Here is a 461373-nt window from a genome sequence, read left to right on the forward strand (position 1 = left end):
AAGACAAAACCCCTACCTGCTTGCGCAGATAGGGGTTTTGCGAAATGAATCTTGACGATGACCTACTCTCACATGGGGAAACCCCACACTACCATCGGCGATGCATCGTTTCACTACTGAGTTCGGGATGGGATCAGGTGGTTCCAATGCTCTATGGTCGTCAAGAAATTCTGTAGCCAGAATGTCCAGATGGACAGCCCAGCGAATTCGGATATGCGATAGTTGTGATGTTGCGAACTTTCGGTTCTTTCGTCTTCACCACCACAATCTACAGAAGCAAATTGCTTGGGTGTTATATGGTCAAGCCTCACGGGCAATTAGTATTGGTTAGCTCAACGCCTCACAGCGCTTACACACCCAACCTATCAACGTCGTAGTCTTCGACGGCCCTTTAGGGGATTCAAGATCCCAGTGAGATCTCATCTTGAGGCAAGTTTCCCGCTTAGATGCTTTCAGCGGTTATCTCTTCCGAACATAGCTACCCGGCAATGCCACTGGCGTGACAACCGGAACACCAGAGGTTCGTCCACTCCGGTCCTCTCGTACTAGGAGCAGCCCCTCTCAAATCTCAAACGTCCACGGCAGATAGGGACCGAACTGTCTCACGACGTTCTAAACCCAGCTCGCGTACCACTTTAAATGGCGAACAGCCATACCCTTGGGACCGGCTTCAGCCCCAGGATGTGATGAGCCGACATCGAGGTGCCAAACACCGCCGTCGATATGAACTCTTGGGCGGTATCAGCCTGTTATCCCCGGAGTACCTTTTATCCGTTGAGCGATGGCCCTTCCATACAGAACCACCGGATCACTAAGACCTACTTTCGTACCTGCTCGACGTGTTTGTCTCGCAGTCAAGCGCGCTTTTGCCTTTATACTCTACGACCGATTTCCGACCGGTCTGAGCGCACCTTCGTACTCCTCCGTTACTCTTTGGGAGGAGACCGCCCCAGTCAAACTACCCACCATACACTGTCCTCGATCCGGATAACGGACCTGAGTTAGAACCTCAAAGTTGCCAGGGTGGTATTTCAAGGATGGCTCCATGAGAACTGGCGTCCCCACTTCAAAGCCTCCCACCTATCCTACACAAGCAAATTCAAAGTCCAGTGCAAAGCTATAGTAAAGGTTCACGGGGTCTTTCCGTCTAGCCGCGGATACACTGCATCTTCACAGCGATTTCAATTTCACTGAGTCTCGGGTGGAGACAGCGCCGCCATCGTTACGCCATTCGTGCAGGTCGGAACTTACCCGACAAGGAATTTCGCTACCTTAGGACCGTTATAGTTACGGCCGCCGTTTACCGGGGCTTCGATCAAGAGCTTCGCTTGCGCTAACCCCATCAATTAACCTTCCGGCACCGGGCAGGCGTCACACCCTATACGTCCACTTTCGTGTTTGCAGAGTGCTGTGTTTTTAATAAACAGTCGCAGCGGCCTGGTATCTTCGACCGGCATGAGCTTACGGAGCAAGTCCTTCACCCTCACCGGCGCACCTTCTCCCGAAGTTACGGTGCCATTTTGCCTAGTTCCTTCACCCGAGTTCTCTCAAGCGCCTTGGTATTCTCTACCTAACCACCTGTGTCGGTTTGGGGTACGGTTCCCAGTTATCTGAAGCTTAGGAGCTTTTCTTGGAAGCATGGCATCAACCACTTCGTCGCCTAAAGGCAACTCGTCATCAGCTCTCGGCTTTGAGATCCCGGATTTGCCTAAGATCTCAGCCTACCACCTTAAACTTGGACAACCAACGCCAAGCTGGCCTAGCCTTCTCCGTCCCTCCATCGCAATAACTGGAAGTACAGGAATATTAACCTGTTTTCCATCGACTACGCTTTTCAGCCTCGCCTTAGGGACCGACTAACCCTGCGTCGATTAACGTTGCGCAGGAAACCTTGGTCTTTCGGCGTGCGAGTTTTTCACTCGCATTGTCGTTACTCATGTCAGCATTCGCACTTCTGATACCTCCAGCAAGCTTCTCAACTCACCTTCACAGGCTTACAGAACGCTCCTCTACCGCATCACCAAAGGTGATACCCGTAGCTTCGGTGCATGGTTTGAGCCCCGTTACATCTTCCGCGCAGGCCGACTCGACTAGTGAGCTATTACGCTTTCTTTAAAGGGTGGCTGCTTCTAAGCCAACCTCCTAGCTGTCTAAGCCTTCCCACATCGTTTCCCACTTAACCATGACTTTGGGACCTTAGCTGACGGTCTGGGTTGTTTCCCTTTTCACGACGGACGTTAGCACCCGCCGTGTGTCTCCCATGCTCGGCACTTGTAGGTATTCGGAGTTTGCATCGGTTTGGTAAGTCGGGATGACCCCCTAGCCGAAACAGTGCTCTACCCCCTACAGTGATACATGAGGCGCTACCTAAATAGCTTTCGAGGAGAACCAGCTATCTCCGAGCTTGATTAGCCTTTCACTCCGATCCACAGGTCATCCGCTAACTTTTCAACGGTAGTCGGTTCGGTCCTCCAGTCAGTGTTACCTAACCTTCAACCTGCCCATGGATAGATCGCCCGGTTTCGGGTCTATACCCAGCGACTAAACGCCCTATTAAGACTCGCTTTCGCTACGCCTCCCCTATTCGGTTAAGCTCGCCACTGAATATAAGTCGCTGACCCATTATACAAAAGGTACGCAGTCACCTAACAAAGTAGGCTCCCACTGCTTGTACGCATACGGTTTCAGGATCTATTTCACTCCCCTCTCCGGGGTTCTTTTCGCCTTTCCCTCACGGTACTGGTTCACTATCGGTCAGTCAGTAGTATTTAGCCTTGGAGGATGGTCCCCCCATGTTCAGACAAAGTTTCTCGTGCTCCGTCCTACTCGATTTCATTGATAAGAGATTTTCGTGTACGGGGCTATCACCCACTATGGCCGCACTTTCCAGAGCGTTCCACTAATCTCAAACCAACTTAAGGGCTGGTCCCCGTTCGCTCGCCACTACTAAGGGAATCTCGGTTGATTTCTTTTCCTCAGGGTACTTAGATGTTTCAGTTCCCCTGGTTCGCCTCTTGCACCTATGTATTCAGTACAAGATACTCAGCTTATGCTGAGTGGGTTCCCCCATTCAGAGATCTCTGGATCACAGTCTGTTTGCCGACTCCCCAAAGCTTATCGCAGGCTACCACGTCTTTCATCGCCTCTGACTGCCAAGGCATCCACCGTATGCGCTTCTTCACTTGACCATATAACCCCAAGCAATCTGGTTATACTGTGAAGACGACATTCGCCGAAAATTCGCATGTTGCTCTTTCGAGCAGAACTCACAAATTTTACCTTAGCCTGATCCACCAGCAGTGAAACTGGTGTTCAGTCTATTTCTATCACATATCCGAATTTTTAAAGAACGATCTGACAAAAGCCAGAAATCAACATTCAAGCCGAATGTTCATTTCTAAGTTCTGACAAGTTACTGCAAAAGTGGTGGAGCCAAGCGGGATCGAACCGCTGACCTCCTGCGTGCAAGGCAGGCGCTCTCCCAGCTGAGCTATGGCCCCGTATTCTACGGCTGAACCATGTAATGGTAGGTCTGGGCAGATTTGAACTGCCGACCTCACCCTTATCAGGGGTGCGCTCTAACCAACTGAGCTACAGACCTATAACAGGGTCGCGTTACAGCATCGTCTTTATACAAAGAATCAAGCAATTCGTGTGGGAGCTCATCAGCAGGCTGATGTCGTCGATTAAGGAGGTGATCCAGCCGCAGGTTCCCCTACGGCTACCTTGTTACGACTTCACCCCAGTCATGAATCACACCGTGGTAACCGTCCTCCCGAAGGTTAGACTAGCTACTTCTGGTGCAACCCACTCCCATGGTGTGACGGGCGGTGTGTACAAGGCCCGGGAACGTATTCACCGCGACATTCTGATTCGCGATTACTAGCGATTCCGACTTCACGCAGTCGAGTTGCAGACTGCGATCCGGACTACGATCGGTTTTGTGAGATTAGCTCCACCTCGCGGCTTGGCAACCCTCTGTACCGACCATTGTAGCACGTGTGTAGCCCAGGCCGTAAGGGCCATGATGACTTGACGTCATCCCCACCTTCCTCCGGTTTGTCACCGGCAGTCTCCTTAGAGTGCCCACCATAACGTGCTGGTAACTAAGGACAAGGGTTGCGCTCGTTACGGGACTTAACCCAACATCTCACGACACGAGCTGACGACAGCCATGCAGCACCTGTGTCAGAGTTCCCGAAGGCACCAATCCATCTCTGGAAAGTTCTCTGCATGTCAAGGCCTGGTAAGGTTCTTCGCGTTGCTTCGAATTAAACCACATGCTCCACCGCTTGTGCGGGCCCCCGTCAATTCATTTGAGTTTTAACCTTGCGGCCGTACTCCCCAGGCGGTCAACTTAATGCGTTAGCTGCGCCACTAAAATCTCAAGGATTCCAACGGCTAGTTGACATCGTTTACGGCGTGGACTACCAGGGTATCTAATCCTGTTTGCTCCCCACGCTTTCGCACCTCAGTGTCAGTATCAGTCCAGGTGGTCGCCTTCGCCACTGGTGTTCCTTCCTATATCTACGCATTTCACCGCTACACAGGAAATTCCACCACCCTCTACCGTACTCTAGCTTGCCAGTTTTGGATGCAGTTCCCAGGTTGAGCCCGGGGCTTTCACATCCAACTTAACAAACCACCTACGCGCGCTTTACGCCCAGTAATTCCGATTAACGCTTGCACCCTCTGTATTACCGCGGCTGCTGGCACAGAGTTAGCCGGTGCTTATTCTGTCGGTAACGTCAAAACACTAACGTATTAGGTTAATGCCCTTCCTCCCAACTTAAAGTGCTTTACAATCCGAAGACCTTCTTCACACACGCGGCATGGCTGGATCAGGCTTTCGCCCATTGTCCAATATTCCCCACTGCTGCCTCCCGTAGGAGTCTGGACCGTGTCTCAGTTCCAGTGTGACTGATCATCCTCTCAGACCAGTTACGGATCGTCGCCTTGGTGAGCCATTACCCCACCAACTAGCTAATCCGACCTAGGCTCATCTGATAGCGCAAGGCCCGAAGGTCCCCTGCTTTCTCCCGTAGGACGTATGCGGTATTAGCGTTCCTTTCGAAACGTTGTCCCCCACTACCAGGCAGATTCCTAGGCATTACTCACCCGTCCGCCGCTGAATCAAGGAGCAAGCTCCCGTCATCCGCTCGACTTGCATGTGTTAGGCCTGCCGCCAGCGTTCAATCTGAGCCATGATCAAACTCTTCAGTTCAATACTGATTGGGTTTTTAAGAAACCCTAAACTTGGCTCAGCAATCTCAAATGACTATGTGATTTCTCGCATGGTCACTTGTGATGCTGATAATCTTTCTGACTATCAGTCCGTACTCACAAGCACCCACACGAATTGCTTGATTCGATTTGTTAAAGAGCGTTTGGTTAAGAGCTTTTCGTCTCAACCGAGGCGCGCATTCTACGCTTTCCTCAGAGCCTGTCAAGCGTTTATTTTGAAGTTTTTTGCGAGAAACTCGTTCAACTTCAAACACTTGGCTCGCTGCGATCTCTCGTAGCGGGAGGCGAATCATACAGCACTTAGAAGCGCTGTCAACCACCATTTCAACCGCTATCGATCAGGCGATCGAAGCACCACCAGTACTACCTGGATTAAGCAACTCTTTGAATTTCAAGGAGTTTCTCATTCCGACTACGCTGGAAGTGGGGCGCATTATAAGGGGATTCAAGAGGGCGTCAAGGCTTTATTTCAAATCACTGAACATACATGCAAGAAGGTGTTTTGGCGGGCACCTTGCACCTCACCTTTGCAATTGCGCACTATATTGCACACCCACACCCATCATTAAAAGGATTGCCGCGTACAAATGAACACCCAGCCCCGCAGCTTGGCCACCATGCTGTTTCCTATAGGCCTGCTGCTTATCGCCATGGCATCGATACAGTCCGGTGCCTCCCTGGCCAAAAGCATGTTCCCGATCATCGGCGCACAAGGCACCACAACCCTGCGCCTGATCTTCGCCAGCATCATCATGCTTCTAATTCTGCGCCCTTGGCGCGTACGGATGACCACCAAGACGCTGCGCAATGTGATCATCTACGGCATGGCCCTGGGCGGGATGAATTTCCTCTTTTATATGGCACTGCAGACAACACCACTGGGCATCGCCGTAGCCCTCGAGTTCACCGGCCCATTGGCCGTAGCGCTTTTCGCGTCGCGGCGCGCCATTGATTTCCTGTGGATTGCACTGGCAGTCAGCGGCCTGCTGCTGCTGATCCCGGTCGGCCATGGCGGCCAGCCCCTCGACCTCACGGGAGCCGCCTATGCACTGGGTGCCGGCGTGTGCTGGGCCCTGTATATCCTCTTTGGCCAACGCGCCGGAGCAGAACACGGGATTCAGAGCGCAGCACTGGGTGTAGTGGTCGCGGCGATATTTGTTGCGCCGATCGGTATCGTTCATGCCGGCACCGCACTGTTGACACCTGCGCTCATACCACTGGCCCTAGGGGTCGCAATACTCTCGACCGCCCTGCCCTATAGCCTGGAAATGGTCGCCCTGACCCGCATGCCAGCCCGTACATTCGGCACTCTGATGAGCATAGAACCGGCCATTGGTGCCCTTTCCGGTTTATTGTTCCTGGGCGAGTTGCTGAGCGTAACCCAGTGGCTGGCCATTCTCGCCATCATTGCCGCATCAGTGGGTGCCACGCTGTCCATGCGCCGCGACGCGAAGCCCCCTGTTGCAGCCGACTGATTTGAGAAATATTTTCATTTGACCCGGAATTGGCCATTGTAGCGCGCAGTCCTGCTGATTAAGCTGTCACAAAACCATAATCTTTACGCTATCTACTTGCATGCACACGGATGTCAAAGGCTATTCAGGAAGAACCGAAGCGATAACGACAGGGTCAGACAACTGATCAACCCTGCATTTAAGGACAGGAATGAAACGTATTTTGCTCATCCTGGCCGTCTTGGCCATTGCCGGATGTGCCGCAACGGCCAAGACTGAGGTCAAAAAAGGGAAGAAGGGCCTGCACATCAACTGCTCCGGCCTCTCCTCATCCTGGGACAAGTGCTACAGCAAGGCCGCCACGGCCTGCAGCACACGCGGTTACAAGGTCATCGCCCGTTCTGGAGACACCGACGAAGAGCCGGGTGATTACCTCTTCGGCATCAACCCAGCCGGGTATACCAGCCGCAGCATGATCGTCATCTGCAAGTAAACAGAAAGGGCAGCTCGTGAGCTGCCCTTCTTTTATCTACTGCCCACCCCGACTGCTCACAATGCTGCTGTGCGAGCTTCAAGCCAAGCCAATGCGTCGCCTGACAGCAGGGGAGCAAGGCGCTCGCGAACCGTCGCGTGGTAGCCGTTGAGCCACGCCAGTTCATCCTTGGTGAGGCACTCGGTGAGCAGGCAGCGTGCATCGATAGGGCATAACGTCAGGGTCTCGAAATCGAGGAAATCACCGAACTCACTTTTGCCCGATGCCCGGTTGACCACCAGGTTCTCGATGCGCACCCCCCAAGCGCCAGGGCGATAGGTCCCTGGCTCGATGGAACTGATCATCCCTTCCTGCATAGCGGTCTGCGGCGCGGTAGCAGCCTGATAGGCAATGACCTGCGGCCCTTCATGCACATTCATGAAATAGCCGACACCGTGCCCGGTACCATGGCCATAGTCGACCTGATCCGCCCAAATCGGCGCCCTCGCGATAGCATCGAGCAAGGGCGAAAGAATACCGCGCGGGAATGTGGCGCGTGACAGAGCGATCATACCCTTGAGCACCCGAGTGCAATCCTGCTTCTGCTCAAACGTCGGAGTGCCCACCGGAACCATCCGCGTGATGTCGGTGGTTCCGCCCAGATACTGCCCTCCCGAGTCGATAAGCAGCAAGCCATTGCCTTCAATGACCGCGTGAGATTGCTCGGTGGCACGGTAATGGGGCATTGCACCATTGGCATTGAAAGCTGCAATGGTCGAGAAACTCAGCGAGACGAAGCCGGGGCGCCGTGCACGCGCAGCACTCAGTTGTTCATCGATGGTCAGTTCGGTGATGGGTTCCTTACCTTGACTCGCCTCAAACCAGGCGAAGAACTCACACAGCGCTGCGCCATCCTGCTCCATGGTGTGGCGTATATGGACCAGCTCATCTTCACCCTTGCGTGATTTGCTCAATGTGGTCGGGTTCGGCCCTTCAATCAGCGAAACCTGGGGGCCTAGGTTCTTGAGCAGGCCACAGGTCACGCGCGCAGGATCGACCAAAAGCCGGCCGCCGGCAGGTACCTGTGACAGCGCTTCGCCGATCTCCGAATAATCACGCACCTCGATACCATCGGCTTCCAGTACATGGCGCAAATGCGCGTCAAGCTTTCCAGCGCCAACGAATAAAGCGGCGCGCCGCTGGCTGATCAACGCAAAGGAAACGAATACCGGGTTGTAGGAGACATCACTACCGCGCAAATTGAACAGCCAGGCGATGTCATCCAGGGTCGCAATGAAGTGCCAGTCTGCGCCCTTCTCTTCCATGGTGCGGCGCAACTGGGCAAGCTTTTCCGACCGACTGACTGTGGCGTGAGGCGGCAGGTGCTGATACACAGGGTTACTCGGCAGCGCAGGGCGCTCTTCCCAAACCTCGGCAAGCAAATCCTGGCTGGTTACCAAGCGAATGCCGCGCCCCCTGAGGCGCTCCTCGAGCTGGCGCGCAGACGCCAGCGCCATGACCGCCCCATCCACGGCCACTGTTCCTTTGGCCGGGACATTGTCGCCCAGCCATTCCAGCGCACCCGGCTTACCCGGCTGCAGCTTCATGAGTTCGATGCCGCTACCCGCCAACTCCTTGATAGCTTGCTCCCAGTAACGGCTATCGGCCCACACCCCTGCAAAATTTGCAGTGACCACCAACGTACCCACCGAACCATCGAAGCCCGACAGCCACCGCCGCCCCTGCCAATAGCCCGGCAGGTACTCAGAAAGATGAGGGTCGGCTGAGGGCACCAGCAGGGCATCGACCCCCTCCCTGGCCATTACCTCGCGCACACGCATCAGGCGCTCGGGAACCCTCTGCTCACGGGTGGTATGAACGTTCATTCGCACTCCTGCGGTAACATCTTGGTTGATCCAGATGCACGATAATGGAACAGCCAACCTCACCCTGCAATCGCGACGACTGACTCGCGGCCTGCAAGCCATCGTTGCGCGTGCAAAGGAACAGCGGTTCCTGCCACTACGAACCATCGATCGCTTCCACCTGAACTTCCCCAAACCATGGGCTTCACAATCAGTACATTCATTGCAGACAGGCTGATGCCCATGCCCAGCACCTGCGAATCAAAAGCGGGGGTCGTCCTCCTCGATGCTCGCGATCACACCCCTGAGCACGAACACGCAGTGCACCTGAAGCTGGCTGATGGCCTGGCCGAGCTTCTAGGGTGCGCGCGAGCAACCCCTGATCTGCCACCCAAAGCCGCCGACCACTATTACTACCTACCCACTGAAACCCTCATCGACCCGCAACGTTATGCCCACCTCGGCATCCGAACGGAACATGACCTGTTCGGGGGCTTGGTCAGTCATCCTTATATGGCAACCAAAGCGATCTCCCACCCGCTGCCTGCCAATGCCACCTTCCCCCCAGGCTGGACTGACGACTTCGCCCGCCAGGCCAGCGATGCCCTGCTGTGCGGTTACACCGTATTCAGCAAAGCCGATGCCCGGCGGGCCGCGCAGTTACTGCTGCGCGATGGCGCAGTACGGCTCAAGCCGGTGCTGGCATGCGCGGGGCGTGGGCAACAGGTGATCGTTCAACTGGATGAACTGGAACCATTGTTGGCCAACATTGATGATCAGGGCCTGGCCTTGTGGGGGCTGGTGCTGGAGGAGGACCTCAGTGAAGTGGAAACCTTCAGCGTTGGCCAAGTGCGTGTCGCCGGCCTGACCTGCAGCTACCTCGGCACCCAGCAGTTGACCCAGGACCACCAAGGTACCGAGGTATACGGAGGCTCCGACCTGCTGGTGGTGCGCGGCGACTACCAGGCCTTGTTGCAACTGCCACTGGAGGACCACCTGCGCCTTGCCATCAACCAGGCCCTGACCTATGAGCATGCAGCCGAGCAGCACTTCCCAGGCTTCATCGCCTCCCGGCGCAACTACGACATCGCCCGCGGCAAAAACCCTGAGGGCCACCTGCGCAGTGGCGTACTTGAACAATCCTGGCGTTTGGGTGGGGCCAGCAGCGCTGAGCTGCTGGCCCTGCAGGCCTTTGCCGATGACCCGGCACTGCAACGGGTGCGAGCCTCCACCCATGAAATATTCGGTACACCCAACCTTCCCACTGACGCCACCCTCTTCTATCAAGGAAACGACAGTGAACTCGGACAATTCTGCAAGTACGCGCGGATTCGCGAGTATGGCCATTCAGAGTGAAACCGTCGAATTGCAGGTCGACGACGACAGCATCGCCGGTACCTTGGTCAGCCCCGGAAGCAAGATGCCCGGGATCCTTTTCGTACATGGCTGGGGCGGTAGCCAGCAACGCGACCTTGCACGGGCCCGGCATATCACAGGGCTCGGTTGCGTGTGCATGACCTTTGACCTGCGGGGCCACGAAAAAACCGAAAGCCAGCGCCTTACGGTTACACGCGAGCAGAACCTCAAAGATTTGCTGGCTGCTTATGACCGCCTGGTCAGCCACCCCGCGGTGGACAACTGTGCGATCGCCATCATCGGCAGCAGCTATGGCGGCTACCTAGCCACCTTGCTGACCCTGCACCGCCCAGTGAAGTGGCTGGCTCTGCGCGTACCTGCGATGTACTGGGACGACGAATGGGACAAGCCCAAACAGACCCTGGACCGTCAGCGCCTGAAAGCCTACCGCCAGCGCCTGCTTGGCCCAGGTGACAATCGCGCCCTGGCTGCCTGCGCGGAGTTCGCTGGCGATGTGCTGCTGGTCGAGTCGGAACAGGACGACTATGTGCCGCACACCACGCTGATGAGCTACCGTTCGGCTTTCGTCAGCGCCCACTCGCTTACCCACCGCATCGTCGACGGCGCCGACCACGCACTATCGAGCGAGCAAAGCCAGAAAGCCTACAGTTCGATCCTCGCATCGTGGATCAGCGAGATGGTGATAGGCGCGCGCCTGGACCGCTATCCCCACTATGCCCCTTGGTATGCCTGAGGCGCGCCGACCTGGCAGTGCAGGCCACCGTCGACACCCCGCGCCAGGCTTCGTAACGCCTGATAAGCGGCAAAGTTGACGCTGCGCGCCTGATGTCGACGCACGATTTCGAGGAAGGGCTCTTCGACAAAAGACGCAGTTGCCGCTACCCAAGCCTGTCGTGATTGCCACTGTAGACACTGCAATACGCGGCTACCGTCATCGCTGGCCTGGATGCTGACTTCTTGCAGTCCCTCAAAACGCGAGGCCAGCTCCTCAGCGCGAATTACCAATGCGTGGGCAAGTGCCTCCTGGCGGGTGGCAGGCACTTCATATTCGATCATCTGGGTGAACCACAGCGGTTGCGGCATGGCCAACATGGGCAGTCTCCTTGCTCCGGACGCTTGCAGCGCGATGATCGGCAGGGTAAAACCTCCAGTTAACTCAAGGTCAAGAGCTTTTTCGCATGCCCAGACATACGCCGACCACCCACGAAAAGCTGCTCAGTGTCGGCCAGCTGGCCGCGCGCAGCGGTGTGGCGGTAACCGCTCTGCACTTTTATGAAACCAAAGGCCTGATCCAGAGTTCCCGCAACGCCGGCAACCAGCGCCGTTACCCACGGGCGATGCTGCGCCGCGTGGCGGTGATCAAGATGGCTCAGCGCTTGGGCATCCCGCTGGCCAACATCGCCAGGGCCCTGGCGACGCTACCAAATGATCACATTCCTACCGCCGAGGACTGGCGACGATTGTCCGAAGGCTGGCGCGAAGACCTCGATCGGCGCATTGGCGAAATGATCCTGTTGCGCGATCAACTTGACGGCTGCATCGGCTGCGGTTGCATGTCGCTGAAGGACTGCCCGCTTCGCAACCGCCAGGATCACCTCGCCGGCGAGGGGCCCGGGCCGCATCTGCCCTGAACTACGCATTCATCCCGCGCACCGCCTATAACTAATGGCACCCGATGCTACTGACCCAGGAGGCAGCATGAGCAAGCAGGCGCTGATTATCATCGACATCCAGAACGACTATTTCCCCGGAGGCAAGTGGCCCCTGGAAGGCGCCAACCCAGCGGCCGACAATGCGGCAAAGCTGCTGGCCGCGGCACGCCAGCGAGGCGACCTTGTGGTGCATGTGCGGCATGAGTTCGAAAGCGAAGACGCGCCGTTCTTCACTCCCGACACCCAAGGCGCTGCGATTCACGCAAAAGTCCAGCCGCTGGAAGACGAGCCCGTCGTGCTCAAGCACAAGGTGAATGCATTTCTTGATACCGATCTCAAGCGCACGCTCGATGACCAAGGTGTAAAAACACTCACCATAGTCGGCAGCATGAGCCACATGTGCGTCGATGCCGCCACGCGAGCAGCAGCTGACTTTGGCTACGATGTCACGGTGGCGCACGATGCCTGCGCCACCCTGCCCCTTGAGTTCAATGGCAAGCAAATACCGGCAGCCCAGGTGCACGATTCGGTGATGGCTGCACTCGCTTTTGCGTACGCCAAAGTGGTGAAGACCGATGAGCTTCTGAACAACTGACCGTTCAAATTACCACGTTGCGTACGAAGCGCGTCGGCACGGCACCATCGTTGCGGTAGGCATAGCGGCAGTTACTGGGAAATACATGGAACTGACCGACGTGCAGGCAGTGCTCGATCTGCTCGATGATCAGCGTCAGTTGCCCTTCAGCCACATAGATCTGCTCGCTCCAGCCCTCGGCATCGGCTTCACTGGTGTAGCACTCTCCCGGCGCCAGGGTCCACTCCCAGATCTCCACCTCTCGCCGAGCGGTGCTGCTGGCCAGCAGCACCGCCTTGCTCTGGGGATGCTCACCGGCCCAGGCCAGTTCGTCGATGCGGCTGGTATCGCGCTGGTCGGGCGCCTGGATCAGCCGGCTGAAGGCAACCCCCAACGCTTCAGCTATCAGGTCGAGCGTAGTCAGGCTGACGTTCTTCTCACCAGCCTCGATCGCCACCAGCATGCGCCGGCTGACACCTGAGCGCTCGGCCAAGGCACTCTGGCTCATCCCCACCGCATTGCGCAGACCACGAACGTTGAGGCTCACATGCTGGAGCACCGAAGCACGGTGCGCGGAATCTTTGTGCACTATATTGCTCACTTTTAAAGGTTGCGCAGTATACTGCCCACTTTGCGGCGATTGTGCGCTGCCACTTCCGAGTAAGCAAGACCATGAGCCAACCGATCAACCGCCAGCAGACCACCGTATCCTTGCGCCTGAGCAAGGCCGAGGTGCTACTGGTGTTCATCACCATGCTGTGGGGCGGCACATTCCTGCTGGTGCACAACGTCATGACCGTGAGTGGCCCGATGTTCTTCGTCGGCCTGAGGTTTGCTGCAGCCGCCTTGTTCGTCGGCCTGGTCTCGATACGCGCGCTGCCTGGGCTGACACTCACCGAATTGAAGGCCGGCGCGCTGATTGGTGCGACCATCATGCTCGGTTATGGTTTGCAAACCATGGGCCTGCAAACCATCAGCAGCAGCCAGTCGGCCTTTATTACTGCACTGTATGTGCCCTTCGTACCGCTGTTGCAGTGGCTGGTGCTTGGCCGTCGGCCAGGGCTGATGCCAAGCCTGGGAATCTGCCTGGCGTTCCTCGGCCTGATGCTGCTCGCTGGCCCCGAGGGCGGTACCCTGCGTTTCAGCGAAGGCGAAATCGTGACCCTGGTAAGCGCCGTGGCCATTGCGGCCGAGATCATTCTGATCAGCCGGTATGCCGGGCAGGTCGATGTGCGCCGCGTCACCGTAGTGCAACTGGCCACCGCCTCGCTGCTGTCGTTCCTGATGATCTTACCGACTCAGGAGCGCATCCCCGACTTCTCCTGGCTATTGTTGCTAAGTGCACTGGGCTTGGGTGCCATGAGCGCAGTGATCCAGGTGGCGATGAACTGGGCGCAGAAATCGGTATCGCCAACCCGCGCCACACTCATCTACGCCGGCGAGCCGGTGTGGGCTGGCATCGTCGGCCGTATCGCAGGCGAGCGTCTGCCCGGTGTGGCACTCATAGGCGGCCTGATGATCGTCATCGCCGTGGTGGTCAGCGAACTTAAAGTTCGACGCCTGCGCAATGAAAGCGAAGAGCTTGAGGTAGAGGGCGAACGCGAAGGCGGGCTGTAAAGTAGTGAACGGCAGCTATGCTCTGTAAAAAACTGTTATAAAAAAACAGCTTGTCACACCCTGTTTGTATGATTCTGCGACAGCTTGCGTGTTGGTGATCAACTGCACGGCACGTATGATCCTTGGCAAACCTTTCCAGAATAGAACGCTATGTCCTTGATAGTGCTACTGCTTCTGCCGTTCTTGGGCAGTTGCCTGGCAGCTGTGCTGCCGCACAACGCACGTAACGCCGAGTCCATCCTGGCTGGGCTCGTGGCCCTGGTCGGCACCGTCCAGGTAGCACTGCTGTACCCCCAGGTTGCCCACGGCGGTGTCATCCGCGAGGAGTTTCTCTGGCTGCCCAGCCTGGGCCTGAACCTGGTCCTGCGCATGGACGGCTTCGCCTGGCTGTTCTCGCTGCTGGTACTGGGCATAGGCACCCTGGTGTCGCTGTACGCGCGCTACTACATGTCGCCACAGGACCCGGTACCACGCTTCTTTGCCTTCTTTCTGGCGTTCATGGGCGCCATGCTCGGCCTGGTGATCTCGGGCAACCTGATCCAGCTGGTGTTTTTCTGGGAGCTGACCAGCCTGTTCTCGTTCCTGCTGATCGGCTACTGGCACCACCGCGCCGACGCCCGACGCGGCGCCTACATGGCGTTGATGGTTACCGGCGCCGGCGGCCTGTGCCTGTTGGTCGGCGCCCTGTTGCTTGGCCATGTAGTGGGCAGCTATGACCTGGACAAAGTGCTGGCTGCCGGCGAGACCATTCGCCAGCACGCGCTGTATCCAGTGCTGCTGCCCCTGATCCTGGTCGGAGCATTGAGCAAGAGCGCGCAGTTCCCCTTCCAGTTCTGGCTACCTCATGCCATGGCAGCACCGACCCCGGTTTCAGCTTATCTGCACTCGGCAACCATGGTGAAGGCCGGGGTGTTTTTACTGGCCCGGTTGTGGCCGGTGCTTTCGGGCAGCGAGGAGTGGTTCTGGATCGTCGGTGGCGCGGGGGCCATAACCCTGCTGCTGGGGGCCTTCGCAGCGATGTTCCAGAATGATCTCAAGGGCCTGCTGGCTTACTCGACCATCAGCCACCTGGGCCTGATCACGCTTCTATTGGGTTTGAATAGCCCACTCGCCGCAGTGGCCGCCGTGTTTCACATACTCAACCATGCCACTTTCAAGGCCTCGCTGTTCATGGCCGCCGGCATCATTGACCACGAAAGCGGCACCCGTGACATCCGCCGCCTCAGCGGGCTGATCCGTCTGGTGCCCTACACCGCGACCCTGGCGATGGTGGCGAGCGCCTCGATGGCCGGCGTGCCATTGATGAACGGTTTCCTGTCCAAGGAAATGTTCTTCGCCGAAACCGTGTTCATCAGCTCCACCGCTTGGGTCGAGGCCGCGCTGCCGGTAATAGCCACCTTGGCCGGCACTTTCAGCGTTGCCTACGCTTTGCGCTTCACCGTTGACGTGTTCTTTGGCCCTGCCGCCCAAGACCTGCCTCACACACCTCACGAACCACCACGCTGGATGCGCGCGCCAGTCGAACTGCTGGTGCTTACCTGCCTGGTGGTGGGCATTTTCCCTGCCCAGTCGGTCGGCCCGTTGCTGGCCGCTGCAGCCCTTCCAGTGGTGGGTGGTACTCTGCCGGAGTACAGCCTGGCCATCTGGCACGGCTGGAATGCCCCGCTGATCATGAGCCTGGTGGCCATGAGCGGCGGTATCGTGCTCTATCTGCTGCTACGCAACCAGTTGCGCCGAGGCCGCTTCCCGTATCCACCCCTGATCGAGCGTTTCAATGGCAAGCGCCTGTTCGAGCACGGCCAGGTGCACCTGATGTTACTGGCACGGCGCATCGAGGGGCTGCTGACCACTCGCCGCCTGCAGGCGCAACTGTTCATGCTGGTGCTTGCCGCCTTCCTCGCGGGGCTCACACCAATGCTGTACAGCGGCCTGAGTTGGGGCGAGCGCCCTAAAATCCCGGGCTCAGGTGTGTTCGTCGCCCTTTGGCTGATCGCTATCGCCTGCGCCATTGGCGCCGCCTACCAAGCCAAGTATCACCGTTTGGCCGCCTTGATCATGGTTGGCGTCTGCGGCCTCATGACCTGCATCACCTTCGTATGGTTCTCCGCACCTGACCTGGCGCTGACCCAACTGGTCGTCGAGGTTGTCACGACGGTACTGATCCTGCTCGGCCTGCGCTGGCTGCCGCGGCGTATCGAGGGCGTCTCACCGCTGCCCGGCAGCCTCGACCGTGCCCGCATGCGGCGCGTGCGCGACCTGCTGCTGGCAATCCTGGTCGGCGGCGGCATGGCGCTGCTGTCCTACGCCATGCTGACACGACCAACGCCGAACGACATTTCCTCGTTCTACCTGAGCCGAGCCTTGCCACAAGGTGGCGGTACCAACGTGGTCAACGTGATGCTGGTTGACTTCCGCGGCTTCGACACCCTGGGCGAGATCACCGTGCTGGTGGCCGTCGCCCTGACCGTATTCGCCCTGCTGCGCCGCTTCCGCCCACCCAAGGAGAGCATGCAACTGCCAGCTCAGCAGCGCCAGCTTGCACCCGACGTGGTCACCGACCTGATCAACCCGCGCCATGCCACCGACACAGCTTTGGGCTTCATGATGGTGCCTGCGGTGCTGGTACGACTGCTGCTGCCGATCGCCCTGCTGATCTCGATGTACCTGTTCATGCGGGGCCACAACCAGCCTGGCGGTGGCTTTGTCGCTGGCCTGGTGATGTCGGTGGCATTCATCCTCCAGTACATGGTCGCAGGGACCCAATGGGTCGAAGCCCAGATGAGCCTGCGCCCACTGCGCTGGATGGGCACCGGGCTATTGTGCGCAACACTGACAGGGGTCGGCGCCATGCTGCTGGGCTACCCGTTCCTGACCACGCATACCGCCCACCTGCACCTGCCAGTGCTGGGCGATGTGCATGTGGCCAGCGCGCTGTTCTTCGACGTGGGCGTGTACACCGTTGTGGTCGGCTCGACCCTGCTGATCCTCACAGCCCTGGCACACCAGTCGGTGCGAGCCTACCGCCCGGGTAATCCGTCCAAACCCAGCCAAGCAGGAGCCGCCTGATGGAAGAAGTCATCGCAGTCGCCATCGGCGTACTGGCAGCATCGGGCGTGTGGCTTATCCTGCGCCCACGGACCTATCAGGTGATCATGGGCCTGTGCCTGCTGTCGTATGGCGTCAACCTGTTCATCTTCAGTATGGGCAGCCTGTTCATCGGCAAGGAGCCGATCATCAAGGAAGGCGTGACACAGGACCTGCTGCACTACACCGACCCACTGCCCCAGGCGCTGGTTCTGACGGCCATCGTCATCAGCTTTGCCATGACCGCCCTGTTTCTGGTGGTGCTGCTGGCATCTCGCGGCCTGACCGGCACCGACCACGTGGATGGCCGGGAGCGTGATGAATGAGTGAGATGAGCCGACTGATCATCGCCCCCATCCTGCTGCCGTTGCTGACCGCAGCAGTGATGCTGATACTGGGCGAGAAGCACCGCCTGCTCAAGGCGCGCCTCAACCTGCTGTCCACCTTCAGCGGCCTGGTCATCGCCGTCAGCCTGCTGCTGTGGGTGCGCGTCCAGGGCCAGGCGGAATCGATCGGTGTGTACCTGCCGGGCAACTGGCCCGCGCCTTTCGGCATCGTGCTGGTGGTTGATCACCTGTCGGCGCTGCTGCTGACTTTGACCGGGGTCATCGGCATCAGCGCCCTGCTGTTCGCTCGCGCCCGCTGGGACAGCGCCGGCGCCAGCTTCCACGCACTGTTCCAGATCCAGCTGATGGGCCTGTATGGTGCCTTCCTGACAGCCGATCTGTTCAACCTGTTCGTCTTTTTCGAAGTGCTGCTAGCGGCCTCTTATGGCCTGCTGCTGCACGGATCGGGGCGAGCGCGGGTGCGGGCCGGCCTGCACTACATTGCCATCAACCTGTTCGCTTCTTCGCTGTTTCTGATTGGCGCCGCGATGCTTTACGGCGTAACCGGCACCCTCAACATGGCCGACCTCGCGCTGAAAGTACCGTTGGTGCCCGAAGCCGACCGTGGTTTGCTGCACGCGGGCGCGGCAATCCTGGCCATAGCCTTCCTGGCAAAGGCCGGCATCTGGCCGCTGAATTTCTGGCTGGTTCCGGCCTATGCCTCGGCCAGCGCACCCGTAGCCGCATTGTTCGCCATCATGACCAAGGTTGGCCTGTACGCTGTGTTACGGCTCTGGTCCCTGTTGTTCTCGGGTCAAGCCGGTGCATCGGCGCATTTCGGCGGGCAATGGCTGATCTATGGGGGCTTGGTCACGCTTGCCATCGCAGCCGTGTCGATACTTGCCGCACAACGCCTGGAGCGCATGGCAGCACTGAGCATACTGGTTTCGGCAGGCACCCTGCTTGGCGCGATCGGCTTTGCTCAGCCAGCCCTGACCGGAGCAGCGTTGTTCTATCTGGTCAATTCAACCCTGGCACTGTGTGCATTGTTCCTGCTCGCCGAGCTGGTGGAGCGCTCTCGCTCGGCCAATGAGCCACCACTGGAGGACGAAGAAGGCAGCATGCCCTCGCCACTCGAGTCGTTGCACCCACCTAAAGGCATAAACCTCGACGATGAGCAGAAGGCAGTCATAGGCCAGATCATTCCCTGGACCATGGCGTTCCTGGGCCTGAGCTTCATTGCCTGTGCGTTGCTGATCATCGGCATGCCACCGCTCTCCGGCTTCGTCGGCAAACTCAGCTTGATCAGCGCGCTGTTCAACCCACTGGGGTTGGGCGTGCCGGCCGAGCAACCACTGTCAGCAGCCGGCTGGGCGCTGGTAGCCCTGCTCATCCTGTCCGGCATGGCCTCGTTGATCGCTTTCGGCCGCGTGGGCATCCAGCGCTTCTGGAAGCCTGAAGAGCGGCCCTCCCCCGCGCTGCGACACTACGAATGCCTGCCGATCGTCATTTTGCTGGGCCTGTGCATCATGCTCAGCTTCAGAGCCGAGCCGCTGCTACGTTACACCCAGGACACTGCAGCCAGCCTGCAGACCCCTGACACCTACATCAGGGCCGTAATGGCTGTACAGCCTATCCCTGGCCCGACCACGCTCGACGCACAGGTGCAGCCATGAGCCGACTTTTCCCCGCACCGCTGTTGTCTGTAGCACTGTTCATACTGTGGTTGCTGCTGAACCTCTCGGTCAGCCCGGGTAATCTGCTGCTCGCAGCCGCGCTTGGCTTTCTGGCGCCACTGCTGATGGCACCGTTGCGCCCCCAGCACGCCCATGTGCGCAGGCCGCTGGTGATAGCGAGCCTGATTGGCCGGGTGGGTATCGATGTCATCCAGTCCAACCTGCAAGTAGCCCTGCGCGTGCTGCGCGCCGGGCAACATCCGCCTCGCTCTGCCTTTGTCCATATCCCGCTGGACCTGCGCGACGCCCACGGCCTGGCGGCACTATCGATGATCACTACCGTAGTGCCCGGTACCGTCTGGTCAGAACTGGCCCTGGACCGCAGCGTCCTGTTGCTGCACGTGTTCGACCTCAAGGATGAGAACGCTTTTATCGAGCACTTCAAACACACCTATGAACGACCGCTGATGGAGATTTTCCAATGACAGGCCTGCTAGCCTATGCAGTGCTCGCCAGCTTGTTCATCTTCGCCTTGGCCATGGGCCTGACGCTGATCCGGTTGTTTCGCGGCCCCTCCGCCCAGGACCGGGTACTGGCACTGGACTACCTGTACATCCTGGCCATGCTCATGATGCTGGTATTGGGAATCCGCTATGCCAGCGATACCTACTTTGAAGGTGCTCTGCTGATTGCGCTTTTCGGCTTTGTCGGCTCGTTTGCCCTGGCCAAGTTCTTGCTGCGTGGTGAGGTAATAGAATGACCGAAGTTCTTGAACTACCGCTCTGGCTCGAGCTAGTTACCGCTGCCCTGCTGCTGCTCGGCAGCCTGTTCGCGTTGATCGGGGCCATTGGCCTGCTGCGCCTCAAGGATTATTTCCAGCGCATGCACCCACCAGCACTGGCCTCGACCATCGGGGCCTGGTGCGTTGCCTTGGCTTCGATCATCTACTTCTCATGGCTCAAGCAAGGCCCTGTACTGCACGCTTGGTTGATCCCAGTTCTACTGTCGATCACATTACCGGTCACTACGCTACTATTGGCCAGGGCGGCACTGTTTCGCAAACGCATGTCCGGGGAAGCAGTACCCGAAGAAGTCAGTAGCGGCCAAGCGGGGGGCAATTGATGTGCGGCACGCTCATTCCTGGGTGATCCGCTGCAACTCCCGGCGCACCATGGCGACGTAGGGAGGCGGGCCTGATTGATAGAGCTGGGCCGCCACCCAAGTCAACCAGGCGGCCTGCATCTCATCGCGCCGCGCCAGCAAACGTTCTGCCTGAGCCACGGCCATGGCCTTATGTTGTCGATGGAACGCGGCACGGCTGCCATCCGCCTCCTGCCCCTCGTTCATTCACTCGCCTTGAACGTGGTCAACTCGCCCTTGCGCCATTTTGCGACCTTACCGGTCACGGCCTTGAGCAGCTTGCCAAGGCCCTCTTGGACTTGCTGTTGAGCCGCGAACACCAGCATTACGCCTTGGCCTTCACGGAACACGATACCTTCACCCTCCGGCACCGAGACAAAGGCATAGTCCCCCACGCCGTAGACGTTCAGTTTGATCTCACGAAAGCGCATTTCCAACTTGCCGCCTTCACGACTGGGCAATACGGCAGCACGAAAGTGGTCACCCACCTTCAATTCCAAACGCTGCTTGTCATCGACCACCAACGCACTCTCGGTGTCGATTTCGGCCATATAGAGGCCTTCAGGGTTCTGCTCGGTGACATAAACGAAGCGGCCCTGAAACAGCTTGGCCAACTTACCGCGCAAATCGCCAAGGGCGAACAAAGCGTGGGTATCCAGAGTACTGACTGCCAATGAAGTAATCCTCAAACCGGTAACATCCGCCCCCACTCACCACCGGTGAGGCACGGCCCTTTCATTTCGATAGGCGAAAAGAGTAATGAAGCGATGTGCATAACGTCTGTGCCTTCTGGCTATACAGCATGGAGGAAACTTTACTCCTGCTTGCCAGACTTTGCCCAAATGGCGGGTTTAGGCACATTCCCCAACCGGGAAGCGTAATGCCCTACAACTATTCCGTCAGAAAAGATGCGATAGATAACGCCAGGCCCTTCGGCAGAACGGGCTCTGCAATCCATCAGCGCATTACTGGGAAAGAAATATGCACGAAAACACAGAAACACGTCGAGAGGCAAAGCGCATTTATTCTCGCTCCATACCGCGTTACGTCGTCATACCTGCCGGCATCGAGTTCTTCCACGTCACTGAAAGCGCTACCGGCAGAGTAAAGGGGTTTCGACGTCGTCACCATGAAGCCTGCGAACTGGCCCGTAGCCTCGAAAACTGAACCACAGTCAGGCAGCGCGGCCTTTCTCCAGCTGTTTAAGCCAGGCCGCCTGACACTCCAGCGCCTCACCACGTGTTGCATACGCAGTGCCGCGACGCTCGCCATTCACCAGCACCACCCAACATACTCGGCGGCCCAGCGCCTGCAGGGTAGCGGGCACACCTGAGCCAATCATCACGGCCACATCGACTCGGCTATTCATCATTCCCTCCGGAATTTACTTAGCAACCTAACGATAGAGCCATGATACGCCCGCCAACACGCCGGAGAAAGCCAACATTGGTACAGCAGTATTGCGCCAGCAGCAACAAAGTGGCCGGTACAAGGTAGCAAGCGCAAAAAGCCCCAAGGATCGCTCCGTGGGGCCTGGCACACAACGCTCGGTCAGATCTGGCGCTGGTGGCGATCGAGCTGCTCGTGGCGCTCCTGGGCTTCGATGCAGTACTTGGTGGTCGGGCTGATCAGCAGGCGCTGCAGGCCGATCGGCTCACCACTGTCGTCACACCAGCCGAAGCTTTCGTCAGCGATACGGCCCAAGGCCATTTCCAACTGCGGTAGCAGGCGCTGGTCACGCTCGATGGCATTTACCAGCCAGTGACGTTCTTCTTCGACCGAGGCCACGTCGGCAGGATCCGACGGGGTATCCAGGCTTTCGATAGTGGCACGGCTCAGCTCGATGCGTTCATGGGTTTCTACTTTCATCGCCTGCAACAGGCCAGTGAAGAAGGCCAGTTGTTCAGCGTTCATGTAGTCATCGGCCGACATGGCCAGCAACTGTTCCTTGGTCATCGATTTCTCTATGAAAAAATGTGCATTTGGGCGATTCGTGTGTCGCCGACACCTGGGCATCGGCACCAGAATTCTTCAAGCGCCAATCGGCACTCTTTTGCAGGGGGCGGCAGTCTAAGGCCCCTCGTCGCAAGGGGCAACACCAATGACGGGGTAATTGAGCGAAATGACGTGGTTTGCGCCTGACGGGGGCGGTTTGCCGATTCGCGGTACTGCTGGCAGTACATCTGTATAGCCCCGACCCATCCCTCAGACGGTTTCATGGCGCCCTTCTCACACAAAGATCCCAGCCATGACGCCCTCTATCAGACTCCCACGCAGCCCCACATTGCCTTGCGCCGTTGCCGACAGGTTCGCAAGCCGCCCCACTCTGTTCGAAGTGGCTGCACGACTGTTGGTCGAGCACTGGCATGACTATGGCCTGGATACCCGCCTCGACCCATTGTCCCTGCAATTGGCCAGTTTCGGGCAGGTGGAGGATACAGCCTACATACGCCCTTTGTACCAGGTGCTGGTAGAGCGCTATTGCCGGCGCGAAACACTCAACCTGACTGCAAAGCAGGACGTACTCTGTCGCAACCATATGGTCGACCCGTCTCACCCCGTTCCGGTTGACCTACATGCGCTCGAAAAGCTCTTGAACGACTGCGGGCCCATCCTACTGGATACCTACCGCAGCGCGATCATTGACTACTGGTGCGACGCAGACAACCAAGGGGAAACCCCTTGGTTGTGGCTCGCCCGGCACCTGCAGGGGCTGCTGCGCAGTGCCGCCGAACAAGCCAGCGCCGAGGACCGGCTGGTCGCTGCAGAACCAGCACTCAAGTCCTTGTCCAAAGGAGCGGCCGGGCCTGCCGACCTGCTCACCCTTTCCAGCAGCCAAGGCATTTCCATCAAGACACTGGCATGCAACTTTTCCGCCGACTGGCAGCAAGACCCCTTCCTCGCCAGCGCTCTGCTGATCGAACGTGCCGAGGCACCTGGCCAACAGCCCTTTACCCTGTTGTTTACCCCAGTGGGGCGGCTACTGTCGTTTTCTTCGCGCGCACAGTTGCTGGAGGGCATCGCTCGGCACTGGCCAACAGTCTTGGCCAAGTCGCCGCCAACCGTGCACCTGGGCACTCCCGAGGGGCAGTTGTTCCACGCCCAAGCCGCAAACCTGCTGCAGCAACAACTGGAAGGCATGGACCTGGCCGCCTCTGCCTTCAATGACCAAAGCAGCGCGCAGCAGCTTGCCGACGCCCTGGATCGCCTCACCTCCATGGCGCATATATGCAGCATCAAAGACCAGGCCCGCCAGGAAGCGCTAGCCAACCAGTTGCCACGCTGGATACAGAATGCAGCGCCCCTGGCCTTGATCGTTTATAGCTCGATGCTTAGGGATGTCGCTCGTAACACCTTCCAGGCCGAGGGCAGGACTTGGTTGAGCGGCGTGCCAAACGCACAGGCGTTTGCCTGCGAGCGCCTGGCCGAACTGATCCGCCGTGATCACCCGGAGTCCACCTTGGTTCCAGCAGCTGTGCGCGTGATCAATCATCAGGTTACCTCGACCGGGATCCCGCTTCCTGGCGAAATATCCAACGGTGGGGCCATCAAACCTGTCAGCTTTACCCTGGCACAGCTGGCCATCGCCAATCTAGGGCTGCTCCGACCTGGCGAAGTCACATTGGAAACCACAGACGGTCAAGCCATACCTGGCTGGCTCGACACGCTGGCACTGCGCGCCCTGATAACCGAGGCGGACATTGGTGCCACCTACCCTGCGCGGTTACGCGCGCTGCTGCTCGATGACGTGAAGACGCGCGCCAGCCGCGAAAGACTGTTCGCAAAACAGCTGAGCACACAACTGCCAACAAAGATCATGAGCAGTTACCTTGAGCATGGTCGGCCCACGCCGACGGCAGTGCTGGCAACGGAGCAGGTCTTCGCGCCCCTGCCCAACGAGCACAGCACGTGGGTATTGCGGCCCTTGGGTCTGCTGCGAACGATGGACGCGGCCGCCGATCATCCGCTCAACACCTGGCTCATCGAGGATGACTCCCTGAAATGCACACGTTGCCTGCTGTACCGCCCCCTGCACAGCGAGCCAGTAGTGGAATACGCCGACCGCACCGCATTACTGGTGGCTATCGGGGAGGCCGGCGAGCTGCAGGATGATGTGCTTCATCGCCTGCCTGAGCTGGACCAGCGCATCTATGCCCACGGTGGCTTCAGGGAACCACACCTGTTCCACCCTCTGGACGATGACTGGGCGGTACCGTGGGGCAAGCCAGCACCCGTTACCTTGTCGCGCGAAGCCGCCATAGCCAATCCTGCGCGTGTCATTTACCAGGCCTGCGTGCTGGAGACCCTGAGCAACTTCAAGGCGCAATCGGCAAGCAGCGCGCAATCCCGCTGGCAGCGCTGGGAGGAACTGGGCTGGTTGCTGCTCAACACCGTATTACCGTTTGTCGAAGGGCCGCTGGCCGAAGCAGCCTGGCTGGCTCAGATGGAAACTGCATTCGCTCGCCTGTTTGTTGCCAGTGATCAAGCCGGGGCAGATAACCACACGGGCGACTGGATCCAACTGTTGGTCAATGTTGCTTTTCTGATCTTCACCCATACCATGAAGCGGCAGGAACTGGATCACCCGCTGGACGCACTTCATGCGCCTGGCCAACCTGATGTATCAGTATCGGCTCCTGTGGTGCTTACCCGCCCGACTCCGGCACAACTCGACTTCAGTTGGGCTCAGCCCACGCTCAGGCTTGACAACAACCAGGCCCGAGCGCTTGCCGCCCTGCGTTCAGATGTATCACCAACGGCGCTCGGCTCGCCGACTCCGAGTGGACCGATGCGTGGCTTGTACGTGCATGGCGGTCACCTCCTGGTGCAGATCGAGGCCGCGGTGTTCAAGGTTCAGTTGGACACGACGCTTGACCAGTTGCGTATTGTTGGCGGCGAGAAGGATGAGAAACCAGGACCATTGCTAAGACGCGACGAGGCGGGGCGCTGGCAACTGGACCTGCGCCTGCGTCTGCGTGGCGGCATGCCGCCTTCCAAGCGGATCGCCCAGCTTCGGGAAGCGCGTAAACAGAAGACTCAGGAGATGATCGAACGCGTGGCGAACGACTCTAAGAGCATCGCAGACCAATTGCCTTATCTGGACAAATTGCGCGATCTGGCAAAGCGTTCAGATGAACGGAGGGTGCTACAAAACTGCCTCGCCAAATTGCAGGCCTTTGAAACGTTGGTAAATGAACATATTCAGCGCTTTGAGCAACTGAATGAACTGGCGCCTGTGGCCGACTACAAGTCCAAGCGCGCCGGCACGCTCTATCATCACCTCAATTGCCAACTGCAAGTCAGTGATGTGCTAATGCGCCTATACAAACCCGAGCGAGCTCATCTGTTGGACATGATCGAGCACAAAAGCAAGGAGACACCGCAGGACCAGGCCATTCTTGCAACGCGGCTGGGTAACTTGGCACCACTGATCGATAGCCTGTTCGACAACGCCACCGCGTTCAATCTGACCCTGGAACAGCTACGGCAGCTGGCCAGCCCTTCGCTAACCAGTGCAATGAAGATGGTGGAAAAACTGCAGCAGTTGAAGCAAACCCCGCAAGGCAGATCGTCGCCCTTGCACTGGCGCCTGATGCGCATCGAAAACTGTATCAACCGCTTGGCGCTGGAGCCACTGGACGATGCGGGCCAATACTGGCTCAACCGTACATGGGGCAACCTGGAGTTGGCCATCGGCCAGCAGTTGCAGTTGAACAAACGGATCAACGCCAGTGACGAAGCCAAGCGTCGCTTGCTGGAAAATATCGTACAGCATCTGCAAAGTGCCAAACGCCAGGGGCTGAACCTGCAAAGTCAGTTCGACGAGCCTGCGATCCCCCCGGCCTTGATTACTTTACGTAGTGATATCAGGGAGTTGACCACAAACACGGTCAGCGAGCTCGCAGAATACCCCGAGCTGCCCCAAAGTAGCTCCGTAAGGCAGCTCAGCCAGCATTTGCCCGGCCTTATCGAAACCCGCGATGATGGGTTGCTGCTGGGCCAACCGCGTACCGACGACAACACCATCATCGATATTCCTGGCAGCGATGACGGCGCGGTTGTACGCAGTTACAAGCGAGAGAATGAGCAATGGCTGCCTACTCCTGCAGAGCAGCACAGGCCGGGGCCTCAGCCCCCCAGGAAGCTCAAAACACTGTTCAAGGAAAGCAACAAGCGCCTGGCCAGCGCCAGAAAGAGCCTGGCCGTCATGCAAGGCATCAGGGCCGACACCTGCCTGCCAGTGGAGATCGAGGAGATACTACTGCAGCATCGCGATGAACTTGACCGTCAACGCGCGGCGATCGAGCTGCGCTTGACCCGCGACAACCAGACTGACGAAAGCACTCACGGTGAAGATGCCGCACTGATCATAAAAGACATCGAAGACGTGTCGGCTACGCTGACGAAGCAGGCGGTCGAGCAGCGAACACGTGTAGCGCTTTTGCAAAAGCCACGGATGGGTGAGCTAAGCTTTTTGCTCGAACATCATCAGGTACTAATCCGTAGCACTGGACCTAGGCGGCAACTGGCAAAGGTTGCAGGGCGGCCTGCTGATTACCTGCAAGAATACGCCATCAGCCATGATGGCACTGACCTCTGGTTCGCACATTTCCATTATCCGGACATTGATGCGGAGCGAACCGCCTACACCGCCGGGCATCTGAAAGCGGCAGAACAGCGCTATGCACAGGGCCGCCTCATAAAGGACGCGTCCGGGCCTGCGGTCGAGGTGTACCGCAGCCCGATCGACCTGGCTGCGGCCAAGCAGTACTTCTTCAACCATTAGCCGTGATCTCCGGCAGGGGCAGTTTCGCTGCACCTGCCGGCACTGGTCAGCAGTCCTTGAACTGCGCATCACGCTTGGCAATGAAGGCAGACATACCTTCCTTCTGGTCTTGAGTTGCAAACGCCGCATGAAACACCCGACGTTCGAAGCGCACGCCTTCACTGAGAGTGACTTCAAAGGCCCGGTTGACGCTTTCCTTGACCATCATGCTCACCGGGATCGACTTGCCAGCAATGGTGGCAGCCACCTTCAATGCCTCCTCGACCAGTTCGGCCTGTGGCACCACGCGCGCAACCAGGCCTGCACGCTCCGCCTCCTCAGCCCCCATCAGACGCCCCGTCAGGCACAGTTCCATGGCCTTGGCCTTGCCCACGGCCCGGGTAAGGCGCTGGGTACCACCCATGCCCGGCAGTACGCCCAGATTGATTTCCGGCTGCCCGAACTTTGCGTTGTCGGCCGCCAGAATGAAGTCGCACATCATCGCCAGCTCACAACCACCGCCCAACGCAAAACCCGATACCGCAGCGATGATCGGCTTGCGGCGATTGGCAATACGATCGGCATCACTGAACAGGTCATCGACGTAGATCTGCGGGTATTTGAGCTCGGCCATTTCCTTGATATCGGCACCGGCGGCAAAGGCTTTGGCAGAACCGGTCAGCACCACGCAGCCGATATTCGGGTCACGCTCGAGCTGGTCCAGGGCCTGGTTGATCTCACTGACGATCTGCGCGTTGAGCGCATTGAGCGCCTGGGGCCGGTTAAGGGTAATCAGGCCTACCTTGCCGTGGATATCCAACAGGATGGTTTCGAATGCCATGCAGACTGCTCCTTCAAAGATTGCGCGCAATGACCATGCGCTGAATGTCGCTGGTGCCTTCGTAGATCTGGCAAACCCGCACGTCGCGGTAGATCCGCTCCAGCGGGAAGTCACTCAGATAGCCATAACCGCCTAATGTCTGCAAGGCATCCGAACAGACCTTTTCGGCCATTTCCGAGGCGAACAGCTTGGCCATCGACGCTTCCACCAGCGCAGGGCGCCCGGCATCGCGCAATGCTGCGGCGTGCAGCACCATCTGCCGTGCCACGGCGATTTTGGTAGCCATGTCCGCCAAGCGGAAGGCTACCGCCTGGTGCTCGATCAAGGGTTTACCGAAACTGCAACGTTCCTTGGCGTAGTCACGGGCCACTTCGAACGCAGCACGGGCCATGCCCACCGACTGCGAGGCAATGCCGATACGCCCGCCCTCAAGGTTGGCCAGGGCGATCTTGTAACCCTGCCCCTCCTCGCCCAGACGATTGGCAACTGGAACGCGCACATTGTCGAAAACGATCTGGCAGGTGTCGGATGCGTGCTGGCCGAGCTTGTCTTCGACCCGCGCCACCTGGTAACCCGGTAAGTCGGTGGGCACGATGAAGGCGCTGATACCACGCTTGCCTGCCTCTGGGTCGGTGACAGCGAAAACGATCACCACACCGGCGTTCTGCCCGGAGGTAATGAACTGTTTGCTGCCGTTGAGCACATAGTGGTCGCCATCCAGCCGCGCACGGGTTTTCAGGCTGCTGGCATCGGAACCGGCCTGGGGCTCGGTGAGGGCGAAGGCACCGATCATCGACCCGCTGGCCAGCGGTGCAAGGTACTGCTGCTTTTGCAGCTCGCTGCCGAACTTGAGGATGGGCACGCACCCTACCGAATTGTGCACACTCATGATGGTCGAGCAGGCGCCATCGCCAGCAGCGATTTCTTCCAGGGCCATGGCATAGGCCACGTAGCCGGTGTCACTGCCACCATACTGCTCGGGTACCAGCATGCCGAACAGGCCGAGTTCGGCCATCTCCTGGATCGCTTCCCAGGGGAAGCGGTGTTCCTTGTCCCATTGTTCGGCAAAAGGCTTGAGGCGTTCCTGGGCAAAAGCCCGGACCGCATCGACGATCTGTTGTTGCTCGTCAGTTACCAACATGGTTCACCTCAATACAGACATTCGACAGCCATGGCCGTGGCCTCGCCACCGCCGATGCAGATGGCCGCAACGCCGCGGCGTAGGTTGTTCTGGCGAAGGGCCGACAGCAGGGTTACCAGGATCCGCGCGCCCGACGCGCCGATCGGGTGCCCCAGGGCGCAGGCACCGCCATGAATGTTGACCTTCTCGTGAGGCAGGTCGAGTTGCTTCATGGCGGCCAAGGTGACCACGGCAAAGGCTTCGTTGATCTCGAACAGGTCGACCTCGGCCAGATTCCAGCCAGTGCGCTTCATCAGTTTGTCGATAGCGCCGATAGGCGCCGTGGGGAACAGTGCCGGCGCGTCGGCGAAGGCAGCGTGCCCATGGATCACAGCCAAGGGCGTCAAGCCGCGCTGCTGCGCCTGGGAGCGGCGCATGAGCACCAGTGCCGCAGCGCCGTCGGAGATTGAACTGGCGTTGGCGGCAGTTACGGTGCCGCCCTCACGGAACGCCGGCTTGAGTTGAGGGATCTTGTCCAGGCGCGCCTTGGGAGGCTGCTCGTCGTCCTTGACCAGGCGCTGTTCCTTGCCTTCGCTGACCTGTACCGGAACGATCTCGGCGCTGAAGCGGCCTTTGCTGATCGCCTCTTGGGCGCGGGTCAACGAGGCGATGGCGAACTGGTCCTGGGCTTGGCGGCTGAACCCGCCGGCCTGGGCGCAGTCCTCGGCAAAGGTGCCCATCAGGCGGCCCTTGTCGTAGGCATCTTCCAAGCCGTCCATGAACATGTGGTCGATGATCCTGCCGTGGCCCATGCGGTAGCCGCCACGGGCTTTGTCCAGCAGGTAGGGCGCGTTGGACATGCTCTCCATTCCGCCCGCCACGACTACATCGGCAGTGCCGGCCAGTAGCAGGTCATGCGCCATGATCGCGGCCTGCATGCCAGAGCCGCACATCTTGTTGAGGGTCGTGCACGTGGTGTGCTTGCCCAGGCCGGCGCCCAGCGCAGCCTGGCGCGCGGGGGCCTGGCCCAGGCCTGCCGGCAACACACAGCCGAACAGCACCTGCTCGACACTGGCGGCATCCAGCCCGGCACGCTCGACCGCAGCGCGAATCGCTGCAGCGCCCAATTGCGGCGCGGTAAGGCTTTTCAGGTCGCCTTGCAGGCCGCCCATGGGCGTGCGCACGGCGCTGACGATGACAATCGGATCATTGGCGAGGGTCATTAGGGTCTCTCCTTACTTGGCAGCCATGCGCAGCGCACCGTCGAGGCGGATCACCTCGCCGTTGAGCATGCTGTTCTCGATGATGTGGCGGGCCAGCGCCGCGTATTCGCCTGGCCGCCCCAGGCGCGGCGGGAACGGCACCCCGGCGGCCAGGGAGTCGCGCACTTCCTGGGTCATGCCGGCCATCATCGGGGTTTCGAAAATACCCGGGGCGATGGTCATCACACGAATGCCGTAACGCGCCAGCTCGCGGGCAACCGGCAATGTCAGGCTGGCGATGGCGCCCTTGGAGGCGGCGTAGGCAGCCTGGCCTATCTGACCGTCATAGGCGGCGATCGAGGCGGTATTGATGATCACCCCGCGCTCGCCGCTTTCGTCGGCAACGCCTTCGGCCATCGCAGCAGCGGCCAGGCGCAGCAGGTTGAAGCTACCGACCAGATTGACGTTGATGACCTTGGCGAAACTGGCCAGGCCGTGTGGCCCTTGTTTGCCCAGCACTTTTTCGGCACCGACGATGCCCGCACAATTGACCAGCCCGTGCAGGCTGCCAAAAGCCGTTACAGCGGCATCGACGGCGGCCTGGGCCGCTTGCTCGTCGCTGATGTCGGCGACCGCAAAGCGGGCGTTGTCACCCAGCTCGCGGGCCTTGGCCTCGACGGCCTGGGCATTGAGGTCAACCAACATGACCTTGGCGCCGGCCTCGACCAGCATCTGCGCGGTGGCAGCCCCCAGCCCGGAAGCTGCGCCGCTGACGATAAAGTGTTTGTTGGCGATGTGCATGATCGGGTTCCTTTCAGGCGCGGGCAGGGGTGGCCTGTTGCGCTTGTTGTTTGGCAACTTCCTGATTGCGCAGGATGAAGCGTTGCAGCTTGCCGCTCGGGGTCTTGGGCAGCTCGCTGACGAATTCGATTTCCCTGGGATAGGCGTGGGCATACAACCGCTGGCGAACGTGCTGGCGCAGGGTCTCTTCCAGCTCGACACTACCGTGCACACCGCTGGCCAGCACCACAAAGGCCTTGATCAGTTCGGTGCGCTCCGGGTCCGGTTTGCCGATCACTGCGGCTTCGATCACCGCCGGGTGCTCGATCAGTGCGCTCTCCACATCGAACGGCCCGACGCGGTAGCCAGAGGTGGTGATCACGTCGTCGCTGCGGCCGACGAAGCTGATGCTGCCGTCGGTGTTCAACTCGACGGTATCGCCGCTCAGGTAATACTTGCCGACGAAGGCCTTGGTGGGCAGGCCGTGATAGCCACCGAACCAGCAAAGCGGCGACTGCTCCCGATCCACTGCCAGAATGCCAGGCTGCCCGGCGGGCAATTCGGCGCCCTGCTCGTCCAGCACCACGATGCGGTGACCTGGGATGGCGAAGCCGGCAGACCCTGCCCGCACGGGATGCTCAAGGCCGTGGTGGTTGCACAGCACCATGCCCAGCTCGGTCTGCCCGTAGTGGTCATGGATGGTCACGCCCAACTCATCGGCGAACCAGCGGATCACCTCGGGGTTGAGCGGTTCACCGGCACTGCTGACGACCCGCAGGCGGCCCTGGACCGGCGTTGAGAACGCCTTGCCAGCGGCGATCAGCAAGCGATATGCGGTGGGCGAACCTGCCAGGTTGGTGATGCCCAGCTTGTCGATCACCCGCGCGCAGCTTTCGACACTGAACGGGCCATCGTAGAAGGTGGTGGCGTGGCCCAGCGACAACGGCCCGGTGACCGCGTAGTAAAGGCCATAGGCCCACCCTGGGTCGGCCAGGTTCCAAAAGTTGTCTTGTGGCTGCAGGCCAATGGCATCGCGCATGTAGCCCTGGAACGCGACGATCGCGCGTAGCGGCACTTCCAGGGGTTTGGCAGGGCCAGTGGTGCCCGAGGTGAACATCAGCAGGAAGGGATCGTCGCCCGAGCGCATGACTGGCTCGCAATCGGCAGGGGCGGCATCGAGCAGGCGCTGGAAGTCCAGTTCACCCTCCTCAGCGCCGACGATGATCGGCACGGGGCACACGGCCAGATCGTCCAGCTTGGCGCGGTTGCCACGGTCGGTGACCACCACCTTGGCATGCGACTGCTCCAGGCGGTGCTCGATAGCTTTGGGGCCAAAGGCAGTGAACAACGGCTGGTAAACAGCGCCCAGGCGCCAGGTGGCGAGGATGGTCACCAGCAACTCGGGGGTGCGTGGCATCAGCCCTGCTACCCGGTCACCGGCCTGCACGCCTTGGGCCCTCAGGACATTGGCAAAGCGGGACGCCATGGCTTGCATCTGCCCGAATGTGTAGAGCCTGCCATTGCCCTCGCGGTCCTCGTAGACCAGGGCGATACCACCTTGGGCCACATGGCGGTCACAGCATTCGACGCAGGCATTGAGGGCTGCAAGACTGCCGTGCAGGCCCATTGCGGCCTCGGCATGATTGAATGAAAGGACGGCGTCGCCATACTCGCGCATCGTCAGACTCCTGGGTTCTTATTGTTGGAGTGCACCATTGGTCTGACGATGTTCGCGCCGCCTGCCTACCTGGGCAATGGCCAAAGCTGTCAATCTGAATGAGCGTTTTGGCCGCGTGGCTTCTCAGCCTTCGCGATGCGCCAAGCGCCCGCCGGAGCATTGCTGGTGCAGGGCCGGTTTACACCTGCAGGAAGACACTGCGGTAATGCCCCGGATTGCACCCGAACCATTTGCGAAACGCCTTGTAGAACGAACTGCTGTCGGCAAAGCCCAGCCTCTCGGCGATTTCGCCAAGCCCAAGCTGCGGCTGCGCCAGCCAGGCAATCGCCAACTCGCGGCGAATACTGTCTTTGAGCGCCTGGTAGTTTTGGCCCTCCTCGCTCAACCGGCGCCGCAAGGTTGACGCCGACATGCACAACGTTGCCGCCAGTTGCTCGGCAGCAGGCCACTGGCTGGGGGTTTGCTGGCTCAGCGTCTGGCGGATACGACGGGCCAGGCTGTTAGGGTCGCGATACTTCACCAGGATGTTGCCAGGTGCCTCTGCCAAAAAACGCTGAAGCTCGTCCTCGCTGCGGCGCATCGGCATGTCAAGGCAGTCCCCGGCGATGATCATGCGGGTCAAGGGGCGTTCGAACTGCAGGTTTTCCGAGAACATCACCCGGTAGTCATCACAGAAAGGCGGCTCGGCGCACCGCAAGTCAATCGCAAGGATCGGAATACGCCGCCCTGCCAACCAGCAGGCGACGCCGTGGACGATCATCCAGAAGGTGAAATAGGTGAACGCACGCCGAGGCTGAGCATTGGGTTCAACGATGACGATTTCGGCCAGGCTTTTCTGGCGCACCAGTACCGGTTGCAGGTCCTGCAGCATCAGCGAAAGAAACGCCAACGCCGTTTCCACGCCAGCCTGCAGGGTGGGCTGGGCCATGCTCGCCCGACACAGGAATGCCAGGCTTCCGGTACGCAGCCCACGCGGGTCCATGGCGAAGAATTCATCGTTGCAGCGTTGCGCCAGCAAGCGCCAAAGCCGGGAGTAGGCCTCGGCGCTGACGCGCGCATCAGCCTGGTCGAGTTGACCGATGTCGATGCCGGCCTGCGCCAGCAGGCCGGCATCCGGCTCACCCGCCGGGCAGGTCTGCAACAGGGCTTCGCGCACCAGTTGCATGGAGATGGTGTCTTTCTCGCTCATCGGCCCTCCTGGCTGTTGCGTGCCGCCCATGTTAGGCCCGCATGGAAAAAACACCAGCCTTGGATTACAGGCTGGCAGCCAGGGCCAGGAACGCCTGAATCAGCCGCAGCTCGCGGCGCCGCTCCAGGCACCCCACCAGGTGCTGGTTGCGCAAACCGTGCCCGGCCAGCGGCCGCGCCACCACACGCGGGTCATTGGCCACCTCGGTCGAGGAAACGACACCAATCCCCAGCTCCGACGCCACTGCCTCGGTGACTGCCTCACGGCTGTCCAGCTCCAGCAGCACCCTGGGCCTGACCGACGCCTGGTCACACGCCTTGTCGAAGGTACGCCGGGTGGTCGAACTGGGTTCGCGCAGCACCATGATCTGCTCATGCAAAGCAGCCAGTGGCAAGTCACCCTGCCCGCTGGCCCAGGCATGGCCTGCCGGCAGCAGTGCGCACAAACGCGACTCGCAGAGGTTTTGCAAGTAAAGGCCCTTGCGCGGTTCGATTTCGGTCAATACGGCCACGTCGGCATGCTCTGACAACAAGGCGGCCAAGGTCTCCTGGGCATTGCCCAGGCGCAGGTTGACGGTGATCCCCGGGTAGCGTTCACGCAATAGCGCCAGCATCGGCATGACCCGGTGCGGCCCATCTGCGGCCACCTCCAGGCGGCCGGTGAGCAGTTGGCGATTGGCCTCGAGCATCGCCTGCGCCTCTTCGGCCAGGCCGAACATCGCCCGGGTGATGGCAGCCAGGCGGGTACCCTCCTCGGTCAGCTCGACCCGCCGCGCCGTGCGCCGTAACAGGGTGATCTGGTAGTGCTCTTCCAGCGCCTTGACGTGCCCGGTCACCGCCGGCTGGCTGATGAACAGGCGCGCAGCGGCACGGGTGAAACTGCCCTCACGGGCGACGGCGTCGAAAGCGCGAAGCTGGAACAGGTTCATATTTATCGGCCTGACTTATGGCTGGCATAACAACAAACAATTTGATTGATAGCTTAGTCAATTGCAACCTAGCCCCCGTAGTTTCAGCGCCAGCTTTTTCGGCTGACCACCTGCAGCTTGTGAGGAACCACGCAATGAGCAACGCCCCGATCCTGCTGACCCCCGGCCCACTGACCACCTCCCTGCGCACCCGACAAGCCATGCTAATGGACTGGGGCTCCTGGGACCGTGATTTCAACCAACTGACCGCCAGCGTCTGCGAGCAACTGCTGGGGATCGTCGACGGCAGCGCCAGCCACCACTGCGTTCCCCTGCAAGGCAGCGGCACCTTCGCCGTGGAGGCCGCCATCGGCACCCTGGTACCGCGCGATGGCAAGGTACTGGTGCTGATCAACGGCGCTTACGGCCAGCGCCTGGCGAAAATCTGCAAAGTGCTGGGGCGCAACTTCAGCACCTTCGAAACCGCCGAGGACCAGCCGACCACCGCTGCCGACGTCGACCGCCTGCTGGCGGCGGACCCCAGCGTGACCCACGTGGCGCTGATCCACTGCGAAACCAGCACCGGCATCCTCAACCCGCTGCACGAGATCGCTCAGGTGATCAAGCGCCACGGCAAGCGCCTGATCATCGATGCCATGAGCTCGTTCGGCGCCCTGCCGATCGACGCCCGCGAAATCCCCTTCGAGGCACTGATCGCCGCGTCCGGCAAATGCCTGGAAGGCGTCCCCGGGATGGGCTTCGTTTTCGCCGAGAAAACCGCACTGGCAGCCGCCGAGGGCAATGCCCACTCGCTGGCCATGGACCTGCACGACCAGCACGCCTACATGGCCAAAACCGGCCAATGGCGCTTCACCCCGCCCACCCATGTGGTTGCTGCCCTGCACGAGGCGCTGCAGCAGTACGCCGAAGAAGGTGGCCTGCCGGCGCGCCACCAGCGCTACGCCGACAACTGCAAGACCCTGCTCGACGGCATGGCCGCCATCGGCCTGCGCAGCTTCCTGCCAGCCGACATCCAGGCGCCGATCATCGTCACCTTCCACGCCCCGAATAACGCCCGTTACCAGTTCAAGGACTTCTACGAACGGGTCAAGGCCAAGGGCTTCATCCTCTACCCCGGCAAGTTGACCCAGGTCGAGACCTTCCGCGTCGGCTGCATCGGCGTGGTCGGGCCGGACGGCATGCAAGCCGCTGTGAATGCCGTGGCCGACGTGCTGCGGGAAATGGAAGTACTGGACATCTGACCCTCTGCCCATCCGATTTCAGGAAATAGCGCACATGAACTACAGCAACCCCACCCAGCTGCAAGCCGCCATCCTCGACTGGGCCGGCACCGTGGTCGACTTCGGCTCTTTCGCCCCGACCCAGATCTTCGTCGAAGCCTTCGCCGAGTTCGACGTCCAGGTTTCCATCGAAGAAGCCCGCGGCCCGATGGGCATGGGCAAGTGGGACCATATTCGCACCCTATGTGACGTGCCGGAAATTGCCGAACGCTATCGCAACGTGTTCGGCCGCACGCCGACCGACGAGGACGTCACTGCCATCTATAACCGCTTCATGCCGCTGCAGATCGAGAAGATCGCCGTGCATTCGGCGCTGATTCCCGGTGCTCTGGACACCCTCACCGGCTTGCGCCGGGACGGCCTGAAAATCGGCTCATGCTCGGGCTACCCGAAAGTGGTGATGGACAAGGTGGTGGAGCTGGCGGCCCAGAACGGCTATGTCGCCGATCATGTGGTGGCCACCGACGAAACCCCGAACGGCCGCCCGTGGCCGGCACAGGCACTGGCCAACGTGATCGCCCTGGGCATCGACGACGTGGCGGCCTGCGTCAAGGTCGACGACACCGTGCCGGGCATCCTCGAAGGCCGCCGTGCCGGCATGTGGACCGTGGCTCTGGTGTGCTCGGGCAACGCGCTCGGGCTGACCTGGGAGGGGTACCAGGCGTTGAGCGCTGAGAAGCTGGAGAGTGAGCGCAAGCGCATTCATGCGCTGTTCGCAGGGTCACGCCCGCACTACCTGATCGACACCATCAATGAACTGCCCGAGGTGGTCGCCGATATCAACCGGCGGTTGGCCAAGGGAGAGATGCCGCAGGCGTTCTGACCGATCTGTGTTGCAGCTTTCGCCGGCAAGCCGGCTTCCACAGCTACCCCGCCGTTTTCACGAACGGTGGGGTAGCTGTGGGGCCGGCTTACCGACGACAAGGCCGGCTCAAACCGCCCGGTTCAGCTTCACCCAGGAGGCAAACTTGTCGATGAAACCCTGCAGAAACGGCCGGGTCTTGTCATTGAGCTTGCCACTGTCCTCGAAAAGGCTAGCCGCCCCACCGATATAAGCTTCGGGCATCTGCATGCACGGCATGTCGAGAAACACCAGCGACTGGCGCACGGCATGGTTGGCCCCAAACCCGCCAATGGCACCGGGCGAGACGCTCACCACCGCCGTAGGTTTGCCACCCCAGGCGCTTTGCCCATAGGGACGTGAGCCCACATCGATGGCATTTTTCAGGCAGCCCGGTACAGAGCGGTTGTACTCCGGGGTGACGAACAGCACCGCGTCGCTGCGCCGGATCTCGTCGCGAAAGCGCCTCCACGGCTCGGGCACACCCGCAGCCTCGACATCCTCGTTGTACAGTGGCAGATCGCCGATTTCGACGATTTTCAAGGCAAGACTGGACGGTGCCAGCTCTGAAAGGGCACGGGCCACCTTGCGGTTGTACGAATCCTTGCGCAAGCTGCCGACGACGACCGCTACCGAATACACCTGGCTCATGGCGATTTCCAACCTTTGCTGGGTTAAGAGACGTTGTAGTTATAGATGACCATTGCTCGGCGCTTAGGTTTTTTTCCTCCACCAGAAAACTTCCAGGTACCATCCACGGTCTATTCCTGCAGACATTTCCTACGCAATTCAGAGGTTTTCACTTAAATGGCAGCAGTAATGGTCGGCCAATTCCACGCCCGTGACGCCGAAGGCCGTATCTACCCCGTCCACGAGTTCCAAGAGTCCACCCTGCAGACCGACGGCAGCGTACAGGGCGCACCGGTCACCACCTATCGCCTGGCCATCGGCGACCGAGTCAACCACTTGGGTGAAGACCGTTTTGAACTGGTACAGACCGGCGTCGAGATCATTCGCATTCCTTGACGCAATCGACCGTATAGCTTCCGGCTTCGCTCTGCAGGCCGTGCACATCGGCGACAAAGCCGGGAAAACCGCTGTTGAAGGCGCGGGCAAACGCCAGGTAGTCGAGGATCGAGCGGGTAGCTTCAGTGAACCGCTCCCCCGGCATGATCAAGGGTATGCCCGGCGGATAGGGCACCAGCATGACTGCCGCGACACGGCCGAGCAATGCCTCTATCGGCACCGCTTCCACCTCACCGCGCACCATATGGTCATATGCCCGGGCCGGGCTGAGCGCCACTTCCGGCAAGCGACTGAACAACCCTTTGAGCTGCTTGGCCGTGGCATTGACGCGATAGCAGTCATGCAGCTGGTTGCACAGGTCGCGCAGGCCGATACCGTGGTAGCGTGCCGTGTCGACTGCAACGATGCTCGGCAGGCACTGGCTTAACGGAGTATTGCCATCATGATGGCGTTTGAACTCCAGCAACTCGGTCAGCAGCGTGCTCCACTTGCCCTTGGTAATGCCCATCGAGAACAGCACCAGGAAGCTGTAAAGGCCGGTCTTCTCCACCACCAACCCGCGCTCCCAGAGAAACTTGCTGACCACTGCCGCCGGAATGCCCTGCTCGTCCAACACGCCGTCGGCACGCAACCCCGGCATCACCAGGGTGACCTTCAACGGGTCAAGCAGCACATAATCGCCCGCCAATTCGCCAAAGCCATGCCACTGCGCCCCAGGCTGCAGCAGCCAGTCCTGCGCAGCGAGCTGATCGACGCCTTCTGCCCCAGGCGGCTGCCAGATACTGAACCACCAATCGGTGGCCGCGATATGTGCACGCAGGTTAGCCAGGGCGCGACGAAAGCTCAGTGCCTCGTCAAACATCTCTTGCAGCAGCGAACGCCCCGCGGGCCCCTCCATCATGGTCGAAGCCACATCCAAAGAAGCCAGGATGCTGTACTGCGGTGACGTCGAGATATGCATCATGAAGGCTTCATTGAAGCGATCTCGGTCCAGTTGCCGCTGGGCGCCGTCCTGTACATGGATCATCGACGCCTGGCTGAAGGCCGCCAGCAGCTTGTGCGTCGAGTGCGTGCTGAACACCAACGGGCTGCCCTCGGTGCAGGCCGTACCCATCGCATAGCGCCCCGTGAAGAACTCATGAAACGCCGCGTAAGCGAACCAGGCTTCATCGAAGTGCAGCACCTGCGCGCTGCTGCCCAGAGCTTGCTTGATCAGCCCGGCGTGGTAGCACAGCCCGTCATAGGTTGAGTTGGTCACCACCGCCAGCTTGATGCGCGGTTCGCGCCCCTTGGCCAAGGGGTTGGCCAGCACCTTGGCCTGGATCGACTCGGCGCTGAATTCGCTGAGCGGGATCGGCCCGATGATGCCCAGTTCGTTGCGCTCGGGGCATAGGTAGATGGGAATGGCGCCGGTCATGATGATGGCATGGACCACCGACTTGTGGCAGTTACGGTCCACCAGCACCAGGTCATCACGGCCGACCATGGCATGCCAGACAATCTTGTTGGCGGTGGAGGTGCCATTGATCACGAAGAAGGTATGGTCGGCGCCAAAGTTGCGCGCCGCCCTGGCTTCGGCCGCTGCCAAAGGGCCAGTGTGATCGAGCAGCGAGCCCAGTTCCGGCACCGAGACGGACAAGTCCGAGCGCAAGGTATTCTCGCCGAAGAATTGATGGAAGGCTTGGCCCACCGGGCTTTTGCGGTAGGCCACGCCACCGCCATGGCCGGGCGTGTGCCAGGAATAATTGGACTGCGCGGTGTGCTGTACCAAGGCCTTGAAGAAAGGCGGCAGCAAGCCGTCGAGGTAGTTGTGTGCGGCACGTGCTACCTGGCGGGCGAGGAACGGCACGGTGTCCTCGAACAGGTATAGGATGCCGCGCAGCTGGTTGAGCTCGCTCATCGCTTCGGCGGGAGCGTTTTCCAAGGTGACCTGTTCGCCCAGGGCGAAGATTGGCAGGTCAGGAGCACGCTGGCGGGCCAGGCGGATCAACTCGGCCATGTTCTGCAACAGGTGAGTATTGTCGCCAATGCCTTCGGCGGCGATCAGCATGCAGGCCAGGCCGTGGTGGGTGGCCGCGACCAGACGGGCTTCGGCATTGTCTGCCGCGGCGAGAATGGCGAAGCCGTCCTGACGCAGTTCCTCGGCAATCCCCCGCACGCGCTCGCCGGCAACGCTGTCGGCCTTGATGGCACGGTGGACGATGAGGATGGGGAACTTGAGGTCCTTGTACATCAGGCTGCAACCTCCGAAGGACAGAGCGTCTTTCACAGGGTAGTAGAGCCTGGTGCTCTCAGTACGGCCCTGTCGCAGGCACGCCGGTGCCTACGCGAATTTGCAGTTCAGTAAAGAGCTTGTGGGAGCCAGGTTGCGGCGATAAGGCCAGGGCAGGCTCAGCATCAACCGGCAGGCGTTTCGGTCAATACCTGCCACATCGACGGCCCGCCCGCCGACTTGGCGATAGCCGCCAGGCGCTCTGCATGCGCCTCCAGTTCCTCGGCAGTGGCCATGATCACCCGCCCAGGCGCACGCCCGGTAATCCGGCGGATCTCGCTGCCACCGCTGCCCTGCCCTTCATTGTCGCCGTCCGCCCCATTGCCAGCCAGCGAAAGGCTGGTCTGGCCACCGGTCATTGCCAGGTAGACATCAGCCAGCAGCTCCGAGTCGAGCAACGCGCCGTGCAGTTCACGGCCGGAGTTGTCGATATCGTAACGCTTGCACAGCGCGTCAAGGCTGTTGCGCTGCCCCGGGTGCCGGGCGCGGGCCAGAAACAGTGTGTCGAGGATGGTGCAGTGCTGCGAGATGTCGGCGCGGTCGCGCTGACCGAGCAGGGCGAACTCGTTGTTGATGAAGCCGACGTCGAACGCCGCGTTATGGATGACCAGCGTGGCGCCCTGAATGAATTCGAAGAATTCCTCGGCCACATCGCCGAAGCGCGGCTTGCCGACCAGGAACGCGTCGGTGATGCCGTGGACATTGATCGCGCCCTCGTCACTCTCGCGGTCCGGCTGAAGATAGACGTGGAAGTGCCGACCGGTCAGGCGCCGGCCAATGACTTCGACGCAGCCGATCTCGATGATCCGGTGGCCTTCGCTGACCGGCATGCCGGTGGTTTCGGTATCGAGAATGACCAGGCGTTTATCTTGCTGCTGCTCCACGCGGGGCGCTCCAACTTGCATCAGTTACAAAGCCGAGGATTGTACCGCAGCTCAACGTTTGGCGCGTACCTCGTCGACGCCACGGTTGGCCAATTGGTCAGCGCGCTCGTTACCGGGGTGGCCGATGTGCCCGCGCACCCACTTCCAGGTGACCTTGTGGCGGTTGACCTGCTCATCGAGCTGCTGCCACAGGTCGGCGTTCTTCACTGGCTCCTTCGCGGCGGTCTTCCAGCCGCGCTTCTTCCAGTTGACCATCCATTCGTTGATGCCCTTCATCACGTACTGCGAGTCGGTGGTCAACACCACCTCGCATTCGCGCTTGAGCGCCATCAAGCCCTGAATCGCGGCCATCAGTTCCATGCGGTTGTTGGTGGTTTCGCGTTCGCCGCCCCACAGCTCCTTTTCGACGCCCTTGTAGATCAACAGGACCCCCCAGCCACCAGGGCCTGGATTGCCCTTGCAGGCACCATCGGTATACAACTCGACGCTATCGCTCATGTACCACTCATGTTCAGTGCTTTTCGGTGTCCGGGCTGACCGCGGTGCGGTTGACCTTGGCCAATGGCAAAGGCAGCAACTTGCCCATCGGTTCGCGGCGTTCCTGGCGCAGCGGCCTCAGGCCAACCACCATCTTGCGCGCCACCAGCAGGTAAACCCCGCCACCAGAGCTCTGCCAACCGCCTGCCACCCGTTCCCAGCCCGCCAGGCGTTGTTGCCAGGCCGGTGAGGCAAGCGGCGGACGATAGCACCCGAAGCGGCGTTTCTCCAGCGCGAAGCCCAGCAGGTTGAGCCAGTCACCGACCCGTGACGGCGAGATGCAGCGGGCCTTGCGCAGCGCGCCGTGGCTGAAGAAGTGGCGTATGCCCCAACTGCTCCAGGGGTTGATGCCGACGATCAGCAGATGCCCGCCGGGGCGTACCGCACTGGCGGCCTCGCGCAGCAAGCCATGGGGCGACAGGCAGAAGTCCAGGCCGTGCTGCAGCACCACCACGTCGGCGGCGTGCTCGCTCAAGGGCCAGGCCTGTTCCTCACAGACGATCTCCACCCCCGGCAGCGGCGCGCCCAAACGCACGTTGCGCTGTACCTGGGGGGCGCTGGGCGGAGCCTCGGCGCAGGGGCCGTAATGCACCAGGTAACCCCCGAAGAAGCGCCCGAGCTCCTCCTCCAACAATTTTTCCTCTTCTTTGAGCATCAGCTGGCCGAGCGGGCCGTGGAACCAGTCACGGGCCAGGCTGATCAGCTCGATCCAGGCCGGGTCGGCCTGGGCAAAGGGTTGGTCGGTCATTTGCGCTCTCCCTCGAAGGTTCTCGCACCGCGCCATCGCGGCTAAGATGGCCTCATGTGCCACGCTAGGCGATACGGATCCGCACCATGATACAGATCGATGCTCTCCCCGCTTTCTCCGACAACTACATCTGGTTGTTACAGGATACTGCCAAACGCCGCTGCGCGGTGGTCGATCCTGGTGATGCCGCCCCCGTGGAGGCATGGCTGGCCGCCAATCCCGACTGGGTGCTGGAGGATATTCTGGTCACCCACCACCACAATGACCACGTGGGCGGTGTCGAGCGGCTGAAAAAACTGACCGGTGCGCGGGTCAGCGGCCCGGCCAACGAGCGTATTCCGTGCCGCGACCTTGCCTTGGACGAAGGTGACGAAGTGACCGCGGTGGGCGTGACCTTCCAGGTTCTGGCAGTACCGGGGCACACGCTGGGTCATATCGCCTTCTTCAGCGACCAACCTGCGACACCGGTGCTATTCAGTGGCGACACGTTGTTCGCCGCTGGCTGCGGGCGGATGTTCGAAGGCACGCCAGAGCAGATGCAGCCTGCCCTCGCCAGGTTGGCTGCGCTGCCGGAGCGTACCGAGGTGTACTGCGCCCACGAGTACACCCTTAGCAACTTGCGCTTCGCCAAGGCCGTGGAGCCACAAAACCCGCACGTTCTGCAACGTTTCGATGATGTTACCCGGCTGCGCGCCGAAAATCACATCACATTGCCATCAACCATCGGCGTAGAACGGCTGACCAACCCCTTTCTGCGTACCTCTGAAACATTAGTTAAACAAAAAGCTGACGAATGGAAGGGACATTCAAACACCACGCATGTCGCTGTTTTTGCTGCCTTGAGGTCTTGGAAGGACACCTTCTGATAACCTGAAGATATATCGCAACATGTGCTCGAAGGTTGACCCGGCGGGATGCGGTTTCTAGAATCGCCGAAATTTTTTGCCCGGATACCCGTCCCCGCCGATGTCTTCCCGTAGCCGCAGAACCGCTCATTCAGTCGCCCTGACGCGCCTGGCCCAAATCAGTGCGCTGGCGCTGGCCGCCACCCTGGTGGGCTGCCAGAGCACCCGTCAGCTCGACGAATCCGACAGCGTTCGCGCGCACAGCTACCAGGCGCGGATCAAACACAAACCCGTTCCGCTCGCGGTCAAACCCGCCGAGCAGGCGCCGCAGGATGTGTGGGAGCGCATGCGCCAGGGCTTCGCCCTGCAAGACACCATCGACGTCAACCCGCGCATCGAGCAGCAGCGGCTGTGGTTCGCCAGCAACCCCTCGTTCCTCGAAAACGCCGGTGAGCGCGGCAGCCTGTACCTGCACTACATCGTCGAGCGCCTGGAAGAACGCGACATGCCGCTGGAACTGGCCCTGTTGCCGGCGATCGAAAGCGCCTACAACCCCATGGCCTACTCGCGCGCCCATGCTGCAGGCATGTGGCAGTTCATCCCCTCTACCGGGCGCCACTTCAACCTGCGCCAGACCAATTTCTACGATGGTCGCCGCGACATCACCGCGTCGACCAACGCCGCGCTGGATTACCTGAGCCGCCTGCACGACATGTTCAACGGCGACTGGCTGCTGGCACTGGCTGCCTACAACGCCGGTGAAGGCACCGTCAGCCGGGCGATCGAGCGCAACGAGAAACTCGGCCTGCCCACCGATTACTGGAACCTGCCACTGCCACAGGAGACGCGCGACTACGTGCCCAAGCTGCTGGCCCTGTCGCAGGTGGTCCTGACCCCCGAAGCCTACGGCGTGAACCTCAACCCGATCGCCAACGAGCCCTACTTCGAAGCTGTCGCCATCAAGGACCGCCTGGACCTGTCGCGGGTAGCCGCCTTCGCCAACATCGACGAAGACGAACTGATCCAGCTCAACCCGGCATTCAAGAAGCGCATGACCGTGGATGGGCCCAAACAATTGCTGGTACCGACGGCCAAGGCGCAACTGCTGTCCGACAGCCTGTCCAACCTCAAGCCTGAACAACTGGTCAGCCTGCAGCCGAACAAAGCCGTGTTCGCACGCGCCGTGGCCGAAGCCAAGGCACCTGCCAGAGCGCGCAGTTACCGCGTAAAGCGCGGCGACAGCCTGAGCACCATTGCCAGGGCCAACCGGGTTTCGGTCAAGGATATCCAGCGCTGGAACAAATTATCGGGTAGCCGTGTAAAGGCCGGCCAGGTGTTGGCACTGCGTGGTGGTAGTGCGGCAGGCAACCGGGTAGCAGCATCCTCCAAGCGCTCTACCCAGTACAAGGTCCGCAAGGGTGACTCGCTGTATCTGGTGGCAAAACGTTTCAATGTTGAGATGAAGCACCTCAAGCGCTGGAATCCGCGCAGCGGGCACGCCCTCAAGCCAGGCCAGACCTTGACCGTCTACCTGGGGCACTGATGTTAACCCGGGGCTGCTCCGCAGCCCCTTGACCTCCTTCCAGACACACCCTTTTTCCAACCCCGCCAAGCTGTTACTGTAGCCCGACCAAAGCCCAACGCCTCTGGATCGGATGCCGACTTGATACGTCCCCTCCTGCTGTCACTCAGCCTGGCCTTGAGCTTTCCCGCAGCCGCGATGGTGAGCGAAAGCCACGGATACGCGCAGTTCGGCACGCTCAAGTACCCAGCCACATTCACCCACTTCGACTGGGTCAACCCGCAAGCGCCCAAGGGCGGCACCTTGCGCGCCATGGCATTGGGCACCTTCGACACGCTCAACGCCTATACCTTCAAGGGTTCCAGCCCGGTCACAACGCCGAACTTCCTGCAGTACGGTGTCAACGAGCTCAACGAAACACTGATGGTCGGCACCGGCATGTATGACCCTTCCGGGGACGAGCCCACCTCCAGTTACGGCCTCATCGCCCGCTCGGTGGAGTACAGCGAGGACCGCAGTTGGGTGGTGTTCAACCTGCGCCCGCAAGCGCGCTGGCATGACGGCAAACCGATCACTTCTGCAGACGTCGCCTTCTCTTACCGCACGCTGCTCAAGGACGGCCACCCGATCTACCGCACCAACCTGCAGGAAGTGCAGCGCGTGGATATCCTTGGCCCGCTGCGCATCCGCTTCGTGTTCAAGCGCGCTGGCAACCCGCTGCTGATCCTGCGCCTGGGCGAGATGCCGGTGCTGCCCAAACACTACTGGCAAAACCGCGATTTCAAGGCCACCACCTTCGAGCCGCCGCTTGGCAGCGGCCCCTACCGCATCACTCAGGTGCAGCCCGGCAGGCGCCTGGTGTTCGAGCGGGTAAAGAACTACTGGGGCAAGGACCTGGCGGTAAACCGCGGCAAGTACAACTTCAACCGCATCGAATACGAGTTCTATCGGGACGCCACAGTCGCGTTCGAAGCCTTCAAGGCAGGCGAGTTCGACATCTATATCGAGCATCAGGCAAAGAACTGGGCCAACGGCTACAACTTCCCGGCACTGCGCCGTGGCGAGGTGATAAAGGCCCAGATCCCCCATCGCATCCCGACCCAGACCCAGGGGCTGTTCATGAACAGCCGCCGGGCCACCTTCAGCGACGCCAGGGTACGCCAGGCGCTGGGCCTGATGCTCGACTTCCAGTGGACCAACCGCGCCCTGTTCAGCAGCGCCTACCGCCGCTCGACCAGCTACTACCCCAACAGCGAGTTTGCCGCCAGCGGCCTGCCCACGGGCAAGGAGTGGCTGCTGCTGGCGCCGTTCCGTGACCAATTGCCGGAAAAGCTGTTCACCCAGCCCTATCAGGTCAGCCACACCGATGGCCGCGGCATCGACCGCCAGAGCCTGCGCCAGGCGCTGAGCCTGCTCGGTCGCGCCGGCTGGAAGCTCGACGGCCAGCGCCTGGTGAACGCACAAGGCCAGCAATTGCGCATGGAGCTGCTGCTGGTGAATCCCAACCTCGAACGCATCCTGCAACCTTATGTCGAAAACCTGGCGAGCATCGGCATCGATGCGCGCTTGCGCACCGTGGACCGTGCCCAGTACAAACAACGCCTGGACCAGTTCGACTTCGACATGATTCTGATGACCTTGAGCCAGACCTTGAGCCCCGGCCTTGAGCAGTGGCTGTACTTCCATTCCAGCCAGGCTGCGATCAAGGGCAGCAAGAATTACGCTGGGGTCAGGGATCCGGTGGTCGACCACCTGCTCGACACCTTGCTCGCCGCGCGCACCCGCGATGATCAGGTCGCCGCCGCTCGCGCCCTGGACCGCGTGCTGTCCTGGCAGTACTACATGATCCCCAACTGGTATCTCGACAACCACCGCCTGGCCTACCGCAACCGGTTCGGTTTCGTCACCACCCCGCCCTATACCCTGGGGCTGAATACCTGGTGGCTAAAGACTTCGGAGAAAGCCCAATGATGCCAACATACCGCCTGCGCCAGCTGGCAGGCAGCCTGCTGCTTGCCTGCCTGAGCCTACCGGCCATGGCCGCGCCACAACACGCACTGACCCTTTATGATGAAGCGCCGAAGTACCCGGCCGACTTCAAGCACTTCGACTACGTCAACCCCGACGCGCCCAAGGGCGGCACCTTCCGCCAGTCAAGTTTCGGCGGTTTCGACAGCCTCAACCCGTTCATCAACAAAGGGGTGGCCGCCGAAAACGTCAGCGCCATCTACGACACCTTGATGCGCCAGAGCCTGGACGAGCCGTTCACCGAGTACGGCCTGGTTGCCGGCAAGATCGAAAAGGCCCCGGACAACAGCTGGGTGCGCTTCTACCTGCGCCCCGAGGCACGCTTCCACGACGGCCACCCGATGCGGGCCGAAGACGTGGTGTTCACCTTCAACGCCCTGATCAAGGACGGCGCACCGCTGTACCGCCAGTACTATGGCGATGTCGCCCAAGTCGTCGCCGAAGACCCGCTGCGCGTGCTGTTCACCTTCAAGCACAAGAACAACCGCGAGTTGCCGCTGATCCTCGGCCAGTTGCCCGTGCTGCCCAAGCACTGGTACGAAGGCCGCGAATTCAACCGCGGCAACCTGGAAATCCCGCTCGGCAGCGGCCCGTACAAGATCACCGAGGTCAAGCCCGGCCGCTCGATCCGCTACGAGCGGGTCAAGGACTACTGGGCCAAGGACCTGCCGCTCAACCGCGGCCAGTTCAACTTCGACGCCATGACCTTCGACTCCTACCGCGACAACACCGTCGCGCTGGAAGCACTCAAGGCCGGCCAGTTCGACTATGGCCTTGAGACCAGCGCGAAAAACTGGGCCACCGCCTACAACGTTCCCGCCGTACGCGATGGCCGCCTGATCAAGGAAGAGCTGCCCAACGGCAACCCCACCGGCATGCAGGGTTTCATTTTCAACCTGCGTAAACCGGTGTTTCAGGACATCCGCGTACGCCAGGCACTGAGCCTGCTGCTGGACTTCGAGTGGACCAACAAGCAGTTGTTCAACGGCGCCTACACCCGCACCGGCAGCTACTTCGAAAACTCCGAAATGGCCGCCCAGGGCCTGCCCTCGCCTGACGAGCTGAAGATCCTTGAGCCTATGCGCGGCAAGGTCCCCGAACAGGTGTTCAGCGAGGCTTTCCACAACCCGGTCACCGAGGGCAGCGGCATGATCCGCGAACAGCAGCGCCAGGCCTACAAGCTGTTGATGGACGCTGGCTGGAAGATCGTCGACGACAAGATGGTCGACAAGAACGGCAAACCGGTGTCCATCGAGTTTCTGCTGGCCCAGACCGAATTCGAGCGCATCCTGCTGCCGTTCAAACGCAACCTGGCCGACCTTGGCATCGACCTGAACATCCGGCGCGTCGACGTTTCCCAGTACATCACCCGCCTGCGCTCGCGTGACTTCGACATGATCGTCAGCGGCTATCCGCAGTCCAGCTCCCCAGGCAACGAGCAGCGCGAGTTCTGGTCCAGTGCCGCTGCCGACAACCCCGGCAGCCGCAACTTCATCGGCCTGCGGGACCCGGCCATCGACCAACTGGTCGAAGCGCTGATCAACGCCGATTCCCGACAGAGCCTGATCAACCACGCCCGCGCCCTGGACCGCGTGCTGCTGTGGGGTTACTACGTGATCCCCAACTGGCACATCAAGACCTGGCGCGTGGCCTACTGGAACCACATCGGCCACCCCAAGGTTTCGCCCAAGTACGACATCGGCATCGACACCTGGTGGATCAAGCCCGAGGTGACGCCAGCCGTGTCCGAAGCGCCTGCGCAAGAGGCCAACTGACATGCTGGCCTACATCCTGCGTCGCCTGCTGCTGATCATCCCGACCCTGTTCGGCATCCTGGTGATCAACTTCATCATCGTCCAGGCCGCCCCCGGCGGCCCGGTGGAACAGATGATCGCCAAGCTCGAAGGCTTCGAGGGTGCCACCAGCCGGATTGCCGGCGGCGGCGCCGAAGTCTCCGTGGCCGGCTCCAACTACCGCGGTGCCCAGGGCCTCGACCCTGCGCTGATCGCCGAAATCGAGCGCATGTACGGTTTCGACAAGTCGCCCCCCGAGCGTTTATGGATCATGGTCAAGAACTACGCCCAGCTGGACTTCGGCGAGAGCTTCTTTCGCGATGCCAAGGTCATCGACCTGATCGCCGAGAAGATGCCGGTGTCGATTTCGCTCGGGCTGTGGAGCACGCTGATCATGTACCTGGTGTCGATCCCCCTGGGTATCGCCAAGGCGGTGCGCCACGGCAGCCACTTCGACGTCTGGACCAGCTCGGCGATCATCGTCGGTTATGCCATCCCGGCGTTCCTGTTCGCCATCCTGCTGATCGTGCTGTTCGCCGGCGGCAGCTACTTCGACTGGTTCCCGCTGCGCGGCCTGACCTCGAACAACTTCGACGAGCTGTCTACCACCGGCAAAGTGCTCGACTACTTCTGGCACCTGGTGCTGCCGATCACCGCCCTGGTGATCGGCAACTTCGCCACCATGACCCTGCTGACCAAGAACAGCTTCCTCGACGAGATCAACAAGCAATACGTGGTCACCGCCAAAGCCAAAGGCCTGGGCCGCTCGCGGGTGCTGTACGGCCACGTGTTCCGCAACGCCATGTTGCTGGTGATCGCGGGCTTCCCTTCGGCGTTCATCGGCATCTTCTTCACCGGCTCCCTGCTGATCGAGGTGATTTTCTCCCTCGACGGCCTGGGCCTGATGAGTTTCGAGGCGGCCATCAACCGCGACTACCCGGTGGTGTTCGGCACCCTGTTCATCTTCACCCTGCTAGGGCTGGTGGTGAAACTGATCGGCGACCTCACCTACACCCTGGTCGATCCGCGCATCGACTTCGCCAGCCGGGAGCACTGACATGGCCTTGTCCCCTCTCAACCGTCGGCGCTTCGAGCGCTTCAAGGCCAACCGACGCGGCTGGTGGTCGCTGTGGCTATTCCTCATCCTGTTCGGCCTGAGCCTGGGCGCCGAGCTGATCGCCAACGACAAACCGATTGCCGTGCGCTACGACGGCGAGTGGTTTTTCCCGGCCTTCAAGCGCTACCCGGAAACCACCTTCGGCGGCGAGTTCCCACTGGAGGCCAACTACAAGAGCCCGTATATCCGGGAGCTACTGGCCAAAAAAGACAGCTTCGTGCTGTGGGCCCCGATCCCGTACAGCTACCAGAGCATCAATTACGACCTGCGCGTACCCGCCCCTGCGCCACCCTCGGCGGACAACCTGCTGGGCACCGACGATCAGGGCCGCGATGTACTGGCGCGGGTGATCTACGGCTTCCGCATTTCGGTGCTGTTCGCCCTCACCCTGACCATCCTCAGTTCCATCATCGGCGTCATCGCCGGTGCCCTGCAGGGCTTTTACGGTGGCTGGGTGGACCTTGCCGGCCAGCGCTTTCTGGAGATCTGGTCCGGCTTGCCGGTGCTGTACCTGCTGATCATCCTTGCCAGCTTCGTGCAGCCCAACTTCTGGTGGTTGCTGGGCATCATGCTGCTGTTTTCGTGGATGAGCCTGGTCGACGTGGTGCGTGCCGAGTTCCTGCGCGGGCGCAACCTCGAGTACGTGCGCGCCGCCCGTGCCCTAGGGATGCGCAATGGCGCGATCATGTACCGGCACATCCTGCCCAACGCCATGATTTCAACCATGACCTTCATGCCCTTCATCCTCACCGGTGCCATCGGCACCCTGACCGCCCTGGACTTCCTCGGTTTCGGCCTGCCACCGGGCGCGCCGTCGCTGGGCGAACTGGTGGCCCAAGGCAAGTCCAACCTGCAGGCGCCATGGCTGGGCATCAGCGCCTTTGCCGTATTGGCGATCATGCTGAGCCTGCTGGTATTCATCGGCGAATCCGCCCGCGATGCCTTCGACCCGAGGAAGTGAGATGAGTGAACAGAACCTGATCGAAGTGCGCGACCTGGCGGTGGAGTTCGTTACCGGCGAACAGGTCAACCGTGTGGTCGATGGCATCAGCTTCGACATCCGCAAGGGTGAGACCCTGGCGCTGGTCGGCGAGAGCGGTTCGGGCAAATCCGTTACCGCCCACTCGATTCTGCGCCTGCTGCCCTACCCGCTGGCACGCCACCCTAGCGGCAGCATCGGCTATGAAGGCAACGACCTGCTGCAGCAAGGTGAGAAGGCCATGCAGAAGATTCGCGGCAACCGCATCGCGATGATCTTCCAGGAGCCGATGACCTCGCTGAACCCGCTGCACTGCATCGAAAAGCAGATCAACGAAATCCTGCTGCTGCACAAGGGCCTCACCGGCAAGCAAGCCACTGCGCGCACGCTGGAGTTGCTGGAGCTGGTGGGCATTCCCGAGCCGCGCAAGCGGCTGAAGGCCCTGCCCCACGAGCTGTCCGGTGGCCAGCGGCAGCGGGTGATGATCGCCATGGCGCTGGCCAATGAGCCGGAGTTTCTGATTGCCGATGAACCCACCACTGCGCTCGACGTGACCGTGCAGTTGAAGATTCTGGAGCTGCTCAAGGAACTGCAGGCGCGGTTGGGCATGGCATTGCTGTTGATCAGCCATGACCTGAACCTGGTAAGGCGCATTGCCCACCGTGTTTGCGTGATGCAGCGTGGGCAGATTGTCGAGCAGGCCGATTGCGCGACGCTGTTCAGTGCGCCGCAGCACCATTACACACAGATGCTGATCAATGCCGAACCCAGCGGCTTGCCGGCACATAACCCGGTTGGCGCACCGCTGCTGGAAGTGAACGACCTGAAGGTATGGTTCCCGATCAAGAAAGGCTTGCTGCGCAAGACGGTTGACCATGTGAAGGCGGTGGACGGGATCAACTTCAGCTTGCCGCAAGGGCAGACACTGGGGATCGTGGGTGAGTCGGGATCTGGCAAGTCGACGCTGGGGCTGGCGATCTTGCGCCTGATTTCGAGCCAGGGGGGCATCCGCTTCCATGGCCAGGCGCTGGAAGGCTTGAACCAGAAGCAGGTGCGGCCACTGCGACGTGAGATGCAAGTGGTGTTTCAGGACCCCTTTGGTAGCCTGAGCCCACGCATGTGTGTGGCGGATATCGTTGGCGAGGGGCTACGGATTCACAAGATTGGTACAGCCGCAGAACAGGAAGCGGCAATTATCGCGGCGCTGGAAGAGGTAGGCCTGGACCCACGCACGCGCCACCGCTACCCGCATGAGTTTTCGGGTGGGCAACGTCAACGTATCGCCATCGCCCGGGCGCTGGTGCTCAAGCCGGCGTTGATTCTGCTGGATGAGCCGACGTCTGCGCTGGATCGTACGGTGCAGCGGCAGGTGGTGGAATTGCTGCGCAACTTGCAGCACAAGTACAACCTCACCTACCTGTTCATCAGCCATGACCTTGCCGTGGTCAAAGCGTTGAGTCACCAACTGATGGTGATCAAGCAGGGGCATGTTGTGGAGCAAGGCGAGGCTCAGCAGATCTTCCATTCACCCCAGCATGCTTATACGCAGCAACTGCTGGAGGCGGCGTTTTTGCGTCATGAAACCGGCTGATAGGGTTGAATATTTGAAACAGCCCCAACATTGATGCATCGAGCGAATGGTTGGGTTAAGGCCGCACCTCTACGCGTGCGGCTTGAGTCAGCGCTGATCCAACTGCAGATGCCGACAGAGCCACACACTCTGCACCAGGCCGTTGATGTGTCTTGCCTGGGAGGCGCTGCGCCGGCTATCCCCACATCGCGAGACAAGCCCCTCCAGAGGCTACGCAAGCGCAGAACTAAAGCATGACAGTCGGCACAGTGGCGCAAGCACACAGGATCAGAAATCAATCGTGCCCGAGAACTTCACCAACCGCGGATCGCCCTGGGTCATGTAGCCACCATTGGCTGAAGCCCAGTAGTTCTTGTCGGTAAGGTTTTCCGCGTTCACCCGCAGGGTCAGGTCCTTCTCGGCGACTTTCAGCTTGTAGCGCGCACCGGCATCGAAACGGTTCCAGGTCGGCAGGCTGAGGTTGTTGGTGGCATCGACGTATTGGCCGCCAGTGCGCAGCATCCGGGCATTGAGTGCCAACCCAGGCACCCCCGGCACATCCCAGTCGACACTTGCGTTCAGCTGGAAAGTCGGCACGCCGATGGCATGGTTGCCGTCATTGGTACCGTTGGCAGTCTTCTTCTGCTCCGAAGTCATGCGGGTACCACCGGCCATCAGGCGTAAACCTTCGATCGGTTCGCCAAATACACTCAGCTCCAGGCCTTTGTTGACCTGCTCGCCATCGCGGATGTAGGTAGTGCCTTCGGTATAACCATCGGAAGGTTTTTCAATACGGAACACAGCCAGGTTCGCGCCATAGGTCTGCTTATCGAGCTTGATGCCTGCCTCAAGCTGTTTGGTTCGGCCCGGCGGGAACATCTGCCCAGCATTTACAGTGTTCGCCGGGGCCGTCGGGCCTTGGGCCAAGCCTTCGATGCGGTTGGCGTAAACAGAGATGCTGTCGGTTGCCTTGTACACAATCCCATAGACAGGCGTGGTGACGCCCTTGTCATAGGCAGGACCGTTACGGCTACCGTCATTGGCCGGATTAGCGACACCATCGAAAGTAGTACCGTCATAGAAATAGTTTTCGATGCGCAGTTGCTGACGGCGCACCCCGTAAGTGAGTAACAGACGGTCATCGAACATGCCTACCGTGTCGGATATGGCGATGCTGCGGTTGCGGGTTTTGCCGGTTACGCCGGGGTCACCCATCTCACCACCGGTGAGGTAGCCGTCGGTCGGTTTGGGCAGCGTGACCTTGTCGTAGATATTGGTATTGCCAGGGACTGGTCGATAAAAGGTGTAGGCGTTTTCCGCCTGCGTCCACAGGGTATTGCCGCCCACGGCAATCTGGTGGCTGAACGGCCCGGTCTGCAGGCGGCCATTGAGGCCGGCGCTGAAGCTGGTGTTGTCTTCGCCGTGGACGATATCCGAACCGGAGAGCGTAGCCGTGCCGCTATTACCCACCAGCACCGGCGTGCCATAGGTGCCATGCTCGCGGGTATGGCGCGCACCACCGGCCAGATAGGCAGTCCAGCTCTCGTTCAGGTCCCATTCCCCACGAATCATGCCGAAGGTATCTTCCGACTCGCTGTAGCTCCAAGCCTGGCCGTAGTTGTGGCTGGCATCCGGTGCGGTTGGCACCTTGGTGGCGGTGCCGGGGCGCACTGAGTTGCGCAGGTGGTTGATACGCTGCTTCTGGTAACCGAAGTCGGCGGAGATGCGCACCGTGTCGCCGCGGTAGTCCAGGCCGGCAACGAATAGTTTGGTCCGCTGGTCCTGATCGTCAACAGCGGTTTCACCTTCACGCTGGCTGAGGTTCAGCCGCGCGCCGAAGCGGTTGTCTTCCCCGAAGCGCTGGCCGATGTCCAGATGCTCGCCGATGCGCCCATCAGCGCTGATGTCCTGGGTGTATCGGCGGGTAGGGACATCGCCAGCACGCTTGGGTTGCAAGTTGACGTTACCGCCAAGGCCAGTGCCGGTCGGGCTCACACCATTGAGAAACGCATTGGGCCCTTTGAACACTTCAACACGTTCCACACCATCGGTCGACATGATCTGGCGCGGCAGAATGCCGTAGAGGCCGTTGAAGGAGATGTCATCCCCTGCCAGTGGCAGCCCGCGAATCACGAAGACCTTCGACTGGTTGCCGAAGCCGAACGACTCGCGCACGGACGGGTCGTTGGCCACCACGTCACCGATGTCCTCAGCCTGCTGGTCTTCGATCAGCTTGGAGGTGTAGCTGGTCATGGTGAACGGGACGTCCATGTTGTCCTGATTACCCAGCACTCCCATGTGACCACCACGGGCCACCTGGCCACCGGCGAACGCCTCGGGCAGCGCGCCGGGGGTGGGTTTGACGGCGTCGGCGTTGACGTCGGTGGCGTCAAGTTGAATCGGCTCGGCCGCTTGCGCCATCAGCGTTACGGAACAGCACAGCGCCAGCATGGCTGGGCGCGAAGGAAAGCGAGACGCCATCGTACAAATCCTGACAGATAAGTGTGAGTTAGAGCGATGGCGTAAATGATAATACTTCCCATATATGAGCATCAACCTACAATAAGGCTAAATGCCACCTACAAGACCAGTGGCATTTGAGCCGTCCCGGAGCAAGCAAGCCACCGATGACCGGGATGCCCGCCTCCATTAAAGCGACTTCGCGGCTAAAAGTACTCAGGCCTGAACGGCCCGGCCCTCCACTGCTTCGCTGTCAGCCACCATCCCCTCCCGCATTCGCTGCGCATCGCGGCTGAAACACCGCGACGCGGCCAGCAGAAACACCATGGTCAACATCAGCGCCACCGGTATCAGGTACATCGCGTCGTGCAACCCCTGGGCCTTGAACGCCTCGCTCATCATCACTTCCCCCGCTGCGTCCATGGCTGCGACAGCGAAATGGTCCGACAGCCCGCCAACCACCACCGGCCCCAATCCACCACCCAGCAGATACAGCCCGGCAAAATACAGCGCCATGGCCGTGGCACGCAGGCGGGGCTGCACCACGTCCTGGATGGCGGTGTACACGCAGGTGTAGAAGTTGTACGAGAACAGCCAGCCCGCGCCGAACAGCGCCACGAACAGGCCCAGCTCAATCCGCCCAGCGTGCAGCGCCCAGGCAGTGGCCAGCGTGGCGACCAGCATGCTAAGCACGGCGAACATCAGCCGGCCATTGGCAAAGCGCTGATGCACCTTGTCGGCCACCCAGCCACCAAGGGTAAGGCCTACTAGACCGGTCACACCGACAATGACCCCGGTGGCCACTGCGGCTTGTTGCAGTTGCAGCTCGAAGTACCGCTGCAGCATGGGCACCATGAACGAGTTGCAGGCGTACGAAGCAAAATTGAACGTAAGGCCTGCGAGCACCAGCCAGGCGAAGGTGGGCACGCTAAGTACGCGGCGCAGGGGCCGGTCCAGTGGAGCCTGGGAGACGGCTACGGTTTCTGCCGCACCGCGTGCCGGTTCGCGAATCAGGAACAGGAACAGCGCCAGCACCACACCCGGTACTGCGGCAATGAAGAACGGTGCGCGCCAGCTGCCGAAGGCCTGCACCATGGCGCCGATGGTGAAGAAGGCCAGCAACAGGCCCAGCGGCAGGCCGAGCATGAAGATACCCATCGCCCTTGCTCGCCGCTCGGCAGGGAACAGGTCTCCGATAAGCGAATTGGCGGCGGGCGCATAGCTGGCTTCACCGATGCCCACCCCCATGCGCACCAGCAGAAAGCTCCAGAAGCTCCCAACCATGCCGTTGACTGCCGTCAGCCCGCTCCATGCCATCAGGCCCCAGCCCATAAGCCGGCTGCGCGAGCCGGTGTCGGCCAGCCGTGCCAACGGCAGGCCAGCGATGGCATAGACCAGGGTGAAGGCAGTGCCGATCAGGCCGATCTGGAAGTCGCTCAGGTGCCACTCCAGGCGAATCGGTTCGATGATGATGGCGGGTATGGTGCGGTCGAAGAAATTGAACAGGTTGGCAAGGAACAGCAAGAACAGGATGCGCCAGGCGTTATTCGCTTGGATGGCGGTCGGCATAGTCAGGTCCCTCGTTATTGTTGTTCGGGGCTTCCAGCACGCCACACGAATCTAGAGGGGGAACTGCGCATCGTCTGCCACCATTTACCGCGCTGATATCGAGCGATGCCCGGTAAGCAGTACGCTGGCCCGGTTCAACGCAAATCCTGACTCACTCGCTCTACAGCGTTCACCACACCCGTCGCGCCCTGCAAGATCACGCCAATCGCCTCACCTGCCTGCGAAGCAAGCTGCAGGCTCTGCGTGGCGTGATCCCGGCTGGTTTCTATCTCGCCAACGGCCTGGCTGGCGAGCGTCTGGTTATGCGCCACCACCGAGACGATCTCATCGGTAGCCGTGCTGGTGCGCGCCGCCAGCTTTCGCACTTCGTCGGCAACCACGGCAAACCCCCTGCCCTGCTCGCCGGCGCGGGCCGCTTCGATGGCTGCATTGAGCGCGAGCAGGTTGGTCTGCGCAGCGATGCCGCCGATGGTCTGGACGATCGAACTGATCAACACCGATTGCTCGCCCAGTGCAGTGATCGTCGTGCCGGCCGATTGCAGTTGCCGGGTCATGCCCTGCATGGTCTGCTCCACTTGCTGCACCACCGCCGCGCCCTCAGACGCTCCGCCAACGGTATTGCGGGACACCTCAAGCGCCATCTGCGCGGCCTGTTTGATGGCCTCTTCGCGCTGGACCTGTGCGGTAACCACCGAGGCGAACTTGACCACCCGCACCAATTTTCCCTGCGCATCATTCACCGGGTTGTAACTCGCTTCCAGCCACACTTCGTTCCCGTGCCGGTCCAGGCGGCGGAAACGGCCGGTGACGTAGCGGCCGGTATTGAGCGTTCGCCAGAATTCTGCATATGCCGGGCTGGCGGTATCTTCTGCGCAGCAAAACATCCTGTGATGCTTACCCACCACTTCATCGAGACGGTATCCCATGCCCGCCAGGAAGGTGTCATTGGCGGCCAGCACATTGCCTGCCAGATCGAACTGGATGACCGCGCTGGAGCGCAACAACGCGTCGAGCAGCGCCTGGTTCTCCCGAGCCAGCCCGACCTCTTTGGACACGTCGCGCCCGTATGCGCGCACCTCGCATACCCGCCCTTGTGCATCCAGCCGCGGATACCAGCCCAGGCGCCACCATGCCGACTTGCCATTGACCGTGTTCAGGTTCATGTCATCGTGCAGCGGCACACCATTGGCAAGCGCGCTGGCCAGCCCGCGCAAGGCCTCAGCGGGAAGCCACTGCCTCAGGTAAGTGCCGGTCAAGGCATCCACAGTGACGCCGAACGCAGCAGCACTGGAAATGTTGCAGTCGACGATCCGCCAATCGGCGTCGAGCCGCAGAAAAAAACCCGCCTGCTCTATCTGCTCCAGGCATTGCCGAAGGCTTTCCAGTTCGCGTTCACGCTCGGCGAGCGTGGTTTTCAATTGCCGGTTGAACATGCTGGCACCTGCTGAGAATAGCGACGAATAAGTCAAATCTGCGACCAGCGGAGCCGGTTGTTGCAGTACCACGTCTGGAAGGCGGCCAGCGGCATGGGCCTTGCCAGGTAATAGCCCTGCGCCTGGGTACAACCCCAGGCCTTGGCACAGGTGAGCTGTTCAGCGGTTTCGATGCCTTCGGCCACAACCTGGTAACCGAGCTGGTTAGCCAACCCCACCAGCGACTGCACCAATAGGAGGTCCTTGGCACTGTGCGTGGCTTTCTGGATCAACGAGCGGTCCAGTTTCACTAGGGTGGCAGGAATGCGGCTGAGGTAAGCCCAGTTGCTATAACCGGTACCAAAGTCATCGATGGCGATGTCGATCCCGGCCTGACGTGCACGCAGCAATTGCCGCCGTACTTCTTCGGGATGCTCGATAAGCACGCTTTCGGTGAACTCCAGTTGCAGGCGCCACGGCGCGATGGCCCTGTGCTGGAGCTCGGCAAGCAAGGTGTCCATGAATGCCGCGCTCTCCAGGTCGCGCGCGGTGACATTCATGCTGATGCGCAAGTCTGGCGCCTGAGCGTGTTGCAGGATGTTCAACACCGCGCGCATCACCCACAGACTGATCGACGCTATCAGCGCGGTTTTCTCGGCCAGGGCGATGAACTCGGCAGGGGAAATATCCCCCAATTGCGGATGACGCCAGCGCAACAGCGCTTCAGCGCTGTTGCAGGTATGGCCTTGCAGTTCGACTCGCGGCTGCAGGTGCAGGCTGAGCTCGTCATCGCTCTGCAGCGCCGCCCCCAGTGAGGTCAACAGGGAGAATGCCCTGCGCTGCGCGGCGTCCACCTCCGGCTGATAGTGCGCGCAGCGGCTAGGGTTGCCACGGGCTGCGTCAGCGGCGCCGACCGCACGGCGCAACCAGTCAAGGCTGCCATCGTCGTCGCAGCGGGTGACCGGCGAAATACCGACCGCGGCGTCCAGGAGCACGGGAATCTGATGACACTGCACAGGGTCGCTCAGCACACCGATTACCCGCGCGCACATTGCCAGAGGGTGCTGATGCACGATAACGGCAAACCGGGTGGGGCTGATCTTGTACAACGCAAGGTCCGGGTCAAGCTGGCTGACGATCAGGTCTTTCACCTGAAGGGTCAGGTCGTGGGCGAAGTTGTAGCCCAACACCTTGATCATGTGCGTAAGCACCTGCGCCGGCATGATGTCGAACACCACCACGGTCAGGGCATCATGGCGTTCAAGGCGCGTCTGCACGTCGCATTCAAGTTTTACCCGATTGAACAGCCCGGTCGGCTGGTCGTAGAAATTTCGCCGGCGTATACCGGCAATGATCTGCACTGCCATGTCTGCGAACGCCTGCAACATCCCGCGCTGAGCATCATCCATGGCCTCACGCGGGGCCGTATCGATAATGCAGAAACTGCCAATCGCGACCTGTTTGTCCACCAGCAGCGGAGCGCCGCAATAGTAGCGAATGCCGGGTGCACCGGTGACCAGCGGGTTTTCGGCAAAGCGCGGGTCCAGCGTCGCATCCAGTACTTCCAGCGGCTGCGCCTGAAGAATGGTATGGGCACAGAACGCCACATCCCGCGGCGTGCTGTCGGCCTCCAATGCGGTCTTGGCCATGAACCACTGCTGGCACTCGCTGACGATCGAGATCAGGCACATCGGCGCATTGAAGTAGCGGCCGGCCCATTCGACCAGTGTGCGCAGCTCGGTGCTGCAGTCCTGATGCGCAACACACCACTCAGCGACCGCAGCCAAGCGCTGCTCTTCATTGGACGGCATAGGGGCGACATTCATGTTCATTTCACCTGCCCCTATCGGAATGGCAACAAGGTTATGGCTATGGGCCATTACTGAGACTTCATCACTCCTTTGAACGTTCCGCGCTCCTGCGAGGAAATCAACAGTACCGACAAAACCTGTACAAATCCAGAGCGTTGTACAATTTTTTATTCTTAGCAAAGACTTATTCGCCGTGAATACGGCAAATTCCCGGCTGTATACCTGTACAAAATAAAATTGGCGTACAAAGAAAAGACCGGCGTTGCCCTAAGGCAACGCCTGACACGGAAGCGTAAATGGGGGCGATGTTGCTGAGTGAAAACGCTCAGTTGGCTGATGGCTGCGACCATTCAGAGGAGAGGGCGCAAGGGAGGGCGTCTCATGGTGCGCAACAACGAAGGTGCAGCTTGACCGGCAATGGCCCTAGCAGGAAGGCGCAACCAGCCTGTACCCCACCCCGGCCTCGGTAATGATGAACCGCGGTGCGGTTGGATCATCCCCCAGCTTCTGCCGCAAGTGCCCCACTACAATCCGCAGATAATGGGTGTTCTCCACGTGCGTCGGGCCCCAGATATCCTTGAGCAACTGCTGCTGGGTAATCACCCGCCCCGGGTGCCCGGCAAGTTGCGCCAGCAACGCATATTCCTTGCGGGTCAGCGCCACCTCAGCGCCCTCAAGCGTCACCTTGCGAAACGCGAAGTCCACGGTCAAAGGCCCGAAACTCGCCGTCACCTCGCTCCCACCCGCTTGCGGTACCTGGCGCAACAGCGCGCGCACCCTGGCCAGAAACTCCTGGATGCCGAACGGCTTGGTCACATAGTCATTGGCCCCGCTATCCAGCGCATCGACCTTCTGCACTTCACTGGCGCGCACCGACAGCACCATTACCGGCACTGCACTCCACTCGCGTAACTCGCGCAGCACCTGCTGCCCGTCCATGTCAGGCAAGCCGAGGTCAAGCACCACCAGGTCAGGCTTGGCCAAGGCAGCCTGAGCCAGCCCTTCGCTACCGGTGGCCGCCTCGATCACCTTGTAGCCCTGAGAGGCCAAGCTGATGCGCAGGAACTTGCGGATCTGCGGTTCATCGTCGATGACCAGGAGGGTGGCGGACTGGCTCATGGGGTTTCGCTTTCGGCTTCGGGTTGTGGGGGCAGCGGCAAGCATAAAGTGATGCAGGTGCCATGGCCATCGATGCCTTCGCTGACCAGGATCTGCCCACCATGGGCGCCGATCATGCCCTGGCAGATCGCCAGGCCCAGGCCGGTGCCCTGCCCGCCTCGGTCGCCGCGGGCCGCGGTGTAGAACATGTCGAAGATTTTCTCGCGTTCAGGCACGGGGATGCCAGGCCCTTGGTCGCTGACCGCGAACCGCAATTGCTCGTCGTGCACCGACACCTGCAGTTCGAGGCGGCCCTGGGCGGGCGAAAAGCGCGCTGCGTTTTCCAGCACGTTGATCAGCGCCTGCTCGATCAGCGCGGCGTGCACGAACAGCAACGGCAACTCGGCGGGCACCTCGGTGTGCACCCGCAGGGGCGCGAGCACCACGCGTAGGCGGTTCAGGGCACTGCCGACGATATCGGCCGGAGCGACCCAGTCGCGGGCCAGCTTGAGGCCGCCGTGGCCCAGACGGGTCATGTCGAGCAGGTTCTGGATATAGCGGTCAAGGCGTTCGGCTTCGTTGCGGGTACCCTCCAACAGTTCGCGGCGGTCTTCGGTGGGGATGGCTTTGCCCAGCGCCAGCAGGCTGTCGATACTGCCACGCATGGCGGTCAGCGGAGTACGCAAGTCGTGGGAGACAGAGGCCAGCAACGCGCTGCGCAACTGCTCGGTCTCGCCGTGCAGACGGGCGGCTTCCAGTTGTTCGGCCAGGCGAGCCCGGGCGAGGGCCTGGGCCAGCGGTTGACCAAGCGCCATGAGCAGCCGGCGCCGCTGGGCACTGAGAGGTTCGCCGGACTGGGGGCGGACACCGAGCATGGCCAAGGGATGATCGTCGACGGTCAACGGCCACCACCACCATCGGCCATCAGGCAGGGTGTCGCTGCCATGGCCGGCGGCCTGCCCATGTTGCCAGGCCCATTCGGCGGCGGCGCGTTCGTTGTCGCTCAGGGCCTGGGCCTGGCCGCTGGCCACGTGCAACTGCCCTTCGGGATTGCGTTCGAGCAGGCACACGTGCACGTCCTGCCAGCCATTGAGGTGCTGGCCGGCGGCGTTGAATACGGCTTGCCGGTCGGTGGCGACCGTAAGCCGTCGCGACAGGTCAAGCAGCTGGTTGGTCTGCGCCTGGGTTTCGCGAAGGGCCTGCAACTGCCGGCGCTGACGCGCAGCGAGGTTGCCGGTAAGCGCAGCCATGAACAGGAAGAACACCAGCGTCAGCACGTCTTCTTCGCGCTGGATGCTGAAGGAAAAATTCGGCGGGATGAACAGGAAGTCGTAGGTCAGGAATGACAAGGCAGCACAGGCCAAGGCCGGGCCCAGGCTGCTGCGCACCGCAACCAGAAGTACGGCGGCAAGGAACACCAGCGAAATATTGGGCAGCGCCAACACGCTCGACACCACCCAGGACAACCCCGTCGCCAGCACGGTCGCGGCCAGTGCCAACAGATAGTGGCGCCATACCCACACCCGCCGCGCGGCCGAACTTGTCGGTGCCGGCTGGGCATCGCGGTCAAGCACGTTGATCTCAAGCCCGTGGCTTTCGCGCAGCAACCGCGCAGCCACGCCTGCGCCGAACAGTCGACGACGCAGGCGGTCCCGCGACTGACCTACCAGCACCAGGCTGGCTCGGCGCTCGCCGGCATGCTGGATCAGCGTGCGTGCCACCTCGCCTGCGCGCAGCAGCACCACTTCCCCGCCCAGGCGCTCAGCCAGTTGTTGAGCCGCCTGCAAACGCTGCCGTGCGGTTTCGTCGCGCAGCCGCCCGTTGTCCACATGCACCAGGCTCCAGGGCAAATGCCGACGCTGCGCAACCCGGCTGGCATGGCGCACCAGGCGTTCGGCCTGATCGTCACCATCGACACCCACCAGCAGACGCCCGCGCAGGGCCGGCGCCTCTTGCCCACGCTGACGGTAGCCGTGGGCCAGGTCGGCATCGACCTGCGCGGCGGCGGCCTGCATGGCCAGCTCACGCAACGCGGTGAGGTTGGTCTGGGAAAAATAGGCATCGATCGCAGCCCGAGCCTGCTCGGGCACATAGACTTTGCCCTCACGCAGACGTTCGAGCAGCTCGCGTGGCGGCAGGTCGATCAGCACCAGCTCGAAAGACTCCTGCAGCACCCAGTCCGGCAGCGTTTCACGCACGTGCACGCCAGTGATGTCGCGCACCTTGTCGTTGAGGCTTTCCAGGTGCTGGACGTTGACCGTGGTGTACACATCGATCCCGGCGGCCAGCAGTTCCTGAACGTCTTGCCAGCGTTTGGCGTGGCGGCTGCCCGGGGCGTTGCTGTGGGCCAGCTCATCGACCAAGGCCAGGCCGGGGGCGGCCTTCAGCAGGCCGTCAAGGTCCATTTCCTCCAGGGTGACACCCCGGTATTCGCTGCGTAGCAGAGGATACTGGGGGAGGCCTGAGAGGAGTGATTCGGTTTCGGCACGACCGTGGGTTTCGACTACGCCTGCCAGTACCTGCACGCCCTGGCGCTGTTGGGCGTGGGCGGCCTGGAGCATGGCGTAGGTCTTGCCTACGCCAGGGGCTGCACCGAGAAATACCTTGAGCCTGCCACGGCCTTCGCGCGGCAGGTTGGCCAACAGCGCGTCTGCGCGGGCTGCGTCACTCATGCTTCATCCTTCAGTGGTGCCACGATCGGCATTGTCCGGGCCTGCTTCATCGCGCCAATTTGCTCAAGGCCTGGTTAAGTGCCAGAACGTTGACCACAGGCGGCCCGATCAATGGGTGGAGGGTGGCCTCTTCCAGCAGGGCTTGCAAGCGCTCTACCGGTATCTGGCGCGCCGCCGCCACCCGCGGAATCTGGTAGGCCACGGCCTGCGGTGGCAAATGCGGGTCCAGGCCACTGCCCGAGGTGGTCAGCAAGGCTTGGGGCACCGGCCCCTGCCCTGCCTGATACAGCTTCGCGGCATCGCCCGCTACCCGTTCAGCCAGCGCCGGGTTGCTTGGCGACAGGTTGCTGGCACTGCTGGCCACGGTGGCATAAGCCCCCGCCGAAGGCCGCGAATGAAACCAACCATCCCCCTGAAAATCCTGGGCGATCAGTGCCGAGCCGCGCACCTGGCCCTGCTCATCGCGGACCAGGCTGCCATTGGCCTGTTCCGGAAAAACCACTTGGGCAACACCGGTCACCGCCAGCGGATACAGCGCGCCGGTGACCACCGCCAACAACAGGATCAGGCTCAACGCCGGGCGTACATATGTGTTCATGGTGGCCTCCTCAGACCAGGTGCAAAGCGTTGAGCAACAGGTCGATCAGCTTGATCCCGGCAAATGGCACGATGATGCCGCCCAGGCCGTAGATCAGCAGGTTGCGCCGCAGCAGATGGGCAGCACTGGCCGCCTGCACGCGCACGCCACGCAGCGCCAGGGGGATCAGTACGATGATGATCAGCGCGTTGAACACGATGGCCGAGAGGATCGCACTCTGCGGGCTGGCCAGCTGCATCAGGTTGAGCACGCCCAGTTGCGGATAAATGGCGGCGAACAACGCCGGCAGGATGGCAAAGTACTTGGCCACGTCATTGGCGATGGAAAACGTGGTCAGCGCGCCACGGGTCACCAGCAGCTCTTTACCGACCTGGACCACGTCCAGCAGCTTGGTCGGGTCGCTGTCCAGATCGACCATGTTGGCGGCTTCGCGCGCGGCCTGGGTGCCGTCGTTCATGGCCATGCCCACGTCAGCCTGGGCCAGGGCCGGGGCATCGTTGGCACCGTCGCCGCACATGGCCACCAGGCGGCCGTCGTTCTGCTCCTGGCGGATGCGCGCCAGCTTCTTCTCCGGCGTAGCTTCGGCCAGCACGTCATCAACACCGGCCTCGGCGGCGATGGCCGCGGCCGTCAGCGGGTTGTCGCCGGTCACCATCACCGTGCGGATACCCAGCTTGCGCAGCTCGGCGAAGCGTTCGCGGATGCCAGGCTTGACGACATCCTTGAGGTGGATCACACCGAGCAGGCGCTTGTCCACGCACACCAGCAGCGGCGTACCACCACTCTGGGCGATGCGTTCAACTTCGCGGGCCAGCGCCAGGGGCATTTCCAGGCGCTGCATGCCGACGAAGGCGAGGACTGCATCAACGGCGCCCTTGCGGTAGCGATGCTGCTGGAAATCGATGCCCGACAGGCGTGTCTCGGCACTGAAGGCAATGGCGTCGAACTGCCCCACGCCCGGTTCGACGAAGTCATGCAGCTGGCGCAGGTACTCGACGATCGACTTGCCTTCGGCCGTGTCATCGGCCAGCGACGCGAGCAAGGCGCCCTCGCCCAGCTCCTTGGCGGTCACCCCGGTGGCTGCATGCAGGGCGCTGCAACGGCGGTTGCCAAAGGTGATGGTGCCGGTCTTGTCGAGCATCAGCGTGTGCACGTCACCGGCCGCCTCCACGGCACGGCCCGAGCGGGCGATCACGTTAAGGCGCACCAGGCGATCCATGCCAGCGATGCCGATGGCCGAGAGCAGGCCACCAATGGTGGTCGGGATCAGCGTCACCAGCAGTGCAGCCAGGAAAATCAGTGGCAGACTGCCGCCGGCGAAGTGGGCGAATGGCTGCAGCGTGACCACTACGATCAGGAAGATCAACGTCAGGCCGATCAGCAGAATGTCCAGCGCGATTTCGTTGGGTGTCTTCTGTCGCTTGGCGCCTTCGACCAGGGCGATCATGCGGTCCAGGGTCGACTCGCCAGGGTTGCTGGTGATGCGAATGAGCAGCCAGTCGGAAACCAACCGGGTATTGCCAGTGACGGCCGAGCGGTCACCGCCGGATTCGCGAATCACCGGCGCAGACTCACCGGTGATGGCCGCTTCGTTGACCGCAGCGATGCCCTCGAGCACCTCGCCGTCACCCGGGATCATCTCACCGGCCACGACACGGACTACGTCGTCCTTGCGCAACTGCGCAGCGGCAACGGTCTCGAATGTGCCGTCGCGCATGCGTCGCTCTGCGGTCAGCCCTTGGCTGCCGGCCTTGAGGCTGTCGGCGCGGGCCTTGCCGCGGCCTTCTGCCAGGGCTTCGGCAAAGTTGGCGAACAGCACGGTGAACCACAGCCACACCGCGATCTGCACGGCAACGCCGGTGCTCACGTCACTGCCGGGGGCAAAGCACAGCACGGTGGTCAGGACGGCGGTCAGCGCGACCACCAGCATGACCGGCGAGCGCTTGAGCTGACGCGGGTCAAGCTTGACGAATGCTTGCACCAGCGCCGGGCGCCACAGCGCAGTGAAGCGGGTCTGGTCCTTGGCGCTGTGCCGGGCGTTCACTTCAGGAATGGGCATGTTCATGGTCGGTTCCTCAGAAACCCAGGCTCAGGTGTTCAGCGATTGGCCCAAGGGCCAGGGCCGGCAGGAAGGTCAGGCCGCCCACCAGCAGGATGGTCACCAGCAGCAGGCCGGTGAACAGCGGGCCGTGGGTAGGGAAGCTGTTCAGCCCTTGCGGCGCGCTTTTCTTCGCGGCCAGGCTGCCAGCCAAGGCCAGGATCGGCAGGATGTAGCCAAAGCGGCCGATGAGCATGGCCAGGCCGATCATCACGTTGTGGAACACGGTGTTGGCGCCGAACCCGGCGAACGCCGAGCCGTTGTTCGCGGCGCCCGAGGTGTAGGCGTACAGCAACTGGCTGAAACCATGTGCACCCGGATTGCTGACCGCGCCGGCAGGGCCCGGCAGGCTGGCGGCAATGGCACCAAGCACCAGCACGCCAACCGGCATCACCAGCAAGGTTGCCACCAACAGTTGCACTTCCCGGGCCTGCAGTTTCTTGCCGAGGTATTCCGGGGTGCGGCCGATCATCAAACCTGCCAGGAACACCGCGATCAGCACGAACAGCAACATGCCGTAGAGCCCCGCGCCAACGCCGCCGAAAATCACCTCGCCGACCATCATGTTGACCATGGCGACCATGCCGGTAAGCGGGTTGAGGCTGTCGTGCATGGCGTTGACCGACCCGTTGGACGCTGCGGTGGTGGTTACCGTCCACAACACCGAGCCGGTCGTGCCGAAGCGGCTTTCCTTGCCCTCCAGGGGTGCGCTCTGCTGAACCTGCGCGCTGTCCAGCGCCGGGTTGGGCTGGTGCTCCGACCACAGCGCGGTCGCGCCGCCAATCAGGAACAGGCCCAGCATGCAGGCCAGAATCGCGCGGCTTTGGCGCAGGTCCTTGACGTAATGGCCGAAGGTGAAGACCAGGGCGGCCGGGATCAGGATGATCGAAGCCACCTCGAACAGGTTGCTCCAGGCCGTTGGGTTCTCGAACGGGTGTGACGAGTTGACGCCGAAGAAGCCGCCACCGTTGGTCCCCAATTGCTTGATGGCGATCTGGCTGGCGGCAGGGCCGAGCGGAATCGTCTGGTCAGCACCTTGCAGGGTCACCGCGTGGGCGTAGTCGGCGAAGGTCTGCGGCACACCCTGCCAGACCAGCAGCAGCGCGAGCACCAGGCACAACGGCAGCAGGCCGTAAAGGGTGGCACGGGTCATGTCGACCCAGAAGTTGCCAATACTGCTGGTCGAGCGCCGGGAGATGCCGCGGCACAAGGCGACCAGCACGGCCAGCCCGGTAGCGGCGCTTACGAAGTTCTGCACGGTCAGGCCGAGCATCTGGCTCAGGTAACTGACCGAGGCTTCACCGCTGTAAGCCTGCCAGTTGGTGTTGGTGACAAAGCTCACCGCAGTGTTGAAAGCCAGCGACCATTCCTGGCCGGGCAGGTGTTGCGGGTTGAGCGGCAGGTAACCTTGCAGTAAAAGTACGCTGAAGAGCAGCACGAAACCGGCCAGGTTGAACGCCAGCAGCGCCAGGGCGTACTGCTTCCAGTTCTGTTCCTGATCGGCGCGCACGCCGGCCAGCCGATAGCAGCCCCGCTCCACCGGCCCAAGTAGCGGCGTCAGCCAAGTCCGCTGGCCCTCCATGACGTTGAAGTAGAAGCGCCCGAGCCAGGGTGCCGGCAGCAGCACGATGGCGAAAAACGCCAGCAGCAACGCGAAGTCATAACTGTGCATGGCCGCTCCCTAGCTGCGATCGGCGCGCAGCAGCGCCATCAGCAGGTAAACCGCCAACGCCACTGCCAGTAGCAGTGACAGCCCGTCGAGCATGTTCATGTGTGGATCTCCCCTGGTTACGGCTTGGGCCGCTTTGGGGGAATTGTCCAAGGGAGGGGCGTAAAGGGGCGAGATCGAGGGGTGGGGCTGGAAATAAAGAATGCGTAAAGATCAGATTTGTCGTGTTACCTGCACCGGCCCATGCGCAGGGCAAGCCCGCCCGGGCCGACGCAAGGTTAACGTTGTGGCGTTGGCTGCCCGGCGTTGCGGCTCCAGTCCAGCAGCAGGCTATACCCTACCGCCAGCAGGGTTGGCCCGATGAACAGGCCAATGAAGCCAAAGGCAATCAAACCGCCAAACACCCCGAGCAGCACGATCACCAGCGGCAGGTTGCCGCCCCTGCTGATCAGGTAAGGCTTGAGCACGTTGTCCACGCCACTGATGACGAAGGTGCCCCAGATACCCAGGAACACCGCCATGCCGTACTCACCCTGCCATACCAGCCAGGCAGTTGCGGGTATCCACGCCAGTGGCGGCCCCATGGGGATCAGGCTGAGCATGAAGGTGACCAGGCCCAGCACGATGGCCCCCGGCACACCGGCGATCAGGAAGCCGATCAAGGCCAGCAGTGCCTGTGCCGCCGCAGTACCGATCACCCCGTTGACCACCCGTTGCACGGTGCCCGCCACCAGCTCCAGGTAATACTCGGCGCGCTCACCTACAAGGCGGTTCAGCAAACGCAGGACGAACGCCGCCAGGCGCGGGCCGTCACGATAGAAGAAGAACACGAAGACCAGGCTCAGCGTCAGCTCCAGCACACCACTGCCGATCTGCGCACTGCGTGCCAGCAACCAGTTGCCGACCTGGCCCAGGTGAGGCTTGACCGACGCGATCAGCGCGGCGCCCTGCTGGTCGAGAGACTGCCAGCCGCTGACCAGGCGTTCACCGACCAGGGGAATGCCGCCCAGCCACGCGGGGGCATCAGGCAAGCCATCGACCTGCACGTCGCGCACGAAGGCGGTGGCGTCCCGAACATGGTCGGCGAGGTTGAAGCCCAACCACACCAACGGCAAGGCCACGATGAGTATCCAGGCCGAGGTCAGCAGGCCTGCCGCCAGTGTTTCACGCCCACCCAGTGCGCGTGTCAGCAGGCGCATCAGCGGCCAGCTGGCAAACGCCAGGATAGCCCCCCACAACAACGCGGAAATGAAAGGTGCCATCACCCACAACGCAGCGCCGAGCAAGGTCAGCAGGATAATCTGGATCAGCAGGCGATCATTGTTGGCCATGGTGGCGCTCATTCAACGGATCAGTTCCAGGTGCAGGCCATCGGTGGGGGCATTGCCGACTTCGAGCCGGTTGCTGCGTACACCGGCCCTGACCAGCTGCTCGCGCCAGACCTCAGCCTGGGGACCGCTGAGGCTTGCACGCAACGTGCTGTCCAGGTTCAGGCTGCGACCCAACAAGGTCACCCAGGAAGGTTGCGGCACAGCCAGGTCGGGGTAGTCGAGCTTGCCCGTGTCGCGCATTTCGCGCAGCACCGTAGCCGGCGTAGGCATCAGTTCACCCAGCGGGCTGCTGGCGACGAACTCTTCCACGTGCAGGTAGGCGCGGCGGTTGCCGCGGGTAACGCTGTAAAGCGCTACCAGGGTGTCTGCCTCTTTGGCGGAGCGGCGCAGGAGGATGAACGCCTGCTGCTCGTCACCGCCATTGAGCCGCGCGCTGCCGAATACCTCATTGCCCCACAGGCTGGCTTCGCCACAATCGCGGCCCTGACACCAGAACAATGGGTAACCGCCATCGCGCTGCAACGCTTCGCGGGCACTGGTGAAGGCTTCACGAGCCGTACGCTCGGCCGGCAGTTCGTAAGTGATGGAACTTACCTGCCCTCGGCTCTCGACCTTGTCATCCACGCGCAGACGGCCGCTGATCTTGCGTAGCGGGCCCATTGGGTAGACCCGCTCCTGCTCGACTGCCGGGCGTTGTTCGACCACTTTGGCATCCACGGGCACGGGCAGGGCGCCGGCCCACAGCAGCGGGCTTACGAGCGCCAGGCAGGCGCCGGCAGTACGAATCATGACGGGCACGCTCATCGGCGACCCGCGCGGCGGCGAGCGCCGTAATGAAGCTCCAGGATGTCTGGCAGTTGCATGGTTGTCTCCCTGTTCAACCCGCCAAGCCTCGACACTTGTCCGGCTCAAGTCAAGCAAAGCCAAAGAAGCGATTGATACAGTCTGCGACAAGGGCCGCGCCGTGTTCATCGTTCAGGTGCAGATGATGGCCACCGGGCAGCACCTTCTGTTCAAAGGGTAGCTGTTGCAGCAGCTCAGCGTGGCGCGCCAGCATGCCGTCGGCCGCCACCACCAGGCACGCCGGGCAGTTCACCCGGCGCACGTAGGCCATGGCCTGGGCATGGCTCAAGCGCACCGGCGATGGCAACGTCAGGCGGCTGTCACTGCGCCAACTGTAACCGCCAGGCACCGGCATCAGGCCGCGCTGGGCGAGCAACTCGGCAGCGTCCCGGCTGACCGCGACCATGCCCTTCATGCGCGCCTGCACGCCCTCCTCCAGGGTCTTGTAGACCGACTTGCGTTTGCCATCCAGGCGCAACTGGGCTTGCAGCGCCAACCCCAGGCGCTCGCCGGCATCCGCTTCGGCGCCGGTCGGCGGGATGACGCCGTCGATCAGCGCCAGATGGCTGACCCGCTCTGGCAGGGCGGCGGCCAGCTGCACAGAAATGATCGCCCCCAGCGAATGCCCCAACAGGGCAAACCGTTGCCAGCCCAGTTGTTCGGCAACCCGCAGTACATCATGGGCGTAGTCGGCCAGCGCATAGCCGGCGCCTGGCGGGCGGTGTTGCGAGTAACCATGCCCGGCAAGGTCCAGGGCGAGGATGCGCAGGCCTTTCAATTGCGGTGCGAGGCGGGCAAAACTGTTGGCATTGTCCAGCCAGCCATGCAGGGCGATCACCGGCAGGCCGTCTTCGGGGCCGAACAGGTGAGCAGCCAGCTCGATATGACCCAGGCTGAGGCGGACTTCCTCCACGTGGGCACTCATGCCTGGCCCCAGCGGTCGAACAGGCCTTTGATCAGGCTGGCAGTGTCCGTCGGCCGCTCCAGGGGGAACATGTGCCCACCGGGTACGCTGTGGTACTCGCCCTTGGGCATGCCGCGCACAGCCAGCGTGTGGTGGCGACGAATCACGTTGCTGCGCTCACCCCGCACCATCGCCAGTGGCACCTGAAGCTGCCGCGCAGGGGCCGGGCTTGCGTGAGGGATGCTGCGGTAGATGCTGATTTCGGTAGCCGGATCGAAGCGCAGGCGTACCCCCTGCTCCATGTCTTGCAGGCCATGCTCGAGGTAGGCTTCCAGGCAGTCGGGGTCGAAATGCCGGAACAGCTTTTTGCTGGCGAAATAGTCCCGTGCGCTGGCGCGGTCGCTGAACGCCTCGCGCCGGCCCAGCGTGCGGCCTGCAGGGGTGATGCGGTCAATGAAGCCAAAGCGCTTGGCGGTGCGCAGCAACCACTGATCGGCGCGGGTCAGCACCGGTGAGTCAAGCATGACCACACCGCGATAGTAAGCAGGGCACCGCAGGGCTGCATGCAGGTGCAGCACGCCACCCAGCGAGTGGCCGACACCCCACACCGGCTGATCCTGCCTGGCCAGGTGGTGTAAAAGCTCATCCACCAGGCTCTGCCAGTTCTCGTTCACCGGAAAGCGGGGGTCATGGGCATGCTGGGGCAGATGCTGCACCTGGTAATCCGGCGCCAGGGCCGCGAACAGCTTGCCGTAGGTGGCCGACGGAAAGCCGTTGGCATGGGCGAAGAAGATCTGCTGCGACATGGCACCTGGTCCGGTACGAGGATGATGGCCCATTGTCGGCATCCCGCGGGCGCCCGGCAACGTCCGTAAAGGTCATCGGCGAGGGCGATCAGGTCACCAGGCGCTGACGAAGCCGGGCTGCGAGTAATCGGCTGGGGCACGGCAACAGGCGCAAACGCCCGTTGCCGATCAATCAAGGGGCGTGCTGCAGGGCCTGCAGGGTCATCAGCCCCGCCAGCGGCCAGTCGCCTTCAAGCTGCGCCAGGCTGGCGGTGCTCAAAGGCGCAGGCTGTTGCGCGTGGCCATGCTCCAGCATGCCGACCAGCGCACCCACCAACGGCTGGTGGCTGACCAGCAATACGTGCTCAAGCCCCAGGCGTTCGAGTTCAGCGATCACCTCCTGCACGTTGCTGTCGGGCGTCAGCCAGGGCACGGTGCGCACCGGCTCGGCGAAACCGAGGGTGTCATGCACCAGGGCGGCCGTTTGTTGAGCACGCACGTAGGGGCTGGCAATGATGGCCTGCAACGGCTGGCCGAGCAGATGCGCAGCACTGTGCAGCACCTGCTCGCGGCCGTGGGCAGTCAGGCGCCGCTCGGCGTCGGTGTTGGCCCTGGGCTCTGCCTCACCGTGGCGCAATACCCACAGCTTCACAGTTTGGGCTCCTCATCGCGCACCGGGTGGGGTGCAGGGGCAACGGCATGCGGCGCTTCGCCTTCCGGCGCACGCGGTGTGGGCCAGTCTGCGAAAGGCCACGGCTTGCTGTCGGTATGGAAGGTGCCAAAGCGACCGATCTGCGCCAGGTACTGGCTCAGGCTGTCGCCGAAGTTCATCAGGCTGGCGCTCGGTGCGCCGTAGATCAGACGGTAGATGAGCTGCACCAGCACCAGGCCGCCGAGCAGCAGCTCGGCCAGTTGCCACACCACCAGAAACACCAGCATCCACAGCACGCGCAGGATGATCGACTCGCGCTGGGCGCGCTCAGGGGTATCGTTCATGTGTCGCTCCTTGTTCTGTTCAAAGCCGCTAAAGGCTCAGTTGAAACCGCTGATGGAAATGAAGTCGACGTCGGTCTTGGGCTCGGCGCGCATCAGGCGCTCGATCACCTGGTTCAGCGTGCGGCCTTCGAAGAGGATGGCATGCAGCCCTGCTACCAGCGGCATGTAGACCTGGACCTCTTCAGCCTTGGCCTTGAGCACCTTGAGGGTATTGACCCCTTCGGCCACCTCGCCCAGGCGACTGACCGCCTGCTCCAGCGTCAGGCCCTGGCCCAGGGCGTGACCGACCTGGTAGTTGCGGCTCTTGGGCGAAGAACAGGTGACGATCAGGTCGCCGACCCCGGCAAGACCGAGGAAGGTCATGGGGTTGGCACCCTGGCTCACGGCGAAACGGGTCATTTCGGCCAGCGCACGGGTAATCAGCATGCTCTTGGTGTTTTCGCCCATGCCCAACGCCACGGCCATGCCAGCAATGATCGCATAGACGTTCTTCAGAGCCCCACCCAGCTCGACACCGAAGCGGTCGCTGCTGGCGTAGACCCGGAAGGTACTCCCGTGCAATACCGCCTGCACGCGCTGGCAGAGGTCTTCATCTTCACTGGCGACCACGGTAGCGGTGAGCGCATGCTCAGCGATCTCGCGGGCCAGGTTTGGCCCGGACAACACACCGATTCGCGCATCGGGCGCGATCTCTTCGAGGATCTGGCTCATCAGCTTGAAGCTCTGCGCTTCGATGCCTTTGGTCAGGCTGACCAGGCATTTGCCGCGCAGCAACCCGGCATGCGGGGCCAAAACGCTGCGCAAGGCGCTGGAGGGCAGCGCGACGAAGATCAGGTCGCTGTAGTGCAACGTGGCCAGCAGGTCGTTGACCGGCTCGACGCCGTCATGCAGACGGATGCCTTTGAGGTAGCGCGGGTTTTCGCGATTGACGCGCATGGCCTCGGCCTGCTCAGGGTCACGCATCCATTGGCGTACCGGCACGCCGTTCTGCGCCAGCAGGTTCGCCACGGCGGTGCCGAAGCTGCCGCCTCCCAGAACTGCAACAGGTTGCTGTTCAGTCATATTCAATCCGTTAAAGCCATAAGTTAAGTGGCGACCGGGCCATTATACGGCAAGCTGCAAGCTGCAAGCTGCAAGACACAGCGCCCTCATTGGCCACAAGGTTTTCTTGTAGCTTGCAGCTTGCTGCCTGTGGCTGGCAAAACCCCCATGGTCAGTTAACATGCCTGTTTCAACTCTGATACAAGGCCGTATCGTGTTCCATGGCACGCCTCCCTACCCTCGCCTGTTGCTGCTGACTGCCTTGCTCGGCAGCCCGGCCGTGGCCGACGACCTGTTCATCGACAACGCCGACCTGCCACAGGTTCTGACCGCCACGCGGCTGAAACAATCCCCGGCCGCCGTGCCGGGCAGCATGACCGTGCTCGACAGCGAACTGATCCGTGCCAGCGGCGCCCGCGACATCCCCGAACTGCTGCGCCTGGTGCCGGGGATGATGATCGGCTACGGCGCCGGCAACCAGCCAACCGTCAATTACCACGGCACCAACGTCAACGAAGCCCGGCGCATGCAGGTGCTGATCGACGGCCGCTCGGTGTACCGTGCGGGCCTGGCCACGGTGGACTGGAGCGACATCCCGGTGGCGCTGGAGGACATCGAACGCATCGAGGTATTCCGCGGCCCCAACACCGTCAGCTACGGCGCCAATGCACTGATGGCGGTGGTCAACATTCTCACCCGCAATCCGGCGGACAGCCATGGCACGCGCATGAAGCTGACCCGCGGCCAGGATGGCATCGATGACTACTACCTCAGCCACGGCTTCGGCTGGGACGGCGGTGATCTGCGCCTGTCGGTGTCGGGCCAGAAAGATGACGGCTTCGATGAAAACCAGTTTGGCCAGGATTACCGCGACAGCCGCCGCCTGAACCGCTTCAACCTCAGCGTCAGCCATAGCCTCGCGACAAATCAGACCCTGGAATGGCAACTGGCAGCCAAAGAGGGCAGCAACCAGCGGCCCTATACCTACCAGCCCGTATTCCCCTTCGTCACCGAAAGCGGCAACAACGCCGACGTCAACGCCAAGGACTACGCAGGCTCCGTGCGCTGGAACATCGACTTCAACCCTGACCACAGCCTGTACGTGCAGGGCTCGGCCCAGCACTTCGACCGCCAGCAGGTCTGGCGCGCCTGCGACGCAGCGCTGTCGTTCAGCCCGGAACTGACCCGGCTGTGGCAGCTCAACCCAAATTTTGCCGAGCAGGTCGCCCGCGGCGCCAACAACCCGCCCAACAGCAGCAACCCCGAAGAGCAGGCGCTGGTCGATGCCATCAAGGACCAGTGGAACAACCAGGGCGGCAGCAACGTGGTGTGCGGCGATGTCGACCAGAGCACCCGTGAAACCCGCTACGACCTGGAAATCCAGGATACCCTGAGCCTGACCGACAACCTGCGCCTGCTCAGCGGCATGAACTACCGTTATGACCGCGCCGACTCACAGACGTATTTCGACGGCGGCCTGGACGATCAGACCTGGCGCCTCTTCGGCCAGTTGGAGTGGCGCGCGGACGATCATTGGATCCTGCAGGGCGGCGCGATGTTCGAAGACTCGCAACTGTCCGGCAGCTCGCTGTCCCCGCGCATGGCAGTCAACTACCTGATCACCCCGCGCCACGGCTTGCGTGCGGTGTACTCCGAGGCAGTGCGCTCGCCGGACATGTTCGAAAACAACGTCAACTGGAGCTACACGGTCAAGAACCTGACCCCTACTGCGTTCGGCCAGCAGAACGGCGAGTATTTCGTCAAGACCCGCGGCCCGGGCGACCTCGACCAGGAACGCATGCGTTCACGCGAGCTGGGCTACAACGGCCAGTTCACTGCTATCGACCTGAACATGGATGTGAAACTGTTCTACGACGAGATCACCGGAATGATCAGCGAGCCCCTGAGGAACAACCAGTACATCGCCAGTAACGCCAACAAGGCCCGATTCAGCGGCAGCGAGGCACAGCTGGACTGGCGCCCTACCCGGCGCGACCGCCTGCGTTTCACATATGCCTATGTCGATGCCTGGGCCAGCAACCCCGCCGACAGCGCCAACACCGCCCGCAACAGCGGCTCGGCGGGCTGGATGCGCGAATGGGGTGATGGCTGGTCCAGTGCGCTGTTCTACTACGGCGACGATGCCCTTAACCAGTATCGCTACGAGCGCCTCGACCTGCGTCTGGCCAAACGCTTTCGGATCGAGGGCAGCACCCTTGAGCTGGCTGCGTTGTGGCAGCAGCGCCTGGACGACGAGCCGACCACCACCCTCCAGAACCGCTATGACAGCCGTCACCGCCTGAGCGTCAGCGCGGAGCTGGAGTTCTGATGGCCCGCCTGCTGCGCCTGCTGGTGTTCTGCCTTTGGCCATTGGGTTCGCTGTCCGCCAGCGAAATCCTGTTGGTCGGTGGCGAGGAACAGCCCGGCATCCGTAGCTTTGTCGCGGCCCTCGAAAGCCGCCGCAACCAAGATCAGGTACGGTTTCAGACCGTCGCCGAACTGCCGCGCCCAGGCAAGCTCAAGGCCGACCTGCGCCTGGTGCTGCTTGACAGCGCCGCACTGGAGTGGCGCCTGGCCGAAAGCAAAGGGCCGGCGGCCCTGGCCATGCGCATCAGCCGCGTGCAGGCCGAGCAGCGCCTGGGAAAGTCGCGACCGGCGTACCTGACGCTGCTGTGGAGTGACCCGCCCCTGGCCCGCCAGTTGCGCCTGGCCCGCTACCTGTTGCCGCAGGCCCAACGCATCGGCGTGCTGTACGCAGAACACAGCCATTTTCTGCTTGATGAACTACGCCAGGCAGCCCGGCCACTGGGGCTGGAAATCGTCGCCCAGCAATGGCCGGACCCGCGCGACAGCCGGCCGCTGCTGGATCTGTTGGGCAATAGCGACGTGCTACTGGGCCTGGAAGACCCCGACCTTTACAACTCCAAGACCGCCAAGAACCTGCTGCTCAGCACCTACGGCCGGCAGATGGCGCTGATCGGCCCGAACGCCGGTTTCGTCCGCGCCGGTGCCCTGGCCAGTACCTACAGCGACCAGGAGGACTGGCTGGCGGTGCTCGACCAACTGCTCGACCGCCCGCCAGCGCAATGGCCGCGCAGCCTCTACCCCGCACATTTCGGGGTCAGCGGCAACCAGCAGGTGGCTCGCGCCCTGGGCCTTGAACCGATCGATCCGAACGCCACTGCCAAGGTTTTGGCTGAAGGAGAACCCACCCCATGACTAGACGCCTGAGCTGGGATATCCACACCCGTACGCAGATCATAAGCCTGGGCCCTGCGCTGCTGCTGACATTGCTGCTGATCAGCTTCTTCACCTTCGTGCGCATCCAGGACTTGCGCCAGGAGCTCAACCATACCGGTCAGCTGATCGCCAATCAGTTGGCTCCAGCGTCCGAGTACGGTGTGATCTCGGGTAACAACGAAGTGCTCGAAGGCCTGATGCGCGCCACCCTGAGCATCCCCCACGTGCGCTTTCTGGAAGTGCAGGACAGCCGCAACCACATCCTGGTGTACGTCGAGCAGTCAGACGAGAGCGCTAACCGGGCACAACGCGTGGAGGTGTTCCAGGCGCCGATCCGGCTTCAGCAAATACGCCTGGACAACGACTTCCTGCAGCAGGGCAAAGCGCCGTCGCCGGCGATCGGGGACGATTATCTGGGGCGGGTGATCGTCGGCATGTCGGACGACGCCTTCAGCCAGCGCCAACAGGAGATCGTTATCAAGGCTGGCATCCTGGCGCTGTTCGCCCTGTTGTTCACCTTCCTGCTCGCACGGCGCCTGGCCATGAGCCTCGCAAAGCCGATCAGCGACATGGGCCATGCGGTCAAGGCCATCCAGCAAGGTGACTACAACACCCCGCTGCCGGTGGTCGACGACAGCGAGCTGGGCCACCTGGCACGCCACATCAACAACCTGGCCAGCGCACTGGAACAGGCCAGCGCCGAACAGAAACAGGCCATTGCCCAGTTGATCCAGGCCCGCGAGGAGGCCGAGCAGGCCAACGGCGCCAAGTCGGAATTCCTCGCGATGATGAGCCACGAGCTGCGCACCCCCATGAATGGCGTGCTGGGCATGCTGCAGCTGCTCGAAACCACCCAGTTGACCAGCGAGCAGGCCGAGTACACGGCTGTGGCCAGCGAATCCACCGGGCACTTGCTCAAGGTGATCAACGACATTCTCGATTTCTCACGGATCGAACGCACCACGCTGCAACTGGAGCATATCGACTTCAATCTCGGCGAGCTGATCGCCAGCAGCGTGCAGTCCTTCCAGCACAGCGCACAGCAACGGGGCCTGGATCTGCAACTGCAATTACCGGCCCAGAGCGAGCGGCTGCAGGTGGTGGGCGACCCGACGCGCATCCGCCAGATCCTCCTCAACCTGGTCGGCAATGCCCTGAAGTTCACTGAACGCGGCCAGGTGCAGGTCGAAGCGCGTTGGCAGACGCTCGATCGTCAGACGCTGTGGTTCACGTGCAGCGTGCGCGACACAGGCATCGGCATCGACAGCGAACGCCTGGAAATGATGTTCGTCGCCTTCCAGCAGGCCGACAGCTCGATTTCCCGGCGCTATGGCGGTACTGGCCTGGGGCTGGCCATCGCTCGCACCCTTGCTGAACGCATGGGCGGCAAGCTGCGTGGCGAAAGCCACGAAGGGCTGGGTTCGACCTTCACCCTGGAAATGCCGCTAGCCCTGGCGAGCCCTGCGCCTGCGACATTGCCCGGCGCGCTGGCGGCTCACACACCGCTCGCCAAAGGCGAACGGATCCTGCTGGTGGAGGACAACCCGGTCAATCAGAGCGTCATCGAAGCCATGTTGCGCAGCCTGGGGCTGGAAGTCAGCGTCGCCCATGACGGCATCCAGGCCGTGGAAAAGGTCAGCCAGCAGCACTTTGCTGCGATCCTGATGGACTGCCGCCTGCCGCAGGTCGATGGTTATGAAGCCACCCGACGCATACGCCTGCTGCCCAACGGCGGCCAGTTGCCGATCATCGCCTTGACCGCCAACGCCCTGCAGGGTGACCGGGAACGTTGCATGGCCGCCGGCATGGACGATTACCTGAGCAAACCGTTGCGCCGCACTGACCTGCAGCAGGTGTTGCAACGCTGGTTACCCGGCCGGACAGCCGCGACTGGCGATAAATGCTAAAGTGCGGCAGTCTTAAGGACTGGACAGGACCTTCATCGGCCCTGAAAATAGACGTTTCAGTGCACACCTGTACTTCTTTCGCCAGGTGCGCTGTGACTTTCACCACAACGCAATAGTCTACCTGTAGGCTGCCGCCCGGACTGATGCCGGGTTGGCCGGGAAGATTCATCCCCTGCCACAGGGGGTTATTGAGGAGCTCGCATGACCAAACAACACGCCTTTACTCGGGAAGACCTGCTGCGCTGCAGTCGCGGTGAGCTGTTCGGCCCAGGTAATGCGCAACTGCCCGCGCCGAACATGCTGATGGTCGATCGCATCACCCATATCAGCGAAGAAGGCGGCAAGTACGGCAAAGGTGAATTGGTCGCCGAGCTGGATATCACCCCGGACCTGTGGTTCTTCGCCTGCCACTTCGAAGGCGACCCGGTAATGCCGGGCTGCCTGGGCCTTGACGCCATGTGGCAGCTGGTTGGCTTCTTCCTGGGCTGGCAGGGCCTGCCTGGCCGTGGCCGCGCCCTGGGCTCGGGTGAAGTGAAATTCTTTGGCCAGGTATTGCCTACCGCCAAGAAAGTCACCTACAACATTCACATCAAGCGCGTCCTGAAGGGCAAGCTGAACATGGCCATCGCCGATGGCTCGGTCAGCGTTGACGGCCGCGAGATCTACACTGCCGAAGCCCTGCGGGTCGGCGTGTTCACCTCCACTGACAATTTCTAAGGGTTATTCGCATGCGCCGCGTCGTTATCACTGGTCTGGGCATCGTATCGTGCCTGGGCAATGACAAAGCTACCGTCACCGAAAACCTGCGCAACAGCCGTCCGGGTATCCGTTATAACCCGGAATACAAGGAACAGGGGCTGCGTAGCCAGGTTTCCGGCTCCATCGACCTCAACCTCGAAGAACTGATCGACCGCAAGGTCTACCGCTTCGTCGGCCACGCTGCGGCGTATGCCTACCTGGCGATGCAGGACGCGATCAAGGACGCCGGCCTGACCGAAGAGCAGGTTTCCAACCCGCGTACCGGCCTGGTGGCTGGCTCCGGCGGCGCCTCGACCCTGAACCAGATGGAAGCGCTGGACACCCTGCGCGAGAAAGGCGTCAAGCGTGTCGGCCCCTACCGCGTCACCCGCACCATGGGCAGCACCGTTTCGGCGTGCCTGGCCACCCCGTTCAAGATCAAGGGCCTGAACTACTCGATCTCGTCGGCCTGTGCCACCTCGGCACACTGCATCGGCACCGCCCTGGAGCAGATCCAGTGGGGCAAGCAGGACATCGTCTTCGCCGGTGGCGGTGAAGAAGAGCACTGGAGCCAGTCGTTCCTGTTCGATGCCATGGGCGCCTTGTCGACCAAGCGCAACGATACTCCGGAACTGGCTTCGCGCGCTTACGACGCCGACCGTGATGGCTTCGTCATCGCTGGCGGTGGCGGCATGGTCGTGGTCGAGGAACTGGAACACGCCCTCGCCCGTGGCGCCAAGATCTACGCCGAAATCGTCGGCTACGGCGCGACGTCCGACGGCTACGACATGGTTGCCCCAAGCGGCGAAGGTGCCATTCGCTGCATGCAGCAGGCACTGGCCACTGTCGACACCCCGATCGACTACCTGAACACCCACGGCACCTCGACTCCGGTCGGCGACGTTGCCGAAATCAAAGGTGTTCGCGCCGTGTTCGGCGACAAGGCACCGAAGATCAGCTCGACCAAGAGCCTGTCGGGCCACTCGCTGGGTGCTGCCGGCGTCCACGAGGCGATCTACTGCCTGCTGATGATGGAGAACAACTTCATCGCCGGCTCCGCCAACATCGACGAGCTGGACCCGGAAGTCGCTGACCTGCCGATCCTGCGCAAAACCGAAGAAAACGCCAAGATCGATACGGTCATGAGCAACAGCTTCGGCTTTGGCGGCACCAACGCCACCCTGGTGCTCAAGCGCTGGACTGGCAAGTAATGCCTTGATGCGGTAAATGAAAACGCCCCGACTGGTTCGGGGCGTTTTCTTTTGTGTTTGCCTGTGCCGCGTAGCGTTCGGGCAGACCGTCAGCGAGCCTTGGGCAAGACCGCCAGGAAGTTGTCCCGCGCCACCTGCTTCGCCACCCCTTCCGGCAAGGCATCCAGAAACGGCTTGAAGCCGTGCATCTGCTCCCCCACGCTGCCAAACTTGCCCACCACATCAGACCCAAGCATGAACCGCTGCGCGAAGCGCTCGACCAGCGCCAGCCACTCCTTGCGCGGCACACCCTTGTCATCCAGCAGGTAGGGCTCGAGCACAGTCCACGACAAGTCGATGTAAAGGTTCGGGTAGTCGTTGAGCAGGCGCGTCAGCACCGGCAATAGAAAGTCCATCTGCGTCTGATGCCGATGAATCTCCATGCTCGTGCCCGCGTGCGCCCAGATGAACCGGGTATGCGGATGATTGCGCAGCGGTTCCTCGATCTCGGCCAGGTAAAGCGGGTTGCGCTCACGCTTGGAGGTGATGTTCGAATGCAGCAGTACCGGCATGTCGCGTTCGGCTGCCAGGTGATAGATACGGGTCATGGCCTCGTTGTTGGCGCGCGGCGTATCACCGCTGGTCAGCGCAGTAAGGTCGTCGTGCCGGGTAAATACTTCACCTATGCCCTGCCAGAGGCCAGGGTAGAGATCGAGCATGCGCTCGATATGGCTGACCGCATTCTTGTCTACCGGATTGAAACCGGTCAGGAAAGGATGAAAACGCTTGCGCTGCTCGGCCGGCAGCTTCTGCAGCGCCGCCGCCACGTAGGTATCGGTGGCGCTGTACCAGTAGGCGTCGGCATCGTCACCGGCGTAATAGCGCGGCCGCTTGGGCTCATCCTCGTGCCATTTCTTGGCCACCGGAATGCCAGAAATCATCGAGTGGTCGACACCCGCTTGATCCATGGCCTTGATCAGGGCAGCCATACCCTCGGTCTCTTGAAAGAAGTCCACATAGTGCAGGTGGGCGTCACTGTAGCGGTAATCACGCGCCTGTGCCGCCTGGCACAACGTTGCGCTCAACAGCAGGCAGGCCAGCGCTCTGGCGATCATGGGCAGCATCCTTCTCTGTGTATGAACAGAGTAGACCTGGCGGCCAAGCCAGCGGTTCAGCCATGCACGGCAAACCGCTATGCTGGTGCTATTTCCCGCCGCCTGGAGCACAGCATGAGCAGCCCATTGGTGATCCGCCCGCGCGCCGAGTCGGTCGAGGGCCAACCGATCCTGCGCCCACTACCGTCGGCGCAGTGCCGCAGCGTCGGCCCGTTCGTGTTCTTCGACCACATGCTCGAGACCGACTATGCGCCGGGCCACGGCATGGATATTCGCCAGCACCCGCATATCGGCCTGTCGACGCTGACCTACCTGTTCGAAGGGGCGATCCTGCACAAGGACAGCCTGGGCTCGAATCAGCGCGTGTTGCCTGGCGATGTGAGCTGGATGACGGCCGGCAGCGGCGTGGCGCATGTCGAACGCACCCCGGCCGATGCGTTGGCACACGGTTCGCGCCTGCATGGGCTGCAGGTGTGGCTGGCGTCGCCCCGCGCGCTCGAGCAAGGCGCACCGAGCTATAGCCATCACGCCGCGGCCAGCCTGCCAGTGAGCGATAACCTGGGGGTACGCATCTGCATGATTGCAGGTAGCGGTTTCTGCCTGGAATCGCCGGTGCCAGTCCTCTCCCCTACCCTTTACGCGCATGTGCAGATGCAATCGGCGACCACGCTGGTGGTACCTGATGAGCATGCGCAACGGGCGCTGTATCTGCTCGACGGCGAGCTGATGATGAATGATGAGGAAGTCGAGGCGTGCAGCTTGGTGGTGCTGCCTGAGGGCGAAGAGATTGCCTTGTATGCCGAGGGTGAATGCCAGCTGGTATTGATCGGCGGCGAGCCACTGGATGGGCCACGGCGGATGAACTGGAATTTCGTGGCCAGTGATCCGCAACTGATCGAACACGCCCGGGCGAAATGGGCTGCCGGCGATTGGCCGGTGGTGCCGGGGGAGACTTCGCGGATCGAGCTACCGCGTTAAAGTGGGGCCGCTTTGCGGCCCATCGCCGGCAAGCCGGCTCCCACCGGGACCGCGCCGCTCTCGGGGGCAACACCTCAAGTGGGAGCTGGCTTGCCAGCGATGGGCTGCGTAGCAGCCCCACTGCACCGTCAGCGCTGGAATACTTCAGTGAGCAAATTGTGCATCGAGCGGAACGCCCGCTCCGAGGTCCTGCGGTCATACTGCATCTTGCCCGGCACATTGGCATTCGGGTCGGTGAACGAGTGCACCGCGCCGCCATAGCTCAGCAGCTGCCAATCCACCTTGGCCGCATTCATCTCTTCCTCGAAGGCCGGCAGCTGCTCCCTCGGCACCAGCGGGTCGGATGCGCCGTGCAGCACCAACACCGAGCCCTTGATGTGCTTGGCATCTTCAGGGGTCGGGGTATCCAGCGTGCCATGGAACGACACCGCAGCCTTCAGGTCTGCACCGGTACGGGCCAGCTCCAGGGCGCAGCAGCCGCCAAAGCAGAAGCCGAAGGTTGCTACCTTGCCAGGCTCCAGTAACGCCTTCGACTGTGCCAGCAGCTGCGCCAACGCCTCCTTCATGCGCTTGCGCAATTCGCCACGGTCATTCTTCAACGGCATCATCGCCGCCCCGGCTTCGTCAGCATTGGACGGACGCACCGATTGCCCGTACAGGTCGGCAATCAGCACCACATAGCCTTTTTCGGCCACTTCCTTGGCGATGCGCTCGGCACCTTCGCCAATGCCCATCCAGTTCGGCGCCATCACCAGGCCCGGTCGCCCCAACGCACCTGGCTCATACACCAGACGGCTTTCATAGGCCTTGCCGGACAGGTGATAAACCAGCGATTCGACGATTACCTTGCTCATCAAGCACTCCTTGGGCATTCACCATTAAAAAAGCCCGCCGAAGCGGGCTTATCGATGCATCAACTCAAGCAGACAGCTCGACCAACAGCTTGTTCAGACGACGAACGTAAGCCGCCGGATCCTTCAAGCTGTCACCGGCCGCCAGGGCCGCCTGATCGAAGAGGATGTGCGACAGTTCGGCAAAGCGGTCTTCGCTCTGCTCGTTGTCCAGCTTTTCAATCAGCGGATGAGTCGGGTTGAATTCGAAGATCGGCTTGGAGTCCGGCACCTTCTGCCCACTGGCTTCGAGGATCTGGCGCATCTGCAGGCCCAGGTCCTGCTCACCGATGGCCAGGATTGCCGGCGAATCGGTCAGGCGGTGCGACACACGCACTTCGGCGACGCTCTCACCCAGCGCAGATTTCAAGCGCTCGACCAGGCCTTCTTTTTCCTTGGCGACTTCTTCCTGGGCCTTCTTGTCCTCTTCGGAGTCCAGCTTGCCCAGGTCCAGGTCGCCACGCGCGACATCGACGAAGGCCTTGCCGTCGAACTCGTTGAGGTAGCTCATCAGCCACTCGTCGATGCGATCGGTCAGCAGCAGCACTTCGATGCCTTTCTTGCGGAAGACTTCCAGGTGCGGGCTGTTCTTGACCTGCGCGTACGACTCGCCGGTGAGGTAGTAGACCTTGTCCTGGCCTTCCTTGGCGCGCGCCAGGTAATCGGCCAGGGAGACGCTCTGCTCGCCGCTCTCGTCATGGGTGGAGGCAAAGCGCAGCAAGCCGGCGATCTTCTCCTTGTTGGCGAAGTCTTCGGCCGGGCCTTCCTTCAGCACCTGACCAAAGTTCTTCCAGAAGCCCTTGTACTGCTCGGGCTCGTTCTTCGCCAGCTTCTCCAGCATGTCCAGCACACGCTTGGTCAGCGCAGTTTTCATCGAATCGATGATCGGATCCTTTTGCAGGATCTCGCGGGAGACGTTCAGGGACAGGTCATTGGAGTCGACCACACCCTTGATGAAGCGCAGGTACAGCGGCAGGAACGACTCAGCCTGGTCCATGATGAACACGCGCTGCACATACAGCTTCAAGCCGCGCGGCGCTTCACGCTGGTACAGATCAAACGGCGCGCGGGCCGGCACGTACAGCAGCGAGTTGTATTCGAGCTTGCCTTCGACCTTGTTGTGGCTCCAGGCCAGCGGGTTTTCGAAGTCATGGCCGATGTGCTTGTAGAACTCCTGGTATTCCTCGTCCTTGATTTCGGTACGCGGGCGGGTCCACAGGGCACTGGCGCGGTTGACGGTTTCCCATTCTTCGGCCGGCTGCTCTTCACCTTCGGCCGCCGCCTGCTCTTTGGGCAGCTGGATCGGCAGGGCAATGTGATCGGAGTACTTCTTGACCACGTTACGCAGGCGCCAGCCATCGGCGAATTCCTGCTCGTCCTTCTTCAGGTGCAGGACGATACGGGTACCGCGCTGTGGTTTTTCGACGGTGGAAACTTCGAAGTCGCCCTCGCCCTTGGACGACCAGTGCACGCCCTCGGCAGCCGGCTGGCCGGCGCGACGGCTGAACACGTCGACCTTGTCGGCCACGATGAAGGCAGAGTAGAAGCCCACACCGAACTGGCCGATCAGGTGCGAATCCTTCTTCTGGTCACCGGTGAGGTTCTTCATGAAGTCGGCCGTGCCGGACTTGGCGATGGTACCCAGGTGAGTGATCACATCTTCGCGGCTCATGCCGATGCCGTTGTCCTCGAGGGTCACGGTACCGGCGTCCTTGTCGAAACTCAGGCGGATTTTCAGGTCGGCGTCGTTTTCGAACAGCTCTGGCTTGGCCAGGGCTTCGAAACGCAGCTTGTCGGCGGCGTCGGAAGCGTTGGAAATCAGCTCACGCAGGAAGATTTCCTTGTTCGAGTACAGCGAGTGAATCATGAGGTGCAGCAGCTGCTTTACCTCGGTCTGGAAGCCCAGGGTTTCCTTTTGTGTTTCCACACTCATGGTCTTCAAAACTCCGATCTGATGGCAGTGGGCGCCGGCAGCCGAATCGGCATGCATTAATGGCGGATGTCATGCAGATGGGGGCAGCCCCGACGATTTCAAGGGCTTTTGGGGCTCAATCTTGAAATGCGCACGGGCAGTGGCGATCGGCGATTGTCGATCGCCCTGCCAGGCGGTGATCGCCACATTGGTCACCCGCCGGCCTTGGCGCCAGAGCTGGCACTGCGCGTAAGTGTCGCGAAAGAGCCCGGCGCGCAGGTAGTCGATGGAAAAATCGATGATCTTGGGGATGCTGGCGCTCTCGCTGTAGATCAGCAGATACAAGGCGGCAGAAAGCTCCATGAACCCAGCAATCACACCGCCATGAATGGCCGGCAGCAACGGGTTGCCGATGTTGTCCGGGCTGGCCGGCAAGCGGAACAGCAGGTCATCGCCCTGGCGCTCACAGGTGATGCCGATCAGGCTGGCGTAGGGTATCAACGCCAGCAATGGCTGGTAATCGCCCACGGCATGCGCCGCGTTGAGCTGTCGACGTACGTCTTGTGGAATCATGCCCCGCCCTCCTTCAGCCCCTTGCCGAACCGGATGCCGCCCTTGACCTCCTGCCCCAGGCGCATGAAGGTACCGACAACCTGGCAGATCGGCTGGGCGGGGTCGTCCTGATAGGCCATGCCACGGGTGAAAATCACGTCTCGGGTGACCCGATAGCACTGGGCATGACCATAGATGGGCTTTCCCGCCTCTGCCGGATGCATGTAGTCGATACGAAGGTCCAGCGTTGGACATACTTCAAAGCTCGGCAGCACGCAAAGGGTGGCCATCCCGCAGGTGGTGTCCATCAGCGTGGTCAGGGCACCACCATGCACTGCGCCGGTCTGCGGGTTGCCAACGATGGCTGGCGACCAGGGCAAGAGCAGCGTCATGCCATCGGCGTCCGCATGCTCCACGCGCATTTGCAACACTTGACAATGTTTCAGTGCCGACAAGAAACGCTCGGCCATGGCCATCAAGCTTGAATCGGTCATCGGTACACTCCTCTTCACAGCCACTGGCGCCTGCGACATCTGCATAAGTGTGATAAAAAGTCTATCCGCGATGCGGTGTTATATATCTGTAACTGATACGGAACTATTGCCGCATGGCTGAACTCGAAGGAACAAGTCACTTATTCCACCAAGGAGAAACACCCAATGCGTAAACCATTTGCTTTTGCTCTGATGCTGGCTGCTGCCATGGGCCTGGCTGCTTGCGATAAAGCGAGCGAAGACAAAGCCCAAGACGCACAGGAACATGCCGAGCAAGCCCAGGAAAAAATGGGCGAAGCTCAGGATAAAATGAACGACGCCGCCGAGGAAAACGCCGAAGCTGCCAAAGATCAGGCTGAAGCCGAGCAGAAGGCTGCTGAAGAAGCCGCTCCGGCAACTCCGGCTACTGCACCGGCTGAGCCTGCCAAGCAGTAATCGCGACGCACAAAAAAACCCGACATTGTCGGGTTTTTTTGTGCCTGCCAGTTATAGGTTAAACGTTTCATGTGTTTGTACCGAGGCCTTCCTTGCTGGTCTCGGTAGGCGCACTTTCCGTTGGCGTGAACACCATCACTTCCAGCACATCGGAGTGGAACTCCCGGCGATACAGGATCAATACCACTCCTACACTCACGACCATGAACAACCACGGGCTGATGAACCAGGTGAGCATGGCCATGCCGAAGTAATAAGACCGCAAGCCAAAGTTGAACTGATTGGCCGCCAGCGACAACACCCTCGCCGCCCGCGAAGCGAAAGCCTTGCGCTCAAGCTCACTGACCAGCCGCTCGCCTATCATGGGCGCAGACCCCACCAGCACTGCTGCGAAGTTGTACTGGCGCATGCACCAGCTGAACGTAAAGAACGCATAGACGAAAACCATCGCCAGGCAAAGCAGCTTGATTTCCGACATGCCTTGCGAGGCCTGCTGCACCAGAGGCAGGTCGGCCAGCAGCGACAGGGCGCGGTCAGTGGCCCCCAGAACAGTCAGGATGCCGGCCAGAATGATCAGGGTACTGGAGGCAAAGAACGACGCGTTGCGCTCCAGATTGCCAATTACACTGGCATCGGCGATGCGGTTGTCGCGCAGCAGCATGCGGCGCATCCAGTCTTCCCGGTACAGATGCAGCACACTGGCCAAGCAGGCAGTGTCGCGGCCCTTCCAGATGGCATAGCGGGTATAGCCGCCCCAGCAAAGGGCGAACCAGCAGAGGGCCAACACGTTGTGAAGGTTGCTTTGGATGAAATTCATGCAGTTTTCCCGAAGGCCAGGGCAGACAAGGATAGGGACCGCATTTCGACGCTTGCAAGCACGCAAAGGCACATCGGCGCAATAAAAAACCCCGCACCCTTGAGGATGCGGGGTTTGGTGTATCGGCCTTCGCGGGCACCCTACGGCTTGTGGCCGGTGCCAACGGCAGGCGTCAACCTATCAGGCCAGCGCTTCGCGCGGCTTGCCAAGCATGCGGTCGCACGCCACAGCCGCCATCAGTGTCACCACCGACGGCACCAGCCAGGCCAGGCCCTGATCGCTCAGCGGCAGGTGGGCCATGAAGTCCGGCAGCACGTGGGCAATGCTGCTGCCCTTGATCGCGTCAACCATGCCGAACAACAGCGACACCAGCATGACCGGCGCCAGGATACGTGTTGGCGAATTCCACAGGTCTTTGACGAAGCTCAGCCCTACCACCACGATGCACGGTGGGTAGATGGCGGTCAGCACCGGGATCGAGAACATGATCAGCTTGGTCAGGCCCAGGTTGGAAATCAGCAGCGAGAAGCCCGCCAGGATCACCACCAGCGCACGGTACGACAGCGGCAGGATCTGGCTGAAGTACTCGGCGCATGCGCAAGTCAGGCCTACGGCAGTCACCAGGCAGGCCAGCGCGATCAGTACCGCCAGGAAACCGCTGCCAAGCGAACCGAAGGTGTGCTGTACGTAGGCGTGCAATACCGCTGCACCGTTGGTGGCTCCAGCCGCGATATCATGGCTGCTGGCTCCCAGGCGGAACAGGCTGATGTAGACCAGCGCCAGGCCTACACCGGCAATCAGGCCGGCAATGATGGCATAGCGGGTGATCAGCTTCGGCGACTCGACACCCCGCGAACGGATGGCATTGACGATCACGATACCGAAGACCAGCGCACCCAGGGTGTCCATGGTCAGGTAGCCATCGGAAAAGCCTTTGGAGAAGGCCGCAGCTGCATAGGCAGGCTGTGCTTCACCAATGGTGCCGGCCGGCAGCGCGAACGCCGCGATGCCAAGTACCGCCAGGGCGATAATCTTCAGCGGCGCGAGGAAACGGCCCACGGTATCGAGCAACTTGCCCGGGTACATGGACACCGCCAGTACCACGATGAAGTACACCAGGCTGTAGAGGAACAACGCCAACGGGCTTTCACCGGTGAGCGGTGCCACACCCACTTCGAACGACACGGTCGCGGTGCGCGGGGTTGCGAACAGCGGGCCGACCGACAGGTAGCATACCGCCGCCAACAGGCCGCCGAAGAACTTGCCGATCGGGCTGCTGAGCGCATCCATGCCACCACCGACCTTGGCCAGTGCGACCACGGTGATGACCGGCAGGCCCACAGCCGTTACCAGGAAGCCCAGAGCGGCCATCCACACATGCGGCCCGGACTGCAGACCGACGATGGGCGGGAAGATGATATTGCCAGCGCCCACAAAAAGCGCAAACGTCATAAAGCCAAGCGCCAGGATATCCTGGCCTTTTAAAACTTTCATTTAGGGTAGTACCACACTGCTGAAATCGGGATTCGAGAAGGGATTTCCCCTTGAGTGAGGGAAATGCTGCCCGGCTTGATAGGCCAGACCCGTTTAGCGTGTCGTTCCCTTTTGGGGTACGGGCACAAAGTGAACGCGTAGATTAACCGTTTTACCCGCCAAACGCACTGGCACAGTGCTGCTTGTCCGATGTGCGTACATGTTTGTCGTCTGGTTGACCGTGTTCGACGACAATTTATTGCTGATTCGAGCGGATGTCTGGTTGAAAATCCTGATCAGGGTGATCGAACTTTCCGAAGGTGGGGGCGCAGCCTTCACAGCCGCACAACGACAAAGGCCACCCGAAGGTGGCCTTTGTGCGCGTGGGGGTACTACATATTACTTTGTGTTACTTACTTCTTGGCTTCCCAGCCAGTCAGCTCGGCCAGGGCCTTGCCGATGTCAGCCAGGGAACGCACGGTCTTCACACCAGCGTCCTGCAGGGCGGCGAACTTCTCGTCCGCAGTGCCCTTGCCGCCGGAAATGATGGCGCCAGCGTGGCCCATGCGCTTGCCCGCAGGTGCAGTAACACCAGCGATGTAGGAAACGACTGGCTTGGTCACGTGGGCCTTGATGTAGGCTGCGGCTTCTTCTTCAGCCGAACCGCCGATCTCACCGATCATGACGATCGCTTCGGTCTTCGGGTCTTCCTGGAACAGCTTCAGGATGTCGATGAAGTTCGAGCCCGGGATCGGGTCACCGCCGATGCCGACGCAGGTCGACTGGCCGAAGCCGGCGTCGGTGGTCTGCTTCACAGCTTCGTAGGTCAGGGTGCCGGAGCGCGAAACGATACCGACCTTGCCTGGCAAGTGGATGTGGCCTGGCATGATGCCGATCTTGCACTCGCCCGGGGTGATGACACCTGGGCAGTTAGGGCCGATCAGGGTCACGCCCAGCTCGTCGCACTTGACCTTGGCATCCAGCATGTCCAGGGTAGGAATGCCTTCGGTGATGCAGACGATCAGCTTGATACCGCCGAAGGCAGCTTCCAGGATCGAGTCTTTGCAGAACGGAGCCGGAACGTAGATCACCGAAGCGTCAGCGCCGGTAGCTTCCACGGCTTCCTTGACGGTGTTGAACACCGGCAGGCCCAGGTGGGTGGTGCCACCCTTGCCCGGGGTAACGCCGCCGACCATCTTGGTGCCGTAGGCAATGGCCTGTTCGGAGTGGAAAGTACCCTGCGAGCCGGTGAAGCCCTGGCAGATGACTTTGGTGTCTTTATTGATCAGGACGCTCATTACTTGCCCTCCGCAGCTTTGACAACTTGTTGAGCAGCGTCGGTCAGGCTGGTTGCCGCAATGATGTTCAAACCGCTTTCTGCCAGTACTTTTGCGCCCAGTTCGGCGTTGTTGCCTTCAAGGCGAACGACGACCGGAACCTTGACGCCGACTTCCTTCACTGCACCGATGATGCCTTCGGCAATCATGTCGCAGCGAACGATGCCGCCGAAGATGTTGACCAGTACGGCCGCGACATTGCTGTCGGACAGAATGATCTTGAACGCTTCGGTAACGCGCTCTTTGGTAGCACCGCCGCCCACGTCGAGGAAGTTGGCTGGCTTGCCGCCGTGCAGGTTGACGATGTCCATGGTACCCATGGCCAGGCCGGCACCGTTGACCATGCAGCCGATGTTGCCTTCCAGGGCAACGTAGTTCAGTTCGAACTTGGCAGCGTGGGCTTCACGAGCGTCGTCCTGCGACGGGTCGTGGAAGGTCTTCAGCTTGGGCTGACGGTACATGGCGTTGGCGTCGATGTTGATCTTGGCATCGAGGCAGTGCAGGTCGCCGTCGGCCTTGATCACCAGCGGGTTCACTTCCAGCAGGGCCAGATCGTGATCCTTGAACAGCTTGGCCAGGCCAACGAAGATCTTGGCGAACTGTTGAACCTGCTTGCCTTCCAGGCCCAGCTGGAATGCCAGTTCACGACCCTGGAACGGCTGAGCGCCGACCAGCGGGTCGATGGTAGCCTTGAGGATCTTCTCAGGCGTTTCGTGAGCGACTTTCTCGATGTCCACGCCACCTTCGGTGGACGCCATGAACACGATACGGCGGCTCGAACGATCCACTACAGCGCCCAGGTACAGCTCTTTGGCGATGTCAGTGCAGGATTCGACCAGAATCTTGGAGACGGGTTGACCGTTGGCATCAGTCTGGTAGGTAACCAGATTCTTGCCCAACCACTGTGCAGCGAACGCCTTGGCGTCTTCCTTGCTGCGAACCAGCTTGACGCCGCCCGCTTTACCGCGACCACCAGCGTGGACCTGGGCTTTGACAACCCACTCGGAACCGCCGATCTTGTCGCAGGCTTCTGCAGCTTGCTCAGGGGTATCGACAGCGAAACCCTTGGAAACTGGCAGGCCGTACTCAGCGAACAGCTGCTTACCCTGATACTCGTGAAGATTCATGCTTTTTACCGTCTTCGTTAGGTACTGCGCTTCGGCGCTGCGCCATTACTGGCGCCGCACCACCTGTGACCGTTGACCCCGGGTTTTCCCGTGTGATCCGGTCCGGCGGACGTTCCGCGGTGAGTCATGCACGCAAGACTCACGACGGGCAGCCCGCCGTGGTTTCTTATAATTAACGCTTCTTACGGTTGGCCACGTGAATGGCGCCGCCATTCACTGCCAGCGCTGCTTCATGCAACGCTTCGGACAGGGTTGGATGGCTGAAGACCATCATGCCCAGATCCTCGGCACTGGTGCCGAATTCCATTGCGATCGCGCCCTGCTGAACCAGTTCGGCAGCCGACGGGCCAATCACGTGTACACCCAGTACGCGGTCGGTCTTGGCATCGGCGATGACCTTGACGAAACCACCGGTGTCGTTGGCCGCCATCGCACGGCCGCTGGCCGCGAACGGGAAGGTGCCTACGTTAACCTCAACACCCTCGGCCTTCAAGGCTTGTTCGGTCTTGCCGACCCACGCGATTTCCGGGTGGGTGTAGATAACCGAAGGGATCAGGTCGTAGTTCATCTGGGCCTTGTGGCCCTTGATGCGCTCGACGACCATGATGCCCTCTTCCGAGGCCTTGTGCGCCAGCATCATGCCGCGGACAACGTCGCCGATGGCATAGACGCCCGGTACGCTGGTAGCGCAGTGGTCGTCAACGAAGATGTAGCCACGCTCGTCGATGTTCACGCCGCTGTCGGAGGCCAACAGGTCGGTGGTCACCGGGCGACGGCCGACCGCGACGATCAGCTTGTCGAAGGTGATCTTCTGCTCGCCTTCGGCGTTGGTGTAGGTCACTTCGACTTCGTTGCCGTTGACTTTCGAGCCGGTGACGCGAGCGCCCAGCTTGATGTCCAGGCCTTGCTTGGTCAGGGTCTTCTGGGCTTCTTTCGACACTGCGGTGTCAGCAGCCATCAGGAAGGTGTCCAGGGCTTCCAGGACGGTGACTTCAGCACCCAGGCGAGCCCACACCGAGCCCAGCTCCAGGCCGATCACGCCAGCACCGATCACGCCCAGACGCTTGGGAACCGATTGGAATTCCAGGGCGCCGGTGGAGTCGACGATGACGTTCTGGTCGACCGGAGCCGGCGGAATGTCGATCGGACGCGAGCCGGAGGCCAGGATCACGTTCTCGGCTTCGATGATTTCGGTGGTGCCATCAGCCTTGGTGACTTCGACTTTCTTGCCAGCCAGCAGTTTGCCGTGGCCCTGGATCGAAGTGACGCCATTGGCCTTGAACAGGGTGGCAACGCCACCGGTCAGGTTCTTGACGATGCCAGCCTTGCGACCAACCATCGCGGCCACGTCCATCTTCACTTCGCCAGTGGAGATGCCGTGGACGTTGAAGCTCTCTTTGGCTTCCTTGTACTTCCAGGAGCTGTCCAGCAGCGCCTTGGACGGAATGCAACCTACGTTCAGGCAGGTGCCACCCAGGGCCAGCTTGCCCTCGGCGTCGGTGTACTTCTCGATACAGGCAGTCTTCAGACCAAGTTGGGCAGCCTTGATGGCAGCCACATAACCGCCAGGACCTGCACCAATCACCACTACGTCGAATTTCTGGGTCATAAAAGATTCCTTTTTAGCTTCAAGCGGCAAGCTGCAAGCCGCAAGTCCAGCAGGCTTCGGCTTGAAGCTTGCGGCTTGCAGCTTACAGCTGCGCGATTAGATGTCCAGCAGCAGGCGGGACGGATCTTCCAGCAGGTTCTTGATGGTGACCAGGAAGGTTACCGCTTCCTTGCCGTCGATCAGGCGGTGATCGTACGACAGCGCCAGGTACATCATCGGGCGGATTACCACTTGGCCATTGATGGCCATCGGACGCTGGATGATGTTGTGCATGCCGAGGATGGCGGCCTGCGGCGGGTTGACGATCGGGGTCGACATCATCGAGCCGAAGGTACCACCGTTGGTGATGGTGAAAGTGCCGCCGGTCATTTCTTCGATCGACAGCTTGCCGTCGCGGGCCTTCTTGCCGAAGGTGGCGATGCCGTTCTCGATTTCAGCCAGGCTCATCGATTCGGCGTTGCGCAGTACAGGCACCACCAGGCCACGGTCGCTGGAGACGGCAACGCCGACGTCGGCAAAACCGTGGTAGACGATGTCGTTGCCGTCGATCGAGGCGTTGACAGCAGGGAAACGCTTCAGCGCTTCGGTAGCGGCCTTGACGAAGAACGACATGAAGCCCAGGCGCACGCCGTTATGGGTCTTCTCGAACAGGTCCTTGTACTTCGAACGCAGGGCCATGACTTCGGTCATGTCGACTTCGTTGAAGGTGGTCAGCATCGCCATGTTGGACTGGGCTTCGACCAGACGCTCGGCGATCTTGGCACGCAGGCGGGTCATCGGCACACGCTTCTCGGTGCGATCGCCAGCAGCGGCCACAACCGGGGCGGCAGCGGCAGGCTTGGCAGCCGGAGCAGCGGCAGGCGCGGACTTCTTGTTGGCAACTGCAGCAACCACGTCTTCCTTGGTGACGCGGCCACCTTTGCCGGTACCGGCAACGGTAGCCAGGTCGATGCCGTTCTCTTCAGCCAGCTTGCGCGCGGCCGGAGCGGCAACCGGGTCGTCTTCGCCGGCATCGGCGGCAACGGCTGCCGGAGCAGCGGCGGCAGGAGCGGCAGCAGGCGCGGCGGCAGCAGCACCACCTTCCACGATCGAACCCAGCACTTCGTCGGACAGGACGGTATCGCCCTCGCCCTTGACGATGTCGCCCATCACGCCATCGGCGGTAGCCAGTACTTCCAGGACGACCTTGTCGGTCTCGATGTCGACGATCAGCTCGTCACGCTTGACGGCTTCGCCCGGCTTCTTGTGCCAGGTGGCAACGGTGCCATCGGCAACCGATTCCGGGAAGGTTGGGGCTTTGATCTCGATAGCCATTATCAGTGTTTCCTTAAATTCGGTTTCAGGTGCGCGAAGGCGTTAGACAGTGAAGGCGTCTTGCAGCAGTTTTTCCTGCTGTTCGGCATGCTTCGAAGCGTAACCACAGGCTGGCGCGGCGGAAGCGTCGCGGCCGGCGTATTCCAGGACCAGCGCCTTGTTGTGGCGGCCCAGGATACGGCGCATGTGGTGCTGGCTGCTGTACCAGGCGCCCTGGTTCATCGGCTCTTCCTGACACCAGACGGCATGCTTGAGGTTGGTGTACGGCGCCAGGATGTCGACCAGGTCGTCTTCCGGGAACGGGTACAGTTGCTCGATACGCACGATTGCGATGTCTTCGCGGCCTTCGGCACGGCGTTTTTCCAGCAGGTCGTAATAGACCTTGCCACCACACAGCACCAGGCGTTCGACCTTGGCAGGATCCAGGGTGTCGATTTCCGGGATCACGGTCTGGAACGAACCTTCTGCAAGGTCCTCCAGGGTCGAGACGGCCAGCTTGTGGCGCAGCAGCGACTTTGGCGTCAGCACGATCAGCGGCTTGCGCAGCGGACGGATGACCTGACGACGCAGCAGGTGGTAGATCTGTGCCGGGGTGGTCGGTACGCAGACCTGGATGTTGTGCTCGGCGCACAGCTGCAGGTAACGCTCCAGACGCGCGGAGGAGTGCTCCGGGCCCTGCCCTTCGTAACCGTGAGGCAGCAGCATGGTCAGACCGCACAGGCGGCCCCACTTGTGCTCACCGCTGGTGATGAACTGGTCGATCACCACCTGCGCACCGTTGGCGAAGTCGCCGAACTGGGCTTCCCAGATCACCAACGCATTCGGCGTGGTGGTCGAGTAACCGTATTCGAAGGCCAGTACCGCTTCTTCCGACAGGAAGGAGTCGTACAGGTCGAAGCGCGGCTGGCCCGGGAACAGGTTCTGCAGCGGCACGTAGGTGCTGGCGTCCTTCTGGTTGTGCAGCACCGCGTGGCGGTGCGAGAAGGTGCCACGGCCGATGTCCTGGCCGGTCATGCGGATCGGGTGACCTTCGAACTGCAGGGTGGCGTAGGCCATGGTCTCTGCGTAACCCCAGTTGATCGGCAAGCCACCGGCCTGCATCTTCTGACGGTCTTCGTAGATCTTCGACACCTGACGCTGGACGACGAAGCCTTCTGGCAGCTCGAGCAGCTTGGCCGACAGGTCCTGCAGGGTCTTGAGGTCGAAACGGGTGTCGTGACGCGCAGTCCAGGCGTGGCCCAGGTACGGACGCCAGTCGACGAACAGCTCGCGGTTCGGCTCCTTGACCAGGCTCTTGACCACGTGCAGACCGTTGTCCAGGGCATTGCGGTACTCGTCGATCTTGGCCTGGGCGCGCTCGGCATCGATGCGACCGGCCTGGATCAGCGCCTCGGCGTACAGCTCACGGGTGGTGCGCTGCTTGCTGATCTGCTGATACATCAGCGGCTGGGTACCGTTGGGCTCGTCGGCCTCGTTGTGGCCGCGACGACGGTAGCAGACCAGGTCGATGACCACGTCACGCTTGAACTGCATGCGGTAATCGATGGCCAGCTGGGTCACGAACAGCACAGCTTCCGGGTCATCGCCGTTCACGTGCAGGATCGGCGCCTGGATCATCTTGGCAACGTCGGTGGCGTACTCGGTGGAACGCGAGTCCAGCGGGTTGCTGATGGTGAAACCGACCTGGTTGTTGATCACGATGTGCACGGTGCCGCCGGTCTTGAAACCGCGGGTCTGCGACATCTGGAAGGTTTCCATGACCACGCCCTGGCCTGCGAAGGCAGCGTCACCGTGGATCGAGATCGGCAGCACCTTGTCACCGGCGGTATCGTTGCGGCGGTCCTGACGGGCGCGCACCGAACCTTCGACCACGGGGGAGACGATTTCCAGGTGGGACGGGTTGAACGCCATGGCCAGGTGAACTTCACCACCGGTGGTCATCACGTTCGAGGAGAAGCCCTGGTGATACTTCACGTCACCGGAGCCCAGCTCGTTCATCTTCTTACCTTCGAACTCGTCGAACAGCTCGCGCGGGTTCTTGCCGAAGGTGTTGACCAGCACGTTCAGACGGCCGCGGTGGGCCATGCCAATCACGACTTCCTTGGTGCCGTAGGAGCCGGAACGCTGGATCATTTCGTCCAGCATCGGGATCAGGCTTTCGCCACCCTCAAGGCCGAAACGCTTGGTGCCCGGGTACTTGGTGCCCAGGTACTTCTCGAGACCTTCACCGGCCGTCACGCGCTCGAGCAGGTGGGCCTGCACGTCGGCGGAGAAGTCCGGGCGGCCGCGCACGCTTTCCAGGCGCTGCTGGAACCAGCTGCGCTGCTCGGAATCGACGATATGGGTGAACTCGGCGCCAATGGTGCGACAATATGTCTTCTGGAGCGCCTCGACGATCTCGCGTAGGCTCGCTTCCTCTTTGCCGATGTACAGGTCGCCGGCACGGAAGGTCGTATCAAGATCGGCATTGGTCAAGCCGTAGTGATTGATCGACAGGTCTACGGGCGCAGGGCGCTGCCACAACCCCAAGGGGTCGAGCTTGGCAGCCTGATGGCCGCGCATACGATAGGCCTGGATCAGTCGCAGAACTTCAACCTGCTTCTTCTCGTGTTCACTGCTCACGCTCCCGGCAGATACCGGTTGGGCGCGGCGCTGGTTCTTTGCCAGCAGTACGAAATGGTCGCGGATTGTCGAGTGCGATACATCGGTAGCGGTGCTGCCGTCGGCGGGCAACTTCTGGAAGTAAGTGCGCCACTCTTCTGGCACAGCGTTAGGGTCGTGCAGGTAGAGTTCGTAGAGCTCTTCCACATATGCAGCGTTACCACCTGAAAGGTGGGCGCTTTCCCACATGCGCTGCATCACGCTTTCTTGCATGCTTGGTCACCCTCGGTTAGGGGACTGATCGGCGAGAGCCACAGCAAACCTGGAAAAGTCCGAACACAGCGACTGAACCACGCCACTTGGATCCTGCTGATTTTCCGGGTACCAGCCCGGAAAGCCCCTGCTGGTCTCATATCTTCATAGGTATCGAGCGCGGGCTTTTTGGGCCCTTGCTCAGGTTTTACCTCAGTGCGGGCTCACCACCCGCACCTCGGCTTACTGCAGTTACAACGCTTTGAATCAGGTGCCGCTTTGCAGCAGCATGTTACGTACGTGGCCGATTGCCTTGGTCGGGTTCAGACCCTTCGGGCAAACGTTGACGCAGTTCATGATCCCGCGGCAGCGGAAGACGCTGAACGGGTCATCCAGGGACGCCAGGCGCTCCTGGGTCTTGGTGTCACGGCTGTCGGCCAGGAAGCGATAGGCCTGCAGCAAGGCGGCGGGGCCCAGGAACTTGTCCGGGTTCCACCAGAACGATGGGCAGGAAGTCGAGCAGCAAGCGCACAGGATGCACTCGTACAGACCGTCCAGCTTGTCGCGATCTTCCGGCGACTGCAGACGCTCGATGGCCGGGGCCGGCGTGTCGTTCTGCAGGAATGGCTTCACCTTCTCGTACTGCTTGTAGAAGATGCTCATATCGACGACCAGGTCACGAATGACCGGCAGGCCAGGCAGCGGGCGCAGAACCAGCTTGTTGCCCTTGACCACGCCGGACAGCGGCGTGATGCAGGCCAGGCCGTTCTTGCCGTTCATGTTCATGCCATCGGAACCGCAAACGCCTTCACGGCAGGAGCGACGGTACGAGAAGCCCTCGTCCTTCTCCTTGATCAGCGCCAGCACGTCCAGCACCATCAGGTCCTTGCCGCCGGTATCGACGTCGAACGACTCCATCTTGGGCGCCGAGTCGGTATCCGGGTTGTAGCGATAAACTTCGACTTTCAACATAGCAGTCACCCTCAATAAGTCCGGACTTTTGGTTCGAAGGCTGGAACAGTCTTCGGCGCAAAGTTGACGCCACGCTTGGCCACGCGCTTCTCACCCGGGTAGTACAGGGTGTGGCACAGCCAGTTTTCGTCGTCACGGTCTTCGAAGTCTTCACGGGCGTGAGCGCCGCGGGACTCTTTACGGGCTTCGGCCGCGATGGCGGTAGCTTCGGCGACTTCCAACAGGTTCTGCAGCTCCAGCGCTTCGATACGCGCGGTGTTGAAGGCCTGGGACTTGTCGTTGATCTTCACGTTGGCGATGCGGTCACGCAGACCAGCCAGCTGCTCGATACCCTTCTGCATGTATTCGCCAGTACGGAATACACCGAAGTAGTTCTGCATGCAGCTTTGCAGCTCACGCTTGAGGCTTGCGACGTCTTCGCCAGTGGTACGCTCGTTGAGCTTGTTCAGGCGGTTCAGGGCGACGTCGACATCGGTATCGCTGGCATCGCGGTACTCGACGCCTTCGCTCAGCGCCTTCTCCAGGTGCAGGCCGGCGGCGCGGCCGAATACGACCAGGTCGAGCAGCGAGTTACCGCCCAGGCGGTTGGCACCGTGAACCGATACGCACGCCACTTCACCCACGGCGAACAAGCCCGGAATGATGTGATCCTTGCCTTCGGCGTCCATGGTGATGGCCTGGCCATGGATGTTGGTGGCAACACCACCCATCATGTAGTGGCAGGTCGGCACGACCGGCACCGGCGCTACAACCGGGTCGACGTGAGCGAAGGTCTTGGACAGTTCGCAGATGCCTGGCAGGCGGCTGTGCAGCACTTCCTCGCCCAGGTGGTCCAGCTTCAGCAGTACGTGGTCCTTGTTCGGGCCCACGCCGTTGCCAGCGATGATCTCTTTGACCATGGAACGGGCGACCACGTCGCGGCCGGCCAGGTCTTTGGCGTTCGGAGCATAACGCTCCATGAAACGCTCGCCGTGGGCGTTGATCAGGTAGCCACCCTCACCGCGGCAACCCTCGGTGACCAGTACACCAGCGCCGGCGATGCCGGTCGGGTGGAACTGCCACATTTCGATGTCCTGCACCGGCACACCGGCACGCAGGGCCATGCCGACGCCGTCACCGGTGTTGATCAGGGCGTTGGTGGTCGAGGCGTAGATACGGCCCGCACCGCCAGTGGCCAATACGGTGGCCTTGGACTTGATGTACAGGGTTTCGCCGGTTTCGATGCAGATCGCGATCACACCCACGAACGCGCCGTCCTGGTTTTTCACCAGATCGACAGCGTAGTACTCGTTCAGGAAGGTGGTGCCCGCTTTCAGGTTGCCCTGATAGAGGGTGTGCAGCAGCGCGTGACCGGTACGGTCGGAAGCAGCACAGGTACGTGCAGCCTGGCCGCCCTTGCCGAAGTCCTTGGACTGGCCGCCGAACGGACGCTGATAGATGCGGCCGGTTTCGGTGCGCGAGAACGGCAGGCCCATGTGGTCCAGCTCGAAGACCGCAGCAGGGCCTTCCTGACACATGTATTCGATAGCGTCCTGGTCACCGATGTAGTCGGAACCTTTGACGGTATCGTACATGTGCCAGCGCCAGTCGTCGTTCGGGTCGGCCGAAGCGATGGCGCAGGTGATGCCGCCCTGGGCGGAAACAGTGTGCGAACGGGTCGGGAAGACCTTGGTGACCACGGCAGTCTTGTGACCGCCCTGGGCCAGCTGCAGCGCTGCGCGCATGCCGGCGCCGCCGCCACCGATGATGATGGCGTCGAAGGAAATGGTTGGAATGCTAGCCATGGATCAGATACCCCAGAGAATCTGCACACCCCAGACGAAGTAAGCGAACATCGCAACGCCGCATACCGCCTGGAACAGGAAACGAATCGCAGTTGCCGACTTGCCGAACGACATTGGCGTCAGGTAGTCGGTTGCAATGGTCCACATGCCGACCCAGGCGTGAGCGCCCAGGGCAACGAGGGCCAGCAGACTGAAGATCCGCATCGCGTTATTGGAGAACAGACCATGCCACTGGGTGTAGTCGATGCCTGGGTGGGCGACCACGTAGCCGATCAGGAAGAGAAAGTAAGCCGCGAGAACGACCGCCGAGACGCGCTGCGCCATCCAGTCATAGAGGCCCGAACGCGACAGGTTCGTGACATTGGTTACCATACCCAAACTCCCACCAGAACGATCAGCACCACGGAGATGACGATCACGATTTTCGAGCCCAGCTTGCCGCCTTCCAGCGTCTCACCGATACCCATGTCCATGATCAGGTGACGCACACCTGCCACGAGGTGATAAAGCAGGGCGGATAGCAGGCCCCAGGTCACGAACTTGGCCAGCGGGCTGGTCAGACACGCCTTCACCTCACCGAAGCCTTCCTCGGAACCCAGCGACTTGCCCAGTGCATAAAGCATGATGGCAAGGCCGAGGAACAGGATGACGCCGGAGATACGGTGCAGGATGGACGTGTACGCTGTGACAGGGAGCTTGATGGTCCTTAGGTCTAGGTTTACAGGTCGTTGGCTTTTCACGGCTTTTTTCACACTGAAGAGCCCCTAGCGAATCAGGGCAAAGTTGTTGGTAAGTGTACTGGTCAGGTACCCACCACCCAGGGAACGGCGACCCCCAGCAGTTCGGGCTTGCAAGCCCCTGGCGGTCGGGTGCCGAGTATAGACAGTTAGGCTGCTTATGACAACGTGACGGGGTAGCCCAAATAGCGCATTGCCTTTAGCGAGCAAAAGGCGTAAATGGGCGAGAATTTCGTGAAAAATCAGGCCTCAGAGCGGGTTTCAACCAGCCTTTAGGCAAATTGACATTCGAATTTACTTCTCTATAGTGGTGCGGGCCCTGCGTGGGGGGTCTGTCTGATGATTTCAAGCATTAATAGGAGGCCACATGGCTGACAAAAAAGCGCAGTTGGTCATCGAGGGCGCTGCCCCCGTCGAGCTGCCCATTTTAACCGGCACCGTTGGTCCTGATGTAATCGACGTCCGCGGGTTGGGGGCCACTGGTCACTTCACCTTCGACCCAGGTTTCATGGCGACCGCTTCGTGCGAGTCGAAGATCACCTACATCGACGGCGACAAGGGCGTGCTGCTGCACCGCGGCTACCCCATCGAACAGCTCGCCGAGCAATCGGACTACCTGGAAACCTGCTACCTGCTGCTCAACGGCGAACTGCCCAATGCCGAGCAGAAGGCCCAGTTCGTCAGCACCGTCAAGAACCACACCATGGTTCATGAGCAGCTGAAGTCCTTCTTCAACGGTTTCCGCCGCGACGCCCACCCGATGGCCGTAATGTGCGGAGTAGTCGGCGCCCTGTCGGCGTTCTACCACGACTCGCTGGACATCAATAACCCGCAACACCGCGAAATTTCCGCGGTGCGCCTGGTCGCCAAGATGCCGACCCTGGCCGCGATGGTTTACAAGTACTCCATGGGCCAGCCGATGATGTACCCGCGCAACGACCTGTCGTACGCGGAAAACTTCCTGCACATGATGTTCAACACCCCGTGCGAGATCAAACCGATCAGCCCGGTGCTGGCCAAGGCAATGGACAAGATCTTCATCCTCCATGCCGATCACGAGCAGAACGCCTCCACCTCCACCGTCCGCCTGGCCGGCTCTTCGGGCGCCAACCCGTTCGCCTGTATCGCCGCCGGTATCGCCGCACTGTGGGGCCCTGCCCACGGCGGTGCGAACGAAGCCGTGCTGACCATGCTCGATGAAATTGGCGATGTCTCGAACATCGACAAGTACATTGCCAAGGCCAAGGACAAGAACGACCCGTTCAAGCTGATGGGCTTCGGTCACCGCGTGTACAAGAACCGCGACCCGCGCGCCACCGTGATGAAGAAAACCTGCGACGAAGTCCTGGGCGAACTCGGCATCAAGAACGACCCGCAGCTGGAACTGGCGATGCGCCTGGAAGAGATCGCGCTCACCGATCCGTACTTCATCGAGCGCTCGCTGTACCCGAACGTCGACTTCTACTCGGGCATCATCCTGAAGGCGATCGGCATCCCGACCAGCATGTTCACCGTGATCTTCGCCCTGGCACGTACCGTGGGCTGGATCTCGCACTGGAAAGAAATGCTTTCCAGCCCGTACAAGATTGGCCGCCCGCGCCAGCTGTACACCGGCGAACTGCCGCGTGACATCGTTGAGCTGAAGGACCGCAAGTAAGCTTTTGAAGCCGAACGCAAAAGGCTGCCCTCGGGCAGCCTTTTTCATTGCTTTGCCCCTGCCCTGGCTTCAGTTCTTCTCTGCCCGCTCACGCAAGCTTTTCAGGGTATTGAACGGCGCATCCACTACAAACTTGTTGGCTACCATCGCAGGCACACTGCCACCCGGCTCGGTATGTACCTGATAGGTCACTTCTGTACTCTCCCCTTTGGGCACCAACTTCCAGAAGCCTTCGACTTTCGCCACCCGAACATACCCCTTCTCTTCGGGCAAATAGGTCGGCTCTTCCTTGAGGTTACGCGTCAGGCTGCCATCAGCGCTTTTGACGGTAGTGACATGCAACACCGAATCGCGCGGCGTTACCGGCCAAGGCGTGTTGAACTGGGTGTAGGTCCAGCTCTGATCACCTTCATGCTTGAGCAGCTTCTGAGACTTGCACTCATGTATCCAGGTGCATGCGCCTGCCACGTCTTCCTGCAATGCCTGCACCTTGGCCAAAGGCGCCTTGATCAAGGTCACACCACGGTAGGCCTTGTACTTGGAACCCGGCACTTCACTGAGAGAGACCTTGATCCCCTCCTCGTCCTTGGCCACTTGCCAGTTCTCGGCCCAAGCCACAGGCGCCATCAGCAAGCCCACGCCACACAGCAGTGCAATACGCTTGAACGATCTCATCATCTTTATCCTTGTTGTCGAAGATCCAGCCTTGTCACGCCGCCGTCATCTGCTCCCACCAACCGAGAATCCTGATTGCCTCGTCGCGATCATTGCCGCACACCTCGATATCCGCCTTGAACCCACCACAGACCGCCGGCCGCTCGGGCTTGCCGAACAGGTCGCAGAGGTTGTCGGCGGTCAGGTGCAGGCAGCGCATGCCAGCCGGCTTGCCATCCGGCATGCGTGGCATTGCGGAAGTGATGGACGGGGCGATGCAGCAGGCACCGCAACCCTCACGGCATTTCATGAAATCAGAACCCCCTGAAACAAAACGGGACGAACGTCCCCGGATACTAACCGCTCAAACATACGTTTGAAATTGCTGGCCCGATGAAATCTGCAGTGACCCGGCAGTCAGTTCGCCCAGGCTATTGGCGGAACTCAAACTCGATCGCCGCCCCTTCCACATCACGCCGGCTGTCATTGCGCAACTGCAGCTGCATCTCGTTGCTGATCAAGCGACCATTGAGCTGGAACGGGCTGTCACCGGCGTGCGGTTTGTCCGTAAACATGGCCGGCAGCAAGGGTTTTCGGCGCACGGCCGAACTGCCGACGCTGGGCTCAAGCTGGTTGACCATCTCGGCAGGCAGGCTCAGATCCAGGTGCGCCGCGGGCAATTGCTGGGTTGCCGCCTTGCTGGCTGGCTTGTGCGCAGGCGACGCCTTGGCGTTGTCCGCTTTGGCAGGCTGCGCAGCGTGGGCCACACCAGAGGTCAAACACACTGGCGTGAGGCAAAAAACCAGGGCAATACGACGCAACAGTTTCATGGACATCGATAGGCAGGCTTCAAGAGTGCGTATGCTCTCTGTTCCGCCTGCGCCTGGCAAGCCTTACAAAAGCGCAGTTACAGACTCCCTGCACAATTGCTGGGCCAGCATGCCCAGCGTCATCACCGCCCGTTCGGCTTCCTTGTTCCATGGAATACCGCAGTTGAGACGGATGCAGTGGTTGAACTGCTCGGTATTACTGAAGATAAGCCCAGGGGCGATACTGATCCCCTGCTCCAGCGCACGCACATGCAGCTCTTGAGTGTTGACCCGCCCCGGCAGGCTGACCCACAGAATGAAGCCGCCCGTGGGCCGGGTCATCTGCGTACCCTCGGGAAAGTGCTGTTGCACAGCCAACTGGTAGGCACTGAGGTTCTTGCGGTACTCCTGGCGGATATACCGCAGGTGGCGATCATAGCCACCGTTCTCCAGGTAAGCCGCCACCCCCATCTGCGTGACACTGCAGGCCGAGTGGGTGGTGAAGGTCTGCAGCCGCTGGATTTCGTCCTGGTATCGCCCCGCTACCATCCAGCCAACGCGCACGCCAGGTGACAATGTCTTGGAAAAGCTCGAGCAGTAGATCACACGGTCCAGCCGGTCGAATGCCTTGAGCGCTTTGGTCTTGCCCTGCTCGAACATCAACTCGCCATAGATGTCGTCCTCGACGATCTGGATGTCGAAGTCCGAAGCCAGGCGCAACAACTGCTTCTGCCGCTCTTCGGGGATAGTGCCGCCCAGCGGGTTGCTAAGGCGTGTGGTCAGTACCAGCGCCTTGATCGACCATTGATTGGCCGCCAGTTGCAGCGCTTCCAGACTGATGCCGGTGGACGGGTCGCTGGGGATCTCGATCACCTTCAGCCCGAGCAAATCAGCCAGCTGCAGCAGGCCGTAATAGGTGGGCGACTCCGCAGCAATCAGATCCCCCGGGCGGGTCAGTACGCGCAGTGACATTTGCAGGGCATCGACACAGCCATGGGTAACGATCACTTCACTGGGATCGACCAGCACGCCCGCATCACGCATGCGGATAGCGATCTGCCGGCGCAACGGCTCGAAGCCCGGGCTGAACATGTAGCTGAAAGCACGCGGGCTGTGAAAACGGGTGACCTTGGCAATCTGCTGATGCAAGGCCCGCACCGGCAAGTAGTCGACATGAGGAACGGCGGCACCGAACGCAAACACGCCATCACGACGGGCCTCGGTCAGCACCTGCTGGATGATGCTCGCGCGGGTGACCAGGCCAGGGCGCTCGACTCTGGCAATATCCGGCGTCTGCGCAGTCAACGCCGGGGTCTGGTGCACGTAGTAGCCAGACTGCGGCCGGGCGCGGATCAGCCCCTGGTCTTCGAGATTGGCATAGGCCTGCAGTACCGTGGCATGGCTGACGTTGAGCTGGGCGCTCATCTTGCGCACGGACGGCACGCGCTCGCCTGGCTGATAGACACCACGGCGGATGTCATCGGCCAGTTGCTGGGCGATACGCTGATACAGCAGCAGGTTGGTCATGGCGATATCTCGACGCGCGGACGGCTCATTGTTCTTGTACGACTCACTTACGGTAGAGGATACCGTAACAGTTGCAAAGTGTACTGGGACAGATTGCACAATAGTCGACATTACAGTGGCGTGGCCGCTATCGAAAGGGTTAACCAGCGCGCCTCTTCTCAAGCCGCGAAGAGGCGCCAGCGGTCAGCGTGCCGGAGCAAGCCTGCCCTTGTCATCGGAGAAGACGATCTCCACCCGGCGGTTCTGCGCCCTGCCCCGCTCCGAGGCATTGGCCTCGATCGGGTACTGATCGCCATACCCTTCAACCTGCAGACGCTTTTCGTCGACACCCAGGTCGACCAGCATGTCGGCCACTGCCTGCGCCCGGTCGCGTGACAGCTTGAGGTTATCTTCCGGCGCGCCGGTGTTGTCGGCATAGCCCTCGATCCGCACCACCCTGCGCGGGTTGAGCTGAAGGAACTGGACCAGCTTGAGCACCGTGCGACTGGCCGAATTCTTGAGGTCCGCACGACCAGTGTCGAACAGCACATCACCCAAGGTCATCACCAGCCCGCGATCAGCCTGCTGCGAGGCCAGCGCCGCAATCTGCGCTTCCACCCATTCACCCTGCTGCTGCACGCTGGCCAGCTTGGCCTCGCGCAGGGCCAGCTGCAGGCGCTGACGCTCAAGGTCGAGCTTGGCCAGACGCTCCTGACTCAGCGCCAACTTCGCGTGCTCACCGGCAATTTCGCTGTAACGCTGGCTCAGATACGCATAGTGGCGCACGTCACTGCCGGTGCCGATGTAACTGGACAAGCGCTCGGCGCGGGCCAGCGACTCACCGGCGCGGATCACATCACGCGGTGCGCTGCGCAGCACAGCGGAATCATCCTTGACCTTCTGGAAGGCCGCCGAGGCATCGTCCAGCGCCGCTGCACTGCGCTGACTGGCGCACCCCTGCAGCCCGCCAGCCAGCGCCAGCAATGCCAGCGCCGCCATGGGTTTGAAGCCCTTCATGGCTGCACCTCCAGCTGCTTGCGCAAGCGCTTGACCCGCGACTGCAATACGCCGAGCTGCTCCTCACTCTTCTGGTTCAGTACGCGCGCCTCGGCCAGGCGGGCGTCGAGTTCGGCCTGCTCGGCACGCATGCGGGCGTTGCGGTAGTCCTCGGTCAGCATGTCGCTCTTGGCGCGGGCGAGCTTGTCTTCGGCAAGCTTGAGCGCCTCGACCTGGTCGGTGGCACCGACCGCCTTGGCCTGTTCCAGCGCCTGCTCGGAAATACGCATCTGTTCATTGGGCGCCGGGTCGTTGGCGCAGCCGGCCAGGCCGAGCATGGCCACGGCAAGGATCAGTGATTGGGTTCTCACGCACTCTTCCTACTGTTTGGGGGCGTCCGCCTGCACATCCATCTGCGCTTTCCAGCGCTCGACATTACGTTGCAGCACGGCTTCAGACGCACCGGAGATCGGCAATTCTGTCAGCTTTTTTGCCAGTTGCCCACGCAACCAGGTGTCATTGCATGCCGAGTTGTGCGAGACAGCCAGGTACAGCCCTGGCCGGTCGACCGGCAGGCCGCGGGCGATCAGGTCATTGCTCATACCCAGGCTTTGGGTCATGGCCATGCCCGAGTAACGCCCAGCCAGCACGTAGTCGACCTGGCCCAGCACCAGCTTCTGGAATGCCTGGGTCAGGTTCTGCGCCGGTACCAGCTTTAACTGCGCCTTGGCGAATGCACTGAAAGCCGGGGTCAGGCGGGCGCGCTCCGACAGGCTACCCTGGTATCTGGCCAGATCCGCGGGGCCGTTGAATTCCACGTCAGCATCATGCCGCGTCCAGACCAGGTATTCATTGAGCTGCAAGGGCGGGTGGATGTAATCCAGTGCGGTCAACTGCTCCACCTGCAAGGGGGTGTCGAGCAACAGATCCATGCGCCCACTGCGCACCTCTTCCAGCGCCTGATCGCGCCTGCCGGCATTGAGGACTTCCACTTTCAGCCCCAGCTCCCCGGCCACCTTGCGCAACAGATCGACGTTGGCGCCAATCAGGTGTTTCGGGTCTTTCGGGTCTTGCCAGGAGTAAGGTGGAGCATCCGGGCTGCCAGTCGCCACCAGACGCTCACACTTGCCAGCCGCCATCGCCAGCGGTGAAAGCATCGCCATCGTGCACACCAGCACCTTGCCTGCTTCACGAAACGCCATCCTTCACTCCTTGCCCGCATAAAAAAACCCGGCCCTCGTTACAAGGGCCGGGCTTCTTTATAAGTGAAGCAGGCGGATCAGACCAGCTTTTCCAGCTCCGGAACCGCTTCGAACAGGTCAGCGACCAGGCCGTAGTCGGCCACCTGGAAGATCGGCGCTTCTTCGTCCTTGTTGATCGCAACGATCACTTTGGAGTCCTTCATGCCGGCCAGGTGCTGAATCGCGCCAGAGATACCGACGGCGATGTACAGCTGCGGGGCAACGATCTTGCCGGTCTGGCCGACCTGCATGTCGTTGGGTACGAAGCCTGCGTCGACCGCAGCGCGCGAGGCACCCACGGCAGCGCCGAGCTTGTCGGCCAGGCTGTACAGGTGCTTGAAGTTGTCACCGTTGCCCATGCCGCGGCCACCGGAAACGACGATCTTGGCAGCGGTCAGCTCTGGACGGTCGGACTTGGCCAGTTCTTCGCCAACGAAGGCGGAGATACCGGCATCGTGCGCGGCGCCTACCGCTTCAACGGCAGCGGAGCCACCTTCGGCGGCCACAGCATCGAAGCCGGTGGTACGCACGGTGATCACCTTCACAGCAGCGCTCGATTGCACGGTGGCAATGGCGTTACCGGCATAGATCGGGCGCTTGAAGGTGTCGGCGGATTCAACCGAAATGATCTCGGAGATCTGGTCGACGTCCAGCAGCGCGGCAACGCGCGGCAGGATGTTCTTGCCGTTGGTGGTGGCCGGGGCCAGCACGTGGCTGTAACCCGTGGCCAGCTCGACGATCAACGGCGCGACGTTTTCGGGCAAGACGTGGGCGTAGGCTGCGTTGTCGGCAACCAGTACCTTGCCAACGCCAGCGATCTTGGCAGCGGATTCGGCAACGCCACCGACGTTCTGGCCAGCGACCAGCACGTGCACATCACCACCGATCTTGGCGGCTGCGGCGACAGTGTTCAGGGTGGACGGGGCGACGGCACCGTTCTCGTATTCAGCGACAACCAGGATAGTCATTTAGATTACCTTCGCTTCGTTCTTCAGCTTCTCGACCAGTTCGGCCACCGACTTGACCTTGATACCCGCGCTGCGAGCAGCTGGCGCTTCGACTTTCAAGGTCTTGTTGGTGGAGGCGAGCGATACGCCCAGCGCGTCTGGAGTCAAGGTCTCCAGCGGCTTCTTCTTGGCCTTCATGATGTTCGGCAGCGACGCATAGCGCGGCTCGTTCAGGCGCAGGTCGGTGGTGACGATCGCTGGCAGGTTCAGCGATACGGTCTGCAGGCCGCCATCGATTTCACGGGTGACGTTCAGCTTGTCGCCAGCCAGTTCAACCTTGGAGGCGAAGGTGCCCTGGGCGTAGCCAGTCAGCGCCGCCAGCATCTGGCCGGTCTGGTTGTTGTCGCTGTCGATGGCCTGCTTGCCGAGGATCACCAGCTGCGGCTGTTCTTTGTCGACAACGGCTTTGAGCGCCTTGGCCACGGCCAGGGAATTCAGTTCGTCAGCAGCTTCGACCAGGATGGCACGATCGGCGCCCAGGGCCAGGGCAGTACGCAACTGCTCCTGAGCAGTGGCCGGGCCGACGGAGACGACGACGATCTCGCTTGCCACGCCCTTCTCTTTCAGGCGCACGGCTTCTTCCACGGCGATTTCGCAGAAGGGGTTCATGGACATCTTGACGTTTGCAAGGTCGACGCCGGAGTTGTCCGCTTTGACGCGAACCTTGACGTTGTAGTCGACCACTCGTTTGACAGCTACAAGAACCTTCATGGATTCCTCGTTACTCTCCGGTGAATAGATAGTCGCCTGGGGCTAAGCCCTGCGATGCGCGTGGGTACAAGGGCACCTCTGAAAACGATGCGCGAGGTGCAATCTTCACGGTGACCGATCAGTCCTGTTGAGACTCTTGCGGCAAATACCCGCGGGTCATTTCCTGTGGTGGCGTGTAAACTCCACTACAAACCGTGTTTTGGCCCGAAAGCCTTACCCCACACCTGGTCTTTAGAGGTGTACCTGCGCCCGGCGATGAGCCTACGGCGAACGTAAAACCGCTCGTATCTTGACCGCAACACCCAATCCGGTCAATACGGCAAATCGGTCACCCTCCAGCCGCGTTCCTTTGATTTTACTGGCCTGCGGCAAATTCAAACAAACGTTTGTATTGGACCCGCCAAGTGGTGTAGATATAATGCGCGGCCAAGACAAAACGGTGTAGTCCATCCTCTGTGCCGCTACAGCTCCGCTCCCGTGAAGCGCGGCGCGCATGATCACGCCACACCCATAAGACAAAGCAACAGCACGAGCCTTGATGAGTAGGAGAGAACCAGTGGAACGCGAATACATGGAATTCGACGTGGTCATCGTCGGCGCTGGCCCGGCAGGCCTGTCAGCCGCCTGCCGCCTGAAGCAGAAGGCCGCCGAAGCCGGTAGCGAGATCAGCGTCTGCGTGGTCGAGAAAGGCTCCGAAGTCGGCGCCCACATCCTCTCCGGTGCAGTGTTCGAGCCCCGCGCCCTGAACGAGCTGTTCCCCGACTGGAAAGCACTCGGCGCACCGCTCAACACCGAGGTCAAGCGCGACGACATCTACGTGCTCAAGGACGCCGGCAACTCGACCAAGGTCCCTGACCTGTTCGTGCCCAAGACCATGCACAACCAGGGCAACTACATCATCTCGCTGGGCAACCTGTGCCGCTGGCTGGCCCAGCAGGCCGAGAACCTGGGCGTGGAAATCTACCCGGGCTTCGCCGCCCAGGAAGCGCTGTTCGATGAAAACGGCGTGGTCCGCGGCATCGTCACCGGTGACCTCGGTGTCGACCGCGAGGGTAACCCGAAGGACGGCCTGTACACCCCGGGCATGGAACTGCGCGCCAAGTACACCCTGTTCGCCGAAGGTTGCCGCGGCCATATCGGCAAGCAACTGATCAAGCGCTTCAACCTCGACAGCGAGTCCGACGTCCAGCACTACGGCATCGGCCTGAAAGAAATCTGGGAAATCGACCCGGCCAAGCACGAACAAGGCCTGGTGGTACACACCGCCGGCTGGCCGCTGGACGTGATGAGCGCTGAAAACACCGGCGGCTCGTTCCTTTATCACCTGGAAAACAACCAGGTGGTGGTCGGCCTGATCGTCGACCTGTCCTACAGCAATGCTTACCTGTCGCCTTTCGACGAATTCCAGCGCCTCAAGCATCACCCCGTGATGAAGCAGTACCTCGAAGGCGGCAAACGCATCAGCTACGGCGCCCGCGCCATCTGCAAGGGCGGCCTGAACTCGCTGCCCAAGATGGTGTTCAACGGTGGCGCCCTGATCGGTTGCGACCTGGGCACCCTGAACTTCGCCAAGATCAAAGGCAGCCACACCGCCATGAAGTCCGGCATGCTCGCGGCCGAAGCGGTGGCCGATGCGCTGATCGCTGGCAGCGAAGGCGGCGATGCGCTTACTACCTATGTCGACGCCTTCAAAGCCAGCTGGCTGCATGAAGAACTGTTCGCCAGCCGCAACTTCGGCCCGGCGCTGCACAAGTTCGGCCCGATCCTCGGTGGTGCGTTCAACTACATCGACCAGAACTGGTTCGCTGGCAAGCTGCCTTTCACACTGCACGACACCAAGCCGGACTACGCCTGCCTCAAGCTTGCGGCCGACTCGAAAAAGATCGACTACCCCAAACCAGACGGCAAGCTCAGCTTCGACAAGCTCAGCTCGGTGTTCCTCTCCAGCACCAACCACGAAGAGGAACAACCCTGCCACCTGAAGCTGACCGACCCGAGCATCCCGATCGCCAGCAACCTGCCGCTGTACGACGAGCCAGCCCAGCGTTACTGCCCGGCGGGCGTGTACGAAGTGGTCAGCCAGGAAGACGGCAGCAAGCGCTTCCAGATCAACGCGCAGAACTGCGTGCACTGCAAGACCTGCGACATCAAGGACCCGGCCCAGAACATCACCTGGGTTACCCCTGAAGGCGCTGGCGGGCCGAACTACCCGAACATGTAAGCCCGGCCCTTGCAGCAAGAAAAAGCCCCCTGGCCTCACGGCCCGGGGGCTTTCTCGTTCAGGGCTGCCTCAGGCCGTACGGACTTCCTCGAACAACTCCGGATGACGGTCGAGCAGCTTGAACAGTTTGACCAGAGCAACCGGCGGCCTGGTTTTCCCATTTTCGTAGCGAGAGAACGCATTGACCCCACCGCCAAAGATTTCGCCGGCTTCACGCTGGTCGAGGTCGAATTTCTTGCGCACAGCGATAATGAAGTCGGGGTCCACTGCCGCGGCATTGACTTGGCGATTGAATGCGGACATCAAAGTACTGATGCGCATCGCTTCATCATGGCTGAGAACCGCCTCCCCACAGGCTGTACAGTATCCGCCACTGACATTTGGGATAACGGTCGCTTCACCTTTGTATCGATAGGGCATGTCCCGGGTATCAGGTGCAAGCTCCGCCCCCCCACAAACTGGACACTTCATGATTACAACTCCTTGAAAGACACGATGAGCACGTCATCCACCACAGACAGTTTCAGGTACACGTATCCCTTGCCCGTAAGGGGGCGATAAACGTCCTGCCATACGCGGTAATCACCGTGACATGTCATGCTTTTGTGAAAGTCTCTGCGCTCCAGACCGTTGATTATCTCGAGCATGTCCGGGTAATCCATCCCGAGTGCCTGGGCGCCCCGCAAAGAGGCGGTTGTCGGGCTGATGCGCCCAGCGCTGACCAAGGCCCTGATCCGCTCCAGCGAACAATGAGGCGTTCTCTTTTCCATGAGAAATTAACCTTCCAGGTTAAATTTGGCTAATAGGTTATTCCAATAGCCCCCACCCGGAAGTCTGCCTCACTGCCCGCCAGGCGTTACCCGTTCATTTGTCACCGCACATGAGCGGCATGGGCTCGGCCGCGAATGCCAAAGGTTCCCGGCGGCCAAAGTAGAGGGCCGTGAGCAGCCCCACCGCGCCCATGAGCAGACAAAAGCCAACGCACACCCACGGGCTCCACGGCATCAACGCTATCAACGCCAACGGCGTGGTACTGGCCCACAAGGCGTAGGCCACGTTGTAGGTAAAGGAAATGCCCGACACCCGGATCTGGGCCGGGAACAGCCCGACCATTACCGACGGCACCACACCCACCACACCACAGCAAAGCCCAGCCAACGCGTAAGCCAGCCACGTCATGCCCCACTGGCCCACGAGGCTCGCATACAAGGCACCGATACCCAGCGGCAGCAGCACGCTGTAGATCATCAGCGCCCGCCAGGCGCCCAGGCGATCGACCAGCAGCCCGGCGAGCACACAACCGATATTGAGAAAAACGATACCTACGCTGCTCAGGGCGAACGTGTGCGCGGCGGTCATGCCGAAGCGCTGCTGCATTACCGTCGGTGTGATCACCACCAGCACCACCACCGCCGACGTCAACACGCAGGTCAGCAGCGCAGCCGGGATCAACGCCCCACGATGCTCGCCCAGCACCCGTCGCAGCGGGAACTTCACCGGCTGCTCCTTGCGCTCGCGCAAGGCCAGAAACACCGGTGTTTCACTCAGCCAACGGCGCAACCACACGCCGATCACACCAAATACCCCGCCAAGCAGGAACGGGTAACGCCAGGCGTAATCGAGGATTTCCTGGGCGGTAAACACCTGGGCCAACAGTGTCGCGGTCAGTGCCCCCAGCAAATAGCCAAAGGTCAGCCCGGCCTGCAGGAAGCCCAGGGCGTAACCCCGCCGCCCTTGCGGTGCGTGTTCGGCAACGAATGTCCAGGCACTGGGCACCTCACCACCGACCGCAGCGCCCTGCAGAATGCGCAACGCCAGCAAGATCAGCGGCGCCGCGTAACCAATCTCGGCATAGGTCGGCATCACCCCGATCAGCAGGCACGGCAGCGCCATCATCAGGATGCTCAGGCTGAATACCCGCTTGCGGCCCAGGTGATCGGCGAAGTGCGCCATGACGATGCCACCCAGCGGCCGCGCCAGGTAGCCGGTGACGAAAATCCCGAAGCTTTGCAGCAGGCGCAGCCACTCAGGCATTTCGGGTGGGAAGAACAGCTGGCTGAGGGTCAGGGCGAAGAACACGAAGATGATGAAATCATAGATTTCCAGCGCGCCGCCCAGCGCCGCCAGGCCCAGGGTCCGGTGGTCGCCACGGCTGAACCGGGGCGGGCGAGCGGTATCGATGGCAGTCATGGCACAGGTCCGCAAATCGGCAAAGGGCAAGAGGATAGCAAATAGCTGCCCCCTTGCCCCGTCCGCTGCGGCTATCGGCTGAAGACCGTGTGGGCGAAGTTCCTGCGCGGGTAGGCCGGCGGGCCACTACTGGAAAGGCCGGACGGCAAGGCCAGCTTGCCGACCACCACTGGGCCATCGATGAGCGCCATGAAGGACTCAAGGGCCTCGTTGTCCGGCACCTGCGGCAGGCTCACATTCACCGCCTGGCGCTCGGTCTGCGGCACGCTCGGGACCTTCAGATGCCGCGAGTGATACAGCAAGGCATGCTGAATCTGCGTGCTCACCCGGCAAAAGCGCGCCAGGTCGACACCTGCATGGCTGGCCAGTTCGATATTGCCCACCAGCAGGTTGAACGGCTGCAGCGCGCAGTGCACCAGGCGCTGCAGCTCGTCGAAGGAGTCCACCGGGGCAATCCGGTAATAGCCCAGGCCATTGAGCAGCCTCTCCAGCTGCAAGCGCTGGGACGGATGCTCGTCGGCGATCAGGATGCGCAGGGTCTTGTTGGTCATTGTCGGACCTGGGCAGTCAGGTGAATAGGGACACACTCCCTGACCAAACTGCGCCAGTAACAGGCAACCACCAGGGCGGCGCCTGGCGGGGTCAATCTAGATAGTTGTCTTGAAACAGTTAGAAATCAAGTTGCCAGCACACAGAATTTTCACCGGCACACTACCGGTTTTCAGGATTCCCACTGGCGCATGCGCACGCGGCAGTGCTTCATGGCGTTGACGATGTGCTTTTCCACCAGGCTGCGCGAGATGCCCAGGTGCTCGGCGATCTGCTGATGCGACAGGCCTTCGAGCTTGCGCAACAGGAAGCTGTCACGGCAGGGCTGGCTCAATTCATCGAGTGCTTTTTGCATCAGCGCCAGGCGCTGGTCCAACTGCATGTTCTGGGTGGGGGCCGGGGTGTGCCAGCGCTCGTCCAGGTCCAGCACCTCCAGCGGTTCGGACTGGCGCAGCAGGTGACGGCGATGACGGTCGATCACAAGGTTCAGCGCCGTGCGGTAAAGGAACGCGCGCGGGTGCTCGATCTGCTGCGTACCGGTGCGTTCGAGCACCCGCAGATAGGCATCGTGAGCCACATCCTCAGCCGCCTGGCGGCTGCCCAGGCGCGCGGAGAGGAAGCTCACCAATTCGCGATAGTAATGTTCCACGACGGCACCTGGGGTACGTCCTGACAGGCTCGGACAGGGTCATGTGATATCAGCGTGGGATCTTACAAATTATAATGATTCTCAGCAACTCTCCTCCCCCAGCGCCAGCCCATCTAAATCCGCCCCGCGCGCCTTCGTTTAACTGGCACCTCCGTGCGCACCTTGACCTGGCTGCGTGTGGCCACCCTTTGGCTGGAAGCCCGCATGAGACGCATACCCAACATTCGCCGCCACCTGCTGGCTGGCAGCTTCGGCCTGCTGGCCCTTGGCAGCCTGCTGGCCTGGAAGGCGCTCCCTCTGGGTGCCGTGCCCGTGAGTACCGTCGCAGTCGTCCGCGCGGACATCGAAAGCAGCGTCACCGCCCTGGGTACCCTGCAGCCACGACGGTATGTGGATGTAGGCGCCCAAGCCTCCGGGCAGATCCGCAAGCTGCACGTGGAGGCTGGCGATCAGGTGCACACGGGGCAGTTGCTGGTGGAGATCGACCCTTCTACCCAGCAGGCCAGGCTGGACGCCGGGCGGTTCTCGATCGACAACCTCAAGGCGCAACTGGCCGAGCAGCGCGCCCAGTACCTGCTGGCCACGCAGCAGTACCGGCGCCAGCGCGAACTGGCTGGCGCGGGCGCCACACGCGAGGAAGACCTGCAGGCGGCCGACGCCCAGCTCAAGGTCACCCAGGCCCGTATCGACATGATCCAGGCGCAGATCCGTCAGGCCCAGGCCAACCTGCGCAGCGACGAGGCAGAGCTTGGCTATACACGCATCTATGCGCCGATGGACGGCACCGTGGTGGCGGTGGATGCCCGTGAAGGCCAGACCCTCAACGCCCAGCAGCAGACGCCTCTGATTCTGCGGATCGCCAAGCTTTCGCCGATGACCGTGTGGGCCCAGGTGTCCGAAGCCGACATCGGCAAAGTCAAACCAGGAATGGCCGCCTATTTCACCACCCTAGCCGGCGGCAAACGCCGCTGGAACAGCACCGTGCGGCAGATCCTGCCAATCCCGCCCAAACCACTGGCGCACACCAGCCAGGGCGGCGGCGGCCCTGCCAGCGCGATCGCCGGTACGACAGGCAGCCAGGTGGTGCAGTACACCGTGCTGCTCGACGTCGACAACCCTGATGGGGCGTTGATGGCCGACATGACCACCCAGGTGTTCTTCGTCGCCGGCCAGGCCAGCCAGGTACTCACCGCGCCGCTGGCGGCACTGGACGACAGCGAGGCCGATGACCTGCGCATGGCCCAGGTACTGGGCCAGGATGGCAAGGTCGAACAACGCACAGTGCGCATCGGCCTCAGCGACCGGCTGCGGGCGCAAGTGCTCGATGGCCTCAGCGAAGGCGAGCGCCTGGTCATCGGTGCGCCCCTGGCCAGCGGAGGTTGAATGGCCGTTCCCCTGATCGAACTGCGCGACATCCGCAAATCCTACGGTGGTATCGACACCCCCAAGGTCGACGTACTGCGCGGCATCAGCCTGAACATCCACCCCGGCGAGTTCATCGCCATCGTCGGTGCGTCGGGTTCGGGCAAGTCGACGCTGATGAACATCCTCGGCTGCCTCGACCGCCCCACCTCGGGCCACTACCTGTTCGCCGGCAAGGACGTTGCCCACCTGGGCAGTGACGAACTCGCCTGGCTGCGCCGCGAAGCCTTTGGTTTCGTGTTTCAGGGCTACCACCTGATCCCTTCAGGCTCAGCCCAGGAAAACGTCGAGATGCCGGCCATCTACGCCGGCACCCCGCCCGCCGAGCGCCACGCCCGCGCAGCCGCCCTGCTTGAGCGCCTTGGCCTGGCCAGCCGCACCGGCAACCGCCCGCATCAATTGTCCGGCGGCCAGCAGCAACGCGTGTCGATTGCCCGCGCGCTGGTGAATGGCGGCCATATCATCCTTGCCGACGAGCCGACCGGCGCCCTGGACAGCCACAGCGGTACCGAGGTCATGGCCCTGCTGGACGAGCTGGCCAGCCAGGGCCATGTGATCATCCTGATCACCCACGACCGCGAGGTGGCGGCGCGGGCACGCCGGGTGGTGGAAATCCGCGACGGCCTGATGATCAGCGACTCGGCCTGCGACCAGCCTCCCGCTGCAGCGCAACAAGGCCTGCAGGCCGATGACCTGCGCCAGCGCCTGGACCGCGGCGCGACCGTGCGTGGCGCATGGAAAGGCGAGCTGCTCGAGGCCTTGCAGGCAGCGTGGCGGGTCATGTGGATCAACCGGTTCCGCACCGCCCTGACGTTGCTTGGCATCGTCATTGGCGTGGCTTCGGTCGTGGTCATGCTGGCCGTGGGCGAAGGCAGCAAACGCCAGGTCATGGCTCAGATGGCCGCGTTCGGTTCCAACATCCTCTACCTCAACGGCCGCCCGCCGACGCTGCGCGAGCCAGGCGGCATCGTCACCCTCGATGACGTCGCCGCCATCGCCGAACTGCCCCAGGTTCGGCGCGTCATGCCGGTCATCGGCGGCGACCTGATGGTGCGCCACGGCAACAACAACCAGAGGTTCTACGTTGGCGGCAACAACGTCGAATTCCCCGCCATCCTCAACTGGCCGGTCGTGCAGGGCAGCTTTTTCAGCGAAGCCGACGAACGAAGTGGCGCTGCCGTGGCGGTCATCGGCCAGAAAGTCCGCGACAAACTGCTGGCACCCGGCACCGACGCGCTGGGCCAGTACCTGCTGATCGGCAACGTGCCGTTCCAGGTCGTCGGCCTGCTCGCCGGCAAGGGCGCAAGTTCGGGTGACCAGAAGAGCGATGAGCGCATCGTGGTGCCCTATTCCGCCGCCTCCATGCGCCTGTTCGGCAGCCACGACCCGGAATACGTGATCATCGCCGCAGCCGACTCGGCCCGGGTCGCCGAGACCGAAACAGCGATCCACCGCCTGATGCGCAAGCGCCATCAAGGCAAGGACGATTTCGAGCTGACCAACGATGCGGCACTGATCCAGGCCGAGGCACGCACACAAAACAGCCTGTCGCTGATGCTCGGGGCGATCGCTGCGATCTCGTTGCTGGTCGGCGGTATCGGCGTGATGAACATCATGCTCATGACCGTGCGCGAGCGCACCCGTGAAATCGGTATCCGCATGGCCACCGGCGCACGCCAGCGCGACATCCTGCGCCAGTTCCTCAGCGAGGCGGTCATGCTGTCGATGGTCGGCGGGTTGACCGGCATCGTGCTGGCGCTGCTGATCGGCGGCGCGCTGATACTCGCCGAAGTCGCCGTCGCCTTCGCCCTGCCCGCCATCCTTGGCGCCTTCGGTTGCGCCGCCATCACCGGCGTGGTGTTCGGTTTCATGCCAGCACGCAAGGCCGCCCGACTCGACCCGGTCAAAGCCCTTACCAGCGAATAATCCATGACATTGCCAAGCCGCATCAGCCTCTTGACCCTGTGCCTGGGCCTCACCGCCTGCAATACACCCCCTGCGCCCTCAAGCGGCATCAGCGCACCGCAACACTGGCAAGGCGAGGCAGCTGCGCCCGCCATCGCACTGCCATCGGGGCACTGGTGGCAGGCGTTCGCCAGCAGCGAGCTGGACCAACTGATCAAGCGCGCGCAGCACAACGCCCATGACCTCGCCGCTGCCGCGGCCCGCGTACGCCAGGCCCAGGCCCGCGCCGTGATCGCTGGCGCGCCGTTGCTGCCAGAGGTGCAAGGGGGCCTCGATGGCAGCCGCCAACGCCTGCTGCACGGCGAAGGGTCTGACCAGCTGGACGTCAGTAGCAGCGAGCCCACCTACACAGCCTTCGGCCTGCAACTTACCGCCCGCTACGAACTCGACTTCTGGGGCGGCCTGCGCGCGGCTCGGGCGAGCGCGCTGCACGGCCTCGACGCCAGCCGCTTCGACCGCCAGACAGTGGAGCTGACCCTGGTCAGTGCGGTTGCCGACAGCTACCTGCAAGGCATCGCCCTGGAAGAACAGCTGCGCATCGCACGCCTTAACCTGCGCAATGCACGTGAGGTGCTCAACCTGGTCGAAACCCGCCAGCGTGCAGGGTCCGCCACCCGCCTTGAACTGGCCCAGCAGCGCAGCCTGGTGGCGGCTCAGGAGCGCCAGGTGCCGCTGCTCGAGCAAAAGCGGCAAGACAGCCGCATCACCCTCGCCACCTTGCTTGGTGACCCGGTGCAGGCCTTGCCGGTCAGCCACCAACCGATCACCACTGTGCAGTGGCCGGCAATCGGCAGCGGCGTTCCCAGCGAGCTGCTGACTCGCCGCCCCGACATCGCCGCTGCCGAAGCGCGCCTGGCCGCCGCCAACGCCAATGTGCAGGTGGCCAGGGCGGCCATGCTGCCGAAGCTGACGCTTGGCGCCAACCTTGGCACGGGCGCGAACACCTTTGCCCAGGTGCTCGACAGTTCCTACTACACACTCACCGCCGGCCTGGTCGCGCCCATCTTCAACAACGGCCGGCTGCGCGCCTCACGCGCGCTGGCCGAAGCCGAGCAGGATGAACTGCTGGAAAACTATCGCAGCAGCATCCTCGCCGGCTTTGCCGATGTTGAAAAAGCCCTTAACGCCATTGAGGGTGTGGAGCGTCAACGGCTGTGGCAGGACGAGGAAGTAGTGCAGGCACGCCTGGCTTTCGACCTGGCACAACGGCGCTATGGGGCTGGCGCCGAGACCCTGCTGACCGTGCTGGAGACCCAGCGCACGCTCTACCTGGCCCAGGACCAGCAAGCGCAGTTGCGCCTGGCCCGCCTGCAGGGCAGCGTGGCGCTGTACAAGGCGCTTGGGGGTGGCTGGCAGGTACCGCACTGAAAAGGCCGCGCACGGCTTGCGGCCGGTTTTTTCAGCGCTGAGCCAGTTTCAGATTGCGCGCGTACCAGGGGCGTTGCGGGACTTTCGGCCGCAGCTTGGCGAACAGGTCATCGTCGCCAAAGATGATGCGCAACGCCAGCTTCATGGTCTCAGGGTCCATCTCCACGCTGCGCCCAGGCCGCAGCCCCGGTACCGTCGAGCAACCGTGGGTGTCTGGCCCCAGCCACGGGTCGGCCACTTCGACCCAGCGCCCAGGCGCGAACCACGGCACACCATTGACTTCCAGGCGCCTGACCTGGCCCGGGTGGACCCGCTCATGGGCACGGAACCAATCCTCGATACGGTCGTCGATCCAGCCGTGGAAGTGCCAGAACACCGGGTTCACATGGGATGAAAACGGGTCGCCGAGGAAGTCGTTCTCGGCCTGGAACCAACGCGCGGCAAAATCCTCCGGTTTGCGAGCGAAGGGCACTGGCAGGCCACTGGAAGGGTCGCGCGGCACCGAAGCCCAGCGCATGTGCAGCCAGTCGTGCAAACCCAGCTCCATTTCCGACCCGAACTGCCCCAGCGTAAGCGTGCTCAGGTAGTGCGGATCAGTGTACTTCGACTCCCAGACCTGGAAGTTGGCATGGAACGTTTCGGGCGTCTTTATATCGCGCACCCATTGGGTGTACGCGGCATCGTCCGAAGCCAGCCAGGTAGGCGGTAGGGCATTGCCATCATGGTTGTCGAAATAGCGGGCGAAGCCGATACGGTCGCGCTCAAGCTCCGGCTGCGGCAGCGGAAAACGCGGCCAGGAGGGTAGGTCCTGGAGGGCCCGGGCAGCACCCAGCATGTGCCGGTGCATGAAGAAAAAATCCACGCCCGAACCGTTGCGGTCCTTGTGCCGGCCCCGCGCATCGCGTTCATGGCCCCGCGGCCCTGGCTGCCAGCCCAGGCCGCGCAGCGCTGCCTGTTTGTCCTCGTCCAGCTTGTGCCACTTGTCGCGCGCGGCATGCCAGAGCTGGTGGAACAATCGATGCTCCGGCGCGATCAGCCTCGCCAGCAAGGCCGGTGCCAGGGGCGCCCGTTCGCGGGCCTCGGGGAAAGGCCGCTTGAGCGCAAGAAACCGGTTGTCCTGCTCGGGCAGCGTCAGTGCGCGGTCCAGCGGCAGGATGCGGCCATTGAGTGTCGCCTGACCGGCGTTGCCGAACCCGCCCCAAGCCTCGTCTAGGACCACCTGGCACTCATAGTTCGCCTGCTCCTGGCCCGGCTGCGTCGAAAACAGCCGCCAGCGCAGTGTCCCTGGTTTGCCCCCCAGCAGGTCGCCCATCACGCGATAGCGCGGCTCTTGCGGACCACGCAGGCGCTCGGGCGTGTCCAAGTAACCACGCAGGCCACGCCCACTGTGGGCAACGTCTAGCAACAGCTCCAGCTCCCCATCAGGCAAACCGTGCAGCCCTGCGTCCCTGCCCTGCGCTGTCCAGCGCCAGCACCCGCGCAAGGTGTCGCCCAACTGCTGCAGGGGCGCATCGGCAAGTTCGACAACGGCTTCGCCCGGAGTTTCAGGAAACTGCTCGTCGAACTGCTGGCGCTGCACGTGCCGCACATACAGCGCACCGGGCACCACCACGCCTGTCAATGCCACACCGGCGATGAACCCGCGTCGAGAAATCGTCATTGCACTACCTGAGCATTCATTGCGGCCATGGAGCACGGCCCGTCCAAGGCTAGAACGTTGTGCAGTGGGCAAAATTTACCGCCGCGGGCGGACGGCCTGTGGCGCAGCCAACGATAAATTTGCCCCGCCGTTGTTCGTCCACCTGATACCCAAGCCCTGCCCGCGCAGCAAACCCTGAGCCGGCAGCCGCCCCGATCACCGCGCAACGAGATGGCAATGACCAAGACCCGTTCCCGCAAAGCCCTTTACATCGGCCTGCCCCTGGCCCTGACCGTTGCCCTGGCAAGTGCCGCTGGCTACTTCTACTGGCGGCACCTGCACGCAGGCTACCCGCTGAAGATCGTGCAGCAGGCTGAGGAGCTGCACGAGCACATGCTCTCGTTCGACAGCCATATCACCGTGCCATTGAGCATGGGCAGCGAGGGGCACGAAGTGGACAAGGATGGCCCGGGCCAGTTCGACCTGGCCAAGGCCAACCGCGGCCGCCTCTCTGGTGCCGCCCTGACCGTGTTCGGCTGGCCGGAAATCTGGAACGGCCCGAACGCCCCGCACCGCCCAACCCCCGGCTTCGTCGATGCCGCCCGGCAAGAACAGGAAGGGCGCTACAAGATCATCACCGGCATGGTCCGAGACTTCCCCAACCAGGTCGGTATCGCTTACACCCCTGACGACTTCCGGCGCCTCAACGGCGAAGGCAAGTTCGCCATCTTCATCAGCATGCTCAATGCCTACCCACTGGGCCACGACCTGTCGCAGCTCGACCTGTGGGCAGCACGTGGCATGCGCATGTTCGGCTTCAGCTACGTCGGCAACAACGATTGGGCCGATTCTTCGCGGCCGCTGCCGTTCTTCAACGACACCGCCGACGCCCTCGGCGGCCTGTCACCGCTGGGCGAGCAGGCAGTGAAACGCCTGAACGACCTGGGGGTGATCATCGACGTGTCACAGATGTCCACCTTGGCACTCGAAGATGTCGCTCGCCTGACGCGCGCGCCAATCGTCGCTTCGCACTCGGCACCGCGGGCGATGGTGGATATCCCGCGCAACCTCTCCGACAAGGAGATGCAACTGATCAAGCAGAGCGGCGGCGTGATTCAGGTGGTCGGCTTCGGTCAGTACCTAAAGCCGTTGACCCAGCCGGTGGTGGATAAGCTCGATGCCCTGCGTGCGCGCTTCGACTTGCAACCATTGCAAGGCCTGACCAATGCCCTGATGCCGGGCGACGCGGTGATCGCCATCTGGCCCGAGGCACGCTTCGGCGAGTATGCAAGCTCGCTGTACGCCATCCTCGAAGACGAACCCAAAGCAACCTTGAAACAGTATGTCGACGCCATCGACTACACCGTGAAAAAGGTGGGTATCGACCACGTCGGCATCGCCTCGGACTTCAACGATGGTGGCGGCCTGGAGGGCTGGAAGGACGTCAGCGAAATTAGCAACGTCACCGCCGAACTGCTGACCCGCGGCTACAGCGAAACGGACATTGCAAAGCTCTGGGCGGGCAATTTCCTGCGCGCCTGGGAGCAAGTCCAGAGCGCTGCCCAGCCTGTCGCCAACCGTTGAGCCGAGCCCTGCCTACCATGAGCAACCGCCGTAGTTTCCTGAAACAGGCCGGCCTGCTGGCCGCGAGCCTGCCACTGCTGCCCCAGGCCCTGGCTGGCGCCAGCACACCACTGAGCGGCCCCGACAAATGGCGCAACCTGCGCACGCTGTTCCCGCTCGACCCACAGGTCGCGCACTTCGCCAACTTCCTGGTGACCGCCCACCCGCGCCCGGTACAGGCAGCGATCGACCGCCACCGTGCCGCGCTGGACCGCAACCCCGCCGCCCTGATGGACTGGGAAAGCCAGTACGAATGGCAGCGCGAGGACGAGGTGCGCGAGTGGGCCGGGCGCTACCTTGAGGTCAAGCCGCGCCAGGTGGCCCTGACCGGCAGCACCACCGAAGGCCTGGCGATGATCTATGGCGGCCTGAAGGTCGGCGCCCACCAGGAAATCCTGGTCACCGAGCACGAGCATTACTCCACCCACAAGGCGCTGGCCTTCCGCGCCCAGCGCCAGGGCACCCTGACCCGCAAGATCCGCCTGTTCGACGACCCATGGACAGTCTCCACCGACCAGGTGCTGAGCACCCTGGACAAAGCCATCCAGCCGCACACCCGCGTGCTGGGCATGACCTGGGTGCACTCCGGCAGTGGCGTCAAGCTGCCGGTGGGTGAGATCGGCGCGCTGGTGCGCCAGCACAACCGCAACCGCAGCGAAGCCGAGCGCATTCTCTATGTGGTCGACGGCGTGCACGGCTTCGGTGTGGAGAACGTGCGTTTTGCCGACTTCAACTGCGACTACTTCATCGCCGGCACCCACAAGTGGATGTTCGGCCCGCGCGGTACGGGCATCATCTGCGCAGCCTCCACCGGCATGGAGCACCTCACCCCGACCATCGCCACGTTCTCCCGCGATGAAGACTTCGCCACCATCATGACCCCTGGCGGCTACCACGCCTTCGAACACCGCTGGGCCACCAACGAGGCCTTCAAACTGCACCTGGCGCTGGGCAAGGCCGACGTGCAACAGCGCATCCACCAGCTCAACAGCCTGCTCAAGGCGCGCCTCGCCGAGCACCGTCAGGTCCAGCTGGTGACACCGCGCAGCGAGCGCTATTCGGCCGGTTTCACGTTTTTCCGCATCAAGGACCGCGACGCCGACGCCGTCGCCGCCCACCTCACTGCCAACAAGGTGATGTGCGATGCGGTGTATCGCGATGTCGGCCCGGTGATCCGCCTGGCCCCCAGCCTGCTCAATGACGAGCAGCAGATCGACCGGGCCATGGCCCTGATTACCCAACAACTCTGACAAGGCATCACCATGACCGCTTCCCTGCATCGCCTGACCCTGGCCGGCCTGCTGGCCGCCTGCAGCCTGCCGGCCCTGGCAGCACAAACCGCCGATACCCCTGGCACGGTGTTCCGTGACTGCGACAAGCTCTGCCCGGAGATGGTGGTACTGCCCGCCGGCACCTTCAACATGGGCACCCCGGCCGACGAAATGGGGCGCCAGGATGACGAAGGTCCGCAGCATGCGGTGACCTTCGCCAAGCCCTTCGCCATCAGCCGCTTCCAGGTGACCGCCGAGCAATGGGACGGCTACCTCAAGGCCACGGGCACACGCATCGCCGACGGCGACGATCGCCCTGGCCGCCGCTGCACCGCCAGCAAGCCCAGTTACAAACAGGGCCCGCAGCAACCGGCAGTGTGCATGAGCTACCACGATGTGCAGGACTACGTGGCCTGGCTGTCGAAAAAGACCGGCAAGCATTACCGCATGGTCAGCGAGGCCCAACGCGAATATGCCGCACGCGGCGCCAGCACCGGTATGTTCCCCTTCCCGATCGACCCGGACAGCACCCTGGAAATCAGCCAGCACGCCAACGTCTATGGCCCCAAGGATGGCTACAGCTATAGCTCGCCCGTGGGCAGTTACCCGGCCAACGCCTTTGGCGTGTACGACATGCACGGCAATGTCTACGAATGGGTCGCCGACTGCTACCACAACAGCTATGAAGGCGCCCCGGCCGACGGCAGTGCCTGGGGCCAGGCCAGCCGGGCCAAGGACAGCTGCAAGGTGGTAAGTATCCGCGGCAACGACTGGGGCGAGGCGCCGATCTTCTCCCGCTCCGGCAACCGCAACACCAATTTCCCGGGCCGCCTGGGTGACTGGCTGGGTGTGCGGGTGGTCCGCGACCTGTGACGGTACGCGGTTAAATTGCCCCGCGGGCCACTCGTCATAACGATGTACTTTTGCCTCTGATCCAGGAATTCAACATGACCTCCAAAACCCGCGGGGCGCTGAGCGAGCTATTCACCCTGCTCAAACCGTTCTGGCCGATCGTCACCCTGTCGGTCGTCATGGGCATGGTCGGCGGCCTGAGCGTTACCGCACTGCTGGCCACCATCAACAGTGGCCTGCACGCCGACGGCGGCCTGAGCAACAGCGTGATCCTCGGCTTCGCCGGGCTGTGTGCGCTGGCTCTGGCCAGCTCGATCTGCTCCGACATCGGCACCAACTACGTCGGCCAGCACATCATCGCCAAACTGCGCAAAGCCCTGGGCGAGAAGGTGCTGTCGGCCCCGATCGAGCAGATCGAACGTTTCCGCAGCCACCGCCTGATCCCGGTACTGACCCATGACGTCGATACCATCAGCGACTTCGCCTTCGCCTTTGCGCCCCTGGCAATCTCGCTGACCGTAACCCTTGGCTGCCTCGGCTACCTGGCCACCCTGTCACTGCCGATGTTCCTGATGATGCTGCTGGCAATCGGTATCGGCAGTGTCGTCCAGTACATCGCTCGAGGCCGTGGCATCAAAGGCTTCATGGCGGCGCGCGACGCGGAAGACCGGCTGCAGAAGCACTACCACGCCATCGCCGAGGGGGCCAAGGAGCTGCGCATCCACCGCCCGCGGCGCCAGCGCATGTTCCGCCAAGGCATCCAGGACACCGCCGACGCGATCTGCGCCACTCAGGTCCGCTCGATCAACACGTTCGTCATTGCCAAGAGCTTCGGCTCCATGCTGTTCTTCGTGGTCATCGGCCTGGGCCTGACCCTGCAGTTCCTCTGGCCAAGCGCCGACCCCAAGGCCATCAGCGGCTTCGTGCTGGTGCTGCTGTACATGAAAGGCCCGCTGGAACACCTGATCGGTACCTTGCCGGTGGTCAGCCGCGCGCAAATCGCCTTTCGCCGTATCGCCGAGCTTTCCGAGCAGTTTTCTTCGCCTGAAGCGCACCTGCTGCTGGAGGACCACGGCAACAAGCCTGTCGTGGTCGACAGCCTGGAATTGCGCGAGGTGAGCTATGCCTATCAAGCCAGCCCCGGTGCCCAACCGTTCCAGGTAGGGCCGGTGAACCTGCGCATCGCCCAGGGCGACATCGTCTTCGTGGTCGGTGAAAACGGCTGTGGCAAGACCACCCTGATCAAGTTGCTGCTGGGCCTGTACACGCCGCAACAGGGGCAGATCCTGCTCAACGGCCAGGCCGTCGACGCACAGGTTCGCGACGACTACCGGCAATTGTTCACCACGGTGTTTGCCGACTACTACCTGTTCGATGATGTGGTGCAGGGGGACACGCACATCCCCGAAGACGCCAACCGCTACCTGGAGCGCCTGGAAATCGCCCACAAGGTCAGCGTCAAGGACGGTGCGTTCAGCACCACCGACCTGTCCACCGGCCAGCGCAAGCGCCTGGCGCTGATCAACGCTTGGCTGGAAGAGCGCCCGGTGCTGGTGTTCGACGAATGGGCCGCCGACCAGGACCCGACCTTCCGGCGGATTTTCTACACCGAGCTGCTGCCGGACCTCAAGCGCCTGGGCAAGACCATCATTGTCATTTCCCACGATGACCGCTACTTCGACATCGCCGACCAGCTGGTGCGGCTGCAGGCCGGCAAAGTCGTCGTCGAACACGCACCCGCCCTCGCCTGAGCCCCACCCGGCGCGCCCCACGCGCGCCGGGTGCAGCTGTTTCGTCACCTGCCTAAATCACCCCCCTGCCCCTTCGTCTCTCTCAGTACGCTTAATTCTCCAGTGATGGCGAGACCGAGATGACACCCCAGAACCAATCCACCGATGACGCGCTGCTGGCCCTGCTCTGCGAGCTCGACGAAACCGTCGCTGCCCCTGCCGGCATCATTGCCCACGGCGCCGACCACGCGCCGCTGTCGTTCGCCCAGGAGCAGTTGTGGCTGCTCGATCAGCTCGACCCCGATGCCGCCACCTACAACCAGCCGCGCGCCTTTTTGCTCCAGGGCCCGCTGCAGGCGCAAGACCTGCAACAGGCACTGGACCGGGTCATCGACCGTCACGACATCCTGCGTACCCGCATCAACGAGGTGCAGGGCCAGCCACGCCAGCAGGTCGACCGCGCAGCGCGGCTGAACCTGCGCTGCGTCGACCTGCGCAGCCAACCACAGCACGTGCTGCGCGAGGCGCTGCACACCGAAGCCGCCACCCCGTTCGACCTCACCCAGGCCCCACTGCTGCGCGCCTGCCTGTACCAGCTGGGCGCGCAACGCCATGTGCTGGCCCTGACCAGCCACCACATCGTCAGTGATGCCTGGTCCAATCCGGTGCTGCTGCGCGACCTCTCGCAGGCCTACGCCAACGCCTGCGCCGGCAGTGACTGTCAGCTGCCTCGCCCAGCGGTGCAGTACCTGGACTTCGCCCACTGGCAGCGCGGCGTCTACCAGGCCAGCCCGGCCCACGAACGCGCCGCCAGCTACTGGCGCCAGTACCTGCAAGGTGGCCTGCAACGGCTGGAACTGCCCACCGATCACCCGCGCGACAGCCGCCCCGCCACCGCCGCCGGGACCTGCACCCTGGCGTTGCCCGCCGCGCTGTTCAGCCAGCTGCAGGCAGCCTGCCGGGCCAATGGCCTGACGCCGTTCATGGTGCTGCTGGCCGCTTGGCAACTGGTACTTGGCCGCCATGCCCGGCAGGAGGATTTCATCGTTGGTGTGCCCAATGCCGGGCGCACCCAGGAACAGGTACAGGACCTGATCGGCTTTTTCGTCAACAGCCAGATCCACCGGGCACGCCTGGACCCACGCCAGTCCGTGGCCGGCCTGCTCGAGCAGGTGCGCAAGCACGCCCTGGCGTGCCTGGAACATGCCGACTACCCGCTTGAGCAAGCGCTTGCCGAACAACGCCAAGGCACCAACGGCGTACTGTTCCACTGCCTGTTCAACTGGACCAGCGACAATGCCGAGCAGCCCCCGGCCGGTTTCGCAGGTTTGCACATCGAGCCCTTGCCCAGTGCGCCGACTGCCGCCAAGTTCGACCTCAGCCTCAACGTTCAGGCGGGTCGCGAGCGGCTCGGCATCAGCCTCGACTACGATGCCGCGCTGTTCGAGGCAGCCACCGCTTTGCGGCTGGGCGAGGACTGGCTGGCCATCCTCCAGGCCATGCTCGACCACCCCGAGTGCGCAATCGGTGAGCTTCATGCGCAACCTGCCTTGCAGCGTGAACAGTGGCTGGCGGCCGCACAGGGCCCCGCTGGCGATGCCCTCGACGGCCTGGCCGTGCACCAGCAGTTCGCACGCCTGGCGCGCAGCCACGGCGAGGCCGTTGCGCTGGTCGCCGGCGACACGCGCCTGAGCTACCGCGCCCTCGACAACGCCGCCGAGCACCTCGCCCGCCGGCTGCAAGCCGCCGGCATCCGCCCGGGCGAGCGAGTGGCGGTGGCCCTGGAGCGCGGCGCGCCGCTGGTCGTCGCCTTGCTGGCCACCCTCAAGGCCGGCGCGGCGTATGTGCCGCTGGACCCCCAGTTCCCCGCCGAACGCCTGGCCTACATGCTTGAAGATTGCGGCGCCCCCCTGCTGCTGAGCCAGGCCTCGGTGCTGGCTGCCCTGCCAACGCCAGGCCAGCAGGTACTGCTGCTCGATGACTTCGACCTGCAGGCCACGCACCAGCCCGAACCGGCCCTGGCCCTGGACTGCCCACCGCAGCAACTGGCCTACGTGCTCTATACCTCCGGTTCGACTGGCAACCCCAAGGGCGTGATGGTGCCCCATGGCGCACTGTCCAATTTCGTCGCGGCCATGGCCAAAGCCCCCGGCCTGCACCCGGGCCAGCGCCTGCTGAGCATCACCACCTGCTCCTTCGACATCTTCGGCCTGGAGCTGTACCTGCCACTGTGCACCGGGGCGTGCATGGTGCTGGCCGACAAGCACACCGTGCAGGACCCGGCGGCAATCCTCGACCTGCTGATCAGCGAGCACGTCGACGTGCTGCAGGCCACCCCGTCGACATGGCGCATGCTGCTCGACAATGACCCCGACCAACGCCTGCCTGCACTGACCGCGCTATGCGGCGGGGAAGCGCTCGGCGATGACCTGGCGGTAAGGCTGCTGGCCCGTTGCGCCGCGCTGTGGAACCTGTACGGCCCGACCGAAACCACCATCTGGTCGGCGCGCCACGCACTGGCCCGCGCCAGCGCCCGCCCCGAACTGGGCCAGCCGATCGAGCGCACCGGCCTGTTGCTGCTCGACGGCAACCTGCTGCCCAGCCCCCCGGGGGTGCCGGCTGACCTGTACATCGGCGGCGACGGCCTGGCCCAGGGTTACCACCAGCGCCCCGGCCTGACCGCCGAACGCTTCGTGCCGCACCCCTATGGCAAGCCCGGCGAGCGCCTGTACCGCACCGGCGACCTGGCGCGCCGCCACGCCAGCGGTAGCCTGGACTTCCTTGGCCGGGTCGATCATCAGGTGAAGATCCGTGGTTTTCGCATCGAGCTGGGCGAGATCGAAGCGGCCCTGCTCACCCTGGACGCGGTGCGCGAAGCCGCAGTGGTCGCCCGCGACGGCGTCGATGGGGCTCAACTGGTCGCCTATGTGGTGCCTGCCAGCAGGCCCGCCGACAGCCAGGCCTTCATCGAACACTGCCTGGCGCCGCTGCGTGAGCAACTGCCAGGCTATATGTTGCCAGCACGCCTGCACCTGTTGCAGGCCATGCCGCTGACACCCAACGGCAAGCTCGACCGCAAGGCCCTGCCGGTGGTCGATGAAAGCCCGGCGCAGGCTCGCTACCTGGCGCCGACCACTGACCTGCAACGCCAGGTTGCGGCCACCTGGGCCGAGCTGCTAAAGGCCGAACGCGTCGGGCTGGGTGATGATTTCTTCGCCCTGGGCGGCCATTCGCTGCTGGTGGCGCGGGCAGTCTCGCGCCTGCGCCATGAGCTGGCGCTGAACTTCCCCCTGCGCCTGCTGTTCGACCAGCCGCGCCTGGGCGACTTCTGCCAGGCCCTGGCGCATTTGCAAAAGGCTACGCCGCTGGCCCTGCCGGTGCAGACCGCGCGCGACCAACTGCCGCTGTCTTACGCCCAGGAGCGCCAGTGGCTGCTGTGGAAGCTGGCCCCAGAAAGCAGCGCCTACCACATTCCCAGCGTGTTGCGCCTGCGCGGCCCGCTGGATGTCACCGCCCTGAGCCGAGCATTCGACCAGCTGATTGCCCGCCATGAAGCGCTGCGCACCTGCTTCACCCTCGAAGGTGAACGGCCGCGCCAGCACATCCTCGCCCCCTGGTCGCTGAACCTGCAGGGCCAGCCACTTGAAGAAAGCCAGTGCCAAGCCTTTATCGCAGGCCTGCTCGGCCAGCCCTTCGACCTGGCCAACGGCCCGCTGCTGCGTGTAGGGCTGGCGCGCCTGGCGGCCGACCACCACGTGCTGGTGCTGGTGCAGCACCACATCGTCTCCGACGCCTGGTCGATGCAGGTGATGGTCCGCGAGCTGTGCGCGCTCTATCAAGGCCAAGCCTTGCCCGCACTGGCACTGCAATACGCCGACTTCGCTGCCTGGCAGCGTCGCTGGCTGGATGACGGCGAGCGCGAGCGCCAGCTGGCCTACTGGCGCACACGCCTGGCCGGCGAGCAACCGGTGCTCGAGCTGCCCTGCGATCACCCCCGTCGCGACAACGCCAAGCGCCCGGCAGCACGCTTGCATCTGGCATTGCCCACGGCACTGGGCGAAACCGTGCAACGCTTCGCCAGCGCGCACCAGGCGACAGTTCCGATGGTGCTGCTGGCGGCCTGGCAGGCCCTGCTGCACCGCTACACCGGCCAGCCGGACATCCGCATCGGCGTACCGGTGGCCAACCGCAACCGCCTGGAAACCGAGCAATTGATCGGCTTCTTCGTCAACACGCTGGTGCTGCGCGCCGACTGCACGGCCGACCTGTCGTTTGCCGGGCTGCTGGCGCAGACCCGCCAGGCCATGGTCGAAGCCCAAGACCACCAGGACCTGCCCTACGAGCAACTGCTCGAAGCCCTGCTGCCCCAGCGCGGCCCGCAACAGGGCTTGTTCCAGGTGCTGTACAACCACCACCAGGCGGCCGATGCCGCGCCACTGGGTGCGCTGCACCTGGAGGCACTGGACAGCCAGCCGCAGGAGGCCCAGTTCGACCTGGCGCTAAGCACGGCCCAGGGTGAACACGGCCTCAGCGCCAGCTTTACCTACGACCGCATGCTGTTCGACGCCACCACCCTGCAACGCCTGGCCAGGCACTGGCTGAACCTGCTCGAACAGGCCCTGGCCCAGCCAGGGCTGCCGCTCGCACGACTGGCCCTGATGGACCCGGCCGAACGCTCGCAGGTCCAGGACGCCTGGAACGGCGCGCCGGTCGCCCACCCACAAACGCAAGCGCTGGCGGCACGCATCGAAGCCCAGGTACAACGGCAGCCGCAGGCTGTTGCCCTGCGCTATCAGGGCCAGGCCTTGAGCTACGCCGAGCTCAACCAGCGCGCCAACCGCCTGGCACACCGCCTGATCGCGGCAGGCGTGGACGCCGAGGTGCCGGTGGGCCTGGCGGCCGAGCGCGGCTTCGCGATGATCGTCGGCTTGCTGGCCATCCTCAAGGCCGGCGGCGCCTACGTGCCGCTCGACCCCGCGCACCCGGCAGAGCGCCTGGCCTTCGTGGTCCGCGACAGCGGCATCAAGGTGCTGCTCGACCAGCCAGGCCTGCTCGCCGAACTGCCAGAGTACGACGGGCTGCTGCGCCTGAACCTGGAGGCCGGCTACGACGACCAGCCGGTGGCCAATCCCGCGCCGCGCAGCAGCGGCGACAACCTCGCCTACATCATCTACACCTCCGGCTCCACCGGCCTGCCCAAAGGCACGCTGCTCAGCCAGCGCAATGTCCTGAGGCTGTTCAGCGCCTGCGATCGCTGGTTCCGCTTCGACCACAATGACGTCTGGACCCTGTTCCACTCCTTTGCCTTCGACTTTTCGGTGTGGGAGATCTTCGGTGCGCTCCTGCATGGAGGCCGCCTGGTGATCGTGCCGCAGGCCTTGAGCCGCGACCCGCAGGGCTTCCTGCAACTGCTGGTGGACGAGCGTGTAAGCGTACTCAACCAGACACCTTCGGCTTTCAAACCACTGACCCAGGCCGCGTGCAGCGCCACCTCGGCAGACCTTGCCCTGCGCCTTGTGATCTTCGGCGGCGAAGCGCTCGACGTGGCTGCACTGCGCCCCTGGTTCGAGCGCTTCGGCGCACAGCGGCCACAATTGGTGAACATGTACGGCATCACCGAAACCACTGTGCACGTCACCTATCGACCGATTGGCCTGGATGACCTGAACCGCACGGTGAGCCCGATCGGCGAACTGATCGACGACCTCAGCGGCTACCTGCTCGACGGCGAACTCGAGCCGGTTCCGGCGGGCTGCGTCGGCGAGCTGTACATCGGCCAGGCGGGCCTCGCCCGAGGCTACCTCAACCGCGCCGGGCTGAGCGCCACGCGCTTCATCGCCAACCCGTTCTCCACCCAGCCCGGCAGCCGCCTTTACCGCACCGGCGACCTGGCGCGCCGCCGTAGCGACGGCACCCTCGAATACATCGGGCGCATCGACCAACAGGTGAAGGTCCGCGGCTTCCGTATTGAACTGGGCGAAGTCGAGGCCAGCCTGCTAGCGCAGCCGACGGTGGCGCAGGCAGTGGTGATCGCCGACCAGGGGCCCGCCGGCACCCGCCTGCTCGCCTACCTGGTGGCGCATGCAGGCCAGGGCGGCGACACCGGCGCCCTGCGCGCCGCGCTCAAGGCGCAGCTCCCCGACTACATGGTGCCGGCCCATTGCATGTGGCTCGAACAGCTGCCCCTGACCGTCAACGGCAAACTCGACCGCAGTGCCCTGCCGGCACCAGCCGACAGCAACGCCCAACGCACCTTCCGCGCCCCCCACACACCGTTGCAGGAGCAACTGGCCGGCATCTGGCAACAGGTGCTCGGCGTGCAGGCCGTGGGCCTGGACGACGACTTCTTCGAGCTGGGGGGGCATTCGCTGCTGGTGATCAACGTCGTTTCGCGCATCCAGCTGGAGCTGGGCCGCGAGCTGACCCCTCAGGCCCTGTTCCAGCATCCGACCCTTCAAGCCCTGGCGCTTCACCTGGACACCACTACAACTGCGGTCGATGAAAACAAGCTCGACACCCTCGAAGCCTGGCTCGACGAAATGGAGGAACACTGATGGACAGCACTGCCGCTTCGAGAATTGCCAAGCGCTTTGTCCTGCTGCCGCTGGAAAAGCGCCGGCAGTACCTGTTGAAGATGCGCGAGGAAGGCCTGTCGGTGGCCAGCCTGCCGATCCCTCAGGTACGTGAAGCGTTCGACCGCCTGCCGTTGTCGTTCGCCCAGCAACGTCAATGGTTCCTCTGGCAGTTCGACCGCCAGGCCAGCGCCTATCACATCCCCTGCGCCCTGCGCCTGCGCGGCGCCCTGAACGTCGCTGCGCTGCAGGCCAGCCTTGAGGCGCTGGTGCGCCGCCATGACAGCCTGCGCACGCGTTTCGTCGAAGACGAGCAAGGCGTCGCGCAGCAGGTCGACAGCACCGTCGCGCTGGCACTGACGCTCACCACGCTCGATGAGCAGGCCGTACAGGCCCATATCCAGGCGCGGGTACGTGAACCTTTCGACCTGGCCTGCGGCCCATTACTGCGTGCCGAGTTGCTGCAAGTGGGCAGCGATGACCATGTGCTGCTGCTGGTGCAGCACCACATCATCAGCGACGGCCGCTCGATGCAGGTGATGGTCAAGGAGCTGACCCACTGCTACGCCCGCTTCAGCCAGGGCCTGACCAGCCAGTTGCCAGAACCACAGCTGCAGTACGCCGACTACGCCATCTGGCAACGCCACTGGATGGAAGCCGGCGAGCAGGAACGCCAGCTCGACTACTGGCGCCAGCGCCTGGGCAGCGCAGTGCCAGTGCTGGAACTGCCATTGGACCGGCCACGCCCGAGCGTGCAGCGATTCGACGGTGCGCGCCTGCCGCTGGCCATCCCGCCGGCCCTGGCCCTGGCCGTGCGCCAGCTGGCCCAGGCACGCCAGGCCACACCGTTCATGGTGCTGCTGGCCTCGTTCATGGCCCTGCTGCACCGTTACACCCGCCAGCAGGACATCCGCGTCGGCGTGCCCAGCGCCAACCGTAACCGGGTCGAGGCCGAAGACCTGATCGGCTTCTTCGTCAACACCCTGGTCATCGATGGCCAGTGCCAGCCGACCCTGTCTTTCGAGCAACTGCTCGACCAGGTCAAAACCACCACCTTGCAGGCCCAGGCCCACCAGGACCTGCCCTTCGAGCAACTGGTCGAGGCCTTGCAGCCCGAGCGCAACCTCAGCCACAACCCGTTGTTCCAGGTCATGTTCAACCATCAGGTCGGCGCGCCCCAGCCGAACGAAACGGCCCTCGGCCACGGCCTGGCCATCGAGCCGCTGCCACTGGCAGGCGAGACCGCGCAGCTGGACCTGACCCTCAACACCTTTGAGGACGCCCTGGGCCTGAGTGCGAGCCTGACCTACGCCACAGCCCTGTTCGACCACACGTCCATCCAACGCCTGGGTGACCACTGGCTGCGCCTGCTGGCGCAAGTGGTGCATGCCCCGCAGCAGGCGCTTGGCGAGGTGACACTGCTGGCCGATGAAGAACGCCAGCGCTTGCTCACCCAGTGGAACGCCACCACCCACACCTACCCTGCCACGCCGTCGGTCCATGCCTTGGTCGAAGCCCAGGCACGCCGCACACCCGATGCCACCGCACTGCTGTTCGGCGACAGCGCGCTGAGCTACGCCCAGCTCAACCGTCAGGCCAACCGGCTGGCCCACGCCCTGATCGCCCAAGGCGTGCGCCAGGACACGCCGGTCGGCATCGCCGCCGAGCGCAGCCTGGAACTGGTGGTTGGCCTGTTGGCCATCCTCAAGGCCGGCGGCGCCTACGTGCCGCTGGACCCTGAATACCCCGCCGAGCGCCTGAGCTACATGGTCGAAGACAGTGGCATCAGCCTGCTGCTGACCCAGTCGCACCTGCGCGATCGCCTACCGCTGCCGCACGGGCTGCCCGTGCTCCTGCTCGACCAGGCGCCGGCCGCGCAGCCCGAGCACGATCCGCACCTGCCGTGCGCGCCCGAGCAACTGGCCTACGTCATCTACACCTCCGGTTCCACCGGCCGGCCGAAAGGCGCGGGTAACAGCCACCAGGCCCTGGCCAACCGCCTGCAGTGGATGCAGGCGGCCTACGGCCTGGATGCCAGCGACACAGTGCTGCAGAAGACCCCCTTCAGCTTCGACGTGTCGGTGTGGGAGTTCTTCTGGCCGTTGATCACCGGCGCCCGCCTGGCCATCGCCGCACCGGGTGACCACCGCGACCCGGCGCGCCTGGTACAACTGATCGTCCAGCATCAGGTCACCACCCTGCACTTTGTGCCCTCGATGCTGCAGGCCTTCCTGCTCGACGACCAGGTTGCCCGCTGCAGCAGCCTGCAGCGCATCGCCTGCAGTGGCGAAGCACTGCCGGTGGAGGCGCAGCAGCAAGTATTCGCGCAACTGCCGCAGGCCCGCTTGTACAACCTGTACGGGCCCACCGAAGCGGCCATCGACGTCACCCACTGGACCTGCCGTGACGAGGGTAAGACCGGCGTACCGATTGGTAATCCGATCGCCAACCTGGCCTGCTGGATCCTTGATGCCGGCCTGCAGCCGCAACCCGCGGGCGTCATCGGCGAGCTGTACCTGGGCGGCGTGGGCCTTGCCCGCGGTTATCACCAACGCCCGGCACTGACCGCCGAGCGTTTCGTTGCCTGCCCGTTCCAGCCTGGCGCACGCATGTACCGCACGGGCGACCTGGCGCGCTACCGCGCCGACGGCGTGATCGAGTACTGCGGGCGCATCGACCACCAGGTAAAAATCCGCGGCCTGCGCATCGAACTCGGCGAGATCGAAGCGCGCCTGATGGAGCAACCCGCCATCCACGAGGCCGCCGTGCTGGCCGTGGACAACCAGCTGGTCGCCTACCTGGTGGCCAAGGCCGGCACACCGCTGCCGGAGCGCGAGCAGCTGAGCCAGGCACTGCTGGCCCACCTGCCCGACTACATGGTGCCCAACCAGTGGTTGTTCCTGCAGCGCATGCCGCTGAGCCCCAATGGCAAACTCGACCGCAAGGCCCTGCCCGCCCCGGGGCTGGCTCAGGCCCAGGCCAGCTACAGCGCCGCCGAAGATGAACTGCAGGCACGCCTGGTGCAGGTCTGGCAGCGGGTGCTCAAGCGTGAGCACGTGGGCATTGATGACAACTTCTTCGAGCTGGGCGGCGACTCGATCGTGTCCATCCAACTGGTGAGCCAGGCTCGACGCGACGGCCTGCACTTCACCCCCAAAGACCTGTTCAGCCACCAGACCGTGCGCACGCTGGCCCACGTCACCCTGACCCAGGCCGAACCGGCCGAGGCCGCATACCTGCCCGCCAGCGGTCGCAGCCTGCTACTGCCGATGCAACAGCAGTTCTTCGCCCAGGCCGTACCACAGGCGCAGCGCTGGAACCAGTCGGTGATGCTCAAGGCCAACCAGGCGCTGGCCCCGGCCCATGTGCGCCAGGCACTCGCTGCACTGCTGGCCACCCACGATGCCTTGCGCCTGCGCTTCAGCCAGGTGCAAGGCGAGTGGCAGGCACACTTTGCCCCGCACGTGCCCGACGACGACGTGCTCTGGCTGTTCGAGCCAAGCCAGGGCGACAGCTGGCAGGGCCTGTGCGACCGTGCTCAGGGCAGCCTCGACCTGGCCCAAGGCCCGTTGCTGCGCGCAGTGCAGGGGGTGGTCGACGGTGAGCTGCGCCTGCTGCTGGTGATCCACCACCTGGCCGTTGACGGTGTGTCCTGGCGCATCCTGCTTGAAGACCTCCAAAGTGCCTATTCCCAGGCGGCTGCCGGCCAGGCCTGCGCGCTGCCACCGCGTACCCTGTCGGTGCAGGACTGGGCCCTGCGCCTGCAAGCGCACGCACAGAGCCCGGCCGGGGAGCAGGAAGCCGCCTTCTGGCAACGCCAGTGCGCCGATATCGACAGCACGCTGCCGGTGATCGATGCCGACGCTGCGCTGCGCCTGCGCGACAGCCGCAGCGTCACCACCCATCTGGATGCCGCGACCACCACGCGCCTGCTCAAGGATTGCCCGGCCGCCTACCGCACGCAGATCAACGACCTGCTGCTGGCCGCCCTCGCCCGCGTGCTGCAACGCTGGACCGGCGCCGATGACCATCTGGTGGAACTCGAAGGCCATGGCCGCGAAGCCTTCGCCGACTTCGAGGCCGACCTGACCCGCAGCGTCGGCTGGCTGACCAGCCTCTACCCGGCCCGCATCAGCGCCGGCAGCTCGCTGGCCGAAGCGATCATGCTGACCAAGGAACACTTGCGCGCCCTGCCGGGCAAAGGTGCTTTCTTCGGTGCCCTGCGCAGCTTCGCCAGCCCGGCAATACGTGAGGCCCTGGCCGCGCTGCCCGCTGCGCGTATCACCTTCAACTACCTGGGCCAGTTCGACAGTGGCAACGACGATGCCGCCACGCTGATGCGGCCGATCCCGGCAGACAAAGGCCGCGAACACAGCGCCGATGCACCGCTGCAGAACTGGCTGGCGCTCAATGGCCAGGTGTTCGACGGCGAGCTGCGCTTGAACTGGAGCTTCAGCCAGCGCATGTTCGAGCCGGCTCAACTGCAGCGCCTGGCCGATGACTACGCCGCCGAGTTGCGCGAGGCCGTGGCCCTGTGCGGCCAGGGCGTGCGCCGGGGCCTGACCCCTTCGGACGTGCCGCTGGCCCGCCTGAGCCAGGCCCAGCTGGCCCTGTTGCCCTTCGCCTGCGACCAGGTCGAGGACATCTACCCGCTGTCCACCGTGCAGCAGGGCATGCTGTTCCACACCCAGGATGCCGGTGCCGGGGACTTCTACATCAACCAGACCAGCGTCGAGGTCCAAGGCCTGGAGGCGCCGCGTTTCATCGCCGCCTGGGGCCGGTTGGTGGAGCGCCACGAGATGCTGCGCAGTGCCTTCTGGCAGGCGCCGCAGCTGAGCGAGCCACTGCAGGTGGTGCTGCGCCAGGGCCAGCTCGACGCCCGGGAGCTGGACTGGCGTGGCCAGGCCGTCGAGCCGGCGCGCCTGGCCGCCGCCGCCGAAGCCGAGCGCCGCCGCCCGTTCGACCTGCTCGCCCCGCCCCTGCTGCGCCTGTTGCTGGTGCGCCTGGATGACGAGCGCCACCAACTGATCCTGACCAGCCACCACATCCTCATGGATGGCTGGAGCCAGTCACGCCTGCTCGGTGAACTGTTCCAGTGCTACGCCGGCCAGCCGTTGCCGGCTCAGCAAGGCCGCTACAGCGACTACATCCGCTGGCTGCAGGCGCCGGCGCAACAGGCCAGCGAAGCCTTCTGGCGGCCACGCCTGGCCGAGCTGCAGGCCCCCACCCAGCTGGCCGGTGCGGCCGGCAGCCGCAGCGCCCAGGAAGGCCACGGCGCGCTCTACCTGCACTGGGACGAGCAGCGCACCACCTGGCTGCGCGAGCAGGCCCAGCGCCTGCGCGTAACCCCCAACACCCTGGTGCAGGCTGCCTGGGTGCTGCTGTTGCAACGTTACACCGGCCAACAGACCGTGTGCTTCGGCGCCACCGTGTCCGGTCGCCCGGCCAGCCTCCCGGGTGCCGACAGCCTGCTGGGGCTGTTCATCAACACCTTGCCGATCATCCAGGCACCGCACCCGGCACAAGCGGTGCAGGACTGGCTGCAACAGTTGCAGACCTGCAACCTGGAAGTGCGCGACCACGAGCACACGCCGCTGGTGGACATCCAGCGCTGGGCCCAGAGCAACGGCCAGGCGCTGTTCGACAGCATCATCGTGTTCGAGAACTACCCCATCGATGAACGCCTGCAATCGGCCGGTGCCGCCGGCCTGCGTTTCGGCGAAGCGCAACTGCGCGACGTCACCAACTACCCGATGGACTTGGCGGTGCACCTCAATACCCGCCTGCGTATCGAGTTCCTCTACCGCCTGGACCATTTCCAGGCGCAGCAGGTGCAGGCCATCCGCCGCCACTTCGAAGCCTTGCTCGAACGCCTGCTGAGCCACCCCGAGGCGGCAGTCGGCACGCTCGGCCTGCTCGACACCGTCGTGCAGCCACACGCACAGCCCTGCGATACAGCACAGCATGACCTGGCCAGCCTGATCGGCCGTCATGCAAAGGAGCGTGCAGACCAGGTGGCAGTGCGCTGCGACGGGGTGCAACTGACCTACGGGCAATTGGAAGAGCAGGCCAACCGCCTGGCCTGGACCCTGCTCGAACGCGGTATCGGGCGCGAGGACCGGGTGGGCATCGCCCTGGACCGCTCGGTGCGCACCATCGTTGCTTTCTACGCGGTGATGAAGGCTGGCGCGGCCTATGTGCCGCTGGACATCGATTACCCCGCCGAACGCCTGCAGTGGATCATCGGCGACGCCGACGTGGCCCTGTTGCTGACCGACAGCGTTATCGGCGAGCGCCTGGGCATCGCCCCCGAGCGCCGCCTGGACCTGGACCGGTGCGAGCTGTCCGCGCAGCGTCACGCGCCGCAACAGCAGGCGCTGGACGATCAGCTCAGTTACATGATCTACACCTCCGGCTCCACCGGTAACCCCAAGGGCGTGGCCGTGGCCCGAGGCCCGCTGCGCATGCACTGCCAGGCGATCATCGAACGCTATGAAATGGGCCCGTCGACCCGCGAACTGCTGTTCATGTCGTTCGCCTTCGACGGTGCCCAGGAGCGCTGGCTGTCGACCCTGATCAGCGGGGGCTTGCTGGTGGTGCGTGGCAACACCCTGTGGACCCCGCAGCAGACCTGGGACGTGCTGCATGCCGAGGCCATCAGCATCGCCTGCTTCCCGCCGGCCTATCTTCAGCAACTGGCCGAATATGGCCAGGCACAACCGGCCCCGCCCCCTGTGCGCATCTACTGCTTCGGCGGCGATGCAGTGGCCGATGCCAACTTCGAGCAGGTCAAGCAGGTGCTCAAACCGCAGTACCTCACCAACGGCTACGGCCCTACCGAAACCGTGGTCACCCCACTGCTGTGGAAGGTGCCGGTGACGGCGCGCTGCGAAGCGGTGTATGCACCCATTGGCGTGGCCGTGGGCAACCGCACGCTGCATGTACTGGATGATTGCCTCAACCCGCTGCCGGCAGGCCTGGCCGGCGAGCTGTACATCGGTGGCGAGGGCCTTGCCCGTGGCTATCACCGCCGCCCGGGGCTGAGTGCCGAGCGCTTCGTCGCCGACCCGTTCAGCGCCACTGGCGGGCGCCTGTACCGCACCGGTGACCTGGTACGCCAGCGCCCGGACGGGGTGTTCGACTACCTCGGGCGTTTGGACAATCAGGTGAAGGTCCGCGGTTTTCGCATCGAACTGGGTGAGATCGAGGCGCGCCTGCGCGATATCGCCAACGTGCTCGATGCCGTGGTGGTGGCGCGCGAGGGTGCCAACGGTAAGCAGCTGGTCGGTTACGTGGTACGTGGCGACGGCGAGCGGGCTGTCATCCCGATGCTCGAGTACCTGCGCCAGGTACTGCCGGACTACATGGTACCGGCGCAACTGATGGTGCTCGATGCCTTGCCGCTAACCCCCAATGGCAAGGTCGATCGCCGCGCACTGCCCGAGCCTCTCATGTGCGAACGCCAGTACCAGGCACCGGCGGATGACCGCCAGCGTGCGCTGGCGGCGATATGGGCCGATGTGTTGGGCCTGGAGCAGGTTGGGGTGAGTGATCATTTCTTCGAACTGGGGGGCGATTCACTGGGTGTGCTCAAGGTGCTCTCGCGCTTGCGCAACCAACCGCAACTGGGCCTGAACCTGAAGCTGCGCGACCTGATCGCCCGCCCGACCATCGCCGAACTGTGCCCGGCCGAGGCGCGCGAGCAGGCGGCGCTCGACCCACTGCTGCTGCTCAACCGCAAGGTCGAACGCCAGGCACCGCTGTTCTGCCTGCATGCAGGCTTCGGCACGGTGTTCGACTACCGCGCACTGGCTCAGCGGCTGGACGGCGTTTGCAGTGTCTATGGCCTGCAGAACCGCATGCTGCTCGACCGCCAGTGGCAGGACGAGTCGCTCGAAGCCATGGCCATCGACTACGCCCAGTACATCCGCCAGAAGCAGCCCCAAGGCCCCTACCGCCTGCTGGGCTGGTCGCTGGGTGGCACCCTGGCGCTGCTGGTGGCCCGCGAGCTGGAGAGCCAGGGCCAGCAGATCGACCTGCTTGGTCTGGTTGACCCGTATGTACCGGGTGAGCCAGGTGCGGCCCTGGACGAAGACTGCGGCGGCGACCTGCGCGCTTTCCTCGCCGTGGTCAGTGGCCGCCCGGCCGACAGCCTGCCGCTGTTCCCGGTAGCGGCCAATGCCGATGCCACGCAGCTGCAGGCACTGATCGAGCGGAGCCTGGGCGCAGAGGCCATGGACGGCCTGCAAAGCAGCGAGGATCTGGCGCGCACGTTTACCGTGGCCATGACCCTCAAGGCCCTGTCGCTGCAAGTGCACGCCCTGCCTGCGGTACGCGCCAGCCTGGACTGCTGGTGGGCACAGAGCAGCGAAGCGGGCGTCTGCCAGGCCTTCGAAGCGCGCCACGCGATCCACTCCAGCCAGTGCCTGGCCGCAGATCACTACGCCATCGTCAGCCATGGTGCACTGCTCGAAACCGTGCTTCACCGCCTGCAGCCGGTGGCCGCACCAACCCTGTGAGCCTGCGCCCGGCCGCCCTGCGCGGCCGGGCCCTTATCCAACAATGTGAAGGAAACCCGAATGTCCCTGGATGGCGATCTGGAAGCGTTCCTGGAACTGGCCGAACTCGGCCGCCTGACGGGCAAGAGCCAGCCCATGCATCAGTTGGGCATCGCCCAGGCGCGGGCGGAATTTGAAAACGCCTCGCGCCTGCTCGACCCCGACCCTCCCGCCCACGTCGAGGTGCGCGCCCTGCAGTTCAGTTGCCGCGATGGTGCGCAGTTGCCCGCCCGCCTCTACGTGCGCCCGGGCGTCACGCCCAAGGCCACCCTGCTCTACCTGCATGGCGGTGGCTATGTGGTCGGCAGCCTGGACTCGCATGACTGCGTGTGCCGGCGCCTGGCCTGCCTGGGTGACTATGCGGTGTTCGCTGCGCACTACCGGCTGGCGCCGGAGCAACCGTTCCCGACGGCCCTGCACGATTGCCAGGACGCCGCCAGCTGGCTGCAGCACAGCGCCACCGAACTGGGCCTGCCGAGCGCGCTGGTGCTGGCCGGCGACAGCGCGGGGGCAACCCTGGCCACGGTGCTGGCGATCGAAGCCGCGCAACACCCGCAGGCCATGGCAGTGAAAGCGCAGCTGCTGTTTTACCCTGTGGCCGAAAGCAATACCCGGCGCGCCTCGCACCAGCGGTATGCCGAGGGTTATCTGCTGGAGAGCGGCACACTGGACTGGTTCTATGACCATTACCTGGGCGCCGCCCAGGCGCACAATGACTGGCGCGCCTCGCCTCTGCTGCACCCGGCGCTGCCGGCCATGGCGCCGGCGTATGTGAACCTGGCCCAGTACGACCCGTTGTTCGATGAAGGCCTGGACTATGCGCGCAAGCTTGAGGCGAGCGGCACACCGACCACCCTGCGCATAGAGGCGGGGCTGACCCACGACTTTCTGCGCATGTCGGGGATCACCGGAGCGACTGGCGAGGTGTATGCCGCGGCAGGATGCTGGTTGGAGCAGGTGCTGGCCTGATGCGAATCTGGGGCCGCTTTGCGGCCCATCGCCGGCAAGCCGGCCCACAGGTACAGCGCAGACCTCAAGAACTGCGCTGTACCTGTGGGGGCCGGCTTGCCGGCGATGGGCTGCGCAGCAGCCCTGATTACGCTGACTGAAATCAGTACGTCGCCCGTACCGTCAGCATGAAGTTGCGTGGATCGCCATAGTAGTTGCCGTAGGTCGAGGTACCGACTGTCTGGTAGTACTTCTTGTCGAACAGGTTGTTGCCGTTGAGGGTCACGTTCCAGTGCTCGTCGATACGGTAGTCGACCATCGCGTTCCAGATCGCATAACCGCTCTGCTGGTATTCGAAAGGCACATCGGACTGCACTACGTTGCCCAGGCTGTCGTAGGTCGCTGCGGTGCCGCTGACCTTGGTCGCACTCTGGATGTCCACGCCACCCCCGACGCGGAAGTCGTTCAGCACACCCGGCAAGCGGTAGGTGGTGAACAGCTTGGCCATGTGCTTGGGCGTGACGGTGCTTAGCGCAGAGCCCGTGTCGCGGTTCTTGTTGATGTTGAGGGTGTAGCTGGCCATCATCATCCATTCCGGCAGGATTTCGCCGGAGATTTCCATGTCGATGCCCTTGCTGATGGTTTCCCCACCATTGACGTAACAGCAGTTACCGCCGAATGCCACCTGGCTCAACGGGTAGTTCGGGTCCTGCACCGCCTGGTCTTCACGCTTGGTGTAGTACAGCGCAATGCTGGTGTTGACCGCACCGCCAAACAGCTCGCCCTTGATGCCGGTCTCGTAGGTTTTGCCGGTCATCGGGTCGAGGGTGCTGCCAGAGGTCGCAGGCCCGGCCAGCAGGTTCTGCTGTGGCTTGAAGATCTCGGCGTAGCTGGCATAGGCCGCCCATTCGTCCGTCAGGTCATAGACGATGCCGCCAAACGGGGTGACTTTGGTCGGTTCGCGCATGTCCACCCGCGACTGCTGGGTCCAGGTCGACCCGGTGGCGTCTGCCGTCTGGTAGGTCTGGTCGAACTTGTAGCGCTGTGCACGGGCACCGACGATCAGGTGCAACGGCTCGGCCAGTTGCAGGCGCAGGCTCGAGTACAGGCCGTATTGGGTCTGGCTGTTGGGCTTGTAGTCGCGGCTGATGACCGGCCGGGCGCCTGGATCATCCCATGGGGTGGAATCGGGATCGAATACATTGACCGGGCCGCCGGCAGTGGTGAAGCGGCTAGTGCCGCGCCAGCGGCTGTCGATCTCTTGATAGTCGCCACCCACCACCAGGCGGTGGTCGAGGCCGAACATGCTGAAGTCGCCGGAGACGTTGACGTCCCAGAGGTTCTGCTCGCTCCACTGGGTGTTGTAGGTGCCGTAGCGGGTCACGCCGGTGCCGGTGACCGGGTTAACAGAGCCCAGCGTGGTGGCGTTGTTGGTGGTGATGGTGTCGTAGATGTTGGTGTAGCTGAGGTTGAGCTTCCAATCATCATTGAGGCGATGGTCGATCTTGGCGAAATACTCGCGGGAAAAGCCGTCCGCGTACGCCCAAGTGGTAGACAGGCCGGTATGGCGCGGCAGGCCAAGGTCTGCACCGTTGCTGTAGCGTGGCACGGCCGAGGCGGTGCCGGTCTCGTGGACCTTGTTGAAACGCAAGCCTGCGGTGAGCATGGTGTCGTCGGTGACATCGGCTTCAAGCACGCCATAGAAGAACGGCTTGTCGGTGGCACGGTTGTCGACGAAGTACTGGCGGTCCTGGTAGGCCACCACCATACGGCCACGCAGCTTGCCATCGAAGCCCAGCGGGCCGGTCACGTCCAGCTCGCTGCGGTAGTTGTCCCAGCTGCCCGCCGAGGCGGTGAACTTGAGCTGGTAGAAGTCCAGCGGGCGCTTGCGCACCAGGTTGATGATACCGCCCGGGTCACCGGTGCCGCCAAACAGTGCGCTGGCACCACGCAGCACTTCGACATGGTCGAACTCGGCGATGTCGTAGATGTTCGACGCGTAAAAGCTGCCGGCGGTGGTGCCCAACGCCATGGGGGCGGCGCCGTCGAGCTGGATGTTCTGGATCGGGAAGCCGCGTGAATAGAAGTCCTGGATACGGAAGGTGTTGCTCTGCACGGTCACACCCGGCACGGCCTTCATCGCATCGTTGATGTCGGTGAACTGGCGGTCTTCGATGACCTGCCGGGTGATCACCGACACCGATTGCGGGGTTTCCTTCAACGAGGTCGGGCTCTTCGAGCCGACGCTGGTCAGGCCCGGTGTGTAGGAGCCGGTGTTCTCGGTAGCCTGGCCCATCCCCTGGCCCATGATGGTGGTTTCGCCGATAACCAGAGCACCGGCGCCGACATCACTGGTGTCGGTGCTGATCAACAGGACCGAATTGTTCTCGATGCGGTAGGTAAGGCCTGCGCCTTCGAGCAGTTGCGCCAGGGCCTGGTCCGGCTCCATGGTGCCGCTGACCTTGGGTGCACGCTTGCCGCTGACCAGGTCGGGCGAGTAGACCATCTGCAGGCCGGTCTGCTGGCCAAGGGCGATCAGGGCCTGGTCCAATGGCTGGGCTGCGATGTCCACCGCAACCGGCTGGGCATGGGCATGGGCCATGGCCAGGCTCAGCACCAGCGCCGAAGCCCGCAGGCTCCACTTCGATGGCCCGGCGGCCAAGGCTGCCCCCTTGTTTCGCATACGTTTGGACTTCATGTGCGCAACTGACTCCGACTGTTCTATGAGTGTGTAGGTGACGGTCTCGACGTACCGTTTCTATAAGGGCCTTACGCGTTCGAGCGACGCGTTTTCAGCGGCTTACAGGTAAGACGCACGAACGTGAAAAAAACTGATAACTTTTTTCATTTGCGTTCAATTGGTCGATGGCTCGGGGCTGCCTAACCTCGCACTCATGAAAAACCGGAAGGCTAATGCCAGTCGGTCAATAGATTTGCGGCCGCTTTGCGGCCCATCGCCGGCAAGCCGGCTCCTACAGGTTCAGCGTGGTTCTTGAGGCCTGCGCTGTACCTGTGGGAGCCGGCTTGCCGGCGATGGGCTGCGTAGCAGCCCTATCAAACGCTGTTTGAGCTATGCCGTAACGTTCTTCGCCTTGGCCAGCATCTGCTCCTTTTCCTCAGGGCTCATGCGCTCCAGTTGCAGGCGCGCCTGGGCAATTTTGAGCAACTGCCCGCGGTTTGCCTCGCTGGCCTGCAATGCCTCGGCCAGCCCCGCCACTGTGGGGTGCTCGAAGACCAGCGCCGGCGCCACTTCACAGTTCAACAACTTACGGATCCCAGCCACCAGCTTGATGATCAGCAGCGAATGGCCGCCGGCAGCGAAGAAGTCGGTGTGGATACCGATGCTGTCGCGCCCGAGCAACTGCGCCATGCGCTGGGCCAGCAACGCCTGCAATGCGTCCTGTGGGGCATCCTGCTGGCCGCCCTGCTGCGGCAGCTGCAGCAGCGCGCGACGGTCGAGCTTGCCGTTGGCCAGGCGCGGCAGGCTCGGCAGGCAACGCAGCTGCGTCGGTACCATGGCCGCTGGCAGGCACTCGGCAAGCCGCGCACGCAGCGAGGCTTCATCGAGCCCTTCGGCTTCGCCGTGCACGGCGTAGCAAGCCAGCAGTTCCAGTTGCCCGGGCTGGGTTTCGATCGCCAGCACCGCCCCCTGCGCCACCCCGTCGATCTCCAGCAGGCGCGCTTCCACTTCGGCCAACTCGACACGGAACCCGCGAATCTTCACCTGGTGATCCTGCCGCCCCTGCAGCAGGATGCTGCCATCGGCCTGGTAACGGGCCAGGTCACCGCTGCGGTACAGGCGCTCGCCGGCTTGCAATGGGTTGTCGATAAAGCACGACGCCCCCTGCTCGGCCCCCAGATAGCCCCGGCACAGCTGGCGCCCGGCCACATGCAGTTCGCCCAGCTCACCCACGCCCGCCAGTTGCCCTGCAGGCGTCAGCAAGTAAACGCGGTTGCCGGCCAGCACCTGGCCCAGGCTCGCCATCGGCGTCTCGGCCCGCAGTGGCTGGACCAGCACGCCGACGGTGGCCTCGGTCGGGCCATAGTGGTTGAACACCCGAGCCTGAGGCGCCAGCCGTGCGATGCGCGCCAGCAACTGCGCACTCGGCGCTTCGCCGCCCAGTACCAGGGTCGCTGGCAGGCTGGGCTGCGCGCTGTCGAGCAGCGCCGCCAGGTGCGACGGCACGATCTTCAGGCAATCGATACCTTCGTTGCGCACGAACGCGGCAAAGGCCGCCGGGTCCTGCATCACTGCGTCGCTGGCAACGTGCAAGGTGGCGCCAACCTGCAAGGCGCCGAACAGGCTGGTATGACCGAGGTCAGCCGCCACCGTGGCGCTGAACGCAAAGTGCCTGCAGGCCGAAAGGTCCAAGGCCTGCTCAGCGGCCTGCAGGTACCCGGCCAGTTGCCCGTGTTCGATGACCACCCCCTTGGGCTCACCGGTCGAACCCGAGGTAAACAGCACATAGGCCGCCGTATTGGCCGTGAGCGCTTGCGCCTCGAACGGCGCAGAGGTGTCCGCCAACTGCTCGAACAGCGTGGCATCGATCTGCAACTGCGCGCCGGCCAGGCGGCTGACCTGCTCGCGTCGCGCTGCGGGCCAGAGCGGGTCCAGCGGCAGGTATGCAGCGCCGCACTTCCAGCAGGCCAGTACCGCCGCCAGCCAGTGCGCCGAGCGCGGCAGGGCCAGGCCGACAACGCTGGCGCTGCCAACGCCCTGGGCCTGCAGGTGGGCGGCCAGCGCAGTGGCCAGCTGGTCGAGCTGCTGCCAGCTCCACCCCTGCCCTTGATCGATGATCGCCAGCGCCTGGGGCTGTTCGCGCAGCCAGCGGGCGACCCGTTCGGGCAGCAGTTCGGTGACCGCTGGCAGTGCAGCCTGGGCGTTACGCTCAAGCACCAGGCGACGCTGTTGCTCACCGACAAGGCCCAGGCTGGCCAAGGCCGCGTCTGGTGTCTGAGCGATGCTTGCCAGCAGCGTTACGTACTGCTCGAGCAGTAGCTGCGCCAGTGCCGGGCTATGCCACGAGGCCCAGTACTGCAACAGCGCCTGTGGCGCTGCGCGGTCGCTGTCGACTTGCAGCAGCAGGTCGGGGCCGACCCTCGGCGCGTCCATGCCCACTACCTGCCAACCACCGGCCAGCGGCGGGCAGGCGGGGATCAGGCGAAAACCGATGGCGGCAGGCTCCAGCGCGGGTGTGTGCTCGGGGGTGAAGTATTCCTGCCAAACTGCATGCTGCTCCAACTGCGCGGCCAGGCCGTGCAGCCAGGTACGCAGTGGCTGCTCGGCCTGGTAGTCGACAAGCACCGGCAGCTGCTTGTGATACACCCCTGCACTGTCGGCGAAATAGGTGTAGTCGCCGCGGCTGTCGTGGCACCAGTTCACCACCTGCGCAGGCTGACCATCGAGCCGCGCCAGCAGCAGCCACCAGGCTGCCTGCAACACCATGTCCAAGGGCAGGCCAAGGCCGGCCAGGTGCTGCACAACGGCCGGATCAAGCGCGGCGCGGGCCTGCGCGCGCTCACCGCGCGGGCTGCCTTGCGGGGGGCGCCGGGGCAGTTGCTGGGCGCTTGCGGGCTTGCCGTTCAGCGCGTTCCAGTAGCTGCGCGCAGTGCTGGCGTCTTCATCCACCACCACCTCGCTGCGCCACTGCAGGTACTGTTCGAAATCGCCGTCTTCGGCTGTTCCCAGTGTGCCCTGGCAGATCGCCGCAAGGCTTGCAGCCAGGGCCGGCAGGCTGGCAGCGTCAACCAGCGCAGCGAGCACACCAAGCACCAACTGGCAGCGCCCCTCGGCCTGCTCGCACACCAGCACGGCGACGCCCGCCCCGGCCTGCACATCCACCTCACGCTCGAACCAGGCCTGGCGGCCGGCGGTATCGCCCGCCGCCAGCCACGTCAGGTCCACCGCTGCCGCCTCGCGCTGAAAAAACTGACGCAGGCCGCGATAACCGGCGGCTTGGCCGATGCGCAGGCGCAGCGCGTCGTGCTGGCCCTGCCACAGCTGCAGGGCAGCCCGCAGCGCGGCGGGCGCCGGCACGCTGTCGAGCTGCAAGGTGATGCAGCGCGCCGCGTCCTGCCAGCGGGCAGGCAGTGCAGTCAGCTCGAGCACCTGCATGGGCAACAACGGCAGGCCGCTCGATTCAACGGTGATGTTCATGCTTGCACTCCTGTGCGGTTCAAGGTGAGGGTTTCAAGGTCGGCACGTTGCATCATGTCGCCCATGGCGACGACGATCTTGCGTGGCCCCTGGAACGGGTCGCGGGCATGTGCGGCCAGCATGTTGTCGAGCAGGATCACATCACCGGCCTGCCAGTCGAAACGCACCGCGCACGCCTCGTACAGCTCACCGATCAACGCCATGTCGGCGTCTTCGATCGGGCTGCCATCGCCGTAGTAAACCTGACGCGGCATGCGCTCCAGGCCATACAGCGCCAACAAGTCCTCGCGCACGTCGGCATCCAGGCAGAACACGTGGTGCAGTTGCACCTGGTTGAAGAAACTCTTCTCACCGCTGACCGGGTGCTCGATCACCGCCGGGCAAGGCGTGCGGATCTGCAGTTCGTCGTTGTCCAGCCAGCGCCACTGGATACCCGACGCCTGGCAACGGCGCTCGACATCCGCACGCGAGTCGGTCTTGAAAAAATGCTGCCAGGACACGTCCAGCTTGTCGGTGAAAGTACGTACGTAGAGCAGGCCCTTGTCCTCGAAACGCTGGCGCAGGGGAGCGGGCAGGCGCTGATACATCTGCCGGCAATCGACCACCGGGGTGGCACCGCCAACCGGCGAAGGCAGTTCACAGAAGAACAGCTGTTTGCGCGGCCAGCGGTCCTGGTGGGCACTTTCGTTGTGGAAGAGGATCATCTTCTGCTCCGGATACGGCGTAGAGCGGTAGGTGTTCTTGCCGCCTTCCTTCTTAGGCAGGTCACCGTACTGGCCGTACAGCCCAGGCTGCACAGCCTCGGCGAAGGCCTCGAAGTCCTGCGGGGTCTGCAAGCCGAAACCGCGGAACAGAATGCCGCCATGAGCCACCAGTTTGCGTTCGATCTCGGCACGGTGCTTCACCACCCAGTCGGTCAGGCTCACGCCGGGATCGACCGGTTCGATCAGCAACGGAAAGGCCTGCCCCGGCACCATCGCAGCCTCGCGCACTGCGCTGGCCGGCCGGCTTGGCGTGCCGGCGCCGCGCTTGAGGAAACTGCCCAGCTTGTCTTTTTTGGGTTGCCCGCCGGCGGCGGCAGGCGCCGCCACGATTTCACTGTGAACCGCCATAGTGATCTCTCTCAGTTGGATGTGTGGGTTGCCCAGCACCTGGCCCAGGATGTCCAGCCAGCCACGCAGCAGTGCCTGGACCCGTTCTGCCTTGAACAGCTGTGTGGCGTACTGCCAGGTGACGCGCCAGCCGTCCGCGACCGGGTCGATGAACAGCGCCATGTCGAATTTCGAATAGCCGCCCGCCTGCGGCAGCACCTGCACACTCAGGTCGGCCAGGCCGCCATGCGCCAGCGGCATGTCGTTCATCACGAACAGCACCTGCACCAGCGGGTTCATGCCTGGGTGGCGCGGCGCGCCAGCAGCCTCGACGATCAGGTCGAACGGCAGCGCCTGCTGCTCGCTGGCATCGAGCAAGGTGGTGCGGGTGCGCGCCAGCCACGCGGCGAAGTCCAGTTGTTCGTCCAGTTGCGAGCGCAGTGGCAGAACATTGACGAAGAAGCCGATCAGCGCCTCAAGGTCGGGGTGTTCGCGGCCGGCGACATCCGCCCCGAGCAGCAGGTCGTGCTGGCCGCTGGCGCGGTGCATCAGCAGCTGGAACGCCGCCAGCAGCAGCATGTAGGGGGTCACGCCCAATTGCGCGGCCCGTTCGCGTACCGCCACGACCGTAGTCGGCGGCAGCTCGTGATAGAGGTTCTCCCCCGCCTGGGACGCCTTGGCCGGGCGCGGCAAGTCAGTGGGTAACTGCAAGCGCCCGCTGCTACCGTGCAAGGCCGTGCGCCACCACTGCGCCGGGGCCTGCAGCAGCCCGGCACGCTCGCGCTCGGCCTGCCATAGCGCATAGTCGGAGTACTGCAGCACCAGCGGCGCGAGCACGGGCGCCTGGCCACGGGCAAGGGCGCTGTAGCTGGCGATCAGTTCGTTGACCATCAGCGCCATCGACCAACCATCGGAAATGATGTGATGCATGTTGAGCAGCAGCACATGGGCGTCGCCGGACAGGCGCAGCAGGCGTGCACGCAGCATCGGCGCCTGGTCCAGGGGCACCGGCTGACGCACGTTGGCCAGTTGCGCTTCAAGCACGCGCAGCTGTTGCTCGGCGGCAGCCAAAAGGCTCAGGTCGTCCACTGGCAGGTCCAGGTCGACCGCCGCCTGGATCACCAGCAGCGGTTCACCTTCGTCGTCACAGGCCACCGCGCTGCGCAGCACTTCGTGGCGCTGCACCAGCACCTGCAAGGCCTGCTTCAGGCATGCGGGCTGCAACGGCCCGTCCAGGCGCAGGCCCAGCGGCATGCCGTACGCCCCGCTACCCTGGGCAAACTGTTCGGCAATCCACAACCGGCGCTGGGCCAGCGACAGCGGTGCGCTGGCCTTGACGCCCAGTGCGCGCAGTTGCGGGCCGGCATCGCTTACCGGCTGCGCCTGGCGCAGGCGCTGAGCGAAATCACATAAGCGCGGGGCGCTGAACAGGTCGCGTACACCGACCCCGGTGTGGCCGTCGCGGTGCAGCCGCGCCACCACCTGCGTGGCCAGCAGTGAGTGGCCACCGGCCTCGAAGAAGTGCTCGAAACGGCCCACTTCGTGCCTGCCCAGCACACTGGCCCAGGCCTGGGCGACCTCGCGTTCGAGCGCATCCAGGGGCGCACTGAACGCTGCTTCAGAGGTGTCGACCTCGATCGACGGCAATGCCTTGCGGTCGACCTTGCCGTTGGGGTTCAGCGGCAAACTGTCGAGCAGTTGCAGGCGTGACGGCACCATGTAGGGCGGCAGCACGGCGCGCAGCGCGTCGAGAATGCGCTGACGCAGCCCGGCATCGGCCTGCGAACCGCTGACCGGTACCAACCAGGCGGCCAGGTACAGGTCGGCACCTTGACCGCCCGGCATCACCACGGCCTCGCGCACCTCAGGCAGGGCCAGCAGGCAGGCTTCGACTTCACCGGGCTCGACGCGGAAACCGCGGATTTTCACCTGGTGGTCCAGGCGGCCGATGAACACCAGCTCGCCATTGGCCTGCTGCCGCACCAGGTCACCACTGCGGTACAGGCGGCCCCCGCCGACCGTGTCGTAGGGGTCGGGCACGAAACGTTCAGCGGTCAGCGCCGCCTGGCCAAAGTAACCACGCGCCAGGCAGGGGCCACCGATATACAGCTCGCCGTCAGTGCCGGTATCGAGCAGTTGCAAGGCTGCATCGAGCAGGTAAGCGGTACGCCCCGGCACCGGCGTTCCGATCGGCGCATAGCCGGTGTCGATGCGGGTAGACCCGTCGGCCTGCCACAGCAGCGGGGTGATCACTGTTTCGGTAGGGCCGTAGCCGTTGACGATACGCTGCGGCTGCAAGTGGGCCTGGATTCGCTCGAAGCCTTCACGCGCCAGCGCCTCCCCGGCCACGTTCATGCAGCGCACCGGCAGTGCCCGGCCCTGCTGATGCGCCCACTCGGCCAACTGACAGGCGTACTGGGTGGGGAAGTAGACCACGCTGGCGCGCTCGCGCTCGATCACCTCGAATGCCTGGGCCGCGGTCCAGATCTCATCGCCACGCACGATGCAGCAGGCGCCCTGGCTCAACGGCAACAACCATTGCTCAGTGCCCCAGTCGAAGTTGATCGAAGCGAAGTGCACGAAGCGGTCCTGCGCCGTCACCTGATACTGGCCGACCATGGTCGCGATGTGCGCGGCGATGGCGCCATGGGTCAGGGCCACACCCTTGGGGCGACCGGTGGAGCCGGAGGTGTAGATCAACCCCAACAGGTTGTCGGCGGTGGCTCGCGGCGCAGGGTTATCGTCCTGCGGCGCCAGGGGCTGGTCCAGCCACAACCACTGGGCCGTGCCTGCCAGCGCCAGTGGCTGCGCGGCGCTACGGGTGCCCAGCACCAGCCTGACGGCGCTGTCGTCGAGCATGTCCTGCAGACGCTGACGCGGGTATTGCGGGTCCAGCGGCACGTAGCCGGCACCGGCCTTGAGGATCGCCAACAGGCCGACAACCATCGCCAGGCCTCGCTCGCTGCACAGCCCTACCAGGTCCTCGGGGCCGACACCCCGCGCGATCAACTGTTGCGCCCAGGCGTTGGCCAAGCCGTTGAGCTGGCCGTATTCCAGCGTACCGTCCTCGGCAACCACCGCAACGGCGCGCGGGTTGTGCGCCGCCTGGGCCTCGATCAGCTGGTGCACGCCCAGTGCCGGAACACTGCCGTCAGCGGCCTGCCATTGACCCTGGCAACGCTGACGGCTGGCGGCATCCAGCAGGCTCAGCTCAGCCAGGCATGGGTTACCCGCGCCAGCGATCGCCTGCAACAGGTGGCCAAACTGGCCAGCCAGGCGCTGCACGTCGGCCAGGCTGAAAGCGTCGTGGCGCAAGCGATAGTCGACCTGCAACTGCTCACCCATGCCCACTGACAGGGTCAGGGCGTAGTGGGGCTGCTCGTGGCTGGCCGGCACACCGAAGCGCGGCCCGTCACCGCCACCTTGCAGCACCTCGGCCACGGGGTAGTTCTCGAACGCCAGCAAGGTGTCGAACAGTGCCTCGCCAGCCCTGCCCGCCCAGCGCTGGATGTCGGCCAGTGGCGTGTATTCGTGCTCGCGCAGTGCCAGGTTGCTGGCCTGCAGCTGTTGCAGCCAGTCGTCCAGGCGCTGCTCAAGGCGCGGGGCGGCCACCAACGGCACGGTGTTGATGAACAGCCCCAGTTGCGCCTCGATGCCCGGCAACTGAGAAGGCCGCCCCGATACCGAAACACCGACGCAGACGGTGTCCTGACGGCAGTGCCGTTGCAGCAGCAAGAGCCAGGCCGCCTGCACCAATGTATTGACGGTAACCTTGCGCGCCCGCGCCGCCGCCTTGATCTGCGCCGATGCAGCGCTGCCAAGGCGTTGCTGCCACAGGCCGTAGCCGGCCGCTTCAACGCTACGGCGCTGGCCGGCGAGCAGTGTTGGCGCCTGCATGCCCTGCAGCTGCGCCTGCCAGAACGACTGGTCCTGCTGGCGGTCACGCGTGGCCAGCCAGGCCAGGTAGGTACGTGGATGCGCAGGTGCCTGGCGGGGTGCCTGGTTACGGTAGCGTTGCATCACTTCAGCCAGCAACCGGGCATGGCTCCAGCCATCGAGCAGCAGGTGGTGATGGGTGTAGATCATGTGCCAGCGCTGTTCGCCCAGGCGCACCAGGGTGATGCCCAGCAAGGGCGCCTGATCAGTCGCGGCCATGGCCAGGCGCTGCTGCTCGGCCAGGATTTGCAGGTGGTCGGCCGACGCGGCCTGGTCGCGCCAGTCGAGCTGGCTGAACGGCAGTTGCAACTGGCGGCGGATCACCTGCACGGGTTGCTGCACGTCGACCGGCCAGTGAAAGCTGGCACGCAGCCCCGCGTGGGTGTCCAGCGCCGCCTGCCAGGCGGCCTGGAAGCGTTGCGGGTCGAGCTGGTCGATATCCAGGCGCAACTGGTTGATGTAGTCGCCGGCTGCGGCCGCATGCAGGCAATGGAACAGCAGGCCCTGTTGCAAGGGAGACAGCGGCAGGATGTCCTCGATCTGGGCCAGGTCCACTGCCAGGGCGGCGAGCCCGGTGCTGTCCAGATTGCTCAGCGGGAAGTCCGACGGCGTGGCACTGGCAACCCCCGGTTGCAGGCAGTGATCGACCAACGCGCGCAGCTGGCTGGCGAAATCGCTGGCCAGGGCGTCCATGGTGGCCTCGTCGTACATCGCCTGGCTGTAGCCGAAACTGATACCCAGCTCGCCCTGGTAGACCTGCCCCTCCACGCTCAGCCAGTTGGCCAGCGGCGCGTCGCCATCCTGCCCCTGCCCGGCCCCTTGAGGGTCGGGCTGCCACAGCGCACCCTTCTCGAACTGGCTGTCGAACTGGCCCAGGTAGTTGAACGTCACCCGCGGTTGCGCCTGGCGCGCCAGTTGCTCGCGTTGCGCCGGTGTGCCCAGGTAACGCAGCACCCCATAGCCCAGGCCACGCTGGGGTACGGCGCGCAGTTGTTCCTTGATGGCCGCGATGCAGGCACCGGGCTGTGCTTGCGGACGCAAGGCGACCGGATACAGGCTGGTGAACCAGCCCACGGTACGCGTCAGGTCGATATCCTCGAACAGCTCCTCACGGCCATGCCCTTCGAGCTGCACCAGCACCTGCTGATTGCCGCTCCAGTTACACAGGGCACGGGCAAGGGCCGCCAGCAGCAGGTCGTTGACCTGCGTACGGTAGGCACTCGGCGCCTGTTGCAGCAGGGCCTGGGTAAAGGCCGGCGGGAAACTGACCCGTACCTTGCGCTCATCCGCCACGCGCGTCTGCGTTACCGCACGGTCACGTGGCAGCGCCTGCGCCCCGGCCTCGCCAAGTGCCAGCCAGTAATCGAGTTGCCCCGCACAGGCGTCGGCATGCCCGGCCAGGCGCTCGGCCCAGGCCTGGTAGCTGCTGGTCCGGGCAGGCAACGGCTGGCCCAGGCAGGCACGTTGCAGGTCTTCGAGCAGGATGCGCCAGGAAACGCCGTCGACCACCAGATGGTGGATCACCAGCAGCACGCGCTGACTGCCGTCGGCCATGGCCACCAGCATCGCCGCCAGCAATGGCCCCTGATCGAGCCGCAGGCTGCGCTGGGCCTCATCGCACAATGCAGCCAGCGCTTGCTCGCTGCCTGCCTGGCGATGCCAGAGCTGCGGCACGCCAGCAGAGGCCGGCGCGTGGTGCTGCTGCCATTGGCCATCAGCCTGGGTGAAGCGCAGGCGCAAGGCGTCGTGCTGCGCCACCACCTGAGCCAGGGCCTGCTGCAGCTGCGCCGCTTGCAGCGGTTCGCGGGGCACCAGCAGCACGGCCTGGTTCCAGTGCTGGCGCACCGGCATGGGCGTGTCGAAAAACTGCAGCTGCACCGGGGTCAGGCGTGCCTCGCCCTCAGCCGGGCGCTGGTCGGCCTGGCGGCTGTCCACGCAGCCCGCAGCCTGGGCCAGGGTGCGCAGCGTCTGGTGCTGGAACAGGTCACGCGGGCTGAGCGCCAGCCCGGCCTGACGGGCGCGGCTGACGACCTGGATGGCAATGATCGAGTCGCCACCAAGCTCGAAGAAGTTGTCGTCCAGGCCCACCTGGGCGATGCCCAGCACTTCGCACCAGACCTTTGCCAGCTGGCGTTCGGCCGCGCTCTGAGGCGCAACATGGGTACCCTGTGCCCCGGCCTCGGGCTGTGGCAGGGCCTTGCGATCGAGCTTGCCGTTGGGTGTCAGCGGCAGGCCGTCCAGTGGCATCAGCTGGCTGGGCACCATGAATTCGGGCAGGCTTTGCAGCAGCCAGTCCTTGAGCTGCCCTTGCCAGCCCTCAGGCGTTGCATTGAGCACCAGGTAAGCCACCAACCGGCGACCATCGAGGGCCAGCACCACGCACTCGCGTACCAGCGCATGCTCGGCCAGACGCGCCTCGATCTCACCCAACTCGATGCGCAAACCACGGATTTTCACCTGGTGATCGAAGCGTCCCAGGTACTCGATCACACCGTCGGCACGCTGGCGCACACGGTCACCGGTACGGTACAGGCGCTCGCCGGTGCCGAACGGGTCGGCGACGAAGCGCTCGGCCGTCAGCCCTGGGCGGCGGTGGTAGCCGCGCGCCAGGCCCACCCCGCCCAGGTACAACTCACCGGCCACACCGACAGCGACGAGCTCAAGGCCGGCGTCGAGCACATAGGTGCGGATATTGGCGATCGGCTGGCCGATAGGCACGCTGTCCTTGCCCTCTTCGACGCAGGTCCAGTGGGTGACATCGATGGCAGCCTCGGTGGGGCCATAAAGGTTGTAAAGCCCCGCTGCAGGCAAACGCGCGAACACCTGGCGCTGGGCGTCCACAGGCAGCGCTTCGCCACTGCAGACGATGCGCGACAGGGTGCTGCAGGCGTGCACACCGGGCTCATGGATGAAGGCCTGCAGCATCGAAGGCACGAAGTGCAGCGTGGTCACCCGGTAGTGCTCGATGGCGCGGATCAGGCGTTGCGGATCGCGGTGCTCGCCCGGCGCCGCGATGGCCAGGCGGGCGCCGGTCATCAACGGCCAGAAGAACTCCCACACCGACACGTCGAAGCTGAACGGGGTTTTCTGCAGCACCGTATCGCTGGCGTCCAGGCCATAGGCTTGCTGCATCCAGCACAGGCGGTTGGTCAGCGCCTGGTGGCTGTTACCCGCGCCCTTCGGGCGCCCCGTAGAGCCGGAGGTATAAATGACATAGGCCAGCTGCGTCGGCTCGACCTTGAGACCCGGGGTGCTGTCCGGCATCGTGTCCAGCACCAGGGCGTCGAGCGCCACGCACTGCACACCGTGCGGCAGCGGCAGGCTGTCGAGCAGCGCCTGCTGGGTCAGCAGCAGGCCGATGCCGCTGTCCTCGATCATGTAGGCCAGGCGCTCCTCAGGGTACTCCGGGTCCAGGGGCACATAGGCCGCACCGGCCTTGAGGATCGCCAGCAAGGCGACGACCATCTCGATGCTGCGCTGAGCCGCGACCCCGACCAGGCTGTCGCTGCCCACACCTTGACCACGCAGGTAATGGGCCAGGCGATTGGCCTGGGCATCGAGCTCGGCGTAGCTGAGCAGGCTGTCGGCGAACAGCAGTGCCGGCGCGTGCGGGGTGCGCTGCGCCTGAGCCTCGATCAGCTCATGCACGCCATACTGCAGCGGGTAGCTGGCAGCCGTGGCGTTCCAGTCCTGCAGCACCCGTTGGCGGCTGGCCTGGTCGAGCATGGGCAGTTGCCACAGCGGGCGTGCAGGGTCAGCCACCAACTCACGCAGCACGGTGAGCCAGTGGCCCGCCATGCGTTCGATGGTCGCCGCATCGAACAGGTCGGTCGCGTAAGTGAACGCAGCGCGCAGCACGCCACCCTGCTCGTACGTGTCCAGGCTCAGATCGAACTGGGTGGTGCGGCTGCGCCACTCCAGTGCGGACAGCTCCAGGCCAGAGCCCAGCGTGACCGCAGCCAGGTCGGCCACCTGCGGCTGGTGGTTGTACATCACCTGGAACAACGGTGCGTGGCTCAGGTTGCGCTCCACCTTCAACGCATCGACCAGGCGCTCGAAGGGAAGGTCCTGATGGGCCTGGGCGCCCAGCACGGTTTGCCGCACTGCCTGCAAATAGGCCAGTGCGTCAGCTTGGGCATCCGGCTGCAGGCGCAATACCTGGGTGTTGACGAACAGGCCGATCAGCCCCTCGACTTCTGCGCGGTTGCGGTTGGCCACCGGGCTGCCGATGCGCAGGTCGCACTGGCCGGTGTAACGCTGCAGCAGCACGCCGAAAGCACCGAGCAGAACCATGAACAGCGTCAGGTTGTGCTGCGCCGCAAAACTGCGCAATTGCTGAGCAAGCGCCGTGTCCACCACCAGCTCCTGGCGGCTGCCTTTGAAACTTGGCGCGGCCGGGCGTGGGCGGTCGAGCGGCAACTCCAGCACCGGCTGCTCTTCACCCAACGTGGCTTGCCAGTAGGCCAGCTGGCGTTCGAGTTCGCCGGCTTCAAGCCAGCGCCGCTGCCACAGGGCGTAATCGACATACTGGATCGGCAGCGCCGGCAGTTGCGGCTGTGTGCCAGCGGCGCAGGCGTCATAACAGCGGCTGAATTCGTCGATCAGCACATTCATCGACCAACCGTCAGCGACGATGTGGTGCAAGGTGAGCAGCAACACGTGGTCCTGCTCAGCCAGTTGCAGCAGGCGGATGCGCAGCAACGGGCCATGCTCCAGGTCGAAGGGGCACAGCGACTCGGCCTCGACCTCGGTTTGCACCCGTGCCTGGCGGGCGTCTTCGGCCAGCTCGCGCAGGTCCAGGCGCTGGATCTGCGGCGCGGCCGGGCGGTGCACCTGGCACAGGCGCTCATCGGCCTGCTGCTGGAACACACAGCTCAGGCTCTGGTGGCGTTCGAGCAGGTGGCTGAACGCCTGCTGCAAGGCGGCCTCGTCAAGTGCCCCCTTGAGGCGGACCGCACCTGGCAGGTTATAGGCACCGCCGTGCGGATCCAGCTGCCAGAGCACCCACATGCGTTGCTGGGCGAACGACGGTGCAAGACGGTCGTCAGCCGCCACCCCGGCCGGAATAGGGAACTGGGAAAAGTCGATGCCCTCTCTGGCCAGGGTTTCAAGGAACAGGCGGCGCTTTTCCAGCGGCAATTCAATGAAACGGCGGGCCAGTTGCAGGGACTTTTCGGGATTCATCAGCTTGCTTTCCGTACGAGTGGGGTACCACGGGCAGTGCCCGGCTATCCCTACGAAACGGATACAACCTGCAAAAAATTAACACCGCCAACCCCCTGGCCAGCGCCGGGCGGCGCGCTAAATTTCGCAGCCCGCCCTTCGTTCCGTTCTCACACCCCTCCCCCCACGAAGAGGCTGCGCCGTGGAACTGCAACCTTTGCTGAGCAAGCTGTTCGCCAATGCCGGTGCCGTCGGCGTCGAAGGCACCTTCCAATTCATCTTCGGCCCGCAGCAGGCCTACTGGTGCGAAGCTGGTACCCAGCCGCGCACCGAGGCCGGTCGGCATGCCACGCCGGATGTCACCATCGAAGTCACCCAGCAAGACCTGCTGGGCATCATGGCCGGCAGCGCCAACGTCGAAGAGCTGTTTGCTGGCGGCCGGCTGAAAATCGGCGGCAACCTGGGCCTGGCCACTTTGCTTCCGCAAATCATCGACCTGGCGCGCAAGGGGGTGACGGCGCAGAAGACCGACATGAACCAGCGCCATGTCACGCCACCGCGCTACAGCGAACGTGTGTCGGCCAGCCTGCCACAGCTGACCGAGGTAGAAAGAATCCCCGCCGCGCAGCTGGATGCCGAGCGCTTCCAGCGCAACTTCCTGCCGTACGGCACACCGGTGGTGATCAGTGACGCCCTGCGTGAGTGGAAGCTGTTCAACCTCGAGCGCCAGGCTTCGCTGGAGCACTTCGCCGAACTGCAGGGCATCACCCGCCATGGCGACTATGTGAAGAAGACCTTCTCCACCGAGCGCGACTTTCGCTCCACTTCCATGGCAGATTTCATCAACTCGCTGGACAACCCGCAGCCACGCACCGGCAACGGCGAGCCACCGGCTTACATGGGCAACAACATCGTGCCTGCGCAGTTGCTTGAGCTGATCCAGTACCCGCCCTACTTCGAGCGCTCGCTGTACATCGCACCGCGCATCTGGATCGGCCCCAAAGGCACCCTCACCCCTTTGCACCGCGACGATGCCGACAACCTGTTCGCCCAGGTGTGGGGGGACAAGTCGTTCATCCTGGCAGCGCCGCACCATCGCCCGGCACTCGGCACCTGGTCGACCTCACCCAAGGGCGGCCTGGACGGGTGCGACTTCAACCCCGATGCGCCGGATTACCAGCGCTTCCCTGACGCGCGCGGGGTGACCTTCCTGCGCGTGCTGCTGCAAGCCGGCGACCTGCTGTTCCTGCCCGAAGGCTGGTTCCACCAAGTGGAGTCGGTGTCGACATCGCTGTCGGTGAATTTCTGGGTCAACTCCGGGCGCGGCTGGTAAGCGGCACAGGACGCGGCAGGCATGCCGCGCCAACTCCCGTGGCAGCGGGCTTGCCGAGAAATGGGGCGCAACGCGCCCCCTCGTGAGCTCAGACCGCCGCAGCCAGTGCCTCGGCAAAGCGCTGCGCCACGTCATCGATCTGCTGCGCGCTGATGATCAGCGGCGGCAGGAAGCGCACCACCGCACCGTGGCGCCCACCCAACTCCAGAATGAGCCCGCGTTTGAGGCATTCGCGCTGTACCTTGGGTGCCAGTTCGCGATTGGCCGGTGGGTGGCCCAGCACGTCGCGCGGGCCTTGCACATCGACCAGTTCGACCCCGAGCATCAGGCCACGCCCACGGATATCGCCCAACTGCGGATAGTCGCGTTGCAGCCGCTGCAGGTGATCACGCAGGCGCTGGCCCATGGCCTGGGCATGCTCGGCCAGCCGATGCTCGACCAGGTAGTTGATCACCGCCGAACCCGCCGCCATGGCCATCTGGTTGCCACGGAAGGTGCCGGCATGGGCGCCCGGCTTCCAGGTGTCGAGCCAGTCGCGGTACACCACCACCGCCAGCGGCAGGCTGCCACCAATGGCTTTGGACAGGGTGACCACATCCGGCACGATGCCAGCGTGCTCGAAGGCGAACATCCGCCCGGTACGGGCAAAACCGCTCTGAATCTCATCGACGATCAGTGCCACACCGGCCTGCTCGGTGATACGGCGCACCCCCTTGAGCCATTCGACATCGGCAGGAATCACCCCGCCTTCGCCCTGCACCACCTCCAGGATCACGGCAGCGGGCAGCGGCACGCCGCTTTCAGGGTCGAGCAGCAGGTTCTCCAGGTAATGCAGGTTGGCCTTGACCCCGGCTTCGCCACCCAGGCCGAACGGGCATCGGTAGTCGTAGGGGTACGGCATGAACTGCACCCCGTTGCCCAGCAAGGCACCCAGCGGCTGCTTGGGGCCATGGCTGCCCATCAGGCTCAGCGCGCCCTGACTCATGCCATGGTAGGCGCCCTGGAAGGCCAGCACGGTGCTGCGCCCGGTGGCGCTGCGCACCAGCTTGAGCGCTGCCTCCACGGCGTCGGTCCCGGTCGGGCCGCAGAACTGCACCTTGGCTTCACGGCGCAATGCTTCGGGCAGGATGCCGAACAGGTCCTGAACGAAGCGGTCCTTGACCGGCGTGGTCAGGTCGAGTGTGTGCAAGGGTATTTCATCGGCCAGTACACGCTGGATGGCCTCGATCACCACCGGGTGATTGTGGCCCAAGGCCAAGGTGCCGGCGCCCGCCAGGCAGTCGATGAACTGCCTGCCCTCGACATCTTCGACATGGATGCCACGGGCGCGCTTGAGCGCCAGCGGGATGCGCCGCGGATAACTGCGGGCGTTGGATTCCTGTTGCTGCTGGCGTTGCAGCAGGGGCGACTCGGTGAACTCGTACAGCGGTTGCGGCGCACTGGCCGGCGGGACCTGGGCAAGGCTGGAAGCAGTCGACATGGGTAAATCCTCGCAAGCAAGCGAATGTGCGGGTAGTTGTCGCTTGGAAAACGCTTGGCTGGGGGGAGGATTTAGCGCTTGTTATGGGATTTTTTGGGGTCTGTACCGGCGATGGGGCCGGTACAGGCGGCGAAGATCAAGCCCCCGAGCGCGCCGGCACTTGCAGCACCACCCGCAAGCCATCGCTCTGGCTGTCGAAGCGCAAGCTGCCGGCACAGCGCTGCACGATCGCCTGAACAATCGCCAACCCCAGCCCGCAGCCACCGCTCTGGCCGTTGCGCCAAAAGCGCTCGGTCAAGTGCTGCAGGTCATCAGCGGCAATACCAGGCCCATGGTCGCGCACCATGAAACCAATCTGCCCGTCGGCCATCTGCACCTCCAGTTCCACTTCAGTATCACCGCCATGGCGCAGAGCGTTGTCCAGCAGATTGCGCAGCGCCGCCACCGCCAGCGGGGCCGGCATGCCGAGGTAGATCTGCGTGGCCTGCTCGGGCAGGCGCAGAACGATGCGCCGGTTGTCACCCCCACCGGCATCCTGCACGGCCTGCCGGGCGACCTGTTCGGCGCTGCACTGCACGCCATCTTCGAACGACAGGCTGCCTTCGACCCGCGCCAGCAGCAGCAGCTGTTCCAGGGTCCGGTGCATGCGGTCGGTGCCCTGTTCTGCATGTTCCAGCGCCTGTTCGCGCACTGCGCCATCGGTCATGCGGGCCACCTGCAGGTGGGTCTTGATCGCCGTCAGCGGGCTGCGCAGTTCATGCGCGGCGTCGTCGGTCAGCCGCCGTTCGCGCTCAAGGGTCTGGGCGATGCGCAGAAACAGCTGGTTCTGGGTGTCGAGCAAAGGTTGCAACTCACTGGGCAAGCCCGCCACCTGCAACGGCTCAACGCTGTCGGCACGCCGCCTGCGCAAGGCGTCACGCATGCGATTGAGCGGCTCCAGGCCTTTGCCCAGGCCGATCCACACCAGCCCCAGGCTGCCGAGCAAGGCCATCAGCACCGGCGCCGAAGCTGCCAGCAGGATCGACTGGTTAAGTGCCTCGCGCTCCATGTGACGGTCGGCAGTGGTGATGCGCACATCGCCATGGTTGTAGGTGAAGGTACGCCACAGTGCACCGTCGATGGTCTGGTCGCGGAAGCCGCTTTGTTCATCGTCCATGCCCCCATCATGCTTGTGGTTGCTGGCAAGAATCTCGCCGCGCAGCGAACTTACCTGGCAGGCCATGCCGTCGGGCACGGTGAACTGGTCGGCGGAAAAGTGCGCCTCTTCGCCCTTGGCGGTCAGCGGCTTGGGCAACTGGTCGATCAGCCCGGCAACCATGCGCGCCGAAGCCACCAGGCGCTGGTCGAGGGAGAACATCATCTGCTGGCGCAGGTCGCGCAGCATCCAGGCAGCAGCGAGCACCCAAATGATGATGAACGCGCTGCCCAGAATCAGGCTCAGGCGTACCCGCAGGCTCATGATGCGGCTTCCTCTGGCGCCTGCGCCGGGCCAAGGCGGTAGCCCAGGCCGCGCACGGTCTCGACGATGCTGTTGCCAAGCTTGCGGCGCAAGTGATGGATATGCACGTTGAGGGCGTTGCTTTCGACTTCGTCGCTGAAGCCGTACACGCAGTCCTTGAGCTGTTCACTGGACAGCACCCGGCCCGGGTTCTGCAGCAGCGCCTGGAGCAAGGCCTGCTCACGCCGCGACAGGTCGACCGGCTGGCCGGCCAGGGTCGCTTCGCAGCTACTGGGGTCGTAGCGCAGCGGGCCATGCTCGATCACGTTCACCGCCCGCCCGGCAACCCGGCGCAGCAAGGTGTGCAGGCGCGCGGCCAGCTCGCGCAGGTCGAAGGGCTTGAGCAGGTAGTCGTCGGCACCGGCCTGCAGGCCGTCGACCCGATCGGTGACCGCATCGCGCGCGGTGAGCACCAGCACCGGCAGGTCGATGCCCTGCTGACGCAGGCGGCGCAACAGCTTGAGGCCGTCTTCATCGGGCAGGCCGAGGTCAAGGATCATCACGTCGAACTGCGCCGCCTGGAGCATGGCCCGGGCGGCACCGGCGTTGGCTACGCGGTCGACGGTCAGGCCTTGGGCGGTGAGGCCGGCGCAGATGCCGCTGGCGATCAGGTCGTCGTCCTCGCAGAGCAGAACGTGCATGGTGGGTGCTCCCGGAGTGGTGTGGCTGGCATTGCACTATTGGGGGATTAAGGGGGGATTATGGGCTTTTTTCCGGTAGCGGGTGTGTCGGTTGTTTGAGGCCCGACGCATGAATTCTAGCGCCGGTGAGATCGAGTGCCGCCCGCGCTCAGCGGTTTACCGCCTCTGGCCGGTCCACATCCTGCAACACCCCGGCGTCCTGCACTTCAAACCTGATGCAACTCGCCGGGTGTGCCTTCACCACAGAACGCGCCCCTTCATCACCCGTCAGGCGTGAAAGCGCCGGCCAGAAATCGCGCCCGAACAACACGGGGTGCCCCTGTTGGCCGTCATGTTCTGGCAAGACGATCGCAGATGCATCGGCAACCGCGGCAAGCTGGCCCAACGTAGCCTGAGCGATCCAGGGCATATCGCCCAACAGCACCGCCACTGCCTGTGCCTCACTATCGATCAACGACGCAGCCCCAGCCGCCAGGCTATGCCCCATCCCCAATCCGGCATCCGGGCTGGAAATGATCCGGCATGCGCCCGGCAAGCCCAGGTCCTCGCCCCGCTCGCCATCGCGCAGTACCACGCGAACATCGCTGAACACCGAGCAAGCCCGCTCGACGCTATGCACCAGCAAGCTACGCCCGTCGCCCAACGTGGCCCGGCGCTTGTCGCCACCGAAACGCACGCTGCTGCCCGCCGCCAGCACCAGCGCGACGATCCTCACAGCGCCGCCCGCTCGATGCCGTTACGCATGCGCAGGATATCGGCCAACACTGCCAGGGCGATCTCTGCTGGGGTCTTGCTGCCCAGGTTGAGGCCGATCGGTGCGTGGATGCGCGCCAGCTCGCCAGTGCCCAGGCCACCGATGCGCTGCAGGCGTTCGCGACGCTTGTCGGAGGTGGCCTTTGAGCCCATCACGCCAATGTAAAACGCCTCGGTACGTACTGCTTCAAGCATGGCCAAGTCATCGATTTTGGGGTCATGGGTCAATGCAACCACTGCCGTGTCGGCATGGCAACCACCGTTGGCGATGAATTCCGACGGCAACTCGCGGCGCACTTCGATGCCGTCCAGCACCACGCCTTCGAGCACCTCGTCACGCGGGTCGCAGAGGATGACTTCAAAACCCAGCCCTTTGCCGAACTCGGCGCAATAATGCGCAACGCTGGAATACCCCGCCAACAGCAGCCGCTGGGCAGCGCCCACACGCAGACGCACACGGGTGCTATCACGTTCGACCCTTGGGCCCTGGCACGAGTCGTCGCTGAGCCGGCGCGTGCCGTCAGGCAGGCTAACCTCGCGCAAAAGCCGCCGCTGGCCCTGCAACGCACCAGCCAAGGCGCGCAGGTGCGCCTGCACTTCGCAATCGGCCGGCAGGTTTTCCACCAGCACTTCCAGCACCCCGCCACACGGCAGGCGAATGCTCGAACGCCGGTCGCTGTCATCGCCATAACGCACGATCGCGACCGGCTCGGGAAACTCGCCAAGGGCCACGCGCTCAAGGAAGTCTTCCTCGACGCAGCCGCCCGACAGCGAGCCCACCCAGTGCCCTGCCTCGTTCACCGCCAGCAGCGAGCCCGGCGCGCGAGGCGCCGACCCGTAAGTGGCAAGCACCGTGCACAACCAGACCCGCTGGCCGTTGCCCGACCACTGCATCGCCTGGTGTACGACCTGCAGATCAAGATGTTGCACGTATTACTCCGCCTTCAGCTCAGCTAGCTGCTGTACGCTCAAATCACCCGGCAATCCGCCCCAGGCCTGACGCAGGTAGTTGACCATATCCGTGACCTGCTCATCACTGAGTTTGTCGGCAAAGCCTGGCATTGGCTGCATGCGTTCGAAGCCTGTGAATTGCTGCTCACGGATACCGTCGAGGATGGCCTTGACCAGGTTGCGCGAGTCCCCCTGACGCAGCACCGTGTTGCCCTGCATGGCCACCGCGATATGCGGCTTGCCTTCGCCGTCGACACCGTGGCAGCCGGCGCAGACGTTGAGGTACTGCTGACGGCCGCGCTTGGCGCTGTCGCTGAGCTGGTCCAGGGGGACTTCCTGTATGACCTTGGCAGGCGGTGGCTGTTCACCCAACAGATAAGTGGCCATGGCAGCCAGGTCGGCGTCCTTGAGATGCTGGGTGCTGTGGTGCACCACCGGGTACATCTCGTTGAACATGCTGCCCTGGGCGCTGATGCCGTGCTTGAGGAAGGTGGTGAGGTCGGGGTGGGTCCAGCCACGCTCGGCGAGGTCCTTGGCCAGCAGGCTCGGTGCCAGGTAGCCATTGAGCAGCCCGCCGGTCAGGCGCTGATCCTGCTGCAGCGCACCAATCGGGTTACGCGGGGTATGGCACTCGCCGCAGTGGCCCATGACTTCGACCATGTACTGCCCGCGCTGCCATGCCGGGCTCTTGCCGTCGGTGGGCTGCAACTGCACGCTCTTGCCGTACAGCATGTTCCAGCCCGACAGGCCCATGCGCACGTTGAACGGGAAGCTGAGCTTGGTCTGCGGTGCCGGGCGGTTGATCGGCGGCACGGTCATCAGGTATGCAAGGATCGCGTCCGAGTCTTCCCGCAAGATCAGGTGGTACGAGGTGTAGGGCATGGCCGGGTACAGGTTGGCGCCGTCCTTGCGTTTGCCCTCGGTGACGGCCGCAAAGAATTCGTCGGCCGTGTAGTTGCCGATGCCGTACTGTTTGTCCGGGGTGATGTTGGTGCCATAGATGGTCCCGAACGGCGAGTGGATCGGCAGGCCGCCGGCATACGGCGCGCCGCCTTCGGCGGTGTGGCAGGCCATGCAGTCGGCAGCACGGGCCAGGTATTCCCCACGTTTGACCAGCGCCTGGTCATCTGCGTGGGCAACCATGGCGACGGCAAGGCCCAGCGCCAGCGTGAGACCGGAACGAACGAACGCCATGCTCAACCCTCCTTGACCAGGCCGAGGTCGTTGAGGACCGTGCGGGTAGCATCGTAATAGCGTACGTAGCCGGTGCAGCGGCAAATGTGATGCCCCAGGCTCTCTTCGATGCGGTCTTCAAGTTCGCTCTTCTTCACCGGCTGGCGCTGGGCATTTTCCACCAGCACGGTCGCCGCGTTGACGAAGCCGGGTGCACAGTAGCTGCACTGGAAGGCGAACAGGTCGACGAACTTCTGCTGGATCGGGTTCAGTGTGAAGTTGCCGGCCTCGTCCTGCTTGGCATGGCTCTCGATGGTACGGACCTTCTTGCCGGCGAAGTAGTGGGCACCGGTGATGCAGGTGCGCACTTCTTCACTGGTGCCATCGGGGTTGTCGACGATCACCACGCAGGCATGGCAGATACCCTGACCGCAGCCCAGGCGCGAGCCGGTGAGGTTCTGGTGTTCGTGCAGGTAATCGATCATCGCCAGGTCGTCGGGGACCTCGACCGGACCGACAGGTTGACCATTGAGGGTCAGTTGAAGCGGACGGTTAGCCATTGAGGGCCTCCTTGATGCGGGCTGGAGTAATCGGAAGATCGCGAACACGCTTGCCAATGGCATGGGCCACGGCGTTGCCGATGGCACCGACCACCGGGATCATCACCACCTCGGCAATGCCCTTGGACGGGTCGGTGGGCGACAACGGTGGGAGGATCTCGGACGTCTGCTTCCAGACGGCCACGTCCTTGGCATGCGGCAGGCGATAGCGGTTGAAGTTCCAGTCGCCCTCCCCCGGGCCACCCTCATGCAGTGGCATCTCTTCGGTCAGCGCATGGCCAATGCCCATGGCGATGCCGCCTTCGAGCTGGCCCTTGACCAGCTCCGGTACCAACACCCGGCCGCACTCGACCCAGCTGTGATGGTTGAGCACCTGGACTTCATGGGTGCCCTTGTTCACTTTCACTTCGACGATAGTGGCCACCGGGCTGTAGTAAGTGACCATGGCGTTGTTCAACTGGGTGGCCGGGTAGGCGGCGTTCTGCCGGTCGAGCAAGTGGTAGCCGTTGCTGCTCATCTGCGCTTTCTTGGCGTTCGGCGCACCGTCGCCGTACTTAACGGCCACGGCATCGAGCGGGAAGCGCTCGCGCACGCCGTCGATGACGAAGTCGGCTTCTGCCCAGCTCCAACGGTTGAAACCGTGAACGCTGACGCCGGTGACCAGGCCCATTTCGTGGGCTTTCTTCGCAAGCTCGGCGAAGGGAATAGGCGCCAGCCCGTTGCCGGTCAGCTCACCATTGACCCATACCGCGTTCTCGCGGCGCACCACCAAGGGGTTGGCCTGCCCGCCGAACGGGCCTTGGCGCCACAGGGCCATGGCCGCCGGCCAGAGGCCATGATTGAACAGCACGCGCGCCGCTTCCCGGGTGGCGTGGCTGAAATAGAACGCCGAGTTGGTCGCCGACGATGGCGATGCCAGTTTGCCGACCCAGCGCGGGTTGCGCAGCGCCGCATCCTGCTCGGCCTGGATGATCAGGTAGGGGTTGCCGCTGGTGGCCAGTTGCAGTTCAGGCCACTCGGTCACTGCGGTCTTCACCTCGTCGGCCGAGCGGCCGAGGAAGTCGCTGACCACCAGGGCCTGGGAAGTGGACATGCCGGTGCCCAGTTCGGTGCCGATGTGGCGCAGGCTGATGCGGCCATCGGCAGTGAACTCGACGCTGGCCATCGGCGCTTCGGAACCGGTGCCGAAATCCTTCTGGCAGATGGCAAAGCCCACGCCGTACCAGTGGTCCGGGTCCTTGGCGTCCATCTGTCGCTTGCGCGCATCACGGTTGCGCCACCAGTCATGGGCAGCAGCCTTGTCGAGGATCTCGTGCAGGCGCAGGGCGCCGGCGGGCACTGCGCCCTGGGTGTTCTTCATGCCTGACTTCAGCGCATTGGCACGACGCAGGTCGATGGCATCGACACCCAGGCGTTGGGCGACCTCGTCGACCATCATTTCGGTGGCCGCCATGGTCTGCAGGGTACCGTAGCCACGCATGGACCCTGCCTCGACGCCCCGCGAGTGGTAGGCGGTGACGGACAGGTCGTTCTGCGGCATGTAGTAGATAGACTGCGCCGCCGTGGCCCCGACTGCGGCAACCGACGGGCTGTAGTTGATGCGGCCACCGCCGTCACAGCTCATGTCGGCGCGGAAGATCCTGAAGCTGTTGTCCTTCTTGTCCACGGCCAGTTGATAGCGGATGTCGAAGGCATGACGCTTGATGCCGCTCTGGAACTGCTCATAGCGGTCGTTGGCCAGGCGGACCGGCACACCAGCGCCATACAGCGCGGCAACCGCGGCATAGAACACGAAGATGTTGTTGTCTTTGGAGCCATAGCCCACGGTGTAACCCGGGTGCATGTTGAGGTGTTTGAGGGCGAAGCGCGACGGCTTGATCATGTGCACGCAGTCCTGCGCCACTTCGAACGGGCACTGGGTGGCGACCACGAAGTGCAGCGTGCCGGTGCCGGCGTCGAACCAGCCATTGCCGTTGTCGGGCTCAAGCGCCGCCGGTTCGATGGAAGGCGTCTTGTAGCGCTCATCGAACACCAGCCAGTCTTCGGGCGGGTTGTCCAGTTGCTCGCCGATGCGTTTGGCGTAGAACAGGCCCTGCTCGGTGAGGTCGCCGTGCTGGTTGGGCTGCTTGGACCACACCGGCTTACGGTTGAGAATGGTGGGGAACAGCATGGCGTTCTTCAGGCTGGAGAACTCATCGTCGTCGAACGGCGTGGCACCGCCAACGCGAACGAAGCGGAAGCTGCCATAGGGGTCGCGCTGATACAGCGGGGCCTGGGCCCCGTAGCGGATCGCCTTGTCGTTGAACTGCAGCTTGCGCTTGGCCTGGCGGAAGCGCTCGAAGTCGTTCCAGATCAGGATCGCCACCGGGTGGCCAATGAACATCGGCACCTTGCCAGGTGGCAACAGCGGGTCGGGCGAATGGGCTTCGGGCCAGGCAATGCCGTCCTTTTCCAGGTCAGCGGCCGTGACGATGCGGTCTGGCTGCAACCCGGCGCCGAGCCACTCAAGGTCGTAACCGGCGTAGATACGGTCGGCCTTGGTGGTCTTGAGCAACATGGCGTGCCCTTGCTGCTCGGGCCAGCCGGGCATGTCCTTGGCGCGGATGTCGCGGGCAAAGACTTTGTTGCCGCACACCTTGGACAACGCGTCGTTACGGAAACGCGCCTTGCCGTCGTGGTTCATCCACTTCTGCGGCGACGTGGTGACACGATCTTCCATCAGTGCGGCGAAGGCCTGGCTGCCGAGCGGCGCCATGCTCACGCCGACACCGGCGATCAGGCCACCTTGCAGGAAGGAGCGCCGGGAAATATCACGGTTGGACATGCTTGATCCTCTGGGCAGGCCGCTGCCTGCCCATCTTTTGATTCTTGTGCTGGAAACGCGGAAGGAGGTGACCGCCGACACAGGGCGCCCACAGAAAACTGACTTTCACGTCAACTTTACAGCACTCAAGTAGGTTTTGGCAAAGTCAAGCAGACAGTATGTCGCGGTATGTCCACGCTCAGCTCGCACGAACGTGGCCACAGGTTAACCTTGGGTTAATCGGCTCAGGCCAGCATGGCCCCGTTCAAATCTGCCAAGGCGAAGACATGCGCGTCCTCCTGCTCTTCCTCACATTCCTTATGGCCGGCCCGCTGCAGGCCAACCCGTTCGACGTAAAGCCCGACTTCCTGCCGGTGAACCAGGCGTTCGTCCTGACCCACGACCGCCAGGCCGACGGCCAGATGCGCCTTTATTTCCAGATCAAACAGGGTTACTACCTCTACCAGAAGCGCCTGAAATTCGACGGCCTGCCCGTCGAGCAGCACCCGCAACTGCCGCCGGCCCTCAACCATCACGATGAATTCTTCGGCGACAGCGCGGTGTACCGCGACCAACTCGAACTGCTGCTGCCCGCCAACGCCCAAGGCCAGTTGCGCCTGGGCTGGCAGGGCTGCGCCGACGCCGGCCTGTGCTACCCGCCGCAAACCACTGTCATCGACCTGGGCGGCAGCGCCGCGCCTGCCACTGACCAGGCCAGCGACCAAGCCCTGGCCAGCGGCCTGCAAAGCGCCAGCCTTGGCTGGAGCCTGCTGGCGTTCTTCGGCCTCGGCCTGCTGCTGGCGTTCACCCCTTGCTCGCTGCCCATGCTGCCGATCCTCGCCGGCCTGGTCATGGGCAACGGCGCCAGCGCACGACGTGGCTGGGTGCTGGCCGGGGTCTACGTGCTGAGCATGGCGCTGGTGTATGCAGGGCTCGGCGTGGTCGCCGCGCTGCTTGGCGCCAGCCTGCAAGCCTGGCTGCAGCAGCCTTGGCTGTTGGGCAGCCTGGCGGCGCTGTTCGTGTTACTTGCCCTGCCGATGTTTGGCGCTTTCGAATTGCAATTGCCAGCCGCCCTGCGTGATCGCCTGGACCGTGCCGGGCAGAGCACCCGGGGCGGCAACCTCTACGGTGCGGCGCTCCTGGGGGCACTGTCCGGCCTGCTGCTCGGGCCGTGCATGACCGCCCCGCTGGCCGGCGCCCTGCTTTACATCGCGCAGAGTGGCGATGTGCTGCAAGGCGCGCTGGTGCTGTTCAGCCTTGGCCTGGGCATGGGTGTGCCACTGCTGTTGCTGGTGACCTTGGGCAACCGCTACCTGCCGCGCCCGGGCGCCTGGATGGAGCGGGTCAAGGGGGTGTTCGGCTTCGTGTTCCTGGCCATGGCCCTGTACACCGTACGCAGCCTGCTCGCCGCACCGCTGCTGCTGGCCTTGAGCGGCGCGTGGCTGATTGCACTGGGCTGGGCCGCGTGGCCGGCCCTGCAGCGCTTGCCTGCCTTGCGCGCCGTACCGCTGCTGGGCGCATTGTGGGGTGGGCTGCTGCTGATAGGCGCTGCCGCCGGTGGCGATGACCTCTGGCAGCCGTTGCGCCCGTTTGCCGGTGGCCCCGCACCTTCGGCCACTCAGCACGCCGAAGATGCGTTTGTCACCGTCAGCCGCCCGGAGGACCTGCAACGTGAGCTCGATGCGGCCAAAGCCCGTGGCCAATGGGTGATGGTCGATTACTACGCCGACTGGTGCGTATCGTGCAAAGTCATGGAAAAGCAGGTGTTTGCCCGTGACGATGTGCAAGCCAGCCTGGCCGGCGTGCACCTGCTGCGCCTGGACGTGACCGCCGATGCCCCCGCCAGCCGCGCGCTGCTGCAGCGCTACCAGGTACCCGGCCCACCCAGCATCATCTGGCTCGGCCCGGAAGGCGAAGAACGCCGCGCACGGCGCATCACCGGCGAGGTGGATGCGGCCGCATTCCTGCAACATTGGGCCCAGACCAGGAGCCAAGGTTGATGCTGACTGTAACCTTGGGGCCCCTGACCATGGCCCTCAATCATCTGTTGATGCTCGCCGCCCTGGGCATCGCCAGTGTGGTCGGCTGGTGGGTCGCCCGGCGTGGCGGCGAAAGCCCGGAGTCGGCGCTGTTCAACCTGTTCCTGATCGGCCTGCTGTGCGCTCGGCTGGGTTTCGTGCTGGTTTACTGGCCAATGTACCGCGATGACCTGGTGCAGGTGATCGACATCCGCGACGGTGGTTTCCTGCTCTGGTCGGGGCTGATCGGCGTCGTACTCGCCAGCCTCTGGCAAGGCTGGCGCCACCCCGGGCTGCGCCGCCCGCTGGGCTGGGCACTGTTCAGTGGCGCGCTGTTCTGGGGGCTGGCCAGCCTTGGCAGCCATCTGTACAGCAAGGGCACCGAGCTGCCAGAGCTGAGCCTGCGCAATGCCAGCGGGCAATCGGTTGCGCTGCACAGCTACCGCGGCAAGCCGCTGGTGATCAACATCTGGGCGACCTGGTGCCCGCCGTGCCGACGGGAAATGCCGGTGCTGCAACACGCCCAGGGTGAGTACCCTCACGTGACTTTCCTGTTCGTCAACCAGGGCGAGACGCCTGAAAACGTCAGCACCTTCCTCGCCACCACCGGCCTGAGCCTGACCCATGTGCTGTTCGACGGCACCGGCATCCTGGCCCAGCGGGTAGGTTCGATGGCCCTGCCCACCACCCTGTTCTACGACGCCAACGGGCGGCTGATCGGCAGCCACCTGGGCGAGCTGTCCCGGGCCAGCCTGCGCCATGCCCTGGAACCTTTCGAACGGGCCGCTGCGCCCGCCCCTGCCGCACAAGGAAAATGACATGCGACTGACTGCACTGCTGCCCCTGTCCCTGGCCCTGCTGGCCACCCCGCTGGCGCATGCCGAAACCCTGCCCAAGGCAATCGAGCAACTGCAAGCCAAGGGCGCCGTGATCAAAGGCAGCTTCGATGCACCCGATGGCCTGCGCGGTTATGCCGCCGAGTACCAGAACAACGGCATCGCCCTGTACCTCACACCCGATGGCAAGCATGTACTGGTCGGCAGCCTGTTTGACGAACAGGGCCAGGACCTCAGTGCCGCCCCCCTGGAAAAGCTGGTGTACGGGCCCATGTCCAAGGCCATCTGGGCGAAGCTGGAAAAAACCAGCTGGATCGCTGACGGCAAAGCCGATGCACCGCGCAAGGTATACCTGTTCAGTGACCCGAACTGCCCATACTGCAACATGTTCTGGCAGCAGGCACGGCCATGGGTAGAGTCGGGCAAGGTGCAGCTGCGCCATATCATGGTCGGCATCATCCGCGAGGACAGCCCAGGCAAGTCGGCGGCACTGCTGGCCGCCAAGGACCCGGCCAAAGCGCTGGAACAGCATGAGAAAGCAGGCAAGGCCAGCACGCTGAAAGCGCTGGACAAGGTGCCAGAGGCAGTGCAGCAGAAACTGGCGGCGAACCTGGCCTTGATGGAAGAAATGGGCCTGCAGGCCACCCCGGCAATCTTCTATCAGGATGAGCAGGGCAACCTGCAGAGCCAGCAAGGGGCACCGCGGCCGGAGTTGTTGGGGAAAATTCTCGGCAAGCGTTAAATGTTGCAGATTTCGGGTTCTCGGTGCTCCTGAGATCGAGCGCCGCGCGGGCGGCGCTCGATCTCGCAAGCGCAACAATACCCCTCCCTGAAAGAAGGGGGACAAAGCAGGTCCCCTTCCACCCGGCTATTGAGTTGCCCGCCGAAAACATCACGAAACACTAATCACAAAAAAACGCTATAAACGCATCGCAATCAATTCAAAGAATAAAAGCGAAAAGGACTACACCACCTCAAGAAAACCTGCCAGAACATCTCAATAAACGACAAGATCCACCCATCCTACTTAGTCTCTGTAGGAAAACACCTAAGCATTATTCTTACATTTAAAAACCCCAATAAACCGCCGCATCAGTTTCGCTCGCTCAGGGCCGGATTAACACAGGTTGACATTTGCCAACCCTACAGCAACTCTTGACGCAGGCTTACTCTGCAGCCTGGCTGGCTTCAGTCACAGCACTTGAATTGCATCCCAGAGACGAAATGAAAACAATAAGAACCTACAACTATGAAATACTTAACTTTGAACCACCCCCAAACAACAACCTAAAGCACCGGACCTCCCCGCCTCGGCCATGCCAGAGGACAAACATCACTCTATTATTGTGCACTCAGCTCATTGGCTACACGATCATCAACGCCACCATTCAAAACAATGAAGAAAACCTCCCGAAACGTATCGAATACTGGGTGACCGCAGCCACCTCTTTGCGGGTAAATCGACTCCCACAGGCTCGCCGCTGTATGTGATACAACGCAAAACCTGTGGGAGCGGGGTAGCCCGCGAAGAGGCCGTTACAGACTAAGCTGTGGCTGTCACAACCCCTCCAGCTCCGCCATCAGATCACTCAACCGATCCACCTTACCCTCATCCAGCGCGCTGCCCTGCAGCCCACGCACATACTCCGCGAACTCCTCAACCGTACTGCACTCGAACATCGCCCGCAGCGGCACGTTCAACTGCAACTGTTTCTGCACCCGCGAGGCAATCTGCGTTGCCAGAAGCGAATGCCCGCCCAGCTCGAAGAAGTTGTCGTGCACCCCTACCCGCTCGGCCTTCAGCACGTCGGCCCAGATAGCGGCGAGCACCTCTTCCAGCTCGTCGCGTGGCGCCAGGTAGGCCTGGCCATGCTGGCCGCCGATGTCGATGGCCGGCAAAGCCTTGCGGTCAAGCTTGCCGTTGGCGTTGTGCGGCAGGCTGTCGAACCAGCCCCAGTGCAGCGGCACCATGTATTCCGGCAAATCAGCACGCAGGCGTTGCTTGACCTGCTCCAGCAGCGCGGCATCGGCGGTAACGCCCTGATGAGCCACCAGGTATCCGACCAGGTGCTTGCCGTTGACACCGTCCTGTACACCCACGGCGGCGTCGCGGATTTCGACCTGCTCGTGCAGGCGGGCTTCGATTTCACCCAGTTCGATCCGGTAACCGCGGATCTTCACCTGGTGGTCGATACGACCGACATATTCGAACACGCCATCCGGGCGCTGCCGTGCCAGGTCACCAGTGCGGTACAGGCGCTCGCCCGGCGCACCATGCGGGTGGGGGATGAAGGCCAGAGCGGTACGCACCGGGTCGCCGACATAGCCCCGGCCCACGCCGGTACCGGCTACGCACAGCTCGCCCACCGCGCCCAGCGGTACCAAGGCCTGGTCCTCGCCGTACAGATACAGGCGGTTGTTGTCGGTTGGCGTGCCGATCGGCAGGTAGCTGCCACGGGTCGAGGCCAGGTCGACGCGGAAGAACGCCACGTCATCGGAGCACTCCGCCGGGCCGTAGGCGTTGACCAGGCCGATGCCCGGGTAGCGCTGCAGCCATTGCGCGGCCAGCTCCGGCGGCATGGCTTCGCCGGTCGGCAGCATCCAGCGCAAGCCGCCCAGCGCCTGATGATCGTTGGCCAGCATGCCCTGGATCAGCGAGGGCACGCTCTCCAGCACCGTGATGCCGGTGGCCTGAACATGCGTCAGCAGGCCCTGCGGATCGTGGGCGATGGCGTTTGGCACGATCTCGACCCTGGCGCCGAACAATGGCGCGGCAAGGAACTGCCAGACCGAGATATCGAAGCTCTGCGAGGCGGTCTGGGCAATCACATCCTGCTCGCTCAGCGCCAGGTACGGCACCTTGCTCAGCTGGTTGTTGAGCATGCCGCGCTGCTCGACCATCACGCCTTTGGGCAGGCCAGTGGAGCCTGAGGTGTAGATCACGTAGGCAAGATTGTCCGGCCCACTGTGGATACCCGGGTTGTGGCTGGCGATGTTGCTCGATTGCACCTCCTCCCATATCAACAGCCGCGGCCGCGCCACGCCGGCCAGTTCGTCCAGCAACAGGCGCGCCTGCTCGGCACAGGCTGCGCTGCACACCAGCACCGGCGTGCGGCTGAGCTCGACGATACGCTGCAGGCGCGCCGACGGCAGACCAGGGTCCAAGGGCAGGTAACCGGCACCTGCCTTGAAGCTGCCGACGATCATGCCCAGCAGTGGCAGGCCCCGCTCGGCCAGCAGCGCGACCGGCTGATCGATGCCAGCACCCGCAGCGACCAGCGCATGGCCCAGGCGGTTGGCTGCCAGGTTCAACCCGGCATAGTCATAGCTCGCCTCCATGCAACGGGCCACCGTGCGCTCTGGGTGCGCGGCGACCTGTGCCTCGAACTGCGCGACGTAGCTCTGCTCCAGGGCATAGGCCCGTTCGGTGCGGTTGCACGCCTGAAGCAGGAAGCGTTCCTCTGCCTCACCCAGCAACGGCAGCTCGCTGACCTGCCCGTCGAAACCTTGCACCAACGCCAGCAACAGGCGCTTGAACTCGGCCAGCAAGCGCTCGACGGTTGAATGGTCGAAGTAGCGCTGGTCGAACGACAGGTGCAGGCCAAGGTCGTCGCCCGGGTAGCACACCGCCGTCAACGGGAAGTTGGTGTGAGTACGGCCTGAGTCCGAGCTGGCGTTGAGGTGCTGGGCGTGGTCGAGCACCGCGGTTTCCACCGGGGCGTTCTCGAACACGAACAAGCTGTTGAACAGCGGCTGGCCTTTGGGCAGTTCGCTGCACTCCTGGATCGTCACCAACGGCAGGTATTCGTACTCGCGCAGCTCCATGTTGCGCTCCAGCAGGCCTTGCAGCCACTGGCGCACGCTGCAGCGATGGCCCGGTTCGGGCAATTGCACACGCAGGGCGATGCTGTTGATGAACAGGCCGACGGTGCGCTGCATCTGCGGCATGCTCACCGGCCGCCCGGCAACGGTCACGCCAAAGGCCACGTCGCGCTCACCGCTGTAGCGGGCAAGCACCAGGGCCCAGGCCGCCTGGGCGAAGGTGTTGATGGTCAGTTGGTGAGCCTGGGCCAGTTCGCGCAGGCGCACGCCATCACTCACCTCCAGGCGGGTGTAGCAGTCACCGACCAGCATGCCGTCACCGGCATGGTCATGACGCAGCGGGCGGTCGCTTGGGATCGCCGTGGCGCGCTCGAAGCCAGCCAGGTTGGCCTGCCACCAGCGTCGTGCTTCGCCCAGGTCCTGGCGTTGCAGCCAGCCGATGTAGTCGCGATAGCGTGGCGGCATCGGCAGCTGGGCCTGGCGGCCTTCGCCGAGGGCCTGGTAGAGCTCGAAGAAGTCGTTCATCAACAACGAGCGGCACCAGGCATCGATGAGGATGTGGTGGTTGCTCATCATGAACCAGTAACGTTCATCGTCCACCCGCACCAGCCGCAGGTGGAACGGCGCCTGGCGCAGCAGCTCGAAGCCGGCCTCGCGCTCTTGCTTGTGCAGTGCTTGCAGGCGTTGTTCCTGGGCCGTGTCGTCGAGGCCGCGCCAGTCCTGGTAGTCGACAGGAGTGTTCCCCGGTTTGTGGATGATCTGCAGCATCGCTTCGCCGGCATTCCAGCTGAACGATGCCCGCAGTGCCTCGTGGCGGGCCACCACCGCCTGCCAGGCCTGGGCGAAGCGCTGCGGGTCGAGGGCGCTGTTGATGCGGTAACGGTCCTGCATGTAGTAGATGCCGGTACCCGGCTCCAGCAGGGTATGCAGCAGCAGGCCCTCCTGCATTGGGGTCAGCGGGTAGACGTCTTCGATTTCGGCAGCCGGAACCGGTAGCGCGTCGATCTGTTCCTGGGTCAGGTGCGCCAGTGGGAAGTCCGAGGGCGTGAAGCTGCCCGTACCCTGGGCCAGGCAGTGGCCGACCAGGGCAAGCAGTTCGTGGCGATAAGCCTCGGCCAGGCGCGCAATGGTCTGCTCGTCGAAACGCTCGCGGCTATAGGTCCAGCGCAACTGCAAGGCACCGCCATAGACCTGGCCGTCGACGCTCAGCCAGTTCGGCAGTGGCGCGTCGAGGTCGTGGGCCAGGCCCGCAGGGGCATCCAGCGGCTGGAACAGCGCCGCACTGTCGAACTGCTGGTCGAACTGGCCGAGGTAGTTGAAGGTGATGCGTGCTTGCGGCAGCGCGGCCATGCTCTCGCGCCCGGCGTCATCAGCCAGGTAACGCAGCACGCCGTAGCCCTGGCCTTTGTGCGGCACCTGGCGCAGCTGTTCCTTGATGCGTTTGATCGAGGTGGCGCGGGCGCTGTCGTCCTCACCCGCCTGAGGGTTCAGGCGCAGCGGGTAGGCGCTGGTGAACCAGCCCACGCTGCGGGTCAGGTCCATGTCTTCGAACAGCCCGTCACGGCCATGGCCTTCTAGCTGCACCAGCACCTCGTCGTCACCGGTCCAGCGGCACAGCGTGCGCGCCAGGGCAGTCAGCAGCAGGTCGTTGACCTGGGTGTGGTACGCCGCGGGGGCCTGTTGCAACAACTGACGGGTCTGCTCCACATCCAGGGCGATGGCCAGGGTATCGGCATGCCGGTGCAGGTTGCCGCCCTGCGGGTGATCGCATGGCAGCTCATGGCGCACATCCCCCAGCTGGTCTTGCCACCAGCCGAGCTCATCGCGCAGCGAATCGCTGCCGGCGTAGCTTGCCAGGCGCGCAGCCCAGTCGGCCATGGCGTGGGTCTTGGCCACCAGCGGCTGACCACGGTACAGCGCCTGCAGGTCTTCGAGCAGCACGCGCCAGGACACTCCATCGACCACCAGGTGATGGATCGCCAGCAACAGCCGCTGGGCGCCCTGCCCGTCGCTGACCAGCAAGGCCCGCAGCAATGGCCCCTGTTCCAGATCCAGGCTGCATTGTACGTCGGTGTACAGCGCCTGACAGGCATTGAAATCGGCGACCGTGGCAGTCCATAGCAGTTGCTCGCCAGGCGCTGCCGCGTATTCGCCCTGCCAGCGGCCATCTGCCTGGGTAAACCGCAGGCGCAGGCTGTCGTGGTGTGCCACCAGGGTGGCCAGGGCCCGCTCCAGCAGGGCGCTGTCCAGCGGCACGCGCGCCTGAAGCAAGACGGCCTGGTTCCAGTGTTGCGGTTGAGCCACCTCACTGTCGAAGAACCAGTGCTGGATCGGCGTCAGGCCGCTGCGGCCCTGGCGCTGGCCCTGCTCGATGCTGTTCGCCACCTCGCTGCGGCTGGCCACGGCGGCCAGTGTCTGGATGGTCTGGTGCTGGAACAGGTCGCGCGGGGTGAACTGCAGGCCAAGCTGACGGGCCCGGCTGACCACCTGGATGGACAGGATCGAATCACCGCCCAGTTCAAAGAAGTTGTCCTGCACGCCCACGCGGGAGATGTTGAGCACCTCGCGCCAGATCTGCGCCAGTTGCTCCTCAAGCGCGTTCGCAGGTGCCTGGTACTGTTCGCGGGCCTGTTCCAGGTCTGGCAGCGGCAAGGCACGGCGGTCCAGCTTGCCGTTGCCCATCAGCGGCAGGCTGCCCAGCAGCACCAGGTGCGTTGGCACCATGTAATCGGGCAGGTGCTGGCGGGTGTGCGCCTTGACCGCTTCGCGCAACCGGGCTTGGACCTCACTGTCAGCGCTGGCCTGCTTGCACACCAGGTAACCGACCAGCTGTTTGCCGCCGGGCAAGTCGTGAGCCAGCACCACAGCCTCTTCGATATCGGCATGCGCCTGCAGACAGCTCTCGATTTCGCCAAGCTCGATACGGAAGCCGCGGATCTTCACCTGCTGGTCGGCACGCCCGACATACTCCACCAGGCCGTCGGCGCGCAGGCGCACCAGGTCACCGGTGCGGTACAGGCGCCCACCGTCATGGCTGAACGGGTCGGCGACAAAACGCTCGGCGCTCAAGCCAGGGCGGTCGTGATAGCCCTGGGCAAGCCCTACCCCGCCGATGTACAACTCGCCGATGCCACCTTGTGGCAGCAACGCCAGGTCGTCATCGAGGATATAGGCACTGCGGGCACCGATCACCCGGCCGATCGGCACGCTGCCGGCATCGGCGGGCAAGGTGTCAGGGGCAAGACAAGCCAGGGGCATGACCACCGTCTCGGTCGGGCCGTAGGCGTTGAAGAACTGCTGGGGGGCGAAGGCCTGACGGATACGCGTCAGGTGCTCGCCGGTCAGCGCCTCGCCGCCGGTGATCACCAGGCGTACCGGCAGTTGCTCGCCCTGCCCGGCCAGGTACTGGGCCAGCTGGCTGCCGTAGCTTGGGGTGAAACCGAGGATACTGACCTGCTGCTCGCGTACCAGTTGGCAGATGTCTTCGGCGCCCCATTGCCCCTGGGCACGCAGCACCACGCGGGCGCCGCACAGCAGCGGCACCAGCAGGCGCTCGCTGGCCGCGTCGAAGTTGATCGAATAGAAGTGCAGTTCGCAGTCGTCGCTGCGCATGCCGAAGGCCTTGATCACCGCCTGGCAATGCATGGCGATTTCGCCGTGGCTGACCACCACACCCTTGGGTTTGCCGGTGGACCCCGAGGTGTAGATCAGGTAGGCCTGGTGCTGCGGCAGGTTGAGGTTGGCCAAGGGTGCATCGCTGTAGGCGGACAAGCCTGCGGCGTCGTCCTCCAGGCTCCAGCGCGCTACGCCGTCGGGCAGTTCGCCAAGGGTTTCGAGCAGCGCGCGCTGGCTCAGCAGCAGGCCGATGCGGCTGTCCTCGATCATGTAACGCAGGCGGTCGAGCGGGTATTCCGGGTCGAGCGGCACATAAGCGCCGCCGGCCTTGAGGATCGCCAGCAAGCCGACGACCATCTCCAGCGAACGCTCCAGCGCCAGGCCCACGCGCACCTGCGGGCCGACCCCCCGCTCGCGCAGGGCTCGGGCCAGGCGGTTAGCCTGCTGGTCGAGCTCGGCATAGCTCAGGTGCCGGCCGGCGAAGGTCAGCGCGCCGGCTTGTGGCGTGCGCGCAGCCTGGGCGGCGAACAGGCCGTGAAGGGTCTGCTCAGGGGCGCGACCATGCTCACCCTGCAACTGGTCGAGCAATACCTGCTGTTCGGCCCCGGCCAGCATCGGCAGCTCGCACAGGCGCTGTTGCGGGTTGTCCAGCAGGCCGAGCAGCAACTGTTGCCAATGCTCGGCCATGCGCGCGATCCGCGGTTCATCGAACAGGTCGCGGCTATAGGTCAGGCAGCAGCCAAGACGGCCATCGAGGTCGGTCACTTCCAGGTACAGGTCGAACTTGGTGGCGCTGGCATCGTTGACCAGGTAATCCACCTGCATGCCTGCCAGCTCACGGCTTTGCTGGAAGGCCCAGCGCTGCACGTTGCACATCACTTGGAACAGCGGGTTGTAGGCGCTGCTGCGCGGGGGCTGCAGGGCTTCTACCAGTTGCTCGAATGGCAGGTCCTGGTGCGACTGGCCTTCGATGGCGGCCCGGCGCACCTGGTCGAGCAAGGCGGCGGCGGTCATCTGCCCGTCCACCTCGCAGCGCAGCACCTGGGTGTTGAGGAAGGCGCCGATCAGCCCTTCGCTTTCGGGGCGGATACGGTTGGCCACCGGCGCACCGATGCGCAGGTCGCGCTGGCCGCTGTAGCGGTGCAGCAAGGCGGCCAGGGTGGCGGTCATGGTCATGAACAAGGTCAGCCCGCGCTGGCTGTTGAAGGCATGCACGCGGGCAACCAGCGCCGGGTCCAGCTCGAAGCGGTACAGCTCGCCACGGTGGCTCTGCACGGCCGGGCGTGGCCGGTCAGCCGGCAGGGCCAGGACCGGGTGTTCGTCGCCCAGGCGGGCTTTCCAGTAGGCCAGTTGGCGCGCCCCTTCGCCGCTTTCCAGCCACTGCCGCTGCCAGACGCTGTAGTCCAGGTACTGCACCGGCAACGGCGTCAGTGGCGACTCGCGCTCATCGACGAACGCTTCGTACAGCTCGCCCAGTTCGCGGGCGAAGATGTCCATGGCCCAGCCTTCGGTGACGATATGGTGCAGCGTGAGCACGAAATAGTGCTCGCGCTCCGCGGCCTTGACCAGGCAGGCACGCAGCAGCGGGCCACGCTCCAGGTCGAACGGCTGGTGCGCCTGGGCGTCGGCCAGTTGCTGCAGGCGCTGCTCGCGCAGGGCTGCTGGCAAGGTGCTGAAATCCTGCCAGTCCAGGTGTACGGCGCCTTCGCCGGCCACGCACTGGTACGGCACACCGTCAATGGCGGGGAACGTGGTGCGCAAGGTTTCATGGCGCACGATCAACGCCTGCAGTGCGCGCTCGAACGCATCCACATGCAGCGTGCCGCGCAGGCGCGCCATGCCGCCGACGTTGTAGGCCGGGCTGTCCGGCTCCATCTGCCAGAGGAACCACATGCGTTGTTGCGAATACGACAGCGGCACAGCCTGGCGGCGGTCGACGCGGGTGATCTCGCCCTGCAGGTTGCGTTCGCCGGCTTCGCGGATGCGGGCGATCTCGGCGCAGAAGGCGCCCAGCTCGCTGGCTTCGAACAGCACCTTCAAGGGCAGCTCGACATCGCAGGCCTGGCGGGTGCGCGAGACGATCTGGGTGGCCAGCAGCGAGTGCCCGCCAAGGGCGAAGAAATCGTCGTGCAAGCCGATGCGCGGCAGGTTCAGCACCTCGCACCAAATGGCCGCAACCTGCTGCTGCAACGCTGTCTGCGGCGCGACATGTTCGCGCTGCTGCCAGACCGGTGCCGGCAGCGCCTTGCGATCGACCTTGCCACTGGGCCCCAGCGGCATGTGTTCAAGCGCGATCAGTTGCGCTGGCACCATGTAGGCAGGCAGGCGTTCGGCCAGGCTGGCGAGCAATGCCTCGGCTTGCCCCGGGCCGCTGTAGTAGCCGACCAGCTGCGCGCCCACGCCGTCCTGATGGATCAGCACCAGCGCTTGCTCGACACCCGGCTGAGCAAGCAGGCAGGCTTGGACTTCTTCGGGCTCGACGCGAAAACCTCGCACTTTCACCTGTTGGTCCAGGCGGCCGAGGTATTCCAGAGCCTGGGCCTGTAACTGCCAGCGGGCACGGTCGCCACTGCGGTACAGGCGCTCGCCATTGCCATCGGCCTGCGGCACGAAGCGTTCGGCGGTCAGGCCAGGGCGGCCGAGGTAGCCGCGGGCAAGCCCCGCGCCTCCCAGGTACAGCTCGCCTGGCACGCCCGGTGCGGCCAGTTGCAGTTCGCCATCGAGCACACGGCAGATCACGTTGCCCAACGGCCGGCCAATGGGCGAGCGTTCGCCGTCTTCAGCCCGGCAGTGCCAATGGGTGACGTTGATGGCGGTTTCGGTCGGGCCATAGCGGTTGTGCAGTTGGACCTGCGGCAGCCGTTGCAGCACGCGGTCGCGCAGGCTCGCCGACAACGCCTCGCCACCGCAGAACAGCCGGCGCAAGCTGCTGCAGCCAGCGGCCAGCGGCTCTTGCACGAACACCTGCAGCAAAGGCGGCACGAAGTGCAGCGTGGTGACCCCGTGCTGCTGCACCAGCGCGGCGATGCGCTGCGGGTCACGGTGCTCGCCGGGGCCGGCCAGCACCAGCTTGCAACCGGTGATCAGCGGCCAGAAGCACTCCCAGACCGACACGTCGAAGCTGATCGGCGCCTTCTGCATCAGCACATCGCCAGCATCCAGCGCATAAGTGGCCTGCATCCACTGCAGGCGTTCGGCCAAAGCTGCATGGGTGTTGCCCACGCCTTTGGGCTGGCCGGTGGAACCGGAGGTGTAGATCACATAGGCCAGGTTGTCGCCGTGCAGGTGCAGGCCAGGCGCGTGGCTTGGCCAACTGTCCAGGTGCAGCTGATCGAGGGCAATGGCACTGACGCCATCGACTTGCGGCAGGTTGGCCAGCATGCCGCTGTTGCTCAGTAGCAGGCTGGCCTGGCAATCGCGCAGCATGTAGGCCAGGCGTTCGGCCGGGTAGTCGACATCAAGCGGCACATAGGCACCGCCCGCCTTGAGGATCGCCAGCAGACCGACCAGCAGTTGCGGCGAGCGCTCCACGGCGATGGCCACGCAGCAGTCGGGGCCGACGCCTTTGTCGCGCAGGTAATGGGCCAGGCGGTTGGCTTGTTGGTGCAGTTCGGCGTAATCCAGGCTGCCGCCTTCCCAAACCAGCGCCCTGCGCTCAGGGGTCTGGCGCGCCTGTTCATTGAGTTGCTCGACCACCAGGCGCTGCAGTGCCGGCGCCGGCGCCTGGCCCCAGGCCAGCAATTGTTGGCGGGCTTGCTCATCCAGCAAAGCGACGTCGCCCAGGGCCAGTTGCGGGTCCGCGCACACTTGCTCGAGCAGCGCCAGCAGGTGCTGTGCCAGGCGGGTGACGGTATCTTCGGCAAACAGCTCGGCGGCGTAGTCGAAGGCCAGGCTCAGACGGCCCAAGTGGTCTTCCTCGCTGTGCAGCTGCAGGTCGAACTTGGCTTCGCGGCTGTGCCACGGCAACTCTTCTGCCAGCAAACCCGGCAGGCGGCGCAGGGCCGAGAGGTCGCGCTGCTGGTGGTTGAACATGACCTGGAACAGGCCCTGCTCACGGGCGTCGGGCAACGCTTCGAGCAGTTGCTCGAACGGCAGGTCCTGGTGGGCCTGGGCATCGAGGGTCGCCTGCCTTACCTGAGCCAGCAGTTGCGCGAACGGCTGGCGGCCATCGAGCTGCGCTCGCAGCACCTGGGTGTTGATGAAGAAACCGACCATGCCCTGGGTTTCCTGGCGCGGGCGGTTGGCATTGGGTACACCGACACGGATGTCGTGCTGGCCGGTGTAGCGGTGCAGCAGGCCCTGCCAGGCTGCCAGCAGCACCATGAACAGGCTGGCCTGATGTTCGCGGGCCAGGCCCTTGAGGGCTTCGCTCAGCTTGGCCGGTACTTTGACGTTCAAGCGTGCCGCACGGTTTGCCTGCTGGCTGGAACGCGGCCGGTCCGGGTGCAGGTCGAGCACCGGCAACGCGTCGCCCAGCCGGGCTTTCCAGTATTCAAGCTGGCGCGTGCTTTCGCCTTCAGCCAGCCATTGGCGCTGCCAGTTGCCATAGTCGGCGTAACCCAGTGGTAAAGGCGCCAGCGAAGCCTCAAGGCCCTGGCAACGGGCGGCATACAGTTTGGCGAATTCGTCGAGCAGGATGTTCAGCGACCAGCCATCGGCGACGATGTGGTGCAAGGTAACCCACAGCTGATGGTCTTCGTCACCCAGCCGCACCAGGGTCACGCGCAGCAACGGGCCCTGGCCCAGGTCGAACGGTAGCTGTGCTTCGGCTTCGCGGCGCTCGGCCACGTCGGTGGCTGGCAGCCCTTGCAGGTCCAGGTGCAGCAGGGTGAACGCCTGCCGGGGCAGGATGCGCTGCAGCGCCTGGCCGTGCTCTTCGCTGAACACGGTGCGCAACGATTCGTGGCGCGCCACCAGCGCCTGGAATGCGGCATCCAGCGCAGCTTCGTCCAGCTCGCCGCGCAGGTGCAGGCCGGCAGGTATGTTGTAGGCCGCCGACTGCGGCGCCAGCTGCCACAGCAGCCAAAGGCGGTTTTGCGCCAACGACTGCGGCAGGGCCTGCCCACGGTCAAGGCGGGCAATGGTCGCCGTTTCGCCACCCCCCTGGGCGAGGATTGCCGCCACGGCAGCGCTGTACTGCGCCAGGGTCGGTGCTTCGAACAGGGTGCGCAGGCCCAGCGCGATACCCAGTTCATCGGCCAGACGCGCAGTCACCTGGGTGGCAGCGATGGAGTTGCCGCCCAGCAGCAGGAAGTGATCATCGGCGGCGACTGATTCGGCCTTGAGCACCTCGCACCAGAGGGCCGCGATACGTGCCTGCAGGCCGTCGCCGGCAGCGGCAGTTTCACCGGTTTCGACGGGCGTCGGGAAGCGTGCGTAGCAGTCCAGGCTGCCATCGTCCATGCGCAGGCGGCAGGCCGATCGCTGCAGCTTGCCGCTGGAGGTCTTGGGCAAGGCCCCCGGGTTGAGCAACAGGACCACGGCAGGCGCCTGCCGGCAGGCGTCGGCGACGACCTGGCGCAGCGTCTTGATCAGCGCCTCGGGGGTGGACGCCTTCTGCACGTTACGGCTGATTTCCACCGCAACACCGATCCCCTCTTCACCCTGGTCGTCCACGGCAAATACCGCTACACGGCCCTTGCGCAGCACATCGACTTCACGTTCCAGGGTTTTTTCCAGGTCCTGCGGGTAGAGGTTCTGGCCACGGACGATCAGCATGTCCTTCAGGCGCCCGGTGACGAACACTTCACCTTCACGCATGAAGCCCAGGTCACCGGTGCGCAGCCACGTCTGGCCGTCCATTTCGACAAAGGTCCGCGCGCTGGCCTCAGGGTTGCGCCAGTAGCCCGAAGCGATGCTGGGGCCAGCGGCCCAGATTTCGCCAACCCGATTGTCACTCAGCACGTCCAGGCACTGTGGCTCGACGATACGGACCGCATGCCCTGGCTGCGGGTAGCCGCAGCTCATCAGCACGCTGCCCTTGCCGGCTTCTGCACGGTTGGCGGCGAAGGCGTCGGCGTCGAGTTCCAGCGCGCCGATGCCTTGGCCACGGCGGCTGCCGCTGACGAACAAGGTGGCCTCGGCCAGGCCATAACTGGCAAAGAAGCTGCTGGGCGTGAAACCGCAGGGGGCGAACTTCTCGGCGAAGGTGTCCAGGCTGTCCTGGCGGATCGGCTCGGAGCCGGAATAGGCCACACGCCAGCGGCTCAGGTCGAGGCCGGCCAAGGCCGCCTCACTGACCCGTTCGCTGCACAGGCGGTAGGCAAAGTCCGGCCCGCCGCTGATGGTGCCGCCGTATTCGCTGATCGCCTGCAGCCAGCGCTGCGGCCGTGCGAGAAAGTAACCTGGCGACATCAGCACACACGGTACGCCACTGAAGATGGGCTGCAGCAGCCCGCCGATCAGGCCCATGTCGTGGTACAGCGGCAACCAGCTGACGATCACATCGTCGGGGTTGAGGTCGATGCCAAACCCATGGCGAATCAACTGCTCGTTGGCCACCAGGTTGCCGTGGCTGACCTGCACGCCCTTGGGCAGGGCGGTGGAGCCGGAGGTGTACTGGAGGAAGGCGATGTCGTCGCCGGCCAGCGCCGGTTCGCGCCAGTCACTGGCCAGGGCCGGGTCCAGGCCATCCACTGTCAGCAGCTCAGGGGCGCTGTCTGCGCCGAGTGCTTGCAGGCCCTGCAGGCTGTCGTGCAGCGCTGCCACGGTCAGCAGCAGGCGGGGCTCGGCGTCGTCGATGATCGACAGCAGGCGCTCCTGGTGATGCTGGCGCGAAGACTCCGGCGGGTAGGCCGGCACGGCGATGACACCGGCATACAGGCAGCCGAAGAACGCCGCCACATAGTCCGGCCCGCTGGGGAACAGCAGCACGGCGCGGTCACCGAACGCGGCGCGGGCCTGCAAGGCTGCTGCGATGGTGCGTGCACGCATGTCCAGGTCCCGATAGCTGAGCACCGCCTGCTCGCCGGGCGCATCGGCCAAAAAGCGCAAGGCGATGCGCTCAGGGGTATGCGCAGCACGTTGCGCCAGGGCCTGGACCAGCGAGAGCGGGAGTTCGAAGGCGTCCATCATGGGGTGTTCCTGCCAGTGTCTGGGTAAGTCGGGCCGGCTGCCGCGCGTGGTTCGGCGGGCAGCGTCCGGCGGCCGGATGTACACAGGGGAACGGATGGGCAACGCAAGAAATTACCGGGAAGTCGCAGCGACCACGCGCACGGAAAGTGACGCGCATCACGATCGCCTGCTTAGAACTGAAACTAATAGATACTCATTAACTTTCGTATTTGACAATCATTATCATTCTGAATAGTTTGTCGCACGTCGTAGGAAGCTTCCCCAAGTGGGGTGCTCCTATTCCCCTCTGTGACAAGGTGATTTCCATGGCGGAACAACTATCCACAAGTAAGTGCGATTCACCATTACTCCAGGCATTCGTCGACAACCGCAGCATCCTGGTCAAGATCGCAGCCCGCATCACCGGCTGCCGCTCACGGGCCGAAGACGTGGTGCAGGACGCTTTCTTCCGGCTCGGCGCCGCCCCCCAGATCACCTCGTCGTTCAAGGCCCAGCTCAGCTACCTGTTCCAGATCGTGCGCAACCTGGCCATCGACCATTACCGCAAGCAGGCGATGGAGCTGAGGTACTCAGGCAGCGAAGAGGAAGGCTTGAACGTGGTCATCCAGAACGCCTCGCCCGAGGCCACGCACATCAACCTGGCGGCCCTCGAGCACATTGCCGAGGCGCTCAACGAGCTGCCCCAGCGCACCCGTTACGCTTTCGAGATGTACCGCCTGCACGGCGTGCCGCAGAAAGACATCGCCAAGGAGCTGGGCGTGTCGCCCACGCTGGTCAACTTCATGATCCGTGATGCGCTGGTTCATTGCCGCAAGACCGCCAGCCGCCAGGCCTGAAGCAGCTGCAAACTGCAAGATGAATCAGCGGCGACGCGCCCTTCTCTTGCAGCTTGCAGCTCGAAGCCCCCCTAAGCCAGCCTGCAACGATCGAAAAACCGCTCCCGCCCCAGAATCATCAACGCTGCGCGCTTGTGCGGAAAATCGAACTCCTTGTCGCAATGGAAGCACTGGTCGTGCATGTAGCCGATCATCTTGCCATTGTCGGCACGGGGCTCGGCCACCACCCGCTGGGTGCGTGGGTCATCCAGAAACAGGTAATGCACCAGCGCCGACAACCAACTGGCGACCTTGTGCGGACCGCGATGCGCCTGCTCACCCACCAGCATGTGGATGCCGCGGTCGTAGTCGTCGGCTTGATAGAACGGCGCGATGCGGTCCTCCTTGGCCCAATAAGCCTCGAAGTAGGCAAATGGCTGATCGTCGAAACAGCCGATCAAGGTCACGGTGTGCGGGTCGGCTTCCAGCTTGGCCAGGTATTCCCTGTGCTGCTCCAACGACCCGCCCTCCTGCCAGAATTGCTCCACACGCGGATCGTTCTGCCAGCGATTGAAGCGCTCCAGGTCCTGTTCGAGCTCCAGGGTGCGCAGCGACACCCAACTCCCCAGGCGCGCATCGAAGCGCCGATACACCTCGCCATGGGGCTTGGGTGCGCGGCGCGGGTGGCGCTTGCCATTGCTGATCTGCATCTGTTGTGGGTATGCGCCGCTGACCAACTGGCCAAGCCAAGGCTGTGGCAACTGCCAGAACATAGCGCGCTCGCACAGGTACACGCCTGGCTGTTCCGTGCTGAGCAACAGGCCGCTGGCGAGGGTCTCAGGTACAGGCTGCGGCAGGTGCCAGGCAAGGCGCTGACAGGCTGGATCCCGCGACAACAACCAGTAACAGGCGGCCCACAGGGCCTGCTGTGGGCGTTCGGGGCATAGGCGTTCAATATGCACCGCCAGGGTAGCAGCTGGCGCAAGGCGCACCTGGATCAGCGGGCGACCCTCCAGGGTCAGGCTCAACCAGCAATCGCCCTCTTCAGCGCTCAGGCTGCGCCAGCGAGGCTGTGACAAGGGCTGAGAAGCGGCATCGAACGGCATGGTCAGGGCTCACAGAAAATGAAAGAAAGGCTCATTTCTGAAAACGTCACTGCAATCGGGGAATTTAGTCATGGGGGGCTTCGACGGTGATCCGGTAAGGCTGGAAGATGCGGGCCAGTTCGCCGGTATCACGCAGATGGCGCAGCAGCGCGGCCAATTGCGCATCGCTGATAGGCGCGCCGGGGCGCAGCAAAGCATAGTGATGATAGACCTGGTCGATGCGCGTGGAGGCGATCAACCGGCTGTGACTGGCCGGGTTGCGCGCCAGGAAATCACTGAGGTAAGAGCGCGTCACCAGCGCGATGTCGGCTCGGCCAGCCTGGACCATCAGCAGGTTGCTGTCGTGCGAATAGGTCAGCGTGGCGTTGTAGGTCTTGCGCAGGTAGTTGGGGTCCGGATTGAAACGGGCGAATGCATAGTGGTAGCCGTTGAACAGCGCCAGGCGCTTGCCGGCGAGATCATCGAAATAATGCTGGTCCCGGCCATCGGCCTGTTTGGCCACGAACACCTCTGCATCTTCCAGGCCCATATCCACCGCCTGATGCGGTATCCGTTGCCAGCCCCACTGCGGGTTTTCGAAGATGGCCATATCGGTACGGCCTTGCTGGAAATCGCCAAAGCGCCGCTGAATCGATGTGGGCACCAGCACGAAGCGATAATCTTGCTGCAGGCGGTTCAACGCTTCGACCAGTTGCGGCAGCAGCCCGGTGTCGGCACCCTGCTCGGGGCGAACCGTATAAGGCGGAAAATGCGCAGCGCCGACCTTTACCTCGATGGCGTCGGCAGCCCAGACCGGTGCCGCCAGCCATACCGCGGCCAGCATCAACAGGGTGGTCAAAGCCTTCAGGCCGGGCGCTGGAGTCAAGACGGACACTCATCACGGTTCATACCTGGATGCGCCTAAGCTAGGCGTTTTCCTGGCAAGGCACAACTGCTGGTTATGCCAAAGTGAGGGCATTTTGCCAGGGGATGCCGTGACGCCCGACATTGGCTACGCTGCTTTGGCATGTATGGCGAGGGAGCCTGGTATGGGCCACTGGTTGGTGATCGACCTGGAAGCTACCACCGATGACGGTGGCTGGCCGGTGACGGAGATGGAAATCATTGAAATCGGCGCCAGCCTGGTGACCCGTGAAGGCCGCGAAGTGGACCACTTCCAGCGCTTCGTGCGGCCCAGGCGGCGGCCGCAACTGACGCCGTTCTGCCGCGAACTGACGCACATCAGCCAGGCCAATGTGGATAGCGCAGCGCCATTTCCCGAGGTATGGGCGCGTTTCGAACGCTGGTTGGGGCACCATCGCGGGCAATTGCAGGCTTGGGTCAGCTGGGGTGATTACGACCGCCAGCAGTTACTGCAGGAATGGCAGCAACATGAGCTCGACAGCCTGTTGCGCGACCTGCCGCATATCAACCTCAAGCAGCGCTTCGCCAAGGCTCGTCACCTGCAGCGTCCGACGGGCCTCAACGGTGCCCTGCAACTGGCCGGTATGCATTTTTGCGGGCAACAGCACCGGGCGCTGGAGGATGCCCGCAATACCGCGCGGCTATTGCCCTTGAGCCTGCCGGGCATTTGAGCTCTGGGCCGCCTGAAAGCAGATGACGGGGCGGATGGGCTTGGGCATACTGGCCAGCCCTTTTTCATCCCCTCTTTTTCAGGAGTCGCCCCATGTTCAAGGTCAACGAGTACTTCGATGGTACCGTCAAGTCGATCGTCTTCGAAGGCACTGAAGGCCCGGCCACCGTCGGCGTCATGGCACCGGGCGAATACGAGTTCGGCACCGCCAAGCGCGAAATCATGCACGTGGTTTCCGGTGCGCTGACCGTCAAGCTGCCGGGCAGCGACAACTGGGAAACCTTCAACGCCGGCGACAAGTTCAATGTGGCCGCCGACAGCAAGTTCCAGCTGAAAGTGGCGGTGGATACTGCCTACCTGTGCGAGTATCGCGACTGATCTGTTGCTGCACACACGGTCGCTTGTAGGAGCGGCCTTGTGTCGCGAAAGGGCTGCGAAGCAGACCCAGCAATTGTTGTTGCGCTGCTGAATCCTGGGTCTGCTTCGCAGCCCTTTCCGACCGGTCCGGCGCCCCGGCAAGGCCGCTCCTACAGGTAGTCAGCCTCTGAGGAACCCCGCAACCTTCTCAGCCGCCGCCTGCAAATGCTGCTCATGGCTGAACCCCGAAGCCTTCAGCGGTTTCAGATCATGATCGCCTGCCACCAGCCAGCTCACCTCGATCGACGGTGACAGCGCATACCCCTGCACCGCGTCACGATTACCCAGCGCATCCCGCTCGCCCTGCACGATCAACGTCGGTGTCTGCAAGCCCGCCAAATGCTCGACCCGTGGTTTTTCGGGTTTGCCCACGGCATAGAACGGATAGCCCAGGCACACCAGCGCATCAGCACCCAACTCGTCGGCCAGCAGGCTGGCCATGCGCCCGCCCATGGACTTGCCACCAATCGCCAGCTTGCCCGCGACCAAAGGTCGCACCTGCCGGTGCACCTCGCGCCAGCATTCGAGCAGCACCTTCTGTGGATTGGGTGGCCGCTTGCCACCCCCAACCCTGCGCTCGGCCATGTAGGGGAACTCGAAGCGAACCACCCCTACGCCAAGCGCCGCCAGCCTTTGCGCCATTTCATCCATGAACCCGCTGTCCATCGGCGCGCCAGCGCCATGGGCCAGGATCAGGCACGCCGCAGCACTGCCATCTTGCTGATTCTGCGCCGGATTGCAGTGCAAGCCTGGGACATTTCCGATCTTCGCCCATTGATCCCCGTCAATACCGGCACGTTGCCCATTAATCATGCTTGCCTCGCTGTAAAGCCTGCCAATAACCGTGGATGGGAACCCATACATGAACACAACCAGCAGTACCGCCTATAACTACAAGGTGGTCCGCCAATTCGCCATCATGACGGTGGTGTGGGGAATCGTCGGGATGGGGCTCGGCGTCTTCATCGCCGCCCAGCTCGCCTGGCCTTCCCTTAACTTCGACCTCCCCTGGACCAGCTTCGGCCGCCTGCGCCCACTGCATACCAATGCGGTGATCTTCGCGTTCGGCGGCTGCGCACTGTTCGCCACCTCCTATTATTCGGTGCAACGCACCTGCCAGACCACCCTCTTCGCACCAGGGCTGGCCGCGTTCACTTTCTGGGGCTGGCAACTGGTCATCCTGCTGGCGGCCATTACCTTGCCGCTGGGTTACACCAGCTCCAAGGAATACGCCGAGCTGGAATGGCCGATCGACATCCTGATCACCATCGTCTGGGTCTGCTACGCCATCGTGTTCTTCGGCACTTTGATCAAGCGCACCACCAAGCATATCTATGTCGGCAACTGGTTCTTCGGTGCCTTCATCCTGACCGTGGCCATGCTGCACATCATCAACAACCTGGAACTGCCGGTCAGCCTGACCAAGTCGTACTCGGTCTACGCCGGGGCCACCGACGCCATGGTGCAGTGGTGGTACGGCCACAACGCCGTGGGCTTCTTCCTCACTGCAGGCTTCCTGGGGATGATGTACTACTACGTGCCCAAGCAGGCCGAACGCCCGGTGTATTCCTATCGCCTGTCGATCGTCCACTTCTGGGCGCTGATCACCCTGTACATCTGGGCCGGCCCCCACCACCTGCACTACACCGCGCTGCCCGACTGGGCGCAGTCGCTGGGCATGGTGATGTCGCTGATCCTGCTGGCCCCCAGCTGGGGCGGCATGATCAACGGCATGATGACCCTGTCCGGTGCCTGGCACAAACTGCGCAGCGACCCGATCCTGCGCTTTCTCGTGGTATCGCTGGCGTTCTACGGCATGTCCACCTTCGAAGGCCCGATGATGGCCATCAAGACGGTCAACGCCCTGTCCCACTACACCGACTGGACCATCGGCCACGTGCATGCCGGCGCCCTCGGCTGGGTGGCGATGATCTCCATCGGCGCGCTGTACCACACCATTCCGCAAGTATTCGGCAAGGCACGCATGTACAGCATCGGCCTGATCAACGCGCACTTCTGGCTGGCGACCATCGGCACCGTGCTGTACATCGCCTCGATGTGGGTCAACGGCATCGCCCAGGGCCTGATGTGGCGCGCGGTGAACAGCGACGGCACGCTCACCTACTCGTTCGTGGAAACCCTGGTGGCCAGCCACCCGGGCTTCATCGTGCGTTTCGTCGGTGGTGCGATCTTCCTCAGTGGCATGTTCCTGATGGCCTGGAACACTTGGCGCACCGTACGTGCTCCGGCCACCGAGGCCGCCCCTGCCAACGCCCAGCTGGCCTGAGGAGACCTGCCTGATGAAACATGAAGTCATCGAAAAAAACGTCGGCCTGCTGGCCCTGTTGATGGTGTTCGCCGTCAGCATCGGCGGCCTGACCCAGATCGTCCCGCTGTTCTTCCAGGACGTCACCAACAAGCCGGTCGAAGGCATGAAGCCTTACACCGCGCTGCAGCTTGAAGGCCGCGATATCTATATCCGCGAAGGTTGCGTGGGCTGCCACTCGCAGATGATCCGCCCGTTCCGCGCCGAGACCGAACGCTACGGCCACTACTCGGTGGCCGGTGAAAGTGTGTGGGACCACCCGTTCCTGTGGGGCTCCAAGCGTACCGGCCCGGACCTGGCCCGGGTCGGCGGGCGCTACTCCGACGACTGGCACCGCGCGCACCTGTACAACCCGCGCAACGTGGTACCGGAGTCGAAGATGCCGTCCTACCCATGGCTCGTCGCCCAGCAGGTCGACAACAGCCACACCGACACCAAGATGCGCACCCTGCGCACCCTGGGGGTGCCGTACACCGACGAGGACATTGCCGGTGCGCGTGATGCGGTCAAGGGCAAGACCGAGATGGACGCCCTGGTCGCCTACCTGCAGGTGCTCGGCACCGCGATCAAGAACAAGAGGTGAGTGCGATGGAAATGGATATCGGCATGATCCGCGGCGTGGGCACCCTGGTGGTGATGATTGCCTTCATCGGCCTTTCGCTGTGGGTGTTCAACCGCCGCCGCGACCATGATTTCGCCGAAGCGCGCCTGCTGCCCTTCGTCGACGACCGCCTGCCCCCTGCCGGGCAGGACACTGGCATGAGGAGTAATCCCCAATGACTACCTTCTGGAGTACGTACATCTGCGTACTGACCATCGGCAGCCTGATCGGCCTGACCTGGCTGCTGCTGTCGACCCGCAAGGGCCAGAGCAGCAACACCACCGACCAGACCATGGGGCACAGCTTCGACGGCATCGAGGAGTATGACAATCCGCTGCCCAAGTGGTGGTTCTGGCTGTTCGTCGGCACCCTGGTGTTCGCGGTGGGCTACCTGATCCTCTACCCGGGCCTGGGCAACTGGAAGGGCGTCCTGCCCGGCTACGAGAATGGTTGGACCGGCGCGAACGAATGGCAGAAGGAAATGGACAAGGCCGACGCCAGGTTCGGCCCGATCTTCGCCAAATACGCGGCCATGCCGGTCGAGGAAGTGGCCAAGGACCCGCAGGCATTGAAGATGGGCGGCCGCCTGTTCGCCTCCAACTGCTCGGTGTGCCACGGCTCGGACGCCAAAGGCGCCTATGGTTTCCCCAACCTGACCGACAACGACTGGCGCTGGGGCGGCGAGCCCGAAACCATCAAGGCGTCGATCATGAATGGCCGCCACGGCGTGATGCCCGCCTGGGCTGAGGTGATCGGCGAACAGGGCGTGGCGGATGTAGCCGCCTACGTGCTGAGCAACCTCGATGGCCGCAGCCTGCCGGAAGGCGCCAAGGCTGATGTGGCCAAGGGCAAGGAGATCTTCGCCGGCAACTGCGTGGCCTGCCACGGGCCCGAGGGCAATGGCACCCCAGCCATGGGCGCGCCTAACCTGAACCATCCGCAGGCGTTCATCTACGGTTCGAGCTTTGCCCAGCTGCAGCAGACCATTCGCTATGGCCGCCAGGGGCAAATGCCGGCCCAGGTGGATATCCAGGGCAACGACAAGGTGCATTTGCTGGCGGCTTATGTGTACAGCCTTTCGCAGGGTGATATGCCTGCAACCGTGACTGCCAAGTAACACCCCGGGGCCGCAAAGCGGCCCCAGCACCTCCCCGCCCCTAGCCCCGCCTTGCACCCCCTCCGAACAGAACTAAGCTTGTTGCCACAGTGGCCTTCGCTGTCAATCCAGCGAAGCAGACGCGGTGCATCGCCTGACGCCGCCTGGAAAAAAAGCTTGACCGATCGATCAGAAAAAGATGAAAAACGGTACACATTACAAATATTTATTTGTGTACAATCGCCCGAACCCTATTGCCGCGGGACACCGGCATAAGGGCCCGGACACGGGTCGGCGCAGGGCTCCTTGCGTTGCCATAACCCTGGCGGTTATCGATACTGGCGCCGATTTTTCAACCAACAAGAACACCAAAACCGTGGAACCTTAGAATGAGCACAGCAATCAGTCCGACTGCTTATAACTATAAGGTCGTCCGCCAGTTCGCCATCATGACGGTGGTCTGGGGGATCCTTGGCATGGGCCTGGGCGTTTTCATCGCCTCGCAGCTGGTGTGGCCGCAACTGAACCTGGACCTGCCCTGGACCAGCTTCGGCCGCCTGCGCCCCTTGCACACCAACCTGGTCATCTTCGCCTTCGGCGGCTGTGCGTTGTTCGGCACCAGCTACTACGTGGTGCAGCGAACCTGCCAGACCCGGCTGATTTCCGACAGCATGGCCGCCTTCACCTTCTGGGGTTGGCAGGCCGTGATCGTCGGTGCGCTGATCACCTTGCCGATGGGCTACACCACCACCAAGGAATACGCCGAGCTCGAGTGGCCACTGGCGATCCTGCTGGCCATCGTCTGGGTGACCTACGGGCTGGTGTTCTTCGGCACCATCGTCAAGCGCAAGACCAAGCACATCTACGTCGGCAACTGGTTCTACGGCGCCTTCATCGTGGTTACCGCGATGCTGCACATCGTCAACCACATCTCGCTGCCGGTGAGCCTGTTCAAGTCCTACTCGGCCTACTCCGGCGCCACCGACGCGATGATACAGTGGTGGTACGGCCACAACGCCGTGGGCTTCTTCCTCACCACGGGCTTTCTGGGGATGATGTACTACTTCGTGCCCAAGCAGGCCGAGCGGCCGATCTACTCGTATCGCCTGTCGATCGTCCACTTCTGGGCACTGATCACCCTGTACATCTGGGCAGGCCCGCACCACTTGCACTACACCGCGCTGCCCGACTGGGCGCAGTCGCTGGGCATGGTGATGTCGATCATCCTCCTGGCGCCGAGCTGGGGCGGCATGATCAACGGCATGATGACCCTCTCCGGTGCCTGGCACAAACTGCGCACCGACCCGATCCTGCGCTTCCTCGTGGTATCGCTGGCGTTCTACGGCATGTCCACCTTCGAAGGCCCGATGATGGCCATCAAGACCGTGAACTCGCTGTCGCACTACACCGACTGGACCATCGGCCACGTACACGCCGGCGCGCTCGGCTGGGTGGCGATGATCTCGATCGGCGCCGTGTACCACATGATCCCGCGCCTGTATGGCCGCGATCAGATGCACAGCGTGGGCCTGATCAACGCGCACTTCTGGCTGGCGACCATCGGCACCGTGCTGTACATCGCCTCGATGTGGGTCAACGGCATCACCCAAGGCCTGATGTGGCGCGCCATCAACGATGACGGCACGCTGACCTACTCCTTCGTCGAAGCCCTGCAGGCCAGCCACCCGGGCTACATCGTCCGCGCACTGGGCGGTGCGTTCTTCGCCTCCGGCATGCTGCTGATGGCTTACAACGTGTTGCGCACCGTACGCGCCGCCAACCCGGCAGAAGCGGATGAAGCCGCCAAGATCGTCGTTGTGGGAGCCCACTGATGAAGCATGAAGCTGTCGAGAAGAACATCGGCCTGCTGGCCTTCTTCATGGTCATCGCCGTGAGCGTCGGTGGCCTCACCCAGATCGTCCCGCTGTTCTTCCAGGACGTCACCAACAAACCCGTCGAAGGCATGAAGCCGCGCACCGCGCTGGAAGTCGAAGGCCGTGACATCTACATCCGCGAAGGTTGCGTGGGCTGCCACTCGCAGATGATCCGGCCGTTCCGCGCCGAAACCGAGCGCTACGGCCACTACTCGGTGGCCGGTGAAAGCGTGTGGGACCACCCGTTCCTGTGGGGCTCCAAGCGCACCGGCCCGGACCTGGCCCGCGTCGGTGGCCGCTACTCCGATGACTGGCACCGCGCACACCTGTACAACCCGCGCAACGTAGTGCCGGAGTCGAAGATGCCATCCTACCCGTGGCTGGTGGAGAACACGCTCGACGGCAAAGACACCGCGAAGAAGCTGGAAGTGCTGCGTACCCTGGGCACGCCGTACACCGATGCCGACATCGCCGGTGCCCGCGACGCGGTCAAGGGCAAGACCGAAATGGACGCACTGGTCGCGTACCTGCAGGGTCTTGGCACCATCATCAAAAGCAAACGGTGACGCTGATGGATATCGGGATGATTCGCGGCCTGGGCACCGTCGTGGTGATGGTGGCCTTCGTGGGCCTGGCGCTGTGGGTGTTCAACCCACGGCGCAAACAGGAGTTCGACGAGGCAACCCAACTGCCGTTCGCCGATGACCCCGAGGCCAAAACGCACGTCGAGCAAGCGCAAGCAAAAGCTTCTGGGAGCAAACAACAATGACAACCTTCTGGAGTCTGTACGTCACCGTCCTGACCCTGGGCACCATCTTCGCGTTGACCTGGCTACTGCTGTCGACCCGCAAGGGCCAGCGCGAAGAGGTCACCGACGAAACCGTCGGGCATGCCTTCGATGGCATCGAGGAATACGACAACCCCCTGCCCAAATGGTGGTTCTGGCTGTTCGTCGGCACCATCATTTTCGCCCTCGGCTACCTGGTGCTGTACCCGGGCCTGGGCAACTGGAAAGGCGTGCTGCCTGGGTATTCGTACCTGGATAACGACAAGCAGACCGAGTTCACCAACGGCCAGCCCGGCTGGACCGGCGTGCACGAGTGGGAAAAGGAAATGGCCAAGGCCGATGCCCGCTTCGGGCCAATCTTCGCCAAGTATGCGGCCATGCCTATCGAAGAAGTGGCCAGGCAGCCGCAAGCGCTGAAGATGGGCGCGCGGCTGTTTGCGTCCAACTGCTCGGTGTGCCACGGCTCCGACGCCAAGGGCGCCTACGGCTTCCCCAACCTCACCGACAACGACTGGCGCTGGGGCGGCGAGCCGGAAACCATCAAGGCCAGCATCATGGGCGGCCGCCATGGCGTGATGCCGGCGTGGGCGGAGGTGATCGGCGAGCAAGGCGTGGCCGACGTGTCAGCCTTCGTGATCAGCAAGCTCGATGGTCGCAGCCTGCCTGAAGGCGCCAAGGCCGATGTCGAGAACGGGCAGAAGATCTTCGCCGCCAACTGCGTGGCGTGCCATGGCCCTGAAGGCAAGGGCACACCCGCCATGGGCGCACCGAACCTGACTCACCCGCAGGCGTTCATCTACGGTTCGAGCTTCGCCCAGTTGCAACAGACCATCCGTTATGGTCGCCAGGGGCAGATGCCGGCGCAGGAGCAGCTGCAGGGCAATGACAAAGTGCACCTGCTGGCGGCTTATGTGTACAGCCTGTCGCATCAGGAGCAGGAGCCTGAAAAGGCCGAGTGATGCCTGCACTGGCCTATCGCCGGCAAGCCGGCCCCCGCACCGCGTGGGAGCCGGCTTGCCGGCGATAGGGCCGGTAGATTCAGCGCTAGATGACCTGGATCAATTGACACCCGCCTTAACACGATTAACACCCCGAACCCAACGCGACTAAAGGTCGCAGAGCGACCCCAGCGTGCCATCAGCGGCGTATCATGGGGCGCAGCGCTAGCAGAATGCGCGAGACTGCGGCCGGCACGCACTGGCCGCGGCATTTCTCCACTGCCGTGGGACTTGATGATGAGCAAGCAAATTCCGGTACATGACGTTACCCCGCCTGCCAGCAAAGGGAAGGATTCCGTCGACCTCTACGCCTCTCGCGAGAAAATCTACACCCGCGCCTTCACCGGCCTGTTCCGCAGGTTGCGGATGGTCGGCGGGGCAGCGCTGTTCCTTTTGTACTTTGGCACTGTCTGGCTGAACTGGGGCGGCCATCAGGCCGTCTGGTGGAACCTGCCCGAGCGCAAGTTCTACATCTTCGGCACCACCATCTGGCCGCAAGACTTCATCCTGCTCTCGGGCATCCTCATCGTCGCCGCCTTTGGCCTGTTCTTCGTTACCGTGTATGCCGGCCGCGTATGGTGCGGCTACACCTGCCCGCAAAGCGTGTGGACGTGGATCTTCATGTGGTGCGAAAAGGTCACCGAAGGCGACCGTAATCAGCGCATGAAGCTTGACCGGGCCCCGATGAGCGCCAACAAGTTCCTGCGCAAGTTCACCAAGCACAGCCTGTGGCTGCTGATCGGCTTCGTCACCGGCATGACCTTCGTCGGCTACTTCTCGCCGATTCGCGAACTGGCCATCGAATTCTTCACCGGCCAGGCCGATGGCTGGGCCTACTTCTGGGTCGGCTTCTTCACCCTGGCCACCTACGGCAACGCCGGCTGGCTGCGCGAGCAAGTGTGCGTGTACATGTGCCCCTACGCACGCTTCCAGAGCGTGATGTTCGACAAGGACACCCTGATCGTCTCCTACGACCCGCGCCGCGGTGAAACCCGCGGCCCGCGCAAGAAGGACACGGACTACAAGGCCCAGGGCCTGGGCGACTGCATCGACTGCACCATGTGCGTACAGGTCTGCCCCACCGGCATCGACATACGCGACGGGCTGCAGATCGAGTGCATCGGCTGCGCCGCCTGCATCGACGCGTGCGACAGCATCATGGACAAGATGAACTACCCCAAAGGCCTGATCAGCTACACCACCGAACACAACCTGTCGGGGCAGAAGACCCACATGCTGCGCCCAAGGCTGATCGGCTACGCACTGGTGCTGCTGGTGATGATCGGCGCCCTGGCCACCGCCTTCGCCACCCGCTCGCTGGTGGGCTTCGACGTCAGCAAGGACCGCGTGCTGTACCGCGAGAACGCCCAGGGGCGGATCGAGAACGTGTACAGCCTCAAGGTCATGAACAAGGACCAGCGTGATCACGTCTACGTGCTGGACGCCGCTGGCCTGCCTGACTTGCGGCTCGAAGGCCAGCGGGAAATCCGCGTGGCCGCCGGCGATATCGTCAGCCTGCCGGTGCAGTTGTCGGTCGCCCCCGAGAAGCTGCCCTCGACCACCAACGAAATCACCTTCACCCTCAAAAGCGCCGATGACAGCGCTGCCGAGGTCGAAGCCAAGAGCCGCTTCATCGGCCCACAGATCCGCTGAGAGAGAACGCGAACCATGCCTGCCGCCACCGCCACCAGCCCTTGGTACAAGCACCTCTGGCCCTGGATCATCATCGGCATCCTCACTACCTCGGTGTGCCTGAGCCTGACCATGGTCAGCATCGCCGTGAACAACCCGGACAACCTGGTCAACGACAACTACTACGAGGCTGGCAAAGGCATCAACCGCTCGCTGGACCGTGAATTGCTGGCGCAGAACCTGGGTTTGAAGGCCAGCGTGCACCTGGACGAGCTGACGGGCGAAGTGGACCTGCGCCTGGCCGGCAGCAGCGACCCGCAGAGCCTGGAGCTGAACCTGATTTCACCTACCCAGCCAGAGAAGGACCGTAAGGTGCTGCTGAGCCGGGTCGAGGCAGGGCGCTATGTGGGGCAACTGGAAGACAAGGTGGACGGGCGCCGCTTTGTCGAGCTGCTGGGTAGCGAAAGCGGCCAGGTGTGGCGCTTGTTCGAGGAGGAAAAAGTGGCGCATGGTGTGACCTTGCAGTTGGGCGATGAAGCCATCCAGGGCGCTGAACACTTGTAGGAGCGGCCTTGCCGGGGCGCCGGACCGGTCGGAAAGGGGCGCGAAGCGGCCCCTGCAACCTATGCTGCCAAGCTGAGCAATCTATGCTGCGAAGCTCAAAATTTGGGGCCGCTTCGCGCCCCTTTCGCGACACAAGGCCGCTCCTACAGGGGAACGCGCCGGCCAGCCGATATATGTAAGGCAATGATGTGATGACCCAGCCCACCCCCTGCTACCACTGCGCCCTGCCCGTCCCCCCGGGCAGCCGCTTCACCGCCGTGGTCCTCGGCCAGCCCCGGCAGTTCTGCTGTCCCGGCTGCCAGGCAGTGGCCGAGTCGATCGTCGCCGGCGGGCTGGAACACTACTACCAGCACCGCAGCGACAATAGCGCCAACCCCGAGGCCCTGCCCAAGCAGTTGCAGGACGAACTGGCCCTGTACGACCGCAGCGACGTGCAACAGACCTTCGTCCGCCATCAGGGCGAGCTGGCCGAAACCACCCTGCTGGTCGAAGGCATCAGCTGCGCCGCCTGCGGCTGGTTGATCGAAAAGCACTTGCGCAACCTGCCCGGCGTGGCCGACGCACGTCTTAACCTGTCCAACCATCGCCTGCTGCTCAGTTGGGAAGACCAACGGCTGCCGCTCTCGCGATTGTTGGCCGAGCTGCGCCAGATCGGCTACGCCGCCCACCCCTACCAGCCAGACCAGGCCGCCGAGCAACTGGCCCGCGAAAACCGCAGCGCCCTGCGCAGGCTGGGCGTGGCCGGGCTGCTGTGGTTCCAGGCGATGATGGCGACCATGGCCACCTGGCCGGAATTCAACATCGACCTGTCGCCCGAGCTGCACACCATCCTGCGCTGGGTGGCGCTGTTTCTCACCATCCCGATCGTGTTCTACAGTTGCGCGCCCTTCTTCAAAGGGGCCGCACGCGACCTGCGCACCCGCCACCTGACCATGGACGTGTCGGTATCGCTGGCCATCGCCCTGGCCTTTGGTGCCGGGATCTGGACGGCCATCACCGGCAGTGGCGAACTGTATTTCGACACCGTGGGCATGTTCGCACTGTTTCTGCTCACCGGCCGCTACCTTGAACGCCGCGCCCGCGAGCGTACGGCAGCGGCCACCGCGCAACTGGTCAACCTGCTACCGGCCTCTTGCCTGCGCCTGGACAGCCTTGGCCGCAGCGAGCGCATCCTGCTCAGCGAACTGCAACGCGGCGACACCGTGCAGGTGTTGCCCGGCGCAGTGATCCCGGCTGACGGGCGCATTGTCGAAGGCCGCTCCAGCGTCGACGAGTCGCTGCTGACCGGTGAGTACCTGCCGCAACCGCGGCGGGCCGGCGACCGGGTCACCGGCGGCACCCTGAATGTCGAAAGCACGCTGAACGTAGAAATCGAAGCCCTTGGCCAGGAGTCGCGACTGTCGGCCATCGTCCGCCTGCTGGAGCGCGCGCAGACGGAAAAGCCACGCCTGGCGCAGATTGCCGACCGTGCATCGCAATGGTTCCTGCTGTTCACGCTGGTGGCCGCCATCGTCATAGGCCTGTGGTGGTGGCACCTGGACCCGACACGGGCGTTCTGGATTGTCCTGGCCATGCTGGTAGCCACCTGCCCATGCGCGCTCTCGCTCGCCACCCCTACTGCACTGACCGCCGCCACCGGTACGCTGCACAAGCTCGGCCTGCTGGTCACCCGCGGCCATGTACTGGAAGGCCTCAACCAGATCGACACGGTCATTTTCGACAAAACCGGCACGCTCACCGAGGGCCGCCTGACGCTGCGCAGCATTCGCCCGCTGGGCGCGGTGGCCGCCGACCGCTGCCTGGCCCTTGCCGCCGCCCTGGAAAACCGCTCCGAGCACCCCATCGCCCGCGCCTTCGGTCGCAATGCCGAGCCTGCGGAGGATGTGCAAACGGTACCTGGGCTGGGCCTGGAAGGGCTGGTCGGCGGGCAACGCCTGCGCATCGGCCAGCCCACGTTCGTTTGCGCCCTCAGCGGCGCCGAAATCCCGACTGTCCCGGAGCCCCGCGGCCAATGGCTGCTGCTGGGTGATCGCCAAGGCCCGCTGGCCTGGTTCGGCCTGGACGACCGCCTGCGCGAGGACGCCCCTGCCCTGCTGGCGGCCTGCAAGGCGCGTGGCTGGCGCACCCTGCTGCTGTCGGGCGACAGCTCGCCCATGGTCGCCGAAGTAGCCGCCCAACTGGGTATCGATCAGGCCATCGGCGGCCTGCGCCCGGACGACAAGCTGGACCGGCTCAAGGCTCTGCAGGCTTCAGGACGCAAGGTGCTGATGCTGGGTGACGGGGTCAACGATGTGCCGGTGCTGGCCGCCGCCGATATCAGCATTGCCATGGGCAGTGCCACCGACCTTGCCAAGACCAGTGCCGATGCAGTGCTGTTGAGCAACCGCCTGCAAGCGCTGGTACATGCCTTCGACCTGGCCCGCCGCACCCGCCGCAACATCCTCGAGAACCTGCTTTGGGCGACCCTGTATAATGGCCTCATGCTGCCGTTTGCCGCGCTCGGCTGGATCACCCCGGTATGGGCCGCCGTCGGCATGTCGGTCAGCTCGCTGATCGTGGTCCTCAATGCCCTGCGCCTGACCCGGCTGCCGGGCGTGGCGGCCACCGCCAGCGCCCCACAACCTGCCATTGCCTGATCAGGAGCCGCCCATGCCAGCCCTCTATGTCATGATCCCGGCCGCCCTGCTGCTCGTCGGCGTCGCCGTGTACATCTTTTTCTGGGCGGTGGACAGCGGCCAGTACGACGACCTTGAAAGCCCCGCCCACAGCATCCTGTTCGACGACCAGGACCCACGCCACCAGGCTGCCGTCAAACAAGAGCCCGCCGAGCCGCAAGACAAGGACCAACCACCCCGTGCCTGACCTGCTTCCCCTGCTCGGCTCCGCGCTGGTCCTCGGCCTGCTCGGCGGCGGCCACTGCCTGGGCATGTGCGGCGGCCTGATGGGCGCATTGACCCTGGCGATCCCGCCGGAGCAACGGGGCCGGCGCCTGCGCCTGCTGCTGGCGTACAACCTTGGGCGGGTCCTCAGCTACGCCTGCGCCGGCCTGCTGCTGGGCCTGGCCGGTTGGGCCGTGGCCAGCAGCCCTGCCGCCCTGGCACTGCGGGTGGTGGCAGCGTTGCTGCTGATCGCCATGGGCCTGTACCTGGCCGGCTGGTGGAGCGGGCTGACGCGCATCGAAGCACTGGGCAGGGGGCTTTGGCGGCATATCCAGCCAGTGGCCTCGCGCCTGTTGCCGGTCTCCAGCCTGCCCCGGGCCCTGCTGCTTGGCGCGCTGTGGGGCTGGCTGCCATGCGGGCTGGTTTACAGCACCTTGCTGTGGGCGGCCAGCCAGGGCAACGCGGGGTATAGCGCGGCGCTGATGCTGGCGTTCGGGCTGGGTACCTGGCCTGTGCTGCTGGCCACAGGGCTGGCGGCGGAGCGGGTCAACAGCCTGTTGCGGCGGCGTAGCGTGCGCATGGCAGGAGGACTGCTGGTCATCCTGTTCGGCCTGTGGACACTGCCGGGGCCGCACCAGCATTGGCTGATGGGGCACTGACAGGCGCTGCTGCGCAGCTGCCCCCTAGCTCTTGATACAAATCAACACAGATTCCTACAGACGACCATAGACTCCGGGGCACTGCTGCTCATTCCGGGGACCGCCCACATGCTCGAAGATCTACGCTGGGATGCCGACCTGATCCGCCGCTACGATCTGGCCGGCCCACGCTACACCTCCTACCCGACCGCGGTGCAACTGCACAGCGAAGTCGGCTCGTTCGACCTGCTCCACGCCCTGCGCGAAAGCCGCCGGGCCGTGCGCCCGCTGTCTGTGTACGTACACGTGCCGTTCTGCGCCAACATCTGCTACTACTGCGCCTGCAACAAGGTGATCACCAAGGACCGTGGCCGAGCCGCACCCTACCTGCAGCGCCTGGAGCAGGAAATCCAGCTGATCGCCTGCCACCTGGACCCTAAACAGCGTGTTGAACAGTTGCATCTGGGCGGCGGCACGCCGACCTTCCTCAGCCATGTGGAACTGCGCCAGCTGATGGCCACCCTGCGCCAGCACTTCAACCTGCTGGACGATGATTCCGGCGACTACGGCATCGAACTGGACCCGCGCGAGGCCGACTGGTCGACCATGGGCCTATTGCGCGAACTGGGCTTCAACCGCGTGAGCCTCGGTGTGCAGGACCTGGACCCTGCGGTGCAGCGCGCGATCAACCGCCTGCAGAGCCTGGAACAGACCCGCACCCTGATCGAGGCGGCGCGCACCTTGCAGTTCCGCTCGGTCAACCTGGACCTGATCTACGGCCTGCCCAAGCAGACCCCGGAAGGCTTCGCCCGCACCGTTGAGGAAGTGATCCGCCTGCAGCCCGACCGCCTCTCGGTCTTCAACTATGCTCACCTGCCTGAGCGCTTCATGCCGCAACGCCGTATCGACAGCAACGACCTGCCGGCCCCGGCAGCCAAGCTGGAGATGCTCCGGGCCACCATCGAGCAGCTCACCGCCGCCGGCTATCGCTACATCGGCATGGACCACTTCGCCCTGCCCGACGACGAGCTGGCCGTCGCCCAGGAAGAAGGTACCCTGCAGCGCAACTTCCAGGGCTACACCACCCACGGCCACTGCGACCTGATCGGCCTGGGGGTTTCGGCAATCAGCCAGATCGGCGACCTGTACTGCCAGAACAGCAGCGACCTCAATACCTATCAGGACGCGCTGTCCGGCTCCCAGCTGGCAACCCAGCGCGGGCTGCTGTGCAATCACGATGACCGCCTGCGACGGGCAGTGATCCAGCAACTGATCTGCCACTTCGAGCTCGACTTCGAGCCGATCGAAAGCGCCTTCACCATCGATTTTCGGGGCTATTTCAACGATCTTTGGCCAGCGCTGCTGAACATGCAAAAGGACGGCCTGATCCGCCTCGACGAAAAGGGCATCCGCATCCTGCCGGCCGGGCGCCTGCTGGCCCGCTCGGTATGCATGGTGTTCGACGCGTATCTGGCGATGCACGACCGTCAGCGATTCTCGCGGGTGATCTAGCCAAGCGAATCGTTGACCGTGTGGACAAGCCCGCTTGCCAGGCACACTATGGGCAAGAACGGACCCCCGGCATGATGCAGCTGGGGTTCGGCCAAGGCGCATCATCCTCGCGCACACTGGCCTACACCCTATGCCGTAGGTTACCCTTACGACTTATGTGTGCTTTCCCACAAGGATCGATTCAAATGTCCGAGCCAGTCAAACTGCGCGCCCACGGCCAGGCCCATTGCAAGGATTGCAGCCTGGCCCCCCTGTGCCTGCCTCTTTCGCTCAACCTGGAAGACATGGATGCACTGGATGAAATCGTCAAACGCGGACGCCCGCTGAAAAAGGGCGAGTTCCTATTCCGCCAGGGTGACAATTTCGGCTCGGTTTACGCCGTACGTTCCGGCGCCCTCAAGACGTTCAGCCTGAGCGACAGCGGCGAGGAGCAGATCACCGGCTTCCACCTGCCCAGCGAACTGGTCGGCCTGTCCGGCATGGACACTGAAGCCTACCCGGTCTCGGCCCAGGCGCAGGAAACCACCTCGGTGTGCGAAATCCCGTTCGAACGCCTCGATGAGCTGTCGGTGCAACTACCCCAGTTGCGCCGCCAGCTGATGCGGGTGATGAGCCGTGAAATCCGCGACGACCAGCAAATGATGCTGCTGCTGTCGAAAAAGACCGCCGATGAGCGCATTGCCACCTTCCTGGTCAACCTGTCGGCACGCTTTCGCGCCCGCGGCTATTCGGCCAACCAGTTCCGCCTGAGCATGTCGCGCAACGAAATCGGCAATTACCTGGGCCTGGCCGTTGAAACCGTGTCGCGGGTGTTCACCCGCTTCCAGCAGAACGGCCTGCTGCGCGCCGAGGGCAAGGAAGTGCACATCCTCGACCCGATCCAGTTGTGTGCGCTGGCCGGTGGTGCGATGGAGGCCTGAAAGCCTGCTTGAAAAAGGTATACTGGCGCATTCGTTTTTCAGGATACCTGCAACAATGCACAGCGAAGCCTTCGACCTCAAAGCCCTGATCCGCCCGGTAGTGGACTTCCCCAAGCCGGGTGTGATCTTCCGCGACATCACCCCGCTGTTCCAGTCGCCACGCGGGCTGCGTTATGTCGCCGACCAGTTCATCGAACGCTATGTCGAGGCGGAGTTCAGCCACATCGGCGCCATGGATGCCCGGGGCTTTCTGATCGGCTCGATCATCGCCCACCAGTTGAACAAGCCGCTGATCCTGTTCCGCAAGCAAGGCAAACTGCCGGCTGACGTACTATCTGAGGGGTATCAGACCGAGTACGGTGAAGCCTTCCTGGAAGTGCATGCCGACAGCCTGTGCGAAGGCGATTCGGTGCTGATCTTCGATGACCTGATCGCCACCGGCGGCACACTGCTGGCCGCAGCCAACCTGGTGCGCCGCACCGGTGCACAGGTGTTCGAGGCGGCGGCGATCATCGACCTGCCTGAGCTGGACGGTTCGCGCCGGCTGCAGGCGGCGGGTGTGCCGACCTTCTGCCTGACCGAGTTTTCGCTGAGCGAGTACTGAGTGATTCTTGGGGTGCTTTGCACCCCTTTCGCGACACAAGGCCGCCCCTACAGGGGACCGCGTACGGCCTTATGTCGCGAAAGGGCCGCACAGCGGCCCCAGCAATTCAAATCAAAGGGAAATCGGCTTACGCCCCGCAAAGGCATGTGCCAGGGTGCCGCCGTCGACCAGCTCCAGCTCGCCGCCCAGCGGCACGCCATGGGCAATCCGCGAGGCTACCAGCCCCTTCTCGGCCAGCAACTGCGCGATGTAATGTGCTGTCGCCTCCCCTTCCACAGTCGGGTTGGTGGCCAGGATCACCTCGGTAAAGCTGCCCTGCTCCTCGATCCGCGCCATCAGCTGCGGCACGCCAATAGCATCAGGCCCCAGGCCATCAAGCGGCGACAAGTGCCCCTTGAGCACGAAGTAGCGACCGCGATAGCCGGTCTGCTCCACCGCATACACATCCATCGGCCCCTCCACCACGCACAGCTGGGTATCGTCGCGGCGCGTATCAGCGCATTGCGGGCACAACTCCTGTTCGGTCAAGGTGCGGCACTGGCGGCAATGGCCAACCCCTTCCATGGCCAGGCTAAGCGCCTGGGCCAGGCGCACCCCACCACTGCGGTCGCGTTCCAGCAACTGCAGGGCCATGCGCTGGGCGGTTTTCTGGCCGACGCCCGGCAGCGTGCGCAGGGCGTCGATCAGTTGGCGGATAAGGGGGCTGAAGCTCATGGGAAAGGCCTGATAATTCTATGAGAGGCGGTTTATACCGGCGCAGCCTGACAGCGTCAAATCTCACCTATCACAAGCGGCGCTCGATCCAAAGGCCGCCAGAACATCCAGGCATGCGCCCGGCCGCATCAGCAACGACCTGTAAACAACACCACAAAAAAAGCCGCCCTGGAACCCAGCGGCGGCTTTTCAACTGCAAATGCCTTAGAACGGCATCTTGAAGCCCGGCGGCAGCTGCATGCCTGCAGTCATGCCACCCATTTTTTCCTGGCTGCTCTGCTCGACCTTGCGTACGGCATCGTTCAGTGCAGCAGCAATCAGGTCTTCGAGCACTTCCTTGTCGTCTTCTTCAGTCGACATCAGGCTTTGATCGATGCTGACGCGCTTGACGTCATGACGACCGGTCATCACCACGCTGACCAAGCCGCCACCAGACTGGCCCGTCACTTCGGCGTTGGCCAGCTCTTCCTGCATCTTGGCCATTTTTTCCTGCATCTGCTGGGCCTGCTTCATCAGGCCGGCCATGCCACCTTTCATCATGGGGGTATACCTCGATTGGGTCGTGTGATGCAGCCCGCCGCAGGCCGGCCGCATGGTTATCCGTTACTGACCCTGACTGACCAGGGCTTCTACAGGTTCAATAGTATCCTGCCGCACGGTCGCACCGAACTGCTTGATCATCTGCTGGATCAACGGATCCTGCTCGATCGACGCCACGGCGTCCTGCTGGCGCTCGGCACGCTTGCGCGAGGCTGCCTGGGCCGGGGTTTCCTGCTCGGGCAGGATAAGCTCGATGCGCAGGTTCAGCGTGCGCCCCAGGTGCTGGTTGAGCGCTTCATTCAGCCGGCGTTGCTGGGTGGCGTTGAACAAGGCGCCCTGACCCGGGTCAAGGTGCAGCAGCCAGTCGTCACCGTCTGCGGCCATCAGCGTACAGTTTGCGGCGATGTTGCCTGTCATCCCGGACACAGGCAACTGTGGGAATAATTCCAGCCATTGCAGGGCCAGGCCGGTGGCGGGCTTGGCGGCCGGCAGCGGCTCGGGCGCAGCGATGGGGGCCTCTTCCTGAACGTGCTCGACCAGCTCGTCCAGATAGCTGAAGCCCACCGGGTCGCTTTCGCCGCCATAGTAGTCCTCATCCATCGGTGGCTCGTCATCACGCTCCATGCCCGCCGAGGCGTAGGCAGACGGATCGAATGGCGGCTCGTCATAGGCCGGCTGGGCATCTTGCGGCTCAGCGACTGAGGGCTGGGGCGCGGCAGCCGGCGCAGGCGCAGGCTCCGGCTCCGGCTCAACGGCAACGGGAGCAGGCTTGGCAGCAGGCTCCTCCCAGGGCAGGTCGATGACTTCCTCTTGCGGTGCCGGCTCGGGCTCGGCCAGCTCGGCCTTGGGCTCAGGTTGTGGTGGCGCAGCCGACATTGCCTCGACGGCAGCCGCAGGCTCGGCTTGCGGGGCCGCAACCACTGCAGCGGGTGCTGCGGCAGCAACGACAGGCGCGTCGGGGACCACCGTGGGCGCTGCCACCGGGGTTGCAGGATCAGCTGTGGCCTGGCTGATCCCCACCGGCTTTAGTACCGGTTTCGGCGCATCGTCGCTATCGGCCGGTCGGAACGCCAGCATCCGCAGCAGGACCATTTCGAAACCGCCCCGCGGGTCGGGTGCCAAGGGCAGGTCGCGTCGGCCAATCAGGCCCATCTGGTAATAGAACTGCACATCTTCGGCAGGCAAGGCCGACGCCAGCGCCAGCACTCGGTCGCGATCACCCTGACCATTGTCCACCGCCTCGGGCAGCGCCTGGGCAATGGCGACCCGGTGCAACACATTGAGCATTTCGGCCAGCACGCCACTCCAGTCCGGCCCCTGCTCGGCGAGGTTGCGCACCGCCTCCAGCAGCGCCCGCGCATCCCCTTCCAGCAGCGCCTGCAGCACACCATAGACCTGGCCGTGATCGAGGCTGCCGAGCATGGCCCGCACATCGGCGGCCAACACCCTGCCCTCACCGAACGCGATCGCCTGGTCGGTGAGGCTCATGGCGTCACGCATCGAACCATCGGCAGCGCGGCCCAGCAGCCACAGGGCATCAGGCTCGAACGGAACGTTCTCGGCCTCCAGGACATGACTCAGGTGTTCGACCACCCGCTCCGGGCTCATGTTCTTCAGCGAGAACTGCAAGCAGCGCGACAGGATGGTGGCCGGCAGCTTTTGCGGGTCGGTGGTGGCGAGGATGAACTTGACGTAGGGCGGCGGCTCTTCCAGCGTCTTGAGCAAGGCGTTGAACGAGTGCGTGGACAGCATGTGCACTTCGTCGATCAGGTAGACCTTGAAGCGCCCGCGGCTGGGGGCGTACTGCACGTTGTCGAGCAGTTCGCGGGTGTCCTCGACCTTGGTGCGGCTGGCGGCGTCGATCTCGATCAGGTCGACGAAACGGCCTTCATCGATCTCCCGGCACACCGAACAGGTGCCACATGGCGTGGAGGTGATGCCGGTTTCGCAGTTCAGGCACTTGGCGATAATACGGGCGATGGTCGTCTTGCCCACGCCCCGGGTACCGGTGAACAGGTAGGCGTGGTGCAGGCGCTGATTGTCCAAGGCATTGATCAAGGCCTTCAGCACATGGGCCTGGCCGACCATTTCGCGGAACGAGCGCGGACGCCATTTACGTGCAAGAACCTGATAACTCATCGAAAAACCATCGTAGCCTGATCGAGCGGAAGATCGCTAATGCTAGCGGAGCGGGGCCGAAATTGCACCCTGCATGGCTCGCCTAAGCTGAGTAACTGGCGCACGATCCTGGGACACCTGTAATCCCGAGCACTTTCTTCAAAGAGCCGAAATAAAACCGGCACTCAAGTACAACCCAATCCCAAATACCAAGTGCGTAACCAAACTCTTCAGACAATTACGCCAAGGCGTCGGCGTCCTGGCGGCAAAGAACCCTGCCCCCATCAATGGCTGCATGAAGCACAGCGGCGCCGCCACCGTCACCACACCCCACGCCAATGCAGGCCACACCGTCGGCGCGCGTAACCAGCCCTCGCCGGCCACCCCTACCAGCACCACCGCAAACAACACACCAATCCCATAATGGATCAACCACCCCCAGATCAGCTCGTTCGCCACCGGTTCGGCCCTGGCAATTGCCTGATGCCGTACTCGCCCCCGCAGCAGATGCCCTACCCAACGCCCCACCATGGCGAAGTTCAGCGTGGCGATACCCAAGCGCCGCAGCAACATCCCCCACAGGTCCATGATCACGGTAGCACCGACCCCGATCAGCAAAGCAGCTTGTAGCATGGCAAGCGTCATTGATTCAGCCCTCTGAAATTGACATTAAGCAACCTGCCACGCAGCATAGAAGTTGAAGTCAACTTCAAGTCAAGGCCCCTCAATGGATATTGCCGATGTCGCCAAACGCACAGGCGTCCCTGCGTCGACACTGCGTTACTACGAAAAGAAAGGCCTGCTCGAGTCACTTGCCGGGCGTGGCCAGCGGCGCCAGTTCGCCGCCGATGTTACGGACAGGCTGGCACTGATCGCCTTGGGACAGGCCGCAGGTTTTTCCCTCGATGAAGTCGGGGCGATGCTGGTGGACCAGCAGGTCGATCGGCAGAGGCTGATGGCCAAGGCGGACGAAATCGATGCACAGGTCAAACGCTTGCAGGCACTTGGCAAGGGGCTGCGGCATGCAGCGCAGTGCTCAGAGGAAAACCACCTGGCCTGTCCGAAATTTCAGCGCTTGATGAAGCTGTCAGCAGCAGGGGCGCTGCGAGGTAAACGGGCCAGAGGAAAGGCCGTATCGTGACAGGCTGAGGTTTTTGAACCCCAGAAATGGAGGCGGCCCCACCAGCCACACCCCGGCACTCGATGTTCCCGCTATGGCTGCTCCCTTCCGGGCCATGCCTAGGTCGCATGCAAGCATGCTGGTAATCAATGCAGACCTTATGGGGCAAGGGTTTCAGGCTGATGAGGCAACCAGAGTTCTACCGGTACGCACACCCAGCATGGGTGCTCAAGACTTGGGGTGTAGCCAGCACTGTCACACTTTGCTGTAACACTTTGGTGTCACACCCATGGCCTACATCATCAAGCGCGGGGCGCTCTACTACCTGAATCTCAAGCTGCCAAAGCACCTATTCCCGAGGTGTAACACTTTGCGTTTGAGTCTGAACATACGGCATCGTCAAAGCGCCATGTTCATTGCCACATCACTGGTGCAGCGGTTGCATCACCACCTTAGCGAGCACCCTCTTGCAGACCTCCAGACGCTTCGTACGCTTTGTTCACAGTGGCGGGACTCTACACCCACGCCCGCTATCCAAACCGCTCCACGGATCGCTAAGGCAGTCTCAGCGAAACGGAATAGCGACAGCCCTACCCTCGCCGCACTCTCCAAGCTTTATATAGAGGAAGGGAAACGGGGAGGCACATGGCGACAGGTCAGCACCGAGGAAGTCGAGCGAGCCTTATCAGACCTTTTCGAGTTGGTGGGTGACATGCCCGCCAAAGCCTTCGATGCGCACCAAGCACGCCTGCTAAAGGAACGGCTCAGCCTATGCCCGCAATATTTCGGCTTACGCCCCGAGTTCAAGGGGAAGACTCTGAGGCAGGTGGTCGACTCAGGCAGCACCTACAAGACCATTACTGCTGTCACAGTGAACAACCGGCTACGCAAACTCACCGCCTTCCTCAACTGGTGCAAGGCGAACGGGTACGTGGCAGAAAACCCGCTTGCGGGCATGAAGGTCATGACAGGATCAGCGAAGGAAGCTCGTTTGTCCTTTGAACGACACGACCTAGCTGCGCTACTGAACCATGAGGCATTGCGAAAAGAGTCCCGGAAGCATCCATGGCGCTACTGGCTGCCACTCCTTGGACGGTTCACTGGTGCACGACTTGAAGAACTGTGCCAATTGCGTGTGGATGATTTCATTGAGCAACAAGGTGTCCCGTGCTTTCGTATTGATGACAGCCATGAAGGCCAGAACCTCAAGAGTGCGAGCAGCCGCCGTGTTCTTCCCCTCCATCCGTCACTCGTTGAACAGGGTATGTTGCAGTACGCAGAATCAGTCAAAAGCACTGGGGCTGATCGACTTTTCCCCGAGCTTGAAGCAGTACGAGGCAAGCGTGGCCACGCCGCCTCAAAATGGTTTGGACGCTACAAGGCGAAGCATGGCATCACCGACCCACGCAAAACCTTCCACAGCTTCCGCCATACTTTCATTGATGATTTGCGTGATGCTGGCGTTCAAGATTCATTGATCAAGCGGATGGTGGGTCATGAAGATAGCTCCGTGACCTTTGGCATCTACGGCAGCAGGACGCCAATCAAGGCGATGGTCGAGGCCATGAAGCACATCAAATAACTTCGAATAACCCAGCAAAAACCTTGGTTAAACCCTGACACCTAATTGACGTTCACCTACAGTCTTTCATCCTAACCCCAGTATTTACGGGGCTAAAGGAGCGTTTGAACTAAGCAAGGCGCGTTTCCCGCACAGAAAAACAGTTTTTCAGGCGTGGTCGTTACAAAAGTCAATACCTAAGGATTGCTTTTTTTCGGCAATCCTGTAGACTTGGCACCCTACCCAGTAGGTAGACAACAGCCGAGAAGCCTCCATCGCGACCACCAAATTGGTGCCTTGCAAGGGGGCTTTTTAACGTCTGCGATTTACCAAACCAAACCGGCACAACCTGAGAGGAATGCCTATGCACTTAACTTGAAACGGAGACCAATCCCATGATGTACCCACTCGCCTCGAATTCGCCCAGCACCGCTACCACTGTAGTCCCTACAGAAAAACGAAAACGCGGTCGCCCTCGCTCAGTTACGGCTAACCCACTCTTCGGCATTCTTGAGCAATTGCTTGGCGCCGAACCTGTCCGCCCTGCATGGCTGGATGATTTGTTGTTCGGCAGCATCCTTACCGCCGTCGGTCAATCCAGAAACGTTTCAAATGTGTCGATGCGTGATGTTCTGGCTGCCCTCTATCTGCCGACCTTCGAGACAGAGGTATTGATTAACTGTGGACTCCAGAAGCGTCAAGCTGAGCGAGTCATTCAAGCGAGTCGCTTTGCTGCGGACGGTATCACCGCTTATCTTGAGCGTAACCACCCAGAAGAACTCAACCGCCTGCGGGATAACGCAGACGTTGAAAAACGTCTTTCCTATCACACGGTTCGCCTTGAAACGTATCGTCCCGTCAAGCCAGTTCCAGAGACGATTCTTCAGCTGCATCGCAACGGTGACTACCTCGCATATGGATACGCCCTTCGTGAATTTCGCCTTGCGAATTAACGTCGGAAATATAGAGAGAGAAGCGAGCGACCTGTAAGGGATAAACATAGAAAAGTGAATTAACGTCGGAAATAAAAGAGCGAAGCGAAATTTAAACCGTCAGGTTTGGATCGTACACACGACAGAGCTAGGGAGTTGTATAACAACAACTCCCAACATAAATAACTTAACATTGTAAGCTGACGCTTACGGTACAGGTACAGCCTAACTTAGATATTACTCAAACCTACCGATTTACAAGGGGCAACAATTAACAATTGCCCCAAGATCCAAAGCTACGCTTTTCTCTGGTTGTGCACAGGGACAGCGTCAGCTGTTAGGTGTTGTGCACCGATGCGAAGCATTACGAATATTTTAATTTAAATGTTTTTTGGTTTTGTGGGGTTGTTGTTGTTATACAACCCCTTGTAAGCCGTTAGTCGGTACGACTAGTAGTAAGTCTGCTACCAGTATGCACGAGCCATTGCTGCGCAATAGTAGTGGATGCTCTAGCAGATGTTGTACCACACCCTTCGGGCGTTCAATGGGGTTGTCTATTAACAACAACCCCCAACAAAAAGAAAGCTTACCATTCACAGCTACCGCTGTAATATCTTTTGCACGATCAATGCGTAGGCATTGGGGCATTCAATCTTAGAGTTTTCATTATTGGGGTCTGTGGGCAAGCGTAGCTTGAGGTTTGCCCACTCAACACCATAAACATATACAATATTAAATAACATATGCATCAGCCTATCAACCGAGGCGTCTACCTTGACCTACGGTCATCTACAGTGCAACCAGCTGAAAGATTGCCGCTTTTTGTGGAGGGCATCGAGCACAGCTCTGTAGGTGTAAAGGCTATTTGAGCAGGAAGAACAGACCTACAGTCACAGCGATCACAGTGAAAACGAAAATCTGGTCGTTTCTACGTTTGCTGGCTGCTTCGTCAGCCGCTACCCGTTGATAGGTTTCAACATCGCTCAGACCCTGCACCTTGTAGTCGAGCACATGGCTCATCTGTTTCTGTATCCGTGCATTATGCTTGCTGTTACTACCTGCAACCAACAACCAGACGATTATCCACAGCCCGAAAGTGGGTATGCAGAGCAGCAGGTGTAGCACATGGTTGGTCGTTTTCTTTTGACTGGCCAACACAAAAAGCTTCTCGTTCATAAAATCTCCGTCAGCGAAAGACCGCAAAGGCGGTCAATGGAGAGAATTTATCTGAAATTCAGATATCCGAAAAGCAGATATAGGTTGGGCAGCTACCCTCAAGTAGCTAGCGACTATGCCCAAGACGATCTATCGACCAGAGCACACGGCCCTTCTACAGCTTTTGAAGACCTACCGAAAAGCGGCAGGACTCACACAAGTCGAATGCTCGAAGGCGCTAGACCGCCCTCAGTCATTCATGAGTGACGTAGAGAACGGGACACGTAGGCTGGACATTGTGCAGCTCCGAGACTTATGCAAAGTGCTGGGAATCAGCCTCCCAGAGCTGGTAGAAGAGCTTGAGAACGCTATCACGACAAGCCAGTAAGCCCGAATTAAACCCACACAGGACAATTCATCATGGATGACCGCAGCTCAATCACCGCTGACACGCTGGAGCTACTGCACCTCAACCAGATCGCCATACGTGCAGCTTTCGAAGAGATGAGTCTTTGGATCAGTCAACGCGGGTCAACCAACGTGCACGACAACATGCTGAGCATCCTGCACACCCTCGACACCAATGCCGAAGCTATCGCCTCAGGGATCGAATCGCTCCGATCTTGACCACGCAGTGTCGCGTGGCCCGTAACTGGAAGCGAAGAATGGTCTTTCAATGGCAAGATGCTACCATGCTTGAATGATTTGAGATTTGACGGGGAACGAAAGATATGAATCGCAAGGAAACCAGCGAGTCACTGGTAAAGGTCACCGCAGCAGAGGCCAGAGCTAGTTTCGACCTTGTCGGGAAAAGAGACGACGGTGTAAGTCCCGCACTCATGGCGGTTACGACAGCCGTTGGGGTTGGCCTTCATGCGATGACTACCAATGGACCATCTATAGGCGGGGCTATCGGTACTGCTGTAAGTGGATTAGTGGCTTATGGGATTGTGGAGGCTATTGACGCCAACCTCGCAGGAGCGATGCTCATCGGTCCACTTGTCGGGACTGCTGGAGTACTTGTAGCCACTGAGATTGATCAACGCCTTTCACCTACATCAACATCAGATTCTGAGCTGGCTTTGCTCTTTAAACTGTGATCCGTTCAGGGTGGCAAACGAGCTGGAAACCGTGAGCATTTGAGTATAGGTCAACGAGCACAGCCAGACGGCAACATTAGGGTGTACCGAATAAACCACTAGACAACCCTAACGAGCACACCTATAGTCGGTACACCCAAAACGGCACAAGGTATTAGCCATCATGTTCATCCGTGCTTACCTCCGAGCTTCGACCGACTCCCAAGACGCCAGCCGTGCCAAAGGCGCTCTCGTTCAATTCGCTGCGGACAACGGTCACAAGATCGCCGCCTTCTACACAGAGAACGAATCAGGGACCAAGCTCCATCGCCCAGAACTGTTTCGTTTGCTGGACGACAGTCATGATGGTGATGTGCTGCTGATTGAGCAGGTAGACAGGCTGTCCCGACTCTCTCCTGATGACTGGGCAAGCCTGAAAGCCATCATCGCAGCGAAGAAGGTCACAGTGGTGTCGCTCGACTTAGCTACCAGTCATGCCGCATTGAAACCTGCCCAAAATCAAGACGACTTCACCAAAGGCATGATCAACGCTGTGAACGGAATGTTGCTCGATATGCTCGCTGTGGTTGCACGCAAGGACTATGAAGATCGCCGCCGCCGTCAGGCTGAGGGTATCGAGAATGCCAAGGCCAGAGATGTTTACAAGGGCAGACAGGTCGATCAGGCACTTCATAACCGCATCAAAGAATGCCTCGATGCAGGCAAGAGCATCCGCAAGACCGCCGAGATCGTCGGATGTGCAGTGTCTACCGTGCAACGAGTGAAGACAGCGTAACACAACTCAGGCGACAGCCACGCCCTTGCCACTCAAATCAAGGGCTAACGCCTCGCCACCTTAACTTATTTCTGAATCAAGAACGACTCCTATTACCTGCCTCGCACTTGGCTTAGCACTTCAGGCAAGAATCTGAAATTACTTTCACCAACAGAGGACCCAAACGCATGTCGTAGTGCGTCAACTATTTCGCAGCGGGGTAATTCGTCCGTCAGCTAAAGAAGCACTTCTTAGCCTCTTCAACTGTAAACCATCGCTTACTAGTAACCATAGCCCTATGAAGTAAACGATGACAGCTAGCACAGAGCAGCGCCACATCCTTGACTTTAGTTTTAATCTCACCAGTCACACTGAGAGGCACAACATGATGACACTCAAACATTGATTCCCTAATTTTAAGATCGACGTTAGAACCATCAGTTTTACAGAGGTCGCATGATAGCTCCCCGACCTTTAGGCGACTGGCGATCAATTCTTTTCGTAGCTTTGCACTACGCTCACGCCGAATATGCACCATGGTGGCAGCCTTACCTTCTGCAAACACCTCTTCATCATCAAAGTTAGGGAGAAGGTCGACAACCTCTAAGCTATGGCGGATGACACCAGCCAATTCACTTGTGAGCTGAGGGTCTAGACCAAATTCGGACCACACCTCCCGATCAGTCTTTGAAGTATTGTTAAGGCCAACCCCAATATGAACTGCACGAAGATTTTGCAGTTTAAACGCCACCCCATCCGGATTTCTGAAGGACGGCTGGCGAGCGGCTTGTGCATGATGAGGGAATGATCTTAACTCCTCTGATAATTTACGAACTCTATCGTCAGCCGGCCCCGGAATCTGACCATGACAACTCTGGTAAAGCTCCAAGGCGAGAATGACCTCATCCCGAGTCCATCTTGGATTGCCGTGCCCTTTAGTAACTGCCAATTTTCACTCCAAGACAGCGATCACAACAAAATCATTATTATCACTACAAATCAATTCTATGTAGATCGCAGTATCTATCTAACGCACGCCATCGATAAAACAACTACCTAAAGCCCTCTTCAAACTAACGAATCAACGACAGAGCCATACACCTACAAAACCGGCATCACTGAATAGCTTTCCAACGAATTGCCGTCATTACAGTATGATAAACATTATAAATAAATGACTTCAACTGCATAAGCAGAAAGAAAAAACCCGTATAGAGCATTACATATGCAGTGCCTACCAACCACTCCGAAATCTTCCATGATATCGGGGATAGCTGAACAACCTTATGAACCAGCCCTCCTTTAACAGCGAAGACTATCACCAGCAAGCAAAAAACAGTATAGCTCAAATAATATATAAAAACCCGCATAAAAATAAAGAAATTATTCTTCAAGTACGAAAGCTGTGATTTTTCATGACGATGCCTAGACATAGCCACTAACATATCCGGCTGGCTGATGGTAGCAAAAATCGTAAAGCCCGCGAGAATAAACCCCAAAACAGAGACAACAAGCCCAATAGACATCGTACTAAACTCACGAACTATCTTAAGCTTATCGTCAAGAGAAATTTCCAACATGCAGTACTGAAGGGACACCAAGACAAAAACGATGAGCGTCGCCCAAAAATTAAAAGAGCTTACAGGAATCCGTCTAGCCTTGACATAAATCGCCCATAAGCTTTTTTCATCCATTAGTGCCTTAGGAGACAAATCATCGTTCACTTGACTCACCTACGATATGGATTAAGTTTAGCAAGCGCCGCCTGAGTTGGAGCAGCGACCTGAATCATTCCATCCCCGACCAACTGAATAAACTTTTGGAACAGTGTAGGTGCAGCTTGAGAAGGCGCTGTAGATGTTAGTTCAACAAAGCTCTTAAGCTGGAAATTTTCATTATCTCCCCGCAACTCAGTCCCAGAGCTATCCTTACCGACTAGCGTAACCTTCTGATTCCCCTGAACAGTTGCAGCCTGAACCTCTTCAATTACGCTCTCTTTATCCAACCCCTCAGAGTTTGAGTGCTTGATAGTAGTAGTTTTACTACCGACCTCATCCTTCTGACGCTGAACAGCCTCAAAGAATCCTTCGTTATCATGCTCATCATTTCGGTCAGAAAATTTGTATGTAACCGAACTAAGAACTTCATACTGACGCACGAACGAATCAATACTTTGAGCCGATGTTAAAGGTATCAACTCTAGAGTAGGCGAGACATTGTCAAGCATCAACTGTTTCTTTGTCACCTTCTCTTTGCGTTCTTTAGCATCATCATACACAGAATCTATGTAAAGCTTATATTTGACCTTAAGGAAATTTTCGAGCGTCGACTTGAAATTGTCAAGATTTGGAGCACCCTTAGTTTCTTTAAGGAATATCAACCTATGAATATCAAGCACTAAAACAAAAATACATGACGGCGATGACTGCATTTCATCATGATCGGCTACCAGCCCGCTAGAAGTATAAACTTGCTCTCGTTCAAAGATCATATCTTTGATGAATCGACCAACGAGCAAAACACGTCCATCGACCGTGACCAACTCGACATTTTCAAAGAAATACTTCGTTTCCGAATACACCCTTCGAAGGGCAGGATCAGAGAACGCCGGGTACACAATTTCTTCAAAATAGTCAAGGAGATTTCTCGCCCCGAATTTACAAACGAGATTTGCCATCTCGACGGGGTATTGGCGCTTAGACATTAGGTCCCTCTAACTGAGCTCGGAGTTCTGATAGCTATTTGATAGCTAACTTTAGCGACACCAACCAGCTTTGTCACTGCAGTCGGCAGCCAGAGCATGAAGGAAAAACTCAGCAGAATTAGTCCGTAGCAAAGATTTCAGCCGCATGCACGCGACGACTCGCTCTTTACGACTGTAAATCGAGGAGTGGCTGAACTGTTGGATACACGATAGGATTTCCAGCACAGTGCACCACTCAGGTGTACCTAAACGCTGTCACACTTCGAGATTTTTGAGAAAGAAATCCTTGAGAATTCAAGGACTTGCGTAATGGAGGCGGCCCCACCAGCCACACCCCGGCACTCGATGTTCCCGCTATGGCTGCTCCCTTCCGGGCCTGACCAGGTTAACGGGTAATCAATGCGGGGGGACCGATGGGGCCACCACTACGCGGCTCGCCAAGCAGCGAGCCGCGCCATTGTACCGGTCTGGGGCGAAGTTACAACCTTTAACCGGAGAAAAAGTCATCATTTCTCAATGACTTGTCCAGACCGATGAGGCCAGTACAATCAGATGGCAATGCCCTGCTCGTCCAGGAACACGACGAACGCATCCTCATCCAGCACCTTGACCCCCAGCTCACTGGCCTTGGCCAACTTGGAACCGGCGCCAGGGCCAGCGACCACGCAGTGTGTCTTGCCCGACACCGAACCGGCCACCTTGGCCCCCAGGCTTTCCAGCTTCTCTTTGGCGATGTCGCGGCTCATGCGCTCCAACGTGCCGGTCAGCACCCAGGTCTGACCAGCCAGGGGCAAGCCCTCGGCGACCTTCTTTTCGCTGTTCCAGTGCATGCCGAACGCCAGCAACTGGGCTTCGATGTCTCTGGCCAGCTTCTGGTTGGCCTCGTCCTTGAAAAATTCGCGCACGGCTTCGGCCTGTTTCGCTGCCAGCGCCTGACGCAGGTCGATGCCGTCGGCCGCGATGATCTTGTCCAGGCTGTCCAGCTTGGCGACCAGCTTTTCAGCGCCCGTGGGCCCGACCGAAGCGATGTCGAGCTTGGCGATCATCCCGGCCAGGGTGGTGCTGGCAGCGAACTCGGCCGCCAGCTCGCCTTCGTCCTGCAACTGCATGCCGCAAGCGAGCAACTGTTCGATGACCTTGCAGTTGTGTTCGTCTTCAAAGAAGTTGTGGATCTCGTAGGCCACTTCCAGACCAATGTCCGGCAGGTATGTCAGCACCTGCGGCAACGCCTGCTGCACCCGTGCCAGGCTGCCCAGCGAGCGGGCCAGTACCTTGGCGGTCTCCTCCCCCACATCCGGGATGCCCAGGGCATAGATGAAGCGCGCCAGGCTCGGGCGTTTGCTGGCCTCGATGGCATCCAGCAGTTTCTTGCTGGAGACTTCGGCAAATCCCTCCAGCCCGACGATCTGGTCGAATTGCAGCTTGTAGAGGTCCGCCGGCGAACCGATCAGGCCTTCGTCCACCAACTGCTCGACGCTCTTCTCGCCTAGGCCGTCGATATCCATGGCTCGCCGCGAAACATAGTGAATGATCGCCTGTTTGAGCTGGGCACCACAGGCCAGGCGGCCGACACAACGGTACACCGCGCCTTCGCTGGTGGTTTCCTTGCCCTTGCTACGCTTGACCAGCTGAGTACGCTCAACCTGGGAGCCACACACCGGGCACGCGCTTGGCACCTGCACCGGGCGGGCGTCTTCAGGACGGCGTTCAAGCACCACCTGCATGACTTGCGGGATCACGTCACCGGCACGGCGGATAATTACCGTATCGCCGATGCGCAGGCCCAGCCGGGCAATCTCGTCCATGTTGTGCAGGGTGGCGTTGGACACGGTCACGCCAGCCACCTTGACCGGCTTGAGGCGTGCAACCGGCGTGACCGCACCGGTACGCCCGACCTGGAATTCCACATCCAGCACCTCAGTGAGCTCTTCCATGGCCGGGAACTTATGGGCGATGGCCCAACGCGGCTCGCGGGCGCGAAAGCCCAGCTCGCGCTGGGAGGCCAGGCTGTTGACCTTGAACACCACCCCATCGATTTCGTACGGCAGGCTGTTGCGCCGCTCGCCGATATCGCGGTAGTAAGCCAGACACTCCTCGATACCAGCCGCATGCCTGAGCTCGCGACTGATCGGCAAGCCCCATGCCTTGAGCTGCTCGAGGATACCGATGTGGCTCTCGCCAATGCTTGCCGAGACCTGGCCAACGCCATAGCAGCAGAATTCCAGCGGGCGGTTGGCGGTGATCTTCGAGTCCAACTGGCGCAGGCTGCCGGCAGCTGCGTTGCGCGGGTTGGCGAAGGTCTTGCCCCCGGCTTCGGCCTGTGCGGCATTGAGGCGATCGAACCCCGCCTTGCTCATGAACACTTCACCACGCACTTCGAGCACAGCCGGCCAACCTTTGCCCTGCAGCTTGAGCGGGATGTTGCGCACGGTACGCACGTTGGCGCTGATGTCTTCGCCGGTGGTGCCGTCACCCCGGGTCGCGCCCTGGACCAGTTGGCCATCGCGATAGAGCAGGCTCACCGCCAGGCCATCGAGCTTGGGCTCGCAGCTGTAGTCGACCGCGCCCGGCTGGTCGAGGCCTTCCACCACACGGCGGCCGAACTCACGCAGGTCGGCTTCCTCGAAGGCGTTGCCCAGGCTGAGCATGGGCACTTCGTGGCGCACCTGGCTGAACGCGGCCAGGGCAGCGCCGCCGACGCGTTGAGTGGGCGAGTCGGGAGTGATCAGGTGAGGATGTTCGGCTTCGAGGGCCTTGAGCTCGTTGAACAGGCGGTCGTACTCGGCGTCCGGCACGCTGGGCTCGTCGAGTACGTAGTAGCGGTAGTTGTGCTGGTCGAGTTCGGCGCGCAGTGCGTGGATTCGGGATTCGGCGTTCATTCTTCAGGTTCTCTTGCAAAGCAAAAGAGCAGCCCTAGGCTCAATGCCAGTCAGTTAAACGATTTGGGGCCGCTTTGCGGCCCATCGCCGGCAAGCCAGCTCCCACAGGCACAGCGCAGACCTCAAGAACTGCATGGTATCTGTGGGAGCCGGCTTGCCGGCGATGGGCTGCGAAGCAGCCCTGGTAACGCTAACTGACTGGCATTAGCCCCAGGCTGCTCTTGCGCTTGAAACGAAGCGAGCAAGACCAGGGCATGGTCCGCTCGCTCAATGACATCAGCGTTTCTGGGTCAGCGCGCGGCGCTCGAACTCGACGATGCGCTGGCGGTAATGCTCGATGGTCTGGGCGGTGAGCACGCTGCGCTGGTCATCCTTGAGCTCGCCATTGAGCTCGTGGGCCAGCTTGCGCGCCGCAGCGACCATCACATCGAAGGCCTGTTTCGGATGACGCGGCCCTGGCAACCCGAGGAAGAAACTCACCGCACGGGTGCTGAAGTGGTCGATGTCGTCCAGGTCGAAAATGCCGGGTTTGACCGCGTTGGCCATGGAGAACAGGACTTCGCCGTGACCGGCCATGCTTTCGTGACGGTGGAAAATGTCCATTTCACCGAAGCGCAAACCGCTTTCAAGAATATTCTGCAGCAGCGCCGGGCCCTTGAAGCCACCTTCGTCGCGGGAGATCACGCTGATCACCAGCACCTCTTCGACCGGCGGCAGCTCCTTGGCAGCACCGCCCGCATCAGCAAAACCACTGTTGCGGTTGTTGTCGCCAGCAAAATCGTCATCGGCATCGGCGAACAGGTCGGGCTCGCGCTGCTCGGCCACCAGGTCCAGGTCGCCCTGCGGCTGCAGTTCAGCGGCACGTTTACCACGCTTGCTGGCCTTGGCCGGTTTCTGCTCGCGCTCACGCGCCGGCGCGCTGAGCGACGGCAGGTCGCTTTCGTCCAGCTCCGGTTCCTTCTGGGTATCGAGCACCCGCGACGGGCCCAGCACCTCAGCGCTGCCTTCCTCGTCCGGGAGGTTGGAATAACTGCGATCCAGACGGAATTTCAACTTGCCTTTTCCACCGCGCATGCGGCGCCAGCCGTCGAAAAGAATACCGGCGATGACAATGATGCCGATGAGGATCAGCCACTCGCGCAGACCGATTTCCATGTAATCCCGTGCCTCTATAAAAATATGCTTGAAAACAAAGGCTTCAAAGCCCTTTAACACGTGGCGCCAACTCTATGTTCTGACAGGCGTTTTACCCACGCAAAAAACGAGTGACATTAAGCTAGCACGACCAAAGACAACTTTACACCGTCTGTCGCACATGGCGGGGGCATTTACCTGCACAATCCGCCTTCTCTTCGCTCATCAGGCGTCGACCATGGCCAATGCCTCCTCCACATCCACTGCAACAAGACGTGAACACCCAGGCTCATGCATGGTTACCCCCATCAATTGATCCGCCATCTCCATGGCAATCTTGTTATGGGTGATGTAGATGAACTGCACGCTTTCACTCATTTCCTTGACCAACCGGGCATACCGGCCGACGTTGGCATCGTCCAGCGGCGCATCGACCTCGTCGAGCATGCAGAACGGTGCGGGGTTCAACTTGAAGATGGCAAACACCAGCGCCAATGCGGTCAGTGCCTTCTCGCCGCCGGACAGCAAATGGATGGTGCTGTTCTTCTTGCCCGGTGGGCGCGCCATGATCGTCACCCCTGTATCGAGTAGATCTTCGCCCGTCAGTTCCAGATAAGCGCTGCCACCACCGAAAACTTTTGGGAAAAGTGCCTGTAATCCGGCATTTATCTGATCAAAGGTATCCTTGAAGCGGTTGCGGGTTTCCTTGTCGATCTTGCGGATGACGTTTTCCAGCGTGTCCAGCGCCTCGACCAGATCGGCGTCCTGGGCATCAAGGTAGCGCTTGCGCTCGGACTGCTGTTCGTACTCCTCGATCGCGGCCAGGTTGATCGCGCCCAGACGCTGAATACGGGCGTCGATCTGTTCCAGCTCCTGTTCGGTACCCTGTTCGCTGGCCTCGGCCTCGACGGTGGCAAGCACACCCTGCAAATCGTAGCCGTCAGCCAGCAATTGCTCCTGCAAGGTCTTGCGCCGCACATCCAGCCCCTGGCACTCCAGGCGCATCTGCTCGAGCTGGCCACGCAGCAACTGCGCCTGCTGCTCGGCCTGGGTGCGGCGCTTTTCGGCGTCGCGCAGGGCACGATCGGCTTCGTCCATGTGCAAGCGCGCCTGGCGCATTTCTTCGTCGACGCTCATGCGCCGCTCAAGCAGCTCTTCCAGCTTCAGGCGCAGCTCTTCCAGCGGTGCCTCGCCCTCCTCCAGGTTCAGGCTCAGCTGCTCCTGCCGTTCGCTCAGGCGTGCCGCCTGCAGCTCCAGACGTTCCAGGGCCTGGCGGGTCGAGTCGTGCTGGGCGCGCAGTGATCCCAGGCGCACAGCCAACTGGTGAGCGTGATCCTTGTGCTGGCGAGCTTCCTGGCGGATCCGGTCAAGGCCTTCGCGCAGGGTATCGCGGCGGGCCATCAACTGTTCGCGTTGCTCGGTGTCCTGGGCCATCAGGTCCAGGGCCTCTTGCAGCACCAGGCGGGCTTCGCCCAGTTGCTCATGCTCCAGAGCGCGCTGCTCCTGAAGTTCGCTCAATTCTTCCTGCAGCCGGCGCCGACGCAGCTCCACCTGTTCGGCACGGGCCCGGCCTGCCGAAAGGCTGGCCTTGAGCTCGCCATGCTGGCGGCTCTCTTCCTGGGTGCTACGGCGTAGCTGCTCGCGCTGCTCTTCCAGGCCCAGTTGCTGCTCACGCAAGGCTTGCAGCTGTTGCTCCATCTGCTCCAGCGTAGCTTCCAGCTCCAGCTGCTCCTGGCCGAGGCGCTCGATTTCCTGCCCCCGTGCCAGCACTCCACCTTGAGAGTCGCCCCCCCGGCTGACGCGTAGAAAATGCCGACCAACCCAGTAACCATCGCGGCTGACCAGGCTCTGGCCTTCGCCAAGCCCGGCGCGTTCAGCGAGGGCTTGAGCCAGGTCTTCAACTGGCCGGACCTGGGCCAGCCAAGGGGCCAGGTCGGTGTGCCCCTCGACTTTGTCGAGCAAGCTGCCGGGCCGGCGTGCACCTTCCTGCCCCGCCACCAACAGACGCAGCTCGCCTTGCTCCAGCTCGGCAAAATCCAGGCCGGTGAAGTCCTCCACCAGCACGGCCTGCAGGTCAGCGCCCAACACGGTTTCCACCGCCAGCTCCCAACCCGGTTCCACACGCAGCCCTTGCGCCAGGCGCGGCCGCTGCTCCAGACCTTGCCCGCGCAGCCACTCGGCAGCACCGGCCCCGGGCTCGAGCGCGGCCTGTTGCAGTGCCTCCAGGGATGCCAGACGGCCCCCCAGGCGCTGCAAGTCGCCTTGCTGTTGCTGCTGAGCCTGGGTCGCCTGCTGCAATTGCGCGCGTACGCCCTCCAGGCGCTCGACCACCTGCTCTTCGGACAGCTGCAGCTCTTCAAGCAATATCTCGCTGGCAGCCAGCTGCTCGGCCAGCTCAAGCATGGCGCTGTCCTGCGGGTCAGCGCCCAACTGGTCGCGCTCCTCGCCCAACTTGCGCTGGCGCTCGGCCATGCGCTCCAGGCTGGCTTCAAGCTGCTGCAGACGCGACTGCTGCACTTCGGCCTGGCGCCGGGGCTCGGCGGAGCGGGTGTTGAAGCTGTCCCACTGCTCCTGCCAGCCATGCATGCCCAACTCGGCCTCTTCGAGGACAGCGGCAGCCTCTTCGGCTGCGGCCAAGGTCATTTCCTGCTCCGGTTCGAGCATCGCCAGCTCTTCACCGAGAGTCGCCAGCAGGGTGCGGTCATGCCCAAGGTGTGACTCGGTTTCCTGGCGCGTGCGCTCGGCTTCCTTCAGGTCATCCTGCAATTGGCGCAGGCGCTGCTGACCGTGCTGAATGCTCTGCTCGACCCGGGCAATGTCACCGGCCACCGAATAGAAGCGCCCCTGCACCTGGTTGAAGCGCTCGGACAGTTCGTGATGGCCGTCACGCAGGCGCTCGATACTCGCATCGGCATTGCGCTGTTCGGCAACCAGCGCCTCATGGGCCACGTCCTGATCGCCAATCACCGACGCGCGCTGGCGTACGCGTTCATCCAGGTCACGCCAGCGCAGCGCCGCCAAACGTGCTTTGAGCTGCCGTTCCTGGGCCTTGTACTCACGGTATTTCTCAGCGGCCTGCGCCTGGCGGTGCAGGCGTTCGAGCTGGCGCTCGAGCTCATCGCGCAGGTCGGTCAGGCGCGCCAGGTTCTCCTGGGTGCGTCGGATGCGGCTTTCGGTCTCGCGGCGGCGCTCCTTGTACTTGGAGATGCCCGCCGCCTCTTCGATGAAGTTGCGCAGCTCCTCGGGCTTGGCCTCGATCAGCTTGGAGATCATGCCCTGTTCGATGATCGAGTAGCTGCGCGGGCCCAGGCCGGTGCCGAGGAAGATGTCGGTGATGTCGCGGCGGCGGCATTTGGTGCCGTTCAGGTAATAGGTGTTCTGCCCGTCACGGGTGACCTTGCGGCGGATGGAGATTTCCGCATAGGCGGCATATTCGCCCAGCAGCGTGGTCTCGCTGTTGTCGAAGATCAGCTCGATGCTGGCCTGGCTGACCGGTTTGCGGCTGGTGGAGCCGTTGAAGATGACATCGGTCATCGACTCGCCACGCAGGTTCTTCGCCGAGCTTTCGCCCATCACCCAGCGCACCGCATCGATGATGTTGGACTTGCCGCAGCCATTGGGCCCGACCACGGCCGCCATGTTGCTGGGGAAGTTGACGGTGGTCGGGTCGACGAACGACTTGAACCCGGCCAGGCGAATGCACTTCAGGCGCATCGGTCAGCCTCGGGCCAGCGCCGCCAGCACCAGCTCGCAACTGCGCTGGCAATAGGCGGTGAGTACCTCGCGGATGCGCGGCAGATCACGGGCGACCACGGCGTCGAGCAGGTGGGCGAACAGGTCAAGGTAATCGAGCATGTTGGCCTGGCGCTGGTCGAGGGCCAGATAATAGGCCCGGCTCATGGCCGGCTGCAGGTTTTCGACGGTTTCCTGCAGGTAAGGATTGTCGGCAAACGGATAGGCGGCGCGCATCACGGCAAAACTGTCGGCGACGAAGGCCTTGATGTCACCTTGTTCACGGGCCTGCTGCAGGCGTTGCTGGATGTCCAGGAACGGGCGCAGGTCTGCGTCGGTGCGCCATTTCTGCGCAACGGCGTTACCCAGCAGAATGTAGAACTCGCCCATGAGGGCGCACAGGCTGCGCACGCTGCGCTCGTCGAGCCTGGTCACATGGGCGCCGCGGCGCGGCAGGATCGCAACCAGATGACGACGTTCGAGGATCAACAACGCTTCACGCACCGAGCCGCGGCTGACATTCAACGCTTGGGTGACCTTCTGCTCCTGGATGCGCTCACCCGGCTCGAGCTCGCCGCGGATGATGCGTTCGGCCAGGTAGTCGGCAATCTGCTCGGAGAGGCTGTCCGGCGCCTTGAACGTCATGGTTTTCCTTCAAAATCATTGAACTGGGCACAAGCGGACGATTGTAGCGCACTTGGCCAGCAGTCGCGCAGAGGGGCGACAGCCTTTATTTGAGCCGCCAGACAACGGTCAAGGCGGCCCGATCTATGCTTTGTATATGGGCAGGCTGGGCGGCCAGACTACCGTGCGGAGAATTTCTTGACCTTCAAGTCAGAAAATTATTGACCATCGTGTCAGCTCTGCTTATTGTCCGCTCAACAACAATAAAACCATTGCGAGGCCATCCCCGTGATCCAGTTTCTCGTCAACCAGGAGCTGCGCAGCGAGCACGCCCTGGACCCGAACATGACGGTGCTGCAGTACCTGCGTGAGCACCTGGGCAAACCCGGCACCAAAGAAGGCTGCGCCAGTGGCGACTGCGGCGCATGCACCGTGGTGGTCGGCGAGCTGACCCAGGATGATCAAGGCCAGGACACTCTGCGCTACCGCAGCCTCAACTCCTGCCTGACCTTCGTTTCGTCGCTGCACGGCAAGCAACTGATCAGCGTCGAGGGCCTCAAGCACCAAGGTGAACTGCATAGCGTGCAACAAGCCATGGCCGACTGCCACGGTTCACAATGCGGCTTCTGTACCCCAGGCTTCGTCATGTCGTTGTTCGCCCTGCAGAAAAACAGCCAGGGCCACGACCTGCATCAGGCCCAGGAGGCGCTGGCGGGCAACCTGTGCCGCTGCACCGGCTACCGGCCGATTCTCGATGCTGCCGAACAGAGCTGCCGCCAACCCTGCCGCGATCAGTTCGACGCGCAAAAAGCGCAGACCATCAGCCGCCTGAAAGCCATCACACCAACCCAGACCGGCGAGCTCAACAGCGGCGACAAGCGCTGCCTGGTGCCGCTGACCGTGGCCGACCTCGCCGACCTGTACAGCTCGCACCCCGAAGCGCGCTTGCTGGCAGGCGGCACCGACCTGGCGCTGGAAGTCACCCAGTTCCACAAGACCTTGCCGGTGATGATCTATGTCGGCCACGTGGCCGAACTCAAACGCATCGACAAGACCGCCAGCCACCTGGAAATCGGCGCCGCCACGCCGCTCACCGATTGCTACGGCGCGCTCAATGAGGAATACCCCGATTTCGGCGACCTGCTGCACCGCTTCGCTTCGCTGCAGATCCGCAACCAGGGCACCCTGGGCGGCAACATCGGCAACGCCTCGCCGATCGGCGACTCACCGCCCTTGCTGATCGCCCTCGATGCACAGATCGTGCTGCGCCAGGGCGACCGCCAGCGCACGATGCCGCTGGAGGACTACTTCATCGACTACCGCATCACTGCCCGCCAGGACAGCGAATTCATCGAGAAGATCATCGTACCGCGAGCCAGCAATGACTGGGCCTTCCGCGCCTATAAAGTCTCCAAGCGTCTGGATGACGATATCTCGGCCGTGTGCGGCGCCTTCAACCTGAGCATCGAAGACGGCGTGGTCAGCGGGGTGCGCATTGCCTTCGGTGGCATGGCCGCTATCCCCAAACGTGCCCGCGCCTGTGAAGCAGCCCTGCGCGGCAAGCCCTGGAACCAGGCGAGCCTGGAGCGCGCCTGCCAGGCCCTGGCCGAGGACTTCACCCCGCTCAGCGACTTCCGCGCCAGCAAGGAATACCGCCTGCTGGCCGCGCAGAACCTGCTGCGCAAGTACTTCATCGAACAGCAAACGCCGCACATCGAAACCCGGGTGACCGACTATGTCTAACCATCACGCCGTCAAGAGCCAGGCCGAGATGGCCGAACTGTTCAGCCAGGACCTGACCAACGGGGTTGGCCGCAGCGTCAAGCACGACAGCGCCGACAAGCACGTGGCAGGTGAAGCGGTGTACATCGACGACCGCCTGGAATTCCCCAACCAGTTGCACGTCTATGCGCGCACCGCCGACCGTGCCCACGCACGCATCCTGCGCATCGATACCACACCTTGCTATGCCTTCGAAGGGGTGCGCATCGCCATCACCCACGAGGACATTCCTGGCCTGAAGGACATCGGCCCGGTGGTGGCCGGTGACCCGTTGCTGGCCATCGACAAGGTCGAGTTCTTCGGCCAGCCGGTGCTCGCCGTGGCCGCGCGCGACCTGGACACCGCGCGCCGTGCAGCAATGGCGGCGATCATCGAATACGAAGACCTGGAGCCGGTACTGGACGTGGTCGAGGCATTGCGCAAGAAGCACTTCGTACTCGACAGCCACACCCACCAGCGCGGTGATTCGGCCACCGCCCTGGCCAGCGCCCCGCACCGCCTGCAGGGCACCCTGCATATCGGCGGCCAGGAGCATTTCTACCTGGAGACGCAGATTTCCTCGGTAATGCCCACCGAAGACGGCGGCATGATCGTCTTCTGCTCCACGCAAAACCCTACCGAAGTGCAGAAGCTGGTCGCTGAAGTGCTCGACGTGCCGATGAACAAGGTGGTGCTCGACATGCGCCGCATGGGCGGCGGCTTCGGCGGCAAGGAAACCCAGGCCGCCAGCCCGGCCTGCCTGTGCGCGGTGATCGCACGCCTGACCGGCCAACCGACCAAGATGCGCCTGCCGCGCGTCGAAGACATGATGATGACCGGCAAGCGCCACCCCTTCTATGTCGAGTACGACGTCGGCTTCGATGACGACGGGCGCCTGCGAGGCATCAACATGGACCTGGCCGGCAACTGCGGCTACTCGCCCGACCTTTCCGGCTCGATCGTCGACCGTGCCATGTTCCACTCCGACAACGCCTACTACCTGGGCGATGCCACCGTGCACGGCCACCGCTGCAAGACCAACACCGCCTCCAACACCGCCTACCGCGGCTTCGGCGGCCCACAAGGCATGGTTGCCATCGAGCAGGTGATGGACCACATTGCGCGTCACCTGGGCCGTGACCCGCTGGCAGTGCGCAAGGCCAACTACTACGGCAAGACCGAGCGCAACGTCACCCACTATTACCAGACCGTCGAGCACAACATGCTCGAGGAGATGACGGCCGAACTGGAAGCCAGCAGCGACTACGCAGAACGCCGCGAATCGATCCGCCGCTTCAACGCCAACAGCCCAGTCCTCAAGAAAGGCCTGGCGCTGACCCCGGTCAAGTTCGGCATCTCGTTCACCGCCACCTTCCTCAACCAGGCCGGCGCGCTGATCCATATCTACACCGATGGCAGCATCCACCTGAACCACGGCGGCACCGAGATGGGCCAGGGCCTGAACACCAAGGTGGCCCAGGTCGTTGCACAGATTTTCCAGGTTGATTTCAGCCGCATCCAGATCACCGCCACCAATACCGACAAGGTGCCCAACACCTCGCCAACGGCGGCATCCAGCGGCGCCGACCTGAACGGCAAAGCGGCGCAGAATGCCGCCGAGATTCTCAAAAAGCGCCTGACCGAGTTCGCCGCGCGGCATTATCAGGTTACCGAGGAGGACGTCGAGTTCCGCAACGGCCATGTGCGCGTGCGCGACCAGATCGTCAGCTTCGAACAACTGGTGCAGCAGGCATACTTCGCCCAGGTGTCGCTGTCGAGTACCGGCTTCTACCGCACGCCGAAGATCTTCTACGACCGCAGCCAGGCACGCGGCCGGCCGTTCTACTACTTCGCCTTCGGCGCCGCCTGCGTCGAAGTGGTCGTCGATACCCTGACCGGCGAGTACAAGATGTTGCGCGCCGACATCCTGCACGACGTCGGCGATTCGCTGAACCCGGCCATCGACATTGGCCAGGTGGAAGGCGGTTTCATCCAGGGCATGGGTTGGCTGACCACCGAAGAGCTGGTGTGGAATGCCAAGGGCAAGCTGATGACCAATGGCCCGGCCAGCTACAAGATCCCGGCCGTGGCCGACATGCCGCTGGATCTGCGGGTGAAACTGGTGGAAAACCGCAAGAACCCGGAAGACACCGTGTTCCACTCCAAGGCGGTTGGCGAGCCACCGTTCATGCTCGGCATCGCCGCCTGGTGCGCGATCAAGGATGCCGTGGCCAGCATTGCCGATTACCGGCTGCAACCGAACATCGACGCACCGGCGACACCGGAGCGGGTGCTGTGGGGGTGCGAGCAGATGCGCAAGCAAGTAACTGCCGCGCAGCCTGCCTTGCAGGAACTGGAAACCTCCACTCACTGACGCCGCAGACCTGTGTAGGAGCGGCCTTGTGTCGCGAAAGGGCTGCGCAGCGGCCCCAAGATCTGTGCAGCAATGGAGATTCTTGGGGCCGCTGCGCGACCCTTTCGCGACACAAGGCCGCTCCTACCACAGGACCGAGTCGCCCATAGAGGATTTTGAATCATGCACCAATGGATCAACGCCCTCGCCGACCACCAGGCCCGCGGCGAACCCTGCGTACTGGTGACCATCATCGAGGAGCGCGGCTCGACCCCGCGCAATGCCGGCTCGAAAATGGTCGTCAGTGCCACAGCCCTGTATGACACCATCGGCGGCGGCCACCTGGAATTCAAGGCGCTGCACATTGCCCGGGCAATGCTCGAAGAACACCGCACCACGCCGCACCTGGAGCGCTTCAGCCTCGGCGCCAGCCTCGGACAGTGCTGTGGCGGCGTCACCGTGCTGCTGTTCGAGCCCATGACCGCTGTGCAGGCGCAAATCGCCGTGTTCGGCGCGGGCCATGTCGGCCGGGCTCTGGTACCCTTGCTCGCCGCCCTGCCCTGCCGGGTGCGCTGGATCGATTCGCGTGAACAGGAATTTCCCGAGCTCATCCCCAACGGGGTCACCAAGGTGGTCAGCGAAGAGCCGGTCGACGAAGTGGCCGAGCTGCCAGCCGGTTGCTACTGCATCGTCATGACCCACAACCACCAGCTCGACCTGGAGCTGACCGCCGCCATTCTCAAGCGCAACGATTTCACCTGGTTCGGCCTGATCGGCTCGAAGACCAAACGGGTCAAGTTCGAACACCGCCTGCGCGAGCGCGGCTTTGACGAGGCCGTGATGGCGCGCATGCGTTGCCCGATGGGCATCGCCGAGGTCAAGGGCAAGCTGCCGATCGAGATCGCCGTGTCCATCGCCGGCGAAATCATTGCCACCTACAACGCCTGCTTTGGCCAGCATGACGCTGGCGTCAATGCGGGCCCCATCGCCCAGTTGCTGCCGCCCTCCCGGCGCAGCCAAGCCAATTGACGAGTGAGTTATGACCGTTACCCGCAAAGCCTACCGTGCCGCCATCCTGCACAGCATCGCCGACCCGGCCGAGGTGGGCCTGGACGCCTCCCATGAGTACTACGAGGACGGCCTGCTGGTGATCGACGAGGGTCGCATCAGTGCATTGGGTCATGCCAGCGAACTGCTGCCGACGCTGGATGCCGACATCGAAGTGGTGCATTACCAGGACGCCCTGATCACCCCGGGCTTCATCGACACCCACATTCACTTCCCGCAGACCGGCATGATCGGTTCCTACGGCGAGCAACTGCTGGACTGGCTCAACACCTATACCTTCCCCTGTGAAAAGCAGTTCGCCGACAAGGATCACGCCGACAAAGTGGCGAAGATCTTCCTCAAGGAACTGCTGCGCAACGGCACCACCACTGCGCTGGTGTTCGGCAGTGTGCACCCGCAGTCGGTCAATGCACTGTTCGAGGAGGCCGAGCGCCTGGACCTGCGCATGATCGCCGGCAAGGTGATGATGGACCGCAACGCCCCCGACTACCTGACCGATACCGCCGAAACCAGCTACACCGACAGCAAGGCGCTGATCGAGCGCTGGCACGGCAAGGGCCGCCTGCACTACGCGGTAACCCCGCGCTTCGCGCCCACCAGCACCGCGCAGCAATTGAAGCTTGCCGGGCAGTTGCTCAAGGAGCACCCGGGCGTCTATATGCACACCCACCTGTCCGAGAATCTCAAGGAAATCGACTGGGTCAAGGAACTGTTCCCTGAGCAGAAAGGTTACCTGGACGTCTACGACCACTTCGAACTGCTCGGCGAGCGCTCCGTTTTCGCCCACGGCGTGCACCTGTGCGACGACGAATGCCAGCGCTTGTCCGAGACGGGCTCGGCGATCGCCTTCTGCCCGACCTCGAACCTGTTCCTGGGCAGCGGCCTGTTCAACCTGCCCCAGGCCGAACGCTTCAAGGTAAACGTAGGCCTGGGTACCGACGTCGGCGCCGGCACCAGCTTCTCGCTGCTCAATACCCTGAACGAGGCGTACAAGGTCATGCAACTGCAAGGCGCGCGCCTGCACCCCTACAAGTCGCTGTACCTGGCCACCCTGGGCGGTGCCCGTGCGCTGCGCCTGGATGACCGGATCGGCAGCCTGCGCCCCGGCAACGATGCCGACTTCGTGGTGCTCGACTACAAGGCCACGCCGCTGCTTGACTACCGTATCCAGCAATCAGGCAGCATCGAAGAGACCCTGTTCGTGCTCACCACCTTGGGCGATGATCGCACCGTGCGCGAAACCTACGCCGCCGGGCGCTGCGTGCACCAGCGCTAAGGCACTTTCGCCAGGCCCCGGTAAAGTGCGCCGCCGATCGCTGCCCCGATCAGCGGCGCCAACCAGAACAGCCACAGCTGCTGCAAGGCCCAGCCACCGACGAACAGCGCCGGCCCCGTGCTGCGCGCGGGGTTGACCGAGGTATTGGTCACAGGGATCGAGATCAGGTGGATCAGGGTCAGGGCCAGGCCGATGGCGATGGGTGCAAAACCCGCCGGGGCCCGAGCGTCGGTTGCGCCCATGATCACCACCAGGAACATCGCGGTCATCACCACTTCACTGACAAAACCTGCGCCCAGCGAGTAACCGCCTGGCGAGTGGTCGGCATAGCCGTTGGACGCCAAGCCCGCCGACAGCTCGAAGCCGGCCTTGCCACTGGCGATGAAGTAGATCACCGCTGCCGCGCAGATCGCACCGATCACCTGAGCGATGACGTAAGGCAGCAACTCTTTGGCCGGAAAACGCCCGCCCACTACCAACCCGAAGGAAACGGCAGGGTTCAGATGACAACCGGAGATGTGGCCAATGGCGAATGCCATCGTCAGCACGGTAAGACCGAAAGCGAAGGCGACACCGAGAACGCCGATGCCGAGGGGAGAGCTGGCTGCGATTACCGCACTGCCGCAGCCGCCGAGGACCAACCAGAAGGTGCCGATCAGCTCGGCTCCCATGCGCACACCCAAAGACGTCGACATGAACCTTTCCTCATGTAGTTGAACGCAGGAGACTGCGCAAGCCCAACTACTTGATGAAGGTTTGCTCACAAGAATCTAGCAGACGTTTGGTTTATGGCCACTCATTCAGCCAGGCAAACGATCAACCCTTGAGCGAAACCTTGGGTTTTTTCAGCAGATGCGAAAACACCGCATGCAGATCGTCCGAGGCACTCTCCTCGTCCAGGTTGAGCTTGCTGTCGATATGGTCCATGTGATGCATCATCAGGCTGACCGCCTGCTCGGCATCACGCGCCTCGATGGCATCGATCAGTTGCATGTGCTCGTCGTAAGAGCAGTGCGAGCGGTTGCCGCTTTCGTACTGGGCAATGATCAGCGACGTCTGCGACACCAGGCTGCGCTGGAAGCTGACCAGCGGGGCATTGCCGGCCGCCTCGGCCAGCTTCAGGTGAAACTCGCCGGACAAGCGGATGCCGGCACCACGGTCGCCCCGCGAGAAGCTGTCACGCTCTTCACGCACCATGTGCCGCAGTTCGTTGAGCTGCTCGAGGGTGGCGTGCTGTACGGCCAGTTCGGTGATGGCGCGTTCGACCATGCGCCGGGAGAAGAACACCTGGCGCGCCTCTTCGACCGTCGGGCTGGCCACCACGGCACCGCGGTTGGGCCGCAGCAGCACAACGCTTTCGTGGGCCAGGCGCGACAAGGCACGACGGATGATGGTACGGCTGACGCCGAATATCTCGCCCAGCGCTTCCTCGCTCAACTTGGTGCCCGGTGCGAGTCGCTGCTCGAGGATCGCCTCGAAGATATGCGCATAGACGATATCGTCCTGGGTACCGCTGCGGCCAGCCTTGCCGGCACGTGCAGGTTTCTTCAGAGGTTGCAGCTGTTCGTTCATGGGCTCTCGAGGCACGAAGGAAAGTATGGCGGCATTGTACACAGGCTGAGCCGTTTCTGCAGGTGGGCTTTTAGCTATATAGCCGATGCGCGGCATATTGTGCGCACAAAAGATAAAACATTATTTGCTTTCTTTGTACACAAAAGCATAATCCATCGAGCAACTTCTTGACCCGTAAGTCAACAAAGCGGCGTCAGACGTCTGCCATCCCTCGCGGAGCCACCAAGTGCATTGCGCAGGTCACTGGCTCCAAGAACAACAAGAAAGACTTGAGGAGTACCGCTGTGGAAAGCCGCAAATCCGACGCACCTACGCTGGATCTCGCTCCGCCGCTCGAAACGAGCTGGCTGGAGCGGATTTTCAAACTCAAGCAACACGGCAGTACCGTCAAAACCGAAATGATCGCCGGGGTGACCACCTTCATCACCATGGCGTACATCATCTTCGTCAACCCCAACATCATGGCTGACGCCGGCATCGATCACGGCGCAGCATTCGTCGCCACCTGCATTGCCGCAGCACTGGGCTGCCTGCTGATGGGCCTGTACGCCAACTGGCCGGTGGGCCTGGCGCCGGGCATGGGCCTCAACGCGTTTTTCACCTACACCGTGGTCGGGACCATGGGCTACAACTGGGAGACAGCGCTGGGCGCGGTATTCGTATCCGGTGTGCTGTTCATGTTTCTGACCCTGTCCAAGGTCCGCGAGTGGCTGCTCAACAGCATCCCGGTAAGCCTGCGACATGCCATGGGGGCCGGCGTCGGATTGTTTCTCGGGCTGATCGGCCTCAAGACCGCAGGCATCATCGTCGACAGCCCGGCCACGCTGATCAAGCTGGGCTCCATGCATGAACCAGGCCCGCTGCTGGCGGCCCTGTGCTTCCTGTCGATTGCCATCCTCAGCTACAAACGCGTGTTCGGCGCCATCCTGATCAGCATCATCGGCGTCACTCTGGCAGGCTGGGGCCTGGGCCTGGTGAAATTTGGCGGCGTGATGTCGATGCCTCCGAGCCTGGCCCCCACCTGGATGGCCATGGACGTGGCCGGCGTGTTCAACGTGAGCATGATCAGCGTGGTGCTGGCGTTCCTCTTCGTGCACATGTTCGATACCGCCGGCACCTTGATGGGCGTCGCCCAGCGGGCCAACCTGGTGGCGCCGGACGGCCGCATCGAAGGCCTGTCGAAGGCATTGAAGGCGGACAGCGCATCCAGCGTGTTCGGTGCCGTGGTCGGGGTGCCGCCGGTAACCAGCTATGTAGAAAGTGCCGCGGGTGTTGCCGCAGGTGGCCGCACTGGCCTGACCGCGGTGGTGGTTGGCCTGCTGTTCGTGGCGGCGATGTTCTTTGCACCGCTGGCCGGGATGATTCCAGCCTACGCGACTGCAGGCGCACTGATTTACGTGGCCATGCTGATGATGGGCAGCATGGCGCACATCCATTGGGATGAAGCCACTGACAGCATCCCGGCGATCGTCACGGTGATCATGATGCCGCTGACCTTCTCGGTGGCAGACGGTATTGCCATGGGCTTCATCACCTATGTGGCGCTGAAGGCCGGTACCGGCAGGTACAAAGAGATCTCGGCCAGCCTGTGGGTGCTGTGCGCGATCTTCATTGCCAAGTTCGTGTTCCTCTGAGCTGAAAACCGCACCAGAACAGGGCGCTTCGGCGCCCTTTTTGTGCTGTTAGCACCGCCCTCATCGCCGGCAAGCCGGCTTCTACTGGAGTGGCGTCAGCTTTAGAAGTTGAATAGGTCAGTGCCCGGGAGAGTGGCGAAATCGCTTGGATGCCATTCGATAAGGCCGGCGCCGTACCTTTTGTGGGAGCCTGCTTGCCGGCGATGAAGCCAGTGGAGAGAACACAAAACAGCAGACGAAAAAAAGCCCGCCAGTGTGAGAGCGGGCCAAGGACCTACGAAGATTCTTCTAGCGACCAACTAGCTCCCGCGATAGGTCGAATAGCTATACGGCGAGATCAGCAGCGGCACATGGTAGTGCTCCTGCTTCTCGTCGATGCCAAAGCGCAGCACAACAACATCCAGAAACGCCGGCTCCGGCAGTTGTACGCCGCGAGCACGGTAGTAGGCGCCAGCACTGAACTGCAGCTGGTAAACGCCAGTACGGTAATCGTCACCCTGCAACAGCGGCGCATCGACGCGGCCATCGCTGTTGGTCAGGGCAGTGTTCACCAGCTCAAGCTGCTGGCCTTCGACACGGTACAGCTCGACCTTGATCGCGCTGCCCGGGCAGCCGTGAGCTGCATCCAGTACGTGTGTAGTCAAACGTCCCATTGCTTGTCGCCTCTTGTTCAATCTGTGGGCAAAAAATACACAGCCATCCGCACGGCAATGAACCTGCGACGGGCGGGAATGCCGTTATTAAGACATTTCACCAACAGATTGTACACAATTTTTTGAGCCCTTCCGTCGAGGCCCCCTCACACAGGCCAATAGTCGCAAATACAGGCGCAGTGCCGACGCCAATCTTATTAACTGACCAATCAGGCAGGTTTCTTGCAACAGATTCTCAGGCGACAAAAGGGAAGAAATGCGGAAAAACAGGCTTACAAATGATTTCAGAAGTTGTATACAATCAGCCCATCCGGTGGTGCGACATCCCGACGCGGCCCGCCCACCCCCCGCACTAACGCACAAGAAGGAAGACTGCAGTGAGCGCTGACTATCCTCGCGACCTGATCGGTTACGGCAACAACCCACCTCACCCGCAATGGCCGGGCAATGCCCGCATCGCGCTGTCTTTCGTCCTGAACTACGAAGAGGGTGGCGAGCGCAACATCCTGCACGGCGACAAAGAGTCTGAAGCTTTCCTGTCCGAGATGGTCGCTGCCCAGCCGCTGCAGGGCCAGCGCAACATGAGCATGGAGTCGCTGTACGAATATGGCAGCCGTGCCGGCGTATGGCGCCTGCTCAAGCTGTTCAAGGACAGCGGCGTGCCGCTGACCGTGTTCGCCGTAGCCATGGCCGCCCAGCGCCACCCGGACGTGATCCGCGCCATGGTCGAAGCCGGCCACGAGATCTGCAGCCACGGCTACCGTTGGATCGACTACCAGAACATGGATGAGGCCCAGGAGCGCGAGCACATGCTCGAGGCCATCCGCATCCTCACCGAACTGACCGGCGAACGCCCGGTAGGCTGGTACACCGGCCGCACCGGCCCCAATACCCGCCGCCTGGTCATGGAGGAAGGTGGCTTCCTCTACGACAGCGATACCTACGATGACGACCTGCCCTACTGGGAACCGAACAACCCGACCGGCAAGCCGCACCTGGTGATCCCCTACACCTTGGACACCAATGACATGCGCTTCACCCAGGTACAGGGCTTCAACTGCGGCGAGCAGTTCTTCCAGTACCTCAAGGACGCCTTCGATGTGCTGTACGCCGAAGGTGCCGAAGCGCCGAAGATGCTTTCCATCGGCCTGCACTGCCGGCTGGTCGGCCGCCCGGCACGCCTGGCCGCGCTCAAGCGTTTCGTCGACTACGCCAAGAGCCATGACCAGGTCTGGTTCGCCCGTCGCGCGGACATCGCCCGCCACTGGCACGCCACCCACCCGTACAAGAAAGAGAACGCCTGATGACCGCCTTCAAGACCCTCAAGCCATCGACCCTGGACCGTGACACCTTCGTCAAGGTCTTCGCCGACATCTACGAGCATTCGCCGTGGGTCGCCGAAAAAGCCTACGACCTGGGCCAGCTGGACGAGCTGAACGAGATCGAAGCGCTGCACCAGCGCATGAGCGACATCCTGCTCAGCGCCAACCACGCCGACCAGTTGGCGCTGATCAATGCTCACCCGGACCTGGCCGGCAAGGCCGCCATCCAGGGCGAGCTGACCGAATCGAGCACCAACGAACAGGCCGGCGCCGGTATCCACCAGTGCACCGCCGAAGAGTTCGCCCGGTTCACCGAACTGAACGATGCCTACAAGGCCAAGTTCCAGTTCCCGTTCATCATGGCAGTCAAGGGCAGCAACCGGCACCAGATCCTCGCCGCTTTCGAAAAACGCATCCATAACGACACCGATGCCGAATTCAAGGAAGCCCTGGCGCAGATCAACCTGATCGCCCTGTTCCGTCTGCTGCAGCTGTAACCGGCGCGGCAACGTTAGAGCCTTATCCAGAACAACGAACATAGAAGAGATAACCGCATGCGCACCCTGATGATCGAGCCCCTGACCAAAGAAGCCTTCGCCCCCTTCGGTGACGTGATCGAAACCGATGGCAGTGACCACTTCATGATCAACAACGGCTCGACCATGCGCTTCCACAAGCTCGCCACGGTCGAGACCGCCGAGCCTGAAGACAAAGCGATCATCAGCATCTTCCGCGCCGACGCGCTGGACATGCCGCTGACCGTGCGCATGCTGGAACGCCATCCGCTGGGCAGCCAGGCTTTCATCCCGCTGCTCGGCAACCCCTTTCTGATCGTGGTCGCGCCCGTTGGCGATGCACCTGTATCAGGCTTGGTCCGTGCCTTCCGCAGTAATGGCAGGCAGGGCGTCAATTACCATCGCGGCGTTTGGCACCACCCGGTGCTTACGATCGAAAAGCGGGATGATTTCCTGGTGGTTGATCGCAGTGGTTCCGGCAACAACTGCGATGAGCATTACTTCACCGAGGAACAGATGCTGATCCTCAATCCCCACCAATAAGAAAAGGTCGATCATCGTTCGGTGATCGGCAGAGGTACATACTGTGGAAGCACACCTTCACGAATGGCTGAACCTGAGCATTCGCTGGGTTCACATGATCACCGGCGTGGCCTGGATCGGTGCATCGTTCTACTTCGTCTGGCTGGAAAACAACCTGAACCGGAGCAATCCGCGTGACGGGCTGTCGGGTGACCTTTGGGCCATCCACGGCGGTGGTATCTACCACCTTGAGAAGTACAAGCTGGCGCCGCCGAAAATGCCCGAGAACCTGCACTGGTTCAAATGGGAAGCCTACTTCACCTGGATGTCCGGTATCGCCCTGCTGTGCGTGGTGTTCTACTGGAACCCGACCCTGTACCTGCTGGCCCCTGGCAGCACCCTGAGCGGTGCCGAGGGCGTGGCCATCGGTATCGGTTCGCTGGTGGCCGGCTGGTTCATCTACGACCTGCTCTGCGATTCGCCACTGGGCAAACGCCCGGCACTGCTTGGCGCCGTGCTGTTCGTACTGATCATCGCCGCCTGCTGGGGCTTCAGCCTGGTGTTCAGCGGCCGTGGCGCGTACCTGCACACTGGCGCGATCATCGGCACCATCATGGTCGGTAACGTGTTCCGCATCATCATGCCGGCCCAGCGCCAGCTGGTGGCAGCGATCGAGAACAACACCACCCCCGACCCGCGCCTGCCGGCCAAAGGCCTGCTGCGTTCGCGTCACAACAACTACTTCACCTTGCCGGTGCTGTTCATCATGATCAGCAACCACTTCCCGAGCACCTACGGTAGCCAGTACAACTGGCTGATCCTGGCCGGCATTGCCGTAGCCGCGGTACTGATCCGCCACTACTTCAACACCCGCCACGACAGCAGCAAGTACGCCTGGACCCTGCCGGCCGGTGCCCTGGCGATGATCTGCCTGGCTTACGTCACCGGCCCGAAACCGATGGCTGTTGCCCCTGAGCAGGCCGCAGCGAAGGTCGAGTACCAGCCACTGCCAGCGACTGCAGTAGGTGGCAAGACCGCTGCCGAACAGCGCGCCGAGGACGCTGCCAAGGCGGCCCAAGCGCCTGCCGCACCGGCTCAAGCCCCAGCCCAGGCGACTGCGCAGGCCGGTGGCGGCGCCTTCGACAAGATCCACACCGTCATCCAGGAACGCTGCACAGTGTGCCACTCGTCGAAACCGACCAGCCCGCTGTTCAGCACCGCCCCTGGCGGCGTGGTGTTCGACACCCCGCAGCAGATCCAGGCCCAGGCCGCGCGCATTCAGGCGCAAGCGGTCGCCAGCCAGATCATGCCGCTGGGCAACATCACCCAGATGACCGTCGAGGAGCGCAAGCTCGTCGGTGACTGGATCGCCAAAGGCGCCCAGGTCAACTGATCGAAGCCGCACGCTTCAAGCTTCAAGCTGTAAGTCCCAAGTAACAAGCAAGCATCGAGCGTCAGGCTCCAACGCGGATCACCAAGCTTCTTCCTGAAGCTTGCCGCTTGGAGCTTGCCGCTTGGATCCGAGAATAAAAACAAAACTCGAGGTGCTGCATGTCCGAGTCACGCAAGGCGTACATTCCTGTGGCGCCACCGCGCGAACCTCTGCCCCTGTTCCAACTGATCCTGGTCGGCCTGCAACACGTTCTGCTGATGTACGGAGGCGCGATTGCCGTGCCTTTGATCATCGGCCAGGCAGCCGGATTGTCCCGTGAAGAAGTCGCTTTCCTGATCAACGCCGACCTGCTGGTCGCAGGCGTAGCCACCATCATCCAGTCGTTCGGTATCGGCCCGGTAGGGATCCGCATGCCGGTGATGATGGGCGCCAGTTTCGCTGCCGTCGGCAGCATGGTGGCCATGGCCGGCATGCCTGGCGTAGGCCTGCAGGGGATCTTCGGTGCAACCATCGCCGCCGGGTTCTTCGGCATGCTCATCGCGCCGTTCATGTCCAAGGTCGTACGCTTCTTCCCGCCGCTGGTCACAGGTACCGTGATCACCTCTATCGGCCTCTCGCTGTTCCCGGTCGCAGTCAACTGGGCCGGTGGCGGCCATGAGGCAGAAGCCTTCGGCTCGCCGATCTACCTGATGGTGGCAGGCCTGGTGCTGGCCGTGATCCTGTTGATCAACCGCTTCATGCGTGGCTTCTGGGTCAACGTGTCGGTGCTGGTAGGCATGGGCCTGGGTTACATCCTGGCCGGTTCCATCGGCATGGTCGACCTGTCCGGCCTGAGCCAGGCACCGTGGCTGCAAGTGGTGACGCCACTGCACTTTGGCATGCCGACCTTCAGCCTGGCACCGATCCTGTCGATGTGCCTGGTGGTGGTGATCATCTTCGTCGAGTCCACGGGCATGTTCCTCGCCCTGGGCAAGGTGACCGATCGCGAAGTCACCCCAGGGATGCTGCGCCGGGGCCTGCTGTGCGATGCCGGCGCGTCGTTCATCGCAGGGTTCTTCAACACCTTCACCCACTCCTCGTTCGCCCAGAACATCGGCCTGGTGCAGATGACCGGGGTACGCTGCCGTTATGTCACTGTGGTGGCCGGCGCGCTGCTGATCCTGCTCAGCCTGCTGCCCAAGGCGGCATACCTGATCGCCTCAATCCCGCCTGCAGTACTGGGCGGTGCATCCATTGCCATGTTCGGCATGGTCACCGCCACCGGGATCAAGATCCTTCAGGAGGCAGACATCGGCGACCGACGCAACCAGCTGCTGGTTGCGGTCAGCGTCGGCTTCGGCCTGATCCCGGTGGTCCGCCCGGAGTTCTTCGCACAGATGCCGCAGTGGATGGAACCCATCACCCACAGTGGTATCGCCATGGCCACGGTCAGTGCCTTGGTGCTGAACGTGCTGTTCAACATCCTCGGTGGTGCCGACCGCGCGGCGCACAACGACGCCTGTCACCAGCATTGAGCCAAGCGGGGCGGCGCCGTGCGTCGCCCCTGCTCTTGTCCGTTGTAACTGCCACACCGTCGGCCCGCCGGAATGGGCCGCCCGGGGCGCCTGCGCGCCAAAAAATCCGCCAACAAAAACAATAAGTCCGGGAATCACAACATGAAGCGCATCGCATCAACCCTGTTGCTGGGCAGCAGCCTGCTGGCCACCCTCCCCTCGCATGCAGGCGAATGGCTGCTGTGGCACGGCGAAAGCCTGACCTATCTGTATGGCAAGGACTTCAAGGTCAACCCAGACATTCAGCAGACCATCACGTTCGAGCACGCCAACAAATGGAAGTACGGCGACACCTTCCTGTTCGTCGACAAGATCTTCTACAACGGCAAGCCCGATGCCAGCAAAGGCGTGACCACCTACTACGGTGAGTTCAGCCCGCGACTGTCGTTCGGCAAGATCTTCGACCAGAAGCTCGCCTTCGGCCCGATCAAGGACGTGCTGCTGGCCATGACCTACGAGCGTGGCGAAGGCGACAACGAGGCCTACCTGATCGGCCCCGGTTTCGACCTGAACATTCCCGGCTTCAACTATTTCACCCTCAATTTCTACCTGCGCAACACTGAAGGCGGCCGCCCTGGCGACGACGTTTGGCAGATCACCCCTGGTTGGTCGTACACCATTCCCGTGGGCAGGTCGGACATTCTGATCGACGGCTACATGGACTGGGTGCCCGACAACGACCAGAACAGCCGCGGCACCTATCACGCCAACCTGCACTTCAACCCGCAGGTCAAATACGACCTGGGCAAGGCGCTCAACCTGGGCGCCAAACAGCTGTATGTAGGCTTTGAGTACAGCTACTGGAAGGACAAGTACGGCATCGACAGCCGCGGCAATCTGGAGAGTAACCAGAGTGTCGCCAGCGCCCTGATCAAGGTACATTTCTGAAAACCTGATCGAACGCCCAAGTTTGATACACGCTGCTCCAGGACGGAGCACTTGAGGCCAGGCGCGCAAGCCAGTAATCTGCGCGCCCCCTCGAACAGGGCAGGATGGATCCTGCCCGCGTTTACTGACCGCTCAGTCAATGAATTCGGGCGGTTGGCCAACGCGTTGCCAGCCGGAAATACCCATTTTCAGCCGTTCAGAACGAGTCGAGCAGGAAGGTTGTAGCCAATCCGGAAAGTTGGCGCAGCTCTTGCCAAACAACTGTGGCCAATCGAAAAAAGCTGACTCAAAAGACAAAAAAAGCGCCAATACCGAGCGCTGACAACAGACCAATCAAGGGAGCGACACTCGCAATGCGTACCATCAATAGCCTGATTCTCGCGGGCGGCCTGCTGGCCTGCGGCACCACCTACGCCGATGACCTGCTGCAGTGGCAGAACAACAGCCTGACCTACCTGTGGGGCAAGAACTTCAAGGTCAACCCGGCGATCCAGCAAACCGTCACCTTCGAGCACGCCGATGGCTGGAAGTACGGCGACAACTTCGTCTTCGTCGACAAGATCTTCTACAACGGCAAGAAGGACTCGGGTAACGGCGACAACACCTACTACGGTGAAATCAGCCCGCGCCTGTCGTTCGGCAAGATCTTCGACCAGAAGCTGGCATTCGGCCCGGTCAAGGACGTGCTGCTGGCAATGACCTATGAGTTTGGCGAGGGTGATACCGAGTCCTACCTGATCGGCCCTGGCTTCGACCTGGACATCCCGGGCTTCGACTACTTCCAGCTGAACTTCTACCAGCGCACCACCGACGGCAGCCGGGCCGGTGACAACGTCTGGCAGATCACCCCGGTATGGTCGTACACCATCCCTGTGGGCTCCTCCGACATCCTCATCGACGGCTTCATGGACTGGGTGGTCGACAACGACGAGAACCGCCGCGGTACCTACCAGGCCAACCTGCACTTCAACCCGCAGGTCAAATATGACCTGGGCAAGGCGTTGCACCTGGGTGAGAAGCAGCTGTATGTGGGCTTTGAGTACGACTACTGGAAGAACAAGTACGGCATCAAGGATTCCGACGGGTTCACCACCGACCAGAACACTGCAAGCTTCCTGGTCAAGGTTCACTTCTGATCCTGGGGGCTGCTGTGCAGCCCCATCGCGACACAAGGCCGGTCCTACAATGATCGCCGTAGGAGCGGCCTTGTGTCGCGAAAGGGCCGCAAAGCGGCCCAATTCACCTTCATCAAGCCGGGCGCAGTACCCGCCACAACTTGCCCAATCCGCTGACCACCGCCAACACCACGGCCCCCGCAACAATCCCCACCCCACCATTGAGCAACGCGCCAGTAAGCGCCCCGCCCCGCCCTTCACTGAACGCCTCGATGGCGTGATGCAGCGGCGCAACACCGTGTACCAGAATCCCGCCACCGACCAGGAACATCGCCGCAGTCCCGATCACCGACAGGCTCTTCATCATGTAAGGCGCCGCCCGCAGAATGCCGTTGCCCACCACCTGGGCCGCTTTCGAGGCTTTCTGAGTCATCCACAAGCCCAGGTCATCGAGCTTGACGATACCGCCCACCAACCCATAGACACCCACGGTCATGACGATCGCAATGCCCGACAGCACGATGATCTGCTGAGTCAGCGGCGCATCGGCCACAGTGCCCAAGGTGATGGCGATGATTTCTGCCGAGAGGATGAAGTCGGTGCGCACCGCCCCCTTGATCTTGGTCTTCTCAAAGGCCACCAGGTCGACGTTCGCATCGGCAACGGCTTCGCTGCGCGCACTGTGCTCGGCAGCATCCTCCTCCTTGCTGTGCAAGAACTTGTGCGCCAGCTTTTCGAAGCCTTCGAAACACAGGTACGCACCACCGATCATCAGCAGCGGCGTCACCGCCCATGGGATGAACGCGCTGATCAGCAGCGCCGCCGGCACCAGGATCGCCTTGTTGACGAACGAGCCCTTGGCCACCGCCCACACCACCGGGATCTCGCGCTCGGCGCGCACACCGGTGACCTGCTGGGCGTTGAGTGCCAGGTCGTCGCCCAGCACACCTGCGGTTTTCTTCGCCGCCACCTTGGTCATCAAAGAGACATCGTCGAGTACCGTGGCAATGTCGTCGATCAGTACCAGTAAACTGCTTCCTGCCATGTCTGCCTGTTTCCCGTGAAATGAATGGGCCGGAGTCTAGCCCAAAGTCGCTGCCTTGAGCGCCCCTCGAGCCCGGTGCTACCATGCCCGATCCCTCTTAGAGGTGGCCAGACACGAGGAAGATCCCTGACCATGAGCACCATTCGCGAGCGCAACAAGGAACTGATCCTGCGCGCGGCCAGCGAGGAATTCGCCGACAAGGGCTTCGCCGCCACCAAGACCAGCGATATCGCGGCCAAGGCCGGCCTGCCCAAGCCGAACGTGTATTACTACTTCAAGTCCAAGGACAACCTCTACCGCGAGGTCCTGGAGAGCATCATCGCGCCGATCATGCAGGCGTCCACGCCGTTCAATGCCGACGGCGACCCCAAGGAAGTGCTGAGTGCCTACATCCGCTCGAAGATCCGCATTTCGCGAGACCTGCCGCATGCCTCGAAGGTGTTCGCCAGCGAGATCATGCACGGTGCGCCGCACCTCTCGCCCAACCAGGTGGAACAGCTCAACGAGCAGGCCCGCCACAACATCGAGTGCATCGAGCGCTGGATCGAGCGCGGGCAGATTGCCAAGGTCGACGCGCACCACCTGATGTTCAGCATCTGGGCGGCGACTCAGACCTATGCCGATTTCGATTGGCAGATTTCGGTGATCACCGGCAAGGCCAAGCTGGCCGACAGTGATTACGAAGCAGCAGCCGAGACCATCATTCGGCTGGTGCTCAAAGGCTGTGAACCCGAGGCGGCCTGACAAGGCCAGTGGGGCTGCTCTGCAGCCCTCTCGCGACACAAGGCCGCTGTAGGAGCGGCCTCGTGTCGCGATAGGGCCGCAACGCGGCCCCGGCAATTTAAAGCCTTACGCAGCTACACCGGCATCCGCCGTCAACCCCGCCTCTTCGATCGCACTGATCGCACACTGCTCGTCGATATCCGACGTATCGCCGCTGATCCCTACGGCACCCAGCACCTTGCCGTCCTGATCGCGGATCAGCACGCCACCTGGCGCCGGCACCACCGGCCGCTCACCCACACCATTCAACGCGGCAAAAAACGCCGGCCGCTGCTGCGCATCCAGCGCCAGCAAGCGCGAGCCCTTGCCCAGGGCAATCGCGCCCCAGGCCTTGCCCGTGGCCACCTCAGGGCGAATCAGGCTGGCGCCATCTTCGCGCTGCAGGGCCAGCACATGCCCACCGGCATCCAGCACCACCACCGTCAACGGCGCAGCATTGATCTTGCGGCCCGCCGCCAGCGCCGCGTTCACCAGGCTGACAGCGACTTTCAGGTTCAAAGCGTTCATGGAAAGGTCCTCTTCTTGTTGTGAGAAGCCCGAGGGCAGTTGAAAATCGATCACTCAAATAGAACACAACTGCAACCACTTTTGTATACAATAAATTGAAACGATCGTATTCGATGACGCAAATCGCCGTTTTCATGGGCGCTCGGACGAAAGCAACCTCCCCCGATGAAAACCCATTGACCTGAACCGCCAGCCGTGAATACACTCTGGCACAAAGCAAGTTGTATACAATTACAAAATCGATGAGGCACAACCCATGAGCAAAATGAGAGCAATCGATGCAGCCGTTCTGGTCATGCGCCGTGAAGGTGTAGATACCGCGTTCGGCATCCCAGGGGCTGCCATCAACCCGTTGTACTCGGCCCTGAAAAAAGTCGGTGGCATCGATCACGTCCTCGCTCGTCACGTTGAAGGCGCCTCGCACATGGCCGAGGGTTACACCCGCGCCAACCCAGGCAACATCGGCGTGTGCATCGGCACCTCCGGCCCCGCCGGCACCGACATGGTCACCGGCCTGTACAGCGCATCGGCCGACTCCATCCCGATTCTCTGCATCACCGGCCAGGCGCCACGTGCCCGTCTGCACAAAGAAGACTTCCAGGCTGTCGACATCACCAGCATCGTCAAGCCCGTCACTAAGTGGGCGACCACCGTTCTGGAACCAGGCCAAGTGCCTTATGCCTTCCAGAAAGCCTTCTACGAAATGCGTACCGGCCGCCCAGGCCCTGTGCTGATCGACCTGCCGTTCGACGTGCAGATGGCCGAAATCGAATTCGACATCGACGCCTACGAGCCGCTGGTCGTCAACAAACCGTCCGCCACTCGCGTACAGGCTGAAAAAGCCCTGGCCCTGCTCAACGACGCCGAGCGCCCGCTGCTGGTGGCCGGTGGCGGCATCATCAACGCCGACGCCAGCGACAAGCTGGTGGAGTTCGCCGAACTGACCGGCGTGCCCGTGATCCCTACCCTGATGGGCTGGGGCACCATCCCGGACGACCACGCCCAGATGGTCGGCATGGTCGGCCTGCAGACCTCGCACCGCTACGGCAACGCCACCCTGCTCAAGTCCGACCTGGTGTTCGGTATCGGTAACCGTTGGGCCAACCGCCACACCGGTTCCGTTGACGTTTACACCGAAGGCCGCAAGTTCGTTCACGTCGACATCGAGCCCACCCAGATCGGCCGCGTGTTCACCCCGGACCTGGGTATCGTTTCCGACGCAGGCCTGGCGCTGGACGTGTTCATCGAAGTGGCCCGCGAGTGGAAAGCCGCCGGCAAGCTGCAGTGCCGCAAGGCCTGGCTGGAAGACTGCCAGCAGCGTAAATCGAGCCTGCAGCGCAAGACTCACTTCGACAACGTGCCGGTCAAGCCGCAGCGCGTTTACGAAGAGATGAACCAGGTGTTCGGCAAGGACACCTGCTACGTCAGCACCATTGGCCTGTCGCAAATTGCCGGTGCACAGTTCCTGCACGTGTACAAGCCACGTCACTGGATCAACTGTGGCCAGGCCGGCCCGCTCGGCTGGACCATCCCGGCGGCACTGGGTGTGGTCAAGGCCGACCCGAAACGCAAGGTTGTGGCACTGTCGGGTGACTACGACTTCCAGTTCATGATCGAAGAGCTGGCCGTGGGCGCGCAGTTCAACCTGCCGTACGTACACGTGCTGGTGAACAACGCCTACCTGGGCCTGATCCGTCAGGCGCAGCGTGGCTTCGACATGGATTACTGTGTACAACTGGCGTTCGAGAACATCAACTCCACCGACGCCGCCACCTACGGTGTCGATCACGTCGCCGTGGTCGAAGGCCTGGGCTGCAAAGCCATCCGTGTCTTCGAGCCAGGTGAGATCGCCCCGGCACTGCTCAAGGCACAGAAGATGGCCGAAGAGTTCCGAGTACCGGTCGTGGTGGAAGTGATTCTGGAGCGTGTGACCAACATTTCCATGGGCACCGAGATCAACGCGGTCAATGAGTTCGAAGACCTGGCGCTGGTCGGCAATGACGCGCCAACCGCCATCTCGATGCTGGACTGATCGCCTGACGCCCCCGTGCTGCGCCCTACCTGAGGGCGCCGGGGGCCTTCATCGCAAGGAGACACATCATGCCTCGCTTCGCTGCCAACCTGTCCATGCTGTTCACCGAACAGGACTTCCTGGCCCGCTTCAAGGCTGCCGCCGATGCTGGTTTCAGCGGCGTCGAATACCTCTTCCCGTACGACTTCAGCGCTGCCGAAATCAAGCAGCAGCTCGACGCCCACGGCCTGACCCAGGTGCTGTTCAACCTGCCGGCCGGTGATTGGGGCAAAGGTGAGCGCGGAATCGCCTGCCATCCCGACCGCGTCGAAGAATTCCGCGCCGGTGTCGACAAGGCCATCGAATACGCCAAGGTACTGGGCAACACCCAGGTCAACTGCCTGGCCGGCATTCGCCCGCAAGGCCTGCAGTGCGCCGACGTGCGCAAGACCTTTGTCGACAACCTGAAGTTCGCTGCCGACAAGCTCAAAGCCGCTGGCATTCGCCTGGTCATGGAAATGATCAACACCCGCGACATCCCGGGCTTCTACCTGAACACCACCCGGCAGGCCCTGGAAATCCAGGCCGAAGTGGGCAGCGACAACCTGTTCCTGCAATACGACATCTACCACATGCAGATCATGGAAGGTGACCTGGCTCGCACCATGGAAGCCAACCTGAAACTGATCAACCACATCCAGCTGGCCGACAACCCGGGCCGTAACGAACCGGGTACCGGCGAGATCAACTACCGCTTCCTGTTCGAACACCTGGACCGCATCGGTTACCAGGGTTGGGTAGGCGCGGAGTACAAGCCGCTGACTACCACCGAAGCAGGCCTGGGCTGGCTGAAGACACACAACGCAATCTAAGAACGCTCGCAGAACCTGCTGTAGGAGCGGCCTTGTGTCGCGAAGGGCTGCACAGCAGCCCCGGCAGATTGCCTGCGCAACTGAGATCGAGGGGCCGCTGCGCGCCCCTTCGCGACACAAGGCCGCCCCTACAGGGGGCCGAGTCGCCTGCTCACATAAATATAAAAGAGGTAATTTCTCATGGCTAAAATCGGTTTCCTCGGCACCGGCATCATGGGCAAGCCCATGGCTCAGAACCTGCAAAAAGCAGGTCACAGCATTTTCGTTTCCACCCACCACGAGGCCGCACCGGCTGACCTGATCGCCGCTGGCGCAGTGGCGCTGGCCAACCCGAAAGAGGTTGCCCAGGAAGCCGAGTTCATCATCGTCATGGTGCCGGACACCCCGCAGGTCGAAAGCGTACTGTTCGACCAGAACGGTGTCGCCGAAGGCGTGGGCCCGAACAAGGTGGTGATCGACATGAGCTCGATCTCGCCGACCGCCACCAAGGCCTTTGCCGAGAAGATCAAGGCCACCGGTGCCGCCTACCTCGACGCACCAGTGTCCGGTGGTGAAGTCGGTGCCAAGGCCGCGACCCTGAGCATCATGGTCGGTGGCTGCCCGAACGCCTTCGAACGCGCCCTGCCGCTGTTCGAAGCCATGGGCAAGAACATCACCCGCGTCGGCGGCAACGGTGACGGCCAGACGGCCAAGGTCGCCAACCAGATCATCGTCGCCCTGAACATCCAGGCCGTCAGCGAAGCTCTGCTGTTCGCGGCCAAGAACGGTGCAGACCCTGCCAAGGTGCGTGAAGCGCTGATGGGCGGCTTCGCCTCCTCGAAGATCCTCGAAGTGCATGCCGAGCGCATGATCAAAGGCACCTTCGACCCAGGCTTCCGCATCAACCTGCACCAGAAAGACCTGAACCTGGCCCTGCAAGGCGCCAAGGAGCTGGGCATCAACCTGCCCAACACCTCCAACGCCCAGCAAGTGTTCAGCACCTGCGTGGCACTGGGCGGCGGCAACTGGGACCACTCGGCGCTGATCAAAGGCCTGGAGCACATGGCCAACTTCTCGATCCGCGGCGAGAAATAAGCTTCAAGCTGTAAGCCTCAAGCGGCAAGCAAAAGCAGGTCTGCTTTTACTTGCGGCTTGTAGCTTGAAGCTTGCAGCTCTGGGGACCGCCCCTGGTTCGGCCTGCACGGAGGCAGTTCCAGGGGCGTTTTCGATTCTGCAGAACAACAATAATTGGGAGCCTGCCATGTCGGTCGATCCGCAAAAACTTCTCCGCGACCTGTTCGACACAGCCATCGCTGCCGCCCACCCCCGTCAAGTCCTCGAACCCTACCTGCCCGCCGACCGTAGCGGCCGGGTCATCGTCATCGGCGCCGGCAAAGCCGCAGCGGCCATGGCCGAAGTGGTCGAGAAGAGCTGGCAGGGTGAAGTGTCCGGGCTGGTGGTCACACGTTACGGTCATGGCGCCAACTGCCAGAAGATCGAAGTGGTCGAAGCCGCCCACCCGGTCCCCGACGCCGCTGGCCTGGCCGTGGCCAAACGTGTGCTGGAACTGGTCAGCGACCTGAACGAAGACGACCGCGTCATCTTCCTGCTCTCCGGCGGTGGTTCGGCCCTGCTGGCGCTGCCAGCCGAAGGCCTGACCCTGGCCGACAAGCAACAGATCAACAAGGCGCTGCTCAAATCCGGTGCCACCATCGGCGAGATGAACTGCGTGCGCAAGCACCTCTCGGCGATCAAGGGCGGCCGCCTGGCCAAAGCCTGCTGGCCCGCCACTGTCTACACCTATGCCATTTCCGATGTGCCCGGCGACCTGGCTACGGTCATCGCCTCCGGCCCCACCGTGGCCGACCCGAGCACCTCGGCCGACGCCCTGGCGATCCTCAAGCGCTACAACATCGAAGCGCCCAAGGCCGTCATCGACTGGCTCAACAACCCCGCCTCGGAAACCGTCAAGGCCGATGACCCGGCCCTGGCCCGCAGCCACTTCCAGCTGATCGCCAAGCCCCAGCAATCGCTTGAAGCCGCTGCAGTGCAAGCCCGCCAGGCCGGCTTCAGCCCGCTGATCCTCGGCGACCTGGAAGGTGAATCGCGCGAAGTGGCCAAGGTGCATGCCGGTATCACCCGGCAGATCGTCCAGCACGGGCAGCCGCTCAAAGCACCTTGCGTGATCCTTTCTGGCGGCGAAACCACTGTCACCGTACGCGGCAATGGCCGTGGCGGGCGCAATGCGGAATTTTTGCTCAGCCTCACCGAAAGCCTGAAGGGCCTGCCGGGCGTGTACGCCCTGGCTGGTGATACCGACGGCATCGACGGCTCGGAAGAAAACGCCGGCGCCTTCATGACGCCAGCCAGCTTCGCCCGCGCCGAGGCACTGGGCCTGTCGGCCAGTGACGAGCTGGACAACAACAACGGCTACGGCTATTTCGCCGCACTCGATGCGCTGATCGTCACTGAGCCGACCCGCACCAACGTCAACGACTTCCGCGCCATCCTGATCCTTGAGACTGCACAATCATGACGCCTGATAAAAAAGTCAAAATCCTCGCCACCCTCGGCCCTGCGATCAATGGCATCGACGATATCCGCCAGCTGGTAGAAGCCGGGGTGAACATCTTCCGCCTCAACTTCAGCCATGGCGAACACGCCGACCACGCCCTGCGCTACCAGTGGATCCGCGAGGTCGAGCAGCAACTGAACTACCCGCTCGGCATCCTCATGGACTTGCAGGGCCCCAAGCTGCGCGTTGGCCGCTTTGCCGAAGGCAAGGTGCAGCTGCAACGCGGCCAGGCGCTGCGCCTGGACCTGGACAAGGCCCCGGGTGACAGCCGCCGGGTCAACCTGCCGCACCCGGAGATCATCGCCGCGCTGGAGCCCGGCATGGACCTGCTGCTGGACGACGGTAAGCTGCGCCTGCGGGTGACCGCCAAGCACAGCGATGCCATCGACACCGAAGTGCTGGCCGGTGGCGAGCTGTCCGACCGCAAGGGTGTCAACGTGCCGCAAGCGGTGCTTGACCTCTCCCCGCTCACCGAAAAGGACCGCCGCGACCTGGCCTTCGGCCTGGAACTGGGCGTGGACTGGGTGGCGCTTTCGTTCGTGCAACGCCCCGAAGACATCCTTGAGGCCCGCCAGCTGATCGGCGACCGTGCCTACCTGATGGCCAAGATCGAAAAGCCGTCGGCCGTGGAGCAGCTGCAGGCGATTGCCGAACTGTCCGATGCAATCATGGTGGCGCGTGGCGACCTGGGTGTGGAAGTGCCGGCCGAGAGCGTGCCGCAGATCCAGAAACGCATCATCGGCACCTGCCGCCAGCTGGGTAAACCGGTGGTGGTGGCCACGCAGATGCTCGAATCCATGCGTTTCTCGCCAGCCCCGACCCGCGCCGAAGTCACCGACGTCGCCAATGCCGTGGCCGAAGGTGCCGATGCGGTGATGCTGTCGGCCGAGACCGCCTCGGGTGACTACCCACTGGAAGCCGTGCAGATGATGAGCAAGATCATCCGCCAGGTGGAGAACGGCCCGGATTACCAGGCCCAGCTCGACGTTGGCCGGCCCAAAGCTGAAGCTACCGTGTCGGACGCCATCAGCTGCGCGATCCGCCGGATCAGCGGCATCCTGCCGGTGGCGGTGCTGGTCAACTACAGCGAGTCGGGGGCTTCGACCCTGCGCGCCGCACGCGAGCGGCCACGGGCACCGATCCTCAACCTGACGCCGAACCTGGTCACTGCCCGCCGCTTGAGCGTGACCTGGGGCGTGCACTCGGTGGTCAATGACCGTTTGCGCCAGGTAGATGAGGTGGTCTCCACCGCACTGGAAATTGCCCAGGCCCAAGGCATGGCCAGCCGTGGTGACACATTGCTGATCACTGCCGGTGTGCCGTTCGGCAAGCCAGGCTCGACCAACAGCCTGCGGATCGAGACCTTGGTCTGAGATTGCCGGGGGGCGCTTTGCGCCCCTTTCGCGACGCAAGGCCGCTCCGGCGAACGCGAAACCCTGTAGGAGCGGCCTTGCGTCGCGAAAGGAGGGCAAAGCCCTCCCCTTGCCCCCAACAACAGACACGCGGAAAACCGAGGCCCAAAGAGGCCCACCGCTCCTCCCTCAACCTTACCGACTGCCCATGTACACCAAAAATTTCGTCAACCCGTGCCCCGACTGGGCCACGGCGCTACTCAACGGCTTCAGCCAGGTGCTGCTGCTGCGCAGCCCCCTGTGCGGCCTGTGCTGCCTGCTGGCCATCCTGCTGACCGCCCCCGACCTGGTCGGCGGCGCCCTGCTCGGCGCCCTCGCCGGCCTGCTCACCGCCCAGCGCCGCGGCTATGACCGCGCCGACCGCCAGGCCGGGCTTTACTGCTATAACGGCGTGCTGATCGGCATCCTGATCTGCGCGGTACTGCCCTGGTCGGCAATCATGCCGCCGCTGATCATCGCTGCCGGTGGGCTGTCCAGCATCATTACCCACCAGTGGCGCAAGCGCGGGGGCAAACTGCTGATCGCCTACACCGCCCCTTTCGTGCTGCTGGGTTGGGGCACACTGCTGCTCGCCAGCCCCTCACCCAGCGGCTTCGTCGAAGCCGACCCTCTGTATGCTCTGGCGCGGGGCGTAGGCCAGATTTTCCTGCTCGACCAGCCATTGGCCGGGTTGCTGATCATCTTAGGCATGTTCATCGCCAACCCCTATGCCGCGATGTGGGCGGTGATCGGCTCGGCCATCGGTGGCAGCGTAGCCTTGTTTGCCGAAGCGCAATCTGCCTGGCTGGGTCTGTACGGCTTCAACGCGGCACTGGCGGCGCTGGCCTTCAGCAGGCAGGGTGAAAAGCCTTGGGTGACCCTGCTGGCGATTGCCCTGGCTCTACTGCTGCAACCGCTGTTCAAGCTGCTACCGGTGCCCGGCCTGACCGCCCCGTTCGTCGCCGCCTGCTGGCTGATGCACTTGGGCAGCCACCTGGCCCAGCCCAGGCAGCGCAATGCCAGGCGCTTGCACAGCTGAAACGCAACCCCTAGGCTCAGCCCATCGCTTTTGTGGAACGAGCCCATGAACAACCCTGCGAGCCTGCGCGAACGGCTCTACGTCATCGTATTCCAGACCGACACCGTCGCCGGCCGGCGCTTCGACAAGACCCTCCTGCTGATCATCCTGGCCAGCTTGGTCACGGTGATCCTCGACAGCATCGACGAGATTCACCAGAACTACGCAGGCCTGCTGGCCGGTATCGAATGGGGCTTCACCGCGATCTTCCTGGCCGAGTACATCACCCGCCTTTACTGCTCGCCCAAGCCCATGCGCTACGCCTTCAGCTTCTACGGCCTGGTCGACCTGCTGGCGATCGTGCCGGGGATCATCGCCCTGTACTACAGCGACGCGCAGTACCTGCTGATCATCCGGGTGATCCGCATGCTGCGGATTTTCCGTGTGCTCAAGCTCGGCCAGTACCTGAACCAAGCGAATTACCTGATGGCGGCACTGCGTGGCAGCAAGCAGAAGATCATCGTGTTTCTGCTCAGCGTGTCGACCCTGGTTACTGTGTTCGGCACCTTGATGTATGTGATCGAGGGCCCCGAGCACGGCTTTACCAGCATCCCCAAAGGCATCTACTGGGCCATTGTCACGCTCACGACCGTGGGCTTTGGCGATATCGTGCCGAAAACACCGCTGGGCCAGGTGCTGTCCTCACTGGTGATGATCACCGGTTATTCGATCATTGCCGTGCCCACAGGGATTTTCACCGCCGAACTGGCCAATGCCATGCGCGCCGAACAGTTGCAGCACGACTGCCCAAGGTGCAGCAAAAAGGCCCATGAACACGGCGCTGCATTTTGCTCGCGCTGCGGTAACCTGCTGTTCCCGAAAACAGAATAAGCAAAGAGCCATTTGGTCTTTAGTCGTTCAATAACGAAACGCTATAGTCGCGCATAAGTTACCAAACACTCCGGAACAAGGACGCATCGTGAAAAAACTCTTCACTGCTTCGCTGCTGGCCGCCGGCCTGGCGTGCGGCACCCTCGCTCAGGCCGCTCCGACCCTGCTCAACGTTTCCTACGACGTGATGCGCGACTTCTACAAGGATTACAACCCAGCGTTCCAGAAACACTGGGAAGCCGAGCACGACGAGAAGGTCAACGTGCAGATGTCCTTCGGCGGTTCGAGCAAACAGGCACGTGCAGTGATCGATGGCCTGCCGGCCGATGTCATCACCATGAACATGGCCACCGACATCAATGCGCTGGCCGATATCGGCAAGCTGGTGCCGGACAATTGGGTTACACGCCTGCCCAACAACAGCGCCCCGTTCACCTCGGCCACTGTGTTCATCGTGCGCAAGGGCAACCCCAAGGCACTCAAAGACTGGCCTGACCTGCTCAAGGATGGTGTACAGGTCATCGTGCCCAACCCCAAGACGTCAGGTAACGGGCGCTATACCTACCTGTCGGCCTGGGGTTATGTGCTCAAGCAGGGCGGTGACGAGAACAAGGCCAAGGACTTCGTCGGCAAGCTGTTCAAACAGGCACCGGTACTCGATACCGGTGGCCGCGCCGCGACCACGACCTTCATGACCAACCAGATCGGCGATGTGCTGGTGACCTTCGAGAACGAAGCCGAAATGATCGCCCGCGAATTCGGCCGCGACCAGTTCGAAGTGGTCTACCCGAGCGTGTCGGCCGAAGCCGAACCACCGGTGAGTGTGGTCGACAAAGTGGTAGCGAAGAAGGGTACCCAGGCCGTGGCCGAGGAATACCTCAAGTACCTGTGGTCGCCGGCAGCCCAGGAAATCGCCGCACAGAACTACCTGCGTCCGCGTGATGCAACCGTACTGGCCAAGTACACCGACCGCTTCCCGAAGGTCGACTTCCTGTCGGTGGAGAAAACCTTCGGTGACTGGCGCACCGTGCAGAAGACCCACTTCAACGATGGTGGGGTGTTCGACCAGATCTATACCGGTCAGTAATTGAGTTCTACCTTCACTTGTGCGCCACCATTGCGCCCAAGTGAAGGTTCCCCAGCATCAGGCTGGTGATTTACTGCGGAATACCAAGGCCTTCAAGCCCCCCGCCGGATCGGCATCCGGAAACTCCGGCGGGTTGTCCAAGCGCTCGACAAAGGCCAACGCCGGGGCCTGCTCAGCCATGCCCTCGATCAGAAACTCCGGCCCGATCGCCGGATCATTCACGCACGCCAGCACAGTCCCACCCTCGGTCAGCAACTCTGGCAAGCGCCGCAAGATCTTCGCGTAATCCTGGGTCAGCACGAAACTGCCACGCTGGAAGGTTGGCGGGTCGATGATGATCAAATCGTAGGGTCCGTACTTGCGCACCTTGCCCCACGACTTGAACAGTTCATGCCCCAGGTACGCCACCCGCGATGCATCGTGGCCATTGAGGCGATGGTTGTCTCTGCCACGGGACAGCGCCGACTTGGCCATGTCCAGGTTCACCACCTGCTCGGCGCCCCCGGCAATCGCTGCCACCGAGAAGCCGCAGGTGTAGGCGAACAGGTTCAGCACGCGCTTGCCCGCCGCCTGCTCACGCACCCAGCGTCGGCCGTAGCGCATGTCGAGAAACAGGCCGTTGTTCTGCCGCACGCCCAGGTCGAGCAGATAGGTCAGGCCATCTTCGACCACCTCGCGCTGCTGGCACGGCTCGCCCCACAACCACTGGCCCGGGCTGTCCGGCAGGTAACGGTGCTGGATGAGGATCGCTTGGCCGGCCCACTGTGGACGCTCGGCGAAGTTGCGCAGCATGGCCTCTAGCTCTGCCAGCTGGCCTTCGGGTGGCTCACGGAACAACGCTACCGACAGCACGCCCTGCAGCCAGTCGACGGTGACCTGCTCCAGCCCCGGCCAGCAACGGCCGCGACCATGGAACAGGCGGCGGGTTTCCTGCGGGGCGGGGTCGAGGGCGGTGAGCAGATGCTGTTCGAGGGTGTGGATCGGCGAAGTCATGGCGGGTCGCAAGCAGATAAAAGGGAGCATTCTACCCCGCGAGGCCGCTGCGCGCCCTATCGCCGGCTTGTTCGGCGATAGGTCATTCAGCGTCCTCACTATCCTTTGGCAATGATCGGCGCCGAACGGAACCACCACCCTTGCTGCATGCCCGCCGCCGCCAGCAAGATCAGCGCCACACCGAGCCACTGCAGTGGCGCCAGGCGGTGCCCGAAGGCCACCCAGTCGACCAGGATCGCGGCAATCGGGTAGATGAATGAAAGGGCACCGGTCAACGCCGTGGGCAGGCGCTGGATGGCACTGTACAGCAGCACGTACATCAGCCCCGTGTGCACCATGCCCAACGTCACCAGGCTGGCCAACGCCGAAGGCTCGCCAGGCAACCCGCCCAGCTTGACCCACGGCGCCAGCAGCATTACGCCGGTCGCTACCTGGATCAAGGCAATCAGATGCGGTGGCGTGCCGCTCAGGTGCTTGATGATCAATGCGGCAATGGCATACAGAAACGCCGCCCCCAGCGCCAGCGCAATGCCCACCAAGTACTCTTCACCGCTGCCCTGCCCTGCGCCATGGGCGCTGACGATGGCCAGCATGCCAAGGAACGCCACGCTCAGCCAGGTGAGCTTGGCCATAGTGATCTTCTCGCCCAGAAACACTGCCGCCAGCCCCACCAGCAGGAACGGCTGGACGTTGTACACCGCTGTGCCGATGGCGATCGACGCCCGCGAATAGGAAGCGAACAGCAACACCCAGTTGCCGACGATGGCCACGCCGCTGGCAATGGCCAAGAGCAAAGCCGTGCGGCTGATCACGCCGGGCTTGAGGAACCCGAACGCCGCGCAGATCACCAGCAACGTGCCAGTACCGAACACGCAACGCCAGAACACCACGTCCAGCACCGGCTGCCCGGATACCAGCACGAACCAGCCGATGGTCCCGGAAATCAGCATGGCAGCGACCATTTCCAGCGAGCCACGGCGCAACGAACTGTCCATCTCACACCTCCCATTGATGATGGCCACAGTATGCAGAGGCTGACGATTAACCTACCAGCGGATAACCAAGGCAAAATGGCCAGTGCGCCTTTACTATCAAGGGAAAATCTCTCCTTAACCTAATGAGGCGTATATGACCGATGCCATCGACCAACTCCTGATCAATGCCCTGATGGAAGATTCCCGCCGCTCACTGAAAGCACTGGCGCAGATCAGTGGCCTTTCTGCACCCAGCGTCAGCGAGCGCCTGCGCCGTCTGGAGGAGCGCGGCGTGCTGCGGGGTTACACCGTGGATGTCGATGCGCGCAGCTTTGGTTACCAATTGCAGGCCATCGTGCGCATTCGCCCGCTGCCGGGGCAGTTGCAGGAGGTGGAACGGCAGATTGTCGCGATTCCCGAGTTCACCGAGTGCGACAAGGTAACGGGCGAGGATTGCTTCATTGCCCGGCTGCATGTGCGGTCGATGGAACAGCTCGACGCCCTGCTTGACCGTATCAATGTGCTAGCTGACACCAACACGGCGATCATCAAGAAGAGCCCGGTAAAGCGGCGCTTGCCGCCGATGGACTGAGGCACCTGAAAAACCTGACCCACCTCTGTACACATAAATGTCACCTTAGGTGCCATTTTTGTGTGCACAAGTGCTAGCAATGCCCCATTACGTTACACAGTTCGCGCAACTTAATCTGACCAAATGATCAACTAATTATCCGAACAAAAAATTAAACCTGTTCAATTGGTCAATTTATAGTTTCTTTAATTCATCAACTTAGCTTTCAGAGAGATAGATTCGAGATAGTGACAACTCGAAGTACGGTTTTTGAGTGGCATGGAACTCGCTTTTGTGTGTTCGTGTTTTGTATACAAGTTAAACAGAACATAAATACACAAGAACCCGCGACGCCGCCCCAAACCGGCCGCCGCGCCCAGAACCCAGTGATGCCAACGCTGCACTGACGAGATGGCGAGCCCGTGCGCATGCCCGCTCATCGCAGTCCACGTGCATCAGGAGCCTGCCGGAATGAGTACCAGCCTCGACCTTGCCCCTGAACTATCCGTCGCCAGCACCAACCCCGCTTCCTCCCTGACCGGCCATGCGCCACAACTTGAACTGAGCCCGCGCCTGCATAACCGCGACCTTGCCCCGACGCGCATAGAGGGCCGCCGCTGGGGGCGCTACAGTATCTTCGCGCTGTGGACCAACGATGTGCACAACATTGCCAACTACTCTTTCGCCATGGGCTTGTTCGCCCTGGGCCTGGGCGGCTGGCAGATACTCTTGTCATTGGCGATCGGCGCCGCGCTGGTGTACTTCTTCATGAACCTGTCCGGCTACATGGGGCAGAAGACCGGCGTGCCGTTCCCGGTGATCAGCCGCATCGCCTTCGGCATCCATGGCGCGCAGATCCCTGCGCTGATCCGTGCAGTGATTGCCATCGCCTGGTTCGGCATCCAGACCTACCTGGCCTCTGTAGTGCTGCGCGTGCTACTCACGGCCGTGTGGCCGCAACTCGCCAGCTATGACCAGGACAGCATCCTCGGCCTGTCGAGCCTGGGCTGGGTGTGCTTCGTGGCGATCTGGCTGGTGCAACTGGTGATCCTCGCCTACGGCATGGAGATGGTGCGCCGCTACGAGGCATTCGCCGGCCCGGTGATCCTGCTGACCGTGGCCAGCCTGGCGGTGTTCATGTACTTCAAGGCCGATGCGCGCATCGCCTGGTCGGTGGCCGAGCCGCTGACCGGTTACGAGATGTGGCGCAACATATTCGCCGGCGGCGCGCTGTGGCTGGCGATCTACGGCACCCTGGTGCTCAACTTCTGCGACTTCGCCCGTTCCTCGCCGTGCCGCAAGACCATCCGCGTAGGCAACTTCTGGGGCCTGCCGGTGAACATCCTGGTCTTCGCGGTCATCACCGTGGTGCTGTGCGGCGCACAGTTCCAGATCAATGGCCAGATCATCGACAGCCCGACCCAGATCGTTGCCAGCATCCCCAACACCGCTTTCCTGGTGCTCGGTTGCCTGGCCTTCCTGATCGTCACCGTTGCGGTGAACATCATGGCCAACTTCGTCGCCCCGGCCTTCGTGCTGAGCAACCTGGCGCCGCGGCACCTGAACTTTCGCCGCGCGGGGTTGATCAGCGCCACCCTCGCCGTGTTGATCCTGCCATGGAACCTCTACAACAGCCCGCTGGTGATCGTCTACTTCCTGTCCGGCCTGGGCGCCCTGCTGGGCCCACTGTACGGGGTGATCATGGCCGACTACTGGCTGCTGCGCAAAGGCTGCATCAACGTGCCGGAGCTGTACAGCGAACACCCGGCCGGGGCCTACCACTACAGCAAGGGCATCAACCTGCGGGCGGTCGCCGCGTTCCTGCCGGCCGCGCTGCTGGCCATCGTCCTGGCGCTGGTGCCCAACTTCCATGCCATCGCGCCTTTTTCCTGGCTGATCGGTGCCGGCATCGCCGCTGCGCTGTACCTGCTGATCGCCCCGCGCAACCGCCATTACGCTGATGTCAGCGGCGAATGCATCGCCGTCGACCACAGCAGCCACTGATCAAGGAGCAGTGTTCATGCGTATTCTGATCGCCAACGTCAACACCACCGAAGCCATCACCGAGGCCATCGCCGAACAGGCCCGCAGCGTGGCGTCGCCCGGCACGCAGATCATCGGCCTGACCCCATGGTTCGGTGCCGAGTCGGTGGAGGGCAATTTCGAGAGCTACCTGGCCGCCATTGCCGTGATGGACCGCGTGCTGGCCTACGAGGGCCCGTACGATGCCGTGATCCAGGCCGGCTACGGCGAACATGGCCGCGAAGGTCTGCAGGAACTGCTGAACGTGCCGGTGGTGGACATCACAGATGCCGCCGCCAGCACTGCGATGTACCTGGGCCACGCCTACTCGGTGGTGACCACCCTGGACCGTACCGTGCCACTTATCGAAGACCGCCTGAAGCTTTCGGGGCTATACGACCGCTGCGCCTCGGTGCGCGCCAGTGGCCTGGCCGTGCTGGAACTGGAGGCAGACCCGCAGCGTGCGGTACAGGCCATCGTCGAACAGGCCGAACGGGCGGTGCGCGAAGACAAGGCCGAGGTGATCTGCCTTGGCTGTGGCGGCATGGCCGGGCTGGACGAGCAGATTCGCCAACGTACCGGGGTGCCGGTGGTCGATGGCGTGAGCGCGGCGGTGACCATTGCCGAATCGTTGGTGCGGATGGGGCTGAGCACGTCCAAGGTGCGGACCTATGCCACCCCGCGGGCGAAGAAAGTGGTGGGCTGGCCGATGCGGTTCGGGCGGTAAAGCCTCAGGGGTCTTCGCCGGCCCTATCGCCGGCAAGCCGGCTCACACAGGTTGCCCCGCTGCTCTCAAATTCAGCTCAACCCAGTGGGAGTCGGCTTGCTTGCCAAGACAGTAACAGCAGATCAGGTCGGACAGCTATGCGCACCGCCATCCAGGCCCTGGCGTATGTTGCGGCTGAGCAGGCTGGCCTTGCCGTCGCGCCAGGTCAAGGTCAGAACATACAGGGTGTCGAAGTCATCGCCCTGCCAATCTTCGGTGATCACCCGGTCCTCACCCAGCGCCTTGCCGGCGACAGTATTGATCAGCTCCGGCAGGTAACCATGGGACCAGGCAGTGTAGACGGTGGCGTTGCGGTACTTGCCACTGAGCAATTCATCGGCTAGCTCATCGGTGTCGTTTGCACCGTAATCGATATTCACCGGCAGGCCGAGACGTATCGCACTCGGGGTGATGGTCATCAGTGGCCGGATGTAGCTGTAGCTCTGGTCACTGCTGCCTTCCTCGACCTCTCGAGTCGGGTTGGCTGCGAAGACGAAATCGGCGTTGCCGAAGCGCTCGGGCAGCAGCGTGGCCAGGTCCAATGCACGGTTGAGGCCTTGACAGTTCAACTGCCCCAACCCTTCGCCGGGTTTCTCGGCATGGCGCAGAAACACCAGGGTCTGGGTGCCATCGACCGGTTGAGCGCGGCTTTCGACCACTTCCAGTGCCAAGGGCACCGCCGCAGCGACGAGTGCGAGGCTCAGCAGCAGGTGGCGACTACGGCGAACAAACGGTGGCAACTTCATGTAGGCAGGCTCTTGTGGCAGACAGTTTCGGGTCGACCCGCCACATTGCCCTGAGGCTCAAGCCGCAAGGCATCCTTGTAGTGAATGCCATCCCTGGCCAACGAGTAGGGGTCAGAGTGCCCTCAACGCGTTTGGTTCCTCCCTGGGCAAGACTTACGTTAAGGCATACATGTTGCCGAATTATTTAAAGCCTGCCGGCCGCATCCGACACTCAGTCATCCCGTGTCAACACCTCGAGCAATTCGATCTCGAACGTCAGGTCTGAATTCGGCGGGATCGCGCCCACGCTACGTTCGCCATAACCAAGGTGCGCCGGCACCTGCAGCGTGCGTTTGCCCCCCACGCGCATGCCCATCAGGCCTAGGTCCCAGCCCTTGATCACGCGGCCCGTGCCAATCACGCACTGGAACGGTTTGCCGCGCGACCAGGACGAGTCGAACTCGCTGCCATCGGCCAGCCAGCCGGTGTACTGGGTGGTGATCAGGGCGCCTTTGACGGCGGCCTTGCCGTCGCCTTCGACGAGGTCGGTGATTTGCAGTTCGCTGCTCATGGGCATGCTCCAACGCTGAAATTCAAGGCCGCCCTTTTCTCAGGAATGCACGGGTTTGGCAAGCCGCCAGGCTCAACCCAACTGCTCGAAGGCTTGCTGTCCAGTCAATTCCTTGGTTTGGTTGGCAAAGCAGTACCAGGCAGGTTTCTGCTCGACGAATATCTGCAGGTCGAAATCCCAAGCCTCATCGCCGTCCAGCAGGCCCACCGGCACCGCGTAGAAATCGTTGGCCTTGAGCCGGTAATACAGGTGAGTGCCGCAGCGCCCGCAAAAGCCGCGCTGGGCCCAGTCGGATGAATCGTAGACGCCGGGCGAACGCCCTTCGATGACCGGCGGCTGGCTGCAGTGAACGACCAGCAACGGCCCACCGGTCCACTTGCGGCACATGCTGCAATGGCAGGCACTGATATGGGTGTTGTCGAGGGTGACCGTGAGCTTCGTGGCGCCGCACAGGCAGGTGCCTTGTTTCTCCATGACCATGGGGTGCTCCATTAGCGAGGATTGGGCCAGCAATTATAGATGCCAGGTAGGAGCGGCCTTGTGTCGCGATCAGGCCGCAACGCGGCCTCTCGAGTTACGCAATCATCATTAAACCAGGGGGCTGCTTTGCAGCCCATCGCGACACAAGGCCGCTCCTACAGTGGACTACACAAACGTCTAGATGTAGACAGTACCGCGCAGGTACAACGCCGCCCGCCCGCTGATGATCACTCGGCCATTACCTGGCACCTCACAGTGCAGCTGGCCCTTGCGCGCGCCGCCCTGCTCGCAGGTCAGGGTGCGCTTGCCCAACCGCTGCGCCCACAAAGGCGCAAGCGAGGTGTGCGCAGAACCTGTGACCGGGTCTTCGTTGACACCGACTCGCGGGCCGAACCAGCGCGTGACGAAATCGTATCCGCGCCCGGGCGCGGTCACGGCGATGCCACGCACATCGAAGGCCGACAAGGCGACGAAGTCAGGCTGCAGCGGGTCCAAAAGCGAGGCGTCATCGATCATCACGACATAGTCGTCGGACTGATACACCGCACTCGCCCCGCTCAACCCCAGCGCCTTCAGCAAACCGGCGGGCGCCTCGACGGCCAGCGGCTGCTTGGCCGGGAAGTCCATGGCCAGCAAGCCGTCGGCCCCGCGGCTAACCCGCAATTCACCGCTGCGGGTGTTGAAGCGCAGTACTTCTGCCTGCTCGCCCAACTGCTCGAACAGCACATAGGCCGACGCCAAAGTGGCATGGCCACACAGCTCGACCTCCACCGCCGGGGTGAACCAGCGCAGGTCGAAGGTTTCGCCATTGCGCACGAAATAGGCGGTTTCGGAGAGGTTGTTCTCTTCGGCGATACGCTGCAGCACGTCATCAGGCAGCCAGCTTTCAAGCGCGATCACTGCTGCCGGGTTGCCACCGAACGGTTCGGCGGAAAAGGCATCGACCTGGAAGATCTCGAGTTGCATGCGAACACTCCTTGTGGCCCGGGCAGCGCCGGGCAGAAACTTAAACGAAGGTTACGGATGGACTGGTGTGAGTACCGGTTCGCCGGCAAAGAAGGCCTGTAGATTGCGCAGGACCAAGGCCACCGTGTCGCGCGCCGCTTCAGGGGATTGCCCGGCCACATGCGGGGTGAGCACCGTATTGCCGAGGGCCTTGAGGGCATCGGGCACGGCCGGTTCGTCATCGAACACATCAAGTGCTGCACCCGCAAGTTGCCCGCGCTGCAGCGCGCCAACCAGGGCCTGGGTATCCACCACGCTGGCACGGGCGATGTTCACCAAATAGCCCTCGGGGCCCAAAGCCTCGAGCACCCGAGCATCGACCAGATGGTGCGTATTGGCACCGCCTGGGGTGGCCACGACCAGAATGTCGACGGCATCGGCCAGGTGCAACGGGCTGTCGTACCAGGTGTAAGGCACGCCCTGGCGCGGCGTGCGGCTGTGGTAGCTGATGTTCATGTCGAAGCCGAGGCTGGCACGTTTGGCGATAGCCAGGCCAACTGCGCCCAGGCCGAGGATGCCGAGGCGCTTGCCACTAACCGAGGGGCTGATGACCCGGTGCCACTCGCCGCGGCGGATACCGGTATCGGCGCGGGGAATGTCGCGCAGCAGGGCCAGCAGCATCGCCAGGGTGTGGTCGGCCACGGCGGCGGCATTGGCACCCGCGCCATTGGTGACGGTAATGCCACGGGCAGCGGCGGCGGCCAGGTCGACGTGTTCGTAACCGGCGCCGATCACGCAGATGATCTGCAAGTTGGGCAACGCTTGGATTTCCACAGCGGTCAGGCCCAGCGGGCCGCGGGTAAGCACCGCATCGATCTCAGCGCCTTGGCGCTGGATGGCGTCGGCACGCAGTGGCGCGGACGGTGCACGGATCAGCCGGTAGCCGGCCTGTTCGAGCAGGGGCAGGTAATCATCGACGGTTTCCACCAACACCAGGACTGTCTTGCTCATGCACCCCTCCGGCTCAAATTCGAAGGGGCATTATGCGGAGTCGGCGGGCGGTACAGTCAATCTGTAAATCGCGGGTCAACTGTACTGTATCGGTTGGCCGAAAACGGCAAAACCATTACTGAGCGAACGCCCGGCCCAGCCCACCGGGTACACCACTGCTGTCGGTCTCCTGCCACGGGCCATCCGGGCTCAAAGACCAGCTCCAGCCATTGTCATAACGGTAGTAGGTGCGCTGCCGATAGAACGTATTGGGCTTCTTCTCCAATACATAAACACCCAGTTTCGGATCCCAATGGCTGGCGCCCCCCGGCGGCGGTGCAAAGCTTGCGGAGGTCCGCGGCATCGGTTTGGGGGTCGCTGCCGGTTTGCTCGGCTGCGTGGCCGGTTGGCCGCCAGGCAGTGGCTTGACCACCGGCCCCTTGTGCGGCGGCACCGTTTCGATCGGTGGCGCCGGCTGTTCGTACGGCTCACGCACCGTACACGCAGACAAACCCAGGGCCAGGGTGATCAGGGTCAGGCGGACGGCGTTTCGCATGGCAGGGTTCTCTTACGGGTCGGGGCTGTCGATGGTCAGGAGCTGGGTGGCCTGGGTCTTGCTGGGCAGCGGTGCGCCCTGGCCGATCCACTCACCATGGGTGGGCTGGCCGGCGCGCGATACCCTTGCAACCAGTTGGACTTCGGCAAAGTCGGACAGTTTCATCTGCGGCATCATCGCATCGGCGTCAGACAATTCTACCTCCAGCGGCAATTGGGCAACGGTCACCCGTTTGGCCGCCAGCGGCATGGGCGGGCCGTTGGTAGCCCGGGCGAAGATGAACACAGTGTCGTCGGGCTTGACCTTGTCCTTGAGCGCCGGGGCCAGCTCTACCCGCACTTTCAGGCGTGCCGCCACCGGGGTCTCAGGCTTGCCGGTATTGCCACCCAGGCGCTCTGCCGCACGGTCGATGCCGCCTTGCAAGGCCGCCCGCGAGGCATCGCCTTCAGGCAACTGCGCCAGCAGGCGGTTCCAGTAGTCGATGGCTTCCTGGTAGCGCTCGCCTTCAAAGGCCGCAATGCCGCGCAGGCCAAGGCTGGTCACTTCGTTCGGGTCGGCCTTGAGCGCCTCGTCGGTCAGCGCCTGCACCTGTGCGCTCCACTGCTTGTTGGCAGCGAAATACAGGGCCTGGGCCCATTGGCCGAGCAATTCGGGCTGGCGACCGGCCAGGGCCACGGCGCGCTCGTAAGCCTTGGCCGCATCTGCCGGGCGCTGCTCGGCCATGTAGGCGCGGCCCAGGAAATACAGGCCTTCGGCCGAATCCGGCTGAGCCTGGACGGCGCGCTCAAGGCGCGTGGTCATTTCTTCCATCGACTTGGGCGCAGCAGCGAACTCCTGAGTCAGCTCCACTTTGTCCGCAGCACCAAAGTGCAGATACAGACCAAGCGCCACCACCGGCACCAGTACTGCGGCCAGCAGTGGCAGCACCTTGCCCAGGTGCCCCTGGCGCGGCGCTTCGGCGCCTTCGGTATCGGCCAGCAGTTCACGGGCGGCCTCATCGCGGCCGCTGGCCAGTTGCGCGTCGTCCAGCACACCGGCGGCCTGTTGGGCAGCCAGTTCGGCGACACGTTCCTGATACAGCGCCACGTTCAGCGCAGTACGGTCTTCTTCCTGCTGCTGGCGACGGCCACGCAGGGTCGGGATCAGCAGAAAGCCGAGGGCGGCGAGCAGCAGCAGGCCCGCACCAAGCCAGAATTCAGTCATGGTTCTGTTCTTTATCCAGCAGTTTGGCGAGACGCTCGCGTTCTTCGACGGACAACTCGTGCGAGCCTTGGGTAGCCGGCACACGGCGGCGGCGGACAATCACCGCCAGCACCGCAAAGCCACCGACCAGCAGAATGCCCGGGCCGAACCAGAGCAGCCAGGTACGCCCAGTGAGGGCAGGCTTGTAGCGCACGAAGTCGCCATAGCGGTCGACCATGAAGTCGACGATCTGCTGGTTGCTCTTGCCTTCGCCCAGCATGCGGAAGATCTCGCGGCGCAGGTCGGCGGCAATCGGTGCGTTGGAGTCGGCGATGTCCTGGTTCTGGCACTTGGGGCAGCGCAGTTCCTTGGTCAGTTGCTGATAACGCTCACGCTCGGCGTCGTCGCGGAACTGGTAGGTATCGATGGCCGCCCTGGCCACGCCGGCAACACTCAAACCCAGTACAACGGCCGCAAGCCAGCGCCTCATGGCTTGGCCTCGTCGACCAGGCCCTGATACAGCGGTGCCAGTTGCTCGCGCCACACGGTGGCATCGACGACGCCCACATGCTTGTAGCGGATGATGCCCTTGGCGTCGATCAGGAAGGTTTCCGGCGCGCCATAGACGCCCAGGTCCAGGCCCAGGCTGCCCTGCTCGTCGCGAATATCCAGCTGGTACGGGTTGTGGAACTCGGCCAGCCACTTCAGGGCGGCAGCATTGTCGTCCTTGTAGTTGATGCCGTAGATCACCACGCCCTGCCCGGCAAGCTGGTTGAGGTAAGGGTGCTCGACCTTGCACGACGGGCACCAGGTGGCCCATACGTTGACCAGCGCCGGGCGGCCTTGCAGGTCGGCCTGGGTCAGGGTGCGATCGCCCTGGGTCGAGGCCAGGGAAAACGCCGGGAACGGCTTGCCGATCATTGCCGAGGGCAGCTCGTCGGGCTTGAGGAACAGGCCCTTGTAGAGGAAAACGGCCAACAGCAGGAATACCGCCAGTGGCACCACCATGATCCAACGCTTCATGCAGCTGCTCCAGACACGCCCAGGACATCACGCACCCGGGTCTTGACCTTGACGCGGTAGCGCCGGTCGAGGGCCGCCAGCAAACCGCCCAGGCCGGTCAGAAGACCGCCCAGCCAGATCCAGCGGACGTAAGGCTTGATATGCACGCGCACGGCCCAGGCGCCGTTGTCCAGCGGCTCGCCCAAGGCAACGTACAGGTCGCGGGTGAAACCGGCATCGATGCCGGCCTCGGTCATCATCGACTGCTGCACGGTATAGAGCCGCTTCTCGGGGTGCAGCGTGGTCACTTCACGGCCATCGCGGCTGACGACGACGGTGCCCTTGTCGGAAATGAAGTTCGGCCCTTCGAAGTGCTTGGCGCCCTGGAACAGGAACTGATAACCACCCAGCTCCACGCTTTCACCCGGGGCCAGGCGCAGGTCACGCTCGGCACTGTTGTTGCTCGACAGCACCACGCCAAGGGCGCACACCGCAAGCCCCAAGTGCGCCAGCTGCATGCCCCAGTAGCTGCGCGTCAGGCCACGCACGCCTTTGGCCAGGCCCTTGTGGCGGGTCTTGTCGAAAATGTCGCGCAACCCGCTGAGCACTACCCAGGCTGCCAGGGCAAAAGCGGTAAGGGTCGGCCAGTCGAAGTCCTCGACGATGAACCCGGCCACTGGCGCCAGCACTGCGCTCGCGATCAGTACCGGCGTCATCATGCTCGCCAGCCACTTGCCTGGGGTGTCCTTCCAGCGCACCACCACACCGATGCCGAGCACCACCATCAGCAGTGCCATCAGCGGCAGGAACAAGGCATCGAAGTACGGCGGACCCACCGACAGCTTGGCCCCGGTCAGGGCATCGAGCACCAACGGGTAGAGGGTGCCGAGCAGGATCATCGAAGCCGCCACCACCAGCACCAGGTTGTTGGCCAGCAGCAGCGTCTCGCGCGACCACAGGGCAAAGCCCACCTGGCTTTTGACCACTGGGGCACGCAGGGCGAACAGGGTCAGCGAACCACCGACCACGAACAGCAGGAAGATCAGGATGAACACGCCACGTGAAGGGTCGGAGGCGAAGGCATGCACCGAGGTCAGCACGCCGGAACGCACCAGGAACGTCCCCAGCAGGCTCAGCGAGAACGCGGCAATCGCCAGCAGCACGGTCCAGCTCTTGAACACGCCGCGTTTTTCCGTCACCGCCAGCGAGTGGATCAGTGCCGTGCCCACCAGCCAAGGCATGAAAGAAGCGTTTTCCACCGGGTCCCAGAACCACCAGCCGCCCCAGCCCAGTTCGTAATAGGCCCACCAGGAGCCCAAGGTGATGCCCACGCCGAGAAACGCCCAGGCAATGATGGTCCAGGGCCGCGACCAGCGCGCCCACGCAGCATCCAGGCGCCCGCCCAGCAGCGCGGCGATGGCGAAGGCGAAGGCCACCGAAAAGCCCACATAACCCATGTACAGCATCGGCGGGTGAACGATCAGGCCAAAGTCCTGCAGCAGCGGGTTGAGGTCGCGGCCATCGGTCGGCACTTGCGGCAGCAAGCGCTGGAACGGGTTGGAGGTGATGATCAAAAAGCTCAGGAAGCCCACACTGATCATGCCCATCACCGCCAGCACCCGCGCCAGCATCACTTGCGGCAGCTGGCGCGAGAACACCGACACGGCGAAGGTCCAGCCACCGAGAATCAGCGCCCACAGCAGCAACGAGCCTTCGTGCGCGCCCCACACGGCACTGAACTTGTAGTACCAGGGCAAGGCGCTGTTGGAGTTGCTGGCCACGTACGCAACCGAGAAGTTGTCGGTCATGAAGGCGTGGGTCAGGCAAACGAAAGCAAAGGCCAGGAAGGCAAATTGGCCCCAGGCCGCCGGGCGTGCCAGGCTCATCCACAGGCTGTCGCCGCGCCAGGCGCCGAGCAACGGCACGGTCGCCTGCACAACGGCGAAACAGATCGCCAGGATCATCGCCAATTGGCCCAGTTCAGGGATCACCAACGCCGCATTCATGGTTTGGCCTCCGCGCCACTGGCGGCCTGGCCGCTTTCCTTCAGAGCCTTGGTGACTTCCGGCGGCATGTATTTCTCATCGTGTTTGGCCAGCACTTCATCGGCCACCACCACACCCTCGGCATTGAGCTTGCCCAGGGCGACGATGCCCTGCCCTTCGCGGAACAGGTCGGGGAGGATGCCGCGGTAGGTGATTGGCACCGACTTGTTGAAGTCGGTGACCACGAAACGCACATCGAGGGAGTCGCCCGTGCGCTGCAGCGAGCCCTTCTCGACCATGCCGCCTGCGCGGATGCGGGTGTCCAGCGGCGCCTCGCCATTGGCGATCTGCGTCGGTGTGTAGAACAGGTTGATGTTCTGTTGCAGGGCGCTCAGGGCAAAGCCGACGGCAACCGCCACCCCGACCAGCAGGCCGAGTATCAGGAACAGGCGTTTCTTGCGCTGCGGATTCACTGGTTGTTCTCCCGGCGCAGACGGCGCGCCTCATCTTGCAGATAGCGACGGCGGGCCAGCAACGGCGCGGCGACATTGACCGCCAGCACTGCCATGCAGATGGCGTAGGCCGACCAGACATACAGGCCATGGTGGCCCATGGCGAGGAAATCGCCGAATGAAGAAAAGCTCATCACACGGCCCTCCGGCCCAGGCTGTTCAATACTTCTTCCCTGACCCAACTGGCGCGCGCTTCGCGCTTGAGTACTTCAAGGCGCATGCGCAGCAACAGCACGGCGCCGAAGAAGCAGTAGAAGCCCAGCGCCGTGCACAGCAGCGGCAGCCACATCTCGGCGGGCATGGCCGGTTTTTCGGTCAGGGTGAAGGTGGCGCCCTGGTGCAGGGTGTTCCACCACTCCACCGAATACTTGATGATCGGGATATTGATCACCCCAACGATGGCCAGCACGGCACAGGCCTTGGCCGCGCTGTCACGGTTACTGATTGCCTGGCCCAGGGCGATGATGCCGAAGTACAGGAACAGCAGAATCAGCATGGACGTGAGCCGCGCATCCCAGACCCACCAGCTGCCCCAGGTCGGCTTGCCCCAGATGGCCCCGGTCAACAGCGCCACGGCAGTCATCCAGGCGCCGATGGGCGCTGCGCACTGCAGGGCGACATCCGCCAGCTTCATCTTCCACACCAGCCCCACCACGCCAGCCACCGCCAGCAGCACGTAGCACGATTGTGCAAGCATGGCCGCCGGCACGTGGATATAGATGATGCGGAAGCTGTTGCCCTGCTGGTAGTCCTGGGGGGCAAAGGCCAGGCCCCAGATCACCCCCGTCACCAGCAGCAGGATGGCCGATACGGTCAGCCACGGCAGCATGCGGCCGCTGATGGCATAGAACCATTTTGGGGAGCCAAGCTTGTGGAACCACGTCCAGCTAATTTTCATCAGGGTACATCCAGGGTATTAGCCGGGCTTGAGAGCCCGGGACTCGTTATTCACCGACGCTGATCTTCAGGCCGGCCGCTATCGCAAAGGGTGCCAGTGTCACCGCCAGGGCCGTAAGGCTGGCCAGCCAGAGCAGATGGCCGGTCGCCGGCATATTTTGCAACGCCGCCTGCAACGCACCACTGCCCAGGATCAATACAGGGATATACAACGGCAGAATCAGCAATGCCAGCAGCAACCCACCGCGCTTGAGGCCAACCGTCAGCGCCGCACCTACCGCACCCAGCAGGCTCAGCACCGGCGTACCCAGCAACAGCGAGCCCAGCAGCACCGGCAGGCAATGGCTAGGCAGCCCCAGCATCAGTGCCAGCAGTGGCGCCAACAATACCAGCGCCAGCCCGGAAAAGATCCAGTGCGCCAGCACCTTGGCCAGCACCAGCACTGCCAGAGGGTGCGGCGACAGCACCCACTGCTCCAGCGAGCCGTCTTCGAAATCGCTGCGAAACAGGCCATCGAGCGACAGCAGCACTGCCAGCAGGGCCGCCACCCAGACCAAGCCGGGCGACAAGGTTTGCAACAATTGACTTTCCGGCCCAACCGCCAGCGGGAACAGCGCCACCACGATAGCGAAGAACACCAAAGGGTTGGCCAGTTCCGCCGGGCGGCGGAACAACAGGCGCGCTTCACGGCGCAACAACAGAATGAATACGCTCATGCCGCCCATTGCCCCAGGTTCAGTTCGCGATAGCCGGAGGGCTTTTGGTCAAGCGTGTGGTGGGTGGTCAGCACCACCGTGCCGCCGCGCTCGCAATGGCGTGCCAGATGGGCCTCCAACTGCGCGACCCCTTGCTTGTCCAGCGCGGTGAAGGGTTCATCGAGGATCCACAACGGCGGGCTGTGCAAGTACAGCCGGGCCAGCGCTACACGGCGCTGCTGCCCGGCAGACAAGGCATGGCAGGGAACATCTTCGAAACCGCGCAAGCCGACCGCTTCCAGAGCAGCCCAGATCGCTTCGGCTGTGGCAGGCTGGTGCAAGGCACACAGCCAGGCCAGGTTTTCTTCAGCGCTGAGCAAGTCCTTGATACCGGCAGCATGGCCGATCCACAGCAGGATGCTGGCCAGCGCATGGCGTTGTTCGGCCAACGGCTTGCCGCCCAGCAGGATCTGCCCGGCAGTCGGCTGCATCAGCCCGGCCAACAGGCGCAGCAGGCTGGTCTTGCCGCTGCCGTTGGGGCCGCTGATCTGCAGCATGTCGCCTGGCCGCAGCTCGAAATCCAGGTGCTCGAACAGCAGGCGCCAGTCGCGCTCGCAGGCCAGGCCCACGGCTTGGAGGTGAAGGGTCACGGTTTCGCCTTATCCAGTTTACGGCTCAAGTCGCCCCCCTGGCTGCCGTTATACTGGCAGTGGCGGACGGCCGGCATTATTACATGCGCTGCCCCGCTGCCAAGAGGGCGGGCTCGACAGGTTGTATACAATCATGACTGAAATCAATAGTCTCGGCGCACAAAACGTCGTCAACCCGCAGGCGATCAAGGCGGCGCTGACCGGCGAGCTGCTGAACCTGACCCAGGCACAACCCGGGCTGCTCAAGCCTGGCGAGACCGCCCAGGCCGAGGTACTGACGCTGCGCCAGTCAGGTGGCGAGTTTCAACTGGTGCTCAAGCTGATCCAGGCCAACGGCAAGCAGGACCAGCTGCAGGTCACCACCAGCCAACCCATCCCCCAAGGCAGCCAGATCACCGTCAGCCAGCCAGAGAGCAACCGCCTCGCGGTAATGGTGCAACAGGCCAGCGCCAGCAACGTCACCCTCCTCACTCAACTCGATACCAGCAAGGTGCCTGTCGGCACCCTCCTGCAAGGCAAGGTCCTGACCAACCAGGCACTTGCCCTTGGCCCTGGTGCCGCCAACAGCTTTCGCGCGCTGGTGAGCTTGCTCAACAGCGCACAGGCAGGCGCCGTCCTGACCATCGACAGCCCGCGCCCGTTGCCGGTCGGCAGCCTGCTCAGCGCGCTGGTGCAAGGCGACCAGTCGCTACGCTTCGTGCCGCTCAGCGGCCGTCAGGAGCAATTGAACATCGCCCAGCAGCTGCTCACCCAACAGGGCCGCCAGGCCTCCTTGCCCGGCCTGCTCAACGCTTTGCAGCGAATAGCCAGCGACCCGAGCGGCAACGGCGAACTGCGCACCAGCGCCGAGCGCCTGCTGGCCAGCCTGCCGGACGCTCGCCAACTGGGCGATGGCAAAGCGTTTGCCCAGGCCTTGAGCAACAGCGGGGCATTCCTTGAAGCGAAACTGCTTGGCGGCCAGAGCACACACGTGGCAACCGACCTGAAGGCCCATTTGATCAGGCTGGTGGCCCAGGCCTCGGCGTACGCACCGGCAAGTCCAGCCGTCGCCTCCACCACCTTGGCCCAGGCTTTGCCAACCATGGCACGCGGCGCCCTGGGCATGCTCGAGCGGGCGAGCCCGAAGCAACAGCCAGGCGGGTTTCCGCTGCCCTCCCGGTTGCTGCAGGCCATGGAACACGAAGGCGACCTGCAGCAGCTGCTGCGCCTCGCCGCTGCGGCCATCTCGCGCCTGCAAAGCCACGCCCTGAGCAGCCTGCAACAATCCGGCAGCTTGGAAAACGGCAACCTGCAGACCACCTGGCAAACCGAGATACCCGTGCGCCATGGCCTGGACTTCATTCCGCTTCAGGTCAAGCTGCAGCGCGAGGAAACCGCGCAGCAACAAGCCGACCGGGAGCGGGAACATCAGGACCCGCTGCAGGCCCTGTGGCGCATCGACCTGGCCTTCGACCTGGCACCGCTCGGCCCCCTGCAGGTCCAGGCGCAACTGAGCCAGGGCCGGCTGTCCGGCCAGTTGTGGGCTGAACGTGAACAAACCGCCCGACTGATCGACAGCCAGCTCGGCGCGCTGCGTGAACGCCTTCTGGCCCGCGGATTGGACGTTGGCGACCTCGAATGTCATCCCGGCATCCCGCCTCAAGGGCCGCGCACACGTGTGGAACAACGCTGGGTGGACGAAACCGCATGAGCAGCAAGCAACCGCGTCAGGCCATCGCCCTGAGCTACGATGGCCAGCAAGCCCCCACCCTGAGTGCCAAAGGCGACGATGAACTGGCCGAGGCCATCCTGGCGCTGGCACGTGAACATGAAGTGCCGATCTACGAGAACGCCGAGCTGGTGCGCCTGCTGGCTCGCCTGGAGCTGGGCGAGCAGATTCCCGAAGCGCTGTACCTGACCATCGCCGAGATCATCGCCTTCGCCTGGCAATTGCGCGGCAAAGTCCCTGTTGGCTTCGACGACGAGCCAGCCCCAAGCCGTGATATCACCCCGCAAACATTGCGTCTGCCCTCGGGTTGATACGGTGAGGCGCGCGGGCGCATCGGTAAAGGCCGGTGAACAACCCCACAATTAATTAGCCCCACCCCCCTCTCTGCACAAGTCACTTTTGCCAGCCCTTCCCCACTGCGAAAGTGAATTCCATGAAGAACCGATACGTAAATGCCAAGGGTGTGCAATATGTGCGCGACAGCCTCGCCGGTTTTCCGCGCCCGGACCGCGCAGCAGCCGACGCCATACGCCAGTGGGCCAAAGAACGCGCCATAGACCTTGACCCTGACAGGGTCGATGCCGTCACGCTGCACTGCCAGTTCAACCCCAAGCTCGGCTGGGTTGCCGTCATTGCGCAGAAAATGACACTGACCCAAGCGGTGCTGTCGAACTGGCAAGGTGAATCGGCCAACAACTGGCTGGGCGCGGCAATCGGTGCGCCTTGGGCCGGACATCTACCCGATGGCCCGCTGACCATCATCGACAGCCTGCGCGAACAAAGCCTGCTGGGCAACCACTCACCGTATGGCGTCTACAACGGCCTGTTCAGGCATAGCGACAAGCAGCAATACAACACCAGCACCCATGTACCACTGGACGCCGAGGCCTTTGAGTCCTTTATCTGGGAACTGGACTTGCACGAGCATTACAAGTCGATGCTCGACAGCTACTGGGATGCTCACTTCGACCACTACCGCATCGGTGCAAAAATCAACTTCATCGCCGCCTGCAACAAGCAAGTGGCCGAAGGCAGCCTCACTGACGCTGGCAGGCAACTGGCCTGGCAGGCATGCGGCCTGGAAGCTGCGGCCCCGGTACTGCGCAGCGACGGCACGGCCAGCAGCAAACCGAGGGTGCGGGCCAGGCTGCTGAATGTGTACGGTTATGCGGCCACCGACCTGCTGTGTATCAACGACGCCGTCAGCGACCTGGTTCTGCTCTACATTCCGGGCAACGCTTCGCCGCTGCATGAGTTCAGGGGCAAACAGGCCCTGCTGGACTGGTTCGCCGAACAATGCCGCGCACCCGACAAACGCGATGCACTTCAAGCCCACTTCACGCTCGCTGACCGCGAAGACGGCTTGAGCTACAGCGGCCTTCACACTGCCCTGTGCGGCCTTGGCAGCTATCCAGAGCCTTATCACCTGGACAGCAACCGCCCCGGTTTCACGGCAGAAGGCATCTGGCCACCAAAGGACTACATCAACTACAAGGCCAAGGACTACAGTCCGCTGATCCAGGGCGACCTGTTCCTTACCTTGGCCAAACGCCAGAAGCAGCGCAGCTACCAGGATGCGAGTTTCATCATCACCAGCGACCGTGAGGTGACCAAGGCCAGGTGGCGCGGCTACCTGAACTCAGCGATCAACCTGCTGGCCCCTCTGGCTTTGGTGGTACCCGAGCTGGCCCCGCTGTTCGCCCTGGGCGGCGTCGCCCAGTTTGGCCTGGGCCTGGACCAGGCCATTGAAGGCAAGAGCGCACAACAGAAAGCCGAAGGCGTCAGTACGTCGGTCTTCGGGTTGCTCAATGCCGCGCCGCTGATCACTGCCGGCTTGTCCGAAGCCCCCACGCTGCTGCGCATCAAAAACGATGGTTTCGTGCTACCCAGCAGAGTAAACGGGAAACTTGGCTACCCCCTGAGCCCCACCACGCCACCCCACCTGCCGCTGGCCGAAGTGGCTGATTATTTCCATATACCGGACCCTATTGCTCCGCTTGCTGAGGCAAACACTGACGTTGCCGGGGCGATTGTCAGGACGCCTCGCTACGACGGCACGCCTGACCTGCTCGCAGCAATGATCGGTGGTTACCACGCAGAAGTGATTTATGACATGGAGGCTGATGCCTTTCGCCTGGAAAGCGATCTGAATGAGGTCGAGCCGACCTATTACATCGCAACGCCGGGCTCGCTCAACCTGGTTGAAGTAGATGTGCGAACGCGTCCGGTCACCAATGCCATGCGCATGGCAACCCTGCGTGCATTGGGCGTGGACTTGGAGCTCCCCATCGATTTGCCCGCGCCACACGCCGCAGACCTGCGCCCGATCCCCAAGCAGATCCTCAACGTGTGGGTGGGCGACAAGGTCATTCCGGACTTGTTGATCGACAACGTCGCCAGCAACGCCCTGAAAGTGCAGGATACGCAGTACGCGCTGCGTCTCTATCTTTCCAGGGCCGAGCCTGCTGCCTTCCAGGAAAACCTGGCTCGCCTGACAGCGCATGCCCCGGGGGTCGAGGTACTGGCACTTGAAGACCAGCCGTTCTATGCAAGCTTGCGGGGCAGCGACAACTACACCCAGTATCAGGCGGCGATCAACGGGAACGGCGGCGTGGCCAGCAACTTTGCCTCCGCCGCAGACATCTTGCGCTTTGCCCTGCTAGAGCACGAGGGAGGCTTGTACATGGACATCGACGATGCATTGCTGGCACCGGGTGAGTACCCTTCGGTCATCGACGGTGTACCCAGGGGGCAACCGGGTGAGCGGCTTGATGACGTGACACTCGCCACCACCGAAAGCGGCCTGCTGCTCTACCCCCCTGTGTCCAATGAAAAAATGGGCATGAACACCCTCTATAACAGCAGCCTGATAGGCAGCCATGCGGGTAATCCGACACTAAGGGCAATCCTCGAAGAGATGCATGCGCGCTACCTGGAGGAACCAGGCTTCTACGACAGCAAGCCTACCCTGCAAACTGACCCGCACGGCTTCTATCAATATGCCCAGACCCTTTGCCGTCTCACCGGGCCGAGGCTGCTCACCGACATGGTCGATCGCCACCTGCCAGAGCTCGGCGTCATGCGCCAGATCATCAACCTGTACGCCTTCCCCCGAACCCACTCATGGCAGTTCGTGAACCTTACTGACTTGCGGGCGGTGCAAAGGCAGATGCTCCCGCTTGACCGGATTGCCAGGATCGGCGGATTCAATTCCTGGGTCAGGCCCTGAGCGGCATATTCATTGGGGTTTGTGTGAGCCGCAGACTGGCTTGAACGAGCCGGTACAGAAAAGGAAAAGGCGACCTGGGTCGCCTTGTCAACTACTCGCTGCTTCAACTACTCGCTGCGATGCAACTTGCTCATCAGCTCGGCCTCGGCTTGCGTCAATCCGCAGCTTTCGGTCAACTCCGACACACTCGCCCCCATCCCTACCAGTTTGGCCGCCTGGCTGAAGGTGACATTGCTCGGGTCGCGTTGCTCCAGACGCTCCAACCGGTCTGGCAAGGTGGCCACCACCGCGCGCAACTCATGGATGGCTTCACCCATGCGCACGGTACCGTTCTGGTAGTCATCCAGGCGCTTGGCCAGGTCCTTGATGCGCTGGTCACGCACCGCATCGCCCTGGGCCTGCTGGGCAGCGAGTTCGCGCTGGCGCTTGCTGTAGTTGAGGAAGAACCACAGGCTCAGCGCCCACAACAGCGCCAGGAAGATGACAGCAACCTCGAAAATCAACTCAGATGTTCTCCAGCTCGGACCACTCTTCCTCGGTCATCATCTTGTCCAGCTCGACCAGGATCAACAGTTCTCCATTCTTGTTGCATACACCCTGGATGAACTTGGCCGACTCTTCGTTACCCACGTTCGGCGCAGTCTCGATCTCCGACTGACGCAGGTAGACCACCTCGGCGACGCTGTCGACGAGGATGCCGACCACTTGCTTGTCAGCCTCGATGATGACGATACGGGTGTTGTCGGTCACCTCGGTAGGCATCAGGCCGAAGCGCTGACGGGTATCGATCACTGTCACCACATTGCCACGCAGGTTGATGATACCCAGCACGTAGCTCGGCGCACCCGGTACCGGGGCGATCTCGGTGTAGCGCAGGACTTCCTGCACCTGCATGACATTGATGCCGTAGGACTCGTTGTCCAGACGGAAGGTTACCCATTGCAGAATCGGATCTTCCGAACCTTGTGCAGACGACTTTTTCATTCCCCTAGCCCTCAAATTCCGCCGATGGCGGTGTGTTCGCAGTTATTTGTGTTTGGCATGCAACTGCTTGACCGCGCCACTGGCGATCAGCTCGGCCAGTTCGGCGACGTCCAGCAGCGCACACATGTGTTCGATCACCGTGCCGGCCAGCCACGGTCGCTGGCCACGTTGGCTGCGCCATTTGATCTCGGACGGGTCCAGGCGCAGCGAACGGCTGACCTGATGCACCGCCAGCCCCCATTCGTAGCCCTGAACGGAAATGACGTAGTGCAGGCCCTGGCGGAAATCGTCCCGGTAGCGATCCGGCATGACCCAGCGCGCCGTGTCCAGCACCTTCAGGTTGCCCGCCTGACAGGTGAGGATGCCAAGGAACCAGTCCGGCTGGCCGAACAGCGGCGTCAGCTCCTGGCCCTCCAGGCTGTAGATAGAGCCCAGGCACACCAGCGGCACCGCCAGCGTCAGCCCGGCGACGTCGAACAGCAGGCACTCGAAGGGCTCGGCCGCCCAGGCCGGGCGACCATCGACCGTTGCCGGTGGCACGGGCGCACTCGGCGCGGGCAGGTTGACTTCAACCAGCGGCGCGACGGGCTCGGGCGACTGAACCTGGGTCAGTACAGGAATGGCGGCTTCGGCCACCACCTTGGTCTCGACCACCGCCACGACCGGCGCTTCGACCGGCAAGACGGTCGCAAGCACCCCGGCCTGCGGTTCGGCAAAAGGCCTTGCCGGGATGCTGACTGCAGGGCTTTGGACCTGCGGCTGCGCATCTCGGGCCTGTTCTTCGCGCACGGCAGCGGCAAATTCGTCGCTCGCAGCCGGCAGGTCAAGAATGCCCTCAGCCTCGGTGGCTTCCTGCAGCAGACCATCCAGATAGGATTGCAGGGCCAGTTGCGGCCGGGTACCGGTCTTCACCGTCATGAAGCCACCTGTACTGCAGTCTTGTAGGTGAGCAGGTGCTTGAGCAATGCCCGGTAAGCGATCACGCCGCGGCTCTTGCCATCGAACTGTGACGGCGTGACGCCGTTGCGGCTGGCATCGCGCAGGCGCGTATCGACCGGAATGTAGCCCTGCCATACCTGATGCTCATAGGCATCACGTAGCACTTTCAGCGTACCCAGCGAGGCCTGGGTACGGCGGTCGAACAGGGTCGGCACGATCTGGTACGGCAAGGCCTGCTTGCGCGAACGGTTGATCATGGCCAGCGTGCCGATCATGCGTTCCAGGCCCTTGACCGCGAGGAACTCGGTCTGCACCGGAATCACCAGTTGCTGGCTGGCGGCCAGTGCATTGACCATCAGCACCCCGAGCAGCGGCGGGCTGTCGATCAGGGCGAAGTCGAAGTCCTGCCACAGCTGCGCCAGACTCTTGGCGATCACCAGGCCCAGGCCACTCTGCCCCGGCGACTGACGCTCCAGCACCGCCAATGCGGTACTCGAGGGCAGCAGCGAGATACGCTGGTCGCTGGTGGGCAGCAGCAGTTGCCCGGGCAAGCCGTCCGGCACCTGGCCCTTGTGCAGGAACAGGTCGTAACAGCTGTGCTCCAACGCATCGGGGTTGTGCCCGAAATAGCTGGTCATCGAACCATGCGGGTCGAGGTCGACGACGACCACGCGCTTGCCCGCCTCGGCCAGCAAACCGGCCAGGGCGATAGTGGTGGTGGTCTTGCCGACCCCGCCTTTCTGATTGGCTACTGCCCAGACTCTCATAGGACAACTCTTGATTCATGGAGGCCGCTGACCCCTGTGCGATCCGGTTTTCCGGACCGCAATGGGTTTGCGGTGACAGAGAATTGACGAGTCACTGCCCCGCCATCGCTGCTGGGGTTGCCGGTGCACTTTGTGTGCCAGCGCGGCGCAAGGCAGCGTCCGGTGTGGCGTTGGCACTGCCGGAGCCGGTCAGGCTGCGGCGTACTTCAAGGTTGCGGGAGATCACCAGCACCACACGGCGGTTTCGCGCCCGGCCCTCAGCAGTGTCATTGCCGGCCACAGGCTGATATTCGCCATACCCCACCGAGGCCATGCGCGCCGGGTTGACGCCTTCCATCGCCAGCAGGCGGACGATGCTCGCCGCCCGCGCCGAAGACAGCTCCCAGTTGGTCGGGTATTGCGCGGTACGGATCGGCAGATTGTCGGTAAAGCCTTCGACATGCACCGGGTTGGCGAACGGTTTGAGGATATTCGCCACCTTCTCGATGATGTCGAAAGCCTTGTCGCTGGGCATGGCATCGCCACTGCCGAACAGGAGCGAGGAATTCAGCTCGATCTCCACCCACAGCTCGTTTCCGCGGATGGTCATTTGGTCGGACTTGATCAGGTCACCGAAGGCATCGCGTACGTCGTCACTGATGGCTTTGAGTGGGTCGACGCTGCTCTGCGCAAGGCCTGCGTCGGTCTGCTCGCTATCCTTGATCAACGGCTCGGCCGGCTTGATGCTGAGCGGTTGCTCATCGCCGATAGGGATTGGCTTCATGCTCCGCTCAGGGTCGTTGAACACCCCGAGCAGTGCTTGCGAAATGACCTTGTACTTGCCCTCGTTGATCGAGGAAATCGAGTACATGACCACGAAAAATGCGAACAGCAAGGTAATGAAGTCGGCGTACGACACCAGCCAGCGCTCGTGATTTTCGTGTTCTTCGGTATGGCGACGGCGACGCATGGGTTACTCCATGAAGCCTTGCAGCTTCAACTCGATCGAACGCGGGTTCTCACCCTCGGCAATCGACAACAGGCCTTCGAGCAGCATTTCGCGGTAGCGCGACTGACGCATGACAATGGCCTTGAGCTTGCTGGCGACCGGCAGCAAGATCAGGTTGGCACTGGCCACGCCATAGATGGTGGCAACGAACGCCACAGCGATGCCGTTGCCCAGCTGCGACGGATCGGCCAGGTTGCCCATCACGTGGATCAGGCCCATCACCGCACCGATGATACCGATGGTCGGCGCATAGCCACCCATGCTTTCGAACACCTTGGCAGCCTGGATATCGCGGCCTTCCTGGGTGAGAAAATCGACTTCGAGGATACTGCGGATGGCCTCGGGCTCGGCGCCGTCGACCAGCAACTGCAAGCCCTTGCGGGCATACGGGTCGGGCTCGCCATCGGCCACACCCTCCAGGCCCAGCAGGCCTTCCTTGCGTGCGGTCAGGCTCCAGTTCACCACCCGGTCGATACCGCCAGCCAGGTCAACCCGTGGCGGGAAGATGATCCAGCGCAAGATCTGCAAGGCACGCTTGAACGATGACAACGGTGACTGCAAAAGCGCCGCCGCCAGGGTACCGCCCAACACGATCAGGGCTGCCGGGCCATTGAGCAGCGCCCCGACATGGCCCCCTTCGAGAAAGTTGCCACCGACGATGGCGACGAAGGCCAGGATCAGACCGATCAGGCTAAGGACATCCATCAGACACACGCCTCGACCAAGTGCTTGCCGATCTCATCCAGGCTGTACACCGCATCGGCCAGGTTGGCCTTGACGATGGCCATGGGCATGCCATAGATCACGCAACTGGCTTCATCCTGGGCCCACACGGTGCTGCCACCCTGCTTGAGCAGGCGCGCGCCCTCACGGCCGTCGGCGCCCATGCCGGTAAGCACCACCGACAGCACCTTGTCACCGTACGACTTGGCTGCCGAACCGAAGGTGATGTCCACGCAGGGCTTGTAGTTCAAGCGCTCGTCACCGGGCAGGATCTTCACCGTGCCCCGGCCATCGATCATCATCTGCTTGCCACCGGGGGCCAACAGGGCCAGGCCTGGGCGCAGCAAGTCGCCGTCCTCGGCTTCCTTGACGCTGATCTTGCACAGCTTGTCCAGGCGCTCGGCAAAAGCCTTGGTGAACGCCGCCGGCATGTGCTGGATGAGCACGATCGGCGCCGGGAATCCGGCAGGCAGTTGCGTCAGTACCCGCTGCAGGGCGACCGGGCCACCGGTCGACGTACCGATAGCCACCAGTTTGTAGGGCTTGCGCTTGGGCGCTGGCGAATGGGTTGACGCCGCCGCCGCACGGGCAGGCGCCACGCTGCGCGTTGGCGCCGGGCTGGCCAGGCTGCTGGTGGGGGCGTGCGCAGCGCTGGCAGGTGCCGGCGCAGCCGCCGCAGCGGGGCTTGCGTAACCACCGAAACGACGGTTGCTACGCGAAAGGGTGTGAACCTTCTCGCACAGCATCTGCTTGACCTTCTCCGGGTTGCGGGAGATGTCCTCGAAGTTCTTCGGCAGGTAATCCACCGCACCGGCATCCAGCGCGTCGAGGGTCACCCGGGCGCCTTCGTGGGTCAGCGAGGAGAACATCAACACCGGCGTCGGGCAGCGCTGCATGATGTGCCGCACTGCGGTGATGCCATCCATCATGGGCATTTCGTAGTCCATGGTGATGACATCGGGCTTGAGCGCCAGCGCCTGGTCGATCGCTTCCCTGCCGTTGGTCGCGGTACCGACGACCTGGATCGTCGGGTCCGCCGAGAGGATTTCCGAGACGCGGCGGCGGAAGAAACCCGAATCATCCACCACCAGGACCTTGACTGCCATAAACACTCCATTAGGTGGCGCAGCCGGCAAGGGCGCGCCACCGAAATCAAATACGCCGCGCCGCGTAACGCTTGAGCATGCTCGGTACGTCGAGAATCAGCGCAATGCGACCGTCGCCGGTGATGGTGGCGCCGGACATGCCCGGGGTGCCCTGCAGCATCTTGCCCAGCGGCTTGATCACCACTTCTTCCTGGCCCACCAGTTGGTCGACCACGAAGCCGATGCGCTGGGTGCCCACAGACAGAATCACCACATGGCCCTCGCGCTGCTCCTCATGCACCTGGCCCTGAACCAGCCAGCGCTTGAGGTAGAACAGCGGCAGCGCCTTGTCGCGTACGATCACCACCTCCTGGCCGTCGACCACGTTGGTGCGCGACAGGTCCAGGTGGAAAATCTCGTTGACGTTGACCAGCGGGAAGGCGAACGCCTGGTTGCCCAGCATCACCATCAGGGTCGGCATGATCGCCAACGTCAGCGGCACCTTGATGACGATCTTCGAACCCTGGCCTTTGGCCGAGAAGATGTTGATCGAGCCGTTGAGCTGGGAAATCTTGGTCTTGACCACGTCCATACCGACACCACGGCCGGACACATCGGAGATTTCCGTCTTGGTCGAGAAGCCCGGAGCGAAGATCAGGTTGTAGCAGTCCGACTCGCTCAGACGGTCGGCGGCGTCCTTGTCCATCAAGCCCTTTTCCACGGCCTTGGCGCGCAGAATGTTAGGGTCCATGCCTTTGCCGTCGTCGGAAATCGACAGCAGGATGTGGTCGCCTTCCTGCTCGGCCGACAGCACCACGCGGCCGGTACGCGCCTTGCCCGAGGCTTCACGTTCTTCAGGCATCTCGACACCGTGGTCAACCGCATTGCGCACCAAGTGCACCAGCGGGTCGGCCAATGCCTCGACCAGGTTCTTGTCCAGGTCGGTCTCTTCACCGACCAGTTCCAGGTTGATCTCTTTCTTCAACTGGCGGGCCAGGTCGCGGACCAGGCGCGGGAAGCGGCCGAAGACTTTCTTGATCGGCTGCATGCGGGTCTTCATCACCGCAGTCTGCAAGTCGGCCGTGACCACATCGAGGTTCGACACGGCCTTGGACATGGCCTCGTCACCGCTGTTCAGGCCCAGGCGCACCAGGCGGTTACGCACCAGCACCAGCTCGCCGACCATGTTCATGATCTCGTCCAGGCGCGCAGTGTCGACGCGCACGGTGGTTTCCGCTTCGCTTACCGCGTGTTTTTCGGCAGCCGGTGCGGGCGCGCGGGCCGGCGCGGCAGGCTTGGCCGCAGCAGCAGGTGCCGGTGCCGGTGCCGGTGCCGGCTTGGCCACAGGCTGGGTTTGCGGCTTGGCGGCGACAGGGGTGGCAACGGCGGCGGGCGCTTCAGCGGTCACGGCATCGCCGGTGAACTTGCCTTTGCCATGCAACTGATCGAGCAATGCCTCGAACTCGTGCTCGCTGATTTCATCGCCGCTACCGGCAGCTGGCACTTCACCGGCCACCGGAGCAACGGCAGCAGGCAGCGCGTCCGCCTGGAACGTGCCCTTGCCGTGCAGCTGATCCAGCAGCGACTCGAACTCTTCGTCGGTGATTTCGTCGCTGGCTGGCGCGCTGGCTGCAGCGGCCACGGGCTCTGTGGCAACGACTTCGGCCGAGAACTGGCCCTTGCCGTGCAACTGGTCAAGCAACGACTCGAATTCGTCGTCGGTGATCTCGTCACCGGAGCCGGCCAACGTTTCGCCCTGCAGCTGCTGTTCGGCAGCCGCTGCTTGGGCTTTGACCGCATCGAGCGAATCGAGCAACTGCTCGAATTCGGTGTCGGTGATGTCTGCCTCGGCAGCAGGCTCGGCCGGCGCAGGCGCAGCCTCGGCCACCGGCGCAGCAGCTTCGGCGCTACCCGGCTCGGCCAGGCGGGCCAAGGCCGCCAGCAACTCAGGCGTGGCCGGGGTCACTTCACTGCGCTCGCGCACCTGGCCGAACATGCTGTTGACCGTATCCAGCGCTTCGAGCACCACGTCCATCAGTTCCGCGTCGACCCGGCGCTCACCTTTGCGCAGGATGTCGAACACGTTCTCGGCGATATGGCAGCACTCCACCAGCTCATTGAGCTGGAGGAAGCCGGCGCCCCCTTTTACAGTGTGGAAACCGCGAAAGATCGCATTGAGCAGGTCGGCATCATCGGGCCGGCTTTCCAGCTCGACCAGTTGCTCGGACAGTTGCTCAAGAATTTCGCCGGCTTCTACCAGGAAATCCTGAAGGATTTCTTCATCGGCGCCGAAGCTCATTAAACGTGCTCCTTAAAAACCCAGGCTGGACAGCAGATCATCGACATCGTCCTGACCGGACACAACGTCTTCACGCTTATCGGCATGAATCTGCGGACCTTCACCCCGAGCCGGATATTTTTCTTCATCTTTTTCAGCGCGCAGCTGTTGGTGGTCATGTTCGATACCGGCAAAACGGTCGACCTGACTGGCCATCAGCACGAGCTTGAGCAGATTGCTTTCGACTTCGGTCACCAGCGCGGTCACCCGCTTGATCACCTGGCCGGTCAGGTCCTGATAGTCCTGAGCCAGCAGAATGTCATTGAGGTGGCCAGATACCTTGCGGTTACCTTCAGCGCTGTGCGTCAGGAAACTGTCGACACGCTTGACCAGCTCGCGGAATTCCGGCGCAGCGACTTCGCGGCGCATGAAGCGCTGCCAGTCGACACTCAGGTTCTGCGCCTCAGCGGCCAGGTCGTTGAGCACGGGCGTGCTCTCCTCCACCAGGTCCATGGTGCGGTTGGCGGCGCCTTCGGTAAGCTTGACCACATAGGACAAACGTTCGGTGGCGTCGGTGATCTGCGAGACTTCCTCGGCCTGCGGCATGCGCGGGTCGATCTGGAAGCTGACGATCGCACTGTGCAGCTCGCGGGTGAGCTTGCCGACTTCCTGATACAAGCCGCGGTCGCGGGTCTGGTTGAGCTGATGAATCAGCTGCACCGCCTCGCCGAACCGCCCCCGTTCCAGGCTTTCGACCAGTTCCTGGGCATGCTTCTTCAGGGTTGACTCAAACTCCCCCAAAGACGTTTGTGTTGATTCCATGGCGCCCCCTGACTTTGTTCAGCCGTTGACGCGTTCGAAGATCTTCTCGATCTTTTCTTTGAGCACCTGGGCGGTGAACGGCTTGACCACATACCCATTCACGCCGGCCTGAGCCGCTTCGATGATCTGATCGCGCTTGGCTTCGGCCGTCACCATCAGTACCGGCATGGCCTTGAGGCGGTCGTGGGCACGTACCTTGCGCAGCAGGTCGATGCCGGACATGCCGGGCATGTTCCAGTCAGTCACCAGGAAGTCGTAATGGCCGCTTTCGAGCATCGGCAATGCCGTGGTGCCGTCGTCGGCTTCTTCGGTATTGGTGAAGCCCAGATCACGCAACAGGTTCTTGATGATCCGCCGCATCGTCGAAAAGTCGTCAACGATGAGGATTTTCATGTCTTTGTTCAATTAGACCTCCAAGCAGTCTCAAACGCGCTCGGCCCCGAGCGCGCATTCAATCAATTCGGTACAACGTGAAAACGACTGCAACGACCCCGGGCTCAACGCGCCCGCCATTCCCCAAGACGGCTGCGCAAACGCGCGGCGCATTGGCTGTGCAGCTGGCTGACACGCGATTCGCTGACCCCCAGTACCTCACCGATTTCCTTGAGGTTCAGCTCTTCGTCGTAGTACAGCGCCAGCACCAGCCGCTCGCGCTCCGGCAGATTGGCAATGGCATCGGTCAGGGCAGCCTGGAAGCGCTCGTCTTCCAGGTCGCGCGAAGGCTCGACCTGGCCACTGGCGCCCTCCTCGTGCAACCCTTCGTGCTCGCCGTCCTGCAACAGGTCGTCAAAGCTGAACAAGCGGCTACCCAGGGTATCGTTCAAAATCCCGTAGTAATCATCGAGACTCAACTTGAGTTCGGCCGCAACTTCATGATCTTTAGCGTCGCGGCCGGTTCTTGCTTCCACAGCGCGCATTGCGTCGCTGACCATACGCGTGTTGCGGTGCACCGAACGCGGTGCCCAGTCACCTTTGCGCACCTCGTCGAGCATGGCGCCGCGGATGCGGATGCCGGCGTAGGTTTCAAAGCTGGCACCCTTGCTGGCGTCGTATTTATTGGCCACCTCAAGCAAGCCGATCATGCCGGCCTGGATCAGGTCTTCCACCTGCACGTTGGCAGGCAGGCGCGCCAGCAGGTGGTAGGCAATGCGCTTGACCAGCGGCGCGTAGCGTTCAACCAGATCGTACTGGGCGTCCTTGGACGCCTTGCTGTACATCTTGAACCCGCTCGCACTCATAGGACCGGCCCTGCGCTGGTGGGCTGCACCAAGCGCTCGACGAAGAACTCCAGATGCCCGCGCGGGTTGGCCGGCAACGGCCAGCTGTCGACCTTCTGCGCAATAGCCTTGAAGGCCAGCGCACACTTGGAACGAGGGAAGGCTTCGTAGACTGCCCGCTGCTTCTGCACCGCCTTGCGCACACACTCGTCGTAAGGCACGGCGCCGACGTATTGCAGGGCAACGTCGAGGAAGCGGTCGGTGACCTTGGTCAACTTGGCGAACAGGTTGCGCCCTTCCTGCGGGCTCTGCGCCATGTTGGCCAGCACGCGGAAACGGTTCATCCCATAATCGCGATTGAGCAGCTTGATCAGCGCGTAGGCATCGGTGATCGAGGTCGGCTCGTCGCACACCACCAGCAGCACTTCCTGGGCCGCACGGACGAAGCTGACCACCGAGTCACCAATCCCTGCAGCGGTGTCGATCACCAGCACGTCGAGGTTGTCGCCGATCTCGCTGAAGGCCTGGATCAACCCGGCATGCTGGGCCGGGGCCAGGTGCACCATGCTCTGGGTGCCAGAGGCCGCCGGCACGATGCGCACCCCGCCCGGCCCCTGCAACAGCACATCGCGCAGCTCACAGCGCCCTTCAATGACATCGGCCAGGGTGTGTTTGGGGGTCAGGCCCAGCAATACGTCGACGTTGGCAAGGCCCAGGTCGGCGTCCAGCAGCATGACCCGGCGGCCGAGCTCGGCCAGCGCCAGAGACAGGTTCACTGAAACGTTAGTCTTGCCGACGCCACCTTTGCCACCGGTTACGGCGATCACCTGTACGGGATGCATGCTACCCATGTTCGTTGTTCACCTTGTCTCGCTTGGACCCAAGCCACACGCGGGGCATCACTGCGGCCCCCTTGGTGTAGGTATTTTGCATACGCTTGATCATCAACCCGCTCTCCTTGGGTTGTGATAGAGATCAGCGAACATGTCGGCCATGGCCTCTTCGCTGGGCTCGTCCTGCAACTGCACATTGACCGCGCGGGTAACCAGCTGGTGCGCCCGCGGCAAGTGCAGGTCGTCAGGAATGCGCGGGCCATCGGTAAGATAGGCAACGGGCAGTTCATGACTGATGGCCAGGCTCAGCACATCGCCGAGGCTCGCCGTTTCATCGAGTTTGGTCAGAATGCAGCCGGCCAGCCCACAGCGTTTGTAGCTGTGATAGGCAGCCGTCAGCACCTGCTTCTGGCTGGTGGTGGCCAGCACCAGGTAATTCTTCGAGGCGATGCCGCGGCTGGCGAGGCTTTCCAGCTGCATGCGCAGGGCCGGGTCGCTGGCCTGCAGGCCGGCGGTGTCGATCAGCACCACGCGCTTGCGCAGCAGCGGCTCCAAGGCCTGGGCCAGCGACTGGCCGGGGTCTACATAGGTCACCGGCACGTTGAGAATGCGCCCCAGGGTCTTGAGCTGCTCCTGGGCACCAATGCGGAAACTGTCCATGCTGACCAGGGCCAGGTTCTGCGGGCCGTACTTGAGCACATAGCGCGCCGCCAGCTTGGCCAGGGTGGTGGTCTTGCCCATGCCGGCGGGGCCGACCATGGCGATCACACCACCCTCTTCGATCGGTTCGATCTCAGGCACTTCGATCATGCGTGCCAAGTGCGCCAGCAGCATGCGCCAAGCCTGGCGCGGCTCCTCGATTTCGGCGGTGAGGTCAAGCAGTTCGCGGGCGATCGGCCCGGACAGGCCAATGCGCTGCAGCCGGCGCCAGAGGTTGGCCTGCGCCGGCTTGCTGCCTTGCAGCTGGCTCCATGCCAGCGAGCCGAGCTGCACTTCAAGCAGCTCGCGCAGGCCCGACAGCTCAGAGCGCATGGCATCGAACAGGCGCGGGTCGACCGGTGCCGGTGCAGCAGGTGCTGCAGGGGCAGGTACATCCACATGCGGTTCGATCAACGGCTGCGAGGCGGTCAGCGACTGGCCGGCGAACAATTGGCGGCTGCCTTCGGTGGCATCACTGCGGTTGTCCAGCTCGGCCTGGGCAGTGGCGATGCGCGTCTGGGTCTTGCGCAGCTCGTGCTCGAGCTCGGCATTGGGCACGCGCGGGGCCAACGCGGACAGTTTGTAGTCCAGCGCGGCCGTCAGTTCGACACCGCCAGCGATGCGCCGGTTACCGATGATGGCGGCGTCGGAGCCCAGCTCATCACGGACCAGCTTCATGGCCTGGCGCATATCGGCGGCGAAAAAACGCTTAACTTGCATAACCCACTACCTCAGCCGTTGGGGCCCACGGTGGCAACGATGGTGACTTGCTTGTTATCCGGTATTTCCTGATACGCCAGAACATGCAAATTCGGTACAGCCAGGCGGCCGAAGCGCGACAGCATGGCTCGGATCGGGCCGGCAACCAGAAGGATGGCCGGCTGGCCCTGCATCTCCTGACGCTGGGCCGCTTCGATCAACGAACGCTGCAGCTTTTCGGCCATGCTCGGCTCCAGAAGAACACCGTCTTCCTGACCTTGCCCGGCCCTTTGCAGACTATTGAGCAAAATCTGTTCCAACCTTGGCTCAAGAGTGATCACAGGCAGCTCGGACTCAACGCCGACAATGCTTTGCACGATGGCGCGACACAATCCGACGCGCACTGCCGCCACCAGCGCGGCGGTATCTTGACTCTTGCCGGCATTATTGGCGATGGCCTCGGCAATGCTGCGGATGTCACGCACCGGCACCTGCTCGGCGAGCAGTGCCTGCAGGACCTTGAGCAGCCCCGACAAGGAAATGACACCAGGCACCAGCTCTTCGGCAAGTTTAGGCGAAGCCTTGGCCAGCACCTGCAGCAGTTGCTGCACTTCCTCGTGGCCGATCAGTTCATGGCAGTGCTTCTGCAGGATCTGGTTGAGGTGGGTGGCAACCACGGTACTGGCGTCGACCACGGTGTAGCCCAGCGACTGCGCCTGGGCGCGCTGGCCAATATCGATCCAGACCGCTTCCAGGCCGAAGGCCGGGTCACGGGCGGCGATACCGTTGAGGGTGCCGAATACCTGCCCCGGGTTGATGGCAAGCTCGCGGTCCGGGTAGATCTCGGCCTCGGCCAGAATCACGCCCATCAGCGTCAGACGGTAGGCACTGGGCTGCAGGTCGAGGTTGTCGCGAATGTGCACGGTGGGCATGAGGAAGCCCAGGTCCTGGGAGAGCTTTTTGCGCACCCCCTTGATCCGGGCCAGCAACTGCCCACCCTGGTTGCGATCGACCAGCGGGATCAGGCGGTAGCCGACCTCCAGGCCGATCATGTCGATCGGCGTCACGTCATCCCAGCCAAGCTCCTTGGTTTCCATCGCCCGTTGCGGCGACGGCAACAGGTCCTGCTGGCGTTGCACCTCTTGCTGCGCGGCGAGCTTGGCCTTCTGCTGCTTCTTCCACACCAGATAGGCACCACCGCCGGCCAACAGCCCAAGGCTGATGAAAGCGAAGTGCGGCATGCCCGGCACCAGGCCCATGACGATCATCAAGCCTGCCGACACCGCCAGCGCTTTGGGCGAATCGAACATCTGCCGGTTGATCAGCTTGCCCATGTCCTCGGAGCCGGAGGCACGGGTCACCATGATCGCAGCAGCGGTAGACAGCAGCAGTGATGGCAATTGCGCCACCAAACCGTCACCGATGGTCAGCAGCGCGTAGACCTTGCCGGCCTCGCTGAAGGACATGTTGTACTGGAGCATGCCAATGAGCATGCCGCCGATGAGGTTGATGAACAGGATCAACAGGCCGGCGATGGCGTCACCGCGCACGAATTTGCTGGCACCGTCCATCGAACCGTAGAACTCGGCCTCCTGGGCGACCTCAGCGCGCCGCGCCTTGGCCTGGGCCTGATCGATGAGGCCGGCATTGAGGTCGGCGTCGATCGCCATCTGCTTGCCGGGCATGGCGTCGAGGGTGAAACGCGCGCTCACTTCAGAGATGCGCCCGGCACCCTTGGTGACCACCACGAAGTTGATGATCATGAGGATGGCGAACACCACCGCACCGACCACGTAGTTGCCGCCGATCACCACATCACCGAAAGCCTGGATCACTTGGCCTGCGGCACCATGGCCCTCCTGGCCATGGAGCATGACCACGCGCGTGGAGGCGACGTTCAACGCCAGTCGCAGCAGCGTCGCGACCAGCAAAATGGTGGGGAAGGCGGCAAAATCAAGTGGCCGCAAGGCATACACGCAGACCAGCAGAACCACGATCGACAGCGCGATGTTGAAGGTGAAGAACACGTCGAGCAGGAACGGCGGTATCGGCAACATCATCATTGCCAACATCACCAGCAGCAACAGCGGCACACCCAGGTTGCCCCGGCCCAGGCCGGCCAGGTTGTGGCGTGCGTTGTTGATTAACTGACTGCGATCCACCGAGAGCCCTCTTCAAGCAAAACTTTGACGCCCAAGGGGCGCTTGGGCGTGGCTTTGCAAGAAGCTTTCCAACTTTGATTTTTTTGCATTTTCGAGGCAGGCCCTCGCGGGCATCCAGGCAGGTTTCCAATACACCTCTGGGCTGGCCACATCAGCCGGAGCGGGTTCGCTTGCGAAGAGCTGATTCAGGCCCTCGCCTTTTTCATGGCACTGCTCAGCAATGCGGCAATAATCTTCTCCGGTGTATACCCAACACATTCAAATACCTTGGGATACATGCTGGAATCAGTAAAACCCGGCAATGTATTGACTTCGTTAATGATGACCGCCCCTTCTGATGTGTAGAAAAAATCCACCCGCGCAAAACCATCCAGACCAAGGCACCGAAAGGCCGCCTTGGATATCTTCTGGATTTCAGTTTTGACGTTCAACGGCAGGTCGCAAGGAACCCTGAGATTCTCTCCACACTGAGCCTCATATTTGGCTTGATAGGTGTAAAAATCATGACCAGTCACCGGCATAACCTCGCCTAACTCCGAAACAATTAGCTCCCCATCAACCTCCAGCACACCACATTCGATCTCTCGACCCCGAACCTCAGGTTCCAACAAAACTTTAGCATCAAGCTGGACAGCTACTGCAAAAGCTTGCGCATACTCTGCGGCGCTTCGAACGCGGAACACACCCACAGAAGAACCTGAAGAAGCAGGCTTCAAGAACAAACTGTCATTGCCTAACGCCTCTACAATATCTCCCCAGCTTCTAAGCGTGCGCAGTACCAGCCAAGGGACGACGCTAATCCCATTAGCTTTGAGCAAGCGCTTGGCGAAGTCTTTGTCCATTGAAACCGCCGACCCCAGGACACCCGCCCCCACACAAGGCAGCGCACACATCTGCGCAAGCCCCTGAATCGTTCCATCCTCACCCCAGCGACCATGCAGTGCTGGATACAGCAAATCAATTGTGAGTTCAGAGGGCGGCCGCCCGCGAACGTGAACAAAAAGTTTTCGTTTACCTGGCTGTATAGTCACATACGGAGCGCCGGTATCGACACAATCGGGGAAAGAGCTAAAAGCGCTGTGATACCTCCAGTTACCTTCTTTATCTATCCCCACGCAGTGCACTTCATGGCCCAATGCGGCCAGCGCCTTGTGAATCGTACTCGCGGTCTTAATTGAAACCGCGTGCTCCGCACTTCTACCCCCAAAAACAAGCGCTACCGAAAGTTGACTCATTCTCCACCCCACTATGACCAACTGATCGAGCGTAAGTCGCTGCACGCAGCCCGGCAACTGCTCAGAAGGTCTGGAGTAGATTTTGGGAAAAGTACTACAGAAAAACATTACTCATAGAGACAAGCCCCCACGAAGAGGCGGTTTCTGGTCCGACGCTTTTGCGGCGCAGCCCGCCCTACAAGCTGTCGCCGAACTTCAGGCCTGCAGCTAAGCTTTGGAAGCGGGCGCTCCCCGCGAAGAGGCAAGAAGCCACTCTCAACCATCACGCCGCAAATCCGGCGGTATCGGCAAATCTTCCTTCAACGGCTCCGGCCGCTTGCCCTTGCCGGACCGGTACTGACGGATCTGGAACACATACGCCAGCACCTGCGCCACCGCGAGGTACAACCCTGCGGGAATCTCCTGCTCGACTTCGGTGGAGTAGTAGATCGCACGCGCCAGCGCAGGCGACTCTAGAATCTGCACCTTGTGCTCGACCCCGATCTCGCGAATTTTCAAGGCAATGAAATCCGTACCCTTGGCCAGCAGCAGCGGTGCCACCCCACCCTTCTCGGGGTCATACTGCAGCGCCACGGCATAGTGGGTCGGGTTGGTGATGATCACATCCGCATCGGGTACGGCAGCCATCATGCGCCGCTGCGACACCTCGCGCTGCAACTGGCGAATCCGTTGCTTGACCTCAGGCTTGCCTTCGCTGTCCTTGTACTCGTCCTTGACCTCCTGCTTGGTCATCTTCAGCTTCTTGTGCGTCTGCCAAAGCTGGAACGGCACGTCTGCTGCGGCAATCAGCAACAGCCCCGCCGACATCCACAATGCACTCCACCCTACCACCTGGACGCTATGGATGATCGCCTGGTCCAGCGGCTCGTTGGCGATCGCCAGCAACGCCTGGCGGTCGTTGGCCAGCACCACCAACGCCACCACCAGGATAACGACGAACTTGGCAACGGCCTTGAGCAGCTCGGTCAGGGCATTCATAGAGAACATGCGCTTGATCCCCGCCAGCGGGTTCATGCGGCTGAATTTTGGCTGCAGCAGGCTGCCGGAGAACAGAAAGCCGCCCAACGCGATGGGCGCAATGAATGCCACCACGAACAGCAGGATCAGCACCGGCTGTACTGCCCAGATCGCCATCTTGCCCGAGGCCAGCAAGAAGGCGCCCATGGCACCCTCGTCGACGATCACTTCACGGGTCAGGCTGAAGTTGAGGCGCATCATTTCCAGCAGCGTCTCGGCCAGGTGCCCGCCGAACGCCAGCAAACCGCCGGCGCCCGCCAGGGTCACCGCCACCGTGTTCAGCTCCTTGGACCGGGCGATCTCACCTTTTTCGCGCGCGTCGCGCTTGCGTTTGTCGGTGGGGTCTTCCGTCTTGTCCTGACCACTCTCGCTCTCAGCCATGCTCAGCGCGCCCTCGCCAGTTCACGCAGCCATTGCAGCGCTTCGCTGGCCAATGCCTGGTAGTGGGAAAGAACATCGGCCAGGCCCACCCAGAAGATGCCCATACCCAGCACCAGGGTCAGCGGGAAACCGATAGAGAAGATGTTCAACTGCGGCGCGGCGCGGGTCATCACGCCAAAGGCGATGTTCACCACCAGTAGCGCGGCGATTGCCGGCAGGATCAGTAGCAGACCGGCACCAAATACCCAGCTAAGGCGCCCGGCCATCTCCCAGAAGTGGTTGACCACCAGCGCATTGCCCACCGGCAAGGTGGTAAAGCTTTCGGTCAGCACCTCGAACACGACCAGATGGCCGTTCATCACCAGGAACAGCACGCTCACCAGCATGGTCATGAACTGGCTGACCACCGCCACGTTTACGCCGTTGGCCGGGTCGACCATCGATGCGAAGGCCATACCCATCTGTATCGCGATGATCTGCCCGGCGATGACGAACGCCTGGAACAGCAACTGCAACGAAAAACCGAACAACGCTCCGACGATGATCTGCTCACCGCACAACAACAAGCCACGCAAACTCAGTGGGTCGAATTCAGGCAACGGCGGTAACGCCGGCACGATCACCACGGTAATGGCCACTGCCGCGTACAGGCGAATGCGCGCCGGCAGCATGCGGGTACCGAAGATAGGCATGGTCATCAGCACCGCCGTCACCCGGAACAGCGGCAGGATGAAGGTGGCGACCCAGGTGCCGATCTGTGCGTCGGTCAGCTCCAGCATGGCCGCCTCAACCGATCAGCTGCGGGATGCTGGTGTACAGGCCCGTGATGTATTCCATGAACTTCTGCGTCAGCCACGGCCCGGCGACGATCAATGTCACCAGCATCACCAGCAGGCGCGGCAGGAAGCTCAGGGTCTGTTCGTTGATCTGTGTGGCGGCCTGGAACATCGCCACCACCAGGCCGACCAGCAGGCTCGGCACCACCAGGATGGCCACCATCAGCGTGGTCAGCCACAGGGCGTCGCGGAACAGGTCGACGGCAACTTCAGGGGTCATGCAAGGCTCTCCTTGACGGCGTCAGACGCCGCCGAAACTGCCGGCCAGGGTGCCCATGATCAGCGCCCAGCCATCGACCAGAACGAACAGCATGATCTTGAACGGCAGCGAGATGATCAACGGCGACAGCATCATCATACCCATGGCCATCAGCACGCTGGCGACCACCATGTCGATGATCAGGAACGGGATGAAGATCATGAAACCGATCTGGAACGCCGTCTTGAGCTCCGAGGTGACGAACGCTGGCACCAGGATGGTCAGCGGCACCTGATCAGGCCCGGCGATATCGGTGCGCTTGGACAGGCGCATGAACAGGTCCAGGTCGCTCTGCCGGGTCTGCGCCAGCATGAAGTCCTTGAGCGGCCCCTGGGCCTTGTCGATCGCCTGCTGGGCGGTCATCTGCTCCTTAAGGTACGGCTGCAGTGCATCCTGGTTCACCCGGTCGAACACCGGGGCCATGATGAACATCGTCAGGAACAGCGCCATGCCGGTCAGCACCTGGTTCGACGGTGTCTGCTGCAAGCCCAAGGCCTGGCGCAGGATGGAGAAGACGATGATGATTCGGGTGAAGCTGGTCATCAGGATGACGAACGCAGGTATGAAACTCAGCGCCGTCATGATCAACAGGATCTGCAGGCTGACCGAATATTCCTGCTGCCCGTCCGGGCCGTTGGACAAGGTAATGGCCGGGATCGACAGCGGGTCGGCGGCCAGGGCCAGCGGCGCGGCCAACAGCAGCGCCAGCATCAACAACAGGCCCGACAGGGTACGTAGCGCGCCGCTCATCACTTCTTGTCCTTATTATCCTTGCCCATCAGCTCCATAAGGCGCTGGGCAAACTCCGGCGTCGCCTGGCGGGCGCTGGCAGGCACTTCCACGGGCTCGGCCAGCACATGCAAGGCCTCGATGCTGCCCGGGGTATGGCCGATGAGGATCTGCTCCTTGCCGACCTGCACCAGCAACAGCCGGTCACGCGGGCCGATGGCGCGGCTGCCGATCACTTCGATCACCTGGCCACCCTTGGGTGCCGCGCCCTGCATACGGCGCAGCAACCAGGCCAGGAAGAAGATCAGGCCCACCACCAGCAGCAAGCCCAGCACCATTTGCGCCAGCTGCCCACCCAGGCTGCCGGGCGCCGCAGCTGGCGGCGTGGCCACCACGGCCGGCGCGGCAGCGGCGATCACCACTTCGCTGGCGAGCAGCGCGGCAAGGGCCGTGACGGCCCGTATCGTGCCCTTCACTCAGCGCAGCTTCTTGATACGTTCGCTGGGGCTGATCACGTCAGTCAGGCGGATGCCGAACTTCTCGTTGACCACAACCACTTCGCCGTGGGCGATCAAAGTGCCGTTGACCAGCACATCCAGCGGCTCGCCGGCCAGGCGGTCGAGCTCGATCACCGAGCCCTGGTTGAGCTGCAGCAGGTTGCGGATGTTGATTTCGGTGCTGCCCACTTCCATGGAGATGTTCACCGGGATGTCCAGGATCACGTCCAGGTTCGGGCCTTCCAGGCTGACGTTTTCTTTCGGCCGTGGCGAGCTTGCGAACTCTTCCATCGGCAACCGGCCGGCACCGGCGCTACCGCCGTCGCCACCGAGCAGCGCATCGATGTCAGCCTGGCCGGCATCACCGGTTTCTTCCAGCGCCGCCGCCCATTCATCGGCCAGGGCCTGGTCTTCCGGGGAGGTGATCTCGTTTTCGTTAGCCATGATGTCCTCGACAGGCATTCAATTCGTAGTGAGCGACCGGCACGCCGTCAGCGGCGTTCGATCGGGTCGATGATCTGCAGCGCCAGGTTGCCCTTGTGCGAACCCAGGCGCGCCTTGAACGACGGTACGCCATTGGCACGCAGCACAAGGTGCTCCGGCAGCTCCACCGGGATCACGTCACCCGGTTGCATGTGCAGCACATCGCGCAATTTGAGTTGGCGGCGGGCAACCGTGGCACTGAGCGGTACGGAAACGTCCAGCACGTCTTCGCGCAGGGCCTTCACCCAGCGCTCGTCCTGGTCGTCCAGGTCGGACTGGAAACCGGCATCGAGCATTTCGCGCACCGGCTCGATCATCGAGTAGGGCATGGTCACGTGCAGGTCGCCGCCGCCACCGTCCAGTTCGATATGGAAGGTTGACACCACCACTGCTTCGCTCGGCCCGACGATGTTGGCCATGGCCGGGTTGACTTCGGAGTTCATGTACTCGAAGTTGACCGGCATGATCGCCTGCCAGGCTTCCTTGAGGTCGATGAAGCACTGGTCCAGCACCATGCGCACAACCCGCAGCTCAGTGGGGGTGAACTCGCGGCCTTCGATCTTGGCGTGACGACCGTCACCACCGAAGAAGTTGTCCACCAGTTTGAACACCAGCTTGGCATCCAGAATGAACAGCGAAGTGCCGCGCAGCGGCTTGATCTTGACCAGGTTGAGGCTTGTCGGCACATACAGCGAATGCACGTACTCGCCGAACTTCATCACCTGCACACCCCCAACCGCCACGTCGGCGGAGCGGCGCAGGAGGTTGAACATGCTGATACGGGTGTAACGGGCGAAACGTTCGTTGATCATTTCGAGGGTCGGCATGCGCCCCCGCACGATCCGATCCTGGCTGGTCAGGTCGTAGCTTTTGATGCTGCCAGGCTCGGCAGCGCTCTCGGTCTGTACCAGCCCATCATCGACGCCATGCAACAGGGCGTCGATCTCATCCTGGGACAGCAGGTCCTGTACGGCCATTGCGGACTCCTACTGCAATACGAAATTGGTGAACAGCAGCTGGTCTATCACCGGCTTGCCGACTTCCTTTTGCGCCACTTCCTGAACCACTGCGGTGGCTTTCTGGCGCAGCATCTCCTGGCCCACGGAGCTGGCGGCCAAGGTGTCGAAGCCCTGCCCGGAGAACATCATCACCAGGTTGTTGCGGATCACCGGCATATGCACCTTGAGGGCATCAAGGTCGGCCTGGTTGCGGCCCTGCAGGGTGATGCTCACCTGCATGTAGCGCTGGCGGCCGTTCTGGTTGAAGTTGACCACGAAGGCCGGCGCCAGGGGCTCGTAGATCGCCGCATGCTTGACGTTGGCCGCTGCCGGGTCGGCCGCGGGCGCCGACTCGCTCTTGTGCATGAAGAACCAGGTCGCGCCTACCGACAGGCCGACCGCCAGCAGAAGGGCCAGCACCAACAGCAGGATCAGCTTGAGTTTGCCTTTAGTGGCGGGGTCTTTCACTGCGTCGCTCTTCGCCATGCCAATAATCCGTCGTCCATCGGGGTTTCAAATGAGGATGACGTGGCTTGAGCAAGTGTTATGCCAGATTGGGAATTTTTGCCTGTACCGGCCCTATCGCCTGCGAAAGGGCCATCAGCAACTCACGCGTAGAAATCGACCGCACTGTCGCCAACGACCACCTGCTGCTCCACCGGCCGTGAGGCATCGGCAAGCTCACCCTGCTCGGTACCACCGCCATTCTGCGCCCGCCGTGCGGCAACGCCGGACAGCTGTGAACCGTCCTGCTGGGCTTGCTGTTGCTGCCCGCGCGACTGGTCAGCCACGTTGACGTCCGGCTGCGCCAGCCCCTGCTGGGCAAACAGCTCGCGCAGGCGATGCACCTGGCTGTCCAGCGCATCGCGCACGCCCGCATGGCCGCTGATGAAGGTCACCTGGGTGGCCTGGTCGGCCGCCACGTTGACGCGGATATCCAGGCGGCCAAGCTCGGCCGGCTCCAACTGGATGTCCGCCGACTTCAGGTTCTGGCTGGACAGGTACATGACGCGGTTGACCAAACCTTCGGCCCAGGCGTTCTGGTTCATCGGCAACGGCTGATGCAGCGGATTGCCGGTCACCGGTACGGCATTGGCCGTCTTGGCCGTGGCAGCCTGGGTCAGGCTCGCCAAGCGGTTGGCGAAATCGTCGATTCGGGTATCACTGGAGGCGCTCTTGGTATCTTTGAGGCCATCTTCGAGCAACGCACCAAACGCCTTGTCCCCGCTCTCCGATTGCCCTGCCTCGGCCTCGACCTTGTCTATCAAGGTCGCCAAGGGATTGACGGCTGGCTGACCATCCTCGGCGCCGGCCTGGGAAGGATCGGTGGCGTGGGCCGAGGTCGTGCCCTTGGCCTGGGCAGTTTGCTCCAGCGCCAGGCGCAGGGTCGGCAAGTTGGCCAATGGGTCGGCATCAGGGTCGAAGGCCTGCGCTGCCGGGTCCTCGGGCAGCTCTTCGGTTGTCGGGGCTTGCGGTAACTGGACCGCTGCCTGAAGCACCGGCGCCACGGCTTCAGCCTGGGCTTGCAGCAACTGCGCCCCCGGCTGCGCATCGGTCACCTGGCCCGCCACCAGGCTGGCGTCCAGCGAGGTCGATTCACTGCCAGGCGCACTATCGGCACCGGCTTGCGCCTGATCGTCAGCTGGCAACTTATTGCCGTCATCGGCAACCGCCGGTTTGTCGGCCGCCTCTTTCTTGCCGCCGTGGGCGACCTCGGGTTTGTCTTTGGGCTTGGCCTGGGCAACCTTGTCATCGCGTACCGGCGCTTTGTCATTGCCCTGCTTGGCCATGACCTGATCGAAGCCGCTGCCCTGCCCGCCCGAGGCCTGCAGCGGCTTGTCCACCTGCGAGGCACCTGCACGCGACGGCTTGCTCAGCGTACTGGTTTGCAACAAAGGATTAGGTGCGACAGGCATTGAAGGGTCTCCGCGCCAGAAACAAAGGTATCGTTCAGGCACATACAGGCAAAAGTCGAGCCAACTGGCCGATCAGCCTGCGGAAACCCGCTTGCGCTCGCCCTGATAGAAACGCTGCACCTCAAGATACTCCTGGTCGATGCGGTTGATCAGCTCTTCTATGCCATGCAGCGAGCGCTGCTTGACCCGCTCCTCCAACTGATGGCAAAGCTGCGCCAGCCCGACCGCACCCATGTTGCTGCTGCTGCCCTTGAAACTGTGCGCAGCCACGCCCAACTCATCGGCGTTCCTGGCGCCATGAAGTTCGTCAAGACGCCGCCCGGAATCTTCCAGAAAGGTTTCCAGCAGTTGCAGGTAGCCATCTTCCATGACCTCCTGCAGCTCACTGAGCACCCTGTGATCAATATGCATGTCAGTCACTTGCTCACTCCTTGATCAAGCAGAATTATGCCTCAAGCGCCAAACAGCTCACCAATCGAACTGCACCCATGCGCAACGGCCACCGTCCCGCCACCCGGCACTACTACCAAGGCGCCGTACCAGGTGCAACCCTCGACCACTCAATCCATGCTCACGGGAAGGAAGCGCCAGCACCCGCTGCACATCGAACCCAGCACCACTGTCACGAACTTCGATCATCAGACGACCGCCTGCAGCCATCGGTTCCACCTTCAGATCGATGCGCACGCTGCCCTCGGTCAACACACCGAGCCTGCGGGTGCGTTCCTGATAATAGTCGGCAAACCCATGCACATCGCGCTTGAGCCGCGAATCCAGGCCCAGCACACCGTGCTCCAGCGCATTGGAATACAGCTCGCTTAGCACGCTGTGCAGGGCGCCGGTGCGGGGCCGCAAACCGTGGATTTCCTGCAGCAACTGCACAAGGTACGGCACCGGGTTGAAACGTTTGAGGCTCTCACCGCGCAACTCGAAGCCCAGCGACCAGTCCAGCGGGCTGGAGCGCCCACTATCAGAATAGATGGTTGGGGCCGGCACCCGCTCCTGCGCAGTGAACATGCGGATATCGCACAGGCTGATGTCATCTCTGGGGCACCCGCCGAAGCGCTCCAGCGCCTCCATCACCTCGTCGAAAAGCCGCGCCGGGTCACGATTGGCCGCCAGCACCGCGCGCAAGCGCTCGACACCGAACAACGTCTGCGCTTCGTCGGCCGTATCCACAACGCCATCGGACAGCAGTAGCAGCCGCTCCCCCGGCGCCAGCGGCAACACCTCGGTACTGTCATCGAAGCGCTCCGGCGCCAGGATGCCCAGCGGAAGGTGGCGCGAACCCAGCATGGAAAGCACCTCGCCGCCGGCCGACAGCCGGTAACCATCCGGCATGCCACCGTTCCAGACCTCCACCGAGCCGCGCTGCACGCTCAGGCTGAGGAGCTGTGCGCAACAGAACATGTCTACCGGCAGGATGCGCTTGAGCTTGGCATTCATCTCGCGCAGCATCTGCGCCAGGCCGTAGCCCTTGGCAGTCATGCCGTAGAACACTTCTGCCAGGGGCATGGCACCGACTGCGGCGGGTAGCCCATGCCCGGTAAAGTCACCCAGCAGCACATGCATGTCGCCGGATGGAGTGAACGCGGCCAGCAGCAAGTCGCCGTTGAATAACGCGTAAGGCGACTGCAGGTACCGAATGTTCGGCGCCGTGATGCAGCCAGAATGGGCAACCTTGTCGAACACTGCCTTGGCCACCCGCTGCTCGTTGAGCAGGTGATGGTGATGCCGGGTGATCAGGTCACGCTGCTCCAGCACCGTGGCCTGCAACCTGCGCAGGCGATCCATGGCGCGGATCTTGGCACCAAGGATCACCGCACTGTAGGGCTTGGCCATGAAGTCGTCACCACCGGCCTCCAGGCAGCGCACCAAGGCCTCTTCCTCGTTGAGCGAGGTAAGAAAGATGATCGGTACCAGGGCCTCGCCGGCCAATGCCTTGATCTGCCGCGCAGCTTCGAAACCGTCCATGACCGGCATCAGGGCATCGAGCAGAACCAGCTGCGGGCGCTTTTCGGCAAACAGCTCAACGGCCTGCTGGCCGTTTTCGGCGGTATACACGTGATGCCCCTGGCGCCGGACGATCTGGGCCAGCAACAGCCTATCCGTGGCCCCGTCTTCGGCCACCAGCACAGTCAACGGCTGTTCGGCCGGCGTCATGACGCTCAACTGATAGCGAACAGTTTGTCGAAATTGGAGATGGCAAGGATCTTGCGCACATCTGAACTGGCATGCACCACGCGCACGTCCGATTCATCGCCACCGGCGTGATCACGCAGCAGCAGCAACATGCCGAGGGCGGAGCTGTCCAGGTAAGTGGTGTCTTTGAGGTCGACCACCACCGAGTCCGGGCGCTTGGGCTGGCGCTCGTAGGCATCGCGAAACTCCTGATGCTTACCGAAATCGAAGCGGCCTTTGATCTTGATCGTCAGCTTTTTCTCGTCCTGCGAAAAATCAGTCTCGACTGCCATGCTAGCGATTCCTTCGATGATGGCGAATGCAACAGTTCAAGGTTTAGCAGGCGGGGGGCAGAGCTGCAAGCTGCAAGCTAGATGTGGCCTTGCCTTGGCAACCGCTGTGATAATTCATCCAGCAAGCGCTGCTCGCGTTTGTCCTCGGCCCGCCGCGCCTCTTCCAGGTAACGCTGCACCAGTTTGCGCAGGCCCTCTACCCGGGCATAGGCTTGCTGCCAGGTGCCCCTGGCGTTCTTCAGGTTGCTCTGGTGCCATGTCAGGCTCTGGCGCTGCTGGGTCATGGCCGTTTCAAGCTGCCCCAGAAAGCGCTGGTAGTTGACCAGCCAACTGCCATTGACGCCTTGGCCACCGCGGTCGATCCATTGCGCCTGGTAGCCCTCACGAAACGACTCGAGTTCGGCCAGCTTGGCCTGGGCCTGAGCCACCAACTGCTGAAAGTGCCCCAGCCGCTGGGCTGCCTTGCGTTCGGCCTCCTCGGCCATCTGCACCACTGGCGCCAGGCGCGCGGCACGGCTTGGCGTACTCATGGCCTATCAACCGTTCGCCGGAGGCGTGAAGATCGCCCCCAACTGCTGTCGGCTCTGGTCCATGCCGACATTTTCGTCCAGCCCTTGGCGCAGGAAGTCCACCAGTTTTGGCTGCAGGGCAATGGCCAGGTCGGTTTCAGGATCGCCGCCTGCCACATAAGCGCCGACACTGATCAGGTCGCGGCTTTGCGACAGGCGCGACCACAGCTGCTTGAATTTTTGCGCCTGGCGCAGATGATTGGCATCGACCACCTGGGGCATCACCCGGCTGATCGAGGCTTCGATGTCGATAGCAGGGTAGTGGCCTTCTTCGGCCAGCCGCCGGGACAAGACGAAGTGGCCATCGAGCACGCCCCGCGCCGAGTCGGCAATCGGATCCTGCTGGTCGTCACCTTCGGACAATACGGTATAGAAGGCCGTGATCGAGCCACCACCCGGCTCACCGTTACCGGCGCGCTCCACCAGCTTGGGGAGCTTGGCGAACACTGATGGCGGATAACCACGGGTAGCGGGCGGTTCGCCGATTGCCAAGGCAATTTCACGCTGGGCCTGGGCAAAACGGGTCAGCGAATCCATCAGCAGCAGGACGTTCTTGCCTTTGTCGCGGAAGTACTCGGCAATGCGCGTGCAATACATAGCCGCGCGCAAACGCATCAACGGCGCGTCATCGGCCGGGGATGCGACCACCACCGATCGCTTGAGCCCCTCTTCACCCAGAATATGCTCGATGAACTCCTTCACCTCGCGGCCCCGTTCGCCAATCAGGCCGACCACGATGATTTCGGCTTCGGTGAAGCGAGTCATCATGCCGAGCAACACCGACTTACCGACACCGGTACCGGCGAACAGTCCCAGGCGCTGGCCCCGGCCGACGGTGAGCAGGCCGTTGATGCTGCGAATGCCCACGTCCAGTGGCTGGCTGATAGGGTCGCGGTTGAGCGGGTTGATGATCGGGCCGTCCATCGGCACCCAATCCTCGGCCTTCATCCCGCCCTTGCCGTCCAGGGCGCGACCGGCGCCATCGAGCACCCGGCCGAGCATACTCATGCCCATGGGCAAACGGCCGCTGTCGTCCAGTGGCACCACCCGCGCCCCGGGCGCGATACCGGCGATGCTGCCGACCGGCATGAGGAAGATCTTGCTGCCAGCAAAGCCCATGACTTCGGCTTCGACCTGCACCGGGTGGTACGAGTCGTCATTGATCACCAGGCAGCGTGCGCCCACTGCGGCGCGCAGCCCCTCGGCCTCCAGGGTAAGGCCGACCATGCGCAGCAGGCGGCCTTCGACCACCGGCTGCACGGGCAGCTTGATCGTCTCGGCGTAGCCACCCAGGCGTTTGCCGAAGCTGGTGCGGTCAAGGCGCATCGTTGGCGCCCAACTCGATCGATACATCCGGCGCCGCCGGGTGCAGGGACTGGTCGTGCAACTGGTCGAACAGCTGGGCCACGGCCTTTTCGATACGGGTTTCCATGGTCGCGTCGATGCGGCTGTGCGCGGTCTCGATGCGGCACCCCCCGGGTAACAGGGCGTCATCCTCAAGCAGCTTCCAGCTCTCCTCATGGCGTTCGCGCAGGGCCTTGGCCAGCTCGAAATCCTGAGGATTGAGGTGAATGCGGATATTGTCCGCACCCATGGGCAGCAGCTTCAACGCTTCACGCAGTACTTGGGTGATCTGACTGGAGTCGCTGCGCAGTTCGCGACCGATCACCTGGCGCGCCATGTGCGCCACCAGGTGAACGAGGGTCTTCTCGATCTGTGTGTCCTGTTCGGCGATAGGCTCGAGCAGGTGTGCCATCAGTTGTTCCAGGTCAGCCAGCCGGGCATTGAGCGCCTCCTCGGCCTCCTGTCGCACCTTCAACTGGGTGCTGTGAAAACCCTCACGCTCGCCGGTGGCGAAACCTTCGTTGTAGGCCTCCTGCCGGATCGCTTCGAGCTCTTCAAGGGTCAGGGGCTGGACTTCCTCCAGCGGCACTTCCTCGACCTCTTCCTCGATGATTTCGGGTTCCGGTTCCGGCTCCGGTTCCGGCTCAGGGTCGAAGCTGGGCAGTGCCCACACATCGACGCCTTCCAGGTCACGTGCACGAATCAGGTCGCTGGGGTGAGTTTCTTTGCTGGACATTGGCATGCCTGGTGTTGAAAGCGGGATGAGCTGCAAGCTGTTAGCTGCAAGCTGCAAGAAGAAGCAGGCTGTGCAGCGTCTGGCTTTCCCTTGTAGCTTGCAGCTTGTGGCTTGCCGCTTAAATCATTTCCTCGGCGCCCTTGCCGCCGAGCACGATCTCGCCGGCCTCGGCCATGCGTCGGGCAATGGTGAGGATTTCCTTCTGCGCCGTTTCCACGTCGCTGACGCGCACCGGGCCCTTGGCCTCGAGGTCGTCGCGCAGCAGTTCCGAAGCACGCTTGGACATGTTCTTGAAAATCTTGTCCTTGACCCGCTCGTCGGCACCTTTGAGCGACACCACCAGCACATCGGAGGACACTTCGCGCAGCAGCGCCTGGATGCCACGGTCGTCGACATCGGCCAGGTTGTTGAAGACGAACATCAGGTCTTCGATCTGCTCCGACAGGTCGTTGTCGACCTCGCGGATCGAGTCCATCAGCGCACCTTCCACAGAGCTGTCGAGGAAGTTCATGATGTCGGCGGCGCGCTTGATGCCACCCAGGGTGGTGCGTGCGGCATTGGAGTTCCCCGAGAACTGCTTCTCGAGAATCTGGTTCAGTTCCTTGAGCGCGGCAGGCTGAACGGTGTTGAGCGACGACACGCGCAGGATGATGTCCAGGCGCACCTTGTGGTCGAAGTTGCTCAGCACTTCGCCAGCCTGATCGGGGTCGAGGTAGGCGACCACGATGGCCTGGATCTGCGGGTGCTCGAAGCGGATCACATCCGCCACCGCCCGTGGCTCCATCCACTTGAGGCTGTCCAGGCCGCTGGTGTTGCCGCCCAGCAGGATGCGGTCGATCAGGCCGTTGGCCTTGTCCTCGCCCAGGGCCTGGTTGAGCATCTTGCGGATATAACCGTCGGAACCTACGCCCAGGCTGGTCTGGTCGCCGACGATCTCGACGAACTCGCTCATCACCTGCTGGACCTGCTCGCGGTGCACGTTGCCCATCTGAGCCATGGCCACACCGACCCGCTGCACTTCTTTGGGGCCCATGTGCCGCAGTACCTGGGCGGCATCGGTCTCACCCAGCGAGAGCAAAAGGATTGCCGCCTTGTCGGTGCGGCTCAGCTTGGCGGTAACGGCTCGGTTATCACTCATCGGCGTTGATCCACTCTTTCACGACCTGGGCGACACGGCCCGGGTCTTCGGCCACCAGGCCTTTGATTGCGTTGAGCTGTGCCTCGTAACCCTCGCTCGGGCTTGGCAACAGAATGCTTGTCGGGCCACCCAGGCTGACGCGGTCGTTGGCCAGTTCGCCATCCAGACCGATCATGCCGCCCAGCTCCATGTCGCTGTCCGTTGCAGCAGCCTGCTTGCCGCCGCCAGTGATGTTGTTGAGTACCGGGCGCAGCACGCCGAACACCAGTACCAGGATGAACACCACGCCCATCACCTGCTTGACGATGTCCCAGAACCAAGGCTGCTGGTAAAACGCGATGTCGGCGATTTCTTCGCCCCGGTCGGCGGCGAACGGCACGTTGATCACCGTCACGCTGTCGCCACGGCTGGCATCGAAGCCAACGGCGTCCTGTACCAGGCGGGTGAAGCGCGCCAGGTCTTCGGCGCCCCACGGCGCGCGGGTGGTCTCGCCGGCGGCGTCGACCTTGACCTGGTCATCGACCACTACCGCCACCGACAGACGGGTCAGGCGACCCTGCTGCTGGCGGGTGTGGCTGATCGAGCGGTCCAGTTCGAAGTTCTTGGTGGTCTGCAGACGCTTGTCGGCCGGGTATGGCGCGAGCATTGGCTGGCCGGTGGCCGGGTCCATGATCTGCTGGCCATTGGCATCCACCAGCGGCTGGCCAGGCTGGATGGCACCGGCAGCAGGGGCTGCGGCGGTGGCGTTTTCAGGCGCTGCGGCACCTGCCGGCGGCTGGTTGCTCAGCGCGCCCGGCACACCTTGCGGCCCCGAACTGCTGGCGCGCTGCTCGTTGACCGACTGCTCGCTGCGCAGCGCCGGCTGGTCCGGGTTGAACTGCTCGGAAGTGGACTCCACCGCACTGAAGTCAAGGTCGGCCGACACCTCGGCCTTGTAACGGTCGTTACCCAAGACGGGTTGCAGGATGTTGTGCACACGCTGGGTGAGCATGCCTTCCATGCGGCGGCTGTAGTCGAACTGCTTGCCAGCCATGGTCAACGCCGTGTCCTGCAACTGGTCGGAGAGCAGGTTGCCCTTCTGGTCGACCACGGTGACCTGCGACTTGTCCAGCTCGGGCACGCTGGTGGCGACCAGGTTGACGATCGCCATCACCTGGCCGGCTTCCAGCGAACGGCCCGGGTACAGTTCGACCAGGACCGAGGCGCTTGGCTTGCGCTCATCGCGCACGAACACCGAGCTTTTCGGAATCGCCAGGTGCACGCGCGCCGCCTTGACGTTGTTCAGGCTGGAGACAGTACGGGCCAACTCGCCTTCCAGGCTGCGACGGTAACGGGTAGCTTCCATGAACTGGCTGGTACCCAGGCCCTGCTCTTTGTCGAGCAGTTCGAAGCCAACATTGCCGTCGCTTGGCGCAACGCCGGCGGCTGCCAGTTTCAGGCGCGCACGGGAGAGGTCGTCGGCCTTGACCAGCAGAGCACCGGAATTGGGCTCGACATTGTAGGGGATGTCTGCAGCGGCCAGGGTATCCATGACCTGCTTGGTGTCCATGCCCGCCAGGCTGCCATACAGCGGGCGGTAGTCCGGCTGTTGCGACCACAGCACCACGGCGAAGCCGATCGCCACGCTCGCCGCCAACCCGACCAGCAGGCCGACCTGACGCAGCATGGGCATCTGCGAGATGTTTTCCAGAAACGCCATGCCGAACAGCGGCGGTTTGGACGCTGGCGGGCCACTTTTGGCGGGGGCGTTATCGACGACTGCTTCAGCCATGACTTACTTCCGTCCTCAAACCGGCATCTGCATGATGTCCTGGTACGCCTGGACCAGCTTGTTGCGTACCTGGGTCAGCGCTTGCATGGAAACGCTGGCTTTCTGCGAGGCGATCATCACGTCGGTCAGGTCGACACCACTCTTGCCGATCTCGAAAGCATTGGCGAGCTGGGTCGACGCCTGCTGGGTCTGGTGCACTTTGCCGATGGCCTGGCCGAGCATGTCAGCGAAGCTGCTCTGGCCTTCTGCCAATTCGGGGGCAGCAGTGGCTTTTGGCAGCGACATGGCATCGGCCTGCATGGCACGCATGTCCAGCATCAGACGATTGAATTCAACACCTTGGCTCATGAACTTCTCTCTCCGGCGGCCGCATTTTTTTGACACTCATGCGGCGGATAGCCTCTCTAAGCAACAACAGTGCCAGCCTTTGAAAGCTTCAAGCTTCAAGCCAGGCTGCGGTGCTCTTGCGCTTGCTTGTAGCTTGTAGCTCACCCGTACAGGCTGGCTTCCACGTCGAGCCCGGCATCGCGCATTTGTGCCAGCTTGTAGCGCAGGGTACGCGGGCTGATGCCAAGCCGCTCGGCAGCCTCCTTGCGGCGACCGCGCTCGGCGCGCAAGGTGTCGATGATCATCTGGAACTCATGGCGGCGCATGTCATCGCCCAGGCCACCGGCCTCACCTGCCGGCTCGACCGCCACGGGCAACGCCGCGGCTGGTGCAACCGCCGACAAGGGAATGGCGCCGGCCAGACAAAAATCCGCCGCCTCGATCACCCCGCCCTGCTGCAGGATCAGCGCCCGCTGCAAAGCGTTGTCCAGCTCACGCACATTGCCTGGCCAGGCATGGGCCTGCAGGCAGGCCTGCGCCGCAGCAGACAGGCGCACCGGCGCATGCTTCATCTTCGCCACATGCCGCGCCAGCAAGCGCTCGGCCAGCGGCAGGATGTCACCGGCACGCTCACGCAGCGGCTGCCAGGCCAACGGGAACACCGACAGGCGATAGAACAGGTCTTCGCGGAACCGCCCGGCCGCCACTTCACCGGCCATGTCGCGATTGCTGGTTGCCAGCACGCGGATGTCCAGGGCAATCGGCTTGCGCCCCCCTACCCGCTCGACCTCACGTTCCTGCAAGACACGCAACAGCTTGGCCTGCAGGCCCAGAGGCATTTCGGAAATCTCGTCGAGCAGCAAGGTGCCACCCTCGGCCTGCTCGAATTTGCCGGCCTGCGCCGCAATGGCGCCGGTGAAGGCTCCTTTCTCGTGACCGAACAAGGTCGCCTCGAGCATGTTGTCCGGGATGGCCGCGCAGTTGATCGCGACAAATGGCTGCGCTGCACGCGGCGACTGTTGGTGAATGTACCGCGCAAGCACTTCCTTGCCGGTGCCCGACTCACCCGAGATGAGTACGGTCGAATCGCTGCGGGCCACACGTGCAGCAAGCTCCAGCAATTGGCGGCTGGCAGGCTCGCTGGCCACCGGCCCTTCGTCCTCGACCGCACTCAGGCGCCCGGCGGCATGGCGCTCGACCAGGCTCAGCAGCGCCTTGGGCTCGAAGGGTTTGACCAGGTAATCCACAGCGCCCTGGCGCATCGCCTCGACAGCGCGCTCCACGGCAGCGTGAGCGGTCATCAGCAGCACCGGCAATTGCGGGTGCTGGCGGCGCAGGTGCGCCAGCAACTGATGCCCATCCATCCCCGGCATGTTCACGTCACTGATGACCAGGCTATAGGCGTCGCTCTGCACCGCCTCCAGCGCTTCTTCCGCGCTGCCGACAGCACGATAGGCAAAACCGCCGATCTCCAGGGTATCGCCAAGCGCCTGGCGCAACGCGCGGTCATCCTCGACCAGCAGCACCTTGATGAGCATCATGCGACCTCCGCAGGCTGCCCGCCGATCAACGGCAACTCCACCCTGACGCAGGTGCCACGCCCTACCCTGGAGCGCAGCTGCAACTTGCCGTGGTGCGCCCGCACCACGGCCATGACCACCGCCAAGCCGAGCCCGGTGCCGGTAGCTTTGGTGGTCAGGAACGGCTCACCCAGCCGACCCAACAGGTCGGCATCGATGCCGCTGCCGGCATCGCTGACGCACAGGTGCAGGGTGTGCGCGCGCCGATACAGGTGCACTTTGAGCCGCGCAGCGCCAACGCTTGCCTGCAGGGCATTCTCGATCAGGTTGAGCATGGCACCGACCAGGGTGTCGCGATTGCACAGCAACTCACCCAGGTGGCTGTCGCACTGCCAACGCACGGCATGGCCCTGGACATGAGGCTGGGCAGCCTGCTGCAAGGCCTGGAACAGGCCCTTTGGGCTCAACCGGTCACCCAGTGGCAGCTCGCCGCGGGCGAACACCAGCATGTCGCGCACCTGGTGCTCCAATTCGTGCAGACGTTCCTTGAGGCTGCCGGCGAAACGCCGGCGGGTCTGTGGCGCAAGCTCACGCTCGTCTTGCGCCAGGTGGCTGGCATAGAGCATGGCCGCCGACAGCGGCGTACGTATCTGATGGGCCAGCGAAGCGACCATGCGCCCCAGCGAAGACAGGCGCTCATGGCGTGCCAACTGGTCTTGCAGACGACGAGTTTCGGTCAGGTCGTTGAGCAGCACCAACTGGCCTGGCTCGGCATCCAGCGAACGCGTGGCAATGGACAGGCGACGGCCATCGCGCAGTGACACCTCATGCCCGTCATCCTTGCGCGGGGCGAAGCTGCGGGCGATCACCTGGCGCCACACCTGGCCGAGCAAGGGTTCACCCAACAGTTCACAGGCCGCCGGATTGGCTTCGCGCACCAGGCCCTGGTCATCGATGACGATCACCCCGCCGGGCAGCAGGGCCAGCAGGTTCTGCAAGCGATTGGCCAGGCGCTCTTTCTCGTTCAGCTCGGCCATGCGCTGGGCGCCGACCACCGCCAACTCGCCTTTGAGTTCGCTGACGCGGGCCTCGAGCATGCTGTAGGACTGGTTGAGCTGGGTGGAGACCTGGTCGAACAGGGCGAACGCCTGCTCAAGCCCCTGTCGACTCTCCTGTTCGACGGGGGTAGGCCCCTGCGGATCAGGGGCTCGGGAAACATGGGCGGCCTGGGGCATCGTGCTCTCTCGCGTGGCTGACCGTCATAAAAACGGTGTGGTGCCAGCGGTGTAGCAATAGCCGTGCCGGGGCTGGGGGTTTGTGCTGCCTGCTCGGGCCCTATCGCCGGCAAGCCGGCTCCCACCACGACCGCGCTGCTCTTCAGGTTTGCGCTTTACCTGTGCAAGCAAAATTTCTTAAAGCCGGCGCAAATCCATGTGGGCTTGCCGGCGATTGTGGCGGTACAGGCGAAGTCAATCTTCAGCCTGCTCCTCACCGCCCTGGCGGCTCATGCCGTACTTGCGCATCTTCTCCACCAAGGTGGTACGCCGAATACGCAAACGTTCAGCCGCCCGCGCCACGATACCGTTGGCGTCGTCCAGCGCCTGCTGGATCAGCCCCTGCTCCAGGCTGCCCAGGTAATCCTTCAGGTCCAGGCCCTCAGGCGGCAGCATGGCATGGTTGGCAAAGCTCGGCGCGTGGCCGTTGATCGCCACGCGCTCTTCGAGGTCGCTGCGCAGGCTGTCGACCAACTGCTCGTCTTCATCGTCGATGTAGCGGAATTTCTTCGGCAGCTCCGACACACCAATCACCCCGTACGGGTGCATGATCGCCATGCGTTCGACCAGGTTGGCCAGCTCGCGCACGTTGCCAGGCCAGCCATGCCGGCACAGCGACATGATCGAAGCAGAGTTGAAGCGGATCGAGCCGCGCTTCTCATGCTCCATACGCGAGATCAGCTCGTTCATCAGCAGCGGAATGTCTTCCACACGCTCACGCAACGGCGCCATCTCGATCGGGAACACGTTGAGGCGGTAGTACAGGTCTTCGCGGAAGGTCCCACCCTCGATCATGGTCTCAAGGTTCTTGTGGGTCGCGGCGATGATGCGCACATCGATGCTTTGGGTCTTGTTGCTGCCCACGCGCTCGAAGGTACGTTCCTGCAGCACACGCAGCAGCTTGACCTGCATCGGCAGCGGCATGTCGCCGATCTCGTCAAGGAACAGAGTACCGCCATTGGCCAGCTCGAAACGCCCGGCACGGCTGGTGATGGCGCCGGTGAAAGCCCCCTTCTCGTGGCCGAACAGTTCGCTTTCCAGCAACTCGGCCGGGATCGCCCCGCAATTGACCGGCACGAACGGCGCTTCGCGGCGTTTGGAGTGGTAATGCAGGTTGCGCGCGACCACCTCCTTGCCAGTACCGGACTCACCAAGAATGAGCACGCTGGCGTCGGTATCGGCGACCTGCTGCATCATCTGCCGAACATGCTGGATGGCGCGGCTGGTGCCCACCAGGCTGCGGAACAGGTTGGGCTCGCGCTGACGGCCACGCTCACGGGCCTGGTCGTACATCTCGCGATAGACCTGGGCACGGTGCAGGGAGTCGAGCAGCTGGCTGTAGCTGGGCGGCATCTCAAGGTTGGCCAGCACGCGACGGCGAAGCTCTTCGGGGAAATCCGCAGAAGAAATTTCGCCGATCAGCAATACCGGAAGGAACTCATCCCACCCGGCCACTGTCTTAAGCAACCCAAGCACATTGCCTGGAGCATTCACGGTTCCGATGAGCACGCAGAGCACTTCACGGCTGGAAGACAATGCCCCCACCACCTGCTGCCAATCCTGGCTGGAGCAGGGCAGGTTTTCTTCGCCGAGGAAGTTCAGAACCACCGCCAGATCGCGGCGGCGGGCGCTGTCGTCATCGATCAGGAGAATCTTGGTTTCACGCCACATGCAATAGCAACTTCCCTAGTCATATCGGCGCCCGAGGGCGTGCTCGACATCATTCAGACTGAATGGTCAGTGTTCGGACGTCTGAAATTCGAAAACAGCCACTAGTAAAGTCAAAAAAAAGCATGCAGTCAAATTAATGGCGCATGGCTTTTAGGACATCTGTGGTCAAGTGAACAGATGGTATACCTTAGCGGCGTTTTTCGCCTGACGGATTTGCGACATCTCGTCGACTATCGATTGACGCTCACCGCTTGCAACTTCAATTAACTTCCCGTAGACCGCTAGCAGGCCCTCAAGGCTCGAGCGTACCGCGTCTTCATTGCTGAGCGCCTCAGCCAGAACATCCTCGACACAAAGACGGCACTTAAGGTCAAGCTCACCTACCGCATCCCAGTCACGGCTGGCCAATGCGGCAAGCAACTCGCTGCGAGTCCGCTCGATACCCTCGATCACCTTGCTCATAAAACCTCCCGGCTCAGGGGACCATCGACTGTGGGCCGATCGCGTCCCAGCCTTCCTTGACAGTGCTCAGCAAGTCCCTGACCTCGTCCAGGATCGCCGGATCGTTCTGGATATTGGCCTCACTCAGACGACGAGTCATGTACAGGTAGAGGCTGTCGAGACGATTGAGCTCGTCAGTCATGTTGTCACGGTCCAGACCTTCGCGCAGGCCGCCAATGATGCCAATAGCCTTGCCTATCGCGATGCCCTTGCCGGCGATGTCCTTGCGCTGCATCGCGCCACTGGCCTGGGCAATGCGGTCCAGGCCACCCTCCATCAGCATTTGCACCAAACGATGCGGGCTCGCTTCAGAGGTCTGCGCCTGGGCGCCAATCTTCTGGTACTGCCGAAGGGCTAACATTGGATTCATGGGGTACCTCGTCACCACGGGGTTGCTGTATGACCGGGCTATCGGCGCGGCGTCAAAAAACTTTAGGGAGAATACAAAAAAGCCCGACCAAGCGTCACGCTTCGTCGGGCTTTTGGCGTTTGTTTACCGTGCCTACATCGTAACACGCGCGCGGCGCCATACAGTGTGACGCCGCGACCTTGCCATGAAGCCTCAGGCAGATCAGGAGTTCTTCTGTTGCGCTGCCATTGCTTCAAAAATGGAAACGACGCTGTCGCGCTGAGCATTGAGCTGCCCAACCAGGGTGTCCATGGTGTTGTACTTCTTGGTCAGCGACGCTTCCAGGTCCTTGATGCGAGCATCCAGAGAGCTCTGCTCCATGCTCAGGCTTTTCTTGGCAACCTCAAGCGACTTGTTGCGCTCATCCAGCACACCACCGGACGCAGAGAACGGCTCCATGGTCTTGACCATGCGATCGAGCAGGCCGCCGTCACCATTGAACAGGTTCTGCACCTCACCACCAAGCTTCTGATCATTGATCGCCTTGGTGAACTTGGTGCTGTCGAACTCCAGCAGGCCGCTACTCTGAGCGGTATTGATCCCCAACTGCGAAAGCACCGTCAATTGCCCCGAACCACCGGTACCGGAGACCACCAGTTCATTACGCATGGCCGACAGCATGCTGCGCACTGCCGGGTCACCCGACAGAGCCGGAGTGTTCCAGCTGCCGTCTGCCGCCTTGGTCGACACACTCACACTGTTTATCGTATTCACCAACGCGTTATAGGCATCGACGAACGACTGCACCGACTTTTTCAGGCCCTCAGTGTTGGCAGCCACGGTGACGCTGACCGGGCTGAGCGTTTCGGTCTTGGACAGCAGTTCGAACGTCATGCCACTGATCGCGTTATCGACCTTGTTCGATTTGCTGGTGAGCTTCATGCCATCGATATCGAACTCGGCATCTTTTGCGAGTTCGCCGATACGGCCAGCACCGCCCGCATCGGCCATCTGCGTTGCCGGGTCGATGGTCAGGTCAGCGATCCCCGAAGTAGAGATGTCCGAACCTTCGCCCATGGTTTCGGAGCTCAACACCAACCGCGAACCGGTACCGTCGTTAACGATGTTGGCGGTGAAGCCCTTGCCGCTCGCCTGGGCGTTGATCGCATCACGCGCCTGCTGCAGCGTAGCGTTGGCCGGAATGGTCACATCGAAGTCGACGCTATTCTGGGTGATGGTCAACGTGCCACCACTGGCGGAAACAACCGAGCTGCTGTCGGTGAAACGCTGACTGGCTACACGCGACGCCGTGGCCAGCTGGGTAACCTGGATCGAATAGCTGCCGTTGACTGCCGCACTGCCTGCCGTGGCCTTGACGTACTTGTCGTTGGAGGAGGCTGCCGTCGACCCGAGAAACGCAGGGTTGGCACTGTCGTTAAGCTTCTCCAGCGCCGTCTTGTAGGCGGTCAACGCACTTTTGAGGCTACCCACCGCCGAAATCGATGCGGTGTTCGCCGACGTGCGGCGGTCGAGCTGGCTCTGCTTGGGAGTCTTTTCGGCATCAACCAGGGCCTTCACAATGGCCGAGGTATCGAGACCGGAACCCAGCCCCAAACTCGGTAGAATTGGACTTGCCATTACATCCTCCTTTCTGGTTAACGCCCAAACGCAGAGTTGCCTGATCAGCGCCGGTGCAACAATTCAAATGACCGGCCGGCTGTCAGACTTTCTCATCGAAGAGCAGACTATTGACATCTTGCAGGCTTCGGGCCAGCTCCAGCGCTGTTTCCGACGGGATCTGACGGATCACCTCACCGCTATCGCGGGCAACGACCTTGACGATCCACCTGCCGGTGGAATCATCCACCGAAAACTCCAGGTTGCGCTGCAACGACTGGACAAAATCTTGAATTTCCTTGACGGCCGATTGTAACTCGGCCTCGCTCTTGGGAGCGTCTTGCTGCAATGTCTTGCGCAGCTGACCTGAAACCTTGTCAGCAGCTGTATTGTGCTCGGTGTTGCCAACCAGCGACGACACCGGATACGACGGGCTTGACTTGACGCTTATGTCCATCGCACATCACCTTTAAAAAGTAAAAAGCGAGAGAGCGCATGAGCACTCCCTCGCCGAACTTCATCGCGCTATTACTGAAGCAGTTTCAGTACGGCGGATGGCAGCTGGTTAGCCTGAGCCAGAACAGAGGTCGAAGCTTGCTGCAGGGTCTGCTGCTTGGTCAGCTGAGCGGTTTCTGCGGCGAAGTCGGTGTCCTGAACTCGGCCCATGGCGGCAGCCGAGTTTTCGTTCATGCTTTGCAGGTTGTTGATGGTCGACTGGAAGCGGTTCTGGATAGCACCCAGGTCCGACTTCTTGGTGTCAACGGTCTGCAGAGCAGCGTCGATCGCGGTAATGGCGGCGTCGACGGAGGTGTGAACGGCGGAGTCGGAAGTACCCGAGATCGCCAGGGTGCCAGTGCCGACAGCCAGGGTCGAAGCAGCGAACGAGGAAGTCATCGAAACGCTCAGGATCTGGCTGGTACCAGTCATCGCGCCAACCTGGAACTCCATGGTGCCAGCGGTGCCGTTCAGCAGTTGCTTGCTGGTACCGAAGGTGGTGGAGGTCGCGATACGAGTGATCTCGTCGGACTTGGCCGCGAATTCTTTGTTCAGAGCAGCGCGTTCAGTGGTGCCGTTGGAGTCGTTACGTGCCTGCAGAGCCAGTTCACGCATACGCTGCAGGATGTTGGTGATTTCCGACAGCGCGCCTTCAGCGGTCTGGGTGATCGAGTTACCGTCGTTGGCGTTCTTGATGGCAACGGTGGTACCGGTAACCATGGTCTGCAGCTTGTTGGCGATCTGCTGACCAGCAGCATCGTCTTTAGCGCTGTTGATACGCAGGCCGGAAGACAGGCGAGTCATCGAAGTGCTCAGCGCGTCGGAAGCTTTGTTCAGGTTCTTCTGCACGCCCAGCGAAGTGGTGTTGGTGTTTACGGTTAAAGCCATGACGAATTCCTCGTTGGATGGATACTGCGGCTTCCGGCCCTGGCGTCCGCCGGGTGTGGCCTAGAGAACCTTCGTAATGGTTATCGTCGGGTTTGCAAGTTGCTTTAGGGCTTTTCCAAAAAAAAATGCCATCACCACGCCACCCCCTTGCAAACCGGGCTTTACAGCCGTTCCCCGCGATGCTTTCGCCAACCACGAAGTGTGATACAGCTCACACTTCAGCGCGAGGCCGCCTGCTCGATCAGATGCAGCAGCTCATATTCGAGGTAATCGGCCAGCGCCAGCCAGTCCTGGCGCTGCTGGGCATCGAGCATGGCCTGCATGACCACCGCCCCCGCTTTTGGATCGACCTGCGGCAATACCTCATCGAACAGCTCGACCATACGCAACGCCGCCTCCACATCCCGCCCAAGGCGTAACAGCGTGGCGCATTCGCGCGCCGCGCGCCCTTGATCGGCAGCATTCATGAACAGAACTCCGGATCGAAAGTGGTGCCGGCGATGTGCGCGCCGGCACGACTGGTGTTGTGGAACCGCACCTGGGGATGGCGCGCAATGAACCGCTCAAGCTCAATCAGGTAACTGCGGAAGTTAAGCTGGGTACGTGCCCGCTGGCCATGGCCATCCAGCACCCAGTGCTGCGCCGCCGCAATCGCCGGGCCGAGTACGCCATCGTCCCAGCCTGTGTGGGTGCGACCACCCGGGAAGGCGAAATCAGCGCCGAAAAACGTAATGCGCACGGCCCCCATCTTCACAGCCAGGTCCGTAGCAGGGTGAATCACGCTTCCCCCAACGAACAACTCGGCGCGCGGTATGGCTTGGCGCACCTGTGCATACAGCGCACTGCCGGAATAGGCTGTGTAGCGTGGCCCACGCCAATTACCGAGCAGCTCGACGTCCAGCATCGGCATGTAGACCAGGGTGGTCGCAGCCGAGTCTTGCGGCGGCAAGTGATGGAGGCGGATTTTATGGTCGACACTGACCACGATGTCAGGCTGGATTCCGGCGCGCAGCAGGGGGATATAAGCGGTGTCGACGCAGATGAACAGTGGCCGCTCGGCCTGAGCGCGCACCCTTGCCAACGCAGGCAGGTGCCCGGCCAAGGTTGGCCCGGTGGCAATCACATAGCAGTCACGCCCGGCCTGGCTACCGAACAGCGCGGCCACATCAGGGTCGTGGCGCAACAACGGCAAACTGTCTTCGAGCAGCTTCTGCAAGCGCGGGTCGGCCACATCGAAAGCGCGATTGCTGTCTGCCAGGTGGGCCTCGCTGATCAGACGGTCGCGCACCTTCGCATTGAAGTCATCGGCCAGCACGCGTTCGGAAGGCAAGGCGAAGAACGGCAAGGCGATTTCCGCGCTGTCGCCGGCATAGGCCAGTTCGACGCGCGGGTCGGCAAGCCAGTCGGACTGATCCAGCAGTTGCAGCACCAGCTGGAACAGTGCGCCATTGAGCAGGTACACCTGCAACCGCACGAGCCCAGGCCGCTCCAGCAGCACGCGCTGCAAGTCACCCAGCCCACTGCCATAGAGATGAAGAGTGGAACTGTCTTCAGGCAGGCTCGCGGCCTGCAGGCGCGCCTCGGCAAGACGATCGTGACGACTTGTGAGCTGGATGCCACACACGCTCAGGGTAGACCCCAGCCCCTCCACCAGCTCGACCTCGAGCGCACTACACGCCTCGCCTTGCAGGCGCTCGTACAGTGCCGGCCAGCGGGCCTGCAGCACTTCAGCGTTACGCTGGAAAAACTCGCTCATGGGTTGAGCTTCCCTTACCTGCGAAACACCGAAGAGTACCCGACTGGCAGCGCTTATTCAGCCTTGTAGAGAACCGCCGAGCCCCACGACAGGCCGACACCGAAGCCGCTAATGGCCACGCGCTTCCAGGCACTGTCGAACATGTGCTTCTGCAACAGCAGCGGAACGCTCGATGACACGGTATTACCGGTCTCCAGCATGTCCTTGATGAACTTGTCGGCCTGGGACTTTTCCGGGTCTTCCTCGAAGCGTCGTGCCACGGCATCGACGATCGCCGCACTGCCCTGATGGATGCAGAAAGCGTCGATATCCTTGTTTTCCAGCCCTGACTCGCGCAGCAGCTCATGCAGATGCGCCGGCACCTTGATCAGAGCGAAGTTGAAGACCTGACGACCGTTCATGAAGAACTCGCCATCAGTCACCTTCAGGTGCGGCGCACCAGCACCGTCGGTACCGAACTTCGCCTTGCCCAGTTGCCAGGTAGCGCCCTCACCCATCCAGGTGGCAGTGGCCGCGTCGCCGAACAACATGGTGGTATTGCGGTCTTCTGTGTTGACGATCTTGGAGTACGGATCGGCCGTCACCAGCAGGCCATTCTTCAGGCCTGCGGCTTCCATGAAGCCTTTGAGCGCGTAAATGCCATAGACGTAGCCGGAGCAGCCCAGGGAAATGTCGAAGGCCGCGACATGGGTCGGCAGACCGAGTTTGTGCTGGACGATGGCAGCGGTGTGAGGCAAGCCTTCCTCGTCACCGTTCTGGGTGACGACGATCAGCGCATCGATCGCCTCGCGCTTGAGTTGCGGGTTAGCGGCGAACAGGTTGTTGACCGCTTCGACACACAGATCGGAAGTCTCCTGCTCATCGTCCTTGCGCGGCAGGAAGCTTGCGCCGATCTTGCCGAACATGAACTCTTCGTCCTTGCCGAATTTCGCGCCTTGTACATAGTTGTCCAGGCCGGAAGCGGGCACATAGCTCGCGATGCTTTTAATGCCGATCATCATGGCTTCCCAATAAATAACAGCTCAATACCACCGCCCGGATGACTCGAGCGGCGCCTGAAGAACGGGATCTGCCGCCCAGGTGGAGTGGCGACAGGCAGGGTGGCAGGCGGCAATTGCACACCTGCCCCATTAACGGTTACAGAAGGAGATGCCCGCTCTGACCGATAGGTCACGAATATTTCAAGACAATCGCATATTTTGCCTGGCCGCGTCACGTCGTCATAGCGCTTGCGAGTTTGCCATGCAGGGCAAACCTGGCCCCGGCTGGAGCCAACTTTCAGTCGAGCAGTTGCCAGTCCAGGGGCGTACCGCGCTTGAGTGGTTGCCTGGCCTTGCGGCCAAGCACCGCATCGAGATGGCCTGGCGCCAGCCCCAAACCTGGGCGGATGGCGCGCACGTTGCTACGGTCGAAGACCTCGCCAGCAGCCATGTCACGCACTACATACAGCGAGCGGCGGAAACGCCGCGAGGCCTCCTCGGCCTGGGTCGCGCCATAGTGCACCCGCCCCAGCGAATGCCAGGCACGCTCGGTTTCCAGCACCAGCGCTGCCATTTCCTGGGGTTCCAGGGAAAATGCCGCATCCACGCCGCCATCGGCACGGTCAAGCGTGAAGTGCTTTTCCACCACCGTCGCCCCCAGGGCCACTGCCGCCACCGCAACCCCAACCCCCATGGAGTGATCCGACAGCCCGACCTGGCAACCGAAGAGCTCGCGCATGTGCGGGATGGTCAGTACGTTGCTGTTCTGCGGGCTGGCCGGGTAGGTACTGGTGCACTTGAGCAGCACCAGGTCGCGACACCCTCCTTCGCGCGCCACCCGCACAGTACGTTCGAGTTCTGCGAGGCTGGCCATGCCGGTGGAAATGATCATAGGTTTACCAGTGGCCGCCACTTTGCGTATCAGCGGCAGATCGGTGTTCTCGAAGCTGGCGATCTTGTAGGCCGGCACATCCAGGCTTTCGAGGAAATCCACCGACGTTTCGTCGAACGGCGTGGAGAACACCAGCATGCCCAGCTCACGAGCGCGCTCGAAGATCGCTGGGTGCCACTCCCAGGGGGTATGGGCCTTTTCGTACAGCGCATACAGCGATGAGCCAGACCAGAGGCTGTTCGGGTCGGCGATGAAAAACTCACCATGCGCCAGGTCCAGGGTCATGGTGTCGGCAGTGTAGGTCTGCAGCTTCAGCGCATGGGCGCCGGCGGCGGCGGCCGCTTCGACGATCTCCAGTGCCCGGGCCAGCGACTGGTTGTGATTGCCACTCATCTCCGCGATCACCAGCGGTGGCTGGTCCGGGCCGACACAGCGGTACCCGATGTTGAATCTGTTCATGGGCTACTCCTGGAATACCCGCTCGAACGAGCACGGCGACTGAGCGAAGCCGGCACCCGCGAATAATTGCAATGACGCCTGATTGTCGGGCAGCACCTGGGCCTCGATCGCCCGCAGGTCCGGCCAGAACTCACGTACGCAGGCCTCGCCACGGGCGAGCAACGCTCTGCCCCAACCCAGCCCGCAACGCCCCGCGAAGAGATACAACGACACCTTCGCCCGCTGCCCGGGCAAGCGGTCGTAGCGAACACAGCCCACCGGCCCGTCGCCTGTCTCGGCGATCAGCAGCAAACGCTGCCGATCAGCCAGCGTAGCAGCCAGCCAGGCCAGATGCCCCGCCCAGTCCAGCTCCCGCGACTGCTGCGAACGGCGCCGTACCTCGGGCGCGTTGCGCCCGTCGAACAACAGCCGCGCGTCTTCACTGCGAGCCGGGCGTAGCGCAAGCCCTTCCCCCAGCAAGGCCACCGCCACCCGCTGCGCCCCCAGGCCATCGACCAGTGCCCGACTGCGCTCGGCGAAGCTCTGGCGCAGTGCCTGATTGCTCAGCAACAGGGCAATCGCCTGGCGCAGCGCAGGCACCTGGACCTGCCCAGCCTCACCCAGGTAAAGGTGCATGCCCGCCCGAGCCATGGCCTGGGCATTGGCCCGCTGGTTGTCTGCCACGCTCACGCACAGGCTCGGCAAGCCCAGCGCGGCGCGCTCCCAGGTAGTACCGCCGCCGGCGCCGATGAACAAGTCTGCCGCAACCATCCGCATTGGCAGATCGTCGACATAGTCATGCAGCTCCCAACCCGCCCGCGCGTCGCACAACTGGGCCAGCAGCTCACCCTGCCGATGCCCGAGCCCAGCGATGCAGGTGACCTGCAACCCTTCCAGCCCGGACAGCGCCTGCAAGGTCTTGGGCAGCATGCCAGCCACATCGAAGCCACCGAAACTCACCAGCACCCTTCGTGCCTGCAGGGGCGGCGATATCGCCGCCCCCTGAAACGCCGGCCCCACCAGCGCATAGCGTGGCCCCAGCAAGCGCCGGCACTCCGTTGCCAGCCGCGGCGCGTAGAGCGCCTCGCTGGCACTGAAATTCTGATCCAGCAGCAGGTCGGCGGCATGATCACGATCAGCCAGGTCATCGATGACCGCGATGCGCCGGGCGAACGCCCGGGCTGCCTGCTCCCAGCGGGCGTCCAAGGCGTAATGATCGACGATTAGCCAGTCGAATCGGGCCTGTGCCGGCAGCACATCACGCAGCGCCGCGATATCCGCGGCCCAGGGTTCGATGCCCGGTTTTTCCTCGCGCTGCGGCCATGCAAAGACCTTGAAACCCTCCTGCTCGATGGCGGCCCGGCGATGACCGTCAAGCAGGCAACAGGCAAAGCTCACCTGCGCACCGAGCTCTCGGAGGGCTTTGCCCAGCGTCAGGCAGCGCGCCGTGTGGCCGACGCCAATCGATGAAGATGCATCAGCACGTACCAGCACCTTCATGGCGCCAGCTCCCCGCCAGCTTTGAGCGCTGCGTACAGGTACTGCGCGCGCAACCAGTCTTCCTCGCTGTCGATGTCCTGAACCAGATGCCGGGGGATGATCACTGGCAAACTCCGCTCGGAATGAAGGGCCTCGTTCTGCAACCAGGCCTGCACCCGCCCCCAGTAAAACTGGCCAGCATCCTGATAGGCCGGTGCAAGGTCCTGAGACCGGGTCTCACGATACTGTGGGTACAGAGGCACAAGCGCACCCTGATCGTCGAGCGACAGCGCCCGCTGTACCGGGAAACCGAAGCTGCTCACCGAAAAGGCGAAAGAGCGCTCAGGGTGTTGCCGCAACAACGCCAACCCCTGCTGCAAGTAACGCTGCTGCACGAAAGGCGCAGTGGCGTAGATGCAACAGGCATGGGTCAGGACATGGCCCTGGCTGGCCAGTGCCTGCAGGGCGTGGCTGACCACAGCCTGGGTGGTGGCATGATCGTCAGCCAGGTGCGCCGGCCGACGGAACGGCACCTGCGCACCGTATTCCCGTGCCACCGCCTCTATTTCAGGGTCGTCGGTGCTGACCACCACCTGTTCGAACAAGCCACTGGCCAGTGCCACTTGGATCGAGTGGGCAATGATCGGCAGCCCGGCGAACATCTTGAGGTTCTTGCCAGGGATCCGTTTGCTGCCTCCACGGGCCGGAATGATCGCGACGTTGGTTTCCATTCGCTCAGGCATTCACGCAGCCCACCGGCAACTTCAGCAACCCGCACAGGCTGGCGATCACTTGATCCTGCTGAGCGTCAGTCAGCTGCGGGTACATTGGCAGACTCAGGGCTTGTGCGTAGTAACTTTCGGCCTGCGGAAAATCGCCCTGTTTGAAGCCCAGGTCGCGGTAATAGGGTTGCAGGTGAATGGGAATGTAATGAAGGTTGACCCCAACTCCTGCAGCCCGCATCCCATCGAAAATCTCCCGGTGTGAACGCGGGATACGATCACACTCAAGGCGCACCACGAACAGATGCCAGGCGGACTCGGCATCCTGCTGAGGTGCCTGGACGCTCACGGGCAGGTGCGCCAGCAAGCGCTGATAGCGAGCCGCCAACTCGCGGCGACGGGCAAGGAACGCATCCAGCCGGGTCAGTTGAGACAGCCCCAGGGCAGCTTGCAGGTCGGTGATGCGATAGTTGAAGCCCAGTTCAAGTTGCTGGTAGTACCAGGCACCATGGCTTTCTTCGGTCATTTGGCCCGGGTCACGGCTGATCCCGTGACTGCGCAGCCTGCGCAAACGCGCGGCCAGATCCGCACGCGCGGTAAGCACCATGCCGCCCTCGGCCGTGGTGATGATCTTTACCGGGTGAAAGCTGAACACCGTCATGTCGGCATATTCGCCACAGCCGACCGGCTTGCCCGCGTAACGTGCGCCGACCGCGTGGGCAGCGTCCTCGATAAGGGTAAAGCCATACTGCCGGGCCAGCACCGCGATCGAACGCATGTCGGCGCTTTGCCCGGCAAAGGCCACGGCGACTACTACCTTGGGCAGGCGCCCCTCCCGGGCGGCCTGCTCGAGTTTCAACGCAAGTGCCTGGGCGTCGATAGTCCAGGTGTGCGGGTCGATATCGACGAAATCGACACCGGCGCCGCAGTAGCGCCCACAGTTGGCTGATGCGACAAAACTGATGGGGCTGGTCCATAGCCAGTCCCCGCTCCCCAGGCCAGCGGCGAGGCAGGCAAGGTGCAGCCCCGCAGTGGCGTTGCACACAGCTACCGCGTGCGTTGCGCCACAACGCTGGGCCATAGCCTGCTCGAAGTGCTCGATCAGTGGCCCCTGAGTCAGCCAGTCGGACTGCAGCACCTCTACGACCGCGGCGATATCCGCCTGATCGATGCTCTGCCGAGCATAGGGGATCATGCTGGCAAGCCTGCGTGCAGGTCTGCCAGCTGGTCCACGGTGAGGAAGGCGGGATTGGTATCGGAACGGTACTCGAAATCCTCGGCAACCCAGCGCCCGGTTTCACCCACGCAATCGATCGCAAAATCCACATCCGTATGGTTGAAGCGGATCGACGGAACGATGGTGAAATGATCACCAAACTCAAGGGTCATCCGCGCATCGTCCAGCGGGATCATCAGTTCGTGCAGCTTTTCCCCCGGGCGGATGCCGACCACGTTCTGCGGCAAGTGCCCGGCCATGCCGCGCGCCAGGTCGACGATGCGAATGGATGGGATCTTGGGCACGAACACTTCCCCCCGTGCATGCGGGCAAAGCTGTCGAGCACGAACTGTACGCCATGGTCGAGGGTGATCCAGAAGCGCGTCATCCGCGGGTCAGTGACGGGGAGCTCGTGGGCACCCTCCTCGATCAGGCGCTTGAAGAATGGCACCACCGAGCCCCGGGAGCCCGCCACATTGCCATAGCGCACAACCACAAAGCGGGTGTCCTGTTGGCCGGCAAAATTGTTGGCGGCCACGAACAGCTTGTCGGACAGCAGCTTGGTCGCACCATACAGGTTGATCGGGCTGGCCGCCTTGTCGGTGGACAGTGCGACGACCTTCTGCACGCCATTCTCGATCGCCGCGGCGATGATGTTCTCGGCACCATTGACGTTGGTGCGGATGCATTCGGTGGGGTTGTATTCGGCCGCGGGCACATGCTTGAGCGCGGCGGCATGAACCACATAGTCGATACCGCGCATGGCCTGGCGCACGCGCTCGGCATCACGGACATCGCCCAGGAAATAGCGCATGCACGGCGCGTTGAAACGCTGCTGCATCTCATACTGTTTCAACTCGTCGCGGGAGAACACCACGACGCGCCGTGGGCGGTAGCGCTCAAGCAACCGCTCGATGAAGCGGCGCCCGAACGACCCGGTCCCCCCGGAGATGAAAATGGACTTGTCGTCGAACATACCTAGTTCCTAGGGGCGGCGCCGTCAGCTGACGAAGGCGCCCGATTGCACTGTAAGGCAGGGCGCACAGCGTACAGATTTCTGACTCGCGCCCCCAATGAACCAGCTCGAAGCAAGATGCAGGCCAGTGCCGCGTCAGGCGATCAGCCCGGCCCAGTCCAGCGCCGCCTTGCCGGGGGCAAGCACCTGGCTTTGGACTGTACCTTGCCACTGCGCCGACCATTTGGCGCGCAATGCCGCCAGCGCCACCTCGTCCTTGGCGACCACGCCGGGGTGAATCACCTGCACCTGTGGCGTCCAGACTGTCAGCAGGCCGGCCGCGGCTGCTTTCAGGCACAGGTCGACATCACCATGGGCATGGGCGAACGTGGTTTCGTCGAGCCCCTCCAGAGCACGGAAGACTTCGCTACGGACCATCAGGCAGCTCGCCGAGACCGCTGGGCAGTTCTGCTCGACCGCCAGCCGATTCAGGTAACCCACGGCATTTGCGGCCTCACCGGCAAAAGCTGGCGCAACTACGCCTTCGGCGTCCAGCAGCAAGCCCGCCTGGGCAAGCTTGCCGTCAATATCGAGCAGCTTGGCACCGACCACGCCTACTTCTGGACGCTGCGCCTGGTTGAGCAACGCTTCGATCCAGTTGGCATTGACCACTTCGGCGTCCGCCGCCAGCAATATCAGGTATTGCCCCTTGGCCTCGGCACTGGCAGCGTTGCACAGCGCTGCCGCGCTCAGGCGCTCGGCACTTTGCAGCACGCGCACCTTGCCAACTTGCTGCTGCGCCAGCCATTCGAGCAACTGCGGTGACTGACTGGCGTTGTCGGCGATCAGTACCTCGTAGCGCGCATAGCGAGTGCGCTGCAGGATGCTCTTCAGGCAGCGCTGCAGTTCGTCCAGATTGTCCTCGCTGCGCAGCACGATGCTCACCAGCGGCCGCTCGACATGCCTGTAGTCGATACGCAAGGTGCCAGGCAGCGGCGTACTGACCTGGGCCTTGTAGCCACGGCCGGCCAAGTGTCGCATCAAGGCCTGGCGGGCATGCTCGCTGTCCTTGGCCTGCGGTGCCGGGGTGATCAGCATCGGCTCGTCGAGATGGGCCAGCCCGTTGAGGCCGCCCTGCTCGATCAGGCGCAGCAGCAGGTCGAACTCCAATGCCTCGGCAAAGTCCTTATCGAAGCCACCCGCCTCCACCAGCACCTCCCGACGCAGCAGCCAATGGGGTGCCATCAGCGCGGGATTGGCCTGCAGCAGGTCCAGGTTTACTCCCGGGCGCAGCAGCTCTCGCCAGGCACCATCGGCCTGTTGCTGGATCTCGTCTACCGCGACCGCTCGGCAATCGGGAGCGTTCAGCAGCTCGAGGCTGGCGCGCAAAAGACCGGTGGCGGTGAAACGGTCACCCGCATCAGCCAGCAACAGCCATTCGCAGGCCGTCTGCCGGGCGATCTGGTTGATCCGCTCGACGTAGTCTTCTCGGCTGACCTTGATGAAATGCAGGGTGTTCTGCAGCGAGGTGGCCACAGGCGGCTCGCCTGTGGTGAAGACCATGATCCGGAACGCCTTGCTCAGGCCGCCCAGCAGGCTGTCGAACGTGTCCTGGAGCTTGGCCATGTTGTTGTCCAGGTCCAACAGCAGGATGCCGAACTGCGGACCACCCTGATGCAGCGCCAGGTGCTCGTTGACCGCCGCTAGCGCGGCGGTGTCCGGCTTGCGCGCCTCCAGCCAGTCGAGCAGGCGACCCGAATGCATGCTCCCAAGCAGTTCGCGACCGCTTTGCTTCAATACGCCTTCAAGCCGTGCCAGCCAAGCGAACAGCGCCTCGCTCTCCTCGGCCTCATCACTGTCACGCAGGTGTCCGGCCAGGTGCCGCACCACCTCACGGTTGAACGCGTTGCACTGCAGTGCCTCCCACAAGCGGGTACGTACGGTGCCCGAAGTGTCGCTGGGCTGTGCCAGCAGCAGCTGTTCCTGGCGCAATAGCAGCGGCTCCAGTTGCTGCAACTGCAGGCGCCCGGCCGGCATGGCATGGATCAGAAACTCCAGTGCCGTAAGCTGATCGAAGAATGCCTGGTTGTAGAACGGCATTTCCACGTACTGGGACGGCTGGAAGGTACGCACCGGCGGGTTCAGCGGGTCGGTCCAGCTTGACTCCCAGATCAGCTCCAGGGTCATCGCCCGGCCTTTGAACAGCCCCTCGGCAGTGACTGCAAAGCTGTCCAGGGCCAGCTGGCGCCGCGCCTCATGGTCCAGCCCCTCGATGGCGGTCGGCAGGCCGGCAAGGAAGTCGGCAAACTGTTCGCGCTCGGCCACCGACTTGGCGTCGGTGAAGGCCAGCACATGAATGACCTCGGTCTGATGCTCGGAGACACCGTAGTTGGTTTCACGTACCGCGTAGGGGATTGGCAGGATCCGCGCTTTGGCGTTGGTCAGCAGGAAGTACGCGTGGCCGATTTCCTGCCACTCGAAGCTCGTGCCCTCGGGCAGCAGCTCAAACCACTGGCGCAGCAATGCAGTGCGGGTGACAGCGAAGAAGGGCGGGATGAACTCACCCATGTAGTCCAGCAGGCGCTGTTCAGCGCGCGGAGCGTTGTAGTCCTCACGGACCTTCTTGTTACGCCGGTAGTACTTCACCTGGGTGGCTTCGGCCAGGTAGTTCAGACAGTAGCCATGGCACAGGCCGTAATCGGGGTTGGCCTCAAGGAAGTCCAGCGACTGGTTCAGCCCGTCGTACAGCAGGAAATCGTCATCAGCGGCGAAGGCCATGAACGGCGTGTTCACCCGGCCCACACCATAGGCCAGCTTGGCCTGGAAGCCCTGGTAGGAAAACTGTGGCAGGTGCAGGTACTCGACGCCGGGGTACTGCGCGGCCATCACCTCGGCCGATTCGCCCGAGGAATCCAGCACGAGGATCGAGCACCGATAGCCGCTGTAATACTGCAGCGTGCGCTGCAGGAACGCCGGCCGGTTGTGCGTCATCAATACCAGCGTGAACCGCTCGCGCAGTGTGGCTGCCTGGTCTGCCGAGAAATTGCCTTGCATAGTCTTACCCACCATTGGCGTTGCCGCCGAAGAAATCGAACTCTGTTGAATGTCTCAGCGAACCCGGCGCAGGTAGCCGTCCGGTGCCACGGTGACCAGCAGCTTGTTCTGCAGCTGATAGTCGATTTCGAAGCTGTCGTTACCCTTGAGGTATTCCCAAACTGCGGTCTTGGGGTTGTCGCCAGGCCCCCACGGGCGATCGGGGAAGAAGTCTGCCGGCATGTCCTCGACCACGGTGTCCATCACCACGCAGTAACTGCCCACGGCCACCAGCGGCGCATACAGCTCCAGCTCCTTGAGCACGTGCTCATGCGTGTGGTTGGAGTCGAGCACCAGGATGACCTTCTTGCCTTCGGCGAGCGCCCTGACCTGCCCGGCGATCTCGGCATCGATGCTCGAGCCTTCGATCATGCGCACGCGCTTGCTCATCGGGTGCGCCTCGATGGCCTGGCGGTTGTGCGGGCGGATGTCGATGTCGATGCCAAGCACTTCGCCATGGCCCTGCAGCTCCAGCAGGGAGGCGTAGTAGAGGATCGAACCGCCGTGAGCGATGCCGCACTCGATGATCAGGTCAGGCTTGACCTGCCAGACGATCTCCTGCATCGCCATCATGTCCTGGGGCAACTGGATGATCGGCCGGCCCATCCACGAAAAATGGTAGCTGTACTTGTGCTCGGCGGACTTGTTGAAGAAGTCGCGAGACAGTTGCTGCAGCTCCTTGTCTTCGCCCTGGGAGGCGATCTGCGCGTTGCACTCGGCTTCGAAGGCTTTGATCGGCGTGTCGGTCATGGTTCTTTACTCGGTTGGCTGGTCGGTGAAATCGGCATTGTCGACGGCGTGATAGACAAAACGGCCATCGGTCATGCGGCGGATTTCCTCGAGGTAATTGGAATTCATCACGAACAGGTGGGCGCCATCCGGCAGGCTTTGCATCGCCTCTTGCGGCGATGACACCCGCGCGCCACTTAACGGCAGGTAGCGACCCTGCTTGGCAGGATTGATGTCGATAACCTGGTCCACCGGAGCCCCGGCACGCTGCAGGAACAGCGAATAGATCACGCCCTTGGACGATGCGCCCCAGATCGCCGAACCACGTCCGGCATCGCGGCGCACCAGACGTGCGGCATGCTGCAGGCTGGCACTGAAATCTGCCGGCAACGACAGCGGCGGCACGGGCTCGAGCGTGGTGCGCAGGCTGGCAAGGTCGGCAACGATGTACAGGTACTGGCCATCGAACAGGTGACCGGCCTCGGCGACCGTACCGAACAAGCGGCGCAGGTCGGCCAGGCGGAAGTAATTGACATGCTCGTAGAACAGGTCAAACCAGGCCTTGTGCTCGATGATCCAGTCCAGGCAGGGCACTTCGATGTATATCTGCCCTGCCCCGCCGTTGGCATCGGCGATGGCGGCAAGGAACGTGACCGGGTCCTGAATGTGCTCGAGCACATGGCGCAACACGATGGCTTCGGCCTGGCGGTTCAACTCACGGGTGAAGGGCGCTTTGACCACGTCCGGGTTGTCGCCCTCGTAGGCAGGGTCGATGCCGGTGACGGCATAGCCGCGCTCGCGCAACAGTTCGAGGAACCAGCCTTTGCCACAGCCCACTTCGATCAGACGCTGGCCCTTGAAGTGGCGGGCGATGACACCTTCGACATCGTCCAGGTGGCGCTGGAAGCGCGCCGAATGCGCCTGCTCGTTCTGATAGTCGCTGTCGTAGCTGAGCTTGTCGGCATCGAAAGCGTCGTTGTAGACCAACCCGGTGCGGCTGTCCTGCACCAGACGCATCTCGGCGCAGGCAGAGGTACGGGCCGACTGGGCATCGGCGAATGTGCGGTTCTGCAGCACCGGCAGGCCGGTAGCGCGATACAACTCATGTTTCATGGCGTGCTCCCAGCAGAGCCTGCAACTTGCGGGCATCGCCCCAGAACGCCATGGGTTCGTGGGCAGGATAAGGGTAATGGCCAAGATTCAGCGCAAGGGTGGCGTTGCGCTCGGCGATGCGGGCTTCCACCAGCTTGCGTACCGATATCGGCTGGCCGCTGCAGCAATTGACCACGCCGCTGAAATCGCGCTGCCCGAGCAGGTCGGCCAGGTATGTACTGGCGCTTTCGATGGCAAGGTAGTCGCGCAGTTGCTCGCCACCTGACATGTCGAAATGCGGCTGCCCCTGGTCGATTGCGCGGTCCAAGGCTGCCAGCAGGCTGCCTGGGTTTTGCCCCTCGCCAAACAGGTAGAACAAGCGCACCCACTGCAGGTTGAACGGTTGCTGGCGGGCCAGGCTTTCGAGGAACAGGCGCAAGCTGTGCTTGGCCAGCCCATAAGGGTTGGCCGGCTGGCAGTCCAGCGCCTCGTCCAGCGCGCCATTGCGCAGGCCGTATTCGAAACAGGTGCCGGCCACCTGCACCTGGCCGACACCGGCTGCGACGGCACGCTTGATGAAGGCATAGTCAGCCATCAAGTTGCGCTCCAGGTGGAACAGCCCTTGATAATTCGGCAGGCCTGGCCAGGCCAGGTGCACCAGCGCATCGATGCCATCGCACAACTGATTGACGTCCAGCTGCGGGTCATGCAGATCGGCGGCGACGAAATCGACCTGGCCGAACCACCGCATGGCTTGAGCCGGCTCCAGCCGACGTGCCAGCGCACGCACCCGGTGCCCGCGCGCCAGCAAGGCGGCGACCAGATGCCGGCCCACAAAGCCTGTGGCACCGGTGACAAGCACCTTCATCGCGGTCACAGGACGGTCAGCTCAGGCACGGCGATCACAAAGCGCCCACCCCATTCGCGGATGTGCGCCTGCTGCTCGCTGACTTCCTTGAGCAGGTTCCACGGCAGTACCAGCACATAGTCCGGCCGCTCGATGGCCAGGCGCTCGGGGGCGACCACGGGAATTCGGCTGCCCGGCAGGAACTTGCCCTGCTTGTGCGGGTTGGCGTCGGCCACCCAGGCCAGCAGGTCGGGCTTCACGCCTGCGTAGTTGAACAGGGTGTTGCCCTTTGCTGCGGCGCCATAGCCAACCACTCGCTTGCCTTCGGCCTTGGCCTGCAACAGGAAGCGCAGCAGCTGGTGCTTGATCCGCTGCGCCGCCGGTGCAAGGGTGCTGTAGAACGCCGCCGTGCTGACACCGACCCGCGCCTCGATGCCAAGCAGGTCGTCGACACTGGCCTGGCGTGGGCGCGGGCCATCGGCGCGCTGCACGAAAACCCGCAACGATCCGCCATGGGTCGGCAATTCGCTGACATCGAAGATCACCAGGCCGTTGCGAGCACAGAGCGTGTTGACCGCCGTAAGCGACAGGTAGGAGTAGTGCTCATGGTAAAGGGTATCGAACTGCTGCTCGGCCATCAGGCGCAGCAGGTGCGGAAACTCGAAAGTGGCCACACCATCGGCTTTGAGCAGGGTCGCGAAACCGCGCAGAAAATCGTTGATGTCCGGCACGTGGGCGAGCACGTTGTTGGCGGCCATCAGGTCAGCCGACCAACCTTCACTCGCCAGGTCACGGGCGGCCTGTTCGCCGAAGAACACCTCACGAATCTGCAGCCCTTTCTCCCGGGCCGCCTGCGCAGTGCTTCGGGTGGGTTCGACACCTAGGCACGGAATGCCGCGCTCGGCCACATACTGCAACAGATAACCGTCATTGGCGGCGATTTCCACCACCCGGCTCTCGCCGTTCAGGCCGAAACGCTCGACCATCTGCCCGACATAGTCGCGGGCATGGGCCAGCCACGAACTGGAATAGGAGCTGAAATACGCATAGTCGGCATCGAACAGCGTCTCGGCGCGGGTGTAATCCTCGGTCTGCACCAGCCAGCACTGCTCACACACCGCCACTTTAAGCGGCACCCAGGCCTCGGCCGCGGCCAGTTGGTCAGCGCGCAGGTAGGCGTTGGACGGCGGCGCAGTGCCAAGGTCGATCAGGGGCAGGCTCAGGCAGGTACCACAGCCACGGCAGTTCATGGACGCACTCCGGTAAACGACAGGTCCAGCCAGGGATGAGCGGCATCCCGGGCCGACAGATTCTTGACAGCGAGCGGCCAACAGATGGCCAATTTCGGATCGAGTACCGACAGCCCGCCTTCGCGGCCCGGCGCATAGTCGGCACTGTGCAGGTAAAGCAGCTCGGCATCCTCGCTCAGCACCTGGAAACCATGGGCAAAGCCGGCCGGTATCAACAGGCTGCGGCCATCGCCGGCCCGCAAGTGCTCGGCGTGCCAGTGCAGGAAGGTTGGCGAGCCTTCGCGAAGGTCCACTGCCACGTCCCACACCTCACCGCGCAGGCAGGTGATCAGCTTGGCCTCCGGGGTGTCGCCGGTCTGGTAGTGCAGGCCACGTACGCTACCTGAGCCCTGAGTGTGCGAGTGGTTGATCTGGCGCACATGGAACGGCGCACCCAGGGCGCCCAGGCTGGATTCGCAGAACAGCCGCGCGAACTGCCCGCGGGCATCGCCATGGCGCTTGTGCTGGACACTGAACAGGCCACCCAGTGGCAAGGCTTGCAGCAGCAGATCAGTCACGGCAACTCCGTGTACAGGTTCAGCTGGTGCAGCGTGACGGCGCGCATGTTGTCGCCACGCTGCCACGCCAGGTGCCAGTCGAGCGTGTGCTGCAGGCATTCGTGCAACGACCAGCGTGTACGCCAGCCCAGCACCTGGCGGGCGCGAGAGCTGTCCAGGCGTAGCAACCCGGCTTCATGCAACTCGCTTGGCTCGACCCGCACCCCTGGTGCCTGCGGCCATTGCCGGGCCAGGCGGTCGACCACCTCACCGACGCTGCACATGTCGCCTTCGCTCGGGCCGAAGTTCCACGCACCGGCGCAGGCCGGCCCCTGGGTATACAGGCGCTCGGCCAACTGCAGGTAGCCGGCCAGCGGTTCCAGGGCGTGCTGCCAGGGGCGCACGGCCTGCGGGTAGCGCAGGGTGACCGGCGACCCGGCCGACCAAGCCTTGAGCACATCGGGTACAAGCCGCTCTGCGGCAAAGTCTCCACCGCCCAGCACGTTGCCGGCGCGCGCGGTGGCCAGGGCCACGCCATGTTCTGCGTGCTCGGCGGCCGGGAAGAATGACGCGGCATAGGACTGCGCCAGCAGCTCGCAGCAGGCCTTGCTGCTGCTGTACGGGTCATGCCCGCCCAGGGCCTCGTTCTCGCGGTACGGCCAGGGCCATTCCTGGTTGGCATAGACCTTGTCGGTGGTGACCAGGACGCACGCACGCACCCCGCCAACCTGGCGCACCGCTTCAAGCAGGTTAAGGGTGCCCATCACGTTGCTGGAATAGGTACCTAGCGGGTCACGGTAGGCCTCGCGCACCAGTGGCTGAGCCGCCAGGTGCAGGACGATTTCCGGCTGGGCCTGGGCCACAGCTTCAAGCAGCGCGCCGAGGTCGCGCAGGTCGCCGCGCACGTCGGCAATGTCGCTGCCGACCTGGGCAAGTTCGAACAGGCTTGGTTCGGTGCCAGGGTCCAGCGCGAAGCCTGTGACCTGAGCGCCGAGCTCATGCAACCAGAGCGCCAGCCAACTGCCTTTGAAACCCGTGTGACCGGTGAGCAGAACACGCTTGCCCTGCCAGAACGCTGGACTCAGGCCCACTGCTTCCATGGAGCCTCCCCGCTTTGCCAGAGTTGTTCCAGATGGTTCTTGTCACGCAGCGTATCCATTGGATGCCAGAAGCCATCATGCTCAAAGGCGTTCAGTTGCGACTCAGCGGCCAGGCAGGCAAGCGGCTCCGACTCCCAGGAAGTCTGATCGTTGGCGATGTAGTCGAGCACCTTGGGCGAAAGCACGAAGAAGCCACCGTTGATCCAGCCACCGTCACCACGGGGCTTTTCGACGAAACCGGTGACGCTGTCGCCGTCGCGTGCCAGCGCGCCGTAGCGGCCAGGAGGCTGTACCGCAGTAACGGTGGCGAGTTTGCCGTGGGCCAGGTGGAAATCCACCAGGGCGCCGATGTTCAGGTCCGAAACACCGTCCCCGTAGGTGAAACAGAAGGCATCTTCGCCCTCAAGGTAGCGAGCGGCGCGGCGCAGGCGGCCACCGGTCATGGTTTCTTCACCGGTGTCGACCAGGGTCACGCGCCATGGCTCGCTGTAGTTCTGGTGCACGTCCATGCGGTTTTCGCGCATGTCGAAGGTGACGTCCGAGGTGTGCAGGAAGTAGTTGGCGAAGAAATCCTTGATCGCGTAGCCCTTGTAGCCCAGGCAGATCACGAAGTCGTGGATGCCGTGAGCCGAGTACTGCTTCATGATGTGCCAGAGAATTGGCTTCCCACCGATTTCGATCATGGGTTTGGGCTTGAGGTGAGACTCTTCGCTGATACGCGTGCCCAGTCCACCCGCCAGAATTACCGCCTTCATGTCGTCCCCTCGTGTTCGTCACCGGCCATAAGTCGTGTGGCTGCACGATTTATGGCGATATGACGGGGGGCTTGCAGGAAACGCGCCAGAAGGCGCTTTACTGGTGTCGTCCATACACCCCGCAGTCAGCCCGGCATCCAGCCGCTGTACCAATGCTGAACGTGCTCTTCGCGCAGCACATAGTCACGCAGCACTTCCTGCTTCAGACGGTCGCCCTGGCGGAAACTTTCGTCAGGGTCCGCCAGGTGCATGCGGATCGCCTCCAGCCACTCGGCGGTGCTGTTGGTCTTGATCCGCGTGCACGGCAAGTAGCCTTCATAGGCACGGGTATCGGTGACGATCACCGGGTACCCGCACGCGCCGTATTCCAGCAAGCGCAAGTTGCTCTTGCAGTCATTGAAGATGTGATACTCCAGTGGCGCCAAGGCCAGGTCCAGGTTCAGGCTGGCGAGCTTGGCCGGGTACAGCTCCAGCGGCACCGGCGGATGGAACTCGCTGATGTAGGGCCGCAATGCCGGCGGACACATACCGAAGAACACCCATTGGACTTCGTTCGCCAAGGTCTTGACCACCTCGGCAATCACTTCCAGGTCGCCGGTATGGCTGGTGCCACCGCCCCAACCCACTCGCGGCTTGCGCGCGCTGCGGCGCTGGCTACGCAAACCGGTCCAGAGCTGCTCGGCCAGCATGTTCGGCATTACCCGGATATCGCTATGGGTGTCATGCAGAGCATCCGCCAGCGCCTGGGTCGACACCACCAGCCGATCACAGCGTTCGATACCTCGGCGCAGGGATTTTTCCAGATCTTTTGGCGTGTGCTTGAGGTGCCCGTTCTTCTTCGGCACATCAATCACGTAGTCGTCCAGCTCGTAGATGCAAAAGCCCTTGGAGAAGGTCTTGAGGCGCTCGATCTCCTTGACGAACCCTTCGGTATAACGCCCCTGCAGAATTGCCACATCCGGCGAGCTGCGTTCCAGCTCGACGTTGCTCGGTATCTCGAAGTACTGCTGCTGGGTCACCCAGCCAGCCTTCTCCAGCTCGACCAGCGGCTGGATCACCCGGTAATGCCCGACCGCAGTCTTGTTCATTGGCAACGCCAGCACATGGGGCAGTGGACGGCTGACGAAAGGCGTCCAGGCGGCCTTGAGGCCCGGATCCAGGCAGAAGCTGGAGCCGTTCAGGGACAGGTTGATATTGTAAGCGGGGTCACGCGCTACCACCGGCATCCAGGCCTTGAAGAAGGCATCATGCTGCTGCGCCAGCCGGGCCTGGCGCTCGGCTTCAGCCTGCGCATCGATCGCCGCCGGCGCTGGCGGGTCCAGTACCAGCCGGGCATCCGGCGCCCACACCACAAGGTACCCGGCTTCGCCCAGGCGCAGGCCCAGGTCGATATCGCTGAAGGCCAGGCTGAAGACGCTTTCATTGAGCCCGCCCAACGACAGGAACAGCTCTTTGCGCACCAACAGGCAATCAGCCCCGACAGCAGAATAATTCTGCGCCACTTGCAAGCGCTGCATGTAACCGCCCGCCTCCATCGGCTCGCCCACGAACGGCGACCCCACGGCGCCACGCAGGCCCAGCACGCCGCCCGCATGCACGATCAGACCGTGGGCGTTGCAGAGCTTGGCACCCACCGCTCCGACTTCAGGGCGCTGGCCATGGCTGAGCAGTGCGTCGAGCCAGTCTGGCTCGGTGACCACAGCGAACGGGCTCAGCATCAGCAGGTATTCACCCCGGGCGTGTTGCGCGGCAAGGTTCTGCACAGCGGCGAAGCTGGCCTGCTCGCCCAGCATCAGGACCCGCAACTTGTCTTCGCCCAGCTGTTGAAGGGCGCTGAGCCAGGCGTGAGTCTCGGCACCTTGACTGGCATTGTCGACAATCAGCACTTCGTAGTGACCGTAGGCGGTCTTCTCAAGCACGCTTTCCAGGCAGCGCTCGAGGGCAGGCAACTGGTCCTGGGCACTGATCACCAGGCTTACCAGTGGCTGGGTGGCGTGCAGGTAGCGGACCTGGTTGATTGCCCCGCCACTGTTCTGCAGCCGGTAGGTCACGCCCAAGCGCTTGAGGTGGGCATCCAGCAGTTTCGGATTTTCCTCAACCACTGCCTGCGAAGACAGCCAGGCAGCGTAGCTGAACGCGCTTTCGGCCAGCACTTCCGGAATGTGCTCGATGGCATGGGGGCCGCGGCTTTCCACAAGACGCCAGAGCAGATCGTGCGGCGCCAGCTCGCGATATCCGGGCGTGAAACCGCCCAGTACCCGCAAGGCGTCAAGCGAGAACGCCAGCATGCGACCGGTATAGGGGTAGCCGCGCATCAAATCGAGGTTGAAGTCGGGCTTGAACACCGGCTCTACGGACGCCTCATCCCGCACGCCCCCCTCATCGCCATAGCAGCAGGCGATCTGCGGGCGCGATACGACCCGCTCGGCCAGGAGCATCAGGCTGAAGGCATTGAGCCGGTCGCCAGCACGCAGCAGGTAGATCCAGTCCACCTCGCCCAACTGGTCAAACGCCGTGTTCAGTTGTTCAGCCCAGTCGGCCTGCAATGGCTGGTGGACCCTGCGAACATCTGGGCCGCCTGGCAGCGGCGCGCTGGACAATACCAGCGTCATCTCTGCGCCATAGGCCTGGCGCTCAATGCTGTCCAGGGTAACCTGCAGAGCTTGTGCATCACCCTCGCTGTCGATAACCACGGGCACGATTCGCGGACGAGTTGGCCAGTGCTCGCTAAGGCGCATCAGACGCGCGAGCACCAGCGGATCCTGTCGGCAGGCCAGCCATTTGCTGTACAGCTCGGCAAAACTGTCGCTGTCGCTGCCGACATGAGATTCCTGGATCGCCTGCAAGCAGCGCAGGGTATGGATCAGGAACAGGTTCTCCCAGATACGCTGGGTATCGCCCTCGTCGCCCTGGAGGATTTGCACCCGCACCCAACCGGAGAACGGCTCACGTACTGCAGTGCGCGCGGCGAACATGTCGCGCAGGTGTTGTGATTCACTGGTAGCGGCAGCCTTCACATCGCTCTGGCGACGCAATTGGTCGGGATGAACCCGCTCGACACAGTGCACCCCGGCGGTCACGCCCAGATGGCCGCGACGCAGCAGGCACACGAACAACACGAAATCGAGCATTGCCACAAAGCCCGGCGCCAGCGCAGGCAGCAATTCACGCAGATCGCGGGTACGCACCAGCACGCTGCTCAGCCCGCCGATGAAGTTGAGCTGGCGGGTCTCGAAGAAATCCAGCAGGTCGTCACCGTTGAACAGTGTGTCGCCAAAGGTGACCGGGCTGGTTTCCAGACGCTGCGGCAAAATGTGATCTTCAGCATCGACCTGGTGGCGCCTGGCCGCGACCAGGCTGACATCGTCATGGGCCTGGAACAGTCGCACCTGGCTGGACACGCAATCGGCCATCAGGCGGTCATCGTCACAGAGGAACTTGATGTAGTCGCCCTGGCTCTGCTCCAGCCCGTGTTGCAAATTCCCGGCAAAACCCAGCGGTTGCGGGTTACGCAAGTAAATCAGTGGATGACGTGCAAGACTGCGCAGCTCATCGACCACCGCCTCGATCTGCGTACCTGGGCTGTCGTCGCAGACGATGACTTCGAGGTTTGCGTAATCCTGAGCCAGGGCGCTGACCAGAGCAGTACGGAAGTAACGGGGGTTGCAGGCGGGAATGACGAGGCTGACTAGAGGGGCTGGGTTCACGAGGAAATCTCTCGACCGATGACTGCCCGCAGGGAATTCAGAACAGTCGATACTACGGGGAAATCAATGCGCCTTCACCGCGTACCCGAGGGGTAAGCGGTGAAGGCGACGGGCGCACTTAACCGATGGCGTTGAACAGGCTCAGCTGGCTGACGCGTGCGAAAGCCGCCTGCGAAGCCTGAAGCAAGGTCTGCTGCTGGGTAAGGCGGACCAGCACGGTGGCAGGGTCCGAGTCACGGATCGACGACTGCGTGGTGCTGTTGGCAATGCTCAGACTCTCGTTGGTGTTTTGCTGGATTTCCAGCGCCTTGCCACGGGCACCGATATCGGTGACTGCCGTGTTGAGCGCGTCCTGACCGCTCTGGATATTGGCGATGGCCGAATCCAGGTCTGCACGCAGTTGCTGGTAGGCCGCGTTGTCGCCGTCGATCGGCTTGCTCAACGCCGTACGCAACTGGGCGACGGTGTCCAGAACGTTCTGGGTCTGGTGGTTGTCGACGTTCACCACGTACTGGTCACCGGACTGCTGCGCGGGCGTGCTGGTGAAGGTGAAGTCCACACCGGCAGCCGAGGCGACGTTGCCAGTCATGGCACCACTGGCCACCGGGCGGCTGTCAGCGGTCAGCGGCTGGGCATAGAGTTCGAAGTCCGTGGCGCTGGTGAACTTGATGACCGCACCGCCATTGGGAAACATGGCTTTGTACTGGGCCGGATCAGTGATGCTGATCGACGATACCTGAGCACTCGACGGGTTGCCCGGGCTACGGGTCGCAGTGATGGTATCGGGCTTGCTTTGCAGGGTGAAGGTATGACCTGCCACCGCTGCATCCGGAACGTCGCCGTCCTGAAGGTTGATGTTCAGCCGCATGTCCACACCACGGAAGCTGATCATCGATCCGCCTACGGTATCGGGATCGAATTTACCGCCCTGGGTGGCCTCGGCGGTCACATCGTTGCCCAAGCTGTCGGTGATGCTGAACTCGGTACTGCTGAGCATGGTGACTGTGTACGGCTGACCACTGCGGAAGCGATCGTTGTACGTGACGCTGCCGGACACTTGCCCATTGGACAGCTTCACGCGGCCATCATCCACCGCGGGGGCGCTCAGGCTGGTTTCGGTGCGGCTGGTGTTGAGGGCTTGCTCGAATACGCTATAGCCAGAGCTGTTGCCGGCCATCTTGAGCATGTCACCAACCTGCAGCTCCAGCTGGGTCTGGTCACCTTGATAAGAATAGGTACCATCGGCATTGCGCACGAACGGCGCGGTGTCGGTACTGGAACCGGCAAACAGGTACTGGCCGTTCTCATCACGGCTGTTCATGAGGCTCAACAGCTGGTCTTCCAACTGCCCCAGCTCGGCTGCCTTGGCCTTGCGTTCGGTGTCGGTGTAGCCGGCATTACCCGACTCGATCGCCAGCTCGTTGACCCGCGTCAGGATCGTGTTGATCGAATTGAGCGTGGTCTCGGTCTGGTTCAGCGAGTTGGTGATGTTTGTCGCGTTGGTCTTGTACTGGGCCAGCATGTCTGCCTGATTACCCAGCTGCAGCAGACGTGCAGCCCCCACCGGATCATCGGCAGCGGTATTGACCCTGACGAAGGAACTGGCCTCTTCGTTGGTCTTGATCAGGTTGGAATAGTTGCGCTGGTAGTTCGCCGCGCTGGTCTGGTAGAACTGGGCCGTGGAAATACGCATGGATCAATACTCCTTAAAGCGCAGCGATCAGGGTGTTGAAGATGTCCTGCGCCGTCTTGATGATCTGCGACGAGGCCGTGTAGTACTGCTGGTACTTGATCAGGTTGCTGGCTTCTTCATCCAGCTGCACGCCGGACAACGAATCACGGGCACCGGCAGCCTGGGTAAGGATGACGCCGGTTGCCTGGGTGTCCATCTGGCCCTGCTTGGCCTGGGCACCCACACTTTCCACCAGTTTGCCGTAGGCATCGGTAATGCTGATGCCCTTGGTCGAACCAATGTCCATCGTCTGTTTGGTCTGCAGCTCCTGCAGGGACAGTGCATTGCGGTTGTCCGAGGAGCCTGCGCCGGTCAACGATACGGTAAAGCTGTCGCCATTCTTGGGCGAGCCGGCTACATCCATCTCGAAGCTGAATGACTTCTGGACGCCGCTGGCGTCATTGATCGGGTTGCCCGAGGCATCGATCATTGGCACATCGAGCTTCAGGGTATTGCTTTGCCCCGGAATGAAGGTGCCGGTGCCAATACTGTTGCCCTTGGCATCGAAGGCTTCGTAGGTTTGCGGTGAGGTGGTTTCGTCACCGAACACCAGGCGCACCGGGGTGGAATACTTTATGCCGGTTTGCAGCTCCAGACGCTGGGCAGGGTCGGCGATGTCCAGCACCGAGGTCAGGACCGGCTGGGTGATGACACCGGTACCGGTATTGCCGCTGCCGGATGTGGCGGTCAGCGGTGCGGCCAAGGCCAGCCGCTTGGCGTCGGTAAGCACCACATCGATTTCTGCCGAGGCATTGCGGGTCGGGGTGATCTTGAAGCTGTCCCCCACTGCAGCAGTACCGCTCTTGAGGTCGATGCTGAAACCGTCGATCACCGGTGCCGGGTCGTCGTTGGTGCTGTAGGTGCCCATGTCCGTGCCGTCAGGCAGCTTCTTGACCTGGAACTTGTCCGCGGTCGGGCCAACGAACGTCACCTGATAGTCACTGGTGCTCAGCTTGCCGGTATCGCGGATGACAACGTTCAGGGCGGCGTCGCCAGCATTGCCAATCTTGGCAGTGCTGCGCGCAGACATGGCTTTGTCGCTGTTGATGTCGCCAAACAGAGCAGCGCCGAATTCACCGTTCTTGTCGATACCTTGGCCGAGCTGCGAGTTGATCTGCTGCGACACCACCAGCGCGATACGACCCAGCTCGTTCATGGCCGGCGCCAGGGTTTCACTGCGGTAGCGCAACAGCCCACCCATTTCACCACCGGTGATGCTGTTGGTGATGTCCATGGTGGTGCTGCCACGATCGAGCTTGATCGCAAACTGCGTAGGGTCGGTGGCGCTGGGTTCAGCGCTCATCTTGTTGGTGGTCTTGCCCAGTACCAGTGACTGGCCGTTCTTCAGGTAGACGTCGATATTGCCGTCACGCTCGACGGTTTGCACGCCCACCAACTCATTGAGCTGGCGCACGGCCTCGTTGCGCTGATCGAGCAGGTCGTTGGGCTGACCATTGACTGCCGAAACCTTGGAAATCTGCTCGTTGTACTGCGCGATACTGGAGGTCAGCTCGTTGATCCGGGCGGTCATCGAGCTCAAGTTGCCATTGATGTTGGTGTTCTGCTCCTTGAACTGGGCAGACAGGCTGTTGAAGCGATTGGCCAACGCATCGGCATTGCTTAACAACAGCTGGCGGGAAGCATCTTCGGTCGGTTTGTTGGCGGCGCTCTGCAAGGCAGAAAAGAAGTTGGTCAGCGCGCCAGTGATACCGGTGTTGCTGTCAGACAACAAGTTGTTGAGCGGCGTGACCTGATTCAGGTAGGCGGTGCTGTCACTGTTGAGCGAGGTGGCGGTCTGCAACTGTGCATCCAGGAAGGCGTTGTACACCCGGCGCACATCCGCCAGCGTCGTACCGGTGCCCATGAACAACTGGCCTTCCTGGAGCGAGCCTTTGGCACGCTGGATGTTCTGCTGACGGGAGTACCCGGCGACATCGGCGTTGGCGATGTTGTTGCCTGTGGTATGCAGACCCGACTGGGAGGCCGACAATCCCGACATGCCAATGTTGATCAAACTCGCCATGTTTCCATACCCTTAAAGTGGTGTTGTGGTACCGAGCGATGCATAGCTCTCGTACGACTTCATCTGTCTTGCGATCTGCGAGATCTTGCTGGCGTAATTCGGGTCGGTGGCGTACCCGGCCTTTTGCAACTCTTGCACGAACTGTTCTGGCTTATCGGCCGCCTTCACCGCTTCTTGATAGCGGGAATTGTTCTGCAGCAGGCTCACCAGGTCGTGGAAGCTGTCCTGGTAGGAATCGTACGAGCGGAACGCTGCCGTCTCCTTGACGAACTGGCCGTCACGGAACTCGCTGGTGATCGCCCGCGCCGAATCGCCTTCCCAATTGCCCGTGGCCTTGATGCCGAACAGGTTGTGGCTGCTGCTGCCATCGCTGTTGCGCATGACCGACTTGCCCCAACCGGTTTCCAGGGCGGCCTGGGCCACCAGGTAACGCGGGTCGACACCGATACGCTTGGCGGCTTGTTCGGCCATCGGCAGCATGGTGGCGACGAATGCGTCGCTGTCGGCGAACGCTTTCTTCGGCGCCAAAGGAGGCTGCGCCACGGCACGGCCGGTGATGCGCAGGCCGCGTTCGGGCACGGCAAAGCTCTGGGCCACCTGCTGCCCATCGCGGGCCGGCACGGCGGCGGTATTGGTGGCCGCCGCCGGATTGTCCGCCGAGGGCACGATACCGGCCAGCAAGCGGTCGGTCAGCTTGCCCGGCAACGCCAGGCGCCGTGAATTGAGCGCGGCAACGTCGTTGCGGCTGGCAGCCGACTGCGCGGCATGTACCGGCTCGGCTACCTTGTTGCCCCACAGCGCCGGCGCACTGCCCTCGATACGCGGGAACGGGCTGGTGTTGACCGGCGCGCTCTTGTTCTTCGACAGCTGGCGCACCAGCACGTCCTGCAGGCCGATACCACCACCCTCGCGGGACATGCTCACGGCCAGCTGCTGGTCGTACATGTCGCGGTACTGCTTGACCGTCGCGCTGTTCATCGGGTTGTCATCGGCCAGTACATCACTGGCCTTGCGCGAGGCCTTGAGCATTTCGCTGATGAACAGCGACTCGAACTCCTGGGCCACCTTGCGCACGTTGGCGTCGCTGTCGCGATCACCGTGCTTGAGCGAGCTCAGGCGATTGAGGTCGGTGTAGGCGCCGCTGTCGGCCGCGCTGGAAACCAGGCTTTTCGAGTTCATGCGTGGCGTCCTCAGATCACGATCAGGTCGGCCTGCAAGGCGCCGGCCTGTTTCAGGGCTTCGAGGATGGCCATCAGGTCGCTGGGCGCTGCGCCCACCTGGTTCACCGCACGGACGATTTCATCCAGCGTGGTGCCCGGGCCGAACTTGAACATCGGCTTGGCTTCCTGTTGCGCGTTGACCCGCGAGCGCGGCACCACGGCCGTCTCGCCATTGGAGAACGGCCCCGGCTGGCTGACGATCGGGTCTTCGGTGATGGTCACGGTCAGGCTGCCGTGGGTCACCGCCGCCGGCGAGACTTTGACGTTCTGCCCGATCACGATGGTGCCGGTACGCGAATTGATGATGACCTTGGCAACAGCCTGGCCCGGGTCGATCTCCAGGTTTTCGAGGATCGACAGGTAGTCCACACGCTGGGTCGGGTCCATCGGCGCGCTGACGCGCACCGAGCCGCCATCCACGGCCTGGGCCACGCCTGGGCCCAGCAGTTCGTTGACCTTGTCGACGATACGCTTGGCGGTGGTGAAGTCGGGCCGGTTGAGGTTCAACGTCAGGCTATTGCCCTGGTTGAAACCACTCGGTACTGCACGCTCCACCGAAGCGCCACCCGGGATACGGCCTGCCGACGGAACGTTGACGGTGATCTTCGAGCCATCGCGGCCTTCGGCATCGAAGCCGCCGACCACCAGGTTGCCCTGGGCGATCGCATAGACGTTGCCGTCGATACCCTTGAGCGGCGTCATCAGCAGGCTGCCGCCGCGCAGGCTCTTGGAGTTGCCGATCGAGGACACGGTAATGTCCACCACCTGGCCCGGCTTGGCGAATGGCGGCAGGTCGGCATGCACCGACACCGCAGCGACGTTTTTCAGCTGCACGTTGCCGGAGCCGGCGGGCACTTTGATGCCGAACTGCGACAGCATGTTGTTGAACGTCTGCAGGGTGAATGGCGTCTGGGTGGTCTGGTCACCCGTGCCGTTGAGCCCCACCACCAGGCCGTAACCGATCAACTGGTTGGAACGCACGCCCGAGATACTGGCGATGTCCTTCAGGCGCTCGGCATGGGCGCCGAACGCACAGGACAGAAGCAAGGTTGCGGCAATCAGTTGCCTGACGTTGAACATGTTCATCCGTACTCAGAAGGGCCAAAGCGGGCTGAGGAAGAAACGGTCCAGCCAACCAGGCTGGCTGGCGTCGGCGAAGGAACCGGTACCCGAATAGGTGATGCGCGCATCGGCCACACGGGTGGACGGCACTGTGTTGTCGGTGGCGATGTCGTCGGCGCGGATCAGGCCGGCGATGCGCACCAGCTCTTCGCCGGTGTTCAGGGTCATCCACTTCTCACCACGCACGGCGATGATGCCGTTGGGCAGCACTTCAGCGACGGTGACAGTGACCGAACCCGTCAGCGTATTGCCTTGGGTAGCCTTGCTGTCGCCCTTGGTGGCGCGCTCACCGCTGTAGCCCGCTTCCAGCGACAGATCGCCGCTGCCGAACGGGTTGTTGGTGCTCGGCGTGGCACCGAACAGCGAGGTCAGGCCGATGTTGGCGCTGCTGTCCTTCTGGATCTGCGAACCGGCATTCTTGCTGGCCGAGGTGCGTTCGTTGAGCGTGATGGTGATGATGTCACCGACGCGGAACGCCTTGCGGTCGCTGTACAGGTTCTGCTCGAAACCGGCCTGGTAGATCGAACCGTTGTTGGCCGCTGCCGGCAACGGGGTGCGCGGCAAAACCGGCGCGTAGTACGGGTCGTTGGGCTTGGCCGTCGGCGCGACGCAACCAGCCAGCAACACCGCCCCCCCCAGGGCGAACAGGGACAACAGACGATTCATGACGCTTACCTCACGGTGTAACAGGGACTTGGGCTTACAACTGCTGGGTGACAAACGACAGCATCTGGTCGGCGGTGGAGATGACCTTGGAGTTCATCTCGTAGGCGCGCTGAGTGGTGATCATGTTCACCAGCTCTTCCACGGTGCTGACGTTGGAGTTTTCCAGGGTCTGCTGCAGGGTGGTGCCGAAGCCGTTCAGGCCTGGGGTACCGACCTGTGGGGCACCACTGGCAGCAGTTTCCAGGAACAGGTTGTCGCCGATCGCCTGCAGGCCGGCCGGGTTGATGAAGTCGGCGGTCTGGATGTTGCCGATCACCTGCGCTGCCGGGTTGCCCGCAGTGGTGATCGACACGGTGCCGTCCTGACCGACGGTGAAGGTCTGGGCGTCGTTCGGCACGACCACCGCAGGCTCCAGCGCAAAACCATTGGCGGTGACGATCTGGCCGTCGGAGTTCAGGTGGAAGGTACCGTCACGGGTATACGAAACCGTTCCGTCCGGCTGCAGCACCTGGAAGAAACCACGGCCGTTGACCGCCATGTCCAGCGGGTTTTCGGTGGTCTGCAGGCTGCCGGTCTGGAAGTTTTTCTGAGTGCCGACGATGCGCACACCGGTACCGACCTGCAGGCCCGACGGCAGTTCGCTGTCCTGGGTGGACTGCGCGCCTGGCTGGCGTTTGATCTGGTACAGCAGGTCCTGGAACTCGGCGCGGTCACGCTTGAAGCCGGTGGTCGACACGTTGGCCAGGTTGTTGGAAATGACCGTCAGGTTGGTGTCCTGGGCGGACAGGCCGGTTTTAGCGACCCAAAGAGCCGGAAGCATCAGTATTCTCCTCGTGCGCCTGTTTTACGGCACCCGTTCAAGTGTGGTTAGCCGAGTTGCAAAACACGCGCCATGGCTTCGTCGCCTTCCTTGGCCGCGTTCATCATTTTCACGTGCAGTTCGAATTGGCGAGAAAGCGCCAGCACCGACGTCATCTCTTCGACGGCATTGACGTTGCTGCCCTCCAGGAAGCCCGATACGACCTTGACGTTGACGTCGGCAGCAGCCGGCTGGCCGCTGGCGGTGTGGATCAGCCCGTCCAGGCCCTTGGTCAGGCCTTTGGTGTCCGGGTTGACCAGCTTGATCCGGTCGACTTCAGCCATCACCCGCGGGTCTTCACCCATGGAGCGGATGCTGATGGTGCCGTCAGCGCCGACTTCGACCTTCTGCTCTGGCGGAATGGCGATCGGGCCGCCGTTGCCGATCACCGGCATGCCATTGCCGGCGCGCAGCACGCCGAGGGCATCGATGTTCAGGCTACCGGTACGCACGTAGGCTTCGCTGCCATCGGGGGCCTGCACGGCAATGAAGCCCTGCCCCGCCACCGCCACATCCAGGTCACGCCCGGTCTCGACCATGGGCCCTTCACTGAAGTCGGTGGCAGGACGCTCGGTCATGGCATACGCCCGCGACGGAAAGCTGTCACCAAACACCGGCATCGAGCGCGCCTGCTCCAGGTCACGCTGGAAACCATTGGTGGAAATGTTCGCCAGGTTGTTGGCATGGGCCTTCTGCGCCAGCGCGTTCTGGCTGGCGCCGGTCATGGCCACGTAAAGCATCTTGTCCACAGTCATCCTCCGCTGCACTGGCGATTGCTTGCCGCTCGCCGTTGCTGTGCAGGCACTCAAGCAAGTTCCGAACCAACTTTTTGAAATCGTGGAATAGCCCGTAAATACAGGCTTTGAGGGGAGCTGCCGACCATGAGAACGCCGGTTATCCGGCGCCGGGTTGCCGGTGGCGGCAAAGCAGGTGTTTGCACCGGCCTCATCGCCGGCAAGCCGGCGATGAGGCCGGTGCAGGCAATCACCGATCGCGGCAACCGCCATTGTTGTAGGGCCCGGCAAAGCGCTTCCAACCATCCCCCGGCGACCACTGCGAGCACACCAGGCGCCCATCCACCTGGCTTTCCCAGCGCCACCAGGGCGCAGTACCGGCCTGCGCCTGATACAGGCAGAAGGCAGCGAGCAACGCGACAAGCAACCTTTTCATGAAACACTCCTGCAAAAACGACAAACCCCTTCACGACAAAGGGGTTCGCCTTCACACCATTAACCCGCGACCATCAAGTCATCTGAATGATGGTCTGCATGATGGTGCTTTCGGTGGAGATGGTCTTGGCGTTCGCCTGGTAATTGCTCTGCGCCTTGATCAGCTCGACCAGCTCCTGGGTCAGGTTGACGTTCGAAGCCTCCAGCGCATTGGACTCGACGCTACCCAGCGTACCGGTCTTGGGCTCATCGATGCCGGGAATGCCGGAAGAGAAGGTTTCGGTCCAGCGGGTGCCACCGATCTGCTGCAGCCCCTGCTCGTTGGCGAAACTGGCCAGTGCCACCTGGCCAATGGCGCGCGACTGCTGGTTGCTGAAGCTGGCAAACAGCACGCCGGTGGAGTCGATGCTCAGGCTCGACAGGATACCGGTGGCGTAGCCATCCTGGGACTGCGACATGCGCGCGGTCTCGGTGTTGTAGGACGTGGTGCTGTTCATCGACAGTTTCATGCCGTCGGCGTTGCCGGCAGCGCCATTGGACGCCCAGTTGCCCGCCGCATCTTCCACCGCCGGCACCCAACCAGTCATGGTGAAGGTGTTGTTGGTCACGGTGAACGATGCACCCGCCGGGTGCCCTGTGTTATCGGCAGTCATGCTGCTGACAGAACCATCGCTGCTGAAACTGATGGTGCCGGTCAGCGGCGTGGTGGAAGCAGGATCGAACGGGTTACGACCGTCGACCAACGTGTACATGGTCCATTCGTTCGTACCGGTTTTGCGGTAGAACTGCTCCATGGTGTGCTCGTTACCCTGGCTGTCGTACACCTTGGTCGGGAACGACTTGGAATAGGTCGTCTCGTCGGTAGGATCGAACGGCAGGTTCGGCACCATGGCGCCCGTACCATCATCGATTTCCAACGGAATGTCGGTGGCCGACGAATTCAGGTTGATGCCTTGGTCGATCAGCGAGGTGGCCTTGGGCTGCAGCGCCGACGTATCGATCTGCAGGTCGGTCAGCACGCCCTTCTGGATCTTGCCGGTCGCATCGGCAGCGTAGCCTTGCAGGCGCAGGCCGTCCGAGGTGACCACGAAGTTGTTCTTGTCGGCCTGGAAAGCACCGGCACGGGTGTAGACACGCGAGCCGTTGTCGGAGAGGACGAAAAAGCCCTGCCCCTGGATACCCATGTCCAGCACGTTACCCGTGTTATTGACGTCACCCTGGGAGAACTGCTGCGAGATCGCCGCCAGACGCACGCCGTTGCCGACCTGGTTCTTGCCCACACCCAGGCGATTGGCGCCAGCATAGACGTCGGCGAACTCGGCACGCGAGGATTTGAAGCCGGTGGTATTGACGTTGGCGATGTTGTTGCCGGTAACGTCCAGCTGCTTGTTGGCTGCGTACAGACCGCTAAGGCCGATATTGAAAGACATGAATTCGCTCCTGTGCCGCGCTAGCGGGCCTTAGATACCGATGGTTTGTACGTCAGAGAGGGAGACCTTGCCGACGCCCGCAAGGTTGAGCACCATTTCGCCGGTGGCATTGAAGCTGACACTGGTCACCTTCGCTGGCAGCAGCGTGCTCATCTGCACCGACTGGCCATCCACGGTGGTGCTGGCGGTGAAGGTGTAGGTACCCGGGTCGACCTTCTCGCCACTGTTGTTGGTGCCGTCCCAGATGAAATCGGCATAACCGGCTGCCTGCTCACCCAACTCGATGGTCTTGACGGTGTTGCCGTCCTTGTCCTTGATGGTGATCTTCGCTTCACTGATTGCCTGCGGCACGACGAACTGCGCATTGAAGCTCTGGGTGGTATCGACCACCGCCTTGTCGTTCTGCACCACCACCGAACGGCCGACCAGCGACGAGGCCTGCAGGGCCTGGGACGAAGCCATGGCATTGGTGATGCTGCTGACCGATTCGTTCAGGGAGGTGATGCCTTCCAGGCTGCTAAACTGCGCCAACTGGGCCACGAACTCGCCGTTCTCCTGCGGGTCCAGCGGGTTCTGGTGCTGCATCTGGGTAACCAGCAACTGCAGGAACGCGTCCTTGCCAAGCGCGTCGGTACCGGTCTTGGACGCGGTATCGGTGGCTTTCTTGGCGGTACCACCGACGCCCGACGCTGTCAGGACATCATTTAGGTTCACACCGCTACTGCTATCGACTGCCATGGTCTGGATTCCTTATCACTGACCCAGGGTCAGTACTTTCTGCATCATGTTCTTGGCGGTGTTCATCAGCTCGGCGTTGGTCTGGAACGCGCGGCTGGCGGAGATCATGTCAGCCATCTCCTCGACCACATTGACGTTCGGGTAGTAGACGTATCCGTCCTTGTTCGCCGCCGGATGGTTGGGTTCGTAGCGTGCTTCGAGGTTGCTCTGGTCTTCGATGATGCCCTTGACCTGCACACCCTGCCCTGCCTCGCCCTGATCTTCGAACAGCGACTGGCTGCCGCCGGCTTGCGCATTCTGGAAGGTGGTGGCAAACACCGGGTGCCGCGCGCGGTAGGTCTGGTCGATGCTCGACGAAACGGTCTCGGCGTTGGCGATGTTGGAAGCAACGGTGTTGAGGCGGGTGTTCTGCGCACTCATGCCGCTACCGGCAATGTTGAAGACACTGGACAGGGACATGGTCATTCTCCTCGCAGGGCCGATACCAGCCCTTTGAATTTACTGTTGAGCAAGGTGAAGCTGGCCTGGAAGCCAATGGCGTTTTCCGTGTAGTTCGATTGCTCGATCTGGGCGTCCACGGTGTTCTGGTCGATCGACGGCTGCGTCGGCGTGCGGTACTGCAGCGTGTCGTCGGCCATTGCCAGGCCTTCGGCCTCGATGTGGCGGCTGTTGGTACGGTCCATGGCAAAGCGGCCACCGCTCTGCTGCTTCTGGCTTTCGGCGGCGAGCACCGAAGAGAAGTCCATGTCACGCGCCTTGTAATTGGGCGTGTCAGCGTTGGCGATGTTGTTGGCCAGCACTTCGGCGCGCTGGGCGCGGAAGCCCAGGGCCTTTTCATGGATGCCAAGCGCCTTGTCGAAACTGATGCTCATGTCGGGGAAACCTTCGAAGGTTGACCGGAATATCGTTGGCCAAGCTATAGCAAGGGCTGTGCCAATGTTTTGAAAGGCCGGAAACATTGGGCTGGAGCAGGGATGGCTGATGGCGCGATGCCAGAAAAGCGGCAAAAGGCTTCCGCCTGGAGAAGGGAAAGCGGCAATTGCCGGGCGGCAAAAGCGGCAAAACAAAAAATTGACGTCAAGCGGCGTGAGTGGCGACGGGGTGCAAAAGGCCTGCTTTTAGAGTGCGGGTTTCTTGAGATCGAACGCCGCGCTGGCGGCGCTCGATGTCAGGCTTCCCAAAACAGCCCGCAGCCCATCACTTGGCCTGGTAAATGATTCCCGGGCTGCACTGCACCATCTGGTAATGGTCCGGCAAACCATTGAGCGCCTCGGACGCCCCCAGGAAAAGATACCCACCCGGCTTCAGGGTGCTGTGAATACGCAGCAAGATGTCTTTCTTCACCTGTGCCGAGAAATAGATCAACACATTCCGGCAAAACACGATGTCGAACTTGCCCAGCGCGGCATAGCTGTCGAGCAGGTTGAACGAGCGGAACTCGACCCGGCTGCGAATGGCCGGTTTCACCGCCCAGCGCCCTGGCCCCTTGGTGTCGAAGTAGCGCTGCAAGCGCTCCTGGGACAGGCCACGGGCGATCGCCAGGCTGTCGTACTCGCCGGTCTTGCAGTTGTTCAGCATCGAACCGGACAGGTCGGTGGCAACGATCTGCGCACCCATCTTCAACTGGCCCAGGTTGCTGCGCTCGAACTCATCGATGGCCATCGAAATGGAGTACGGCTCCTGGCCCGACGAGCAGGCCGCCGACCACATGCGCAGGCGCTGGCCGGGGTTGTTCTTGATGAACTCGGGAATGACCTTGTTCTTCAGCACTTCGAATGGGTAGGTATCGCGAAACCACAAGGTTTCGTTGGTGGTCATCGCATCCACCACCTGCTCGCGCAAGCCGCCACGTGGCTGGGCCTGGATGCGCTGCACCAGCTCACCCAGGCTCTTGATGCCCTGCTGCTCCATCAGCTTGTTCAGACGGCTGGAGACCAGGTACTGCTTGTTCTCACCCAGCAGGATGCCACAGGCTTTCTCCAGGAATACCCGGAACTGTTCGAAATCCAAATTACCCGTAGACACTACTGCGGCCTCTTTTCAATCACAGGTACCGGGAGTCGCCTCCCGGCTACTTCAATGCGTTGCCTTGATCCGGTCGACCACGCGCTGGGCCAGGTCGTCCGGCTTGAACTTGGCCAGGAAGTCATCGGCACCGACCTTCTTGACCATCGCCTGGTTGAACACCCCGGACAACGAAGTATGCAGGCAGATATGCAGTTTTTGCATGCGCGGGTCACTGCGGATCTCGGCCGTCAGCGTATAGCCGTCCATCTCTGGCATCTCGATGTCCGAAATCATCATCAGGAACTCTTCTTCCGGCCGCTTGCCCTCGTCCACCAGCTTGCGCAGGTAGTCCAGGGCCTGGCGCCCATCATTGAGCGCCACCACCTCGACACCGACCGTCTGCAGGCAGCGGCTGACCTGCTTGCGCGCCACCGACGAATCATCGACGGTCAGCACACGCAGCAGTACGGCCTTGTCCTGCGTCTCGGCATCGACCACACCGGCTGACACCGACTCGGACGACGGCGCCACCTCGGCCAGCACCTTTTCCACGTCGATGATTTCAACCATGCGGTTGTCCACCCGGGTGACCGCAGTCAGGTAGTGATCGCGGCCGGTGCCCTTGGGTGGCGGGTGGATCTCTTCCCAGTTCATGTTGACGATGCGCTCCACCGAGTGCACCAGAAAACCCTGGGTCTTGGTGTTGTACTCGGTGATGATCACGAAGCTGTTGCGAGTCTCTTCCTTCAGCCCGGGCAAACCGGTGGCCATCGACAGGTCGAGAATCGGAATGGTCGCCCCACGAATGTTGGCCACACCACGCACCACCGGGTGGGACTTGGGCAGCACGGTCAGCTCAGGGCATTGCAGCACCTCGCGGACCTTGAACACGTTGATGCCGTAAAGCTGCGCGCCATTGAGGCGGAACAGCAGCAACTCCAGGCGATTCTGCCCAACCAGCTGTGTGCGCTGGTTGACTGAATCCATAACCCCCGCCATGCCTGACTCCTTTTTCTTTCTGCCATTTCGTAGCCACTCCTACAGCGAGTCGGCACGGGCTTTGCTTTTTTGAGCGTCATGTACACGAAAACGACAATTTTCCGACGACTGACGCACCTGCTGAGCGGCTCGCTGGCTGCGCTGTGCCTGCTGGCACCCGGCGCTCGCACGCTGGCGGACGCGGTTACCTTGCCTGAACAGCTTATCGGTGTCACCCAAGGGTTTCTTGAATTCACCGTAGAGGATTACCTGGCCACGACCCAGACAGCAGGCCGCTACGAAATACAGGTCAACTCGCTCGACCCGCGCCTGCGCATGCCCCTGTGCAGCCAGCAACTGGACGCCTCGCTGGAAAGCCCGGCGCAGCCACTGGGGCGTGTAACGATACGTGTAGCCTGCAACGGCGCCGCGCCGTGGACCGTCTTCGTACCGGCAACAGTGCGGCTGTTCCGCGATGTGGTGGTGGTTACCCGCCCGCTGAAGCGCCAGAATATCGTTGGCGAAGGTGACGTGGCCCTGCGCGAACGTGACGTTGGCACCCTCACCCAAGGCTTTCTCACCGACCTCGACCAGGCGGTCGGCATGAAGATGCTGCGCCCGACGGTGATCGACCAGGTGCTGACCCCGCAGCACCTGGAGCAGGCCGAAGTGATACGCAAGGGCGATCATGTGGTGATCATCGCCCGCAGCGGCAGCCTCGCCGTACGTATGCCCGGCGAGGCCCTCAGCAAGGGCGGCCAGGGCGAACAGATCCGGGTGCGCAACCTGAATTCGCAGCGGGTAGTGAAGGCCCGGGTCACAGCCCCCGGCCAAGTGGAGGTCGCCATGTAGATTGGGCTGGCGGTGTGCAACCGCTTTTCCTAAACTGTGTCAGAACGGGTTCGCGGGCTTGCCGACAGGCGGCTAAGCATTTGTGCCTAAAGTTTCTTTCGGGATGGCCGAAAACATGGCAAGCGTCCAAATACCCAGGGGTTTCTGATCATGGTCATCGACTTCAGTCGTTTGAATAACTCTCCGTCCATCACGGGCAGCGTTCGCGGCAATGCCGCGCCCGGCAACGCCGACAAGTCCGGCGAAACCACCGCGCCGAAAAGCGCAAGCGCCAGCGGAGAAGCGGTACACCTCAGCCAAGAGGCCCAGCAGTTGCAAAAGGTCAGCGACAAGCTGCGCGACCAGCCCGTTGTCGACAATGCCCGCGTGGCACAGTTGAAACAGGCGATCGCAGATGGCAGCTACCAGGTCGATGCCGGCCGGGTCGCCAGCAAACTGCTCGATTTCGAAGCCCAGCGCTGACCGTTCGGCGCGCTGACTTCACGGACGCTTAAAAAGCCAAGAGTTAGCCATGCACGACATCACATTGCTGCAACTGATCGAAGACGACATCGCCCCTACCCAGGAGCTGCTCGACCTGCTTGAGCAGGAGGCAGTCGCCCTGCACGGGCGCGATATGGCGCCGCTGGAGGGCATTCTGGCCCGCAAGCAGTCGCTGATCGTTCTGCTCGAGCAGCAAGGCCTGCGACGCAATCACCTGCTCACCAGCCTCGGCCTCAGCGCCGACCGCGCCGGGGTGCAGGCCGTCGCTGCGCAGTCGCCGAACGGTGAAGTCATCATGCAACAACTCAACGTGCTGACCGAATTGATGGAAACCTGTCAGAAGGTCAACGAGACCAATGGCAGGATCGTTCAGGTACAACAGCACGTCACAGCCAACCAGATCAGAATCCTCATGGGCGGCGACTCTCCGTCGCTCTACGACAGCCGTGGCGCCACCTCGCCATTGGCCAAGCCCCGGGCGCTCAGCCAAGTGTGATTAGTTCTATCAAGGCACGGAACATACTGGCAAAATGCCGTTACTTGCGTGTGTCGTTTTTGCCTGGAGATTGATAACCCGTGTTCAATGAGACCGATGCTCCGCAGCCGCCAAAGGTGCTGAACACTCCTTTGGAGATTGCGGCCAACCTGCGCCAGTTGATGGAGAGCCATGATCCTTTGATCATCACCTTCCATGAGCGCAGCCAGCGCTTTCAGAGCTACGTGGTTCATGTGGACCGTGACAGCAATACCTTGGCGCTGGACGAGATGATCCCGCGCGATGGCGAAAAATTCATCGAGAACGGCGAGCCGTTCCGCGTCGAAGGTTTCCACGACGGCGTACGCATTGCGTGGGAGTGCAACCACGAACTGAGGATCACCGAGGTCGATGGCCACCGCTCATACCGCGGCGCCCTGCCGGACGAGATGACCTACCACCAGCGCCGCAATGCATTCCGCGCCGCACTGAAGCTGTCGCAGCTGGTCGATGTGATTCTCGACGGCACCCACCTCAAGGGCAATGGCGCCTTGCGCGGCAAGCTGCTGGACATCTCCGCCACGGGCTGCAAACTGCGCTTTGAAGGCAATGTCGAGGAGCGCCTGCAACTGGGCCAGGTTTACGAGCGCTTCAAGGCCAGCAGCCCGCTGGGGCTGGTGGACACCATGGTCGAGCTGCGCCACCTGCATCACGAAGAGCGGATCAACACCACTTTTGCCGGCGTGCGTTTCCATAACCTCAATGGCCAGGCGCAGCGCAAGATAGAGAGCTTCGTATACCAGTTGCAGCGCGAAGCGCGGCGGTTCGATAAAGACGATTATTGATCGCCTGCCGAACGCGCAAACGCCACCTCAAGACTAGTGCCAGTCTTTCAAGCGATTTAGCGCCGCTTTGCGGCCCATCGCCGGCAAGCCGGCTCCCACAGGGTCTGCGCAGCTCTTGAAGTCTGCGCTGTACCTGTAGGAGCCGGCTTGCCGGCGATGGGCTGCGCAGCAGCCCTAATAAAGCTAATTTTTTTGTGCCTACCCCGGCCCCGCCTCAAACCGGCTTGCTAACCTCGCCCGGATCAGCCGGTTCGGCCTTCTCTTCCGCCTCGGTATCTTCAGCCGCCACCGGCGCCTGCATCACTTCCTGCACGGTCTGTTCATCCACCCGCGGGTCGAGCGCCGCTGATAATGGCGAACCCGCCGCCGGCATGGCCACGTGCCCCAGCGGCGCATCCTGTACCTGGTGCAGCCCGGTGACCGCCTTCGGGCGAATCCGCCACACCAGCACCAGCGCGAAGAACACGAAGAAGGCATACAGCATCTGCGCGCCCAGCACCTTCATCAGCACCCCCGCCGCCAGCGGCCCGATGCACGCCCCCACGCCGTAGGTGACCAGCAGCATGGCGGTCAGCGAGACACGCCGCTCGCTTTCCACGTGGTCATTGGAAAAAGCGACAGCCAGGGGATAAAGGCAGAACTGCAGCAGCGAAATCAGAAAGCCGATGCCGAACAGCAACTCCAACGGCACATCGGGCAAGATCGCCAGCGGCGCCGCCGCCAGCGCCAGGCCCACAGCCACGCTGCGGATCAGCACGGCCCGGTCATAACGGTCGGACAACCAGCCCAACGGCCACTGCACCAGCAGCCCGGCAAAGATGCAGCTACCCATGAACAAGCCGATCTGTTCGGTAGAAAGCCCCTGGCTGGACGCATACAGCGGCGCCAGGCCGTAGAAGGAGCCGACGATCAAACCCGAACCGAGCACGGTGCTCAGCGACTGCGGCACGCGCTTGATGAAGAATTTAGGCTCCATCGGTGCCGGGCGCAGCGGCGCCGGGTGAATGCGCCGGGTCATCGCCACCGGCACCAGGCACAGGGCGAAGCACATCGCGACCAGCATCAACAGCTCAGGGCCAAGCTCGGGGTGCACCACCAGAATCAGCTGACCGAGCACCAGCCCCAGGTAGGAGGCAATCATGTAGCCGCCGAACACCGCGCCGCGGTGCTTGGCGTCGGCCTGCTCGTTGAGCCAGCTTTCGATGACCATGTACTGGCACATCATGCCCAGGCCAACGAGCATCCGCAGCCCGACCCAGGCCGGTAGCCAGTTGGTCATGCCATGGCCCAGCACTGCCGCGCAGACGATTCCGGCGCAGGTGGTATAGGCCCGGATGTGCCCTACCCGGCCGATCAGTCGGTGGCCAACCTTGCCACCAACAGCCAGGCCGAAATAGTTGGCCGCCATCAAGGCACCGACCCATAGGCTGTCGACATGATCGGCCGCCAGGCGCAGTGCCAGGTAAGTACTGAGCAGACCCGAGCCGATAAGCATCATCAAGGCAGCGAAATACAACGACTGAAACGGCTTCCAGATGTTTCGCATACGTCCCGTCGGGCTCCCTGGTCAGGTGGCGTTGGCTTGCTGGCAAGCATAAAAGCAAATCAGCCGCGGCGCAGTCCCCTGCCTGCGAAATAGCAGAACAGGGGCGCGCGCAGTAGCGTTCGTGTCGCGCTCAGGCTTGTGCCGCCAACACTCGCCGCTCCCACGGCGTGATCTCGTTGTAGAAATCAGTCAACTCGAGCGTCTTGGTGGCAGCGTAACCTTCGATGAACTCAGCCCCGAACAGTTCCCGGGCCAAGGCGCTGCGCTTGAGGCGCTCCAGCGCCGCGTGCAGGGTGCATGGCAGGCTCAGGTGCTCAGGCACCTCGAACTCACCCTGGATGGCCGGTGCAGGCTCCAGGCGCTGCTCGATGCCGTGCAGGCCGGCTGCCAGGCTGGCGGCAATGGCCAGGTAGGGGTTTGCATCTGCACCCGGCAGGCGGTTCTCCACCCGCCGCGCTACGGGGGCGCTGGCCGGAATACGCAGCCCCGCAGCGCGGTTGTCCTCCGACCAACAGGCATTGTTCGGCGACGCATAGGGATGGCACAGCCGCTGGTACGAGTTGACATTGGGCGCGAACAGCGCGGTGAAATCGGCCATGCACGCCTGCAGGCCACCTATGAAATGATGGAAGGTCTGGCTCGGCCGCCCCTGGTCATCGCTGAACACGTTTCGCCCCGTGGCGATCTCCACCAGGCTCTGATGAATATGCATCGAGCTGCCCGGCGTATGCGCCAGGGGCTTGGCCATGCACACCACTGTCAGGCCATGCTTGAGCGCGACTTCCTTGAGCAGGTGCTTGAACAGGAAGGTCTGGTCGGCCAGCAACAAGGGGTCACCGTGCAGCAGGTTGATTTCGAACTGGCTGACGCCCATTTCATGCATGAAGGTGTCGCGCGGCAGGCCCAGCGCCGCCATGCACTGATAAACCTCCTGAAAGAACGGCCGCAGGCCGTTGTTGGAACTGACACTGAATGCCGAGTGGCCGAGCTCGCGGCGGCCATCCTTGCCCAACGGCGGCAAAAATGGCTGTACAGGGTCACTGTTGGGCGCAAAGACGAAGAACTCCAGCTCGGTTGCAACGACCGGCGCCAGGCCCAAAGCGGCGTAGCGGGCGATCACCGCTTTGAGCAGCCCGCGGGTGGACAGCCCTGACGGCCGGCCATCGAGCTCATTGGCATCGCAGATCGCCAGCGCCAGGCCCTCCTCGCTCCAGGGCAAGCGGTGGATCTGCGCAGGCTCCGCCACCAGGGCCAGATCGCCATCGTCGCTGCCGTAGTATTTCGCTGGCGGGTAGCCCCCCATGATGCATTGCAACAAGACGCCACGTGCCATTTGCAGGCGCCTGCCTTCGAGGAAGCCTTCGGCAGTCATGACCTTGCCACGAGGGACACCGTTAAGGTCGGGAGTGACACATTCGATCTGGTCGATGCCCTGGAGGTGCTCGGCGAGCGAGCGCGGGGCTGCGGTGGTCATGACGCTTGTCCTTGTTGTTATGGGCTGGCAACAACATAGGCTGGGGGTGTTTAAAATATCAAGCACCTGCATCCGCAACGATGCAGTTCTTGCCCCCTCACTCGCGCAGGGTCATGCCATTGGACGGCAATGGCAGCGCCGTTTTATACCGCACCTGCTTCAAGGCAAAGCTCGACCGTATGTTCGCCACCCCCGGCAGTCGTGTCAGGTAATCGAGAAACCGCTCCAGCGCCTGGATGCTCGGCAACAGCACCCGTAACAAATAGTCGGGGTCGCCGGTCATCAGGTAGCACTCCATCACCTCCGGCCGCTCGGCGATTTCTTCCTCGAAGCGGTGCAGCGCCTGCTCTACCTGCTTCTCCAGGCTGACATGGATGAACACGTTGACATCCAGCCCCAGCACCTCTGGCGACAGCAAGGTCACCTGCTGGCGGATCACGCCAAGCTCTTCCATGGCCTTGACCCGGTTGAAACAGGGCGTGGGCGACAGGTTCACCGACCGCGCAAGTTCTGCGTTGGTGATGCGGGCGTTGTCCTGAAGGCTGTTGAGAATGCCGATATCGGTACGATCGAGTTTGCGCATGAGACAAAATCACCGGTTTTTTGTGTTTATGCGGAATGTTTATCTGCGCCGCTCGCTAAAGGCAATCAACTTGAGAGAAAAATTCTCCCGGCGTGTCACTACTATGTAATTGACGCTGACCTGCCAGTCACAAGCCGGTGATCAGCGGCGGCCGCTTCAGAGCTCACAAAAACAACATCCGAGCGAGCGTAAAAAGCATGAACGAGTACGCCCCCCTGCGTTTGCATGTGCCCGAGCCTACCGGCCGGCCAGGCTGCCAGACCGATTTTTCCTACCTGCGCCTGAACGACGCGGGTCAAGTCCGTAAACCGCCCATCGATGTCGATGCTGCCGACACCGCCGACCTGTCCAACAGCCTGGTCCGCGTGCTCGACGAGCACGGCGATGCGCTTGGCCCATGGGCCGAAGACATCGATCCGCAGCTACTGCGCCAAGGCATGCGTGCCATGCTCAAGACGCGGATCTTCGACAGCCGCATGGTGGTCGCCCAGCGCCAGAAGAAGATGTCCTTCTACATGCAGAGCCTGGGCGAAGAAGCCATCGGCAGCGCCCAGGCGCTGGCGCTGAACCGCACCGACATGTGCTTCCCCACCTACCGCCAGCAGAGCATCCTGATGGCCCGCGACGTGTCGCTGGTGGAAATGATCTGCCAACTGTTGTCCAACGAACGCGACCCGCTCAAAGGCCGCCAGTTGCCGATCATGTATTCGGTGCGCGAAGCCGGCTTCTTCACCATCAGCGGCAACCTGGCGACGCAGTTCGTACAGGCGGTCGGCTGGGCCATGGCCTCGGCGATCAAGGGCGATACCAAGATCGCCTCGGCCTGGATCGGCGACGGCGCCACGGCCGAGTCGGACTTCCACACCGCGCTGACCTTCGCCCACGTATACCGCGCCCCGGTGATCCTCAACGTGGTCAACAACCAGTGGGCGATCTCCACCTTCCAGGCCATCGCCGGCGGCGAATCGACCACCTTCGCCGGCCGTGGCGTGGGTTGCGGTATCGCCTCCCTGCGTGTGGACGGCAACGATTTCGTCGCTGTATATGCCGCCTCGCGCTGGGCCGCCGAACGCGCCCGCCGTGGCCTGGGCCCGTGCCTGATCGAGTGGGTCACCTACCGCGCCGGCCCGCACTCAACCTCCGACGACCCATCCAAATACCGCCCTGCCGACGACTGGAGCCACTTCCCGCTGGGCGACCCGATCGCCCGCCTGAAGCAGCACCTGATCAAGATCGGCCACTGGTCCGAGGAAGAACACCAGGCCGTCACCGCCGAGTTCGAAGCGGCCGTCATCGCCGCGCAAAAGGAAGCCGAACAATACGGCACCCTGGCCAACGGCCACATCCCGAGTGCAGCCTCGATGTTCGAGGACGTGTACAAGGAAATGCCCGATCACCTGCGCCGTCAGCGCCAGGAACTGGGGGTTTGAGATGAACGACCACAACAACAGCATCAAACCGGAAACCGCCATGGCCACCACTACCATGACCATGATCCAGGCCCTGCGCTCGGCCATGGATGTCATGCTTGAGCGCGACGACAACGTGGTGATCTACGGCCAGGACGTGGGTTACTTCGGCGGCGTGTTCCGCTGCACCGAGGGCCTGCAGACCAAGTACGGCAAGTCGCGCGTGTTCGACGCGCCGATCTCCGAGAGCGGTATCGTCGGCACCGCCGTGGGCATGGGTGCCTATGGCCTGCGACCGGTGGTGGAAATCCAGTTCGCCGATTACTTCTACCCCGCCTCCGACCAGATCGTCTCGGAAATGGCGCGCCTGCGCTATCGCTCGGCCGGCGAATTCATCTCGCCACTGACCCTGCGCATGCCTTGCGGTGGCGGCATCTACGGTGGCCAGACCCACAGCCAGAGCCCCGAAGCGATGTTCACCCAGGTGTGCGGCCTGCGCACGGTGATGCCCTCCAACCCGTACGACGCCAAAGGCCTGCTGATCGCCTCGATCGAATGCGATGACCCGGTGATCTTCCTGGAGCCCAAGCGCCTGTATAACGGCCCGTTCGACGGCCACCACGACCGCCCGGTGACGCCGTGGTCCAAGCACCCGCAAAGTGCCGTGCCGGACGGTTACTACACCGTGCCGCTGGACAAAGCGGCCATCACCCGCCCAGGCAACGACGTCACCGTGTTGACCTACGGCACCACCGTCTACGTGGCCCAGGTGGCCGCCGAGGAAACCGGTGTGGATGCCGAAGTGATTGACCTGCGCAGCCTCTGGCCGCTGGACCTGGACACCATCGTCGCGTCGGTGAAAAAGACCGGCCGCTGCGTGGTGGTGCATGAAGCCACCCGTACCTGCGGCTTCGGCGCCGAACTGGTAGCGCTGGTGCAGGAGCATTGCTTCCATCACCTCGAAGCGCCCATCGAGCGCGTCACCGGTTGGGACACCCCCTACCCTCACGCACAGGAATGGGCGTATTTCCCAGGCCCTTCGCGGGTAGGCGCGGCATTGAAACGGGTCATGGAGGTCTGAATGGGCACGCACGTCATCAAGATGCCGGACATTGGCGAAGGCATCGCGCAAGTCGAACTGGTCGAATGGTTCGTCAAGGTCGGCGATGTAATCGCCGAAGACCAGGTGGTGGCCGATGTCATGACTGACAAGGCCACCGTGGAAATCCCTTCGCCGGTCAGCGGCAAGGTGCTGGCCCTGGGCGGCCAGCCGGGTGAAGTGATGGCGGTCGGCAGCGAGCTGATCCGCATCGAAGTGGAAGGCAGCGGCAACCATGTGGATGTGCCGCAGGCCAAACCGGTAGAAGCCCCGGCAGCCCCAGCAGCCGCCAAGGCAGAACCGCGTGTCGAACCGCAACCGGTAGCCAGCCCGGCTGTCTCGGCGCACACCGCCGCGCCGATCGTGGCGCGCCAGGCCGACGAAAAACCTCTGGCCTCGCCTGCCGTGCGCAAGCGCGCCCTGGATGCCGGCATCGAACTGCGTTACGTGCATGGCAGCGGCCCGGCCGGGCGCATCCTGCACGAAGACCTGGATGCATTCATCAGCAAGCCGCAGAGCCCTGCGGGCCAGGCGCCAGGAGGCTACGCGAAACGCACCGACAGCGAACAGGTGCAAGTGATCGGCCTGCGCCGCAAGATCGCCCAGCGCATGCAGGATGCCAAGCGCCGTGTGGCGCACTTCAGTTATGTCGAGGAAATCGACGTCACCGCACTCGAAGCCCTGCGCCAAGAGCTCAACAGCAAGTACGGCGACAGCCGCGGCAAGCTGACCCTGCTGCCATTCCTGGTCCGCGCCCTGGTCGTGGCACTGCGCGACTTCCCGCAGATCAACGCGACCTACGACGACGAAGCCCAGGTCATCACCCGCCATGGTGCGGTGCATGTGGGGGTCGCCACACAGGGCGACAACGGGCTGATGGTACCGGTGCTGCGCCACGCCGAAGCGGGCAGCCTGTGGGGCAACGCCGGCGAGATTTCCCGGCTGGCGAGCGCCGCACGCAACAACAAGGCCAGCCGCGAGGAACTGTCCGGCTCCACCATCACCCTGACCAGCCTCGGCGCCCTGGGTGGCATCGTCAGCACACCGGTGGTCAACACACCGGAAGTGGCGATCGTCGGGGTCAACCGTATCGTCGAGCGGCCGATGGTGATCGATGGCCAGATCGTTATTCGCAAGATGATGAACCTGTCCAGCTCGTTCGACCACCGTGTGGTCGATGGCATGGATGCCGCGCTGTTCATCCAGGCTGTACGTGGCCTGCTTGAACAACCCGCCTGCCTGTTCGTGGAGTGAGCATGCAACAGACTATCGACACCACCCTGCTGATCATCGGCGGCGGCCCTGGCGGCTACGTGGCCGCCATCCGCGCCGGGCAACTGGGCATCCCCACCGTGCTGGTGGAAGGCCAGGCGCTGGGCGGCACCTGCCTGAACATCGGCTGCATCCCGTCCAAGGCACTGATCCATGTGGCCGAGCAGTTCCATCAGACATCCCGCTACACCGAGCCGTCCGAACTTGGCATCAGCGTCTCCACGCCACGCCTGGACATCGGCCGCAGCGTGGCCTGGAAGGACGGCATCGTTGACCGACTGACCACTGGCGTCGCTGCACTCCTGAAAAAACACGGGGTCAAGGTCATCCATGGCTGGGCGAAGATCCTCGACGGCAAGCACGTCGACGTCGATGGCCAGCGCATCCAGTGCGAGCACCTGCTGCTGGCCACCGGCTCGAACAGCGTCGAACTGCCCATGCTGCCGCTGGGCGGGCCGATCATCTCTTCGACCGAAGCCCTGGCCCCCCAAACACTGCCCCAGCATCTGGTGGTGGTTGGCGGCGGCTATATCGGCCTGGAGCTGGGCATCGCCTACCGCAAACTGGGCGCGCAGGTGAGCGTGGTGGAGGCGCGTGAGCGCATCTTGCCGACCTACGACAGCGAGCTGACCGCGCCGGTGGCCGAATCGCTGAAGAAGCTGGGCATCGCTGTGCACCTTGGGCACAGCGTCGAAGGTTACGACAGCGGTTGCTTGCTGGCCCGCGATGCTCAAGGTGCACAGCTGCGCCTGGAGGCCGACCGTGTGCTGGTGGCTGTTGGCCGCCGCCCGCGCACGCACGGCTTCAATCTGGAAAGCCTCGAACTGAAGATGAACGGTGCGGCCATCGCCATCGACGAACGCTGCCAGACCAGCATGCGCAACGTCTGGGCCATCGGTGACGTGGCCGGCGAACCGATGCTGGCACACCGCGCAATGGCGCAAGGTGAAATGGTCGCGGAAATCATTGCCGGCAAGGCACGACGGTTCGAGCCCTGCGCAATTGCAGCGGTGTGTTTTACAGACCCGGAAGTCGTTGTGGTCGGCAAGACCCCGGAACAGGCCAGCCAGCAAGGCCTGGACTGCATCGTCGCGCAGTTCCCCTTCGCCGCCAATGGCCGCGCCATGAGCCTGGAGTCGAAAACCGGCTTCGTGCGCGTGGTGGCGCGGCGTGACAATCACGTGATCCTGGGTTGGCAGGCGGTTGGCGTGGCGGTTTCAGAGCTGTCCACAGCGTTTGCCCAGTCATTGGAAATGGGCGCGCGGCTGGAGGATATCGCGGGCACTATCCACGCTCATCCGACCCTGGGCGAAGCGGTGCAGGAAGCGGCATTGCGCGCGCTGGGCCACGCCCTGCACATCTGACACTGAAGCGGCTTCGGCCGATTTGGCCCGCAGCGCCCTCGGCGCTGCGGGCTTTTTTTCATTCGGCGATGCTGCATTGGCCTGCAGACATGCTGATGATCAGTTCAAACGCGGAAGTAGCCCACCGACGAATCGAACGGCAGGCGCTTGAGTTCGATCTTGTTCAGATCCAGCACGTCACGCAGCGCGGCAGTCTCGCCAGGGAAGTTGCGGTAGGCGACTTCGTCCAGCACCACGATCGCGCCTTTAGGCATGTAAGGCAGGAAAGTCTCCAGCGCCACCTTGGTGGACGAATACAGGTCCGTGTCGAGGATCAGCATGGCCACTACCAGATCGGGGCGGGTTTTCACAAAGGCAGGCACGGTTTCCAGAATGTCGCCCTTGACGATCTCGCAGCGCGGGATCCGATTGACCGGGCGAATCAGATCGTTGGCCTCGATCATGTCCTGAATCAGGGTCTCGTCGGTGTCGGAGAACATGCTTTCGTTGATATCGGCTGGATCCTGCTCGGCATCGATGCTGGCAAAGCCGCCGAAGGTATCGAAACCGATGATCGAACGGTTGATCGCATAGGGTTCCAGAATCATCGATAGCTGCATGTACAGCATCAACGAGTTGCCTTTGTATACGCCGCACTCGACGATAGCGCCCGGAATGTCCTGCACCATCTTGAACAGTTCGATGCGCGAAAGCGCAGCGGTCACGGCGATACGGTTGGCAAACACGAACGGCGCATCAGCCACGTATTGGGCATCGACACGGCTCAGCACGCTGGCGCGCTTTTCGTTGTACTCGACCTCGGCAGCAGTCAGACGACGCTTGGTCATGGGTTAACTCCCTGGAATTGCGAAAAGTCGCTGGCATTGAAAAAGTCTTTGAAGCCGGCCTCTGCATCCGAACAACCGTTGTCGACGTTCGGTGCACCGCGCTTATGCAGCAGGTCTTGCAGGTGGATCAGGCGGAAGTCCACGCTGAACCGTACCTTGTCGGTGAAGTTGGCTACGGTGCCGTGTAGATGGGCACCAGAGAAAATCAGCATTTCGCCACTGTTGGCAGCCACACGCAGTTCGCCGCTGGTATCGATGTCTTCCAGCGGCACCGGGTGTACCCGGGTTTCTTCGGTAATGTTCTGCGAAGCCTTGTGCCGTTGCACATGGATCCAGTCATTGAGGCTCCAATCGGCGGAGCTGTTGCGCACCGGCCGCTCGAAATAGGCCGGGTTGATCATCATGGTCTGTTCGGGCTCGATGCTGTACACCGGCATCCAGGTATTCACCTGGCTTTCCACGCTGCCGTACCAGGTATCGCGGTGGGGCTTGTATGCGTAACTCACACCTGCATGCAGGTATTCGTAGTTGGGCACTACACGCACACGAGGCACGTCGAAGATATAGTCCTTGGGGTCGGCCCCAATCTCGCGAATGAAATCGCGGATCAACGCCTTGGCCTGCGGGCCATTGGTAAACTGCCGCTTGAGCGCCGTGACGCGCTCTACGAAAGTCTCCACCGGCATCATTTTGTGCAGCGACTGGTGGTCAGTTTCGCCATCAAAGGCGGCGGTGATGCTGTGCCGGGCCAATGCACACAGCTCATGTGCATTGCCAAGGCCGGTTTCCAGGAAGATATCACCCCTGAACAGCGAGCCCCGGTAGTCCGGCTTGTTCTTCACCTGATTGACATAAAAATTCATACTTGCCCCTTCAGGACCTCATTGAGACCAATGCCCACCACGAACTACGTCGACTGGCAGCGGTGCATGGATTGAAGCGGACGCAAGGCGACGCATCCAGCCGCTGAGGGCGGGAACTCCAACCACGGCGATACAGGTGCATTGCCTGTATCCAGTGCTTCAGTGATCGGCATGCCGGCAGGAAACTTTAAGCGTGCGTGCAGCCGATGCAGGCCATATGTCGGCTATTGGTGGCCTTCGCTGGCATACACGCCGCGTACCTGTTCCACGCTCGGAAAGTGCTCGGTAATCAACCCGCGCTGTATAGTCTTGTGCTGGGTGAACGGATACTCACGCTCGATGAACGTGGGCTCACTGGCATTTTCATAGCGCCCACTCACGGAAATCCGCAAACGTTCATCCCCTTCACGGGAAGACCGATGAATGGTGAAGTTCGACATCAAGCAAACGCCGCCCTTGCCGACACAGACAGGAACGAAGTCATCTTCCTTGAAGTGCTTTTCGTCGACCCTCAACACATGCTGTTCCTGGTCGCCGCTAAGCAGGCCCAGCAAATGGCTGCCGGGCATCACCTCCATGGTGAACAACTGCGGGTCGATGTCCATGAACGGGATCCAGGTGGTGATGGTATCCAGGCTGCCCTGGACTGAAGTCCAGTCCTGGTGCACGTCGAACCCCTGATAACCTCCCGGGATCACCAATTTTTTCGACATCAGATGCAACACAGGGGTGGTCTGGAACAACGGAGTGACGACGCCCAGGTCGGCAGCTGCGTCGCGCAGGCGCTCGGCGGTCATCAGCCGGTAGACGCCGTACAGCTTGGAGCACATGCGCAGCGTCGCCAGATAGAGAGGAACGCTCGCCCCCAGCAGTGCGGCCATGTTCAGGTGCAGGGCTTCAAGGGTAGGGCCACCAGCGACAGGCAGAGCCATGCGGTCCAACTGTTGGGCAAATGCCAGATTGAAGTGGGCAAGGGTTTCATCGAGATGAAGCGGGTCGAAAATGCCGTCGGCAACCAAGTAACCCTGCTCGCGATAAAAGCGGATTTGATTTCGATCAAGAATCTTTCCCATCGGCCCGGTGCCCTTTTTTGTTACGCAAGCGGAGGTGCTATCGTGGCCAGCAGTATACACAGCGTACGCTCAGCTCCGGTTGACCTGACTCATCCTCGAACACCCTGGATACCCTGATGCCAAAAGTTGTCATTTTCGGAGTGCTGGACACCGCCCAACTGGCGCACTACTACCTGAAAAAAGACCCTGCAGTGGACGTGGTCGGCTTTACCGTGCACGAACGCTACCTGCCGGAATCGAGAATGTTCGAAGGGCTGCCGGTGGTGCCTTTCGAAACCCTGCAGGACTATTTCCCAAGCACCGACTACAAGCTGTTTGCCCCCATGACCGGGCGCAAGATGAACCGCCTGCGTGAGTCGGTGTACATTCAGGGCAAGGAAAAGGGCTACGACTTCATTAGCTATGTCAGCCCCAATGCCACGGTGAACGACAACGTCATCGGTGAAAACTGCTTCATTCTCGAAGACAACACGCTGCAACCTTTCACCACCATCGGCAACAATGTGGTGATGTGGAGCGGCAACCACATCGGCCACCATGGCGAGATCCGCGACCATGTGTTCTTTGCTTCCCATGTGGTCCTCTCCGGGCATTGCCTGGTCGAGCCTTACGCCTGGTTCGGCGTCAACGCGACCATCACCAACAATTGCACCATCGGCGCAGGTACCTGCGTCGCCATGGGTGCGCTGATTTCAAAAGACACTCAACCCTGGCAGCTCTACATCGGCGCACCCGCGCGCGCGGTAAAGAGCAGTCAGGAACTGGATTTTTAGGTAGAGCATGGCCTGGAAAAAACTCGGTAGAACCTTCGACCCTGATAAAGACTGGGTCGGCTCCCACGCCCAAGTGCCCACCGCGCTGGTGCTGGACGATGTGATTCGGGTATTCATCTCCACCCGCAATAGCACAGGCAAAAGCCTGTGCTACGCGGTAGACCTGGACAAGCAGGACCCGCGCACCGTCGTGGCCCGCCACCGAGAACCTTGCCTGGGTTTCGGCGCCCCCGGCACCTTCGATGACGAAGGCGTGATGCCCAGCTACGCCCTGAAAAAAGATGGCCGCACCTACCTGTACTACAGCGGGTGGAACCAGCGCCTGACCGTGCCCTACCACAATGCCATGGGCGTCGCGGTTTCTGACGATGACGGGCTGCACTTCGAAAAACTGTTCGAAGGCCCGATCATGGATCGCACTGCAACCGAGCCCTACCTGGCCGTGACGCCCACCGTGCTGTTCGACCAAGGCCTGTGGAAGATGTGGTACGTGTCCGGTACACGCTGGCTGGAGGTGGACGGCAAATACGAGCCGTTGTACGTGATCAAGTACGCCGAATCCAAAGACGGATTCGAGTTCACCCGCTTCGCGCCGCAATGCCTGGAATCGCGCTTTGAGACCGAAGCCTTTTCCCGCCCCTGCGTCATCAAGGAAAACGGGATTTTCAAGATGTGGTACTGCTCCCGCGCATCGCAGGACTACCGCAACGGCGCAGGCTCGTACCGCATCCGCTACGCAGAGTCGCCCGACGGCAGGACCTGGACCCGCCATGACGATGCGGGTATCGCACCGTCAGCCGAAGGCTGGGACTCGCTGATGACCTGCTACCCGTTCATCTTCCAGAGCGGCGAGCGCACCTACATGCTGTACAACGGCAACCGTTTCGGGACCAGCGGCTTCGGCCTGGCCCAGTGGAGTGATGATGAATAACGAACAGCTTCAAAACGAAGTCTACAAACTCGAATCCACCGCATCGGATTTGCAGTACGCCTTTCGTGACAAGTTGCGCGACATGTACCTGAACAGCCCGCTCTCTGACGACGACGTGCTTTTCAATATCGGCCTGTATACCCGCAGCTCAGTATTGGTGAAGTTCATCGTCTTGAGCGACCTGTACAAACGCTTCAAGCATATCCCGGGGATGATCTGCGAGTTTGGCACCTGGTACGGCCACAACCTGGTGCTGCTGGAAAACCTGAGGGCCATGTACGAACCGTTCAACAAACAGCGGCAGATCGTCGGCTTCGACACCTTTGAAGGCTATTGCGCACCGGGTGAAAAAGACTGCAAGGAAAGCGGTGTGTGGGTTGAGAACTCCTACTCCACCAAAGCCAGCTACAAGGATTACCTGAGCGAACTGCTGCAGGTGCACGAAGGCAACAACGTGCTGGGACACAAGCGCGGAGTACATCAACTGGTTGCGGGGGACGTCTGTCAGACCGCGCCCGAATTCTTCAAGAACAACGGCTCGGCCATCGTCGCCTTCGCCTACTTCGACATGGGTCTGTACGAGCCGACACTGGCAGCGCTCAAGGCGATCAAGCCACACCTGGTTTCCGGCAGCATGCTACTGATGGACGAGCTGACATGGGCTCAAGCACCCGGCGAAGCACTGGCCTTCAAAGAAGTCTTCACCCCTTCCGAATACACCCTGGAGAAGTGCGAGCTGTACCCCTCCAAATGCATCGTCACGATCAGGTGAAGCGCCCATGATTTCCAGCGAGGTATTCGACCGGCGCATGGCGGAGCAAGGCTGGGTTATCTTCGAGAGCGCCATCCCGATCGCTATCGTCGAGCAGATGCGTGAAGACATCCACAAGGCCTATGCAATCTGCCGCGACTACCAGATCAAGAACGGCATCGATCAGGACACCAGTTACACCGTGCACCACCTGATCGGCCAGTTTGGCAGTTTTCTCGACTGCCTGAAGGCCTACCCTATCTATGCCTTCATCGAGCGCTATTTCGGTGGGCAGTTCATCCTCAACTCCTATGGCGGGGCCATCAACACCCGCGACAGCCAGTCTTACGCCCAGCGCGTTCACCGGGATATCCGTTCTTTTTCCGGTGATATGCCGTTGCTGCTGAACACACTGGTGATGCTCGACGACTTCACCGCCGCCAATGGCGCGACCTGGATGCTCTCCGGTTCGCACAAGGCCGAAGCCAAGCCGACTGACGACTATTTCATGGCCCACGCCGAACAGGCTATCGCCCCGGCCGGCAGCATCCTGATGTTCAATTCCAATGTCTGGCACGCCGGCGGCAGCAACGTTACCGACCGGGTGCGCCGCTCGGTCACGCCGATGTTTTCCAAGCCGTTCATCAAGCAGCAATTCGACTACCCGCGGGCCCTGGGTTATGACCTGGGGCCAAACCTCGACCCGATGATGCGCCAGGTCATCGGCTATAACGCGCGGGTACCCGCAACGCTGGACGAGTGGTATCAGCCACCGGCCAGGCGCATGTATCACTCCAACCAGGGTTAACCATGTCACGCGACCTGAACACCGAGTACCAGGACACGGAAAACCGCCTGTACGCCTACGATTTCGACTACATCCACCGCGACTACATGCTCAAGGCGCTCAACGGGCAGTTTCGCCCTGGAAATGCGCTGGAAATGGGATGCTATCACGGCGAGTTCACCAAAAAGTTGCTGCAGGTCTTCGATGACGTGACCGTGCTTGAAGGGGCCACCGACCTGATCGAAGTCGCCCGCAAGAACGTTGGCGATGCGCGCGCAACATTCATCCTGGGTCGGTTCGAAGACACTACCCTGGAGCGTCGGTTCGACAACATCTTCCTGATCCATACCCTCGAACATCTCACCGAGCCACAGCCGGTACTCAAGAAGATACGCGAGTGGCTGGCGCCGGGCGGCCGGCTGTTCATCGTCGTGCCCAATGCCAATGCGGCGTCACGGCAGATCGCGGTGGGCATGGGGCTGATCGACTTCAATGCGGCTGTTACCGATGGCGAGCGCAAGCACGGCCACCGTTGCACCTACAGCCTCGACACCCTGGAACACGAGGCGTTGCAGGCCGGCTTCCAGGTGACCCAGCGCGGCGGCATCCTGTTCAAGCCGATGGCCAACTTTCAGTTCGATGCAGCCTTGCGTGCCGGCATCATCGACCAGGCGTTCTTCGAAGGCTGTTACAAGATGGGCATGAAATACCCGGACCTCACTGCGAGTATCTATGTAGTCTGCCAGGCTTGAACCTCAGAGGTAATCGTAGGCCGCCAAGTGCGGCCCGATGCCCTCGGCGCCAACCTCCATCAGGGCATCGATGATCGACAGGTACGGTGTGAAACCCTCGCAGCGTTGGCGATAGGCCAGTACCCGCATACCGATGAAACGCAGATCTATATTGGCGTCGGCGAACCTCTCCGGCTCATAGAGCGAGCGCCCGCCCTGGGCATTGATATAGCAGGTTGCACCTTCATGGCGGCAGATATCCAGAATCCGCGCCTGCGCCGTAAGTTGAGCGTTGCCGTAGACCTGGCTGCTGGTAACGAGCCGCGTCGATTGGCCCATGAAGTTGGCCAACACCTGAATTTGATGACTCAGAAAACCCGCGAGGTTGTTGTCTTCGTGCGCCAGAATATGCTCGATCACTGGAAATACCTGATCGAAACAGGGTGCCTTGCGATAGGCCATTTCCACGCTGCGTAGCATGCGTCGTTGCCACTGAGCAGCAGGTGCAATTTCTATTTCGTTGATCTTGCGGTTTTGCGAGGCCTGCAACAACGGCAGCGTGATCATCCCTGGCGCCCCGTTAATCAGGATGCGATTGCGGTTGATCCACCCCCGCGTGATGAAGTTGACGTCATCGTAGACTACGAAGCAGTCTGCGGCCTTCAATAGTTGCCAGTAGCCAATGTAGGGAAACAGGTACGGCTGCATGATCGCCACCCTGGTCATGCACCGGCCCCGGCGATCAAACCGACAATGAAGTCCACGGTGCCGAAATCCAGGTCAGGATAGATCGGTAGGCAGATCACCTGCTCCACCGCCTGATGCGCTACCGGCAGGTTGTCGGCGCTGGACGATGGATACCCACGGTACATCGGCAGGCCACTGATCAGGGGCTGGAAATAACGCCGCCCATGAATGTCGTGAGCGGCGAGGTGCGAGAACAGCGCATCACGGCCAAGAGCAAACTCAGGCCCTACCAGTATCGGGAAGTACGCATGATTGGCGACTGCCTCGCCCCTGCCCTCGATACAGCGAATACCCGCAATCCCCGCAAGCCCTTCGCGATAACGCTGGTCGATCAGCCGCCGCTTCCCCAGCGCTTCATCCAGGCCCTCCAGTTGCAACAGGCCAAAGGCTGCGTGAATTTCGCTGAGCTTGCCGTTGGTGCCGGTCAGTTCTACGGTGCTTCCGTCGGCAGACAGACCAAAGTTCTTCAACTGGTCGATGCGCCGCTTGGTCGCCTCGTCGCGACAGATGACAGCGCCGCCCTCGAAGGTACTGAACACCTTGGTAGCGTGGAAGCTCAGGGTCACGAGGTCGCCGTGGCGCAGCAGGCTGCCGTTTGTATCCTGAACACCAAAAGCATGTGCCGCGTCATAGATCACCTGCAGGCCATGGCGCTCGGCAATCGCGCGTATCGCCTCCACATCGCAGGGATGGCCATAGCAGTGTACCGGCAGGATGCCTGTGGTCTGGTCGGTGATGGCCGCCTCGATGCGTGCCGGGTCTAGGTTCAGGGTGTGCGGGTCGATATCGACGAACACCGGCGTCAGATTGTTCCATAGCAGCGAATGGGCAGTGGCAACAAAGGAGTACGGCGTGGTGATCACCTCACCGCTGAGCCCGGCCGCCTGCAACGCCGTTATCAGCGCCTGGGTACCGTTGCAGAATAGCGAAATGTGTTCCACGCCCAGGTAAGCGCACAGCGCCGCTTCCAGTCGCTGGTGCATGGCTGCGCCATTGGTCAGCATGCGGCTGTCCCAAATTTCCCGCAGGTATGGCAAGAAAGCCTCCAGCTCGGGCAATGCGGGCTGGGTCACGAAAACGGGGGGCCGACCATTCATGAGCGGTGTTCCTGCGGCTGGCGGCGTTGGCCGGCCTTGTGTTGTTCAGGCGTGGGCATACTGCGCAATGTCAGAGCGCCTTGTCGAATTCATGCCGCGCCCAGAAGTCGCGCATGATTGCCCAGCAGCGTCGGGATTCACCTTGTGCGGCGGCGCCGTAAAGCACCTGGCATTGCTCGCCGTGAATGCGGAAGCTACTCAGTGGCTGGACCAGATAAACGGTGTTGCCGCGCAGTGCGAGGTTGAGAAAAATCGCCACGTCGGAGGCCCAGGCGATGGGTTGTTCGTCTACCGACATGAAGTCCGGAGTGATTTCCAGCATATCGGCGCGGCGAAACATGACCGTGCTCGGCTCGCCAACGAAATTGATCTGCGACTGCATGAGTGCGGTACCCAGCGACAGGCCTTCGATCATCGCATCGTCTGCCACGGGGGCTTGGGTTGCGGCGATATCGGCCAGCGGCTCGCCGTACTGGTCGATGCGCTGGCGCTTAGAGGTTACCAGCGTAACGTCTGGATAGCAGCGGAAGCTGTCGAGCATCCGTTCCACGCATTCGAGTTCCAGCAGGTCGTCGTCGTTGAGAAACTTGATGAATTCGCCGCGCGCCTCTTTCAGGCAAAGGACATGGTTAAGACGGCCAATGTCCTTTCCAGCATCTGGGTTGCGCACATAACGCACGCGCGGGTCGTCCTGGCTCAGGTCGGCGCAGATCCTTTCGATCTCATCAGTCGGGCAGTCGTCGCACACCAGGATTTCCAGGTTGCGGTAGGTCTGGTTCAGCGCGCTGCCCAAGGCGTCGTAGAGGTGTTCGGTCTTGTAGGTCGGCATGACAATGCTGACCAGCGGCTGGGCATCGGCCGCCAATTGGCGCTGCGGCTTGCAAAACTCAAGCACCAACTGGCCCGGCACCGTAGCGTCCAGCCCACTCAGGTGCGGATCGCTGCTGTTGCCTTCTGCGGTGATAGCTACCGGTTCCAGGCCGACCATCTTGCAGATTCGCGTCAGCTCCTCGGCGTCGAAGGTCCAGGCATGCTGGCGCAGGGCCTTGTTCAGCCATTCGGCGCGACCGATGCCTGGCGCCTCAGGGCGTGTGCGGTTATTCAGATAATCGTCGACCAACGCTTCCAGGTCGGCGCAGACGAGACGGATAACCCCGCCGGGCTGCAGGACTCGACGGCATTCGTGCAGCAAGCGAATACCTTGGTTACGCCCGAGTCGCTCCAGAAGATGAGCACTGTAGATTCCTGGCACCGTGCCTTGTTCCCACGGCAAAGCCTGGCCCGGCGTCCATTGCAGATCGGCCCCTGTGGGCTCCACATCAATATTGATAAAGCCTTGGCGAGGATGATCGGCGCAACCTAGGTTCAAATAGATGGGGAGCATGGTATTCGCTTCGAAGGGGTCAACAAGGGCGTAGTGCAGCAACCCCGTTATCGGCCGCGCGCTTCAAATCATGACCGTTGGTTTCGGGACATTATGCAACAGGCGTAGACCCAAATCGAGAAACCCCATCAGCGTCGCGCAATAGGCACACTACGGCGATGCGATAGGACATTTCTTCAATTGACGTCAGCACACCGTATAATTCTGCCCCCGAAATCCGATGATGCTTTCTCATGAAGAAACTGCTGTACGTCGTTACCCTCGCCCTCTCTGTCATCCCTGCCGCCTTCGCCAATCCCCCCGCAACGTTTACCGAAGCCAAGGTTGTCGCCAAGCAGAAAATCTTCCTCGACCAGGCAAACAGCCCAATGGGCGAACTGTACTGTGGCTGTAAATGGACCTGGGTCGGCAAATCCGGTGGCCGGGTCGACGCCAAATCCTGCGGCTACGAAACCCGCAAAGTACAGACCCGCGCCGAACGTACCGAATGGGAGCACATCGTGCCGGCCTGGACTTTTGGCCACCAGCGCAAATGCTGGCAGAACGGCGGTCGCGAGCATTGCGTCAATGAAGACCCTACCTTCCGCGCCATGGAAGCCGACCTGTTCAACCTCTATCCGTCCGTGGGTGAAGTGAACGGTGACCGCAGCAATTTCAACTACGGCATGGTTTCAGGCGTTGCGCCCCAGTACGGGCAGTGCACCACCAAGGTCGACTTCCAGCAGAAAACCGCCGAGCCGCGTGACGAAGTCAAAGGGCTGGTTGCGCGCACCACGTTCTACATGTTCGACCGGTACAAGTTGAGCATGTCGAGACAACAGCAGCAGGTGCTTATGGCCTGGGATAAACAGCACCCGGTTTCTGCGTGGGAAAAGCAGCGCAATCAGCGAATCGCCGCGATCATGGGGCATTCGAACCCATTCGTCACCGGCGAACGGAAATGGACGCTGGGCTACAAGCCTGCCGGGGCTATGGACGTGGTAGCTTCGGCAACCCCGAAAACGGCTGCGAGAGATATCGGCAAGCCGACCCTGGCGAGTGCGTCGACTGACGGTGCGATCATTGGCAACCGCAACAGTCACGTGTACCACTTGGCCAGCGGTTGCCCCGGTTACAGCCAGGTCGCTCAGAAAAATCAGGTGGCATTTGGCAGTGAAGCAGAAGCGCAGAGTGCAGGTTACCGCAAGGCGGGTAACTGCAAGTAAGCGTATGGAGCGAGAGAAAATATGGCGTCCCAGGGCAGGTTCGAACTGCCAACCTTCCCCTTAGGAGGGGGATGCTCTATCCAATTGAGCTACTGAGACACAAGAACCGGCAGCGAACGCTGCACAGCTGGACGGCGAGCATGTTAACCAGAGGGCAGCCGTTTGTCATGCATCTATCGGGCTTTTTGCACGTAGGGCTTTTCCGATGCTCGTGTCAAACGGACACTCCCTGTTGACGCAGCAGGTCGAACAATGCGCTGACCGCCGTGGCCAGTGACCCGGAGTTGTCCAGCGCATGCACGCCGGGATCGGGACAGCCCTGGAGCCTGGCACTACGCGCCAGGCGCTGATCGATCTCTTGCGGTGTCTCCCTGCCTCTGGCAATCAGGCGCGCACGCAACACCTCTGGGTCAACCTCCAGGCGTACTGCCAGCAGACCGGGATAGCGCCTACGCGCCTCGGGCAGATAGCTACGGGAACCGTTGACCAGCACCGACCGCCCTTGCGCGAGCCAAACGTCCACTTGCTTGGGGATCCCATACTCCAGACCGTTGGCCTGCCAATGCATGGCAAATTCCCCTGCCGCTCGCATCGCTTCGAAGCGCTCTGGCGTGACGCTTTGCGCCGCTTCACCTGTGGCTTCTGCGGAACGTGTGATGACTCGCCGGGCAATTTCCACACCCGCGCCAGCCAGTTGCGCGCGAGCGGCCTCGATCAGGGAATCTTTTCCCGAGCCAGAGGGTCCCATCAGATATATCAGCACGCCTGAGGCTTTATCTTGGGAGCTTGCGTCATGTTGCATAGCCACTATGCTCTATGGAAGGAAACCTGCGCATTTTAAGGGTTTTCTCTACACTTTGCCGCGTTTTACGGGTTTTTGACGGCAAAGGGCTGACGGTAAGGCGAACCTGGAAATGCAAAACTTTTCCAACCAGTACTCATTTCTGATAATTGGTACTGGCAAAAAGCCTTTACCGGGATCACTATTTGTCACAGAATTGACGCCAAGGAAACGGCGACCTTGAGGCAAGATGAGCACCAAATTTTCCAGGCGGTTGAACATTTTGTCGTCGCCACGGTCGTACCTGCATCCCGTGCGGCCAATTTGTGAACCGCTTCCCCTGAACCAAAAACCGGTTAATTTATATGCGCCCAATGAAACAGGCTATTTATTCGAGCCGCACCGCTGACAAGTTCGTCGTCCGCCTGCCAGACGGAATGCGTGAGCGCATTGCCGAGGTAGCGCGCAACCATCACCGCAGCATGAACTCCGAGATCATCGCACGCCTGGAGCAGAGCCTTATCCAGGAAGGTGCGCTGGGCGACGAGCTGAGCATGCGCCTGGATAGCCCCGAGCTGTCCCTGCATGAGCGCGAGTTGCTGCAACGCTTCCGTCAGCTGTCCCATCGACAGCAGAACGCGCTGGTCGCCCTCATCGCTCACGATGTGGAAATGGCAGCCGACGCCTCCTGAGGCGCGTAGCGAGAACAAAAAAAGCCAGCGTAAGCTGGCTTTTTTGTTGGGCTGCGCACAGGCCTTGGTGGTGCGGCCAGGCGCATGCCTTGATCGCTCTGGCGTGCACTTCCCAATATCAAAGCAGGAACAGCGTAGCCAGCCCCAGGAAGATGAAGAACCCACCACTGTCGGTCACGGCAGTGATCATCACGCTGGACCCCATGGCAGGGTCGCGCCCCAGGCGCGTCAGCGTCATCGGGATCAACACCCCCATGAGCGCGGCCAGCAGCAGGTTCAAGGTCATGGCCGCAGTCATCACCAACCCCAACGACCAGCTGTCATACAGCCAGAACGCCACAGCACCGATCACTCCACCCCAGATCAGGCCATTGAGCAGCGACACCGCCAGCTCCTTGCGCATAAGGCGGCTGGTATTGCCCGGCGAAACTTGGTCCAACGCCATGGCGCGAACGATCATGGTAATGGTCTGGTTGCCAGAGTTGCCGCCAATACCCGCCACGATCGGCATCAGCGCCGCCAGTGCCACGAGCTTCTCGATCGAGCCCTCGAACAGGCCGATCACACGCGAGGCCAGAAACGCGGTTATCAGGTTGATCGCCAGCCAGGCCCAACGGTTGCGCAATGAACGCCAGACCGAGGCGAAGATGTCTTCCTCCTCGCGCAGGCCAGCCATGTTGAGAACTTCACTCTCGCTCTCTTCACGAATCAGGTCGACCATCTCATCGATGGTCAAACGGCCGATCAGGCGGTCACTCTTGTCCACCACCGGCGCCGAAACCAGGTCATAGCGCTCGAAAGCCTGCGCCGCATCGTAGGCATCTTCGTCGGGGTGGAAGGAGACCGGATCAATCGCCATGACCTCCGCGACCTTCTTGTCCGGATCGTTGACCAACAGACGCTTGATCGGCAACACACCCTTGAGGATACCGTCGTAGTCGACTACGAACAGTTTGTCAGTGTGGTTGGGCAGCTCTTTAAGGCGACGCAGGTAACGCAGAACCACTTCCAGGCTGACATCTTCACGGATGGTCACCATCTCGAAGTCCATCAGCGCACCGACCTGCTCCTCGTCGTAGCTCAACGCCGAGCGCACACGCTCGCGCTGCTGCGCATCGAGGCTTTCCATCAGCTCGTGAACGACATCACGCGGCAGCTCCGCCGCCAGGTCCGCCAGCTCATCGGCGTCCATTTCCTTGGCCGCAGCGAGGATCTCGTGATCGTCCATGTCGGCGATCAGCGATTGACGAACCGAGTCGGAAACTTCAAGCAAGATGTCGCCGTCACGATCCGAGCGCACCAGCTGCCAGACCGTCAGGCGGTCTTCCAGGGGCAATGCTTCGAGGATATAGGCGATATCTGCAGGGTGCAGGTCGTCGAGCTTGCGCTGCAACTCGACGAGGTTTTGACGGTGGACGAGGTTTTCCACCAGGTCGTGGTGATGACCTTCCTGACGGTGGGTCAGGTCCTCAACCACGCGTTGGCGCTGCAACAGTTCGACCACCTGGGCCAGGCGATCCTGCAGGCTCTCTTGTGCTTTCTTTACTTCTACTTCAGTCATAGGCGAACTCCACTCCCAGCAGCGGAGCACGCCGGGGGAATCAATCGGTCAGATCAGGCTGTAAGAATCTTGTTAAGAAGTAACTACTGGGTAAGTCCATGGTGGTATTCCACAAGCCCCGGCGGGGCTGACGGGCGCAATCATACACTGCCTAAGCTGTCAGATCGCTTAAAATTTTGGCCAGAACAATCGTTTGCGCGATAAAGCTATGACAACGCTCGAAGCCATGTGTGCGACGGCACGAGCCAAAGAAAAAACACATGCGGCGCGCAAAGAAGTGTCGGGGGGTTTATTTTCAGTCTAGCGGGCATCACTGATAAATCAGTGAACGGCAGAAAACAAAAAGCCCGCTCAATTGAGCGGGCTTCTTGATATGTGGCGGACTCAGGAGGATTCGAACCTCCGACCGCTCGGTTCGTAGCCGAGTACTCTATCCAGCTGAGCTATGAGTCCGTAGTTGGTAGTTTTAGGCCAGATTACCACTGGCTTACTGAAGTCGCTTTGCAAGCAGAGCCACTTCAAAAGTGGCGGACTCAGGAGGATTCGAACCTCCGACCGCTCGGTTCGTAGCCGAGTACTCTATCCAGCTGAGCTATGAGTCCGTAATTGGTAGTTTTAGACCAGATTACCACTGGTTGCTTGAAGCAGCTTTTTAAGCAAAGCCACTTCAAAAGTGGCGGACTCAGGAGGATTCGAACCTCCGACCGCTCGGTTCGTAGCCGAGTACTCTATCCAGCTGAGCTATGAGTCCGTGTCTTGCCGCGCATTATAGGTCGCTGAAACATTTTTGCAAGAACTTTTTCGTTTAACTTCAACGACTTAGCGTTCTTACCGATTACAGCGCCCTAAGCGAATAATGGCGGTGAAGGGGGGATTCGAACCCCCGATACCCTTATGAGGTATACTCCCTTAGCAGGGGAGCGCCTTCGGCCACTCGGCCACCTCACCGCAACACGAGGCGAATATTAAACAGGCTCTTCCTCGTTTGCAACCCTTTTTTTGAAAAAAACTTCAAAAAAATTAAAGGCTTGGCTCCTCATCCTTCTCTTTCTTGATCCGCAGGTAGATTTCCTCGCGGTGAACAGCCACTTCCTTGGGGGCGCTGACGCCGATGCGCACCTGGTTTCCTTTGACGCCGAGCACCGTCACGGTGATCTCGCCATCTCCAATGATCAGGCTCTCGGCGCACCGACGAGTCAGAATCAACATAGCTTTCTCCTTACGCAAGACATTCAGGGATAACAGTCTGGGAAAAACCGGGCCTGGTCGTGGACGACGACACAGGGGCCCATAGCGCGTCACGCTGGCAGGACAGGGCCTGCGTGACGAGCAGAAACGCGAAGGGCGCGGCAAGCCGCGCCCCTCAAGGCAACGCCTTACTCGCCCTGTCGGGCCGGAGCGTCAAGCTCGAACGCGGTATGCAGCGCGCGAACGGCCAGCTCCAGGTACTTCTCTTCGATGACTACCGACACCTTGATCTCGGACGTGGAGATCATCTGGATGTTGATGCTCTCCTTGGCCAGAGCTTCGAACATGCGGCTGGCAACACCTGCGTGGGAACGCATGCCAACACCGACGATCGATACCTTGGCGATCTTGGTATCGCCGATCACTTCGCGGGCACCGATTTCACGTGCGGTGTTCTCCAGCACGCTGTGGGCCTTCTCGTACTCGTTGCGGTGCACGGTGAAGGTGAAGTCGGTGGTGTTATCGTGCGAGACGTTCTGCACGATCATGTCCACTTCGATGTTCGAGGCGCTGATCGGGCCGAGGATCTTGAAAGCGACGCCCGGAGTGTCCGGCACGCCGCGAATGGTCAGCTTGGCTTCATCACGGTTGAAGGCGATACCGGAAATGATCGGCTGTTCCATGGATTCCTCTTCATCAATGGTAATGAGGGTACCTGGACCCTCCTTGAAGCTGTGCAGCACGCGCAGCGGAACGTTGTACTTGCCGGCGAACTCCACCGAGCGGATCTGCAGCACCTTGGACCCGAGGCTGGCCATTTCCAGCATCTCTTCGAAGGTGATCTTCTCCAGGCGGCGCGCCTGCGGCACGACGCGCGGGTCTGTGGTGTAGACGCCATCGACGTCGGTGTAGATCTGGCACTCGTCAGCCTTGAGCGCGGCCGCCAGGGCCACGCCAGTGGTATCGGAGCCGCCGCGGCCCAGGGTAGTGATGCTGCCGTGCTCGTCGACCCCCTGGAAACCGGCTACAACCACCACACGCCCTTCCTTGAGGTCGGCGCGAATCTTCTGGTCGTCGATCTGCAGGATGCGTGCTTTGTTGTGCGCGCTGTCGGTGAGGATGCGCACCTGGTTGCCGGTGTAGGACACCGCCGGCACGCCACGCTTGATCAAGGCCATGGCCAGCAGGGCAATGGTGACCTGCTCGCCGGTGGACACGATCACGTCCAGCTCACGCGGAACCGGCTGATCGGTGATCTGCTTGGCCAGGTCGATCAGGCGATTGGTTTCGCCACTCATGGCCGACAGCACAACAACCAGGTCGTCGCCCGCTTCACGGTGTTTCTTGACCTTGTCGGCAACCTGCTCGATCCGCTCGATGGAACCGACAGAGGTGCCGCCAAATTTCTGTACGATCAACGCCATTTCAATGGTGCCTCAGCCCATACAGGGCCTCAAAAAAACCATCCAACATGGAGGGGCCGGTGACTAGACCACCGGCCCCTCCATCTCAAAGTCCCTGCTCTGCGAACGGCACGGCCAGCGCCAGGGCCTGGTCCAGCGCAGCGACGTCGACGCCACCGCCCTGAGCCATGTCCGGACGGCCACCGCCCTTGCCACCCACTGCCGCAGCGGCTTGTTTCATCAGGTCACCAGCCTTGAGTTGGCTGGAGAGGTCTTTGGTCACGCCGGCCACCAGCACGACCTTGCCCTCATGCTCGCTGCCCAGCAGGATCACTGCGTGGCCGAGCTTGTTCTTCAGCTGATCGACCAGGGCCAGCAAGGCCTTGCCATCCTGCCCATCCAGGCGGGCGGCGAGGACCTTGGCACCCTTGACCTCAACAGCCGCACTGGAGAGATCATCCCCTGCGGCGCTGGCGGCCTTGGCCTGCAGCTGTTCCAGCTGCTTCTCCAGCTGACGGTTGCGCTCGAGCACAGCCGACAGCTTGTCGATCAGGTTGTCACGGTTGCCCTTGACCAACTGCGCGGCTTCCTTGACCTGCTCTTCGGCAGCGTTCAGGTAAGCCAGCGCGGCAGCGCCGGTAACCGCTTCGATACGGCGCACGCCAGAGGCCACGCCACCTTCGCTGATGATCTTGAACAGGCTGATATCGCCGGTGCGCTTGGCGTGGATCCCGCCGCACAGCTCGACGGAGAAATCGCCACCCATGCTCAGCACGCGCACGGTATCGCCGTATTTCTCGCCAAACAGGGCCATCGCGCCTTTGCGCTTGGCGGTTTCGATATCAGTGACTTCAGTTTCCACCGGGGTGTTCTTGCGCACTTCACGGTTGACGATGTCTTCCAGAGCCTTGATCTGCGCAGGCGTCACCGCCTCGAAGTGGCTGAAGTCGAAACGCAGACGCTGGCTGTCGACCAGCGAGCCCTTCTGCTGCACGTGCTCGCCCAACACCTGACGCAGCGCTTCGTGCAGCAGGTGAGTGGCCGAGTGATTCAGCGAGGTGGCGTGCTGCACTTCGGCATCGACCTTGGCTTGGACCGGAGAACCGATCACCAGCGCGCCGCTGGCGACCACGCCATGGTGCAGGAAAGCGCCGCCGGTCTTGGTGGTGTCTTGCACGTCAAAGCGTACGGCGCCCGACTGCAGGTAGCCGGTGTCACCAACCTGGCCACCGGACTCGGCATAGAACGGGGTGCGGTCCAGCACCACGACGCCCTGCTCGCCCTCGCCCAACTGGTCGACCGACTGGCCGTCCTTGTACAGCGCAATGACCTTGCCCTGACCTTCGGTGGCGTTGTAGCCGACGAAATCGGTAGCGGTGTCGACCTTGACCAGGCTGTTGTAATCCATGCCGAAGGCGCTGGCGGAACGGGCGCGCTCACGCTGGGCATCCATTTCACGCTCGAAGCCCGCTTCATCGATGGTCAGCTCGCGCTCTCGGGCGATGTCGGCGGTCAGGTCCATCGGGAAGCCGTAGGTGTCGTACAGCTTGAACACCACGTCACCCGGCACTACGTCGCCCTTGAGCTGGGCCAGGTCCTGCTCGAGGATGCGCAGGCCCTGCTCGAGGGTCTTGGCGAACTGTTCTTCTTCGGCCTTGAGCACGCGCTCGATGTGCGCTTGCTGGCTCTTGAGCTCCGGGAACGCCTCGCCCATCTCGGCAGCCAGGGCGGCGACGATCTGGTAGAAGAAGCTGCCCTTGGCGCCCAGCTTGTTACCGTGACGGCAGGCACGACGAATGATGCGGCGCAGCACGTAGCCACGGCCTTCGTTGGACGGCAGCACGCCGTCTGCGATCAGGAAGCCGCAAGAGCGGATGTGGTCTGCCACGACTTTCAGCGAAGCCTGACCGTCGTTGCTGCAGCCGATGGCCTTGGCCGCAGCGCTCAGCAGGTTCTGGAACAGGTCGATCTCGTAGTTCGAGTGCACGTGCTGCATGACCGCACTGATGCGCTCCAGGCCCATGCCGGTATCCACCGACGGCGCTGGCAGCGGGTGCAGCACGCCATCGGCAGTGCGGTTGAACTGCATGAAGACGTTGTTCCAGATCTCGATGTAGCGGTCGCCGTCTTCTTCAGGGGAACCGGGTGGGCCGCCCCAGATATCGGCACCGTGGTCGTAGAAGATCTCGGTGCAAGGCCCGCACGGGCCGGTATCGCCCATGGTCCAGAAGTTGTCGGAGGCGTAAGGGGCGCCTTTATTGTCACCGATGCGCACCATGCGCTCGGCCGGCACGCCGACTTCCTTGGTCCAGATGTCGTAGGCTTCGTCGTCGCTGGCGTAGACGGTGACCCAGAGATTTTCCTTGGGCAGGTTCAGCCACTTGTCGGAAGTCAGGAAGGTCCAGGCGAACGTGATCGCATCGCGCTTGAAATAGTCGCCGAAGCTGAAGTTGCCCAGCATCTCGAAGAAGGTATGGTGACGCGCGGTGTAACCGACGTTTTCCAGGTCGTTATGCTTGCCGCCGGCGCGCACGCACTTCTGGCTGCTGACCGCACGGGTGTAGGCGCGCTTCTCGGCACCGAGGAAGCAGTCCTTGAACTGGTTCATGCCTGCGTTGGTGAACAGCAGGGTCGGGTCGTTGTTCGGGATCAGCGAACTGGAGGCGACTCGGGTATGGCCCTGCTCTTCGAAGAAGCGAAGGAAGGCTTCACGGATTTCTGCGCTTTTCATAGGTTCTTCCACGGAAACGGCGGCCCTGGTGGGCAAACGCGTCGACGAAACGACGGCAAAGGGCCGCATTATATCGGTCCTGCAATCTCGGTGCAGTGTGTTTATGCGATGCAAAGCGTCGATTGGACGGCTTTTAAGGCTCATGCAAACGAAAATGACATGACCGGATGCTAAATGCAGGCTTTTGCCGCTGGCAAGCCAATTACCGCTCAAGGGAAGGGAAAATGGAACAGGCGGTGAATTAAATGGTTTTCATGGGCAGCATTCAGCGACGACTGGCCGTTGTAGAAGCGCCCTTGCGCGACAAAAGGCCGCTCCTGCAAGGCAATGCGCAATCTCAGCCCAGGCGCTGCCCCGAGTCCGGGACGATGAGAATGCCGGCGCGCAGCCCGTTCTTGACCTTGGGATTGGGAAAGATGATCCGCGCCCCCTCCTCCTCCACCACCCAGCGCATTTCGGCCAGGTCCTCGGCCAGCAGATAACCTTTGCTCAGCTCGGAGAAGTTCTCGATATCCACCGGCAGGTGCAGGCGGAAGCCCTCACTGTGCTTGATGATCTCGCGAGCCACACTGAACAGTTTAAGACCATCGAGCGAATCTTCGGCCTCAGGCTCATTGCCTTCGATGATCTGGATCAGGCGCTCCTCCAGCTTGTCGAGGTTGACCTGCTCGTTCTGCCCGAACGGCCGTGCCTTGCCAAGCTCCAGGGTGAATGCCTCTGCATCGAGCTGCTCATAGGTGAAAGCACTGAAGGTGATCGATGACTTGCTCTGCAGCAGCACCGCCTCCATGCCGGCAGCAGCCAGGCGAGCCAGCTCGCGGCGGGAATGCTTGCGCCCCTCTTTGTAGGGGTAAAGGGCAAACTGCTCGATCTTGGAGCCACGAATGGCGGTATGCAGGTCGTAATGCAGGCGGGTACGCTCGGGCTTGCTGAAGAACACCCGGGCGAACTGCTCAAGTTCCGCGGCACGCAATGCCTCGAAACCACTGGAAAGCTCGTGACGACCATTGAACAGGCGGTTGATGTCCTGCTCGATGAAGCGCTCGCCCTTGCGGATGGCCGCAGGGTTGCCGAACAGGAACATCACACGCGAACGCGGCTTGATCTTGCCATTGGCCACGCCATGCAGCAGCCGTTCGAGCAATTCGATCGGCGCCGTTTCATTGCCATGGATACCGGCCGACAGCAGCAGGTCCAACCCGCAATCGTCGCCCTCGGGCGGACGCACCTCAAGTGCGCCCTCCCCCAGCCAGCGTAAACGCACGCCCTTGGGTGTGACTTGGGTCTTCTCGGCCGGCTCATGATCGGTCAGGGTCAGCTCAAGCAATTTGCCAAGGGCGAGCATAGGCGCTTCCTTAGTGGTCGTGGCCGCAGCCGGGGCCATGGACGTGGTCATCGTCTTCACCGACTTCTGCCGGTTCCATCTCCAGCTGCAGGCTGACCAGGTTGGTAGCCATCGGGCGCAGCAGCAGGTTGGCGTACTCGGTGTCGTTCTCATCGACGTCGACACCGATCAGCAATTGGCCACGGCCGTCTTGCTGAATCCACACTTCCTTGCCCTGCCAGACAACGGCAAAGCGGGTGCAGGAGGTTTCCAGCTGGGTGCCGTCTACATCTTCAAGGATCAGGCGCAGGGCGTCGGTCATTACAAAATCTCTCTTCAAGGTTGGCGTTGGAACGGATAGACCGAGCCCAACTTCAGAATCTGGGTCAACTCATCCAGCGCCGTACGGCATTCGACCAGCAACTGCGGGTCGGCAAGGTCCGCTTCGCCCAGGCGGTCGCGGTAGTGCTTGTCGACCCACTGCAACAGTGTGTCGTACAGCGGGGCGGTCATGATAACGCCTGGATTGACCGCCGCCAGTTCCGATTCCTTCAAAGCCACGCGCAAGCGCAGGCACGCCGGGCCGCCGCCGTTCTGCATGCTTTGCTTGAGGTCGAACACCTTGACCTCCTTTACCGCGCCACCCTGGCTGGTCAGTTGCTGCAGGTACGCCCAGACGCGCTCATTGTTGCGGCACTCCTCAGGCACCACCAGCAGCATCGAGCCGTCGTCGCGGCTGAGCAGCTGGCTGTTGAACAGGTAGGAACGCACCGCATCCTCTACCGCCACCGCTGCCCGTGGCACACGGATGGCCTGGAAGTTGCCACCCTTGCTGGCCAGTTTAGCCTGCAGCTGGCCAAGCACCGCGTCAGTCTCAAGGAAAGCATCTTCGTGGTAGAACAGCACCTCGCCATTGCCCACCGAAATCACATCGTTGTGGAATACACCCTGATCGATCACTGACGGATTCTGTTGAGCGTAGACCACACCGTCATCGCTCAGACCGTGAAGCCGTGCTACGGCCTGTGAAGCTTCCAGGGTCTGGCGCGCCGGATACTTCTGCGGCGCGGGATAGCGGCCGTCGAACGCGCTGCGACCGTAGACGAAAAACTCAACGCCCGGCTCGCCGTAGCTGCGGCAGAAGCGCGTATGGTTGGCCGCGCCCTCGTCGCCGAACTGCGCCACGGCAGGCAGCGCCGGGTGATGGGCAAAGTGCTGCTCATTGCTGAACATGGCGGCCAGCACACGGCTGGTGGTCGGATGCTCGATGCTGCGGTGGTACTTGCAGTTGAGGTTGGCCGCGGTGAAATGCACGCGGCCATCAGCGGTGTCGGCGCTGGGGCTGACGGTGGCCGCGTTGGCCACCCACATGCTCGATGCCGAACAACTGGCGACCAGCAGCGGCATGGCCTCTTTGGCCGCGCGCTGGATGACTTCGGCATCGCTGCCGCTGAAGCCCAGGCGACGTAACGCCGCTACGTCGGGGCGCTCCTGCGGCGCCAGCACACCCTGCTTGAAGCCCATGTCGGCCAGCGCTTTCATCTTTGCCAGGCCTTGGCGCGCCGCTTCACGCGGGTTCGAGGCCTGCTGGCTGTTGCTCTGCGAGGCCACGTTACCGTAGGACAGGCCGCCGTAATTGTGGGTAGGCCCCACCAGGCCATCAAAATTCACTTCATAGGATTTCATCGGCTAGGCTCCGTGACCTGTTGTTATAGGGTGACGCCCGGCGTCAGGGTCGCCGGCAGGGCAAGGCTGGCAGTCTCCAGCGAAGCCACGGGGTAAGCGCAGTAATCGGCGGCGTAATAGGCGCTGGCGCGATGGTTGCCACTGGCGCCTACCCCCCCGAACGGCGCGCTGCTGGCGGCACCGGTCAGTTGCTTGTTCCAGTTGACGATGCCGGCGCGGCTGCGCAGCCAGAAGTACTGGTAGCGGGCACGGGAGTCTGACAACAGCCCGGCGGCCAGGCCGTACTGGGTGTTGTTGGCCTCGTCGATGGCGGCATCGAAGTCGGTGTAACGAATCACCTGCAGCAGCGGGCCGAAAAACTCTTCGTCGGGCCGGTCGGCCACGGCGGTGACATCGATGATGCCCGGGGTCAGCAGTGCGGCATCGGCCTGGGGCTGGGTCATCTCCAGCAACTGGGTAGCGCCCTTGGCGAGCAGCTCAGCCTGCGCCGCGACCAGCGCCCGCGCAGCCTGCAGCGAAATCACCGAACCCATGAAGGGTGCCGGCTGCTGATCAAAAGCGCCGACCGTGATGCTTTTGCACACCTCGACCAACCGTATGACCAGGGCATCGCCCCAGGCGCCCTGCGGCACCAGCAGGCGGCGAGCACAGGTGCAGCGCTGCCCTGCGGAGATGAACGCCGACTGGATGATCGTGTATACCGCCGCGTCGAGGTCCTTGACCTCATCCACCACCAACGGGTTGTTGCCGCCCATTTCCAGGGCGAGGATCTTGTCCGGACGGCCGGCGAACTGCTGGTGAAGCAGGTTGCCGGTACGGCTGGAGCCAGTGAAGAACAAGCCATCGATACCTGGGTTGGCAGCCAGCGCCACGCCCGTTTCACGTGCGCCCTGCACCAGGTTGAGCACGCCGGCAGGCAGGCCCGCGGCGATCCAGCAATTGACTGTCAGTTCGGCGACCTTGGGGGTCAGCTCGCTGGGCTTGAACACCACACAGTTACCGGCCAGCAGCGCCGGGACAATGTGCCCATTGGGCAAGTGGCCGGGGAAATTGTAGGGGCCGAACACCGCCACCACTCCGTGGGGCTTGTGCCGCAGTACGGCGGTAGCATCGGCCAGCGGGCCGCTTTTCTCACCCGTGCGCTCGCGGTAGCTCTGTATCGAGATCGCGACTTTGTTGACCATGCTGGTGACTTCGGTAGCCGACTCCCACAGCGGCTTGCCGGTTTCCTCGCCGATGCAGTAGGCCAGTGCCTCGGAATGCTGCTTGAGCTGCTCGGCGAACTTTTCCAGCACGTCGATGCGCGCCTCCAGGCTCAGTTGCGCCCAGGCCGGAAAAGCCTGACGCGCGGCCTGCACGGCAGCGTCGACCTGGCCGGCATCGGCGCCCTGCCCTTGCCAGACAACGGCTTGCGTGACCGGGTTGAGCGACTGCAGGGCTTCACCCTGGCCGGCCTGCCAGCTGCCGGCGATGTAATGCGTGGTCATTTACTGGGCCTCCCGGCTTGCCGACAGCGGCACGGCGCGAACGTTGTCGCCAGCGCCCATGCGCAGGCGCTTGGCGGTTTGCGGGTCGACCACCAGGGTGCCCGCAGCCAGACGTGCGGGCGCGGCAGTGATACGGCAGTCATCGCGCTTGCGGTTATGGATGATGTAAGGGGTTGCGTCATCGCCAGGCGTACCGACGGCCAGCACCAGGGTCTGGCTCTCGCGTACGGCACGGATCTTCGAGGTTTCGCACTCGATGGCCGGGCCTGCGTCGAAGATGTCGACATACCCCTGGTAGCTGAAGCCTTCCTGCTTGAGCATGGCCAGGGCAGGCTCGGTATCGGTGTGCACACGGCCGATGACGCTGCGCGCAGCCTCCGACAGGAAGCAGGTGTACAACGGGAACTTGGGCATCAGCTCGGCAATGAACGACTTGTTGCCCACACCAGTGAGGTAGTCGGCCTGGCTGAACTCCATCTTGAAAAAGTGCCGCCCAAGGCTCTCCCAGAAGGGCGAACGGCCCTGCTCGTCAGACATGCCACGCATTTCGGCGATGATCTTGTTGCCGAACAACTCCGGGAACTCGGCGATGAACAGCATGCGCGCCCGCGACAGCAAGCGGCCATTGAGCCCGGAGCGGTGGTCGCTACGCAGGAACAACGAGCACAGTTCGGAGTTGCCGGTCAGGTCGTTGGCCAGGAACAGGGTGGGGATTTCGCGATAGATGTTCAGCTCCTGCGAGGCGCTGACGGTCAGGCCAACCCGGTAGTTGTACCAGGGCTCGCGCAGGCCGACGGCCCCGGCGATGGCACTGATGCCGACCACCAGGCCTTCGTCGTTCTCCAACACGAACAGGTAGTCGGTGTCACCGCGCTCGGCCTCACCACGGAAGCTCTTCTCGGCCCAGCCGACACGATGCCCGAGGCGCTCCTCGTTGGCCGGCAAGGTGGTCAGCCCGGTGGTACCGGTGCTGCGTGCCAATTCGATCAGCGCAGGTAAATCGCTGCTGCGTACAGGACGAACGATCATGCTATCTCCTTGTGCGGCAACTGTAGCTACCGCAAAACTCTCTGTTCCCAGACCTCAGACCGCGACCAGGCGCACGCTGGCGCCCTCGCCCACACCCAGCGCCTCGGCAGCCTCTGCACTGAGGCTGACCGGCTTGCCCGGCACCCAGTCCAGTTCGACCAGCACCGCGCGGTAATCCTGCAGTTGGCCGTTGCACACCAGGTACGGGCGCCCGCCCTTGACCGGCCCTTCCTCGAGCTTGACCGGCACCACCCTGCTCTGGGCGATCGAGCGGATGCCCGAGGCACGCGCATGCAAGGTCGGGCCGCCATCGAAGATGTCGATATAGTGCTCGGTCTCGAAGCCCTCACGCATGAGGATGTCGAAAGTGATCTGCGCGCGCGGATGCACCTGGCCCATGGCTTCCTGGGCAGCGTCCGGCAGCAGGGGCACATAGATCGGGTAGTGCGGCATCAGTTCGGCGAGGAAGGTACGGCTTTTCAGGCCGCACAGGCGCTCGGCGTGGGCATAGTTGAGGTCGAAGAAGTTGCGCCCGATGGCATCCCAGAACGGCGACTCGCCTTGCTCGTCGCTGTAACCGACGATTTCGGTGACCACCGAGTCGGCAAAGCGCTCCGGGTGCGAGGCCATGAACAGCAAGCGGCCACGCGAATTCAGCTCGGCCCAGCCACTGTTCACCAGTTCAGGCAGGACATAGAAGCTGGTCAGCAGGCTGTTGCCGGTGAGGTCATGGCACAGCGACAGGACGTGGATCTTGTTGTGGATCTTCAGTTCGCGGGAGGCGTGCACGAAGGTTTCGTTGCGAAAACTGTAGAACGGCTCGGAGTAGCCTGCCGAGGCGACGATTGCCGAGCAACCGGCGAGCTTGCCGGTGACACTGTCCTCGAGCACGAAGAAGTAGCTTTCTTCGCCATTGAAACTGACTTCGGCAGCGAACGACGTTTCCGAGGCGGCGATCTTGTCGCCCAGACGGGCAGCGTCGTCCGGCAGCGAAGTGACACCAACGGGGCTGTCGGCAGCCATGCGCTGCACTTCGTTAAGATCAGCCATTTGCGCGGGGCGCATCACCAGCATGGTGTCACTCCTTTGGAAAAACTGGCCGCTTTCGCGGCACGGAAAAACGGCGGGCGCGTGTTGAGTCTGCAAGCACGCGCCCGCACTGGAATTCTGCTATCGCCGGCCCGCTCGGGGCCGGCGAAAGGACCGCCGGCGAATCAGGCCTGGGTCAGTTTGGCCACAGCCCGCTCGAAGCGGTCCAGGCCTTCATCGATATCAGCATCTTCGATCACCAGGCTCGGCGCGAAGCGCACCACGTCCGGGCCGGCCTGCAGCACCATCACGCCTTCCTTCTCGGCGGCATTGAGGATGTCCTTGGCCTTGCCCTGCCAGGCTTCGGTCAGCACGCAGCCGATCAACAGGCCGACACCACGCACCTGCGAGAACAGGCCGGCCTGCTGGCCGATCTTCTCCAGACGCACCTTGAAGCGCTCGTGCTTGGCTTTGATACCGGCCAGGGTTTCTGGGGTGTTGATCACATCCAGCACCGCGCAGGCAACGGCACAACCCAACGGGTTACCGCCATAGGTAGTGCCGTGGGTGCCGACCGCCAGATGCTTGGCAAGCTCACTGGTGGTGAGCATGGCGCCGATCGGGAAACCACCACCCAGGCTCTTGGCGCTGGTCAGGATGTCCGGCGTCACGCCGTAGTGCTGATAGGCGTACAGCGAGCCGGTACGGCCCACACCGGTCTGCACTTCATCGAAGATCAGCAGGGCGTTGTGTTCGTCACACAGCTTGCGGGCGCCTTCCAGGTACGCCTTGTCGGCCGGGACCACACCGCTCTCGCCCTGGATCGGCTCGATCACCACGGCGCAGGTCTTGTCGGAAATCTGTGCCTTCAGCGCTTCCAGGTCGTTGTAGGGCACATGGCTGATGCCGGTGATCTTCGGGCCGAAACCGTCCGAGTACTTCGGCTGGCCGCCGACACTGACGGTGAACAGGGTGCGACCGTGGAAGCTGTTCACGGCGGAGATGATTTCGTGCTTGTCGGGACCGAAGCGGTCATGGGCCACACGACGGGCCAGCTTGAAGGCGGCCTCGTTGGACTCAGCGCCGGAGTTGCAGAAAAAAGCACGGTCGGCAAAGGTGGCATCGACCAGTTTATGTGCCAGGCGCAGTGCCGGTTCGTTGGTGAAGACGTTGGAAACGTGCCAGAGGGTATTGGCCTGGTCGGTCAGGGCCTTGACCAGTGCCGGATGGCAGTGGCCCAGGGCGTTTACCGCAATGCCACCGGCAAAGTCGATGAGCTCGCGACCCGACTGGTCCCATACGCGGGAACCCTCGCCTCGCACAGGAATGAAGGCCGCCGGAGAATAGTTGGGGACCATGACCTGGTCGAAATCGGCACGTTGCACCGGGGCTTGCTCAACGGACATCTGAGTCTCCTGAAGAGGAACGCTGGCCTGGAAGTGGCGAGCGATGGGGGGATTGTAAGGACTGATCTGCGCCTGTCCTTGCGGCCAAGCGACAACTTGTTACAGCGCAAAACCCAGTTTTACCCAGGCTTTCGGCAATGCGACAAACACTGTCGCAATCGCGCAGTGTAACGGCAGAGCGGGACTGGGTGAACGGGTGTTCACATAAGAAGACATGCCGGCTGTACCGGCGGCAACCCGATCAGTATGAGAGCCGGCCTGCCGGCGATGGAAGCGCATTGCGCAGGGAAGCTTTCAGCCCTTTTCGGCAGGCGCCGAACTCAATTCGAAGGGGCTGCTGTTACGCCGCTGGTTGCGGTCTTCCCGTGGCGTGGCGCCAAAGAAATTGCGGTAGGCGCTGGAGAAATGCGGGCCGGAGGAGAAACCACAGGAAAGGCCGATCTGGATGATCGATTTGCTGGTCTGCATCAGCATCTGCCGCGCCTTGTTCAGCCGCAACTCCAGGTAATACTGGCTGGGCACGCGATTGAGGTACTGCTTGAAGATGCGCTCCAGTTGCCTGCGCGATACGCATACATGCTGAGCGATTTCGTCGGTGGTCAGCGGCTCTTCGATGTTGGCTTCCATCAACAGCACCGCCTGGGTCAGCTTCGGATGGCTGGAGCCGAGGCGGTTCTGCAGCGGAATGCGCTGACGTTCCCCCCCTCACGGATGCGCTCGACCACCAGCTCCTCGGAAACCGCACCCGCCAGCTCAGCCCCGTGATCACGCGCCAGCAATGCCAGCAGCAAGTCGGTCACCGCCATACCGCCGCAAGCGGTCAGGCGATCACGGTCCCAATCGAACAGATGGCTGGTGGCGATGACCTTGGGGAAGCGCTCGGCAAAATCGTCTTGCCAGCGCCAATGCACCGCTGCGCGGTAACCATCGAGCAGGCCGAGCATGGCCAACGGATATACACCCGCAGACAGCCCGCCAATGATGCAGCCGCTACGTGCCAATTGCTTGAGGGCCGAGGACAGCGCCGGCCCCAGCGCCTGGGGCAGCTCGTCAGCGAGCAGGAACAGTTTGTGACAACCCTCCAGGCGCCCGTTCCAGGGCTCGCCCGGCAGGCGCCAGGCACCCTCCTGCGCAGGCTCGGCCTGCAGAAAGGCCAGCTCGTAAACCACATCAGGATGTACCCGCTGGGCCACCAGCAATACTTCCTCCGCCAGCGCCAACGTCAAGGGCTTGGTGCTTGGCCAGATGAGAAAACCGATTCGCTGGGTGGTCATAGGGTAAGGTCCGAAACCTGAAGTCGTTCGAGTCTGTGGCGCCAAGGCAGACTGCGCACTGCTGCGCAGCATGCCCTATTCTGGTGCGAAGGTGCAGCCTTTACTTCAGGCTGCCAGAGAGAAACTGCTTGAGCCGCTCCGATTGCGGGTTGGCCAGCACTTCGCGCGGGCAGCCGGTCTCTTCGACCAGGCCTTTGTGCAGGAACACCAACTGGTTGGACACTTCGCGGGCAAAGCCCATCTCATGGGTCACCACCACCATGGTCCGGCCTTCCTGGGCCAGGGCCTGCATGACCTTTAGCACATCGCCGACCAGTTCGGGGTCGAGCGCCGAAGTCGGCTCGTCGAACAGCATCACTTCAGGCTCCATCGCCAGCGCTCGGGCAATCGCCACACGCTGCTGCTCACCGCCGGACATATGCCCCGGGAAAGCATCCTTGCGATGGGCGACGCCCACCTTGGCCAGATAATGTTCGGCTTTTTCCAGGGCTTCTTTCTTGTTTACGCCAAGCACGTGCACCGGCGCCTCGATGACGTTTTCCAGCGCGGTCATGTGCGACCACAGGTTGAAATGCTGGAACACCATCGACAGCCGCGAGCGCATGCGCTGCAGCTGGCGCGGGTCGGCAGCCTTGAGCGCGCCGTCCTTGCCGGCGACCAGCTTCAGCTCTTCGTTGTTGAGCAGTATCTTGCCGGCGTGCGGCTGCTCGAGCAGGTTGATGCAGCGCAGGAAGGTCGACTTGCCCGAACCGCTGGAGCCGATAATGCTGATCACATCGCCTGCCTTGGCCGCCAGGGACACACCCTTGAGCACTTCATGGCTGCCGTAGCGCTTGTGCAGGTCTTGGACTTCTAGTTTGTACATGCTGTCGGTTCTCACAGAGCGTTCAGTGCTTGCGCGGCGCCAGGTAGCCGAGCCAGCGGCGTTCGGCCATCTTGAACAGGCGCACCAGGATGAAGGTCAGGCACAGATAGAACACGCCCGCCGTGATGTAGGCCTCGAAAGGCAGGTAGTACTGGGCATTGACCGTACGTGCGGCACCGGTGATGTCGATCAGGGTCACGATCGACGCCAGGCTGGTGGTCTGCAGCATCATGATCACTTCGTTGCTGTACTGCGGCAACGCCCGGCGCAGGGCCGACGGCAGCAGGATGCGACGGTACATCTTCATGCGGGACATACCCATGGCCTTGGCCGCCTCGATCTCGCCGTGCGGGGTAGCCTTGAGGCTGCCGGCGATGATTTCGGCGGTGTAGGCACTGGTGTTGACGGCAAATGCCAGGCACGCACAAAACGTGGCGCTCGATAGCAATGGCCAGAAGATGCTTTCGCGCACTGCCTCGAACTGAGCCAGGCCGTAGTAGATCAGGAACAGCTGCACCAGCATCGGCGTGCCGCGGATCACATAGGTGTAGAGCCAGGCCGTGAGGTTGACCACCGGCTGCTTGGACACCCGCATCAAGCCCAGCGGCACAGCCGCCAGCAGGCCGAAGAACAGCGATATCGCCAGCAGCTTGAGGGTGGTCAGCAGGCCGCCGAGGTACAGCGGCATGGCCTCCCAGATGACGTTGTAATCGAAAATCATAGCTCAGCCACCTTGACGCCCACCGAGTAGCGCTTCTCGAGATACTTCAGTGCCAGCAGCGAGACACTGGTCAGCACCAGGTACAACGCCGCCACCGCCAGGAAGAAGGTGAAGGGTTCGCGGGTGGCGTCTGCCGCCTGCTTGGCCTTGAACATCATGTCCTGCAGGCCGACCACCGAAATCAGGGCCGTCGCCTTGGTCAGTACCAACCAGTTGTTGGTGAAGCCCGGGATCGCCAGGCGGATCATCTGCGGCACCTGAATGCGGAAGAATACCTGCCGGTTGCTCATGCCATAGGCCGCGCCAGCTTCGGCTTGGCCCTTGGGAATACCCAGGAACGCACCTCGGAAGGTTTCTGACAGGTAGGCGCCAAAGATGAAGCCCAGGGTACCGATGCCTGCGACCAGCGGGTTCAGGTCGATGTAGTCGTCATAGCCCACCAGCGGCCCCAAACGGTTGATGATGTCCTGCCCGCCGTAGAAGATCAGCAGGATCAGCACCAGGTCCGGAATACCCCGGATCACGGTGGAATACATATCGCCCAACCAGGCCAGCCAGCGCACCGGCGACAAGCGCAGCGCCACGCCAATCAGGCCGAGCACAATGGCCAGGGCCATCGACGACAGGGCGAGCTGCAGCGTCAGCCACGCCCCGTCGAGGATGACTGCCCCGTAGCCTTTCAACATGATGAGGTCCTCGACCTAAAGAATGAAAAATGGTGCAAACCTCAGAGCCTCTGCTGTTTGCACCATTGCACAGGTGAAACTCGACGTGTTACTTCGAGTCTGGACCGTAGATGTCAAAGTTGAAGTACTTGTCCTGGATCTGCTTGTACTTGCCGTTTGCACGGATCGCGTCGATGGCCTTGTTGATACGCTCGCGGTTGGCATCGTCACCTTTGCGCACGGCGATGCCGATGCCGTCACCGAAGTATTTCGCGTCGGTGAACGAAGGACCAACGAAGGCAAAGCCCTTGCCGGCGTCGGTTTTCAGGAAACCGTCTTCCAGCAGGGTGGCATCAGCCACGGTGCCGTCGAGGCGGCCAGCGGCCACGTCGAGGTAGATTTCGTTCTGGGTGCCGTACGGAACCACGGTGGCACCTTTGGCGCCCAGCACTTCCTTGGCGAAGCGGTCGTGGATCGAGCCGCGCTGCACGCCGATCTTCTTGCCTTTGAGTTCATCCAGGCTGTCGCTGACGGTAGCGCCGTCCTTCATCACCAGGCGCGCTGGGGTCAGGTAGTAGCGCTTGGTGAAATCGACCGATTTCTTGCGGTCATCGGTAATCGACATGGACGACAGGATGGCGTCGATCTTGCGCACCTTCAGCGCCGGGATCAGGCCGTCGAACTCCTGCTCGACCCAGGTGCACTTGGCTTTCATCTCTTCACACAGGGCGTTGCCGATGTCGTAGTCGAAACCGGCGATGCTGCCGTCGGGCTGCTTGAAGGCGAAGGGTGGGTAGGCCGCTTCGATACCGATTTTCAACGGTTTTTCATCAGCCTGCGACACCAGGGAAAACACGGAAAGCGCCAGGGCGCCAAGCAGTGCGAGCTTCTTCATCAGGTAACTCCATCGGTACGGGGCATTACAAGGCAGGAGTAACAACTGCCCGATATGCGAATGGGTACAACGCGAGCCGCGCAGGGTTCGACCAAGGTCGCAGACCACGAGCGAGTGAGTGGCATTTTAACGACAGCCCGGTAGTCGATATTTCTTCAAAGCGACAACTACTTACAGAAGCGCTTGAAACGGCAGCGGGCGAGGTTGACAGCCTTTGCAAGATATGCAAGAGCGCAAGGAAAATAACCTATAGAACTAGCAATTACTGGGCCTATTATTGGCAAAGCCTTGTACGACGGCAAGTGTAGCGTGCTGCACTGCAAGAAATGGCGCCGCGAACGCACCGAAACGGGTCATGAGTGTTCCCGCTCGCCCCGCAGCTGTGCGTAATCGGTGACAGAAGAGTTACCGATGAATGTCGGGTAACAGTAAAGCAAAAACCCCGCCGGTTGCCCGTGCGGGGTTTTCGTGCGAAGCAGGACTGCCCTGCAGTCCCGCTCATTTCATCAGGCCGACGCCAGGTTCATTGCCTTGTGGGTATCAATCAAATGCTGCACCACGCCCGGGTCGGCCAGGGTGGAGATATCACCTAGCGAGCCGTATTCCGCCGTGGCGATCTTGCGAAGGATACGTCGCATGATCTTGCCCGAGCGCGTCTTCGGCAGCCCTGGCGCCCACTGGATCACATCTGGCGAGGCAATCGGGCCGATCTCCTTGCGCACCCAGTTCTTCAGCTCCAGGCGTAGCTGCTCGCTGGGCTCCACGCCGGCATTGAGGGTCACGTACACATAGATGCCCTGCCCTTTGATATCGTGCGGCACCCCCACCACCGCAGCCTCGGCCACTTTGGCATGGGCGACCATGGCGCTTTCGATCTCTGCGGTACCCATACGGTGGCCGGAAACGTTGAGCACGTCATCCACCCGGCCCGTGATCCAGTAGTAGCCATCCTCGTCACGGCGCGCGCCGTCACCGGTGAAGTACATGCCGCGGAACGTCTTGAAGTAGGTATCGACGAAGCGGTCATGATCGCCATACAGCGAGCGAGACTGGCCCGGCCAGGAATCGAGGATCACCAGGTTGCCCTCGGCGGCACCATCGATCAGGTTGCCCAGGTTGTCCACCAGCGCCGGCACCACACCAAAGAACGGACGGGTCGCAGAACCCGGCTTGAGGCCCGTGGCGCCCGGCAGCGGGCTGATCAGGATGCCGCCGGTCTCGGTCTGCCACCAGGTGTCGACGATCGGGCAACGCTCCTTGCCGACGGTCTTGTAGTACCAGTTCCAGGCCTCAGGGTTGATCGGCTCACCGACCGAACCCAGCAGGCGCAGGCTCGAGCCGTCGGCACCCTCAACGGCCGCCTGCCCTTCGGCCATCATGGCGCGAATCGCTGTAGGTGCGGTGTAGAGGATGTTGACCTTGTGCTTGTCGACGATCTTCGACACCCGGGTAATGTCCGGGTAGTTAGGTACGCCCTCGAACAGTAGCGTGGTCGCACCGTTGGCCAGCGGCCCGTAGACGATGTAGCTGTGGCCGGTGACCCAACCGACGTCAGCGGTGCACCAGTAGACCTCGCCGGGGCGGTAGTCGAATACGCGTTCGTGGGTCAGCGCGGCGTACACCAGGTAACCACCGGTGGTGTGCAGCACGCCCTTGGGCTTGCCGGTTGAGCCGGAGGTATAAAGAATGAACAGCGCCTCCTCGGCACCCATTTCCTTAGGCGCGCAATGGCTGGAGGCCACCTTCATCAGGTCTTCGTACCAGATATCTCGGTGCTGGTGCCAGGCAATGTCACCACCGGTGCGCTTGCACACGATGATTTTCTGCACGCTGTTGGTTTCAGGGTTGGTCAGCGCCAGGTCCACGTTGGCCTTGAGCGGAGTACGGCGGCCACCGCGCAAACCTTCGTCGGCGGTGATCACCACCTTGGACTTGCAATCGATGATGCGCCCGGCCAGCGCTTCAGGCGAGAAGCCGCCAAACACCACCGAGTGAATCGCACCGATGCGGGCACAGGCCAGCATGGCAACCACGGCCTCAGGGATCATCGGCATGTAGATGGTCACTACATCCCCACGGTGCACGTCCTGCCCGCGCAGGGCGTTGGCGAATTTGCAGACCTGCTCGTGCAGTTCGCGATAGGTAATGTTGCGGTGCTCGGAAGGGTCGTCACCTTCCCAGATGATTGCCAGTTGGTCGCCGCGCTCTTCGAGGTGGCGGTCCAGGCAGTTGGAGGAGACGTTGAGAGTGCCGTCGGCAAACCACTTGATATCGACATGGTGATCGTCGAAGGAAGTCTGCTTGACCTTGGTGAAAGGCTTGATCCAGTCAATGCGCTGGGCCTGCTCACGCCAGAAGCCGTCCGGGTTGATCACCGATTGCTGGTACATGGCCTTGTAGGTGGCCTCGTCGGTCAGGGTAGTGGCCGCAACCTCGGGACGAACGGGATACAGTGGAGCCGCACTCATCTGTGTTACCTCGGTGTAATAGTTGTTTTTGTATGGAACCGTTTGTAACTGTACCAGAGCGGCAAAAGCCATACGACGATGGTAGTAACGCGACAGGTTGCGCACCTTGTGGACGGCCGGAAAGGCTCTAGGCCGCAGCTGGCAACCCGGCGAGAGGGGAAGGCAAAAGATTTTCCCGGGGGATTGTTACAGTTTCTGTCAAAAGGCGAAAAAACTTTATCAAAACGCCCACTGTTTCCCTTAATTACCGAAGCATAAGATTCACTACGCCAGCAACGGCAAAGGCGATTAACAACTGGTAACAGTCACAGCCCCCACGAAGGCAACTCGTTAATCGCGCTCTAATCCGATAGTTGAAAACTTGGCTGTATTCGCGGTGCCACAAGCGCCGCGTGCCCCCTCACGACCTTAGACAGGTAAATAGAAAATGAAAGCGTTACTGGTATTGGTACTTGGTAGTCTTTGCAGCGCGGCAATGGCCGATGAAGCAAAGGATGCCGAGCAGATTCCGGTTGAACAGTACAGTTATTCGCAGCACCTGGATATCGCCCGCGTCATCTCCATGAGCGAAGTGCCAAACGTGTGCGAAGTCGTGCCGGCCCGCATGACCTACGAGGATTCCAAGGGTCAGAAGCACATTCTCGAATACCGCGTCATGGGTAACGGCTGTTCCAACGGCTGATGAATGATTTGGGCCCTGCGGGGCCCATTCGTCACCCATCCCACGATGAACAGTGTTGAGTTTAATCCACCCGCCACTCCGTCACTCATTCGACTTGCCCAACGAATAATCCCGCAACTTGTTGGCAATGGTTGTATGTGAAACACCCAGTCGCTTGCCCAGCGCCCGGCTACTTGGATATTCCCCGATCAGACTTTCCAGTACAGCTTTTTCAAAGCGCCCGACAATCTGCGAAAGATCACCTTCAAGGGTAAATTCACCCAAGGGTTGCCGCACGCCGTAATCCGGCAGGCGGATATGCTCGCCTTTCACTATTCCGCCTTCGCACAGCGATACCGCCTGGAACAATACGTTTTCCAGTTGCCGGACATTGCCCGGCCAATGGTAGTGCGCCAGTTTGTCCATCGCCGCAGGCGCCAGGCGCGGCAGGGCACAACCAATCTGCCGGCTGGCCTGATCGAGAAAGTGCTGCACCAACCCCTCCAGGCCGTCCATGCACTCGCGCAACGGCGGTATGTGCAACGACAACACATTGAGGCGATGGTACAGGTCCTGGCGGAATTCGCCCCGAGCGCACAATTCGGAAAGGTCCACCTGGGTTGCGCAGATCACCCGTACATCCAGGTACACCTCCTCATCACTGCCTACACGACGGAAGCAGCCGTCCTGCAGAAAGCGCAGCAGCTTCACCTGCAGGCGAGGGCTCATCTCCCCCACCCCATCGAGGAACAGTGTCCCACCAGCAGTCAACTCCAGCAGGCCCAGTTTGCCTTCGGCGCGCGCGCCCTCGAACGCACCGGGGCCATAACCGAACAGCTCGGTTTCCGCCATGGACTCTGGCAGGCCGGCACAATTGAGGGCCATCAAAGGCGCCTGCCCCCGCGGGCTGGCAAGGTGGCAGGCACGCGCCAACAGCTCCTTGCCGGTACCTGTCTCGCCTTCGATCAGCAACGGTGCATCCAGCGGCGCCATACGCCGCGCCTCACGCACCACCGCCGCCATCACACGCGAGCTTTGGAAGATGCTGTCGAAACCGCGCAGCTCCTGCTTGCGCACGTTATAGATGCGCTCGCCGATGCGGTCGGCACGGTGCAGGGTCAACACCGCGCCAGCCAATGCCTCGCTGTCGTCATGCTCGGACTGCAAAGGTGCGATGTCGGCCAGAAAAATGTCACCTTTGACCTTGACCCGCAGGCCATTGATTCGCGATTTGTTGGCCCGCACCAGTTCCGGCAGGTCGAAGTCCTCGACATAGCGCGCCAATGGGATGCCCGGCACCTCGTCGACCCTCACGCCCAGCAACTGCGCGGCGGTGCGGTTGGCGGCGACGATGCTGCCGCCCATGTCGACCGACAGCACCGGGAAATCCAGCGCCCCCAGCAGCGCGTTGAGCTCCATGTGCCGTCGCTCACTGGGCATCAGGCCGACGCGCTTGACCCCGAAGACCCCGGCGATGGACTCGAATTTCGGGCGTAGAGCCTGGAACTGCAGATTTATCAGGTTCGGGCAATGCAGGTAGATGGCATTGCCATGGTCGCCACCGACCTCACCACGGAGCACGTTGATACCGTACTCCACCAACAGGTTGAGGATGTCGCGAAGGATGCCGATGCGGTTCTGGCAATGCACTTTGATACGCATGAAAGCTCTCGAAGCGGCGAGGTTTTTAAACCGGCCGCATAATATTCGTAAAGAAAAGCTGACAAAAACACAGCAAGGGCCAGCTCAATACACCGAATTTTCCGCGATGCCGCCATGTTTGTAAAATTATCGTTACGAAAAACGCCTTGAAACTGCAGTTCAGGCGTTCTGACACCGCGTGCAATCGGGCAGATGAAGGGATATTTCTTAGGTATGTCGTGGACATAACAATAAAAGCCCTCACTAGGAGAGCCACATGAAACAGACGCAATACGTGGCGCGCGAGCCCGATGCGCAAGGCTTCATCGACTACCCGCAGCAAGAGCATGCGGTATGGAACACGCTGATCACCCGCCAGCTGAAAGTCATCGAAGGCCGGGCATGCCAGGAGTACCTGGATGGCATCGATCAGCTCAAGCTGCCCCATGACCGCATTCCGCAACTGGGCGAGATCAACAAAGTGCTGGGCACCACCACCGGCTGGCAGGTTGCCCGTGTGCCGGCACTGATCCCCTTCCAGACCTTCTTCGAGCTGCTGGCCAGCAAACGCTTCCCGGTCGCCACGTTCATCCGCACCCCACAAGAGCTGGATTACCTGCAGGAACCGGACATCTTCCACGAGATCTTCGGCCACTGCCCGCTGCTGACCAACCCCTGGTTCGCCGAGTTCACCCACACCTATGGCAAGCTGGGCCTGGCCGCGACCAAGGAACAGCGCGTGTACCTGGCGCGCCTGTACTGGATGACCATTGAGTTCGGCCTGATGGAGACCGCACAAGGCTGCAAGATCTATGGCGGCGGCATCCTCTCTTCGCCCAAGGAAACCGTCTACAGTCTGTCCGGTGAGCCGGAGCACCAGGCCTTCGACCCGATCGAGGCCATGCGCACCCCCTACCGCATCGACATCCTGCAGCCCCTGTACTTCGTGCTGCCGAACCTCAAGCGCCTGTTCGACCTGGCCCACGAAGACATCATGGGCATGGTCCAGCAAGCCATGCAGCTGGGGCTGCATGCGCCGAAGTTTCCACCCAAGGTCGCCGCCTGAGCGACCTTGCCGACAACAACTCGAATCGGAAAACACCTCATGAATGCCTTGAACCAAGCCCACTGCGAAGCCTGCCGCGCCGATGCGCCGAAAGTCACCGACGAGGAACTGGCCGAACTCATCCGCGAGATACCGGACTGGAACATCGAAGTACGTGACGGTCATATGGAGCTGGAGCGTGTGTTCCTGTTCAAGAACTTCAAGCACGCCCTGGCATTTACCAACGCAGTAGGCGAAATCGCTGAAGCCGAAGGTCATCACCCAGGCCTGCTGACCGAATGGGGCAAGGTAACCGTGACTTGGTGGAGCCACTCCATCAAGGGCCTGCACCGCAACGACTTCATCATGTGCGCGCGGACCGACAAGGTTGCCGATACCGCTGAAGGGCGCAAGTAACACGTTGCAAAAGGCCGCTGCGTGCCCTGTTCGCGGGGCGCGCAGCGGCCTTGTTGTGTCAGGAAAATGTCCGGTATCCGCCCGCAAAACCGACAAGCGACCGGGAAAAATTACAAACTGTCATCCAGACTTGTGTATCCTGCCTCAGCTTTGCGAAGCTCCAAACGCGCCTGGCGCAGCCTTTTGACTCACACTTGCGAGGAACGACGAGATGCACGAAATCCCGAATCTTCCCTTCCCAAGCCTGAACCCCGAAGAGCAAACCGTTGCCGCTCACTCCGAACCGGCGCCTGCCGTCGAGGATGGCGACGATCAATCCAGCGCTGACCAGGAATAACCGCGCATCCCCGACTGTGTGAAAACGGCTGACTTTCGGACTACCGCTGTCATCACGTTTTCACACCGTCCAGAACTTCTGCCACGTAGGCCCCCATGCCCGACTCACCGCGCCCCCTTGCGGTCACCCTGCAAGTCGTCTCCATCGTCCTGTTCACCTTTATCGGCTACCTGAACATCGGCATACCCCTCGCCGTGCTGCCTGGCTACGTGCACAACGACCTGGGCTTCAGCACCGTCGTCGCCGGCCTGGTGATCAGTGTGCAATACCTCGCCACTCTGCTCAGCCGCCCCACAGCCAGCCGCATCATCGACAATCTGGGCAGCAAGAAAGCCGTCATGTATGGCCTCGCCGGTTGCGGCCTGAGTGGTGTTTTCATGCTCGCCTGCGCCTTCCTCACCCACCTGCCTTGGCTGAGCCTGGCCTGCCTGTTGGTCGGCCGCCTGGTACTGGGCAGTGCAGAAAGCCTGGTGGGCTCGGGTTCGATAGGCTGGGGGATTGGCCGGGTCGGCGCTGAAAACACCGCTAAAGTCATCTCCTGGAACGGGATCGCCAGCTATGGTGCGCTGGCCATCGGTGCCCCACTGGGCGTACTGATGGTAAAGCACCTGGGGCTGTGGAGCATGGGGGTGAGCATCATCCTGCTATGCGCGACAGGCCTGCTGCTGGCATGGCCAAAACGCGCTGCGCCGATTGTCAGCGGCGTGCGTATGCCGTTTCTGCGGGTGCTGGGCAAAGTGTTCCCGCATGGTTCGGGGCTGGCTTTGGGCTCGATCGGCTTTGGCACCATCGCCACCTTCATTACCCTGTACTACGCCAGCCGTGGCTGGGCGAATGCAGCACTGACCCTGAGCCTGTTCGGTGCCAGCTTCATCTGTGCGCGGCTGCTGTTCGGCAATCTCATCAACAGGATTGGCGGGTTCAGGGTGGCGATCGTGTGCTTGTCGGTCGAGACACTGGGCCTGCTGATGCTGTGGCTGGCACCCAGCGCAGAGCTCGCCTTGGCCGGAGCGGCGCTCAGTGGCTTCGGCTTCTCGCTGGTGTTCCCGGCGCTGGGCGTGGAAGCGGTGAATCAGGTTTCGGCAGCCAACCGCGGGGCGGCGGTGGGGGCATACTCGCTGTTCATCGACCTGTCACTGGGCATTACCGGGCCACTGGTGGGCGCGGTGGCGTCGGGGTTCGGGTTTGCTTCGATGTTTCTGTTTGCGGCAGCGGCGGCGTGCTGCGGGCTGGTGTTGAGCCTGTATCTGTACCGTCAGGCGCGGCGTTTCAGGCATATTTGAGCGCATGGGGGGTGCTACGCACCCCTTTCGCGACACGAGGCCGCTCCTACGGGTAATTGAGCGTACCTTTGGAGCGGCCTTGTTTCAGCGGGCGTACTGCAACACCACTTCCAGCGGATGACGCATCTGCCGCTCGGTCATGCGCTTGACCTGGCTACGGCACGAATAGCCGGTAGCCAGGGCCTCGCCCTCCTTGTCCAGCTTGGTTGCCCAGGACTGTTCGAAGATGGTCCGCGACGTCTCCTGGTTACGTGCCTCATGCCCGTAGGTACCGGACATGCCGCAACACCCCGTGGCCTCGGTCACCAGCTTCAGGCCCAGGCGCGCGAACACCTGCTCCCATTGGCGGGTACTGGCCGGCACGTTGGTCTTCTCGGTGCAGTGCGCCATCAGGCGGAAGTTGCCGGGCGCGGCGTGCGCCTGTTCGGGCAGCACATCCATCAGCCATTCCTGGGGCAGCAACACCTTCGGGCAGCCCTCCAGGCCCGGCACCTTCTGGTACTCCTGGCGGTAGACCAGGGTCATGGCAGGGTCCAGGCCCACCAGCGGTACACCACAGCCGGCCAGGGCCTTGAGCTGGGTGGCATTACGGATTGCCGCCTTGGCAAAGGCCCCCAAAAAGCCCTGCACGTGCAGCGGCTTGCCATTGGCACTGTAAGGCGCCAGGAACACGCGGTGGCCCAGGCGATGGGCCAGCTCGATGAAGGCGGCCAGCAGTGGTGTCTCGAAGTAACGGGTGAAGGCATCCTGCACCAGCACGATGCTGCGCTCGCGCTGGGCCGGGGTCAGTTCACGCAGCGCCGGCACACTGGCCACGCCAACCCGGCAGCGCGTGAGGGTGGACTGGAAGTTGAAGCGGCTGATCAGCGGGCTGTCGACCATGCCGACCTTGTCCGCCAACAAACTGCTGACCCACTTCGACCCCATCACCGCGTTGTACAGCCCCGGTGCATGGGCCAGGTAGGGGATGCTGAATTCCAGCGAACCGATCAGGTAATCACGCAGCGGGCGCTGGTAGCGACCGTGGTACAGCTCGAGGAAACGCGAGCGGAAGTCCGGCACATTGACCTTGATCGGGCACTGGCCTGCACATGACTTGCACGCCAGGCAGCCGGCCATGGCGTCGTAGACCTCATGGGAAAAGTCTTCCTGGCCCTGGTTGCGTGCACGGTTGTTGCGCAGCCGTGCCGGCAGCCCCTTGAGCCAGGACACCTTGTTGCGCGCCGCAGCCAGCACATCGATGTTCGCCTCACCCTGCAGGCGCAGCCATTCGCGCATCAACGAGGCGCGCCCCTTGGGCGAATGCTGGCGCTCACGGGTAGCCTTCCACGAGGGGCACATGGCGTCATTGGGGTCATAGTTGTAGCAAGCACCATTGCCGTTGCAGTGCACGGCACTGCCGAAGTCCTGCCATACACGCTCGTCGATGGTACGGTCGAGGTCGCCACGCAAGGTTACGCCATCGACCCTGGTCAACCCTTCGGCGCTGCCTGGCGGGGTACAGATCTTGCCGGGGTTGAGCTGGTTGCGCGGGTCGAAGGCACCTTTGAGCCGCTGCAACGCCGGATACAGCTCACCGAAGTACTCCGGCACATATTCCGAACGCAGCCCTTTGCCATGCTCGCCCCACAGCAGCCCGCCGTAGCGTTTGGTCAACGCCGCCACGGCGTCGGAAATCGGCTTGACCAGTGCCGCCTGGGCGGGGTCTTTCATGTCCAGTGCCGGGCGTACGTGCAGCACGCCGGCGTCGACGTGGCCAAACATGCCGTAGGCCAGGCCATAGCCGTCCAGCAGCGCGCGGAAATCGGCAATGTAGTCGGCCAGTTGCTCCGGCGGCACTGCGGTATCTTCAACGAAAGGTTGCGGGCGCACCTCGCCCTCGACGTTGCCCAACAGGCCCACCGAACGCTTGCGCATTGTGTAGACCCGAGTCACGGCCTCGGCCCCTTCGGCCAAGGTGTGGCCCAGGCGCTCGACACTGGTGTCGCGCTGCAGGTGGTCGATGAAGGCTTCAACCCGAGCATTGACCTCGGCCGGCTCATCGCCACAGAACTCCACCAGGTTGATACCCAGCGTGGGGCGCTCCGGGTCGGCCGGGAAGTACTCGGCAACGCTGTGCCAGACGATGTCTTTCATCGCCAGCATCAGCACCTTGGAGTCCACCGTCTCGATCGACAACGGCTTGTGCGCCATCAGCGCATTGGCATCGCGCAGCGCGTCCATGAAGCTGGTGTAGCGGACGTTGACCAGCACCGCATACTTGGGAATCGGCAGCACGTTGAGCTTGGCTTCGACCACATAACCCAACGAACCCTCGGCGCCACACAGCACACTGTTGAGGTTGAAGCGGCCCTGTTCGTCGCGCAGGTGCGCCAGGTCGTAGCCGGTCAGGCAGCGGTTGAGCTTGGGGAAGGTGGTTTCGATCAGCTCGGCCTGGGTTTCCTGAATTTCGCGGGCAGTCCGATAGACCTCACCCACCCGACCGGGCGCAGCACAAGCCTGCTCCAGTGCAGCGTCATCGATCGGCAGGCTGTGCAGGCGCTCGCCACCGAGCAGCACGCTGTGCAGTTCCAGCACGTGATCGCGAGTCTTGCCGTAGGTGCAACTGCCCTGGCCGCTGGCGTCGGTGTTGATCATGCCGCCAACGGTAGCGCGGTTGGAGGTGGACAGTTCAGGCGCAAAGAACAGCCCGTGCGGCTTGAGCGCGGCATTGAGCTGGTCCTTGACCACGCCAGCCTGCACCCGCACCCAACGCTCCTGGACATTGATTTCGAGGATGGTGTTCATGTGCCGCGACAGGTCGACCACGATACCGTCGGTCAGCGATTGGCCATTGGTGCCGGTGCCGCCACCGCGCGGGGTCAGTTTGACCTGCTGGAAGCGTTCTTCGCCCATCAGCGCGGCCACCCGCGCCACATCGTCGGCGTCCAGCGGGAACACCGCCGCCTGGGGCAGGCGCTGGTAGATGGAGTTGTCGGTAGCCAGCACGGTACGGGTACCGTAATCGGCGCTGATCTGGCCACGGAAGCCGCTGCTGCGCAGGGCTTCGAGGAATTCTGGGTAGGCGGCGGTCGGCGCAGTGGTCGGCAGCTGGGCGATCATCGAAGGATGGCCTCTTGATATGGGCTAATTCACGGGAATCCTGTCGCCCTGGCATGGGTTGAGCCATGCCAGGATGACGAATAGGGCAATGTTCCTGTAGTTTCGCCCCAGGGGCAAACGGATAATCCTGCCGCTATCAATGACTTTTATGAATGAATTACCGCCACCTCACACCCTCCATGTCATTGCTGCTGGCTTTCGAGGCTGCCGCCCGGCATGAAAGCTACACCCGCGCGGCTGCCGAACTGTCCCTGACCCAGAGCGCGGTCAGCCGCCAGGTGCAGGCGCTGGAACAGCAACTCGGGCTGACCCTGTTCCGCCGCGAAGGCCGCCAGGTACAGCTCACCGACGTGGGCCGGCTGTACCAGCGCGAGCTCAGCGAAGCCTTGGGCCGCATCCGCAGCGCCACCTTGCAGGCCCTGGCTTACCAGTCCGGGGTCGGCACGCTGCGCCTGGCGACCTTGCCCACCTTCGGCTCCAAGTGGCTGCTGCCGCGCCTGCATGCCTTCTACAGCGCCCACCCGGGCATGCTGGTGCATATTCATTCGCGGATCGAAGCGATCAACTTCGACACCAGCGAGATCGATGCCGCCATCGGCGTGGCCAGCCATGACCTGCCGGGGCTGATCTGCCATCGGCTGCATGCCGAGGAACTGGTGGTGATCCTGCCACCGCAAGCCAACATCGACGGCCAGGGTTGGGACCCGGCACGTATCAGCGCCGAGGTGCTGCTCAACGTTGCCAACAATCCACATGCCTGGGGCGAGTGGTTTTCACACCATGGCCTGCCGCACCGGGCGATGCGCCTGGGGCCGAGTTTCGAGCTGACGTCACACCTGATCCAGGCGGTACGTGCAGGGATCGGCATCGGCTTGGTGCCGCGGATACTGGTGGACGAGGAGCTGGCCAAAGGCGAGCTGTTCAGCCCTGGTACGGCGTTCGCCAGCCAGCGCAGCTATTACCTGATCTATCCGCCAAGGAACGAAGCGTTGCCCTCGCTGCGGGCGTTTCGTGGCTGGTTGCTCGAGCAGATCTGAGTGCTTTCCTGCGTTCACAGACCCTGTCGCCGGCGAGGCGGCGCATAAAAAACCCGATGCCAGCCACCTGACATCGGGTTTCGTTCACCGCCCGCTGCGCTTACTTGGTAGCGGTGCCGGCTGCTGCGCCATTGCCCAGCTCACGACGCTTGGACTTGATGATGTAGAAGACGAACATCACCAGCACCCACACCGGAATGGCATACACCGAAACCTGGATGCCCGGGATTTGCAGCATGATGCCCAGGATCAGTACCACGAATGCCAGGCAGATGTAGTTGCCATAGGGGTACCACAGGGCCTTGAACAGCGGCTTCTGGCCGGTGCGGTCCAAGTGCTGGCGGAACTTCAGGTGCGAGTAACTGATCATGGCCCAGTTGATCACCAGGGTCGCCACGACCAGCGACATCAGCAGCTCCAGCGCATCATGCGGCATGAAGTAGTTGAGCAGCACGGCAATCAGGGTAACGGCTGCCGACACCAGGATCGAACGCACCGGCACGCCGCGCTTGTCGACCTTGGCCAGGGCTGCGGGGGCATCACCTTGCTCGGCCATGCCCAGCAGCATGCGGGCATTGCAGTAGGTACCACTGTTGTACACCGACAGTGCCGCCGTCAGGACCACGAAGTTCAACAGGTGGGCGGCCACATCGCTGCCCAGCAGCGAGAACACCTGAACGAACGGGCTGCTGCCGTAGCTGCCGCCAGAAGCATCGATGCTGGCGACCAGGCTGTCCCACGGGGTCAGCGAGAGCAGAACGACCAGCGCACCGATGTAGAAGATCAGGATGCGGTAGATGACCTGGTTGATGGCCTTGGGGATCACGGTTCTCGGCTTGTCGGCTTCGGCTGCAGTGAAGCCGAGCATTTCCAGGCCCCCGAAGGAGAACATGATGAACGCCAGCGCCATGACCAGGCCGCTGACACCATGCGGGAAGAAGCCCCCATGCGCCCACAGGTTGGTCACCGAAGCCTCGGGGCCGCCGCTGCCGCTGGTCAGTAGGTAGGCGCCCAGGCCGATCATGCCGACGATGGCCGCGACCTTGATGATGGCGAACCAGAACTCGGCTTCGCCGAACACCTTCACGTTCATGAGGTTGATGACGTTGATCAGCAGGAAGAAGCCCGCTGCCGTGACCCACGTCGGGATCTCCGGCCACCAGTAGTGAATGTACTTGCCGACCGCCGTCAGCTCCGACATGCCCACCAGGATGTACAGCACCCAGCAGTTCCAGCCCGACATGAAACCGGCAAAACCGCCCCAGTACTTATGGGCAAAGTGGCTGAACGAACCGGCCACCGGCTCTTCGACGATCATCTCGCCAAGCTGGCGCATGATCATGAAGGCGATGAAGCCGCAGATGGCGTAGCCCAGAATCATCGACGGGCCGGCGGATTTCATCACGCCTGCCGAGCCAAGGAACAGGCCGGTACCAATCGCGCCGCCAAGGGCGATCAACTGGATGTGGCGGTTCTTCAGGCCCCGCTTGAGCTCGCCTGAATGCATGTTGTGTTCACTCATGAACGAAGTCACCTGCATTGTTTTTATCTGTGACGGAATCGGACCCACCGCGCTCGTGGCGCAGCGGAATGGGCAAGGTGGTTACCTTGGTTTCTTGAACACAGTCGCCGCCGCAGCGGATCAGCCAGGTGTGAGCAAGAGTGCGCGGTACGCAAGAGGGTCACAGGTAAAACGCGGCGCACTGTATACCCCTGCAAGCGCGCAGGCGTCAACGCGTTGCGTCGTTTCCTCGGAAAAAACGCAGCGATCCTGTGGTAGGAAGCCCTGAAAGGCGGAGTGATCGGCGTACATGGCGCCTCCATTTGTTGTTCTATAGGCCCGGCTCTTCGGACGGGCTTTTGCACACGGCAATGGTCGCTATATCAGCGTGGGACGGGGGGTTGAGCAATAGGGCTGGCGGCGCAGGCGGGGCTCTTGAGCTGCGGGAGCGGCAAGATCCGTTTACAGAGAAGGTGCCCAGCAAGAGAAACCGGGGCAATTCGTACAGTTTTCTTTACAGGGCGGTTTGAAAACTTGCCAGTCGTCCGAAAAATTCTTTTTCTTCAACATCTTGGCGCGCGGTGAGGCCCACACAAAACTGCAGACGAAAAAAAGCCAGCCCGAAGGCTAGTGCCTGCCAGTCAGCGTTATTGGGGCTGCTACGCAGCCCATCGCCGGCAAGCCAGCTCCTACAGGAACCGCGCAGTTCTTGGTTTGCGCTGTAACCTGTGGGAGCCGGCTTGCCGGCGATGGGCCGCACAGCGGCCCCAAATCGCTTAACTGACTGGCATTAGCCCGAAAGCTGGCGCTTTGATCACGGCCTGAGCCGATCAGCCACGCGGTTTGCCGCGACCACGCCCTGCCGGCTTATCACCGTCGGGCTTGGCCGGGCGCTTGCGCATCTCGCTTGGACGCTCAGCCACCGCACTGCCGCGGCTGCCTTTGCGTGGCGCCTCTTCACGCGGCTGGCGAGCCGGACGCTCGGCAGCTGCGGCTTCCTGCGCCGGGCGCAGGCTGCGCACACGCTCGCTGCGCCCCATGGGCCGGGTCGACTTGCGCTGCAGGCGCTCCATCTTGTCCTTGGCCTTAAGGTTCATGGCAGGCAGCGCCACCGGCTGCAGGCCCACTTCAGCGGCCAGGATGTCGATTTCGCCCTGGGTCATTTCACGCCAGCGGCCCATCGGCAGATCGGAGTTGAGGAACACCGGGCCAAAACGCACGCGCTTGAGGCGGCTGACCACCATGCCCTGGGATTCCCACAGGCGGCGCACCTCACGGTTGCGGCCTTCCATCACCACGCAGTGGTACCAGTGGTTGAAACCTTCACCACCCGGGGCCTTCTGGATGTCGGTGAACTTGGCCGGGCCGTCTTCAAGCATCACGCCCGCCTTCAGGCGTTCGATCATCTCGTCGTCGACCTCGCCACGCACACGCACCGCGTATTCGCGGTCCATCTCGTAGGACGGGTGCATCAGGCGGTTGGCCAGTTCACCGTCGGTGGTGAACAGCAGCAGACCGGTGGTGTTGATGTCGAGTCGGCCAATGTTGATCCAGCGGCCTTCCTTCGGCCGCGGCAGGCGGTCGAACACGGTCGGGCGGCCTTCCGGATCGTCACGGGTGCAGATCTCGCCATCGGGCTTGTTGTACATGATCACCCGGCGCGTGGCCTCAGCGGCCTCTTCGCGCTTGATCAGCTTGCCGTCGACAGCGATGGCATCGTGAAGGTCGACGCGCTGGCCGAGGGTGGCCGCGACGCCATTGACCTTGATGCGGCCCTGGCTGATCCAGGCTTCGACGTCACGGCGCGAACCCACGCCGATGCGCGCCAGCACTTTCTGCAGCTTTTCGCCGGCTGGCGGGGTGATTTCGGTATTTTGCAGGTCTTGCTCACTCATCTGGGCACCTCCCGGTGTAGGAATGAAAACAGAGGTTCTGGCGACGAACGCGCCAAAAGGTCGCGCATCATACGCGGTTCCAAAGGGGAACGCACTGGAGCTTAGAGGGTTTTCAGGGGGTGGAGTGGTTTTCTGCCCAGTGGTTTTGTAATGAAAGGGCCGGCCTCATCGCCGGCCAGCCGGCGCCCACCACGCCGCGCAGCACCTGTAATCCCGGCGCCCAAGCCTCAGGGCTGCACCTTGTTTTGATCCTCAACCGCGACCTCAGGCTCTGGCGCATCTTCCTCTGGCAAATCATCGAAATCGGTCTTGAGCCCCTCCTCCATCGCATCCAGTTCCACCAGCAGGCTACGGAAGCTCGTTTCCTCCTTAGGTTCGGCGACCGCCTCCTCGTCGGCCAGGCTGGCATCGGCCAACGCCTGCAAATGCGCCGGCACCGGTGCATCATCCGGGTCCAGCAACGGCTCCGGCTCCATTTCGCGCAGCTCGGCCAAGGCCGGCAACTCGTCCAGGCTCTTGAGGTTGAAATGATCGAGAAACGCCTTGGTGGTGGCGAACATCGCCGGCCGCCCAGGGACCTCGCGGTGGCCAACTACCCGGATCCACTCACGCTCCATCAGGGTCTTGATGATGTTGCTGTTGACCGCAACACCCCGCACGTCCTCGATCTCGCCACGGGTGATGGGCTGGCGGTAAGCGATCAAGGCCATGGTTTCGAGCAGCGCACGGGAATAGCGCTGCGGGCGTTCTTCCCACAGGCGGCCCACCCACGGCGCGAAATTGTCGCGAATCTGCAGGCGATAGCCGCTGGCCACTTCCTTGAGCTCGAAGGCCCGACCACTGCAGGATTTGCCGAGCACGTCCAAGGCTTTCTTGAATACCTTCGGCTCAGGGCGCTCGGCCTCCTCGAACAGCTCGTACAGCCGTTCAAGAGATTGCGGTTTGCCTGAGGCAAGCAGAAACGCCTCGATCAGCGACGCCAGGTCGCGGGGTTCATTCAGATTCATCAGGTTCTTCGACAGACTCGGCGCGCACCCGGACATGGATCGCGGCGAAAGGCTCATTCTGCACCAGTTCGATCAGCGATTCCTTCACCAGCTCGAGAATTGCCATGAAGGTGACCACCACACCCAGCTTGCCTTCCTCAGCCGTGAACAGCTCCACGAAAGGCACGAAGCCGCCACCCTTCAGCCGTTCGAGCACTTCGCTCATGCGCTCGCGGGTAGACAGCGTCTCACGGGTGATCTGGTGGCTTTCGAACAGGTCGTTGCGGCGCATGACCTCCGCCATCGAAACCAGCAACTCTTCCAGGCTGACCTGGGGCAACAGCTTGCGCACCTTGGCCTGGGGCGCCTCAAGGCGCGGCACCACGACGTCACGGCCAACCCGCGGCAGTTCGTCGATGCCTTCGGCCGCGGCCTTGAAACGCTCGTACTCCTGCAGGCGGCGGATCAGCTCGGCACGCGGGTCGCCTTCCTCCTCCTCGACCTCGGCGGAACGTGGCAGCAACATGCGCGACTTTATCTCGGCGAGCATTGCTGCCATCACCAGGTATTCGGCGGCCAACTCCAGGCGCACGCTTTTCATCAACTCGACGTACCCCATGTACTGGCGGGTAATCTCCGCCACGGGGATGTCAAGAATGTCGATGTTCTGCTTGCGGATCAGATAAAGCAGCAGGTCGAGCGGGCCTTCGAAGGCCTCGAGGATGACCTCCAGCGCGTCCGGTGGAATGTAAAGGTCCACCGGCATCTCGGTCAGGGCTTCGCCGTAAACCAGGGCCAACTGCAATTGTTGAGGCAGTTCGGCTTCGATGGCCGCAGCCTCGGGTATCTCCATCTGGCTCACGCGTTGACCAGAAATGGCGTGGGGTCGCCGCAGCCTTCACGGATCAGTTCGGGCTCGTCGCCAGACAGGTCGATGATGGTCGAGGCCTTCAGGTCGCCGAAACCGCCGTCGATGACCAGGTCCACGTGATGCTCCAGGCGCTCGCGAATTTCATAGGGGTCGGTCATCGGCTCGGTATCACCGGGCAGGATCAGGCTCACGCTCATCAGCGGCTCACCCAGTTCTGCCAGCAGTGCCAGGGTGATGCCGTGGTCCGGAACCCGCAGGCCGATGGTGCGACGCTTCTCGTGCAACAACAGCCGCGGCACCTCGCGGGTGCCATTGAGGATGAACGTGTAGGGGCCGGGCACATGCGCCTTGAGAAGACGGAAAGTGCCGGTGTCGACCTTCGCGTACAGGCCCAACTGCGACATGTCGCAGCACATCAGGGTGAAATTGTGGGTCTTGTCCAAACCGCGCAGACGCCGAACCCTCTCGATCGCTGCCTTGTCACCGATCTGGCACCCCAATGCGTAGGCCGAGTCGGTCGGGTAAACGACCACGCCGCCCTTGCGGATGATTTCCACCGCCTGGCGAATCAGCCGCGGCTGGGGGTTCTCCGGATGAATCTGGAAAAATTGGCTCACGAAGTCTTCCTGTTCATATCGCCATAGGTTGTTCATGGCTGAATCGGCGCCACAGAGGTGGCAGATCCTCAGGCAATGGCCGGTAGGCACCGATCTCGCCCCAGGTGCCGGGGCCGTGGAAATCGCTGCCAGCGCTTGCCAGCAGGCCGAACTCACGAGTGAGGATGGACATCGTGCCCACCTGTTCGGCAGGCATCATCCCATTGACCACTTCAAGCGCCTGCCCACCTGCCTGAATATAGTCGGCAATCAGGCGCCTGCGCTTGCTGCGGGTCAGATCGTAGTGCATCGGATGGGCCAGGCTCACCCACGCATTGGACTGGCGCAATGTGGCAACGGTTTCCTCGAGCGTCGGCCAATGCAGCTTGACGTCACCCAGCTTGCCGGCCCCCAACCACTTGCGAAACGCTTCACCACGGTCTTTGACGTGGCCTGCGCGCACCAGGTGCTCGGCAAAATGCGGCCGTGCCGGCGCGTTACCGCTGTCGCCCAATTCCTGCTGCACGGCGCGGGCACCCTCGAGGGTACCTGGCATGCCCTTGGCCGCCAGCCGTTTGTCGATTTCCTCGGCGCGCAGCCAGCGGCCACGGTGCAGGGATTCGATCGCTTCGAGCAGCGGCGGGGCTTCAAGCGGGAAGTCATACCCCAGCACATGGATGGTCGCGCCCCCCCACGTGCACGAAAGCTCCACCCCGCTGACCCAGCGCATGCCCCGTTCGACGCAGGCCTGGCGGGCCTCGGGCAGGCCTTCAAGGGTGTCATGGTCGGTCAGTGCCAACGTCTGCACCCCGTGCTCCTGGGCCCGGGCGACCAGGACCGCGGGCGCCAGGGCGCCGTCGGAGGCCGTGCTGTGACAGTGCAGATCAACATTCATAGAGGAGCGCTACCGCTGGATTCGATGTTTGTTATTATGCCGCCACATCCCGATTCTGGCTGCCATTGTGAAACAATTCATCGATTTCATCCCGCTGCTACTGTTCTTCATCGTCTACAAGCTCGACCCCCGCCCCATGGAAGTGGCAGGGCACAGCTTCGAATTCGGCGGTATCTATAGCGCCACGGCGATGCTGATCATCAGCTCGCTGGTGGTGTATGGCGCGCTGTTCCTGCGCCAGCGCAGGCTGGAGAAAGGCCAATGGCTGACGCTGGTCGCCTGCCTGGTATTCGGCGGCCTGACCCTGACCTTCCATAGCGAGACCTTCCTCAAGTGGAAGGCGCCGGTGGTCAACTGGCTGTTCGCCCTGGGCTTTGCCGGCAGCCACTTCATCGGGGACCGGGTGCTGATCAAGCGCATCATGGGCCACGCCCTGACCCTGCCCGATGCCATCTGGACCCGACTCAACCTGGCCTGGATCGCATTTTTCCTGTTCTGTGGCGCGGCCAACCTGTTCGTCGCCTTCACCTTCCAGGAGTTCTGGGTCGACTTCAAAGTCTTCGGCAGCCTGGGCATGACCGTGATATTCCTGGTGGCGCAGGGCGTGTACCTGTCGCGCCACCTGCACGACACTCCGTCTACCTCCAAACCCAAGGATTGACATGCTTTACGCCATCATTGCCAGCGACGTCGCAAATTCCCTGGAAAAACGCCTGGCCGCACGCCCGGCGCACATCGAACGCCTCAAGCAGCTGCAAAGCGAAGGCCGGGTGGTACTGGCGGGCCCGCACCCGGCCATCGACAGCAACGACCCGGGTGAAGCCGGTTTCAGCGGCAGCCTGATCGTCGCCGAGTTCGATTCCCTCAGCGCTGCCCAGGCCTGGGCCGATGCCGACCCGTACATTGCAGCGGGCGTTTACGAACAGGTCATCGTCAAACCTTTCAAGCAAGTCTTGCCCTGATCGATAAATTGTCGGCGTCTGCGGTATCTTTGCCACTGGCGAGCGCGTCAGACGCCGTCGATTTGAATTGAGTGAGTCATGAGCGAGCTGTTACTGATTGATGATGACCAGGAACTCTGCGAGCTGCTCGGCAGCTGGCTGACCCAGGAAGGTTTTGCCGTCCGCGCCTGCCATGATGGCCAGAGCGCGCGCCGGGCGTTGGCCGAACATGCACCGGCAGCGGTAGTGCTCGACGTGATGCTGCCTGACGGTAGCGGCCTTGAGCTGCTCAAACAGCTGCGCAGCGAGCATGCAGAGCTGCCGGTGCTGATGTTGTCGGCCCGCGGCGAGCCGCTGGACCGCATTCTCGGCCTGGAACTGGGCGCTGACGATTACCTGGCCAAGCCCTGCGACCCGCGTGAGCTGACCGCCCGCTTGCGCGCAGTGCTGCGCCGCAGCCACCCGACCGCTACCACTACACAGGTGGAGATCGGCGACCTGGCCTTCAGCCCCGTGCGCGGCGTGGTCAGCATCGATGGCCGCGAGATGACCCTTACCCTGTCTGAAAGCCGTATCCTCGAAGCTCTGCTGCGCCAGCCGGGCGAGCCGCTGGACAAGCAGGAGCTTGCGCAGATCGGCCTGGGCCGCAAGCTGACCCTTTACGATCGCAGCCTGGACATGCACGTCAGCAACCTGCGCAAGAAGGTCGGCCCGCACGCCGACGGCCGCCCGCGCATCGTCGCACTGCGTAGCCGCGGTTACTACTACAGCCTGTAGGCGGCAGCGGCAGCTGCTAGAAAAATCCAAGCGCGCTCTTGCCTGAAGCTTGAAGCTCGCAGCGCTTTCTTTACCCAGCCTTTACCGTTCGCTGACTGCGCTTGACCTTGATCTCCCTAGACTGAGCTCATCCGGTAACCACCGGCCCATGACAGGAGAGACACCATGCGCAAGACCTTGATCGCCCTGATGTTCGCCGCTGCACTGCCGACCGTGGCCATGGCCATGCCAGAAGGTGGCCCGCGTCACGACGGCCCGCATCATCGCGGTAACGCGCCTTTCGCCCAACTGGACCTCAGCCGCGACCAGCGCCAGCAGATTGGCAAGCTGATGGGCGAGCAGATGAAAAACCGCCACGACATCACCGAACGCTACCTGGCCAAACTGCCGGCAGCAGACCAGAAGGCCATGAAGGACGAACTCAAGGCCAACCACGACAAGACCGACAGCCAGGTCCGCGCCCTGCTCAAGCCAGAGCAGCAGAAGAAGTTCGACGAACTGCAAAAAGCGCGTGAAGCACGCAAGGCTGAATGGAAGGAATTCCAGGCCTGGAAAGCTGAAAAAGCCGGCAAGGCCCAGTAAGCTGTCCCACCAATGCCCGGCCCGCCCACAAGCGGGCCGGGCTTTTCCCGTTTAGGAGGTGCTCTTGCGTTCTCTGTTCTGGCGCATCCTGGCTAGTTTCTGGCTGGCTATCACCCTGGTCGCAGGCCTGTCGATCCTGCTGGGCCATATGCTCAACCAGGATGCCTGGATACTCAGCCGCCACCCCGGTCTCAGCACGCTCGCCAGCCGTTGGGTCAAGCACTATGAACACGAAGGCCTGGAGTCGGCCCAGCATTTCCTCGAACGACGCAAGCAGCGCTTCAAGATCGATGTACAGGTGCTCGACGACAGTGGCGAGGCCGTGGTACCCGGTACCTTCCCGCACCGCGCCGCAGCCTTCGAGGCACGCCAGCACAATGACGAGCGCCGCCTGCCCTGGCGTCGCCTGACCGAGGAATACACCAGCCCCGAAAGCGGTGAGACGTACCTGCTTATCTACCGTATTCCGCACCCGGAACTGGACGCCTGGCACCGCGAGAGCCTGCTCTGGCCACTGAGCGCCCTGGGCATAGCACTGGTGGTGCTGACCCTGTTCAGCCTGCTGGTGACCCTGTCCATCACCCGCCCGCTGAGCCGCCTGCGCAGTGCGGTGCACGACCTTGGCCAGGCCAGCTACCAGCAAAACAGCCTGGCGCGCCTGGCTGCACGGCGTGATGAGTTCGGCGTGCTGGCCAAGGACTTCAACAAGATGGGTGCCCGCTTGCAGAGCCTGATCAGCAGCCAGCGCCAGTTGCTGCGCGACGTTTCCCACGAACTGCGCTCACCGCTGGCGCGTCTGCGCATCGCCCTGGCGCTTGCCGAACGGGCTGAAGCCGAGCAGCGCCAAGCCTTGTGGCCGCGTCTGACCCGCGAATGTGACCGGCTGGAAGACCTGATCAGCGAAATTCTGACGCTGGCCCGGGTCGATGCTGAGCAGTCTCACGCCGAAACGGTCGACCTCAACGCCCTGCTGGGCAGCGTGCGCAAGGACGCACAGCTCAGCGCACCGGAGCAGGACGTTCGGCTGGAGGCGCAACCGGGCTTGACGCTGCAAGGCTGGCCAACGCTGATCGAGCGTGCCGTTGACAACCTGCTGCGCAATGCCTTGCGTTTCAATCCGCAGGGGCAGCCGATCGAGGTGCGCGCCGGGCGTGAGCAGGGGCGCATCGTCGTGAGCGTGCGTGACCATGGGCCGGGGGTGTCGCCGGAGCACCTGGCGCAGCTGGGTGAGCCGTTCTTCCGTGCCCCCGGGCAGGAGGCACCCGGGCATGGCCTGGGGCTGGCGATTGCGCGCAAGGCGGCGGAGCGCCATGGCGGGAGGCTGGTACTGGAGAACCACCCACAGGGTGGATTTGTCGCCCGGCTGGATTTGCCGCTGGAAGTGGAGATTGGCAGTTGAATCCGAGAGGGCTGCGCTGCAGCCCAATCGCCGGCAAGCCGGCTCCCACAGGTACCTCGCTGCTCTCCAGCTCAGCGCAAACCCAGTGGGCCGGCTTGGCGGCGATTGGGCCGCACAGTGGCCCCTGGCGTCATTCGCCCCAGGCGCTGACGAACTCGGCGGTTTGCAGAACCGGTGCAGTACGCGGCTCGGCCATCGGCGTACCGACATACAGGTAACCGATCAACTCTTCGTTCTCGCCCAGCCCCAAGCCCTTGTGCACATGGGCATCGAAGGCCATGTCGCCGGTACGCCACACTGCACCGATACCTTGGGCATGTGCGGCTATCAGGATGCCATGCGCCGCACAGCCTGCCGCCAGGCGCTGCTCCGACATCGGCACCTTGTAGTGGTCCTGCAGCCTGGCGATCACCACGATCAGCAGCGGCGCACGCAACGGCATGGCGCGGGCCTTGTCCAGCGCAGCCTGGGTAGCATCGCCCTTGTTCTGCACCGCTTCGGCAAACAGCTCGCCGAGCTTCTCGCGGCCCTGGCCTTCGATGGTCAGAAAGCGCCATGGCCGCAGCTGGCCGTGATCGGGCGCGCGCAGCGCAGCCTGGAACAGCGCCTCGCGCTGAGCGGCATTTGGCGCAGGTTCAGTGAGGCGTGGCACGGATACACGGTTGAGCAATGCGTCGAGAGCCTCCATCGGCTACCCTCCTGGCAGTTGAATGTGCGGCCATTCTCAAGCTGCAAGCGCCAAGCTGCAAGCTGCAAGCAGAAGCCGCCCGGTGCACACGGCCATTTCTTCCAGCTTCTAGCTTGCAGCTTGCAGCTGCCAGACCCATAGGTAGAATGGCGCCCTTCCGTTCAGAGTCAGAGCAGATCACATGGCGTTGCCGACCTTAAGGATCATTGGTTTCATCATCGGCATCTTCCTGATCACCCTGGCGGTCAGCATGGTCGTACCCATGGCGACGCTGGTGGTCTTCGAACGTACCGGCGACATGCCGTCGTTCCTCTGGTCAAGCCTGATCACCTTCGTCGCAGGCTTGCTCCTGATCGTCCAGGGCCGCCCGGAGCATGTGCACCTGCGCCCGCGCGACATGTACCTGCTGACCGTCAGCAGCTGGCTGGTGGTAGGCGTGTTTGCCGCCCTGCCCTTCCTGCTGACCCAGCACATCAGCTACACCGACGCCTTCTTCGAAAGCATGTCCGGCATCACTGCCACCGGTGCCACCGTGCTCAGCGGGCTGGACGCCATGTCGCCGGGCATCCTGATGTGGCGCTCGATGCTGCACTGGCTCGGCGGTATCGGCTTCATCGCCATGGCGGTGGCGATCCTGCCGCTGCTGCGCATCGGTGGCATGCGGCTGTTCCAGACCGAGTCGTCCGACCGCTCGGAGAAGGTCATGCCGCGCTCGCACATGGTCGCCAAGTCGATCGTCGGGGTGTACGTGTGCTTCTCGGTGCTGGGCGCCCTGGCCTTCTGGTGGGCCGGCATGAAGCCGTTCGACGCCATCAACCACGCCATGTCAGCCATTTCCACCGGGGGGTTCTCGACCTCGGACCAGTCCCTCGCCAAATGGGACATCCCTGCCGTGCACTGGGTCGCGGTGGTTGTGATGATTCTTGGCAGCCTGCCCTTCGCCTTGTACGTGGCCACCCTGCGCGGCAACCGCAAGGCGCTGATTCGCGACCAGCAGGTCCAGGGGCTGCTTGGCTTGCTGGTGGTCACCTGGCTGGTACTGGGCACCTGGTACTGGGCCACCACCAACCTGCACTGGCTCGATGCCTTGCGTCACGTGGCGTTCAACGTGACCTCGGTGATCACCACCACCGGTTTCGCGCTGGGCGACTACAGCCTGTGGGGCAATTTTTCGCTGATGCTGTTCTTCTACCTGGGCTTCGTCGGTGGCTGCTCTGGTTCGACCGCCGGCGGTATCAAGATCTTCCGCTTCCAGGTGGCCTACATCCTGCTCAAGGCCAGCCTCAACCAGTTGATTCACCCGCGCGCGGTGATCAAACAGAAATACAACGGCCATCGCCTGGACGAAGAGATCGTGCGTTCGATCCTGACCTTCTCGTTCTTCTTCGCGATCACCATCTGCGTCATGGCGTTGCTACTGTCGCTACTGGGCGTGGACTGGATGACCGCTCTGACCGGCGCCGCCGCAACCGTTTCGGGCGTTGGCCCGGGCCTGGGTGAAGTGATAGGCCCGGCAGGCAACTACGCCATGCTGCCGGACGCGGCCAAGTGGATTCTTGCCGGCGGCATGCTGCTCGGCCGCCTGGAGATCATCACGGTGCTGGTGCTGTGCATGCCGGCGTTCTGGCGTCACTGACCACCTCGGGGTCCGCGCCCAGACGGGCGCGATACTCGCTGGGGGTGACGTCGAACCAGCGGCGGAAGGCCCGGTAGAAGTTGCTCGGGTCAGCGAACCCCAACAGGTAGGCGGTTTCCAGCAAGGTCATGCCGGGCTGGGCGAGGTACTGCTCTGCCAGCTCGCGACGGGTGTCGTCCAGCAATGCCTGGAAGCTGGTGCCCTCTTCCTGCAAGCGGCGCTGCAGGGTGCGCTGGGACAGGTGCAGCGCCTGGGCCAAGGTTTCCCGCTTGGGTTCGCCCTGAGGCAGGATGCGGCAAAGCACCTGGCGCACCCGGTGGGTCACCCGGCTTTCAGAGAAGCGTGCCAGATATTCCCCGGCAAACCGGTCGTGCAGAATGGCCATGGCCTCATTGGCGGTCGGTAGCGCAGCTTCCATGTCGGCGCGCTCGAACACCAGCGCGTCGTGCGGCGCACCGAACACCAGCGGGGAATGGAAAGCCACCTTGTAGGGCTCGACGTTCTTGGGTTGAGGCCCCTGGATCAGCACCCGCCGCGGCTGGATGGGCCGCCCGCTGAGCCACTTGCACAGCGCCAGCGCACAGGCCAGCGAAGCCTCTGCACTGTGCCGCGTCGGTGGCAGGTGATCACCGTGCACGGTGAGGATCAGCGAATACCCCTCAGGCCCCAGGCGGAAGCTCAGGTCGGAGCTTTCAGCGATGATGCGCTGGTAGCGCACCAGGCGCTCGAAACCTTCAGCCAGGGTGCGGCTGGACATCAAGGCGTAGCCCACCACATGGAACGAAGCAGGCCTGACCACCCGCGCCATGTTCAGGCCGATCGCTTCATTGCCCGACAGTTCTACAGCCAGTTGCCAAAGGCGGGTCATGGAATCCTGAGGGAACCGCGCATCGGGGTCGTCGAGGGCAGCGAAATCCAGGCCGAGTTGCTCGAACATGGCCGGACAGTCGAGCCCTTCCAGCTCGAGCGCCTTCACAATCCCTGATGCCCAGCTGGCTGACGTGGTTCTCTCACTCATGACAGGCTTCTTATCCTGACCGCTTCATGCGGTTAACCTCAAGGATACTCATTTGGCGCCTATTGTCACTGGTAGGCTCCGCCAATGACTCTAGACTCGATTCAGGCTCCACGCCGTGTATCCTGTCAAAAAGTGTCAATCCTGGAGCACTGCTCATGAACAGCACAGCGCAGTTTCGCAGTTTTGCCGAGTTCTACCCCTATTACCTGGGGGAGCACAGCAACCCCACCTGCCGGCGCCTGCACTTTGTCGGTACCAGCCTGGTGATCGCCCTGCTGGCGTACACCATCGGCAGCGGCAAATGGCTGCTGCTACTGGCAGTGCCGCTGTTCGGCTATGGGTTTGCCTGGGTCGGGCACTTCTTTTTCGAGAAAAACCGGCCGGCAACCTTCAAGCATCCGCTGTACAGCCTGATTGGCGATTTCGCCATGTTCCGCGACATTCTGCTGGGCAGGATCAGCCTATAGTTTCTCGGGCGCCTGTCACGCAGGTTCGCGCAACCCCGCAACGCCCTCTGCCTGCCGTAGCTGTGCGTCGGCCAGCCGGTACAGCTCGATACTGCCATCCCAATGCTCGATCAGCGCAGTGCAGGACTCCACCCAATCGCCACAGTTGAGGTAATCCACATCCCCGACCTTGCGGATTTCGGCATGGTGGATATGCCCGCACACCACCCCGTGAAAGCCGCGACGAGTGCATTCATGGGCAATGGCATCCTCGAAATCGCTGATGAAGTTCACCGCGCCTTTGACCTTGTGCTTGAGGTAGGCCGAAAGCGACCAATAACCATAACCGTAGCGGGCCCGCCAGTGGTTGAGCCAGCGGTTGAGGACCAGCGTGAATTCGTAGGCACGGTCACCGAGAAAAGCTAGCCAGCGGTGATAACGGGTAATCACATCGAACTGGTCACCATGGATCACTAACAGCCGACGACCATCAGCGGTGAGATGCTCGGCCTCGTCCACCAACTGGATGTTGCCCAGGACCAGCCTGGAGTAGCGCCGCAGGAACTCATCATGGTTGCCCGTCACGTAGATCACCTCGGTGCCACGTTTGCTCATGGTCAACAAACGGCGGATCACGTTGGTGTGGGCCTGCGGCCAGTAGATACCGCCGCGCAGCTTCCAGCCATCGATGATGTCACCGACCAGATAGATACGGTCGGCCTGGTAGCCCTTGAGAAAGCGCGACAGGTGTTCGGCCTGACAGTCGCGGGTGCCCAGATGCACGTCAGATATCCACAGGGTGCGTACGCGCTGCTTGCGTGACGGGCGAGAGAGTTCGGCATGGGTCATGGGCGGGCTCCGGCGCTGTTTGCTGGAGACTGGCATCCGCACATGACAGGCTGGTGGCAGCGATGTGATCGGTGCTGGCCAGCCAGGAATACGGCACAATGGCGCTCTGCCCTGCGAGGACCCACCATGACCGCCGGCCCGATTCTTTCCCTTCGCCACTACCGCGACGACGTGATCGCCCACAGCCACGACCACCCACAGTTGGTGTTCGGCCTGCGTGGCCGGCTGGACTTCGAGGTGCAAGGGCATGGGGCACGGATCGACCGTCAAGGCCTGATCGTTGTGCCGGCCGGCGCCCATCACACCTGTGGCAGCGATGCCGGCAGCCACTGCCTGGTCCTCGATGTACCGAGCGATGATTGGCTGGACGAGCAACTCGGCGAGCATGCCAACGCCAGCCGGCGCCTGCTGGACCGCTCTGCCGCGCTGGGCCTGGACCCTCGCCAGCAGCAACTGGTGGACTGGCTGGCGGCAAGCCCGGTGGACGATCCGCTGATCTCCCGCCAAGGGGCAGGCCTCTTCGGGTAAACGCACAAAAAGTCCGCGACTGAACAAACGCATTTCAAAGGACCACCATGAACCACCGTACAGCCCTGGGCGCCCTGCACATCGGCGCACTGTTCTTCGGCCTGACCGGCGTGTTTGGCAAACTGGCCGCCAGCGCCAGCCCGGCCATCATCGTCTTCGGCCGTGCCGCCTTCGCCGTGCTCGCCCTTGCGCTGTTCGCCAGCCTCGCCGGCCCAGGCTGGCAGCGCCTGCGCAGCCAGGACGTACAGCGCCTCTTGCTGGGTGGTGTGCTGCTGGCCGGCCACTGGGTCAGCTTCTTCATCGCCGTCAAAGTCGGTGGCGTGGCTATCGCCACCCTCGGCTTCGCCAGTTTCCCGGCGTTTACCGTGATGCTCGAAGGGGTGCTGTTCCGTGAACGCATCCGCCGCAACGAAGCACTGCTGGTATTGCTGGTGAGCATCGGCCTGGTTCTGGTGACGCCGTCTTTCGACCTGGCCAGCGAAGCCACGGGCGGACTGCTGTGGGCGCTGCTTTCCGGCTTGCTGTTCTCGCTGCTGTCGCTGACCAACCGGGCAGGCTCGGGGCGCTTGCCCGCCGTACAGGCAGCGCTGTGGCAAAACCTCGTGGTCGGCCTGTGCCTGTTGCCGTTCGCCGTGCATGGCCTGGGCGCGGTGAAGCCGATGGACTGGCTGTGGATCGCCCTGCTAGGGGTTTTCTGCACGGGCGTCGCCCACAGCCTGTTCGTCGCCAGCCTGGCAGTGATCAAGGCACGCACTGCCGCGGTGGTTTTCGGCATGGAACCGGTCTACGGCATCGCTGTTGCCTGGATGGTGTTCGCCGAAACACCAACCCTGCGCATGCTGCTGGGCGGTGCACTGATCATCTTCGCCATTGTGCTTTCCAGCCGCCTTGGCGCCGAGCAGCCGCCCAAGCCACGCACCGTGGCCGAGGGCGCCTGATCAGCGATCGTTGTGCCCAAGGTCGCGCTGCGGGTCGATCTGGTCACGCACGCGCTGCTTGAGCACCTTGGCCTCTGGGAAACCACCGTCAGCCTTGCGTTCCCAGATCTGCACGCCATTGCAGGTGATGCGGAAGGTGCCGCCGGTAGCGGGCTCCAGCGCCACCCGGGCCAGGTCGTCGGCGAAGGTGCTGAGCAGTTCCTGGGCCAGCCAGGCGGCGCGCAGCAGCCATTGGCACTGCGTGCAATATGTGATGACGATTTCCGGCTTGTTGTCGGCCATGGTGCGCTTTCTCCAGGTAGGGGCCGCTTATACTAGCGGTCTTTAACCCCCTGTTTGAGACTCACGATGCGCCGCCTGCTGTTCTGCCTTTTGCTGACGCTCAGCTCTTTCACCGTGCTCGCCGAGGCGGCACGCCCCAAGGTCGGCCTGGTACTCTCCGGGGGCGCTGCCCGTGGCCTGGCCCACATCGGCGTGCTCAAGGCCCTGGAGGAACAGGGCGTGCGCATCGACGCCATCGCCGGCACCAGCATGGGCGCGGTGGTTGGCGGCCTGTATGCGTCCGGCTACAGCGTCGAGGAACTGGAAAAACTCGCCACTACGCTCGACTGGCAGCAGGCGTTGTCCGATGCCCCACCGCGCAAGGACGTGCCCTTCCGGCGCAAGCAGGATGACCGCGACTTTCTGGTCAAGCAGAAGCTGAGTTTTCGAGACGACGGCAGCCTTGGCCTGCCACTTGGGGTGATTCAGGGCCAGAACCTCGCACTGCTGCTGGAAAGCAAGCTGGCCCACACCGCCGATACCCGCGATTTCGACAAGTTGCCAATACCGTTCCGCGCCGTGGCAACCGACATCGCCAGCGGCGAGAAGGTGGTATTCCGCCGCGGCCACCTGCCCCAGGTGATCCGCGCCAGCATGTCGATCCCGGCGGTGTTCGCCCCTGTCGAGCTTGATGGGCGCCTGCTGGTGGACGGCGGCATGGTCGACAACATTCCCGTGGATGTGGCCCGGGACATGGGCGTTGATCTGGCCATCGTCGTCGATATCGGCACCCCGCTGCGTGACCGCAAGCAACTGGCCACGGTGGTGGATGTACTCAACCAGTCGATCACCCTGATGACACGGCGCAATTCCGAAGAACAACTGGCCAGTTTGCATAGGGATGACATCCTCATCCAGCCACAGCTGGCCGCGTTCGGCGTCACCGACTTCGGCCGCGCGCGCGACATGATCGAGGCCGGCTACCGTGCAACCCGCCTGCTCGACCCTCGCCTGGCCACCCTGCGCCAGCCTGAAGGCGATGCCGAACTGGCCATGGCACGCTCACCGCGCCAGCGCACCCCGGTGATCACGGCCATCAAGGTGGAGAACGATTCCAAGGTCAGCGATGACGTGATCCGCTATTACATCCGCCAGCCAATCGGCGAACCGCTGGAGCTCGACCGCCTGCAAACCGACATGGGCACCCTGTATGGCCTGGACTACTTCGACCGCGTGCAATACCGCGTGGTCCATAAAGGCGACGACAACACCCTGGTGATCAACGCCCGTGGCAAGCGCGGCGGCACCGACTACCTGCGCCTGGGCCTGAACCTGTCGGACGACCTGCGCGGCGACAGCGCCTTCAACCTGGGCGCCAGCTATCGGGTCAATGGTATCAACCAGTTGGGCGCCGAGTGGCTGACGCGCGCGCAGATCGGTGACAAGCAGGAGCTCTACAGCGAGTTCTACCAGCCGCTTGACGTGGGCTCACGCTACTTCATCGCCCCCTATCTGGACTTCGGCTCGCAGAACATCGAAGCCACCCTGGACAGCGACCCAGTAGCCGAATACCGCCTCGAGCGCTACGGTTTCGGTCTCAACGTCGGCCGCCAGATCGGCACCTATGGCGAAGTGCGCCTGGGTGCGGGCAAGGCCTGGGGCGAGGCCGAGGTGCGCATTGGTGAACAGGACCTGCCCAAGGTCAGTTTCAACGAAGGTTTCTACGAGCTGAAATACTCGTTCGACACGCTCGACAATGTGTACTTCCCGCACAGTGGCGAGAACATAGGCCTGACCCTGCGCAAATACGACAAATCGCTGGACTCGGACGCGGACTATCGCCAGTGGATGTTCAATCTGGACAAGGCTTTGAGCAGCGGGCCGAACACGCTGGTGCTCGGTGGTGGGTATGGACGCACGCTCGACGACACCGAAGTCGTGACGTCGAGCTTTGTGCTTGGCGGGGCGCGGCAACTGTCCGGGTTCCGCCAGGACTCGGTATCCGGGCAGAACGTGAGCCTGCTGCGCATGGTCTATTACCGCCGCCTCACGCCGCGTTCCTATCTGCCGCTGGACTTCCCGCTGTACATAGGCGGGTCACTCGAGCGCGGACGGGCGTGGAACAACGACAATGAGTTCGACAGTGGCTACATCAATGCCGCCAGTATCTTCCTGGGGCTGGACACGCCACTGGGGCCGTTGAGCCTCAGCTATGGGGCCAACAGCGCGGATGAGCAGGCAATCTACTTGAACCTGGGCAATACGTTCTGAGCCTGAAGCCCGAACCGGGCCTCAGGATTTTTCCAGGTTGGCCAGAATCTTCGCATGCACCCGCATGCACACATCCAGGTCAGCCTCATCCACCCCGGTGAACAATTCCAGGCGCAGGGCATTGGCGATGGTTTCGATCTGCTCGATCAGGGGCTTGGCCGGTGGACACAACTGGATCTTCTTCGCCCGCCGGTCCTCAAGCACCGCCTGGCGTCGAACCAGGCCCTGGTTTTCCAGGCTGTCTAGCAGACGCGCCAGGGTCGGGCCTTCCACGCCTACACTTTGCGCCAGCTCGCGCTGGGTCGGCGCTTCTTCGAAACGAGCCAGGTGCAGCAACACCAGCCAGCGCGCCTGGGACAGGTTGAGCCCGGCCAGGCGGCGATCCAGTTCGGCACGCCAGCCACGGGACATCTGGGCCAGCTGCATGCCGAAACGGTGTTGGTTGTCGGTCAGGGGCATAAACAACTCATTGACTAGAACTAATTATTAGTCAGCTAACCATGCCCCGGGCCATCAGGCAAGGCTGCCCCACCCGCAAAGCCCTGAAAATCGTCAAAAAGGATGACATTGATCAGCGGATGTCCGAAATGTCTTCCATCGTCAGAGCTCGAATTCCGACGCCAGCGCAGCACGCACGCAGTACAGCACACCCTCGGGTATGCGTGCGCCGAACAGCGGAGCAATGGCCGATACCGGTGGCAGCTCGCCTTCGCCATCGAGGAAGGCATCCTGCACCTCCATCAGCAAGTCTTCAGGCAGGTCCAGCGCCTGGTCCAAGCTCAGTTCCTGGCGCCCAATGGCCTCGGCCAGCAAGCTGTAGACGTTCTTTTCGCTGCAATTGAGCTGGCCGGCGATCTGTGCCGGGGTCATGCCGGCACGGGCAAGGCTGACCAGTTCGTGGCGCAGGTCGAGTACCACCTTGGGCGCCTCGGTGGTGCCACCGGCGTCATTGAGCACTTCGAGGAAGGCCTGGCCATAGCGCTCCAGCTTGCGCGCACCCACACCGCTGACCTGGGCCATGTCGCTGAGGCTGGCCGGCTGGCTGCGCAGCATCTCCAGCAGCGTGGAGTCCGGGAAGATGACATAAGGCGGCACGCTGTGCTCTTCGGCCAGTTTGCGGCGCAACGTGCGCAGCGCTTCCCACAGCTCGCGCTCTTCGGCGCGCACCAGCTGGCTGGCCGGGCTGCCGCCGCCGGAAGAAGTTTTCGCCACTGTCTGCGGCTTGAGGTCGCGACGCAACTGCAAGGTCACTTCGCCGCGCAGCAGCGGCCTGCAGCTGTCGGACAGGCGCAGGCCGCCGTAGCCTTCCAGGTCGATGTCGACCAGCCCGCGGGCCACCAACTGGCGGAACAGCGAACGCCATTCAACCTCGGCCATCGCCTTGCCAACACCGAACACCGAAAGTTTTTCGTGGCCGAAATTGCGCACCTTCTCGGTATCCTTGCCCAGCAGCACATCGATCAGGTGGCCGACCCCATAACGCTGGCCGGTACGGAACACCGCCGACAGCGCCTGGCGCGCAGGCTCGGTGGCATCCCAGGTCTGGACCTGGTCTACGCAGTTGTCGCAATGCCCGCAGGGCTGTTCGAGTACTTCATCGAAATAGGCCAGCAACGCCTGGCGGCGACAACGGGTTTCCTCGCACAGCGCCAGCATGGCGTCGAGCTTGTGTTGCTCGACGCGCTTGTGGCGCTCGTCACCGTCGGAGTTCTGCAGCATCTGCTTGAGCATCACCATGTCCTGCAGGCCGTAGGCCATCCAGGCATCGGACGGCAGGCCATCCCGGCCGGCACGCCCCGTCTCCTGGTAATAGGCCTCGAGCGACTTGGGCAGGTCGAGGTGGGCGACGAAGCGCACGTTGGGCTTGTCGATGCCCATGCCGAAGGCGATGGTGGCGACCATGATCAGCCCTTCCTCGTTGAGGAAGCGGTGCTGGTTGGCCGAACGGGTTTCAGCAGCCAGGCCGGCGTGGTACGGCAACGCCGGGAAGCCTTGGTCGCACAGGTAGGCAGCGGTCTCATCGACCTTCTTGCGTGACAGGCAGTAGACGATGCCGGCGTTGCCGCGGCGCTCGCCGAGGAAGGCCATCAACTGCTTGCGCGGCGACTCCTTGGGCACGATGCGGTAAAAGATATTTGGCCGATCGAAGCTCGACAGGAAGCGTTCGGCGCCCTGCAGGTGCAGGCGCTGGACGATTTCCTCGCGGGTGCGCATGTCGGCGGTAGCGGTCAGGGCGATGCGCGGCACGTGCGGGAACAGCTCGGCCAGCTGGCCCAGTTGCAAGTATTCCGGGCGGAAATCGTGACCCCATTGCGAAACGCAGTGGGCCTCGTCGATGGCGAACAGGGAAACGTCCAGGCCGCGAAGGAAATCCAGCATCCGCGGCTGTACCAGGCGCTCAGGCGCCAGGTAAAGCATCTTCACTTCACCGCGACGCAGGCGCCCGGCGAGGTCACGCTGCTGTTCCGCACTGAGGGTGGAGTTCAGGGCAGCCGCCGCGACCCCGAGTTCATCGAGGGTGGCGACCTGGTCGTCCATCAGCGCGATCAGCGGCGACACCACCACGGTCAGGCCCGGGCGCAACAGCCCAGGTACCTGGAAACACAGCGACTTGCCGCCACCGGTGGGCATCAGCACCAGGGCATCGCCGCCATTGGCCACGCATTCGATGATTGCTGCCTGGCGCCCACGGAAACTGTCGTAGCCGAAGATATCCTTGAGAACGCGCTGAGCCTGTTCGAGCATGTGCAACTCCACAAATCGCCGTACCATCCTGGACACAGGCTGGACGAAAAACCCGCTCCGCACACGCCAAATGCGTAAGCGGCTTTTGCCAGAGGCCGGGGAAACCCGCCCCTTGGGTGAAAAACCGCGAAGTATACCCCAGTGCCAGGCTGTGCAGGATGCCCGGTGACAGACGTTCCCTTTGCCCCGCCATCGCCGCAAGGTGCTAGAATTCACTATCGTTTATTCCCCAAGGTAGCCCTGTAATGTCCTTCGCCGAGCAACTGACCCGCCTGCAAGCCTTCCTCGACGCCGATGAGCTGCACGAAGAAGCGCTGGACTACGTCGCCGCCCACGGCTACCTGACCGCGCTGTCGATCTGCTCGGAAGACGTCCCCGAACGTGAATGGATCGACGCGCTGTTCGCCGAAGAGCCCCATTACGCCAGCGATGCCCAGCGCACCGAGATCGAAGCTACCTTGGTGGCACTGAAGGGCCATATCGCCCGTCAGCTGGCCAGCGACGAAGAATTCGACCTGCCGTGCGAGCTGGACCTGACCGACGAGCCGGACGACTCCGACCTGCGCGGCTGGTGCATCGGCTTCATGGAAGGCGTTTTCCTGCGTGAAGAGGCCTGGTTCGAGAACGCCGAAGAAGAAGTCAGCGAGATGCTGCTGCCGATCATGGTCGGTTCGGGCCTGTTCGACGAACAACCGGAATTCGCCGACATCGCCAGCAACGCCAACCTGCAGGACGACATGATCGTGCAGATCCCAGAGGCGCTGAGCGCGTTGTTCCTGCTGCTGCACGCACCTGACGAGAAGCCTGCGCTGCTCAAACCACGCCACCACTGAGTCGGCTGTGCGCTACCTGCTGCTGGCCATCGGCTGGCTCAGCGTCGCGCTGGGGGTGCTGGGGATCTTCCTGCCGGTGTTGCCCACCACCCCTTTCCTGCTGCTGGCGGCGGCCTGCTTCGCCCGCAGCTCGCCACGCTTTCATCACTGGCTGGTCAACCACCCCACGCTAGGGCCGTGGATCCGCGACTACCTGAGCGGTGAAGGTATCCCCTTGAAGGGCAAGGTATACGCCATCGGCCTGATGTGGGCGAGCATCGGCCTGTCCTGCTACCTGGTGCCCCTGTTCTGGGCACGGGCCTTCATGCTGACCAGTGCGGTGCTTGTGAGCCTGTACATTCTCAAGCAGAAGACATTGCACCGGCCAGGCTGAACAGCGCAGCCAGCTCTGGCGCTATCGCCGGCAATCCGGAGATAGCGCCACAAGCTTCAAGCAAACTTGCAGGCCGCGCAGCTCACACCGTGTCCACCTTCAACGAATGATCATCGATCATCCCGTTGATGATGGTCGCCGTATCCGGCCCCGCCGATATCACCCCGCCCGCCCCCGCCGTCACGCCGTAGTGCTGCGCAAGGTCAACGCCGGCCAGGTCGATCGTCTGCGTCGGCGCCGCCCCCGCCACGCTGCTGACTTCAATGGTCGATACCACTGTCGCCCCGGCGCCACTGACCTTGAAGTGCAGGTATTCATCCAGGGACGCCGCCGTGGCGTGTTCACCCGTCAGCAGCTGCGACAGGTCGAGCTTGTCGCTGCCTGGGGTGAAATCGTTGAGCGTGTCATGGCCGCTGTCGTTCTTCTGCCAGACGAAAGTGTCGCTGCCATTGCCACCGATCAAAATGTCATTGCCGCCGCCCCCTTTGAGCACATCATTGCCTGCACCGCCGTTGAGCACGTTGTTGGCACTGTTGCCGATCAAGGTATCGTCATAGTCCGAGCCGACCAGGTTGTAAATGCCACTCAAGGTTTCAACCCCCGCACCTCCAGTGTCCTGCGCCCCTTCAAGGCTTAGGTCGACGGTGACCGCGCCCTCGGCCTGAGCGTAGTCAGCCGTAGCGCTCACCCCATGGCCAGCGGCGGCATGGGCTTCAAACGAAGCAATGTCGATAACTCCAGCAGTGAAATGCTCACTGCCTGCGCCCGTGAGCGGGGCCGCGTCCTGCACATTGGCGTAGTCGAGGACCATGTTTAGTTTGTAGCCTTCGCCGCCTTTGGCTGCACCCAACGGGTCGCTGAGGTGAATGCTGTACACCCCGTCATGGCTGGCCGTGAAGCTGTCTCCCGAGGCGATGGACTGATAGCTGCCACCGGCATCCTTCCACTGCATTGCCAGGTCGCCGCCATCGGGCGTGTGATTCAGCTGCAAGGCTTCACCTTTGCGCAGGGTAACATTGATCACTTCTTCGGCATTGCCTTGGGCGTTGACCATGCCGGACGCGCCCAGATAGCCGAGCACCACCAGCGCCGCGGTCATGCTGCTGGCATCGAGCGTGAACGCGCTGCGATCGACAACCCGTTGCTCCTGCCCCCTGGCGTACCCGGCGCCACATTCGGCTATCGAATTGTCGTGCACGTTGATCGTGATGGTCGCGGTGCTTTCGTCACCGTCAGCATCACGAATGGTGTAGACGAAGGTGTCGGTAGCATCCCGCGGTGCCACGACGCTCGGGTCGGAGTGGTAAATCGCATTCCCCCTGGCGTCCAGTATGAGGTAGCCATACTGGCCTGCCACCTGGCTGCCGAGCTGACCGATAGCCGAGGTGCAGGTGTCATCGCCAGCGCGCACGCCCACCACGTAGCCGCAATCGCTCGGCACGTCAGCGCCGATCACATCGTTGGACAGGACGTTGCCACGCACCTCCTCGCCTTTGCTGACACTTACAAAATCGCAATGGGCCTGCGGCACGTCATCCACGATGGTGATGGTGACGCTGCTGGTGGTCCAGTTACCTTGCGTATCCTCCACCCTGTAGGTGAATGACTCCCCGACGGTATTGGCACCATCGTTGGCATGGGTCGGCGAATTCGCTGGTGAAGTCAGGGTGTAGGTGTAGGAGCCGTCTGCGTTCAGGTGGATCTGACCGTACTCGCCTATGCCATTGCCTATCAGGCTGTAGGTCAATGCACCGACGCCGCCACCGACTTGTCCGACCAGGCTGCCTGCAGCCGTTTCGGCAGTCGAGCAAGGCTCACTGCCGTTGACATTTCCGGCCGCCAGGTCCTGGCCATCCTTGGTCAGGTCAAGCGCTTTTTCGTAAACCGTGACCCCACCGTCGCCACAGGGCTGAAGCGACTGGTCATGCACGTTGATGGTCACGGTAGCGGTACTTTCGTCGCCGTCGGCATCGCGAATGGTGTAAACAAAGGTGTCGAGCGCATCCCGCGGCGCTACGGCATTGGGGTTGGAGTGATACTCGGCGTTGCCCTGGGCATCGAGGGTCAGGTAGCCGTACTGCCCATACACATGGCTGTCGAGCTGACCGTTGGCAGCGGTGGAGGTGTCATGCCCGGCGCGCACGCCAATCACATAGGCGCCGTCATTCGAGGTATCGGCACCCACCACATCGTTGTACATCACGTTGCCGCGCACGATGTCGCCCTTGCCCACGCTGACGAAGTCGCAATGGGCTTGCGGGACGTCATCGACGATGGTGATGCTGACGCTGCTGGTGGTCCAGTTGCCCACCGTGTCCTGCACCCGGTAGCTGAAGGATTCGGTGACGGTATTGGCGCCGTCGTTGGCATGGGTCGGCGAGTTCGCCGGCGAGGTCAGGGTGTAGGTGTATGAACCGTCAGCATTGAGGAGCAACTGGCCGTATTGGCCAACGGCATCGCCGACCAAGGTGTAGGTCAACGCCCCCACGCCTCCTGCAACCTGGCCGACCAGGCTGCCGGAAGCGGTCTCGCGGGTCGACTCTGGGTCGCTGCCGGTGGCGGTTCCAACAGCCAGGTCGTGACCATCGCGGTGCAGGTCCAGCGCGTTTTCGAACACCGTGACGCCCCCGTCACCACATGGCTGCAGTGAAGGGTTGTGCACGTTGATGGTGATTGTCGTGGTGCTTTCGTCGCCGTCGGCATCACGAACGGTGTAGACGAAAGTATCCAGCGCATCACGCGGCGCGACGGCATCGGGGTTGGAGTGGTACTCGGCATTGCCCTGGGCATCGATGATCAGATAGCCGTACTGGCCATGCACCTGACTGTCGAGCTGGCCGAGCGCAGAGCTAGAGGTATCGTTGCCAGCGCGCACGCCTACCACGTACTTGCCATCGCTCAGGGTGTCGGCACCGACCACATCGTTGTACATGACATTGCCGCTGACCACATCACCTTTGGCGACACTGACGAAATCGGCGTTGGCCGTCGGTACATCGTCGACGATGCTGATGACGATCGTGCTGGTGGTCGAATTACCCTGAGAATCCTGCACCTGGTAGGTGAAGGTTTCAGTCACGGTATTGGCGCCGTCGTTGGCATGGGTCGGCGAATTCGCCGGTGAGGTCAGGGTGTAGGTGTAAGAGCCATCAGCGTTCAGCAGGATCTGACCGTACTGGCCGACAGCATTGCCGACCAAGGTGTAGGTCAGTGCGCCGACCCCGCCACTGGTCGAGCCGGCCAGGGTGCCAGAGGCCGTTTCCTGGTGCGATGCTGGGTCGCTGCCAATCACGGTGCCGGCGGCCAGGTCGCCACCGTCCTTATGCAGGTCCAGCGCTTTCTCGTAGACAGTGACGTCGTGGTCCGCACAGGTCATCAGCGCACTATGCACATTGATCGTTATGGTCGTGGTGCTTTCGTCGCCATCGGCGTCGCGAATGGTATAGACGAAGGTGTCCACGGCATCCCGTGGTGAGGTGACGTTCGGGTTGGAGTGATACTCGGCGTTGCCCTGGGCATCGATGGTCAGGTAGCCGTACTGGCCGTTGACCTGGGTGTTGAGCTGGCCGATAGCAGACGTGGAGGTATCGCTGCCCGCGCGCACACCGACCACATATTGGCCGTCGCCGCGGACGTCAGCGCCCACCACGTCGTTGTACATCACGTTGCCATACACCACATCGCCCTTGGCCACGCTGACGAAATCGCTGCTGGCTGTCGGCACGTCGTCGACGATGGTTATGACGATGGTGCTGGTGGTCGAATTGCCCAGCGAGTCCTGCACCTGGTAGGTGAAGGTTTCAGTCACGGTATTGGCGCCGTCGTTGGCATGGGTCGGGGAGTTCGCTGGCGAGGTCAGCGTATAGGTGTAGGAGCCATCAGCATTGAGCTGAATCTGGCCGTATTGGCCTACGGCATTTCCGACCAGTGCGTATGTGAGCGCACCTACCCCGCCGCTGGCTGAGCCGACCAATGTGCCGGATGTGGTTTCCTGGCTCGAAGCTGAGTCGCTCCCCGTGACATTGCCGGCGGCCAGGTCGTTACCGTCCTTTTGCAGGTCCAGGGCTTTCTCGTGAACCGTGATGTCACGATCTTCGCAAGCCATCAACGAATTGTGCACGTTGATGGTGATGGTCGTGGTGCTTTCGTCGCCATCGGCGTCGCGAATGGTATAGACGAAGGTATCGACGGCATCCCGTGGTGAGGTGACGTTCGGGTTGGAGTGATACTCGGCGTTGCCCTGGGCATCGATGGTCAGGTAGCCGTACTGGCCGTTGACCTGGGTGTTGAGCTGGCCGATAGCCGACGTGGAGGTATCGCTGCCCGCGCGCACACCGACCACATATTGGCCGTCGCCGCGGACGTCAGCGCCCACCACGTCGTTGTACATCACATTGCCATACACCACACCGCCTTTAGCCACGGCGGCCTGATCGTCATCAGCCTGAGGTAGATCGTCGACGATATTCACATCCAGGCTGCCAGTCGCAGTGCTGCCATCGACATCCTTGCCGATCACCTGGAACACTTCGCTGATGCTGCCCTCCCCGCCGGGGTGGTTTTCGTTGTCCACCAAGGTGTAGCTGTAACTCACCACACCCGTCGTCGGGTCATAGCCGGTCACGGTCAGGGTGTTGCCTTCAGGCGTGACGATCGACTGCGGGAAGCCCGCCGCCACGCCACCACTGACCACGCTGATGCCACCCACGCTCAGGCTCTGCAAGCCGTCTGGGGCGGTAATCTTGAAGGTGCCCTGTTGGGTCAGGGCGCCGGCATCGGGTGCACTGCCGTCCTGCAGGTTGCTTTCAGATACCGTCAGCTCGCCGCCCTGCACGCCGAGCCCATTCAGCGTCACCGGGTCGTTGAGGTTGGTCACGTTCAGCGTCAGTGTCGCGCTGCTGGTGTCGCCGTCGGCGTCCTTGATCGTGTAGGTGAAACTCTCCACGCCCTGGCCACCGCCGCCCAGGCTCATGAAGTCCGGGTCGCTGGTGTTCAGCGTGTAGGTGTAGGAACCGTCTGCGGCAAGCACCAAGGTGCCGTAAGTACCGGTGAAGGTCCCGGCGATTACCGGGCCACCGGGCACACGGTCAGCGCCCTGTACGTCATTGCCCAGTACATTCCCGGTCAGTTCGGTTTGCTGTTCGGTGGCGGCAACCGCATTGCTGTCATCCACGGCTTGGGGCACATCGTCACGGAGGGTCACATCCAGGCTGCCGGTCGCAGTGCTGCCATCGACATCCGTGGCGACCACCTGGAACACTTCGCTGATGCTGCCCTCGCCGCCGGGGTGGTTTTCGTTGTCCACCAAGGTGTAGCTGTAACTCACCACACCCGTCGTCGGGTCATAGCCGGTCACGGTCAGCGTGTTGCCTTCAGGCGTGACGATCGACTGCGGGAAGCCCGCCGCCACCCCACCACTGACCACGCTGATGCCACCCACGCTCAGGCTCTGCAAACCGTCTGGGGCGGTAATCTTGAAGGTGCCCTGCTGGGTCAGGGCGCCGGCATCGGGTGCGCTGCCGTCCTGCAGGTTGCTTTCAGATACCGTCAGCTCGCCGCCCTGCACGCCGAGCCCATCCAGCGTCACCGGGTCGTTGAGGTTGGTCACGTTCAGCGTCAGTGTCGCGCTACTGGTGTCGCCGTCGGCGTCCTTGATGGTGTAGGTGAAATTCTCCACGCCCTGGCCACCGCCGCCCAGGCTCTTGAAGTCCGGGTCGCTGGTGTTCAGCGTGTAAGTGTAGGAACCGTCTGCGGCCAGGACCAAGGTGCCGTAAGTACCGGTGAAGGTCCCGGCGATCACTGGGCCACCGGGCACACGGTCGGCGCCCTGCACGTCATTGCCCAGTACATTGCCGGTCAGTTCGGTTTGCTGTTCGGTGGCGGCTACCGCATTGCTGTCATCCACGGCTTGGGGCGCATCGTCACGGACGATCACGTCCAGGCTGCCGGTCGCAGTGCTGCCATCGACATCCGTGGCGACCACCTGGAACACTTCGCTGATGCTGCCCTCGCCGCCGGGGTGGTTTTCGTTGTCCACCAAGGTGTAGCTGTAACTCACCACACCCGTCGTCGGGTCATACCCGCTCACGGTCAGCGTGTTGCCTTCAGGCGTGACGATCGACTGCGGGAAGCCCGCCGCCACCCCACCACTGACCACGCTGATGCCACCCACGCTCAGGCTCTGCAAGCCGTCTGGGGCGGTAATTTTGAAGGTGCCCTGTTGGGTCAGGGCGCCGGCATCGGGTGCACTGCCGTCCTGCAGGTTGCTTTCAGATACCGTCAGTTCGCCGCCCTGCACGCCGAGCCCATCCAGCGTCACCGGGTCGTTCAGGTTGGTCACGTTCAGCGTCAGGGTCGCGCTGCTGGTGTCGCCGTCGGCGTCCTTGATGGTGTAGGTGAAACTCTCCACGCCCTGGCCACCGCCGCCCAGGCTCTTGAAGTCCGGGTCGCTGGTGTTCAGCGTGTAGGTGTAGGAACCGTCTGCGGCCAGTACCAAAGTGCCGTAAGTACCGGTGAAGGTCCCGGCGATTACCGGGCCACCGGGCACGCGGTCGGCGCCCTGCACGTCATTGCCCAGTACATTCCCGGTCAGTTCGGTTTGCTGTTCGGTGGCGGCTAGCGCATTGCTGTCATCCACGGCTTGGGGCGCATCGTCACGGACGATCACATCCAGCGACCCTTGGGCAACATCGCCGTCGCTGTCGCTGACCAGTACCGGCAATTGTTCGCCCTGTGAGTTGTTGCCCGCGCCCTCAACGTGCTGCTCGGCACCGGTCAGGGTGTAGCTGTAGCTCACCACGCCCGTGGCAGGGTTGTACCCGGTAATGGTCAGGGTGTTGCCCAGGCCCGTGGTGATCGATTGGCCAACACCGGTCACCACACCAGCGGTCACCACGTTGATGCCACCCACACTGAGGTTGTACACGCCGTCTGGCGCCAGCACGGTAAAACTGCCTTGCTGGGTCAGGGTTGCGGGGTTGCTGGCCGACCCCTGGGGTAGATTGGCCTCATCCAGACTCAGCTCGCCAGGGCTGACATTCAACCCCCGCAACTCTACCGGACTGTTTTCGTCGATCGGTGTGATGGGTGGATTGGGCTGCTCCGGCGGATTGGGCGGACCAGGCGGCAGGCCACCATTGCCACCGTTGCCACCCCCCAAGGAGTCGCGCCCGCTGCCATCCAGGCCACCCACATAGCGGTTGGCCAATTCAGGAATGCCATTGAAGCCAGCCGTGGGAAAGCCCACCACCGGGTCAACCCGATCCGCCACTTCGGTAAGCAACACAAAGCTGTGGCCACCGCCCAGTGCGCCTGGCGCGCCGTTGCCGCCATTTCCAGCGGCAGGGGCTTCGGTGTTGACACTAGGGTCATCGCCGGCGGCAATCGCCCGCTGAATACGCTCGACATCGCTCAGCTGCGCCTCGCTCGGCGCAACGTCCTGAGCCTGTACAGGGGCGGCCTGGTTAGCCAGGAGCTTTTCAGTCATGGCCAGGCTGCTGTCGCGGCCGAGTGTCAGCTCGGCGCCATTATGCAAGCGCACAGCCACGGCACCTGCGGTACCCGTTTGCAACTGCTCGCCCGCGTACAGGCGATCGCCCTCGATCAGAGGGCGTCGGCTGCCATCGCTGCCAACGGCAAATACTTGCCCCACCACCTTGCTGACCACACCGACTGACTTAGCCATGAGCGCACGCCTCCCTAACCTATTGGCTACACAGCCAACAACATGGCAGATGGAGGTCAACGGCTTCGCGCCCAAATGTCTCAACCGTGAGAATCGTGCGCGAAGGTCACTGATTTGGCGATAGTCATAATGTAAATTTGCCACCACCGGATGCCAAATTTTTGTCGCCAAATTCCGCTTTTACCTACCTACCCCACGTCCTTAGCCATAAAAAATCTGGAACTCATTGCGATGCAGGAAACTCGCAGGCTACAGCGGCTTCCGAAATCACTTGAATGAAACAATGTCTTGGTTTCGATAGACCGCATAAGTTTTTTTTCGCATATCACTTATGAAAAAATCTTCTTAGCTCGCGCGCTAAATGTTCTTAGCTCTGTTGTTACAAACATGAAACGGTTTGAACGATAAAAATCGTCATTTTTTTGGCGAGAAGAAGCAGGGCCATTTTGAGATCAGGGAGAAGTACCCCATGCGCAGGTTCAACCCCATCACCAGTGCAATTCTGTTGGCCATGGCGTGCGCCAACGTTCAGGCGATGTCGCTCACCGAGGCTGTCCAGAGCGCCGTGGACTACCACCCGGAAATAAGCTCCAACCGCAACAGCAGGTTGTCAGCCGACGAGGACGTGAAATTTGCCCGTGGTGGGTACTATCCAACCGTGGACCTGGTAGCCGGGTACGGCAGACAGCGCTCGGACAACATCAATACCCGCGGCCTGAACGCTGACGGTACCCGCAACCACAACAAAGAAACCCTGAACTACACCCAGTCGGAGTTGCGCCTTCGGCAAATGATCTTCGATGGTTTCAACACAGCCAACGAAGTGGGCCGTACCGAGGCGGTGGCCACCTCCCGCGCCTACTACACTCAGGCCGTCGCACAAGATGTCGCCCTGCGCGCCATCGAGGTGTACCTGGAAGTGCTGAAGCGCCGAGAGTTGGTGACCCTGGCAAAGAACAACCTGCAGGCGCACCTGCGCGTCAGCGATCAGATAGGCCTGCGTAGCGAGCGGGGCGTAGGCAGCACCGCCGACCTTGACCAATCCCGCGCACGCCGGGCTCTGGCGGAAAACAACCTGGACACCGCCGAGGTCGACCTGGCCGATGCCGAGGCCAACTTCTACAGCGTGGTCGGCCGCCTGCCGGATGAGCTGGAAGGCCCGCAATCGGTCAAGGTGGAAATGCCTGGCACTCTGGACGAGGCGCGCGAAGGCATGCGCCAGAACAACCCCTACTTGAAATCTGCCCAGGCCGACGTCAATGCCGCCGAGCAGCAGTACGAAGTGGCCAAATCGCCTTTCTACCCACGGCTGGACGCGGTGCTGGCCACCGGCGCCAACAACAACCTCGGTGGCGAAAAAGGCCACAGCAACAACGACTGGCAGGCCGGCGTCGAACTCAGCTACAACCTGTTCCGCGGCGGCAGCGACAAGGCCCGCCTGCAGTCCGACGCGCACAAGATCAACCAGGCACTGGACATCCGCAACAACGCGCTGCGCGAGCTGACCGAAAACCTCAGCCTGGCCTGGAACGCCATGAACAACGCCCGTAAACAGACCCCTACCGCCCGCGAGTACGCAGAAACGACGCAACGTGTGCGCGCCGCCTATCAGGACCAGTTCGGCCTGGGCCAACGCACCCTGCTCGATGTGCTGGACAGCGAGAATGAGCTGTACAACGCCAACCGCCGTTACACCGAGGTGCGTTACACCGAGGAGTACTCGATGTATCGCGTGCTGGCGACCATGGGTGAGCTGTTGAGCAAACAGCGTATTTCACTGCCGCCGGAGGCCATCGCCAACAACGACGTACGCACCGAGGCCAGGTTGCCCGACATGCGTTGAGCCAGCCCCACGCAACTGGCACTCAGCACCGCGCCTCATCCCCCTTACACCGTGGCGGGAGTAGTTCATCGTGACCAGTATGCAAAGCGCACAACCGCGCCCCGATGTCGATGACCCCCTGCTCGATGGCCTGCTGATTCTGTGCCGCCTGCACGGTCGGCCGGCCAGCCGCGCCAGCCTGAGCAGTGGGCTGCCACTGCTCCAGCAACGCCTGGGTGCGGATTTGCTGCCACGCGCTGCGGCGCGTGCCGGTTTGCAAGGCCGTGTGCTGCAGCGTGAGCTGGCGGCCATTTCGCCGCTCAACCTGCCGGTGCTGCTGTTGCTCAACGACGGCCGCAGCGCCGTGCTGCAGCGCTGGGGCGAAGATGGCCGGGCGCTGATCCTGCCCTGCGAGGCTGAGGGCGGCGAACAATGGGTAGAGCGCGAGGCGCTGGAACAGGCCTACGCAGGTCACGCTTTGTTCGCACGACCCCGTCATACCCTGGAGGAAGTCCGCTCACCGCTGCTGCCGCGGGTGGAGGCCTGGTTCCGCGATACCTTGCGCCATTCCCGCTGGCTGTACGGCGATGCCCTGCTGGCCAGCCTGCTGATCAACCTGCTGGGCCTGATGGTGCCGCTGTTCGTGATGCAGACCTACGATCGCGTGGTACCCAACCAGGCACTTTCGACCTTATGGGTGCTGGTCGCTGGCCTGTTCATCGGCACCGCCTTCGAGCTGGTGCTGCGCATGGTCCGCGCCCACCTGCTGGACCAGGCCGGCAAGAAGACCGACCTGATCCTCTCCGCCGCCCTGTTCGAACGCATCACCGGCATGGCCATGAAAGCCAAACCTGCCAGCATCGGCGGCTTCGCCCAGAGCATCCATGACTTCCAGGGCCTGCGCGAATTCCTCACCGCAGTCACCCTGACCAGCATCATCGACCTGCCCTTCGTCGCCCTCATGCTACTGGTGATCGGCCTGCTGGGCGGCTGGCTGGTACTGATCCCACTGATCGCCTTCCCGCTGGCGGTGGGCTTTGCCCTGTTCATTCAGGCACGCCTGCGCGACACCGTGCAAAAAAGCCTCAGCCTCGGTGCGGTACGCCAGGCACTGCTGATCGAAACCCTCGGCGGCCTGGAAACCCTCAAGGCCTGCGGTGCCGAGAGCGAGCGCCAGTACCAGTGGGAACACACCAATGGCGCCATGGCCCGCCTCGACGCCCACGCCCGCAACCTGTCGTCGCTGGCCAGCAACGGCACGCTGTTCATCCAGCAGTTCTGCGGCATGGCCACCATCGTCGCCGGGGTGTACAGCATCATCGCTGGCAACCTCAGTGTCGGCGCCCTGGTCGCCAGCTACATGCTCGGTAGCCGGGTGCTGGCACCGCTCGGCCAGATTGCAGGGCTGATCACCCGCTATCAGCAAGCGCAACTGACGATGCGCAGCACCGATGCCCTGATGGCCCTGCCGCAAGAACGCCAGGCCGAACAGCAAGCCCTGGAGCACACCGCGCTCAAGGGCGGCCTGACCCTCAGCCATGTCAGCTTCCGCTACCCGGCACAGACCAGCCCGGCACTGCAGGATGTGAACGTGGCCATAAAGCCGGGTGAGCGGATTGGCATCATCGGCCGCAGCGGCTCGGGCAAAAGCACCCTGGGCCGCCTGCTGATGGGCTTTCATCACCCGGAAGAAGGCCAGGTATTGCTGGACAACCTCGACCTGCGCCAACTGGACATCGCCGACCTGCGCAGCCAGCTTGGCTACGTCGCCCATGACCTGCCGCTGCTGGCCGGCAGCCTGCGTGACAACCTGACCCTCGGTGCCCGCCACGTAAGCGATGCGCGCATGCTCGAAGTGGCCGAACTGACCGGCGTCAGCGAGCTGGCCCGCCAGCACCCGCAGGGTTTCGACCGCCCGGTGGGCGAACGTGGCCAATTGCTTTCCGGCGGGCAGCGCCAGGCCGTGCTGCTGGCCCGCGCGCTGTTGCTGGAGCCACCCATCCTGATCCTCGACGAACCTACCAGCCACATGGACAACAGCAGCGAAGAGCAACTGCGCCAGCGACTGCTGAACTGGGTGCCCGGCAAGACCCTGCTGCTGGTCACCCACCGCACCTCGATGCTTAGCCTGGTGGACCGGCTGCTGGTACTGGACAACGGCAAGATCGTCGCCGACGGGCCAAAGGATGCGGTTATCGATGCCCTGCGCAAGGGCCGCATCGGCGCAGCTCTCTAGGAGGTTTCCATGCCCATCGGCCACAGCGTGCGCAGTTCCCACAGCAGCGCCGACAAGCGCACCGAACACGACTACATGCCAGAGCTGGCCAGCGCCACCCTGCAAGATTCCCCGCGCCTGTCACGCCTGACCGTGTGGCTGGCAGCGGCGCTACTGCTCGCGGCCGTGACCTGGGCGAGCCTGGCAGTGCTCGACGAGGTAACCGTCGGCGAAGGCAAGGCGATCCCTTCGAGCAAGGTGCAGGTGGTGCAGAACCTAGAGGGCGGCATCGTCACCGAGATTTTCGTGCGCGAAGGCCAGATGGTGGACAAAGGCGCCACCCTGCTGCGCCTGGACGACACGCGGTTCAAGTCCAACAAAGGTGAAAGCGAGGCCGACCGCTATGCCCTGACCGCCCAGGTCGAGCGGCTGTCCGCCGAAGCCGAAGGGCGGCCCTTTGTGCTGTCCGAGGAGGTCCGCGCCAAGGCGCCCCAGGTAGCCGAGGACGAACTGTCGCTGTACGACTCGCGCCAGCGCCGCCTGGCCAGTGAAAAGCAGACCCTCAACGAGCAGTTGCGACAAAAGACCCAGGAATTGGCCGAGTTCCGTTCCAAGGTCGAACAGTACCGTTCGGCGGTAGGCCTGCTGCAGCAGGAACTGGACATGTCCGCGCCGCTGGTGAGCAAGGGTGCCATTTCACCGGTGGAAATCCTGCGGCTCAAGCAACGCACGGTCGAAGCTCGCGGCCAGCTCAACGCCACCAGCCTGGCCATCCCCCGCGCCGAGGCCGCCGTGGCCGAGATCAGGAGCAAGATCCAGGAATCGGACGCCAGCTTCCGCTCCGAGGCCGCCAAGGAGCTCAACGACAAACGCACGGAGCTATCGAAGATCACCGCCACCAGCATCGCCATCGACGACCGGGTCAACCGCACTACCGTGGTTTCGCCGGTGCATGGCATCGTCAAGATGCTCAAAGTCAACACAATTGGCGGGGTGGTGCAGCCAGGCAGCGACCTGGTGGAGATCGTGCCGATCGAGGACAACCTGCTGATCGAAGCCAAGGTGCGGCCACAGGACGTGGCATTCCTGCACCCGGGGCAGCCGGCGATGGTGAAGTTCAGTGCGTATGACTACACCATTTATGGCGGCATGAAGGCCAAGCTTGAGTTGATCGGTGCCGATACCGTGACCGATGACAAGGGCAATGCGTTTTACCTGATTCAGGTGCGCACCGAGAAGAACCACTTGGGCGGCGATAACAAGCCGCTGCTGATCATCCCCGGGATGGTGGCCACGGTGGATATCATCACCGGGCAGAAGAGTGTGCTGGATTATCTGCTCAAGCCGGTGCTCAAGGCACGGACCGAGGCGTTGCGGGAGCGGTGAAAGGCAGGCCGTTACCGGCCCGCACACAAAAAAAGAACTGATAGGCCCCGGCGCATCGCGATGCTGCGTTTGTTTCGGCGCCTTGCGCAAACGCTCACACAATGTTGAGTCGGACGTGCTCCATCGCTTGAGCTGGAGTCATGGGCGCAAGCGGCACCTCTCTATTCATCAGCTTTTGTGCGGCCAAACCAGCAAAGATGCGTGCCCGCTCGGTCAGCGCGAACTGGTTTGCCATGGCAACCTGTTGCGGCCCGGCGTGAGTTCTGGACAAATGAAGGCTCACTGCATTCGACGCGTCGCGTGATACACGCCCTAGTTGCATCAGACCCTTGTTCCCCACGTGCCCCAGCAACAGGTCAGTAGCAGGACTATTTTGTTTCAGAATGACCAGTAAAGGCGCCATACGAGGTGGCGTAGACGAGATTTCATTAACAAAACTGACCGAGGCCGGTGGATTTGAGCTCATTGCCGGGAGCGTGATGGCAGGGTTTTCTACGTCAGAGTTTTGTACGTCAATGGCTACCGACTTGCCCGGTATAAGTTTTTTGACCCATCTGAACATTCGGCCGGTAGGATCATCTCGATTGACCGGGTCCCCCTGCACGTAGGCGTATGCGTTCAAACCGCCCGCCGCAAAGGGACTCAATCGGTCCGCAGAAAAGAACCTCATCAGCGCGGTACTGTAGACCCTGTAACCATTCCCCAACAAATAGGCATGCTTCAACATACAAGACAGCTGGCCGTTGAATCCCAGTACGGTACTTTCAGTCAGCAATGCATCGTACCCATACGCTGTATAGCTGTGACGCTCTTTGCACAGCGGGTCCAGAATCAATAAAGGTGACCCCATGCCATCGGTGCCGATCAAGCGCGCGTTGGCGACACCGGTGGAACTCCCACTCACCTGCCCCACAACGAAACCCTGCCCCCGCATCAGGGAGTAGACGTGCTTGCCGGCCTTAACCGTAAAGGCTACACCCTGATTCTGATACCAGATTCTGATCATGATGGTTGCTCGGATGCCAAGTAAGAATGCCTCCCAGCATCACCGAACCCGATCGCCGCGCAAACTAGCAAAATTATCAGTTAAATTCCGAGTGCCGGTGTCAGCCCTCACCATGATTTCTCTGGAACGCCTCAGTCCCCATCGCCCTGACCTGCCTCTCGATCAACACCTCGAACGGACGCAACCGCGCCACCGTAATTTCGCCGGTAGGCGCATCTTCAAGCGGCTCAAGGCCAAGCTTGCAGGCGACGAAGGCCGGTACAGCCAACGACTGTTGCCACGTCAACCCGGCATTTTTGCCAGTAGCGATATGTAACGAGAGCCACCATGCTGAACGCTCAATCACCTGAAGGAGTAGGTCACATGCGTATTATCGCCGCAGTAGGTATCGCAACAGTGCTGGCAATGGGTAATGCATTTGCAGCAGATTGCCCGAAAGTTACAAGCATCACTCAATCTGCCGATGAACAAGACGGTATGGAAGGCATCGCTTACAGCGTAAAAAATAACGACGGTCAATGGGCTGGCTTCACCCCTAACGCGTCGGAGTCGGATCTCAGCGCATTTGAACTGAAGAACAAGAAAGATACAAAAACGTCGGTGATTTGCCGCTACGAGAGTGGGGATGAAGGCATCAGCCTGGCCTTGAAAAAGTAGACGGCCATTTTAAATGCCTAGTGTCCCGGACGCTTGATTCGTTTATCCACTCGATTTGTCTCACCAATGGTTCTTCGGCTTAGCGATTAACGAACCACCCCATTCGGGACACTGCTGTACGCAGATCGGCGAACCGGGAACTTGGAACCCGGCAGACCCGAAGTCCTCCCACGCACAGCCGCAATGGCACGAAGCTGCGGGCACACACAAAGCGCCTGCAATCGTGAGGAGAGAACGGCACTGACAGTGCAGGTGTCAGCCTTCACCGTGATTTCTTTGGAACGTCTCAGGCCCCATTGCCCTGATCTGCCCCTCGATCAACACTTCGAACGGGCGCAGCAACTCATCGAAACAGGCCGGCTGCTCCAGCACATTCAATGCCTGCACCACCGCCTCTATGGTCGACACCGCTCCCGGCTCCGGCGCCTTGCGCACGCGGTAGCGCGAGGGCGCCACCTGCGCCAGCGTCACCCTGGGCAACGCTTCGAGCAGCGGATTGAGGTACAAAAGCTTGCGAGCCTTGCGCCAGGTGCCATCAGGGACAATCAGCATGAGCGGCCTGTCGTCTGTATCGCCGTAGGCTGCAAGCACTTGGGCCTGCTCACCTGGGAACAACAGCACCGGCCGATACTCAGGTGCATCCAGCAAATCACCCAGGTCTTCAAACACCTCGCCGACGCGCAACTCGGCATTGACCAGGCCAAGGGCAGCCAGGCGTGCGGTATTCAGGGCGTGCGAGGTTTCACTGGGGTGCTGCAGCAGGACCACGCGGGTGCGGCTGTCGAGCGAGGGGATCAGTGGGCAAAGGCAGTGGTCGAGCGGGCGCAGGCAACGCTCGCAGCGGGGTCTGGACATCGGTTTCTCCTTACCGGGCGCAGTGTGCCACAGCCCTGAGGAAAAGCCCCACATCCTTGTGGGAGAGGCGATAAATCAGCGGTTGAAGCGCTCTGCCAGGCTGTGCAGATACTCGGCCATTCGCTCCAGGTCCTGGCTGATTTCAGCCCCCTGCTTGGCCTGCCCTGCCGTCTGGTCACACAGCTGGGCGATGCGCACGATCTGCTGGTTGATGTCTTCGGCCACGTGGCTCTGCTGCTCCGACGCCGTCGCCATCTGCTGGCTCATGCCGGTGATGCGGCTGACCGCCTGGGCAATCCCGGCCAGCGCCGACTGCACCGCCTCGACACTGTGCACGCTATCCCGCGAGATCTGCTCACCGCGGCTGGCAGTGCTTACCGCCCGCTCGGCGCCCGTGCGCAGGGAGGCAATGATCTGGTGGATTTCCTCGGTCGAGGTGCGCGTGCGCTGCGCCAGCGAGCGCACCTCATCGGCCACCACGGCAAAGCCCCTGCCCTGCTCACCCGCCCGCGCCGCCTCGATCGCGGCATTGAGCGCCAGCAAATTGGTCTGTTCGGCAATCGAGGTGATGGTGTCGACCACGCTGCCGATCGACTGGGTCTGCTCAGCCAGGGCATTGACCGCCTGGCCGATGTCGCTGACCGCCTCACTCATGCTGCCCATCGCCTTGAGGCTCTGCCGGGCCAGTTCGCTGCCCTGCTGCGCCAACTGATCGGCATCGCCCGCAGCATGCGCGGTGCTTTGCACGTTATGCGTCACTTCCTGAATGGTCGCCGCCATCTGCGCAATGGCGGTGGCCGACTGATCGGTCTCACTGCGCTGGCGATCGAGCATCTGCGCCTGGGCATCGGACAGGTCGGCTGACTGGGCTGCCCGCGACTTCACGCCGACGCCGGCGTCCACCAGGCGTGTCAGGGCGGTTTGCAGCCTCGCTTCCTCGCTGATGATCGCCAGGTCGAGCTGGCCGTGCAGGCCCGGGTTGTCACTGTACGTCAGCGCTACCAGCGGGCTGGTGAAGGCTTTGGGATGTTCGGCCAGTGTGCGGCGGATCGCCTGGTTATGCCGTTGTTCAATCAGGTACCAGGCCAACAGCATACTGGCCATCAGCACGCCCAGCGCTGCATAGGGCGGTAACCAGAGGTAGCCGGCGGCCGACAACAGGCCTGCGCCGATCAGCGGCCAGCCATCGCCAACGCCACGCCCCAGCCGCGCGGCCCAGGCTACAGCCGGGCGACCGGCGCGCAGACGCGCATACAGCCGTTCTGCGCGGCGGATCTGCTCACGGCTGGGCACCGAACGCACCGACTCGTAGCCGCTGATGCGGCCGTTTTCATAAATGGCGGTGACATAAGCACTCACCCAGTAGAAATCACCGTTCTTGGCGCGATTCTTCACCACGCCCATCCAGGGTTTGCCTTGTTTGATGGTGTCCCACATATGCCCGAAAACCGCCGGTGGCATGTCGGGGTGACGCACCAGGTTGTGGGTCTGGCCCACCAGCTCGTCGTAGGTGAACCCGCTGATGGCCACGAACGCGTCGTTGCAGTAAGTGATGCGGCTGTTCAGGTCGGTGGTAGAGATCAGCCGCTGGTCGCTGGAAAACGTTCTTTCATGCTCAGTGACGGGCAAATTCATGCGCATCTGGGCGGTCCTTGCTTGTATAGATGAAGGGGAAAATCATCAAAGCAAGTAGAGGTTTAGCAGAACGCCATCAGCCTAGTAGTCAGGTTTGTAGGAAATTTATTCATGCCGACGGAATGACCAAAACGTCCTGTTCATCAGCCAACATTGAGCTGGCTTTTGAGCAGGTCACGGAAGGTCTGAATCAAGGGTTCACGGCTGCGACCGCGGCGGACGATCAGCGAAAATGGCGCCTGATAGCCGAAAGTGGCCGGAGACAATACGCGCAGGTCGCCCTTGTCGACCCAAGCCTGGGCATAGTGCTCGGGCAGGTAGCCGATATAGGCACCTGACAGGATCAGAATGAGCTGCGCCTCCATGCTTTCGACGGTCGCCGCGCTGTGTTTGAAGCCATGCCGGGCCAACTCCGCCTGGCTCCAGTAACCGCGCCCGACCATGCGCTGCTGGGTCACCACCGGTTCGGGGATACGCCGCTCGGCGAACAACGGGTGGCGGCTGCTGCAGTACAACCAATGCTGCTCGCGGTACAGCGGCTGGTAAACCAGGCCACTCATGCGCGAGGAGAACGCCCCGATGGCCAGGTCCAGGCGGTTGTCCTGCACGCCAAGCTGCAGCTCATAGGGGCTGGATACCGAAAGGTGCAGGTGCACCGCCGGGTGCTCCTGGCTGTAGGCTCCGATCGCTTCAGCCAACGGCAGCGCGCGGTCGCCCACGGTCGAGTCGATTACCCCGAGGTTGAGCGTACCGCGCAGCTCACCCTTGAGCGCTGCGGCGTATTGCTCGAAGCCATCGAGCTCCGCCAGCAGGCGCAAGGTCTCCTGATGGAACAGCTCGCCCTTGCTGGTCAGGCTGAAACCGCCACGCCCGCGGTGGCACAGCACGATGCCCAAGGCGCCTTCGAGCTGGCTCATGTAGGTACTGATGGCCGAGGTCGACAGGTTGAGATCGCGCTGGGCATTGGCGAAGCCTTGGTGGCGCACCACGCTGACAAAGATGCGCAGCAGTTTCAGGTCGGGCAAGGTCGAGGCCATGGTGCAACGGTTCCGCTGTGTCATTTGCGCGCAGTCTAACCGCTGCGATGGCGTTTAGTTCAGAAATTCCTGAAGTAAGTATTTGCCGGTAGCGATTTTTCCCACGCACTACCTTGAGCAGACTTGGCCGAAATGTCCCTGCCCGCCGGCATAACCACATTTCAAGGCGCGCGGCGGCACAGGTTCGAACAAACAAAACAATCGACCGACTGATGAGGCCCACCGTGGACAAAGTTCTCCATCAACCACTGGGCGGCAACGAAATGCCGCGTTTCGGCGGCATCGCCACCATGCTCCGTCTCCCCCACCTGCAAAGCGCCGAAGGCCTGGACGCCGCGTTCATCGGCGTGCCGCTGGACATCGGCACCTCGCTGCGCTCCGGCACCCGCTTCGGCCCACGGCAGATCCGCGCCGAATCGGTGATGATCCGCCCGTACAACATGGCCACCGGTGCCGCCCCGTTCGACTCGCTGTCGGTGGCCGACATCGGTGACGTGGCGATCAACACCTTCAACCTGCTCGACGCCGTGCGCATCATCGAAGAAGCCTACGACGAGATTGTCGAGCACAATGTCATCCCGATGACGCTGGGTGGCGACCACACCATCACCCTGCCGATCCTGCGCGCCCTGCACAAGAAGCACGGCAAGATCGGCCTGGTGCACATCGACGCCCACGCCGACGTCAACGATCACATGTTCGGTGAGAAAATCGCCCACGGCACCACCTTCCGCCGCGCGGTGGAAGAGGGCCTGCTCGATTGCGACCGCGTGGTCCAGATCGGCCTGCGCGCCCAGGGCTACACCGCCGACGACTTCAACTGGAGCCGCCGCCAGGGCTTTCGCGTGGTACAGGCCGAAGAGTGCTGGCACAAGTCGCTGGAACCGCTGATGGCCGAAGTGCGCGAAAAAGTCGGCGGCGGCCCGGTATACCTGTCGTTCGACATCGACGGTATCGACCCGGCCTGGGCCCCGGGCACCGGCACCCCGGAAATCGGCGGCTTGACCACCATCCAGGCGATGGAGATCATTCGCGGCTGCCACGGCCTGGACCTGATCGGCTGTGACCTTGTCGAAGTCTCCCCGCCTTACGACACCACCGGCAACACCTCGCTGCTCGGTGCCAACCTGCTGTTCGAAATGCTCTGCGTGCTGCCCGGCGTCGTGCGCCGCTGAAACTTGCTGCACCCCGGCAGGAGCCATGAGGGAGGGCCACAGAGGCCCGCCAACACAAGACAAGACCGCCAGGCGCCGTGAAGCGCCTGAGCGGTCGATCTCGCCATAATAAAGATAATCGGGAGACCCCCAATGGCCTTGGACATCATTGTTGTAATGATCTATACCGCCGGCATGCTCGGGCTGGGCTGGTATGGCATGCGGCGCGCAAAAACCCACGAAGACTACCTGGTGGCAGGGCGCAACCTGGGCCCGACCTTGTACATGGGCACCATGGCCACAACCGTGCTCGGCGGCGCCTCCACCGTCGGCACCGTACGCCTTGGCTATGTGCATGGCATCTCCGGTTTCTGGCTGTGCGCAGCCCTGGGCCTGGGCATCATCGCCCTCAACCTGTTCCTCGCCAAACCGCTGCTGCGCCTGAAGATCTTCACCGTGACCCAGGTACTGGAACGTCGCTACAACCCCATGGCGCGCCAGGCCAGTGCGGCAATCATGCTGGCCTATGCGCTGATGATCGGCGTCACCTCGACCCTGGCCATGGCGACTGTCCTGCAGGTGTTGCTGGACTTGCCGTTCTGGATGTCGCTGCTGCTCGGCGGCGGCGTGGTGGTGGTCTATTCGACCATCGGCGGCATGTGGTCGTTGACCCTGACCGACATCGTCCAGTTCGTGATCAAGACCGTGGGCCTGATGTTCATCCTGCTGCCGGTGTGCCTGTACAACGCCGGTGGCTGGGACACCCTGGTAGCCAAGCTGCCGGCGGCCAGCTTCGCCTGGACCACCATCGGCTGGGACACCATCATCACTTACTTCCTGATCTACTTCTTCGGCATCCTGATCGGTCAGGACATCTGGCAGCGGGTGTTCACCGCCCGTGACGAGAAGGTCTGCCAACGTGCCGGCACGACTGCAGGCCTGTACTGCGTGCTATATGGCCTGGCCTGCGCCCTGATCGGCATGGCCGCGCATGTGCTGATGCCGGACTTGGCCAACCCGAACAACGCGTTCGCCGAGATGATCAAGAGCCAGTTGCCTGATGGTATCCGTGGCCTGCTGATGGCCGCTGCCCTGGCAGCGATGATGTCGACCGCCAGCGCCGGCCTGCTGGCTGCCTCGACCACCATTACCGAAGACCTGTTGCCAAAACTGCGTGGCGGCAAGCAGTCGAGCCTGGGTGTCAGCCGCCTGTTCACCCTGCTCACCGGTTTGGTGGTGCTGGGCATCGCCCTGGCGGTGAACGATGTGATCAGCGCACTGACGCTGGCCTACAACCTGCTTGTCGGCGGCATGCTGATCCCGCTGATCGGGGCGATCTTCTGGAAACGTGCGACCACTGCAGGGGCCATCGCCAGCATGTCGCTGGGCTTTGCCACGGCGCTGTTGTTCATGTTCAAGGACGGGCTAGACGCCAATACGCCGATCTACTACAGCCTGGCGGTTGGCCTGGTGAGCTTCGTGCTGGTCAGCCTGCTGTCGCGTAAACCGGTGGGGGTGGTGAAGCTGGCTTGAGGGTGAGATCGAGCGTCGCCCAGGCAGCGCTCGATCCCAAAGGTGCCGGCGCAATCCAGGCATGCCAGGCATGCGCTCGACCGCATGCACAACGCCCCGAAAACAACCAACAAAAAAGCCACGGCATCATCTCTGATATCGCGGCTTTGTTGGTTTCAACGACGACGCGGCTGGCGCCTGCGCTGCTCTTCATCAGTCGGGATAGGCACCGGCTGCAAGGGTGGTGGTATCAGCCCCAGGGCGACAGCCAAGTCGTGGAGCCAGTTGAACATTTGGTTTTTCATAGTGCCCCCTTGACGGGTCAGCCTCTCGGTCAATCAATCCTGCGATGTTTCATACAGATCATAGCCCGATGTCCTGTATTACGCATGCCCTTGTACTTACAGATAGGGGCAAGTTTGACGCGGATCAAGCGGAAACGGTGGATTCCGACGGCTGGTTAATCGTTTCGCTTTGTTGCAAATCGACCCACGCCTGCAAATTCGCCCCTCGCATCCCCTGCCGCCACATCAGCCAGGTCACCGCCTGATCGAACGGCGCCTGCAGGCGATGGACCCGCACGCGGTCACGCCCCGGCAGGCTGTCGAGCATCGATTGCGCCATCAGCGCCACGCCCGCGCCGGCTATCACACAGGCCAGCATGCTCTGGTAAGACTCGATCTCCATTACCCGCCCCATGGGCGTATGTGCATGGGCATACCACGCCTCCAGGCGCATCCGATAGGAGCAGCCCTGGCGGAAGGTGAACACCGCCTTGCCCGCCACATCCCTGGCGCTGTGCACTGTTGGGTGTTCAGGGCTGGTGATCAGTACCAGTTCTTCTTCGCACAAGGGCACGCCATCGAGCCCCGCCAGGCTCGGAGGCCCGTCCACCAGTGCGGCGTCCAGGCGGTGGCTGAGCAACCCCTCGAGCAACTCGCCACTGGGGGCAGCCTGCACCTGCAAGTTAACGGCCGGATAGGCCTGATGGTAGCGCGCCAACAGCGCGGGCAGGTGAATGGCCGCCGTGCTGTACATGGTGCCCAGGACGAAGTCGCCGGCCGGCTGCCCGCCCTGTACCGCCGCCATGGCTTCGTCACGCAGCGCCGCCAGGCGGTTGGCGTAATCCAGCAGCACCTTGCCAGCGGGGGACAACTGCAGGCGCTGGCGTTCACGCAAGAAAAGCTCCACGCCCAGTTGCTCTTCAAGCTGGCGCAAGCGCGTGGACAGGTTCGACGGCACCCGGTGCAGGCGCTCGGCGGCGCGTGTGATGGAACCTTCCTCTGCGACCGCCTGGAAGATACTCAGTTGGCTGAACTCCATGACATTCTCCAAAACAGAACAACTTGATCATCATTATTCAATTTTATTGAAAACAAAAGCGCCCTAACCTGCCATCCATCGTTTACACCCGCGCAGGAGTGTCCTCATGTCGCCGTTCGTACAACTGCTGGCCAGCGCCGTAGCCCTGATGATGGCCATGGGCATCGGCCGCTTCGCTCTCACCCCGCAACTGCCGCAGCTGATCGCCGAAGGTCAGTTCGACCTGACCGCCGCCGGCCTGGTCGCGGCGGCCAACTACCTGGGTTATTTCATTGGCGCGGCAGACGCCATGTTCGCCCGCACGCCAGCCCAGGTCAGGCTGCGCCTGCATGGCGGCCTGTGGCTTTGTGCAGTGCTGACCCTGGCGTCCTGGGCTGCGGACGGGTTCTGGAGCCACCTGCTGCTGCGCTTCGGTACGGGTGTTGCCAGTGCCTGGGTGCTGGTGATGATCACCAGCCTCAGCCAGCGACTGGCCAACGCCAACAACCGTCCGCGCCTGGGCGCCCTGGTGTTCGCCGGGCCCGGCCTGGGCATCGCCGTCACCGGCCTGCTGGCATTGCTCGCTCACTTGCTCGGTATGAGCTCAGCAGCGTTATGGCTGGTGTATGCCGTTGCCGCGCTGGTCATGCTGCTGGCTGTGTACCCCTGGCTGCCTCGCGCTCAGGAACCCGCCGTAGTACCGCGCACGGCGCAGCAAGGGGCGACGCGCAGCGTTGGCATTGGCCGCCTTGGCCTGGTGTATGCCTTGTATGGCGTGGGTTACATCCTGCCGGCCACGTTCCTGTCGCAAATGGCCAACCAACAGTTCCAGGGCAACTGGATGGCCGACCTGTTCTGGCCAGCGTTTGGTGTGGCGGCGGCGTTGGGCGTGGTGCTGGTGAGTGTGCGACGCGCCGGCCGCACTTCGGTCTGGCTGAGCGCGACCTTGTGGCTGCAAGGCCTTGGCGTGCTGGCCTGCCTGATGGGCGGTGGCCTTGGCCTCGCATTGGGCGTAGTGCTCTGCGGTACGCCGTTCCTGGCATGCATGCAGTTGGTGATGCAACGCTCGCGGGAGCTCGCGCCGCATGCGACGCAGCGCAATGCCGGGCTGTTGACTGCGTGCTTTGCGCTGGGGCAATTGAGCGGGCCGTTGCTGGCGGCGTTGAGCAACCATTACAGCGGGAGCTTGCAGCCGGCGCTGGTAATGGCGGCGGCTGGGTTGGGGCTGGCGGGGGTATTGGTTCTTACCGGCACACGCAACAACCAGAACTGCCAAATTGCAGGGCGGGTTGCGTGATGGATCAAGCTTGATCAATACCGGCCCTGTCGCCGGCAAGCCAGCTCCCACAGATGCCCCACTGACCTCAGGTTTAGTGGGGTACCTGTGGGAGCCGGCTTGCCGGCGATAGGGCCAGTAACAGCAACCCCTATCCCACAAACCTGCGCAATTGCTGCTTCACCCAAGGCTCGGCACTGACCAGCACCACGCCGAGCAAAACCATTACGGCCCCGAGCACAAAATTCACGCTCAGCGGTTCATCCAGCAAGAGCACGCCAAACGTCACCCCAAATAATGGGGTAATAAAGGAAAACACCGCCAAATTCGAGGCCAAGTACTTACGCAGCAACCAGAACCACGTCAGGTAGCTGACAAACGACACCACAATGCCCTGGAACAGCACGCTGCCGACCGCCAAGGGCGTCCACGAGACCTTGTCGATCTGCCCGCTGAGCAAGGCGATCAGCAACAATCCGACAAAACCTACTGCCAGTTGGTAGAAGAGGGTCAACGTCGCAGGCGCCTCGGACAAGCGCGAACCCCGTACCACCACGGTCGTCGCCCCCCAAGCCAACCCGGCCAGCACACCGAAGGCATCGCCGAGCAGCATGCGCCCGTCCATTTCTTCGAACGACACGCCCCCGGCAAACGCAGTAGCAATTCCGCCGAACGCCAACAGAATGCCCAGCCACTGCAGCAGGCGCAGCCGCTCGCTGGGCAGCATGAAATGTAGCCCAAGTGCCGTGAACACCGGCGCGGTATAGAGGAACACAGACATGTGCGCCGCCGATGTCAGCTTCAGCCCCTCGGCGATGAACAGGAACTCCAGGCCAAACAAACCGCCGGCCAGCAACCCGCCACGCCAGGTGCTCCCCACCTGCCCCCAGCCACCGCGCCAGCAGATCATCAAGCCGACCAGCACCGCCGCAAGGCCGTTGCGCAGAGCTGCCTGCATCACCGGCGCAATATCAACCGCCGCAGACTTGATCAGTACCTGTTGGCAACCCCAGATCAGGCACAGCCCCAGCATGACCTGGAAGGCAAAGGCATCGGGATTCTTGCGGGCCGCACTCATGGGCGGCCCTCTTGGGTGATCGATGGCATGGGCAAGGCTCGGCAGTATTCAGAAAAGACCGATTATCGGTTTTTCCGGGCAGGCCTTGCCAGCCTCAATACGACCTCAAGCGATCTGCGCCTTCGCCGACACCTGCTCGAAGGTGGTTTCGTCCAGCGCATCTTCCTGGTCATCCAGTACCTGGCGCGGGTGCTCGAAGCCCGGGATGCTGCTGTCGATCAGGCTCAACAGCCGCGACCCGCGCTCGGTGAGCACGAAGTTCTCTCCATTGCCGCCATCCTCTGGCGGCCGGCTCTCGACGAAGCCGCGCTCGAATAGCAGCTTCTCGTACTCGCAGGCACGGGTTTTCAGATGGTCCACATCCCCCACCGGCTGGCCCTCGGCGGCCAGAGCCGCAGCGTGCTGCTCGGCATAGGGGCGTGGTGTGAAGCTGTGACCGGCGCCGTTCTGCACTTCGTGCAGCAAGCGCTCGATCAGGTCCCAGTCGTAGGTAATGCTCATGGCTATGGCCTCTTGCTGTGGACGCATGGGGTACACAGCTTGGGACCGGTCGCGGGTCTGGTGCGTTCCAAAAGATCTCAGCGCTGGCGCTGCTGGGCTTGCATGTACTGGCGCAGCAACTGATTAATCCGCGTCTGATAACCCGCCCCCTGATCCTTGAACCAGGTGAGGACATCAGCGTCCAGGCGAATGGTTACTGCCTGCTTCGCCGGGACACGCAGTTCAGCCTGCTGGAAGAAAGCCTGGTCCAACTCGGGGATATCCGAGGTATCAATATCTTTATCGTCCATTTGAGCCAGGCGGCTCCAATCAGTTTTCGATGCTTTGGTCATAGTGTTTGGCCTCCCATCTGGTGGCTTTACGTGCGGAAATGATGCGGATTACCTCACCCTGCCTCTCCGTGTACACGACTACCCCAAGCAAGGCATTGAGCCATCCCAAGCTTACCCAGCGCTCCTCAGCGTATTGTGCGCTGTCGTCCCGTCGGGTCAACATGGGATGGTTGAACATGTCGGGCACATCAGCGAAATCGATGCCGTGCTTTCGGATATTGGTTTGATTTTTCGTTGCGTCCCACTCAAATATCATGGGGCGCCCTGTATTTACAGATGTACATACGATACCTCCTCTTTCATCGCGAGACTAGGACGAGGTCACTCGCGCATCAATGGGGCCAGGAGGTTAAACGCCAGTTTCGGAAAGGGATTACAGCCAAGATAGAAAAGCCGCACAGATCCATTACAGGCCATAGCCTTCAGATCATTGCTGCTTCGTGAGATAGCCAATAAACAACCGAAACAACTCCGCATTCCCGGCAATCCCCAACCGCTGCCAGATGTTGTGCCGGTGCACCTTGACCGTCCCTTCCGAAATCCCCAGCGCCCGCGAGATCGACTGGCTGCTGTGCCCCTGCAAGATCAGCTTGGCCACATGCCGCTGGGTTTCGGTCAACTGGCCCTGGAGGATATTGACGAAGGCGTCTTCCAACTGGCTGTCCGAGTCCTGCGGGTCGGCCAGGTCTTCGGCATGAGCAAGGTGTAGGTGCTGGCTGAAAATGGCATCGATCAGCGGCGTCAGCGCAGCGAGGCGTTGGGTTTCATCGGTTTCGAACGCCCCCTTGTGCAAGCCGCGCATCAAGGAAAACACCAGCGCCGTGCGTGGGCGCACAGGGACGATGAAGCCGATTTCTTCGATCAAGCTGCCGTGGTGCGACGAGACACAGGGGTGGATGTCGGGCAAGATGGAAAAGCCCGAGGCGAAGAAGCTGTCCGGCGCCAGCTCGCTCATGCGCCACAGCCCCGTGGGGTGATTGTTGGTGCAAGCGACGTAGAACGGGTCGAGCAAATAGCCCCCGCGCAGATACGCCTTGAGCGTACGCTCGGTCACCCGCTGGTTGTAGCCATCGTGCACCAACAGCGCCGGCTGGTTGAAGCGAAACAGGTAAGCGCAGCTCATGTCGAAATCGACCACGCCCTTGAGCGCAGTGTCGATGGCCGGGCCCAGTGCGTCGCTGCCGATGCTGCGAATCACCGTGGCCAGGCGGTTGGCGTGGTCGCTGTTCATGGCTGCGGCCTGTGCGCGCGCGAACATGTGGCAGGCGCCCTTGGTGGTGCAGTAGAGCACTTCCATCGGCGTGCCCACCACGGCCGAAATCGACGACGTGCAGATCACGCTGCCGCCACCGGCGGCCAGCATGCCCGGCAGCACTGCCTTGGTCACCAGGAACATGCTTTTCACGTTGACGCTCATCAAACGGTCCCAATCGGCTTCGCTGGTCTCCAGAAAGGGCCCGGCAGCGATGATGCCTGCGTGATTCATCAGCACCGTGATCGGCCCGAAGTGCGCCTGGGCCTGGCTGACGGCGCGGTGCACCTGATCGGCCACGGAAACGTCTGCCGCGACGAACAGGGCTTGTCCGCCCGTTGCATTGATGCGCGCCGCTACGGCTTCACCTTGGCTGCTGGGCAAGTCGAGGATCGCCACCTTGGCGCCCTCGGCGGCAAACAGCTCCGACGCTGCCAGGCCACATCCCCCTGCCCCGCCGGTAATCAGTGCCACCTTGCCTTTCAATCGATCCATGGGTCTGCTCCTCGGTTGTTCTGGTTGTGGCTCCAAACTAGAGCCGAGGGCAGTCGGGGTCCATATACCCAGGGGTATAGGCCAGGTGCACAGGGGCTTCCGCCGGTCGTGGAGGCGGAACTTACCGGCATGCAGGCGCCTCCACCGGGCATCCCCACCGCCGGAGGTATAAAGGATGAAACCGCTGCTGCGCATCGCCTGTGCAACCGCCCTGTTCTGCGCCCTGCCCGCCTGGGCCTGCACGCCGGAAGAGGCCAC

At 62.4% G+C, this 461373-nt stretch carries 381 protein-coding genes, 7 tRNA genes, 3 rRNA genes, 1 other RNA gene and 5 pseudogenes (1 of these 397 only partly in view); 143 read left to right on the plus strand and 254 right to left on the minus strand.

Going from position 1 to position 461373, the window contains the following annotated elements:
- Window positions 1-49: 49 nt before the first annotated feature.
- The 5 genes from rrf to ACMGF5_RS00025 form a co-directional block, all read right to left on the minus strand.
- Window positions 50-165 (minus strand): 5S ribosomal RNA (gene rrf, locus ACMGF5_RS00005).
- A gap of 131 nt (window positions 166-296) precedes the next feature.
- Window positions 297-3188 (minus strand): 23S ribosomal RNA (locus tag ACMGF5_RS00010).
- Window positions 3189-3424: 236 nt separating this feature from the next.
- A tRNA-Ala gene (locus ACMGF5_RS00015) sits at window positions 3425-3500 on the minus strand.
- 24 nt (window positions 3501-3524) lie between these two features.
- Window positions 3525-3601, minus strand: a tRNA-Ile gene (locus ACMGF5_RS00020).
- Window positions 3602-3687: 86 nt separating this feature from the next.
- A 16S ribosomal RNA gene (locus tag ACMGF5_RS00025) occupies window positions 3688-5224 on the minus strand.
- Together the 16S, 23S and 5S rRNA genes with 2 tRNA genes alongside form the textbook arrangement of a ribosomal RNA operon.
- A gap of 607 nt (window positions 5225-5831) precedes the next feature.
- Here ACMGF5_RS00025 and rhtA point away from each other — a divergent pair.
- Both rhtA and ACMGF5_RS00035 read left to right on the plus strand, forming a co-directional pair.
- Window positions 5832-6719, plus strand: a complete 888-nt coding sequence (gene rhtA / locus ACMGF5_RS00030; RefSeq protein WP_046785186.1) for a threonine/homoserine exporter RhtA — start codon at window positions 5832-5834, stop codon at window positions 6717-6719.
- Between the two features lie 190 nt (window positions 6720-6909).
- Window positions 6910-7191: a hypothetical protein gene (locus tag ACMGF5_RS00035; protein WP_039602547.1), complete on the plus strand. Its 282-nt coding sequence runs from the start codon at window positions 6910-6912 to the stop codon at window positions 7189-7191.
- Between the two features lie 56 nt (window positions 7192-7247).
- On the opposite strand, the gene ACMGF5_RS00040 is transcribed toward ACMGF5_RS00035, so the two are convergent.
- Window positions 7248-9056, minus strand: a complete 1809-nt coding sequence (locus ACMGF5_RS00040; protein ID WP_115274325.1) for an aminopeptidase P family protein — start codon at window positions 9054-9056, stop codon at window positions 7248-7250.
- A 216-nt stretch (window positions 9057-9272) separates the two neighbouring features.
- Between ACMGF5_RS00040 and ACMGF5_RS00045 the strand changes: the two genes are divergently transcribed.
- Both ACMGF5_RS00045 and ACMGF5_RS00050 read left to right on the plus strand, forming a co-directional pair.
- Window positions 9273-10391, plus strand: coding sequence for a DUF3182 family protein (locus ACMGF5_RS00045; RefSeq protein WP_115275506.1), 1119 nt, complete (start codon window positions 9273-9275; stop codon window positions 10389-10391).
- Window positions 10375-11145, plus strand: a complete 771-nt coding sequence (locus tag ACMGF5_RS00050; RefSeq protein ID WP_174142513.1) for an alpha/beta hydrolase family protein — start codon at window positions 10375-10377, stop codon at window positions 11143-11145. Before ACMGF5_RS00045 ends, ACMGF5_RS00050 begins: the two co-directional genes overlap by 17 nt.
- On the opposite strand, the gene ACMGF5_RS00055 is transcribed toward ACMGF5_RS00050, so the two are convergent.
- Entirely contained in the window at window positions 11124-11504 is a 381-nt protein-coding gene (locus ACMGF5_RS00055) for an antibiotic biosynthesis monooxygenase (protein WP_115274323.1), read from the minus strand. The genes ACMGF5_RS00050 and ACMGF5_RS00055 overlap by 22 nt on opposite strands.
- A gap of 86 nt (window positions 11505-11590) precedes the next feature.
- On the opposite strand from ACMGF5_RS00055, the gene soxR reads away from it, so the two are divergent.
- On the plus strand, window positions 11591-12043 hold the full coding sequence (soxR, locus tag ACMGF5_RS00060; RefSeq protein ID WP_046785190.1) for a redox-sensitive transcriptional activator SoxR: 453 nt from the start codon (window positions 11591-11593) through the stop codon (window positions 12041-12043).
- Window positions 12044-12110: 67 nt separating this feature from the next.
- A complete protein-coding gene (locus tag ACMGF5_RS00065; RefSeq protein WP_414157479.1) occupies window positions 12111-12659 on the plus strand; it encodes a cysteine hydrolase family protein in 549 nt (182 codons plus the stop codon).
- Window positions 12660-12663: 4 nt separating this feature from the next.
- Here ACMGF5_RS00065 and ACMGF5_RS00070 read toward each other — a convergent pair whose 3' ends face one another.
- Window positions 12664-13227, minus strand: coding sequence for a helix-turn-helix domain-containing protein (locus tag ACMGF5_RS00070; protein ID WP_046785192.1), 564 nt, complete (start codon window positions 13225-13227; stop codon window positions 12664-12666).
- Window positions 13228-13310: 83 nt separating this feature from the next.
- Between ACMGF5_RS00070 and ACMGF5_RS00075 the strand changes: the two genes are divergently transcribed.
- The 7 genes from ACMGF5_RS00075 to ACMGF5_RS00105 all read left to right on the plus strand — a co-directional run bounded on the left by ACMGF5_RS00075 (window position 13311) and on the right by ACMGF5_RS00105 (window position 20463).
- On the plus strand, window positions 13311-14255 hold the full coding sequence (locus tag ACMGF5_RS00075; RefSeq protein ID WP_115274321.1) for a DMT family transporter: 945 nt from the start codon (window positions 13311-13313) through the stop codon (window positions 14253-14255).
- A 150-nt stretch (window positions 14256-14405) separates the two neighbouring features.
- A complete protein-coding gene (locus tag ACMGF5_RS00080; protein WP_414157480.1) occupies window positions 14406-17321 on the plus strand; it encodes a monovalent cation/H+ antiporter subunit A in 2916 nt (971 codons plus the stop codon).
- Window positions 17321-17665, plus strand: coding sequence for a Na+/H+ antiporter subunit C (locus ACMGF5_RS00085; protein ID WP_012315281.1), 345 nt, complete (start codon window positions 17321-17323; stop codon window positions 17663-17665). Before ACMGF5_RS00080 ends, ACMGF5_RS00085 begins: the two co-directional genes overlap by 1 nt.
- Window positions 17662-19341 carry a monovalent cation/H+ antiporter subunit D gene (locus ACMGF5_RS00090; protein WP_115274319.1) on the plus strand — a complete coding sequence of 560 codons (1680 nt, stop codon included), beginning with the start codon at window positions 17662-17664 and terminating at the stop codon, window positions 19339-19341. Before ACMGF5_RS00085 ends, ACMGF5_RS00090 begins: the two co-directional genes overlap by 4 nt.
- Complete coding sequence (locus ACMGF5_RS00095; protein ID WP_046785196.1) at window positions 19338-19826, plus strand: Na+/H+ antiporter subunit E; 489 nt, start codon at window positions 19338-19340, stop codon at window positions 19824-19826. The genes ACMGF5_RS00090 and ACMGF5_RS00095 overlap by 4 nt, the downstream gene beginning before the upstream one ends.
- Window positions 19823-20101: a K+/H+ antiporter subunit F gene (locus ACMGF5_RS00100; RefSeq protein ID WP_012315284.1), complete on the plus strand. Its 279-nt coding sequence runs from the start codon at window positions 19823-19825 to the stop codon at window positions 20099-20101. The genes ACMGF5_RS00095 and ACMGF5_RS00100 overlap by 4 nt, the downstream gene beginning before the upstream one ends.
- The gene (locus ACMGF5_RS00105; protein WP_046785197.1) at window positions 20098-20463 is read left to right on the plus strand and encodes a Na+/H+ antiporter subunit G; all 366 of its coding nucleotides are present in this window, start codon (window positions 20098-20100) and stop codon (window positions 20461-20463) included. Before ACMGF5_RS00100 ends, ACMGF5_RS00105 begins: the two co-directional genes overlap by 4 nt.
- Before the next feature lie 12 nt (window positions 20464-20475).
- Here ACMGF5_RS00105 and ACMGF5_RS00110 read toward each other — a convergent pair whose 3' ends face one another.
- Both ACMGF5_RS00110 and ACMGF5_RS00115 read right to left on the minus strand, forming a co-directional pair.
- Window positions 20476-20688 carry a hypothetical protein gene (locus tag ACMGF5_RS00110; protein ID WP_115274318.1) on the minus strand — a complete coding sequence of 71 codons (213 nt, stop codon included), beginning with the start codon at window positions 20686-20688 and terminating at the stop codon, window positions 20476-20478.
- A complete protein-coding gene (locus tag ACMGF5_RS00115; protein ID WP_039602828.1) occupies window positions 20685-21155 on the minus strand; it encodes a hypothetical protein in 471 nt (156 codons plus the stop codon). Before ACMGF5_RS00115 ends, ACMGF5_RS00110 begins: the two co-directional genes overlap by 4 nt.
- Before the next feature lie 307 nt (window positions 21156-21462).
- On the opposite strand from ACMGF5_RS00115, the gene ACMGF5_RS00120 reads away from it, so the two are divergent.
- A complete protein-coding gene (locus ACMGF5_RS00120) occupies window positions 21463-21648 on the plus strand; it encodes a hypothetical protein (protein ID WP_080952080.1) in 186 nt (61 codons plus the stop codon).
- Between the two features lie 7 nt (window positions 21649-21655).
- Here ACMGF5_RS00120 and ACMGF5_RS00125 read toward each other — a convergent pair whose 3' ends face one another.
- Both ACMGF5_RS00125 and ACMGF5_RS00130 read right to left on the minus strand, forming a co-directional pair.
- Complete coding sequence (locus ACMGF5_RS00125; protein ID WP_046785199.1) at window positions 21656-21850, minus strand: hypothetical protein; 195 nt, start codon at window positions 21848-21850, stop codon at window positions 21656-21658.
- Window positions 21851-22032: 182 nt separating this feature from the next.
- Window positions 22033-22437: a TraR/DksA family transcriptional regulator gene (locus tag ACMGF5_RS00130; RefSeq protein WP_043213866.1), complete on the minus strand. Its 405-nt coding sequence runs from the start codon at window positions 22435-22437 to the stop codon at window positions 22033-22035.
- Between the two features lie 1087 nt (window positions 22438-23524).
- Between ACMGF5_RS00130 and ACMGF5_RS00135 the strand changes: the two genes are divergently transcribed.
- The gene (locus tag ACMGF5_RS00135) at window positions 23525-27268 is read left to right on the plus strand and encodes a hypothetical protein (protein ID WP_414157481.1); all 3744 of its coding nucleotides are present in this window, start codon (window positions 23525-23527) and stop codon (window positions 27266-27268) included.
- Between the two features lie 46 nt (window positions 27269-27314).
- Here the strand turns inward: ACMGF5_RS00135 and ACMGF5_RS00140 are convergent, their stop codons facing one another.
- The 7 genes from ACMGF5_RS00140 to ACMGF5_RS00170 all read right to left on the minus strand — a co-directional run bounded on the left by ACMGF5_RS00140 (window position 27315) and on the right by ACMGF5_RS00170 (window position 34985).
- A complete protein-coding gene (locus ACMGF5_RS00140) occupies window positions 27315-28088 on the minus strand; it encodes an enoyl-CoA hydratase (protein WP_115274315.1) in 774 nt (257 codons plus the stop codon).
- 13 nt (window positions 28089-28101) lie between these two features.
- Window positions 28102-29229, minus strand: a complete 1128-nt coding sequence (locus ACMGF5_RS00145) for an acyl-CoA dehydrogenase (protein WP_125924904.1) — start codon at window positions 29227-29229, stop codon at window positions 28102-28104.
- Between the two features lie 8 nt (window positions 29230-29237).
- The gene (locus ACMGF5_RS00150; RefSeq protein WP_046785204.1) at window positions 29238-30431 is read right to left on the minus strand and encodes an acetyl-CoA C-acyltransferase; all 1194 of its coding nucleotides are present in this window, start codon (window positions 30429-30431) and stop codon (window positions 29238-29240) included.
- A gap of 12 nt (window positions 30432-30443) precedes the next feature.
- Window positions 30444-31211: an SDR family NAD(P)-dependent oxidoreductase gene (locus tag ACMGF5_RS00155; RefSeq protein ID WP_115274312.1), complete on the minus strand. Its 768-nt coding sequence runs from the start codon at window positions 31209-31211 to the stop codon at window positions 30444-30446.
- A gap of 13 nt (window positions 31212-31224) precedes the next feature.
- The gene (locus ACMGF5_RS00160) at window positions 31225-32868 is read right to left on the minus strand and encodes an AMP-binding protein (RefSeq protein WP_115274311.1); all 1644 of its coding nucleotides are present in this window, start codon (window positions 32866-32868) and stop codon (window positions 31225-31227) included.
- 178 nt (window positions 32869-33046) lie between these two features.
- Entirely contained in the window at window positions 33047-34057 is a 1011-nt protein-coding gene (locus ACMGF5_RS00165; protein WP_115274310.1) for an AraC family transcriptional regulator, read from the minus strand.
- A gap of 64 nt (window positions 34058-34121) precedes the next feature.
- On the minus strand, window positions 34122-34985 hold the full coding sequence (locus ACMGF5_RS00170; protein ID WP_119687466.1) for a LysR substrate-binding domain-containing protein: 864 nt from the start codon (window positions 34983-34985) through the stop codon (window positions 34122-34124).
- Between the two features lie 134 nt (window positions 34986-35119).
- Here ACMGF5_RS00170 and ACMGF5_RS00175 point away from each other — a divergent pair, with 134 nt between their 5' ends.
- Entirely contained in the window at window positions 35120-36226 is a 1107-nt protein-coding gene (locus tag ACMGF5_RS00175; protein WP_119687467.1) for a 2-aminoethylphosphonate--pyruvate transaminase, read from the plus strand.
- A 34-nt stretch (window positions 36227-36260) separates the two neighbouring features.
- Window positions 36261-37088, plus strand: a complete 828-nt coding sequence (gene phnX / locus ACMGF5_RS00180; protein WP_115274307.1) for a phosphonoacetaldehyde hydrolase — start codon at window positions 36261-36263, stop codon at window positions 37086-37088.
- Between the two features lie 108 nt (window positions 37089-37196).
- On the opposite strand, the gene ACMGF5_RS00185 is transcribed toward phnX, so the two are convergent.
- Entirely contained in the window at window positions 37197-37757 is a 561-nt protein-coding gene (locus tag ACMGF5_RS00185) for an NADPH-dependent FMN reductase (RefSeq protein WP_046785211.1), read from the minus strand.
- Between the two features lie 156 nt (window positions 37758-37913).
- Here ACMGF5_RS00185 and ACMGF5_RS00190 point away from each other — a divergent pair, with 156 nt between their 5' ends.
- The gene (locus ACMGF5_RS00190; protein ID WP_046785212.1) at window positions 37914-38132 is read left to right on the plus strand and encodes a hypothetical protein; all 219 of its coding nucleotides are present in this window, start codon (window positions 37914-37916) and stop codon (window positions 38130-38132) included.
- On the opposite strand, the gene ACMGF5_RS00195 is transcribed toward ACMGF5_RS00190, so the two are convergent.
- From ACMGF5_RS00195 to ACMGF5_RS00210, 4 genes are all read right to left on the minus strand, one after another.
- On the minus strand, window positions 38116-40365 hold the full coding sequence (locus tag ACMGF5_RS00195) for an Orn/Lys/Arg decarboxylase N-terminal domain-containing protein (RefSeq protein WP_125924909.1): 2250 nt from the start codon (window positions 40363-40365) through the stop codon (window positions 38116-38118). The two genes, ACMGF5_RS00190 and ACMGF5_RS00195, sit on opposite strands and share 17 nt — an antisense overlap.
- 164 nt (window positions 40366-40529) lie before the next feature.
- Window positions 40530-41288 (minus strand): DNA polymerase III subunit epsilon, encoded by a 759-nt coding sequence (gene dnaQ, locus ACMGF5_RS00200; protein ID WP_414157482.1) that lies wholly within the window; start codon window positions 41286-41288, stop codon window positions 40530-40532.
- A 51-nt stretch (window positions 41289-41339) separates the two neighbouring features.
- Complete coding sequence (rnhA, locus tag ACMGF5_RS00205; RefSeq protein ID WP_012315304.1) at window positions 41340-41786, minus strand: ribonuclease HI; 447 nt, start codon at window positions 41784-41786, stop codon at window positions 41340-41342.
- A gap of 13 nt (window positions 41787-41799) precedes the next feature.
- Entirely contained in the window at window positions 41800-42573 is a 774-nt protein-coding gene (locus ACMGF5_RS00210) for a class I SAM-dependent methyltransferase (RefSeq protein WP_012315305.1), read from the minus strand.
- 86 nt (window positions 42574-42659) lie between these two features.
- On the opposite strand from ACMGF5_RS00210, the gene gloB reads away from it, so the two are divergent.
- From gloB to ACMGF5_RS00245, 7 genes are all read left to right on the plus strand, one after another.
- A complete protein-coding gene (gene gloB / locus ACMGF5_RS00215) occupies window positions 42660-43439 on the plus strand; it encodes a hydroxyacylglutathione hydrolase (protein ID WP_414157483.1) in 780 nt (259 codons plus the stop codon).
- A 100-nt stretch (window positions 43440-43539) separates the two neighbouring features.
- Entirely contained in the window at window positions 43540-44961 is a 1422-nt protein-coding gene (locus ACMGF5_RS00220) for a lytic transglycosylase domain-containing protein (protein WP_046785216.1), read from the plus strand.
- A gap of 120 nt (window positions 44962-45081) precedes the next feature.
- Window positions 45082-46911, plus strand: coding sequence for an extracellular solute-binding protein (locus ACMGF5_RS00225; RefSeq protein ID WP_196996765.1), 1830 nt, complete (start codon window positions 45082-45084; stop codon window positions 46909-46911).
- Window positions 46908-48743, plus strand: coding sequence for an extracellular solute-binding protein (locus ACMGF5_RS00230; protein WP_414157484.1), 1836 nt, complete (start codon window positions 46908-46910; stop codon window positions 48741-48743). The genes ACMGF5_RS00225 and ACMGF5_RS00230 overlap by 4 nt, the downstream gene beginning before the upstream one ends.
- A gap of 1 nt (window position 48744) precedes the next feature.
- Window positions 48745-49818: a microcin C ABC transporter permease YejB gene (locus ACMGF5_RS00235; protein WP_119687471.1), complete on the plus strand. Its 1074-nt coding sequence runs from the start codon at window positions 48745-48747 to the stop codon at window positions 49816-49818.
- 1 nt (window position 49819) lies between these two features.
- The gene (locus tag ACMGF5_RS00240; RefSeq protein WP_046785219.1) at window positions 49820-50839 is read left to right on the plus strand and encodes an ABC transporter permease; all 1020 of its coding nucleotides are present in this window, start codon (window positions 49820-49822) and stop codon (window positions 50837-50839) included.
- Between the two features lies 1 nt (window position 50840).
- On the plus strand, window positions 50841-52448 hold the full coding sequence (locus ACMGF5_RS00245) for an ABC transporter ATP-binding protein (protein WP_414157485.1): 1608 nt from the start codon (window positions 50841-50843) through the stop codon (window positions 52446-52448).
- Between the two features lie 267 nt (window positions 52449-52715).
- On the opposite strand, the gene ACMGF5_RS00250 is transcribed toward ACMGF5_RS00245, so the two are convergent.
- From ACMGF5_RS00250 to ACMGF5_RS00335, 18 genes and pseudogenes are all read right to left on the minus strand, one after another.
- Window positions 52716-54908, minus strand: a complete 2193-nt coding sequence (locus tag ACMGF5_RS00250) for a TonB-dependent receptor (RefSeq protein WP_414157486.1) — start codon at window positions 54906-54908, stop codon at window positions 52716-52718.
- A 195-nt stretch (window positions 54909-55103) separates the two neighbouring features.
- On the minus strand, window positions 55104-56456 hold the full coding sequence (locus tag ACMGF5_RS00255) for a spinster family MFS transporter (protein ID WP_414157487.1): 1353 nt from the start codon (window positions 56454-56456) through the stop codon (window positions 55104-55106).
- Between the two features lie 134 nt (window positions 56457-56590).
- Window positions 56591-57097, minus strand: a complete 507-nt coding sequence (locus ACMGF5_RS00260; RefSeq protein WP_261981986.1) for a methyl-accepting chemotaxis protein — start codon at window positions 57095-57097, stop codon at window positions 56591-56593.
- 30 nt (window positions 57098-57127) lie between these two features.
- Window positions 57128-57889 (minus strand): annotated as a pseudogene (locus ACMGF5_RS00265) (PAS domain-containing protein); the annotation flags it as partial.
- A 32-nt stretch (window positions 57890-57921) separates the two neighbouring features.
- Window positions 57922-59694 carry a GGDEF and EAL domain-containing protein gene (locus ACMGF5_RS00270; RefSeq protein ID WP_237860533.1) on the minus strand — a complete coding sequence of 591 codons (1773 nt, stop codon included), beginning with the start codon at window positions 59692-59694 and terminating at the stop codon, window positions 57922-57924.
- 408 nt (window positions 59695-60102) lie between these two features.
- A complete protein-coding gene (locus tag ACMGF5_RS00275) occupies window positions 60103-60798 on the minus strand; it encodes a response regulator (RefSeq protein ID WP_115274294.1) in 696 nt (231 codons plus the stop codon).
- Window positions 60795-63449 (minus strand): DUF4118 domain-containing protein, encoded by a 2655-nt coding sequence (locus ACMGF5_RS00280; protein WP_414157488.1) that lies wholly within the window; start codon window positions 63447-63449, stop codon window positions 60795-60797. Before ACMGF5_RS00280 ends, ACMGF5_RS00275 begins: the two co-directional genes overlap by 4 nt.
- 46 nt (window positions 63450-63495) lie before the next feature.
- The gene (kdpC, locus tag ACMGF5_RS00285) at window positions 63496-64047 is read right to left on the minus strand and encodes a potassium-transporting ATPase subunit KdpC (RefSeq protein ID WP_046785230.1); all 552 of its coding nucleotides are present in this window, start codon (window positions 64045-64047) and stop codon (window positions 63496-63498) included.
- A gap of 10 nt (window positions 64048-64057) precedes the next feature.
- A complete protein-coding gene (kdpB, locus tag ACMGF5_RS00290; RefSeq protein WP_119687477.1) occupies window positions 64058-66112 on the minus strand; it encodes a potassium-transporting ATPase subunit KdpB in 2055 nt (684 codons plus the stop codon).
- Window positions 66113-66122: 10 nt separating this feature from the next.
- On the minus strand, window positions 66123-67817 hold the full coding sequence (kdpA, locus tag ACMGF5_RS00295) for a potassium-transporting ATPase subunit KdpA (RefSeq protein WP_125924919.1): 1695 nt from the start codon (window positions 67815-67817) through the stop codon (window positions 66123-66125).
- Between the two features lie 9 nt (window positions 67818-67826).
- Window positions 67827-67916, minus strand: coding sequence for a K(+)-transporting ATPase subunit F (gene kdpF / locus ACMGF5_RS00300; RefSeq protein ID WP_039602773.1), 90 nt, complete (start codon window positions 67914-67916; stop codon window positions 67827-67829).
- Window positions 67917-68092: 176 nt separating this feature from the next.
- Window positions 68093-69145 (minus strand): AI-2E family transporter, encoded by a 1053-nt coding sequence (locus ACMGF5_RS00305; RefSeq protein ID WP_042112064.1) that lies wholly within the window; start codon window positions 69143-69145, stop codon window positions 68093-68095.
- 12 nt (window positions 69146-69157) lie between these two features.
- Window positions 69158-69949 (minus strand): DUF4892 domain-containing protein, encoded by a 792-nt coding sequence (locus tag ACMGF5_RS00310; protein WP_119687479.1) that lies wholly within the window; start codon window positions 69947-69949, stop codon window positions 69158-69160.
- A 109-nt stretch (window positions 69950-70058) separates the two neighbouring features.
- A complete protein-coding gene (locus ACMGF5_RS00315; RefSeq protein ID WP_115274290.1) occupies window positions 70059-70913 on the minus strand; it encodes an alpha/beta hydrolase in 855 nt (284 codons plus the stop codon).
- A complete protein-coding gene (locus tag ACMGF5_RS00320) occupies window positions 70910-71698 on the minus strand; it encodes an alpha/beta fold hydrolase (protein WP_115274289.1) in 789 nt (262 codons plus the stop codon). The genes ACMGF5_RS00315 and ACMGF5_RS00320 overlap by 4 nt, the downstream gene beginning before the upstream one ends.
- Window positions 71699-71870: 172 nt before the next feature.
- Window positions 71871-72329, minus strand: a complete 459-nt coding sequence (gene sixA, locus ACMGF5_RS00325) for a phosphohistidine phosphatase SixA (protein ID WP_046785236.1) — start codon at window positions 72327-72329, stop codon at window positions 71871-71873.
- The gene (locus tag ACMGF5_RS00330; RefSeq protein WP_046785237.1) at window positions 72326-72673 is read right to left on the minus strand and encodes a DUF4389 domain-containing protein; all 348 of its coding nucleotides are present in this window, start codon (window positions 72671-72673) and stop codon (window positions 72326-72328) included. The genes sixA and ACMGF5_RS00330 overlap by 4 nt, the downstream gene beginning before the upstream one ends.
- A gap of 36 nt (window positions 72674-72709) precedes the next feature.
- Window positions 72710-73735, minus strand: coding sequence for an NAD(P)H-dependent glycerol-3-phosphate dehydrogenase (locus ACMGF5_RS00335; RefSeq protein ID WP_115274288.1), 1026 nt, complete (start codon window positions 73733-73735; stop codon window positions 72710-72712).
- A 160-nt stretch (window positions 73736-73895) separates the two neighbouring features.
- On the opposite strand from ACMGF5_RS00335, the gene ACMGF5_RS00340 reads away from it, so the two are divergent.
- From ACMGF5_RS00340 to fabB, 5 genes are all read left to right on the plus strand, one after another.
- Entirely contained in the window at window positions 73896-76043 is a 2148-nt protein-coding gene (locus ACMGF5_RS00340; protein WP_174142478.1) for a TonB-dependent receptor plug domain-containing protein, read from the plus strand.
- Window positions 76043-76933 (plus strand): ABC transporter substrate-binding protein, encoded by an 891-nt coding sequence (locus ACMGF5_RS00345; protein WP_414157489.1) that lies wholly within the window; start codon window positions 76043-76045, stop codon window positions 76931-76933. Before ACMGF5_RS00340 ends, ACMGF5_RS00345 begins: the two co-directional genes overlap by 1 nt.
- Entirely contained in the window at window positions 76930-78861 is a 1932-nt protein-coding gene (locus ACMGF5_RS00350; RefSeq protein ID WP_414157490.1) for an ATP-binding protein, read from the plus strand. Before ACMGF5_RS00345 ends, ACMGF5_RS00350 begins: the two co-directional genes overlap by 4 nt.
- A gap of 201 nt (window positions 78862-79062) precedes the next feature.
- Window positions 79063-79578 (plus strand): 3-hydroxyacyl-[acyl-carrier-protein] dehydratase FabA, encoded by a 516-nt coding sequence (fabA, locus tag ACMGF5_RS00355; protein WP_012315334.1) that lies wholly within the window; start codon window positions 79063-79065, stop codon window positions 79576-79578.
- Between the two features lie 11 nt (window positions 79579-79589).
- Complete coding sequence (gene fabB / locus ACMGF5_RS00360; RefSeq protein WP_012315335.1) at window positions 79590-80810, plus strand: beta-ketoacyl-ACP synthase I; 1221 nt, start codon at window positions 79590-79592, stop codon at window positions 80808-80810.
- An 89-nt stretch (window positions 80811-80899) separates the two neighbouring features.
- Here fabB and ACMGF5_RS00365 read toward each other — a convergent pair whose 3' ends face one another.
- Complete coding sequence (locus ACMGF5_RS00365) at window positions 80900-81904, minus strand: amidohydrolase family protein (protein WP_404601402.1); 1005 nt, start codon at window positions 81902-81904, stop codon at window positions 80900-80902.
- 114 nt (window positions 81905-82018) lie between these two features.
- On the opposite strand from ACMGF5_RS00365, the gene ACMGF5_RS00370 reads away from it, so the two are divergent.
- On the plus strand, window positions 82019-82882 hold the full coding sequence (locus ACMGF5_RS00370; protein WP_196996775.1) for a pirin family protein: 864 nt from the start codon (window positions 82019-82021) through the stop codon (window positions 82880-82882).
- A 128-nt stretch (window positions 82883-83010) separates the two neighbouring features.
- On the opposite strand, the gene ACMGF5_RS00375 is transcribed toward ACMGF5_RS00370, so the two are convergent.
- The 4 genes from ACMGF5_RS00375 to ACMGF5_RS00390 form a co-directional block, all read right to left on the minus strand.
- Window positions 83011-83736: a dienelactone hydrolase family protein gene (locus tag ACMGF5_RS00375; RefSeq protein ID WP_046785244.1), complete on the minus strand. Its 726-nt coding sequence runs from the start codon at window positions 83734-83736 to the stop codon at window positions 83011-83013.
- 64 nt (window positions 83737-83800) lie between these two features.
- Window positions 83801-85705: a molecular chaperone HtpG gene (gene htpG, locus ACMGF5_RS00380; RefSeq protein WP_046785421.1), complete on the minus strand. Its 1905-nt coding sequence runs from the start codon at window positions 85703-85705 to the stop codon at window positions 83801-83803.
- A 69-nt stretch (window positions 85706-85774) separates the two neighbouring features.
- Window positions 85775-86257: a PaaI family thioesterase gene (locus ACMGF5_RS00385; protein ID WP_115274283.1), complete on the minus strand. Its 483-nt coding sequence runs from the start codon at window positions 86255-86257 to the stop codon at window positions 85775-85777.
- Window positions 86254-86730, minus strand: a complete 477-nt coding sequence (locus ACMGF5_RS00390) for a PaaI family thioesterase (protein WP_174142476.1) — start codon at window positions 86728-86730, stop codon at window positions 86254-86256. Before ACMGF5_RS00390 ends, ACMGF5_RS00385 begins: the two co-directional genes overlap by 4 nt.
- A 165-nt stretch (window positions 86731-86895) precedes the next feature.
- On the opposite strand from ACMGF5_RS00390, the gene ACMGF5_RS00395 reads away from it, so the two are divergent.
- Window positions 86896-87165 (plus strand): hypothetical protein, encoded by a 270-nt coding sequence (locus ACMGF5_RS00395; protein ID WP_012315342.1) that lies wholly within the window; start codon window positions 86896-86898, stop codon window positions 87163-87165.
- 67 nt (window positions 87166-87232) lie between these two features.
- Here ACMGF5_RS00395 and ACMGF5_RS00400 read toward each other — a convergent pair whose 3' ends face one another.
- The 11 genes from ACMGF5_RS00400 to sdhC all read right to left on the minus strand — a co-directional run bounded on the left by ACMGF5_RS00400 (window position 87233) and on the right by sdhC (window position 101203).
- On the minus strand, window positions 87233-87982 hold the full coding sequence (locus tag ACMGF5_RS00400) for a DUF599 domain-containing protein (RefSeq protein ID WP_119687484.1): 750 nt from the start codon (window positions 87980-87982) through the stop codon (window positions 87233-87235).
- A 180-nt stretch (window positions 87983-88162) separates the two neighbouring features.
- The gene (gene brnQ / locus ACMGF5_RS00405; protein ID WP_046785248.1) at window positions 88163-89476 is read right to left on the minus strand and encodes a branched-chain amino acid transport system II carrier protein; all 1314 of its coding nucleotides are present in this window, start codon (window positions 89474-89476) and stop codon (window positions 88163-88165) included.
- Between the two features lie 392 nt (window positions 89477-89868).
- On the minus strand, window positions 89869-90753 hold the full coding sequence (gene sucD / locus ACMGF5_RS00410; protein WP_003254203.1) for a succinate--CoA ligase subunit alpha: 885 nt from the start codon (window positions 90751-90753) through the stop codon (window positions 89869-89871).
- Window positions 90753-91919, minus strand: a complete 1167-nt coding sequence (sucC, locus tag ACMGF5_RS00415; protein ID WP_011534748.1) for an ADP-forming succinate--CoA ligase subunit beta — start codon at window positions 91917-91919, stop codon at window positions 90753-90755. The genes sucD and sucC overlap by 1 nt, the downstream gene beginning before the upstream one ends.
- A gap of 172 nt (window positions 91920-92091) precedes the next feature.
- Entirely contained in the window at window positions 92092-93528 is a 1437-nt protein-coding gene (gene lpdA, locus ACMGF5_RS00420) for a dihydrolipoyl dehydrogenase (protein ID WP_039602469.1), read from the minus strand.
- Window positions 93529-93624: 96 nt separating this feature from the next.
- Window positions 93625-94842 (minus strand): 2-oxoglutarate dehydrogenase complex dihydrolipoyllysine-residue succinyltransferase, encoded by a 1218-nt coding sequence (gene odhB / locus ACMGF5_RS00425; protein WP_039602468.1) that lies wholly within the window; start codon window positions 94840-94842, stop codon window positions 93625-93627.
- Between the two features lie 42 nt (window positions 94843-94884).
- On the minus strand, window positions 94885-97716 hold the full coding sequence (locus ACMGF5_RS00430) for a 2-oxoglutarate dehydrogenase E1 component (RefSeq protein WP_012315347.1): 2832 nt from the start codon (window positions 97714-97716) through the stop codon (window positions 94885-94887).
- 246 nt (window positions 97717-97962) lie between these two features.
- Window positions 97963-98667, minus strand: coding sequence for a succinate dehydrogenase iron-sulfur subunit (locus ACMGF5_RS00435; protein ID WP_012315348.1), 705 nt, complete (start codon window positions 98665-98667; stop codon window positions 97963-97965).
- An 11-nt stretch (window positions 98668-98678) separates the two neighbouring features.
- Complete coding sequence (gene sdhA / locus ACMGF5_RS00440; protein ID WP_012315349.1) at window positions 98679-100451, minus strand: succinate dehydrogenase flavoprotein subunit; 1773 nt, start codon at window positions 100449-100451, stop codon at window positions 98679-98681.
- A 3-nt stretch (window positions 100452-100454) separates the two neighbouring features.
- Entirely contained in the window at window positions 100455-100823 is a 369-nt protein-coding gene (sdhD, locus tag ACMGF5_RS00445; protein ID WP_003254214.1) for a succinate dehydrogenase, hydrophobic membrane anchor protein, read from the minus strand.
- Window positions 100817-101203, minus strand: coding sequence for a succinate dehydrogenase, cytochrome b556 subunit (gene sdhC, locus ACMGF5_RS00450; RefSeq protein WP_012315350.1), 387 nt, complete (start codon window positions 101201-101203; stop codon window positions 100817-100819). The genes sdhD and sdhC overlap by 7 nt, the downstream gene beginning before the upstream one ends.
- A gap of 352 nt (window positions 101204-101555) precedes the next feature.
- Between sdhC and gltA the strand changes: the two genes are divergently transcribed.
- Window positions 101556-102845: a citrate synthase gene (gene gltA, locus ACMGF5_RS00455; RefSeq protein ID WP_115274279.1), complete on the plus strand. Its 1290-nt coding sequence runs from the start codon at window positions 101556-101558 to the stop codon at window positions 102843-102845.
- Window positions 102846-102914: 69 nt separating this feature from the next.
- Here gltA and ACMGF5_RS00460 read toward each other — a convergent pair whose 3' ends face one another.
- The 9 genes from ACMGF5_RS00460 to ACMGF5_RS00500 all read right to left on the minus strand — a co-directional run bounded on the left by ACMGF5_RS00460 (window position 102915) and on the right by ACMGF5_RS00500 (window position 109769).
- Window positions 102915-103520, minus strand: a complete 606-nt coding sequence (locus ACMGF5_RS00460) for an START domain-containing protein (protein ID WP_281869534.1) — start codon at window positions 103518-103520, stop codon at window positions 102915-102917.
- 34 nt (window positions 103521-103554) lie between these two features.
- On the minus strand, window positions 103555-103809 hold the full coding sequence (locus ACMGF5_RS00465; protein WP_012315353.1) for a YkgJ family cysteine cluster protein: 255 nt from the start codon (window positions 103807-103809) through the stop codon (window positions 103555-103557).
- 121 nt (window positions 103810-103930) lie between these two features.
- Window positions 103931-104329: a hypothetical protein gene (locus tag ACMGF5_RS00470; RefSeq protein WP_281869535.1), complete on the minus strand. Its 399-nt coding sequence runs from the start codon at window positions 104327-104329 to the stop codon at window positions 103931-103933.
- Between the two features lie 63 nt (window positions 104330-104392).
- Window positions 104393-105835, minus strand: coding sequence for a PLP-dependent aminotransferase family protein (locus tag ACMGF5_RS00475; protein ID WP_046785252.1), 1443 nt, complete (start codon window positions 105833-105835; stop codon window positions 104393-104395).
- A gap of 183 nt (window positions 105836-106018) precedes the next feature.
- Window positions 106019-106831: an OmpA family protein gene (locus tag ACMGF5_RS00480; RefSeq protein WP_115274275.1), complete on the minus strand. Its 813-nt coding sequence runs from the start codon at window positions 106829-106831 to the stop codon at window positions 106019-106021.
- Window positions 106828-107181 carry a DUF4398 domain-containing protein gene (locus ACMGF5_RS00485; protein WP_119687486.1) on the minus strand — a complete coding sequence of 118 codons (354 nt, stop codon included), beginning with the start codon at window positions 107179-107181 and terminating at the stop codon, window positions 106828-106830. Before ACMGF5_RS00485 ends, ACMGF5_RS00480 begins: the two co-directional genes overlap by 4 nt.
- A gap of 9 nt (window positions 107182-107190) precedes the next feature.
- A complete protein-coding gene (locus ACMGF5_RS00490) occupies window positions 107191-108012 on the minus strand; it encodes a substrate-binding periplasmic protein (RefSeq protein ID WP_119687487.1) in 822 nt (273 codons plus the stop codon).
- 77 nt (window positions 108013-108089) lie between these two features.
- Complete coding sequence (locus tag ACMGF5_RS00495; RefSeq protein WP_046785256.1) at window positions 108090-109019, minus strand: electron transfer flavoprotein subunit alpha/FixB family protein; 930 nt, start codon at window positions 109017-109019, stop codon at window positions 108090-108092.
- Window positions 109020-109769 (minus strand): electron transfer flavoprotein subunit beta/FixA family protein, encoded by a 750-nt coding sequence (locus ACMGF5_RS00500; RefSeq protein ID WP_119687488.1) that lies wholly within the window; start codon window positions 109767-109769, stop codon window positions 109020-109022.
- A 538-nt stretch (window positions 109770-110307) separates the two neighbouring features.
- Between ACMGF5_RS00500 and ACMGF5_RS00505 the strand changes: the two genes are divergently transcribed.
- Entirely contained in the window at window positions 110308-111990 is a 1683-nt protein-coding gene (locus tag ACMGF5_RS00505) for an electron transfer flavoprotein-ubiquinone oxidoreductase (protein ID WP_119687489.1), read from the plus strand.
- A gap of 69 nt (window positions 111991-112059) precedes the next feature.
- Here the strand turns inward: ACMGF5_RS00505 and ACMGF5_RS00510 are convergent, their stop codons facing one another.
- From ACMGF5_RS00510 to ACMGF5_RS00530, 5 genes are all read right to left on the minus strand, one after another.
- On the minus strand, window positions 112060-112461 hold the full coding sequence (locus ACMGF5_RS00510; protein ID WP_281869536.1) for a type II toxin-antitoxin system MqsA family antitoxin: 402 nt from the start codon (window positions 112459-112461) through the stop codon (window positions 112060-112062).
- Between the two features lie 2 nt (window positions 112462-112463).
- Window positions 112464-112760, minus strand: coding sequence for a type II toxin-antitoxin system MqsR family toxin (locus ACMGF5_RS00515; protein WP_161872932.1), 297 nt, complete (start codon window positions 112758-112760; stop codon window positions 112464-112466).
- Between the two features lie 94 nt (window positions 112761-112854).
- Entirely contained in the window at window positions 112855-114180 is a 1326-nt protein-coding gene (locus ACMGF5_RS00520) for an MFS transporter (RefSeq protein WP_115274271.1), read from the minus strand.
- 71 nt (window positions 114181-114251) lie between these two features.
- A complete protein-coding gene (locus ACMGF5_RS00525) occupies window positions 114252-114731 on the minus strand; it encodes a response regulator (RefSeq protein ID WP_046785259.1) in 480 nt (159 codons plus the stop codon).
- A 170-nt stretch (window positions 114732-114901) separates the two neighbouring features.
- Window positions 114902-115378 (minus strand): sigma-70 family RNA polymerase sigma factor, encoded by a 477-nt coding sequence (locus tag ACMGF5_RS00530; RefSeq protein WP_046785260.1) that lies wholly within the window; start codon window positions 115376-115378, stop codon window positions 114902-114904.
- 204 nt (window positions 115379-115582) lie between these two features.
- Between ACMGF5_RS00530 and ACMGF5_RS00535 the strand changes: the two genes are divergently transcribed.
- The 3 genes from ACMGF5_RS00535 to ACMGF5_RS00545 are packed head-to-tail and all read left to right on the plus strand — an operon-like array spanning window position 115583 to window position 120133.
- Complete coding sequence (locus tag ACMGF5_RS00535) at window positions 115583-116761, plus strand: efflux RND transporter periplasmic adaptor subunit (protein WP_115275505.1); 1179 nt, start codon at window positions 115583-115585, stop codon at window positions 116759-116761.
- Entirely contained in the window at window positions 116762-118726 is a 1965-nt protein-coding gene (locus tag ACMGF5_RS00540) for a MacB family efflux pump subunit (protein WP_414157491.1), read from the plus strand.
- Between the two features lie 3 nt (window positions 118727-118729).
- Window positions 118730-120133: an efflux transporter outer membrane subunit gene (locus ACMGF5_RS00545; protein WP_204918501.1), complete on the plus strand. Its 1404-nt coding sequence runs from the start codon at window positions 118730-118732 to the stop codon at window positions 120131-120133.
- A 31-nt stretch (window positions 120134-120164) separates the two neighbouring features.
- Here the strand turns inward: ACMGF5_RS00545 and ACMGF5_RS00550 are convergent, their stop codons facing one another.
- A complete protein-coding gene (locus ACMGF5_RS00550) occupies window positions 120165-121793 on the minus strand; it encodes a PvdJ/PvdD/PvdP-like protein (protein WP_414157492.1) in 1629 nt (542 codons plus the stop codon).
- A gap of 216 nt (window positions 121794-122009) precedes the next feature.
- Between ACMGF5_RS00550 and pvdM the strand changes: the two genes are divergently transcribed.
- The 7 genes from pvdM (at window position 122010) to ACMGF5_RS00585 (ending at window position 143347) form a co-directional block, all read left to right on the plus strand.
- Window positions 122010-123356 carry a pyoverdine-tailoring dipeptidase-like protein PvdM gene (pvdM, locus tag ACMGF5_RS00555; RefSeq protein ID WP_414157493.1) on the plus strand — a complete coding sequence of 449 codons (1347 nt, stop codon included), beginning with the start codon at window positions 122010-122012 and terminating at the stop codon, window positions 123354-123356.
- A 17-nt stretch (window positions 123357-123373) separates the two neighbouring features.
- Entirely contained in the window at window positions 123374-124645 is a 1272-nt protein-coding gene (locus ACMGF5_RS00560) for an aminotransferase class V-fold PLP-dependent enzyme (protein WP_115274267.1), read from the plus strand.
- 12 nt (window positions 124646-124657) lie between these two features.
- Window positions 124658-125539 carry a formylglycine-generating enzyme family protein gene (locus tag ACMGF5_RS00565; protein WP_115274266.1) on the plus strand — a complete coding sequence of 294 codons (882 nt, stop codon included), beginning with the start codon at window positions 124658-124660 and terminating at the stop codon, window positions 125537-125539.
- A gap of 74 nt (window positions 125540-125613) precedes the next feature.
- Complete coding sequence (locus tag ACMGF5_RS00570) at window positions 125614-127269, plus strand: cyclic peptide export ABC transporter (protein WP_046785267.1); 1656 nt, start codon at window positions 125614-125616, stop codon at window positions 127267-127269.
- A gap of 119 nt (window positions 127270-127388) precedes the next feature.
- Complete coding sequence (locus ACMGF5_RS00575) at window positions 127389-133802, plus strand: amino acid adenylation domain-containing protein (RefSeq protein ID WP_414157494.1); 6414 nt, start codon at window positions 127389-127391, stop codon at window positions 133800-133802.
- Window positions 133802-142339 carry an amino acid adenylation domain-containing protein gene (locus tag ACMGF5_RS00580; RefSeq protein WP_414157495.1) on the plus strand — a complete coding sequence of 2846 codons (8538 nt, stop codon included), beginning with the start codon at window positions 133802-133804 and terminating at the stop codon, window positions 142337-142339. Before ACMGF5_RS00575 ends, ACMGF5_RS00580 begins: the two co-directional genes overlap by 1 nt.
- 60 nt (window positions 142340-142399) lie before the next feature.
- Window positions 142400-143347, plus strand: a complete 948-nt coding sequence (locus ACMGF5_RS00585) for an alpha/beta hydrolase (RefSeq protein ID WP_125924667.1) — start codon at window positions 142400-142402, stop codon at window positions 143345-143347.
- A 142-nt stretch (window positions 143348-143489) separates the two neighbouring features.
- Here ACMGF5_RS00585 and ACMGF5_RS00590 read toward each other — a convergent pair whose 3' ends face one another.
- The 3 genes from ACMGF5_RS00590 to ACMGF5_RS00600 form a co-directional block, all read right to left on the minus strand.
- Window positions 143490-146024, minus strand: a complete 2535-nt coding sequence (locus tag ACMGF5_RS00590) for a TonB-dependent siderophore receptor (protein ID WP_414157496.1) — start codon at window positions 146022-146024, stop codon at window positions 143490-143492.
- 372 nt (window positions 146025-146396) lie between these two features.
- On the minus strand, window positions 146397-149483 hold the full coding sequence (locus ACMGF5_RS00595) for an amino acid adenylation domain-containing protein (protein WP_414157497.1): 3087 nt from the start codon (window positions 149481-149483) through the stop codon (window positions 146397-146399).
- Entirely contained in the window at window positions 149480-159694 is a 10215-nt protein-coding gene (locus ACMGF5_RS00600; protein WP_414157498.1) for an amino acid adenylation domain-containing protein, read from the minus strand. Before ACMGF5_RS00600 ends, ACMGF5_RS00595 begins: the two co-directional genes overlap by 4 nt.
- Before the next feature lie 181 nt (window positions 159695-159875).
- Between ACMGF5_RS00600 and ACMGF5_RS00605 the strand changes: the two genes are divergently transcribed.
- On the plus strand, window positions 159876-161006 hold the full coding sequence (locus ACMGF5_RS00605; protein WP_046785273.1) for a cupin-like domain-containing protein: 1131 nt from the start codon (window positions 159876-159878) through the stop codon (window positions 161004-161006).
- An 88-nt stretch (window positions 161007-161094) separates the two neighbouring features.
- Here the strand turns inward: ACMGF5_RS00605 and ACMGF5_RS00610 are convergent, their stop codons facing one another.
- The 8 genes from ACMGF5_RS00610 to ACMGF5_RS00645 all read right to left on the minus strand — a co-directional run bounded on the left by ACMGF5_RS00610 (window position 161095) and on the right by ACMGF5_RS00645 (window position 170886).
- Window positions 161095-162486, minus strand: coding sequence for an aspartate aminotransferase family protein (locus ACMGF5_RS00610; protein WP_115274259.1), 1392 nt, complete (start codon window positions 162484-162486; stop codon window positions 161095-161097).
- A 136-nt stretch (window positions 162487-162622) separates the two neighbouring features.
- Window positions 162623-163945: an ATP-binding protein gene (locus tag ACMGF5_RS00615; protein ID WP_012315383.1), complete on the minus strand. Its 1323-nt coding sequence runs from the start codon at window positions 163943-163945 to the stop codon at window positions 162623-162625.
- Window positions 163942-164625, minus strand: coding sequence for a response regulator transcription factor (locus tag ACMGF5_RS00620; protein WP_012315384.1), 684 nt, complete (start codon window positions 164623-164625; stop codon window positions 163942-163944). The genes ACMGF5_RS00615 and ACMGF5_RS00620 overlap by 4 nt, the downstream gene beginning before the upstream one ends.
- Before the next feature lie 148 nt (window positions 164626-164773).
- A complete protein-coding gene (locus ACMGF5_RS00625) occupies window positions 164774-165340 on the minus strand; it encodes a nucleotidyltransferase family protein (RefSeq protein ID WP_414157499.1) in 567 nt (188 codons plus the stop codon).
- Window positions 165337-166308, minus strand: a complete 972-nt coding sequence (locus tag ACMGF5_RS00630; RefSeq protein ID WP_414157500.1) for an XdhC family protein — start codon at window positions 166306-166308, stop codon at window positions 165337-165339. The genes ACMGF5_RS00625 and ACMGF5_RS00630 overlap by 4 nt, the downstream gene beginning before the upstream one ends.
- Before the next feature lie 3 nt (window positions 166309-166311).
- The gene (locus ACMGF5_RS00635) at window positions 166312-167523 is read right to left on the minus strand and encodes a c-type cytochrome (protein WP_414157501.1); all 1212 of its coding nucleotides are present in this window, start codon (window positions 167521-167523) and stop codon (window positions 166312-166314) included.
- A 2-nt stretch (window positions 167524-167525) separates the two neighbouring features.
- Window positions 167526-168062: a (2Fe-2S)-binding protein gene (locus tag ACMGF5_RS00640; protein ID WP_012315391.1), complete on the minus strand. Its 537-nt coding sequence runs from the start codon at window positions 168060-168062 to the stop codon at window positions 167526-167528.
- Window positions 168055-170886: a xanthine dehydrogenase family protein molybdopterin-binding subunit gene (locus ACMGF5_RS00645; protein ID WP_414157502.1), complete on the minus strand. Its 2832-nt coding sequence runs from the start codon at window positions 170884-170886 to the stop codon at window positions 168055-168057. The genes ACMGF5_RS00640 and ACMGF5_RS00645 overlap by 8 nt, the downstream gene beginning before the upstream one ends.
- 266 nt (window positions 170887-171152) lie before the next feature.
- Here ACMGF5_RS00645 and dsbD point away from each other — a divergent pair, with 266 nt between their 5' ends.
- The 3 genes from dsbD to dsbG are packed head-to-tail and all read left to right on the plus strand — an operon-like array spanning window position 171153 to window position 174461.
- Window positions 171153-172865: a protein-disulfide reductase DsbD gene (gene dsbD / locus ACMGF5_RS00650; RefSeq protein ID WP_115274254.1), complete on the plus strand. Its 1713-nt coding sequence runs from the start codon at window positions 171153-171155 to the stop codon at window positions 172863-172865.
- On the plus strand, window positions 172865-173701 hold the full coding sequence (locus ACMGF5_RS00655) for a TlpA family protein disulfide reductase (RefSeq protein WP_046785283.1): 837 nt from the start codon (window positions 172865-172867) through the stop codon (window positions 173699-173701). Before dsbD ends, ACMGF5_RS00655 begins: the two co-directional genes overlap by 1 nt.
- A gap of 1 nt (window position 173702) precedes the next feature.
- Window positions 173703-174461 carry a thiol:disulfide interchange protein DsbG gene (dsbG, locus tag ACMGF5_RS00660; RefSeq protein ID WP_161872175.1) on the plus strand — a complete coding sequence of 253 codons (759 nt, stop codon included), beginning with the start codon at window positions 173703-173705 and terminating at the stop codon, window positions 174459-174461.
- Between the two features lie 815 nt (window positions 174462-175276).
- Here the strand turns inward: dsbG and ACMGF5_RS00665 are convergent.
- Window positions 175277-188230 (minus strand): non-ribosomal peptide synthetase, encoded by a 12954-nt coding sequence (locus ACMGF5_RS00665; RefSeq protein WP_414157503.1) that lies wholly within the window; start codon window positions 188228-188230, stop codon window positions 175277-175279.
- A gap of 305 nt (window positions 188231-188535) precedes the next feature.
- Here ACMGF5_RS00665 and ACMGF5_RS00670 point away from each other — a divergent pair, with 305 nt between their 5' ends.
- Entirely contained in the window at window positions 188536-189066 is a 531-nt protein-coding gene (locus tag ACMGF5_RS00670) for an RNA polymerase factor sigma-70 (RefSeq protein WP_119687510.1), read from the plus strand.
- Between the two features lie 71 nt (window positions 189067-189137).
- Here the strand turns inward: ACMGF5_RS00670 and ACMGF5_RS00675 are convergent, their stop codons facing one another.
- Window positions 189138-190151, minus strand: coding sequence for a GNAT family N-acetyltransferase (locus tag ACMGF5_RS00675; RefSeq protein WP_119687511.1), 1014 nt, complete (start codon window positions 190149-190151; stop codon window positions 189138-189140).
- Between the two features lie 64 nt (window positions 190152-190215).
- Window positions 190216-191016: a substrate-binding periplasmic protein gene (locus ACMGF5_RS00680; RefSeq protein WP_119687512.1), complete on the minus strand. Its 801-nt coding sequence runs from the start codon at window positions 191014-191016 to the stop codon at window positions 190216-190218.
- Between the two features lie 163 nt (window positions 191017-191179).
- Here ACMGF5_RS00680 and ACMGF5_RS00685 point away from each other — a divergent pair, with 163 nt between their 5' ends.
- Both ACMGF5_RS00685 and ACMGF5_RS00690 read left to right on the plus strand, forming a co-directional pair.
- Complete coding sequence (locus tag ACMGF5_RS00685) at window positions 191180-191725, plus strand: exonuclease domain-containing protein (protein ID WP_119687513.1); 546 nt, start codon at window positions 191180-191182, stop codon at window positions 191723-191725.
- Window positions 191726-191817: 92 nt separating this feature from the next.
- Window positions 191818-192102, plus strand: coding sequence for a pyrimidine/purine nucleoside phosphorylase (locus tag ACMGF5_RS00690; RefSeq protein ID WP_414157504.1), 285 nt, complete (start codon window positions 191818-191820; stop codon window positions 192100-192102).
- 159 nt (window positions 192103-192261) lie between these two features.
- On the opposite strand, the gene ACMGF5_RS00695 is transcribed toward ACMGF5_RS00690, so the two are convergent.
- Entirely contained in the window at window positions 192262-192954 is a 693-nt protein-coding gene (locus ACMGF5_RS00695; protein WP_237860949.1) for an alpha/beta family hydrolase, read from the minus strand.
- A 49-nt stretch (window positions 192955-193003) separates the two neighbouring features.
- Here ACMGF5_RS00695 and ccoN (ACMGF5_RS00700) point away from each other — a divergent pair, with 49 nt between their 5' ends.
- The 16 genes from ccoN (ACMGF5_RS00700) (at window position 193004) to ACMGF5_RS00775 (ending at window position 208572) form a co-directional block, all read left to right on the plus strand.
- Window positions 193004-194428, plus strand: a complete 1425-nt coding sequence (gene ccoN / locus ACMGF5_RS00700) for a cytochrome-c oxidase, cbb3-type subunit I (protein ID WP_012315402.1) — start codon at window positions 193004-193006, stop codon at window positions 194426-194428.
- 13 nt (window positions 194429-194441) lie between these two features.
- Window positions 194442-195050, plus strand: coding sequence for a cytochrome-c oxidase, cbb3-type subunit II (ccoO, locus tag ACMGF5_RS00705; RefSeq protein WP_023381403.1), 609 nt, complete (start codon window positions 194442-194444; stop codon window positions 195048-195050).
- A gap of 5 nt (window positions 195051-195055) precedes the next feature.
- The gene (locus ACMGF5_RS00710; protein ID WP_012315404.1) at window positions 195056-195247 is read left to right on the plus strand and encodes a cbb3-type cytochrome oxidase subunit 3; all 192 of its coding nucleotides are present in this window, start codon (window positions 195056-195058) and stop codon (window positions 195245-195247) included.
- A complete protein-coding gene (ccoP, locus tag ACMGF5_RS00715) occupies window positions 195244-196185 on the plus strand; it encodes a cytochrome-c oxidase, cbb3-type subunit III (protein ID WP_046785291.1) in 942 nt (313 codons plus the stop codon). The genes ACMGF5_RS00710 and ccoP (ACMGF5_RS00715) overlap by 4 nt, the downstream gene beginning before the upstream one ends.
- Before the next feature lie 368 nt (window positions 196186-196553).
- Entirely contained in the window at window positions 196554-197996 is a 1443-nt protein-coding gene (ccoN, locus tag ACMGF5_RS00720) for a cytochrome-c oxidase, cbb3-type subunit I (RefSeq protein ID WP_012315406.1), read from the plus strand.
- The gene (gene ccoO / locus ACMGF5_RS00725) at window positions 197996-198604 is read left to right on the plus strand and encodes a cytochrome-c oxidase, cbb3-type subunit II (protein WP_046785292.1); all 609 of its coding nucleotides are present in this window, start codon (window positions 197996-197998) and stop codon (window positions 198602-198604) included. Before ccoN (ACMGF5_RS00720) ends, ccoO (ACMGF5_RS00725) begins: the two co-directional genes overlap by 1 nt.
- Before the next feature lie 5 nt (window positions 198605-198609).
- Window positions 198610-198807 carry a CcoQ/FixQ family Cbb3-type cytochrome c oxidase assembly chaperone gene (locus ACMGF5_RS00730; protein ID WP_012315408.1) on the plus strand — a complete coding sequence of 66 codons (198 nt, stop codon included), beginning with the start codon at window positions 198610-198612 and terminating at the stop codon, window positions 198805-198807.
- A complete protein-coding gene (gene ccoP / locus ACMGF5_RS00735) occupies window positions 198804-199784 on the plus strand; it encodes a cytochrome-c oxidase, cbb3-type subunit III (RefSeq protein WP_046785293.1) in 981 nt (326 codons plus the stop codon). Before ACMGF5_RS00730 ends, ccoP (ACMGF5_RS00735) begins: the two co-directional genes overlap by 4 nt.
- 276 nt (window positions 199785-200060) lie before the next feature.
- Entirely contained in the window at window positions 200061-201476 is a 1416-nt protein-coding gene (gene ccoG, locus ACMGF5_RS00740; protein ID WP_046785294.1) for a cytochrome c oxidase accessory protein CcoG, read from the plus strand.
- Window positions 201477-201491: 15 nt separating this feature from the next.
- On the plus strand, window positions 201492-202019 hold the full coding sequence (locus ACMGF5_RS00745; protein WP_046785426.1) for a FixH family protein: 528 nt from the start codon (window positions 201492-201494) through the stop codon (window positions 202017-202019).
- Between the two features lie 191 nt (window positions 202020-202210).
- Window positions 202211-204655 carry a heavy metal translocating P-type ATPase gene (locus tag ACMGF5_RS00750; RefSeq protein ID WP_046785295.1) on the plus strand — a complete coding sequence of 815 codons (2445 nt, stop codon included), beginning with the start codon at window positions 202211-202213 and terminating at the stop codon, window positions 204653-204655.
- Between the two features lie 13 nt (window positions 204656-204668).
- On the plus strand, window positions 204669-204881 hold the full coding sequence (ccoS, locus tag ACMGF5_RS00755; protein WP_012315413.1) for a cbb3-type cytochrome oxidase assembly protein CcoS: 213 nt from the start codon (window positions 204669-204671) through the stop codon (window positions 204879-204881).
- Window positions 204874-205557 (plus strand): sulfite exporter TauE/SafE family protein, encoded by a 684-nt coding sequence (locus ACMGF5_RS00760; RefSeq protein ID WP_046785297.1) that lies wholly within the window; start codon window positions 204874-204876, stop codon window positions 205555-205557. The genes ccoS and ACMGF5_RS00760 overlap by 8 nt, the downstream gene beginning before the upstream one ends.
- Before the next feature lie 108 nt (window positions 205558-205665).
- Entirely contained in the window at window positions 205666-207048 is a 1383-nt protein-coding gene (gene hemN / locus ACMGF5_RS00765; protein ID WP_115274246.1) for an oxygen-independent coproporphyrinogen III oxidase, read from the plus strand.
- Between the two features lie 185 nt (window positions 207049-207233).
- Window positions 207234-207968, plus strand: a complete 735-nt coding sequence (gene fnrA, locus ACMGF5_RS00770) for a Crp/Fnr family transcriptional regulator FnrA (protein WP_012315416.1) — start codon at window positions 207234-207236, stop codon at window positions 207966-207968.
- 55 nt (window positions 207969-208023) lie between these two features.
- Window positions 208024-208572 (plus strand): adenine phosphoribosyltransferase, encoded by a 549-nt coding sequence (locus tag ACMGF5_RS00775; protein ID WP_003254303.1) that lies wholly within the window; start codon window positions 208024-208026, stop codon window positions 208570-208572.
- Between the two features lie 111 nt (window positions 208573-208683).
- Here the strand turns inward: ACMGF5_RS00775 and recR are convergent, their stop codons facing one another.
- The 4 genes from recR to ACMGF5_RS00795 all read right to left on the minus strand — a co-directional run bounded on the left by recR (window position 208684) and on the right by ACMGF5_RS00795 (window position 212589).
- A complete protein-coding gene (gene recR, locus ACMGF5_RS00780) occupies window positions 208684-209286 on the minus strand; it encodes a recombination mediator RecR (RefSeq protein ID WP_012315417.1) in 603 nt (200 codons plus the stop codon).
- Between the two features lie 204 nt (window positions 209287-209490).
- Entirely contained in the window at window positions 209491-209826 is a 336-nt protein-coding gene (locus tag ACMGF5_RS00785) for a YbaB/EbfC family nucleoid-associated protein (protein ID WP_012315418.1), read from the minus strand.
- 63 nt (window positions 209827-209889) lie between these two features.
- Window positions 209890-211965, minus strand: a complete 2076-nt coding sequence (gene dnaX / locus ACMGF5_RS00790) for a DNA polymerase III subunit gamma/tau (RefSeq protein WP_414157505.1) — start codon at window positions 211963-211965, stop codon at window positions 209890-209892.
- A 138-nt stretch (window positions 211966-212103) separates the two neighbouring features.
- Complete coding sequence (locus tag ACMGF5_RS00795) at window positions 212104-212589, minus strand: DUF2938 domain-containing protein (protein ID WP_046785300.1); 486 nt, start codon at window positions 212587-212589, stop codon at window positions 212104-212106.
- 82 nt (window positions 212590-212671) lie between these two features.
- On the opposite strand from ACMGF5_RS00795, the gene ACMGF5_RS00800 reads away from it, so the two are divergent.
- From ACMGF5_RS00800 to ACMGF5_RS00810, 3 genes are all read left to right on the plus strand, one after another.
- Window positions 212672-213085, plus strand: coding sequence for a helix-turn-helix domain-containing protein (locus ACMGF5_RS00800; protein ID WP_119687518.1), 414 nt, complete (start codon window positions 212672-212674; stop codon window positions 213083-213085).
- Window positions 213086-213353: 268 nt separating this feature from the next.
- Entirely contained in the window at window positions 213354-214646 is a 1293-nt protein-coding gene (locus ACMGF5_RS00805; protein WP_414157506.1) for a site-specific integrase, read from the plus strand.
- A 374-nt stretch (window positions 214647-215020) separates the two neighbouring features.
- Window positions 215021-215578: a hypothetical protein gene (locus ACMGF5_RS00810; protein WP_414157507.1), complete on the plus strand. Its 558-nt coding sequence runs from the start codon at window positions 215021-215023 to the stop codon at window positions 215576-215578.
- Window positions 215579-216418: 840 nt separating this feature from the next.
- On the opposite strand, the gene ACMGF5_RS00815 is transcribed toward ACMGF5_RS00810, so the two are convergent.
- A complete protein-coding gene (locus tag ACMGF5_RS00815; RefSeq protein WP_119688560.1) occupies window positions 216419-216733 on the minus strand; it encodes a hypothetical protein in 315 nt (104 codons plus the stop codon).
- Window positions 216734-216848: 115 nt separating this feature from the next.
- Here ACMGF5_RS00815 and ACMGF5_RS00820 point away from each other — a divergent pair, with 115 nt between their 5' ends.
- The 4 genes from ACMGF5_RS00820 to ACMGF5_RS00835 all read left to right on the plus strand — a co-directional run bounded on the left by ACMGF5_RS00820 (window position 216849) and on the right by ACMGF5_RS00835 (window position 218587).
- Entirely contained in the window at window positions 216849-217100 is a 252-nt protein-coding gene (locus ACMGF5_RS00820; protein ID WP_414157508.1) for a helix-turn-helix domain-containing protein, read from the plus strand.
- Between the two features lie 32 nt (window positions 217101-217132).
- Window positions 217133-217339, plus strand: coding sequence for a hypothetical protein (locus ACMGF5_RS00825; protein ID WP_414157509.1), 207 nt, complete (start codon window positions 217133-217135; stop codon window positions 217337-217339).
- A gap of 104 nt (window positions 217340-217443) precedes the next feature.
- On the plus strand, window positions 217444-217812 hold the full coding sequence (locus tag ACMGF5_RS00830; protein ID WP_414157510.1) for a hypothetical protein: 369 nt from the start codon (window positions 217444-217446) through the stop codon (window positions 217810-217812).
- Window positions 217813-217975: 163 nt separating this feature from the next.
- Window positions 217976-218587: a recombinase family protein gene (locus tag ACMGF5_RS00835; RefSeq protein ID WP_392525464.1), complete on the plus strand. Its 612-nt coding sequence runs from the start codon at window positions 217976-217978 to the stop codon at window positions 218585-218587.
- A gap of 211 nt (window positions 218588-218798) precedes the next feature.
- Here the strand turns inward: ACMGF5_RS00835 and ACMGF5_RS00840 are convergent, their stop codons facing one another.
- From ACMGF5_RS00840 to ACMGF5_RS00875, 8 genes are all read right to left on the minus strand, one after another.
- Window positions 218799-219515: an HNH endonuclease gene (locus ACMGF5_RS00840; RefSeq protein WP_414157511.1), complete on the minus strand. Its 717-nt coding sequence runs from the start codon at window positions 219513-219515 to the stop codon at window positions 218799-218801.
- A gap of 166 nt (window positions 219516-219681) precedes the next feature.
- Window positions 219682-220290 (minus strand): hypothetical protein, encoded by a 609-nt coding sequence (locus tag ACMGF5_RS00845; protein WP_146050513.1) that lies wholly within the window; start codon window positions 220288-220290, stop codon window positions 219682-219684.
- A gap of 5 nt (window positions 220291-220295) precedes the next feature.
- The gene (locus ACMGF5_RS00850) at window positions 220296-221270 is read right to left on the minus strand and encodes a hypothetical protein (protein ID WP_414157512.1); all 975 of its coding nucleotides are present in this window, start codon (window positions 221268-221270) and stop codon (window positions 220296-220298) included.
- Between the two features lie 319 nt (window positions 221271-221589).
- Window positions 221590-221686: signal recognition particle sRNA small type (ffs, locus tag ACMGF5_RS00855), an RNA gene on the minus strand.
- A 132-nt stretch (window positions 221687-221818) separates the two neighbouring features.
- A complete protein-coding gene (gene ligA, locus ACMGF5_RS00860) occupies window positions 221819-224149 on the minus strand; it encodes an NAD-dependent DNA ligase LigA (RefSeq protein ID WP_414157513.1) in 2331 nt (776 codons plus the stop codon).
- A gap of 276 nt (window positions 224150-224425) precedes the next feature.
- A complete protein-coding gene (gene zipA / locus ACMGF5_RS00865) occupies window positions 224426-225304 on the minus strand; it encodes a cell division protein ZipA (protein WP_414157514.1) in 879 nt (292 codons plus the stop codon).
- Window positions 225305-225508: 204 nt separating this feature from the next.
- Window positions 225509-228997 carry a chromosome segregation protein SMC gene (gene smc / locus ACMGF5_RS00870; protein ID WP_414157515.1) on the minus strand — a complete coding sequence of 1163 codons (3489 nt, stop codon included), beginning with the start codon at window positions 228995-228997 and terminating at the stop codon, window positions 225509-225511.
- 3 nt (window positions 228998-229000) lie between these two features.
- Window positions 229001-229660 carry a GntR family transcriptional regulator gene (locus ACMGF5_RS00875; protein ID WP_012315435.1) on the minus strand — a complete coding sequence of 220 codons (660 nt, stop codon included), beginning with the start codon at window positions 229658-229660 and terminating at the stop codon, window positions 229001-229003.
- 267 nt (window positions 229661-229927) lie between these two features.
- On the opposite strand from ACMGF5_RS00875, the gene xdhA reads away from it, so the two are divergent.
- The 4 genes from xdhA (at window position 229928) to guaD (ending at window position 236097) form a co-directional block, all read left to right on the plus strand.
- Entirely contained in the window at window positions 229928-231382 is a 1455-nt protein-coding gene (xdhA, locus tag ACMGF5_RS00880; RefSeq protein WP_414156485.1) for a xanthine dehydrogenase small subunit, read from the plus strand.
- Window positions 231375-233774 carry a xanthine dehydrogenase molybdopterin binding subunit gene (gene xdhB / locus ACMGF5_RS00885; RefSeq protein WP_115274212.1) on the plus strand — a complete coding sequence of 800 codons (2400 nt, stop codon included), beginning with the start codon at window positions 231375-231377 and terminating at the stop codon, window positions 233772-233774. Before xdhA ends, xdhB begins: the two co-directional genes overlap by 8 nt.
- 162 nt (window positions 233775-233936) lie before the next feature.
- Complete coding sequence (gene xdhC / locus ACMGF5_RS00890; RefSeq protein ID WP_046785306.1) at window positions 233937-234782, plus strand: xanthine dehydrogenase accessory protein XdhC; 846 nt, start codon at window positions 233937-233939, stop codon at window positions 234780-234782.
- Window positions 234783-234792: 10 nt separating this feature from the next.
- The gene (gene guaD / locus ACMGF5_RS00895; protein ID WP_115274211.1) at window positions 234793-236097 is read left to right on the plus strand and encodes a guanine deaminase; all 1305 of its coding nucleotides are present in this window, start codon (window positions 234793-234795) and stop codon (window positions 236095-236097) included.
- Here guaD and aqpZ read toward each other — a convergent pair.
- The gene (gene aqpZ / locus ACMGF5_RS00900; RefSeq protein ID WP_119687520.1) at window positions 236094-236792 is read right to left on the minus strand and encodes an aquaporin Z; all 699 of its coding nucleotides are present in this window, start codon (window positions 236790-236792) and stop codon (window positions 236094-236096) included. The genes guaD and aqpZ overlap by 4 nt on opposite strands.
- 121 nt (window positions 236793-236913) lie before the next feature.
- Window positions 236914-237669 (minus strand): GntR family transcriptional regulator, encoded by a 756-nt coding sequence (locus ACMGF5_RS00905; protein WP_012315441.1) that lies wholly within the window; start codon window positions 237667-237669, stop codon window positions 236914-236916.
- A gap of 284 nt (window positions 237670-237953) precedes the next feature.
- Here ACMGF5_RS00905 and ACMGF5_RS00910 point away from each other — a divergent pair, with 284 nt between their 5' ends.
- Window positions 237954-239303, plus strand: a complete 1350-nt coding sequence (locus ACMGF5_RS00910; protein ID WP_012315442.1) for an NCS2 family permease — start codon at window positions 237954-237956, stop codon at window positions 239301-239303.
- A 299-nt stretch (window positions 239304-239602) separates the two neighbouring features.
- Here ACMGF5_RS00910 and uraH read toward each other — a convergent pair whose 3' ends face one another.
- On the minus strand, window positions 239603-239956 hold the full coding sequence (gene uraH / locus ACMGF5_RS00915; protein ID WP_012315443.1) for a hydroxyisourate hydrolase: 354 nt from the start codon (window positions 239954-239956) through the stop codon (window positions 239603-239605).
- A 377-nt stretch (window positions 239957-240333) separates the two neighbouring features.
- Here uraH and puuE point away from each other — a divergent pair, with 377 nt between their 5' ends.
- The 7 genes from puuE to ACMGF5_RS00950 all read left to right on the plus strand — a co-directional run bounded on the left by puuE (window position 240334) and on the right by ACMGF5_RS00950 (window position 247285).
- The gene (gene puuE, locus ACMGF5_RS00920) at window positions 240334-241260 is read left to right on the plus strand and encodes an allantoinase PuuE (RefSeq protein ID WP_012315444.1); all 927 of its coding nucleotides are present in this window, start codon (window positions 240334-240336) and stop codon (window positions 241258-241260) included.
- On the plus strand, window positions 241260-241775 hold the full coding sequence (uraD, locus tag ACMGF5_RS00925; protein WP_012315445.1) for a 2-oxo-4-hydroxy-4-carboxy-5-ureidoimidazoline decarboxylase: 516 nt from the start codon (window positions 241260-241262) through the stop codon (window positions 241773-241775). The genes puuE and uraD overlap by 1 nt, the downstream gene beginning before the upstream one ends.
- Window positions 241776-241832: 57 nt before the next feature.
- Complete coding sequence (locus ACMGF5_RS00930) at window positions 241833-242336, plus strand: ureidoglycolate lyase (RefSeq protein WP_012315446.1); 504 nt, start codon at window positions 241833-241835, stop codon at window positions 242334-242336.
- 43 nt (window positions 242337-242379) lie between these two features.
- Window positions 242380-243708: a urate hydroxylase PuuD gene (locus ACMGF5_RS00935; protein ID WP_046785311.1), complete on the plus strand. Its 1329-nt coding sequence runs from the start codon at window positions 242380-242382 to the stop codon at window positions 243706-243708.
- A 158-nt stretch (window positions 243709-243866) separates the two neighbouring features.
- The gene (locus tag ACMGF5_RS00940; protein ID WP_039601600.1) at window positions 243867-245222 is read left to right on the plus strand and encodes a nucleobase:cation symporter-2 family protein; all 1356 of its coding nucleotides are present in this window, start codon (window positions 243867-243869) and stop codon (window positions 245220-245222) included.
- 141 nt (window positions 245223-245363) lie between these two features.
- The gene (locus tag ACMGF5_RS00945) at window positions 245364-246149 is read left to right on the plus strand and encodes an outer membrane protein OmpK (protein WP_012315449.1); all 786 of its coding nucleotides are present in this window, start codon (window positions 245364-245366) and stop codon (window positions 246147-246149) included.
- A gap of 353 nt (window positions 246150-246502) precedes the next feature.
- The gene (locus ACMGF5_RS00950) at window positions 246503-247285 is read left to right on the plus strand and encodes an outer membrane protein OmpK (protein ID WP_039601601.1); all 783 of its coding nucleotides are present in this window, start codon (window positions 246503-246505) and stop codon (window positions 247283-247285) included.
- A gap of 112 nt (window positions 247286-247397) precedes the next feature.
- Here ACMGF5_RS00950 and ACMGF5_RS00955 read toward each other — a convergent pair whose 3' ends face one another.
- Window positions 247398-248309, minus strand: a complete 912-nt coding sequence (locus ACMGF5_RS00955) for a DUF808 domain-containing protein (protein ID WP_119687522.1) — start codon at window positions 248307-248309, stop codon at window positions 247398-247400.
- A 132-nt stretch (window positions 248310-248441) separates the two neighbouring features.
- Between ACMGF5_RS00955 and ACMGF5_RS00960 the strand changes: the two genes are divergently transcribed.
- A complete protein-coding gene (locus tag ACMGF5_RS00960) occupies window positions 248442-249053 on the plus strand; it encodes a TetR/AcrR family transcriptional regulator (RefSeq protein WP_039604598.1) in 612 nt (203 codons plus the stop codon).
- A 105-nt stretch (window positions 249054-249158) separates the two neighbouring features.
- On the opposite strand, the gene ACMGF5_RS00965 is transcribed toward ACMGF5_RS00960, so the two are convergent.
- Window positions 249159-249599 carry a GlcG/HbpS family heme-binding protein gene (locus ACMGF5_RS00965; RefSeq protein WP_012315453.1) on the minus strand — a complete coding sequence of 147 codons (441 nt, stop codon included), beginning with the start codon at window positions 249597-249599 and terminating at the stop codon, window positions 249159-249161.
- 256 nt (window positions 249600-249855) lie between these two features.
- On the opposite strand from ACMGF5_RS00965, the gene gcl reads away from it, so the two are divergent.
- From gcl to ACMGF5_RS01005, 8 genes are all read left to right on the plus strand, one after another.
- Complete coding sequence (gene gcl, locus ACMGF5_RS00970) at window positions 249856-251631, plus strand: glyoxylate carboligase (protein WP_115274207.1); 1776 nt, start codon at window positions 249856-249858, stop codon at window positions 251629-251631.
- Between the two features lie 68 nt (window positions 251632-251699).
- A complete protein-coding gene (gene hyi, locus ACMGF5_RS00975) occupies window positions 251700-252482 on the plus strand; it encodes a hydroxypyruvate isomerase (protein ID WP_012315455.1) in 783 nt (260 codons plus the stop codon).
- A gap of 180 nt (window positions 252483-252662) precedes the next feature.
- Complete coding sequence (locus ACMGF5_RS00980; protein ID WP_039603965.1) at window positions 252663-253556, plus strand: 2-hydroxy-3-oxopropionate reductase; 894 nt, start codon at window positions 252663-252665, stop codon at window positions 253554-253556.
- Window positions 253557-253722: 166 nt separating this feature from the next.
- A complete protein-coding gene (locus tag ACMGF5_RS00985) occupies window positions 253723-254997 on the plus strand; it encodes a glycerate kinase (protein ID WP_115274206.1) in 1275 nt (424 codons plus the stop codon).
- Complete coding sequence (gene pyk, locus ACMGF5_RS00990) at window positions 254994-256409, plus strand: pyruvate kinase (protein WP_125924714.1); 1416 nt, start codon at window positions 254994-254996, stop codon at window positions 256407-256409. The genes ACMGF5_RS00985 and pyk overlap by 4 nt, the downstream gene beginning before the upstream one ends.
- Window positions 256410-256596: 187 nt before the next feature.
- Window positions 256597-257466, plus strand: coding sequence for an urea transporter (locus tag ACMGF5_RS00995; protein ID WP_115274204.1), 870 nt, complete (start codon window positions 256597-256599; stop codon window positions 257464-257466).
- A 45-nt stretch (window positions 257467-257511) separates the two neighbouring features.
- Complete coding sequence (locus ACMGF5_RS01000) at window positions 257512-258336, plus strand: ion transporter (RefSeq protein ID WP_046785318.1); 825 nt, start codon at window positions 257512-257514, stop codon at window positions 258334-258336.
- A gap of 88 nt (window positions 258337-258424) precedes the next feature.
- On the plus strand, window positions 258425-259423 hold the full coding sequence (locus ACMGF5_RS01005) for a sulfate ABC transporter substrate-binding protein (RefSeq protein ID WP_119687525.1): 999 nt from the start codon (window positions 258425-258427) through the stop codon (window positions 259421-259423).
- 57 nt (window positions 259424-259480) lie between these two features.
- On the opposite strand, the gene ACMGF5_RS01010 is transcribed toward ACMGF5_RS01005, so the two are convergent.
- Window positions 259481-260416, minus strand: a complete 936-nt coding sequence (locus ACMGF5_RS01010) for a class I SAM-dependent methyltransferase (RefSeq protein WP_251961712.1) — start codon at window positions 260414-260416, stop codon at window positions 259481-259483.
- Between the two features lie 98 nt (window positions 260417-260514).
- Entirely contained in the window at window positions 260515-261411 is an 897-nt protein-coding gene (locus ACMGF5_RS01015; protein WP_161872762.1) for a DMT family transporter, read from the minus strand.
- A gap of 133 nt (window positions 261412-261544) precedes the next feature.
- Here ACMGF5_RS01015 and ACMGF5_RS01020 point away from each other — a divergent pair, with 133 nt between their 5' ends.
- From ACMGF5_RS01020 to ACMGF5_RS01030, 3 genes are all read left to right on the plus strand, one after another.
- Entirely contained in the window at window positions 261545-261982 is a 438-nt protein-coding gene (locus ACMGF5_RS01020) for an Lrp/AsnC family transcriptional regulator (RefSeq protein WP_039603292.1), read from the plus strand.
- A 450-nt stretch (window positions 261983-262432) separates the two neighbouring features.
- Window positions 262433-263965 carry an NCS1 family nucleobase:cation symporter-1 gene (locus tag ACMGF5_RS01025; protein ID WP_414157516.1) on the plus strand — a complete coding sequence of 511 codons (1533 nt, stop codon included), beginning with the start codon at window positions 262433-262435 and terminating at the stop codon, window positions 263963-263965.
- A 16-nt stretch (window positions 263966-263981) separates the two neighbouring features.
- On the plus strand, window positions 263982-264710 hold the full coding sequence (locus tag ACMGF5_RS01030) for an aspartate/glutamate racemase family protein (protein WP_119687529.1): 729 nt from the start codon (window positions 263982-263984) through the stop codon (window positions 264708-264710).
- Between the two features lie 122 nt (window positions 264711-264832).
- On the opposite strand, the gene ACMGF5_RS01035 is transcribed toward ACMGF5_RS01030, so the two are convergent.
- The 15 genes from ACMGF5_RS01035 to ccmA form a co-directional block, all read right to left on the minus strand.
- Complete coding sequence (locus tag ACMGF5_RS01035) at window positions 264833-265495, minus strand: hypothetical protein (protein WP_046785324.1); 663 nt, start codon at window positions 265493-265495, stop codon at window positions 264833-264835.
- A 211-nt stretch (window positions 265496-265706) separates the two neighbouring features.
- A complete protein-coding gene (locus tag ACMGF5_RS01040) occupies window positions 265707-266045 on the minus strand; it encodes an FKBP-type peptidyl-prolyl cis-trans isomerase (RefSeq protein ID WP_046785325.1) in 339 nt (112 codons plus the stop codon).
- 72 nt (window positions 266046-266117) lie between these two features.
- A complete protein-coding gene (locus ACMGF5_RS01045) occupies window positions 266118-266525 on the minus strand; it encodes a GFA family protein (RefSeq protein ID WP_119687530.1) in 408 nt (135 codons plus the stop codon).
- A 177-nt stretch (window positions 266526-266702) separates the two neighbouring features.
- On the minus strand, window positions 266703-267491 hold the full coding sequence (locus tag ACMGF5_RS01050) for a PhzF family phenazine biosynthesis protein (RefSeq protein ID WP_046785327.1): 789 nt from the start codon (window positions 267489-267491) through the stop codon (window positions 266703-266705).
- A gap of 51 nt (window positions 267492-267542) precedes the next feature.
- Window positions 267543-268481: a 2-hydroxyacid dehydrogenase gene (locus ACMGF5_RS01055; RefSeq protein ID WP_115274197.1), complete on the minus strand. Its 939-nt coding sequence runs from the start codon at window positions 268479-268481 to the stop codon at window positions 267543-267545.
- A gap of 115 nt (window positions 268482-268596) precedes the next feature.
- Window positions 268597-269016 carry a lipoprotein gene (locus ACMGF5_RS01060; protein ID WP_039601243.1) on the minus strand — a complete coding sequence of 140 codons (420 nt, stop codon included), beginning with the start codon at window positions 269014-269016 and terminating at the stop codon, window positions 268597-268599.
- 12 nt (window positions 269017-269028) lie between these two features.
- Complete coding sequence (ccmI, locus tag ACMGF5_RS01065) at window positions 269029-270219, minus strand: c-type cytochrome biogenesis protein CcmI (protein WP_414157517.1); 1191 nt, start codon at window positions 270217-270219, stop codon at window positions 269029-269031.
- Window positions 270212-270688, minus strand: a complete 477-nt coding sequence (locus ACMGF5_RS01070; protein WP_115274195.1) for a cytochrome c-type biogenesis protein — start codon at window positions 270686-270688, stop codon at window positions 270212-270214. Before ACMGF5_RS01070 ends, ccmI begins: the two co-directional genes overlap by 8 nt.
- Window positions 270685-271221, minus strand: coding sequence for a DsbE family thiol:disulfide interchange protein (locus ACMGF5_RS01075; protein ID WP_012315479.1), 537 nt, complete (start codon window positions 271219-271221; stop codon window positions 270685-270687). Before ACMGF5_RS01075 ends, ACMGF5_RS01070 begins: the two co-directional genes overlap by 4 nt.
- Window positions 271218-273191 (minus strand): heme lyase CcmF/NrfE family subunit, encoded by a 1974-nt coding sequence (locus ACMGF5_RS01080; RefSeq protein ID WP_174142120.1) that lies wholly within the window; start codon window positions 273189-273191, stop codon window positions 271218-271220. Before ACMGF5_RS01080 ends, ACMGF5_RS01075 begins: the two co-directional genes overlap by 4 nt.
- 11 nt (window positions 273192-273202) lie before the next feature.
- Window positions 273203-273658: a cytochrome c maturation protein CcmE gene (gene ccmE / locus ACMGF5_RS01085; RefSeq protein ID WP_174142086.1), complete on the minus strand. Its 456-nt coding sequence runs from the start codon at window positions 273656-273658 to the stop codon at window positions 273203-273205.
- Window positions 273655-273831 carry a heme exporter protein CcmD gene (ccmD, locus tag ACMGF5_RS01090; RefSeq protein ID WP_039601249.1) on the minus strand — a complete coding sequence of 59 codons (177 nt, stop codon included), beginning with the start codon at window positions 273829-273831 and terminating at the stop codon, window positions 273655-273657. The genes ccmE and ccmD overlap by 4 nt, the downstream gene beginning before the upstream one ends.
- Window positions 273831-274595 carry a heme ABC transporter permease gene (locus ACMGF5_RS01095; protein WP_174142087.1) on the minus strand — a complete coding sequence of 255 codons (765 nt, stop codon included), beginning with the start codon at window positions 274593-274595 and terminating at the stop codon, window positions 273831-273833. The genes ccmD and ACMGF5_RS01095 overlap by 1 nt, the downstream gene beginning before the upstream one ends.
- Window positions 274596-274641: 46 nt before the next feature.
- Window positions 274642-275319 (minus strand): heme exporter protein CcmB, encoded by a 678-nt coding sequence (gene ccmB, locus ACMGF5_RS01100; protein WP_371316859.1) that lies wholly within the window; start codon window positions 275317-275319, stop codon window positions 274642-274644.
- Window positions 275307-275939 carry a cytochrome c biogenesis heme-transporting ATPase CcmA gene (ccmA, locus tag ACMGF5_RS01105; protein WP_174142088.1) on the minus strand — a complete coding sequence of 211 codons (633 nt, stop codon included), beginning with the start codon at window positions 275937-275939 and terminating at the stop codon, window positions 275307-275309. Before ccmA ends, ccmB begins: the two co-directional genes overlap by 13 nt.
- Before the next feature lie 133 nt (window positions 275940-276072).
- On the opposite strand from ccmA, the gene ACMGF5_RS01110 reads away from it, so the two are divergent.
- The 3 genes from ACMGF5_RS01110 (at window position 276073) to ACMGF5_RS01120 (ending at window position 280876) form a co-directional block, all read left to right on the plus strand.
- Entirely contained in the window at window positions 276073-277629 is a 1557-nt protein-coding gene (locus tag ACMGF5_RS01110) for a flagellar hook-length control protein FliK (RefSeq protein WP_414157518.1), read from the plus strand.
- Complete coding sequence (locus tag ACMGF5_RS01115) at window positions 277626-277958, plus strand: EscU/YscU/HrcU family type III secretion system export apparatus switch protein (RefSeq protein WP_046785336.1); 333 nt, start codon at window positions 277626-277628, stop codon at window positions 277956-277958. Before ACMGF5_RS01110 ends, ACMGF5_RS01115 begins: the two co-directional genes overlap by 4 nt.
- Window positions 277959-278080: 122 nt before the next feature.
- Entirely contained in the window at window positions 278081-280876 is a 2796-nt protein-coding gene (locus tag ACMGF5_RS01120) for a dermonecrotic toxin domain-containing protein (RefSeq protein ID WP_414157519.1), read from the plus strand.
- Between the two features lie 107 nt (window positions 280877-280983).
- On the opposite strand, the gene ACMGF5_RS01125 is transcribed toward ACMGF5_RS01120, so the two are convergent.
- From ACMGF5_RS01125 to flgB, 70 genes and pseudogenes are all read right to left on the minus strand, one after another.
- Entirely contained in the window at window positions 280984-281379 is a 396-nt protein-coding gene (locus ACMGF5_RS01125) for a DUF2802 domain-containing protein (protein ID WP_046785338.1), read from the minus strand.
- Between the two features lies 1 nt (window position 281380).
- Window positions 281381-281860, minus strand: a complete 480-nt coding sequence (locus ACMGF5_RS01130; RefSeq protein WP_003254393.1) for a chemotaxis protein CheW — start codon at window positions 281858-281860, stop codon at window positions 281381-281383.
- A 42-nt stretch (window positions 281861-281902) separates the two neighbouring features.
- Window positions 281903-282778, minus strand: a complete 876-nt coding sequence (locus ACMGF5_RS01135; RefSeq protein ID WP_115274189.1) for a CheW domain-containing protein — start codon at window positions 282776-282778, stop codon at window positions 281903-281905.
- Entirely contained in the window at window positions 282775-283566 is a 792-nt protein-coding gene (locus tag ACMGF5_RS01140; protein ID WP_046785340.1) for a ParA family protein, read from the minus strand. Before ACMGF5_RS01140 ends, ACMGF5_RS01135 begins: the two co-directional genes overlap by 4 nt.
- Before the next feature lie 91 nt (window positions 283567-283657).
- On the minus strand, window positions 283658-284515 hold the full coding sequence (gene motD, locus ACMGF5_RS01145) for a flagellar motor protein MotD (protein WP_046785341.1): 858 nt from the start codon (window positions 284513-284515) through the stop codon (window positions 283658-283660).
- 3 nt (window positions 284516-284518) lie between these two features.
- Window positions 284519-285259 (minus strand): flagellar motor protein, encoded by a 741-nt coding sequence (locus tag ACMGF5_RS01150; protein ID WP_012315493.1) that lies wholly within the window; start codon window positions 285257-285259, stop codon window positions 284519-284521.
- Complete coding sequence (locus ACMGF5_RS01155) at window positions 285259-286383, minus strand: protein-glutamate methylesterase/protein-glutamine glutaminase (protein ID WP_414157520.1); 1125 nt, start codon at window positions 286381-286383, stop codon at window positions 285259-285261. Before ACMGF5_RS01155 ends, ACMGF5_RS01150 begins: the two co-directional genes overlap by 1 nt.
- A gap of 46 nt (window positions 286384-286429) precedes the next feature.
- Window positions 286430-288661 (minus strand): chemotaxis protein CheA, encoded by a 2232-nt coding sequence (locus ACMGF5_RS01160; RefSeq protein ID WP_161872773.1) that lies wholly within the window; start codon window positions 288659-288661, stop codon window positions 286430-286432.
- A gap of 12 nt (window positions 288662-288673) precedes the next feature.
- Complete coding sequence (locus ACMGF5_RS01165; protein WP_039601990.1) at window positions 288674-289462, minus strand: protein phosphatase CheZ; 789 nt, start codon at window positions 289460-289462, stop codon at window positions 288674-288676.
- Between the two features lie 18 nt (window positions 289463-289480).
- Window positions 289481-289855, minus strand: coding sequence for a chemotaxis response regulator CheY (locus ACMGF5_RS01170; RefSeq protein WP_085984883.1), 375 nt, complete (start codon window positions 289853-289855; stop codon window positions 289481-289483).
- A 104-nt stretch (window positions 289856-289959) separates the two neighbouring features.
- Window positions 289960-290700: an RNA polymerase sigma factor FliA gene (fliA, locus tag ACMGF5_RS01175; protein ID WP_012315498.1), complete on the minus strand. Its 741-nt coding sequence runs from the start codon at window positions 290698-290700 to the stop codon at window positions 289960-289962.
- Window positions 290697-291530 (minus strand): flagellar synthesis regulator FleN, encoded by an 834-nt coding sequence (fleN, locus tag ACMGF5_RS01180; protein WP_011534890.1) that lies wholly within the window; start codon window positions 291528-291530, stop codon window positions 290697-290699. The genes fliA and fleN overlap by 4 nt, the downstream gene beginning before the upstream one ends.
- 93 nt (window positions 291531-291623) lie before the next feature.
- Window positions 291624-292931: a flagellar biosynthesis protein FlhF gene (gene flhF / locus ACMGF5_RS01185; protein WP_046785345.1), complete on the minus strand. Its 1308-nt coding sequence runs from the start codon at window positions 292929-292931 to the stop codon at window positions 291624-291626.
- An 11-nt stretch (window positions 292932-292942) separates the two neighbouring features.
- Window positions 292943-295072, minus strand: coding sequence for a flagellar biosynthesis protein FlhA (gene flhA / locus ACMGF5_RS01190; protein WP_046785346.1), 2130 nt, complete (start codon window positions 295070-295072; stop codon window positions 292943-292945).
- Between the two features lie 185 nt (window positions 295073-295257).
- On the minus strand, window positions 295258-296307 hold the full coding sequence (locus ACMGF5_RS01195) for a D-alanine--D-alanine ligase family protein (RefSeq protein WP_119689075.1): 1050 nt from the start codon (window positions 296305-296307) through the stop codon (window positions 295258-295260).
- A gap of 255 nt (window positions 296308-296562) precedes the next feature.
- A complete protein-coding gene (gene flhB, locus ACMGF5_RS01200; protein WP_046785347.1) occupies window positions 296563-297705 on the minus strand; it encodes a flagellar biosynthesis protein FlhB in 1143 nt (380 codons plus the stop codon).
- A 2-nt stretch (window positions 297706-297707) separates the two neighbouring features.
- Window positions 297708-298484, minus strand: coding sequence for a flagellar biosynthetic protein FliR (gene fliR, locus ACMGF5_RS01205; RefSeq protein ID WP_012315509.1), 777 nt, complete (start codon window positions 298482-298484; stop codon window positions 297708-297710).
- Window positions 298485-298491: 7 nt separating this feature from the next.
- A complete protein-coding gene (gene fliQ, locus ACMGF5_RS01210) occupies window positions 298492-298761 on the minus strand; it encodes a flagellar biosynthesis protein FliQ (RefSeq protein ID WP_012315510.1) in 270 nt (89 codons plus the stop codon).
- A gap of 21 nt (window positions 298762-298782) precedes the next feature.
- Window positions 298783-299550: a flagellar type III secretion system pore protein FliP gene (fliP, locus tag ACMGF5_RS01215; protein ID WP_012315511.1), complete on the minus strand. Its 768-nt coding sequence runs from the start codon at window positions 299548-299550 to the stop codon at window positions 298783-298785.
- On the minus strand, window positions 299550-300005 hold the full coding sequence (fliO, locus tag ACMGF5_RS01220; RefSeq protein ID WP_404601370.1) for a flagellar biosynthetic protein FliO: 456 nt from the start codon (window positions 300003-300005) through the stop codon (window positions 299550-299552). Before fliO ends, fliP begins: the two co-directional genes overlap by 1 nt.
- Complete coding sequence (gene fliN, locus ACMGF5_RS01225) at window positions 300006-300470, minus strand: flagellar motor switch protein FliN (RefSeq protein WP_012315513.1); 465 nt, start codon at window positions 300468-300470, stop codon at window positions 300006-300008.
- Window positions 300471-300517: 47 nt separating this feature from the next.
- Window positions 300518-301486: a flagellar motor switch protein FliM gene (gene fliM, locus ACMGF5_RS01230; protein WP_012315514.1), complete on the minus strand. Its 969-nt coding sequence runs from the start codon at window positions 301484-301486 to the stop codon at window positions 300518-300520.
- A gap of 9 nt (window positions 301487-301495) precedes the next feature.
- A complete protein-coding gene (gene fliL / locus ACMGF5_RS01235) occupies window positions 301496-301993 on the minus strand; it encodes a flagellar basal body-associated protein FliL (protein WP_204918561.1) in 498 nt (165 codons plus the stop codon).
- 122 nt (window positions 301994-302115) lie between these two features.
- Complete coding sequence (locus ACMGF5_RS01240; RefSeq protein WP_404601369.1) at window positions 302116-303423, minus strand: flagellar hook-length control protein FliK; 1308 nt, start codon at window positions 303421-303423, stop codon at window positions 302116-302118.
- 72 nt (window positions 303424-303495) lie between these two features.
- Window positions 303496-303834, minus strand: coding sequence for an Hpt domain-containing protein (locus tag ACMGF5_RS01245; protein WP_115275502.1), 339 nt, complete (start codon window positions 303832-303834; stop codon window positions 303496-303498).
- A gap of 57 nt (window positions 303835-303891) precedes the next feature.
- Window positions 303892-305586, minus strand: coding sequence for a fused response regulator/phosphatase (locus ACMGF5_RS01250; RefSeq protein WP_119687539.1), 1695 nt, complete (start codon window positions 305584-305586; stop codon window positions 303892-303894).
- 5 nt (window positions 305587-305591) lie between these two features.
- Complete coding sequence (locus tag ACMGF5_RS01255) at window positions 305592-305897, minus strand: STAS domain-containing protein (RefSeq protein WP_012315519.1); 306 nt, start codon at window positions 305895-305897, stop codon at window positions 305592-305594.
- 77 nt (window positions 305898-305974) lie between these two features.
- Window positions 305975-306427 carry a flagellar export protein FliJ gene (gene fliJ / locus ACMGF5_RS01260; protein WP_119687540.1) on the minus strand — a complete coding sequence of 151 codons (453 nt, stop codon included), beginning with the start codon at window positions 306425-306427 and terminating at the stop codon, window positions 305975-305977.
- A gap of 6 nt (window positions 306428-306433) precedes the next feature.
- Complete coding sequence (gene fliI / locus ACMGF5_RS01265) at window positions 306434-307792, minus strand: flagellar protein export ATPase FliI (RefSeq protein ID WP_046785353.1); 1359 nt, start codon at window positions 307790-307792, stop codon at window positions 306434-306436.
- Window positions 307782-308546 (minus strand): flagellar assembly protein FliH, encoded by a 765-nt coding sequence (gene fliH / locus ACMGF5_RS01270; protein ID WP_012315522.1) that lies wholly within the window; start codon window positions 308544-308546, stop codon window positions 307782-307784. Before fliH ends, fliI begins: the two co-directional genes overlap by 11 nt.
- 118 nt (window positions 308547-308664) lie before the next feature.
- Window positions 308665-309684, minus strand: a complete 1020-nt coding sequence (gene fliG, locus ACMGF5_RS01275; protein WP_012315523.1) for a flagellar motor switch protein FliG — start codon at window positions 309682-309684, stop codon at window positions 308665-308667.
- Complete coding sequence (fliF, locus tag ACMGF5_RS01280; RefSeq protein WP_115274182.1) at window positions 309677-311455, minus strand: flagellar basal-body MS-ring/collar protein FliF; 1779 nt, start codon at window positions 311453-311455, stop codon at window positions 309677-309679. The genes fliG and fliF overlap by 8 nt, the downstream gene beginning before the upstream one ends.
- 15 nt (window positions 311456-311470) lie before the next feature.
- Window positions 311471-311803, minus strand: a complete 333-nt coding sequence (fliE, locus tag ACMGF5_RS01285) for a flagellar hook-basal body complex protein FliE (protein ID WP_012315525.1) — start codon at window positions 311801-311803, stop codon at window positions 311471-311473.
- A gap of 140 nt (window positions 311804-311943) precedes the next feature.
- Window positions 311944-313320 (minus strand): sigma-54-dependent transcriptional regulator, encoded by a 1377-nt coding sequence (locus ACMGF5_RS01290; RefSeq protein ID WP_196998245.1) that lies wholly within the window; start codon window positions 313318-313320, stop codon window positions 311944-311946.
- Window positions 313320-314537 carry a sensor histidine kinase gene (locus ACMGF5_RS01295; protein WP_414156481.1) on the minus strand — a complete coding sequence of 406 codons (1218 nt, stop codon included), beginning with the start codon at window positions 314535-314537 and terminating at the stop codon, window positions 313320-313322. The genes ACMGF5_RS01290 and ACMGF5_RS01295 overlap by 1 nt, the downstream gene beginning before the upstream one ends.
- Before the next feature lie 234 nt (window positions 314538-314771).
- Complete coding sequence (gene fleQ / locus ACMGF5_RS01300) at window positions 314772-316247, minus strand: transcriptional regulator FleQ (protein ID WP_039603506.1); 1476 nt, start codon at window positions 316245-316247, stop codon at window positions 314772-314774.
- A 165-nt stretch (window positions 316248-316412) separates the two neighbouring features.
- Entirely contained in the window at window positions 316413-316709 is a 297-nt protein-coding gene (locus tag ACMGF5_RS01305; protein WP_161871194.1) for a flagellar protein FliT, read from the minus strand.
- Between the two features lie 13 nt (window positions 316710-316722).
- Window positions 316723-317118 carry a flagellar export chaperone FliS gene (fliS, locus tag ACMGF5_RS01310; protein WP_039603508.1) on the minus strand — a complete coding sequence of 132 codons (396 nt, stop codon included), beginning with the start codon at window positions 317116-317118 and terminating at the stop codon, window positions 316723-316725.
- A gap of 201 nt (window positions 317119-317319) precedes the next feature.
- The gene (gene fliD / locus ACMGF5_RS01315) at window positions 317320-318735 is read right to left on the minus strand and encodes a flagellar filament capping protein FliD (protein ID WP_119687543.1); all 1416 of its coding nucleotides are present in this window, start codon (window positions 318733-318735) and stop codon (window positions 317320-317322) included.
- A gap of 82 nt (window positions 318736-318817) precedes the next feature.
- Window positions 318818-319171 (minus strand): flagellar protein FlaG, encoded by a 354-nt coding sequence (locus ACMGF5_RS01320; protein ID WP_119687544.1) that lies wholly within the window; start codon window positions 319169-319171, stop codon window positions 318818-318820.
- A gap of 71 nt (window positions 319172-319242) precedes the next feature.
- On the minus strand, window positions 319243-320097 hold the full coding sequence (locus ACMGF5_RS01325; RefSeq protein WP_012315533.1) for a flagellin domain-containing protein: 855 nt from the start codon (window positions 320095-320097) through the stop codon (window positions 319243-319245).
- Between the two features lie 218 nt (window positions 320098-320315).
- On the minus strand, window positions 320316-320564 hold the full coding sequence (locus ACMGF5_RS01330; protein ID WP_125924739.1) for a hypothetical protein: 249 nt from the start codon (window positions 320562-320564) through the stop codon (window positions 320316-320318).
- Window positions 320561-321853, minus strand: coding sequence for a motility associated factor glycosyltransferase family protein (locus tag ACMGF5_RS01335; RefSeq protein WP_414157521.1), 1293 nt, complete (start codon window positions 321851-321853; stop codon window positions 320561-320563). Before ACMGF5_RS01335 ends, ACMGF5_RS01330 begins: the two co-directional genes overlap by 4 nt.
- Before the next feature lie 53 nt (window positions 321854-321906).
- Window positions 321907-322851, minus strand: a complete 945-nt coding sequence (locus ACMGF5_RS01340; RefSeq protein WP_119689077.1) for a ketoacyl-ACP synthase III — start codon at window positions 322849-322851, stop codon at window positions 321907-321909.
- 280 nt (window positions 322852-323131) lie between these two features.
- The gene (gene pseI / locus ACMGF5_RS01345; protein ID WP_414157522.1) at window positions 323132-324184 is read right to left on the minus strand and encodes a pseudaminic acid synthase; all 1053 of its coding nucleotides are present in this window, start codon (window positions 324182-324184) and stop codon (window positions 323132-323134) included.
- 3 nt (window positions 324185-324187) lie between these two features.
- On the minus strand, window positions 324188-325663 hold the full coding sequence (pseG, locus tag ACMGF5_RS01350; protein ID WP_119687547.1) for a UDP-2,4-diacetamido-2,4,6-trideoxy-beta-L-altropyranose hydrolase: 1476 nt from the start codon (window positions 325661-325663) through the stop codon (window positions 324188-324190).
- On the minus strand, window positions 325660-326385 hold the full coding sequence (pseF, locus tag ACMGF5_RS01355; RefSeq protein ID WP_119687548.1) for a pseudaminic acid cytidylyltransferase: 726 nt from the start codon (window positions 326383-326385) through the stop codon (window positions 325660-325662). The genes pseG and pseF overlap by 4 nt, the downstream gene beginning before the upstream one ends.
- The gene (pseC, locus tag ACMGF5_RS01360; RefSeq protein ID WP_119687549.1) at window positions 326378-327559 is read right to left on the minus strand and encodes a UDP-4-amino-4,6-dideoxy-N-acetyl-beta-L-altrosamine transaminase; all 1182 of its coding nucleotides are present in this window, start codon (window positions 327557-327559) and stop codon (window positions 326378-326380) included. Before pseC ends, pseF begins: the two co-directional genes overlap by 8 nt.
- A pseudogene (pseB, locus tag ACMGF5_RS01365) lies at window positions 327556-328556 on the minus strand (UDP-N-acetylglucosamine 4,6-dehydratase (inverting)). Before pseB ends, pseC begins: the two are co-directional and overlap by 4 nt.
- A gap of 135 nt (window positions 328557-328691) precedes the next feature.
- Window positions 328692-331589 (minus strand): TIGR00180 family glycosyltransferase, encoded by a 2898-nt coding sequence (locus ACMGF5_RS01370; protein ID WP_414157523.1) that lies wholly within the window; start codon window positions 331587-331589, stop codon window positions 328692-328694.
- A gap of 54 nt (window positions 331590-331643) precedes the next feature.
- A complete protein-coding gene (locus ACMGF5_RS01375) occupies window positions 331644-332378 on the minus strand; it encodes a cephalosporin hydroxylase family protein (protein ID WP_119687552.1) in 735 nt (244 codons plus the stop codon).
- Between the two features lie 6 nt (window positions 332379-332384).
- On the minus strand, window positions 332385-333470 hold the full coding sequence (locus ACMGF5_RS01380; RefSeq protein WP_119687553.1) for a class I SAM-dependent methyltransferase: 1086 nt from the start codon (window positions 333468-333470) through the stop codon (window positions 332385-332387).
- The gene (locus ACMGF5_RS01385; RefSeq protein ID WP_204918578.1) at window positions 333460-334317 is read right to left on the minus strand and encodes an NAD-dependent epimerase/dehydratase family protein; all 858 of its coding nucleotides are present in this window, start codon (window positions 334315-334317) and stop codon (window positions 333460-333462) included. The genes ACMGF5_RS01380 and ACMGF5_RS01385 overlap by 11 nt, the downstream gene beginning before the upstream one ends.
- A gap of 5 nt (window positions 334318-334322) precedes the next feature.
- Window positions 334323-335546: a class I SAM-dependent methyltransferase gene (locus tag ACMGF5_RS01390; RefSeq protein ID WP_204918580.1), complete on the minus strand. Its 1224-nt coding sequence runs from the start codon at window positions 335544-335546 to the stop codon at window positions 334323-334325.
- Window positions 335543-336103, minus strand: a complete 561-nt coding sequence (locus ACMGF5_RS01395) for a dTDP-4-dehydrorhamnose 3,5-epimerase family protein (protein WP_119687556.1) — start codon at window positions 336101-336103, stop codon at window positions 335543-335545. Before ACMGF5_RS01395 ends, ACMGF5_RS01390 begins: the two co-directional genes overlap by 4 nt.
- Window positions 336100-337182 carry a CDP-glucose 4,6-dehydratase gene (gene rfbG / locus ACMGF5_RS01400; protein ID WP_174142101.1) on the minus strand — a complete coding sequence of 361 codons (1083 nt, stop codon included), beginning with the start codon at window positions 337180-337182 and terminating at the stop codon, window positions 336100-336102. The genes ACMGF5_RS01395 and rfbG overlap by 4 nt, the downstream gene beginning before the upstream one ends.
- Window positions 337164-337937, minus strand: coding sequence for a glucose-1-phosphate cytidylyltransferase (gene rfbF, locus ACMGF5_RS01405; RefSeq protein ID WP_119687558.1), 774 nt, complete (start codon window positions 337935-337937; stop codon window positions 337164-337166). The genes rfbG and rfbF overlap by 19 nt, the downstream gene beginning before the upstream one ends.
- A gap of 125 nt (window positions 337938-338062) precedes the next feature.
- Entirely contained in the window at window positions 338063-341644 is a 3582-nt protein-coding gene (locus ACMGF5_RS01410; RefSeq protein ID WP_174142102.1) for a glycosyltransferase, read from the minus strand.
- 118 nt (window positions 341645-341762) lie between these two features.
- The gene (locus ACMGF5_RS01415; RefSeq protein ID WP_119687560.1) at window positions 341763-343337 is read right to left on the minus strand and encodes a flagellar hook-associated protein 3; all 1575 of its coding nucleotides are present in this window, start codon (window positions 343335-343337) and stop codon (window positions 341763-341765) included.
- A 13-nt stretch (window positions 343338-343350) separates the two neighbouring features.
- Window positions 343351-345399 carry a flagellar hook-associated protein FlgK gene (gene flgK / locus ACMGF5_RS01420; RefSeq protein WP_119687561.1) on the minus strand — a complete coding sequence of 683 codons (2049 nt, stop codon included), beginning with the start codon at window positions 345397-345399 and terminating at the stop codon, window positions 343351-343353.
- Window positions 345400-345411: 12 nt separating this feature from the next.
- Window positions 345412-346578 (minus strand): flagellar assembly peptidoglycan hydrolase FlgJ, encoded by a 1167-nt coding sequence (gene flgJ / locus ACMGF5_RS01425; RefSeq protein ID WP_237860208.1) that lies wholly within the window; start codon window positions 346576-346578, stop codon window positions 345412-345414.
- Between the two features lie 11 nt (window positions 346579-346589).
- A complete protein-coding gene (locus tag ACMGF5_RS01430) occupies window positions 346590-347699 on the minus strand; it encodes a flagellar basal body P-ring protein FlgI (protein WP_046785428.1) in 1110 nt (369 codons plus the stop codon).
- Window positions 347700-347711: 12 nt separating this feature from the next.
- Window positions 347712-348407: a flagellar basal body L-ring protein FlgH gene (gene flgH, locus ACMGF5_RS01435; protein WP_115274174.1), complete on the minus strand. Its 696-nt coding sequence runs from the start codon at window positions 348405-348407 to the stop codon at window positions 347712-347714.
- A gap of 34 nt (window positions 348408-348441) precedes the next feature.
- Window positions 348442-349227 (minus strand): flagellar basal-body rod protein FlgG, encoded by a 786-nt coding sequence (gene flgG / locus ACMGF5_RS01440; RefSeq protein ID WP_012315556.1) that lies wholly within the window; start codon window positions 349225-349227, stop codon window positions 348442-348444.
- 47 nt (window positions 349228-349274) lie between these two features.
- Complete coding sequence (gene flgF / locus ACMGF5_RS01445; RefSeq protein WP_119687563.1) at window positions 349275-350015, minus strand: flagellar basal-body rod protein FlgF; 741 nt, start codon at window positions 350013-350015, stop codon at window positions 349275-349277.
- A 235-nt stretch (window positions 350016-350250) separates the two neighbouring features.
- On the minus strand, window positions 350251-350436 hold the full coding sequence (locus ACMGF5_RS01450) for a hypothetical protein (RefSeq protein WP_012315558.1): 186 nt from the start codon (window positions 350434-350436) through the stop codon (window positions 350251-350253).
- 73 nt (window positions 350437-350509) lie between these two features.
- Window positions 350510-351865 carry a flagellar hook protein FlgE gene (flgE, locus tag ACMGF5_RS01455; protein WP_115274172.1) on the minus strand — a complete coding sequence of 452 codons (1356 nt, stop codon included), beginning with the start codon at window positions 351863-351865 and terminating at the stop codon, window positions 350510-350512.
- Between the two features lie 30 nt (window positions 351866-351895).
- Window positions 351896-352603: a flagellar hook assembly protein FlgD gene (gene flgD / locus ACMGF5_RS01460; protein WP_204918586.1), complete on the minus strand. Its 708-nt coding sequence runs from the start codon at window positions 352601-352603 to the stop codon at window positions 351896-351898.
- A 15-nt stretch (window positions 352604-352618) separates the two neighbouring features.
- A complete protein-coding gene (gene flgC, locus ACMGF5_RS01465; protein WP_012315561.1) occupies window positions 352619-353062 on the minus strand; it encodes a flagellar basal body rod protein FlgC in 444 nt (147 codons plus the stop codon).
- Window positions 353063-353064: 2 nt separating this feature from the next.
- Window positions 353065-353475: a flagellar basal body rod protein FlgB gene (gene flgB / locus ACMGF5_RS01470; RefSeq protein WP_012315562.1), complete on the minus strand. Its 411-nt coding sequence runs from the start codon at window positions 353473-353475 to the stop codon at window positions 353065-353067.
- A gap of 102 nt (window positions 353476-353577) precedes the next feature.
- Here flgB and ACMGF5_RS01475 point away from each other — a divergent pair, with 102 nt between their 5' ends.
- The gene (locus ACMGF5_RS01475; RefSeq protein ID WP_147405220.1) at window positions 353578-353820 is read left to right on the plus strand and encodes a hypothetical protein; all 243 of its coding nucleotides are present in this window, start codon (window positions 353578-353580) and stop codon (window positions 353818-353820) included.
- Here the strand turns inward: ACMGF5_RS01475 and cheR are convergent.
- Both cheR and ACMGF5_RS01485 read right to left on the minus strand, forming a co-directional pair.
- The gene (gene cheR, locus ACMGF5_RS01480) at window positions 353801-354628 is read right to left on the minus strand and encodes a protein-glutamate O-methyltransferase CheR (RefSeq protein WP_012315563.1); all 828 of its coding nucleotides are present in this window, start codon (window positions 354626-354628) and stop codon (window positions 353801-353803) included. The genes ACMGF5_RS01475 and cheR overlap by 20 nt on opposite strands.
- A gap of 51 nt (window positions 354629-354679) precedes the next feature.
- Window positions 354680-355609 carry a chemotaxis protein CheV gene (locus ACMGF5_RS01485; RefSeq protein ID WP_039601392.1) on the minus strand — a complete coding sequence of 310 codons (930 nt, stop codon included), beginning with the start codon at window positions 355607-355609 and terminating at the stop codon, window positions 354680-354682.
- 78 nt (window positions 355610-355687) lie between these two features.
- Here ACMGF5_RS01485 and flgA point away from each other — a divergent pair, with 78 nt between their 5' ends.
- The 4 genes from flgA to ACMGF5_RS01505 all read left to right on the plus strand — a co-directional run bounded on the left by flgA (window position 355688) and on the right by ACMGF5_RS01505 (window position 358243).
- Entirely contained in the window at window positions 355688-356440 is a 753-nt protein-coding gene (gene flgA, locus ACMGF5_RS01490) for a flagellar basal body P-ring formation chaperone FlgA (protein WP_046785379.1), read from the plus strand.
- Between the two features lie 150 nt (window positions 356441-356590).
- A complete protein-coding gene (gene flgM / locus ACMGF5_RS01495) occupies window positions 356591-356902 on the plus strand; it encodes a flagellar biosynthesis anti-sigma factor FlgM (protein ID WP_414157524.1) in 312 nt (103 codons plus the stop codon).
- Window positions 356903-356951: 49 nt separating this feature from the next.
- On the plus strand, window positions 356952-357419 hold the full coding sequence (locus ACMGF5_RS01500) for a flagella synthesis protein FlgN (protein ID WP_125925159.1): 468 nt from the start codon (window positions 356952-356954) through the stop codon (window positions 357417-357419).
- An 80-nt stretch (window positions 357420-357499) separates the two neighbouring features.
- Window positions 357500-358243: a flagellar brake protein gene (locus ACMGF5_RS01505; protein ID WP_161871683.1), complete on the plus strand. Its 744-nt coding sequence runs from the start codon at window positions 357500-357502 to the stop codon at window positions 358241-358243.
- Between the two features lie 214 nt (window positions 358244-358457).
- Here the strand turns inward: ACMGF5_RS01505 and ACMGF5_RS01510 are convergent, their stop codons facing one another.
- From ACMGF5_RS01510 to bkdR, 3 genes are all read right to left on the minus strand, one after another.
- Complete coding sequence (locus ACMGF5_RS01510) at window positions 358458-359789, minus strand: MFS transporter (RefSeq protein WP_115274167.1); 1332 nt, start codon at window positions 359787-359789, stop codon at window positions 358458-358460.
- Between the two features lie 130 nt (window positions 359790-359919).
- Window positions 359920-361161 carry a glutamine synthetase family protein gene (locus ACMGF5_RS01515; RefSeq protein ID WP_168216552.1) on the minus strand — a complete coding sequence of 414 codons (1242 nt, stop codon included), beginning with the start codon at window positions 361159-361161 and terminating at the stop codon, window positions 359920-359922.
- A 199-nt stretch (window positions 361162-361360) separates the two neighbouring features.
- A complete protein-coding gene (bkdR, locus tag ACMGF5_RS01520) occupies window positions 361361-361846 on the minus strand; it encodes a Bkd operon transcriptional regulator BkdR (protein WP_012315571.1) in 486 nt (161 codons plus the stop codon).
- A gap of 197 nt (window positions 361847-362043) precedes the next feature.
- Here bkdR and ACMGF5_RS01525 point away from each other — a divergent pair, with 197 nt between their 5' ends.
- Genes ACMGF5_RS01525 through lpdA (ACMGF5_RS01540) form a run of 4 tightly spaced genes read left to right on the plus strand, consistent with a single transcriptional unit; the run spans window position 362044 to window position 366990 of the window.
- A complete protein-coding gene (locus ACMGF5_RS01525; protein ID WP_012315572.1) occupies window positions 362044-363276 on the plus strand; it encodes a 3-methyl-2-oxobutanoate dehydrogenase (2-methylpropanoyl-transferring) subunit alpha in 1233 nt (410 codons plus the stop codon).
- A 1-nt stretch (window position 363277) separates the two neighbouring features.
- The gene (locus ACMGF5_RS01530; RefSeq protein WP_012315573.1) at window positions 363278-364336 is read left to right on the plus strand and encodes an alpha-ketoacid dehydrogenase subunit beta; all 1059 of its coding nucleotides are present in this window, start codon (window positions 363278-363280) and stop codon (window positions 364334-364336) included.
- The gene (locus tag ACMGF5_RS01535) at window positions 364337-365608 is read left to right on the plus strand and encodes a dihydrolipoamide acetyltransferase family protein (protein WP_119687567.1); all 1272 of its coding nucleotides are present in this window, start codon (window positions 364337-364339) and stop codon (window positions 365606-365608) included.
- A 2-nt stretch (window positions 365609-365610) separates the two neighbouring features.
- Window positions 365611-366990 carry a dihydrolipoyl dehydrogenase gene (gene lpdA, locus ACMGF5_RS01540; protein WP_046785385.1) on the plus strand — a complete coding sequence of 460 codons (1380 nt, stop codon included), beginning with the start codon at window positions 365611-365613 and terminating at the stop codon, window positions 366988-366990.
- A 104-nt stretch (window positions 366991-367094) separates the two neighbouring features.
- Here lpdA (ACMGF5_RS01540) and ACMGF5_RS01545 read toward each other — a convergent pair whose 3' ends face one another.
- The 3 genes from ACMGF5_RS01545 to ACMGF5_RS01555 form a co-directional block, all read right to left on the minus strand.
- A complete protein-coding gene (locus ACMGF5_RS01545; protein ID WP_012315576.1) occupies window positions 367095-367817 on the minus strand; it encodes a TylF/MycF/NovP-related O-methyltransferase in 723 nt (240 codons plus the stop codon).
- The gene (locus tag ACMGF5_RS01550) at window positions 367814-368680 is read right to left on the minus strand and encodes a hypothetical protein (protein WP_414157525.1); all 867 of its coding nucleotides are present in this window, start codon (window positions 368678-368680) and stop codon (window positions 367814-367816) included. Before ACMGF5_RS01550 ends, ACMGF5_RS01545 begins: the two co-directional genes overlap by 4 nt.
- A 224-nt stretch (window positions 368681-368904) precedes the next feature.
- The gene (locus ACMGF5_RS01555; protein ID WP_119687568.1) at window positions 368905-369753 is read right to left on the minus strand and encodes a phytanoyl-CoA dioxygenase family protein; all 849 of its coding nucleotides are present in this window, start codon (window positions 369751-369753) and stop codon (window positions 368905-368907) included.
- A 116-nt stretch (window positions 369754-369869) separates the two neighbouring features.
- Here ACMGF5_RS01555 and ACMGF5_RS01560 point away from each other — a divergent pair, with 116 nt between their 5' ends.
- The 5 genes from ACMGF5_RS01560 to ACMGF5_RS01580 are packed head-to-tail and all read left to right on the plus strand — an operon-like array spanning window position 369870 to window position 373747.
- Complete coding sequence (locus ACMGF5_RS01560; protein WP_119687569.1) at window positions 369870-370526, plus strand: acetyltransferase; 657 nt, start codon at window positions 369870-369872, stop codon at window positions 370524-370526.
- 7 nt (window positions 370527-370533) lie between these two features.
- Window positions 370534-371457, plus strand: a complete 924-nt coding sequence (locus ACMGF5_RS01565) for a hypothetical protein (protein ID WP_251961729.1) — start codon at window positions 370534-370536, stop codon at window positions 371455-371457.
- A complete protein-coding gene (locus ACMGF5_RS01570) occupies window positions 371450-372229 on the plus strand; it encodes a class I SAM-dependent methyltransferase (RefSeq protein WP_119687571.1) in 780 nt (259 codons plus the stop codon). The genes ACMGF5_RS01565 and ACMGF5_RS01570 overlap by 8 nt, the downstream gene beginning before the upstream one ends.
- 7 nt (window positions 372230-372236) lie before the next feature.
- Window positions 372237-373016, plus strand: coding sequence for a phytanoyl-CoA dioxygenase family protein (locus ACMGF5_RS01575; RefSeq protein WP_125924507.1), 780 nt, complete (start codon window positions 372237-372239; stop codon window positions 373014-373016).
- 2 nt (window positions 373017-373018) lie between these two features.
- Window positions 373019-373747 carry a class I SAM-dependent methyltransferase gene (locus tag ACMGF5_RS01580; RefSeq protein ID WP_119687573.1) on the plus strand — a complete coding sequence of 243 codons (729 nt, stop codon included), beginning with the start codon at window positions 373019-373021 and terminating at the stop codon, window positions 373745-373747.
- Window positions 373748-373750: 3 nt separating this feature from the next.
- Here the strand turns inward: ACMGF5_RS01580 and ACMGF5_RS01585 are convergent, their stop codons facing one another.
- From ACMGF5_RS01585 to ACMGF5_RS01595, 3 genes are all read right to left on the minus strand, one after another.
- A complete protein-coding gene (locus ACMGF5_RS01585) occupies window positions 373751-374434 on the minus strand; it encodes a WbqC family protein (protein WP_231386169.1) in 684 nt (227 codons plus the stop codon).
- Between the two features lie 14 nt (window positions 374435-374448).
- Entirely contained in the window at window positions 374449-375570 is a 1122-nt protein-coding gene (locus ACMGF5_RS01590; RefSeq protein ID WP_119687575.1) for a DegT/DnrJ/EryC1/StrS family aminotransferase, read from the minus strand.
- Window positions 375571-375640: 70 nt separating this feature from the next.
- Window positions 375641-376762 carry a glycosyltransferase gene (locus tag ACMGF5_RS01595; protein ID WP_251961730.1) on the minus strand — a complete coding sequence of 374 codons (1122 nt, stop codon included), beginning with the start codon at window positions 376760-376762 and terminating at the stop codon, window positions 375641-375643.
- 425 nt (window positions 376763-377187) lie between these two features.
- Between ACMGF5_RS01595 and ACMGF5_RS01600 the strand changes: the two genes are divergently transcribed.
- Complete coding sequence (locus ACMGF5_RS01600; RefSeq protein WP_174142108.1) at window positions 377188-378159, plus strand: endonuclease; 972 nt, start codon at window positions 377188-377190, stop codon at window positions 378157-378159.
- Between the two features lie 22 nt (window positions 378160-378181).
- Here ACMGF5_RS01600 and ACMGF5_RS01605 read toward each other — a convergent pair.
- Window positions 378182-378258 (minus strand) — tRNA-Arg (locus ACMGF5_RS01605).
- A gap of 115 nt (window positions 378259-378373) precedes the next feature.
- Window positions 378374-378961 carry a phosphonate metabolism protein/1,5-bisphosphokinase (PRPP-forming) PhnN gene (gene phnN / locus ACMGF5_RS01610; RefSeq protein ID WP_174142109.1) on the minus strand — a complete coding sequence of 196 codons (588 nt, stop codon included), beginning with the start codon at window positions 378959-378961 and terminating at the stop codon, window positions 378374-378376.
- Between the two features lie 344 nt (window positions 378962-379305).
- Here phnN and ACMGF5_RS01615 point away from each other — a divergent pair, with 344 nt between their 5' ends.
- Window positions 379306-379632 (plus strand): Arc family DNA-binding protein, encoded by a 327-nt coding sequence (locus ACMGF5_RS01615; RefSeq protein WP_003254499.1) that lies wholly within the window; start codon window positions 379306-379308, stop codon window positions 379630-379632.
- Window positions 379633-379750: 118 nt separating this feature from the next.
- Here the strand turns inward: ACMGF5_RS01615 and mgtE are convergent, their stop codons facing one another.
- The 21 genes and pseudogenes from mgtE to acs form a co-directional block, all read right to left on the minus strand.
- Window positions 379751-381193, minus strand: a complete 1443-nt coding sequence (gene mgtE / locus ACMGF5_RS01620) for a magnesium transporter (RefSeq protein ID WP_012315589.1) — start codon at window positions 381191-381193, stop codon at window positions 379751-379753.
- A 376-nt stretch (window positions 381194-381569) separates the two neighbouring features.
- Window positions 381570-381646, minus strand: a tRNA-Arg gene (locus tag ACMGF5_RS01625).
- A gap of 72 nt (window positions 381647-381718) precedes the next feature.
- Window positions 381719-381795: transfer RNA gene (locus ACMGF5_RS01630), tRNA-Arg, on the minus strand.
- Between the two features lie 72 nt (window positions 381796-381867).
- Window positions 381868-381944 (minus strand) — tRNA-Arg (locus tag ACMGF5_RS01635).
- Between the two features lie 106 nt (window positions 381945-382050).
- Window positions 382051-382141, minus strand: a tRNA-Ser gene (locus ACMGF5_RS01640).
- A 72-nt stretch (window positions 382142-382213) separates the two neighbouring features.
- Window positions 382214-382402, minus strand: coding sequence for a carbon storage regulator CsrA (gene csrA / locus ACMGF5_RS01645; RefSeq protein ID WP_003254503.1), 189 nt, complete (start codon window positions 382400-382402; stop codon window positions 382214-382216).
- A 167-nt stretch (window positions 382403-382569) separates the two neighbouring features.
- The gene (locus ACMGF5_RS01650; RefSeq protein ID WP_119687577.1) at window positions 382570-383805 is read right to left on the minus strand and encodes an aspartate kinase; all 1236 of its coding nucleotides are present in this window, start codon (window positions 383803-383805) and stop codon (window positions 382570-382572) included.
- Between the two features lie 85 nt (window positions 383806-383890).
- Window positions 383891-386515: an alanine--tRNA ligase gene (alaS, locus tag ACMGF5_RS01655; RefSeq protein ID WP_414157526.1), complete on the minus strand. Its 2625-nt coding sequence runs from the start codon at window positions 386513-386515 to the stop codon at window positions 383891-383893.
- A gap of 337 nt (window positions 386516-386852) precedes the next feature.
- Window positions 386853-387860, minus strand: a complete 1008-nt coding sequence (astE, locus tag ACMGF5_RS01660; RefSeq protein ID WP_046785389.1) for a succinylglutamate desuccinylase — start codon at window positions 387858-387860, stop codon at window positions 386853-386855.
- A gap of 10 nt (window positions 387861-387870) precedes the next feature.
- Window positions 387871-388161: a topoisomerase II gene (locus ACMGF5_RS01665; protein ID WP_161871244.1), complete on the minus strand. Its 291-nt coding sequence runs from the start codon at window positions 388159-388161 to the stop codon at window positions 387871-387873.
- A gap of 14 nt (window positions 388162-388175) precedes the next feature.
- On the minus strand, window positions 388176-389525 hold the full coding sequence (gene astB / locus ACMGF5_RS01670; RefSeq protein ID WP_119687579.1) for an N-succinylarginine dihydrolase: 1350 nt from the start codon (window positions 389523-389525) through the stop codon (window positions 388176-388178).
- 23 nt (window positions 389526-389548) lie between these two features.
- Complete coding sequence (gene astD, locus ACMGF5_RS01675; protein WP_119687580.1) at window positions 389549-391012, minus strand: succinylglutamate-semialdehyde dehydrogenase; 1464 nt, start codon at window positions 391010-391012, stop codon at window positions 389549-389551.
- Window positions 391013-392041, minus strand: a complete 1029-nt coding sequence (astA, locus tag ACMGF5_RS01680; protein ID WP_012315596.1) for an arginine N-succinyltransferase — start codon at window positions 392039-392041, stop codon at window positions 391013-391015. It abuts the gene before it with no gap.
- A gap of 54 nt (window positions 392042-392095) precedes the next feature.
- On the minus strand, window positions 392096-393115 hold the full coding sequence (gene aruF, locus ACMGF5_RS01685; RefSeq protein WP_046785392.1) for an arginine/ornithine succinyltransferase subunit alpha: 1020 nt from the start codon (window positions 393113-393115) through the stop codon (window positions 392096-392098).
- Window positions 393116-393255: 140 nt separating this feature from the next.
- Window positions 393256-394476: an aspartate aminotransferase family protein gene (locus ACMGF5_RS01690; protein WP_119687581.1), complete on the minus strand. Its 1221-nt coding sequence runs from the start codon at window positions 394474-394476 to the stop codon at window positions 393256-393258.
- Between the two features lie 294 nt (window positions 394477-394770).
- Window positions 394771-395750, minus strand: a pseudogene (argR, locus tag ACMGF5_RS01695) (transcriptional regulator ArgR).
- 100 nt (window positions 395751-395850) lie between these two features.
- The gene (aotP, locus tag ACMGF5_RS01700) at window positions 395851-396615 is read right to left on the minus strand and encodes an arginine/ornithine transport ATP-binding protein AotP (RefSeq protein WP_012315600.1); all 765 of its coding nucleotides are present in this window, start codon (window positions 396613-396615) and stop codon (window positions 395851-395853) included.
- 22 nt (window positions 396616-396637) lie between these two features.
- Window positions 396638-397336, minus strand: a complete 699-nt coding sequence (locus ACMGF5_RS01705; protein WP_115274156.1) for an ABC transporter permease — start codon at window positions 397334-397336, stop codon at window positions 396638-396640.
- A complete protein-coding gene (locus ACMGF5_RS01710) occupies window positions 397333-398022 on the minus strand; it encodes an ABC transporter permease (protein WP_012315602.1) in 690 nt (229 codons plus the stop codon). Before ACMGF5_RS01710 ends, ACMGF5_RS01705 begins: the two co-directional genes overlap by 4 nt.
- A gap of 88 nt (window positions 398023-398110) precedes the next feature.
- The gene (locus tag ACMGF5_RS01715; protein ID WP_115274155.1) at window positions 398111-398896 is read right to left on the minus strand and encodes an ABC transporter substrate-binding protein; all 786 of its coding nucleotides are present in this window, start codon (window positions 398894-398896) and stop codon (window positions 398111-398113) included.
- Between the two features lie 506 nt (window positions 398897-399402).
- Complete coding sequence (acs, locus tag ACMGF5_RS01720) at window positions 399403-401364, minus strand: acetate--CoA ligase (RefSeq protein WP_204918600.1); 1962 nt, start codon at window positions 401362-401364, stop codon at window positions 399403-399405.
- A 427-nt stretch (window positions 401365-401791) separates the two neighbouring features.
- Between acs and ACMGF5_RS01725 the strand changes: the two genes are divergently transcribed.
- A complete protein-coding gene (locus ACMGF5_RS01725; RefSeq protein WP_012315605.1) occupies window positions 401792-402046 on the plus strand; it encodes a DUF2790 domain-containing protein in 255 nt (84 codons plus the stop codon).
- Between the two features lie 81 nt (window positions 402047-402127).
- Here ACMGF5_RS01725 and ACMGF5_RS01730 read toward each other — a convergent pair whose 3' ends face one another.
- Window positions 402128-403687, minus strand: coding sequence for a sigma-54-dependent phenylalanine hydroxylase transcriptional regulator PhhR (locus ACMGF5_RS01730; RefSeq protein ID WP_046785398.1), 1560 nt, complete (start codon window positions 403685-403687; stop codon window positions 402128-402130).
- A 256-nt stretch (window positions 403688-403943) separates the two neighbouring features.
- Between ACMGF5_RS01730 and phhA the strand changes: the two genes are divergently transcribed.
- From phhA to ACMGF5_RS01750, 4 genes are all read left to right on the plus strand, one after another.
- Complete coding sequence (phhA, locus tag ACMGF5_RS01735; RefSeq protein WP_046785399.1) at window positions 403944-404732, plus strand: phenylalanine 4-monooxygenase; 789 nt, start codon at window positions 403944-403946, stop codon at window positions 404730-404732.
- Between the two features lie 39 nt (window positions 404733-404771).
- Window positions 404772-405128, plus strand: a complete 357-nt coding sequence (locus ACMGF5_RS01740; protein WP_039604830.1) for a 4a-hydroxytetrahydrobiopterin dehydratase — start codon at window positions 404772-404774, stop codon at window positions 405126-405128.
- A gap of 211 nt (window positions 405129-405339) precedes the next feature.
- Window positions 405340-405465: a hypothetical protein gene (locus tag ACMGF5_RS01745; protein WP_256345817.1), complete on the plus strand. Its 126-nt coding sequence runs from the start codon at window positions 405340-405342 to the stop codon at window positions 405463-405465.
- A gap of 95 nt (window positions 405466-405560) precedes the next feature.
- Window positions 405561-406748, plus strand: a complete 1188-nt coding sequence (locus tag ACMGF5_RS01750; RefSeq protein ID WP_414157527.1) for an MFS transporter — start codon at window positions 405561-405563, stop codon at window positions 406746-406748.
- Window positions 406749-406832: 84 nt separating this feature from the next.
- Here the strand turns inward: ACMGF5_RS01750 and ACMGF5_RS01755 are convergent, their stop codons facing one another.
- Entirely contained in the window at window positions 406833-409850 is a 3018-nt protein-coding gene (locus tag ACMGF5_RS01755) for an FAD-binding and (Fe-S)-binding domain-containing protein (RefSeq protein ID WP_414157528.1), read from the minus strand.
- A 152-nt stretch (window positions 409851-410002) separates the two neighbouring features.
- On the opposite strand from ACMGF5_RS01755, the gene ACMGF5_RS01760 reads away from it, so the two are divergent.
- On the plus strand, window positions 410003-410887 hold the full coding sequence (locus ACMGF5_RS01760) for a LysR substrate-binding domain-containing protein (protein WP_046785402.1): 885 nt from the start codon (window positions 410003-410005) through the stop codon (window positions 410885-410887).
- A gap of 100 nt (window positions 410888-410987) precedes the next feature.
- Here the strand turns inward: ACMGF5_RS01760 and ACMGF5_RS01765 are convergent, their stop codons facing one another.
- The 6 genes from ACMGF5_RS01765 to ACMGF5_RS01790 form a co-directional block, all read right to left on the minus strand.
- Window positions 410988-412409: an amino acid permease gene (locus ACMGF5_RS01765; RefSeq protein WP_161871241.1), complete on the minus strand. Its 1422-nt coding sequence runs from the start codon at window positions 412407-412409 to the stop codon at window positions 410988-410990.
- Window positions 412410-413218: 809 nt separating this feature from the next.
- Complete coding sequence (rluB, locus tag ACMGF5_RS01770) at window positions 413219-414283, minus strand: 23S rRNA pseudouridine(2605) synthase RluB (RefSeq protein WP_046785403.1); 1065 nt, start codon at window positions 414281-414283, stop codon at window positions 413219-413221.
- Window positions 414284-414510: 227 nt separating this feature from the next.
- Window positions 414511-415290, minus strand: a complete 780-nt coding sequence (scpB, locus tag ACMGF5_RS01775) for an SMC-Scp complex subunit ScpB (protein ID WP_119687585.1) — start codon at window positions 415288-415290, stop codon at window positions 414511-414513.
- On the minus strand, window positions 415277-416002 hold the full coding sequence (locus tag ACMGF5_RS01780; protein ID WP_161871245.1) for a segregation and condensation protein A: 726 nt from the start codon (window positions 416000-416002) through the stop codon (window positions 415277-415279). Before ACMGF5_RS01780 ends, scpB begins: the two co-directional genes overlap by 14 nt.
- 125 nt (window positions 416003-416127) lie before the next feature.
- Window positions 416128-416757, minus strand: a complete 630-nt coding sequence (locus tag ACMGF5_RS01785) for an L-threonylcarbamoyladenylate synthase (protein ID WP_039604644.1) — start codon at window positions 416755-416757, stop codon at window positions 416128-416130.
- A 13-nt stretch (window positions 416758-416770) separates the two neighbouring features.
- Entirely contained in the window at window positions 416771-417631 is an 861-nt protein-coding gene (locus ACMGF5_RS01790) for a PHP domain-containing protein (RefSeq protein ID WP_046785406.1), read from the minus strand.
- Between the two features lie 67 nt (window positions 417632-417698).
- Here ACMGF5_RS01790 and ACMGF5_RS01795 point away from each other — a divergent pair, with 67 nt between their 5' ends.
- From ACMGF5_RS01795 to ACMGF5_RS01815, 5 genes are all read left to right on the plus strand, one after another.
- Complete coding sequence (locus tag ACMGF5_RS01795; protein ID WP_046785407.1) at window positions 417699-418292, plus strand: septation protein A; 594 nt, start codon at window positions 417699-417701, stop codon at window positions 418290-418292.
- Window position 418293: 1 nt separating this feature from the next.
- A complete protein-coding gene (locus tag ACMGF5_RS01800; RefSeq protein WP_414157529.1) occupies window positions 418294-418593 on the plus strand; it encodes a YciI family protein in 300 nt (99 codons plus the stop codon).
- Window positions 418594-418671: 78 nt separating this feature from the next.
- Entirely contained in the window at window positions 418672-419349 is a 678-nt protein-coding gene (locus tag ACMGF5_RS01805) for a response regulator transcription factor (protein WP_174142116.1), read from the plus strand.
- Window positions 419350-419514: 165 nt separating this feature from the next.
- On the plus strand, window positions 419515-419931 hold the full coding sequence (locus tag ACMGF5_RS01810) for a Spy/CpxP family protein refolding chaperone (protein WP_119687587.1): 417 nt from the start codon (window positions 419515-419517) through the stop codon (window positions 419929-419931).
- A 58-nt stretch (window positions 419932-419989) separates the two neighbouring features.
- The gene (locus ACMGF5_RS01815; protein ID WP_414157530.1) at window positions 419990-421330 is read left to right on the plus strand and encodes an ATP-binding protein; all 1341 of its coding nucleotides are present in this window, start codon (window positions 419990-419992) and stop codon (window positions 421328-421330) included.
- A 130-nt stretch (window positions 421331-421460) separates the two neighbouring features.
- Here the strand turns inward: ACMGF5_RS01815 and ACMGF5_RS01820 are convergent, their stop codons facing one another.
- A complete protein-coding gene (locus ACMGF5_RS01820; RefSeq protein WP_046785411.1) occupies window positions 421461-422018 on the minus strand; it encodes an NAD(P)H nitroreductase in 558 nt (185 codons plus the stop codon).
- Between the two features lie 181 nt (window positions 422019-422199).
- Between ACMGF5_RS01820 and ACMGF5_RS01825 the strand changes: the two genes are divergently transcribed.
- On the plus strand, window positions 422200-423654 hold the full coding sequence (locus tag ACMGF5_RS01825; protein ID WP_414157531.1) for a TrkH family potassium uptake protein: 1455 nt from the start codon (window positions 422200-422202) through the stop codon (window positions 423652-423654).
- On the opposite strand, the gene ACMGF5_RS01830 is transcribed toward ACMGF5_RS01825, so the two are convergent.
- Window positions 423611-424672 carry an AraC family transcriptional regulator gene (locus ACMGF5_RS01830; RefSeq protein WP_012315624.1) on the minus strand — a complete coding sequence of 354 codons (1062 nt, stop codon included), beginning with the start codon at window positions 424670-424672 and terminating at the stop codon, window positions 423611-423613. The genes ACMGF5_RS01825 and ACMGF5_RS01830 overlap by 44 nt on opposite strands.
- A 155-nt stretch (window positions 424673-424827) precedes the next feature.
- Between ACMGF5_RS01830 and ACMGF5_RS01835 the strand changes: the two genes are divergently transcribed.
- Entirely contained in the window at window positions 424828-425139 is a 312-nt protein-coding gene (locus tag ACMGF5_RS01835; protein WP_008091834.1) for a DUF962 domain-containing protein, read from the plus strand.
- Between the two features lie 15 nt (window positions 425140-425154).
- Here ACMGF5_RS01835 and ACMGF5_RS01840 read toward each other — a convergent pair whose 3' ends face one another.
- Entirely contained in the window at window positions 425155-425967 is an 813-nt protein-coding gene (locus tag ACMGF5_RS01840; RefSeq protein ID WP_046785412.1) for a UDP-2,3-diacylglucosamine diphosphatase, read from the minus strand.
- 126 nt (window positions 425968-426093) lie between these two features.
- Between ACMGF5_RS01840 and ACMGF5_RS01845 the strand changes: the two are divergent.
- Window positions 426094-426486 (plus strand): annotated as a pseudogene (locus tag ACMGF5_RS01845) (AraC family transcriptional regulator); the annotation flags it as partial.
- Between the two features lie 56 nt (window positions 426487-426542).
- On the plus strand, window positions 426543-427433 hold the full coding sequence (locus tag ACMGF5_RS01850; RefSeq protein ID WP_115274145.1) for a DMT family transporter: 891 nt from the start codon (window positions 426543-426545) through the stop codon (window positions 427431-427433).
- On the opposite strand, the gene ACMGF5_RS01855 is transcribed toward ACMGF5_RS01850, so the two are convergent.
- Window positions 427434-427715, minus strand: a complete 282-nt coding sequence (locus ACMGF5_RS01855; protein WP_125924520.1) for a SelT/SelW/SelH family protein — start codon at window positions 427713-427715, stop codon at window positions 427434-427436.
- Window positions 427716-427781: 66 nt separating this feature from the next.
- On the opposite strand from ACMGF5_RS01855, the gene ACMGF5_RS01860 reads away from it, so the two are divergent.
- Window positions 427782-429965: a patatin-like phospholipase family protein gene (locus ACMGF5_RS01860; RefSeq protein WP_046785415.1), complete on the plus strand. Its 2184-nt coding sequence runs from the start codon at window positions 427782-427784 to the stop codon at window positions 429963-429965.
- A gap of 21 nt (window positions 429966-429986) precedes the next feature.
- On the opposite strand, the gene ACMGF5_RS01865 is transcribed toward ACMGF5_RS01860, so the two are convergent.
- Window positions 429987-430424: a MarR family transcriptional regulator gene (locus tag ACMGF5_RS01865; RefSeq protein ID WP_046785416.1), complete on the minus strand. Its 438-nt coding sequence runs from the start codon at window positions 430422-430424 to the stop codon at window positions 429987-429989.
- A 141-nt stretch (window positions 430425-430565) separates the two neighbouring features.
- Entirely contained in the window at window positions 430566-432710 is a 2145-nt protein-coding gene (gene recQ, locus ACMGF5_RS01870; RefSeq protein WP_251961734.1) for a DNA helicase RecQ, read from the minus strand.
- Window positions 432711-432955: 245 nt separating this feature from the next.
- Here recQ and ACMGF5_RS01875 point away from each other — a divergent pair, with 245 nt between their 5' ends.
- Both ACMGF5_RS01875 and ACMGF5_RS01880 read left to right on the plus strand, forming a co-directional pair.
- On the plus strand, window positions 432956-433543 hold the full coding sequence (locus ACMGF5_RS01875) for a YecA family protein (protein ID WP_039602166.1): 588 nt from the start codon (window positions 432956-432958) through the stop codon (window positions 433541-433543).
- 7 nt (window positions 433544-433550) lie between these two features.
- Complete coding sequence (locus tag ACMGF5_RS01880) at window positions 433551-433916, plus strand: YbaN family protein (protein ID WP_012315633.1); 366 nt, start codon at window positions 433551-433553, stop codon at window positions 433914-433916.
- 82 nt (window positions 433917-433998) lie between these two features.
- On the opposite strand, the gene ACMGF5_RS01885 is transcribed toward ACMGF5_RS01880, so the two are convergent.
- Window positions 433999-441600 carry a retention module-containing protein gene (locus ACMGF5_RS01885; RefSeq protein WP_414157532.1) on the minus strand — a complete coding sequence of 2534 codons (7602 nt, stop codon included), beginning with the start codon at window positions 441598-441600 and terminating at the stop codon, window positions 433999-434001.
- A 469-nt stretch (window positions 441601-442069) separates the two neighbouring features.
- Here ACMGF5_RS01885 and ACMGF5_RS01890 point away from each other — a divergent pair, with 469 nt between their 5' ends.
- The 3 genes from ACMGF5_RS01890 (at window position 442070) to ACMGF5_RS01900 (ending at window position 447023) form a co-directional block, all read left to right on the plus strand.
- Window positions 442070-443443 (plus strand): TolC family outer membrane protein, encoded by a 1374-nt coding sequence (locus tag ACMGF5_RS01890; protein ID WP_046788077.1) that lies wholly within the window; start codon window positions 442070-442072, stop codon window positions 443441-443443.
- A 79-nt stretch (window positions 443444-443522) separates the two neighbouring features.
- Window positions 443523-445658, plus strand: coding sequence for a type I secretion system permease/ATPase (locus ACMGF5_RS01895; protein WP_115274142.1), 2136 nt, complete (start codon window positions 443523-443525; stop codon window positions 445656-445658).
- Window positions 445659-445667: 9 nt separating this feature from the next.
- Window positions 445668-447023 carry an HlyD family type I secretion periplasmic adaptor subunit gene (locus tag ACMGF5_RS01900; RefSeq protein ID WP_115274141.1) on the plus strand — a complete coding sequence of 452 codons (1356 nt, stop codon included), beginning with the start codon at window positions 445668-445670 and terminating at the stop codon, window positions 447021-447023.
- Window positions 447024-447117: 94 nt separating this feature from the next.
- Here the strand turns inward: ACMGF5_RS01900 and ACMGF5_RS01905 are convergent, their stop codons facing one another.
- On the minus strand, window positions 447118-448029 hold the full coding sequence (locus ACMGF5_RS01905) for an RHS repeat-associated core domain-containing protein (RefSeq protein WP_115274140.1): 912 nt from the start codon (window positions 448027-448029) through the stop codon (window positions 447118-447120).
- 363 nt (window positions 448030-448392) lie between these two features.
- On the opposite strand from ACMGF5_RS01905, the gene ACMGF5_RS01910 reads away from it, so the two are divergent.
- Window positions 448393-448686: a hypothetical protein gene (locus ACMGF5_RS01910; protein WP_115274139.1), complete on the plus strand. Its 294-nt coding sequence runs from the start codon at window positions 448393-448395 to the stop codon at window positions 448684-448686.
- Between the two features lie 255 nt (window positions 448687-448941).
- On the opposite strand, the gene ACMGF5_RS01915 is transcribed toward ACMGF5_RS01910, so the two are convergent.
- The 3 genes from ACMGF5_RS01915 to ACMGF5_RS01925 form a co-directional block, all read right to left on the minus strand.
- A complete protein-coding gene (locus ACMGF5_RS01915; RefSeq protein WP_115274137.1) occupies window positions 448942-449541 on the minus strand; it encodes a tRNA-uridine aminocarboxypropyltransferase in 600 nt (199 codons plus the stop codon).
- Between the two features lie 75 nt (window positions 449542-449616).
- Window positions 449617-451182 (minus strand): methyl-accepting chemotaxis protein, encoded by a 1566-nt coding sequence (locus tag ACMGF5_RS01920; RefSeq protein WP_119687591.1) that lies wholly within the window; start codon window positions 451180-451182, stop codon window positions 449617-449619.
- 137 nt (window positions 451183-451319) lie between these two features.
- On the minus strand, window positions 451320-452213 hold the full coding sequence (locus tag ACMGF5_RS01925; protein ID WP_115274135.1) for a LysR family transcriptional regulator: 894 nt from the start codon (window positions 452211-452213) through the stop codon (window positions 451320-451322).
- A gap of 224 nt (window positions 452214-452437) precedes the next feature.
- Between ACMGF5_RS01925 and speB the strand changes: the two genes are divergently transcribed.
- Window positions 452438-453388, plus strand: a complete 951-nt coding sequence (gene speB, locus ACMGF5_RS01930; RefSeq protein WP_012315641.1) for an agmatinase — start codon at window positions 452438-452440, stop codon at window positions 453386-453388.
- Between the two features lie 132 nt (window positions 453389-453520).
- Window positions 453521-454900: a sodium:solute symporter gene (locus tag ACMGF5_RS01935; protein WP_115274134.1), complete on the plus strand. Its 1380-nt coding sequence runs from the start codon at window positions 453521-453523 to the stop codon at window positions 454898-454900.
- 155 nt (window positions 454901-455055) lie between these two features.
- Here the strand turns inward: ACMGF5_RS01935 and ACMGF5_RS01940 are convergent, their stop codons facing one another.
- Window positions 455056-455184 (minus strand): PA1414 family protein, encoded by a 129-nt coding sequence (locus ACMGF5_RS01940; RefSeq protein ID WP_008090807.1) that lies wholly within the window; start codon window positions 455182-455184, stop codon window positions 455056-455058.
- Window positions 455185-455308: 124 nt separating this feature from the next.
- On the minus strand, window positions 455309-456202 hold the full coding sequence (ptrR, locus tag ACMGF5_RS01945) for a putrescine utilization regulator PtrR (protein ID WP_414157533.1): 894 nt from the start codon (window positions 456200-456202) through the stop codon (window positions 455309-455311).
- A gap of 106 nt (window positions 456203-456308) precedes the next feature.
- Here ptrR and ACMGF5_RS01950 point away from each other — a divergent pair, with 106 nt between their 5' ends.
- Window positions 456309-457478, plus strand: coding sequence for an MFS transporter (locus ACMGF5_RS01950; RefSeq protein WP_414157534.1), 1170 nt, complete (start codon window positions 456309-456311; stop codon window positions 457476-457478).
- Between the two features lie 130 nt (window positions 457479-457608).
- Here ACMGF5_RS01950 and ACMGF5_RS01955 read toward each other — a convergent pair whose 3' ends face one another.
- The 6 genes and pseudogenes from ACMGF5_RS01955 to ACMGF5_RS01980 form a co-directional block, all read right to left on the minus strand.
- Window positions 457609-458535 carry a DMT family transporter gene (locus ACMGF5_RS01955; RefSeq protein WP_115274131.1) on the minus strand — a complete coding sequence of 309 codons (927 nt, stop codon included), beginning with the start codon at window positions 458533-458535 and terminating at the stop codon, window positions 457609-457611.
- A 105-nt stretch (window positions 458536-458640) separates the two neighbouring features.
- Window positions 458641-459036: a transcriptional regulator gene (locus ACMGF5_RS01960; RefSeq protein WP_115274130.1), complete on the minus strand. Its 396-nt coding sequence runs from the start codon at window positions 459034-459036 to the stop codon at window positions 458641-458643.
- Window positions 459037-459113: 77 nt separating this feature from the next.
- Window positions 459114-459368 (minus strand): BrnA antitoxin family protein, encoded by a 255-nt coding sequence (locus tag ACMGF5_RS01965; RefSeq protein WP_012315648.1) that lies wholly within the window; start codon window positions 459366-459368, stop codon window positions 459114-459116.
- Window positions 459346-459624, minus strand: a complete 279-nt coding sequence (locus ACMGF5_RS01970) for a BrnT family toxin (protein WP_046788068.1) — start codon at window positions 459622-459624, stop codon at window positions 459346-459348. Before ACMGF5_RS01970 ends, ACMGF5_RS01965 begins: the two co-directional genes overlap by 23 nt.
- Before the next feature lie 171 nt (window positions 459625-459795).
- A complete protein-coding gene (locus tag ACMGF5_RS01975) occupies window positions 459796-460599 on the minus strand; it encodes a LuxR family transcriptional regulator (RefSeq protein ID WP_231386457.1) in 804 nt (267 codons plus the stop codon).
- 5 nt (window positions 460600-460604) lie between these two features.
- Window positions 460605-461115, minus strand: a pseudogene (locus ACMGF5_RS01980) (SDR family NAD(P)-dependent oxidoreductase); the annotation flags it as partial.
- Window positions 461116-461290: 175 nt separating this feature from the next.
- Between ACMGF5_RS01980 and ACMGF5_RS01985 the strand changes: the two are divergent.
- Window positions 461291-461373, plus strand: partial view of a hypothetical protein gene (locus ACMGF5_RS01985; RefSeq protein ID WP_046788065.1) — the 5' end (the start) only. It continues 190 nt past the right edge of the window; only the first 83 of its 273 coding nucleotides appear in the window; its start codon is at window positions 461291-461293; its stop codon lies beyond the right edge, outside the window.

The sequence above is a fragment of the Pseudomonas sp. BNK-15 genome, from assembly GCF_047456105.1.
Classification (GTDB): domain Bacteria; phylum Pseudomonadota; class Gammaproteobacteria; order Pseudomonadales; family Pseudomonadaceae; genus Aquipseudomonas; species Aquipseudomonas putida_E.

Excerpts from the sequence above, each read along its gene's own strand:
- ACMGF5_RS01810 (WP_119687587.1), top strand. The coding sequence starts at position 419,515 with ATGCGCAAGACCTTGATCGCCCTGATGTTCGCCGCTGCACTGCCGACC.
- ACMGF5_RS01500 (WP_125925159.1), top strand. The coding sequence starts at position 356,952 with ATGCACGACATCACATTGCTGCAACTGATCGAAGACGACATCGCCCCT.
- ACMGF5_RS00590 (WP_414157496.1), bottom strand. The coding sequence starts at position 146,024 with ATGAAGTCCAAACGTATGCGAAACAAGGGGGCAGCCTTGGCCGCCGGG.
- ACMGF5_RS01475 (WP_147405220.1), top strand. The coding sequence starts at position 353,578 with ATGGCTGATGGCGCGATGCCAGAAAAGCGGCAAAAGGCTTCCGCCTGG.
- ACMGF5_RS01750 (WP_414157527.1), top strand. The coding sequence starts at position 405,561 with ATGCCCGACTCACCGCGCCCCCTTGCGGTCACCCTGCAAGTCGTCTCC.
- ccoN (WP_012315402.1), top strand. The coding sequence starts at position 193,004 with ATGAACACAACCAGCAGTACCGCCTATAACTACAAGGTGGTCCGCCAA.
- ACMGF5_RS01650 (WP_119687577.1), bottom strand. The coding sequence starts at position 383,805 with ATGGCGTTGATCGTACAGAAATTTGGCGGCACCTCTGTCGGTTCCATC.
- ACMGF5_RS01830 (WP_012315624.1), bottom strand. The coding sequence starts at position 424,672 with ATGAGTGAGAGAACCACGTCAGCCAGCTGGGCATCAGGGATTGTGAAG.
- ACMGF5_RS00340 (WP_174142478.1), top strand. The coding sequence starts at position 73,896 with ATGCCTGTTTCAACTCTGATACAAGGCCGTATCGTGTTCCATGGCACG.
- ACMGF5_RS01895 (WP_115274142.1), top strand. The coding sequence starts at position 443,523 with ATGCAAAGCGCACAACCGCGCCCCGATGTCGATGACCCCCTGCTCGAT.
- ACMGF5_RS01035 (WP_046785324.1), bottom strand. The coding sequence starts at position 265,495 with ATGAAGTTGCCACCGTTTGTTCGCCGTAGTCGCCACCTGCTGCTGAGC.
- ACMGF5_RS00430 (WP_012315347.1), bottom strand. The coding sequence starts at position 97,716 with ATGCAAGAAAGCGTGATGCAGCGCATGTGGGAAAGCGCCCACCTTTCA.
- fleQ (WP_039603506.1), bottom strand. The coding sequence starts at position 316,247 with ATGTGGCGTGAAACCAAGATTCTCCTGATCGATGACGACAGCGCCCGC.
- dsbD (WP_115274254.1), top strand. The coding sequence starts at position 171,153 with ATGCGCGTCCTCCTGCTCTTCCTCACATTCCTTATGGCCGGCCCGCTG.
- ACMGF5_RS01385 (WP_204918578.1), bottom strand. The coding sequence starts at position 334,317 with ATGAAGGTGCTTGTCACCGGTGCCACAGGCTTTGTGGGCCGGCATCTG.
- ACMGF5_RS00785 (WP_012315418.1), bottom strand. The coding sequence starts at position 209,826 with ATGATGAAAGGTGGCATGGCCGGCCTGATGAAGCAGGCCCAGCAGATG.
- ACMGF5_RS00525 (WP_046785259.1), bottom strand. The coding sequence starts at position 114,731 with ATGACCAACAAGACCCTGCGCATCCTGATCGCCGACGAGCATCCGTCC.
- flgM (WP_414157524.1), top strand. The coding sequence starts at position 356,591 with ATGGTCATCGACTTCAGTCGTTTGAATAACTCTCCGTCCATCACGGGC.
- dsbG (WP_161872175.1), top strand. The coding sequence starts at position 173,703 with ATGCGACTGACTGCACTGCTGCCCCTGTCCCTGGCCCTGCTGGCCACC.
- fliI (WP_046785353.1), bottom strand. The coding sequence starts at position 307,792 with ATGCGCCTTGACCGCACCAGCTTCGGCAAACGCCTGGGTGGCTACGCC.
- ACMGF5_RS01570 (WP_119687571.1), top strand. The coding sequence starts at position 371,450 with ATGAATAACGAACAGCTTCAAAACGAAGTCTACAAACTCGAATCCACC.
- ACMGF5_RS00045 (WP_115275506.1), top strand. The coding sequence starts at position 9,273 with ATGCCCATGCCCAGCACCTGCGAATCAAAAGCGGGGGTCGTCCTCCTC.
- flgK (WP_119687561.1), bottom strand. The coding sequence starts at position 345,399 with ATGGCGAGTTTGATCAACATTGGCATGTCGGGATTGTCGGCCTCCCAG.
- ACMGF5_RS00220 (WP_046785216.1), top strand. The coding sequence starts at position 43,540 with ATGTCTTCCCGTAGCCGCAGAACCGCTCATTCAGTCGCCCTGACGCGC.
- hemN (WP_115274246.1), top strand. The coding sequence starts at position 205,666 with ATGCTCGAAGATCTACGCTGGGATGCCGACCTGATCCGCCGCTACGAT.
- ACMGF5_RS01710 (WP_012315602.1), bottom strand. The coding sequence starts at position 398,022 with ATGTTGAAAGGCTACGGGGCAGTCATCCTCGACGGGGCGTGGCTGACG.
- lpdA (WP_039602469.1), bottom strand. The coding sequence starts at position 93,528 with ATGACCCAGAAATTCGACGTAGTGGTGATTGGTGCAGGTCCTGGCGGT.
- ACMGF5_RS00520 (WP_115274271.1), bottom strand. The coding sequence starts at position 114,180 with ATGACTGCCATCGATACCGCTCGCCCGCCCCGGTTCAGCCGTGGCGAC.
- ACMGF5_RS01975 (WP_231386457.1), bottom strand. The coding sequence starts at position 460,599 with ATGAACAGCGACCACGCCAACCGCCTGGCCACGGTGATTCGCAGCATC.
- ACMGF5_RS00035 (WP_039602547.1), top strand. The coding sequence starts at position 6,910 with ATGAAACGTATTTTGCTCATCCTGGCCGTCTTGGCCATTGCCGGATGT.
- ACMGF5_RS00745 (WP_046785426.1), top strand. The coding sequence starts at position 201,492 with ATGCCTGCCGCCACCGCCACCAGCCCTTGGTACAAGCACCTCTGGCCC.
- flgG (WP_012315556.1), bottom strand. The coding sequence starts at position 349,227 with ATGCTTCCGGCTCTTTGGGTCGCTAAAACCGGCCTGTCCGCCCAGGAC.
- ACMGF5_RS00930 (WP_012315446.1), top strand. The coding sequence starts at position 241,833 with ATGCGCACCCTGATGATCGAGCCCCTGACCAAAGAAGCCTTCGCCCCC.
- kdpC (WP_046785230.1), bottom strand. The coding sequence starts at position 64,047 with ATGAACACATATGTACGCCCGGCGTTGAGCCTGATCCTGTTGTTGGCG.
- ACMGF5_RS00565 (WP_115274266.1), top strand. The coding sequence starts at position 124,658 with ATGACCGCTTCCCTGCATCGCCTGACCCTGGCCGGCCTGCTGGCCGCC.
- ACMGF5_RS00665 (WP_414157503.1), bottom strand. The coding sequence starts at position 188,230 with ATGATGGACGCCTTCGAACTCCCGCTCTCGCTGGTCCAGGCCCTGGCG.
- ACMGF5_RS01510 (WP_115274167.1), bottom strand. The coding sequence starts at position 359,789 with ATGCGAAACATCTGGAAGCCGTTTCAGTCGTTGTATTTCGCTGCCTTG.
- ACMGF5_RS00065 (WP_414157479.1), top strand. The coding sequence starts at position 12,111 with ATGAGCAAGCAGGCGCTGATTATCATCGACATCCAGAACGACTATTTC.
- ACMGF5_RS00310 (WP_119687479.1), bottom strand. The coding sequence starts at position 69,949 with ATGAGCGTGCCCGTCATGATTCGTACTGCCGGCGCCTGCCTGGCGCTC.
- ACMGF5_RS00345 (WP_414157489.1), top strand. The coding sequence starts at position 76,043 with ATGGCCCGCCTGCTGCGCCTGCTGGTGTTCTGCCTTTGGCCATTGGGT.
- ACMGF5_RS00435 (WP_012315348.1), bottom strand. The coding sequence starts at position 98,667 with ATGTTGAAAGTCGAAGTTTATCGCTACAACCCGGATACCGACTCGGCG.
- ACMGF5_RS00275 (WP_115274294.1), bottom strand. The coding sequence starts at position 60,798 with ATGAGCCAGTCCGCCACCCTCCTGGTCATCGACGATGAACCGCAGATC.
- ACMGF5_RS01580 (WP_119687573.1), top strand. The coding sequence starts at position 373,019 with ATGTCACGCGACCTGAACACCGAGTACCAGGACACGGAAAACCGCCTG.
- ACMGF5_RS01320 (WP_119687544.1), bottom strand. The coding sequence starts at position 319,171 with ATGGACATAAGCGTCAAGTCAAGCCCGTCGTATCCGGTGTCGTCGCTG.
- ACMGF5_RS01545 (WP_012315576.1), bottom strand. The coding sequence starts at position 367,817 with ATGACCAAGCGTCGTCTGACTGCTGCCGAGGTCGAGTACAACGAAAAG.
- astA (WP_012315596.1), bottom strand. The coding sequence starts at position 392,041 with ATGATCGTTCGTCCTGTACGCAGCAGCGATTTACCTGCGCTGATCGAA.
- ACMGF5_RS01585 (WP_231386169.1), bottom strand. The coding sequence starts at position 374,434 with ATGCAGCCGTACCTGTTTCCCTACATTGGCTACTGGCAACTATTGAAG.
- ACMGF5_RS00575 (WP_414157494.1), top strand. The coding sequence starts at position 127,389 with ATGACACCCCAGAACCAATCCACCGATGACGCGCTGCTGGCCCTGCTC.
- astB (WP_119687579.1), bottom strand. The coding sequence starts at position 389,525 with ATGAAATCCTATGAAGTGAATTTTGATGGCCTGGTGGGGCCTACCCAC.
- ACMGF5_RS00210 (WP_012315305.1), bottom strand. The coding sequence starts at position 42,573 with ATGACCGACCAACCCTTTGCCCAGGCCGACCCGGCCTGGATCGAGCTG.
- sdhA (WP_012315349.1), bottom strand. The coding sequence starts at position 100,451 with ATGGCTAGCATTCCAACCATTTCCTTCGACGCCATCATCATCGGTGGC.
- ACMGF5_RS01915 (WP_115274137.1), bottom strand. The coding sequence starts at position 449,541 with ATGTCCAGACCCCGCTGCGAGCGTTGCCTGCGCCCGCTCGACCACTGC.
- ACMGF5_RS01565 (WP_251961729.1), top strand. The coding sequence starts at position 370,534 with ATGGCCTGGAAAAAACTCGGTAGAACCTTCGACCCTGATAAAGACTGG.
- ACMGF5_RS01970 (WP_046788068.1), bottom strand. The coding sequence starts at position 459,624 with ATGATATTTGAGTGGGACGCAACGAAAAATCAAACCAATATCCGAAAG.
- ACMGF5_RS01575 (WP_125924507.1), top strand. The coding sequence starts at position 372,237 with ATGATTTCCAGCGAGGTATTCGACCGGCGCATGGCGGAGCAAGGCTGG.
- ACMGF5_RS01590 (WP_119687575.1), bottom strand. The coding sequence starts at position 375,570 with ATGAATGGTCGGCCCCCCGTTTTCGTGACCCAGCCCGCATTGCCCGAG.
- ccoP (WP_046785291.1), top strand. The coding sequence starts at position 195,244 with ATGACTACCTTCTGGAGTACGTACATCTGCGTACTGACCATCGGCAGC.
- ACMGF5_RS00940 (WP_039601600.1), top strand. The coding sequence starts at position 243,867 with ATGTCCGAGTCACGCAAGGCGTACATTCCTGTGGCGCCACCGCGCGAA.
- ACMGF5_RS00635 (WP_414157501.1), bottom strand. The coding sequence starts at position 167,523 with ATGGCGTTCGTTCGTTCCGGTCTCACGCTGGCGCTGGGCCTTGCCGTC.
- ACMGF5_RS00875 (WP_012315435.1), bottom strand. The coding sequence starts at position 229,660 with ATGACGTTCAAGGCGCCGGACAGCCTCTCCGAGCAGATTGCCGACTAC.
- ACMGF5_RS01430 (WP_046785428.1), bottom strand. The coding sequence starts at position 347,699 with ATGTTCAACGTCAGGCAACTGATTGCCGCAACCTTGCTTCTGTCCTGT.
- ACMGF5_RS00100 (WP_012315284.1), top strand. The coding sequence starts at position 19,823 with ATGACAGGCCTGCTAGCCTATGCAGTGCTCGCCAGCTTGTTCATCTTC.
- fabB (WP_012315335.1), top strand. The coding sequence starts at position 79,590 with ATGCGCCGCGTCGTTATCACTGGTCTGGGCATCGTATCGTGCCTGGGC.
- ACMGF5_RS01835 (WP_008091834.1), top strand. The coding sequence starts at position 424,828 with ATGAACAGCACAGCGCAGTTTCGCAGTTTTGCCGAGTTCTACCCCTAT.
- fnrA (WP_012315416.1), top strand. The coding sequence starts at position 207,234 with ATGTCCGAGCCAGTCAAACTGCGCGCCCACGGCCAGGCCCATTGCAAG.
- recR (WP_012315417.1), bottom strand. The coding sequence starts at position 209,286 with ATGAGCTTCAGCCCCCTTATCCGCCAACTGATCGACGCCCTGCGCACG.
- xdhC (WP_046785306.1), top strand. The coding sequence starts at position 233,937 with ATGCACCAATGGATCAACGCCCTCGCCGACCACCAGGCCCGCGGCGAA.
- zipA (WP_414157514.1), bottom strand. The coding sequence starts at position 225,304 with ATGGAAATCGGTCTGCGCGAGTGGCTGATCCTCATCGGCATCATTGTC.
- ACMGF5_RS00540 (WP_414157491.1), top strand. The coding sequence starts at position 116,762 with ATGGCCGTTCCCCTGATCGAACTGCGCGACATCCGCAAATCCTACGGT.
- ACMGF5_RS01245 (WP_115275502.1), bottom strand. The coding sequence starts at position 303,834 with ATGCATATTGATCACAGGGTGCTCAGTGAGCTGCAGGAGGTCATGGAA.
- fleN (WP_011534890.1), bottom strand. The coding sequence starts at position 291,530 with ATGGGTAGCATGCATCCCGTACAGGTGATCGCCGTAACCGGTGGCAAA.
- ACMGF5_RS00600 (WP_414157498.1), bottom strand. The coding sequence starts at position 159,694 with ATGAATCCCGAAAAGTCCCTGCAACTGGCCCGCCGTTTCATTGAATTG.
- ACMGF5_RS01095 (WP_174142087.1), bottom strand. The coding sequence starts at position 274,595 with ATGAAAATTAGCTGGACGTGGTTCCACAAGCTTGGCTCCCCAAAATGG.
- aruF (WP_046785392.1), bottom strand. The coding sequence starts at position 393,115 with ATGCTGGTGATGCGCCCCGCGCAAATGGCTGATCTTAACGAAGTGCAG.
- ACMGF5_RS01840 (WP_046785412.1), bottom strand. The coding sequence starts at position 425,967 with ATGACCCATGCCGAACTCTCTCGCCCGTCACGCAAGCAGCGCGTACGC.
- ACMGF5_RS01690 (WP_119687581.1), bottom strand. The coding sequence starts at position 394,476 with ATGTCCGTTGAGCAAGCCCCGGTGCAACGTGCCGATTTCGACCAGGTC.
- ACMGF5_RS01865 (WP_046785416.1), bottom strand. The coding sequence starts at position 430,424 with ATGCCCCTGACCGACAACCAACACCGTTTCGGCATGCAGCTGGCCCAG.
- ACMGF5_RS00370 (WP_196996775.1), top strand. The coding sequence starts at position 82,019 with ATGAGCAGCCCATTGGTGATCCGCCCGCGCGCCGAGTCGGTCGAGGGC.
- ACMGF5_RS00810 (WP_414157507.1), top strand. The coding sequence starts at position 215,021 with ATGATGTACCCACTCGCCTCGAATTCGCCCAGCACCGCTACCACTGTA.
- kdpB (WP_119687477.1), bottom strand. The coding sequence starts at position 66,112 with ATGAACATGCCCATTCCTGAAGTGAACGCCCGGCACAGCGCCAAGGAC.
- ACMGF5_RS00150 (WP_046785204.1), bottom strand. The coding sequence starts at position 30,431 with ATGACCCTCGCCAATGATCCGATTGTCATCGTCAGCGCCGTGCGCACG.
- xdhB (WP_115274212.1), top strand. The coding sequence starts at position 231,375 with ATGTCTAACCATCACGCCGTCAAGAGCCAGGCCGAGATGGCCGAACTG.
- ACMGF5_RS01030 (WP_119687529.1), top strand. The coding sequence starts at position 263,982 with ATGCGTATTCTGATCGCCAACGTCAACACCACCGAAGCCATCACCGAG.
- ccoG (WP_046785294.1), top strand. The coding sequence starts at position 200,061 with ATGAGCAAGCAAATTCCGGTACATGACGTTACCCCGCCTGCCAGCAAA.
- ACMGF5_RS01330 (WP_125924739.1), bottom strand. The coding sequence starts at position 320,564 with ATGAATGCTGCCGATCAAGGGCGCGCGGCGCGCGAATGCGCCACGCTG.
- ACMGF5_RS00475 (WP_046785252.1), bottom strand. The coding sequence starts at position 105,835 with ATGACCAACCTGCTGCTGTATCAGCGTATCGCCCAGCAACTGGCCGAT.
- ACMGF5_RS00560 (WP_115274267.1), top strand. The coding sequence starts at position 123,374 with ATGAGCAACCGCCGTAGTTTCCTGAAACAGGCCGGCCTGCTGGCCGCG.
- ACMGF5_RS01305 (WP_161871194.1), bottom strand. The coding sequence starts at position 316,709 with ATGAGCAAGGTGATCGAGGGTATCGAGCGGACTCGCAGCGAGTTGCTT.
- astD (WP_119687580.1), bottom strand. The coding sequence starts at position 391,012 with ATGACCACGCATTACATCGCCGGCAGCTGGCAGGCCGGCCAGGGTGAA.
- ccoS (WP_012315413.1), top strand. The coding sequence starts at position 204,669 with ATGCCAGCCCTCTATGTCATGATCCCGGCCGCCCTGCTGCTCGTCGGC.
- pseI (WP_414157522.1), bottom strand. The coding sequence starts at position 324,184 with ATGAACAGATTCAACATCGGGTACCGCTGTGTCGGCCCGGACCAGCCA.
- ACMGF5_RS00390 (WP_174142476.1), bottom strand. The coding sequence starts at position 86,730 with ATGACCGATTCAAGCTTGATGGCCATGGCCGAGCGTTTCTTGTCGGCA.
- ACMGF5_RS00615 (WP_012315383.1), bottom strand. The coding sequence starts at position 163,945 with ATGAGCCTGCGGGTACGCCTGAGCCTGATTCTGGGCAGCGCGTTCATC.
- ACMGF5_RS01935 (WP_115274134.1), top strand. The coding sequence starts at position 453,521 with ATGGCCTTGGACATCATTGTTGTAATGATCTATACCGCCGGCATGCTC.
- ACMGF5_RS00080 (WP_414157480.1), top strand. The coding sequence starts at position 14,406 with ATGTCCTTGATAGTGCTACTGCTTCTGCCGTTCTTGGGCAGTTGCCTG.
- ACMGF5_RS00330 (WP_046785237.1), bottom strand. The coding sequence starts at position 72,673 with ATGAACGATACCCCTGAGCGCGCCCAGCGCGAGTCGATCATCCTGCGC.
- pseF (WP_119687548.1), bottom strand. The coding sequence starts at position 326,385 with ATGCCTGAGCGAATGGAAACCAACGTCGCGATCATTCCGGCCCGTGGA.
- ACMGF5_RS00400 (WP_119687484.1), bottom strand. The coding sequence starts at position 87,982 with ATGAATTTCATCCAAAGCAACCTTCACAACGTGTTGGCCCTCTGCTGG.
- ACMGF5_RS01910 (WP_115274139.1), top strand. The coding sequence starts at position 448,393 with ATGCGTATTATCGCCGCAGTAGGTATCGCAACAGTGCTGGCAATGGGT.
- hyi (WP_012315455.1), top strand. The coding sequence starts at position 251,700 with ATGCCTCGCTTCGCTGCCAACCTGTCCATGCTGTTCACCGAACAGGAC.
- ACMGF5_RS01110 (WP_414157518.1), top strand. The coding sequence starts at position 276,073 with ATGACTGAAATCAATAGTCTCGGCGCACAAAACGTCGTCAACCCGCAG.
- fliL (WP_204918561.1), bottom strand. The coding sequence starts at position 301,993 with ATGGCGAAGAGCGACGCAGTGAAAGACCCCGCCACTAAAGGCAAACTC.
- ACMGF5_RS00050 (WP_174142513.1), top strand. The coding sequence starts at position 10,375 with ATGGCCATTCAGAGTGAAACCGTCGAATTGCAGGTCGACGACGACAGC.
- ACMGF5_RS01550 (WP_414157525.1), bottom strand. The coding sequence starts at position 368,680 with ATGAATTTTTATGTCAATCAGGTGAAGAACAAGCCGGACTACCGGGGC.
- ACMGF5_RS00515 (WP_161872932.1), bottom strand. The coding sequence starts at position 112,760 with ATGGAAAAGAGAACGCCTCATTGTTCGCTGGAGCGGATCAGGGCCTTG.
- ACMGF5_RS00110 (WP_115274318.1), bottom strand. The coding sequence starts at position 20,688 with ATGAACGAGGGGCAGGAGGCGGATGGCAGCCGTGCCGCGTTCCATCGA.
- ACMGF5_RS00595 (WP_414157497.1), bottom strand. The coding sequence starts at position 149,483 with ATGAACATCACCGTTGAATCGAGCGGCCTGCCGTTGTTGCCCATGCAG.
- ACMGF5_RS01025 (WP_414157516.1), top strand. The coding sequence starts at position 262,433 with ATGAGTACCAGCCTCGACCTTGCCCCTGAACTATCCGTCGCCAGCACC.
- fliS (WP_039603508.1), bottom strand. The coding sequence starts at position 317,118 with ATGAATCCAATGTTAGCCCTTCGGCAGTACCAGAAGATTGGCGCCCAG.
- rfbG (WP_174142101.1), bottom strand. The coding sequence starts at position 337,182 with ATGGAAGCAGTGGGCCTGAGTCCAGCGTTCTGGCAGGGCAAGCGTGTT.
- ACMGF5_RS01040 (WP_046785325.1), bottom strand. The coding sequence starts at position 266,045 with ATGAGCAGCGAACTGCAAATCACCGACCTCGTCGAAGGCGACGGCAAG.
- sucC (WP_011534748.1), bottom strand. The coding sequence starts at position 91,919 with ATGAATCTTCACGAGTATCAGGGTAAGCAGCTGTTCGCTGAGTACGGC.
- ACMGF5_RS00365 (WP_404601402.1), bottom strand. The coding sequence starts at position 81,904 with ATGATCGCCAGAGCGCTGGCCTGCCTGCTGTTGAGCGCAACGTTGTGC.
- kdpF (WP_039602773.1), bottom strand. The coding sequence starts at position 67,916 with ATGAACATGCTCGACGGGCTGTCACTGCTACTGGCAGTGGCGTTGGCG.
- aotP (WP_012315600.1), bottom strand. The coding sequence starts at position 396,615 with ATGTACAAACTAGAAGTCCAAGACCTGCACAAGCGCTACGGCAGCCAT.
- ACMGF5_RS01160 (WP_161872773.1), bottom strand. The coding sequence starts at position 288,661 with ATGAGCTTCGGCGCCGATGAAGAAATCCTTCAGGATTTCCTGGTAGAA.
- rhtA (WP_046785186.1), top strand. The coding sequence starts at position 5,832 with ATGAACACCCAGCCCCGCAGCTTGGCCACCATGCTGTTTCCTATAGGC.
- ACMGF5_RS01255 (WP_012315519.1), bottom strand. The coding sequence starts at position 305,897 with ATGGCAGTCGAGACTGATTTTTCGCAGGACGAGAAAAAGCTGACGATC.
- ACMGF5_RS01790 (WP_046785406.1), bottom strand. The coding sequence starts at position 417,631 with ATGAATGTTGATCTGCACTGTCACAGCACGGCCTCCGACGGCGCCCTG.
- ACMGF5_RS00505 (WP_119687489.1), top strand. The coding sequence starts at position 110,308 with ATGAGTAGGAGAGAACCAGTGGAACGCGAATACATGGAATTCGACGTG.
- ACMGF5_RS00710 (WP_012315404.1), top strand. The coding sequence starts at position 195,056 with ATGGAAATGGATATCGGCATGATCCGCGGCGTGGGCACCCTGGTGGTG.
- ACMGF5_RS01135 (WP_115274189.1), bottom strand. The coding sequence starts at position 282,778 with ATGACGGTGAAGACCGGTACCCGGCCGCAACTGGCCCTGCAATCCTAT.
- ACMGF5_RS00985 (WP_115274206.1), top strand. The coding sequence starts at position 253,723 with ATGTCGGTCGATCCGCAAAAACTTCTCCGCGACCTGTTCGACACAGCC.
- ACMGF5_RS00350 (WP_414157490.1), top strand. The coding sequence starts at position 76,930 with ATGACTAGACGCCTGAGCTGGGATATCCACACCCGTACGCAGATCATA.
- ACMGF5_RS00270 (WP_237860533.1), bottom strand. The coding sequence starts at position 59,694 with ATGAATGTCGCCCCTATGCCGTCCAATGAAGAGCAGCGCTTGGCTGCG.
- phnX (WP_115274307.1), top strand. The coding sequence starts at position 36,261 with ATGAACTACAGCAACCCCACCCAGCTGCAAGCCGCCATCCTCGACTGG.
- brnQ (WP_046785248.1), bottom strand. The coding sequence starts at position 89,476 with ATGAAAGTTTTAAAAGGCCAGGATATCCTGGCGCTTGGCTTTATGACG.
- ACMGF5_RS00535 (WP_115275505.1), top strand. The coding sequence starts at position 115,583 with ATGAGACGCATACCCAACATTCGCCGCCACCTGCTGGCTGGCAGCTTC.
- flgD (WP_204918586.1), bottom strand. The coding sequence starts at position 352,603 with ATGGCAGTCGATAGCAGTAGCGGTGTGAACCTAAATGATGTCCTGACA.
- ACMGF5_RS00170 (WP_119687466.1), bottom strand. The coding sequence starts at position 34,985 with ATGAACCTGTTCCAGCTTCGCGCTTTCGACGCCGTCGCCCGTGAGGGC.
- fliP (WP_012315511.1), bottom strand. The coding sequence starts at position 299,550 with ATGAGCGGCGCGCTACGTACCCTGTCGGGCCTGTTGTTGATGCTGGCG.
- ACMGF5_RS01290 (WP_196998245.1), bottom strand. The coding sequence starts at position 313,320 with ATGCTCATCAAGGTGCTGCTGGTCGAGGATGACCGCGCGTTGCGCCAG.
- ACMGF5_RS00185 (WP_046785211.1), bottom strand. The coding sequence starts at position 37,757 with ATGAGCCAGGTGTATTCGGTAGCGGTCGTCGTCGGCAGCTTGCGCAAG.
- ACMGF5_RS01740 (WP_039604830.1), top strand. The coding sequence starts at position 404,772 with ATGAATGCCTTGAACCAAGCCCACTGCGAAGCCTGCCGCGCCGATGCG.
- ACMGF5_RS01415 (WP_119687560.1), bottom strand. The coding sequence starts at position 343,337 with ATGCGTATTTCCACGGCCCAGTTCTACCAGACCAGCGCGGCGAACTAC.
- ACMGF5_RS01730 (WP_046785398.1), bottom strand. The coding sequence starts at position 403,687 with ATGCGTATCAAAGTGCATTGCCAGAACCGCATCGGCATCCTTCGCGAC.
- ACMGF5_RS01195 (WP_119689075.1), bottom strand. The coding sequence starts at position 296,307 with ATGAGTCAACTTTCGGTAGCGCTTGTTTTTGGGGGTAGAAGTGCGGAG.
- csrA (WP_003254503.1), bottom strand. The coding sequence starts at position 382,402 with ATGTTGATTCTGACTCGTCGGTGCGCCGAGAGCCTGATCATTGGAGAT.
- ACMGF5_RS01960 (WP_115274130.1), bottom strand. The coding sequence starts at position 459,036 with ATGAGCATTACCTACGACTGGGACCTGATCGAGCGCTTGCTGCACGAA.
- ACMGF5_RS00670 (WP_119687510.1), top strand. The coding sequence starts at position 188,536 with ATGGCGGAACAACTATCCACAAGTAAGTGCGATTCACCATTACTCCAG.
- ACMGF5_RS00280 (WP_414157488.1), bottom strand. The coding sequence starts at position 63,449 with ATGAGTGACGCAGCCCGCGCAGACGCGCTGTTGGCCAACCTGCCGCGC.
- fliQ (WP_012315510.1), bottom strand. The coding sequence starts at position 298,761 with ATGACCCCTGAAGTTGCCGTCGACCTGTTCCGCGACGCCCTGTGGCTG.
- ACMGF5_RS00315 (WP_115274290.1), bottom strand. The coding sequence starts at position 70,913 with ATGAGTGCCCACGTGGAGGAAGTCCGCCTCAGCCTGGGTCATATCGAG.
- mgtE (WP_012315589.1), bottom strand. The coding sequence starts at position 381,193 with ATGACTGAAGTAGAAGTAAAGAAAGCACAAGAGAGCCTGCAGGATCGC.
- ACMGF5_RS00160 (WP_115274311.1), bottom strand. The coding sequence starts at position 32,868 with ATGCGCGAGTATGGCGACGCCGTCCTTTCATTCAATCATGCCGAGGCC.
- ACMGF5_RS01050 (WP_046785327.1), bottom strand. The coding sequence starts at position 267,491 with ATGCAACTCGAGATCTTCCAGGTCGATGCCTTTTCCGCCGAACCGTTC.
- gcl (WP_115274207.1), top strand. The coding sequence starts at position 249,856 with ATGAGCAAAATGAGAGCAATCGATGCAGCCGTTCTGGTCATGCGCCGT.
- fliM (WP_012315514.1), bottom strand. The coding sequence starts at position 301,486 with ATGGCCGTACAGGACCTGCTGTCCCAGGATGAGATCGACGCCCTGTTG.
- uraD (WP_012315445.1), top strand. The coding sequence starts at position 241,260 with ATGACCGCCTTCAAGACCCTCAAGCCATCGACCCTGGACCGTGACACC.
- rluB (WP_046785403.1), bottom strand. The coding sequence starts at position 414,283 with ATGAGTGAGCAAGACCTGCAAAATACCGAAATCACCCCGCCAGCCGGC.
- ACMGF5_RS00190 (WP_046785212.1), top strand. The coding sequence starts at position 37,914 with ATGGCAGCAGTAATGGTCGGCCAATTCCACGCCCGTGACGCCGAAGGC.
- soxR (WP_046785190.1), top strand. The coding sequence starts at position 11,591 with ATGCCCAGACATACGCCGACCACCCACGAAAAGCTGCTCAGTGTCGGC.
- fabA (WP_012315334.1), top strand. The coding sequence starts at position 79,063 with ATGACCAAACAACACGCCTTTACTCGGGAAGACCTGCTGCGCTGCAGT.
- ACMGF5_RS01130 (WP_003254393.1), bottom strand. The coding sequence starts at position 281,860 with ATGAAAAAGTCGTCTGCACAAGGTTCGGAAGATCCGATTCTGCAATGG.
- ACMGF5_RS00120 (WP_080952080.1), top strand. The coding sequence starts at position 21,463 with ATGCACGAAAACACAGAAACACGTCGAGAGGCAAAGCGCATTTATTCT.
- ccmB (WP_371316859.1), bottom strand. The coding sequence starts at position 275,319 with ATGGGCGGCATGAGCGTATTCATTCTGTTGTTGCGCCGTGAAGCGCGC.
- ACMGF5_RS00645 (WP_414157502.1), bottom strand. The coding sequence starts at position 170,886 with ATGTCCAACCGTGATATTTCCCGGCGCTCCTTCCTGCAAGGTGGCCTG.
- ACMGF5_RS00775 (WP_003254303.1), top strand. The coding sequence starts at position 208,024 with ATGCACAGCGAAGCCTTCGACCTCAAAGCCCTGATCCGCCCGGTAGTG.
- ACMGF5_RS01555 (WP_119687568.1), bottom strand. The coding sequence starts at position 369,753 with ATGGGAAAGATTCTTGATCGAAATCAAATCCGCTTTTATCGCGAGCAG.
- ACMGF5_RS00995 (WP_115274204.1), top strand. The coding sequence starts at position 256,597 with ATGTACACCAAAAATTTCGTCAACCCGTGCCCCGACTGGGCCACGGCG.
- ACMGF5_RS01940 (WP_008090807.1), bottom strand. The coding sequence starts at position 455,184 with ATGAAAAACCAAATGTTCAACTGGCTCCACGACTTGGCTGTCGCCCTG.
- ACMGF5_RS01020 (WP_039603292.1), top strand. The coding sequence starts at position 261,545 with ATGACCGATGCCATCGACCAACTCCTGATCAATGCCCTGATGGAAGAT.
- ACMGF5_RS01250 (WP_119687539.1), bottom strand. The coding sequence starts at position 305,586 with ATGACGCCGGCCGAACAGCCGTTGACTGTGCTGGTGGCCGAAGACGGG.
- gloB (WP_414157483.1), top strand. The coding sequence starts at position 42,660 with ATGATACAGATCGATGCTCTCCCCGCTTTCTCCGACAACTACATCTGG.
- ACMGF5_RS00955 (WP_119687522.1), bottom strand. The coding sequence starts at position 248,309 with ATGGCAGGAAGCAGTTTACTGGTACTGATCGACGACATTGCCACGGTA.
- sdhD (WP_003254214.1), bottom strand. The coding sequence starts at position 100,823 with ATGGTAACCAATGTCACGAACCTGTCGCGTTCGGGCCTCTATGACTGG.
- ACMGF5_RS01390 (WP_204918580.1), bottom strand. The coding sequence starts at position 335,546 with ATGAACTGCCGTGGCTGTGGTACCTGCCTGAGCCTGCCCCTGATCGAC.
- ligA (WP_414157513.1), bottom strand. The coding sequence starts at position 224,149 with ATGAACGCCGAATCCCGAATCCACGCACTGCGCGCCGAACTCGACCAG.
- phhA (WP_046785399.1), top strand. The coding sequence starts at position 403,944 with ATGAAACAGACGCAATACGTGGCGCGCGAGCCCGATGCGCAAGGCTTC.
- bkdR (WP_012315571.1), bottom strand. The coding sequence starts at position 361,846 with ATGCGCAAACTCGATCGTACCGATATCGGCATTCTCAACAGCCTTCAG.
- ACMGF5_RS00500 (WP_119687488.1), bottom strand. The coding sequence starts at position 109,769 with ATGAAGGTTCTTGTAGCTGTCAAACGAGTGGTCGACTACAACGTCAAG.
- fliE (WP_012315525.1), bottom strand. The coding sequence starts at position 311,803 with ATGAGCCAAGGTGTTGAATTCAATCGTCTGATGCTGGACATGCGTGCC.
- ACMGF5_RS00145 (WP_125924904.1), bottom strand. The coding sequence starts at position 29,229 with ATGTTGGTAACTGACGAGCAACAACAGATCGTCGATGCGGTCCGGGCT.
- gltA (WP_115274279.1), top strand. The coding sequence starts at position 101,556 with ATGGCTGACAAAAAAGCGCAGTTGGTCATCGAGGGCGCTGCCCCCGTC.
- ACMGF5_RS01010 (WP_251961712.1), bottom strand. The coding sequence starts at position 260,416 with ATGACTTCGCCGATCCACACCCTCGAACAGCATCTGCTCACCGCCCTC.
- flgC (WP_012315561.1), bottom strand. The coding sequence starts at position 353,062 with ATGTCCCTGTCCAGTGTCTTCAACATTGCCGGTAGCGGCATGAGTGCG.
- ACMGF5_RS01015 (WP_161872762.1), bottom strand. The coding sequence starts at position 261,411 with ATGGACAGTTCGTTGCGCCGTGGCTCGCTGGAAATGGTCGCTGCCATG.
- ACMGF5_RS01060 (WP_039601243.1), bottom strand. The coding sequence starts at position 269,016 with ATGCGAAACGCCGTCCGCCTGACCCTGATCACCCTGGCCCTGGGTTTG.
- alaS (WP_414157526.1), bottom strand. The coding sequence starts at position 386,515 with ATGAAAAGCGCAGAAATCCGTGAAGCCTTCCTTCGCTTCTTCGAAGAG.
- ACMGF5_RS00685 (WP_119687513.1), top strand. The coding sequence starts at position 191,180 with ATGGGCCACTGGTTGGTGATCGACCTGGAAGCTACCACCGATGACGGT.
- ACMGF5_RS01665 (WP_161871244.1), bottom strand. The coding sequence starts at position 388,161 with ATGACCGACGCCCTGCGCCTGATCCTTGAAGATGTAGACGGCACCCAG.
- ACMGF5_RS00655 (WP_046785283.1), top strand. The coding sequence starts at position 172,865 with ATGCTGACTGTAACCTTGGGGCCCCTGACCATGGCCCTCAATCATCTG.
- flgB (WP_012315562.1), bottom strand. The coding sequence starts at position 353,475 with ATGAGCATCAGTTTCGACAAGGCGCTTGGCATCCATGAAAAGGCCCTG.
- ACMGF5_RS01535 (WP_119687567.1), top strand. The coding sequence starts at position 364,337 with ATGGGCACGCACGTCATCAAGATGCCGGACATTGGCGAAGGCATCGCG.
- ACMGF5_RS01335 (WP_414157521.1), bottom strand. The coding sequence starts at position 321,853 with ATGAGCGAGTTTTTCCAGCGTAACGCTGAAGTGCTGCAGGCCCGCTGG.
- ACMGF5_RS01600 (WP_174142108.1), top strand. The coding sequence starts at position 377,188 with ATGAAGAAACTGCTGTACGTCGTTACCCTCGCCCTCTCTGTCATCCCT.
- ACMGF5_RS00375 (WP_046785244.1), bottom strand. The coding sequence starts at position 83,736 with ATGAGCAAGGTAATCGTCGAATCGCTGGTTTATCACCTGTCCGGCAAG.
- ACMGF5_RS01485 (WP_039601392.1), bottom strand. The coding sequence starts at position 355,609 with ATGGCGGGGGTTATGGATTCAGTCAACCAGCGCACACAGCTGGTTGGG.
- ACMGF5_RS00230 (WP_414157484.1), top strand. The coding sequence starts at position 46,908 with ATGATGCCAACATACCGCCTGCGCCAGCTGGCAGGCAGCCTGCTGCTT.
- fliR (WP_012315509.1), bottom strand. The coding sequence starts at position 298,484 with ATGCTGGAGCTGACCGACGCACAGATCGGCACCTGGGTCGCCACCTTC.
- ACMGF5_RS01120 (WP_414157519.1), top strand. The coding sequence starts at position 278,081 with ATGAAGAACCGATACGTAAATGCCAAGGGTGTGCAATATGTGCGCGAC.
- ACMGF5_RS00095 (WP_046785196.1), top strand. The coding sequence starts at position 19,338 with ATGAGCCGACTTTTCCCCGCACCGCTGTTGTCTGTAGCACTGTTCATA.
- ACMGF5_RS01965 (WP_012315648.1), bottom strand. The coding sequence starts at position 459,368 with ATGACCAAAGCATCGAAAACTGATTGGAGCCGCCTGGCTCAAATGGAC.
- ACMGF5_RS01805 (WP_174142116.1), top strand. The coding sequence starts at position 418,672 with ATGAGCGAGCTGTTACTGATTGATGATGACCAGGAACTCTGCGAGCTG.
- ACMGF5_RS01115 (WP_046785336.1), top strand. The coding sequence starts at position 277,626 with ATGAGCAGCAAGCAACCGCGTCAGGCCATCGCCCTGAGCTACGATGGC.
- ACMGF5_RS00385 (WP_115274283.1), bottom strand. The coding sequence starts at position 86,257 with ATGATTCCACAAGACGTACGTCGACAGCTCAACGCGGCGCATGCCGTG.
- ACMGF5_RS01560 (WP_119687569.1), top strand. The coding sequence starts at position 369,870 with ATGCCAAAAGTTGTCATTTTCGGAGTGCTGGACACCGCCCAACTGGCG.
- ACMGF5_RS01295 (WP_414156481.1), bottom strand. The coding sequence starts at position 314,537 with ATGCCCCAGGCCGCCCATGTTTCCCGAGCCCCTGATCCGCAGGGGCCT.
- ACMGF5_RS01900 (WP_115274141.1), top strand. The coding sequence starts at position 445,668 with ATGCCCATCGGCCACAGCGTGCGCAGTTCCCACAGCAGCGCCGACAAG.
- ACMGF5_RS00250 (WP_414157486.1), bottom strand. The coding sequence starts at position 54,908 with ATGGCGTCTCGCTTTCCTTCGCGCCCAGCCATGCTGGCGCTGTGCTGT.
- ACMGF5_RS00945 (WP_012315449.1), top strand. The coding sequence starts at position 245,364 with ATGAAGCGCATCGCATCAACCCTGTTGCTGGGCAGCAGCCTGCTGGCC.
- ACMGF5_RS00175 (WP_119687467.1), top strand. The coding sequence starts at position 35,120 with ATGAGCAACGCCCCGATCCTGCTGACCCCCGGCCCACTGACCACCTCC.
- ACMGF5_RS00490 (WP_119687487.1), bottom strand. The coding sequence starts at position 108,012 with ATGGCGTTTCGTGAAGCAGGCAAGGTGCTGGTGTGCACGATGGCGATG.
- aqpZ (WP_119687520.1), bottom strand. The coding sequence starts at position 236,792 with ATGTCGACGTCTTTGGGTGTGCGCATGGGAGCCGAGCTGATCGGCACC.
- ACMGF5_RS01885 (WP_414157532.1), bottom strand. The coding sequence starts at position 441,600 with ATGGCTAAGTCAGTCGGTGTGGTCAGCAAGGTGGTGGGGCAAGTATTT.
- ACMGF5_RS01890 (WP_046788077.1), top strand. The coding sequence starts at position 442,070 with ATGCGCAGGTTCAACCCCATCACCAGTGCAATTCTGTTGGCCATGGCG.
- pseG (WP_119687547.1), bottom strand. The coding sequence starts at position 325,663 with ATGAAGGTGCTGGTACGTGCTGATGCATCTTCATCGATTGGCGTCGGC.
- ACMGF5_RS00850 (WP_414157512.1), bottom strand. The coding sequence starts at position 221,270 with ATGTCTAAGCGCCAATACCCCGTCGAGATGGCAAATCTCGTTTGTAAA.
- flhF (WP_046785345.1), bottom strand. The coding sequence starts at position 292,931 with ATGCAAGTTAAGCGTTTTTTCGCCGCCGATATGCGCCAGGCCATGAAG.
- ACMGF5_RS00055 (WP_115274323.1), bottom strand. The coding sequence starts at position 11,504 with ATGTTGGCCATGCCGCAACCGCTGTGGTTCACCCAGATGATCGAATAT.
- ACMGF5_RS00480 (WP_115274275.1), bottom strand. The coding sequence starts at position 106,831 with ATGAAGGGCTTCAAACCCATGGCGGCGCTGGCATTGCTGGCGCTGGCT.
- ACMGF5_RS01000 (WP_046785318.1), top strand. The coding sequence starts at position 257,512 with ATGAACAACCCTGCGAGCCTGCGCGAACGGCTCTACGTCATCGTATTC.
- ACMGF5_RS00140 (WP_115274315.1), bottom strand. The coding sequence starts at position 28,088 with ATGGCATTCGAAACCATCCTGTTGGATATCCACGGCAAGGTAGGCCTG.
- ACMGF5_RS01760 (WP_046785402.1), top strand. The coding sequence starts at position 410,003 with ATGAATTACCGCCACCTCACACCCTCCATGTCATTGCTGCTGGCTTTC.
- flgH (WP_115274174.1), bottom strand. The coding sequence starts at position 348,407 with ATGAATCGTCTGTTGTCCCTGTTCGCCCTGGGGGGGGCGGTGTTGCTG.
- ACMGF5_RS00965 (WP_012315453.1), bottom strand. The coding sequence starts at position 249,599 with ATGAACGCTTTGAACCTGAAAGTCGCTGTCAGCCTGGTGAACGCGGCG.
- ACMGF5_RS00750 (WP_046785295.1), top strand. The coding sequence starts at position 202,211 with ATGACCCAGCCCACCCCCTGCTACCACTGCGCCCTGCCCGTCCCCCCG.
- ACMGF5_RS00320 (WP_115274289.1), bottom strand. The coding sequence starts at position 71,698 with ATGTCGCAGCAGATCTTCTTCGCCCATGCCAACGGCTTTCCGTCGGCC.
- ACMGF5_RS00545 (WP_204918501.1), top strand. The coding sequence starts at position 118,730 with ATGACATTGCCAAGCCGCATCAGCCTCTTGACCCTGTGCCTGGGCCTC.
- ACMGF5_RS00980 (WP_039603965.1), top strand. The coding sequence starts at position 252,663 with ATGGCTAAAATCGGTTTCCTCGGCACCGGCATCATGGGCAAGCCCATG.
- ACMGF5_RS00905 (WP_012315441.1), bottom strand. The coding sequence starts at position 237,669 with ATGAACGAACAGCTGCAACCTCTGAAGAAACCTGCACGTGCCGGCAAG.
- ACMGF5_RS01725 (WP_012315605.1), top strand. The coding sequence starts at position 401,792 with ATGAAAGCGTTACTGGTATTGGTACTTGGTAGTCTTTGCAGCGCGGCA.
- ACMGF5_RS01155 (WP_414157520.1), bottom strand. The coding sequence starts at position 286,383 with ATGGCAGTCAAGGTCCTGGTGGTGGATGATTCGGGTTTCTTCCGCCGC.
- motD (WP_046785341.1), bottom strand. The coding sequence starts at position 284,515 with ATGCGTCGCCGTCGCCATACCGAAGAACACGAAAATCACGAGCGCTGG.
- ACMGF5_RS00640 (WP_012315391.1), bottom strand. The coding sequence starts at position 168,062 with ATGGCTAACCGTCCGCTTCAACTGACCCTCAATGGTCAACCTGTCGGT.
- ACMGF5_RS00305 (WP_042112064.1), bottom strand. The coding sequence starts at position 69,145 with ATGGCCAACAATGATCGCCTGCTGATCCAGATTATCCTGCTGACCTTG.
- ACMGF5_RS00695 (WP_237860949.1), bottom strand. The coding sequence starts at position 192,954 with ATGATTAATGGGCAACGTGCCGGTATTGACGGGGATCAATGGGCGAAG.
- acs (WP_204918600.1), bottom strand. The coding sequence starts at position 401,364 with ATGAGTGCGGCTCCACTGTATCCCGTTCGTCCCGAGGTTGCGGCCACT.
- rfbF (WP_119687558.1), bottom strand. The coding sequence starts at position 337,937 with ATGAAGGCGGTAATTCTGGCGGGTGGACTGGGCACGCGTATCAGCGAA.
- ACMGF5_RS01765 (WP_161871241.1), bottom strand. The coding sequence starts at position 412,409 with ATGAGTGAACACAACATGCATTCAGGCGAGCTCAAGCGGGGCCTGAAG.
- ACMGF5_RS00805 (WP_414157506.1), top strand. The coding sequence starts at position 213,354 with ATGGCCTACATCATCAAGCGCGGGGCGCTCTACTACCTGAATCTCAAG.
- ACMGF5_RS01920 (WP_119687591.1), bottom strand. The coding sequence starts at position 451,182 with ATGCGCATGAATTTGCCCGTCACTGAGCATGAAAGAACGTTTTCCAGC.
- ACMGF5_RS00835 (WP_392525464.1), top strand. The coding sequence starts at position 217,976 with ATGTTCATCCGTGCTTACCTCCGAGCTTCGACCGACTCCCAAGACGCC.
- pseC (WP_119687549.1), bottom strand. The coding sequence starts at position 327,559 with ATGATCCCCTATGCTCGGCAGAGCATCGATCAGGCGGATATCGCCGCG.
- ACMGF5_RS01705 (WP_115274156.1), bottom strand. The coding sequence starts at position 397,336 with ATGATTTTCGATTACAACGTCATCTGGGAGGCCATGCCGCTGTACCTC.
- ACMGF5_RS00245 (WP_414157485.1), top strand. The coding sequence starts at position 50,841 with ATGAGTGAACAGAACCTGATCGAAGTGCGCGACCTGGCGGTGGAGTTC.
- scpB (WP_119687585.1), bottom strand. The coding sequence starts at position 415,290 with ATGAATCTGAATGAACCCCGCGACCTGGCGTCGCTGATCGAGGCGTTT.
- ACMGF5_RS00165 (WP_115274310.1), bottom strand. The coding sequence starts at position 34,057 with ATGAGCGAGAAAGACACCATCTCCATGCAACTGGTGCGCGAAGCCCTG.
- ACMGF5_RS00495 (WP_046785256.1), bottom strand. The coding sequence starts at position 109,019 with ATGACTATCCTGGTTGTCGCTGAATACGAGAACGGTGCCGTCGCCCCG.
- dnaX (WP_414157505.1), bottom strand. The coding sequence starts at position 211,965 with ATGAGTTATCAGGTTCTTGCACGTAAATGGCGTCCGCGCTCGTTCCGC.
- ACMGF5_RS01170 (WP_085984883.1), bottom strand. The coding sequence starts at position 289,855 with ATGAAAATCCTCATCGTTGACGACTTTTCGACGATGCGGCGGATCATC.
- ACMGF5_RS00610 (WP_115274259.1), bottom strand. The coding sequence starts at position 162,486 with ATGTCGACTGCTTCCAGCCTTGCCCAGGTCCCGCCGGCCAGTGCGCCG.
- ACMGF5_RS00085 (WP_012315281.1), top strand. The coding sequence starts at position 17,321 with ATGGAAGAAGTCATCGCAGTCGCCATCGGCGTACTGGCAGCATCGGGC.
- flgJ (WP_237860208.1), bottom strand. The coding sequence starts at position 346,578 with ATGAACTCGAAAAGCCTGGTTTCCAGCGCGGCCGACAGCGGCGCCTAC.
- ACMGF5_RS01240 (WP_404601369.1), bottom strand. The coding sequence starts at position 303,423 with ATGCCTGTCGCACCTAATCCTTTGTTGCAAACCAGTACGCTGAGCAAG.
- ACMGF5_RS00465 (WP_012315353.1), bottom strand. The coding sequence starts at position 103,809 with ATGAAATGCCGTGAGGGTTGCGGTGCCTGCTGCATCGCCCCGTCCATC.
- ACMGF5_RS00570 (WP_046785267.1), top strand. The coding sequence starts at position 125,614 with ATGACCTCCAAAACCCGCGGGGCGCTGAGCGAGCTATTCACCCTGCTC.
- ACMGF5_RS00255 (WP_414157487.1), bottom strand. The coding sequence starts at position 56,456 with ATGCCGACCGCCATCCAAGCGAATAACGCCTGGCGCATCCTGTTCTTG.
- lpdA (WP_046785385.1), top strand. The coding sequence starts at position 365,611 with ATGCAACAGACTATCGACACCACCCTGCTGATCATCGGCGGCGGCCCT.
- ACMGF5_RS00800 (WP_119687518.1), top strand. The coding sequence starts at position 212,672 with ATGGATATTGCCGATGTCGCCAAACGCACAGGCGTCCCTGCGTCGACA.
- ACMGF5_RS00820 (WP_414157508.1), top strand. The coding sequence starts at position 216,849 with ATGCCCAAGACGATCTATCGACCAGAGCACACGGCCCTTCTACAGCTT.
- sucD (WP_003254203.1), bottom strand. The coding sequence starts at position 90,753 with ATGAGCGTCCTGATCAATAAAGACACCAAAGTCATCTGCCAGGGCTTC.
- ACMGF5_RS00795 (WP_046785300.1), bottom strand. The coding sequence starts at position 212,589 with ATGACGCTTGCCATGCTACAAGCTGCTTTGCTGATCGGGGTCGGTGCT.
- fliF (WP_115274182.1), bottom strand. The coding sequence starts at position 311,455 with ATGGCTGAAGCAGTCGTCGATAACGCCCCCGCCAAAAGTGGCCCGCCA.
- ACMGF5_RS01925 (WP_115274135.1), bottom strand. The coding sequence starts at position 452,213 with ATGGCCTCGACCTTGCCCGACCTGAAACTGCTGCGCATCTTTGTCAGC.
- ACMGF5_RS01380 (WP_119687553.1), bottom strand. The coding sequence starts at position 333,470 with ATGAAACATGAGTTGTATCGCGCTACCGGCCTGCCGGTGCTGCAGAAC.
- ACMGF5_RS01955 (WP_115274131.1), bottom strand. The coding sequence starts at position 458,535 with ATGAGTGCGGCCCGCAAGAATCCCGATGCCTTTGCCTTCCAGGTCATG.
- flgA (WP_046785379.1), top strand. The coding sequence starts at position 355,688 with ATGTACACGAAAACGACAATTTTCCGACGACTGACGCACCTGCTGAGC.
- ACMGF5_RS01150 (WP_012315493.1), bottom strand. The coding sequence starts at position 285,259 with ATGGATGTCCTTAGCCTGATCGGTCTGATCCTGGCCTTCGTCGCCATC.
- ACMGF5_RS00960 (WP_039604598.1), top strand. The coding sequence starts at position 248,442 with ATGAGCACCATTCGCGAGCGCAACAAGGAACTGATCCTGCGCGCGGCC.
- ACMGF5_RS01075 (WP_012315479.1), bottom strand. The coding sequence starts at position 271,221 with ATGAAGCGTTGGATCATGGTGGTGCCACTGGCGGTATTCCTGCTGTTG.
- ACMGF5_RS00830 (WP_414157510.1), top strand. The coding sequence starts at position 217,444 with ATGAATCGCAAGGAAACCAGCGAGTCACTGGTAAAGGTCACCGCAGCA.
- fliH (WP_012315522.1), bottom strand. The coding sequence starts at position 308,546 with ATGTCCAGCAAAGAAACTCACCCCAGCGACCTGATTCGTGCACGTGAC.
- astE (WP_046785389.1), bottom strand. The coding sequence starts at position 387,860 with ATGCTCGCCCTTGGCAAATTGCTTGAGCTGACCCTGACCGATCATGAG.
- ACMGF5_RS01340 (WP_119689077.1), bottom strand. The coding sequence starts at position 322,851 with ATGATCGGCATTAAAAGCATCGCGAGCTATGTGCCCGCTTCCGGCCTG.
- ACMGF5_RS00040 (WP_115274325.1), bottom strand. The coding sequence starts at position 9,056 with ATGAACGTTCATACCACCCGTGAGCAGAGGGTTCCCGAGCGCCTGATG.
- ACMGF5_RS00235 (WP_119687471.1), top strand. The coding sequence starts at position 48,745 with ATGCTGGCCTACATCCTGCGTCGCCTGCTGCTGATCATCCCGACCCTG.
- ACMGF5_RS01515 (WP_168216552.1), bottom strand. The coding sequence starts at position 361,161 with ATGACTGCCGAAGGCTTCCTCGAAGGCAGGCGCCTGCAAATGGCACGT.
- ACMGF5_RS01905 (WP_115274140.1), bottom strand. The coding sequence starts at position 448,029 with ATGATCAGAATCTGGTATCAGAATCAGGGTGTAGCCTTTACGGTTAAG.
- ccmD (WP_039601249.1), bottom strand. The coding sequence starts at position 273,831 with ATGAGCTTTTCTTCATTCGGCGATTTCCTCGCCATGGGCCACCATGGC.
- ACMGF5_RS00510 (WP_281869536.1), bottom strand. The coding sequence starts at position 112,461 with ATGAAGTGTCCAGTTTGTGGGGGGGCGGAGCTTGCACCTGATACCCGG.
- fliN (WP_012315513.1), bottom strand. The coding sequence starts at position 300,470 with ATGGCTAACGAAAACGAGATCACCTCCCCGGAAGACCAGGCCCTGGCC.
- ACMGF5_RS00950 (WP_039601601.1), top strand. The coding sequence starts at position 246,503 with ATGCGTACCATCAATAGCCTGATTCTCGCGGGCGGCCTGCTGGCCTGC.
- ACMGF5_RS01850 (WP_115274145.1), top strand. The coding sequence starts at position 426,543 with ATGAACCACCGTACAGCCCTGGGCGCCCTGCACATCGGCGCACTGTTC.
- ccoP (WP_046785293.1), top strand. The coding sequence starts at position 198,804 with ATGACAACCTTCTGGAGTCTGTACGTCACCGTCCTGACCCTGGGCACC.
- ACMGF5_RS01875 (WP_039602166.1), top strand. The coding sequence starts at position 432,956 with ATGTCCTTCGCCGAGCAACTGACCCGCCTGCAAGCCTTCCTCGACGCC.
- ACMGF5_RS01615 (WP_003254499.1), top strand. The coding sequence starts at position 379,306 with ATGCGCCCAATGAAACAGGCTATTTATTCGAGCCGCACCGCTGACAAG.
- ACMGF5_RS01800 (WP_414157529.1), top strand. The coding sequence starts at position 418,294 with ATGCTTTACGCCATCATTGCCAGCGACGTCGCAAATTCCCTGGAAAAA.
- flgE (WP_115274172.1), bottom strand. The coding sequence starts at position 351,865 with ATGTCTTTCAATATCGGCCTTAGCGGTCTGTACGCAGCCAACAAGCAG.
- ccoN (WP_012315406.1), top strand. The coding sequence starts at position 196,554 with ATGAGCACAGCAATCAGTCCGACTGCTTATAACTATAAGGTCGTCCGC.
- ACMGF5_RS01325 (WP_012315533.1), bottom strand. The coding sequence starts at position 320,097 with ATGGCTTTAACCGTAAACACCAACACCACTTCGCTGGGCGTGCAGAAG.
- ACMGF5_RS00470 (WP_281869535.1), bottom strand. The coding sequence starts at position 104,329 with ATGAAACTGTTGCGTCGTATTGCCCTGGTTTTTTGCCTCACGCCAGTG.
- ACMGF5_RS00585 (WP_125924667.1), top strand. The coding sequence starts at position 142,400 with ATGTCCCTGGATGGCGATCTGGAAGCGTTCCTGGAACTGGCCGAACTC.
- ACMGF5_RS01855 (WP_125924520.1), bottom strand. The coding sequence starts at position 427,715 with ATGGCCGACAACAAGCCGGAAATCGTCATCACATATTGCACGCAGTGC.
- fliA (WP_012315498.1), bottom strand. The coding sequence starts at position 290,700 with ATGAGTGCGAGCGGGTTCAAGATGTACAGCAAGGCGTCCAAGGACGCC.
- ACMGF5_RS01450 (WP_012315558.1), bottom strand. The coding sequence starts at position 350,436 with ATGAAAAGGTTGCTTGTCGCGTTGCTCGCTGCCTTCTGCCTGTATCAG.
- ACMGF5_RS00155 (WP_115274312.1), bottom strand. The coding sequence starts at position 31,211 with ATGCACATCGCCAACAAACACTTTATCGTCAGCGGCGCAGCTTCCGGG.
- ACMGF5_RS00395 (WP_012315342.1), top strand. The coding sequence starts at position 86,896 with ATGCGTAAACCATTTGCTTTTGCTCTGATGCTGGCTGCTGCCATGGGC.
- kdpA (WP_125924919.1), bottom strand. The coding sequence starts at position 67,817 with ATGCACAGTTATGACTTCGCGTTGCTGCTGGCGTTTTTCGCCATCGTG.
- ACMGF5_RS01755 (WP_414157528.1), bottom strand. The coding sequence starts at position 409,850 with ATGATCGCCCAGCTGCCGACCACTGCGCCGACCGCCGCCTACCCAGAA.
- fliD (WP_119687543.1), bottom strand. The coding sequence starts at position 318,735 with ATGGCAAGTCCAATTCTACCGAGTTTGGGGCTGGGTTCCGGTCTCGAT.
- htpG (WP_046785421.1), bottom strand. The coding sequence starts at position 85,705 with ATGAGTGTGGAAACACAAAAGGAAACCCTGGGCTTCCAGACCGAGGTA.
- ACMGF5_RS00195 (WP_125924909.1), bottom strand. The coding sequence starts at position 40,365 with ATGTACAAGGACCTCAAGTTCCCCATCCTCATCGTCCACCGTGCCATC.
- ACMGF5_RS00335 (WP_115274288.1), bottom strand. The coding sequence starts at position 73,735 with ATGACTGAACAGCAACCTGTTGCAGTTCTGGGAGGCGGCAGCTTCGGC.
- ACMGF5_RS00825 (WP_414157509.1), top strand. The coding sequence starts at position 217,133 with ATGGATGACCGCAGCTCAATCACCGCTGACACGCTGGAGCTACTGCAC.
- ACMGF5_RS00105 (WP_046785197.1), top strand. The coding sequence starts at position 20,098 with ATGACCGAAGTTCTTGAACTACCGCTCTGGCTCGAGCTAGTTACCGCT.
- guaD (WP_115274211.1), top strand. The coding sequence starts at position 234,793 with ATGACCGTTACCCGCAAAGCCTACCGTGCCGCCATCCTGCACAGCATC.
- phnN (WP_174142109.1), bottom strand. The coding sequence starts at position 378,961 with ATGCAACATGACGCAAGCTCCCAAGATAAAGCCTCAGGCGTGCTGATA.
- ACMGF5_RS00815 (WP_119688560.1), bottom strand. The coding sequence starts at position 216,733 with ATGAACGAGAAGCTTTTTGTGTTGGCCAGTCAAAAGAAAACGACCAAC.
- ccoO (WP_023381403.1), top strand. The coding sequence starts at position 194,442 with ATGAAACATGAAGTCATCGAAAAAAACGTCGGCCTGCTGGCCCTGTTG.
- ptrR (WP_414157533.1), bottom strand. The coding sequence starts at position 456,202 with ATGGAGTTCAGCCAACTGAGTATCTTCCAGGCGGTCGCAGAGGAAGGT.
- ccoO (WP_046785292.1), top strand. The coding sequence starts at position 197,996 with ATGAAGCATGAAGCTGTCGAGAAGAACATCGGCCTGCTGGCCTTCTTC.
- ACMGF5_RS01825 (WP_414157531.1), top strand. The coding sequence starts at position 422,200 with ATGGCGTTGCCGACCTTAAGGATCATTGGTTTCATCATCGGCATCTTC.
- uraH (WP_012315443.1), bottom strand. The coding sequence starts at position 239,956 with ATGGGACGTTTGACTACACACGTACTGGATGCAGCTCACGGCTGCCCG.
- rnhA (WP_012315304.1), bottom strand. The coding sequence starts at position 41,786 with ATGAGCGATAGCGTCGAGTTGTATACCGATGGTGCCTGCAAGGGCAAT.
- pyk (WP_125924714.1), top strand. The coding sequence starts at position 254,994 with ATGACGCCTGATAAAAAAGTCAAAATCCTCGCCACCCTCGGCCCTGCG.
- ccmI (WP_414157517.1), bottom strand. The coding sequence starts at position 270,219 with ATGACTGAATTCTGGCTTGGTGCGGGCCTGCTGCTGCTCGCCGCCCTC.
- ACMGF5_RS00460 (WP_281869534.1), bottom strand. The coding sequence starts at position 103,520 with ATGAGATCGTTCAAGCGTATTGCACTGCTGTGTGGCGTGGGCTTGCTG.
- ACMGF5_RS00580 (WP_414157495.1), top strand. The coding sequence starts at position 133,802 with ATGGACAGCACTGCCGCTTCGAGAATTGCCAAGCGCTTTGTCCTGCTG.
- pvdM (WP_414157493.1), top strand. The coding sequence starts at position 122,010 with ATGACCAAGACCCGTTCCCGCAAAGCCCTTTACATCGGCCTGCCCCTG.
- ACMGF5_RS01715 (WP_115274155.1), bottom strand. The coding sequence starts at position 398,896 with ATGAAGAAGCTCGCACTGCTTGGCGCCCTGGCGCTTTCCGTGTTTTCC.
- ACMGF5_RS01530 (WP_012315573.1), top strand. The coding sequence starts at position 363,278 with ATGAACGACCACAACAACAGCATCAAACCGGAAACCGCCATGGCCACC.
- ACMGF5_RS01370 (WP_414157523.1), bottom strand. The coding sequence starts at position 331,589 with ATGCAAGGCAATTTCTCGGCAGACCAGGCAGCCACACTGCGCGAGCGG.
- ACMGF5_RS00620 (WP_012315384.1), bottom strand. The coding sequence starts at position 164,625 with ATGCACGTTCTGCTCTGCGAGGACGACGACCTGATCGCCAGCGGCATC.
- ACMGF5_RS01745 (WP_256345817.1), top strand. The coding sequence starts at position 405,340 with ATGCACGAAATCCCGAATCTTCCCTTCCCAAGCCTGAACCCCGAAGAG.
- ACMGF5_RS00075 (WP_115274321.1), top strand. The coding sequence starts at position 13,311 with ATGAGCCAACCGATCAACCGCCAGCAGACCACCGTATCCTTGCGCCTG.
- ACMGF5_RS01045 (WP_119687530.1), bottom strand. The coding sequence starts at position 266,525 with ATGGTCATGGAGAAACAAGGCACCTGCCTGTGCGGCGCCACGAAGCTC.
- ACMGF5_RS01055 (WP_115274197.1), bottom strand. The coding sequence starts at position 268,481 with ATGAGCAAGACAGTCCTGGTGTTGGTGGAAACCGTCGATGATTACCTG.
- ACMGF5_RS01860 (WP_046785415.1), top strand. The coding sequence starts at position 427,782 with ATGCGCCGCCTGCTGTTCTGCCTTTTGCTGACGCTCAGCTCTTTCACC.
- odhB (WP_039602468.1), bottom strand. The coding sequence starts at position 94,842 with ATGGCTATCGAGATCAAAGCCCCAACCTTCCCGGAATCGGTTGCCGAT.
- ACMGF5_RS00240 (WP_046785219.1), top strand. The coding sequence starts at position 49,820 with ATGGCCTTGTCCCCTCTCAACCGTCGGCGCTTCGAGCGCTTCAAGGCC.
- ACMGF5_RS00260 (WP_261981986.1), bottom strand. The coding sequence starts at position 57,097 with ATGGCGCTTGAGGTGTCCCGCAATACCGTTGGCGGAGCGTCTGAGGGC.
- ACMGF5_RS00675 (WP_119687511.1), bottom strand. The coding sequence starts at position 190,151 with ATGCCGTTCGATGCCGCTTCTCAGCCCTTGTCACAGCCTCGCTGGCGC.
- ACMGF5_RS00730 (WP_012315408.1), top strand. The coding sequence starts at position 198,610 with ATGGATATCGGGATGATTCGCGGCCTGGGCACCGTCGTGGTGATGGTG.
- ACMGF5_RS01165 (WP_039601990.1), bottom strand. The coding sequence starts at position 289,462 with ATGGAATCAACACAAACGTCTTTGGGGGAGTTTGAGTCAACCCTGAAG.
- ACMGF5_RS01525 (WP_012315572.1), top strand. The coding sequence starts at position 362,044 with ATGAACGAGTACGCCCCCCTGCGTTTGCATGTGCCCGAGCCTACCGGC.
- ACMGF5_RS00090 (WP_115274319.1), top strand. The coding sequence starts at position 17,662 with ATGAGTGAGATGAGCCGACTGATCATCGCCCCCATCCTGCTGCCGTTG.
- ACMGF5_RS00125 (WP_046785199.1), bottom strand. The coding sequence starts at position 21,850 with ATGAATAGCCGAGTCGATGTGGCCGTGATGATTGGCTCAGGTGTGCCC.
- ACMGF5_RS00130 (WP_043213866.1), bottom strand. The coding sequence starts at position 22,437 with ATGACCAAGGAACAGTTGCTGGCCATGTCGGCCGATGACTACATGAAC.
- ACMGF5_RS01140 (WP_046785340.1), bottom strand. The coding sequence starts at position 283,566 with ATGAGAGTCTGGGCAGTAGCCAATCAGAAAGGCGGGGTCGGCAAGACC.
- smc (WP_414157515.1), bottom strand. The coding sequence starts at position 228,997 with ATGCGCCTGAAGTGCATTCGCCTGGCCGGGTTCAAGTCGTTCGTCGAC.
- ACMGF5_RS00690 (WP_414157504.1), top strand. The coding sequence starts at position 191,818 with ATGTTCAAGGTCAACGAGTACTTCGATGGTACCGTCAAGTCGATCGTC.
- ACMGF5_RS01820 (WP_046785411.1), bottom strand. The coding sequence starts at position 422,018 with ATGGAGGCTCTCGACGCATTGCTCAACCGTGTATCCGTGCCACGCCTC.
- ACMGF5_RS01070 (WP_115274195.1), bottom strand. The coding sequence starts at position 270,688 with ATGAGGCGCTGGCTTGCGGCCGTTGTACTGGGTTTGAGTGTTGCCGGC.
- ACMGF5_RS01375 (WP_119687552.1), bottom strand. The coding sequence starts at position 332,378 with ATGACCGACACGCCGATCAAAGCCTTCGAAGCCGAGTGCAACGCGCAG.
- recQ (WP_251961734.1), bottom strand. The coding sequence starts at position 432,710 with ATGCTCGAACAGGCTCAGCGCGTTCTCAAGGATATCTTCGGCTACGAC.
- ACMGF5_RS01950 (WP_414157534.1), top strand. The coding sequence starts at position 456,309 with ATGTCGCCGTTCGTACAACTGCTGGCCAGCGCCGTAGCCCTGATGATG.
- ACMGF5_RS00550 (WP_414157492.1), bottom strand. The coding sequence starts at position 121,793 with ATGACGATTTCTCGACGCGGGTTCATCGCCGGTGTGGCATTGACAGGC.
- flhB (WP_046785347.1), bottom strand. The coding sequence starts at position 297,705 with ATGGCTGAGAGCGAGAGTGGTCAGGACAAGACGGAAGACCCCACCGAC.
- fliG (WP_012315523.1), bottom strand. The coding sequence starts at position 309,684 with ATGAGTGATAACCGAGCCGTTACCGCCAAGCTGAGCCGCACCGACAAG.
- fliJ (WP_119687540.1), bottom strand. The coding sequence starts at position 306,427 with ATGAGTACGCCAAGCCGTGCCGCGCGCCTGGCGCCAGTGGTGCAGATG.